General features: G+C 34.9%; 407 protein-coding genes, 10 tRNA genes and 1 riboswitch (1 of these 418 cut by a window edge). Of the genes, 232 read left to right on the plus strand and 185 right to left on the minus strand.

Annotated elements, in window-relative coordinates; all coding sequences use genetic code 11:
- On the plus strand, nt 1-415 hold a 415-nt coding region (locus AAGU07_RS06360), incomplete at its 5' end, for an MOSC domain-containing protein (protein WP_342458294.1).
- A 14-nt stretch (nt 416-429) separates the two neighbouring features.
- On the opposite strand, the gene nifU is transcribed toward AAGU07_RS06360, so the two are convergent.
- From nifU to AAGU07_RS06380, 4 genes are all read right to left on the minus strand, one after another.
- On the minus strand, nt 430-849 hold the full coding sequence (gene nifU, locus AAGU07_RS06365; protein ID WP_342458295.1) for a Fe-S cluster assembly scaffold protein NifU: 420 nt from the start codon (nt 847-849) through the stop codon (nt 430-432).
- 27 nt (nt 850-876) lie between these two features.
- Entirely contained in the window at nt 877-2052 is a 1176-nt protein-coding gene (gene nifS, locus AAGU07_RS06370; RefSeq protein WP_342459351.1) for a cysteine desulfurase NifS, read from the minus strand.
- 203 nt (nt 2053-2255) lie between these two features.
- Nucleotides 2256-3725, minus strand: coding sequence for a homoserine O-acetyltransferase (locus AAGU07_RS06375; protein ID WP_342458296.1), 1470 nt, complete (start codon nt 3723-3725; stop codon nt 2256-2258).
- 71 nt (nt 3726-3796) lie between these two features.
- Complete coding sequence (locus AAGU07_RS06380; protein WP_342458297.1) at nt 3797-5104, minus strand: O-acetylhomoserine aminocarboxypropyltransferase/cysteine synthase family protein; 1308 nt, start codon at nt 5102-5104, stop codon at nt 3797-3799.
- 557 nt (nt 5105-5661) lie between these two features.
- On the opposite strand from AAGU07_RS06380, the gene AAGU07_RS06385 reads away from it, so the two are divergent.
- Together AAGU07_RS06385 and cysS are read left to right on the plus strand one after the other, a co-directional pair.
- Nucleotides 5662-5732, plus strand: a tRNA-Cys gene (locus AAGU07_RS06385).
- Between the two features lie 144 nt (nt 5733-5876).
- Nucleotides 5877-7250, plus strand: a complete 1374-nt coding sequence (cysS, locus tag AAGU07_RS06390) for a cysteine--tRNA ligase (protein WP_342458298.1) — start codon at nt 5877-5879, stop codon at nt 7248-7250.
- A gap of 145 nt (nt 7251-7395) precedes the next feature.
- Here the strand turns inward: cysS and AAGU07_RS06395 are convergent, their stop codons facing one another.
- From AAGU07_RS06395 to cysK, 3 genes are all read right to left on the minus strand, one after another.
- The gene (locus tag AAGU07_RS06395; protein WP_342458299.1) at nt 7396-7791 is read right to left on the minus strand and encodes a transcriptional regulator; all 396 of its coding nucleotides are present in this window, start codon (nt 7789-7791) and stop codon (nt 7396-7398) included.
- Nucleotides 7792-8040: 249 nt separating this feature from the next.
- The gene (cysE, locus tag AAGU07_RS06400; RefSeq protein ID WP_342458300.1) at nt 8041-8754 is read right to left on the minus strand and encodes a serine O-acetyltransferase; all 714 of its coding nucleotides are present in this window, start codon (nt 8752-8754) and stop codon (nt 8041-8043) included.
- Between the two features lie 88 nt (nt 8755-8842).
- Nucleotides 8843-9823: a cysteine synthase A gene (gene cysK, locus AAGU07_RS06405; protein WP_342458301.1), complete on the minus strand. Its 981-nt coding sequence runs from the start codon at nt 9821-9823 to the stop codon at nt 8843-8845.
- A 349-nt stretch (nt 9824-10172) separates the two neighbouring features.
- On the opposite strand from cysK, the gene AAGU07_RS06410 reads away from it, so the two are divergent.
- Nucleotides 10173-11114 carry a DMT family transporter gene (locus AAGU07_RS06410; protein ID WP_342458302.1) on the plus strand — a complete coding sequence of 314 codons (942 nt, stop codon included), beginning with the start codon at nt 10173-10175 and terminating at the stop codon, nt 11112-11114.
- Between the two features lie 49 nt (nt 11115-11163).
- Here AAGU07_RS06410 and AAGU07_RS06415 read toward each other — a convergent pair whose 3' ends face one another.
- Together AAGU07_RS06415 and AAGU07_RS06420 are read right to left on the minus strand one after the other, a co-directional pair.
- Nucleotides 11164-11514 carry a NifB/NifX family molybdenum-iron cluster-binding protein gene (locus tag AAGU07_RS06415; protein WP_342458303.1) on the minus strand — a complete coding sequence of 117 codons (351 nt, stop codon included), beginning with the start codon at nt 11512-11514 and terminating at the stop codon, nt 11164-11166.
- Nucleotides 11515-11642: 128 nt separating this feature from the next.
- Nucleotides 11643-12041 carry a pyridoxamine 5'-phosphate oxidase family protein gene (locus tag AAGU07_RS06420; protein ID WP_342458304.1) on the minus strand — a complete coding sequence of 133 codons (399 nt, stop codon included), beginning with the start codon at nt 12039-12041 and terminating at the stop codon, nt 11643-11645.
- A gap of 247 nt (nt 12042-12288) precedes the next feature.
- On the opposite strand from AAGU07_RS06420, the gene AAGU07_RS06425 reads away from it, so the two are divergent.
- Nucleotides 12289-12564 carry a MoaD/ThiS family protein gene (locus AAGU07_RS06425; protein WP_342458305.1) on the plus strand — a complete coding sequence of 92 codons (276 nt, stop codon included), beginning with the start codon at nt 12289-12291 and terminating at the stop codon, nt 12562-12564.
- Nucleotides 12565-12653: 89 nt separating this feature from the next.
- Here AAGU07_RS06425 and AAGU07_RS06430 read toward each other — a convergent pair whose 3' ends face one another.
- Nucleotides 12654-13253, minus strand: a complete 600-nt coding sequence (locus AAGU07_RS06430) for a nitroreductase family protein (RefSeq protein WP_342458306.1) — start codon at nt 13251-13253, stop codon at nt 12654-12656.
- Between the two features lie 271 nt (nt 13254-13524).
- Between AAGU07_RS06430 and AAGU07_RS06435 the strand changes: the two genes are divergently transcribed.
- Nucleotides 13525-14418 (plus strand): ABC transporter substrate-binding protein, encoded by an 894-nt coding sequence (locus tag AAGU07_RS06435; protein ID WP_342459352.1) that lies wholly within the window; start codon nt 13525-13527, stop codon nt 14416-14418.
- Between the two features lie 22 nt (nt 14419-14440).
- Here AAGU07_RS06435 and AAGU07_RS06440 read toward each other — a convergent pair whose 3' ends face one another.
- The gene (locus AAGU07_RS06440; RefSeq protein ID WP_342458307.1) at nt 14441-14728 is read right to left on the minus strand and encodes a hypothetical protein; all 288 of its coding nucleotides are present in this window, start codon (nt 14726-14728) and stop codon (nt 14441-14443) included.
- 185 nt (nt 14729-14913) lie between these two features.
- On the opposite strand from AAGU07_RS06440, the gene AAGU07_RS06445 reads away from it, so the two are divergent.
- Entirely contained in the window at nt 14914-15522 is a 609-nt protein-coding gene (locus tag AAGU07_RS06445; RefSeq protein WP_342458308.1) for a DUF447 domain-containing protein, read from the plus strand.
- Between the two features lie 899 nt (nt 15523-16421).
- Here the strand turns inward: AAGU07_RS06445 and AAGU07_RS06450 are convergent.
- From AAGU07_RS06450 to AAGU07_RS06465, 4 genes are all read right to left on the minus strand, one after another.
- Nucleotides 16422-16742 (minus strand): hypothetical protein, encoded by a 321-nt coding sequence (locus tag AAGU07_RS06450; protein ID WP_342458309.1) that lies wholly within the window; start codon nt 16740-16742, stop codon nt 16422-16424.
- 26 nt (nt 16743-16768) lie between these two features.
- Entirely contained in the window at nt 16769-17164 is a 396-nt protein-coding gene (locus AAGU07_RS06455; RefSeq protein WP_342458310.1) for a hypothetical protein, read from the minus strand.
- A 379-nt stretch (nt 17165-17543) separates the two neighbouring features.
- Complete coding sequence (locus AAGU07_RS06460; RefSeq protein WP_342458311.1) at nt 17544-17876, minus strand: hypothetical protein; 333 nt, start codon at nt 17874-17876, stop codon at nt 17544-17546.
- Between the two features lie 45 nt (nt 17877-17921).
- A complete protein-coding gene (locus tag AAGU07_RS06465) occupies nt 17922-18245 on the minus strand; it encodes a hypothetical protein (RefSeq protein WP_342458312.1) in 324 nt (107 codons plus the stop codon).
- Nucleotides 18246-18808: 563 nt separating this feature from the next.
- Here AAGU07_RS06465 and AAGU07_RS06470 point away from each other — a divergent pair.
- Nucleotides 18809-21745 (plus strand): chemotaxis protein CheB, encoded by a 2937-nt coding sequence (locus AAGU07_RS06470; RefSeq protein WP_342458313.1) that lies wholly within the window; start codon nt 18809-18811, stop codon nt 21743-21745.
- Between the two features lie 144 nt (nt 21746-21889).
- Nucleotides 21890-23122, plus strand: a complete 1233-nt coding sequence (locus AAGU07_RS06475) for an ATP-binding protein (RefSeq protein ID WP_342458314.1) — start codon at nt 21890-21892, stop codon at nt 23120-23122.
- 29 nt (nt 23123-23151) lie between these two features.
- Here the strand turns inward: AAGU07_RS06475 and AAGU07_RS06480 are convergent, their stop codons facing one another.
- From AAGU07_RS06480 to AAGU07_RS06515, 8 genes are all read right to left on the minus strand, one after another.
- Nucleotides 23152-23466 carry a hypothetical protein gene (locus AAGU07_RS06480; protein WP_342458315.1) on the minus strand — a complete coding sequence of 105 codons (315 nt, stop codon included), beginning with the start codon at nt 23464-23466 and terminating at the stop codon, nt 23152-23154.
- A 32-nt stretch (nt 23467-23498) separates the two neighbouring features.
- The gene (locus AAGU07_RS06485) at nt 23499-23828 is read right to left on the minus strand and encodes a hypothetical protein (protein WP_342458316.1); all 330 of its coding nucleotides are present in this window, start codon (nt 23826-23828) and stop codon (nt 23499-23501) included.
- Nucleotides 23829-24110: 282 nt separating this feature from the next.
- Nucleotides 24111-24440: a hypothetical protein gene (locus tag AAGU07_RS06490; protein ID WP_342458317.1), complete on the minus strand. Its 330-nt coding sequence runs from the start codon at nt 24438-24440 to the stop codon at nt 24111-24113.
- 138 nt (nt 24441-24578) lie between these two features.
- A complete protein-coding gene (gene hdrA, locus AAGU07_RS06495) occupies nt 24579-26954 on the minus strand; it encodes a ferredoxin:CoB-CoM heterodisulfide reductase subunit HdrA (protein ID WP_342458318.1) in 2376 nt (791 codons plus the stop codon).
- 10 nt (nt 26955-26964) lie between these two features.
- On the minus strand, nt 26965-27912 hold the full coding sequence (gene hdrB / locus AAGU07_RS06500; protein ID WP_342459353.1) for a ferredoxin:CoB-CoM heterodisulfide reductase subunit HdrB: 948 nt from the start codon (nt 27910-27912) through the stop codon (nt 26965-26967).
- Between the two features lie 101 nt (nt 27913-28013).
- Nucleotides 28014-28619 (minus strand): ferredoxin:CoB-CoM heterodisulfide reductase subunit HdrC, encoded by a 606-nt coding sequence (hdrC, locus tag AAGU07_RS06505; RefSeq protein ID WP_342458319.1) that lies wholly within the window; start codon nt 28617-28619, stop codon nt 28014-28016.
- A 335-nt stretch (nt 28620-28954) separates the two neighbouring features.
- Nucleotides 28955-29971, minus strand: a complete 1017-nt coding sequence (locus tag AAGU07_RS06510) for a ThiF family adenylyltransferase (protein ID WP_342458320.1) — start codon at nt 29969-29971, stop codon at nt 28955-28957.
- Between the two features lie 52 nt (nt 29972-30023).
- A complete protein-coding gene (locus AAGU07_RS06515; protein ID WP_342458321.1) occupies nt 30024-31364 on the minus strand; it encodes a GMC family oxidoreductase N-terminal domain-containing protein in 1341 nt (446 codons plus the stop codon).
- A gap of 179 nt (nt 31365-31543) precedes the next feature.
- Here AAGU07_RS06515 and AAGU07_RS06520 point away from each other — a divergent pair, with 179 nt between their 5' ends.
- Complete coding sequence (locus AAGU07_RS06520; protein ID WP_342458322.1) at nt 31544-32203, plus strand: zinc dependent phospholipase C family protein; 660 nt, start codon at nt 31544-31546, stop codon at nt 32201-32203.
- A gap of 62 nt (nt 32204-32265) precedes the next feature.
- Here AAGU07_RS06520 and hemA read toward each other — a convergent pair whose 3' ends face one another.
- The 14 genes from hemA to AAGU07_RS06590 form a co-directional block, all read right to left on the minus strand.
- Entirely contained in the window at nt 32266-33528 is a 1263-nt protein-coding gene (gene hemA / locus AAGU07_RS06525) for a glutamyl-tRNA reductase (protein ID WP_342458323.1), read from the minus strand.
- A 69-nt stretch (nt 33529-33597) separates the two neighbouring features.
- Nucleotides 33598-34212 carry a bifunctional precorrin-2 dehydrogenase/sirohydrochlorin ferrochelatase gene (locus AAGU07_RS06530; RefSeq protein ID WP_342458324.1) on the minus strand — a complete coding sequence of 205 codons (615 nt, stop codon included), beginning with the start codon at nt 34210-34212 and terminating at the stop codon, nt 33598-33600.
- A 58-nt stretch (nt 34213-34270) separates the two neighbouring features.
- A complete protein-coding gene (locus AAGU07_RS06535; RefSeq protein WP_342458325.1) occupies nt 34271-34750 on the minus strand; it encodes a methanogenesis marker 9 domain-containing protein in 480 nt (159 codons plus the stop codon).
- Nucleotides 34751-34844: 94 nt separating this feature from the next.
- Complete coding sequence (atwA, locus tag AAGU07_RS06540; RefSeq protein WP_342458326.1) at nt 34845-36440, minus strand: methyl coenzyme M reductase system, component A2; 1596 nt, start codon at nt 36438-36440, stop codon at nt 34845-34847.
- Between the two features lie 78 nt (nt 36441-36518).
- The gene (locus tag AAGU07_RS06545; RefSeq protein ID WP_342458327.1) at nt 36519-37229 is read right to left on the minus strand and encodes an MJ0144 family RNA dihydrouridine synthase-like protein; all 711 of its coding nucleotides are present in this window, start codon (nt 37227-37229) and stop codon (nt 36519-36521) included.
- 81 nt (nt 37230-37310) lie between these two features.
- A complete protein-coding gene (locus tag AAGU07_RS06550) occupies nt 37311-38069 on the minus strand; it encodes a GTP cyclohydrolase III (RefSeq protein WP_069582740.1) in 759 nt (252 codons plus the stop codon).
- Nucleotides 38066-38971 (minus strand): 2-phospho-L-lactate transferase, encoded by a 906-nt coding sequence (gene cofD / locus AAGU07_RS06555; RefSeq protein ID WP_342458328.1) that lies wholly within the window; start codon nt 38969-38971, stop codon nt 38066-38068. The genes AAGU07_RS06550 and cofD overlap by 4 nt, the downstream gene beginning before the upstream one ends.
- Nucleotides 38972-39242: 271 nt before the next feature.
- Complete coding sequence (locus AAGU07_RS06560) at nt 39243-40010, minus strand: coenzyme F420-0:L-glutamate ligase (protein WP_342458329.1); 768 nt, start codon at nt 40008-40010, stop codon at nt 39243-39245.
- A gap of 22 nt (nt 40011-40032) precedes the next feature.
- The gene (locus AAGU07_RS06565) at nt 40033-40638 is read right to left on the minus strand and encodes an IMP cyclohydrolase (RefSeq protein ID WP_342458330.1); all 606 of its coding nucleotides are present in this window, start codon (nt 40636-40638) and stop codon (nt 40033-40035) included.
- Between the two features lie 79 nt (nt 40639-40717).
- Nucleotides 40718-41116: a biopolymer transporter ExbD gene (locus tag AAGU07_RS06570; protein WP_342458331.1), complete on the minus strand. Its 399-nt coding sequence runs from the start codon at nt 41114-41116 to the stop codon at nt 40718-40720.
- A 36-nt stretch (nt 41117-41152) separates the two neighbouring features.
- The gene (locus AAGU07_RS06575; protein WP_342458332.1) at nt 41153-41992 is read right to left on the minus strand and encodes a MotA/TolQ/ExbB proton channel family protein; all 840 of its coding nucleotides are present in this window, start codon (nt 41990-41992) and stop codon (nt 41153-41155) included.
- Nucleotides 41993-42388: 396 nt separating this feature from the next.
- The gene (rnhB, locus tag AAGU07_RS06580) at nt 42389-42997 is read right to left on the minus strand and encodes a ribonuclease HII (protein WP_342458333.1); all 609 of its coding nucleotides are present in this window, start codon (nt 42995-42997) and stop codon (nt 42389-42391) included.
- An 83-nt stretch (nt 42998-43080) separates the two neighbouring features.
- Nucleotides 43081-44154 (minus strand): rod shape-determining protein, encoded by a 1074-nt coding sequence (locus tag AAGU07_RS06585; RefSeq protein ID WP_342458334.1) that lies wholly within the window; start codon nt 44152-44154, stop codon nt 43081-43083.
- A 1-nt stretch (nt 44155) separates the two neighbouring features.
- On the minus strand, nt 44156-44785 hold the full coding sequence (locus AAGU07_RS06590; RefSeq protein WP_342458335.1) for a hypothetical protein: 630 nt from the start codon (nt 44783-44785) through the stop codon (nt 44156-44158).
- A 1022-nt stretch (nt 44786-45807) separates the two neighbouring features.
- Between AAGU07_RS06590 and AAGU07_RS06595 the strand changes: the two genes are divergently transcribed.
- The 13 genes from AAGU07_RS06595 to AAGU07_RS06655 all read left to right on the plus strand — a co-directional run bounded on the left by AAGU07_RS06595 (nt 45808) and on the right by AAGU07_RS06655 (nt 56405).
- Nucleotides 45808-46482 carry an archaetidylserine decarboxylase gene (locus tag AAGU07_RS06595; RefSeq protein ID WP_342458336.1) on the plus strand — a complete coding sequence of 225 codons (675 nt, stop codon included), beginning with the start codon at nt 45808-45810 and terminating at the stop codon, nt 46480-46482.
- A 374-nt stretch (nt 46483-46856) separates the two neighbouring features.
- Nucleotides 46857-47567 carry an archaetidylserine synthase gene (locus AAGU07_RS06600; protein WP_342458337.1) on the plus strand — a complete coding sequence of 237 codons (711 nt, stop codon included), beginning with the start codon at nt 46857-46859 and terminating at the stop codon, nt 47565-47567.
- Nucleotides 47557-48864, plus strand: coding sequence for a DUF515 domain-containing protein (locus AAGU07_RS06605; protein ID WP_342458338.1), 1308 nt, complete (start codon nt 47557-47559; stop codon nt 48862-48864). The genes AAGU07_RS06600 and AAGU07_RS06605 overlap by 11 nt, the downstream gene beginning before the upstream one ends.
- Nucleotides 48865-48952: 88 nt before the next feature.
- Nucleotides 48953-49900 (plus strand): hypothetical protein, encoded by a 948-nt coding sequence (locus AAGU07_RS06610; protein ID WP_342458339.1) that lies wholly within the window; start codon nt 48953-48955, stop codon nt 49898-49900.
- A gap of 56 nt (nt 49901-49956) precedes the next feature.
- Nucleotides 49957-50691 carry a class E sortase gene (locus AAGU07_RS06615; RefSeq protein ID WP_342458340.1) on the plus strand — a complete coding sequence of 245 codons (735 nt, stop codon included), beginning with the start codon at nt 49957-49959 and terminating at the stop codon, nt 50689-50691.
- A 367-nt stretch (nt 50692-51058) separates the two neighbouring features.
- Entirely contained in the window at nt 51059-51430 is a 372-nt protein-coding gene (locus tag AAGU07_RS06620) for a dihydroneopterin aldolase family protein (RefSeq protein WP_342458341.1), read from the plus strand.
- Nucleotides 51431-51476: 46 nt separating this feature from the next.
- Nucleotides 51477-51794 carry a hypothetical protein gene (locus AAGU07_RS06625; protein WP_342458342.1) on the plus strand — a complete coding sequence of 106 codons (318 nt, stop codon included), beginning with the start codon at nt 51477-51479 and terminating at the stop codon, nt 51792-51794.
- 115 nt (nt 51795-51909) lie between these two features.
- Nucleotides 51910-52116, plus strand: a complete 207-nt coding sequence (locus AAGU07_RS06630; RefSeq protein WP_342458343.1) for a ferredoxin family protein — start codon at nt 51910-51912, stop codon at nt 52114-52116.
- A 29-nt stretch (nt 52117-52145) separates the two neighbouring features.
- Nucleotides 52146-53279 carry a 2-oxoacid:acceptor oxidoreductase subunit alpha gene (locus AAGU07_RS06635; protein WP_342458344.1) on the plus strand — a complete coding sequence of 378 codons (1134 nt, stop codon included), beginning with the start codon at nt 52146-52148 and terminating at the stop codon, nt 53277-53279.
- Between the two features lie 43 nt (nt 53280-53322).
- Nucleotides 53323-54192, plus strand: a complete 870-nt coding sequence (locus tag AAGU07_RS06640; protein WP_342458345.1) for a 2-oxoacid:ferredoxin oxidoreductase subunit beta — start codon at nt 53323-53325, stop codon at nt 54190-54192.
- 21 nt (nt 54193-54213) lie between these two features.
- A complete protein-coding gene (locus AAGU07_RS06645; RefSeq protein WP_342458346.1) occupies nt 54214-54768 on the plus strand; it encodes a 2-oxoacid:ferredoxin oxidoreductase subunit gamma in 555 nt (184 codons plus the stop codon).
- Nucleotides 54769-54770: 2 nt separating this feature from the next.
- The gene (sucC, locus tag AAGU07_RS06650; RefSeq protein ID WP_342458347.1) at nt 54771-55877 is read left to right on the plus strand and encodes an ADP-forming succinate--CoA ligase subunit beta; all 1107 of its coding nucleotides are present in this window, start codon (nt 54771-54773) and stop codon (nt 55875-55877) included.
- A 183-nt stretch (nt 55878-56060) separates the two neighbouring features.
- On the plus strand, nt 56061-56405 hold the full coding sequence (locus tag AAGU07_RS06655) for a GNAT family N-acetyltransferase (protein WP_342458348.1): 345 nt from the start codon (nt 56061-56063) through the stop codon (nt 56403-56405).
- A gap of 1 nt (nt 56406) precedes the next feature.
- Here the strand turns inward: AAGU07_RS06655 and AAGU07_RS06660 are convergent, their stop codons facing one another.
- The 5 genes from AAGU07_RS06660 to AAGU07_RS06680 all read right to left on the minus strand — a co-directional run bounded on the left by AAGU07_RS06660 (nt 56407) and on the right by AAGU07_RS06680 (nt 60043).
- Complete coding sequence (locus AAGU07_RS06660) at nt 56407-57288, minus strand: ion channel (RefSeq protein ID WP_342458349.1); 882 nt, start codon at nt 57286-57288, stop codon at nt 56407-56409.
- 186 nt (nt 57289-57474) lie between these two features.
- A complete protein-coding gene (locus AAGU07_RS06665) occupies nt 57475-58404 on the minus strand; it encodes a zinc-ribbon domain-containing protein (protein WP_342458350.1) in 930 nt (309 codons plus the stop codon).
- Between the two features lie 87 nt (nt 58405-58491).
- Entirely contained in the window at nt 58492-59085 is a 594-nt protein-coding gene (locus AAGU07_RS06670) for a zinc ribbon domain-containing protein (RefSeq protein WP_342458351.1), read from the minus strand.
- A 23-nt stretch (nt 59086-59108) separates the two neighbouring features.
- Nucleotides 59109-59453, minus strand: coding sequence for a DUF2085 domain-containing protein (locus AAGU07_RS06675; RefSeq protein ID WP_342458352.1), 345 nt, complete (start codon nt 59451-59453; stop codon nt 59109-59111).
- A gap of 185 nt (nt 59454-59638) precedes the next feature.
- A complete protein-coding gene (locus AAGU07_RS06680) occupies nt 59639-60043 on the minus strand; it encodes an Ada metal-binding domain-containing protein (protein ID WP_342458353.1) in 405 nt (134 codons plus the stop codon).
- An 89-nt stretch (nt 60044-60132) separates the two neighbouring features.
- Between AAGU07_RS06680 and AAGU07_RS06685 the strand changes: the two genes are divergently transcribed.
- Nucleotides 60133-60294, plus strand: coding sequence for a hypothetical protein (locus AAGU07_RS06685; RefSeq protein ID WP_342458354.1), 162 nt, complete (start codon nt 60133-60135; stop codon nt 60292-60294).
- 700 nt (nt 60295-60994) lie between these two features.
- On the opposite strand, the gene AAGU07_RS06690 is transcribed toward AAGU07_RS06685, so the two are convergent.
- The 5 genes from AAGU07_RS06690 to AAGU07_RS06710 all read right to left on the minus strand — a co-directional run bounded on the left by AAGU07_RS06690 (nt 60995) and on the right by AAGU07_RS06710 (nt 66361).
- Complete coding sequence (locus AAGU07_RS06690) at nt 60995-61174, minus strand: hypothetical protein (RefSeq protein WP_342458355.1); 180 nt, start codon at nt 61172-61174, stop codon at nt 60995-60997.
- Nucleotides 61175-61359: 185 nt separating this feature from the next.
- On the minus strand, nt 61360-61812 hold the full coding sequence (locus tag AAGU07_RS06695; RefSeq protein WP_342458356.1) for a hypothetical protein: 453 nt from the start codon (nt 61810-61812) through the stop codon (nt 61360-61362).
- A gap of 160 nt (nt 61813-61972) precedes the next feature.
- Nucleotides 61973-62407 (minus strand): hypothetical protein, encoded by a 435-nt coding sequence (locus AAGU07_RS06700; RefSeq protein ID WP_342458357.1) that lies wholly within the window; start codon nt 62405-62407, stop codon nt 61973-61975.
- Between the two features lie 96 nt (nt 62408-62503).
- The gene (locus AAGU07_RS06705) at nt 62504-63130 is read right to left on the minus strand and encodes a YkgJ family cysteine cluster protein (RefSeq protein WP_342458358.1); all 627 of its coding nucleotides are present in this window, start codon (nt 63128-63130) and stop codon (nt 62504-62506) included.
- 267 nt (nt 63131-63397) lie between these two features.
- The gene (locus tag AAGU07_RS06710; protein ID WP_342458359.1) at nt 63398-66361 is read right to left on the minus strand and encodes a PAS domain S-box protein; all 2964 of its coding nucleotides are present in this window, start codon (nt 66359-66361) and stop codon (nt 63398-63400) included.
- Between the two features lie 565 nt (nt 66362-66926).
- On the opposite strand from AAGU07_RS06710, the gene AAGU07_RS06715 reads away from it, so the two are divergent.
- A complete protein-coding gene (locus AAGU07_RS06715; RefSeq protein WP_342458360.1) occupies nt 66927-67736 on the plus strand; it encodes a metallophosphoesterase in 810 nt (269 codons plus the stop codon).
- Nucleotides 67737-67807: 71 nt separating this feature from the next.
- On the opposite strand, the gene AAGU07_RS06720 is transcribed toward AAGU07_RS06715, so the two are convergent.
- Nucleotides 67808-68677 carry a DUF1002 domain-containing protein gene (locus tag AAGU07_RS06720; RefSeq protein WP_342458361.1) on the minus strand — a complete coding sequence of 290 codons (870 nt, stop codon included), beginning with the start codon at nt 68675-68677 and terminating at the stop codon, nt 67808-67810.
- A 476-nt stretch (nt 68678-69153) separates the two neighbouring features.
- Nucleotides 69154-70068, minus strand: a complete 915-nt coding sequence (gene twy1, locus AAGU07_RS06725) for a 4-demethylwyosine synthase TYW1 (RefSeq protein WP_342458362.1) — start codon at nt 70066-70068, stop codon at nt 69154-69156.
- A gap of 657 nt (nt 70069-70725) precedes the next feature.
- Here twy1 and AAGU07_RS06730 point away from each other — a divergent pair.
- From AAGU07_RS06730 to AAGU07_RS06835, 22 genes are all read left to right on the plus strand, one after another.
- Entirely contained in the window at nt 70726-71379 is a 654-nt protein-coding gene (locus AAGU07_RS06730) for a hypothetical protein (RefSeq protein WP_342458363.1), read from the plus strand.
- A gap of 218 nt (nt 71380-71597) precedes the next feature.
- Nucleotides 71598-72278, plus strand: coding sequence for a triose-phosphate isomerase (gene tpiA / locus AAGU07_RS06735; RefSeq protein ID WP_342458364.1), 681 nt, complete (start codon nt 71598-71600; stop codon nt 72276-72278).
- Nucleotides 72279-72403: 125 nt separating this feature from the next.
- A complete protein-coding gene (locus AAGU07_RS06740; RefSeq protein ID WP_342458365.1) occupies nt 72404-73633 on the plus strand; it encodes a phosphoglycerate kinase in 1230 nt (409 codons plus the stop codon).
- Nucleotides 73634-73883: 250 nt separating this feature from the next.
- A tRNA-Thr gene (locus tag AAGU07_RS06745) sits at nt 73884-73957 on the plus strand.
- 38 nt (nt 73958-73995) lie between these two features.
- A tRNA-Pro gene (locus AAGU07_RS06750) sits at nt 73996-74070 on the plus strand.
- A gap of 45 nt (nt 74071-74115) precedes the next feature.
- Nucleotides 74116-74189: transfer RNA gene (locus AAGU07_RS06755), tRNA-Tyr, on the plus strand.
- 113 nt (nt 74190-74302) lie between these two features.
- Nucleotides 74303-74374 (plus strand) — tRNA-Asp (locus AAGU07_RS06760).
- 10 nt (nt 74375-74384) lie between these two features.
- A tRNA-Lys gene (locus tag AAGU07_RS06765) sits at nt 74385-74458 on the plus strand.
- 29 nt (nt 74459-74487) lie between these two features.
- Complete coding sequence (locus AAGU07_RS06770; protein ID WP_069582777.1) at nt 74488-74721, plus strand: DNA-directed RNA polymerase subunit H; 234 nt, start codon at nt 74488-74490, stop codon at nt 74719-74721.
- A gap of 159 nt (nt 74722-74880) precedes the next feature.
- Nucleotides 74881-76380: a DNA-directed RNA polymerase subunit B'' gene (locus tag AAGU07_RS06775; protein WP_069582778.1), complete on the plus strand. Its 1500-nt coding sequence runs from the start codon at nt 74881-74883 to the stop codon at nt 76378-76380.
- Nucleotides 76381-76392: 12 nt separating this feature from the next.
- Nucleotides 76393-78207 carry a DNA-directed RNA polymerase subunit B gene (gene rpoB, locus AAGU07_RS06780; RefSeq protein ID WP_342458366.1) on the plus strand — a complete coding sequence of 605 codons (1815 nt, stop codon included), beginning with the start codon at nt 76393-76395 and terminating at the stop codon, nt 78205-78207.
- Between the two features lie 60 nt (nt 78208-78267).
- Complete coding sequence (locus tag AAGU07_RS06785; RefSeq protein WP_342458367.1) at nt 78268-80880, plus strand: DNA-directed RNA polymerase subunit A'; 2613 nt, start codon at nt 78268-78270, stop codon at nt 80878-80880.
- An 83-nt stretch (nt 80881-80963) separates the two neighbouring features.
- Nucleotides 80964-82088 (plus strand): DNA-directed RNA polymerase subunit A'', encoded by a 1125-nt coding sequence (gene rpoA2, locus AAGU07_RS06790; RefSeq protein WP_342459354.1) that lies wholly within the window; start codon nt 80964-80966, stop codon nt 82086-82088.
- Between the two features lie 61 nt (nt 82089-82149).
- Nucleotides 82150-82446, plus strand: coding sequence for a 50S ribosomal protein L30e (locus AAGU07_RS06795; protein ID WP_048080444.1), 297 nt, complete (start codon nt 82150-82152; stop codon nt 82444-82446).
- A 5-nt stretch (nt 82447-82451) separates the two neighbouring features.
- Nucleotides 82452-82883, plus strand: a complete 432-nt coding sequence (locus tag AAGU07_RS06800; RefSeq protein WP_048080445.1) for a NusA-like transcription termination signal-binding factor — start codon at nt 82452-82454, stop codon at nt 82881-82883.
- Nucleotides 82884-82981: 98 nt separating this feature from the next.
- Nucleotides 82982-83407, plus strand: a complete 426-nt coding sequence (locus AAGU07_RS06805) for a 30S ribosomal protein S12 (protein WP_048080446.1) — start codon at nt 82982-82984, stop codon at nt 83405-83407.
- 92 nt (nt 83408-83499) lie between these two features.
- The gene (locus tag AAGU07_RS06810; protein ID WP_069582783.1) at nt 83500-84060 is read left to right on the plus strand and encodes a 30S ribosomal protein S7; all 561 of its coding nucleotides are present in this window, start codon (nt 83500-83502) and stop codon (nt 84058-84060) included.
- A gap of 221 nt (nt 84061-84281) precedes the next feature.
- Nucleotides 84282-86474: an elongation factor EF-2 gene (locus AAGU07_RS06815; protein WP_342458368.1), complete on the plus strand. Its 2193-nt coding sequence runs from the start codon at nt 84282-84284 to the stop codon at nt 86472-86474.
- 338 nt (nt 86475-86812) lie between these two features.
- A complete protein-coding gene (tuf, locus tag AAGU07_RS06820) occupies nt 86813-88054 on the plus strand; it encodes a translation elongation factor EF-1 subunit alpha (RefSeq protein ID WP_069582785.1) in 1242 nt (413 codons plus the stop codon).
- Nucleotides 88055-88156: 102 nt separating this feature from the next.
- Entirely contained in the window at nt 88157-88465 is a 309-nt protein-coding gene (rpsJ, locus tag AAGU07_RS06825; protein ID WP_048080450.1) for a 30S ribosomal protein S10, read from the plus strand.
- Between the two features lie 242 nt (nt 88466-88707).
- Nucleotides 88708-88792: transfer RNA gene (locus AAGU07_RS06830), tRNA-Ser, on the plus strand.
- A gap of 376 nt (nt 88793-89168) precedes the next feature.
- Nucleotides 89169-89549: a hypothetical protein gene (locus tag AAGU07_RS06835; RefSeq protein WP_342458369.1), complete on the plus strand. Its 381-nt coding sequence runs from the start codon at nt 89169-89171 to the stop codon at nt 89547-89549.
- A gap of 281 nt (nt 89550-89830) precedes the next feature.
- Here the strand turns inward: AAGU07_RS06835 and AAGU07_RS06840 are convergent, their stop codons facing one another.
- From AAGU07_RS06840 to AAGU07_RS06855, 4 genes are all read right to left on the minus strand, one after another.
- On the minus strand, nt 89831-90406 hold the full coding sequence (locus AAGU07_RS06840; RefSeq protein WP_342458370.1) for a DUF1847 domain-containing protein: 576 nt from the start codon (nt 90404-90406) through the stop codon (nt 89831-89833).
- A gap of 148 nt (nt 90407-90554) precedes the next feature.
- On the minus strand, nt 90555-91415 hold the full coding sequence (locus AAGU07_RS06845; protein ID WP_342458371.1) for an alpha/beta hydrolase: 861 nt from the start codon (nt 91413-91415) through the stop codon (nt 90555-90557).
- A gap of 409 nt (nt 91416-91824) precedes the next feature.
- Nucleotides 91825-92394: a hypothetical protein gene (locus AAGU07_RS06850; protein WP_342458372.1), complete on the minus strand. Its 570-nt coding sequence runs from the start codon at nt 92392-92394 to the stop codon at nt 91825-91827.
- Between the two features lie 192 nt (nt 92395-92586).
- Nucleotides 92587-93360, minus strand: coding sequence for a nitroreductase family protein (locus tag AAGU07_RS06855; protein ID WP_342458373.1), 774 nt, complete (start codon nt 93358-93360; stop codon nt 92587-92589).
- Nucleotides 93361-93616: 256 nt separating this feature from the next.
- Between AAGU07_RS06855 and AAGU07_RS06860 the strand changes: the two genes are divergently transcribed.
- Nucleotides 93617-94255: a tetratricopeptide repeat protein gene (locus tag AAGU07_RS06860; RefSeq protein ID WP_342458374.1), complete on the plus strand. Its 639-nt coding sequence runs from the start codon at nt 93617-93619 to the stop codon at nt 94253-94255.
- A gap of 152 nt (nt 94256-94407) precedes the next feature.
- Here AAGU07_RS06860 and AAGU07_RS06865 read toward each other — a convergent pair whose 3' ends face one another.
- From AAGU07_RS06865 to AAGU07_RS06880, 4 genes are read right to left on the minus strand one after another with little or no spacing between them, the layout of a single operon-like run.
- The gene (locus tag AAGU07_RS06865; RefSeq protein WP_342458375.1) at nt 94408-95709 is read right to left on the minus strand and encodes a DUF308 domain-containing protein; all 1302 of its coding nucleotides are present in this window, start codon (nt 95707-95709) and stop codon (nt 94408-94410) included.
- A gap of 58 nt (nt 95710-95767) precedes the next feature.
- On the minus strand, nt 95768-98164 hold the full coding sequence (locus tag AAGU07_RS06870; RefSeq protein ID WP_342458376.1) for a DUF362 domain-containing protein: 2397 nt from the start codon (nt 98162-98164) through the stop codon (nt 95768-95770).
- Nucleotides 98165-98186: 22 nt separating this feature from the next.
- Entirely contained in the window at nt 98187-99023 is an 837-nt protein-coding gene (locus AAGU07_RS06875) for an SDR family oxidoreductase (protein ID WP_342458377.1), read from the minus strand.
- Nucleotides 99024-99063: 40 nt separating this feature from the next.
- Nucleotides 99064-99858, minus strand: a complete 795-nt coding sequence (locus AAGU07_RS06880; protein WP_342458378.1) for an acetoacetate decarboxylase family protein — start codon at nt 99856-99858, stop codon at nt 99064-99066.
- Between the two features lie 486 nt (nt 99859-100344).
- On the opposite strand from AAGU07_RS06880, the gene AAGU07_RS06885 reads away from it, so the two are divergent.
- Nucleotides 100345-100893 (plus strand): dihydrofolate reductase family protein, encoded by a 549-nt coding sequence (locus AAGU07_RS06885; protein WP_342458379.1) that lies wholly within the window; start codon nt 100345-100347, stop codon nt 100891-100893.
- Between the two features lie 128 nt (nt 100894-101021).
- Here the strand turns inward: AAGU07_RS06885 and AAGU07_RS06890 are convergent, their stop codons facing one another.
- Both AAGU07_RS06890 and AAGU07_RS06895 read right to left on the minus strand, forming a co-directional pair.
- On the minus strand, nt 101022-102656 hold the full coding sequence (locus AAGU07_RS06890; RefSeq protein ID WP_342458380.1) for a PAS domain S-box protein: 1635 nt from the start codon (nt 102654-102656) through the stop codon (nt 101022-101024).
- A gap of 487 nt (nt 102657-103143) precedes the next feature.
- Entirely contained in the window at nt 103144-103581 is a 438-nt protein-coding gene (locus AAGU07_RS06895; protein WP_342458381.1) for a DUF3795 domain-containing protein, read from the minus strand.
- Nucleotides 103582-103869: 288 nt separating this feature from the next.
- Between AAGU07_RS06895 and AAGU07_RS06900 the strand changes: the two genes are divergently transcribed.
- Nucleotides 103870-104250: a DUF5518 domain-containing protein gene (locus AAGU07_RS06900; protein ID WP_342458382.1), complete on the plus strand. Its 381-nt coding sequence runs from the start codon at nt 103870-103872 to the stop codon at nt 104248-104250.
- Nucleotides 104251-104363: 113 nt separating this feature from the next.
- On the opposite strand, the gene AAGU07_RS06905 is transcribed toward AAGU07_RS06900, so the two are convergent.
- Together AAGU07_RS06905 and AAGU07_RS06910 are read right to left on the minus strand one after the other, a co-directional pair.
- Complete coding sequence (locus tag AAGU07_RS06905; protein WP_342458383.1) at nt 104364-104777, minus strand: HEPN domain-containing protein; 414 nt, start codon at nt 104775-104777, stop codon at nt 104364-104366.
- 394 nt (nt 104778-105171) lie between these two features.
- Nucleotides 105172-105405, minus strand: a complete 234-nt coding sequence (locus tag AAGU07_RS06910) for a hypothetical protein (RefSeq protein WP_342458384.1) — start codon at nt 105403-105405, stop codon at nt 105172-105174.
- A 569-nt stretch (nt 105406-105974) separates the two neighbouring features.
- On the opposite strand from AAGU07_RS06910, the gene AAGU07_RS06915 reads away from it, so the two are divergent.
- The 3 genes from AAGU07_RS06915 to AAGU07_RS06925 all read left to right on the plus strand — a co-directional run bounded on the left by AAGU07_RS06915 (nt 105975) and on the right by AAGU07_RS06925 (nt 107986).
- Nucleotides 105975-106340: a response regulator gene (locus AAGU07_RS06915; RefSeq protein WP_342458385.1), complete on the plus strand. Its 366-nt coding sequence runs from the start codon at nt 105975-105977 to the stop codon at nt 106338-106340.
- A 73-nt stretch (nt 106341-106413) separates the two neighbouring features.
- The gene (locus tag AAGU07_RS06920) at nt 106414-107031 is read left to right on the plus strand and encodes a carboxymuconolactone decarboxylase family protein (protein ID WP_342458386.1); all 618 of its coding nucleotides are present in this window, start codon (nt 106414-106416) and stop codon (nt 107029-107031) included.
- A gap of 295 nt (nt 107032-107326) precedes the next feature.
- Nucleotides 107327-107986: a DUF998 domain-containing protein gene (locus tag AAGU07_RS06925; protein ID WP_342458387.1), complete on the plus strand. Its 660-nt coding sequence runs from the start codon at nt 107327-107329 to the stop codon at nt 107984-107986.
- 204 nt (nt 107987-108190) lie between these two features.
- On the opposite strand, the gene AAGU07_RS06930 is transcribed toward AAGU07_RS06925, so the two are convergent.
- The 3 genes from AAGU07_RS06930 to AAGU07_RS06940 all read right to left on the minus strand — a co-directional run bounded on the left by AAGU07_RS06930 (nt 108191) and on the right by AAGU07_RS06940 (nt 109740).
- Nucleotides 108191-108406, minus strand: a complete 216-nt coding sequence (locus AAGU07_RS06930) for a hypothetical protein (RefSeq protein ID WP_342458388.1) — start codon at nt 108404-108406, stop codon at nt 108191-108193.
- A gap of 183 nt (nt 108407-108589) precedes the next feature.
- Nucleotides 108590-108982: a hypothetical protein gene (locus tag AAGU07_RS06935; RefSeq protein ID WP_342458389.1), complete on the minus strand. Its 393-nt coding sequence runs from the start codon at nt 108980-108982 to the stop codon at nt 108590-108592.
- A gap of 68 nt (nt 108983-109050) precedes the next feature.
- Entirely contained in the window at nt 109051-109740 is a 690-nt protein-coding gene (locus AAGU07_RS06940) for a hypothetical protein (protein ID WP_342458390.1), read from the minus strand.
- A gap of 322 nt (nt 109741-110062) precedes the next feature.
- Here AAGU07_RS06940 and AAGU07_RS06945 point away from each other — a divergent pair, with 322 nt between their 5' ends.
- Entirely contained in the window at nt 110063-112069 is a 2007-nt protein-coding gene (locus tag AAGU07_RS06945; protein ID WP_342458391.1) for an ATP-binding protein, read from the plus strand.
- Nucleotides 112070-112181: 112 nt separating this feature from the next.
- On the opposite strand, the gene AAGU07_RS06950 is transcribed toward AAGU07_RS06945, so the two are convergent.
- The 6 genes from AAGU07_RS06950 to AAGU07_RS06975 all read right to left on the minus strand — a co-directional run bounded on the left by AAGU07_RS06950 (nt 112182) and on the right by AAGU07_RS06975 (nt 116276).
- Nucleotides 112182-113645 (minus strand): MFS transporter, encoded by a 1464-nt coding sequence (locus AAGU07_RS06950; RefSeq protein WP_342459355.1) that lies wholly within the window; start codon nt 113643-113645, stop codon nt 112182-112184.
- 372 nt (nt 113646-114017) lie between these two features.
- Nucleotides 114018-114416, minus strand: a complete 399-nt coding sequence (locus AAGU07_RS06955) for a roadblock/LC7 domain-containing protein (RefSeq protein ID WP_342458392.1) — start codon at nt 114414-114416, stop codon at nt 114018-114020.
- Between the two features lie 22 nt (nt 114417-114438).
- The gene (locus AAGU07_RS06960; RefSeq protein WP_342458393.1) at nt 114439-114828 is read right to left on the minus strand and encodes a roadblock/LC7 domain-containing protein; all 390 of its coding nucleotides are present in this window, start codon (nt 114826-114828) and stop codon (nt 114439-114441) included.
- Nucleotides 114829-114847: 19 nt separating this feature from the next.
- Complete coding sequence (locus AAGU07_RS06965) at nt 114848-115351, minus strand: GTP-binding protein (RefSeq protein WP_342458394.1); 504 nt, start codon at nt 115349-115351, stop codon at nt 114848-114850.
- 110 nt (nt 115352-115461) lie between these two features.
- Nucleotides 115462-115893: a hypothetical protein gene (locus AAGU07_RS06970; RefSeq protein ID WP_342458395.1), complete on the minus strand. Its 432-nt coding sequence runs from the start codon at nt 115891-115893 to the stop codon at nt 115462-115464.
- An 11-nt stretch (nt 115894-115904) separates the two neighbouring features.
- Nucleotides 115905-116276 (minus strand): roadblock/LC7 domain-containing protein, encoded by a 372-nt coding sequence (locus tag AAGU07_RS06975; protein ID WP_342458396.1) that lies wholly within the window; start codon nt 116274-116276, stop codon nt 115905-115907.
- A 550-nt stretch (nt 116277-116826) separates the two neighbouring features.
- On the opposite strand from AAGU07_RS06975, the gene AAGU07_RS06980 reads away from it, so the two are divergent.
- A complete protein-coding gene (locus AAGU07_RS06980) occupies nt 116827-117675 on the plus strand; it encodes a helix-turn-helix domain-containing protein (RefSeq protein ID WP_342458397.1) in 849 nt (282 codons plus the stop codon).
- A 120-nt stretch (nt 117676-117795) separates the two neighbouring features.
- Here AAGU07_RS06980 and AAGU07_RS06985 read toward each other — a convergent pair whose 3' ends face one another.
- From AAGU07_RS06985 to AAGU07_RS06995, 3 genes are all read right to left on the minus strand, one after another.
- Nucleotides 117796-118455: an alpha/beta fold hydrolase gene (locus AAGU07_RS06985; RefSeq protein WP_342458398.1), complete on the minus strand. Its 660-nt coding sequence runs from the start codon at nt 118453-118455 to the stop codon at nt 117796-117798.
- A gap of 132 nt (nt 118456-118587) precedes the next feature.
- Nucleotides 118588-119649 carry an epoxyqueuosine reductase gene (locus AAGU07_RS06990; protein ID WP_342458399.1) on the minus strand — a complete coding sequence of 354 codons (1062 nt, stop codon included), beginning with the start codon at nt 119647-119649 and terminating at the stop codon, nt 118588-118590.
- A gap of 246 nt (nt 119650-119895) precedes the next feature.
- On the minus strand, nt 119896-120453 hold the full coding sequence (locus AAGU07_RS06995; protein ID WP_342458400.1) for a flavodoxin family protein: 558 nt from the start codon (nt 120451-120453) through the stop codon (nt 119896-119898).
- A 281-nt stretch (nt 120454-120734) separates the two neighbouring features.
- Here AAGU07_RS06995 and AAGU07_RS07000 point away from each other — a divergent pair, with 281 nt between their 5' ends.
- From AAGU07_RS07000 to AAGU07_RS07015, 4 genes are all read left to right on the plus strand, one after another.
- Nucleotides 120735-121133 (plus strand): helix-turn-helix domain-containing protein, encoded by a 399-nt coding sequence (locus AAGU07_RS07000; protein WP_342458401.1) that lies wholly within the window; start codon nt 120735-120737, stop codon nt 121131-121133.
- 217 nt (nt 121134-121350) lie between these two features.
- A complete protein-coding gene (locus AAGU07_RS07005; protein WP_342458402.1) occupies nt 121351-121992 on the plus strand; it encodes a hypothetical protein in 642 nt (213 codons plus the stop codon).
- A 29-nt stretch (nt 121993-122021) separates the two neighbouring features.
- On the plus strand, nt 122022-122717 hold the full coding sequence (locus AAGU07_RS07010) for an MBL fold metallo-hydrolase (RefSeq protein ID WP_342458403.1): 696 nt from the start codon (nt 122022-122024) through the stop codon (nt 122715-122717).
- A gap of 75 nt (nt 122718-122792) precedes the next feature.
- Complete coding sequence (locus AAGU07_RS07015; RefSeq protein WP_342458404.1) at nt 122793-123851, plus strand: AI-2E family transporter; 1059 nt, start codon at nt 122793-122795, stop codon at nt 123849-123851.
- A 37-nt stretch (nt 123852-123888) separates the two neighbouring features.
- Here AAGU07_RS07015 and AAGU07_RS07020 read toward each other — a convergent pair whose 3' ends face one another.
- Nucleotides 123889-124647, minus strand: coding sequence for a nitroreductase family protein (locus AAGU07_RS07020; protein WP_342458405.1), 759 nt, complete (start codon nt 124645-124647; stop codon nt 123889-123891).
- A gap of 222 nt (nt 124648-124869) precedes the next feature.
- Between AAGU07_RS07020 and AAGU07_RS07025 the strand changes: the two genes are divergently transcribed.
- Nucleotides 124870-125031: a hypothetical protein gene (locus AAGU07_RS07025; RefSeq protein WP_342458406.1), complete on the plus strand. Its 162-nt coding sequence runs from the start codon at nt 124870-124872 to the stop codon at nt 125029-125031.
- A gap of 75 nt (nt 125032-125106) precedes the next feature.
- Here AAGU07_RS07025 and AAGU07_RS07030 read toward each other — a convergent pair whose 3' ends face one another.
- Complete coding sequence (locus AAGU07_RS07030; protein WP_342458407.1) at nt 125107-127806, minus strand: PAS domain S-box protein; 2700 nt, start codon at nt 127804-127806, stop codon at nt 125107-125109.
- A 142-nt stretch (nt 127807-127948) separates the two neighbouring features.
- On the opposite strand from AAGU07_RS07030, the gene AAGU07_RS07035 reads away from it, so the two are divergent.
- Entirely contained in the window at nt 127949-128209 is a 261-nt protein-coding gene (locus AAGU07_RS07035; protein ID WP_342458408.1) for a hypothetical protein, read from the plus strand.
- Between the two features lie 23 nt (nt 128210-128232).
- The gene (locus AAGU07_RS07040) at nt 128233-128835 is read left to right on the plus strand and encodes a flavin reductase family protein (RefSeq protein ID WP_342458409.1); all 603 of its coding nucleotides are present in this window, start codon (nt 128233-128235) and stop codon (nt 128833-128835) included.
- 12 nt (nt 128836-128847) lie between these two features.
- Here AAGU07_RS07040 and AAGU07_RS07045 read toward each other — a convergent pair whose 3' ends face one another.
- Both AAGU07_RS07045 and AAGU07_RS07050 read right to left on the minus strand, forming a co-directional pair.
- Nucleotides 128848-130074, minus strand: coding sequence for an aldo/keto reductase (locus AAGU07_RS07045; RefSeq protein WP_342458410.1), 1227 nt, complete (start codon nt 130072-130074; stop codon nt 128848-128850).
- A 130-nt stretch (nt 130075-130204) separates the two neighbouring features.
- Entirely contained in the window at nt 130205-130765 is a 561-nt protein-coding gene (locus tag AAGU07_RS07050) for a TetR/AcrR family transcriptional regulator (RefSeq protein ID WP_342458411.1), read from the minus strand.
- A 438-nt stretch (nt 130766-131203) separates the two neighbouring features.
- On the opposite strand from AAGU07_RS07050, the gene AAGU07_RS07055 reads away from it, so the two are divergent.
- The 3 genes from AAGU07_RS07055 to AAGU07_RS07065 all read left to right on the plus strand — a co-directional run bounded on the left by AAGU07_RS07055 (nt 131204) and on the right by AAGU07_RS07065 (nt 132608).
- Entirely contained in the window at nt 131204-131698 is a 495-nt protein-coding gene (locus AAGU07_RS07055) for a TIGR00288 family NYN domain-containing protein (protein WP_069582818.1), read from the plus strand.
- Nucleotides 131699-131870: 172 nt separating this feature from the next.
- Nucleotides 131871-132383 (plus strand): GNAT family N-acetyltransferase, encoded by a 513-nt coding sequence (locus tag AAGU07_RS07060; RefSeq protein ID WP_342458412.1) that lies wholly within the window; start codon nt 131871-131873, stop codon nt 132381-132383.
- A gap of 141 nt (nt 132384-132524) precedes the next feature.
- Nucleotides 132525-132608 (plus strand) — tRNA-Ser (locus AAGU07_RS07065).
- A 69-nt stretch (nt 132609-132677) separates the two neighbouring features.
- On the opposite strand, the gene AAGU07_RS07070 is transcribed toward AAGU07_RS07065, so the two are convergent.
- Entirely contained in the window at nt 132678-132962 is a 285-nt protein-coding gene (locus tag AAGU07_RS07070; RefSeq protein ID WP_342458413.1) for a DUF5654 family protein, read from the minus strand.
- 405 nt (nt 132963-133367) lie between these two features.
- Here AAGU07_RS07070 and AAGU07_RS07075 point away from each other — a divergent pair, with 405 nt between their 5' ends.
- The 9 genes from AAGU07_RS07075 (at nt 133368) to AAGU07_RS07115 (ending at nt 140774) form a co-directional block, all read left to right on the plus strand.
- On the plus strand, nt 133368-133823 hold the full coding sequence (locus AAGU07_RS07075) for a GyrI-like domain-containing protein (protein WP_342458414.1): 456 nt from the start codon (nt 133368-133370) through the stop codon (nt 133821-133823).
- Nucleotides 133824-134011: 188 nt separating this feature from the next.
- The gene (locus AAGU07_RS07080; RefSeq protein WP_342458415.1) at nt 134012-134470 is read left to right on the plus strand and encodes a GyrI-like domain-containing protein; all 459 of its coding nucleotides are present in this window, start codon (nt 134012-134014) and stop codon (nt 134468-134470) included.
- Between the two features lie 38 nt (nt 134471-134508).
- Nucleotides 134509-134970, plus strand: a complete 462-nt coding sequence (locus AAGU07_RS07085; protein ID WP_342458416.1) for a GyrI-like domain-containing protein — start codon at nt 134509-134511, stop codon at nt 134968-134970.
- A 60-nt stretch (nt 134971-135030) separates the two neighbouring features.
- On the plus strand, nt 135031-136011 hold the full coding sequence (locus AAGU07_RS07090; RefSeq protein WP_342458417.1) for an SDR family oxidoreductase: 981 nt from the start codon (nt 135031-135033) through the stop codon (nt 136009-136011).
- Between the two features lie 257 nt (nt 136012-136268).
- Nucleotides 136269-136853, plus strand: coding sequence for a helix-turn-helix transcriptional regulator (locus AAGU07_RS07095; RefSeq protein WP_342458418.1), 585 nt, complete (start codon nt 136269-136271; stop codon nt 136851-136853).
- A 154-nt stretch (nt 136854-137007) separates the two neighbouring features.
- The gene (locus AAGU07_RS07100; RefSeq protein ID WP_342458419.1) at nt 137008-138024 is read left to right on the plus strand and encodes an ATP-binding cassette domain-containing protein; all 1017 of its coding nucleotides are present in this window, start codon (nt 137008-137010) and stop codon (nt 138022-138024) included.
- Between the two features lie 4 nt (nt 138025-138028).
- Nucleotides 138029-139213 (plus strand): ABC transporter permease, encoded by a 1185-nt coding sequence (locus tag AAGU07_RS07105; RefSeq protein WP_342458420.1) that lies wholly within the window; start codon nt 138029-138031, stop codon nt 139211-139213.
- Nucleotides 139214-139716: 503 nt separating this feature from the next.
- Nucleotides 139717-140184, plus strand: a complete 468-nt coding sequence (locus tag AAGU07_RS07110; RefSeq protein ID WP_342458421.1) for a 4Fe-4S ferredoxin — start codon at nt 139717-139719, stop codon at nt 140182-140184.
- A gap of 68 nt (nt 140185-140252) precedes the next feature.
- The gene (locus AAGU07_RS07115; protein ID WP_342458422.1) at nt 140253-140774 is read left to right on the plus strand and encodes a class I SAM-dependent methyltransferase; all 522 of its coding nucleotides are present in this window, start codon (nt 140253-140255) and stop codon (nt 140772-140774) included.
- 77 nt (nt 140775-140851) lie between these two features.
- On the opposite strand, the gene AAGU07_RS07120 is transcribed toward AAGU07_RS07115, so the two are convergent.
- The 7 genes from AAGU07_RS07120 to AAGU07_RS07150 all read right to left on the minus strand — a co-directional run bounded on the left by AAGU07_RS07120 (nt 140852) and on the right by AAGU07_RS07150 (nt 149169).
- A complete protein-coding gene (locus AAGU07_RS07120; protein ID WP_342458423.1) occupies nt 140852-141349 on the minus strand; it encodes a DUF2226 domain-containing protein in 498 nt (165 codons plus the stop codon).
- 431 nt (nt 141350-141780) lie between these two features.
- On the minus strand, nt 141781-142437 hold the full coding sequence (gene ribB, locus AAGU07_RS07125; protein ID WP_342458424.1) for a 3,4-dihydroxy-2-butanone-4-phosphate synthase: 657 nt from the start codon (nt 142435-142437) through the stop codon (nt 141781-141783).
- Nucleotides 142438-142544: 107 nt separating this feature from the next.
- A riboswitch (FMN riboswitch) is annotated at nt 142545-142694 on the minus strand.
- 149 nt (nt 142695-142843) lie between these two features.
- Complete coding sequence (gene pscS / locus AAGU07_RS07130) at nt 142844-143989, minus strand: O-phospho-L-seryl-tRNA:Cys-tRNA synthase (protein ID WP_342458425.1); 1146 nt, start codon at nt 143987-143989, stop codon at nt 142844-142846.
- A 117-nt stretch (nt 143990-144106) separates the two neighbouring features.
- Nucleotides 144107-145024, minus strand: a complete 918-nt coding sequence (locus AAGU07_RS07135) for an FAD-dependent oxidoreductase (protein ID WP_342458426.1) — start codon at nt 145022-145024, stop codon at nt 144107-144109.
- A 210-nt stretch (nt 145025-145234) separates the two neighbouring features.
- On the minus strand, nt 145235-147097 hold the full coding sequence (gatE, locus tag AAGU07_RS07140) for a Glu-tRNA(Gln) amidotransferase subunit GatE (RefSeq protein ID WP_342459356.1): 1863 nt from the start codon (nt 147095-147097) through the stop codon (nt 145235-145237).
- Between the two features lie 25 nt (nt 147098-147122).
- Nucleotides 147123-148436: a Glu-tRNA(Gln) amidotransferase subunit GatD gene (gene gatD / locus AAGU07_RS07145; RefSeq protein ID WP_342458427.1), complete on the minus strand. Its 1314-nt coding sequence runs from the start codon at nt 148434-148436 to the stop codon at nt 147123-147125.
- 355 nt (nt 148437-148791) lie between these two features.
- A complete protein-coding gene (locus AAGU07_RS07150) occupies nt 148792-149169 on the minus strand; it encodes a CBS domain-containing protein (protein ID WP_069582854.1) in 378 nt (125 codons plus the stop codon).
- A gap of 372 nt (nt 149170-149541) precedes the next feature.
- Between AAGU07_RS07150 and thiC (AAGU07_RS07155) the strand changes: the two genes are divergently transcribed.
- The 10 genes from thiC (AAGU07_RS07155) to AAGU07_RS07200 all read left to right on the plus strand — a co-directional run bounded on the left by thiC (AAGU07_RS07155) (nt 149542) and on the right by AAGU07_RS07200 (nt 157386).
- Nucleotides 149542-150816 (plus strand): phosphomethylpyrimidine synthase, encoded by a 1275-nt coding sequence (gene thiC, locus AAGU07_RS07155; RefSeq protein ID WP_342458428.1) that lies wholly within the window; start codon nt 149542-149544, stop codon nt 150814-150816.
- 142 nt (nt 150817-150958) lie between these two features.
- The gene (locus AAGU07_RS07160) at nt 150959-151138 is read left to right on the plus strand and encodes a hypothetical protein (RefSeq protein ID WP_048080498.1); all 180 of its coding nucleotides are present in this window, start codon (nt 150959-150961) and stop codon (nt 151136-151138) included.
- 289 nt (nt 151139-151427) lie between these two features.
- Entirely contained in the window at nt 151428-151706 is a 279-nt protein-coding gene (locus tag AAGU07_RS07165) for a glutaredoxin family protein (RefSeq protein WP_342458429.1), read from the plus strand.
- Complete coding sequence (locus AAGU07_RS07170) at nt 151703-152206, plus strand: ferredoxin-thioredoxin reductase catalytic domain-containing protein (protein WP_342458430.1); 504 nt, start codon at nt 151703-151705, stop codon at nt 152204-152206. The genes AAGU07_RS07165 and AAGU07_RS07170 overlap by 4 nt, the downstream gene beginning before the upstream one ends.
- A 178-nt stretch (nt 152207-152384) precedes the next feature.
- Nucleotides 152385-153326, plus strand: coding sequence for a hypothetical protein (locus AAGU07_RS07175; protein WP_342458431.1), 942 nt, complete (start codon nt 152385-152387; stop codon nt 153324-153326).
- A complete protein-coding gene (locus AAGU07_RS07180; RefSeq protein ID WP_342458432.1) occupies nt 153295-155118 on the plus strand; it encodes an ATP-dependent DNA ligase in 1824 nt (607 codons plus the stop codon). The genes AAGU07_RS07175 and AAGU07_RS07180 overlap by 32 nt, the downstream gene beginning before the upstream one ends.
- 436 nt (nt 155119-155554) lie before the next feature.
- Nucleotides 155555-155836, plus strand: a complete 282-nt coding sequence (locus tag AAGU07_RS07185; RefSeq protein WP_342458433.1) for an ATP cone domain-containing protein — start codon at nt 155555-155557, stop codon at nt 155834-155836.
- A gap of 47 nt (nt 155837-155883) precedes the next feature.
- Nucleotides 155884-156165 carry an ATP cone domain-containing protein gene (locus tag AAGU07_RS07190; RefSeq protein ID WP_342458434.1) on the plus strand — a complete coding sequence of 94 codons (282 nt, stop codon included), beginning with the start codon at nt 155884-155886 and terminating at the stop codon, nt 156163-156165.
- A 130-nt stretch (nt 156166-156295) separates the two neighbouring features.
- Entirely contained in the window at nt 156296-156595 is a 300-nt protein-coding gene (locus tag AAGU07_RS07195; protein ID WP_342458435.1) for an ATP cone domain-containing protein, read from the plus strand.
- A 56-nt stretch (nt 156596-156651) separates the two neighbouring features.
- On the plus strand, nt 156652-157386 hold the full coding sequence (locus AAGU07_RS07200) for a DUF72 domain-containing protein (protein WP_342458436.1): 735 nt from the start codon (nt 156652-156654) through the stop codon (nt 157384-157386).
- Here AAGU07_RS07200 and AAGU07_RS07205 read toward each other — a convergent pair whose 3' ends face one another.
- From AAGU07_RS07205 to AAGU07_RS07215, 3 genes are all read right to left on the minus strand, one after another.
- Nucleotides 157387-157932 (minus strand): uracil-DNA glycosylase, encoded by a 546-nt coding sequence (locus tag AAGU07_RS07205; protein WP_342458437.1) that lies wholly within the window; start codon nt 157930-157932, stop codon nt 157387-157389.
- A gap of 3 nt (nt 157933-157935) precedes the next feature.
- Nucleotides 157936-158433 carry a hypothetical protein gene (locus AAGU07_RS07210; RefSeq protein ID WP_342458438.1) on the minus strand — a complete coding sequence of 166 codons (498 nt, stop codon included), beginning with the start codon at nt 158431-158433 and terminating at the stop codon, nt 157936-157938.
- 303 nt (nt 158434-158736) lie between these two features.
- On the minus strand, nt 158737-159531 hold the full coding sequence (locus tag AAGU07_RS07215) for a DNA-formamidopyrimidine glycosylase family protein (protein WP_342458439.1): 795 nt from the start codon (nt 159529-159531) through the stop codon (nt 158737-158739).
- A 248-nt stretch (nt 159532-159779) separates the two neighbouring features.
- On the opposite strand from AAGU07_RS07215, the gene AAGU07_RS07220 reads away from it, so the two are divergent.
- Together AAGU07_RS07220 and AAGU07_RS07225 are read left to right on the plus strand one after the other, a co-directional pair.
- Nucleotides 159780-161438, plus strand: a complete 1659-nt coding sequence (locus tag AAGU07_RS07220) for an ATP-dependent DNA ligase (protein ID WP_342459357.1) — start codon at nt 159780-159782, stop codon at nt 161436-161438.
- 210 nt (nt 161439-161648) lie between these two features.
- On the plus strand, nt 161649-162041 hold the full coding sequence (locus AAGU07_RS07225; protein ID WP_342458440.1) for an OB-fold nucleic acid binding domain-containing protein: 393 nt from the start codon (nt 161649-161651) through the stop codon (nt 162039-162041).
- A gap of 15 nt (nt 162042-162056) precedes the next feature.
- Here AAGU07_RS07225 and AAGU07_RS07230 read toward each other — a convergent pair whose 3' ends face one another.
- The gene (locus AAGU07_RS07230; protein ID WP_342458441.1) at nt 162057-163064 is read right to left on the minus strand and encodes a flippase-like domain-containing protein; all 1008 of its coding nucleotides are present in this window, start codon (nt 163062-163064) and stop codon (nt 162057-162059) included.
- Nucleotides 163065-163502: 438 nt separating this feature from the next.
- Nucleotides 163503-164213, minus strand: coding sequence for a glycosyltransferase family 2 protein (locus tag AAGU07_RS07235; protein ID WP_342458442.1), 711 nt, complete (start codon nt 164211-164213; stop codon nt 163503-163505).
- 702 nt (nt 164214-164915) lie between these two features.
- Here AAGU07_RS07235 and glmM point away from each other — a divergent pair.
- Nucleotides 164916-166262 carry a phosphoglucosamine mutase gene (gene glmM / locus AAGU07_RS07240; RefSeq protein ID WP_342458443.1) on the plus strand — a complete coding sequence of 449 codons (1347 nt, stop codon included), beginning with the start codon at nt 164916-164918 and terminating at the stop codon, nt 166260-166262.
- 604 nt (nt 166263-166866) lie between these two features.
- On the opposite strand, the gene AAGU07_RS07245 is transcribed toward glmM, so the two are convergent.
- Entirely contained in the window at nt 166867-167100 is a 234-nt protein-coding gene (locus AAGU07_RS07245) for a hypothetical protein (protein ID WP_342458444.1), read from the minus strand.
- A 174-nt stretch (nt 167101-167274) separates the two neighbouring features.
- Here AAGU07_RS07245 and afpA point away from each other — a divergent pair, with 174 nt between their 5' ends.
- The gene (gene afpA, locus AAGU07_RS07250; protein WP_342458445.1) at nt 167275-167838 is read left to right on the plus strand and encodes an archaeoflavoprotein AfpA; all 564 of its coding nucleotides are present in this window, start codon (nt 167275-167277) and stop codon (nt 167836-167838) included.
- Nucleotides 167839-167941: 103 nt separating this feature from the next.
- Here the strand turns inward: afpA and AAGU07_RS07255 are convergent, their stop codons facing one another.
- Together AAGU07_RS07255 and AAGU07_RS07260 are read right to left on the minus strand one after the other, a co-directional pair.
- Nucleotides 167942-168286, minus strand: a complete 345-nt coding sequence (locus AAGU07_RS07255; protein ID WP_342458446.1) for a hypothetical protein — start codon at nt 168284-168286, stop codon at nt 167942-167944.
- A 225-nt stretch (nt 168287-168511) separates the two neighbouring features.
- Nucleotides 168512-169000: an adenosine-specific kinase gene (locus AAGU07_RS07260; protein WP_342458447.1), complete on the minus strand. Its 489-nt coding sequence runs from the start codon at nt 168998-169000 to the stop codon at nt 168512-168514.
- A gap of 157 nt (nt 169001-169157) precedes the next feature.
- Between AAGU07_RS07260 and AAGU07_RS07265 the strand changes: the two genes are divergently transcribed.
- From AAGU07_RS07265 to AAGU07_RS07285, 5 genes are all read left to right on the plus strand, one after another.
- Complete coding sequence (locus AAGU07_RS07265) at nt 169158-169727, plus strand: flavin reductase family protein (RefSeq protein WP_342458448.1); 570 nt, start codon at nt 169158-169160, stop codon at nt 169725-169727.
- 590 nt (nt 169728-170317) lie between these two features.
- A complete protein-coding gene (locus AAGU07_RS07270; RefSeq protein WP_342458449.1) occupies nt 170318-171457 on the plus strand; it encodes an Ig-like domain-containing protein in 1140 nt (379 codons plus the stop codon).
- 431 nt (nt 171458-171888) lie between these two features.
- Nucleotides 171889-173685 carry an Ig-like domain-containing protein gene (locus AAGU07_RS07275; RefSeq protein WP_342458450.1) on the plus strand — a complete coding sequence of 599 codons (1797 nt, stop codon included), beginning with the start codon at nt 171889-171891 and terminating at the stop codon, nt 173683-173685.
- Between the two features lie 527 nt (nt 173686-174212).
- Entirely contained in the window at nt 174213-176531 is a 2319-nt protein-coding gene (locus AAGU07_RS07280; RefSeq protein ID WP_342458451.1) for a pseudomurein-binding repeat-containing protein, read from the plus strand.
- Between the two features lie 453 nt (nt 176532-176984).
- A complete protein-coding gene (locus AAGU07_RS07285; RefSeq protein WP_342458452.1) occupies nt 176985-180425 on the plus strand; it encodes an Ig-like domain-containing protein in 3441 nt (1146 codons plus the stop codon).
- A 345-nt stretch (nt 180426-180770) separates the two neighbouring features.
- On the opposite strand, the gene AAGU07_RS07290 is transcribed toward AAGU07_RS07285, so the two are convergent.
- Nucleotides 180771-181070, minus strand: coding sequence for a hypothetical protein (locus AAGU07_RS07290; protein WP_342458453.1), 300 nt, complete (start codon nt 181068-181070; stop codon nt 180771-180773).
- Here AAGU07_RS07290 and AAGU07_RS07295 point away from each other — a divergent pair.
- The 10 genes from AAGU07_RS07295 to uvsE all read left to right on the plus strand — a co-directional run bounded on the left by AAGU07_RS07295 (nt 181048) and on the right by uvsE (nt 191782).
- Complete coding sequence (locus AAGU07_RS07295; protein ID WP_342458454.1) at nt 181048-182526, plus strand: Ig-like domain-containing protein; 1479 nt, start codon at nt 181048-181050, stop codon at nt 182524-182526. The genes AAGU07_RS07290 and AAGU07_RS07295 overlap by 23 nt on opposite strands.
- A gap of 302 nt (nt 182527-182828) precedes the next feature.
- A complete protein-coding gene (locus AAGU07_RS07300; RefSeq protein WP_342458455.1) occupies nt 182829-183383 on the plus strand; it encodes a cupin domain-containing protein in 555 nt (184 codons plus the stop codon).
- Nucleotides 183384-183409: 26 nt separating this feature from the next.
- Entirely contained in the window at nt 183410-185080 is a 1671-nt protein-coding gene (locus tag AAGU07_RS07305) for an AMP-binding protein (RefSeq protein ID WP_342458456.1), read from the plus strand.
- 113 nt (nt 185081-185193) lie between these two features.
- Complete coding sequence (locus AAGU07_RS07310; protein WP_342458457.1) at nt 185194-185442, plus strand: 4Fe-4S dicluster domain-containing protein; 249 nt, start codon at nt 185194-185196, stop codon at nt 185440-185442.
- A 2-nt stretch (nt 185443-185444) separates the two neighbouring features.
- Nucleotides 185445-186515: a 3-methyl-2-oxobutanoate dehydrogenase subunit VorB gene (locus AAGU07_RS07315; protein WP_342458458.1), complete on the plus strand. Its 1071-nt coding sequence runs from the start codon at nt 185445-185447 to the stop codon at nt 186513-186515.
- On the plus strand, nt 186502-186651 hold the full coding sequence (locus tag AAGU07_RS07320; protein ID WP_342458459.1) for a hypothetical protein: 150 nt from the start codon (nt 186502-186504) through the stop codon (nt 186649-186651). Before AAGU07_RS07315 ends, AAGU07_RS07320 begins: the two co-directional genes overlap by 14 nt.
- A 1-nt stretch (nt 186652) precedes the next feature.
- On the plus strand, nt 186653-188080 hold the full coding sequence (locus tag AAGU07_RS07325) for a 2-oxoacid:acceptor oxidoreductase family protein (RefSeq protein WP_342458460.1): 1428 nt from the start codon (nt 186653-186655) through the stop codon (nt 188078-188080).
- Nucleotides 188081-188275: 195 nt separating this feature from the next.
- On the plus strand, nt 188276-189994 hold the full coding sequence (locus tag AAGU07_RS07330; protein WP_342458461.1) for a 2-oxoacid:acceptor oxidoreductase subunit alpha: 1719 nt from the start codon (nt 188276-188278) through the stop codon (nt 189992-189994).
- Complete coding sequence (locus AAGU07_RS07335; protein ID WP_342458462.1) at nt 189994-190860, plus strand: thiamine pyrophosphate-dependent enzyme; 867 nt, start codon at nt 189994-189996, stop codon at nt 190858-190860. Before AAGU07_RS07330 ends, AAGU07_RS07335 begins: the two co-directional genes overlap by 1 nt.
- Before the next feature lie 28 nt (nt 190861-190888).
- Nucleotides 190889-191782, plus strand: a complete 894-nt coding sequence (gene uvsE / locus AAGU07_RS07340) for a UV DNA damage repair endonuclease UvsE (protein WP_342458463.1) — start codon at nt 190889-190891, stop codon at nt 191780-191782.
- A gap of 42 nt (nt 191783-191824) precedes the next feature.
- On the opposite strand, the gene AAGU07_RS07345 is transcribed toward uvsE, so the two are convergent.
- Nucleotides 191825-192985: a nicotinate phosphoribosyltransferase gene (locus AAGU07_RS07345; protein WP_342458464.1), complete on the minus strand. Its 1161-nt coding sequence runs from the start codon at nt 192983-192985 to the stop codon at nt 191825-191827.
- A 590-nt stretch (nt 192986-193575) separates the two neighbouring features.
- On the opposite strand from AAGU07_RS07345, the gene AAGU07_RS07350 reads away from it, so the two are divergent.
- Nucleotides 193576-193685 (plus strand) — tRNA-Met (locus tag AAGU07_RS07350).
- A 649-nt stretch (nt 193686-194334) separates the two neighbouring features.
- Here AAGU07_RS07350 and AAGU07_RS07355 read toward each other — a convergent pair.
- From AAGU07_RS07355 to AAGU07_RS07415, 13 genes are all read right to left on the minus strand, one after another.
- Nucleotides 194335-195087, minus strand: coding sequence for a hypothetical protein (locus AAGU07_RS07355; RefSeq protein WP_342458465.1), 753 nt, complete (start codon nt 195085-195087; stop codon nt 194335-194337).
- 141 nt (nt 195088-195228) lie between these two features.
- The gene (locus AAGU07_RS07360; RefSeq protein ID WP_342458466.1) at nt 195229-196380 is read right to left on the minus strand and encodes a DUF4062 domain-containing protein; all 1152 of its coding nucleotides are present in this window, start codon (nt 196378-196380) and stop codon (nt 195229-195231) included.
- A 133-nt stretch (nt 196381-196513) separates the two neighbouring features.
- Nucleotides 196514-198436: a SpoIIE family protein phosphatase gene (locus AAGU07_RS07365; RefSeq protein ID WP_342458467.1), complete on the minus strand. Its 1923-nt coding sequence runs from the start codon at nt 198434-198436 to the stop codon at nt 196514-196516.
- Between the two features lie 77 nt (nt 198437-198513).
- Nucleotides 198514-198930 (minus strand): ATP-binding protein, encoded by a 417-nt coding sequence (locus tag AAGU07_RS07370; protein WP_342458468.1) that lies wholly within the window; start codon nt 198928-198930, stop codon nt 198514-198516.
- A 52-nt stretch (nt 198931-198982) separates the two neighbouring features.
- Complete coding sequence (locus AAGU07_RS07375) at nt 198983-199288, minus strand: STAS domain-containing protein (RefSeq protein ID WP_342458469.1); 306 nt, start codon at nt 199286-199288, stop codon at nt 198983-198985.
- Between the two features lie 33 nt (nt 199289-199321).
- Nucleotides 199322-201064, minus strand: coding sequence for an MATE family efflux transporter (locus tag AAGU07_RS07380; protein WP_342458470.1), 1743 nt, complete (start codon nt 201062-201064; stop codon nt 199322-199324).
- Between the two features lie 26 nt (nt 201065-201090).
- Nucleotides 201091-208986, minus strand: coding sequence for an amino acid adenylation domain-containing protein (locus AAGU07_RS07385; RefSeq protein ID WP_342458471.1), 7896 nt, complete (start codon nt 208984-208986; stop codon nt 201091-201093).
- Nucleotides 208987-209025: 39 nt separating this feature from the next.
- Nucleotides 209026-209661, minus strand: coding sequence for a 4'-phosphopantetheinyl transferase superfamily protein (locus tag AAGU07_RS07390; protein WP_342458472.1), 636 nt, complete (start codon nt 209659-209661; stop codon nt 209026-209028).
- Between the two features lie 288 nt (nt 209662-209949).
- A complete protein-coding gene (locus AAGU07_RS07395) occupies nt 209950-210714 on the minus strand; it encodes an aspartate dehydrogenase (RefSeq protein WP_342459358.1) in 765 nt (254 codons plus the stop codon).
- 129 nt (nt 210715-210843) lie between these two features.
- Complete coding sequence (nadA, locus tag AAGU07_RS07400; RefSeq protein WP_342458473.1) at nt 210844-211761, minus strand: quinolinate synthase NadA; 918 nt, start codon at nt 211759-211761, stop codon at nt 210844-210846.
- A 210-nt stretch (nt 211762-211971) separates the two neighbouring features.
- Complete coding sequence (locus AAGU07_RS07405; RefSeq protein ID WP_342458474.1) at nt 211972-212328, minus strand: SDR family oxidoreductase; 357 nt, start codon at nt 212326-212328, stop codon at nt 211972-211974.
- Nucleotides 212329-212364: 36 nt separating this feature from the next.
- Nucleotides 212365-213033, minus strand: a complete 669-nt coding sequence (npdG, locus tag AAGU07_RS07410) for an NADPH-dependent F420 reductase (protein WP_342458475.1) — start codon at nt 213031-213033, stop codon at nt 212365-212367.
- A 50-nt stretch (nt 213034-213083) separates the two neighbouring features.
- Entirely contained in the window at nt 213084-214163 is a 1080-nt protein-coding gene (locus AAGU07_RS07415; protein ID WP_342458476.1) for an NAD(P)-dependent alcohol dehydrogenase, read from the minus strand.
- A 445-nt stretch (nt 214164-214608) separates the two neighbouring features.
- Here AAGU07_RS07415 and AAGU07_RS07420 point away from each other — a divergent pair, with 445 nt between their 5' ends.
- The 4 genes from AAGU07_RS07420 (at nt 214609) to AAGU07_RS07435 (ending at nt 217174) form a co-directional block, all read left to right on the plus strand.
- Complete coding sequence (locus AAGU07_RS07420; RefSeq protein ID WP_342458477.1) at nt 214609-215220, plus strand: TetR/AcrR family transcriptional regulator; 612 nt, start codon at nt 214609-214611, stop codon at nt 215218-215220.
- Nucleotides 215221-215426: 206 nt separating this feature from the next.
- Nucleotides 215427-215720, plus strand: coding sequence for a putative quinol monooxygenase (locus AAGU07_RS07425; RefSeq protein ID WP_342458478.1), 294 nt, complete (start codon nt 215427-215429; stop codon nt 215718-215720).
- A gap of 264 nt (nt 215721-215984) precedes the next feature.
- On the plus strand, nt 215985-216761 hold the full coding sequence (locus tag AAGU07_RS07430) for a 3-oxoacyl-ACP reductase family protein (protein WP_342458479.1): 777 nt from the start codon (nt 215985-215987) through the stop codon (nt 216759-216761).
- 53 nt (nt 216762-216814) lie between these two features.
- Entirely contained in the window at nt 216815-217174 is a 360-nt protein-coding gene (locus AAGU07_RS07435) for a carboxymuconolactone decarboxylase family protein (RefSeq protein WP_342458480.1), read from the plus strand.
- Nucleotides 217175-217295: 121 nt separating this feature from the next.
- On the opposite strand, the gene AAGU07_RS07440 is transcribed toward AAGU07_RS07435, so the two are convergent.
- Nucleotides 217296-217478 carry a hypothetical protein gene (locus AAGU07_RS07440; protein ID WP_342458481.1) on the minus strand — a complete coding sequence of 61 codons (183 nt, stop codon included), beginning with the start codon at nt 217476-217478 and terminating at the stop codon, nt 217296-217298.
- Nucleotides 217479-217680: 202 nt separating this feature from the next.
- Between AAGU07_RS07440 and AAGU07_RS07445 the strand changes: the two genes are divergently transcribed.
- The 4 genes from AAGU07_RS07445 to AAGU07_RS07460 all read left to right on the plus strand — a co-directional run bounded on the left by AAGU07_RS07445 (nt 217681) and on the right by AAGU07_RS07460 (nt 223199).
- Nucleotides 217681-218607, plus strand: coding sequence for an AIM24 family protein (locus AAGU07_RS07445; protein WP_342458482.1), 927 nt, complete (start codon nt 217681-217683; stop codon nt 218605-218607).
- A 218-nt stretch (nt 218608-218825) separates the two neighbouring features.
- Nucleotides 218826-219872, plus strand: a complete 1047-nt coding sequence (gene cofH, locus AAGU07_RS07450) for a 5-amino-6-(D-ribitylamino)uracil--L-tyrosine 4-hydroxyphenyl transferase CofH (RefSeq protein ID WP_342458483.1) — start codon at nt 218826-218828, stop codon at nt 219870-219872.
- Between the two features lie 676 nt (nt 219873-220548).
- On the plus strand, nt 220549-222243 hold the full coding sequence (locus AAGU07_RS07455; protein ID WP_342458484.1) for a glycosyltransferase family 39 protein: 1695 nt from the start codon (nt 220549-220551) through the stop codon (nt 222241-222243).
- Between the two features lie 203 nt (nt 222244-222446).
- The gene (locus tag AAGU07_RS07460) at nt 222447-223199 is read left to right on the plus strand and encodes a HesA/MoeB/ThiF family protein (RefSeq protein WP_342458485.1); all 753 of its coding nucleotides are present in this window, start codon (nt 222447-222449) and stop codon (nt 223197-223199) included.
- Nucleotides 223200-223210: 11 nt separating this feature from the next.
- Here AAGU07_RS07460 and AAGU07_RS07465 read toward each other — a convergent pair whose 3' ends face one another.
- Nucleotides 223211-223870, minus strand: a complete 660-nt coding sequence (locus AAGU07_RS07465) for an NAD(P)/FAD-dependent oxidoreductase (protein ID WP_342458486.1) — start codon at nt 223868-223870, stop codon at nt 223211-223213.
- A gap of 293 nt (nt 223871-224163) precedes the next feature.
- Here AAGU07_RS07465 and glnA point away from each other — a divergent pair, with 293 nt between their 5' ends.
- From glnA to AAGU07_RS07485, 4 genes are all read left to right on the plus strand, one after another.
- Nucleotides 224164-225492, plus strand: coding sequence for a type I glutamate--ammonia ligase (gene glnA / locus AAGU07_RS07470; RefSeq protein ID WP_342458487.1), 1329 nt, complete (start codon nt 224164-224166; stop codon nt 225490-225492).
- Nucleotides 225493-225629: 137 nt separating this feature from the next.
- The gene (locus tag AAGU07_RS07475; protein WP_342458488.1) at nt 225630-227342 is read left to right on the plus strand and encodes a DUF128 domain-containing protein; all 1713 of its coding nucleotides are present in this window, start codon (nt 225630-225632) and stop codon (nt 227340-227342) included.
- Nucleotides 227343-227398: 56 nt separating this feature from the next.
- Nucleotides 227399-227896 (plus strand): tRNA (N6-threonylcarbamoyladenosine(37)-N6)-methyltransferase TrmO, encoded by a 498-nt coding sequence (tsaA, locus tag AAGU07_RS07480; protein WP_342458489.1) that lies wholly within the window; start codon nt 227399-227401, stop codon nt 227894-227896.
- Between the two features lie 251 nt (nt 227897-228147).
- Entirely contained in the window at nt 228148-228357 is a 210-nt protein-coding gene (locus AAGU07_RS07485; protein ID WP_342458490.1) for a TOBE domain-containing protein, read from the plus strand.
- A 153-nt stretch (nt 228358-228510) separates the two neighbouring features.
- Here AAGU07_RS07485 and AAGU07_RS07490 read toward each other — a convergent pair whose 3' ends face one another.
- From AAGU07_RS07490 to AAGU07_RS07540, 11 genes are all read right to left on the minus strand, one after another.
- Nucleotides 228511-229212, minus strand: a complete 702-nt coding sequence (locus AAGU07_RS07490) for an ABC transporter substrate-binding protein (RefSeq protein ID WP_342458491.1) — start codon at nt 229210-229212, stop codon at nt 228511-228513.
- 34 nt (nt 229213-229246) lie between these two features.
- Entirely contained in the window at nt 229247-230371 is a 1125-nt protein-coding gene (locus AAGU07_RS07495; RefSeq protein ID WP_342458492.1) for an FxLYD domain-containing protein, read from the minus strand.
- Nucleotides 230372-230569: 198 nt separating this feature from the next.
- Nucleotides 230570-230881: a DUF2149 domain-containing protein gene (locus AAGU07_RS07500; protein WP_069585800.1), complete on the minus strand. Its 312-nt coding sequence runs from the start codon at nt 230879-230881 to the stop codon at nt 230570-230572.
- Entirely contained in the window at nt 230881-231519 is a 639-nt protein-coding gene (locus AAGU07_RS07505) for a MotA/TolQ/ExbB proton channel family protein (RefSeq protein WP_342458493.1), read from the minus strand. Before AAGU07_RS07505 ends, AAGU07_RS07500 begins: the two co-directional genes overlap by 1 nt.
- 101 nt (nt 231520-231620) lie before the next feature.
- The gene (locus AAGU07_RS07510; RefSeq protein ID WP_342458494.1) at nt 231621-232514 is read right to left on the minus strand and encodes a hypothetical protein; all 894 of its coding nucleotides are present in this window, start codon (nt 232512-232514) and stop codon (nt 231621-231623) included.
- 302 nt (nt 232515-232816) lie between these two features.
- Nucleotides 232817-236773, minus strand: a complete 3957-nt coding sequence (locus tag AAGU07_RS07515; RefSeq protein WP_342458495.1) for a chitobiase/beta-hexosaminidase C-terminal domain-containing protein — start codon at nt 236771-236773, stop codon at nt 232817-232819.
- Nucleotides 236774-236852: 79 nt separating this feature from the next.
- A complete protein-coding gene (locus AAGU07_RS07520) occupies nt 236853-238958 on the minus strand; it encodes a PKD domain-containing protein (RefSeq protein WP_342458496.1) in 2106 nt (701 codons plus the stop codon).
- A 624-nt stretch (nt 238959-239582) separates the two neighbouring features.
- Entirely contained in the window at nt 239583-240278 is a 696-nt protein-coding gene (locus AAGU07_RS07525; protein ID WP_342458497.1) for an ABC transporter substrate-binding protein, read from the minus strand.
- 11 nt (nt 240279-240289) lie between these two features.
- Nucleotides 240290-242641, minus strand: a complete 2352-nt coding sequence (locus AAGU07_RS07530) for a hydrogenase iron-sulfur subunit (RefSeq protein ID WP_342458498.1) — start codon at nt 242639-242641, stop codon at nt 240290-240292.
- Complete coding sequence (locus tag AAGU07_RS07535; protein WP_342458499.1) at nt 242638-243570, minus strand: CoB--CoM heterodisulfide reductase iron-sulfur subunit B family protein; 933 nt, start codon at nt 243568-243570, stop codon at nt 242638-242640. Before AAGU07_RS07535 ends, AAGU07_RS07530 begins: the two co-directional genes overlap by 4 nt.
- A 1-nt stretch (nt 243571) precedes the next feature.
- A complete protein-coding gene (locus AAGU07_RS07540; protein WP_342458500.1) occupies nt 243572-244183 on the minus strand; it encodes a 4Fe-4S dicluster domain-containing protein in 612 nt (203 codons plus the stop codon).
- Between the two features lie 592 nt (nt 244184-244775).
- Here AAGU07_RS07540 and AAGU07_RS07545 point away from each other — a divergent pair.
- Nucleotides 244776-245849 carry an ABC transporter substrate-binding protein gene (locus AAGU07_RS07545; protein ID WP_342458501.1) on the plus strand — a complete coding sequence of 358 codons (1074 nt, stop codon included), beginning with the start codon at nt 244776-244778 and terminating at the stop codon, nt 245847-245849.
- Between the two features lie 79 nt (nt 245850-245928).
- Here AAGU07_RS07545 and AAGU07_RS07550 read toward each other — a convergent pair whose 3' ends face one another.
- Nucleotides 245929-246630 carry a TOBE domain-containing protein gene (locus AAGU07_RS07550; RefSeq protein WP_342458502.1) on the minus strand — a complete coding sequence of 234 codons (702 nt, stop codon included), beginning with the start codon at nt 246628-246630 and terminating at the stop codon, nt 245929-245931.
- A 261-nt stretch (nt 246631-246891) separates the two neighbouring features.
- Here AAGU07_RS07550 and AAGU07_RS07555 point away from each other — a divergent pair, with 261 nt between their 5' ends.
- The 23 genes from AAGU07_RS07555 (at nt 246892) to AAGU07_RS07665 (ending at nt 268737) form a co-directional block, all read left to right on the plus strand.
- Nucleotides 246892-247086: a 4Fe-4S binding protein gene (locus AAGU07_RS07555; RefSeq protein ID WP_342458503.1), complete on the plus strand. Its 195-nt coding sequence runs from the start codon at nt 246892-246894 to the stop codon at nt 247084-247086.
- A 2-nt stretch (nt 247087-247088) separates the two neighbouring features.
- On the plus strand, nt 247089-248075 hold the full coding sequence (fwdF, locus tag AAGU07_RS07560; protein ID WP_342458504.1) for a tungsten-dependent formylmethanofuran dehydrogenase subunit FwdF: 987 nt from the start codon (nt 247089-247091) through the stop codon (nt 248073-248075).
- 212 nt (nt 248076-248287) lie between these two features.
- The gene (locus tag AAGU07_RS07565) at nt 248288-249145 is read left to right on the plus strand and encodes a class I SAM-dependent methyltransferase (RefSeq protein WP_342458505.1); all 858 of its coding nucleotides are present in this window, start codon (nt 248288-248290) and stop codon (nt 249143-249145) included.
- Nucleotides 249146-249166: 21 nt separating this feature from the next.
- Nucleotides 249167-250252, plus strand: coding sequence for an ABC transporter substrate-binding protein (locus AAGU07_RS07570; protein ID WP_342458506.1), 1086 nt, complete (start codon nt 249167-249169; stop codon nt 250250-250252).
- Nucleotides 250253-250356: 104 nt separating this feature from the next.
- The gene (locus tag AAGU07_RS07575; RefSeq protein WP_342458507.1) at nt 250357-251415 is read left to right on the plus strand and encodes an iron ABC transporter permease; all 1059 of its coding nucleotides are present in this window, start codon (nt 250357-250359) and stop codon (nt 251413-251415) included.
- Entirely contained in the window at nt 251412-252194 is a 783-nt protein-coding gene (locus tag AAGU07_RS07580; protein ID WP_342458508.1) for an ABC transporter ATP-binding protein, read from the plus strand. Before AAGU07_RS07575 ends, AAGU07_RS07580 begins: the two co-directional genes overlap by 4 nt.
- Nucleotides 252195-252333: 139 nt before the next feature.
- Nucleotides 252334-253167, plus strand: coding sequence for a class I SAM-dependent methyltransferase (locus AAGU07_RS07585; RefSeq protein WP_342458509.1), 834 nt, complete (start codon nt 252334-252336; stop codon nt 253165-253167).
- A gap of 83 nt (nt 253168-253250) precedes the next feature.
- Nucleotides 253251-254252, plus strand: a complete 1002-nt coding sequence (locus tag AAGU07_RS07590; RefSeq protein WP_342458510.1) for an XdhC/CoxI family protein — start codon at nt 253251-253253, stop codon at nt 254250-254252.
- Nucleotides 254253-254514: 262 nt separating this feature from the next.
- A complete protein-coding gene (locus AAGU07_RS07595; RefSeq protein WP_342458511.1) occupies nt 254515-255597 on the plus strand; it encodes an iron ABC transporter substrate-binding protein in 1083 nt (360 codons plus the stop codon).
- Nucleotides 255598-255958: 361 nt separating this feature from the next.
- A complete protein-coding gene (locus AAGU07_RS07600) occupies nt 255959-256096 on the plus strand; it encodes a hypothetical protein (RefSeq protein WP_342458512.1) in 138 nt (45 codons plus the stop codon).
- 161 nt (nt 256097-256257) lie between these two features.
- Nucleotides 256258-257052 carry a class I SAM-dependent methyltransferase gene (locus tag AAGU07_RS07605; RefSeq protein WP_342458513.1) on the plus strand — a complete coding sequence of 265 codons (795 nt, stop codon included), beginning with the start codon at nt 256258-256260 and terminating at the stop codon, nt 257050-257052.
- A 50-nt stretch (nt 257053-257102) separates the two neighbouring features.
- Nucleotides 257103-257525 carry a hypothetical protein gene (locus AAGU07_RS07610; protein ID WP_342458514.1) on the plus strand — a complete coding sequence of 141 codons (423 nt, stop codon included), beginning with the start codon at nt 257103-257105 and terminating at the stop codon, nt 257523-257525.
- The gene (locus tag AAGU07_RS07615) at nt 257526-258575 is read left to right on the plus strand and encodes a radical SAM protein (protein WP_342458515.1); all 1050 of its coding nucleotides are present in this window, start codon (nt 257526-257528) and stop codon (nt 258573-258575) included. It abuts the gene before it with no gap.
- Nucleotides 258576-259171: 596 nt separating this feature from the next.
- Nucleotides 259172-260761: an ABC transporter substrate-binding protein gene (locus AAGU07_RS07620; protein ID WP_342458516.1), complete on the plus strand. Its 1590-nt coding sequence runs from the start codon at nt 259172-259174 to the stop codon at nt 260759-260761.
- A 206-nt stretch (nt 260762-260967) separates the two neighbouring features.
- Nucleotides 260968-262554 (plus strand): ABC transporter substrate-binding protein, encoded by a 1587-nt coding sequence (locus AAGU07_RS07625; protein ID WP_342458517.1) that lies wholly within the window; start codon nt 260968-260970, stop codon nt 262552-262554.
- Between the two features lie 120 nt (nt 262555-262674).
- On the plus strand, nt 262675-263691 hold the full coding sequence (locus AAGU07_RS07630) for an ABC transporter permease (RefSeq protein WP_342458518.1): 1017 nt from the start codon (nt 262675-262677) through the stop codon (nt 263689-263691).
- Nucleotides 263688-264539, plus strand: a complete 852-nt coding sequence (locus AAGU07_RS07635; protein WP_342458519.1) for an ABC transporter permease — start codon at nt 263688-263690, stop codon at nt 264537-264539. Before AAGU07_RS07630 ends, AAGU07_RS07635 begins: the two co-directional genes overlap by 4 nt.
- Nucleotides 264540-264613: 74 nt before the next feature.
- Complete coding sequence (locus AAGU07_RS07640) at nt 264614-265759, plus strand: ABC transporter ATP-binding protein (protein ID WP_342458520.1); 1146 nt, start codon at nt 264614-264616, stop codon at nt 265757-265759.
- Nucleotides 265760-265761: 2 nt separating this feature from the next.
- Nucleotides 265762-266373 (plus strand): ATP-binding cassette domain-containing protein, encoded by a 612-nt coding sequence (locus tag AAGU07_RS07645; protein WP_342458521.1) that lies wholly within the window; start codon nt 265762-265764, stop codon nt 266371-266373.
- A gap of 85 nt (nt 266374-266458) precedes the next feature.
- Nucleotides 266459-267211 carry a DUF364 domain-containing protein gene (locus AAGU07_RS07650; RefSeq protein ID WP_342458522.1) on the plus strand — a complete coding sequence of 251 codons (753 nt, stop codon included), beginning with the start codon at nt 266459-266461 and terminating at the stop codon, nt 267209-267211.
- A gap of 2 nt (nt 267212-267213) precedes the next feature.
- Nucleotides 267214-267813 carry a class I SAM-dependent methyltransferase gene (locus AAGU07_RS07655; protein ID WP_342458523.1) on the plus strand — a complete coding sequence of 200 codons (600 nt, stop codon included), beginning with the start codon at nt 267214-267216 and terminating at the stop codon, nt 267811-267813.
- A 160-nt stretch (nt 267814-267973) separates the two neighbouring features.
- Complete coding sequence (locus AAGU07_RS07660; protein ID WP_342458524.1) at nt 267974-268561, plus strand: FmdE family protein; 588 nt, start codon at nt 267974-267976, stop codon at nt 268559-268561.
- A gap of 23 nt (nt 268562-268584) precedes the next feature.
- Nucleotides 268585-268737 (plus strand): ribbon-helix-helix domain-containing protein, encoded by a 153-nt coding sequence (locus AAGU07_RS07665; RefSeq protein WP_083241086.1) that lies wholly within the window; start codon nt 268585-268587, stop codon nt 268735-268737.
- A gap of 12 nt (nt 268738-268749) precedes the next feature.
- On the opposite strand, the gene AAGU07_RS07670 is transcribed toward AAGU07_RS07665, so the two are convergent.
- A complete protein-coding gene (locus tag AAGU07_RS07670) occupies nt 268750-269361 on the minus strand; it encodes a class I SAM-dependent methyltransferase (protein ID WP_342458525.1) in 612 nt (203 codons plus the stop codon).
- A gap of 655 nt (nt 269362-270016) precedes the next feature.
- On the opposite strand from AAGU07_RS07670, the gene AAGU07_RS07675 reads away from it, so the two are divergent.
- From AAGU07_RS07675 to AAGU07_RS07785, 23 genes are all read left to right on the plus strand, one after another.
- Nucleotides 270017-271960, plus strand: a complete 1944-nt coding sequence (locus tag AAGU07_RS07675; protein ID WP_342458526.1) for a right-handed parallel beta-helix repeat-containing protein — start codon at nt 270017-270019, stop codon at nt 271958-271960.
- 1030 nt (nt 271961-272990) lie between these two features.
- Nucleotides 272991-273746 carry an Ig-like domain-containing protein gene (locus AAGU07_RS07680; RefSeq protein WP_342458527.1) on the plus strand — a complete coding sequence of 252 codons (756 nt, stop codon included), beginning with the start codon at nt 272991-272993 and terminating at the stop codon, nt 273744-273746.
- A 570-nt stretch (nt 273747-274316) separates the two neighbouring features.
- Nucleotides 274317-275216, plus strand: coding sequence for a right-handed parallel beta-helix repeat-containing protein (locus AAGU07_RS07685; RefSeq protein ID WP_342458528.1), 900 nt, complete (start codon nt 274317-274319; stop codon nt 275214-275216).
- Nucleotides 275217-275608: 392 nt separating this feature from the next.
- Nucleotides 275609-278071, plus strand: coding sequence for a chitobiase/beta-hexosaminidase C-terminal domain-containing protein (locus tag AAGU07_RS07690; RefSeq protein ID WP_342458529.1), 2463 nt, complete (start codon nt 275609-275611; stop codon nt 278069-278071).
- Between the two features lie 529 nt (nt 278072-278600).
- A complete protein-coding gene (locus AAGU07_RS07695; RefSeq protein WP_342458530.1) occupies nt 278601-282587 on the plus strand; it encodes a PKD domain-containing protein in 3987 nt (1328 codons plus the stop codon).
- Nucleotides 282588-283165: 578 nt separating this feature from the next.
- Nucleotides 283166-285070: a right-handed parallel beta-helix repeat-containing protein gene (locus tag AAGU07_RS07700; protein WP_342458531.1), complete on the plus strand. Its 1905-nt coding sequence runs from the start codon at nt 283166-283168 to the stop codon at nt 285068-285070.
- 368 nt (nt 285071-285438) lie between these two features.
- Nucleotides 285439-287286, plus strand: coding sequence for a right-handed parallel beta-helix repeat-containing protein (locus AAGU07_RS07705; RefSeq protein ID WP_342458532.1), 1848 nt, complete (start codon nt 285439-285441; stop codon nt 287284-287286).
- A gap of 588 nt (nt 287287-287874) precedes the next feature.
- Complete coding sequence (locus AAGU07_RS07710; protein WP_342458533.1) at nt 287875-289596, plus strand: right-handed parallel beta-helix repeat-containing protein; 1722 nt, start codon at nt 287875-287877, stop codon at nt 289594-289596.
- A gap of 150 nt (nt 289597-289746) precedes the next feature.
- Nucleotides 289747-291714: a right-handed parallel beta-helix repeat-containing protein gene (locus tag AAGU07_RS07715; RefSeq protein ID WP_342458534.1), complete on the plus strand. Its 1968-nt coding sequence runs from the start codon at nt 289747-289749 to the stop codon at nt 291712-291714.
- Between the two features lie 376 nt (nt 291715-292090).
- Nucleotides 292091-292657 (plus strand): FmdE family protein, encoded by a 567-nt coding sequence (locus tag AAGU07_RS07720; protein ID WP_342458535.1) that lies wholly within the window; start codon nt 292091-292093, stop codon nt 292655-292657.
- A 673-nt stretch (nt 292658-293330) separates the two neighbouring features.
- Nucleotides 293331-299096, plus strand: a complete 5766-nt coding sequence (locus AAGU07_RS07725) for a PQQ-binding-like beta-propeller repeat protein (RefSeq protein ID WP_342458536.1) — start codon at nt 293331-293333, stop codon at nt 299094-299096.
- A 265-nt stretch (nt 299097-299361) separates the two neighbouring features.
- Complete coding sequence (locus AAGU07_RS07730; protein ID WP_342458537.1) at nt 299362-300129, plus strand: DUF2162 family putative transporter; 768 nt, start codon at nt 299362-299364, stop codon at nt 300127-300129.
- A gap of 43 nt (nt 300130-300172) precedes the next feature.
- The gene (locus AAGU07_RS07735) at nt 300173-300832 is read left to right on the plus strand and encodes a MotA/TolQ/ExbB proton channel family protein (protein ID WP_342458538.1); all 660 of its coding nucleotides are present in this window, start codon (nt 300173-300175) and stop codon (nt 300830-300832) included.
- Nucleotides 300808-301119 (plus strand): DUF2149 domain-containing protein, encoded by a 312-nt coding sequence (locus AAGU07_RS07740; RefSeq protein ID WP_048081405.1) that lies wholly within the window; start codon nt 300808-300810, stop codon nt 301117-301119. Before AAGU07_RS07735 ends, AAGU07_RS07740 begins: the two co-directional genes overlap by 25 nt.
- Before the next feature lie 167 nt (nt 301120-301286).
- A complete protein-coding gene (locus AAGU07_RS07745; RefSeq protein ID WP_342458539.1) occupies nt 301287-302399 on the plus strand; it encodes an iron ABC transporter substrate-binding protein in 1113 nt (370 codons plus the stop codon).
- 178 nt (nt 302400-302577) lie between these two features.
- Complete coding sequence (locus AAGU07_RS07750) at nt 302578-303000, plus strand: thioredoxin fold domain-containing protein (protein WP_342458540.1); 423 nt, start codon at nt 302578-302580, stop codon at nt 302998-303000.
- Nucleotides 303001-303011: 11 nt separating this feature from the next.
- Entirely contained in the window at nt 303012-303620 is a 609-nt protein-coding gene (locus AAGU07_RS07755) for a cytochrome c biogenesis CcdA family protein (protein WP_342458541.1), read from the plus strand.
- Between the two features lie 602 nt (nt 303621-304222).
- A complete protein-coding gene (gene wtpA, locus AAGU07_RS07760; protein ID WP_342458542.1) occupies nt 304223-305290 on the plus strand; it encodes a tungstate ABC transporter substrate-binding protein WtpA in 1068 nt (355 codons plus the stop codon).
- A 122-nt stretch (nt 305291-305412) separates the two neighbouring features.
- Complete coding sequence (wtpB, locus tag AAGU07_RS07765; protein ID WP_342458543.1) at nt 305413-306204, plus strand: tungstate ABC transporter permease WtpB; 792 nt, start codon at nt 305413-305415, stop codon at nt 306202-306204.
- Nucleotides 306191-307237: a tungstate ABC transporter ATP-binding protein WtpC gene (gene wtpC / locus AAGU07_RS07770; protein ID WP_342458544.1), complete on the plus strand. Its 1047-nt coding sequence runs from the start codon at nt 306191-306193 to the stop codon at nt 307235-307237. Before wtpB ends, wtpC begins: the two co-directional genes overlap by 14 nt.
- Before the next feature lie 275 nt (nt 307238-307512).
- Nucleotides 307513-308316 carry a molybdate ABC transporter substrate-binding protein gene (gene modA, locus AAGU07_RS07775; protein WP_342458545.1) on the plus strand — a complete coding sequence of 268 codons (804 nt, stop codon included), beginning with the start codon at nt 307513-307515 and terminating at the stop codon, nt 308314-308316.
- 48 nt (nt 308317-308364) lie between these two features.
- A complete protein-coding gene (locus tag AAGU07_RS07780) occupies nt 308365-309147 on the plus strand; it encodes an ABC transporter permease (RefSeq protein WP_342458546.1) in 783 nt (260 codons plus the stop codon).
- On the plus strand, nt 309125-310237 hold the full coding sequence (locus AAGU07_RS07785; RefSeq protein ID WP_342458547.1) for an ATP-binding cassette domain-containing protein: 1113 nt from the start codon (nt 309125-309127) through the stop codon (nt 310235-310237). Before AAGU07_RS07780 ends, AAGU07_RS07785 begins: the two co-directional genes overlap by 23 nt.
- A 24-nt stretch (nt 310238-310261) precedes the next feature.
- On the opposite strand, the gene AAGU07_RS07790 is transcribed toward AAGU07_RS07785, so the two are convergent.
- The 9 genes from AAGU07_RS07790 to AAGU07_RS07830 all read right to left on the minus strand — a co-directional run bounded on the left by AAGU07_RS07790 (nt 310262) and on the right by AAGU07_RS07830 (nt 317341).
- Nucleotides 310262-310570: a DUF2097 domain-containing protein gene (locus tag AAGU07_RS07790; protein WP_342458548.1), complete on the minus strand. Its 309-nt coding sequence runs from the start codon at nt 310568-310570 to the stop codon at nt 310262-310264.
- A 50-nt stretch (nt 310571-310620) separates the two neighbouring features.
- Nucleotides 310621-310920, minus strand: a complete 300-nt coding sequence (locus AAGU07_RS07795; RefSeq protein ID WP_342458549.1) for a DUF2097 domain-containing protein — start codon at nt 310918-310920, stop codon at nt 310621-310623.
- A gap of 196 nt (nt 310921-311116) precedes the next feature.
- The gene (locus AAGU07_RS07800) at nt 311117-311935 is read right to left on the minus strand and encodes a formylmethanofuran dehydrogenase subunit C (RefSeq protein ID WP_342458550.1); all 819 of its coding nucleotides are present in this window, start codon (nt 311933-311935) and stop codon (nt 311117-311119) included.
- Between the two features lie 3 nt (nt 311936-311938).
- On the minus strand, nt 311939-313651 hold the full coding sequence (locus tag AAGU07_RS07805) for a formylmethanofuran dehydrogenase subunit A (protein WP_342458551.1): 1713 nt from the start codon (nt 313649-313651) through the stop codon (nt 311939-311941).
- Nucleotides 313652-313659: 8 nt separating this feature from the next.
- The gene (locus AAGU07_RS07810) at nt 313660-315036 is read right to left on the minus strand and encodes a formylmethanofuran dehydrogenase subunit B (protein ID WP_342458552.1); all 1377 of its coding nucleotides are present in this window, start codon (nt 315034-315036) and stop codon (nt 313660-313662) included.
- 13 nt (nt 315037-315049) lie between these two features.
- A complete protein-coding gene (locus tag AAGU07_RS07815) occupies nt 315050-315502 on the minus strand; it encodes a molybdopterin dinucleotide binding domain-containing protein (RefSeq protein WP_342459359.1) in 453 nt (150 codons plus the stop codon).
- A 94-nt stretch (nt 315503-315596) separates the two neighbouring features.
- Nucleotides 315597-315827 carry a 4Fe-4S binding protein gene (locus tag AAGU07_RS07820; protein ID WP_048081391.1) on the minus strand — a complete coding sequence of 77 codons (231 nt, stop codon included), beginning with the start codon at nt 315825-315827 and terminating at the stop codon, nt 315597-315599.
- 18 nt (nt 315828-315845) lie between these two features.
- Entirely contained in the window at nt 315846-316886 is a 1041-nt protein-coding gene (gene fwdF / locus AAGU07_RS07825) for a tungsten-dependent formylmethanofuran dehydrogenase subunit FwdF (protein WP_069584504.1), read from the minus strand.
- Complete coding sequence (locus tag AAGU07_RS07830) at nt 316886-317341, minus strand: 4Fe-4S binding protein (protein WP_342458553.1); 456 nt, start codon at nt 317339-317341, stop codon at nt 316886-316888. The genes fwdF (AAGU07_RS07825) and AAGU07_RS07830 overlap by 1 nt, the downstream gene beginning before the upstream one ends.
- A gap of 359 nt (nt 317342-317700) precedes the next feature.
- Here AAGU07_RS07830 and glp point away from each other — a divergent pair, with 359 nt between their 5' ends.
- A complete protein-coding gene (gene glp, locus AAGU07_RS07835; protein ID WP_342458554.1) occupies nt 317701-318918 on the plus strand; it encodes a gephyrin-like molybdotransferase Glp in 1218 nt (405 codons plus the stop codon).
- Nucleotides 318919-318938: 20 nt separating this feature from the next.
- Here the strand turns inward: glp and AAGU07_RS07840 are convergent, their stop codons facing one another.
- Complete coding sequence (locus tag AAGU07_RS07840; RefSeq protein WP_342458555.1) at nt 318939-319424, minus strand: tetratricopeptide repeat protein; 486 nt, start codon at nt 319422-319424, stop codon at nt 318939-318941.
- An 89-nt stretch (nt 319425-319513) separates the two neighbouring features.
- The gene (fdhF, locus tag AAGU07_RS07845; protein ID WP_342458556.1) at nt 319514-322192 is read right to left on the minus strand and encodes a formate dehydrogenase subunit alpha; all 2679 of its coding nucleotides are present in this window, start codon (nt 322190-322192) and stop codon (nt 319514-319516) included.
- Nucleotides 322193-322470: 278 nt separating this feature from the next.
- Here fdhF and mobB point away from each other — a divergent pair, with 278 nt between their 5' ends.
- On the plus strand, nt 322471-323175 hold the full coding sequence (gene mobB / locus AAGU07_RS07850) for a molybdopterin-guanine dinucleotide biosynthesis protein B (protein ID WP_342458557.1): 705 nt from the start codon (nt 322471-322473) through the stop codon (nt 323173-323175).
- Between the two features lie 82 nt (nt 323176-323257).
- Here the strand turns inward: mobB and AAGU07_RS07855 are convergent, their stop codons facing one another.
- Entirely contained in the window at nt 323258-325141 is a 1884-nt protein-coding gene (locus tag AAGU07_RS07855; protein ID WP_342458558.1) for an NADH-quinone oxidoreductase subunit NuoF, read from the minus strand.
- A gap of 12 nt (nt 325142-325153) precedes the next feature.
- A complete protein-coding gene (nuoE, locus tag AAGU07_RS07860) occupies nt 325154-325636 on the minus strand; it encodes an NADH-quinone oxidoreductase subunit NuoE (RefSeq protein WP_342458559.1) in 483 nt (160 codons plus the stop codon).
- Between the two features lie 257 nt (nt 325637-325893).
- Here nuoE and AAGU07_RS07865 point away from each other — a divergent pair, with 257 nt between their 5' ends.
- Together AAGU07_RS07865 and fdhD are read left to right on the plus strand one after the other, a co-directional pair.
- Nucleotides 325894-326214 (plus strand): carboxymuconolactone decarboxylase family protein, encoded by a 321-nt coding sequence (locus tag AAGU07_RS07865; protein ID WP_342458560.1) that lies wholly within the window; start codon nt 325894-325896, stop codon nt 326212-326214.
- A gap of 114 nt (nt 326215-326328) precedes the next feature.
- Nucleotides 326329-327087 (plus strand): formate dehydrogenase accessory sulfurtransferase FdhD, encoded by a 759-nt coding sequence (gene fdhD, locus AAGU07_RS07870; RefSeq protein WP_342458561.1) that lies wholly within the window; start codon nt 326329-326331, stop codon nt 327085-327087.
- Nucleotides 327088-327101: 14 nt separating this feature from the next.
- Here fdhD and AAGU07_RS07875 read toward each other — a convergent pair whose 3' ends face one another.
- Both AAGU07_RS07875 and hxlB read right to left on the minus strand, forming a co-directional pair.
- A complete protein-coding gene (locus AAGU07_RS07875) occupies nt 327102-327839 on the minus strand; it encodes a SagB/ThcOx family dehydrogenase (protein ID WP_342458562.1) in 738 nt (245 codons plus the stop codon).
- Between the two features lie 414 nt (nt 327840-328253).
- Nucleotides 328254-328838 (minus strand): 6-phospho-3-hexuloisomerase, encoded by a 585-nt coding sequence (gene hxlB / locus AAGU07_RS07880; protein ID WP_069584526.1) that lies wholly within the window; start codon nt 328836-328838, stop codon nt 328254-328256.
- A gap of 138 nt (nt 328839-328976) precedes the next feature.
- Between hxlB and AAGU07_RS07885 the strand changes: the two genes are divergently transcribed.
- Nucleotides 328977-329843 carry a LysR family transcriptional regulator gene (locus AAGU07_RS07885; RefSeq protein ID WP_342458563.1) on the plus strand — a complete coding sequence of 289 codons (867 nt, stop codon included), beginning with the start codon at nt 328977-328979 and terminating at the stop codon, nt 329841-329843.
- A gap of 86 nt (nt 329844-329929) precedes the next feature.
- Nucleotides 329930-330922 (plus strand): hypothetical protein, encoded by a 993-nt coding sequence (locus AAGU07_RS07890; protein ID WP_342458564.1) that lies wholly within the window; start codon nt 329930-329932, stop codon nt 330920-330922.
- 14 nt (nt 330923-330936) lie between these two features.
- On the opposite strand, the gene AAGU07_RS07895 is transcribed toward AAGU07_RS07890, so the two are convergent.
- Complete coding sequence (locus tag AAGU07_RS07895; RefSeq protein ID WP_342458565.1) at nt 330937-332253, minus strand: glutamine synthetase; 1317 nt, start codon at nt 332251-332253, stop codon at nt 330937-330939.
- Between the two features lie 219 nt (nt 332254-332472).
- Between AAGU07_RS07895 and AAGU07_RS07900 the strand changes: the two genes are divergently transcribed.
- On the plus strand, nt 332473-333390 hold the full coding sequence (locus AAGU07_RS07900; RefSeq protein WP_342459360.1) for a carbohydrate kinase family protein: 918 nt from the start codon (nt 332473-332475) through the stop codon (nt 333388-333390).
- Between the two features lie 115 nt (nt 333391-333505).
- Here AAGU07_RS07900 and AAGU07_RS07905 read toward each other — a convergent pair whose 3' ends face one another.
- Together AAGU07_RS07905 and AAGU07_RS07910 are read right to left on the minus strand one after the other, a co-directional pair.
- Entirely contained in the window at nt 333506-334861 is a 1356-nt protein-coding gene (locus tag AAGU07_RS07905; RefSeq protein ID WP_342458566.1) for a radical SAM protein, read from the minus strand.
- 413 nt (nt 334862-335274) lie between these two features.
- Nucleotides 335275-335418, minus strand: a complete 144-nt coding sequence (locus AAGU07_RS07910; protein ID WP_342458567.1) for a hypothetical protein — start codon at nt 335416-335418, stop codon at nt 335275-335277.
- A 568-nt stretch (nt 335419-335986) separates the two neighbouring features.
- Between AAGU07_RS07910 and AAGU07_RS07915 the strand changes: the two genes are divergently transcribed.
- From AAGU07_RS07915 to AAGU07_RS08000, 18 genes are all read left to right on the plus strand, one after another.
- A complete protein-coding gene (locus tag AAGU07_RS07915) occupies nt 335987-337222 on the plus strand; it encodes a PIN-like domain-containing protein (RefSeq protein ID WP_342458568.1) in 1236 nt (411 codons plus the stop codon).
- A 387-nt stretch (nt 337223-337609) separates the two neighbouring features.
- Nucleotides 337610-338203 (plus strand): DUF134 domain-containing protein, encoded by a 594-nt coding sequence (locus tag AAGU07_RS07920; RefSeq protein WP_342458569.1) that lies wholly within the window; start codon nt 337610-337612, stop codon nt 338201-338203.
- A 17-nt stretch (nt 338204-338220) separates the two neighbouring features.
- Complete coding sequence (gene atwA / locus AAGU07_RS07925) at nt 338221-339816, plus strand: methyl coenzyme M reductase system, component A2 (RefSeq protein WP_342458570.1); 1596 nt, start codon at nt 338221-338223, stop codon at nt 339814-339816.
- Nucleotides 339817-339962: 146 nt separating this feature from the next.
- Nucleotides 339963-340424, plus strand: coding sequence for a DUF2124 domain-containing protein (locus AAGU07_RS07930; protein WP_342458571.1), 462 nt, complete (start codon nt 339963-339965; stop codon nt 340422-340424).
- 355 nt (nt 340425-340779) lie between these two features.
- A complete protein-coding gene (gene thiC / locus AAGU07_RS07935; protein ID WP_342458572.1) occupies nt 340780-342078 on the plus strand; it encodes a phosphomethylpyrimidine synthase in 1299 nt (432 codons plus the stop codon).
- 153 nt (nt 342079-342231) lie between these two features.
- The gene (gene lysS, locus AAGU07_RS07940; protein ID WP_342458573.1) at nt 342232-343809 is read left to right on the plus strand and encodes a lysine--tRNA ligase; all 1578 of its coding nucleotides are present in this window, start codon (nt 342232-342234) and stop codon (nt 343807-343809) included.
- 485 nt (nt 343810-344294) lie between these two features.
- The gene (locus tag AAGU07_RS07945; protein WP_342458574.1) at nt 344295-344438 is read left to right on the plus strand and encodes a hypothetical protein; all 144 of its coding nucleotides are present in this window, start codon (nt 344295-344297) and stop codon (nt 344436-344438) included.
- Nucleotides 344439-347290: 2852 nt separating this feature from the next.
- Entirely contained in the window at nt 347291-347626 is a 336-nt protein-coding gene (locus tag AAGU07_RS07950) for a hypothetical protein (RefSeq protein WP_342458575.1), read from the plus strand.
- 565 nt (nt 347627-348191) lie between these two features.
- Nucleotides 348192-348494, plus strand: coding sequence for a hypothetical protein (locus AAGU07_RS07955; RefSeq protein WP_342458576.1), 303 nt, complete (start codon nt 348192-348194; stop codon nt 348492-348494).
- Nucleotides 348495-348853: 359 nt separating this feature from the next.
- Nucleotides 348854-350194, plus strand: coding sequence for a PQQ-dependent sugar dehydrogenase (locus tag AAGU07_RS07960; protein ID WP_342458577.1), 1341 nt, complete (start codon nt 348854-348856; stop codon nt 350192-350194).
- A gap of 36 nt (nt 350195-350230) precedes the next feature.
- Nucleotides 350231-350467 (plus strand): DUF2769 domain-containing protein, encoded by a 237-nt coding sequence (locus tag AAGU07_RS07965; protein WP_342458578.1) that lies wholly within the window; start codon nt 350231-350233, stop codon nt 350465-350467.
- Nucleotides 350468-350491: 24 nt separating this feature from the next.
- Complete coding sequence (locus AAGU07_RS07970) at nt 350492-352342, plus strand: FAD-dependent oxidoreductase (protein ID WP_342458579.1); 1851 nt, start codon at nt 350492-350494, stop codon at nt 352340-352342.
- Nucleotides 352342-353115, plus strand: a complete 774-nt coding sequence (locus AAGU07_RS07975) for a succinate dehydrogenase/fumarate reductase iron-sulfur subunit (RefSeq protein WP_342458580.1) — start codon at nt 352342-352344, stop codon at nt 353113-353115. The genes AAGU07_RS07970 and AAGU07_RS07975 overlap by 1 nt, the downstream gene beginning before the upstream one ends.
- A 2-nt stretch (nt 353116-353117) precedes the next feature.
- Nucleotides 353118-354509 (plus strand): aspartate ammonia-lyase, encoded by a 1392-nt coding sequence (locus tag AAGU07_RS07980; protein WP_342458581.1) that lies wholly within the window; start codon nt 353118-353120, stop codon nt 354507-354509.
- 36 nt (nt 354510-354545) lie between these two features.
- The gene (locus tag AAGU07_RS07985; protein WP_342458582.1) at nt 354546-355790 is read left to right on the plus strand and encodes an alpha-hydroxy-acid oxidizing protein; all 1245 of its coding nucleotides are present in this window, start codon (nt 354546-354548) and stop codon (nt 355788-355790) included.
- A 75-nt stretch (nt 355791-355865) separates the two neighbouring features.
- Nucleotides 355866-357221: an amino acid permease gene (locus tag AAGU07_RS07990; RefSeq protein ID WP_342458583.1), complete on the plus strand. Its 1356-nt coding sequence runs from the start codon at nt 355866-355868 to the stop codon at nt 357219-357221.
- A 309-nt stretch (nt 357222-357530) separates the two neighbouring features.
- Nucleotides 357531-358046 carry a UGSC family (seleno)protein gene (locus AAGU07_RS07995; protein ID WP_342458584.1) on the plus strand — a complete coding sequence of 172 codons (516 nt, stop codon included), beginning with the start codon at nt 357531-357533 and terminating at the stop codon, nt 358044-358046.
- Between the two features lie 19 nt (nt 358047-358065).
- Nucleotides 358066-359226, plus strand: coding sequence for a hypothetical protein (locus AAGU07_RS08000; RefSeq protein ID WP_342458585.1), 1161 nt, complete (start codon nt 358066-358068; stop codon nt 359224-359226).
- Nucleotides 359227-359449: 223 nt separating this feature from the next.
- On the opposite strand, the gene AAGU07_RS08005 is transcribed toward AAGU07_RS08000, so the two are convergent.
- The 6 genes from AAGU07_RS08005 to mer all read right to left on the minus strand — a co-directional run bounded on the left by AAGU07_RS08005 (nt 359450) and on the right by mer (nt 369943).
- Complete coding sequence (locus AAGU07_RS08005) at nt 359450-360019, minus strand: DUF3800 domain-containing protein (protein ID WP_342458586.1); 570 nt, start codon at nt 360017-360019, stop codon at nt 359450-359452.
- A 147-nt stretch (nt 360020-360166) separates the two neighbouring features.
- Nucleotides 360167-360970, minus strand: a complete 804-nt coding sequence (locus tag AAGU07_RS08010) for a nitroreductase family protein (protein WP_342458587.1) — start codon at nt 360968-360970, stop codon at nt 360167-360169.
- 181 nt (nt 360971-361151) lie between these two features.
- Entirely contained in the window at nt 361152-363467 is a 2316-nt protein-coding gene (gene nrdD, locus AAGU07_RS08015; RefSeq protein ID WP_342458588.1) for an anaerobic ribonucleoside-triphosphate reductase, read from the minus strand.
- Between the two features lie 578 nt (nt 363468-364045).
- Nucleotides 364046-367339: a DNA polymerase II large subunit gene (polC, locus tag AAGU07_RS08020; protein WP_342458589.1), complete on the minus strand. Its 3294-nt coding sequence runs from the start codon at nt 367337-367339 to the stop codon at nt 364046-364048.
- 708 nt (nt 367340-368047) lie between these two features.
- Entirely contained in the window at nt 368048-368755 is a 708-nt protein-coding gene (locus AAGU07_RS08025; RefSeq protein WP_342458590.1) for a TetR/AcrR family transcriptional regulator, read from the minus strand.
- Nucleotides 368756-368977: 222 nt separating this feature from the next.
- Complete coding sequence (mer, locus tag AAGU07_RS08030; protein WP_342458591.1) at nt 368978-369943, minus strand: 5,10-methylenetetrahydromethanopterin reductase; 966 nt, start codon at nt 369941-369943, stop codon at nt 368978-368980.
- An 851-nt stretch (nt 369944-370794) separates the two neighbouring features.
- On the opposite strand from mer, the gene AAGU07_RS08035 reads away from it, so the two are divergent.
- From AAGU07_RS08035 to AAGU07_RS08055, 5 genes are all read left to right on the plus strand, one after another.
- Complete coding sequence (locus AAGU07_RS08035) at nt 370795-370959, plus strand: preprotein translocase subunit Sec61beta (protein ID WP_342458592.1); 165 nt, start codon at nt 370795-370797, stop codon at nt 370957-370959.
- Nucleotides 370960-370990: 31 nt separating this feature from the next.
- Entirely contained in the window at nt 370991-372340 is a 1350-nt protein-coding gene (purB, locus tag AAGU07_RS08040) for an adenylosuccinate lyase (protein ID WP_342458593.1), read from the plus strand.
- A gap of 266 nt (nt 372341-372606) precedes the next feature.
- Nucleotides 372607-373536: a hypothetical protein gene (locus AAGU07_RS08045; RefSeq protein WP_342458594.1), complete on the plus strand. Its 930-nt coding sequence runs from the start codon at nt 372607-372609 to the stop codon at nt 373534-373536.
- A 207-nt stretch (nt 373537-373743) separates the two neighbouring features.
- Nucleotides 373744-374652 (plus strand): DUF3566 domain-containing protein, encoded by a 909-nt coding sequence (locus tag AAGU07_RS08050; RefSeq protein ID WP_342458595.1) that lies wholly within the window; start codon nt 373744-373746, stop codon nt 374650-374652.
- Nucleotides 374653-374879: 227 nt separating this feature from the next.
- Nucleotides 374880-375287, plus strand: coding sequence for a DUF126 domain-containing protein (locus AAGU07_RS08055; protein WP_342458596.1), 408 nt, complete (start codon nt 374880-374882; stop codon nt 375285-375287).
- 73 nt (nt 375288-375360) lie between these two features.
- Here the strand turns inward: AAGU07_RS08055 and AAGU07_RS08060 are convergent, their stop codons facing one another.
- The 10 genes from AAGU07_RS08060 to AAGU07_RS08105 all read right to left on the minus strand — a co-directional run bounded on the left by AAGU07_RS08060 (nt 375361) and on the right by AAGU07_RS08105 (nt 383767).
- Entirely contained in the window at nt 375361-375771 is a 411-nt protein-coding gene (locus AAGU07_RS08060) for a DUF5518 domain-containing protein (protein ID WP_342458597.1), read from the minus strand.
- Between the two features lie 987 nt (nt 375772-376758).
- On the minus strand, nt 376759-377151 hold the full coding sequence (locus AAGU07_RS08065; protein WP_342458598.1) for a DUF5518 domain-containing protein: 393 nt from the start codon (nt 377149-377151) through the stop codon (nt 376759-376761).
- 216 nt (nt 377152-377367) lie between these two features.
- On the minus strand, nt 377368-377766 hold the full coding sequence (locus tag AAGU07_RS08070) for a DUF5518 domain-containing protein (protein WP_342458599.1): 399 nt from the start codon (nt 377764-377766) through the stop codon (nt 377368-377370).
- 146 nt (nt 377767-377912) lie between these two features.
- Nucleotides 377913-378245 (minus strand): DUF5518 domain-containing protein, encoded by a 333-nt coding sequence (locus tag AAGU07_RS08075; protein ID WP_342458600.1) that lies wholly within the window; start codon nt 378243-378245, stop codon nt 377913-377915.
- A 114-nt stretch (nt 378246-378359) separates the two neighbouring features.
- Nucleotides 378360-378710 (minus strand): DUF5518 domain-containing protein, encoded by a 351-nt coding sequence (locus tag AAGU07_RS08080; RefSeq protein ID WP_342458601.1) that lies wholly within the window; start codon nt 378708-378710, stop codon nt 378360-378362.
- Nucleotides 378711-378878: 168 nt separating this feature from the next.
- Nucleotides 378879-379997 (minus strand): response regulator, encoded by a 1119-nt coding sequence (locus AAGU07_RS08085; protein WP_342458602.1) that lies wholly within the window; start codon nt 379995-379997, stop codon nt 378879-378881.
- A gap of 51 nt (nt 379998-380048) precedes the next feature.
- Nucleotides 380049-380858 (minus strand): transcriptional regulator FilR1 domain-containing protein, encoded by an 810-nt coding sequence (locus tag AAGU07_RS08090; RefSeq protein WP_342458603.1) that lies wholly within the window; start codon nt 380856-380858, stop codon nt 380049-380051.
- A 479-nt stretch (nt 380859-381337) separates the two neighbouring features.
- On the minus strand, nt 381338-382018 hold the full coding sequence (locus AAGU07_RS08095; RefSeq protein WP_342458604.1) for a hypothetical protein: 681 nt from the start codon (nt 382016-382018) through the stop codon (nt 381338-381340).
- A gap of 287 nt (nt 382019-382305) precedes the next feature.
- A complete protein-coding gene (locus AAGU07_RS08100; protein WP_342458605.1) occupies nt 382306-382830 on the minus strand; it encodes a hypothetical protein in 525 nt (174 codons plus the stop codon).
- 67 nt (nt 382831-382897) lie between these two features.
- The gene (locus AAGU07_RS08105) at nt 382898-383767 is read right to left on the minus strand and encodes a hypothetical protein (protein WP_342458606.1); all 870 of its coding nucleotides are present in this window, start codon (nt 383765-383767) and stop codon (nt 382898-382900) included.
- 488 nt (nt 383768-384255) lie between these two features.
- Here AAGU07_RS08105 and AAGU07_RS08110 point away from each other — a divergent pair, with 488 nt between their 5' ends.
- The 6 genes from AAGU07_RS08110 to AAGU07_RS08135 all read left to right on the plus strand — a co-directional run bounded on the left by AAGU07_RS08110 (nt 384256) and on the right by AAGU07_RS08135 (nt 390325).
- On the plus strand, nt 384256-385497 hold the full coding sequence (locus AAGU07_RS08110) for an amidohydrolase family protein (protein WP_342458607.1): 1242 nt from the start codon (nt 384256-384258) through the stop codon (nt 385495-385497).
- Between the two features lie 620 nt (nt 385498-386117).
- Nucleotides 386118-386891, plus strand: a complete 774-nt coding sequence (locus AAGU07_RS08115) for a hypothetical protein (protein ID WP_342458608.1) — start codon at nt 386118-386120, stop codon at nt 386889-386891.
- Between the two features lie 174 nt (nt 386892-387065).
- Nucleotides 387066-389132: a copper-translocating P-type ATPase gene (locus AAGU07_RS08120; RefSeq protein WP_342458609.1), complete on the plus strand. Its 2067-nt coding sequence runs from the start codon at nt 387066-387068 to the stop codon at nt 389130-389132.
- A gap of 186 nt (nt 389133-389318) precedes the next feature.
- Nucleotides 389319-389477 (plus strand): hypothetical protein, encoded by a 159-nt coding sequence (locus AAGU07_RS08125; RefSeq protein ID WP_342458610.1) that lies wholly within the window; start codon nt 389319-389321, stop codon nt 389475-389477.
- 126 nt (nt 389478-389603) lie between these two features.
- Nucleotides 389604-389855, plus strand: a complete 252-nt coding sequence (locus tag AAGU07_RS08130; RefSeq protein ID WP_342458611.1) for a DUF2769 domain-containing protein — start codon at nt 389604-389606, stop codon at nt 389853-389855.
- Between the two features lie 89 nt (nt 389856-389944).
- Nucleotides 389945-390325 carry a DUF120 domain-containing protein gene (locus tag AAGU07_RS08135; RefSeq protein WP_342458612.1) on the plus strand — a complete coding sequence of 127 codons (381 nt, stop codon included), beginning with the start codon at nt 389945-389947 and terminating at the stop codon, nt 390323-390325.
- Here AAGU07_RS08135 and AAGU07_RS08140 read toward each other — a convergent pair.
- From AAGU07_RS08140 to AAGU07_RS08150, 3 genes are all read right to left on the minus strand, one after another.
- The gene (locus AAGU07_RS08140) at nt 390322-390582 is read right to left on the minus strand and encodes a hypothetical protein (RefSeq protein ID WP_342458613.1); all 261 of its coding nucleotides are present in this window, start codon (nt 390580-390582) and stop codon (nt 390322-390324) included. The genes AAGU07_RS08135 and AAGU07_RS08140 overlap by 4 nt on opposite strands.
- Before the next feature lie 176 nt (nt 390583-390758).
- Nucleotides 390759-391595: an Mrp/NBP35 family ATP-binding protein gene (locus tag AAGU07_RS08145; protein WP_342458614.1), complete on the minus strand. Its 837-nt coding sequence runs from the start codon at nt 391593-391595 to the stop codon at nt 390759-390761.
- 366 nt (nt 391596-391961) lie between these two features.
- A complete protein-coding gene (locus AAGU07_RS08150; protein WP_342458615.1) occupies nt 391962-392303 on the minus strand; it encodes a helix-turn-helix domain-containing protein in 342 nt (113 codons plus the stop codon).
- A gap of 275 nt (nt 392304-392578) precedes the next feature.
- Between AAGU07_RS08150 and AAGU07_RS08155 the strand changes: the two genes are divergently transcribed.
- From AAGU07_RS08155 to AAGU07_RS08165, 3 genes are all read left to right on the plus strand, one after another.
- Nucleotides 392579-392797, plus strand: a complete 219-nt coding sequence (locus tag AAGU07_RS08155) for a copper ion binding protein (RefSeq protein ID WP_342458616.1) — start codon at nt 392579-392581, stop codon at nt 392795-392797.
- A 235-nt stretch (nt 392798-393032) separates the two neighbouring features.
- Nucleotides 393033-395477, plus strand: a complete 2445-nt coding sequence (locus AAGU07_RS08160; protein ID WP_342458617.1) for a heavy metal translocating P-type ATPase — start codon at nt 393033-393035, stop codon at nt 395475-395477.
- A 249-nt stretch (nt 395478-395726) separates the two neighbouring features.
- Nucleotides 395727-395873 carry a YHS domain-containing protein gene (locus AAGU07_RS08165; protein WP_084689144.1) on the plus strand — a complete coding sequence of 49 codons (147 nt, stop codon included), beginning with the start codon at nt 395727-395729 and terminating at the stop codon, nt 395871-395873.
- Nucleotides 395874-395881: 8 nt separating this feature from the next.
- Here AAGU07_RS08165 and AAGU07_RS08170 read toward each other — a convergent pair whose 3' ends face one another.
- Nucleotides 395882-396556: a cyclase family protein gene (locus AAGU07_RS08170; RefSeq protein WP_342458618.1), complete on the minus strand. Its 675-nt coding sequence runs from the start codon at nt 396554-396556 to the stop codon at nt 395882-395884.
- Between the two features lie 345 nt (nt 396557-396901).
- Between AAGU07_RS08170 and AAGU07_RS08175 the strand changes: the two genes are divergently transcribed.
- The gene (locus AAGU07_RS08175; protein ID WP_069584011.1) at nt 396902-397207 is read left to right on the plus strand and encodes a hypothetical protein; all 306 of its coding nucleotides are present in this window, start codon (nt 396902-396904) and stop codon (nt 397205-397207) included.
- Between the two features lie 115 nt (nt 397208-397322).
- Here the strand turns inward: AAGU07_RS08175 and truD are convergent, their stop codons facing one another.
- Nucleotides 397323-398588: a tRNA pseudouridine(13) synthase TruD gene (truD, locus tag AAGU07_RS08180; protein ID WP_342458619.1), complete on the minus strand. Its 1266-nt coding sequence runs from the start codon at nt 398586-398588 to the stop codon at nt 397323-397325.
- Nucleotides 398589-398703: 115 nt separating this feature from the next.
- Nucleotides 398704-400044 (minus strand): coenzyme F390 synthetase, encoded by a 1341-nt coding sequence (gene ftsA / locus AAGU07_RS08185; protein ID WP_342458620.1) that lies wholly within the window; start codon nt 400042-400044, stop codon nt 398704-398706.
- 325 nt (nt 400045-400369) lie between these two features.
- Here ftsA and AAGU07_RS08190 point away from each other — a divergent pair, with 325 nt between their 5' ends.
- The 4 genes from AAGU07_RS08190 to AAGU07_RS08205 all read left to right on the plus strand — a co-directional run bounded on the left by AAGU07_RS08190 (nt 400370) and on the right by AAGU07_RS08205 (nt 407426).
- Entirely contained in the window at nt 400370-403132 is a 2763-nt protein-coding gene (locus tag AAGU07_RS08190; protein WP_342458621.1) for a cation-transporting P-type ATPase, read from the plus strand.
- Between the two features lie 132 nt (nt 403133-403264).
- On the plus strand, nt 403265-404698 hold the full coding sequence (locus AAGU07_RS08195; protein WP_342458622.1) for a TrkH family potassium uptake protein: 1434 nt from the start codon (nt 403265-403267) through the stop codon (nt 404696-404698).
- A gap of 581 nt (nt 404699-405279) precedes the next feature.
- On the plus strand, nt 405280-405930 hold the full coding sequence (locus tag AAGU07_RS08200) for a TrkA family potassium uptake protein (protein ID WP_342458623.1): 651 nt from the start codon (nt 405280-405282) through the stop codon (nt 405928-405930).
- 11 nt (nt 405931-405941) lie between these two features.
- Nucleotides 405942-407426, plus strand: coding sequence for a TrkH family potassium uptake protein (locus tag AAGU07_RS08205; protein WP_342458624.1), 1485 nt, complete (start codon nt 405942-405944; stop codon nt 407424-407426).
- A gap of 82 nt (nt 407427-407508) precedes the next feature.
- Here AAGU07_RS08205 and AAGU07_RS08210 read toward each other — a convergent pair whose 3' ends face one another.
- Complete coding sequence (locus AAGU07_RS08210) at nt 407509-408189, minus strand: HAD family hydrolase (protein ID WP_342458625.1); 681 nt, start codon at nt 408187-408189, stop codon at nt 407509-407511.
- A gap of 5 nt (nt 408190-408194) precedes the next feature.
- Complete coding sequence (locus AAGU07_RS08215) at nt 408195-409487, minus strand: amidohydrolase family protein (protein ID WP_342458626.1); 1293 nt, start codon at nt 409485-409487, stop codon at nt 408195-408197.
- Between the two features lie 473 nt (nt 409488-409960).
- Between AAGU07_RS08215 and hisG the strand changes: the two genes are divergently transcribed.
- The 3 genes from hisG (at nt 409961) to AAGU07_RS08230 (ending at nt 411844) form a co-directional block, all read left to right on the plus strand.
- Nucleotides 409961-410821 (plus strand): ATP phosphoribosyltransferase, encoded by an 861-nt coding sequence (gene hisG, locus AAGU07_RS08220; protein WP_342458627.1) that lies wholly within the window; start codon nt 409961-409963, stop codon nt 410819-410821.
- A 199-nt stretch (nt 410822-411020) separates the two neighbouring features.
- Nucleotides 411021-411302: a winged helix-turn-helix domain-containing protein gene (locus tag AAGU07_RS08225; RefSeq protein WP_342458628.1), complete on the plus strand. Its 282-nt coding sequence runs from the start codon at nt 411021-411023 to the stop codon at nt 411300-411302.
- Nucleotides 411303-411343: 41 nt separating this feature from the next.
- A complete protein-coding gene (locus AAGU07_RS08230) occupies nt 411344-411844 on the plus strand; it encodes a hypothetical protein (protein ID WP_342458629.1) in 501 nt (166 codons plus the stop codon).
- A 931-nt stretch (nt 411845-412775) separates the two neighbouring features.
- Here the strand turns inward: AAGU07_RS08230 and AAGU07_RS08235 are convergent.
- On the minus strand, nt 412776-414599 hold the full coding sequence (locus tag AAGU07_RS08235) for a glycosyltransferase family 39 protein (protein WP_342458630.1): 1824 nt from the start codon (nt 414597-414599) through the stop codon (nt 412776-412778).
- A 340-nt stretch (nt 414600-414939) separates the two neighbouring features.
- Between AAGU07_RS08235 and AAGU07_RS08240 the strand changes: the two genes are divergently transcribed.
- The 4 genes from AAGU07_RS08240 to AAGU07_RS08255 all read left to right on the plus strand — a co-directional run bounded on the left by AAGU07_RS08240 (nt 414940) and on the right by AAGU07_RS08255 (nt 419015).
- The gene (locus tag AAGU07_RS08240) at nt 414940-416157 is read left to right on the plus strand and encodes an ABC transporter permease (protein ID WP_342458631.1); all 1218 of its coding nucleotides are present in this window, start codon (nt 414940-414942) and stop codon (nt 416155-416157) included.
- Nucleotides 416150-416833, plus strand: coding sequence for an ABC transporter ATP-binding protein (locus AAGU07_RS08245; protein WP_342458632.1), 684 nt, complete (start codon nt 416150-416152; stop codon nt 416831-416833). The genes AAGU07_RS08240 and AAGU07_RS08245 overlap by 8 nt, the downstream gene beginning before the upstream one ends.
- Nucleotides 416834-418406: 1573 nt before the next feature.
- Nucleotides 418407-418700: a winged helix-turn-helix domain-containing protein gene (locus AAGU07_RS08250; RefSeq protein ID WP_342458633.1), complete on the plus strand. Its 294-nt coding sequence runs from the start codon at nt 418407-418409 to the stop codon at nt 418698-418700.
- Between the two features lie 15 nt (nt 418701-418715).
- The gene (locus tag AAGU07_RS08255; RefSeq protein ID WP_342458634.1) at nt 418716-419015 is read left to right on the plus strand and encodes a hypothetical protein; all 300 of its coding nucleotides are present in this window, start codon (nt 418716-418718) and stop codon (nt 419013-419015) included.
- A 118-nt stretch (nt 419016-419133) separates the two neighbouring features.
- On the opposite strand, the gene AAGU07_RS08260 is transcribed toward AAGU07_RS08255, so the two are convergent.
- Nucleotides 419134-419988: a transglutaminase family protein gene (locus AAGU07_RS08260; protein ID WP_342458635.1), complete on the minus strand. Its 855-nt coding sequence runs from the start codon at nt 419986-419988 to the stop codon at nt 419134-419136.
- Nucleotides 419989-420770: 782 nt separating this feature from the next.
- Here AAGU07_RS08260 and AAGU07_RS08265 point away from each other — a divergent pair.
- The 5 genes from AAGU07_RS08265 (at nt 420771) to AAGU07_RS08285 (ending at nt 425045) form a co-directional block, all read left to right on the plus strand.
- Nucleotides 420771-421904 (plus strand): ABC transporter permease, encoded by a 1134-nt coding sequence (locus AAGU07_RS08265; protein WP_342458636.1) that lies wholly within the window; start codon nt 420771-420773, stop codon nt 421902-421904.
- Complete coding sequence (locus AAGU07_RS08270; protein ID WP_342458637.1) at nt 421897-422586, plus strand: ABC transporter ATP-binding protein; 690 nt, start codon at nt 421897-421899, stop codon at nt 422584-422586. Before AAGU07_RS08265 ends, AAGU07_RS08270 begins: the two co-directional genes overlap by 8 nt.
- A gap of 229 nt (nt 422587-422815) precedes the next feature.
- Nucleotides 422816-423763 carry a metal-dependent hydrolase gene (locus AAGU07_RS08275; RefSeq protein ID WP_342458638.1) on the plus strand — a complete coding sequence of 316 codons (948 nt, stop codon included), beginning with the start codon at nt 422816-422818 and terminating at the stop codon, nt 423761-423763.
- A gap of 15 nt (nt 423764-423778) precedes the next feature.
- Nucleotides 423779-424078: a hypothetical protein gene (locus AAGU07_RS08280; RefSeq protein WP_342458639.1), complete on the plus strand. Its 300-nt coding sequence runs from the start codon at nt 423779-423781 to the stop codon at nt 424076-424078.
- A 187-nt stretch (nt 424079-424265) separates the two neighbouring features.
- Nucleotides 424266-425045, plus strand: coding sequence for a fumarylacetoacetate hydrolase family protein (locus AAGU07_RS08285; protein WP_342458640.1), 780 nt, complete (start codon nt 424266-424268; stop codon nt 425043-425045).
- Nucleotides 425046-425094: 49 nt separating this feature from the next.
- On the opposite strand, the gene AAGU07_RS08290 is transcribed toward AAGU07_RS08285, so the two are convergent.
- The 9 genes from AAGU07_RS08290 to AAGU07_RS08330 all read right to left on the minus strand — a co-directional run bounded on the left by AAGU07_RS08290 (nt 425095) and on the right by AAGU07_RS08330 (nt 435710).
- Nucleotides 425095-425388 (minus strand): ferritin family protein, encoded by a 294-nt coding sequence (locus AAGU07_RS08290; RefSeq protein WP_342458641.1) that lies wholly within the window; start codon nt 425386-425388, stop codon nt 425095-425097.
- A gap of 369 nt (nt 425389-425757) precedes the next feature.
- Entirely contained in the window at nt 425758-426984 is a 1227-nt protein-coding gene (locus AAGU07_RS08295; RefSeq protein WP_342458642.1) for an MFS transporter, read from the minus strand.
- 188 nt (nt 426985-427172) lie between these two features.
- Entirely contained in the window at nt 427173-430028 is a 2856-nt protein-coding gene (gene leuS / locus AAGU07_RS08300) for a leucine--tRNA ligase (RefSeq protein ID WP_342458643.1), read from the minus strand.
- Nucleotides 430029-430060: 32 nt separating this feature from the next.
- Complete coding sequence (gene cutA, locus AAGU07_RS08305; RefSeq protein ID WP_342458644.1) at nt 430061-430372, minus strand: divalent-cation tolerance protein CutA; 312 nt, start codon at nt 430370-430372, stop codon at nt 430061-430063.
- Between the two features lie 37 nt (nt 430373-430409).
- Nucleotides 430410-431204 carry an NAD+ synthase gene (locus AAGU07_RS08310; RefSeq protein WP_342458645.1) on the minus strand — a complete coding sequence of 265 codons (795 nt, stop codon included), beginning with the start codon at nt 431202-431204 and terminating at the stop codon, nt 430410-430412.
- A 212-nt stretch (nt 431205-431416) separates the two neighbouring features.
- Nucleotides 431417-432679, minus strand: a complete 1263-nt coding sequence (locus tag AAGU07_RS08315; RefSeq protein ID WP_342458646.1) for an Nramp family divalent metal transporter — start codon at nt 432677-432679, stop codon at nt 431417-431419.
- A gap of 13 nt (nt 432680-432692) precedes the next feature.
- Nucleotides 432693-433916 (minus strand): CBS domain-containing protein, encoded by a 1224-nt coding sequence (locus tag AAGU07_RS08320; RefSeq protein WP_342458647.1) that lies wholly within the window; start codon nt 433914-433916, stop codon nt 432693-432695.
- A gap of 48 nt (nt 433917-433964) precedes the next feature.
- Entirely contained in the window at nt 433965-434417 is a 453-nt protein-coding gene (locus AAGU07_RS08325) for an Lrp/AsnC family transcriptional regulator (RefSeq protein ID WP_048081644.1), read from the minus strand.
- A 306-nt stretch (nt 434418-434723) separates the two neighbouring features.
- A complete protein-coding gene (locus tag AAGU07_RS08330) occupies nt 434724-435710 on the minus strand; it encodes a TRC40/GET3/ArsA family transport-energizing ATPase (RefSeq protein WP_342458648.1) in 987 nt (328 codons plus the stop codon).
- A 269-nt stretch (nt 435711-435979) separates the two neighbouring features.
- On the opposite strand from AAGU07_RS08330, the gene AAGU07_RS08335 reads away from it, so the two are divergent.
- Both AAGU07_RS08335 and AAGU07_RS08340 read left to right on the plus strand, forming a co-directional pair.
- Nucleotides 435980-436345 carry a hypothetical protein gene (locus tag AAGU07_RS08335; protein WP_342458649.1) on the plus strand — a complete coding sequence of 122 codons (366 nt, stop codon included), beginning with the start codon at nt 435980-435982 and terminating at the stop codon, nt 436343-436345.
- 295 nt (nt 436346-436640) lie between these two features.
- Nucleotides 436641-436723 (plus strand) — tRNA-Leu (locus AAGU07_RS08340).
- Nucleotides 436724-437189: 466 nt separating this feature from the next.
- On the opposite strand, the gene AAGU07_RS08345 is transcribed toward AAGU07_RS08340, so the two are convergent.
- Nucleotides 437190-438167, minus strand: coding sequence for a hypothetical protein (locus AAGU07_RS08345; protein ID WP_342458650.1), 978 nt, complete (start codon nt 438165-438167; stop codon nt 437190-437192).
- Nucleotides 438168-438175: 8 nt separating this feature from the next.
- Nucleotides 438176-439153, minus strand: coding sequence for a hypothetical protein (locus AAGU07_RS08350; protein ID WP_342458651.1), 978 nt, complete (start codon nt 439151-439153; stop codon nt 438176-438178).
- A 401-nt stretch (nt 439154-439554) separates the two neighbouring features.
- Between AAGU07_RS08350 and AAGU07_RS08355 the strand changes: the two genes are divergently transcribed.
- The 4 genes from AAGU07_RS08355 (at nt 439555) to amrS (ending at nt 442624) form a co-directional block, all read left to right on the plus strand.
- The gene (locus tag AAGU07_RS08355) at nt 439555-439956 is read left to right on the plus strand and encodes a Zn-ribbon domain-containing OB-fold protein (protein WP_069583812.1); all 402 of its coding nucleotides are present in this window, start codon (nt 439555-439557) and stop codon (nt 439954-439956) included.
- Nucleotides 439925-440377, plus strand: coding sequence for a sirohydrochlorin nickelochelatase (gene cfbA / locus AAGU07_RS08360; RefSeq protein WP_342458652.1), 453 nt, complete (start codon nt 439925-439927; stop codon nt 440375-440377). The genes AAGU07_RS08355 and cfbA overlap by 32 nt, the downstream gene beginning before the upstream one ends.
- A gap of 46 nt (nt 440378-440423) precedes the next feature.
- Entirely contained in the window at nt 440424-441455 is a 1032-nt protein-coding gene (gene thiL, locus AAGU07_RS08365) for a thiamine-phosphate kinase (protein ID WP_342458653.1), read from the plus strand.
- 161 nt (nt 441456-441616) lie between these two features.
- Nucleotides 441617-442624, plus strand: coding sequence for an AmmeMemoRadiSam system radical SAM enzyme (gene amrS, locus AAGU07_RS08370; protein WP_342458654.1), 1008 nt, complete (start codon nt 441617-441619; stop codon nt 442622-442624).
- A 522-nt stretch (nt 442625-443146) separates the two neighbouring features.
- On the opposite strand, the gene AAGU07_RS08375 is transcribed toward amrS, so the two are convergent.
- A complete protein-coding gene (locus tag AAGU07_RS08375) occupies nt 443147-447109 on the minus strand; it encodes a hypothetical protein (RefSeq protein ID WP_342458655.1) in 3963 nt (1320 codons plus the stop codon).
- Between the two features lie 732 nt (nt 447110-447841).
- On the opposite strand from AAGU07_RS08375, the gene AAGU07_RS08380 reads away from it, so the two are divergent.
- The 6 genes from AAGU07_RS08380 to AAGU07_RS08405 all read left to right on the plus strand — a co-directional run bounded on the left by AAGU07_RS08380 (nt 447842) and on the right by AAGU07_RS08405 (nt 453668).
- Nucleotides 447842-448636, plus strand: a complete 795-nt coding sequence (locus tag AAGU07_RS08380) for a V4R domain-containing protein (RefSeq protein ID WP_342458656.1) — start codon at nt 447842-447844, stop codon at nt 448634-448636.
- Between the two features lie 972 nt (nt 448637-449608).
- Nucleotides 449609-450220 carry a PepSY domain-containing protein gene (locus AAGU07_RS08385; protein WP_342458657.1) on the plus strand — a complete coding sequence of 204 codons (612 nt, stop codon included), beginning with the start codon at nt 449609-449611 and terminating at the stop codon, nt 450218-450220.
- A 37-nt stretch (nt 450221-450257) separates the two neighbouring features.
- Nucleotides 450258-451337 (plus strand): M28 family peptidase, encoded by a 1080-nt coding sequence (locus AAGU07_RS08390; protein ID WP_342458658.1) that lies wholly within the window; start codon nt 450258-450260, stop codon nt 451335-451337.
- 123 nt (nt 451338-451460) lie between these two features.
- A complete protein-coding gene (locus AAGU07_RS08395; RefSeq protein ID WP_342458659.1) occupies nt 451461-452030 on the plus strand; it encodes a hypothetical protein in 570 nt (189 codons plus the stop codon).
- A gap of 134 nt (nt 452031-452164) precedes the next feature.
- Nucleotides 452165-452749, plus strand: a complete 585-nt coding sequence (locus AAGU07_RS08400) for a hypothetical protein (protein WP_342458660.1) — start codon at nt 452165-452167, stop codon at nt 452747-452749.
- Between the two features lie 331 nt (nt 452750-453080).
- The gene (locus AAGU07_RS08405) at nt 453081-453668 is read left to right on the plus strand and encodes a hypothetical protein (protein WP_342458661.1); all 588 of its coding nucleotides are present in this window, start codon (nt 453081-453083) and stop codon (nt 453666-453668) included.
- A 55-nt stretch (nt 453669-453723) separates the two neighbouring features.
- Here AAGU07_RS08405 and AAGU07_RS08410 read toward each other — a convergent pair whose 3' ends face one another.
- From AAGU07_RS08410 to purE, 3 genes are read right to left on the minus strand one after another with little or no spacing between them, the layout of a single operon-like run.
- Nucleotides 453724-455010 carry a UbiD family decarboxylase gene (locus AAGU07_RS08410; RefSeq protein WP_342458662.1) on the minus strand — a complete coding sequence of 429 codons (1287 nt, stop codon included), beginning with the start codon at nt 455008-455010 and terminating at the stop codon, nt 453724-453726.
- Nucleotides 455011-455028: 18 nt separating this feature from the next.
- Nucleotides 455029-455160, minus strand: a complete 132-nt coding sequence (locus AAGU07_RS08415; RefSeq protein WP_342458663.1) for a hypothetical protein — start codon at nt 455158-455160, stop codon at nt 455029-455031.
- Nucleotides 455161-455181: 21 nt separating this feature from the next.
- Complete coding sequence (gene purE, locus AAGU07_RS08420; RefSeq protein ID WP_342458664.1) at nt 455182-456195, minus strand: 5-(carboxyamino)imidazole ribonucleotide mutase; 1014 nt, start codon at nt 456193-456195, stop codon at nt 455182-455184.
- 198 nt (nt 456196-456393) lie between these two features.
- Between purE and AAGU07_RS08425 the strand changes: the two genes are divergently transcribed.
- A complete protein-coding gene (locus tag AAGU07_RS08425) occupies nt 456394-458118 on the plus strand; it encodes a glycosyltransferase (protein WP_342458665.1) in 1725 nt (574 codons plus the stop codon).
- 28 nt (nt 458119-458146) lie between these two features.
- Here the strand turns inward: AAGU07_RS08425 and mmp11 are convergent, their stop codons facing one another.
- The 3 genes from mmp11 to AAGU07_RS08440 form a co-directional block, all read right to left on the minus strand.
- On the minus strand, nt 458147-459079 hold the full coding sequence (gene mmp11, locus AAGU07_RS08430) for a methanogenesis marker protein 11 (protein WP_342458666.1): 933 nt from the start codon (nt 459077-459079) through the stop codon (nt 458147-458149).
- Between the two features lie 373 nt (nt 459080-459452).
- Nucleotides 459453-459863, minus strand: coding sequence for a 6,7-dimethyl-8-ribityllumazine synthase (gene ribH / locus AAGU07_RS08435; RefSeq protein ID WP_342458667.1), 411 nt, complete (start codon nt 459861-459863; stop codon nt 459453-459455).
- Nucleotides 459864-460282: 419 nt separating this feature from the next.
- On the minus strand, nt 460283-461373 hold the 3' portion of the coding sequence (locus AAGU07_RS08440) for a cysteine desulfurase (RefSeq protein WP_342458668.1). Its footprint extends 118 nt past the window's final position; 1091 of the gene's 1209 nt are visible here — the last part of the coding sequence; its start codon lies off the right edge, out of view; its stop codon occupies nt 460283-460285.

Consider the following 461373-nt stretch of genomic DNA (forward strand, 5'->3'; position numbering starts at 1 on the left):
AAGTGAAAAGAAACAGACGAAGAAAATAAATGTTAGAGATGCATGTCTTAAAGAGAACTATGGGATTGCTGGTGATGCTCACAGCAGCCGAGATACACACAGGCAGATCAGCTTACTTGCAGTTGAAAGTATCAATAAAATGAGAGGCATTGGGTTGAATGTGAATCCGGGAGATTTTGCTGAAAATCTAACAACAGAAGGAATCGATCTTGTATCGATACCTGTAGGCACAAATATATCTGTAGGTGAAGAAGTAATTCTTAAGATAACTCAAATTGGTAAGGAATGCCATACCCGTTGTGCTATTTATCAGCAGGCTGGAGACTGTATAATGCCAAAAGAAGGTATTTTTGCAAGGGTATTAATTGGCGGAAGGGTTAAAATAGGGGATAAAATAGAAATAGTTCAAAAGTAGGAGGATAAAATTATTCATCCACAACTTGGACAAATATCTTTACCTTCAGGTTCTTCCTTTTTCTTTTCCCCTTTTTTTTCCTTGTAATTATCAATTGCAGCATGTAATGCATCTGCAGCAAGGTTTGAACAGTGCATCTTAACTGGTGGAAGACCTTCAAGCTCATTTGCAACATCATTTCTTGTAATTTCCAGTGCTTCTTCGATTGTCTTTCCAACTGCCATTTCTGTTATCATACTGCTTGTTGCAATAGCTGCCCCGCATCCAAAGGTTTTAAATTTAACATCTTCAATAACATTGTCTTTAACTTTAATATAAATAGTCATTAAATCTCCGCAAGTAGGGTTTCCCACGGTTCCAACACCATCTGCATCTTCTATTTCACCAACATTTCTTGGATTTTGAAAATGGTCCATTACTTTGTCACTATACATATAATCAACCTCTAAGCTTAAATTAATTTATTCTCTCCTTTCTGCCCCAGGTATTTCACACCAAAGTGGAGAAAGTTTTCTAAGGGTTTCAACGACTTCTTTAGCTGCAGTTATGACATAATCCACTTCTTCTTCAGTGTTCTCTTTTCCAAGAGTTAAACGCAGAGATCCATGTGCCTCAACGTGTTCTAAACCAAGTGCTAATAAAACATGTGATGGTTCTAAACTCTTTGAAGAACATGCAGAACCAGTTGAAGCAGCAACTCCTTTTGAATCAAGGTGTAATACCAAAGATTCACCTTCAATACCTGTAAATCTCAAATTCACGTTGTTTGGGAGCCTTTTTGTTCTGTGTCCATCCAGGTAAGATTGTTCTACAGAATCCAGTATTCCATCTATTAATCTGTCCCTCAAATTTGTTATATATTTCGAATCCTCAAGCAGGTTTTTTTCTGCAAGTTCACAGGCTTTACCAAGTCCAACAATTCCAGATACGTTTTCTGTCCCTGGCCTTAATCCTTTTTCATGTCCCCCTCCATGAATTATAGGTTCTAATCTAACTCCTTTTTTAACATATAATGCCCCAATTCCCTTTGGGCCATAAACTTTATGCGCTGAAAGCGACAGCATATCCACATTCATTTCTTCCACGTTCACTGGAATTTTACCAACGGTCTGTACAGCGTCAGTGTGGAAATAAATTTTATTTTCCCTTGCTATCTTACCAATTTCTGATATTGGTTGGATGGTTCCAATTTCATTGTTGGCGTGCATGATTGTAATAAGAATGGTTTTGTCAGTTATTGCATCTTCCAGATCAGATACTCGAACAGTACCTTCTTCGTAAACAGGGAGATATGTAACTTCAAAGCCATTTTTTTCCAAATATTTGCATGTTTCCCTTACTGCAGGGTGTTCTATAGCACTTGTAATTATGTGATTTCCCTTATTTTTCAGGCGGTATGCAGTACCTTTAATTGCGATGTTATCTGATTCAGTACCACCGCTTGTAAAAATAACTTCTTCAGGTTTTGCTCCTATTAAAGAAGCAACCTGTTCTCTTGCAGCTTCCATAGCTTTTCTTGCGTCCCTACCCAATGAATATAGAGTAGATGCATTTCCAAAATTATCAACAAAATAGGGCTTCATCGCCTCAAATACTTCTGGATCAACTGGTGATGTAGCTGAATGATCCATATAAATCATTATTTCACCTCAATTTTTTTTAAAATACTGCGTATTTCCTAACCTCGTATTTATTACAAATCAATTTAAGTATAATATGGACGCTTTGTGATGATCAACCTTTTTAAAATCACGGCTGTAAACTTGAAGGTTTTGTAAGGTCATATCATCATAAATTGCTTAATTAATATATGAAATTTGATTATGTTAAATTTTTTTAATCAGTCCCTGGCCATCAACGTACTGATATGATCAGTTGTTATAATTCCAATGACCCTCTTACCCCCATCAACTACTGGAAGAGAAGATATATTATATTTTTTCATTTTCTCAGCTGCAAGTTCTATGTAGTCTTCAGGACAAGCCGTTATGACATCTTTTGTCATTATTTCGTCTAATTTACTGAATTTTAAAGCAACTGCCTTAGATATATCCCATGCAGTTACTATACCTATTAATCTATTATCCTCTGCTATAACTGGCAAGTGTGTAACCTTTTCCTCAAGCATCAGTTTAGCTGCTTCATCTATACTTGCTTCTTCGCTTATCTTAGCAGCCACCTGCGTCATAACATCTCCAACAAGAATTTCAGAAAGGAAACCATTTATTATATAATTTAACTGACCTGACTCTAAAAGGAAAGCATCATGTCCATAGGGTGATTTAATCTCGTGATAGCTTACATCAATATCATTTGCAGTTAGAGCCATTACAATTTCTTTAGATTGCTCAGGCGGGTAAAGCCAGTCAGAATCTACCGAAATGACCAGGAATTTAGCTTTTACATCCTTAAATCCTTCAGCTAAAGATCCATTTGCAGTTAAATCAAAGTAATCCATGGCCTTTGTTACGTAAAGGTAGGTGTTTGCATCAAACCTTTTAACAAATGAGTTACCCTGATAATGGAGATAGCTTTCTACCTGAAAATCCATTGAAAAATCGAATCCATATTTTTCTTTATCCTGAAGTCTTCTACCGAACTTCTGATACATTGATTCATAACTGAGATATGTGATGTGCCCTATCATCCTTGCAAGACTTAAGCCTTCTTTTGGTACTTCTCCAGAATAATAAGAGCCATCATTCCATTTTGGGTCAGATATTATTGCCTGCCTACCTACCTCATTAAATGCAATTTGCTGCGGGGCAGAACGGGCTGCTGTAGCTATAGGAATAGCCAGCTTGACCATATCCGGATAAGAAATACACCACTGCAGTACCTGCATCCCGCCCATTGATCCACCTACAACTGCAAAAAGTTGATTAATTCCAAGATGATCTATCAATTTTTTCTGGGCTTTTACCATGTCTGAAATGGTAATAATTGGAAAGTCAAGGCCATAAGGCTTTCCAGTTTCAGGATTAATGGATGACGGGCCGGTTGAACCTTTACATCCTCCCATGACATTAGAACAGATAATAAAGTATTTTCCAGTATCCAAACATTTTCCAGGTCCTATTATGATATCCCACCAGCCAGGCTTCTTATCTCCTTCATGCCACCCTGCAGCATGGGCATCTCCAGAAAGTGCATGACAAATAAGGATAGCATTACTCTTCTCTTTGTTCAATTTACCATAGGTTTCGTATGCTACTGTAACTTCTTTAAGCTTGCTTCCACCTTCTAAAATTAAATCATCTGGAAAAATGAAATACTGTGTTTCAACAAGCCCAACTGATTCTTTTTTCATTTTCTTAAATCCTATAATATTTGTATGTCCAAATGATATTAAATTCATTTGGACAATGGAAATCTCTTAATTTATATTTTAGATAATGCCTGATCTATGTCAGCTATGATATCTTCAACATTTTCAAGGCCAATAGATAACCTTACAAAGTCTTCAGTGACTCCAGTGCATTCCTGTTCTTCTTTTGTAAGCTGCTGGTGAGTAGTGGATGCAGGATGTATAACCAAACTCTTTGCATCGCCAATATTTGCAAGGTGAGAGAATAACTCCACACTTTCTATGAATTTTATGCCTGCTTCTAATCCCCCTTTAACACCGAAGCCAACTAATCCACCATAACCTTTTTTCAAGTATTTACTTGCTATTTTATGGTTTACATTATCTTCAAGTCCCGGATAATTGACCCATGCAACTTTTGGATGTTCTTTAAGGTGTTTTGCAACCGCAAGTGCATTTTCTGCGTGTTTTTTAACCCTCAGTTCAAGTGTTTCAAGCCCCTGAAGGAACTGGAACGCGTTGAACGGACTTAAGGTTGGCCCTAAATCTCTTAAAAGTAAAACCCTTGCCCTGATCGTAAATGCAATGTTACCAAGTTCAGGGAAGTCACCAAATGTTTCCCAGTATTTAAGTCCATGATAACTTGGGTCTGGTTCAGTAAACTGCGGAAACTTACCATTACCCCAGTTAAAGTTACCGGAGTCCACTATAACCCCTCCAATTGAGGTTCCATGTCCTCCCACATATTTAGTGGCAGATAAAACAACTACATCTGCACCATGTTCTATTGGCCTTAAAAGACCTACTGCCGCTGTATTATCCACTATTAACGGAATTCCTGCTTCATGAGCTATTTCAGCCAGAACTTCAAAATCAGGGACATCTAATTTTGGGTTTCCAAGTGATTCTACATATATTGCCTTAGTTTTTTCATCTATGGCTTTTTTGAATTCTTCAGGTTTGGTAGAGTCAACAAATTTTACAGTCCGCCCCAGATCAGGGAAAGTGTAGTTTAATAGTTCATATGTTCCGCCATAAAGGTTGTCTCCAGATACTATATTATCCCCTAACCTAGTAGCGTTTAAAAGGGCAATAAATATTGCAGAAAGTCCTGATGAAACTGAAAGCGCTGTATGGCCTCCTTCTATTGCAGCTATCCTTTTTTCAAATACGTCATTGGTAGGGTTCATTATTCTGGTGTATATATTTCCAAACTCTTTAAGGCCAAATAAATTTGATGCATGTTCAGTATCCCTGAAAACATATGATGATGTTAAGTAGATTGGTACTGCCCTTGATCCTGTTGCTGGATCTGGTTCTTCTTGACCTACATGTAATCCCAATGTACTTAATCCGCGTTCTTTTTTCTTTTCTTCTGTCATTTTTATTCAACTCCCAAATCTGTTAAAATCTTCAATTTTGACGCCGTAGGAAACTCTCAAAAACCGAAGGTTTTTGGAGCACGAAAAACTGTCAAAATCTACGATTTTGACGCATCGAAAATTCTATGAATTTTCGAATGCTTCGTTTTTCGTAAGTTATATTTCCTCGGCCCCAAACATTTCATGTTTGAGGGCCACGAAAATTGAAAATTTTCGTTGGCTTTGATTATATGCATCCTCTTAGCCCATATATCCCCAATATTCAAATAAAGGTTTAAATTGAACATTTACAGATTTAACCCCTAAAAACAATATTTAAAGATTTTAAATGCCATTTTTAGAGTTCTATGATCAAATCACTATAACAATTGTTATATTTAATAACTGCCTTCTTATTATTTAAGGTTTGCCCATTTTTAAGTAAATGGAAATATACCCAACCATCCTACTCCAATCATAGTAAAACTAAATTTATTATGAACTACAGAATAGTTATCAGCTTTGGTAAAGTATTTATATAACAATCGTTAACTTAATAACTAAGCCGAAATATTTTTGCCGAGATGACCGAGCGGCTAGGTGCGTGGCTGCAGACCACGATACTTGGGTTCAAATCCCAATCTCGGCCTTTAATACAAATAGAAAAGTAAATTTCGAAAGCTATTTTATTTAAACAGAAATTAGATTAAAATCACAATTAATAAATACTATCTTAATCTTATTATCTAATAATAAACATTTTTTTAATTTAACTTGAGTTTGAGGCAGAATAATGAAAGTATACAATACCATGACCCGTAAAAAAGAAGAACTAAAGCCTATGAACAAAAATAGAATAAAAATGTTTGTGTGTGGACCAACAGTTTACGATGAGTCCCATATAGGGCATGGAAGAACTTACATTGCTTTCGATGTTATTGCAAGATATCTTAAATATAAAGGATACAGCGTTTTTTATCTTGAAAATATCACAGATATAGATGATAAAATAATCAAAAGAGCATCTGAACTTGGAGTTGAACCATTAGAACTTGCAAAAAAATATGAAAGCCTCTACTTTAAAGATATGGAACTATTAGGCGTAACCAATGTTAATTATTATGCAAGGGCAATGGAGCACCTTACTGAAATAATAAATCAAATTCAAACATTATTAGATAAAGGATTCGCATATGAAACATCTACAGGAGTCTACTTTGATGAATCCAAGTTAGAAGATTTTGGAAAACTCTCAAACAGAAACATTGATGATTTAAATATCCATAGAGTTAATCCCGACACTACAAAAAGAAACCCTGGAGATTTTGCACTCTGGAAAAAAAGAGACGATGAACCAGCATGGGACTCTCCATGGGGTAAAGGGCGGCCAGGGTGGCACATTGAAGATACAGCAATAACTGAAACCTATTTTGGAGGTCAGTTTGATATTCATGGAGGAGGATTAGACCTTATATTCCCCCACCACGAAGCAGAAATTGCACAAATGGAATCTGCAACTGGTAAAAAACCAATGGTCAAATACTGGATGCACACTGGTTTTTTGAATGTTAAAGGAGAGAAAATGTCCAAATCACTTGGAAATTTCATTACAATAGGAGAACTACTCAAGGAATATGACCCCCAGGTCTTTAGATACTTTGTTCTTTCAACCCATTACAGAAGTCCAATTGATTTCAGCAATGAAGCATTAATGCAGTCACAAAACAGCCTTAAAAGGATTCACAAAGTAATGGAAACAGTAGATGAGCTTTTAGAAAGCGATATACTTGATGAAAACAAAAATGATGGAAAATATCTTAAATTACTGGAAGATACTAAAAAAGAGCTCTTAGATGCAATGGACAACGATTTTAATACCCCCATTGCACTTTCAGCGCTTTTCAATCTAGTAAGAGATATAAATAAAGGAATAAATGAAGAAAAAATCTCTAAAAACGTGTTTAAAGAAATAAAAAATTTATTAGATGAATTCGGAGATATTTTAGGGCTCACTTTTTCGGTAGAATCAGTTAAAAGCAATTCTGATGAACTGGTTAATATCCTGATTGATGTAAGGGAAGAGCTCCGTAAAAAGAAAGATTACAAATTATCAGATGAAATCAGAAACAGGTTAAGAGATGCGGGAATTAATTTAGAGGATAAATAAACCTTTCTTAATCTCTAAATGAGTGATATCACTTAATTCAAAAACAGTGCAATTTTTTTATTTACTTCAAATCCAGTTTTAAAAAGAATAAATAGCATATAATATGCCTATTTCAGAAAAATGATTAATTAGAGTATAACTCCAATTAAATACAGTAATCCATATCTGAGTCCCTATTAGAACCCAAGCAAGCATTACAGCCTGTAGGAATTTTATCTTTTTCTTTATGCAGCTGACAGATTATTTCTTCAGCTTTAACATTTTTACATATTTCACATATTCTTTGAATGATACGGTCAGGTCCAAGCTCTTGCTCCGTTAGATCTTTTGCAAGCATTTTAATCATATTCTGGGTCTTTTCATCAAATTTGATTCCGTGTCCTCGTTTATCACTTACATACTGTGAAACTGCAGGTTGAGTTATGTCCAGCAACTCAGAAATCCTTTTTTGTTTTATACCTAATTTAAGAAGCTCTTTAGCTAATTCAGACCTTATACTTGGAATTACGTACCATACAACTATTTCACATGGTGGTCTCATTTTATCACCCTCGTTAAATATATTATTTTAAAATTTAATTATTTAGTTAATTAGTTTTGTAAGTTAAAAAATTAAATAACGCCGTTATAGTATATAATATAACATATGTTATAAGTCTTACACATTTTACGGTATTAACTCGTTATATACAAATCAATTTAAATAGATTTAATTTAGTATTAAGATTATTAAATTAAGTAAACTATAAAATTAAGATACCCTTATGTCTTAAAAAAATAAGCAATATAATTAGATGCCTGCACCTTCTGAAAATATTTCTTCGATTTCTGATTTTTTATTAAATAACTCATCTACATTTACAGTTGTCGTAGATAGTCCCAATGCTTTAAGTTGCAGTTCCATTTCATCTTGACGCTGCAGAATAAGTCTAATTACCTCTGCAATTGGATCAGGCAATTCTCCATGATCAAGATCAATAGCGCATTTCCTTTTCTCTTTAACATTTCTTCCAGGTATTCCAACTATAGTAGATCCTGGTGGGGCTGATTTTAAAACCACCGACCCCGCACCAACCTTAGAACAGTCCCCAATGGAAATATCCCCTATTATTTTAGCTCCAGAGCCTATAACAACCCCACTTCCAATTGTAGGGTGTCTTTTTTTCCTTTCGAGGCTTGTTCCGCCAAGTACAACGCCCTGGTAGATCAATACGTCATCTCCTACAATTGCAGTTTCTCCAACTACAACACCCATCCCGTGATCGATGAAGACTCTTTTTCCAATTTTTGCACCAGGATGTATTTCAATACCGGTTAGTAGGCGGGCCAGTGCAGATATAAATCGCCCGGTAAATAGATGGTTACGAATCCAGAACCAGTGAGCTATTTCATACCCCCATATAGCATGAAGTCCGGGATATGTGAGAAATATTTCTAGTTTACTTCTTGCTGCTGGATCCCTCAGCATCACCATTTCTATATCCTCTTTGATCCTTTCAAACATGATATTGGCCTCCTACTCAGTTATTAAAAACAAAATTATGACATACGTAGTAGGTATCGTATGTCTTTATATTTGAATATTTTTTTACTTAAAGTTGAACACCTTCAGCTGTATGGAAGATTTTTTCAAATACCCATTCCATACTTAAGTACCTTTCTCCAGTATCAGGGAGAATTACAACAATTCTTTTACCCCTATTTTCTTCTCTTTTTGCAAGCTGGACAGCAGCCCATGTGGCAGCTCCAGAAGAAATTCCTGCAAAGATTCCTTCTTCCCTTGCAAGTCTGAGCAGTGTATCTGCCGCATCTTCATCTTTTACTGGAATGACTTCATCTACTAATTCTGGTTTATATACATCAGGAATAAATCCTGCACCTATTCCTTGAATCTTGTGAGGTCCGGATTTCCCCCCAGATAGTACGGGAGAAGTTGCAGGTTCAACGGCAACGGCCTTAAGATCAGGATTATGTTCTTTTAAAACTTCTGCAATACCTGTTATTGTTCCACCAGTACCTACACCTGCCACCACGATATCTACTTTACCGTCAGTGTCCCTTAATATTTCCTGCGCGGTGGTTTCCCTGTGAATTTTAGGATTTGCAGGGTTTTTGAACTGTTGAAGTACTACTGCATTTGGTATTTCTTTAACAAGCTCTTCGGCCTTTGCTATTGCCCCAGGCATTCCACCTGCACCAGGAGTAAGTACTATTTCAGCTCCAAATAATGCCAATAATTTTCTACGTTCTACAGACATCGTATCTGGCATTGTAAGAATTAATCTGTATCCTTTCGCTGCGGCAACAAATGAAAGTGCAATTCCAGTGTTTCCACTGGTAGGTTCAATTATAACTGAGTCTTTGTTTATGACTCCCGCTTCTTCCCCAGCTTCAACCAGTGCCACACCAATTCTATCTTTTACACTGCTTATTGGGTTAAACGATTCAAGTTTTGCAACGACTTCTGCCTCTGCACCTTCTGTAACTCTGTTTAACCTGACCAAAGGAGTATTTCCTATAAGTTCAGTTGCGTCATTTGCTATTCCTCTTGTTAATTCAGGTATATTTACCATTTTTTCACCTTAAGTTCATCCATTTTTTATTGTTTTTTATGTTTTATATAACTATTGTTATATATAACAATTGTTAAGTAATAATTATGAAGATATTGTGGAGGATGCCCACATATAACAATAGTTATAATCATCATTAGTGTGCAATTATTATAAATACTTAACGATCGTTAAGTTACTAAAAGTTGGAAAACATTATTCATGTTACCAAAAGCCAGCGGATTTTAAATTTATAGTGAAAATCATCAGAAAAGTCGCCAATTAATACAAAGTTTAAATACAAGCTCCCGCCATACTATACTTTTCTCGCTTTTAAAGTATTCATTATCCAATTTAATTGAAGATTTTTATGAATAAACAAGTTAAGTCTATAAGGAACAACAACACATCGCTGGTGATTGCTGGCCTCATTCTCACCAATATTTTCTGGGGCGCTTCAGGAGTGGCTGTTAAAATTGCACAGCTGCAGCTGGGAACCTTTGAAATTGTTGCCCTGAGGTTTATCACAGCTATGCCCCTTTTAATCATTGCTACAGTGTTATGGAAAGGTACTGAAGCCTTGAAGATTGATAAAAAAGATTTGCCATACATCACAGTACTGGCTTTTATGGGTATCCCCCTTGAATTTTTACTGCAGGTAACTTCACTAGCATACACCACAGCAACATGTTTCACACTTATATTCAGCCTCTCTCCGTTTTTTATAATTTTTGCGTCGGCTGTTTTAATTAAAGAAAAAATTACCAGACATAAATCCATTGGTGCGCTACTGGGGTTTATAGGAGTAACGTTCATAATTACAAACGGCAGTTTAGCTGTCCCCACCAATCTTTTAGGTGATGCCATAGCTATCATGGCCAATATAGTCTGGGCTTTATACACTGTCATGGGAAAACCAATAAATGAAAAGTATTCCGCGCTTACAGTACTTAACTATACTTTTATATTTGGAGCACTTGAATTAATCCCATTTTATCTCTTATCACCTGGATTATCTCCTGCAGAGTTCACTGGATCCACATGGATAGCAATGGGATTCCTTACGATCTTCTGTTCCCTTATTGCATTTTTACTGTACAACCACGGTACAGAAAAGCTGCCTGCTTCAATTGCAGGATTGTTTATATATGTTCAACCGCTATCTGGAGTGGCTTTAGCTGCAATAATATTAGGAGAACATATAACAATTTACACAATAATTGGAACATTTCTCATCATATATGGAATATATGAGGCAGAGCGCAGAGGCGGCATAATAAGCAGGGCCAAAAATATTGAAAATAATCATTAAATTGACTACAATTTCGTTTTAAAATAGAATTTATTTAAAAAATAGTATTTTATGAGTTTTCTTCTTCAGGCTCTTCCTGAATTAACTCATATATTTTCTTTATGGCATCTTCTATCAACATAGGTATTATTACAGGCTGAATTCCATTTGCAATAAGTTTATCTCCAGCTCCACGGCCTACCTGGCTGACCAGCACACCGTCAACATCTGAAATTATTTTTATGGTGTCTTCAGTGGTACTTCCACCTGAGGGATTGCATGAAGGTGTGTTCTTTCGAAGCTCCAGAACTTCATAGCTACCGTCATCTTTAAGTTCTACTATTAAAAACTGATTTGCTCTACCAAAATGCTGGTTTACAAACTTTCCATCGCTAGTTGCAATTGCCAATTTATGGGACATGTTTAGACCTCAATATTAATATATTAATATACTACTTACTATATTTAGAGTTTTAATTTTAAAAAGTTAGAAAACTTAAAATTTTAGTTAAACAACACAACCTGCTAAAAAATTAAGAACATAAGTTCTCAATCCACTTTTTTACCTGCTTCTGGGCCAGGTTGTACAGAGTAAATTTCTTCTACTTTAAGTAAAATTGCTGCTTTGGGTTCAAGCTTGCTCATAACACTTCTTGCCCAGTCAACTGCTTCATCGAAGTATTTACCTTCTTCAATTATTTGGGCAGTCCCCTTAAACTGATAAGGGCATGCTGAAGCATCTCGCAGTACCAAACTTGCTTTTGGGTTATTTTCAAGGTTTTTGTGGGTTTTGTTCATGTAGTTATCCACGATCATTACTGTTTTATTGTCAACCGGCCTTGCAAATCCAATTGGAACAACATTAGGTATTCCATCTGCAGTTGCAGTTGCAAGAAAAATCACGTTATCTTTTTCTATAGCTTCCATCATTTCTTCAGTCATTACCATCTAAATCACCTATAATATTTATAACAATCGTTAATATATAACAGTTTTGCAGAAATTATCTTAAATAAACAGTTTAATTTGAAATTGACTAAAAACATTGAATAACATAAATCACCATGATAAAATTTATAAGGATTATAACTATAGTTATAAAAGAGGTCCACTTGAAATCAAATAGTACAAAATTTGGGTTGATATCAATTTAAATTTACATATTTTTTAAATCAGTCAAATCAGGAGAAATATTATGGTTAATGTAAAATTTTTAGCACGATTTAGAGACATTACAGGAGAAAGGTCTGTATCCATTGAACACAACGGGAGTATTTCAGGCCTAATGAACACCCTCACCGAAAAATACGGGAATGAATTTAAAGATGCTTTATTTGATAAAGAAGGAAATTTAAGAGATTACATGAAAATAATCGTAAACGGCGAAGATGTAGAGTCAAGTGGCGGCTTAAAATCAAACGTCGGAGATAACGATGAAGTTGTAATCTTCCAGACTATCGCAGGGGGATAGTCCATTTAACTATTTTTCAGTTAATTTTTAAAAATTCATTTTTAAATCCAGAATCTCAATATACTCATTTTAAAAATAAAAAATATAATTTAAAGTAAAATATCCTCTTTTGGGAATCTTACCTTTGGATTTGGGCCGTCTGCACCGTATCCCAGCAAAACAAGTACAGTGGGTACAACATTAGATGGAAGATCCAGAATCTCAGAATAGGCAGCAGGATCAAATCCTTGAACAATACAAGAATCTATGCCCAGTGATTTAGCAGCGTAAATTCCCTGTGTTGCTGCAATAAAAACATTCTTCTGTGCCTCACATAGTCTTGCCTCTGGAGGAATGCGGCCAGTTAAATTATTTGCAGCCATTTGGTAGAATTTAATAGTTTCTTCAGGTGCCCCTGCATCTTTCATACCATTTATTATCGTTTCAGCCAATCCTGGCAGGTCTGTATTAGCACAGAATACCAGTACATGAGAACATTCAGCTATATGCTTTTGATCCATTGAATTCTCGTACATTTCTTCCTTTAATTCATCATCTGCGACGACTTTGATTTTCCACGGCTGCAAGTTAAGTGCAGATGGCGAAAACCTTATCATCTCAAGGATCTCATCTATTTTTTCATCATCAATTTTTCTGTCTTCATATACTCTAGCAGCATACCTTTTCTGTACCAATTCTTTAAATTCCATTAATACTTCACTCACCTTTTTATTTTTTAATCAATATTATTTATGAACTTTAAATTATTTAAAAAATGTTATATCGTAAGTAAATACTTTACAAACCCAAATATGCCCAAATAATTTAAAAATACAAAAAATCAACCAGAAATTATTTAATAGCTCATGGATATTTATCAATCTGTTTTTTTCCAATTTTTCATAGGTAAAATTTATATAATAAAATATAACAATTGTTATATAGATGCAGTGTTAAAATAAGGAGGAATTATTCATCCACATAGGTTACCTATCAACCATATACCACACATCATTTATCCTGAAAAATGAACCTTTAGGGGATTTAAATGATTATAATTTAGGATGGTCCCTGTTTGCCACAGGACCTGCAATGAAAGATGCATTTGCTTCAGGAGATCTGGACGTAGGTTATATTGGCCTCCCTCCAGTCATGATTGGGATTCAAAATGGTTTAAAGGTTAAGTGTGTTGGCGGAGGGCATGTAGAAGGAACAGTAATGGTTGCTCCCCACTATTATAAAACTTTTGATGAATTAAGCAGTGTAAGTGCTGTTTTAAAACAATTTGAAGGCAAGAAAATCGGAACACCATCTGAAGGATGTATACACGATGTGATAATACGTGAACTAACTAAAAATCTTGATATTGAAATTAAAAATTTTGCATGGGCAGATTTTATACCAGATGCAATAGAAGAAGGAGAAATATCAGCTGGTGTTGGAACACCGTCCCTTGCATCAGTCACCTCAAGAAGATTTGATTCAAACATCATTATTCCCCCACATAAGTTGTGGCCTTACAATCCCAGTTACGGAATAGTGGTAAGAGAAGAATTAATTGATGAATCGCCGGAATTTATAACCGACTTTCTGAAAGCCCATGAAGAGGCATGTAACTTAATAAGATTACATCCAGAACAGGCTGCAGAAATAGCTTTAAAAGAAGTTAAAGTTGTTGATGAAGATTTTGTACTTGATACATATAAAATATCTCCAAAGTACTGTGCAAGCATTCCTGATGACTATATAAAGTCCACACTTAAATTTATTCCAGTTCTACAGAGATTAGGCTATATGAAATGGGATCTAAATCAGGAAAATATTTTTAACCTTAATTTTATTAAAAAAGTTCACCCCGAGCCTGCTCATTACTAAGTAACCCTATAGTTCCCCGTATTTACCTCCGGATGTTCAGTTCCCTTTCAATTTCTTGATTTATTCTATTTAATTCATCCTGAACCTGTTTGATATGTTCTTTTTCATTTTCAGCGTTATTTTTAAGTTCATTATATCTATCTTCATCTTCTTGCGGATCAGTTGCATTTATCTGGTTATTCCAGTACCCCATCTGTTTTTTAACTGCATCTAAATATTCCATTTCAACGCGTTTCATATTTTTGAGTCTACTAATACGGGTTCTGCTGGTTTCTTCATTCACTTTTTTATTATAATCTTTTGGAGACATGTGTATATTATGTTTTAATAATTATAAAAAAATTGTTAATAGAGTTTTTACAGAGATCTAACAAATTATAAAAGTTTATAGATCTAAATTACAAAAGTTTGTATATAACTCTTATATATCCTGCAAAATTAATCAAAAAGAACGATTCAAAGGAAATCCTATTAATGATACATGAAGGTGATTTAATGCAAGATTTAAGCAGTATAAAAATGGAAAATGGATTACTCTATGAAACCATTATAACTACTAAAAATAGTGATGGAACTCCTAATGCAGCCCCCGTAGGCATAGTATGCAAAAATGGATCTAAAATTATATTATATCTTTCGGAAGCTATACACACTCTCCAAAATATTAAAAATAATGGACATTTCATTGTTAACATTTTAAAAGATCCAACTATTTTTACCAAAAGTATTGTGGGAGAGCTTTCCCCCGATTGTTTTAAAAATCACTTAAATGATTTCTATATAACTAACACCGATGCATTTTTTAGTGCAACTGTAATTAAATCCAAAGAAATTGAAAAAGGACATAAAATAGGGAATTCTAAATTAACAATAATAACTGCAAAAGTAAATGAAATTATAATTAAAAATAAAAATGTAGAACCGCTCAATAGAGCAAATTTTGCCATAATAGAATCTTTAATATATCTATGCCGAATAAACATTGTTGATAATAAAACCGCACAGCTGTATTTAGAAAGAATTAATGAAATGTCAAGACTTGTAACCCGTGTTGGAAGTAAAGAACATAAGAAAGCCATGAAAAAGATAATCAGCAGACTCTAAACTGTATTTCAACTTTTATCATTAGTTTAGATTATAGATTTATGAGGGTTTTTCTTACATCTACACACCACTACATCCTGAACCTCAATTTAACTACAATCGAAATAATGCGCGGTAAAAATGTAATAAGTTTTATTATGCTCTTCTTTTTTTCACCCACATCATTTAAGCTCACAAGTATTCCCTATGAAAATTAAATAATTATCTTCTTTTTTATATCAAATTCAACACGTATCTATAAAATTTTAAAGATATATACCCTAATTTAGGAATACTAATTAAAAATTACTTCTTATTAAAGATAATGTCTTCAAATATGATACTATTATATTTGAGGAGCAGGTTTATTCTGGAAACTTTTGGATTTTCGTTATAAATTGTTATCTTTAAAAATAACGTTCATAAAAAATTGCGAGAAGTATGAAAAAGTTGAACTAAAAAGTAAATAAATATTTAAATAATTAAAAATATTCTTATTTTGTTGTAGTTTATTCATTAAATGCCAGCTACATTTATAAACATTAAAAACGTTTTAATTTTTAATATAATTAAGATAATCTGACATTTTAAGAGAAATTAAAACCATTTGAACCTGAACACACACTGTCACTATTTAACTTTATTTTTTCTATTTTAATCTGTTTTTGATGTTACTATTAAACAGGAAATAATGGTTTAATGCATTATTCTACTTGAATAATGCCCTGAGATACCATAAATTAAATAAGGAGAATCTCCAGAGGATTTTGATTTAGAATGTGAATACAATGAAAATTTAATTTCTGTTTAGGTCAATAATTGAAATAGATAAAATGTAAGCAAAAGCTTGAAAACTTAAACTGGGCTTAAGTTCTTGTAAACTCATAGTATGTTGAATAAAATTTCATTTAGATGTGATTCTAAGATGATCTTCTTTTATATTTTTCAATCAAACTTTGATTATATGAGCCTATCTCTTCTAGAATATCATCGTAATATTTTTCAAATGCATCCTTCTGTTTACTGATGTATTCCTCATTTTCTAATTCTTTATCCGTAGGATTTAACTCTAAAATGACCAATATATTTTTACTTCCTTCTGTTTTCATATCAATGTATGCATTTTCATAATATTCAGATAATTTATCGTTGATTACTGCTTTCCATTCTTTAGGTGATTCTTCATCTACAAAACACATCTTAGTGGGTTTTTCTCCCATCATTCCAGTATACTCCAACATCATTATCACATTAATATTTAATTAGTTTATTCTCTATAATGTTCAATATGGTCAAATAAGCTGAATATAATTATAATTAACATTCCTATTATGGACCAGTGGTAATCATGGAATTCTTTAGCTTCAGATTTTTCTAATTCTTTTCCAATATCATCAAGAGCTTTTATATAATGGTCTAATCTCATTTTTGTTTCGCCTTCTTCAGATTCATAAGGCAAAAGTTCCATGGTTTTAGCCTTGATCATTAAAAAATCAGATACATCCTGCAGCGATTTTCCAATTTCTTTTAAATCTCCTTTTTTGATAATAGTGGGATCAACCATGCCTTTTATAAATGAAGTACTTGCAGACGTTTCAAAATGGTTTATCATATCTGTAAATGATTCTTCAATCTTACTTAGATCTGGTTTATCTGTGGTCATGAATATATTATAGTAAAAAATACTATTTCAATATTATTAATATTTCATAAATTAACAGATTTAGATGTTAAAACAACAAATGAGTTTATGTCTAATCTGGTTGAAAAATTCTGAAACTAAATCATTTCTTTTATATTCAATAAATAGTGGACTTCTGAACAAATGTACGTAAAACATAAAAGAACAATAAATAGCCTTTTTTATTGTTTTAGTATATATCTTATTAGATGTTTTTGAATTATAGTTTTATTTAGGTTTTATTTCTGATTCCATGAAGTCTTTTAAGTCCTTAACTGTTGACATGAAGTGCAGGGAAATATTATAGTGGAGTTTTGCTCACTGGCTATCTCAAGCAGCACTTGCATTAAGCATGAAAAGATTATTTGTGTTCTTTTTCTTTATGTTCTTTTTCCTTCCCAAGTTCTTTATCTATACTGTTTAATTCATCTTTAATTTGCCCAATAAGTGTTTCTTCGTTTTTTATTTTTTCTTTAAGTTCATCATATCTTTCTTTATCTTTTTGAGGATCAGTAACCCTTAACTGGTCTTCCCAGTATTTTTTTTGTTTTTTTATAATCTCTAAAAATTCTTTTTCTGATTTTTTTCGTTCCCTGTATGTTTTAATTATTTCATCACGAGTTTTTTGCATTCTTTCTGCTAATGTATCATGTTTAAGGACTTGTTTATCTATCCTCTCTTTTTCATCATGCATATTCCCATCTCATAAATCCTCAAAGACTTGATTATATGATAATATTTAGTGACCATTGTATTTTTTATGAAATTCAATTCTTCCTTCGGTATGCTTCAACGCTTTTTCGAGTTTTTTTAGGATTATCTCTTCATTTTCTAATGTTTTTTCAAGTTTTTTACGTCGTGAAGTGTCATAATATTCAGTATTTTCTAATTCACTGCGCCAGTATTTCTGGTGTTCTTTTATCAAATTTATATACCCCTCTTGTGATTTCTTAAGTTCTTTGAGGGTTTTAACGATTTCTTTAGATGTATCCTCATATTCTTTCTGTGCCTTTTTTAGTTCCTTGATTTTTTTTGTTAAGTTTTCTTCATTTCGTTGATGCATAGTATAAGTTTGTTTTTTAATACATTAATAAAATTTTGATCTTTAAAAAGGTTCAAAATTATCTTTTTTTCTTAAAAATACCCCTATTCTAATTATTTGCTTGTTTAATATGATCTAAAAATTTTAAAATTTAAAAAAAATGTAAATCCTAAAAATAAACACATTATTTCGTATATTTATAAATAAAATGACATTTTAAACTCTATTAGAGTTAATTAGCTAATTTCAATTACATTTCAATATTTTTGTGCGTGTTATCACACTATCTAAATTTTTTTATATAAAGATATAATAGTTACTTGATTCATAAAAATTAACATTCAAAGTAAGATTTCAATTATAATTTGTTGCAAATCACAATTAACAATATTATAGGCAATTTAAATGCCAATAGATAATGGAATTGAGGAAATACATAGCATGCGAAAATCAAAAATTTTCGCCCTACAAAATCCTAGGTTTTGTAAACATTTCCGAACCCAAAAATCAAAGATTGTTTGGAAGTTATCAAAATTCATTCTGAATTTTGAGGACACCAAAATTGAAAATTTTGGAAGCATAAAATGACAGATCAAAGCGAAAAAGCGTTTAAAAACAATCCTAAAAAGATAAAAAAAATTCCAATAGTGGGTATTGGCTCATCTGCTGGAGGGCTGGAAGCTTTAGGAAAAATGTTCAATAATATGCCCTCTGATTCTGGAGCAGGATTTGTCCTGATCCAGCATTTAGATCCATCCCATAAAAGTTCTATGACAGAACTACTTAGAAGATATACAGACATGGAAGTTTTTGAAATAGAAGATGGAATGGCAGTTGAACCAAATAAACTGTATGTCATTCCCCCCAATAAAAATGTAGGGATTATAAAGGGAGTATTACATCTTGCTGATCCTAAAGAACCCCATGGCTTAAGAAAACCCATTGATTTTTTCTTTCAATCATTGGCAGAGGATATGGAAGAATGTTCAATTGGTATTGTTCTTTCAGGATTTGGCTCAGACGGCACTATTGGTATAAGGTCCATTAAAAGTATGGGCGGGATGTTAATAGCTCAAGACCCGGATTCGGCAGTATCTGGAAGCATGCCCTCCAGTGCAATAAATACAGATCTTGTAGACTATATTGCGCCGCCGGAAAAGATACCAGAAGATTTAATTTCTTATATAAACCAATTGGGCAAGAATCCCCCTCAAAGAATAATTGGAACAGACAAAGAAGCCACCAATTCACTTCAAAAAATTCTTATTTTAATTAGAAACAGGACAGGACATGATTTTTCTCTTTATAAAGAGAGTACTATAAATAGACGGATTGCAAGGAGAATGAATGTTTATCAGATGGATAATGTATCTGATTATCTTAAATACATCCAGCAGAACCCTAAAGAAATCAATACATTATTTAAAGAGCTTTTAATCAATGTTACAAGCTTCTTTAGGGATCCTAAAGCTTTTGAATCCTTTAAAAATAAATTAATATCAGAAGTACTTGATAAAAAGTTGGACGGAGATGGAGTTCGTGTGTGGATTCCGGGTTGTTCTACAGGAGAAGAAGTTTATTCTATTGCCATGAGTATTCAGGAGTACCTGGATGAATCTGGGAAACACCTGGAAATTCAGCTTTTCGGTACAGATATAGACGACAATGCCATTGATATTGCTCGAAGTGCGACTTATCCTAGTACAATTGTCTCAGAGATTGATCCTGAGCGTTTAAACAAATTTTTTAGCAAAAAAGGCGAGAATTATAAAGTTAAAAAAAATATAAGAGAAATGGCAATATTTGCCCCCCACGATGTTCTTATCAATCCGCCATTCAGTAAACTCGATGTTATATCCTGCAGAAATGTTTTAATTTACATGAATAAAGATGCACAGAAGAAAATGTTATCTGCGTTTAATTATGCTCTGAGACCGGGAGGTATCCTGTTTCTTGGCCCATCAGAAAGTATAAGTAATTTTGTGGAATCATTTACTACTCTAGACAATAAATGGAAGATCTATAAATCTAAAAAGACAGAAAATATTCCCTCCGGAGACTTCGTTAGATTCCCTTATGCTAAATTACCGCAGGATTACACGACCACTGAAGATTTAGAAATAATTGGAAAAACAGACGCAAATATTGGCAAAAACGTTGAAAAGCTGCTGATTGAAAAATATGCTCCCCCCACAGTAATAATCAATAATGAGGGAAGAACTGTTTTCATCCATGGAAGAGTTGGAAAGTACTTAGAACCTGCTGCAGGTGTACCAAATCTCAGTATTGGAGATATGGCAAGAGAAGGACTCAAATTTGAATTGAATTCTGCAATAAATGAAGCAGTTTTAAAAAATAAAGAAGTAAAATATAAAAGCCTGAATGTTAAAACTAATGGAGATTACCAATCAATCGACCTAGTAGTAAGACCCATTGATAAACCAAAAATAATGGAAAACCTGTTAATGGTTACATTTATAGACACACAACTTTCAGAAAATGAAAAAGAAAAACTTCCTGAAACTACCCCTAAAAAGGATATACGTATTAAAGAACTTGAAGAAGAGTTAAGAGTTACAAAAGAAAGGCTCCATACAACCATAGAAGAACTTGAAACTTCAAATGAAGAGCTTAAATCTGCAAATGAAGAATTACAATCCATGAATGAAGAGCTGCAGAGTACCAATGAAGAATTAGAAACATCTAAAGAAGAACTGCAGTCTTTAAATGAAGAACTGCTGACTGTAAACACAGAGCTTCAAAACAAAGTTGACCAGCTTTCTGAAGTTAACGATGATATGAACAACCTCTTAAACAGCATTGAAATTTCTACCATATTTGTGGATAAAGATATTAAAATAAAGCGCTTTACAAAGGAAACAACAAAATTAATCAATCTCATACCTTCAGACGTAGGAAGACCGCTAAAAGACATTGTATCCAATGTTGAATATAAGGACCTGATTAAAGACATTAAAGAAGTGATGGACCGAGTTATTTTCAAGGAAAAAGAAGTTCGTACAGCAGACGATAAATGGTATCTTGCACGCATAATACCCTATAAAACTTTAGGAAATATCATTGACGGGGCTGTAATTACTTTCACAGATATCAGTGAACAAAAAGAAGTGCAGAAACTTGCAAGTGAACTGGAATATGTAAAAAGCATTGTAGATACTGTTCGTGAGCCTCTTATAATCTTAGACGATGAATTTAAGGTTATATCTGCAAATAAATCATTTTACGATAAATTTAGAGTTGAAAAAGAATTAACTGAAGGAGAATTGTTATACAAGCTTGGAAATAATCAATGGGATATTCCACCACTGCGAGAATTATTAGAGGAAATACTCCCTAAAAACCATAAATTTGAAAATTTTGTAGTTGAGCATGATTTTCCAGAAATAGGGCATAAAAAGATGCTTTTAAATGGTAGAAAACTTCAAGAAAAGCGATTAGGTGGTAAAACCATAGAAAAAGGATTAATCCTTCTTGCAATTGAAGATATAACCACTAATTAAAAACATTAAGATAAATAACGGCCATTATTCGCATTAAAACTATAAATTAATATTACTCCATAGTAAATCATTGAATATTAAATTTTCAATGATTTACAAAAATTCCCTAAATTTGGGGGGGGGGAAAAAGGAGAGCTTGTAATAATGGATAATAAAGAAGAAATGCGTTCCATTGCTGAAGAAAGGCTGCGTGAAAAAACAGAAAAATTGGGAAATATCCAAAAAGATGTCGATGCTCTGATTCATGAACTTCAAGTACATCAAGTTGAACTGGAAATGCAAAATGAAGAGCTTAGAGAGTCTCGAAAAGAATTAGAAAAATTACACGAGAAATATTATGACCTTTACAATTCTGCACCCGTTGGATATTTTACACTTGATGCAACCAGTGCAGTCACCGAGTTAAATAGTACTGGAGCAGAATTATTAGGTTTTGATAAAAATTATCTGATTAAAACATTATTTAGATGGTATATAACTCCAGACTACTCAAAAACGTTTCTGGATCATCTTAAACAAGCTATAAAAACCGGTGAGAAACAGGTATTTGATCTCGGGCTAATCCAGAAGAATGGAATTGTTTTTTATGCCCATGTTGAGATGATGCCTCAGTTTAACCCAGAAACTATTTTTAAAATAGCAGTTGTTGATATTACTGGCCGAAAAAAGTTAGAAGATGAATTAAAACGTTCTAATGACGAACTGCAGCAATTTGCATATGTGGCATCTCATGATTTACAGGAGCCTTTAAGAACCATTGCAAGCTTTACACAACTTTTAGCGAGGCGTTATGATGGCAAACTTGACAGTGACGCTGATGAATTTATTGGTTATATTGTAGATGCTTCAATTAGAATGAAACAGCAGATCGAAGATTTGCTGGAATTTTCAAGGGTAATGACTAAAGGAAGTAATTTTGAAAAAATAAACCTTGAAAAAACCATTAAACAGATTATTTCCAGTTTAAGTGTGCTCATTAAGGAAAATGATGCCGAAATTACCTATAATCATTTACCAGAAATATATGCTGATTCCAGGCAAATTGCCCGATTATTTCAAAACATTATAACTAATTCCATTAAATTTAAAAAACCAGATGAACCTCCTAAAATTCATATTTCAGTAGAAAAAAATGAAAAAACCAAGGAATATGTTTTCAGTATTTCAGATAATGGCATTGGAATAGATCCAAAATATCAAGATCGAATTTTTACGATATTCCAGAGACTTCACACAATGGAGGAATATCAAGGAACTGGAATTGGGCTTGCAGTTGCAAGAAAAATTGTAGAACGCCACGGAGGGCACATTTGGGTTGAATCAGAATTAGGAAAAGGATCTACTTTTTATTTTACATTACCAATACATTCTCAATGATATTTAAGAACTAACTAAATTTTTTATAACTAAAATTTAGAATTCTTTATCGATTCAATTAAGTCATTATTTCTCTCCAGATGTTCCTGTATTTTATCCCGTAAAGATTTTTCTTCATTAACTGCATCCCAATATTTAAGCCTTAATTCATCACTATTATTATTTTTAGCTTGATCCTCAGCGTATTCTATAAAGTTATCTATTTGACTTAAAAATTCTTGGTACTCTTTTTTTCGTTCTCTCAATTTTTTGACAAATTTATCTGTATTCAACTGTTCCATGATGGTTAATTCCGGGTTTAACCTTTCTAAATTTTTTGTAGGTTCATTTCCTTTCCCAGACATAAAAAATCACTTTGAACCGCTAATGTTAACGATTAACATTCTTTTCTAAGCGAAGTAACCATTTCACGGATTTTTTCTAGATTTTTTTCGGTTTTATCAATCATTTCATTGATTCTACTTATATCGTTCCAAATTTTATTAATTGTAGATTCTTCTACATCAATCAGCCTTAAAAGTTCAGCATGCCTTTCTTTACTTTGAACGTCAGCTGGCCTTAATTCACTCTTCCAATAGGCCAGTAATGTTTTTATCGTGTCTAAATATTTTATTTCGGTTTCCCTCTGTTCATAAAGATTGTTTATGATACTTTTTTTTGTCTGCAGATATTTTTTTTCTTCTTTACTAGGACATTCATTTTTCATGTACTATGATTTATATTACAATTTATAAAAAATTTATTAAATACAAACTATAAAAACACGCAAAATAAAATAGTATCTATATTATTATGCCCTAAAACCAAGTGGTATTCTTTTTCCTGGTCCCTCAAAAAGCATAAGTACTTTTGCAGAATTATTCTTTACCCTTAGTTCCAAGTGGAAAATATACAAACTTAAGAGCGAAAATATTAATTGGGTAAACTTTTTTAACAGCTTTCTTAATTTTAGACATTGAAATAGTCATTTCAATTATTTATCCTCTTATTAACGTTCCTTTCTAAATGAATTGATCATTTGACGGATTCTCTCTAAACTCTGCTCTGTTCTATCGATCATTATGTTAGTTTTATTGATATCTTCTCCCATTTTTTTAATGTTAGATCTTTCCCTATGAATCACTTTCAATAGTTGGTTATGTCTTTTTTTGTTTTGAGTATCAACTGACCTTAATTCCCTTATCCAATAATCTAATAAACTACCTACTGTCCTTAAATACTCCTTTTCAATTTCTTTTTGGTCATAAATACTATTGATAATACTCTCTTTTGTTTGCAGGTATTTTTCTTCTTCTTTATTAGTATCATCATTTTTCATGTGATATAATTTTGTAGTAGTAAATATAAATAATTTATTAACATCATTAAAACATCTCATTTGCAGTTAATTTTTGAAAAAAAGAGCATTAAATTATTGAGTTCTCCCAAATTATAAATTTGAGAGAACTTTTCATTTCTACAAATCTTTATATGAAGCTTTATATAAGACCGCTTCAAGCTTATCAAGAGCTTTACCCACCTGCTTATCAAACTCAGTGAGTTTATTGGCCAGGCCTCTGAAGTAAGGTGCGTAAACCTTATAGTACATCAACCTGTCGGTATCTATACTGTTTTTTATGAGGGCTGATCTAAATTCATTGACTTTATCCTGGATAGAAGAGTACATTACCTCATCAGGATATTCACCTAAAAATATACCGTCTGCACCATTTTCAAATGCAAATAAGATATGCTTTGGCATCAACCGGTTTATTGATGGAACCCTTATGATCCTGACAGATTCAGGATACGATATCCTATTTATCCCTATATTATCCGCAGCCACGTAACCAATATAGTCAACAAACGCCAGAATTCTCCTTTCACCTTCTTTTTTATCCTTCAGCATACCTTCAATCATTGCAAAGATTTGGGCATCTGTTTGGCCCATTACGTCAATTGCATTGTTTTCACACTTGGAAACACATATACCGCAGCCGTTACAGGCAACAGGATCAACAGAGATACGTTCATTGTGTATGTAAACAGCTTTATATTTACAGGCTGCCACACATTCCCCGCACATCTCACACTGCCTGCCGTCAACTACAGCAATTGTTGGTTCTATTTCCAGCCCACCGTTTATCATTTCTGAAACTTTAGAAGCTGCTGCGTTTGCTTGAGAAACACTTTCAGTAATATCTTTTGGTCCCTGTGCAGTTCCACAAACATATATTCCTTCTATATCGGTAGCTACAGGTTTAATTTTTGAATGCTTCTCTTTTACAAACATGTCCTCTGTAAGTCCTACATTCAGTGTTTCTGCAACCTTTAAAGTTCCTTCTGATGGTTCCATTGCTTCAGATAATACAACCATATCTGTTTCTATTTCTAACGGTTCTCGAAGGAGAGTATCTTCTAAGCGGACAATTATATTTTCACCTTTTTTGGTTATATCTCCAGGTCTTCCCCTTATCAGTTTAATTCCCTTGGACTGCACGTGTCTGAAGTAATTTTCATACATTCCAGGAGTTCTCATGTCCGTATAACAGATGACTATTTCAGTATCTGGATAATAATGTTTTATAAAGCTTGCATGCTTCAATGACACCATACAGCATACCTTTGAGCAGTAACGTTTTCCTTCAGGCTTTTCATCCCTTGAACCTGCACACTGAACCATTACCACCCTTCTTGGGATTTTACCATTTGAAGGCCGGAGGAGTTTACCGTCTGTTGGTCCATTTACTCCCATTATCCTTGCAAGTTCCATCTGACTTATTACATCATCATATCTTTCATATCCATATTCTGGACGTTTTTTAAGGTCAAATCCTTTGTGCCCTGTTGCTATGATTATAGAACCTACATTTAGAGGTATAATTTCCCCTTTCATATTAATGTCAATAGCGTTCATTTTACAGACTTTCTCACATTTACCACATTTAATACAATTGTCATCGTCTATTGTATAAATATCCGGAACTGATTGTGGGAAAGGCTTGTATATAGCTTTCCTTGTCATTAAATTCTCGTTCCATTCATTAGGAACCTCAACAGGACATATATCTGCACAGTTTCCGCATGCAGTACATTTATCTTCATTAACATGACCTGGTTTTCTTTCAATGAGCAGGTTGAAGTTTCCTGCTTTCCTTTCAGATGATTTAATCTCTGAATTAGTCATGATATTGATATTGCTGTGTTGTACAGCTTCATTTATCAGCGGGTTAAAAAGACATAAAGAACATTCTTCTGCAAGCTTTTCTGGGGAGAATACTTTACCGATCTTTATCATGTTTCCCCCAACAGTAGGCTTATCCTCAATTATATGTACTTTAACACCCTGGTTTGCAAGTGAAAGTGCAGCGGTTATTCCAGATATTCCCCCACCAATTACAGCAGCGCTTTTTTTGGTTTTTCGGACTATAGCGTCAAGGGGTCTAGCGTACTGAACCCTTTCAACAGCGGCATTTGTAAGTGATATTGCTTTTTCAGTTGCCTTGTTTTTATCAGAGTGTACCCATGAACAGTGCTCCCTGATATTTGCTATCTCTAAAAGATATGGATTTAATGGGGCTATATGATTTCTAAATGTTTTTTCGTGAGTAATTGGCGAACAGGCTGCAATTACTACCCTGTCCAACCCTTCTTCCAGTATAATATCTCTGATGTTTTTCTGACATTTCATTGAGCAGAGATTTTCAAAATCTTTAACTACTTTAGCATCAACTGAAGAAGCAAGCTTTTCGATGTCTACAGTATCTGAAATGTTGCCCCCGCACCTGCATAAGAAAACACCGATGTCAATGCTGCTTTTGGGAGCATATCTTGAGAAGTTGTAATTGTTCATGTTATCCACCTCATTGACAGAGGTTAGTCTGTTTTATCTTTTCTAAAACTTTATCTACAGGAACTGTATGTGTTTGAACACCCACTACTTTATAAGGGTCAGCCCCAAGTGCAAGTGCTACGAACTGGGAAATATTAAGGCATACAATACCAAATTCAGTTCCCGACGATTTTCCAATGGTCCCCTGGTTTCTATCAAACTGCATCTGGCAGTTAGGGCACATATGGAGCAGAATATCAACGCCATTTTCCTTTAAACTGTCCAGTTTCTCCTCAGTTACAGAAAGGGATAAATCTCGGTTCATATAACGCTGCCTGAAACCGTTGCCGCATGTTGTTGTTTTACGGTCGTACCAGTCAACGGTTTCCACACCGCATGCTTTTGCAAGTGTTTCTATAACCATGGGGTCTCTTTCATTTCCAATAGTATCCTTCTGATGGACTTTGCAGTAATGGCATGCGTGGTGAGATGCCACTTTAAGTCCAGATAGATCTATCTCTACAAGGTCTTTAATTTCATCTGCTTTATTATACAAAATTTCAACTGAATGGAAAATATTGCCTCTTGAGTCCATATCATCCGCATTATAAGTTAAATCATGGCATCCGGAATCATCTAAAATCTTATTTATCTGACCTCTAACTTCATCATTCTCATTTAAGATATTGCATGATTTCTTAAGTATTGCATAGCATGTTGCACAGAGTGTTGCTATATTTTTATGGCCTTCTTCCCTTGCAATTCCAAAGTTTCTTGCTGCAAGTGCAGTGGTGGAAAATTGGTCAAATAAATCCGCGTAATGCCCTAAACCTGTACAACAGGACTGTCTATCACTGATGATGTACTCGATTCCAAGTTTATCAAATAAATATTTTGTAGATGACTCTACGCCAGGATATTCGACATTTACAAGGCAGCTTTTAAAGAGTAAAATCTCTTTATCTGGTATTTTTTTTATGTTAACACCACCTTGATTTTAGTTCATCTATATTTGACAAACTAAATAATTTAAAATTATGAAAGTCAATGTTTTCAAGGCAGGTTTTAAGTAAAATCTCTTTATCTGGTATCTTTTTCATCTCTACACCGCCTTAGTTCATTTAACCTGTTTTTGAATCCTGTTTTTTCTAAAATCTTGTTGATGTCTTTTACATCTTTTTCAGGCAGGAACATAGGGCCCAGGTTTAAATCTTCCCTTATATCTTCAAGATTAATTTTTAGTTCAAGCCACTCTTTTCCAAAGTCCTTTATAAGGTCATCGAAAAAATTGGAAGGAATTGCTCCCAGCCCAAATTCCATGAAACTCTCACCATATGCTGAAAAAGGAGCTACTTTCGGCTTTCCATTTCCATTATCAATTGCTCTTTGCCTTAAAACTTGATTTACCACAGATGGGCTGTTGTTTACCGGGCATACGCTCTGGCATGTGTAACAGTAAAAACAATTCCAGATTATATCATCTGTAATTAAAGTTTCATCTTTATCAAGCACCCTTTTAACTAGTTCCCTTGGATCGTAGTCAGTGTGTCTTGCCGCAGGGCATACAGATGTGCACATCCCACACTGGATACATTTAAGGATTCCAAGATCTTTTGGTGCTTTTAAGTCATTAATAATATCTTCTGCTAATTCAAAGCTGTTTTCGCCTATTTTTAGAGTATTCATATGTATTATACCCCATATATCGAATAAAGTGTCAGTTTTAAAAATAATCTGTTATAGTATTTATACTTGTACTTCAAGTTATATATACTCAAATTTGACATTTTTAAGTTCAATTTATCATTTTTTAATTATACCATGATTATTCAGTATAACCACTACTTAATTTTTGTGTATCATGATTGTTTATGTATAATAATTGTTCAAATAGTATAATATACTTTATCGTTATAAAAATGTACTAACTATATTCTGATAATTATATCCTTAAAACTTGAAAAAAAAGGAAATAAAACAGCATTAAATCAAATACATCCCTAAATATTAATTTAAAGGTACTAAGTACCTATATACCTCGCATAAACAGATCTTGCAATATTAGGATCATTAGTTCCTTTAATTATGGCCCTTCCATCCCTAAATACAGATATTTCATATTTTTCTGTATTAAAGAGCAGGATAAAAGGAGCACATTTAATACGACCCAAATGTTCCAGGTTGGATGCAATCTCATTTAAATCCATATCTTTTGGATCTGCAGGAGTTATTTGAATAGCATTTCGTCCACAAAGAGAAGTAATTATCTCCCTATCTTCGGAATTCAGGTATTCATATTCTTCAAGGGAACAGCAAGGGCATTCATCATTTTTCCGGACCACTATTTCATCCAGAGAATGATCCCATGCATCATAAACCATAAGACGACCATCATGTTCATTTTCAGGCTTTGCTTCCCCAAGAAGTATCTTTATAGCTTCTGTACTTGCCATTGAACCCATAATCACAGTTATTGTGTTTAATACTCCCATTGTGTCACATGTTGGGAGTGATCCTGGTTTTGGGATATGAGGGTAAAGACATCTGATACATGCAGCACCTGGTAAGATGTTCATAGTCATTCCAGATGTTCCAATTGCACCAGTGTATATCCACGGAATTCCTTCCATAACACACACGTCGTTTATGAGCATTCTTGTCAGGATATTATCCGTCCCATCAAGGACCAGATCAACATTTTTTATGATTTCTTCCACATTGGTGTGGTTTAAATCTTTTACAATAGGTTCAACTTCAATTGAAGAATTAATAAGTTTGAGTTTTCTGGTTGCAGCAACCGCCTTTGGCTCTCCAACATCAGTTTCATCAAACAGCATCTGCCTTTGTAAATTGTTTAATTCAACAAAATCCCTATCTAAAATAGATAGTTTACCAATTCCCGCACGTGCAAGGTTATTTGCAGCTGCTGTTCCAAGGGCCCCACATCCAACTATCAGAACACTGCTCTCTTTAAGTTTTTTCTGACCTTCTTCTCCAATGTTCTGTAATATTTCCTGCCGTGAGTATCTATTTTCCATGTTATTTTCACCAAGTCTAGCTATTATCATGTTAAAATTAATAAAACGTAAATTAAACTGTTAATTGATCTATATTTTCAATTTCTATTCTTTCTCCAATGATTTGAGCCAGTCGTTTAGCAAGTGCTGTTACTGTGAGTATTGGAGGCCTGCCTGGGGCCTGTGGAATCACACTCGTATCTGCAATGAAAAGTCCTTTAATTTTAGTTTCAAGGTTTTTATCAACCACTTTACCAACTGCAGCAGTTCCACCAGGATGTGCTCCTCTTATTGGAGTTGAAACTATGGATGAAAGGTCTACACCCGCTTTAACGAGTATTTCAACACTTTTTTCATATCCTTCTTTTAAAAGTCCAATATCTCTTTCAGTGAGCGGTTTTTCAACGGATCTATCAGAATTAATCTTTCCATTGGCTTCATCAGCTATTTTAACCATTATACCCATTATATCCTCCGGATTTGCATTAAATCCTTTATTTTCTAAAAGAGAGACAATTTGGGTAGAAAAGTGTGGAGATAAAAAATATGGGCCAAATTCAGCTTTAGTTCCCATTGGAATTTCTTTGTTGAGTTTTGCATCCTTTAAAAATCCACCAACGGTTATAAAAAGATCGCAGAATAATCCTTCACCCACATTTTCTTTAATACCTGAATTTTTTAAAATAATTGGAGTATTTAAAGCTCCTGCAGCGATTATAACTTTTTTTGCTCCAAATATTTTTGTTTGATCTCCAAATAGACCTTCAACTCCCGTAACCTTTCCATTTTCATGGGTGATTTTTGTAACTGTAAAATCTGAGATGAGTGTTGCTCCATTATCTATAGCTTCGTTTACAAAGTGAGTAGAATCCCATTTTGCACCTTTTTTACATCCACGGATACACAGCCCACATCTGCCACACTTAGAAAAATCAATGAATTTAGGCATAGGCTCCATGAAATAGCCGAGACTTTCTCCAGCATCCACTATTTTACGTGTTGCAGGCCCCATTAAATTAGCTGGAAATGGGCTAACTTTTAAATCTGCACCTGCATCTATAAGCTCCTTGAAGAGATCAAGGTCATGAATTTTAAATTGTTTCGTTGCAGAATTAGAGTAACATGTACTACACGTATAGCACGCGTTTGCAAGGGAAACAGGAGTTGTACCTCCCACATCTTCCAGATACATTAATTCTGCAGGAAATTCTAGAAAATCATATTTATCAACACCCTCATCAGATAAATCCGCTTTTAAGTCCAGAGGGATATTTTTAAGATAATTTATTGATGTACCCGTTTTATGGCGCTTCCCTTTCTCCAAAATTAAGATTTTACAATCTTTTTTCGAGATTTCTCTCGCTACTGTGGCACCTCCAGCGCCAGTTCCTATTACTATCACTTCAAAAGTCATAAAATTCATCCAAAATAATTTTAAAAATATTTATTACAATTGTTATATAACAATTGTTATTTATATTTTTTGTTCAAAAAGTTTAAAATCAAAAAACATTAAATTAAAGTTCTTTAAAATTATAACTTATAACCTCTACAGAATGAACCCACTTAAAACATAGTAAATACCGTGAAATCATGAATAAAGCTATAATACTCACTATTTTTTTAGTTGCAGTATCAATAAACATTTCTGCTGTTTCGGCGTGGGACTGGAACACACATGAAGAAATAGTAGAAAGTAATTACCATTTATTACCTGAAGATATGCAGCAAAATTTAAACTTAAACCTGATGAAAAAAGGATCTACGGCTCCTGATTTTGTATTTTTTGACTTTAAATATCATAGTTATCCAAATAGTTATGGAAAAGCTATTTACTGGCTAAACAAAGGGAAGTTCTACTATAAAAAAGGCGATTTCTATTATGCAAGTTACTGTTACGGTGTAGCATCCCATTACATTACAGACAGCTTTTCAGCGCCTCATGCTGCAGGTGTGGGTGGGCTTCAGCACAGCATTTACGAGGTAAAAGGAAGTTTTCTAAAGCCTAAAATGATTCAAATTAATGGAGATTTAAAATCAACCATGTACAATGGTGATCTAAACGGGACAAAAAGCTGGAACATGTGGATTAAAAGCAAAAATGATTCTTTGATCCAGAATGATTTAGATCATGCTACAGGTGCATCTTACAATGCAGTATACAGTTCCATAAATGATGCATACCCTATTCAAAAAAATAATTTCCAGACAACTAACAATTTAGAATTAATATACATCTACTTAATTGGTTAACTTGAAATCAACATTTATGATTTATCAAATTTTAAATAAAGATATTAACTGAATTAACTAGTTTATGCATCATTTTTCGTTCTAATTGCACATAAACTTTGACTTGGCAAACTATCATGCTTTTTAGGCTTTTCTATGGTCTTAAAAATATTTTTTGCACTCTCAATTAATTCCTTGTCATCATTTTCAGCGGCATTTTTGATATTTCTTATGATATCACAGAAAATTTTATCCACTACCACCTGAGTAAGGTCTTCCACTATTTTTTCCTTGCCGTCAATATCTCCAAGCATTTTAAATGCTTTTTCAGTTTCATGAGACCTTATCTTTTCTGCATTTCTCCTTATATCAGAAATAAGAGATTCAACTTCAAGGCGTTTTAAAGATTTTTTAAGAAGTAAAAGTTCTTCTGAAATTATTTTTTCAGCATCTTTAGCTTCAGATTCCCTTAACTTTCTATTTTTATCAGCTATTCCTCTTAAATCATCTATATTAAACAATTTAACCCCAAGTTTTTTAACATCTTCCTCTACGTCTCTCGGATTTGCAATATCTACTATCACAAGATTCTCCAGCTTCTCTGGTGAAACCGCATTTTTTATTTTTTCACATGTTAAAATAGGGTGAGGTGCTCCAGTAGCGCTTATTATAACATCTGCATCACTCATAGCCTCGTCAAGCCTATCAAAATGGATTGCATACCCTCCAAGCTCTTTTGCAAGGTCTACTGCACGGTCATGGGTCCTATTTGCCACGACTATGGCTTTAAGATGTTTTTGAACCAGTGCTTTTGCAACGAGCGTTCCCATCTTTCCAGCTCCAATTACAAGGACTTTTTTACATTTCAAATCCCCGTGCACTGATTCTGCAAGCTCTACTGCTGCAGAACCTATTGAAATGGATCCTTTGTTGATATTGGTTTTTTTTCGAACTACTTGGCCAACATGGATAGCCTTTGTAAACACCGTATTCAAAAGATCCCCAGCATAGCCCTCTTTAAGATGCTTTTTTCTCGCGTCTTTTATCTGCCCCAATATTTGATCTTCACCTATTATCATAGATTCTAATCCACAAGAGAGTCTTAAAAGGTGATTTAATGCATCATCATCAGTTTCAACTACAAAATCAAGGAAATCAATATTATCAACATAACAATCATTTAAAACTAAATAAAGCTCAGCACGGTTACATGTTTTCATCTGGAGGTACTCATATACCGAGTATTCTTCCTTGATTTTTGCAAAGATTTCCTCCATCTGGAAAGTCGACTTTTCCATTGTACATATATCTGCTGTATTATGGTCGATTCTGATATTTAGAATCATTTTACGCCCCCGAATAATATTTAAATCATTAAAACCACTGAAAATCAAGGGATTTTGTAAATGGCGGTATTAATTCACTAACTGCTGTTTTATATATTTTTTAGCATCCTCTAAATTTCCCTGCCTTAAATATTCCTGTATGTTTTTATCATTTAAAATTTTATATAAATAATCCCTACGTTTTTTTTGATCATTCATATTTTCTTTTAAAATATTTCTTGTGAAATTCTGGAGTTCCAACTGCAAAATATCTTCCTCCAGTATCACTTTTTGTATTCTTTTTCTTAACTCTTTTGCCATAAGAGGGCTCTTTCCACTTGTAAATATCGAAAATTGCACGTCACCTATAAAAAAAGTAGAAGGAACAATTAAATTACCATCATCAGGATAATCAGCCCTATTTAAAAGTTTCCCTTTGGCTAATTCTGCCACGCGCTCATTTAATTTGTGATCTCCAGTGGCTATTACCACGAGATCTGACCATTCTACCCATTTTTCAACTTCATCTAATGGTTTGAAAGCAGCTCCAAGATCAACAAGATCATTTGGAACTTCTTCATTTATTACAGTGACATTAGCCCCTGCTTCAATAAATCTACGGGCTCTCCGAGCCCCAACTTCCCCTGCACCAATAATTAAAACATTTTTGTTTTCCATCTGCAGGAAAAGAGGTGTCCAGCCCATTATATCACTTTTAAATTCCAATGAAAGTAAAAAAATAAAATATATTTAAAGTTTCATATTATTTGCCTGATTCTAGACTTTTCATCTTTAAAATCTTTGCAGCCATCCTTAAATCGTTTCCACATTCTTTAAGAACGGTATTTGCTTCTTCTTCTGGAATATCAAAAGCATCAGCAAGTGCCTTTACTTCTTCCTGTGATGATTCAGATACGCCTACAAGCTCTTCAGATAACTGTTTTTTAAGTTCCATGTATTCATCAGAGCTCATGTTTATCCTTCTCATTACCATATCCCTTAAAGGGCATGGTTTAGATGGTTTACAGCACCAGACAAGAGAACCAAAACATGTGCCTTCTCCTTGACCTAATTTTGTTTTTTTACCAAATTCTTCTTTTTTTGCTATATAATCTTGAGAACTGAGATTTGCATCTTCAAGTGCATATATAATTGGGCAAGGCTTAACTGGCGGACAACAAAATGCCAACGCCCTTTTGTCCCCTCCCCTACATACGTGTGATGGTGAATCTTCCCATACCATTATATTCCTCCATTAATTATAAATCTATTAAATTTAACTGAAAATCTAATTTTCAGTAATAAAACTAATTTAAATCTGAAAAAAAATATTGAATTTATTCTTCAGTAAGCATTTCTTTCTTTTCAGTTGGAGTCAAATCTTCCACTATATCCTTTGGATCTCCTATTTTGAGGATTTTCCCACCCCTCATAAGAGCAGCCCTATCACAGACATCGAGCACAAAGTCCATATCGTGTGATATTATAACAAAAGTCTGACTTAATTCATCTCTCGCCTTTATTATAGAATCTGTAACTTGAACTCTAGTTATTGGGTCCATAGTTCCAGTAGGTTCATCAAGAATAATTATATTAGGTTCTTTTATTAAAACTTGCGCCAAAGCAACCCTGTGGCGTTCCCCGCCGCTTAATTCATCAGGATATTTATTTAATAAGTTTGCAGCATATTCTTCATCAAATCCGACTACTTTAAGCGTGTATACTGCTTTCATTTTTGCAAATTCTGCAGGTAATTCTAAACTTATAGCCTCTGTTAAATTCCCTAAAACAGTTCTATGAGGGTAAAGACTGTATTCTTGGTGAAGAATACCCAAATAAGGTTTTATTCTTCCCCTTCCAAGCGGGCCAGATTGAGTCATGTCGATCCAGTTATCCCCAAGTTTTGCAGATATGTTACCTGAACTCGGCTCTGTTAACCCGTAAAGTATTCTTGAAAGAGTTGTTTTACCTGCCCCACTTAAACCAACAATACCAAAGATTTCTCCTTCTCCAATAGTCAAAGTTATGCCGTCTACAGCCTTAATTACTCCCCTTTCAATGGAGTAATAATGTTTTTTGACATTTTCCATTTCAATAATTGGACCGCCAGTTTCGAATTCCGCTTTCTTTTCAGGAAGTGGGACCTGTTTTAAAAATCTGGCTACAACTTCTTCAGGGTTACCTTCATCTATTATTTCTCCCCGCTCAAGCCATATTACATAATCAGAAAGTTTTCTCATAACCTCGGGCCAGTGCGAAGTTATAATCATTGTAGTACCCTTCTCTTTTACACCTTCCAGTAAAGCCTGGTGTATAAGTTCAGCTGTTTTCGGATCGAGTGTACCTGTAGGTTCGTCTGCAAGAAATATCATAGGTTCCTTTGCTATTTGTCTTGCAAGTACTACCCTCTGTTTTTCTCCACCACTTAGATCCCTTGCAATATGAGTTATCCTGTGGGTCATCTGCGTCACTTCAAGGAGATCTATAGCCATATAAGTGCTTTCTTCCTCATCATGACCACTAATAGATTTTAAAACATTATCAATTACAGTATCATCTTCATAGAGGGCAAATGTCCTCTGTAACATTATGGAAATTCTTTTCCTAACTGCAGCATATATTTTTCTATCAGTATCCCACAGATCAACACGTTCTGCTTCAAATTCCCCTCCGCAGGAACATTTTTGTCCCACTTTTGATGGAGGATCAGCCCGATAACATTTAGGGCAAAATGCAATATTAAAGATAATCTTACCATTATCAGGCTTATATTCCTTCATTCCACGAAGCATGTTAATGAGTACTGATTTTCCAGCGCCGCTTCTACCTAAAATTCCCAATACGCTGCCTTCATTTATAGTTATATTCAAATTTTTTAAAATTTCCACGCCACCAAATGTTTTTGTGACGTTTTCTAATTCTATAAAAGACATGCAATCACCTTTGGATATAAGTTTGCAGTAAATATGTTATATATTTGATCGTAAATATACTAATTAAAATTTAATATTTTATATCTTAGATAAATCAAAAGGAACGCTTCCTTTTAATGTAACTCTTGCTATTGATATCCCGTCTGCACCTGCAGAAAGCATATCTCGTGCAGATTTAAGATCATGGATAGAATTATTGCCTATTAAAAATATTTCAGTGTTTTCTTTAATAGTTTTTATAATATTGTAATCTGCATGGTTGTATCCATGTTTCATGGCATCTACGTGCAGATAGTCAGCGCCAGCTTTTTCAACAGCTTTTGAAACTTCAACATCATTTACATTCGGGACATTTGCTCTAATCTTAACCGATACTTTACTTTCAGCTTTTTTTACCACATTTTTTGTAAAATTGTATAATTTATGAGTATCATAAAGAAGTGCCTGTCCACAGCCAATATCCGTTATTTCAGGCTGCCTGCAGTGTGCATTTATTTCCACGACATCAATTTCAGGTAATTTCGATACTTCAACGATAGGTTCAAATGAAACTGAGCGTAGATTGACAGATACAATTCCGTTCCAGGAATTTTTGATTATATCTGCTTCTTTTTTAATGGAATGTATTACATTTTCTTCATTTAGGTTGAACTCATGCCTTCCTCGTTTAATAATACTGCATCCTGCATTTATAGTCGGCTTATCTAAGTTATAGCCACCAAGTGTTACCATGTCAAAACCATAAGGAGCCATTTTCAGGCAAAAATTCCCATCGGTTATTCCTGCCATTGGCGCTAAAACTTCAATAAAATCACCTGTAAAAAAATTATTAAATTAAAGTAAAAAAATGTAAATGGAATAATTAATCAGCTATTTTTTGTTCATTACATGAACAAGATCATAGGTAACTCCACCCCTTATCTCTTCAAGAGCTAGATCTGCCAGATTAGCAGCTTTTTCAGCAGTAGGAGCTTTTCCAATACCTGCTTTAAGTGCTATGTTGGTTTCGTCTTCGATCTCTTCTACTATTTTTAGGAGTCCTTCAGGACTGAGCCCATTACATGGAGACATAAAATTATCTCCACCTATAAAGAAGACGAGTGAACCTTTCTCGATTAATTTTTTCATTAAAAAGTGTTGAACTCTATTTACAATAAAAGAAGTATCATAAGCTGGAATTATATCAGTTAAAGAATCTGTAATTCCATTTATATCTATATGGGCAATTTGAACGAAGCTGTCCTCTTTATTTACAAGACCATCTATAGCCAGAACTTCCTTTCGTTCTTCAGATTGTGCCCCACCGTAATTTTGAAGAACTGCTGTAGCATCTCTTTGAGCCTCATAGGGCGTTTCAGCTGCTGCAACACCCATACTCACAGTTATTGGGTATCTATTACCTATTGATTTCTGGATTCTTCTATGGTCATCCATATCTACATTGTTAGTAATTGCAAGCATGTTATCAAAACGTGTGAAGAAAACAAGCCCACCTTTAGCTGCAAATTGTCTTTGAAGATCAGCATAAAGCTCTGATTGCAGGATTTGAAGATCTGCTTCAGCCCTTGGAGCAGGAGTGACTGTCCACGGGCCATAATTATCAATTTGAATTAAAGTCATCTGTATCATAAAATTTCACCCAAAATAATTCTGGCTAACCTCACTTTATCATTGATGGTCTTCATGTTTGTGTTTGTTATAACGACCTTTGATATTAGTTTTTCTATTTTTTTCTCAGATTCTGTGTCCTCAACATCTATGATAAACTTGTCCATAAATTCTTTATAAATTGTTGCAACACCTTCACAAGATACCTCATGGCCCATTGCATTCATAAACTTCGCTGCGGGACCGCTTACAGGATTTCCTCCTATTATCGGAGATACTGCAACAACATAAGAGTTTTTAAGAGCTTCTTTAACTCCATTCATTGAGATTATTGGCCCTATGGATGTTATCGGATTAGATGGCCCTATTACGACCATATCTGAATCTTCAATAGTACTTATTACATCATCTGAAGGTTTAACATCTGCATATACTATATCTTCCACTTCAGGTTGTGCCTTTTTTCCAACCAGAAATTCGTGAAAGCTCATTTCACCTTCATCTGTTATAATCCTGATATTTGATTGTTCATCACTCATTGGAATGATCTTTGACTTAACGCCTAATTTTTTTCTTTGAATATCTACAACTTTAGAAAGAGGATATTTCTCCATCAACATGGTTTTTTGAATCTTAATGGCGCGATCTTTATCCCCAATCCTTAAAATCTCATTATATCCTATTTCTTTTAAAGTTTCATGGGTTATAAATGTATCTTTGTCAACACCATACCATGTATTTTCATTTATAATTCCTGCGAGAGTATACATCACAGTATCTATATCTGGTGCTATATAGTTTCCTGATATATATGTATTTTCTACTGTGTTTACAATTATGTTGATATCCTCAGGATCAGCTGTTTTGGTTATTCCCTGGATTAATTTTGGAGTTCCAGTTCCTCCAGAAAGTATTGTTATCATAGGACTCGTCTTTAAGTTTTTTTTTGTAATTAATGATTGAAGTGGAGATCAACCGTGCTGATCCCCCCATATTTAAATACTCAATATCTTTTGGAGTATATGAATGTTTTGAAAATCGCAGCCCGCAGGTTTTTAGGGATTTGATGCTTTAACTCATATATTCAAAATTCTATTTTTGAGATTTAGAGTCCTCATAAATTATTTATTTAAAGGACTCGTCTTAATATTAAAAACTTTATGATGGTTTAAATATTACTATAATTTATATAATTTAAGTTTTCCTAAATACATCATATTTTTTGGGCCTTATCAAATCCTTAGCTGTGGAACTACTGCTTTTTAATGTTTTAACGTAATTAACTCCCCTTATTACAACAACAGGTATTCCTTCATCCGCCTGACCCATTAAAATTGATGCTGCTGACGCTAATTCGTCTGCAACAGCAATACTTGTAGTTTGAAGTTCTCTGCCGTAGAGATCTTTTTCACCTTTCCGGTCCCAGAGAGCTTTCATCCCAGATATACCAATTGCTGTACCAATAGCTCCTTCTCTAAAAGCCCTGCCTTGAGTATCAGATACAATTACAACAACTTCTTTTCCAGTTAGTGCTCCTATTTTTTTCATTATAAGAGATGCGCTTTTATCTGGATCTTCAGGCATAGGTGTGGCCATATTGTCTTCCACATTTGATTCATCTATTCCTGCATTTGCACATACAAATCCATGTTTAGTTTCGCTAATTATAAAATCAGGCCCTACTTCCAGTATCTCATGGGATTCTCGGAGTATAGCCTCTACAACATGAGGGTCTTTGCCTGTTTTTTCTGCAATATCAAATGCTTTTTGAGTTGGTTCAATAGTTTTAAGATTAATTTTATTTCCCTCTGCCTTAGACACTATTGTTTCGGCTATAACAAAGATATCTCCATTTTTAATATCAATACCCTCACTATTCATGGCATCTGCTATTAAAGCAGCGATGTCATTGCCTTCTGTAATTAATGGAATATTTTCAATTCCGATGATCTTGATGTCCATATATTCACCATGCTGATATCTACTATAAAGAGCCAATTTTCCACTCATTATCCTCTGCAAATGCAGCTACTGAATCTACAGGATTGGTGAATTCCTCAAATTTTCCACCACCATATATAAATTTAGCCGCTTCTTCAGCGTTGCTACAAACAAATTCAACATCATTTGGCTTTGTATGTTCATATGTTGAAATATAACTGCATTGATCTTCTTTAACCTTTTCAACTATGATTCCATCACTTGTAACAATCCCAATATAAGAATCTCCATCTAATGTTGTAGCTCCTGCAATACGTGGAGTATTTAATTCATCTTTTTCATAATCCATTGTAAGTAGTGTTAATGCAATTGAATCTCGTATATCCATACCTGAAGCTATTTTTTCTGCAATAATATCAGTATGAGATCCATTTGTAACTACAGCAACGTCATCCACGATCCGGATACAGTTATAAGCAATGTAAGGGTTTACAAAAACGTCTTTTTCATGTCCTTCCTTTGGTACAATTGCGGCCCTGTCTTCAAATACATTTACCATTCGATTTGGAAACGACCTGCTTGAAACTCTATATGCAACAAATTTTCCTGATTCTGTGCTTCCAACTGCTAACATTCTTCCAAGATACATTTTTTCACCTGTTAAACGTATATATCAAATTATTTATTTTTTACTGTTAATTTAATTTATCAATAATTGGCCATATCCATTAACTAGGCGCTTTCACAGCCTTATTTGTCGGGAATCCCTGAGGAGTGGTTATAATGATCTCACCATTTTTAGCTTTTATAACTATTTCTCCCTCATCAATAACTTTTGTATGTACTGCAATTGCACCGTTTCGTATATAACTGGACATATCCTGCCCATTAACTGTAACTTTCTTCAAACCTGCAACTGGAACCAGATAATATTCAGATGTCCCACTGCTTTGCGTTACCTGTGGTTTTCCAGAAGTAGACTGCGTCTGATCAGCAGCAGCACCGAAGCTGCTTGTAACCATTAGAAATATGAGGATTGTAAAAACAACATCGATAAATGGAACCATGTTAAATCTAGGAGTATTTTTCTTCACTTTGTTTTTATATCTGTTCACGTCTAAAACCATTAAATAACTTCCTTTACATTTAAAGAGTTCTAACTATTACTGCATTAATTTACTTTCAATAATCTCGGCTTTAGTATTGCATTTTTCCATAATTATGTTGTGAATACTTTTCTCAAGCATACTGGGTTTTAAAGCTACTAAAACGTTTGCATCATAATCTTCGATTTCTTTAACTTTTACAATTCCCTCAGCTTCTTTTAAAGCTTCAACAGCCATTTCTGGATTAGTTACTACTTTTATTCTCATAACTGCAGAGTTCCAGTTGGTCATCTTCTTAGCTATCTCTATTTTATCCATTTCATCTTCTATTTTGCCTGTGATATAAGAATGAAGAGGGACTAAAATTATTGCAACAGTAAGTCCCGCTATAGTAGTAATTAAAGCTATATAAATTCCTTCCGCCATTCCTGATGAGCTTGCGCCCATTCCAAGAGCTCTAAATGTGTACCACATACCTAAAACTGTTCCTATTAATCCTAAAAGAGGGGAAATTTCAATTATCATTTTAATTGTGCCCAGACCTTTAGTCATTCTTCCCATCTCAACTATAAAAACACGTTCCATTGCATCTTCAACCTCGGTTTTATTTCTGTAACCTATTTTTAAGGCCTCTGAAATGATTTTTGAGACAGGATTTTGATATTTGCCTATTGAACGCAGTGCTTCAAGAGACCCTCCCTTTTCCATTGCATCGTTCACTGTTCCCATAATTAATGGTGGAGAAACTTTTGATATCTTGCGTAAATAACGAATTTTCTCAAGGGAAGCTAAAAATCCATATACTCCGATAATAGTTATTATGTAGGTTATAATTCCTCCGCTTTGGAACATCTCCAGTATAATACCAAAGTTACCGCTTAAAAACTCATATATCATTGTTATCCTGGTCCTACTGATTTTAGTATGTTTCAGTTTAGTTGTTGTGTGTCCTTTTAATAAATCTATCAAAATCAAAGCTGAAAAACTAATGTTTTATGCTCAAACCCGTATGTTTGAGAGTTTTGTAAACATTCAAAATTCTTTAATTTTGATGCATCGAAACCATATTTCAAATACTTTCGAAATCTAGGATTTCGAATGCGCAAACATAAATGTTTGCAAGTTTATGATCTTCGTTTGTGCTAATGATTTAAAATAGTTACTGAAATTTTTATTATTAAATTAATTATCAGTATGATTACTTTTACTTTTTTTATATCACTGTTTTAAAAAAGAATTTATTCTGGATCTAATTAAGAAATTTAAAAAAAAATAGGTTTTTATGAATGTATTTTACATGTTCTTTTTAACTGTAGCCCATGAACGCCTTACAAAATCAGGTAAATTTTCATAGGTAAACCTCTTTAAAAATGCAATTGTTTTAGGATCGCTGGGGTATCCTGACCCAACATCTTTATATTCTTTCCTTATTTTATCAATTGCCGAATCACGTTCAACTTTAGCAACTATAGACGCCGCTGCCACAATTGGAAACTTATCTTCAGCTTTATGTTCCGCTATAACCTTGAGATTCTCCCGGACACTCTCCATTTCATCGCGAAATCTTTGAGGTTTAACATCTAAACAATCTATATAAGCCACATCAGGTTCAAAATGCCCTATAACTTTTTTCATGGCTATTTTTTCAATTTCATTTAAATTGACATCTTTAGCCCTTAAATTATCGATGTCTTTAGCTTCTATGCTAACAGTGTAAGATTCTGCAATTTTGTTTATTCTCCTTGCAAGTACTTTTCTTCTTCCAGGAGTTAATCTTTTAGAATCTTTTAACTCAAGCCTTTCAAGCTTTTCAAGCCTATCATCTTCAATTGCTACTCCGCAAACAACAAGAGGTCCGATTACAGGGCCTCTACCCGCTTCATCTATGCCGATTATTTTCATTGTATCTAAAAAAGTTTGTTAATTTTAAAATAAAAAGTTTAGTATTTAATTTAAGAAAAAAAATTGAGAAATAAGTAATTGACTTATTTCATAGCTTTCAGACGTACTTCTGGTTCAAGTGCCCGTGGTTCTGCAGCTACAATAGCAGCTCCTTTTGCGACTACAGTCATTGGGTCATCTGAAATTTCTACAGGAACGCCGACTTCTTCATATATCCTTTCTTTTAATCCTCTAAGTTGTGATGTTCCACCAACAACTACGGTTTCTTTGTAAACCCCGGATATAAGTTCAGGGGACATTCTCTCAAGTATGACTTTTAATGCTTCAATAAGTTCAACTACAACTGGTTCTGCGGCTTCTGCTACCAGTGCTGAATCTAATTCAACTTCTTTTGGTTTGTTAGTTTCCATATCTTTTCCAATTGCAGTGGTCTTTATAGCTTCAATATCGGAACCAGAATGGACCATTCCAACTTCTATTTTAGCTTTTTCTGCTTCGTGAATTCCTATCTGGACATTGTATAACTCTTTAACTTTTTCCACAATGTTATCATCAATATTATCTCCACCAAGTCTTACTGTTTCGATATCAGTAATTCCACCAAGAGAGATAACCACAATATCACTTGATCCAGCACCAATATCAATTACCATTGTACCAGATGCTTCTGCAATTGGTAATCCTGCACCTATAGCTGCTGCAAGACCTTCACTTATAACTAAAACATAGCTTGCTCCAGCTTTTCTACCGATTTCTTCTACAGCGTTCTTCTCGACTTCAGATGCATCTCCAGGAATACCTATAACTATCCTATCAATATGATCCATGGAGTCTCCTGCTCCTTTATCCATAGCGTAAATAAGGAGAGCTTCTGCCTGAGCTACACTTTCTATAACTCCTTTTCTTAGTGGCCTTACTGCTATAATGTCCTCTGGTGTTCTTCCAAGCATTAATTTTGCATCTTCACCTACTGCAAGCACATAAGATGGATCTTCTTTTTTTACAGCTACTACTGATGGTATTTTATAAAGATCAAATTTATCTCCTGAAGGTTTTGCGACAACGGTGTTAAGTGTACCTAAATCAATTCCTAAGGTATTTGTTATCCCTTCCTTCCTCACTTCTTCTGTTTCTTCCTTCTTTCCAAAAAGATTCATTTTATTCCTCCTTTAAAATATCATTAAACCTTATTACAAATATTTTGTTTGACTTTGCAATTTCTTTGATCTTCTCTATATATTCTTCTTCAGTTGATATTAAAACTGTTGATAAAGCCACATCTGCCATTTTAAATAAAGGGTCAGCAATATCTCGAGCAAATTTCGGTAACCATCGAGTTATGTAAACATCAGATTCTATAAAACCAGTAGTTTTATCTTCTAAAAGAAATGATGCCTTAGCTGTGCTTTTTTCCAGGTCACCTAAGAACTTTTTAATATGATCCTCAGGCCCTACAGCCAGAATTAAGTTGGGTTCCTCCCCAATATAATAAGGGGCTATTTTAAGGGAAGCTCCGCCGTCTTCTTTAGATATTAAACTTAGATTTCTAATTTTATCCGCGTCACCATATAACATAATAAAATCAAATTTTTTGGTTACAAATGACTCTCTTGAGGTAATGTGTTCCCTGCAAAGTATCTTCACTCTTTCTTTATCTAATATAGCTTCATATGCAATATTATTAATCATTTCTTCATTACCGGCTATTACACACCATATTTTATCTGAAGTTTGCATTGTTGAAACTTTTGCAGCTTTCCTTAAAGTCTTAATTTTGTTTTCTATCATCAATACCACGTCTTACTTCTCATGGTAAAACTCCACACATAATAATAAATAATTTTTTAAATAGGTTCTAACCTTTGAAAATCTGTCAAAAATCTTTGATTTTTTCATGCAGTCGGACACGAAGTGTTCATGGCCTACAAATCTTTGATTTGTGGCCGAGAAAACGTAGTTTTCCACGGCATCGAAAACCAACTGTTTTCTAAATTTACAAAATCTTCGATTTTGTAAAGCAAACACTGCCAAAGTGTTTGGCACAACGAAAACTGAGTTTTCGTATGCTTTGTGTTTGCATGCTTCAATTTTCAATGCCTGCAAAAACCAAAGTTTTGCAGATCACAAAAAAACCTATGGTTTTTTTGAGGATTTTAGAAAAAGCAATGCTTTTTCTAACTCTTGAAACATTCGAAAATTTTCAATTTTCGGTGCCGAAAATCATAGATTTCCGATCCCAAACGCAAAGCGTTTGAGGTTGAAAGAAACTCTCAAAATCCTACGGATTTTGGAGCACTCAAACACTATGTGTTTGTTAGCTACGTTTCTTGAACTGTAAAATCGGAGATTTTACAGGTCCCCAAAAAATTCATAGAAATTTTTGAGTATTTTGCATACTTATTTTAATATACTATTACAATTCCTACATATAAAAAACTATAAATAAATATGCCCAAATTTATCCCAATAGTACTCCCAATATAATTATGTTCTATAATATATGACAATTAAGCAGAATAATTATATAAACTTTTATGAATTGATAAGATAGTAAATTAAATGCATATCCCCCATCTAAAAGAAAATTAAATAAATTCTTTTTTAAACAATATGGATGTGTTAAAGTTCTATTTTTAGTATTGACACTCATTTAAGCATGAAAAAGATTCAAAATTTCAAGTGCAAATCAATTCATGAAAGACATAATTTATACCAATAATTTTTATAGATGGAACATAGAAAATCTGTAAATCCATTACATTTGTAAATTCATTACATTCATTAACATTCATTAAAAATTTGTGATTCTCATGTTCGTTAAAGGAACTTTAAAAAAAGCAGGAGTATTTTTAACTTTAGCAGTCTTACCATTTTTATTTGGATATTTCTTAGTAAGCCTAATCTTATTTTCCATTGTAGCGTTTATTATGCAGTTTTTCAGAGATCCAAATAGGAGGGTGCCTCACGAAAAAGGTGTTGTAGTGGCCCCAGCAGATGGTAGAGTACTCAAAGGACAAATTGACAAAATAGAGATAGTTGAATACGATGATCCCCTAATGAAACATATATTAAAAAAAGGGGAGCAAGGGGTTCGGATAAGTACATTCATGTCTCCTTTTGATGTCCACGTGAATAGATCTCCTGTTTCTGGAAAAATTGTAAAAACCAAACACTTCTCTGGAAAATTTAAACTGGCATTTAAGGATGCTGAAACCGAAACTGAAAAAGAAAAGAATTTGATAGTAATTGACTCAGAATATGGAAAAATTGGAGTTATTCAAATTGCAGGTTTTGTAGCAAGGCGTATAGTTCAATATGTCAATGTAGGAGACAGTGTCGAAATAGGAGAAAGATTAGGAATGATCAAATTTGGATCTAGAGTAGATTTAATTGTACCCTACGAAAAATGTAAATTAATGGTTAAAGAAGGTCAAAAACCAAAAGCAGCAGAAACAATAATGGCTAAAATGGTAATAGCTAATTAAATACGTACAATTTTTTCTAAATATACTGTTTCAATCTGCAAATATATTTTCTTTTAAATATAAATATTTATAAAATTTATTTTGATCCAAAATCATTACTAAATTCAAACCATCTTAATATAAGAATATTACAATATCAATAATCATGTTTCATAATTTCTGCACATAATTTGCAGATGTTTTTAGTATAAATATATTTATAACAATTATCAATGATTACACACGGGTTTTAGAAAATACTTTGCATTCAAAATCTATTGATGAGATAGTATTTTCTAACTCCCAAAATTTCGAAGAAATTTTGAGGTTGAAGGAAAAAACCATGTTTTTTCCTGAACATTCGAAAATTTATACATAAATTTTTGAGGACAAATATGAATATTAAATCTTTTACATCTATTGCAGATATAGTTTCAATTGCAAACGCTTCATCTGGATTTTTAGCAATTATAATGGTAACTACCGGTAACTTTGTATTAGCTGCTAAGCTTATGTTGCTGGCAGTCATATTTGATGCATTAGACGGGTGGGTTGCCAGAAAATTAAAGAGAGAAGACGAATTTGGCTTTGGGAAGAATGTCGATTCTTTATCAGACATTATATCCTTTGGAGTTGCTCCTGGAATGTTTTTATATATATTAAGCCAGTCTTCTGGAATATTATACATCAATATAATTGTAGCTCTTTTAATAGTCATATGCGGGATACTACGACTTTCAAGGTTCAATGTAATTACAGATTCACATGATGACAAGTTTGTGGGGTTACCTATTCCATCTACAGCATTGATACTTTCGTCATTTTATCTTTCAGGATTTTTCAATGCAGGTTTAGCATTAGTTATTATGACCGTTGTATCTTTATTCATGATAAGCACAGTCAAATATCCTAAATTTAGAGGCATTACAACATTAGCTGTGGGAAGCATACTAATTATAGCAACGCTATTACCTCAAAACATTTTGTCATATATCACATATTTCCCCGCAAAGCTTTTATTTATTATTATGCTACTATACTTATTGATTGTACCAGTTATAGATTTATACATTAAATTCTTTAGAAGTGGTCCGAATGTTAGATAAGATACGTGGAAAAAAGAAAGACGATAAAGATACTCCTGATCTTAGGGGGAATAACAATAAAAAGGATGACTCCGATATAGGAGGGCGTCTTAAAGGCATGGTAGGCAAAGTAACTGGAAAAGGAGACGAGGATAAAAAAGAAGAAATGAAAACTCCTCCCGAAAGGAAAATGCCAAGACCTATGCCTAAACCTATGGCAAAACCTGGTGCAAAACCTGGTGCAAAGCCGCGATTAAAACCTCCTCAAAAGAGGCCTGATGATAAACGACCTGGAATGGGTGGTTTTGGAAGAAGAATCCCTGATGATGATCAGAAGACTCTCGTCGGGGCTGCAGTTTTTGGAATTATATTGATTGTACTTGTTGGGGCAGGTTACTACTTTTTAGTCTACGCACCTTATCAGGACACGCTATCAAACGCCAAACAAACAAAACTTGCCGCAGTTAATACCTACTTTACAGGACCGCTGGCAACAGATGCACGGGGAATAAATATTAGAGCCCAAATTTCAAGCGCTACTACGCCTGATCAGGTAGATGCTATAGATGTACTGGGTCCGGCAACAGAGGCTTGGAGAGAATATCAAAATCAACAGATTAATACGCAAAAAGATGCCTATGGACGAGTCATGATAACGTATAACGACAGCACCGGCTCGCAAAAGAACTCAATAGTTAAGGTTGCAGATGCTAAAGCAATAGTTAAACAGGCAGATGCTAGTGTTTTATCACAAATGGAGATTACAACCCCAGATACCGTTGCTATTCCAATAATCATTTCCAGACTGCAGGCTGCTGGAGGCCTTATAAATGTCGGAAATTCTGTTGACGTGTATTTAATGAATGGAACCACTTCAAACACTACTGTGTCAACAACAAATGGCACTCCTCAAATAAGCGGAGCAACTGTTCTCGCAATTTTAAGAGCTAAAGACAGCGGAACCATAAATGCAAACAAGTCCCATGCACAGACTGTTGCCATGAGTAACTTAGTTTCAGGTAGTTCACGCAGTGAATCAGCATCAGAAGATGTTGAAGAACTCTTAAAAGCTGCTGCAGCTGATAACTGGGATCAAAGTGAAGTAAGTTCATTATTGAACTCATATGGTTGGAAATTATCAGATTTCGAGAGAACATCAAACCTCGGAGAACTTGACGCGCAATACCTGTTGTTACTAGAGGTTCCAAGAGAAAATGCAATATTCCTTATACAAAACATGAACAATGTTATACTTACAGTTCCAACCCAGCAAGCTCCTAACTGGATGATTAAGGAGCTAAAACAAATATACGGATAATCATCTAAAATAGGTTATATGTGGTAACTCGGACCATTTACAAGGCCACATATACCACATATTATTAAAAGGGGAAAAGGGGATATTAATGAATATAAACAAGATATGTGTTGTATTAATTGTATTAGTAGCATTTATAGGAATAATAGGTTCAAATTCAGATAATAATGCAGTATATGGAGCAGTAACATGGATAAAATATAATCAATCCAACGTTGGTTTAAGTAACCTTGTCGCCACCATAACTGTAACTATAAAAAATAAAGGAAACCATGTCGAATATTTTAAGATAAGCAATGTGTACCAAGGTAGTCTAGCCGACGATAGTACAATAAAATGGGTTGTATATGACACGAATCCATCAGCAGTGAAAATGGTTGATGCAGTTAGTCCAGAATTAGGTGGAGACTGGGGATGGAAAATACAACCAGGACAAACAAAAACAGTATCATTTACAGTCTATGCACTTGGATCAATGGGAGTATACCCTAACGGTGCAAGCGATCAAGCAGTTATAGTTAACGAAAACGCTTCAGACAGCACTTACTGGCCAATAATTCCAGATCCTGGTATAGATGCTTCATGGTTCCAACCAAATGAAATAGAGATACTTAATCCAAACCTGGATCTTAAATCATGGAAAGGTACTTTCACATTCAAACTTACAAATCGAGCAGATAACTGTGTATCAGGAATAATAAGAGCCCCAATTGTACCTACTGATTCAAAACTTATATACAGTAACCCTAAAGTGACATTCAAAGATAAAGACATTGTAATGGACGGATCAATTGCAGCATGGGATGTTACTTTAGGTGCAGATTGTACCAAATGGTTCACATACACTTACTACTGGCCTTGCTCAGGTTCATCATCATCAGGCACAGGGAAATACACATCAGCATCAGTACAAACAGCCAATGCAGCATCAGACAACACATCAGCATCCACTAAAAACACAGGAATTCCATACCTCCCATTCGCAATTGGGGGTATTTTAGCTGCTGGCGGACTAGCCTATGCAAGGCTTAGATGATAATTCATGGTGAATAACATTAACCTTAATAATAATAAGCAATAAAAAAAGGTTACATGAAGTTATCAACATTTTTTATCATTGCGGGGATGGTAATCATCTCCCTTTATTTTATGGTTGAAGTAAGTTTCTATGCAACAACAGAAAATGTTGTTTTAAATAAATCAGATACTCCTTTTCTTGAAATACCAAAAATAGGTGTTGATCAAAATATCAACAACAAATCCGTAAATTACGGTGTATATTATGAGCCCCTATCTTCAAAACCGGGCTACGGGACTACAGTACTCGCAGGACACCGGACATTTTACAGTTCTCCATTTGTAAATCTTGATAAGCTTAAAGCGGGAGATAATATAACTATATCCTGGCCAGAAATAGGAAATGTCCAGTATAAAGTGGTAAGATCATATATCGTTCCAGCATCATACCAGCTGCCCCTAGATCAGGGAAAAACTCTTATTTTGTATACATGCTATCCTCTTGGATCATCCAAAGAAAGACTAATTATACAGGCAAATCAAACTAAAATAGTTCCATTTAGCTATTCAAAAGCAGCGAATGCAGATAATGGAAAAACATCTTTTCCCTATGCACCTTTATTAATAGCTGCCTTTTTAGGAATAGGTTTAATTTTAAGCTACCTATATCCAGTACAAGAAGATAAAATATTTATTTTCATGACTGCCATTGCTCTTACGCTATTTTTAGTATTTGGATATTACTTCCCAGTCCCTGGAGATCAAATATCATCGCAGATATCCAATTTAAGCGATATATTTGGAGGTTGAAGGAAAATCCAGAATGAATTTTCCGAATTTTCGAAAATTTTACAAATTTTCGAAGGCCCAAACACGAAGTGTTTGAGGACCCCAAAATCAAAGCTTGCAAATCTTTGATTTGCGCCCCAAAAATTCAAAGAATTTTTGAGGGATTTTGGAGGTTGAATAAAATCTCTTCGAGATTTTAAAAACCGGGGAAAACTTGTTTCCTCGGCCGCAAAACTGTCAAAATCAAAGATTTTGACGCCATGAAAATTTTCAATTTTCACAGGCTTTGTTTTGCAGGCCCCAAAAACAAAGATTTTGGAGGCTAAATCCAGATATACACAAAATTTTATAATTAGTACCACTTAAATATAAAACCAGGTAGATTTTAATGGACATCGATGATAAATATTTCAAAAATATTTCAAGCAGAGAAAGGACAATTTTTGAAGGTGCAATTACAATGGGCGCACTGTTCCATCAGTTTGTTGGAACACCTGTAAATTCAGAAAGTGCAGAAACACTTGAAAAATCCATAAAAAAGGCAATGGAACTTCAGCCATGCATTGAAGAAGTTGAAGTAAAAATAGATCGTAAGATGCTTGAAGAAGCTAAAAGTAAATTCAATTATGTATCTTTAAACGGAGATATGCTTGACATACGAGTAGTTTCGAAGTATGCTGGTAAAAAAGCGGTTTTGAGGATGGAATACATTGAGGAGTTGAAGTACCCTTTGATGTATGTTGAGGATATTGATGACTAGATAAACTTACAGTCCTCCCCTGTAATTACTTTTTTGTGGTGACTTTATGGACAGTTTAAAAATATATGGCGATTTAAAATTTGCTATAAGATGTGTGGATGTCTGGAAAAAGCTGAAATCATCTGATGCTGAGATGGAAAAGGTTCTCAAGCATGAAGCAGATAAAAAAGGTTTAGATCAAAGCACTTTATTTTGCCAGCCCCTACAAGATTATTTAGAGATGTTAATTGCCATGATCCAAAGTGAAACTGGAGAATGGTTTTTTTATGTAGATATTGCAGGTATTTTATATGATTTTGTTGCAACAGAAGAACTTTCAGTATATAAAACAGAATCGGGTTATTGTGTCTGTTTCAAAAAATAAGAATTATTGGCACAATTTATGATACATTTATTTTTATATAACTACTGACACATATTCATTTAAGATTATTTTATTATTGTATATTCTATTCTTTTATAAACTTCCCAGTGATAACATGATAAAAGTCGATAAAGAACTATGTAAGGGGTGCAACATATGCACAGAATTTTGCCCCTTTAAGGTTTATGAGCAATCAAAAAAACCTAATAAAAAGGGAGTTCGTCTTCCAACTCCGGAGCACGAAGATAGATGCACCAAGTGTGGTTTATGTGCATTAATGTGCCCAGATCAAGCTATACGAGTTGAAGAGAAAGAAGAATAACCTAAATAATTAAAATTGGAGACGTTAAAATGGTGAATACTGAAAATTATTTCATACAGGGTAACGAAGCATGTGCAAGAGGTGCCATTAAAGCAGGGTGCAGATTCTTTGCTGGTTATCCAATAACTCCTTCTACAGAAATTGCTGAAGATATGGCAGTATTTTTGCCTAAAGAAGGAGGATCATTCATACAGATGGAAGATGAAATTTCTGCACTTGGTGCAGTTATCGGTGGCGTTTGGGGAGGTCAAAAAGGAATGACTGCAACATCAGGGCCCGGAATTTCCTTAATGCAGGAACATATAGGTTACGCTGCCATGACAGAAACTCCACTTGTAATTGTTAACATGCAGAGGGGAGGTCCTTCAACTGGACAGCCTACAATGGCCGCCCAGGGAGACATGATGCAGGCAAGATGGGGGTCACATGGGGATTATGAATTAATAGCCCTTTCACCGTCTTCGGTACAGGAATGTTTTGATTTCACGGTAGAAGCGTTTAATTTAGCAGAAAAATACCGAGTACCGGTTCTAGTAATGGGTGACGAGATTGTAGGACACATGAGGGAAAAAATTACCGTGCCAGATAACGTTAAAATCACTCCTCGAAAAATGCCTGAAGAAGGGCCTGAAACATTCTTACCATATAAAGCAGACCCTGAAGGTGTGTCACCAATGCCTCCATTTGGAGCAGGTTATAAAATGCATATCACGGGACTTACACATGATGAAAGAGGTTACCCTGATACTTCCCGTCCAGAAACTCATTCAAAGCTTGTAAAAAGGCTCTGTAATAAAATACTTAAAAACAGAGATAAAATAAGCAGGGTTAAAGAATTATATACTGATGATGCAGACATTGTTGTGATTTCATATGGTGCACCTTCCAGATCTGCAATTACTGCAGTTAAACAGGCGAGAGAAAAGGGTATTAAAGCGGGACATATTAAATTAGAAGTTGTATGGCCTTTCCCTGAGGAAGTAATTAAATCTGCAACAGAAGGGGCTAAAAAAGTATTTGTTGTAGAAATGAACCTTGGACAGATGGTCCATGAAGTAGAACGGGTTATCTGCGGAGCTGCAGATGTAGAGCTGCTCCCAAAAATAGGGGGAGAAATGCATCTTCCAGGCGAAATATTGAATAAAATAGAATCATGCAAATAAAAATTAATTTAAAAATGTTTATTTAAGTTCAGGAGATGAAAAAATGGCTAGTACACTACAAGGAAGTCGTTTTACAGATTATTTAAGGGAAGAGCGGCTGCCACATATTTTTTGTGCTGGATGTGGAAATGGAATTGTGATGAACACATTCTTCAACGGCATGAACATGGCAGAATTTGATCTTGATAATATCGCAATGGTATCTGGAATAGGATGTTCTTCAAGGATCCCCGGATATATAAAATGCGATTCACTTCATACAACACATGGAAGACCAATTACATTTGCTACAGGAGTTAAATTAGCAAATCCTGACCTTGATGTAGTTGTATTTACAGGAGACGGGGATGCTGCGGCTATTGGAGGTAACCACCTAATTCATGGTGCAAGGAGAAATATAGACCTCACTGTAATATGTATAAACAACAGTATTTACGGGATGACAGGAGGTCAAATCAGCCCAACATCACCAAAAGGCAGTTATGGAAGTACCGCCCCATATGGAGCTCTTGAAAGACCTTTCAGTCTGGCGGATCTTGTAACTGCAGCTGGAGCAACCTATGTTGCAAGGTGGACCACAACTCACGCCATGCCGCTTTCACTTTCCATTAAGAAAGGTTTACAAAATAAAGGATTTTCATTCATTGAAGTCATTTCACAGTGTCCAACCTATTTCGGAAGGAAAAACAGGATGAGGACTCCCATTGAGATGATGGACTTCATGAAAAAGAACAGTGTCCTGAAGGAAAAAACTGTAAATATGAGTGAAGAAGAACTTGAAGGAAAAATAATTGTGGGAGAATTTGTTGATAAAAGCCTGCCAGAATATTCAGAAAGGCTTTGTGAACTGGTAAATGAAAAATGTGAAAATGGAACTCCCTCAGAATCAATTAAAGCAGCTTATAAAAGTTAAAAAAAAATACGAGGGATTAAATTGCGGAAAGATATAAGAATTGCGGGATTTGGTGGTCAGGGAATCATACTGGCCGGTATTGTTATTGGAAAGGCAGCTTCTCTTTATGATAATATATTTGCTGTTCAAACACAATCTTACGGTCCTGAAGCAAGAGGAGGAGCTTCAAAGACAGAAGTAGTTATAAGTGACAGTGAAATTGACTATCCTAAAGTTCAAAAGCCAGATATATTCATTGCAATGTCCAATGAAGCATTGATGGCATATTTAGATGATCTTAAAGATGGGGGAACATTGATAGTTGACCCTGACATGATAAAAGAAGAGGATATACTTCCTTTCATCAAAGAACATAATATCAATTATATTAAAGCTCCAGCAACAAGAACTGCAACAGAAAAGATTAAACTCAACATTGTAGCCAACATCGTGATGGTTGGAGCCATAGTAAAAGCAACAAAAGTGGTATCAGAGGAAGCTGCAAGGAATGCTATAGCAGCAAGCGTGCCCAAAGGAACCGAAGAAAAGAACATCACTGCATTTGAAGCAGGTATTGATCTTATTGGAGAGGATTAGATTTGAGATGCTTTGAATACAGTGCTAAAAAAATATTTAAAGATGAAGGTATTCCAGTACCTGAAAGTTACGTTGCAAAAAACCCTGAAGAGGCAAAAGATGCCGCTGCAAAATTAGGTAAGCCAGTTGCTCTAAAATCCCAGGTTCTTGTTGGAGGTAGGGGTAAAGCCGGAGGAATAAAATTTGCAGATAGTCCTGAAGAGGCAGGGAAAGTTGCAAAAGAACTTTTAGGTACTGAAATTAAAGGCGAAAAAGTAAGCAAGCTCCTTATCGAGGAAAAGGTCAATATCCAATCTGAATTTTATATAAGCGTGATAATGGACAGGTCTGCTAAAAAGCCTGTGATAATGGCAAGCACTGAAGGAGGTATGGAAATCGAAGAAGTGGCTAAAAAAAGCCCTGAAAAGATAGTTAAATACCATATTAACCCTTTAGATGAATTCCTACCTTACCAGGCAAGGGAAATTGCAAGAAAAATGGGAATTCCCAATGATTTGATTTCGAAAATGGGTACATTCATTTTGAAGTTGTTCAATGTATTTGATAAGTACGATGCAACCATTGCAGAGATTAACCCGCTTGTATTAACTCCAGAAGGACTTATTGCAGCAGATGCAAAATTCGGAGTTGATGATGATGCTCTCTGGAGACATAACGAGTTTGCAGACCTTGAAGAAGCCAAAAAAGGAGAGTTTGCATATGTAACCCTTGACGGCGATATTGCCGTAATTGGAAATGGTGCAGGACTTACTTTAGTAGGTATGGATATGATCAACCTTTACGGTGGAAAACCCGCTACATTTTTAGATATAGGCGGTGGCGCATCACAGGAAAGTATTGCACGTGCAATAAATCTTGTCTTAAGTGAGCCAAACGTCAAAGTGATCTTTTTAAACGTGCTTGGCGGGATAACCCGTGCTGATGATGTTGCAAACGGAGTTATAACTGTTTTAAAAAGTGCAGATCATAAGGTCCCTATTGTCATTAGACTTACAGGAACAAATGAAAAAGAAGGCCAGCGTATTTTACGTGATGCAGGAATTCCATTTGAGATATCTATGGAAGAAGCTGCTGAAAAAGCGGTTGAGATCTGTAAAAGTTTAAGTTAAAAATTAATTATTTATTTTCTTTACTAATTCTTTGAGTTTTTAAGATGAAAATCAGATCTATAGAACTCCCCGAAGTTAATCTGGCATCAACATTTGTTTGGAAAGTATTCTCTGAATTTGTAGCCCCAGAGTATCCGAATTGATACATTTAAAGAATTTATACAACCAGAAGAACTCCAAAAAATGATAGAAAATGAGAAAATTTTCATGTTGGGCTGTTTTGACATGGAAAAACTGGTGGGAGCCGTGGCACTAATGGACTTTTGCCATGTCAGCCTGCTTTTTGTTGATACGGAATATCAATGTAATGGCATTGCAAAATCACTTTTTGCAAAAGCACTGGAGTTATGCATTCAAAAAAATCCAGAACTAGGCGAAATAACAGTTAATTCGTCCACCTATGCAGTTCCAATATACAAAAAGTTAGGGTTCCATATTGCAGGGGAACCAACAACAAATAATGGAATAACATTTGTTCCCATGAAAATGAACATCATAAAAAATAATTTCGTTACTTTAAAGAAGTAAATTATTTATTCTCTTTTAACAGCTCTTTGAGCTCCTTTATTTCAGATTTCATTTCATCCACAGATTTTTCCATGTTTATTATTTTGTTTTTAATTTCATCTTCTTCCTCTTCATGTTCTTCCATAAATACAGAAGCTAAATATGCTGTTAACAAACTGAAAAATCCAGCCCCGACAAGCATCAGGAAAATTCCTATTATTCTACCTCCAAATGATTCAGGAGTTATATCACCGTACCCTACTGTTGATATGGTAGCTATAACGTACCATAAAGCATCCATAGGCGTGTTAATTTCATCAGCAGGTGAACTTTCCATTACCAGCATAGCAACAGATCCCACACATATTAAAATAAAAAATGTGATGAACAGATAACTGAAATTGGTTTTTTGAAAGAAGTTAAAAATATGCTTTTTACCCTTTTCAAGCAGTATAACAATCTTGAATAATCTAACAAATGCAAGATAATTTGTCCATGCAGGCGGAAGTAAAACAAAAAACAATAAGGGTATCATCGCGAAAATATCAATGGCGTCTTCTCTAACAGATGAAGTATAATCTTCTGACCGTTTATTTCGTATAAAATCATAAAAAAGAATTATACATACTATTAAATCAAATCCAATAATATACATGGAATTTGAATAGGAAGGGTATAAAAGAACAAGCCCAATAAGAATAGTATCTAAAAGTACTAAAATAGATATAATTAAATCGTGTGTAGACCTACTTAACTCGATATTTTTATCTAAATTTAATTCTATATGCCCCATCTCTGAAGGAATTAGTTCCTCCTTTTCTGGACATGCAAATTTTGTTCCGCAGTACTGGCAGAAACTTGCATCTTCACTGTTTTCGTTACTGCATTCTGGACATCGTGTCATTTTAACATTCCTATTTGTAATAACATGGAATTAGTTTCTTTGTTATCTATCTGTTTAAGTATAAAAGTATTGAATTAATTAAGTCTACTACAGATTTTATTATGTACATGCAAGATCTCATGAAGCAAGCGGATAAATCTATAATTTGACACGCGAAATCCTTGATTTTGATAGCTAGAAAAAAAATTATAATTGTTTTATTAACCCTTCAATGATACACTTTAATACAATTCCTGAAACTGGAATGGCGTATTCATGCCCATTACTTGCAATATTAATGTTAACCCTATTGATCCCTATAAAATACTCAGTTTTTTGCTTGTTTTCCCTTCTGGAAGCTATTCCGTCCCTATAAGGTTCTATAAATATAATTTTCCTTAAATCGATATTATTAGTACGCTTACTTCCTGTGAAAACCAGCCTTTTATTTGTTAAAGTGAGCATTCCCTGATCTACAGTTCTTAATTCTTCATGAGATTCACTGTGTGATGAAAAATTTCCTACTTTAAAAGATATCCCTTTTGCAGCCTGAAAAGTTTGTCCACCATAAGTTCCCCTTGTTTGTCTAACTGCTCGAGGTTCCCAAAGTGCTATATCTGACCAGAAAAGAAAAGCTCTCTCATTCTTTTTTAAAATTATGGGAGAATTTGTATCTGCAAATGTAACTTTTCCATGTGATGCATCTACCAACCAGGAATTAATATCCAGCTCTTGCTGTTTAGCGTCTGAAATCCCACCGTCTGCTATTTTTATCCATTCTCTTTCTGTGAGAACTTGTTTTCCATACTCCTGCCAAACAGGGTTTGATTTATCGTTTACTCTGGTCAATTGATAATTTTTACCTTTTTTCTTGAAGGTAGATCCACATCGTTCACATTCACAGATATGGATTGTTGTAATTCCGAGCATTCCCTTATGATCATGGTAAACTAATGGACCATCCCCACAAACAGGACATTTCTCAATCCATATTTTTTCTGCTTGCAGCCTTTTTTGAGTAAGTTTTTTATTTTCCAAGCTCGTAAGTTTCGCCCCACAGTACTGACAGAATTTTGCTTCTTCGTTATTTTCTTTGCCACATTCTGGACAGAAAATCATTTCATCATTTGAAACCATTTAATCATCTTCTAATCGCATATTTATCTATTTAACAGCCTACTTCCAAAAAAAATAAATAAAATGACAATACCTCTTTTTTTAGTTTTAGGATACTATCTTAGCATCTATTATACTTGGTACTGTTCTTTCTCCACCCATTACAGTAGTATAAGATGTTGGTCCATCATATGTTCCAACTATAGTTACACTCTTATCTTCATATGCACTTAAATCAGAACCTTCTACCAGTATATCCTTCCCTGCTGAGTTCTCAATCCGAAGATTATATCCATCTGATTGTAAAACAGTTCCAGTAACTTTCACGTATGTTCCTTTCGCTATACTTGATCCATATAACTGAACAATAGTAACAGTTTTAGGTGTATCCACTGATGTAGTTGTCTGAGTCGATGTAACATTAGACTGAGATGATTGTGGAGTAGCATTTGTGTTTTCTGGAGATAATAATCCCCCAATTCCCACTATAAGAATAAGCCCTAAGCAGCAAATTCCCACAATGCCAATTAAAGCTTTACCCTTCGTACTCTGTTTACTCCACCAGCCCATTGGCCCCCCAGACGTGCTTTTAGATTCTTTAGGCGCTGATGTGTCTGTGACATTGCTTAAATCAGTCCCACAGCCTTCACAGAATTTTGCAGTGACTTTATTTTGTTTTCCACAATTTGGACATTTTGCCAATTCCTTTGCCTCCATTTTATTTTTTAACTAATTAAAATCCATTTTATGGATTTAACCAAAATCCCCAGTCCAATCCCTGCAATTAAGCCAGTGTAAAATCTCAAAGTATTGTTACTTTCCCTGAATCCAAAAAACTGAGTTAAGCCATCTGAAAATGTTGGTATTATCATTAAAACAGCTGCTAAAATTACTGTAATGTTATACTGGACATAAACAAAATAAACGAAAATATAATAAGAAAATGTCCCTATATAAATCCCCGTACACCGTGAACAAACTGGAAAATAATGATTCCTGATTTTAAAAGTTCTTTCTGGTAATCTATGACATATAAACACTTTAGAAAGATTTGTATCTGAATTATCCATTGATTCCTGCAAGTTTTGGTTATCCATAAATCGACGTACTTAGATTTGTTTCTAATAATAACATAATTTACTATCATTATAAAATAGAAAAATTTATATTTTTAATCAAAAAAATATAAACTTTTAACACGTTAAATATATTAAATATGCTATTTATTTATTAGAAAAAAATAAAAAAAGAAAAATTAAGGATTACAAACCTTACAAGGCACATAACCTGCGTTTATTGCATCCTGTCTTGAATTAAAATATACTTTATGAGATGGACTCATTTTGGTAACCCAATAACAATCTGCATAATGGAATTTTCCAGTATTTGAATTTGCCACATAAGCAGCACTTGCAGATGTTGTACTACTTGAACTACTGCTGTGAGAACTCGATGAAACACTATCTGACTTGGATTTAGAATTTGTAGCAACCGAAGAAGTAGTATTAACTGGTTCTGTTGGTGACGTAGCAGTATATGAAGAATTTGAATCGTTTGAAGATGTTTGTGTATCATTTGAACTTGTACATCCCGATATTCCCACAATTGCCACTATCAAAATTAAAACCAAAATTGGTGCTAATTTTTTCATATTTTTCATATATTTATCCCATTTTAATCTCAGATTTAAAAAAATGAAATTAATTAAGGCCTGCAGATTTTACACGGCCTGTAACCGTGTGCTCTAGCTTGTGCCTTAGTTTTGAAATATATTCTGTTGCAGCGTTTTATTTTCTTCACGTAGCGGCAGGTAATCTTGTGATAGACATGAGAATGAATACTGGCGGCATAACGGTATTTATAAGCCGCCGAAACGGTAGGCGTGCTAACCGGCTGAGCCGTTATCTGTGAATTTGAAGACGCATTCATTGGTTCAAATACAGTCAAAAATGCAATTACGAAAATTAAAGTACTTAAAACTGCAAGTATCCTTTTATCCACTAACTTCACCCCATTTATGCCCATAAAGATCATTTTCTACAGTACATAATAATAATATTTACTATAATCCTAAAAATAGAAAATTTTATATCTTTAATTCTAAAATAAAAAATTTTAATATTATAATATAAAAATTAACATAGTATATTTAACTAAAATAATAAAAAAAAGTTTATTAAGTTATTTATTAATCAGTAAACTGCACTAAAAAACTAATTAACATTCTCTACTGTTTTTCCATTTACTATTTATTTTCGGGGAAATCTATGCACTTTTAAATGGTCCAGCAGCAGATAACTACTTTTTTAAGTTATAACTTATAACAAGTCAGAATAAATTTTATTATTAACCCACCATATAAAAAATCAATTAAAAGTGAGATTAACCACTATAAAGAACTAAAATCTATTTCATTATTTAAACAAAAAATTATTGGAGTTTATTCTTAAAATTGAATATTTTGAACCATTTTAAGAGCATAAATTCCAACCGCAGAAAGTATTACTATAACTAATACATGGTTGACTGGCATAATATTTATTTCCTAAGTTTTCTAATTAATCCATGGAACATTCTACTATTTATTTATTTTTTCCAATTTTTTACCAAATTAGCCCAGTAAAATACGGATAAACCCGACTAAATATACCAGTAGAAATACAATACTTGCTGCAAATAAACCAATGAACATGTATTCCATATTTTTTTTCTCATTTGCATCTAAACTTTCTGGTTTTTCCTCTTCTATATCTTTTTCAGGTTTTTTGACCCTTTTCTTTTTCTTTGCCATGATCATTTACTCCATTTTAAACTTTCTAACCATTTTAATTCAATTATTACACCATCAAAAAAAAGTTTTTTAAAGGTAAAATTTTCATCTCACTTCAAACCATCATAAGTTTAGATTTAAATATGTCAAAAAGTATTAAAATATTTTAAATAATTATTCGAAAATAGAACGAAAAAATATCGTTACTATTTATAATATATCCCACAGACAACAAAGCCCACCAGTACAAGGGCTAGAACTAAAAAATACGGATATAATTCCAATATAGGGGCAGTATCCATTCTTAAAACATCTTGAAATATAGAACGGGAAGTAAATTGAACTCCAGTACTTAAAAAGATCATCATCCCATTTAACTTCAATCTTTTTTTCTCTTTAAGGATAGCCACATACTCTTCATCGAAATTTTCCTTCGGAGTGCTGCCTAATAATCCTGATCCAAGTTTATAGACCTGAGATATTTGTAAAATATTTTTATAGTTCTTCCTATATTTGCTAGCTGCTTTACGCCAGCTTTCTCGTTTAGACTCCTGACTGCAGTTCTTATCATCAGGATGACAGTACTTCTGATTGGGTGATCTAACTTCAAATGGATCACCACACCACTTACAATATCTTATTACAGTGAATTTACCCATAAAATGCACCTAAATTTGAAAAAAATAAAATATCTAAAATTTTTATTATTTAAGATTAAGATATGATTCAAACTGATTTCATATATAACCATCATAAATTTATGTTTAAAATATTAAAAAAATATTACTTAAATTTATGAAATTTAACTGATTTTTTATTTCAAGTTTTTGAGGACTTTTTTTCTGTTAAAAGAACATTGACCCTTTTGGTTACATCATGGAAATCTTTTCTGAATTTTTCAAGTCGTGCTCTTGATTCACTTAATTTTTTCTGTGATTGCCCATTTAATCCTTCTTTTGCTGCATACAGCGATTCAGAGTTGATAACTACAATCTCCTGCATGTTAATCAAGATATTTAAAACCTTTTGTTTTAGTGAACTGCACCGGGATGGAGAATTTAACTTTTCAAATTCATAAAATATAACTTCTATTTCTTTTCTAATAATATCAAGCTTCTTAGAAGCTTCTGAGTTGCTAATCTTCCCTTGAGATTCATTATCTATTATTTCTTTAAGTAAAAGCAATAATCCTCCAGTTTCATCCATACATTTTGCACTCTTCTTTAAAAATTGCCTTTTAGTCAATTCCATCATAGATATACCTCATGAAAAATTTAGGTATTAATACTATGTTTTTTAAGATAGAAAAAAATTTACAATTTTACTAAAATCAGTGAAAATATATACATGTCAAATATGGCTTACTGCCTCATCAAACAGAATCATAGACTTTTCTAAAAGCAAATTAAGAGCATAATCACACTTATGATATAGATCAAGGACATAATAATGCCTATCATCATTTCCCATTAAAATGAGAGGATAACTTCTGCAAACATGAGGCCTGCTGTCATATATTTTACATCTTTTTGCACCATGGAATTTACAGGGGAGATCTTCTTTAAACCGAAAATGCCCAGGATATTCATCATTATCTACTATTTCGTATTTTAAATCAGGATTAAACCGTAATAATATTCCCAATTCATCTTTATGTATAAATATAGGTGATGACTCCTTGCAGCAAGTCCCGCAGTGGCTGCACCACTCAGGATGAGCTGCTGCAATTTCAAAATCAGAAGGGCCGCCGAAAATCTCTAAACTTATCATACCTGCAAATTCAATTATTTCTTTAAGATCCTCTTTTTTAATCCCGCTGTATTTTTTAATTGATCTCTTTTTTCTAAGCCTTTTTAATGCCGATTTTTCAAGCATCTTCTTCTTTAATTCAATATTTTCGCCATAACCCTCTTTTTCTAAAACTTTTTCCTGAATCTTTTCAAACAAGTCCCTATCTATCAATGTATCCCTTAACATATAACTCACCATTAATTCATGATTATGCGAAAACAATGAACAATTCACTGAATTTAATGGTTCCAAGTCTCTTCAAATTTTCCGAATTATTTTACTTCAAGACGCTGCAAGAGTTCCAATATAGTTAGCACCGAATACTGAATTCAAATATCATAATTCAATTTATCTTTAATAATATCATAATTTACTATTTAACCAAAAATAGAAATTATTATTAATATACAAAACGCAATTTTTAATTTTACGCCAACCAATAAATATTGTGTTTTATTTAGAGTAAGGAATGGTAAAATAAAAAACAGAACCTTTACCTAACTCGGATTCAACCCAAATACGTCCCCCATGACGTTCTATGATCCTTTTAACTATGGATAAACCAATTCCTGTTCCGTGATATTCATCCATAGTATGCAACCTCTGGAATATTACAAAAATACGTTCCATATACTGTTTTTCTATCCCAATACCATTATCTAAAACTGAAAAAACATGTTCTCGAGTTTTATCGTCTTTTTTAGCAGAAATATGAATTTCCGGAGGCATCATTTCTTTTTTAAATTTAATAGCATTACTTATGAGGTTTTGAAATATCCTTTGGAGCTGCCCTGCATCACACATTACAAAAGGTAGTGAATTATAAGTAACTTTTGCATTATTTTCTTTAATTGAAAATTGAAGATTATCAATAGCTTGATTCAATATAAATTCACTGTTTACCCGCTTAAATTCATTTTCTTTTGTTGAAATACGTGAATATTCAAGTAAACCTTTAATCTGTTCTTTCATTCTAAGTGCAGCTTCAACTATATAATCCATGAATTCATCCGCGTCAGAGTCAAACTTGCCCTTATAACGACGTTCTAAAAGCTGAGTAAAACTTGCAATAGTCCTGAGAGGTTCCTGTAAATCATGAGACGCTACATAAGCAAATCGCTGTAACTCTTCATTAGATCGTTTTAAATCACCAATTGTCTCTTCAAGCCTGTTTTTGTATTTTTTTAATTTATTTTTTGATCTAAAGCCCGTTAAAGCTTCTATAATTGCAACTGACAAAGATTCGATAATTTCAATGTCTTCTAAACTATAGTTTCCTTTTTTATTAGCTAAAACTATTAATCCAATTACTTTATCGCCCTGTTTAAGTGGAACACATAAAAAAGAATTTACCAGAGGGTGCCCTTCAGGCAATCTATTTTTATCATAATTTAAATCATTTATAATTAGCGGCTCTTCTTCTTTTATGGCCATTTTTAAATAACTGTTGATTTTCATACTTGTAATGGATTTATGAATTTTAGACCGATGAGTTTCATATAATTTTCCTGCAGAAGAGCTCATAATTATATTACCTAACCGCCCATCATCATTAATTTCGGCTATAAAACCCATTTCACTACCAATTAACTGTTCTGCTACCCTGATCCCCACATCTGCAACTTCTTCTTCAGTTTCACTGGTTAAAGACTCTCGAAATATTTTATTAATTCCATTTAATACAGAATACTGCAGTTTAATTTGATTTTCTGCCTTTTTTCTTTCACTGATATCACGTGAACCAAAAACAGCGCCTTTGACTCGATGTTTTTCATCAAAAAATATATTACCTACTATCTCTAGCCAAATATAATGCCCATCAGCATGTCTAAACCGAACTTCCATCCTTTTAGGTCTCATTTCCATAAAACTAATTTCAACAGTACTTTTAACCTCATCTAAATCATCAAAATGAACATAGTCAAATATTGATGTTCCAATGAGTTCTTCTGGCCCATAACCAAGTAACATCTTACCAGAAGGACTGACATACTGAATAATTCCATACATATCAGTTTGACTCACCATATCTACCATATTATCCGTAACCATGCGCAAATGCTTTTCACTGTCATTTAAAGCTTTTTCGGACTCCTTACGTTCAGTGATATCTCGATTAAAGCTGCCAATTATTACCCCTTTTTCGGTTTTTATGGGAAAAGTTATAGTCTGTAGAAATCTGTGTTCACCCTCATCTCTCTGAATTTCATTATCTTCCGGTTGATTTACCTGCGGAATGTTTTTACTGTTCAACAATTGATTTATTTTTGATTTAAGCCCACCATATATTTCAGAAGTTTGTTTTTCTTCTGGAATAATCATATACTGCACATCCCAAATGAAATTGCCCATTATATTTTCCCTTTTAAGTCCGGTTATCTGATTAAAAGCATTATTACATTCGATAATAGTCCCATGCTCGTCTGTTATGATTATTCCATCAGAAAGTTGTTTGATGGTTTCACGAAACTTCTCTTCACTTTCTTTTAAGGCTTTCGCATTTTGCGATGCTACAAATGCTTTATGTTTAATGGCATTATAAGCTTCTTCAAGTTCTGTGGTTCGTTCTTTAACCTGTTTTTCCAGATTGTTACGTGCTTTTTCCAGTTCACTTGCAATCTTTGATTGAGATACCCCAAATTCTTTGATTGCTTTTTCCATTTTTTTACGTTTGGTAATATCTGTATTAATTTCCATGTAGCCCGTTGGTTCATCATTTTCATTTTTTTGTAACTCCCACCGGCTTAAAACAATTATTTTTTCACCATCACGCCTTGTATGAGTCACTTCACCTTCCCAATGTCCATTTTGGAAAAGTTTACGGAATATTTCCTTTAAGGACTCTGAAAAATCAGCTTTAAGCAGATTATGAGATACTTTACCGTAAGCTTCTTTCCTCATCCACCCGTATCTTTCTTCTGCACCATGATTCCAAAATATGATCCTGTCTCCCATGTCACGGACTATAATTGCATCACGAGTAAGATCAAGTAAATCAGCCTGTTTCTGTAATTTTTCTTCCATTTTTTCTTTTTCAGTTATATCCGTGCTGATTGTAACAAGTGTATTACTGTCAGACAAATAGGTAGAAACTGAATAATATTTATTTAACGGTTTAAAATAAGTCTTAAATTTTCCACTTTTACCAGATCTTGCAATTTTACTGGTCATTTTAGAGTGTAAAAATAGGGCATCATTATCACATAATTCAGTTATTGTTTTCCCAACTGCATTTTCATAGGATATAAATTCATTGATTACTGACGCATTGTTTATATATCTAATACGTAAATTCACAACTTCATTAAGTGCATCGCGTATTAATTCATAAACGATAACTCCATCCTGTAAATTATCAAAAATCTGAAAATTCACATTGGATTGAATATCCCCTGGATTATTATTAGTATCTATCATTTATATCCTCATGGGAAAATATATAATAATCAATGCTATTTTTTAACTATTATTATTATGTTTTATTATTAAAATATAACTGACAGTACCTGTAAATTCATATGAATTCTTTATTTCATATTATGTTATCATAATTTACTATTATTTTTATACTTTGTCCCAAATTAGTGTGAATAATTTTATTTTTTTTTATTAGAGTTAGTTCCAATAACCCAGTACTAATAAATCTTGATATTAATCAATAAAATGTTATTATACTTACTAATGTATTTCCGATTTATGTAAATAATCAAAATTATTGGAATGTATAATGTAAAACATTAAATTAAAAATAGACTCTAAAAATATTCAAATAGGTAAAAAGATTTGATATATTTTCGTGGTTTTCAAATATTCCATAAATAAAGATTCTTTATTTTTTAACTGCCATCCAGTACTGAAAATCCATTTATAGTAGAAAATATTATATTTTTTAACCGCACAAGTTAAGATTCTAATTAACTTTATAAAATTAAATCCGCAAGATGTGGATGCTAACTTAATAAAAGCTTGAGTTGAACATGGTATGCTTAAAAAAATTGGTTTAGCTATTATAATTATCATAACTTCGTTCATGGTTTATAGTTTAATTGAACCTTACTGGATTCAAATTGAAGAGGTCACGATAGAATCAAATCAAATTCCTGCCCAGTTTGATGGTAAGAAAATTATTTTTATATCGGATGTCCACATGGGATCATGGCCATTTTTTGACCAAGAAAGAACACAAAATTTGGTCAATGAGGTAAATGGATTGCATCCAGACATGGTTTTACTTGGAGGAGATTATGTAAGCGACGAACCTCCTTATGTCAATTCTTCATTTACAGAACTTTCCAAATTAAAAGCACCTTTAGGTGTTTACTGCGTTTTAGGAAACAATGATCCTCGGAATGAATCTCTTGAAGCTATTAAAAACACCAATATCACATATATTGGTAATACAGGCCTCTGGATTGAATATCATGGAGCAAAGATTAGAATTGGTGGTGTGGGTGACATACAGACTGATACCCAGGATCAAGACTCTGCAGTAGGTAATGCAAATAAAAACGATTTTATGATACTTTTATCTCACAATCCTGACTTTTTCCCGCTGGCTGATAAATCAAAAGTAGATCTCATGCTTTCAGGGCACACTCATGGAGGGCAAATAACCTTTTTCGGGCTTTGGACTCCAGTTACACATTCCCAATATGGAAACAAGTATAGAACTGGAGTAATAAAAGAAAATAACTCTACACTGGTTGTAAGTAATGGTATTGGCACAATTACATTGCCTATGAGGTTCTTTGCACGCCCTCAGATTGTAGTAATAGATTTAAAAAGAACTTAATGTTAAGCATGTATTAATCAAATTTAAACTCAAAAAATAAGAAAATATTGATAGAATCTCCTATCAACTATTTATTGCTGTCCAAATATTAAACTTTTCAAATAGTCAAATGCAGATTGTAGATAACTCATTATTTGACCTAATATTCCACCAGATTGAGACAGCTGCCCTGTAACATTTTGTAGTTGTGATTTAAATCCTGCCAGTTCTCCCTGTACCTGTTGTGAATTCGATATTGTATTTGCAATTTCCTGTGCCTGTGAATCACTGATATTGATATTCAGGTTATTTGCAGTGTTAATTACAATTACTTTAATCTGACTTGCATTTTGTAAATTTTGATTTTGAACTTCATTCTGGACTTGTTCAAAAAGATTAGCTATTGTATCAGGACTTTGACCGGTCTGGTTTGCTATCTGAGTTTCTGTGTATAATGTATCTGTTGCAGCTTGTTTAGCACTGTCAGGGATTTGAGCACCTACTGCAAGTTCGTAAGATTTTAATACACCTGCTAAAGCAGATTCTCCAGAGGATACAACAGGAGAAGTAACTACTACATATCCATTATTAATTCCTAAAGATTTTAGTGCATTTGCATACATCTTAGGGGTAACAACATTTATTTTACTGCTGTCCACTGTGACATTAATTCCATTGCTATAACTCAAATCCACCATAGCACATGAGTATATCTGACTTGAAGAGTAAGTCCTTCCAGTTATATTTTGAGAAATTTCGTTAACTTCAGATGCTGTAATAAGCTTGGTAGTAGCTGTGCTTAAATTTTTATCAGTATGAGACTGGAAATAGTCCATTACAGAATTTTTATATTGAGAATTTGAATTTGTAGCTACGCCTATGGTTACTGCAAATCCTGAAGCACCATATATTGGGCCTATAGTCATTAATACCAGCAGAATCACTGCTATATACTTTTTCATTTAACCACCTCAAATTCAACCTTTAAAAATCTCTGATTTTTAATGCCAGAAAAATCTTCAATTTTTCGACGGCTTTTTTCAGAGAAAAAAGGATTGATCAAAAAATCCTACAGAACTTTCGTTCTGTGGCCCAGAAAATTCTATGAATTTTCGACGGCCTCGCTCAAAAATAAAAACTTTCGAAAATCTATGATTTTCGATGTTTGTGAAGCTTTGCTTCACAACCGTAAAAACCTTCGGTTTTTACATGCCCCAAAATTCTTTGAATTTTGAGGGATTTTTTCGCTGCGGAAATCATGATGTAGTTGTTTACCAAATTTTTCTAATTATAATTCAATGACCTTTAGCACATCCCATGATATAAACTTTTACCAAAAAAAAGAAGTATTGGTTGTTAAATTCAGAAAAAAACCATTCATATCCATAACTCAATTACAATATCATGTTAACTAATTCCGTTAAAATTTCTATAATATTTATTTTAAAAGCACGACTCTGCTTTCATATGCTTTATCTTTAATCTCCAAACCACACTTCTCTGCTACAGAACCTGCAAAATCGTAAATTTCCTGGTTTGAAGGCATATTTTCAAAAGTCAGCCTTTTTCTGGAGTATCCTACAAACATATATGCTTTAATTTCAACGAAATCAGGATTAGTCCTTTTAATTATGTCTGCATATTCGTCCACATTTTGCATATTGTATCCTTTTACACATGTCATTCTCAGAACTTTCCTGCAGTCAAAGCTTGAAAGCAAATCAAGACTTTTATTTAGGTTATCCCATCCATTTTCTACCTGAGGATCGCATAATTTGTTATATATCTCTTTATTAGGAGCATCAAGGGACACGTAAAGCTGGGTTGGTTCTTCTTTGAGATTTTCCAATTTTTCAGGTGTCATCCCATTTGTAACCAGGAATGTGGTGAAATTTCTCCTGTGGAATTCTTCTATCAGGTCATCTATTTTGGGGTACAGCATTGGTTCACCAGCAAGTGAAATCGCTGCATTATTTGGATCCTGAGATTCCTGAAGTTTTTTGGGGTTTGCTTTTTCATTTCCAAAAAATCCGCAGAGAAGATTCCTCTGGGCATCAATGCAGCCGTCAATAATTTCTCCAGGTTCATCAAAATCTCCTTTCCATTGTGTTTGCGTAACTGAAAGATCTCTCCAGCAGAATAAACACTTTTGATGGCAGAAAGGAACACTTGGAGATATTTGCAAGCATCTGTGGCTTTCTATACCATAAAATTTCTGTTTATAACATACTCCCTCATCAAGTATGCTCTTTTTAGTCCAGTGGCATACTTTAGCTGCAGAATGTTTATTATTTCCTACAAACCGGTATCCCATTTTTTCAAGTTTTTTGAGGTTTTCAGCGTTTAATGACATTTTAATCCTGCTTTAATTAAGTGTTTATTGATAATATCTGATTTGATTATTTTACTCATAAATAAACATATTCTAAATCAATTACTGTTCTAGAAGTATATGAAATATTATTCGCGTCTATTTTATATTTGAGTTATTTTACTCACATATCATTTTGCAATGTATAAATTTTTTCAATATCCAAAATAATTTTCATATTACAACACCGTAAAGTTTTATGATTTTATTCAAATTAAAACTGCTTTTTTTGTTAAAATTAAACATAAAAGTAATATAAATTTAGGTTAAATTTCAAATATTTATTATTTTTTGTATTCAAGATATAAGACAGCTTTATACTGTATAAATCCATTAAGATCGCTTTTTGTTAGAATTAGAGCTAGAATAATATTTATTTACTTAAATAGAGCTTAGAATTAACGTACATCTAATTTAATAAATCACCCACCCCAAGGTAACATATTAAACGTTTATGTTTTAAGGGAATGAGGTTTTATGGAAGCCATTCTACCAAAACGAGGAAGTAAGTTTCCTTCTTTAAGATACCTATTTTAAATTAACTTTAAGCTCGCTTTAAATCTAAAAAACAACGGTATAAAGGCTTTTTTCCGACAAAAAAATCAAAAGATTTATATATGCTGTAGGTTGATTTTTGTATTGTCCAAAACGTTCCAAGTAAGTACATCTAGTACTATGGGACACGGAGGCGGTACAATTAAGCGACAAAAATTGTGCGCATTGCTACTAGTAGTAGGTATGGCAGTGGGCATTTGCCCTTCAATAGCAGGGGCATCAGACCAAAATGCATCGGACAATAATGCACAAATTGGTCTACAAGAACATACAAACGTTTTAGAAGTAAATGCTGCTTCTACCATAAAAGTTAAAGTTTGGTATAAGCACTGGTATAAATCCCATGGAAAATGGAGATATGTATGGAAATATTACTACAAATACAAAACCAGTACAGCTAAAGCAGCATCAAGTTACAGTAGCTCGTCTTATACATCAAGTGGTAAAGCAGATACTTTCAGCGACCCTAAATTAAACTCCATAATGAAATCAGCCGCAGGATACGGCTACAGAAGTGGAGTAAGCACTGCCACCGGCTTAGTTAAATATAAAGCTGGTGATTGTTGGGCATATAGTGCATATTTAGACTCTAAATTCAAAGCTGCAGGATACAAATCAAGGGTAATTCAATACGCGACAAGTTATTCCAGCAGGCACAGATCAGTACAGTTATATCAAGGAGGGACATGGAAAACTGTTCCTTACAGGGCATACGGATACAATTATTTAATTGTATAATCCAGTTCAAACTGTAATTTCGAATTTACTTCACTTTAAAATCGTATTTTAGTCCTTGAAACAGGGAAAATAAAGTTTTAAGGGCTTTTTTTAATTTTAGTTTTAACATATCCTAATCAAATTATTTTTTTTGTATAACTTTATAATTACCAAAATATTTTTATATTCTGGACATAGAAATAACATCAATACTATATTTGCTTTTTTGGAGGCTAATCATGAACGAAATTAAAGAAACTCCAATTGTAATTTTGAATTTTAAAACATATTTAGAATCTACAGGAGAAAATGCTCTAAAACTTGCTAAAAGTTCAGAGATGGTTGCAGAAGAAACTGGTGTAAACATAATGGTTGCACCTCAATATGCAGATATTTACAGGATTGCTCACGAAGTGGATATTCCTGTTTTAGCCCAGCATATTGATACAATTGATGCAGGAGGACACACAGGCAGTATTCTACCAGAATGTGTAAAAGAAGCTGGAGCAGTTGGTACTCTTATAAACCATTCAGAAAGAAGGGTAGAACTTTTTGAAATCGACGCTGCAATTAAAAAAGCGGATTCACTTGGATTAAGTACCGTTGTTTGTACAAATAATATAGAAACAAGTTCTGCGGCTGCTACGTTAAATCCTGATTTTGTAGCTATAGAACCTCCAGAACTTATAGGATCGGGAATCCCTGTATCCAAGGCTGAACCTGAAATTGTTGAAAAAACTGTAGAAAGTATCCACAACATCAATCCAGAAGTAAGAGTACTCTGCGGTGCTGGGATATCAACAGGAGATGACCTGAAAGCAGCGATAGATTTAGGAAGTGAAGGGGTACTTCTTGCATCCGGAATAATTCTTGCAGATGATCCTAAAAAAGCGCTTCTGGATCTTGTAAGTAAAATATAACGGAAAAATAAAATTTGATAAGTCAGTTTACAGCTAGCTATCAAAATAAAAAAAATTACAGCAGTACTTATTCATGTAAAGTGAATATAAATTAATATATAAAAAAATTAAACTGGAGAGAAAAAATGTCCCTTCCATTTTATACCATAGATGACTTTAATTTAGAAGATAAAACTGTTCTTGTGAGAGTTGATATAAATTCGCCTGTAGATCCAAGTACAGGTTCTATTTTAGATAACACAAGAATAAAATTACACGCCGAAACCATAGATGAAATTTCCAAGAAGGGTGCAAAAACAGTTGTGCTGGCTCATCAAAGTAGGCCTGGAAAAAAGGACTTTACTACACTCCAACAGCATGCAAAAGCACTTTCAAACATTTTAAATCGTCCTGTGGATTATATTGATGATATTTTCGGCACGGCTGCAAGGGAAGAAATAAAAAGAATGAAAAAAGGAGATATTCTCCTGCTTGAAAATGTCAGGTTTTATTCTGAAGAAATCTTAAAAAGAGATCCTAACCAGCAGGCCGAAACACACATGGTTCGTAAACTATATCCCATTATTGACATCTTTATAAACGATGCATTTGCAGCTGCCCATAGATCACAACCTTCACTGGTTGGTTTTGCGGTGAAACTGCCGTCAGGTGCAGGTAGAATAATGGAAAAAGAACTTAAGTCACTTTATGGCGCTGTTGATAATGCTGAAAAGCCTTGTGTTTATGTACTGGGAGGAGTGAAAGTAGACGACTCCATAATGGTCCTGGAAAACGTTTTAAGAAATGGCAGTGCAGATTATGTACTTACAACAGGTCTTGTTGCCAACATTTTCCTGTGGGCTGCAGGAATAAATCTAGGAAAATATAACGAAGATTTTATTATAAATAAAGGATACATTGACTTTGTGGAAAAAAGCAAACAGCTGCTTGAAGAATTTGATGGGCAGATCAGGATGCCTGATGACGTTGCTGTTTGTGTAGATAATGTAAGAGTAGAATACTGTACTAAAAATATTCCAAACAAACCAATATATGATATTGGAACCAATACCATCACGGAGTATGCTAAATTTATAAGAGATGCCAAAACTATATTTGCAAATGGACCTGCAGGTGTTTTTGAGCAGGAAGGTTTTAGCATTGGTACAGAAGATATTCTAAATGCAATAGCATCCTCTAATGGATACTCAATAATTGGAGGGGGTCATTTAGCTGCTGCAGCTAATCAGATGGGTTTATCTTCAGGAATAACCCACATAAGCAGTGGCGGCGGAGCCTCTATAAATTTACTTGCTGGTGAAAAACTTCCTGTTGTTGAAATACTAACTGAAGTAAAAATGAAAGGTAGAAAATAGTAAACCTTTTATTTTATATAGATTAAATCTTAAATATATATCTCAATTTGAGAGAAATTTTAAACTCCATAGTAACTGTTTAATCATGGATTAAAACTTAGATGAACTGACTTTCTCTTTAATTATTCAAAAAATAAAAAATTTAGATTTAATCGCACATAGTATTATATACTATGAAGATCTAACGATTTGTATTCGCCGGGTGGTACTACCACAAACTATTTAAAGGAATAGACTTATACCTAAAAATGCCTCGGTAGCTCAGTCTGGTGGAGCGCGAGACTTGTAATCTCGTGGTCGCGGGTTCAATTCCCGTCCGGGGCTTTAGGTTACAGGAAATACAACCTAAACGAATTCGATGTGGGACCATAGGGTAGCTTGGTCGATCCTTTGGGCTTTGGGAGCCTGAGACTCCGGTTCAAATCCGGGTGGTCCCACTCAAATATCAATATGCAGCTGGGAGTCGATGATTATATCTTTATCCCGCCTTAGCTCAATTTGGCAGAGCATCGGACTGTAGATCCGAATGTTGCTGGTTCAAGTCCGGCAGGCGGGATTTTGATTATTAATAAGCTCCAAAAAATAGATAACGGAAGACAAAAATTGGATAGAAATAGAAAAGTATATAAGTAAGTATACGTATACCCAATTATACTCTCATTCTTAGCTGCCCTGGTGGTGTAGGGGCTATCATGTGGGCCTGTCGAGCCCACGACTCGGGTTCAAATCCCGGCCAGGGCGTTATCATTGAGGGCCCGTAGCTCAGTCTGGCAGAGCGCTTGGCTTTTAACCAAGTGGCCGCGGGTTCAATTCCCGTCGGGCCCGTTCTTAATTTTTTTACTGGAGGATAAAGTGTGAAAAAAGATATCTTAAAACACAAATTAGTTCCAGAACATACTATTTTGTCAAAATCTGAAATAACTAAAGTAATGAAAGAGTTAGATATCCACCCTGAACAGCTTCCAAAGATCAAACAGGACGACCCTGTTTGTAAAGCAATTGAAGCCAAAACAGGAGATATTTTGAAAATAACACGTAAAAGCCATACTGCCGGCAAGTTTGTTACTTATCGACTGGTATTAGATTAATTTTATTAGTTTTTGGGGTTGAATAAAATCTTTCAAAATTTGCTTTTAAAAATTTGAGGTTTTGAAAGATTTATGAACTTTCGAAAATTTTTTAAATTTTCGAATGTTTACGAAACTTGTGTTCGACAACCCCAAATATGAAATATTTGGAGGAATTTAATGGGGAAAAATGCATGGGGACTGGTTGATGCATTTTTTGATCAGTACAATTTGGTAGACCATCATATAAAATCCTATAACGACTTTGTAGACCACCGAATACAAGATATAATCGATATAACTGAACCTATTGTGCTCGAACAAGGCGAATACAAAGTAGAAACAGGCAAATTAGAGATTAGAAAACCATTTATTAAAGAAGCTGACGGATCAAAAAGTGTAATATATCCAACAGAAGCAAGACTTAGAAATTTAACTTATTCTGCACATATGTATCTGGAAATGGCCCTCATAAAAGAAGGAGAACCAAAACCAGATTTAGAGAAAGTATATATTGGCGAACTACCTGTAATGCTTAAATCCAACATATGCCACTTAAATGGATTAAACGAAAGAGAATTACAGGAAAAGAAAGTCGGAGAAGATCCACAAGATCCCGGCGGATATTTCATTGTAAATGGTTCTGAAAGAGCTATTGTAACAATGGAAGAAATAGCACCTAACAAAATCATTCTTGAACGTATAGGCGAAAGAGAAGATAGACGTGCTAGAGCTATTGTAACATCAATTAAAAGCGGATTTAGAGCTCGAATAACTTTAGAATACAGAAAACCTAGGAAAAAAGGAGTATTCCTGAGAATATCATTCCCATATGTTCCAGGAGAAATACCTCTTGTTGTTTTACTACGTGCGCTTGGGCTTGAAACTGATGAAGAATTAGTAACAAGTGTTTCAGATGAAAATGATATACAGTTCCTTTTAATAGACGATATCCAGACTTCAGAAGTAATGACCAGATATGACGCTGTTAAATACATCGGTAACAGGGTCGCAAAAGGTATGACTGAAGAGTACAGGATCAAAAGGGCTGAAGATGTAATAGACAGATATTTATTACCTCACATGGGCGTTGACCCTGAAAACAGGGCGGATAAAGCCACATATTTAGCTGAAATGACAGAAATGTTGCTTCAGGTTATTTTTGAAACTCGTGAACCACACGATAAGGACCATTACGCTAACAAAAGGCTCAGAGTATCTGGTGACCTTATGGAAGACCTATTTAGAGTCGCATTTACAAGTTTAACCAGAGATATGACATATCAGCTTGAGCGAAGCCTTGCAAGAGGAAAAGAACCTTCTGTAAAGCAGGCTGTAAGGTCTGATGTACTTACAGAAAACATAAAACATGCTATCGCTACAGGAAACTGGGTTGGTGGAAGAGCTGGTGTAAGCCAGTTACTCGACAGAACAAGTTATATGGGAACATTATCTCACCTTAAAAGGGTTGTTTCACCTTTAAGCAGGAGCCAGCCTCACTTTGAAGCTCGTGATTTGCACCCAACACAGTTCGGGAAAATATGTCCAAACGAAACCCCAGAGGGACCAAATTGTGGGCTCGTTAAAAACCTTGCACTTCTTGCAAAGATATCTGAAGGGTCAGATCCAACTGAAATTGAAAATGTAATTAAGAAAATGGGAGTTTTAAGTTCCAAGTAAAGGGGTTAAAGCGTGAAAAAGTGTAAAATTTACATTAATGGTAAGCTCATAGGAGCTTGTGACGATCCAGAGGACTTCGTAGAGCAAATGAGGGAAAAAAGGAGAAGCGGCGAAGTCTCTCATGAAATGAACATTACTCATTATCCAGAAACTGATGAAATCTATATATTCAACGATCCCGGAAGGACAAGAAGACCTCTTATAGTAGTTAAAAACGGTGAATCAATGCTCAAAGATGAGCATATTGATGCTATAGAAGCTGGCGAACTTGGATGGGACGATCTCATAACCCAAGGTATAATTGAATATTTAGATGCTGAAGAAGAAGAAAACACATATATTGCCATGTTTGGGGATCATATAACAGAAGACCACACTCATCTTGAAATTGATCCTTCTACAATGCTGGGAATATGTGCAGGTATTATTCCTTATTCTAACCACAACTCATCCCCAAGGAATACAATGGAAGCAGGGATGACAAAACAGGCTTTAGGGCTTTACGTTTCTAATTTTGCTTTAAGAACAGATACAAGAGCTCACCTTTTACATCAACCTCAAGTTCCTTTAGTTAAAACAAGGTCAATAGATGCAACTAACTACGATGCAAGACCTTCAGGTCAAAACTTTGTAGTTGCAGTTATATCCTACGAAGGGTACAACATGGAAGATGCATTGATACTTAACAAAGCATCCATCGAAAGAGGGCTTGCAAGATCATCATTCTTTAGATCATATGAAGCTTCAGAAAGAAGGTATCCTGGTGGACAGGAAGATAAATTCGAACTACCAGAAAAAACCGTTAGAGGACACAGAGGAGAAGAAGTTTACAGGTACCTCGACGAAGACGGTATAATAAATCCAGAAGTTGAAGTTAAATCGGGTGATGTTTTAATAGGTAAAACTTCTCCTCCAAGGTTCCTTGAAGAAATAGATGAATTTGGAACAGTTGCAGAGAGAAGACGTGAAACATCCATCACTGTAAGACATGGTGAAAAAGGTGTTGTTGATGCTGTAATGGTTACAGAAACTGTTGAAGGAAGTAAACTCGCTAAGATAAGAGTTCGTGATCAGAGGCAACCTGAATTTGGTGATAAATTTGCATCAAGGCACGGACAGAAAGGAGTTGTTGGACTTATAGTTTCACAGGAAAACATGCCGTTCACAGCAGACGGTATCGTTCCAGATTTAATGGTAAACCCACACGCTATCCCATCAAGGATGTCTGTTGGTCAAGTTATTGAGATGCTTGCTGGAAAAGCCGGTGCTATGGAAGGAAGAAGAATGGATGGAACTCCATTTACTGGAGCAGACGAAGAAGGTTTAATTAAAGATCTTCTTAAAGAAAACGGGTTCGAAACAGCCGGACGTGAATCACTATACAATGGAATAACCGGTGAAAGAATAGAAGCTGAAATATTTATAGGGGTCGCTTTCTACCAGAAATTACACCACATGACTTCTGACAAAGTATATGCAAGGTCAAGAGGACCGGTACAGGTTTTAACAAGACAACCTACAGAAGGAAGGGCAAGAGAAGGTGGTTTAAGGTTTGGGGAAATGGAAAGAGACTGTCTCATTGCTCACGGTGCAGCACTTGCACTTAAAGAAAGGCTTCTTGATGAATCAGATAAGTACGAAGCAATTGTATGTTCCGAGTGCGGAATGATTGGAGTTTATGACAGAATAAGGGGAAGAAAATACTGTCCAATATGTGGAGATTCAGAATCATTCCCTGTAGAAATCTCTTATGCGTTTAAATTACTTTTAGATGAGCTTAAGAGTTTATGCATATTCCCAAAACTCGTGCTTAAGGATAAAGCATAATCAAAAATCAACATCATTAATTTATGGGTTTAAAATTTAAAAAAAATAGGAGTGAATATTTTGCAAGGAATTTTAAAGAAAATTTCCCAGATTAACTTTGGTCTGATGTCTCCGGATGACATAAGAAAAATGTCAGTTACCAAGATAGTAACTCCAGATACATACGACGAGGATGGATATCCAATAGAAGCGGGGCTCATGGATCCAAGGCTCGGAGTTATTGATCCTGGACTTAAATGTAGATCATGCGGGTCAAAGGGAGGAGACTGTCAAGGACACTTTGGTCACATAAATATTGCAAGACCAGTAATTCACGTGGGTTTTGCAGACACCATCCACAAAATTTTAAGGTCAACCTGTAAAGAATGCTCAAGAGTATTGCTTACAGACACAGAAATTGTGGACTACAAAGATAAAATTGACACTTTAGTTAAAAATGAAGAAAGTTTAACCGATATCATAAAAGAAATTTACACTGTCGCAAGACGTGATAAATGCCCTCACTGTGATGCAGAACAGGAAGATGTCAAAATAGACAAACCAGTGTCTATTGTAGAAGGTAATTACAAATTAACTCCAAGTGAAGTAAGAGAAAGGCTTGAAAAGATCCCAGATGAAGATCACATGCTTTTAGGAGTAAATCCAAAGGTTGCAAAACCTGAATGGATGGTTTTAACTGTTTTACCAGTTCCTCCAGTTACTGTAAGGCCATCCATAACTCTAGAAACAGGAGAAAGGTCTGAGGATGATTTAACTCACAAACTTGTCGATATTTTAAGAATCAACCAGAGACTAAAAGAAAACATGGAAGCTGGTGCTCCTCAACTTATCGTTGAAGATTTATGGGAACTTCTCCAGTACCACGTTACAACTTATTTTGATAATGAAGCATCAGGTGTACCCCCTGCAAGACACAGGTCCGGAAGGCCGCTCAAGACACTTGCACAACGTCTTAAAGGTAAAGAAGGACGTTTCAGAAGTAACTTATCTGGTAAGAGGGTTAACTTTTCAGCGAGGACTGTTATATCTCCTGATCCAAATATAAGTATAAACGAAGTCGGTGTTCCAGAAATGATTGCAAAAGAAGTTACAGTACCAATATATGTAACTCCTTGGAACATGGAAGAAATGAAAGAATACATCAGAAACGGTCCAAATGTGCACCCTGGAGCAAACTACGTGGAAAGACCTGATGGAAGGAAAGTGAGAGTATACGAAGAAACTAAAGAAGCAGTAATTGAAAGATTAGAACCTGGTTTCAGAGTAGAAAGACACTTAATAAATGGGGATATTGTACTGTTTAACAGGCAGCCTTCACTTCACAGGATGTCAATGATGGCACACGAAGTTAGAGTTTTACCATACAAAACATTCAGACTTAACTTATGTGTATGCCCTCCATACAACGCTGATTTTGACGGAGACGAAATGAACATGCACGTTTTCCAGACCGAAGAATCACGTGCAGAAGCTAAATCATTAATGAGAGTTCAAGAACACATCTTATCTCCAAGGTTTGGTGGACCAATTATTGGAGGAATTCACGATCATATATCTGGAGCATATCTACTAACTAGATTAGGCTCAGAGTATGAAGAAGATGAAGTATTCCAGATAGTAAAACGTGCTAGAATGCCATTACCAGATCCAAAAGGGGAAAAATGGACTGGAAAGGAAATATTCTCACTACTACTCCCTGAAAATATGAACATGGTCTTCAAAGCAGAGATCTGCAGGAAATGTGACGAATGTCTGAAACAGGAATGTAAAAACGACGCTTATGTAGTCATAGAAGACGGACAACTGAAAATGGGTGTAATTGATGATAAATCATTCGGATCATTTGCAGGAAATATTCTTGATGCAGTAGTTAAAGAGTACGGTACCGACAGTGCTAGGGAATTCTTAGATTCTGCAACCAAACTTGCGATTTCTGGAATTATGACAAGAGGATTTACAACAAGTACAGCAGACGAAGAAATTCCTCAAGAAGCACAGGACAGGATTGAAGAACTTTTATCCAGATCCGAACGTAAAGTTGAAAATCTCATTGAAGCTTACAACAACGAAGAACTTGAAGCACTCCCTGGAAGAAGTCTCGAAGAAACACTCGAGATGAAAATAATGCAGGAACTGGGTGAAGCAAGGGACAAATCAGGGGTAATTGCAGAAAGTTACTTTGACATCAACAAGAACCATGCAGTAGTCATGGCACTTACAGGTGCAAGGGGTTCCATGCTTAACCTGACTCAGATAGCGGCTTGTGTAGGGCAGCAGTCTGTCCGTGGTGGTAGGATCGACAGGGGTTACAGTGAAAGAACACTTCCTCACTTTAAGAAAAGAGAATTAGGTGCAAAATCACGTGGTTTTGTACACTCAAGTTACAAATCAGGGCTTGACCCACTGGAATTTTTCTTCCACGCTATGGGTGGTAGAGAAGGTCTTGTAGATACAGCTATACGTACCGCACAGAGTGGTTACATGCAGCGTAGGCTTGTAAATGCTTTGCAAGATTTAAGCGTCAGACCAGATGGAACTGTAAGGGACAACAGAGGAGTTATTATTCAAACTGTGTACGGTGAAGATTTAGTTGACCCTGCAAAAAGTGATTACGGAAAAATAGTTGATTTAGATAAGGTAATCGATGAGATAAGGATTAAAACCAGTAAATAACATTTACTGTAATCCTGTTTAATATTTTTGAGTTTTATAAAAATTTAAAGTAGTTGGGTGGTTTCGTGCCAGAAGAACGTGTTATGAAAATCATAAAGAAGAAAAAAGCTAATTTTCCTGAAAGTTTAATTGATGAAATAGCTGCTGCCGCCGAAAGACGCGAGTTAAGTGATAAAGAACTTGGAGAACTAATAGACAGAATCATAAAAGCATATGAACGTGCTAAAGTGGAAGATGGTGAAGCAGTAGGTACAGTAGCAGCACAATCTGTGGGAGAACCAGGTACCCAGATGACAATGAGAACATTTCACTATGCAGGGGTAGCTGAATTAAACGTTACACTCGGTCTTCCAAGGTTAATTGAGATCGTTGATGCAAGGAAAAAAATATCAACTCCAACCATGGCCATATATTTTGAAGAAGAATACATGGATGATGAGGAGTTTGTAAGAAGAATAGCCAACCAGATTGGTAAAAGCAGCATGAATGACATTTTAAAGAATTTTAATCTTAATTACGCCGACATGAATGTTATTGTAGAACTTGATTTAGAGAAGATTGAAGATAAAAGATTAGATCTTGATGACATTATGAAGCGAATAGAAAAAGCTTTTAAAAGAGTAGAAATAGATAACAATATACTAAGTTTTGAACCTCCATCACCAAGTATAAGAGAACTGAGACTGCTTGCTGATAAAGTTCGCGACCTTCAAATCAGTGGTGTAAAAAATATCGGAAAAGTAGTTATAAGTAGAGAAGGTCAAGAATGGGCTATACACACAGAAGGTTCAAACCTTGGATCCGTTTTAAAAATGGAAGGTATTGACAAAATCAGAACCACTACAAATGACATACACGAAATAGAAAAAGTTCTGGGAATAGAAGCAGCCAGAAATTCAATAATTAAAGAAGCACAGACTACAATGGAAGAACAAGGTCTTACAGTAGATGTAAGGCACATTATGCTTGTTGCAGATATGATGACTGCAGATGGTTCTGTAAAATCCATAGGTAGACACGGTATAAGCGGTGAGAAAGCAAGTGTCCTGGCAAGAGCTTCTTTTGAAGAAACTGGAAAACACCTCTTACGAGCCAGCATAAGAGGAGAAATTGACCACCTCACCGGAATAATAGAAAATATTATAATTGGACAGCCAATACCACTTGGAACAGGTTCTGTTGGCGTCGTTATGAAACCAAGATCATAAAAAAAGATGAGTTCATACTTATCCAATAATTCATGATAAACGAGAGAATAGGAGGCAACACATGGACGTAGATAGAGGAATTAGGGTTGCTGTAGATACAGGAACCGTTACATTAGGGTCTGACAAATCAGTTCAGGCTTTAAAATTAGGCAAAGGAAAACTGGTGATCATTGCAAGTAATTGCCCTGAAGAAACTAGGGAAGATGTAATGCATTATTCAAAATTATCAGATATTCCTGTTTATACATATGAAGGTTCAAGCGTAGACCTTGGATCTGTATGTGGTAAGCCATTTACAGTAGCTACGCTTATTATAAGGGATCCTGGAGATTCCACAATATTAGAAGTTATGGGGTAATTTCTGTGACTATAAAATTTACAACAAATGAAATAAGATACATAGCTCTCTTTGAGAGCATGACTGGTGCGATGGTCAAAGATTGTATTGTTGACGATGAAAGTGCAAAAATAACTTTCCTTGTAAAAAAGGGAGATATGGGACTTGCAATCGGAAAAAGAGGCAGTACAGTGACTAAAGTCCAGAAGACAGTTGATAAAGGTGTCGAAGTCATAGAACATTCAGAAGATCCTGTAGAATTTATTACAAATCTTATGGCCCCAGCCAAAGTTAGAAGTATCCGAATACTTCAAAAAGAAAATGGTCAAAAAATCGCCACTGTAGAAACAGATCCTAGAAATAAAAGGACTGCTATAGGAAAAGGCGGTAAAAATATAGAAAGAGCAAGACTACTGGCAAAAAGACAACATAATATAAACAACATTGTAATAAAATAATCTAAATAATCCATTTATAGTATTAATAGATTAATGTTAAGTAGTTTAAACTGTATTTTGCAAGTAGTATAACAAATGATAATGAGGAGGAATCACGTTTGCCGGGACTTTTTGCAGCAAAAAAACTTAAAAAAAATAGACAGAACTTCAAATGGAAGGATGTTGAATACAAAAGGAAAGCTTTAAGATTAGACGTTAAAGCAGACCCATTAGAAGGCGCACCTCAAGCAAGAGGAATCGTAATTGAAAAAGTAGGTATAGAAGCAAAACAGCCTAACTCTGCTATACGAAAATGTGTAAGGGTTCAACTCATCAAAAACGGGAAGCAGTTAACTGCATTTGCTCCTGGAGATGGTGCTATCGGATTTATAGATGAGCACGATGAAGTTGTAATCGAAGGAATTGGTGGCCCTTCTGGAAGATCCATGGGTGATATTCCTGGAGTAAGATGGAAGGTTACAAAAGTAAATAATGTAGCCTTAGAAGAAATGGTAAAAGGTAAGATAGAAAAACCTGTAAGATAATCATTTTGATATTTAGTATATAAATCGTTAGATTAACGACTTATTTACTATTTGCACCAAATAAATAAAACGAAAACCAGTGAGGTAATTTCATGAGTAAAGTTTTTGATAAATGGGATTTAGAAGAGGTGAAAGTTGAGGACCTAGGTCTTGTAAATTATATTTGCTTAGACGAAATATTAGTTCCACATACCTTGGGAAGACACGTCAAAAGACAGTTCGCCAAATCAAAAGTTTCAATCGTTGAAAGATTAATGAATAAAATCATGAGGACACATATAAACTCAGGTAAGAAAAACAAAGCTTACAGTATCGTAAGAGATGCATTTGAAGTTATAAATAAACGTTCAAAAGAGAATCCTCTACAAATATTAGTTAAAGCCGTTGAAAACACTGCCCCACGAGAAGAAATTACAAGGGTAAAATACGGTGGTATCGGATACCAGGTAGCGGTAGATATAGCACCTCAAAGAAGAGTAGACTTAGCAATTGGGTTTATAACAAGAGGAGCTATGCAGTCTGCATTCAAAAGGAAACGATCAGCAGCAGAATGTTTAGCTGATGAATTATTACTTGCAGCTGAGTATGATACCAGAAGTTTTGCAATTGGAAAGAAAGATGAGAAAGAGCGAATTGCAAGATCTGCACACTAAACTTTAAATTTTTTAAATTAAGTAGATATTACGGCATATATATTAAAAAGATGAATCTATTCAAGTCTAAACTGTATTCTAAACTTAGGCCAAAATATATAAGTTACTAATATATACTATAAAGATAGGGCATATCAATCTATTATTATATTAAACTAGTAATCTAAAATGCCTTAAAAATATCTGCTTTTTAACTATTTTATAATTACCAGGTGATTATAGTGAGTAGACGGACTAAAATGATTAATAAGATTAAAGAATTGATGTACCAGCCCAAAAATATAAGAAATATTGGGATAGTTGCCCACATCGATCACGGGAAAACAACCCTTTCGGACAACTTACTTGCTGGTGCAGGAATGATATCCACCGAACTTGCGGGAGATCAGAGATTTCTTGATTTCGACGAGCAAGAACAGGCAAGGGGTATCACCATCGATGCAGCAAACGTGTCAATGGTACACAAATACAAAGATTCAGAATACCTGATTAACCTTATAGATACACCAGGTCACGTTGACTTTGGTGGAGACGTAACACGTGCAATGAGAGCTGTAGACGGTGCAGTAGTAGTAATATGTGCTGTTGAAGGAATCATGCCTCAAACAGAAACTGTACTAAGGCAAGCTCTAAAAGAAAACGTAAAACCTGTTTTATTCATTAACAAGGTTGACCGTCTCATAAACGAGTTAAAATTAGACTCCACTGAACTTCAACAGAGGTTCATAAAAATCATCGCTTCTGCAAACAAGATCATAAGATCAATGGCTCCAGAAGAACTTAAAGACGACTGGCTTGCCAAAGTAGATGATGGAAGTGTAGCATTTGGTTCTGCATACCATAACTGGGCTATAAATGTCCCAATTATGCAGCAAACAGGTATAACTTTTAAAGATATTTACCAGTACTGTAAAGACGAAAACCAGAAAGAATTAGCTCAAAAAGCACCAATTACTGAAGTTTTACTGGATATGGTTATAGAACATTTACCAAGCCCTGAAGTATCCCAGAGATACAGGGTACCAGCAATCTGGGCCGGAGACATCGAAAGTGAAGAAGGACAAGGTATGTTAAACACAAGTCCAGATTCACCACTAGCTGTAATGGTTACAAACATCAGTATAGATAAGCATGCAGGTGAAATAGCAACTGGCCGTGTTTACGGTGGAACAATAGAAAAAGGTACTGAAATCTACATGGTAGGTTCACATGGTAAAGCAAGAACCCAGCAGGTAGGAGTATACTTCGGTCCAGAAAGGATCAACACCGACAAAGTTCCAGCAGGAAACATAGTTGCAATAACCGGTGCAAGAAATGCTGTAGCTGGGGAAACAATCTCCGAACCTGGAAGGAAAATTAAAGCGTTCGAAGGATTAGAACACATTTCAGAACCAGTAGTTACAGTTGCTGTTGAAGCTAAAAACACCAAAGATCTTCCAAAACTCATAGAAGTTTTAAGACAGGTCGGAAAAGAAGACCCAACAGTACGAATTGAAATTAACGAAGAAACTGGTGAACACCTCATAGCAGGTATGGGTGAACTTCACCTTGAAATTATCACTTACAGAATCGACCAAAAAGGTGTAGAAATAGAAACTTCACCACCAATCGTTGTATACAGAGAAACAATCGCCGGCAAAGCCGGACCAGTTGAAGGAAAATCTCCTAACAAACACAACAGATTCTACATTGAAATCGAACCACTAGAAGACACACTATTCCAAGCCTTACAACAGAAAAAAATTAAAGAAGGCAAAATAAAAGGAAAAGAAGAAGTTGCAAAATTCCAGGAATACGGCCTTGAAAAAGAAGAAGCGAGAAAAGTCTGGGATGTACACGAAAGAAGTTTATTCATAAACATGACCCGTGGTATACAGCACCTTGACGAAATCAAAGAGCTTTTACTTGAAGGTTTCGAAAGCGCACTCGACGACGGCCCAATCGCAAGAGAAAGAGTCATGGGTATAAAAATAAAACTCATGGATGCAAAGATTCACGAAGACGCAGTACACAGAGGTCCAGCACAGGTTTTACCTGCTATAAGGAAAGCTGTATACGGAGCTATCATGATGGCCAACCCAACATTACTCGAACCGCTACAGAAAGTATTTATCAACACTCCTCAAGACTACATGGGCTCAGCAACCAGAGAAGTACAGAACAGAAGAGGTCAAATTGTCGACATGCAGCAAGAAGGTGACATGATGACCCTCGAATCCAAAGTACCTGTTGCAGAAATGTTTGGATTTGCGGGAGACATAAGATCTGCCACAGAAGGTAGATGTTTATGGTCAACAGAAAGTGCAGGTTTCGAAAGATTACCTGCAGAGCTTCAAAAACAAATTATAAGACAGATAAGAGATAGAAAAGGATTAAGTCCTGAACCATACGGACCAGATCACTACTTAGGATAAATAAGTTTCACAGCTAATTATCCATTATCTCATCTTTTTTATTTTGAAAATATGAAGCCAAACCATAAAACTTAATAGAGATTATCCCAAAATATTGGTATTCTCAAACTAATCAGTATATGATTTTGAATGGAGTGACGGAAATTTTCGTAAATTTCCTGAACCCAAAATTTTTGGAGGTTGAAGAAAATCTCATTTGAGATTTTCGAAACCGGGGAAACTTGTTTCCTCGGCCGCAAAACTGTCAAAATCAAAGATTTTGACGCCATGAAAATTTTCAATTTTCACAGGCTTTGTTTTGCGGGCCCCAAAAATGAAAATTTTTGGAGGTTAATTAAATGGCAAAAGGAAAAGAACACATAAACTTAGCGTTTATTGGACACGTAGACCACGGTAAATCTACACTTGTTGGACACGTATTACTTCAGTCTGGAGCTATCGCAGAGCAGCAGCTCTCAGATGGTGAAAACAAGTTCAGATTTGTCATGGATAAATTGACAGAAGAAAGAGAAAGAGGGGTTACAATCGACCTTGCTCACGCAAAATTCGAAACTCCTAAATATGAGTTCACAATTGTGGACTGTCCTGGTCACAGAGATTTTGTTAAAAACATGATTACAGGAGCATCACAGGCTGACGCTGCTGTATTAGTTGTCGCTATTGACGACGGTATCATGCCACAGACCAAGGAACACATTTTCCTTGCAAGAACACTCGGTATCAACCAGTTAATCATTGGTATAAACAAAATGGACCTCGTAAAATACGACGAAGCAAAATTCAACGCACTTAAAGATGAATTAGGCGCACTCATTAAGACCGTAGCATACGACCCAGCTAAAGTACACTTTATACCACTCTCTGCATTCGAAGGAGACAACATCAAAGAAAACAGTGCAAACACCCCATGGTACAAAGGCCCTGCGCTCGTACCTGCACTTGACGAATTCTCCGCACCAGAAAAACCAACTAACTTACCATTAAGGGTACCTATTCAGGATGTTTACTCCATTACAGGGGTCGGAACCGTACCTGTTGGAAGAATAGAAACTGGTATAATGAAAAAAGCGGACAATGTTATATTTGAACCAGCTGGAAAAGCTGGAGAGGTTAAATCTATCGAGATGCACCACGAAATGATGGACTCCGCAGAACCTGGGGACAACGTCGGTTTCAACGTAAGAGGTGTCGGTAAAAACGATATCAGAAGAGGAGACGTAGCAGGACACACTGACAACGCTCCAACCGTTGCAAAAGAATTCACAGCACAGATTGTTGTTATGCAGCACCCTGGTGTTATCACCGTCGGTTACACACCTGTATTCCACTGTCACACAGCTCAGGTCGCATGTACTTTCTTAGAATTAGTACAGAAAATGAACCCTGCAACTGGTGCAGTTGAAGAAAAGAACCCTGACTTCCTCAAAACAGGTAACGCAGCAATCGTTAAAGTTAAACCAACCAAACCAATGGTTATTGAAAACGTCAAAGAAATTCCACACATGGGAAGATTCGCTATCAGAGATATGGGTCAGACCGTAGCTGCTGGAATGTGTATTGACATAGTTAAAGCAAAATAAGAATTAGGAATTAATTCCTAACCTTCTTTTTTATATTTTGGAGTCGAAGGAAACTTTGGTTTCCTGAGTCACAAAAATTTTCAATTTTTGGAGAAGATTTAAATGCACAAAGCAAGAATTAAACTTACAGGAACAGACCCAGAAAAATTACAATTTGTCTGCGACCAGTTAAGAAGAATCGCAGAAAGAACAGGCGTTGACATGTCCGGCCCAATCCCACTCCCAACCAAAAAGTTAGTGGTACCAACCAGAAAATCTCCAGATGGAGAAGGAAAAGCTACCTGGGAAAAATGGGAACTAAGAATCCACAAAAGACTTGTTGGAATCGAAGCCGATGAAAGGGCAATGAGACAAGTCATGAAAGTAAACGTTCCTGATAATGTAAGTATAGAAATAGAACTTAAAAGCTAATTTATTTTAATAGCTTTAGAATTATTTTGATTAGCTTAAACTACGTTTTAAGCTTTTAAACACTTTAATTACTGGATGGTCAACGAAGATTTAATCAGTTGATCAAAAAGTATTTAATTAACTATTGATAAATAGAGAAATCTACTCAAAAATCCAATGCCGGGATAGCCAGCCCAACCTTTTTTCAGAAAAAAGGTTGATCAAAAAATGATAAATCGGAAAATAAATAAAAAAAATCCAATGCCGGGATAGCCTAGCCAGGAAAGGCGCGGGACTTGAGATCCCGTGGAGCTTTGCTCCTCCAGGGTTCAAATCCCTGTCCCGGCGTGTAACTTACAGCTACTTTTCTACTTATTTTAAAATATTATCAATTAATCAAAAACTCAAACTTTTTACTTAACCAAATCTAAATCATCTCCCCAATATTCAACATAATATTTTTTTAAAACAAATCAAAAATTTGGACTTATTTATAAAAAAATATTTTACAAAACTACCAAAAGAGGCACTGCATATATATACTGAAACTCCAACAAAGGAATATTTTGATTACGACTAATTAAATGAATACATTGATCTAAATTATAACAAATAACCGACAAGATAAAACATAAAGCACTCCTAAAATGATAAAACCACTAAGAATTAGTATAGATCAAAATTTTAATGAATTTTAACCCCCAATAATATAACTATGGAAATTATGAATTTAACAACAAGTTTAATCTTGTTTCTAAATGTCACGCTACTATCTATTTTAGTCCCTGGAGGACCAGTAGAAAACAGAGACTTTGATTACTTAAAGAAGACTCCGATTATATATTATGGATTCAGTATTTTCCTCATATCACTCATATTGATATCACTAGCCCTATGCTATTTTATACTTTTAGATAACCTATGGGCATTTAAAGTTTCCCTGGCTGTAGGTGCGCTGTACTTCATGGTTTACATACTTGACCTTTTAAAAATATTTCCCAGATCACCAACTCCCATGTCAAAAACGTTGATGTTAATTGAAATAATTAACATGATGCTCGCACTGCTTCTGGTTATTTTTTCTCTGGCCAGGCTGTCTATTTAAAACAGCGCCTCTCTTTTATAATAAAAACAAGCCCAAAAAACAGTACCACATATATACCAAATGTTTGAAAGTTGGGGATCTTCCAATTAAAAGTAATGAAATAAAAACATTGGCTCAAACTGTAAAATAGTAAAAACAAATTAAATCGATTTCTTGAAACTTAGGAAAGATCAAGAAAATTTTCAATTTAATCTCAAAAATCCAGTCACATTCGCCGTCCATCATAAAGTAACAACTAAAACTTAATTTCAATCTATTTATCCTAAAAATTAAATATTAACTCATTTTGATTTATTGAGTTTGTTCCTGTAATAATTAGAATATATCGCTCCTAAAGGGTTATGAGCAAGTACTCTATCCTTCACAGCCAGAGTAGTTACTGGTGCTTCTGAATGTTCAGTAAATAATATATCATGACCAATACAAAGGCCAATTATAATATTAAGATCCGTTTTTTTCTTGTTTAGAAATGATGCTTGACCAATAGGGTTGCACATGGTCTCATCACGGGTTTTATCAATTTTATCTAAATCAAACTCTGTTTTATCAATTCCACAGACCTTACAACATGTAGAATATACCTTAAAATGCTCTTTAAATATAGAATATATTTCTCTGGATTCTTTTTCTAATCCAATACAGAATGCAAGTCCTATTTTCTTATAACCCATCTTTTCTCCAAAAAGAATTATTTCTTCTATACGGGTTTTTTTCATGTAATATTCTGCCTCCACAGAAGCGGCAGTTTTAATTAGAGAAATTTCACGTTCCCCATAAAGTTCTTTCATTTCTTCTGCAAGTTTAAGGCAATCTTTTCCATTTCGGCATTCTTTTTCCGGACATACCGCACAATTCAATATACAACCTCCCTATAATACACTTATTTATAGCCAGGTTTATTATTGTATTGCTCTACCTGAAATTTTGGAAAATAAATACAAAAACCTAACTGTAAAATTAAATTTATTATAAAAAAATAAAATTAGTATAAACATGCAAATAGTGCTACAAAAAGAAACGTTTTAATTCCTGTGCAATTGGCTCAGGCTTGCCATAATCTTGAGCTGAGTCATGGTTAAGGCCTTTAAGTTCAATGAGATTAGAATGGGGCAGTACCTCATTTAATGCATCTAAACTCTCTTTTAATAAAGATTGAGTCTTGTTACCTTCAAGCAGTAAAACTCTTGCAGGCACATTTTTGTAGTCATCAAGTGTCCCTTCAGTTTTCTCCACAAGATGTAATTCATCGCGCAGTGTAGGTATAAGTTCCTGATAAGATACATCATCACCTTTAACAGTCCTGACATTTATCCACAGTATAAATTTAACAAGGGGCACCATCATAAAGTCAGGTATGGGCTTAGTAAATTCAACTGAATCCTTTGTTAAGTCTACTGTTGCTTTGGCCACTTTACCTTCCGTTATATTTTTATTTAGATGTTGAATAGTGGTTTTAAACTGCTCCAGTTCAGGCTGTCCAGCGAAAACAAGAGGTTCATAAGCGGCGACTTTACGGATGGCAGGATTAGAAATAGCAGCATGCAGTGCAAAAAGTGCACCGTCAGCCGTTCCAAAGACATAATGTGCACCTGTCTTTTTAAGCAGAGCATTAAGATCTTCGTCTTCCTTTTCTATACTGTAATCTGCACCTACCGGCCCACTCATGCCACGGCCTCTGCGATCTGGGATGTATACAGTAAATTCATCTGAAAGCATAGTTCCAAGCTTCATAAGATGTTGTGACGCATTTACACCACCATGAAGGAGAATAATGCCTGGACCACTGCCCATTTGCCTGTATCCAATTTTAGTACCGTCTTTAGATATCACAGAACCTGTTTCATATATTTGTTTTGCATTGCCCATAAAATCACCCCTATTTTCCAAAAAAGAAAAATTAAAGTAATTTAACTTATTCCAGCTAATTTACTGATTTTTTAACTTGTCACGTTTTGCAGACACATTACTTATAAATTCTGCAACCTGTGCAATCATTATAAACCGATTTTATGTCAGTTTACTTAGATGGTTCTTTATATCCCATAACACATTGCTGTCATAGAAATCACCAGTACAATATATAAACTTAATAATTTAAGGTTTTCATATTTTTTTAAATAGTCCTGTTCAGGAAATAAAACAAAATAAACTTTAACTTTTTGGTTTAAACTATCCAAAAAATGTTATAAAATTGATAATTAAAAAAAATAGAAATTAATAACCATAATGCTACAAAAATTGAGTTTACATGATAATGACAGAGTAACTATAAAATTTACTCATTAAATAAAAGTTTTTTAAGCTCTTTTACATTTAATTCAATTAAAGGCCTTGCTTCAGGCTTAGCAAGTACTTGAAATTGTTCCAATTTAGTTTCAAGATATAAGTTATGCAATATATTCTGAAGTTCAGGAACAGGCATTTCTATGATTCTTTTTATGGTTAGAATCTCTTCCTCACTTAATTTATCAGTATAATCTTTTATTCTGACTTCAAACTCATCTACAGCATTTATATTTAAATTGATGTATTTCTTTATAGCATATGGAGGCATATGCTCAACTGCACGCAGTGCATTCCAAATATCCTTCTCATTAAGTTTTAACCCTAATGTTTCATTCAAATATTTTGTTGCCTTTGCTGCCCTTTCAGAACTGCCTCTTCCATAAACTCGAGATGCAAGGAATGCACTTACCAATATTGCAAGGAATACAAATGGTTGGTTTTGAGGAATGGATGAAAGAGGATATCCCAATGTATAAAATATAATAACTGTAAGTAAAACGCTTCCTGCTATGAATGTTAAAACAGCGAGGATAGCCGCAATTGTTTTATTTTTGATCAAATGACTTCACCATGTACTTATCATTTCGCCATGTATTTATAGTTTAAAGCAGATTTTTTTTTCATTATTTAATAGATGACCCAGATAAAGAATTGACTGTTAATGCATATTAGATACATAAAATCCTGAAATTTCAAAAATCAGATATGTTAATAGTGTACCTCAAATTCAACTCCCATTTTCACGCAATATTCATTCCGCCTTCAAACTGACCACATACTCATAGTTTTCGGGGGCTCTAGTTTTTGCGTTTTCATCAGATACAATTGCAACTTTTTTGCCGAAGTGTTCCAGCGCGGCCTGTAAATGGTAAACTGCAATACCTATACTTATAGTGTTGTACTTTTGAACCCTTGGTGCCTTATGTTCTTTTACAGCATAGGGTTTAGAGCTATAGACATGGATTATATTTTCATTACCTGTAAAAAACCACGGCTGGCTGTTACCTGCAGAAGGAGCTAGACGTGCCGCTTCTACTATTTCATCTGCACCTTTAACTGTACTTATCTCATTTAGGGATTTTCTCTTAAAATCCAAAGCACCCTTTCGATGTAATTCCTCTGGTTTTGATTTTTTAGGGTTTCCAAATGACATTACAATTACAAATTCCAGATCTGAATTTTTCAGCACGTCTTCATTGGGCCTTGGAGAACCCTGCCAACAGCTGCCTATATCATTTCCAGATAAGAAAAGGTCCATCTGCTGCAGCATATAACCTGCATTAACCAGGTAATCACCTTTAGGCTCTGAAAATATAACCATATAATGTGGTGCTTGTTTCTTCTTCGTTTCAACTTGTTCTAACGGTATAATTTTCACTTCAGTTTTGATGTCATTGTACATAGGTTTTAAACTTTTTATATGATTTGAAATTTCTTCTAGAGTTTTTTTATCAACTGGAGTTTGATCATACTTTTTAACCGACCTTCTTTTAAATATCGTACTATAATAATCAGTTTTTTCCATGATTTAACTCCTAAAAAGTTTATTTTGGATTAATTTATATTACTAAATTCAATATTATTAATATGTATAACTTGGGATATAATTGTAGAGACTATTTTGCCAGTGCCAAAAATAGACTTAAAAATTTTTTAATTAATTGCAATTAAATAGCTTAAAAATCATATACTTTTTATAAGAGTATAACAATACGCATTACAATAAAATGCAAGTTTTACCATGAAATTCAACTTATCAAAGGGAAAACAGAGATGATTCAATGAGAAGGATAGAAGGCAAGTTTCAACTGATAATAGGAATATTTTTCTTAGCATATTCTGCTTACCCCTTTTTAACTAAAGCATCCCTTGTACCATACATATTTTTCGCCCCGCTTGGTATCTGGAACATTATAGATGGGATATTTCAAAGAAAAAGTCATCAAAACAGGGTTTATCATCCAGGAATGTGGATTGCCATGGTACTCTGGAGCATGGTTATAGTTTACATCTACCTGTTCCAGCCAGCTTATGTAAAAGATCCGGTCTTTTATATTTACATTATACCATTTGTAATCATATTAGCCCTGGCTGTTTACGAACAGAAAAGGATAAGAAAATACCAGAAAGCAATAAAACCTTACGAAAATGCCATAAAAGCAAACCCTAAAGACACCACTGCATGGAACAATAAAGGGGCAACCATAGCTAAATTTAAGGCATACCCTGCAGCAATCCAGTGCTTTAATAAAGCAATAGAATTAAACCCAAAAGAGGCCGCGGCACTGTACAATATAGGCGTTGTCCTTATGGAACTGGGAAATCTTCAAGAGGCATTGAAATACTATAATATAGCCCAAGATTTAGATCCGGGATTTAAAAATGCCAAAAAAGCGGGCGAAATGATTTTAGAACTTTAATTACATTTAAAAATGTAATTTGCTTTTTTATATTGAATAATTAGATTTAATTCTTTTTTAAATTCTTTAACAATTCTGATTTTGTGTTTGGATTCATTAGGATTTCAAAAAATAAGAAATTAAAGAAATTTGGAATATCTCAAAAATTCATATCATACTGGATTTTCTGCTGGCTGTCCACCACTAATTCCAATCATAGTTATCTTCTGGAGAATAGCTGCCAATAAGAAAAGGAGCATTCCATTAATAACAAGGATTCCTGCCATAATCAAGCCCGGAATGAGATAAGGTAAAAGCATTGTCAAACCAAAAACGATTGCCACAAAGTTCAGCAAAGTCTGGGTAAATGAAAGCTTTTTTGCAATAGGGGGCACTTCACCCAGTTGAGATGAAGGTTTCCTGATTTCATACAGTTTTGGCAGGAACTGTTTAATAAGCAGGATAACTCCCCCCAAGATGTTCAAAACTCCCAGAAATATCCTAAGCACATCAGTTAGAATCCCTGGAACGATGCATGAGAAAATTCCCAATGCCGCAAATACAATTCCTATTAGTATAAGCAGCCATGAACGGTTATACTGACCAACTGGAGTAGAACCCAATGCCATCATCTGAATGGCAATGATGACCAGAAGCAAGCCGAGCTGACCATCTGGAGAAAATGGTATTAATCCAAGGTTTACTGGAAAAAGAAGAACACCAAGAAGTACCAGGAGAACTCCTAATAAAAGCAGTATTGCAGGTGTGAGATGAAGGGAAGTCTCCTGAAAAAAGGCGAAAAGTTTTGATTTACTGCTATCTGAATTCAATTTATTAAGTAAAAGGTCATCCTGTTCTTCAGGATATACCTTCGAAACTTTATGAATACACCATGAAAGATAGAAAAAACTAATTCCATAGATAATGAGAATCAATGCGGTCTGCGGGTCTGTTGTGATACCTGGAAACAGTGTTACCAAACCCGAAATAAGGGTTATTACATAGACAATACCGCAGGCAATTGTCAGCTGCTGCAGTATTCCCGGAACTTTCATCCATGTTTTCGCCTTTTCTTTAGATGCAAAAAGCTGCACAAGAAGAGCAATCCCTCCAGCAAAAAGGATTATTCCAACCAGCATTCTGACGAGTCCTGAAAGGTAACCTGGAACAAAACAGGCCACCATTCCAATGATTGCCGCACATATCCCTATTATAATAAGTGCCCATGAACGGCGGAAGTCGCCGAATGGAGTTTTACCCATAGTAATAATTTGAAAAGATACTATGACCAGGAAAAGGCCGTAAGTGCTGTCTGGAGCATATGGCAAATCGCCAGTATGAATTTTAAACAGGAGAAACCCAAATACAAGCATGAATACTGCAAAAACCATTAAAATAACGACTTCTATGGAAAAATCATATTCCTTTCTCATTTTTAAAAATGTTTTTTGTGTTTTTAAATTATCAGATGCCATTTTATATCTTCCTTAAATAACTAAATGCAGACAAATCATGTATCATTCAATCTTTAACTTACCATATCTCCTGACCACGATTGAAATGAGCAGTGAATATCTTTTCAAGATTATCAGTCTCTTCTACATTAGGTATTTTAACACCACCAATGCTTCCCAAGCCTACTGGTACATAGAGAATGAAATCTAAAAGATCTGCCCCATTAGAAACCTCCTCAAAATATGTGTTGATAGCACTGTGATTTGATTCAGTTTGATCAATACTTCCAGTGTATAAACCATCATTTCCAGTTTTATCTGCATAGCTGAATGCCATCCCATAAAGAGAGCCAAGACTGACTTGATCTAATAACTGAGCACCATAAATATTATTTGATAACAAAGTCCACCTTGCAAGCTGCCAGCTAGGCCACATTCCATTTCCCCAGTTCATTCCAGGAACAAAGGGATCCTCACTAATTGTTTCAGACTTTGACAGTTCATACGCAATAGTGGCGATCCATACCAACAGGTACTCCTCAGAAAAATTATGCCCATGCGGATTCCAGTTTTCATTGGTATATTTGAGTGCAAAATTTGCATTCTGATAAAAAGGCCCTTTGAGTGTTCCATAGTCATCTGTTATCTGAATATCCAAAGCATAGGACATTATGCTGAAACCAGGAGTCCATATTCCCTTTCTTCCATTCTCATCGTAATCAATGATACCATCACCGTTTTCATCAAAACCATCCATGAATTCCTTGAAAATCGATGACCCATTTAAGGTATCATGCGCTTCTGCATAGCTCAAAATGGTTTTTTGCATATCCCACAGCATGCAGCTTGGATTATAATACATGTTCTCCGTCATCAGTTCAATGAACATTGTATTTTCAATTCTACCAAGATGACCTGCCAGAGAAGCCAATGGAGTGTGCGTTACACTGTCCCAACCAGTAACATAGTACTGCTGCTGCCCTACACCTCTATTTTCAACATAACGATACAGGTTATACCTGAAGAGAGGTGAATCAAGTCCTCTGATAGTTATTATATTTTTTCCTTCCACTTTTGCCACTGGAACGTGGTGTACAAACTCTGTGATCCAGTTGTTCTCCTTTTTTAGCTCAATTCCTTCAGACATCAAAACAGTCTTGAAGCAGTATCTAGCGCATAAAAGGTCCATTGCAACGCAGTCAAGGGACGACCAAATATATCCTTCAGGAATTCTGACAGCGATACCCTCAGGGTTATGGTTAAGATTGATCATGTTAATTGAATCAGAAATATGCACCATAAAAACGCCCTGGTCCTGAACCGCCTTTATAACATCTGCCTGAGTTCCAGGCATTCCTGCAGTCTTTGTAACAACATAGTTCCCATTTTCATCCTTCACTGGAAGGTTAGTATCATCATCCACCTCCACAACCCACGGCATATGCGGCAGCTTCCCTTTAAAACTCGGAGTTTCCGAAGAGGGCATTGCATATTCCCATGTATTCTTATGTCCAGTACTTGAGTGGCACTGTGTTGGATAAAGACCTATACCAAGATTTTTAATGGCATTGGTAATAAGATCCTGGGCGTGGATTTTCAGTTTAGGGACGTTGATCAGGACGCACCCCGGATAATCCCTAATATCGTCAGCATTTTGAGGATCACCCCCTATAATTATCTTGTGTATGGTAATCTCCGAGTAATTCTCTCCCTCAGGAACAGATACTGTCCTTCCCATGGATGTATTGTCTAGCTTATTTAAATCATAGACCATTAATCGGTCCTCTGCTTTACCCGGAGGTAAATATCTACCAGCCATACTATCTTCATAGCCTTTCATAGGGTCGTCAGTATGGGACTCTGAATGATGTTCTTTAAGATACCGGCGAACGAAGTAGAAACCCCATCCACCATAGAAATCTCCACAACGCCCTTCAAAAACCGCTTCAGATGTGACTGTTTTTCCTGCTTTTTGGCTAAAAATTGTTGAGCAAAGAAGGGAAGATGTAGAAGCTTCACCTAACGCCATCTGATGGTAATCAATGGAGAGTTTGTCGTGGAACCATCTCATTAAAGCAGCTATTACTGACCAGTCTGTACAGATGGGGGCACCCAGATCTTCACCATGCGTATCTGGTTCAATAACCTGCGGTCCAACGAGGTTAGGCTTAAATAACAATTTTTTTCCATACTTTACCTGTGACTGTACCTCCTCGATAAAATTCGTTTCCCTGTCAAGATAAACAAGTGAATGATCAACATGGGCATAAATATAATCAATTTTTTTCACGATGGCTGCCCACGCATCCCCATTATCCTCATTGATTACCTTCTGAAGCAGTTCAGGAATCTCAGCATATGCTTTTGAAGGATCCATCCTGGCACCACAAACTGGTGATCCCTGTGAATCCGTTTCTTTTTTCCCGATCTCTGAATTTACGAGAGTTCCTTTTCCATAGTATCCTGTTGCATCCATGATATCAACAATCCTTAGAATATTAGAAGTATGATCCTTTCTTTTCGTAAGATTCTCTACGATCATGGGCCATTTGTAATAAAAGCTCCTCTACTTCAGATTTTCCCATGACATAGCTTTTCCAGTATTCTGTATATGGTTCTTCCGGCACTATGATAATCCCTTTTTGCTCGCAAACCCTGTCCAAAATATAGACCGCTGCTTTATCCACGGGATATGCATCTTCAGGAATCTTTGCTTCATCATGAGTTTTACCGTCGATTGATTTTTTAAATATAGGTGTTGCAATATTAGCCGGACAAATGGTTGAAAAATAGAGGCCTTTCTCTGCATACTCATATTTAAGGCACTCCGTAAGGGCAGAGACACCAAATTTTGTAAGAGAATATAACGCCTGGAAGGGGAACGGAATAATTCCTGCAATGGAACTGGTATTGATAATATGTCCAAATCCCTGTTTTGCCATGATAGGCACAGCAGTATGGGCGCCATAAATTACACTCCAGAGATTGGTATCAATAATAGTTTTCCAATCATCAAGTGTAGCATCTTCAAACGGCAGTGTACCTCCAACTCCTGCGTTGTTAAATAAGAAGTCCAAACGACCTGCCTCAGCAACAATGCCTTTAATGGCATTTTCCACCTGTTCTTGAACTGTCACATCCACAATAACTGTGTGAATTCTATCTTCATATTTTGAAAGTTGTCCCGCAGCACCTGCAACCTTTTCAGGATTACGTCCGGCCATATAGACGATAGCTCCTCTTTCTAAAAGCTCTTCACACAATGCATATCCAATACCTGAATTTCCACCAGTTACAATACAAATTTTATCCGCATAATACTCCAAATTACTCATCATACCACCTCTTAAATTATCATTTATCACAATATCTAATTCATTCCAAGATTCTAGCACCAAATGCCCTGAGAGTCGCGTTCCCCTCTGAAAATATAGCATTAGTTATCTTTTTTATAGGTAGAGCAGCGAGGCTGTTGATTATATGGAACTGAGCGGGATTTTGCATTGGAGTCATTTCAGTCCATTTAAGACTGGCATTTCCAATTTGTGCTGTTTCCATTTCCATGCCTTGAGGATAAAGGATAAACTGACTTAATTCTGCCCCCGGAACTCCAACTTTAGGGATATATCTCCACCCAATGGTGTTTAAAGACAAAGACTGTGCTTTTGCCTGTTCAAATTCATCACCAGTCAGCTCCCAGGTAGCTTCAAAATTCATGTTTAAAAAAGTGTTTCCAGCGTAACTGGCAGTGGTGGCATAGTGGGGTTTTAGAATATGCAGGTCTTCAATATCGGCGAAAATTTTAGGAATTCCTGTTTGTTCACGTCCTCCAAGGATAGGTGTAGTGTTGTTTTCCCAGACCACCAGAGAATAGTTCCCATCCAGTTGTTCCTTTTTCCCATTAAATCTGACCGGCGCTGAAACATCGATCAGATTATAGTGTCCGCCCTGCATCCAGTTAATCTCAGTGAATTTGTTGAAAGCAACCTGAATCTCAGGAGACCTTAATTCAAATCCTTCAGGAATATAATTTTCAAGAAGTTTTTGGTCAGTTTCGTATCTTATCAACAGAGCTGTTGATTTCTGGGTAAGTTTGGCCTCAGGGTCAAACTTACCTCCGCCGAAATGAGCCGGCATCAAATATGTAAAATTTTTTTGCGTTTTAAACATAATATACACTCCGATACCAATTAATTAATTAATTTAATAATATGTTATAGTATACTTAAAAGTTTATGTCAGTACTGACAGTAAAAGTTACTCAAATTAATTATTAATAAATTTTAGTAAATATTATATCCAAATTTGAGTTAATTTCCATTATAAAATCCATATCTGATTTAAAAATACACAATACCTCATTTTATAATTAAAAATATTTCATAGGCATGAAATTTTAAACGAATTTTTAATCTAAGTATTTATGGATTTATTGAGATTCAATGGCCCAAATTCAATAAAAACCCATATTCCCATTTTAATTCATTATAAACTCTTTGAAGAGTCTTTGGGTTTATTTGTATTCCAAAATTCAGCCAGTGCCATAGTAAAAAATTTTGACCAAAATTATTTCTGATTTAAATAATATACTTATCATGAAAAGTATAAAAGAATGAGCCTTAAGCAGGCTATTTTAACAAATTTAGTAGAGATAAAATGAGAACTGTTGTTTATATTGCAACAAGTCTTGACGGGTTTATTGCCCGGCCGGATGGAGATATAGAATGGCTAGTTAATATTCCCAACCCAGATAACAGCGACTTTGGGTACGGTGAGTTTATAGCAGGGATTGATGCGATTTTAATGGGCCGAAACACCTATGAAACAGCGCTAAGTTTTGAGCCATGGCCATATAATCGACCAGTATTTGTTTTAAGCAATATTTTAGAGAATGTTCCTCCAGAATTAGAGGGCAAAGCAGAGATTGTTAATGGAAACTTAAAAGATATATTGAAATGCCTTGAAGCTAGGGGAATCAAAAATTTATATGTCGACGGCGGCAGAACCATCCAGTCATTTTTAAAAGAAGATTTAATTGATGAAATGATAATTACCACGGTGCCGATTTTACTGGGTGAAGGTATTCCTTTGTTTGGGCATTTAGATGCAGATTTGAGGTTTAAGTGTGAGAAGGTCGAGTTTATAAGTGAGTATCTGGTTAAGCATTATTATAAGAGAGATAAGATAGAATGGAAGAATAAATAACTTTTATTTAAATATAAAAATATTCAATTTTCGTTAATGCTTTCTGATTTTCTAATAGGATCATAAAATAAAAAAACTGAACCTTTACTTCAATATTCTGAAGCTAATGGACTTTTGATCAACTTTTATTAAAGGTTGATTGGAATAGTAAAGTAAAACGTTGACCCCTCACCAAACTCAGACTCGACCCAAATCATGCCCCCATGCCTTTCAACAATCCTCTTCGCAACGGAAAGCCCAATTCCAGTTCCCTGATACTCCTCTCTTGTATGTAAACGCTGGAATATAGTAAAAATACGGCCAAAATACTGTTCTTCTATACCAATTCCATTATCAGCAATTGAAAACACATATTCATTCTTTTCAGGGTCCTTGACAGCTGAAATATGAATTCTTGGAGGTTCATTTTCTTTTCTAAATTTTATGGCATTTGTAATTAAATTTTGCAACAACAATAAAAGCTGGCTCTCATCACCAAATACCACTGGAAGAGAATCATGCGTAATTTCAGCACGGCTTCTTTCAATTAAATCGTTTAAGTTAACAAGCACATCGTTTAGTTTGGATTCTATGTCTATGGTCCGGTACATTTCCTGTTTTGTTCCGACCCTCGAGTACTCCAGCAAATCCATGATCATCTGTTTCATCCGCACACTCGCATCCACGATGTAGTCCATGAACTCATCAGCATCCTCATCAAGCTTTCCTTTGTAACGCCTCTCCATCAACTGAGTGAAACTGGCAATTGTCCTGAGCGGTTCCTGCAGGTCGTGGGACGTGACATATGCAAACTGCTGTAATTCCTCATTTGAACGCTTGAGTTCATCCAAAAGTGCCTTAATTTCCTGTTCTGCTTTTTTGTATCCTGTGATCTCCGATGCAACACCTACAATCCGAGATATTTCCCCTGATTCGTCCCGGATAAGAAAGGACTGCATCCATACCCATATAATTTTGCCGTCAGGCTTTATTACGCGGTATTCAAAACCATCCTTGGCTTCATCAGCGTTATCGAATCCGTTCCAGATCATTTCAACCGTTCGATCCCGGTCTCCAGGGTGTATAGCTTCGATCCAGGATTCATGGTTTTCATATAAGCTCTGACAGGTACGGCCCCATACCCACTGGTACACCGGGCTTACATATATCACTTCACCTGTTTTAGGGTCGATGACCCAGAACACTTCCCCCATATTCTCTGCTATTTGTCTGAATTTCTCTTCACTTTCTTTCAATGCATTTTCTGTCTTTTTACGCTCAGTGATATCATTACAACTCACCAAAATGCCATGAGGTTCATTTCCTTTTTTAAGTAAAGTTGAATGGACTTCAATCCAGTGAATTTTACCATTCGGTTCTACTATCCTTGATTCAAATGGTTCAACCAGTTCGCCCTTTGCTAGTTTAGAAATCCTTTCAACATGTGCATTCATTTCCACTTCAGGCACGAAATCTAACTCGGTAAAAGGTATGCCAATTAGCTTTTCCCGCGGCATCCCTGCAAATAATTCTGTTTTCTTATTAAAATTTTTAATTGTGCCATCTAATCCTAAGAGAACTGTGTAAGTAGGAGATAATTCAAAAAGAGTTTTATAATTTTTTTGGCTTTCTTTTAAAGATTTGAAAGTCTGTTTGGGAATAATTACATGGCTCCCCATATCTATAACAGATTCTGATTTAGAAAATGATTCAATAAACTCTTTTAAAATATTTTTACTTTCTTTGAGTTCACTTAAAGTTTTTTCAGGTGAATTTTCCCCCATAATTCCATCCTGCGTATTTTTTTATGCATCATTTAAACTCAATTAATCAACATGTTATACGATCTTACATAAGTTTTTTATGACTTGACTTTAAATTAGAAAAAATAAGGAAACAAACCGATTTAGACCAGTTATTTAACTAAAAACAAATAAATAGTTGATTAAAGTAAAAATAGAATTATATAATTATTTTGATTTTTTAAAATCATCTATGCTTTAGTATTTCCAAAAATAATCAATATGCAACCGATATATTAAGATAACCCACTACAATCTATTAAAATGTAGCAAATGATCAAATATTTTGACGCTATTTAATAAGATAATTTGTTTATGTGCTTTAATCCTCTAAAAAATATTTTCAATATTTTTTGTGGCACTCAAACATTTCATGTTTGGTGCATCAAAAACCAGCGGTTTTTGAAGGCTTTGATTTTTTGAGGGAATTTTCACATGTCATTTACTATAAAAATCAGGATTAGACTGTTTACCAGCATCTATCCCCATTTACAAACTTTTCCACACCTTTCTCTTTAAGGACATCTAAATTTTTAATATGTGCATTACCGTGGGTTGCATTCAAGAAATTAAGCTTTTTACAGCTTTTAAACTCGCCGCATTCCCAGCAGCCCCTAATTTCTTTTTCACCACAGCATTTTCTAATTTCACAAAAAGCTGGGCCTCCCCCGTCCCCACAACCTTCACAGGTTAGTCTTTTTAAGGTTTTTAATACATCTACAAAGCTGTCGTAGTTTTTAAACTCGTTAAAAAAAGGAATTGCAGCAAAATGGTCCGCATTCTTTTTAAAATTTGTATTATCGAGTTCTTCATTAAGTTTTCCTGCTAAAGACGCTATTTTTCCATTATAGCCGTAACAGTCCCCACAGTACAGGCCGCAGCATGTAATCAGTTTTTCGTTTCCCATTTTAATCACTGAAATCAGTTTTTTAGAACATAGATATAAAACTATGGTATGCGAAATTCATTAAACTAAAATTACATGCAGCAGTTGCTTAAATATGTTAAAAAATGTTTTATATTTTTGCAACCTGAAATATTTTCAATTATACAAGTATTTAGGGAAAAAACCGTTCTAATTAAAATTTTTAATTCAAATATTCAATTAAATAAAATAGATTCAAGCACATGCAACCATAAACTTAAAAACATCAAAGGGAAAATTCAAGTAAATATAAACTTTAAGGTTGATGAAATGGACTGGAAAATTATAGGAATAAGTGCTTTAATTAATGCAGTTATAACTAGTGTTTTATCGTTGATATTCTTCCCTCTAGCTTTTTTAGGGCCTATTATCGGAGGATTTCTAGCATCTTACCCCAGTGAAGGGTTTGAAGACTATGAAAGAATGGATGAAAAAGACGGCGCTGTTGTAGGGGCAATTTCAGGATTAATTGGTGGTTTAATAATTGCTTTAATACTTGTCCTGGGCTTTGGAAATATAAGTGCCATTGGATTAAAAATAGGGTTAGACAATGTCCTAACTACAGGATATGTTGTCCTTCAATTATCCATAGTTATAAGCCTGGTTTTAAGTTTGATAGGGGGCGTTATTGGGGTTGTAGTCAAAAGGTGACTTTAAACTTACCCAATTATGCCTAAAAAACATTTTTTTCCAAATTTAATTGGTTACTAATTTTATCCAAATATATGCTGCTTACTTATTATCTAATAGTAATGATTTTAACATTAAAAAGAACTTTCTACCTCGTTAATTAACTTTTTGCTAGATTCAATTATATCCAATGCAATTTTTTCATCATAAATATAGCTGTAATCTGCCATTTCTCTTGCTTTCATAGCAGCATCAAAATCTAAGAAAATATCATCACTTATAATTCCATAATTTACAAACAGATTTTTAATTGCAAATTTAAGTCCAGAATGACTCTTTTCCTTGTAACCTCTGCTAAAAAGGAGCCCCCTGAAAGCATGAAACATGGAATAATAACTTTGAACTATGGCCCACTTGTAATTTCCTGATTTAATAGAATTTTCTGCAGATTCTAAATCGTAGCGGGCTTCTTTAAGCTCTTTTTCAATTAGTCCATAATCGATACAAATCTGCACTATATTCCCTTTTTTGTATCGATTATAGTTCATTTGAATTCTCCTTTTTTAGTCAAGATTATTTGTTAAACTAGTTAAATCATTGAAATCATGTCCGTTCACTAGTTTATTCTTTTTGAGTCCCATTGTCCATTACAATTACTGTTAACAATATGAATTACAAAATCTGTTCTATTATTTTATCAGTTACAGAATAATTTTATTATTTCCTATTAAATACAAATGGAAAGACTTAATTATTAGTTTTTCAGAGATTTCATTGAAAATATAAGTTTATATACTGATAGAAATTTCTTCGCTATACAGTAATATGACGAAGCATTCGAAAATCGTAGATTTTCAAGGATTTTAACAGTAGCCTGCATAATTTTCTATTTAAAATCTGTACCATTTACCAAAAAAATAGACTTTCAAATTAAAAAATAGATCATTCACCTGTTTTTTCTTTTAAATTTTTTTCATCCAGCTTCTTTTTTATCCGTTCCAATGCTTTTGCTAATTCAAGGCTCGAATTAATATGATCCGCTATAAAATCAGTGATAAGGTCTTCATCATTAATTTCTTCATTCTTAGCATACCCTATAATGGCCAATAATGATTCCTGCCACGCTTGATATTCCTTTGTAGTTGCAAATTCATTTATCAAGTCATCGTTACTCACATACATCACCCCATTTGCTTAATTTCCCAATCAAGATTATAATAGAATATATTTAAGTTAAATTTTAGGTGAAAACCCGCTAAAAAATTTTAAAACCATTTTATATTACTCTGATTTTTGATAGTAATAATTATTACTAATTTAGTAACAAACTGAGATAGTACAAGATTTAGAATATCCCTCTAGGCTATTAAAAACAACCTTCCTGTTAACCATTTTCAAATAATAAATATTTTAATGGCTTTTATAAAGCCGTATCTCATAACTGATTACTTTTTAACGGTTTAAATCCTTGAAATTATTACAAATTTTTATTTTTTCACCTAAAATTATGATGGTTAACTGTGAATATCGACAGCATTTCCTGAGCCCCCAGCTATCTCATACATTACAGGTAACTTCTAACTCCATTCTTCTGGGGGCTTCAGTTTTAATTTTAGAAGAAATTGATTGATTTCTTTAATCTATTGTCCCATTAGATCCAGCTTAAGCCTTAAAAATGATAATTATTAATTATACTACCCCTCCTAATCCAAAACTATAACATCAATGTATTATGAAAATATGTTATGGATGTTTTGATAATTGAGAATGATCCTAGAACTATTTCAGACTTAAAAACCATTTTAAGAAATTTAGGGCACACAGTAACTGACATAGCTTCAAATGGAGAAGAAGCAGTTCAAAAAGCAGAAATTTTAAACCCAGATCTAGTTCTAATAGATATAAAATTAAAGGGTGAAATGAGCGGCGTGGAAGCTGCAAACAAAATAAATGATCTCTATAAAATTCCAGTTATATTCCTGACTATTTTTATTAAAAACTGCCTGATTAAATCATTCGGGCTACCGGAAGATGCTGTTGTTTTAAGTAAACCTATAAATCAAGGTCATTTAGAATATAGTATTTCAAGAGCTGTTTCAGAGAGGAAATAAGCATTTTAACCCTTAAAAATAATATTTTTATTTTATAGACAACATATTATAATTAATAAAAGTTCAGATTTACATGACAGATAGTTACCCTAAATACAAAAAATTTGGTAAAAAACTTTATTCCATTAAAGAATCTTACTGGATCTCTTATAAAGGAATAAGAACCATGAAATATATGTTCAAGGCTAAAAAAAATAATGAATTAAACTCAAAATTCATAGAAAGGATCATGCTCGCAGTAACTGAAGTGAACGACTGTGAAGTATGTTCTTACGCCCACACAAAAAGAGCTCTTGAAAGTGGGATGAGCAGTGAAGAAATCCAGAAGCTGCTTTCAGGAATTATGGAGGATATTCCTGATGATGAAATTGCAGCAGTCATGTTTGCACAGCATTATGCAGATACCCGGGGAAACCCTACCCTAAAATCATGGCAGCGCATTGTAAAAATTTATGGGATATCCGGAGCACAAGGCATCCTTGGTTCGATTCGTACTATTATGATAGGAAATACTTATGGTATTGCAGGGAGTTCTTTTTTTAACCGGTTAAAAGGTAAGTCTGATCCAAGGAGCAGCTTACCCTATGAGATAAGCCTGATTTTAAGTGCTGTCGTACTTATACCCATTTCATTTATTCACGCTTTAATATCTGACTTATTTAAAAAACCTGTTATTAACTTTAAAATTTAATAAAATACTATCTCTAAACCAAAAAATGGCTGCAAATCTTGAAAATAGAGATAACAAAGCATAATTAAAATATACTGTTCTAATGGAATATTAGGAGGTACCCTGTTCTTTACAGGCATTTGAAAAAAAGGATTATTTTTTCTACATATAATGAGAATAAACTTCCAGATTAAATGTTATTTTTACAAGATATGTAATCATAGCATTAAATTATTCAAAAAAAACATGTAATAATCGTAAAAAGTAATAATTAAGAATTACATAAAGAAAAGTATCATATCTTAAAGGTTGAGTCATGAAATTTCAAAGGGGAAGTATATTCAGACCAGAAAAAGATTACTATAAAGAAGCGGGAATTTTATTGTTAATAGGTTGTTTACAATTTTTTTTGGCAGTTAACCTGGCCGAAACACAGTTTCCAGGCTACAGCGTTGCTAAAAACACGTTAAGTGATTTAGGAGGTACATTACCCCCTGTAGAACCGTCAGCTATAATTTTTAACCTCAGCGTTATCATCATGGGAATTCTTGTACTTGCAGCAGTTTATTTAATCCTCAAAAGTGGAGGCTGCCGCCTATTTTCATCCTGCCTGGCCATTGCCGCCGCAGGTGCTTTAGGGGTAGGACTGTTCCCTTCATATACTGGAAGCGCACATGCATTCTTTTCAGTAATTGTATTCCTATTTGGAAGTTTAGCTGTCATTTTTTCCTATAGATTGGGGTTAAACATACCCATGGTTGTAGTTTCATTAGTAACTGGTCTGTTTTCTCTCATACTAATCATATCATTCGCTGTAAGTTATGGAAATAATCCTTTTGCAGCATATTTAGGTTTGGGAGGTGCTGAAAGGTTTATTGCATACCCCACTCTTTTATATATCATAGGCCTTGGGGGCTACCTTACGAGCAGGGGAAAGGACTGGGTTCGAATAAGGTTCACTGAAGGTTACTGGTAATAGTTTAGTAATTAAAATCCATCACTGTCTACTTATCTATTTAAAATCAATAAATATCTTTTTTTAAAATTAAAGTATAATTAAAGAATTTGAAACCATCTAATTTAGTTTAGATACTAAAAACATTAAAAAAAAGTTACAAACTAACACAGCTTTAAAAATTAAAAAATAGAATATTCAGCACGTCAAAAGCAGTAATAGATCCTATTTGGAAATTTTCTCCTTATCATGCGTTCTAGAACTCATTCTAGCCGTAAGTATTTTTTTAGCCCTTAAAAGGTTTTCATCAGGGTTTTCGGATTTTTCAATCGCATCTTCAACTTCCTTAAGCACTTTCTTAAAGTCTTTACCTCTGCTTTCACGCGCCTTTTTTAAAAGGTCTTTAGATCCATAACCTTCTTCCATATTTCGAGGTGTCATTTTTTTATAATCCTGTAAATTTGATCATCATACTAAATTATATATTTTTAATAATAAGTACTATTTCATATATCTATCCTTCTTTTAAGGATTCCGTTAGACAGTACTCAAAAAAAATTTACAGTAAATTTTAAAAAGGAATATATAACGCTTTATTTAATCTAAATAACAAATAGATAACGTTTATTTCTTTCGAGATTCCAGCAAACTAATAAAACTATCTAAACCATCCTTGCTGGATTCTATTATATCTATAGCAGAGTCCAGTTCATCATCTTTAACTTTCTGATCTACCCTTAACCTGTGAATAATAAACCCAATAATGGAAAGTATTGCCATAAAAATCAAGATATAAAAAATTAAAGCCAGTGTATAGGGTAAAGTGTCCATGTTATCCATTGTAATAAACGATAAAATAAAAAGTACTAAAAATGCACTGCTAAAACAAGTTGCAATGATCAAAAGCAATTTTTTATCGTCATTATTATCTCTAAATGCAGAATACGCAGCTATAGATAAAGAAGCCCCTGCTAAACTAAATACCAAAAATTCAGGGATTAAAGCTGTAATGTCCATTTTTACTCCTTTTAATCGTTTGTTTTTCTATTTATTAACTACAATACTGAAATGTTAAAACTTATCTCTTATTCATCGTAACACTGTTGGTTTAACACTTTATCTTTAGTTAATAGTTGAGCGTGTCCTAACATTTCATTAAAAGCGTTGCCATAAATTTTTATTAATTCAGGATTGCTATGTTTAACACCAACTGATCCTCGGCTTTCATTGTGCCTATGAGGCTTTTCTATATATAAATGACCATTATTAAACTTACGAAAGACTGAGTTTTTCGAGGGCTCCAATAAATTCTGCGAATTTATTGAGAGAATCATAAAGTGCTTAATAGGCCTTATTGGTAAAATAAAATATTTAACACTTTCATATTTATCAAGAAGTGTGTAAATTTCATTTTTATCTTCACAAAAGACTTTAGGACCAGCTATAATTGTTATTAATCTAAATTTATGATTAATTGCGTGTTTAACTATCTCTTGAGTATCTTCGCTGAATTCTCCCACCACCAATTTGAGTTCCAATTCGCCTGTAATTTTTCCTTTATTTTTTAGGTTCTTCAGCTCTTCAATTAGATTAAATCTCCAAATTCTTTTTTTAAATCGTTCATCACTGTGAAAAAGGATAATTTCATTTCCATATTGCATATTAACATGAGGATTATGCCTGTAAATTAATTTAATTAAGACAATAACCATACAAAGTGCAAATAAACTGATTAATGTTAAAACTATAGGATAATTAAACTGAATTTTCTGCACCCTCCTCCAGATATCACAAAATGTGATATATTTTACACTTGAAGTGTATGTCTCATCTTACTAATAAATTCTCCGAAATGCACCATACCCTAAGAACAAAAATCAATTTCATGTTTCCACTTTATTATTCAATGGACCAAATCCATAAAAAATAAGATAATAGAATTAAAAATGTTTGATTCTTAAAATACTTGTTTTATAGCCTAAGATGACACATACTAAAAATAACATAATCCACAAGTATTAACTTATTTAAACCAAATAAGTAGTTAACATTTGTAATATCAAAAATTAAGATAAGCTGAATTATGGAGACCACAAAATGACAGACAAATCAATCCATATATTTGGAAAATCTCCAACTTCAATAATACATTATTTGGCAGGGCTGCCCATTCTTATATTCATAATTATCATTGCAATACTGGCATTGTTTCGCAGTGATGCCATTTGGAACCCCCATTTTCTAATTCCTGCATTAAATATCACATTTTTGTCATTTATCATGTTTTTTGTATCAGTTCTGGCAGCGAGAAGCTACCTTATTGAAAGATCTGTTACACTGCTACTTCTTGGATGCGGAACATTAACTTTAAGTCTTGGAGCATTTCTAGGAGGATTTTCACTTTTAGGCAATGATATAAACTCCACAATTTCTATCTATAATACTGCAGCATGTCTTTCAGGGAGTTTTCATCTTGCAAGCGTTATCTTCAGCTTGAGAAGGCACTCAGTAAAGCCACAATCTGGCTGGCCTTATTTATTATTTTCTTATTTTGCAGTTTTTCTCGCAATTGGCATCTTAGCTCTCTTAATTAAGGATCAACTCTGGCCAGTTTACTTTATACAGGGATCAGGGGGCACTTTATTTGGATCAATCGTTATATACATTACAATTACAATATTTGCTATTTCTTCAATATTACTTATGGCAAATAAAGCTAAAAAGGAGGCTAATTTTAAATACTGGTATGGTCTTGGCCTTGGATTAATTGCGGTGGGTCTTTTTGGAGTATCAATTCAAATGAGTTTAGGCGATTCATTGAACTGGGTGGGTCGTATTTCTCAGTATTTAGGTACAGTATACATACTGATTGCAGTGCTGTCCTCTATCTGGCAGACAGGAGTTTGGATGCTGCCATGGGAAAAGGCACTGCAAGAGAGTGAAGAGCGATACAAACTGCTTTTTGATACCATGTTACAGGGAGTTATTTTTCAGGATTCTGATGGTTATATTGCCTCGATGAACCCTGCTGCAGAAAAAATAATTGGTTATAAATTTAACCAAATTCAATGCAGGACTTTAAAGGATCTAATTGGGAAAACGATACATGAAAATGGACAGCCATTTAGTGTTGAAGAATATCCATCAATAGTTGCTTTAAAAACAGGACAAGAAGTTAGAAATATAGTTATGGGCGTTTACCCTGTCACCAAAAATGATCATATCTGGCTTAATATCCATGCTGTTCCTGAATTTAGGCGAGGCGAAAAAAGCCCATATCAGGTTTATATGACATTTGAAGACATCACCGAGCGCAAGCAGATAGACGAAAAATTAAGGCATGCACGAGATAATTTAGAAAAACAGGTGAAAGAACGTACTTTAGAACTTGAAAAAGTGGTATATGAATTAAAACGATCAAATGAAGAACTTCAAAGCTTTGCTTATATCACCAGCCATGATCTCCAGGAACCGCTTAGAACCATTGCCAGTTACGCCCAGCTTATAAAAAGACGTTATGAAGGTCAGTTAGATCAGGATGCTGATGAATTTATCGACTTTATGGTGAATGGAGCATCAAGAATGAAAAATATGATCCAAGGCCTACTTAATTATTCCCGTGTTGGAACACAGGGACATGAATTTAAAGAATTCAAATCTGAAGATGCATTGAATTATGCCATAAACAATTTAAAGTCTGCAATTGGTGAAAACAATGCAGAAATAACCTATGATAAACTTCCTAAGATATTTGCAGATAAAAATCAGATTACAAGTGTATTCCAAAATTTAATTGGAAACGCACTTAAATTCCAGAAAGATGGATTAAAACCTAAAATTCACATCTCATCCAAAAAAGAAGATAATGAATATGTTTTTTCAGTCAGAGATAACGGAATAGGTATAGAAAAACAGTATACTCACCATATTTTTGAAGTTTTTAAACGACTTCATGCCATTGATGAATATGAAGGTGCAGGAATAGGTTTAGCAATAGTTAAAAGAATTATAGACCGCCATGGTGGGCGTGTTTGGGTTGAATCTGAATTCGGGAAAGGTTCTACTTTTTGTTTTACCATTCTTATCGCTAAACCCATTATATAAACTAATTTTCATATTTATCCACTAAAAATTAGGGACTACATTTTATAAGTTTTATAAAGCAGATCACATCTTTTATGAAGTCAGATTTGCTCCAGTTATCCCTATTTTAAGCCTATTTTGAAGTGCTGTTTAAAATATTTTCCAGATACTTCTTGGTCCTTTCCTCAAAGATACTCTTTCTATGCTTAACAGCATCCCCATAATTTGATATAACCTTCCTCTTATTTTTAACACCTGTAAATGATAGTAAAGCCATCAAAGTGCTTAAAACAGCCCCCAACAAAACAACCCTATGTATCCCTGTTGTTAAATCAATTGCTGCACCTGAAAATAACTGATTTTGAAGCATGAACTGTGGAGATATAGCAGAATTTATCAAAAGTCCCGCATAACAAACAGCAAAGACCATCCCCATATCCCTTACAGTTGCAATAATACCCGATGCCATTCCTGCATTTTTGTGGGACAGGGTTGACATCAATGTTTTATTTGCAGGGGCCTGAAACAATGCCGTACCAAGTCCAAGAAGCGCAAGACGCCAGAAAACATCTATGACACTGGAGGAAACTGTAAATTGAGTCATTGAAAGCATTGCAACTATGCAAATAACTGATCCAAAGAAAACTGGAATCCGCGACCCTACTTTATCTGACAAAGAACCACTTACAGTGGCCATAAGCATCATAACTATAGGTGAAGCAGTTAAAACCATACCCGAGATACTTGAGCTAAGATGCATGACTTTCTGCAGGTAAAATGGCATTGCAAAAAGCATCATGTACATGCAGATATAATTTAAGTGCAAACATGTATTAAATGCTGAAAATATTTTATTTTTAAATAATTTCAGTTCTATCATCGGGTTTTTTGATTTTAACTCAGTATGTACAAATATAACAAATGCCATCACCGCGAAAAGCCCCATAATAGCCGCAGTTGTGTAATTTGAGCTTTCTATAAGGTTCAATGCATAAATTATCAGGAATAAATAACTAAATTGAAGTATCGTTCCAGGAATATCCCACTGGACTTCATTAGATTCTCCACGTTTAAGTGTGAAATAGCAGATTCCAAAGGCCAGAATTCCAACCGGGACATTTATCAAAAATATAGATCTCCAGCCAAAAAGACCACTCATGATTCCACCTATTACAGGTCCAAATGCTAAACCTGCTGCAATAGCTACAGAGTATATACCCATTGCTTTTCCAAGGTAACGCAGTGGAAATGATTTTTCAATGATAACCATTGAAACTGAGAGGATCATAGATGCTGTAACCCCTTGCAATCCCCTAAATATAATTAAAGCTGTAATTGAAGGAGATAAACTGCAAAGTAACGAAGATATTACAAAACCAATAAGTCCCCAAAGAAACAGGCGTTCATGGCCATAAAAATCTCCAAATCTAGCAAAAAACAGCACCAGACCTATAAACATGATCAGATAAGAAGTCAAAACCCATTCTGCTGTGGCCACATTAACCATGAAAAATTCAGCTATCTGAGGAAGGGAAACATTAGTTATACTGGCATTTATTGGAACCATTAAAGCACCTATTGAAACAGCCAGAAGAATTCTCCATTTTTTACCATATTCATCCGTCGTACCAAGACCTTACAACGGATGAAGTTAAAAAACAGCCCATTTCATACGGCATACGGCATGAAATTTGATTTTTAAGATTAAAAGAGCAGTTATGTATTTTTAATATATTTTTTTGCGTTTTAGAGATATTAGAAAGAAAATTTCCATTGAAATCCAATTTTAAGTACACCTTCTATTTTATAATTATTCAATTTTCAGTATCTACGTTCCTGTTAATAGATTTAACCATATGGCCTTAGTGTTTATAAAAGTTTTCAAGGGCAGCAAAATTATAATTTCGATAAAATTAACTTAAAATAGTTATTTATAACCTAACTGAAAATGATAAGTTTTAGGTTATATTTACTGCGTCCATACTACTGAAACATTTTCGTAGCTTTCTTCCAGTATTGACTGTATTTTTGGCACTGCTTTTTTAATCAGTAGAAAGATCATTCCAATATTCACTTCAGACCCAACTGCACACACCAGTGCAATACTGTTTGATCCAGATATAACGATGTTCATCTTGTTTCCACTGACCATTATAAGTTTCATGTCATCGTTTCCAATATTTTTTAAGGTCCTTTTCCCAAGTTCCATTAAAGCTGCAGACATGGCCGATATCCGCTGGCTGTTTGAACCAGGAATGTAAGAACATATAATAAGACCATCCTTTCTAATTACATATGACTCCATTATACGAGCTTTACTGTGCATCTCGTCCAAGACATTTTTTATTTGTTTAGAAATAGGTTCCATTTATATCAATCTTTAAATTGTATTATCCTGAGGGTGTTTGAATTAAATTTTGAATATTTGAAGCTGCTTTTTTAAGAGTTAACCGAATCATTCCAATATTTGCATTATCATCTGTAAGCACTACCACAACATATTCCGATCCAATTTCTTCCATGATAATCTTACCATAATCTGTTTCAACTATTAATTTCTCAGGTATCCCAAAATTTATGTTTTTAACCATCTCAGTAACTGCACCTAAAACAGCCGCACTTGTAGCACTTACAATAGAATCATTCTGATCTATCCTCCCAACTGGCATACCGCCCATAGTTGCAAGTATACAATTCTGTACACCATTAATCTTCATCAATGGCTTTAAAACGTTTTCAATAGTTAAATCTAACTTTTCAGTACCATTAAAATTCAACATAGCCTTTTCACCTCCCTATTTATTGTTTTGTATTTGTAATATTCATCATGAGCGTTTCCATTACAAGATCCAGATTTTGTTTTGTAACAGAAGAAGTATTTATCACTGAAACTTCATCAGAAATTTCCAATTCTTCCCTTACATTCTCTTGAGATAAATGAACAAGATCATCCTTATTTATAGCCACAACATAAGGCACATTATGATTTTTTATAAATGCCATGAGCTCTTTATCAACAGGCGAAATACCAACAGTTGAATCTATCAAAAATATAGCCCCATCCATACCTATAGCCAGAGTATTCCACATAAACGAGAATCTCCGATGTCCCGGCGTGGCAAACATCTGAATAAAATAATTATCATAATCTAACTGAACAAAATCAAAGCTATTTGTAATTCTTTCAAATTCCCCTTTCATAAGCAGCTTTTTACCACTTATAGTTTCAACAAAAGTCGTTTTACCAGCATCCAACGCCCCAAAAACAACTATCTTAATTATACCTTTATTCTCTCCTTCCATTACTGCCAGTCCATTATTAATTTTATTTAAATAAAAAAATTCATGTTTTATGAGTGTTTCGGAGGAGGTATATACTTGTTGCGGATTTACTCATAAAACTCTACAGCATATTAAATTTTTTTTATGTGTGCACTGCAAGTACCATACTCTTGTTTTTCTCTTTTCCAATCGTACATGTTCCCTGAAATATTTTCAATAGCAACCAAAGATGTATTAAAGAAGGGACATGAATGTTCTTCATCTATGTTTTTTTCATCCATTTCATCAACAATAGGCATAAAACCGCAGCCTGTCACTTTTATAGTTGCTTCACCATCTTTTATCTCATAAGTCATCTCACTTAAAGTACCGTGACTCTTATAATAATCTTTGATGGAATCTAAACTTGATTCATAAGTACTCATGTCACCTCCATTAGCCTCTATTGTCTCATAAAATCTATTAGCAACCTGCCTCCAAATCGGGAAAGAACCTTCACCAAGAGTGCTCCAGAGTGCTTCTATAAGTCCTGCTATAATTATATCAGTTGGATTATCTTCCATTTAATCACCGCTTATTCCATTGCTTTTGCTACTTGTTCTGATGTCCTTTCAATTTCCATCAGTACTAACCCTAAATTTACTTCTTTAGGTGAAAGAACTGCTAAAATACCCTTACTACCTGCAAAAGAGAATGTAGCTTTTCCAGTACTTCCTTCAATTATAATCTCACTTAAATCTCCCCTGCTTAACTCATCACAAGTTCTTTGAGAAGTACCTACAATAGCTGCACCCATTGCAGCTAAACGCTTCTCATCAGTGTCTTGAGATAAAACAGAAGCTATCATTAAACCGTCAGGCCTTAAAAGAGCAGCACCAGTAACATCGCCCGGAGCCCTCTCCAAAAGCTCATTCAAAATACCGCCAACATCTTCACGAATACCCATAAATATCACCCATATTTATCGTTGAAATCATGCCGTAAAACACGAGCCCAACTTGTTAAATTATATTGCTGTTTAATAAAGATAGTTAGATTAAGTCCAATTTGATTTAAAACTTAATTCTCAACTTACCCCAGTTTAATACTAATTTAAATATTACTTCATTCCCATTAATCACCCCCATAAGAAAAATATGATTTTTCATATCTCTAATTGCTAATTCAAGTTTTATATACTCATTATTAAGTTTTTTGTAACTTTTGAAGTAGTTTAAAGTTACAAAAGTCTCTATTTTGTATTAAAAAGGTATACAAGATAAATACTAATTTAATAAATCAGTGATAATAATTTCGGACCAGTTATAAACAGATAGATAATGAGTAAATTATATTCAATTATGAAATTAACCGCATTGATCTTTTAAAAATACATTATAGAACACAATTTGCTATAATATTAGCAAATTGTCGTAAATATCAAACAAAAATAGTTATTTAAGGCATTAACACGCAGATTATACTTAATTTTTCCATAAATCTATTAAGATTTCATAATGATTAATATAGAATTATATACATCCTTTAGATCAAGTTTATTAGATACTAAAGCCAACATTAATCATATGAAAGATCAAGAGTTATTATCAATTCTACAATGGATGGGAATGACTTACTATGGCGCTAAAGCATACCATACACTTATAAAAACTGGAACCTCAAATCCTACAACAATTGCTGAAAAATCAGGAGTCCCCCGAACCAAGATATATGAAGTACTAAACAAATTAGAAAAAGATAACTGGATACTAATCGAAAAAACTAGACCTGCAACTGTAAAACCTCGTTATCCTCGTGAAGTTATAGAAGAACACAAATCATACATGAATTCACAATTAGATAAAATTTCCAGCGAATTAAGTATGATATATGATAATGTACTTGAAAATGAAACTCCCATGATTAAAGTTGTACATTCCTCAGAAAAAATTATTCAAATAACAGAACATTTAATTGAAAATGCTAAGAACAAAATAATATTAATGGGAAGCCTTTATTTACCCTATGGAGTTGATGTATTTAAAGAACAACTTTCAAAAGCTAAACAAAGGGGAGTAAATGTCAGAATTATTGCAGAACATCTGAACACTGAATTTGTTAACTTTTTAGGACATTTAAATGAATACGCAGATATTAAAAAAGGACATCCCTATTACATGAAAAATATGGTGGTAGATAATAAAGAATGTGTTTTTATGATGGCACAAATTGAAAATGGAGTCCCCAATGTAGATAGTACAACTATAATATGGATATCCAGCCCATTTTTAGCAGCTTATGTATCCAGTGTTTTTGAAATGGAATGGAAAAATTTAGATTACTACAATAAAGATAATCCCGATTAATCTGAAAATATAATAATAAATAAACATATGTATATATAATTTTCCGCATTATCCATATTAATAGCCATTTTTAACCATATAAAAAAACAATAATCAATTTAAACAATTTTAGAACTTTTTTTATACGTACCATTCCTGCATTTTTTCAGTTACAGTTTCAAAAGTTGGCCCAAACAAGAAAATATCATTATGCAGTGCGTTATCTATTTGAACAACTTGTGTACCTTCAGACTTCAATTTAACACAATTAGACATAATTTCAGGCATATCACGTGATCCATAAATAATCAATGACTTATTTTCATCAGACTGAAATAAGGGCAGATCATTTACAATTTTAGATATATTACAATTAGACTTATGTACCCTGTAACCTCTGCGTTCTTCAAGAAATCCCATAGTTTGCGGGCTAAAGGTCTTGTCCAATGCAGGAGATATCCCAATAGCATAATCTGCACTACTTATAAGTGAAAGCCGCCCACCTAATGAATGGCCTACTGCAGTTACCTTTCCAAAGGGCCTGAAATGTGAAATTGCAGTTTCAAGATCCAAAAGAATATCTCTATCCAGATCAAGAGGGTGTTCACCATGACCTCTAAGATCTATAGCCCCTACTACAAATCCTTTTTCTGCCATATGCCATGCAAAACCCATCATCTCCTCTTTTAAACCGCCGTAGCCATGGACAGCTACAACTGCTCCTATTGGGTTTAGAGGTTTAAAAGTTACACATGGAACTTTTAAACCGTTTCCGTTGATTATTTCTCTTTCAATTTCCATCTTAATTATCATCTATTTTTTAAAACGTAATTTAAAACATAATTCTTTTTCCGAGCAAGCAAAAAGTAATTTAAAACATAATCTATGTATAATTTTCTTTTCCAAGCAAAATAAAAAGTAATTTAAAATATATTAATCGGTATACAACCTTTTTTTGGAAGCGGGCATTTCTTCAAATATTTTTTGAGCTTCTTCTGCAGTTACGGGTATTCTTTCGCCATTTTTTTCCACAATTACGCCACTGTTGGCCAACTTTTTGTATCGAGCTATCCTGATTTCCTTTTGTGGATGACAAACAAGTTGACATAAGCTGCAGGTATACTCAATCCGATATCCTGGATAAAATGGATGGTAAAACCCTCCTTCAATTCCATTTATAGAATTTCTTTCAAATTGAACAGGTTTGGCCTTTTCCTGAAATATTTTAATTAATTCAGAATCGTCTTCAGGGATAGGAAATCTTGCAGGCGACCATGTAGACCATTTACCCTCTTTGTAACCTGTGCTTCCAGTACATACGTATGAACACCTTAAAGGATGTGCTTTTTTAGCAGCGACATATGTATCATCACCAATTTTTTCAACATCCTCTTCATCTATCATATAATCCCCAAGGCACGCTGCAAAACATAATTTACATTTATCACAGTAGTTTTCCTCTTCTGGAAGTGATCTTGTGGGTTTTAGTTTGGCACCTGTAACCACACTTGCAAGGGCAACAGATGAACCATATTCCTTTGTGATGATCATTCCAGAATAGCCCATGTGGCCAATATCTCCCCTTACAGCTAAAAATTTATGAGATAAAGGAGGCACCCTGTATTCTGAAGGCGAATCTTTTCTGTAAACAAAATTTGCATGTACAGGTTCTGCTTCATAACCTATCTGGTTTAACAGACCCGATATTTCAAGGGCAATTCCATTTGCAAGGGTTGTAGCCCTTACTTTCTTTTTTTCAAGTTCTTTATGGTCTTCCTTTGCAAGGAATTTATCGATACTCCCCTCCATATCGCCTTCATCAAATGGGACTGCAAATGTAACTGCAGAATTTGCCCCATCCAAAATATAATCCAGTTCTGTTGTAAAATGCCAGTCTTCTAATGTTTTACGGGTTGTAATTCCAACATGACTTGCTCCAAGGGTTAAAGCCATGCCTTTTATAATTTCAGTTAAATCAGTATCTTGATTTGGCATAATAGTTACTCCAAAATTCATTATAGTTAATATAATTGAATAGTAGTATATACTTTAAGGTTAGTAAAATGTACAAGGTATATTTTACTGCATTTACCTATTTTATTAAAAAGTAATCATTAACTAACGTTAAAACTGATTTAACTTTATACAAACCGTTACTTCCAAATATAAATTTTAAAAATACACATAATTAAAAATAGAGAGATATTAATGTACACTATAAAAAAAGTTAAGATAATGTACTTAACTTTCAGCCAGTTTCTTACCTATTTCCCTGGCTTTTTCAAGGACATCTTTCTTGTCATTAACTGCCCCAGGAGCATTATTGTCCTGCGAACTCAACATATCAACGACATTATATCCAAGGAACCCAAACATGTCTTTGGTAGAGTTGTAATATCCTGAAAATGTGTTTTCATCAGGATTGCCCTGAGTAAATACCAGTGCCATGTCTTTTTTGCCGTATTTTTCTTCAAAACCAGTCATGAATAAAGCGTAAAGTCTGTCTGTGAAGAGTTTTGCCTGGGCAGTCATCTGCCACATGTAAATTGGAGATCCAAGTACGAAAGCATCTGCTTCTTTTAGTTCTTTATAAATCTCCTGCATATCATCATCTGTAGCACATTCGCCATCGTTGCTTTTACAATACATACATGCCTTACACGGAACTATAGCCATTTTATCCAGGTTGAAACTTTTGGTTTCTGCCCCCATATCACCTGCTCCTTTAAGCACTTCTTCAACAAGAATTTCTGTGTTACCGCCCTCTCTTGGACTTCCTACTAATCCTATTACCCTCATTTTTGGCCTCCAGACTTTTTCTATTTATTAAAATCAAAATTTTAATAAATTTTGATGATTTCCACAAATATTCAATTAAACATTTAAGCCGTCTTTTTAAGCCAGCGAACTGCCCTTAAAAAAGCTTTTATATTATGCAGTAAGAGAGTCTAACTAATAAATCAAGATGGATATCTTAAAGTTATCTCTCAAATTCCATTCGATGTCTGTTTGGAGTTAGTTAAGTAGATTTTGTAACTATTAAGTGACTAAGTAACCAGTTAGTAACCGGGTGAAAATATATGGCTAATGAAATGACCTGCGATAGCTTCTGTCCTGTAAGTAAAGCGTTAGTATTTATCAGCAAAAAATGGAGTATTGAAATAATTCGGGACATGTTCTTTGGTAAGAAACGTTTTAAAGAATTTAAAGAAGGCAAACCTAATTTAAGCAACAAAGTTTTATCTGATTGTCTTAAAAATCTGGAAAATAACGGGATTATCCAAAAGAAAATAATTAATTCGGCACCCATCTCTACAGAGTACTATTTAACCGAACGAGGGAAATCATTAAATAAAGTCATATATGAACTAGCTGTTTTTGCTTTGGAAGACTGTGATGCCGACGAATATAAAGAAGAATCCACCCGCATAAGAATAAAACAGGATTTTAGGGAAACTTTACAGATAAATGATCAATGATTATAACCGTGATTCAATGATTTCACAGCTCAAACACGAGCATTCCCCAACCAAAGATTTTTGAAATGTTTTTACATGTCCCAAAAACAATGTTTTCCTGGCTTTTTCAAGGAAAATATGGGGCAGATCAACACACATGAGGATAAAAGAAGAATTTCCGGGAAACTTTACAGATAGATGATTAACTACTGATTACCTAACTAAAAAGAGGGATATCTTGGTTAAAAACGACTTAATTTCAGAAATATCTGATAAAAATGTAGATGTAGACAAATTCGCCGAAATTGTAATTAATGAAGAGTCCATACGCCATGAAATAATAAATCAGATGTTAAACAATACACATATAATGGTATACTATCATTCATATAACATTCTAGCTAAAGCAACTGAATTAAAGCCAGAATTATTTTATAGATACTGGGACGATTTCACTTCACTGTTAAATCACAAGAATTCATATCATCGAGATTTTGGTCTAACCCTAATTGCTAATTTAACAAAGGTAGATAATGAAGGTAAATTTTCATATGTATTTGATGATTATTTTAAACATATAAACGACACCAAATTCATGACTGCACGTCACTGCATCCAGAATACAGCGAAAATTCTGGCAAATAAAAGAGGAATAACAGAAGATATTTTAAATATTTTATTAAATATAGAGGAATTATGTAATTTTTCCGAAAAACAAAAAGCTTTACTAAAATCCGATGTTATAGCTGTATTTGACAAATTTTACGAACAAATAGACAGGAAAGAGAAGATAAATAAATTTGTCAAAGCTGAATTGGGCAGTATTAGCCCAAAAACTAAAAAAAGAGCTAGAGAATTCATTTCGAAGTATGAAATTTAAAAATTTTTAATTGAGTTTAAGGAGATTCTATGAAAACATGGAATACAAAAAGTTGCACAATTTATCAACTTTTAGAAGGAAGAAGTAACTCTTTTTTAATCAATTCACAAAATAATTACATTCTGATTGATACTGGCCGTGCAAATTCATGGGAAAAATTAAGCAGCAAACTTGACGAAATTTTAGGTAAAAATAAATTATCCTGTTTAATATTAACCCACACTCATTTTGACCACGTAGAAAATGCAGCTAAGATAAAGGAGAAATATAACTCCAGAATAATTGTTCATCAAAGCGAATTAGAATATATTATGCGAGGTAACAGCCCATTACCCCAGGGAAGTAACTTAGCCACAGGATTTATGGTTAATGTACTTGGAAAAAAGTTGCAATCTAAATATCAATATGAAAAAGTTAATCCAGATATTATTGTAGGTGAAAAATATGATTTAATTGATTTTGGGTTCAATGCATATATTATACATACTCCCGGTCACTCAAAAGGATCTATGGGCATTATTATTGATAATAAAATTGCCATTGTGGGAGATGCCATGTTTGGAATTTTTGGAAATTCGATATATCCTCCCTTTGCTGATGATCCTGATACTATGGTCAAAAGCTGGAATAAATTAACCAATACTAGTTGTAATTTGTTTTTACCGGGTCATGGGAAAGAAATCAGCCGAAAATTATTGGAAAGTCAATATGAAAAGTATAAATGAAAATTAAAAACGCAAAAAATATTAATGTATTAAGTTAAGATAGAATATCAGAATTTAAGGTTTGTAGGTGTCCTAATGATTTCTAATCTTAAAAAAATGTCATTTTCAACGGTAATTCCTCTTATAATAATATTAGCACTTCTTTCTCTTGGAATTTTAATTCCAATAATTTCTATGGTAATTTTTGGAGCTATTTTAGCCTATTACGTCAGGTATATATCCAAAAAAATCAGGCCTTACGTTAAATACAATACTCTATCCGTTTTTTTGGGAATGATTATACTTGCCATCCCTGTTATTTTGCTGTTATATTTCACATTCAGTCAATTTTTAAGTATTGCCGGATCCTTTTTCGGATCACTTCAACAGGCAGCTACAGGCAATTCTACAATGAATCTGCCTCAAATAACTGATGCTGTACAGAATCTCGGCCTTCCAGGCAACATTTCACAGGGCATTGATGAAACTGTAAAATCAGCCATTACTCAATTTATATCTTACATTGCTAAATTAGCAGTCGATTTAGTGAGTTCCCTTCCAGGCATTGCTGCACAGCTCCTCATACTAATCTTTTCAGTATTTTACTTTGCCCGTGATGGAGATAAAGTAATGGCATATATAACCGATATCATCCCTGATAAGGACAAAAGATTTTACCAGCAGATATTTAATAGCGCCGACGACGTTTTAAAAAGTATCATAGTAGGTAACATTATTCCTGCTGCTATCCTTGGTGTGCTGTCTGGAATCCTGTATTTCTTCCTCGGATATCCATATGCTGTATTACTGGCCATTATAAGCGGAATAGCAATGTTTATACCCATTATTGGCCCATGGATAGTCTATGGAGTCCTTGGAGTTTTCAGTGTCCTTGTAGGGAACACTTTTCAAGGAATTATGGTCATTTTCTTCGGCTGGATAATCGAAACTTCAACCGACTTTTATATCCGGCCCAGAATTTCAGTTCAATACTCAGAAGTTCATCCGCTGGTCTTTTTACTTGGATTTATTTATGGAGCAGTGACAATGGGCATTCCCGGCTTATTTATAGGGCCTTTAATACTGGGAATTACTTATGCAGCTTTTAAAATTTATCGAAAAGAAAAAGTGAAGTCAAAAAATACCCAAAATTAAAACTATTTTTTAGTTTTGAAAATGGTTAATTGTCATTTTATTCCATCTTTAAACTGGCAAAATATTCATGTCCCTTAGGCGTGTTCATTTTCGCTGTTTTATCAAATATAATTTCAGCTTTCTTACCAAAATGCTCTGCTGCGATCTGCAAGTGACAGATAGCAATACCTACATCTATAGGAATGTATTTTTTTGTGAACCGTTTAATGAAACCATGCTCAACACTGTAAGCATGAATTAAGTTTTTATTACCAGTGAAAAACCATGGCTGACTGTTAGTTGCAGATGGAGCAATGCGTGCCACTTCCAGTAGTTCGTCTGCGCCAGCTATGTCAGTTATTTCACCAATAGATTTTCTTTTAAATTCTGAAACACTACTTCTGTGCAATGATCTGGGATCTTTAGGTTTTCCAAAGGCTATAAAAATTACAAAGTCGATGCTGGAACTCCCTAATAATTCTTTAGTAGGGGAGGGGATTCCCTGCCAGCAGCTGCCTAAACCATTAGCTGAAAAAAACAAATCAGCCTGTTGCAGCATATAACCTATATTGGTTAAATAACCTTCTTTAACCTCTGAAAACACTGCTATATAATGTGGTGCTTCTTTCATCATCCTTCTTTTAACATAATCCGGTGATATGATCTTCAATTCAGTTTTAATATCATCATAGATAGGTTTTAATGAATTGAGATACTCTGAAATTTCTTTAAGTCTAGCATCGTCAAGAGGAGTTAAATCATAATTTCTAATTGATTTCCTCTTGAATATGTAGGAGTAAAATTCAGTTTTTTCCATTTTTACACCTTAATAATATTTTCGCCATAATATCATTTATAAACATCGTTTATCCAATATTAGTTTATAAAATCTAATTTTAGGCTTTAAATTTCCATTATTATTAATTATTTTATTATATTTTTTAAAAGTTAACAAATTATCTAAATAGATAACTAAAAAAGGATAAATATAACTATTTAAATAGTAATATATATTGTTAAAATAGTATGAGTAGATTATATGGCAGATGAAGAAATCGTGCAAATTGCAATGAGGGCAGAAGTAGATCTTAAAAATGAAATTAAAATAATGGCCATTAAAAAAGGAATAACGATGAATGATCTTCTTATTAGGTATGTTAAGGATGGAATAGAAAGGGATAAGCGAGAAGAAAGTGAATGATTTTAAATTTTATTAATAAATTTTGATTATAGAAGAAATTGAATAAAATTTAAAATTTACTTAATTTATACCAGATTAAATCCTATCTTTATATTCTAATTCACCAAATGTAATCCTAAATTCAGTTCCGGCAGTCTTATCCATTTCTAAAGTTCCTTTTAATTGATTTACAAGGATTGTTACCATTTTTAAGCCAAGAGTTTCAACATTCTCTATATCAAGATCTTCAGGTAATCCAACCCCATTATCAGATACAACAAGTTTAAAGTTATCCTTCTGCAGTTTTTGGAGTCCAACTTTTACTATATTTTCATCGTTAGGGCATGGAAATGCATATTTAAGACTGTTAGTTACAAGCTCATTAACAATTAAACCACAAGGTATAGCTGTATCAATATCTATCTCTAAATTATCCATATCTATTTTTAGATCGATAGTTCCTTTTTTAACTCCATAAGAATAGAATAGATCAGAAACAAGACTTTCTATGTATTCTTTAAAGTTTATATCCTTAAGATCTTCAGATTGGTATAGCTTTTCATGGACCATCGCCATAGTTTTAACCCGATTCTGGCTTTCCTTCAGGACACTTATAGATTCTTCTCCTTCTACACATCGAGTTTGCAGGTTGAGCAAACTGGATATGATCTGAAGGTTATTTTTCACCCTATGGTGAATTTCTCTTAAAAGTACCTCTTTTTCCATTAATGACTCTTTAATTTTATTTTCAGCTATTTTGTTATCGGTAATATCTAAAAGGGATATCAAACTTTTCTTAGTTCCAGGAATTATAGCAACAGTAGTGAATATATCTTTAATATTACCATATTTGTCAATGAATTTTAATTCATAGTTTCTTGGAGCTAAATTAGGGTCAATACGCCTGAGATTATGATATTTTTCTATTTTATCTTTGTAATCAGGGGCAACAAATTCCTTCCAGCTTTTTTTACCCTCTATTTCTTCTTTTGAATATTCATAAAGTTTTTCAAATTCTGCATTTACAAGGGATATTGTGGTATCTTCCTCAATTATAATTGTTGCAGTTCCAGTATTTTCAAATATAGTCCTGTAATATGCTTCTGATCTTTTAATTCGCTTTTCTGCTTTTTTACGATCGCTAATATCTTTGGAAACCCCTATAACTCCAATCATTTTACCATTTGCATCATACATTATTGTTTCCCTTACATCCACATGCACTTTAGAACCATTTTTTCTTTTACCTTCCCATTCCCCATTATATTCGCCAAGTTTCAAGATTCTTTCTAAATCGGGTTTAAAATGACATTTATCCCTATTTAAATACAGTATTTTAATATTTTTACCGATTATTTCTTCTTCACAGTAACCATAAATGGTTTCTGCTCCATTATTCCAGTAAATAATCCTTCCTTGAAGATCATAGACAATTACACAATCCCTGACATTAGTTAAAATATTTGCCTGAAACTGCAGCATATTTTCTGTCCTTTTACGTTCTATAACCGGGTGCGTAGTAACAACAACACCATCTATTCCTGGAACACCTATTAAATTCTGAAATACAGATTCTACAGGAATATATTCACCATCTGCTCTCCTAATCCTAAATTCTGTTGGAATTTCAGGATTTCGTTTTTCATAAACTTCGCATAAATTCATTTTTACTCTTTCTAGATCGTCAGGATGAACAAAGTTCAGAGGGTTTTTTCCTATAAAATATCCCTCAAAATAACCAAGAATACGTTTTGATGATGGAGAATCAAATATAATACGCCCATCCTTATCAAGTATGCGGATTAAATCACTGGAATTATTAATTAAAGAGCGGAACCTTTCTTCACTTTCTTTAAGAGCAATCTCTGCTTTTTTATGCTTTGTGATATCGCGATTTACAAGAAGTAATGTTTCGATCTCGCCTTTAGCATTATATTCGGGAATTATATTGCCATGATAAAATAATAATCCATGAACCGATTGAAATTCAAATTCTATTTCCCGTTTTTTCCCGGTGGCAATGGTTTTATTAATATTATCAATCCATAAACTTATCGTTTCTTCAGGTAAAGGTAATTCTTTAAAATTTTTACCAATTAGTTCCTCAACAGGTAAATTAAGCGTATCCGAACCATAATTACCATATAAAAATCTTAATTCTTTGTCTATCCTGAAAATAGCATTGGGAGAATTTTCAACAAGTGCCCGATATCTTTCTTCACTTTCCTGTAAAACCAGTTTGCTGTCCAGTAATCTTTTCTTCTCCAGGCCCATTTCACCAATAACACTTGCCAGGTTTGTAAGAAAACTCATGGCTTTTTCAATAAACTCTTCAGAGAACACATCGACTTTAGATAGTGCATCCAAATATTCATCTTCATCAAACCCATATTTATGCGCCTGTTGCCTGAAAAATTCCATATTTGGAGGTTTAAAGAAAAATTGGCCTGTAAAAAGGTTAGCTAAATGCTCACCTTCAATATAAATTGGCACGGCTATGTCCACAAGGCCATTAAGACATATATGGCTGGATTGTCTTTCACCGGCCTTTAATTTGTCACAAATTCTAGTGCCGCTTTCTATACACTTTTTAAGGGTTTCAGGATGCTTACGGTGAAAATTTAAACAAATATCCTGCCATCCTATAGCAACAGAACCGTCCCTAGCCTCAAAAACATTTCCATCCAAATCTTCTAAAGCAGATATAACTCCTGTTAATTCATAAAAACTGGTTAATAGCTCCTTAATCTTATCTATATCCACAAGATCTGTGAAAGAATAATTTTTAGACGTCATTAATTCAACCAGATATATTCTGTCACTGCACTGATTTAAATTTAATTCAATAATTTAATCATTAAATTTAGAGATAATATACAAAAAAGAAACTTCAACCATTATACCCAAAATAATATAACGGAATAAGTAGGGAACTATTATGGAATCAGATATCAAGCTTGAAAAACTTAAAAATGCTCTCAAACATAGAAATTGTACTGTAAAAAAGCATTCTAATGTTATGGAAATTACATTTGAAAATGAAGGAGATGCAAACTGGTTTGAAAGTATTTTTGAGTACTACCAAAGAGAATCTGCAGTATGCTGCCTAATGCCAATACGGCCAAAAAATGCTCCTTCTAAATTCATATTCAATGTTAAAGACCTGGATAAATTCATTGAACTAGTAAAAGAAGATTAAATTAAGTAATTTGGAGAAAAAATATGAAAGAAAGCCTTGGACCAAGAACTCTAGGTTTCCCTACACCTGTCTTTATAGTGGGCTCATATGACGGCGAAGGAAAACCAAATATAATGAATGCTGCCGCTGCAGGTATGTGCTGCCTTGTACCTCCCTGCATATACGTGTCTTTGCGTGAAGCAACTTACACTTACCATAATATCATGAAAAGGAAAGCATTTACTGTAAGTATTCCCCCTGAAAAGTATGTTGTGGAAGCAGATTATTTTGGACTTGCTTCTGGAAAAAAAGCAGATAAATTTGAAGTATCTGGTTTAACTCCAGTTGAAAGCGAACTGGTTTATGCACCTTATGTTAATGAATTTCCAGTGATACTGGAGTGTAAACTAAAAGAAACTGTCAATTTAGGATCCCACACCATGTTTATCGGAGAGGTTCTGGATTTAAAAGTAGATAAAGAAGTTTTAATTGACATAACATCCAAATCAGGGAAAAAATTGATTAGAATAAATCCTGAAAAGTTTTTACCAATTATTTTCGATATGTCTACCCGAAATTACTATAAAATAGGTGAAAAAATAGGTGATGGGTTTTCAGATGGTTCTAAACTACTAAAAAATAAATGAAAATTTAATTTTTTATAGTCTTGAGCTTAAAGACATGAAAGCTCTGAAAACAGGCACAAATACTGCTTTTCCAATTTTCAGTTTATATTTAAACCCTCTTCCACCCATTTCCTTTGAAACATCTTCTAAAAGTTCAGGAATATCCAGTTTTTGAGGGCATGCGTTTATACATTTCCCACAGCCAGTACAAAGGCCCGCATGAGTCTCATCACCGCCCATAACTCCCCCTAACTGACCCAAATAAAGAAAAGAAGCCCTAGCTCCTTCATTAAACATGTATTTGTGATTGTAAAGTTCAAAGCATGTGGGAATATTGACTCCCCTTGGACATGGCATGCAGTAGCCGCATCCTGTACAGTCAACCACCATAAGTTCTTCATAAACATCTTTAGCTTCATTGTAAAGTTTTAATTCATCTTCAGTGAGGCTATTTGGCAGAGCTTCATTTGCAACTTTGATGTTTTCTTTAACCTGGTTTTCTTCTCCCATTCCTGAAACAACACATGTGACTTCTGGGTGGTTCAAGACCCACCTTAAAGCCCAGTCTGCAGGGCTTCTTTTGACATCAGATTTGTCCCATATTTTATTTACTTTGTCTGGCACTTCTCCAGCGAGGAGTCCGCCTTTTAAAGGTTCCATGATGAAAACTGCAATTCCTTTGGAGTGGGCGTATTTTAAACCTTCAGTGCCTGCCTGATTTGTCTCATCTAAATAATTATACTGAATTAAACACGCGTCCCAATCATAAGCGTCCACAATTTCTTTAAAGGAGTTAACATTGTCATGGAATGAAAAACCGATATTCTTTATTTTCCCCTTTGCTTTGGCATCCTCTAAAAATTCAAAAACTCCAAGTTCTTTTAGTTTTTCAAAACTGCCTTTACCTAGTGAATGAATCAAATAATAATCAATATAATCTGTCTGGAGTTTTTCGAGCTGTATTTCCAGATATTTTTCCATATCCTCATATTTTTTAATGAACCATGACGGCATTTTCGTGCAGAGCTTTACCTTCTCTCGGTATTCACCCTGCAGTATCTCTCCTAAAAATGATTCGCTTGCTCCCCCATGATAAGGATATGCTGTGTCAATAAAATTTACTCCATTATCTATTGAATCATAAATCAGCTTTTTAGCGCTTTCTTTATCAATCCTACCTGTTTTTGTAGGAAGTCTCATTGCACCAAATCCAAGTGCTGATATTTTATCGCCATTTTTCTTAATTTCTCTCATCTGCATTTAACTACCTCACCCATCTGTCGATTAACTATCAGTCTAATAATTACTAAATGATTGAAAATTTACGTATTTTCAACCTCTCAAAAACCTTAAATATCGTAGATTTTTAAGTTTTTGAAGATTTTTTTTACTATTTTGAGATTCCATCCCATAAAAGTTCAAAAGCCATGTCTAAATTTTTTTCATTTAATTTCTCAGGATATTTTTCAAAATGAGTTACCACCGTAACTACATTACCCCAAAAATAATCCATTACCATTTCAAAAGATATTTCCTTTATTTTTTGTTTTCCAATGCCGTTTTTGTAAATTCCGAGCATGCTTTCAGCATGCGATTCAACCTGTTCTTTAGTAAGTGAAGTTATATAAGGAGAACAGTGGAAAGTAAGTATAAATTGAAATTTATAAGGATCATTAACACCAAAACGCACGAATTTAAGCCATAATTCTTTAATATTTTCTTTAAATGTTTTTTTATCGTCGTAATGTTCGCGGACTTCACACAACATGCTTTCCTTGGTGTATAAATATAGGCGATTTATAAGTTCTTCTTTAGTTTTAAAATAGTGGAATAGAGTCCCTGTAGCAACACCTGCTGTTTTTGCAATCTCTGCAGTGGAAGTTCCATGAAATCCCCTTTCAACAAAAAGTTTTAGGGATGCATCCAGTATTTTTTGTTCTTTTTCTTTCAAAGTAACACCATGCAAATTAATCTATTTATAGACTGATTAGTCAATTTAATATTTAAAAGTTGTGATCTGCAAGTTTTGTATAAACTCATAAATAAATTCATAAAAAATAAAATGTCTAATCACGCTTAAATTTGTTGAATACGTTTGATTGTGGGTGCTAACTTATAACAAGTTTGAATTAAGTCCCCAATTCATTAATTTTTCATCCAAAATGAGAGTTTTTATTGGTTAGATTTGGTAATGATTTGGGCATATCTATTTAATAGATTATAAATAATAAAAGATATATATTAACTATGAAAAATTTTCATTTTAGCGACCAAAAATCATGATATAAAATGAGAAATTTTCAAGTTATAATCAATAACTAAATATATTTCAATATAATATATTAAAATATTCATTCAAATTATTTAAACAAATAATTAGGAGGAAAAAATGCGCAATCTAGAAAAATTAAGTTCATTTAAACAGTATATTCCATTAACTAGAAAATCCAATGAACGAAATATTGGACTGCTGGTAGATGGACCAAATATGCTCAGAAATGAATTCCATCTGGATCTAGAGATGATAAAAGAGATAGTATCAGAAAACGGTACAATAAAGGTTGCAAAGGTTCTTATGAACCAGTATGCTTCAGATAAGCTTATAGAAGCTGTAGTAAATCAAGGTTTTACTCCCATAATAGTGGCAGGAGATGTAGATGTTCAACTTGCGGTAGAAGCTTTCGAACTTGTTTATAATCCTAATATTGATGTTATTGCTCTTATGACTCGTAATGCAGACTTTTTACCATTAATAAACATCGCTAAAGAAAATGGGAAAGAAACCATGGTAATTGGAGCCGAACCTGGTTTCAGTGTAGCCTTAAAAAACTCAGCAGATAGTGCAATAGTCCTGAATACCCAACCAACTCCTGAAACTGCCTAAAATTCACTTTTTATCATTTTACCTATTCACTGCAAAGTGAAATATTTTTATCTTTTTTAATAGGTAGATCCATGGAATTTATTCATAAAATCTTTTTTTTAATTTTTAAATAAAATACATAATCAGCTTTTCAATTATGAAAAACCATTCCCCTTAAATTCAGAGGACTAATATGATTTATCTAAAAGAAGCAGTACTTCAAGACAGAAAAAAAATTTACAACTGGCTTTATTTTTCAGACTTTTCCTCTTTTTTAAATGAATTACAATCTTCTAGCCAAATTCCTTCACCCCCCAAATTTAAAGAATATTATGAAGACTTCTTTTTTGAAAGTTCTAGTCCAGAAAAAGGACAGGGATACATTATACTTATTAATGAAGATGAAGAAGATGAAATAGGGTTTATATCTTATACCTCCTTTCATTTAATGAACGGAATTGCCGAACTGGATATATGGCTTAAATCACTTAATTATACAGGCAAAGGGTATGGAACATCTGCTTTAAAGAATTTAAGTGAGAAATTATTCAATGAAGGATTTCATACTTTGATTATACGGCCTTGTGCAAAAAATATTCGAGCGGTAAATTCATATAAAAAAGCAGGATTTGTTGAATCTGTTTTTGAACCTGAAAAATATTATAAAAAAGAATATATTGACGAATATGCACCGGGAGATTGCTGATGGTGAAGATATATTTATGGTGTTAAAAAATATTTAAAATAATTTTGCCAATATTTTTAACAATAAAACTTTTAATTCAGTTTAATCTAATACTTATTGACAGCGGTTTTGCGGAGCAATCCACCTGCTCAAAAATCAAGTGCCGGGATAGTCTAGTCAGGTAAGGCGTAGGATTCGAAATCCTATGAGCGTCGCTCACCCTGGGTTCAAATCCCAGTCCCGGCGTAATTTCCTTTTAAAATGAAACTAAATATGTAATTATTCCCGAATTATATGGCTAATTTAAATGAGTGCCTATTTTTTTGGCATTTCCACTCCATATTTGGCTAAAGATCTTGCAATTGCATAAGTTGCTATGAGAGCTATGATAGTTACAATTATGGCATAGATAAAGAGTCCCATGAGCGCATTACCTGTGCCTATATATAACAGGATTAAAGCTTGGATTGCCGGGTTCCATGCAAGAGCTGCAATTAAACCAAATGCTGCAGTTATTAATGCCGGGGAAACTTCGTTTTTCGGCCTCAAAATCTTTGATTTTGAAGGCTGCAAATGTTTCAATGAATAGTTTCTTTGCATCTACTTCTCCCATGTACGTCCTCCTAAAATAGATTAAATGATAATAATTCCCTCAACATATAATATTCTATGAAAAATAAAAATCAAATATTGCTTTTGACATCCAAATACTGCCATTTTAACTTATATCCTTGAAAGTAACGTGCGGATCATTTATTTTAAATTAGTTATCGCCCTCTAGAACAAATTTCAACTGAACTATCCCCAAGTTTTAAAATACTATTTTTTTATTGTAAAAGTAATGTATTGTCTTTATTTACATCTAAAAAATAGACACATGCCCCCATTTCAAATTAGATTAGTTTTCATGTGCTCTTACATAAATGAGTATCCTTATGAGATTCATATTTACTGTACATGTTTTAAAAGCTACTTTAAAAATATAAGCCTACTTAGAGGCGTTTTATGGAAATAAAATTTAAAAATATCAAAGAAAGACAGGTAGCATATATAATAGCAACCGGACGTGGACATATACCTCCTATTTTTAGTGAATTAATAGATTACATTACAAAAAACAATATATCAACTATTGAACATTATTACTGTACCTTCTTTAACAACACCCTCAATGTAGACCCTGAAGAGTTACATTATGAAATAGGGATCCCCATCACTGGAGATGTATCTGAAGAAGGGAGGATACAAATTAAAAAAATACCTGGAAATCAGGTTGTATCAACCATACATAAAGGCAGTTATAACAAGATAAATCATGTCTACCACGCTTTAATGGAGCACGCCGTTGAAAATGGATATCTAATATCCGGACCTGCTACTGAGATTTATATTAAAGGCACACATGAAGTTTCAAGAAATGAAGTCTCAGTGGAAGTGCGTTTTCCTGTAATTAAAAAGTAAATATGTATTTAACAACTGTTTTTCATTTAATACAAAATAATAAATCCATTTATCTAATTAAACATGATATTATTCTTATTTTAATATTTAGTAGTTCTCATGTGCTCTTACTAAACTTATATTTCTATTATCCCTATAATAAGATAATAAATACCTTTATTTTAAAGAAATTGTCAGGAAGTGCAGTTATGAAAATAGAAATTAAGAATATAGAAAAAAGTAAAGCAGCTTATGTATCTGTAACCGGTCCTTACGATCAGATACCTGAAATTTTAGAAGAAGTAGTTGGTTATGTTATAAAAGAGAATTTACAGATTACAGAGCCTCCTTACGGAGTATACATAAATAGTCCAATGGATGTACCTCCAGAAGAACTACAATATGAAATGGGGATTACATTTATAGGAGATGCAAATGGTGAGGGTAGAGTTAAAATTAAAGAAATTCTTGCCCATCAGGCCGTTTCAACAGTATACAAAGGACCATACGGACAAGCTGCACAAATATATCAAGCTTTAATAGAATATGCCGATGAAAACAGTTATAATATAGTAGGGCCAGTTAAAGAAATATACATGAACAATCCTATGGAAGTATCAGAGGACGAGTTACTTACTGAGGTTCAGTTTCCAGTGATGAAAAAATAGTTACATGAGCAGGTCAATAGTTTACTGGAGGACTAATTATGGAAGTAGAAGAGAAAAGAATTAAAGATACACAAGTAGCTTTTATGCGGTACAAAGGTGGTTACGAGAAGATTCCAGAACTTATTGCAGAAACAGTGCAATGGGTAACAGACAAAGGATTGAATATGACTGGAATGATTTATGGAGCTTATTTTAACAGCCCTGAAGATGTACCCTCAGAACAACTGCGTTATGAAATAGGTGCCTCCTTCGAGGGTAATGCAGAAGATGAAGGAAAAGTAATGGTTAAAATAATTCCAGAACATACTGTAATTGCAACACTTCATAAAGGACCTTATACAGAAGTTGGACCGGTAATCCGCGGATTAGCAGAACATGCAGATAAAAATGGATATGATATAATAGGGCCTGTTACAGAAGTTTATCTTAACAACCCCAATGAAACTGAACCAGGTGAATTGCTCACTGAAGTGCAGTTTCCAGTAATTAAAATAGGATAATAACCATCAATTTTTAAAGATTTTGTCTCACAAACTAAACCCTATTTGTGATGGAAAAAAATGATAGCTGTTACCGGCGCGACAGGACACATTGGAAATGTACTCGTCCGAAAATTACTTGCAAGAGGCGAAACTGTAAGGGCAATTGTGCCCCCATTTGAAGATATAAAGCCTCTTGAGGGATTAGAAGTCGAAATAGTTGAAGGTGATGTGCGTGATGCGGATTCACTTACCAAAGCATTTCGCAGCGCCGAAATTGTCTATCATTTAGCAGGCATTGTAACAATATCATCTGGAAATGATGATTTTCTTTACCAGGTGAACGTTGAAGGAACAAAAAACGTTGTTAACTCCTGTTTAAAAAACAATGTGAAACGCATGGTCTATGTTAGCTCTGTTCATGCCCTTAAAGAACCTCCTCACGGTACAGTAATTGATGAAACATGCGATTACGATCCAGAATGTACAAGGGGAAGCTACGACAGGTCCAAGGCTTTAGCATCCCTTGAAGTGATTAAAGGTATTGACAAAAACCTTGATTCAGTGCTGGTCTGTCCCAGTGGAGTGATAGGGCCTTATGATTACAGAATATCTCAAATGGGACATTTGTTTATTAACTTTATGAAAGGCGATTTAAAAGCCAGAGTTGATGGGGCTTATGACTTTGTTGATGTTCGAGATGTGGCAGAGGGAATAATATTGGCCTGCAAAAAGGGAAAATGCGGCGAAAGCTACGTTTTAGCCGGCGAACAAATTTCAGTACAGGACTTATTTTTAGAGCTTGAAAAACTTACTGGAATAAAAGCTCCCTCATTAAAAGTACCGTTATGGCTTGTCAATGTAGTAAGTAAAGTTTCTCCATTATATTATAAAGTTACCGGCAAAGAACCTCTTTTTACGACATATTCCATTGATGTAATTAACAGTAACTCCAAAATAAGTTCTAATAAAGCATTTAATGAACTGGGTTATTTTCCTAGGCCTATAAAAGAGTCAATTAAAGATTCTGTGGAATGGATCAGGAAAAATATTGAATTTTAACTATCTGAACCTTCAGCCTTAAAATAGTTTTAACTTGTTTTCTGTTTTATTTAGATCAAAATACCGCAATTTATTTATATAAGTTTCACAATAATATCGATCAGTCGATATCGGGTGCTTGATATTGATAGGAAGTATATCAATAATAATTGATATAAATTGAATTATAACAAGAATAAAATATCAAGTTAGCGATATTATATCGACATTTCGATAGGAGGTAAAGATTTATTATGTGGGGCAACTGGAGAAACAAGTTGAGCGATTTCAAAGAAATTCATGACAAACTTGAAGAACTGGGAAAACTCGGTGGTTTAAGAATATGGATAATTCATGTTCTAGATCGCGGGCCAAAAAACGGTGTGGAAATAATGGACGCCATACAAGAACACCATGAACAATTCCATCAAATGGCAGACATGAGACGCAATATAAGAGATGATCCAGAGTATTACAAGCGTATGGACAAAAATGATAAACACTACTATAAACATCTGAACAGGACAATGAAACACGCATCACGAAGGCCTTCACCAGGTTCAGTATATCCTATGCTCAAAAAAATGGTTTCTGAAGGATTTATTGTCAAGCAGGAAGACGGTCGGTATGAACTAACAGATTTAGGACGTGAAACATACACCAACATATTTGGGCCTTCACCTAGATCACATGAAGAAATAGATCGAAGCGCACAGGCAGTAGAAAATGCATTAACCGAAATTGAAAGCTACGTATCTTATTTAAACGATATTAAAAAAGAAAAATTGGTTCCACATAAAGAATGGATAGGAACATTAAGCGAAAAACTCAAAAAAATGAAGGATTCGCTCAAAGAGGAATAATTTAAAGTTAATAATTAATTAATACAATAAATAGTCCGATTACACCATAAAAACTGCTATAAGCAGTTTTTAACTATACATTTTTGCGTATTTAGATTTAAGTTAGCTACGGCTCTCTTCGATCAGTAAATAAAATGAGAAATAGGAGAAAAATATGACAGAATATGCCATAGAATTAAATAATCTCACTAAAAAGTTTGGTGATTTTACAGCAGTAGATGATTTATCACTTACTGTAAACGAAGGAGAAATATTTGGCTTTTTAGGTCCAAATGGCGCGGGGAAAAGTACCACCATAAGAATGCTCTGTACGCTCGCCCAACCTACATCTGGATCGGCTAAAGTTGCAGGTTACGACCTGATTAAAGATTCTGCCAGAGTTCGGGAAAATATTGGGCTGGTTGCAGAGAAAATGATTATGTATGACAGGCTTACCGCTGCTGAAAACCTCAGGTTCTTTGGAAAACTCTATGAAATACCAAAGCAGAAACTTGAAGAGAGAATTGACGAACTGCTTGAACTGGTTGACATGCAGGAATGGAAGAACACGCAGATATCCAAATTTTCCACAGGTATGAAACAGAGAATTAATGTTATCCGGGCATTATTGCCAGAGCCCAAGATTGTATTCATGGATGAACCAACACTCGGGCTTGACCCACAGACAACATTTTCCATAAGAGACATTACAAGGGAAATCAACGACAGTGGAGTAACAGTGATACTTACAACTCACGCTATGGTAGAAGCAGAAGCCTTGAGCGACAGAGTTGCTATTATCGACCATGGTAAAGTCGCTGCCCTTGATACGCCACAGAAACTGAAGAATATGATAAAAAACAGCGATACAACAGTTTTCGGCACCAAAATTACAAATCTAACATCTGATTTAATTGGAAAGATCAATTCACTTGATGTTGTAACTGCAGTATCCCAACAGGACGATTATAATCTGAAAATTAGTGCTAAAGGTGATGATGCACTTAATCAGATCATCGATGCTGTCCGTCATGAAGGCGGTAATATCGCATCAATAACAAACAGCAATGAATCAACTCTAGAAGATGTTTTCTTAGCTGTAACCGGTAAAGAAATGCGTGACCAGGCCAGTGAAAAAGCAGCCCCCGTACATCATGGGCATGGACATGCACCTAAAGCGAGGGTGAGGTGAAACCATGGATGCAATGAAGATGTTAAAAGACAGTTACCATGTAATGGCTAAGGACATGCTTGAACTTAGGCGCAACAAAATGTCTCTGGCAGCCCTTTTTATCATGCCATTGATTTTCCTGGTCATGTTCGGTTTCATTTTCCCAACTGGTAACACTCAATTGAACATGCCAGTAGGGCTGGTTAACCTCGATCATGGACAGGGAAGTAACGAATTCATAGCACAGCTTGAAACAGTTAATAATAACACCCATTATATGGCATTAACGAACTTCACGGGTGTTGATGATGCCATGACACAGGTAAAAGAAGGAAAGCTATCAGGTGTAATTATTATACCGCAGGGATTCTCCGATAACATAACAAATGGAAAATCCGGTACTTTCACGGCTTATATTGATAACAGTATACCCCAAAGCTCAGCGCAGATACAGCAAGCATTATCCGGCACTGTAATTAGTATGAACAACATTAAAGCCGAAGCTAATGTCATGAACTTAAGCAAAGCCACAAATCAGATCGTTAACCCCCAGGCAATGATTTTCCCTTACACACCGAATGTCGAGACATCTATACCTGGCCAAACAAATTACTTCAACTTCCTGGCACCTGGACTGATGATCATGATTGTGATGATGTCCGTTATGACAGGTATTCCTGAAGCCATTTCCAAAGAAAAAGAAATAGGCACATTTGACGGGATGTTATCAGCCCCAATCAGTCAGATCTCAGTTATAATCGGTAAAACTGCAGCACTGTGTACAAGAGGTTTTATCCAGTGTATCATAATACTTGCAATCGCGATACTCCTCTTTGGAGTCACTATTCAAGGAAATATCCTGCTGGCATTCTTCATGCTTCTTTTGGGGATATTCAGCTTCATAGGAATCGGAATAATGGCCATTTCCATGTCTGGAGACCAGGCATCAAGTACAATGATCGTGAACCTGCTGATGTTCCCAATGATGTTCCTTGGAGGAGTATTCTACCCAATTCAGCAGATGCCATGGTTCATGCAGATTATTTCGCAGTTTATTCCCCTGACATATGCTGCAGATGCAATGCGTAAAATAATGCTCTTGAATGCAGGTATCAGTGACGTAATGACACAGATAGTCATACTTGTAGTGTTTGGTATCGTTACAATGGCTATTGCTGTACCATTATTCAGAAAATCAATGACAAGATGAATAATAGCCAACAGGATTTAATTAAAAAAGATATTTAATGTTTGAAATTGTGGGTTAAACCACCATTCAAACATTTATTTAAAAATTAGAGGATCATATACCATAAAATATAATTTATAGTGTTTGGTATTGTTACAATGGCCATTGCTGTACTATTATTCAAAAAATCAATGACAAGATGAATAATAGCCAACAGGATTTAATTAAAAAAGATATTTAATGTTTGAAATTGTGGGTTAAACCACCATTCAAACATTTATTTAAAAATTAGAGGATCATATACCATAAAATATAATTTATAGTGTTTGGTATTGTTACAATGGCCATTGCTGTACTATTATTCAAAAAATCAATGACAAGATGAATAATAGCTAACAGGATTTAATTAAAAAAGATATTTAATGTTTGAAATTGTGGGTTAAACCACCATTTAAACATTTATTTAAAAATTAGGAGGATTATATACCGTAAAATATAATTTCAAAGTTCAGGAGGGAACAATTATGGAATTTGAAAATACAATAAGAAAAATTATTGAAAAAGAGTGTGAAGATTACTTTTTAGGCATTGCAGACTTGTCCCTTGCAGAAAATGACATACTTAAACAGTATGAATCATTTTTTGATGAATATCCTCGAGCAATATCCATTGGAATTACATTACCTTATACAGCCACACGTAAAACAGTAGATAAAAATACCAAAGTTTATAATGAAACCAACCAGCAATTAAACGCAATTACTGTGAGTTTAAGCAAATTACTGCAACGAAATGGATATAAAACTCTATCCATCCCTAAAACAGAAAAAGTAGATGATAATAACTTTATTTCATTACATAAACTGGCTGCAAATGTGGCAAATCTTGGAAAAATTGAGAAAAATGGTTTATTGATAACGCCAGAAGCAGGTTCTGGAGTTAATTGGGGTACGATACTTACGGATGCTCCCCTTGAAGCGGCAAATCAATGAATTTTAAAGTGGGATGAAAATGTTTACAAACTTAAGATTGAACATGCTAAATAAAAAAGCTGCTTCACTTGAAAGCAGTCCCCGCAGAAGTTTTAAAGAATCTAGATATACATAATGGGGACATTATTGGAGATGTTGGTACTGGAGGAGGATATTTTACCTTTGAATTTTCCAAAAAAGTAGGGAAAAAGGGCAGAGTATATGCAATTGATATCAACCAGAAATCACTGGCTTTTATAGATGATAAGTCAAAAAAAGAGATGATTAACAATATAAAAGCAGTATTAACTAGTGAAAAAGGGTTCTTATTGCCTGAAACAGTAGATATGCTCTTTTTAAGGAATGTGTTTCATCATCTCCCAGAACCTGTTGAATACTTTAAAAATATAAAACAGTTTTTAAAAAAAGATGGAAAAGTAGTTATAATGGATTATAAACAGGGACAATCCAGCTTTGTAGGTATATTTGGACATTATACTCCCGAAAAAACGGTGATAGATACCATGAAGAAAGCAGGATTTGATGTATCAAAAAAATTTGATTTCTTACCAAAGCAATCGTTTATTATATTCAAAAATAAGTTTCATTAAATAGAAAGCTAATCTATCCATATATAACTTTTTAAAGGTAGTATTATTCAAAACAAGAAAAAATGAGTTTGTAAACTTTAAAATGATTCTATATTTATTTCAAAATTTTCAACAAGATCATAAGAATTAAAAAGTTCACTTATTTCTATTTGAGTTACTTCTATTGTTTCAGCATCCATACTATTTGAATGTCCCATTATCTTGTCTAAAAAGCCTTTAGATTCATATTCTATAATGATTGTCACTATCCCATATAGTTCATCAGAATAATCTATGAATACTTCGACTGCAGCTTTTTTTATGGCCTTTAAAGACATTACAGCACTATGTATCTTCTTAGATAGAATTCGCTCCATGCTTTCAAGTTCTTTATTATTTAAAGTATCTCGACTATATGATCCTAAAAGTTCATCGATTTCCTTTTCTTCCATATCTTTGAGCCCATATTTCTCTAAAAGATTATCCCTTTCAGTAAGCTCTTCATTCAGATCATTATTTTCATTATCTGGATCATTATCAAACTTTTTCCTTGCTAATGGATCTTCTATTGCTGCTTTAAGTTCATGTATATCCACATTACTTCCCCGTGCTGTACTAATGGCATTACATAAATCAGAGCCGTATCCAACATCTCCTGCATGTTAGTTACAGCATAATTTTTTATACTTAATATAAGTTTAATTTCATCTAATAAATCATTTTAGTAAATACACAAATATGCAATAGTTAATTAAGCATAGTGAATAAATATAGACTAAAAAATGAGAATTACTTATTATTGTACTAATTAGTACCATCTAACTTATTTAAGCCAATAGTTACCAATTTACAACTCTTTAAACTGTTTTGGAAAAATAAAATTTATAATTACTTTTTGGCTGCTAATATTAAATAAAACGATTACCATGACATACAAGTTAATTATCATGTTAAATAATTAAAAAACCTGAGATATCTCAGGTTCCCACAAATATCTTATTAATTTTAGCCAGTTGAGATTTTAGGCTTAGTTTAAGCTGTTCAGTTCAACCTGCTTACGGTAGTTGACCATATCTTCAACTGTAACTACAGGCATGCCGTGCTTTACAGCAAAATCCACTATTTCAGGCATGCGTGCCATTGTCCCATCAGGATTTGTAAGTTCACACAGAACACCATATGGTTTTAATCCAGCAAGACCCATCATATCAACAACTGCTTCAGTATGCCCTCTACGTTCCAATACTCCGCCAGGACGGGCTCTTAAAGGAAACATATGCCCCGGGTGGTGAAGATCTTCAGGTTGAGCATCATCTGCAATAGCAGTTTTAACTGTTTTAACTCTATCAGCCGCCGATACACCAGTAGTGACCCCCTCTGCAGCCTCAATAGATATCGTGTAGGCTGTTTTAAAACGGCTTGAATTATTTTCCACCATCATAGGTAATTCTAATTCATTTACTTTTTCCTCATTGAGACATAAACATACAATACCACTGCACTCTCGAATAAGCATTGCCATTTGGACCTCAGTAATAGATTCTGCAGCAAAAATTATGTCCCCCTCATTTTCTCGTTGCTCATCATCGGTAACTATTATACCTTGACCACAGCGAAGGGAATTTAAAGCATTTTCCACCCTTTCTACTGAGTTACCGAATTGTGCCAATAAATTTTGATTCATGGTAATAAACCTCCATTTTTAGTTGACTTACCAGAATCAGGGCAAAAAAAACATAGACATGTCTAAGCATACCTGAATATTACAAACATTCAAAACATTACAGACATTCCTATTCTCTTCCATCCGGACTTTCACCGTCGGCTCTGGATTCTAACCAGATCTGCTGACCTCTTTTAATATAAAAGAGCGCTCGCGGGCTTACTAATTTAAACTAGTATACCGCCGGTAGGGAATTCCACCCTGCCCTGAGAATAAGTCATTGATACATCACTTTTAATTTAATAAATAATTTTCGCTTAATACCTAAAACTAAATTTAAAATAATTCATCAAAACAGCCGCTTATAAATAAAAATACCATAATCCCCTCTTTGATGAATTTATACCAAAATAAAATTTTAATTTCCTTAAATTAAGTCTTTATACTTATCTACAATTTCCTTAAATGAATCTGCAATATATGCTATCTGCTCTTTGCTGAATCCATAAACACTGCACTTGAACCATTTGGTTTGTCCACGTTTTATTCCAACGATATTTCTCTTTTTAAGTTCTTCGTACAGGAAAAATCCTCTTCTCGGATGGTTTTCAGCTATTTTATCAAAGATAGGTGTTTCAAATCTGGTGAGGTCATGCTCTTTTGGTTTTACCCCTATTTGATGAACACCTTCAATTTCTTCCAGTTGCCTTACAAAATTCCTTGTCTTTTCAACTTCCTCATCCCAATGCTTGACCCTCTCTGCAACATATGGGAGTGATGCCATTAAAGTTACTACTGGAGCTCCCCTACTGGTACATCCAAGCATTTCAATTTCTTTAACTTTATGCCTCTTTGAATGTTTAAGTAAAGCATCTGAATATTCTTCCTTCATTCCAAGCACACCAATTGGTCCTGATGCCGCCATACTTTTATGGCCACTTCCAACTACAAAATCCATATTTAATGCTTTTGCATCTATCGGAAGTCTTCCCATAGAATATGCACAGTTTAAAATTATAGGAATCCCTGCTTTATGAGCTACAGCACCAACTGCTTTTGCATCAGCCAGGTTACCGTAGTCACCATCCACATGAGTAAGCAAAGAAAGTTTAATATCTATTCCACTGTCAATTGCGTTTTCCAAAGTTTCCCTGTATTTTTCAGGAGTTATTTCATATGTAGGGTGCCCATTATTTGGAACTTCAATCACATTAAGCTTATTTCGCTCTGCAGCAAGGTGGGTTGTGTAGTGTGCATTTCCATCTACAATTACAGTATCGCCAGGTTCACATAACGCATGCATTATTGCAAATTTACTTTCCCTTGCACCATGTGTAGTTCTTACCTCATCAACATTGATAAATTTCGCTAAATCCTGTAAAAATCCGCTTATTGAAGGATTAGGCACTTCATCAAGCCTTCCAGCACAGTAATCACATACACTGTAACCGTCAGCATACTCAATTAAAGCTTTTCTTGCCTCAACAGGCAGCATTCCCCCACGCTGGAGAGGATTTAAGTTCAAATTGTCTCTTTCTGTATTTCGTGTAAGCCCATACTCCTGACATTCCATATTATTCACCTGTATCTCTATTAAATAATTAAAAAAAGATAAAAATATATTAAAAACATCTATTAATGCTTGATTTAAAGTTAATGATATTTTACTGATTATTTTATAAATTTGATATTAACTGATTCTCATTAAGTCATCATAAGCTGACAAAGCAGCTACTGCACCTTCTCCACATGCAACCACCCACTGATTAACCCCACCAGTGATATCACCTGCAGAGTATATCCCCTGAATATTGGTTTTTTGACTTTTATCAGTTATAATGTAACCATTTTTGTCAGTCTCTAACCCTATATCTTTAGCTATACCATTTGAAGGTATGTCTCCAACTGCTATAAATATTCCATCAATTGGGTATTCATTTTTTTCATTAGTTTTCTTGTTAAGCAGTACTACACTTTTTACAAACATGTCACCCTTTATTTCATCTATAACAGAGTCCCAGAACATTGCAATATCTTTTTCTTTTAATTTCTCCTGTAGATATTTTTCAGCCCTAAGTTCATCTCTTCTATGTGCAACAGCCGTATATGAACCAATAGTATCTAAATATAAAGCTCCTTGAATGGCAGTATTACCTCCGCCCACTACTAAAATCCTTTTGCCCATAAACAAAGGCCCATCACAGACTGCACAGTAAAAAACACCTCTTCCAAGGAATTGTTTTTCTCCAGGTGCGTTAAGTTTTCTATGAGTAGTTCCTGTACACAATATCACTGATTTAGCCTTATATTCTGCTTTCTGGGATGAAACTTTTATTTCGTGGTCTCTGATGATTTCTAATTTTTTGACTTCTTCCATTTCATTTATTTTAGCGTACTTCAATGCCTGCTTTTTAGTGTAGTCTATTAATACTTTACCTGAAACTAATTCAAATCCAGGATAATTTTCCATATTAGGAACCATCAGTCCTGCTCCACCTGCAAGCTGTTTTTCAAGTATTAATGTCTTTAATCCCTGCCTTCCAGCATAGATTCCTGCTGTCAGCCCAGCCGGTCCTGATCCTATAATAATAACATCATATTCATCCATCAGATCACCTTAAGTCACTAATTATAGTGAATAATCTAAATTATTCCATAATTTTAAAGAATTTAAACAGATCATCATACAATTAAAGCGTGTAAATACGGTTTAAATGGATGATTTCGAGTATCTAGTTATCCACTAAAAAAATAGTGGTTTTAAGTACTCTAAATCAAATTTAACGCTTTTAATTCATTATTCATTTTTTGAGTTAACTCATTCTATATTCTGTAACTTATCCCTCAAAAGTTTATTCACAAGCTTTCCATCAGCTTTCCCCTTTAACTTTTTCATGGACATACCCATAAGAGGACCCATAGCACCCATTCCACGTTCTTCTACCATTTTCTTATTTGAGGAAACTATTTCAGCTATTATCTCTCCAACATCATCTTCAGACAGCATCATTAAATTCAAACTTTCTGCTGCTTCTTGTGGTGAATTGCCCTCATTGCACACATTTGCTAAAATTTGAGGAAATGCATCTTTTGATATTTTATCATTTTCTAAAAGTTCAAATGCTTCAAGCAAAATGCTGTTATTCAATTCATCTATGCTGCATCCATCCCTTTTTAGTTCCTTTAAAGTATAAGCTAAAGTTGATGCTATCGTTGTAGAATCTACGCCAGATTTTGCTTTGATTTCTTCAAAGCTGTCAGCCTTATTTCTCCTTACGAGTTGTTTTGCAAGGTCTTCACTTAAATTATACTGTTTAATTATTCTAACTTTCTTTTCATCTGGAAGTTCTGGTAAATCGGACTTTATATCATCAAGTAGCTCTTTTGATACGCTGATTGCAGGAATATCTGTTTCCACGTACATCCTGCTTGCTGTTGGAAGTGGCCTCAAATAATCTGAATTTCCATCAGGTAATGCTTTTCTTGTTTCTTCCGGTACTGCTTGAAGCGAGATTTTTGCCCTTCTCTGAACTTCCTGTAAAGCATTGAGGACTTTTTCTTTTTTATCTGCAATTAAAATAAAAGCATCTTCATCTCCAAGGCCTAAAAACTCATTTATTGCATTAACTTCATCTTCAGTTATGCCATAAGCCGGAAGTTCATCAGTGTGGAACAGTCCAGACACTCCCATTTTCTTGGCATACCCTGCAAGTTCTGTACCAAATCTTCTACCTAGCTGAATTTCCAGTCCTATTAATCCTTTAAATCCATTCAATTTAATTGCAAATACACTTTCAGCCTTTGCAATTATTTTAGATTTAGTTTCTTTTAATAAAGGAGCTATATCATACAATTCATCGTCAACAGATGCATTTCTATTATTTAATTCGTCCTTTATTTTTAAAAGGTTTACCTGCCTTGTAACTTCATTTTTAACCATTGTAGACATGAGATCTAAATCTTGAACTCCTTTTAGCTCGACCCTTGCACCTTCCCTGATTGATATATTCAAATCTTGACGTATAGTTCCCAATCCTCTTTTAACTTTGGTACTTCTAAGCACCTGCCCTATATGGTACGCAACTTCTTTTACCTGTTCAGGGTGAGTTATAGAAGGTGCAGTTGTTATCTCAACGAGAGGAATTCCAAGCCTGTCCAGCCTGAAGTTAACTTTACCCTTCTCTTGTCCAATTCTTCTTGCAGCATCTTCTTCAAGACATAAAACATCAATCTGGACATCTCCATATTTTGTTTCCAGAACACCTTCTGTTGCAACAAGACCTGTTCTCTGGAAACCACCAGTATTACTTCCGTCTATTACCTGCTTCCTCATGGTATGGAATTCATCCACAACATGCATGTTGAGGAGTGTTGCTATTATTAAGGATACTTCAAGTGCTTCCCTATTTAATGGATGTGGAGGTTCTTCATCTGCTTCAACAAGGCAAGTTTCATGTGCATAAGCATCATAGATGAAATTTAGTTTTCTTCGTGCCTCTTCAAATGCGGCCCGGTCTATTTTCCCAAGTTCACTTTGGGTAGGCCTTAAATTCCTTAAAATTTTAAATTCTGGTTCTTTATCAGTAAGATTACAATCGCATGGGCAGAATAATTTTTCTTTCGTATTCAACTGCTGATGTACTTCAAGACCCATTTTAAGTCCAAGTTTTTCATAATCAATCATTAAATCACCGCTAACCATCAAATTATATTAAAAAATACTTTATGGAGCTTTTATCTTCAATTTCTCCAGCTATGTTAGTTTGCATTGTTTTTTCGACTTCTTCGATTTCATCAGTTTGCCCTAAAGCCCAGCAGAGTTTAACATAAGCTGTTTCAGGTAACATATCTCCTGCAGAGATTACGCCTGCAGTTATAAGTTTTCTTCCAGTACTGTAAACGTTCATGTTGACTTTTCCATAAAGACACTGTGAAGCCATTACCACAGGAATTCCACTGTCCCTTGCTCTTTTTATGGATGGAATAATTTCCTCTGGACAGTGACCTAAACCAGTGCCTTCCAGAACAATCCCTTTATATCCCTTATCAATATGATAATCCATTATTTCACCGGAAATTCCAGGGTAGCTCTTAATAAATGCAACATTAGATTCTACAGCATCATGAAGCTCAACTTCACCATCAGTCCTTGTTTTATACCTTAACTGTTCATCTAAAATTTCAATTCCGCCGTTTTGAACCCGTGCAAGTGGGGATGTATTTATACTTCTAAAAGTGTCTCTTCTTGAGGTGTGCATCTTTCTTACCTTTGTACCACGGTGTAAATCACAGTAGGTGTCATCTTCAGTCGCATGCATGCAGACCATGACTTCAGCCATATCTGATTTAGCAGCAGTCACTGAATTTAAAAGGTTTAAAAATGCATCAGAGGAAGGCCTATCTGAACTTCGCTGCGCACCAGTGAGCACTACCGGTACAGGAGTATCCAACATAAAGCTCAGTGCAGCTGATGTGTAGTGCATGGTATCCGTCCCATGGGCAACAACAACACCATACGCTCCGTCATTTATTTCATCAGCTATGGATCTTGCTGATTTAACCCAGTATTCAGGTTTCATGTTTTCGCTTAAGATGTTTAAAACTGCTTTTCCTTTGATATTTGCGTATTCCAGAAGCTCAGGGTTAGCCCTGATAAGGTCATCAGCTGTAAATGCAGGATGAACTGCACCAGTTTTGTAATCAATTATTGATGCAACTGTTCCCCCAGTTGATATTATAGATATATCATGTTTCTGGTTATCTTTTTCAATATCAAGCTTTGACAACTCAATTTTAGGTTTTTCACCCTTTTTGACGAGTTCAATTGTTGCATTTTCTATGTTTATTCCAACATTGTAACCATTTTTAAGCTTTAAAACAAGATGCGTCTCATCAGCATCTTCAGCTCTGTCTAAAAGCATGCCTTCGTAGGAAATATCTTGCTTGGTTATTTTAACACTGTCACCAATTGATATACCTGCTGATTCTAAAAATATTTCTGAAGCTCCTCTGTAACTCATAAAATTCCTCTTTTATCGGTTGTAATTATGAAATTAAATTCAAAATAGTTTATACTTACTCTATATTTTAATTAGTTATTAAATAATTTAAATGAGTTTGAATAATTAACCATGCTGATCATAGTTTAATATGCCACTTGAAACTTTTTGTAATTCAACTTAATTTTGATTAATTTTATTTAAATTGATTCATTAATGTCAAGCACTACAAAAAGTAATTATAGAAAACAGAAAGGTAACAGAAAATAAAAAAACCCCAAAATTACCTAATTTTGATATTACCTAATTGATAAATACATGCAATAGACTAATTCCAAAGTCTTTAAAAAAATGTTGAAGTTCAGGCATTATCAACCTAATCTAATCCTGCAAGTGCACGAATAAGGGAGCTTTGAGTTATAAGGCCAACTAGATTTCCATTTTCAACTACAGGAATCCTTTGATAACCTTTGTCTGCCATGACCCTTGTAATCTCAAGTATAGGAGTATCCCTATTAGCCACGTATAATTCTTTAGTCATTAGATCATTTACTTTAAGACCCAACGCTTCTCCCCCAGCTAAAAGAACATCTCTATGGGTTATTATCCCTACGATTCGCTTATCATCAACTACAGGAAGTCCTCCCACATTACATCTCATCATTTTCAATTTAGCAGCTGCAACCAGGTCTTTTGGAGAAGTTACATGAACTTCTTCGATCATGATGTCCTCTGCCTTTAGCTTTTTAATCATGGACTTATTTTTAATACCAATTACTATATTAAGATACGGAATTGTACTTATCATCAAACATATAAACTATACAAATAATGCTGAATATGAATGAAAATATGGTTACTACATTTAAGAAATTCAGCAGCACTGCAAAACGTAATTACTTAAAAACTAAATATATTTACTATACAAAACTATTGAAATAGTACAATGAATTTTAATTTAAAGCCGGATAAATCCATTATTTGCCTTTACATTTATCCTTTCAGGATAACACAACATGTAACCCTTTAATAATGGATTTCTCGTATTACCAGTTGTATATTAATATAAAGTAAAAAGTTATAGTTAGAGATTTTTATCTAAATTTTTTAAGACGAGGGATTAAACGTGACTCAATTAGAATACGCCAGAAAAGGCCAGATCACCAAAGAAATGGAAATTGTCGCTAAAGAAGAAAATATTGACATTCAAAAACTTATCAAACAAATAGCGAAAGGTTATATAACAATTCCAAAGAATATAAACGGCAAAAGTGTTCCTAAGGGTATTGGAAAAGGACTCACCACAAAAATCAACGCCAACATTGGATCATCTTCAGAAATAGAGGATATAGATGTAGAAATTCAAAAAGCTAAAATAGCAGTCGAATACGGCGCTGACGCTATAATGGACCTGAGCACAGGGCCTAATCTGAAATCAATCAGAGAAAAAATAATACCGGCAGTTGATGTCCCAATTGGAACCGTTCCGATTTATGAAGCCGCTGTAAGTGCATCCCAGGAAAAAGGTGCTGTAATTAACATGGATGAAGACGACATGTTCAACGCCATAATAAACCAGGCAAAAGAAGGTGTTGATTTCATGACCATCCACTCCGGAATAACCATGGACACTGTAGAAAAAGTAAAAAATTCTGACAGAATTATGGGGGTTGTAAGCCGTGGGGGATCTTTTTTAGCTGCATGGATACTTCAAAATGAAGAAGAAAATCCTCTTTATAAAAATTATGACTATTTACTTGAAATAGCCCATGAATATGACGTCACACTAAGTTTAGGTGACGGATTAAGGCCGGGTTGCCTTGCAGATGCCACAGACGTTTCCCAAATTCAAGAACTCATTACACTTGGCCAGCTTGTAGAAAGGGCAAGAGATGCAGGAGTTCAGGTTATGGTAGAAGGTCCAGGACATGTTCCACTGGATCAAATCCAGGCAAATATGAAAATTCAAAAAACTATCTGTAAAGGGGCACCTTTCTATGTTTTAGGTCCAATTGTAACCGATCTTGCTCCAGGTTACGATCACATAACATCTGCCATAGGAGGAGCTATTGCTGCTTCTTCAGGGGCAGATTTCCTGTGTTATGTTACCCCTAAAGAACATCTTGCAATACCAGACATTGAAGCTGTAAAACAGGGAGTTATAGCATCCAAAATAGCTGCGCAAGCTGCAGATGTCGCAAATGGAGTTAAAAGTGCATGGCAAAACGAACTCCAGATGGCAAATGCACGGAGAAACTTCAACTGGAAGAAACAATTTGAACTTGCATTTGACCATGAAACACCTCGAAAATACAGGGAAAGTAAACCCACAAGCGGAGATATGTGTACCATGTGCGGTGAATTCTGTGCTTTGAGGATTGTAAGGGATAATTTAAGCTAAATTACACACATTCACTTTTTTTCAAATTTCTTTTTCAATTCAAACTGTACCCAACATCCTGTCAGATTTTCATTTTATGGATTTTAGACCACTTCGAAAAATAAAAATACTAAAAGGCATAATAGTATTACAAGGTGATTGTATGAGATCCATATCTAAAAGATCAAATTTAATAAAAAGAATAAGATCTTACAGCACATGTCCAAGTTGCGGGTCTAACAATCTGGTAAAGGTGGACGAATATTATTACGAACCATCAGGATGGTTAGAAATATATGAATGCCAGAATTGTGGATCTCTAATTGAAAGACCTTTATCATAATATTTTTAAGACCTTGTGGAACAGAGATCATATAAATTAAAAAATATTTTTCTGATTAGTACTGTTTCGGGAGATTATATACTCAAAATAAGTTAAAATAATCTAATTCTAAAAATATCAAATTTTATTCGCCTATTTTTAAAAAATTATGTTAAATACATCTATTTAAATAAATAAAAGCTATTTAATTTCTTAATTTTGAAATTAAGGTTTTATCCATTTAAAAAATTATAAATAGATTCGTTTACATAATAATAAAAGATTTTTCATAAATTTCAGGAGGAAAAGTATGGCTATGGAACATGTAGAAGGTAAAAACAAAGGAAATGTAGTTCTTTATGCTTTAAGTACTTGTGGATGGTGTAAGAAAACCAGAATGCTTCTTGAAGAGCTTGGTATCGAATTTAATTATATTTATGTTGACCTTACAGAAGGTGAGGAGCGATCAAATGTTATAAAAGACGTTCAAAAATGGAATCCTCAGCTTTCATTCCCAACGGTTGTAATAAACAGTAAAGATGTTATTGTAGGGTTCAAGGAAGATGAAATCAAGGAGAAACTTGTATGAGTGATATAAGTGATACCGAACTGGATCATTTTTACGAAAAAGTGAAAAAAGACGTTGAAGCCAGCGGATATCACCTGAATTCAAATGTTGAATTTACAAAAGAACTTTTAAAAGGCATACTTACCAATGAAAAACGTTATGGGTATGGATCTTGTCCTTGTAGACTTGCATCAGGTGATAAAGAAATAGATATTGACATAATCTGCCCATGTAATTACAGAGACCCTGATTTAAATGAGTATGATGCATGTTACTGTGGTCTTTATGTCTCAGGAGGTATTCTAGAAGGTACAAAAGAAGTTTCTGCAATACCAGAAAGAAGGCCTACGCTTGAAGAACGGGAACAATCCCAAAAAGGAACCTTAAGTGGTGCACCATCCTCTCTTCAATTTCCCGTTTGGAGATGCAGCGTCTGCGGCTACCTATGTGCACGTGAGGAACCGCCTGAAGTATGTCCAATTTGTAAAGTTGAAAAAGAACGCTTTAGAAAGTTCTTATAATCAGCTTAACTAATTTTTTTATTCAAAGCTAAAATACATTCAATTTAGCTTATTTTATACTATTCAAATTAAATCCAATCTGTTTAATCTATTTTATACTTAAATCTCAATTTAATCAAGCAAAAGAATAAATAATCATTTTAACAAATATGATATTAAATTTTACTGGTTGATTTTTATGAATTCACTTCTAAGTTTTGCTGAAAAAAATCTGGAAGAGTTAGTCACACCATTTGGGCAGGCAGATGTTTTATTAATTTATGCCATTGCTGCAGGTAAACTCAAGAAATATTTAGGAGATCGGGAACTTGCAGGTAAGATATGGATGCCTTCTGGAAGAATGCGTTATTTGCTTAAGAGAGGATCTAAGTTAGAACCATTATTTGCTCATGAGCTTGAGGAAGCTGTTACTTTAGAATTTTTAGAACTTAGATCAAAAACAGAACACCTTTCATCTGCAAAAGAAGATATAACAGACTTACAGGCTAAAATATGGCAGTATTTTCTTCCAAGAAAGCTTTCTGATTTTTTCTATGCCACAAATCATGAAGGCCCGGGAAAAAAGATTGACAGGATATTTTTTGACATAGACCGTTCTAAGGGTATTTCTGCAGAACAGGCACAAGAAACCACACAAATATTTGTAGAAGCCATAAAAGAAGATCAGGAACTTGAAGAGTTATTAGGAAACTATGACCTATCTATTAACTGGACTGGCAATTCTTTTCATGTTTTATTCTTTTTAGATGAATTAATGCCCAGTTCATTCTATGAGGAACATTTTCAGTATTCAAAAAATGATCCTGAACGTAATTTTACAGGTAGATGGGCTAAAAAAATTAATGAACGGGTTGAATTTAAAGTGGCAGGAGGCCATGAAAGACAGGGCAATTCTATTAATATAGACCCTTCACAGAGCCCTTCAGGTAAATTATGCCGTGTTCCTTTAGGATCGTTGCATATGGAAGATCCCGAAACAATAAATGGTATTTCTGTACCTATAACTGAAAAAATGCTTTATAATGAAGATCTGATTTCTAAATTAACCCTTTATACTCCAAAAGATATTATAAAAAATTTAAGTGAAATTGAAAAAAACTTACCTGAAAGATTCAGGTAAAAAATTAAGTTTGAAAGTATCAAGATGCCCGGTGATAAAAATTAAGTTTGAAACATTTACAAAAACCCTTGAGAAGCTGGAAAATACCAGTTCTCAAAATGAAATGGTAGACATTCTCGCAGAAACATTCAAAAATTTAGGCGACGATGAGATAGGCGAGGTCTGCTATTTAGTACTGGGAGAAATAGGCCCGGGTTATGAAGATGTTAATCTTGGTTTAAGCGAAAAGACCGTACAGTCTGCAATTTCGCTTGCAAGTGGTTACGATAAAGCACACGTGGGCGAAGAAATAAGGAATATAGGAGATATAGGCGAAGTTGCAAGTAAAATGCTAAAAGACTCTGAAAAGAAATTTAAAAAGCTTTTAGAAGAGCATAAAGAGCCATCTGTAAATGATATTTATAACGGCTTTAGAAAAATCGCTTTTGCAAGTGGTAAAGGTTCTCAAAAGGTTAAAACTGAAACATTAGCTTCAATGCTTCTGGATGCAAATGATATGGGGCGTAGATACATTGCAAGATATGCTAATGGTAAAATGAGACTTGGTATTGGAGATATGACTGTTTTAAACAGTCTTTCTGTTTCATTTTTTGGCTCAAAGAAAGAGAAAAAAGAACTTGAGCATGCCTACAACATAAGTTCAGATATAGGACTCATAGCCAGAACTTTACGTAGTAATGGGTTACATGGAGTTAAAGAGATAAAAATTTCATTAAATAGACCTATAAAGGCTATGTTAGCCCAAAGAGTATCAGAATTTCAAGATATTAGAGAAAAAATTAAGTCCCGAGATATTGCAGCTGAAGAAAAATTCGACGGTGAGCGGATTCAGGCCCATAAAGATGGAGAGAATATAAAATTATTTTCCCGGCGTTTAACTGATATAACTGACCAATTTCCAGATTTAATTGAACATATTCAAAAATATGTTAAAGTGGAAAAAGCTATTTTAGACGGGGAAGTGATGGCCTATGATTTTCAAGAAGAACTTTTTGGCTCGTTCCAGATATTAATGCAGCGTCGAAGGAAATATGGAATTAAAGAATACCGAAAAAAGATTCCTGTCAGGTACATGCTGTTTGATGTTCTTTATGTAGACGATGAATCATTTATGCGTAAAAGCTACCCTGAAAGAAGGGAGAAACTTGAAACAATTGTAGAAGGTTCAAAATACATTTCACTAGCTAATCGGAGAGTTAGTTCTGACCTGGATGAGATAGATGATTTCTTCCAGGAGTGTATAACTAAAAATCTGGAAGGTATCGTTTGTAAATCATGTGCAGAAGATTCATATTATAAAGCTGGGGGAAGAGAGTGGACATGGATTAAATGGAAAAAAGAATACCTCAGCGAACTATCAGATACCCTTGACTTAGTTATCGTAGGTGCATTTGCAGGTAGAGGAAGACGAAGTGGTACTTATGGAGCCCTTTTATGTGCTGCTTATAACTCTGATAAAGATGTATTCCAAACTGTCTGTAAACTGGGAACTGGATTTTCTGATGAACAATTAGCTAACTTACCTAAAACGCTTGAGGACGCAAAAGTAGATAAAAGTCCAGCACGAGTTACAGTGACCAAAGAAATGAGCCCTGATTTCTGGTTTACCCCAAAATATGTGGTGGAAGTACTTGGATCAGAGATAACTAAAAGCCCTGTTCATACATGCAACTGGAATAAATCTGAAAAACAGGGTTTGGCTTTAAGATTTCCTAGATTCATTAGATGGCGTGAAGAAAAATCTCCAGAGCAAGCTACAAGCTCAAATGAAATTTTACAGATGTATAAATGATAATAAATGGATTGAATCTAATTTTTTCTAAATATAAAATAGTAATGAATAAATATATGGCATTTAAATACCACATAACATGATTTAACAGCTTATTTTCTAATAATTTCCCCAATAAAAATAGTTCGATCTAAACTTTTTTAATTAGAGATATTCATAAATAAGCCTTATCCTACATATGTAACAATAATACCAGTTAAACACACTTCTTTTTAAATATAACTTTTAAAAAAGACATATAAACACTGGAAAACATATAAACCTCATTTAACAGCTTATTTTCTAATAATTTCCCCAATGAAAATATTTTGATCTAAACTTTTTTATAGATAGATGTTCATAAATCATCCAATAAGTAATACTAAATTATGAAATAATATGATGAAATCATGAATAAAATATCTACATGATTTTCATTTATAGTGGAGGTGAATTTATGACAGATGTTATAAAAAGTAATGGAAAAAGAGAGCAATTTAGCCCAGAAAAAGTAAAAAATTCCCTTGAAAACGCTGTTAAAGATGCTGGTTTTAGCCCACAGGAAAAAATGAATGTTATAGAACATGCTTCTCAAGATGTTATGCAAATGGCACAAAATAAGAATCAAATTCAAACAAAACAAATAAGAGACACTGTATTAAATGATTTAGAACAAGATGATCAGCAAGTTGCCAATGCATGGAAACAATATGAACGCCAGCATGGAATTAACTATTAAATCCTTTTTAAATTCTTTTATAATAAATTTATTATGTAGGTGAATTTATGACAGATGTTATAAAAAGAAATGGTAAAAAAGAACCATTTAAACCACAAAAATTAAGGAAATCAATTGAAAATGCTGTTTCAGATTCAGGATCTACTATAACCAAACAGATGAAAGCAATTGAACATGCAACACAGGACGCTGAAAATCTTGCAAGGGAAAGGAATGAAATAAGTGCCGAGGAACTTAGAAACGAAATAGTAAATGATTTAGAGAGTGATGCACCCGAAGTAGCTCAGGCCTGGAGAAGCTACGAACGAAAACATGGAATTAACTACTAATTCTTTTTAATTTTTTTATACTTTCAACTATTTTTATGGATTAAAAAGTTCAAAGATTGTTCATTTTAATCTAATTTGTAAAATTTATTTGAATTAACAAAATAATCCTAAAAATAGTGGAGGGAAATCCATGACTGATGTAATTAAAAGAAATGGTGAAAAAGAGCCGTTTAGTGAAGAGAAAATAAAAAATTCAATTGAAAGTGCAGTTAAAGATGCAGGATTTAAAACCCAATCAAAAAAAAGACTCATAGATAAAACTCTTACTGATATAAATCGAGCTGTACAAGGTAAAGAAGAAATATCCACAGCAAAAATACGCAATATAGTAATAAATGATATCGAACAGGATTTTGATGAAGATCAAGCTCCTGTTGTAAGAGCATGGCGAAATTATGAGTTAAAACATGACATAATCCACAGAGAATAACTCTAACTGAGTATTGACAAAATTAAGACGATATATACCTAAATTATTTAAAAAAAATGAAATCAACTCAAGAATACTTTTTAGGCTGCTCTGGATGGTACTATAACGACTGGGCAGGAGAATTTTATCCAGAAAATCTGAGTAAGTCAAGATGGTTAGAATACTACTCCAAACATTTTAAAACAGTAGAGATTAACAACACTTTTTATCGGTTCCCCAGCGAAAAAACAGTTAAAGGATGGGATAATAAAACTCCCGATAATTTTAAGCTTACTTTAAAAGCCAATCAGGTTATTACCCATAGAAGAAGATTTAAAAACACACAAAGCACACTTAATCATTTCTATAGTCTTGCAGAAATTCTTAATGAAAAATTAGGATGCATATTATTCCAGATCCCTCCTCAAAAATCAAAAGATATTGACTTTTTAAAAAATGCCCTCAAGCAGTTTGACCTTTCAAAAAATAATATTATAGAATTTAGACATCCAAGCTGGTATAATGACGAAGTTTATGACTTATTAAACGAATTTGAAGTAGGATTCTGTTCAGTTTCATCTGCTGATCTTCCAGATGATCTTGTAATAACAGCAAATATCACTTACATTAGATTTCACGGAGTTGGAAGTGAAAAAAATCACTATCTTTATTCTGATAAAGAATTGAAAGAATGGGCAGATAAGCTAAAAGAATCAAATTCAAGTCAAGTATTTTGTTATTTTAATAACGATTATAATGCAAATGCCCCTAAAAATGCTCAAATGCTGCAAAAAATAATTGGTAACTCATAACTACTTTTCAATTGCTTTTTTAAGAATTACCATATCCTCTTTTAATTGAGGCAAAAGTACACGTGAGTACAACGCTGCAGCTGGGTGGAAAAGAGCCATATATTTTCTACCGTTTAATTTGTATGTATTTCCATGGATCTGTTTAATATTTTTTTTACCAATTAAGGCATAAGCTGCGCTGTTTCCAAGCAATCCCACAATATCGGGGTCAATTAATTCTATCTGCTTGTTTAAATATAAATCAATACAGGTAGTATATTCTAACTTTTTTGGTTTTCGGTTGTTTTCAGGCCTGCACTTTACAATTGAAGTGATGTAAATATCAGGCCGATCCATGCCTGCTTCTTCTATTATCTCGCTTAAAATCCTACCGGCCATTCCAATAAATGGTCTTCCAGTTTCATCTTCTTTTTTTCCAGGCGCTTCCCCTACAAGCATTATCTTAGCATTTTTCGAGCCTTCCCCAAAAACAACTTTGGTTCTGCTCTCATATAATGGGCATTTAACACAGGTACTTGCAACTTCACAAAGCTCTTCTAAATTCATATACTATTTTTTAAACAATTGTATATATGCATATTTTGCAAAATTCTTTTCACGTTTAGATTCTATGAAGTTCTTTAAAGAATCAGCACGTGAGGTAATTTTCTCAATATTAAATAGCTCCTGCATGTATCCTGCATAATCTACATTTTCAAGTTTAGATTCTATAAAATGATCTAAAGACTTAATGTAGGAAAGAATAAGTTCAACTCTAAGCATTTCATAAACATATTTTGCATAATGATTTCTTTCTACGCTTTTTTGTACAAAATGAGTAATATAAGAAACAATGATTTCCATTTCATCCGATTCATCCTTAGTTCTATGACCTGGCTGATTAACAACACCTTTGATGTTTTCTATCCCCCTAGTTGATCCTACAGTATTTATTGCCAGTTTAAATGAAGTAATTCCAAACTTAAAGATTAGAACTCCCACTATTGCTATAAATGCCAGTAAAGCAGCATATGATGCAACCATCCATACAAGGTCCAAAACTGCCATGCCTACCATTTTGTTATTCATAATATTTAAATTTTTATTACTTTATTACCGGTCTGTTCATAATTTTTTTTAAATAAGCAAAATGACCAATATTAGGAACAATTAAAAATACATATCAAAATAGTTTTGTATAACACTGGCTAAAAACAGATATTAATGCAATTAATTTGGCGTATGACAATACAAACAGGTAAAAAAATAAAAATATCATTTATTAATTAAGACATTAGTATTACTTTTCCTAAAAAGTGAAAAATATGTAAAATCTTGATTTTTACAATTGTGAAAATGAGATAGAAATATCTATTCAAATATTTCTTTTTGGCACTGCGGGCAATAATAAGCAGTTCTACTTGAAACTTTAATTGTTTTTAATTTTATATCAGAATTTGGGCATTTTCCATTCTTTTTTCTGTGGGGAATTATAAACGAATCTGGAAGTTCTTCGCCTGCTATCCTTTTATCCACCGATGTTTTAAGCACATCTTTCATTACTTTAAAAATTTGTTCTATTTGATGATTATTTAACTTATCAGCAGGCACTTTAGGATGAATACACGCCTGAAAAAGTATTTCATCAGAATATATGTTACCAATGCCTGCTATTATATGCTGATCCATCAATACTGATTTAATGGCACCTTTTTTCCTTTCAAATATCTGTTTAAATGTTTTTAGATCAATTTCAGTCGCATCAGACCCTAACTTCTTTTCTTTAACAAAGTTTCCAATTGAAGAAGTCAGATTGATCCTTCCAAACTTCCGAGGATCATCAAATGCAAGGTGGCTCTCATCCTCAAAAGTTATGAGGAGTCTATCATAAGAAGGTGCTTCATCCTGATTTTTAAAATATTTAAGCCTCCCAGTCATTCCATAATGTAAAATTAACCACAAATCATTGTCCAGAGCTGTAAAAGTATATTTACCATATCTTTTAGTATATTTAAACTTGTGTCCTTCTAATTTTTCTTTTAATGCATCTGCATCCACATTTTGAAGAAGTTCAGGATTCTTAACCTCTACACTTTCAATAATTTTATCAAGTGAAGTCTTATCTAAATATTTTCCAAATGCTTCCACTTCAGGTAGTTCCGGCATAAAATCCCCCATTTAAGTTACTTGTTTAATATATTTGACTTTGAAATTTAAAAACTTTAAATAAGTTATAAAATTTAGAAAATTTTAGTTTAATTCTATATCAAAGATTTTTAACTGGTACCTACGAGGGAGATAAGTTTATTTTAATGAGCGCTCTATTGTATAACAGAACAGTTGACGTTTTTATAAGATCTCATTTATTAAATCTAATTCTATATGTGATAATTATGGCCAAGCTAGAGAGTAAAATGAAATACAAAGAGCTCGTGGATGTCTATGAATCATTGAATTCCACCACCAAAAGACTTGAAAAAACAACGATTCTTGCGGAGTTTCTAAAAAATACCGACGCAGAAATTCTTCCAATTGTCACTTTATTATCATTGGGCAAAGTATTTCCAACATGGAGCGAAAAAGAGATGGGAGTGGGCCTAAAACTCCTTATGAAATCCATATCATTAGTTGTAGGAGTAAGTCCTGAAGCTGTGGAGGACAGTGTAAGGGACAGGGGAGACATCGGCTTAGCTTCGGAATATCTTTTCAGCAATAGATTTCAATCAACTCTATTTACAATGCCCCTAACTATAGTCAAAGTTTACAACAATATGGAAAAAATGGCAGATAAATCAGGAAAAAAAGCACAGGGAAAAAAGATAGAAATTTTACGTGAACTTCTTTCATCTGCATCACCAAAAGAAGCCAAATACATCACAAGAACCGTTCTAGAAGAGCTCAGAGTTGGACTCGGAGAAGGTACACTCAAAGATGCCATTTCAGAAGCCTTTAACATAAACAAGGAAGTTGTAGAAAGAGCCATGATGCTTACAAATGATCCGGGCCTTGTTGCAGAAGTAGCCAAAGAAGAAGGAGAAGAAGGGCTTAAAAATCTGACACTTATACCTGGAAAACCTGTAAAACCAATGCTTGCCCAACTTTCAAAGAGCGTTAAAGATGATATTAAAGAAATGGGCTACGCCCTCTGTGAAGTTAAATATGATGGTTTTAGAGTTCAGATTCATAGAATTGGAGATGAAATCAAAGTTTTCACAAGAAGACTGGACAACATAAAAGATGCGGTTCCAGAAATCGTCGAATACATCGAAAAATGCCTACCTCATAAAGATTTTATTGTTGAAGGAGAAATAATCGCTATGAGAGAAGGAAAGCCAATTTCGTTCCAGTATGTCCTTCAAAGAGTGCGAAGAAAGTATGAAGTTGAGAGATTACGGCTTGAAGTCCCATTAACATTGTATCTTTTCGACGCCCTTTACTTCGAAAAACCACTTATCGATACTCCGTTTGAGGAAAGGCGTAAAATACTTGAATCAATCTCTAAAATAGATGATGGAAAATTTGGTCTCAGTACCCAGGTCAAAGTAACACCAGAACATACCTCCTATGCAGAAGACCTTTTCAAGCTTGCAATTGAAAAAGGGCACGAAGGGATAATGATAAAAGACCCTCATGCCCCCTATATGCCAGGCATAAGAGGTAAAAAGATGCTTAAATTTAAAGCTACGCCTGAAACTCTGGATTTAGTAATTGTAGGTGGAATATACGGCAGAGGGAGAAGGGCAAACCTCATAGGTTCTTATCTTGTTGCTGCGCAGGATGGAACTGGAGCTTTAAAAACAATAGCACATACCGCAACTGGACTCGATGATAACACCTTACTCGAGCTTTCCAACAAAGTTGAAAGCTCGATTATAGAAAAAAAAGGCAGGAAAGTAAAATCAGAACCTGAGATTATCCTTGAAGTCGCATTCAGTGAGATTGTTAAAAGTCCAGAATACGAAGGTGGTTACTCCTTAAGATTCCCTGTTGTTAAAAGAATAAGGGAAGATTTAAGTATTGAAGATATTGACACTGTTGAACGCGTGGAATCAATTTTTAAGAGTAAAAGTTAATTTCATAGCACATTTCATGTTTATTTTTTTTACTTGGAATTAATGGGTTTTGCAAATAAATGAAAAATATCAAGATAATATTAGATACTGCCATTCTAGCCCTAGTCTAGTTGTATTGCGCCTTATTTCAATTTATTTCATAAAATAAAAGGTAAATGCTTAAATATACCAATGTTGAAATACTTCAATTGGCCAATGGAGTAGATCAATATGAAAGATAGTCAAATTTTTACAGTAGCCTTGATAATTGCAATTTTGGGTTTATCCGGAATGGTACTGCTTTCAGACAAAATAACACCTCAAGAAATTAAGATAAAAGACCTAAACAAAGGAATGCTTGATGAAGATGTATCAGTTGTGGGCTTGGTCGAGAAAATAGATAAATCCCCAAGAAGCAATACTTATTTTTTACAGTTAAGAGATGGAACTGGGAAAACAACGGCTGTAGTATTTGATAGTGTAGTATTAGACCTTGAAAAGAATAATTTAACTCCACTGTCCTTTGTAAATCATAGGGTGAAAATAACAGGGAAAGTGCAGCAATATAATGGAAATATGGAGCTGATTTTAAATGATGGAAAATCCCTAAAAATACTTGTTTAAATATGCAGTTTATGATTATTCATCCTTTAAAACCCCTATATCTAAAGTATAATTTTTAATTTCACCCAGTATATCCTTTGCATAATAAGATGAAAATATTATGCCCAGTACGCTAACCATCCAGAAAGAAACTAACCTGTCTGCAAGAGCTATACTTCCACCTAGCACTGCTGGAACTCCAAAAAGTGCAAAAAGTCCAGTAAGGGATAATTCGATTGATCCTATCCCTCCGGGAAGTGCAGAAGCTATTCCAATAATATTTGCCAGGATCAGTATTATAATAACTGAAGTAAAACTTATTTGAACGTTAAATGCATAAAATACCACATAGAGCCTGAGACATTCTAAAATCCACGACATAAATGCTAAAATAGATACAAAAACTAAATTTTTACTTGTTGTAAATGAATTTGTATGACTAGTCATTCCTTTTAACCCCTCTGTAAACTTGAGATATATATTGTCCAGGGTTTCATTATTAATGGGCAATTTACATAAAACCGGGTGAATTTTATTATATATCCATATACTGGTGTCTTCTCTCCAGTTTACAAGATATACCAACAGTACCATTATTAAAGACCCAATAGCCCCTATAATAGACACGAAACGCATGTTTTCTATCCATATAGAAGAGATAATAAGAAGAAATGCCACAATTAAAAAGTCAAAGAGTCTTTCAGTTAATCCTGCGGACAATCCTTCAGATAGGGATATTTTATTGATCTTTTTACCTGCAAGTGCGTTTAGAACTTCACCTGCTGTCCTCATTGGGGAAAAGTTCCCTGCAAAAAGCCCTATTGTTTTAACAATATAATTATTTTTAATTTCAAAAGGCTTATTTATTATAAATCCCCATCTAAGAGCCCTTACTTCAATAACCAGAAGGTGAATTAAAAGAGCCACCAAAAGCCATTCCCACTTAGCAGTTTTAAAAGCATTTATGATATTAACAGGCCCTATCCACAATACAAGCAAAATAATTAAAGCTATACTGACAGCGAATACGTAAAATCGTTTCAATTAGATTCCCCACTTGCTTTCTCTTTGATATTTTATAGATAAGCTCATTGAAGTATGTCTATAACCACTAGTTATAAAACTATGTCGCTCATGCCAAGAATGTTGTGTAAATAATATCGCTTCATTTTCGGTGTTACTGGTTAAGTAAATTGCATTTTTTAAGATAAATCCCCTATAATCAATTAAAACTACAATTTAACATGGAGTATAACTCATGCACAGGATCATGGACATGTAAAAGTCTGCGATTTTTACGGTCACAAAAACCGAAGTTTTTGTGAACATGAGCGAACTATGTAAATCATGTTCCTAAAACAAATTGTTTAATAATTATAAAATAATTGAAGATGCTTTAAAACAGAAAAATATTGAGTAACCAATTCCACAGGAAATGCGGGTTTTACATATTAAATCTTTAAGATATTCAATATGCTATCTCTAATTACCTAACTTTGTAGCAATAGGGTTACTTATAATCCTAACCTTGAATTTCCTGCCTAAAAGGCCAATAATAAACAGTATATATTTTAGAGCATGTATTTTAGTCACATAAGACTTCTCATCACCATATGTACATGGTATTGCCGCTTCATTAACTTCTATTTCATGTTCAGATGCCTTATAAAGCATTTCAGATTCATATACATAATCATTATATTTTATATCTAAAAAAAGTTCCGCAGCATCCCTTGACATAGCCCTAAAACCACTCTGACTATCTGTAAGTTTAAAACCAGTTACAAATTTAATAAGATTGGTTGTAATTTTATTTGAAAGTTTTCTCCAGATCGGCATATTTTCCGGATTTCCATTTTTAAATCTTGAGCCTATTATCAGCTCATTATCCCCTATATTTGATATAAAGGAAGGTATGCAATCAGGATTATGTTGACCATCACCATCAAGCATTATTAAAACATCATAATCCTGATTTAAAGCTTCTTTAAGTCCAGATTTTATAGCAGCCCCTTTACCCATATTTTTTTCATGTTTTACTATTCTAGCGCCTGCACTTTTTGCGCGGCCATAAGTACTGTCACCCGAACCGTCGTCAACTACTAAAACATCACTGTATTTAAGTGCACATTTTACTACGCTCTCAATAGCTTTTTCTTCATTATAGGCTGGAATTATAGTGATAAATTTCATTTTAACTTCCTGTTTAAATAAAGTTCATTAGGTTACTTTTGTAAACATTGTCTATAAAATATACAATTTTGTAAACATTTTATAAAAGTAAATGATATTCACTATTTAATTAATTTATCGTATTAAATTTTTACCGTATTTCACATTTTTAAAATGAACTTTAAATAGTCTAAAAATGTTATAAAAAAAGAATCTAAGTAATTTACAGTCGTAATTTAACTATATGATCATCTCTTAAAGATTATCTATCAAATAGAGAATGTGCAATAATTATAGTTTAAAGTTGAGGAAATACTACGTATTTCCGAACCTTAAAATTTTATTTCCATAAAATTTTAAAGTTGAGGAAAATGCATAGCATGCAAAAATCTACGATTTTTGCAGCGTCAAAACCTTCGATTTTGTAACCGCGAAAATCCCTTAAAAATTCGTAGAATTTTGACAGTGTTTGAGGGCATTAAAGTTTTTAACAAAATTGATTAATACTTTAAAATATAAATGATAGAATCATATCAATAACGTTAATGTGGTGTAAAATTAGTGTTTATATTGAATTTAAATAAATTTAGCTCAATTAAGACTTTTGAATGATTATTTAAATAAAGAACATATCTTATGCCAAATATAACCTTTATACTCATATCTAATTAAAGAAATAGAATTAAAAGCTTTTAATATAATTTTAAAGATAAGGTGAAATTTATGAAAAGACTATTTGGAACATTTGGGGTCAGAAGACTTGCAAATACAGAATTAACTCCAGAATTTGCATCAAAAATTGCCGCATCCTATGGAACACTTGTAAAAGGGAAAGTTGCAGTTGGAGGAGACACAAGAACATCTACAGAAATGATAAAACATGCAGTAATAAGCGGTTTATTATCATCAGGATGTGATGTGATCGATCTTGGAGCTTTACCAACACCTGCTCTCCAATTCGCTGTTAGAAATTACTATGATGGAGGAATCATGATAACTGCTTCCCACAATCCTCCAAAGTATAATGGAATAAAGTTAATGGACTCCTACGGTATAGGAACTCCTGATGATATGGAACTAAAGATTGAAGATATGTTTTTTGACAGCGCCCCTGATAGAGTACCATGGAATGAGATTGGGAAAGTAGAAAAGGATGAAGGAATACTGGATGAGTATATCCAGAATGTTGTAGATCGGGTAGATGCAGAAGCAATTAAACAAGCAAAATTAAAAGTAATTGTAGACTGTGGAAGCGGAGCTGCATGCTTTACAACACCTTATCTTTTAAGAAAGTTAGGTTGTGAAGTACTTACCATGAACTGCCAGCCTGATGGATTTTTCCCAGGGAGGGACCCCGAACCTACAGAGCCAAATCTTAAAGAATTAATTGAAGTTGTAAAAGCAACCGGAGCAGATATTGGTGTTGCACATGACGGGGATGCAGACCGTACCATATGTATAGATGAGAAGGGAGATTTTGTTTTTGGTGACAAATCATTTGCACTGGTTGAAAAATACATGTTAAAGGAAAACAACGGAGGATTAATTGTTACAACCGTAGCTACATCTTCTGCAATTTACGACATTGCAAATGAATACAACGGAGAAGTTACTGCAACAAAAGTTGGAGATTTAATTGTTGCAAGAGAACTAAAAGATAAAGACGGCCTATTTGGTGGAGAAGAAAATGGAGGGTTAATATTCCCTGATTTCGTTTACGGTAGAGATGCTGCGCTTTCAACCGCCAAAGTCATTGAAATAATTGCAAAAACTGGAAAATCCCTCTCAAAACTCATTGAAGAACTTCCGGTTTATTATTCAGAGAAAATGAAAATAGAATGTCCTGATGAGTTAAAACAGGAAGTTATGCAGAAAATTGCAGAAGAAACCCGTGAATTTGAAGTAGATACAACTGATGGAGTTAAGATCTTTAAAGAGGAAGGATGGGTTATAATAAGACCTTCTGGAACCGAGCCAATATTTAGATGTTTTGCAGAAGCCAAAACAAAAGAAGAAGCTACTAAAATGGCTGAATGGGGAATATCCCTTATCTCTAAATATTTAAAATAGAAAGTAAATTTCCATATTTACTTTTCAAATCTATTTTTCAATGGATTAATATACTATAAATAGATTATTTTAAAATTCAAGATGAATTAATCATTATTTTTAGCAGTTCTGATAATTCAAAATTTAGAGAATATTTATTTCATTTTTCCAACGGCTTTACTTATATCTATAGGAGAATTATATTCTTTATCCCGCAGACTGTCCAGAATAGTTAAAACTGGTTTATCTGCACCATTATCCTCAGCTTGTTGAATTATATCTTTTTTTACTTGCAGAAACTTATACCTTTAATGTAATATTCTACCTGTGCAGGACTTACTTTCACATTTACCACCGTTTACCAGTTACAATGAACTGTTTAATTTCATGTGAACCGCCTTAAGCAAAAATAGTTATAAATAAATCCAAAATAAGTATATAAACATTAAGTGGAAGAATATCCTACATTTATCTTCCAATTTCCCCTTATTTAATATTTTCAGGTTTCATCCTGAAATATCATTCAGTTCAATCTTCCGACTATTTGCAAGACATTCTTCCAACATTACCTATGATCATTAAACTATAAAAAATTTATGATCACATCAAAATTAAGTAATATCAACTACCTGTAAAATCCATAAAATTCAGCACAATGGGCGCAAAATGGATATTTTCCCTTCCAGTAATAGCTTTCATCATCTGCATTAATATTGAATTTTTTATGGCAGATATAACATTCTTCTATCTTTTCAGGCTTTTCTTCTACTTCCTTGCAAATTTCTTCATCTTTTGCCACTGTTTTTTTGTCTTTTCCAGTTTCTTCGATATTACCACGACCTATAAACCTGATATACATTTCAATTTAACTTAAATTTTATTAATTAGGGTTTAAAATTAAATTAATAAGCAGTTTAAAAATTTAATTTTTGAGATTGTATTATACAGTATTGAACTTAAAGTTTATGATATAAAGTACTTTTTTTTAAAGCAATAGAAAAAAACAATAAAAAGTTAACACAAAGAATAGGTCATGAAAAAACGAAAAGTAGCCTGGGGAATAACTGGAAGCGGCGATAAACTGGTAAAAATAACAGAAATCGTTCGAAAAATAAAAGAAGAATACGATGATGAATTTGAAATAAGGGCATACGTATCTAAAGCTGGAGATCAGGTTTTAAAATATTATGGCCTTTTTAAACCGTTGGAGATTGATTTTGACAGGCTTTGGGTAGAAATTAATGCCAATGCACCTTTTTTAGCAGGTGAAATACAGCTTGGATCCTATGAATTCATGTTAATTGCTCCTGCAACATCCAACACCGTTGCAAAGATAGCGTTAAGGATAGGTGATTCATTAATTCCTAATGCCGCCATTATGGGTCAAAAAGCAAATATTCCAATTTATGTACTGCCATCAGATGTAGAAGAAGGAGTTACAGTAACACAACTTCCCGATGGGAGCGACCTTGAATTGATTATAAGAAAAGAAGATGTAGAACACGTTGATAAACTGGCCAGCATGGGCATACATATATTAAAACGTCCTGAAGAAATTTATGATGTTTTTAAGAAGCATTCGAAAACATCCAACTAATTTATAAAATTTTGGGTATTTTCGATGCGTTAAAAATCACAGATTTTTAACAGCATTCGAGCAGGAAAAATGAAAAATAATTAGATCACGCTAAGTTTAAATATTAACGCACATGTGACTGTGGAGCAGCGTCCCGTATCTGTAATGTAACCTGAAATTTATAGCCCGATCCGCTTTCATCCTCTGTAAGATCAGTTACCCCTCTAAAATAATGATTCCACCTATCCCCTGAATTTGCAATGTCCATCCCAAGAGATTCCATATCGTTTATCTTAGAGAAAAATTCATAGGTATCTATAAGTTCTTCCCGTGGGGCTTTAATATTAATCTGTACTACTCCACCAGTTTTATTTAAAAATCTAACATAATTTTCTTTTATTTTAACTTTATCCTCACCGAATCTTTTTTCTCCACCAAGTTTTTTAAATACAACATCGGATTCACTCATAAAATGACCTCTTTTTATTATAGTATTAAATTATGAACATGAAAATATAAATTTTTTTCTACCTTCAATTTAATTCAATGATTTATAGAAAAAAATAATGATTATAAAAGGATTTTAGATAAAATTACGGCATAAAATGTATATAATTATGCAGTATCATATCAAACATGGCATATAACCCCATATATTGATTTATTTTCCAAAATAAGTAAAAATAGGTTATTATTAAAATTTATAACCAAATTCTCTTAAAAAGTTTTTCCGGTATTCTTCATCGTCCTTACTTTCAATTCCTTTAGGCTTAAAACCGTCTATTATACTTAATATGCCTCTCCCCTGCTTAGTTTCAGCAACTATTACCTGGACAGGATTTGCAGTTGCACAGTAAATGTTTACAACTTCGGGTACGTTCATTATACGCTGTATAACGTTGATTGGGTATGCATTTTTAAGAAATATTAAAAATGAATGGCCACATCCAAGTTCAAACATCTTATCTGCTGCAAGCTTAGTAAGTGATTCATCATTACCTGATTTTCTTACCAAACAATCTCCTGAAGCCTCACTAAATGCAAGTCCGAATTCAACGCCGGGCACCGTATTTACAATGGCTTCATGAAGGTCTTCAACTGTTTTTATGAAGTGGCTCTGGCCTAAAATTAAGTTGCAATCCTCTGGAGCTTCTAATTTTACTATTTTAGTTTCAAATTTCATTTTAATCCCCTTAATATTTATATCCAATTTACAGTATTAATTTACGCTTTTTCGCTACTTTAATAGATAATTAACACATTCAAACAGATATCACTTCAACTCCCCAACAGCAGGTAATAAATAATGAAACACTTCATATTATTTAACGGTGATAAATATGAAAAAATCAATTGGTGCAAAAACGATTGTATATCCCACTCCTGTTTTTATAGTTGGAACTTATGATGAAAATAGGAAACCAAATGCTATGAACGTTGCATGGGGAGGAATATCATGTTCCAGCCCACCTTGTGTTTCCATTTCAGTAAGAGAAGCTACTTATACCCATGGAAATATTCTAGATAAAAAAGCTTTTACAGTAAATATTCCCTCTGAAAGTCACATTAAAGAAGCAGATTATTTTGGGATTGTGTCTGGAAAAAATGAAGATAAATTTGTCTCGACAGGGTTAACACCTGTTAAAAGCGAACTTGTAGATGCCCCTTACATCAAAGAGTTTCCTCTTATTTTAGAATGTAAACTTGTTAACACAACTGAACTAGGATTACACACCCACTTTACAGGCGAAATAATGGATGTAAAAGTGGATGAAAATTTAATTGATAATGGAAATCCTGACATAGAACAAATTAAGCCATTTTTATACGATCCTTCATCCAGATCATATTATAGTATTGGTAACCATCTTGAAAAAGCATTTTCGGTAGGAAAAGATATAAAAAGTTGATATGGGCAATTCACATAAGACTTACTAGAAATAAGTATTGTAAAACTAGGCGATAAATTCATAATGATCCATAATAATTGTTCTATCAATTTAAATAGCTCTAAAAATTCTTTCGCTCAAAAATCTTCCAAATGAAAGATTTTTGGAGCCTTAAAAGCCTCTAGTGTTTAGGGGTTTTAAATTTAAAGTAAATATAACCACAAATAGTATTCGAAGATTGTATACTCCAACTTTAAATTATCTATTAAAACTTATTTTCTCAAAATAGATTTAATTAGAGCTTTTTTCCTTAAAATAGCAATAAATATATATAAATCTAAATATGTCGCTTTAATAAGTTTTAAGAACGTTTTAAATAAAAAAATAAGATTTAATAGAGTTTATTTGCGAATTTTAAACCAAAACATTTATATAATCTATAAAATTGAACATTATATAATCCAAAAACTTAAAATGATTTCTTAAATTTATGAAATTTTATATTTAAATTATTAAATATTGTAGGTGTAGTTTTTGGATTCGGAGGCGGTAAAATTAAGATAAAATTATGTTTAGCGGTAGCTATCGTTTTTAGCATAGCATCGCTTAGTTTGTGCAGCGTATCTACTATTAGTGCAGGTTCTGATTTAACTGCACCAACTATAAAAAGCACAGACCCCACAAATAAAGCAACAAACGTAGCAGTCAACAAAGCAATCAAAGTAACATTCAGCGAATCCATAAAAAAAGGAACAGGATGGATAGAACTAAAAACCAGCAGTGGAAAATCAGTAGCAGTTACAACAAGCATCAGCGGTAACGTATTGACCATAACACCCAAAAGCAGCCTAACTAAAGGAACAACATACGTATTATACGTACATTCAGGAAGCGTCACAGACTTATCAGGAAACAAATACGTATACTCCGGAAGCAAAACCTTCAAAACAGACAACACAGCACCCACCATAAAAAGTACAGACCCCACAAACAAAGCAACAAACATAGCAGTCAACAAAGCAATCAAAGTAACATTCAGCGAATCCATAAAAAAAGGAACAGGATGGATAGACCTAATAAGCAGTTCGGGAAAGAACATATCAACAACTACTTCCATAAGCGGTAACACATTAACAGTAACACCCAAAAGCAACCTAACTAAAGGAACAACATACGTATTATACGTACATTCAGGAAGCGTCACAGACTTATCAGGAAACAAATACGTATACTCCGGAAGCAAAACCTTCAAAACTGTTTCTGCAACAGTATCAGCGTCCAGCACAACAAGTTCTGCACTGCAGCAATACCTGGTGGCCACATCAAACTGTCAGGTAACTAACTCAGCAATTAAAGCAAAAGCTGCAGCGATAACAAAGGGTAAAACTACAACATATGCTAAAGCTGTGGCAATTTATAACTGGGTAAGGGATAACTTAGGTTATTCATTCTACTACAACACCAAATATGGGGCTGCAGGTACTCTTTCTAAAATGACAGGGAATTGTTGCGATACAGCTCACCTGTTAGTTGCTCTTGAGAGAGCTGCAGGAATTCCTGCACGATATGAGCATGTTTATGCTAAATTCTCAAGCGGTAACTGGTACGGACACGTTATTGCTCAAGTATACGTGAACGGTAAATGGTACAATGCAGATGGAACCAGTTACAGTAACTCTTTTGGTGTTATAAAAAATTGGAACACTGCAACTGCAAAAGTATACGGCACATATGCTTCACTGCCTTTTTAGGCAAAGTATATGTTTTTTTATTTATTTTTCGAATTTAAATTTATTTTAATATTTAAAAGTGTTTAAGAGTTAAATGAATAATTATTAACTAATTTATAATCATTTATTTTTTTAAAAATCTATTTAGATATGATTAAGGCATTTAATAAATTATTATATGAATATTAAGCTTAATATTACGCATATATTCCATATAAATTACCTTTTATAGTTAAATAATCATTTAGTAGCGTTTATTAATGATTTTTAAACCAAAATACTTATATAATCTCTAAAATTTAATATTATAGTGCCCAAAAACTTGAAAAATTTTCTTAAATTTAAGAATCAGTATATCCAAATTATTAAATTTTTTATGCATAGTTTTTGGGTTCGGAGGCGGTAAAATTAAGATAAAATTACTTTTAGCAATTATAATAGTTTCTTGTATAGTGCTGATTAGTATAAGTGATATATCTGCCACCAGCGCAACAGTAAACTCAACAAGTTATAGTTCAACTACGGATTTAACTGCACCAACTATAAAAAGCACAGACCCCACAAATAAAGCAACAAACGTAGCAATTAACAAAGCACTCAAAGTAACATTCAGCGAATCCATAAAAAAAGGAACAGGATGGATAGAACTAAAAACCAGCAGTGGAAAATCAGTAGCAGTTACAACAAGCATCAGCGGTAACGTATTGACCATAACACCCAAAAGCAGCCTAACCAAAGGAACAACATACGTATTATACGTACATTCAGGAAGCGTCACAGACTTATCAGGAAACAAATACATATATTCAGGAAGCAAAACCTTCAAAACAGACAACACAGCACCCACCATAAAAAGTACCAGCCCTACAAATAAAGCAACAAATGTAATAATTAACAAAGCAATCAAAGTAACATTCAGCGAATCCATAAAAACAGGGACTTTATGGATAGAACTAAAAAACAGCGCCGGAAAAAGCGTGTCAATTACCAAATCAATCAGCGGTAACACATTAACAATAACACCCAAAAGCAGCCTAACCAAAGGAACAACATACGTATTATACGTACATTCAGGAAGCGTCACAGACTTATCAGGAAACAAATACATATATTCAGGAAGCAAAACCTTCAAAACAGACGGCACATCACCCACCATAAAAAGCACAGACCCCACAAACAACGCAGTAAACATAGCAGTTAACAAAGCAATCAAAGTAACATTCAGCGAATCCATAAAAGCTGGAACCATATGGATAGAACTAAAAAACAGTGCAGGGAATGCAATCTCATTTACAACAAGCATCATTAGTAACGTACTAACAATAACGCCCAAAAGCAATCTAACCCCCGGAACTAAGTACACATTACTCATACATTCTGGAACTGTAACAGATTTATCAGGGAATAAATACGTGTATGCCGGAAGCAAAACCTTCAGGACTAAATCTGAAAATATGCAGGCGGTTTGGTTACCATCGTCATATGTGACTTATAATACTCTAAACGTGACCCAATTAACAAAAATGGGCATCACCGATGTATTCGTAAAAGTCAGCCAAACCAATTATAAAAGCGTGCTTACATCTATTTTCAGCAAAGTCTCAGGAACAGGAATAAAGATACATGCATGGATCACATGTTTTTATTATAATGGATCATGGATCAACCCTCAAAAAAATACGACATACGTTACTAGTTTAATCAGCTTCATTTCAAGTGTTACAAAATACAGTGTAAACGGGAAAAATTTAGATGGAATACATCTAGATTATGTAAGATATCCGGGTACTGCTTACAAATATACGGGTGCAACAGCCACAATAACCTCATTTGTTCAAAAAGTCTATAACACAGTGAAAGCAATCAATTCATCAGTCACAGTTTCAGCAGCACTAATGCCCGAAGGCTCAGTAAATGCTTATTATTATGGTCAAAATTACACTCAACTCTCAAATTACCTCGATTTCTTAGTACCGATGATCTACAAAGGAAATTACGGATACAACAGTTCAACAGGAACTAACAGTAAAGGGTCAAGTGGTACAAATTGGATAGCTTCAACAGTAGCATATATAGTTAGCCAAAGTAATGGAAAGCCAGTTATAGCTGGTTTACAAACATATCGTTCGGATAATAACGTGACAGCAATATCTGCAAGTGAATTACAAAACGACATAAATGCGGCGATGAGCAACGGTGCATCAGGATATGTATTATTCCGATACGGATTAATAGACGGTGACTTATAGATATTTAAAGTTATAATTAGATTTAAATTGTACAATGCATATACTGCCAGTTCTGAAAACGTATTTGAATTGTAACGGATTTAAGTGCTACAAAAGTGAAAATATACGATACATATGCTCATTTATTATCATAAGTGTATGTATATCTTTATTTTTTTATAATTTAAGTACAAAAATTGTATTAACTTATATTTAAAGACGCTATAATAAAACATTAACGTATATTTAGTTGCTTATTTTCCAAAAATAGCTTTAATTATAGATTATTTAGTTAAAATAAAAACACAAACATATAAATCCACACACAATTATTTAATACGCTATAAGCTAGTTTTAAATGAAAAAATACGATTTAATAATGCCCATTTCACATTTTCAAACCAAAAGATTTATATAATCTGTGAAATTGAACATTATACTGTCCAAAAACTTTAAAAGGTTTCTAAATTTTAAGAAAATATATTCTTATATTATGAGGCCCCATAGGTGTATTTTTTGGATATGGAGGCGGTAAAATTACGAAAAGATTGTTTTTAGCAATACTAGTCATACTTAGTATAGCTTTATTCAGTTCATGCGGTATATACGCCACCAATGAAACCCAAGAAGCAGGAAACACAACTAATTTAACTATAGAACAAGCGACATCCACAATAACAAACTCATCAACAAATGAAACTTCAACAGACGCATTAAAATCAACATCAAACGAAAATACTACCAATATCTCCAATTCATCAACAAGCAACAGTACAACAAGTACTAATAAATCCACAGTAAACTCCACTGCTGCAGCTGGAGGAAACAGCTACAGCAACGTACATGGTATTTGGGTCAATACAGCTGATGCATTGAAGCTCAATGTAACTGCTCTAAAAAATGAAGGGATTACTGACATATTTGTTAAATGTAACATTTATTCCAGCCCTACATACAAGACTATCCTTACCAAAATCGTTAACATGTTTAAAGGCAGTGGAATACGGGTAAATGCATGGGTAACATGCTTTTTAGATGCAAACGGTAACTGGATTAATCCAGCAGGTACCACCTACACTTATACTGTGAAGGTAACTAAAAAAGTTGCAGTAAAAACGTCATACAAATCATGGTACAAACACTGGTACAAATCATGGTACAAACACTGGTACAAATCATGGTATAAATTCAAAAAACACTGGTACTATAAATGGAAGTATACCTGGAAATATACCTGGAAATATGCTTGGAAATACGTCTGGAAGACTAAAACAACATATAAAACTGTAACTACTACTCAAACAAAAACAGGTATAAATACAACCCATAATGACCAGGTCGTAAATGCAATTGTAGATATGGTCAAAAATTATGGAGTAGACGGCGTTAACCTTGATTACATACGTTATCCCGGAACAGCTTATAAATATTCAAACGGCACAGCAACCATTACCTCTTTCGTTAAAAGAGTTTACAATTCAGTGAAGGCAGTCAATAAACAAGCGGCAGTTTCAGCAGACCTGATGCCTGAAGGCTCAGCGAATGCATATTATTATGGTCAAGATTATGCTCAACTTGCAAAATACCTTGATTTTATAGTTCCAATGGTTTACAAAGGAAATTATGGGTATAATAGCTCTGTAGGTACTAGCAGCAGTGGAAAAAATGGTACTGATTGGATAGGCTCAGCTATATCATACATAGTTAGTAAATCAGGTGATACGCCAGTTGTAGCAGGTTTACAGACTTACCGTTCAGACAAAAATGTAACAGCAATACCAGCAAGTGAATTACAAAACGACATAGATGCAGCAATAAACAATGGATCATCAGGATACGTACTATTTAGATATGGATTAATAGATAAGAACTTCCTATATAACCCAACTACCAGCGAACAAGACAGCAATACAACAGATAACACAAACAGCAGTTCTACGGTAATTACAAAATTTACCATAAAACAAATCCAAAATGCTTCAGCAAGTGTCAAATCATTTATTGAATCCAATAACAGGCTACCAAATTATGTAACAATTGGTACAAGCCAGGTTACAATGGCTCAATTCTTACAACTGTTAGCTACAAGTTTACTGCAAATCAACAGCGGAACAAGTACATCAATATCACTAGGAAACATAAATAGCCCTGCAAATTCAACTGGAGACTACATATACGGAAACATAAATAAAACAGAATATCTAAGCATTGCCAAGAACATAAAAACATTCATAGATTCAAACAAAGTAGCTCCTACTTATGCATCAAGCTCTTTAGGAAAAGTTCAGTATGAAACTCTAATCTACATGTTTTCAAAAATACTCAATTATTACAATACAAACGGCAGACTACCAAATTATGTTTCAGTAGATTCCACAGTTGCAAACCCTGAATCTTATTCCATACCTTCATCATTACAGCAGTACCTTCAAGCAACAACAAACTGCCAGGTGACAAGTTCAAGTATCAAATCACTGGCAGCATCGATAACAAGCAGCAAAACATCAGTGTACGATAAAGCAGTGGCAATATTCAACTGGGTACGAGACAACATTGGTTATTCATTTTACTACAACACCAAATATGGTGCTGTCGGCACTTTGAATGCTAAAACTGGGAACTGTGTTGATACAGCTCATTTACTAATCGCTCTTGAAAGGGCTGCAGGAATACCAGCACGATACGAGCATGTTTATGCCCAGTTCTCAAGTGGTAACTGGTACGGACACGTTATTGCTCAAGTATACGTGAACGGTAAATGGTACAATGCAGATGCAACCAGCTCCAGCAACACTTTCGGCGTTATAAAAAATTGGAATACCGCAACAGCTACATACTACGGCACATATGCTACACTGCCTTTCTAGGCAAAGCATATGCATTTTTTTTCTTTTTTTATATTTATCTGGAAAAATTTTAAATTTAATTTTAAATCCAATAATGAAACCTCTATAAACTTAAAATAAAAATTTAATTAATATTTAATCTTTTTATGTCTTTAAAACATTTTTAATCATCACTTAACTTTTTTAAAATTTCATTTTTAAATATTAGCAGTTATTTACAATTTATATACATTTTAATTATGTTCAAAATTAAAAAATACGGTTTTAAAAGTTTATTCTCACAGTTTCAAACCAAAAGGTTTATATAATCTGTGAAAACGAAAATTACAGTGTCCATAAAATCTAAAAGGTTTCTAAACTTTAATAATATAAATTTTTAAATTATGAACTAGTTTAGACGTATTTTTTGGATATGGAGGCGGTAAAATTACGAAAAAATCATTATTAACAATTTTACTTATTTTAAGTTTAGCAATGCTCAGCATAAACAGCATATCTGCCGCTACAGAAACTGGAAATACAACTAATAACAGTGAACAGAATATAACTTCAAATGTAACAAACTCCAGCAACACAACAATTCAAAATTATATGGATACTGTCAATACAACAAATTCCAGCAACACAACAATTCAAAAATCTACAGAAGCTGCTGGTGGAACCTCATACTCTAAAGTGAAAGCAGTATGGATACCCAGTGACTATGTAAGCAGTTTAAACGTTACAGCACTGCAAAACTTAGGAATTACGGATGTATTCGTTAAATCTAACTTAATTTCTACTCCATCCTATTCAAGTGTCTTAACCGCTATTTTACAGAAATTAAAAGGTACTAATATAAGAGTTCACGCATGGATCACGTGTTTCAAGGATACAAACGGTGACTGGATTGATCCCGCAAATAAAACTCAACAAGATTTTTTAATTAACAGTATCACAAGCATTGTAAAAAATTACAACATAAGCGGAATTAACCTGGATTATGTAAGATATTCTGGATCAGGGAGTAATACAGCTGGTGAAAGTGGAACAGCAACAATAACTGCATTCGTGCAACTAGTTTATAATACAGTTAAATCCATCAATTCATCAGTCGCAGTTTCAGCAGACCTGATGCCTGAAGGCTCAGCGAATGCATATTACTATGGTCAAAATTACACTCAACTTGCACAGTATCTCGATTTTCTAGTTCCAATGATCTACAAAGGTAACTACGGATATAATAGTTCTGTAGGTACTAGCAGCAGTGGGAAAAATGGCACATCCTGGATAGCCTCAACAGTGGCATATATAGTTAGCCAGAGTAATGGAACTCCAGTTATAGGTGGTTTACAGACTTACCGTTCAGACAAGAATGTAACAGCAATACCTGCAAGTGAATTACAAAACGACATAGATGCAGCAATAAACAATGGATCATCAGGATACGCATTATTCAGATATGGGCTGATTAACAGTAGTTTTGGCATGGACAGTACCATACCTACAGTCAAAAGCATAGACCCAACAAACAACTCCGTAAACGTACCAATCAACAAAGTAATTAAAGTCACTTTCAGCGAACCAATAAAAGCAGGGACACTCTCAATATACGTTAAAACTTCATCTACTGGAAAATACGTACCTATAACTACTTCAATCAGCAGTAATGTTTTAACCATAACCCTAAACAGCAATTTAACTAAAGGAACGACATACAACATAATCTTAAATGCATGTAGTATAACTGACCTGGCAGGAAATGCGCTAAAAACATACACAACCAAATTCACAACCGACAAGACAGCACCGGCTGTCAAAAGCATAGACCCAACAAACAACTCAGTAAACATACCAATCAACAAAGTAATTAAGGTCACTTTCAGCGAACCAATAAAAGCAGGAACATTGTCAATATACCTTAAAAACTTAAAAACAGGAAAATATGTGACAATAACTAAAAAAATCAGCAGTAATATCTTAACAATAACACCCGCCATCAGTTTAACCAAAGCGACATTATACTATGTAGCACTGAATGCAGGAAGCATAACCGACCTGGCAGGAAATGCAATAAAATCATACACAACCAAATTCACAACCGACAAGACAGCACCGATTATTAAAAGCATTGATCCCTCAAATAACTCTGCAAACATAGCAATTAACAAAGTAATTAAAGTCACTTTCAGCGAACCAATAAAAGCAGGAACACTATCAATAAGGGTTAAAAATCTAAAAACAGGAAAATATATTTCAATAGCTAAAAAAATCAGCGGGAACACCCTAACAATAAAACCAACTAGCACCCTAACTAAAGCAACACAATATTCAGTGATATTGAACGCAGGAAGCATAACCGACCTGGCAGGAAATGCAATAAAATCATATACAACCAAATTCACAACCGACAAGACAGCACCGATTATTAAAAGCATTGATCCCTCAAATAACTCTGCAAACATAGCAATTAACAAAGTAATTAAAGTTACATTCAACGAGCCGGTAAAAGCAGGAACACTATCAATAAAACTCAAAAATCTAAAAACAGGAACCTACGTGTCAATAACCAAAACGATCAGCGGGAACACCCTAACAATAAAACCAACTAGCACCCTAACTAAAGCAACACAATATTCAGTAATATTGAACGCAGGAAGCATAACCGACCTGGCAGGAAATGCAATAAAATCATATACAACCAAATTTACTACTGATTCTACAGCGCCAACCGTTAAAAGCATAGACCCATCAAATAACAGCGCAAACGTGCCCCTTGGCAAAGTGATTAAAGTTACATTCAGTGAATCAATAAAAGCAGGGACACTTGGAGTAGGGGTTAAAGACCTGACAGGGAAATATATACCCATAACTACCTCAATTAGTGGCAATGTTCTAACAATAACTCCAAAAAGTAATTTAACCAATGGAACACTGTATTATATAATATTGAACGCAAGTAGTGTAACTGACCTGGCAGGAAACGCATTAAAACCATATAATACCCAATTCACCACCAATGGAACAATATTTACTATAACACAGATCAATGCAGCAGCAGCAAGTGTCAAATCATACATCGAAACCAACAACAGGCTACCCAATTATGTAACAATTGGTACAAGCCAGGTTAAAATGCCCCAGTTCTTACAACTGTTAGCTACAAGTTTACTGCAAATCAACAAAAAAACAAATACATTCATGATACCTGGAAATATAAATGCTCCTGCAAGCCCAACTGGAAGTTATATGTATGGAAATATAGTTTTAACCGAATATTTAAGCATTGCACAGAATATCCAGAATTATATAAATTCAAATAACTGTGCACCTAACTACATGACAAGTTCACTAGGAAATATTCAGTATGAATCATTGGTTTACATATACTCCAAGATACTCAACTATTACAAAACAAATGGCGCACTACCAAATTATGTTTTAGTAGATTCATCAGTTACAAATACAGCAATACCCTCTGAATTACAGCAGTACCTTCAAGCAACAACAAACTGCCAGGTAACCAATTCACAAATTCAAGCACTGGCAAAATCAATAACAAGCGGTAAAACTTCTACCTATGACAAAGCAGTGGCAATATTTAACTGGGTAAGGGACAAATTAGGCTATTCCTTCTATTACAACACCAAATATGGTGCTGTCGGCACTTTGAATGCTAAAACTGGGAACTGTGTTGATACAGCTCATTTACTAATAGCTCTTGAAAGGGATGCAGGAATACCAGCACGGTACGAACACGTTTATGCCCAGTTCTCAAGTGGTAACTGGTACGGACACGTTATTGCACAAGTTTGGGTTAATGGTAAATGGTACAATGTAGATGCAACCAGCTACAGCAATTCTTTCGGCATTATTAAAAACTGGAATACTTCGACAGCTACATACAAAGGCACATATGCCACACTGCCTTTTTAAGTGAAATATAACTTTTATTTCTTTTTTTATTTCTTTGAATTCAAATACAAATGTTACACTCTATTTCAAAGTTGAATAAGTAACTATAAAACCCATTATTAAGGATTATTTTGTTAAAACAGTTTTGATTGAGGTTTATTTATTTAAAAACGCAATCTACGGATTTAAATCCTGATGTCTTATTTTAATACGTTTCCAGCAAGTTTTAAATGAAAAAATAAGATTTAAGAATGTTCTTTTTCCAGTTTCAAACCAAAACATTTATATAATCTGTAAAATTGAACATTAAAATGTCCTAAAACTTCAAAAGGTTTCTTAAATTTAATATATTATACATTTAACTTATTAAATTGTGAAATCATGAGACATAGTTTTTGGATCCGGAGGCGGTAAAATTACGAGAAAAATGTTTTTGGCAGTACTTATCTTTTTAAGTATAGCATCACTTAGTTTAAATGGTGCATCTGCCACATCTGAGACTTCAAACACAACAAGTTCAAATATTACTACTAATAGTACGGTTAATTTAACTGCCACTGCAAGTTCAGTTAGTGCACTCAGTACAGCCGATAATACTGTACCGACTGTAAAAAGTATAGATCCATCTTCTAAAGCTGTTAATGTGGCAGCTAACAAAACAATCAAAGTCACATTCAGCGAATCCATAAAAACAGGTACTGGATGGATAGAACTAAAAGACAGTAATGGAAAAGCAGTATCATTCACCAAATCTGTCAGCGGCAGCGTACTAACAATAAAACCAACCAGTAATCTAACCAAAGGAACAACATACACACTGACCATACACACAGGAAGCCTAAAAGATCTATCAGGTAATCCTGTAGCGCTTTGCGGGAGCACCTTCACAACTACCGATGGTGTTGCACCAACTGTAAAAAGTGTAGACCCTTCTTCTAAAGCTGTTAATGTGGCAATCAACAAAACAATCAAAGTCACATTCAGCGAATCCATAAAAACAGGTACTGGATGGATAGAACTAAAAGACAGTAATGGAAAAGCAGTATCATTCACCAAATCTGTCAGCGGCAGCGTACTAACAATAAAACCAGCCAGCGACCTAACACCTGGAATGACATACACACTGACCATACACACAGGAAGCCTAATCGACTTATCAGGCACACCTGTAGCGCTCTACGGAAGCAGCTTCACAACGGGTTCGTCATTTACTATGACACAAATCCAGAATGCTTCAGCAAGTGTCAAATCATACATCGAAACCAACAACAAGTTACCGAATTATGTAACAATTGGTACAAGTCAGGTTACAATGGCTCAATTCTTACAACTGTTAGCTACAAGTTTACTGCAAATCAGCAATGGAACAAATACGGCCATATCCATAGGAAACGTGAGCAGCCCTACAAATTCGACCGGAGATTCCATATACGGAAATATAAACCAGACAGAATTCCTTAAGATTGCTCAATCAATTAAATCATTTATAGATTCAAATGGCATAGCTCCTAATTATGCATCAAGCTCTTTAGGGAAAGTTCCGTATGAAACTTTAATTTACATGTTTTCCAAAGTAGTCAACTACTACGGTACAAACAAAGTTTTACCAAATTATGTTTCAGTGGATTCCACAGTTGCAAATCCTGGATCTTATTCCATACCTTCAGATTTACAGCAGTACCTTCAAGCAACTACAAACTGCCAGGTAACCAATTCACAAATTCAAGCACTGGCAAAATCAATAACAAGCGGTAAAACTTCTACCTATGACAAAGCAGTGGCAATATTCAACTGGGTAAGAGATAATATTGGTTATTCTTTCTATTACAACACCAAATATGGTGCAGTTGGAGTATTATCTTCAAAAACAGCAAACTGTGTTGATACAGCTCACCTGTTAATCGCTCTTGAAAGAGCTGCAGGAATACCAGCACGATACGAACACGTTTACGCTAAGTTCTCAAGTGGTAACTGGTACGGGCACGTTATTGCACAGGTTTGGATTAACGGTAAATGGTACAATGCAGATGCAACCAGCTCCAGCAACACATTTGGAGTTATAAAAAATTGGAACACTGCAACAGCTACATACTACGGTACATATGCTACACTGCCTTTCTAGGCAAGCATATGTATTTTTTTCTTTTTGATTATTTTTGAATAATTCACTGCTTTTGGAACATATTTTTTAACAAATGATTTAGCTTGTTGAACTTTAGACTTAGCATAATTTACAAGTTAAATAAAAAAAAAAGTAAATCATCTGTGAGACGATCATTTATAAATATCAGTAAACATAAATTGTCATTAATAATCATTATATAATATAATAGTTACACTTAAATTTTTATCATTCTCAATTTTAAGTTACTTTGAAAATATTACACACTTAAAATATTCAGATTTCGAAGAGATGGTGTCAGCATGAACGAAAAAACAAAAGAAATAGGATCACGCATATTTGAACTTAGGGATTTATCAGAAATAAGTGCCGAAGAAATGGCGGAATACCTGAAAATTGATGTTGAAAAATACAGAGAATACGAAAGTGGGGCTTTAGATATTCCTGCAAGTATTCTGTATGAAATAGCACATAAATTAGGTGTTGATATGGGTCTGCTGCTTACTGGTGAAGAAACCAGAATGCACATTTTCACTGTTACAAGGAAAGGTAAAGGAGCGGCAGTAGAGAGGCGTAAACAGTACAAATATGAGAACCTTGCTGAAAAATTTATCCATAAAAAAGCCGAACCATTTATTGTTACTGTCGATCCAAAGGATATGGATAAAGAGCCTTCCAAAAATTCACACCCAGGACAGGAATTTGATTATGTTCTTGAAGGGACTCTTAAGATCTACATTCACAATAATGAGCTCATTCTTGAGGAAGGAGATTCAATATTCTTTGATTCCTCATATGAACATGCTATGGAAGCATTGAACAATAAAACAGCTAAATTTCTTGCTATAGTAATGTAAAAAACCAGTGGAAAGAGGTAAAAATTATGTCTTCCTTATTAAACAAATTTGTTCCAAAGAGGGAATTTGAATCTTACCAAGATTTTAAAGAGAATTTTAAGATAGATGTTCCAGATAATTTTAATTTCGCTTACGATATTGTCGATGAATATGCAGAAAACATTCCAGATAAAATTGCAATGGTATGGTGCAACGATGAAGGTGATGAACAGGTTTTCACCTTTGCAGATATGAAATATTACAGTGATAAAGCCGCTAACTTCTTTAAAAAATGTGGAATTAAAAAAGGCGATACTGTAATGCTTACACTTAAAGCGCGCTATGAATTCTGGTTCTGCATTATTGGCCTTCACAAAATAGGCGCAATAGCAATTCCTGCAACACACATGCTAAGAGCTGAAGATATAGTGTACAGAATAGAAAGTGCAGGACTTAAGATGGTAGTCTGTATTGCTGAAGATGGCGTTCCAGAATATTTCGATGAAGCAGATGATGAATTAGAGGATACCAAGGTTATAAAAGTTATAGTCGGGGATGAAGATAGAGAAGGATGGTTAAACTTCAGGAAAGAACTTGAAGAAAGCCCTCTTGAATTTAACCGCCCTACAGGCGATGAGAATACAACAAATGATGATATATCTCTAATTTATTTCTCATCAGGAACTGTAGGTCTTCCAAAAATGGTTAAACATGACTTTACTTACCCTTTGGCCCATATAGTCACTGCAAAATACTGGCAAAATGTAGTGGAAGATGGACTTCATTACACAGTTGCTGATACAGGCTGGGGGAAGGCAGTTTGGGGCCAGTTATATGGACAATGGATATCAGGCAGTGCCGTATTTGTATATGACTATGAACGGTTCGATGCTGCACATATGCTGGAAAAAGCCTCAAAGTATGGAGTTACAACCTACTGCGCTCCACCGACCATTTACAGGTTCATGATAAAGGAAGATATGTCAAAATATGATTTTTCAACCCTGGAATATGCAGTAACAGCAGGAGAACCTTTAAACCCTGAAGTTTACAATAAATTCTATGAATTTACGGGTTTAACCTTAAGAGAAGGTTTTGGTCAAACAGAAACCGTTGTGTCTATCGCTAACTTCCCCTGGATTAAACCAAAACCAGGTTCAATGGGAAAACCATCACCAATTTATGATATCATGATTGTGGATAGAGAAAATAAACCCGCAGATATTGGTGAAGAGGGAGAAATTGTCATTCGAACGGGAGATAAAAAGCCAATAGGGCTGTTTGGAGGCTACTACCGCAACCCTCAAAAAACAGAGGAAACTTGGTATAATGGATGTTACCACACAGGCGATACTGCATGGATGGATGAAGACGGCTATCTGTGGTTTGTTGGAAGAACAGATGATATAATTAAAAGTTCAGGTTACCGAATTGGCCCATTTGAAGTGGAAAGTGCAGTTATATCACACCCTTCTGTGTTAGAATGTGCCATAACTGGATTCCCTGACCCAGTAAGAGGACAGGTAGTAAAAGCAACCATCGTTCTTACAAAAGATTATGAACCTTCAGAAGAATTAAAAAAAGAGATTCAAAATCATGTTAAGAAAGTAACAGCACCGTATAAATATCCCCGTGTTATTGAATTTGTGGATGAACTCCCTAAAACAATAAGCGGGAAGATAAGAAGGGTTGAAATACGAAACAAAGATCATGAATAATTAGAATATATAAAATTACTAATTATTTTTTTTAATTTTAAATTTTAAATCTCTCAAAAAGAATTTGAGAGTTAGTTTATTTAAATAATCTAATTAATTTAGAAGGATATATTATGTCTAAATCAAGAAAAGAACCTTACCCTGTAATCAACACTTTAGAATGTAAAGCATGCGAGAGATGTATTTTAGCATGCAAAACAAGTGCTCTAAAGATGAGTGATGAGGTAAATAAAAGAGGATACAGATACGCAGTTTATGAAGGCGAAGGATGTACAGGATGTGGAGATTGTTATTATACATGCCCCGAGCCATTAGCTATTGAAATTCATATTCCAAAGAAAACTGAAAAGAAGGAGGATTAAACATGGCAACTCAACTTATAAAAGGAAACACTGCAATTATAATAGGAGCCATGTATGCAGGCTGTGACTGCTATTTTGGGTACCCAATCACGCCTGCAAGTGAAATTCTTCATGAAGCTTCTAAATATTTCCCAATGGTAGGAAGAAAGTTTGTACAGGCAGAATCAGAAGAAGCCGCCATAAACATGGTTTACGGTGGGGCTGCAGCAGGCCATAGAGTTCTAGGAGCATCTTCAGGCCCAGGTATGAGCTTAAAACAGGAAGGAATATCATTTTTAGCAGGTGCAGAACTGCCCTGCGTTATTGTAGATGTTATGAGAGCAGGTCCGGGACTTGGAAATATTGGACCCGAACAGGGAGATTACAACCAGCTTGTAAAAGGTGGAGGCCACGGTAACTACAAAAACATAGTATTAGCACCAAATTCTGTCCAGGAAATGTGCGATTTTACCATGAAAGCCTTTGAAATTGCAGAAAAATGGAGAAATCCAGTTATTATTATCGCCGATGCAGTTCTCGGCCAGATGGTAGAACCGCTTCAATTCCCAGAAGAAGCAGTTGAACCCAAAATTGACACATCATGGGCAGTATGTGGAAATGCTGAAACAAAAAGTAATCTGGTTACCTCAATATTCCTTGATTTTGACCAGTTAGAAGAATTTAACTACAAAATTCAGGAAAAATACCAAAAAATACAGGAAACAGAGGTTAAATACGAGGAATACATGATGGACGATGCTGAAATAGTCCTCGTATCCTATGGAATAAGCAGCAGAATATCAAGATCTGCCGTGGAAGCTGCAAGGAAGGAAGGTATAAAAGCAGGTCTTTTCAGGCCAAAGACCCTGTTCCCATTCCCTGAAAAAGAACTTAAAAAAATCGCCGATTCCAAGAATCCTAAGTTCATATCTGTCGAAATGAGCAACGGGCAGATGCGTGAAGATATTAAAATGGCAATCGAATGCAAAGATGTGGAACTTGTAAACAGGATGGGTGGGAATATAATAGAACCTCGTGATGTTTTAAATAAAATAAGAGAAGTTGCTGGAGTTGAAGGAAATGAAATTTCCTGAACATTCGAAAATTGCAAATTTTCGATGTACCAAACACGAAGCCCTCGAAACTTTGTTTCAGGGCGTCAAAATTCAGAGAATTTTGACAGTGTTTGAGTACGACAAAAATATTGAAAATATTTTTGGAGGGGAATAAAATGGAAGAAAAAATCATTAAAAAACCGGAGTCCATCCTCGACACATTTGAGAGGAAAGGGGGCAGTGCACCCACAGCAACACATTACTGTCCAGGCTGCGGCCATGGAATTTTACACAAGCTCATTGGAGAAGCCATAGACGAGCTTGAAATAGAAGATAGAGCTGTACTTATAAGTCCAGTTGGCTGCGCTGTATTTGCTTATTATTATTTTGACTGCGGAAATGTCCAGGTAGCTCACGGAAGAGCTCCTGCTGTTGCAACAGGAATTACAAGGGCAGAAGATAATGCAATTGCAATGCTTTATCAAGGAGATGGAGATTTAGCTTCAATTGGGCTTAACGAAACAATTCAAGCTGCAAACCGTGGGGAAAAAATTGCAGTCTTTTTCGTTAACAACACAGTTTATGGAATGACTGGAGGGCAGATGGCACCTACCACGCTTATTGGAGAAGTTACTGTAACCTGCCCTACTGGAAGAGATCCAAGATTTGCAGGTTACCCACTCCATATGTGCGAATTACTGGATAACCTCCAGGCACCAGTATTTATTGAAAGGGTTTCACTTTCAGATGTTAAACACATAAGAAAGGCAAAAATCGCCGTGAAAAAAGCGCTTAGAATACAGAAAGAGAACAAAGGGTATGCATTTGTTGAATTCCTCTCACCATGTCCAACAAACCTCAGGCAAGATGCTCTCGGCGCAGAAAAATTCATCAATGAAGAGATGGAAAAAGAGTTCCCGCTTAAAAGATTTAGAGATAAAACAAAAGAAGTAGAACCTCTTTGCAGGGGTAAAAGTGACTTTTCAAAAGGATCACTCGACAAACTCTTTAATATTGGAAGTGAAAGCACAGGAGCTGCCATAAATAACCCTGATTTTGGAGAAAAACGGGTTAAAATCGCAGGATTTGGTGGCCAAGGTGTCTTAAGTATGGGTTTAACCCTTGCAGAAGCCGGGATGAAAGCACAGCACTACGTATCATATTACCCTGCCTACGGACCAGAACAAAGGGGAGGATCATCCAACTGTGCGGTAATTATCTCAGGTGAAGTAATAGGTTCTCCTGTAGTTAATGAAGTTGATGTTCTTGTAGCTCTAAATAAACCTTCACTGGAAGAATTCGTAGATGAAGTAAAAGATGGCGGTTTAATTATCTATGATTCATCAATAGGGTACTTTAAAGCTCCTGAAGGTATTGAATCAATTTCTGTTCCTGCATTTAAGATTGCAAAAGAACATGGCGTTAAAAGAGCAGGCAATACTGTCTTACTCGGGGTTTTAATGGCTCTTGGACATACTGAACTTCCGGAAGAAGTGTTTAAAGACGCCATAAAACATACCTTCTCTAAAAAGCCGAAATTGATTCCAGTTAACCTTGAAATACTTGAAGCTGGGGCAAAATGGGCCAGAGATAATTTAAGCTGAAATTTAATTCCTTTTTTTCTTTTTATATTTATTTTATTGAAATAAAAATTAAGTTAACCTTTTTGAAACTGCTATTTTTAGATTCCTCAGGTTTAAACCTTACAAATAAGGTAAATGCCAAAACTTAAGTAAAATTCAACCAATATATATTTACGATAAACTGTATGAATCTTATTATTTAAGTGGTGATAAACCATGTCTGAATCGTTAAAAGAAGGTGTTTCCCTAGTCCTGTGTGGTGAGGCAGGGCAGGGAATACAAACAGTCGAAGAGATACTGGTGCAGGCAGTCAAACTTGGAGGATACAATGTTTTCTCCTCAAAAGAATACATGTCGCGAATAAGAGGTGGAGAAAACTCCACTGAAATAAGGGTATCCTCAAACAGGGTAGTGGCTTATGTTAACAGGATAGACATCCTAATTGCAATCAGCAGAGGAGCTATAGATCACCTTAAAGATAGAATATCTGATGATACCATCATAATGGGAGATGAAGATACTTTAAAAGATATAGAAATGGCGTCCCTTATAAAAGTCCCATTTTTAAAAACTGCTAAGGCCATTGGAGGACCCATATTCGCAAATGTTATTGCTGCAGGTGCGCTCTCAAGAATCTTAAATATTGACAAGGAAATATTTGATGAATGTATAACTGCCATGTTTGGAAGAAAAGGCGAAAAAATACTTCAAGGCGACCTTAAAGCTGGAGAAGAAGGTTATAAAGTTGGAGAAGACATTATACAGTCTGGGAAATTTAACATTAACATCAAAAAAGACCCTCAGATACGAGATGAGCTTTTATTAAACGGTACAGAAGTAGTAGGTTTTGGCTGCATTGCAGGGGGATGTAAATTCATGTCCTCGTATCCTATGACTCCTTCTACTCCACTTCAAACTTTCATTGCAGGAAATTCCGCAGAATTTGGCATGATTTTTGAACAGGCTGAAGATGAAATAGCTGCAATAAACATGGGATTAGGAGCATCTTATGCCGGTGCAAGATCAGTTGTAGCGACTTCTGGAAGTGGTTTTGCACTCATGAGCGAAGCTGTGGGGTTATCCGGGATGATTGAAACTCCCATAGTTATATACCTTGCCCAGCGCCCAGGCCCTGCAGTTGGGCTGCCTACACGAACTGCACAGGAAGATCTTAAACTTGCCCTTTATTCTGCCCCCGGTGAAACTCCAAAGGCCATATTTGCACCTGGAAAATTTGAAGATGCATTTTATTTAACACACCATGCATTTAACCTCGCAGAAAAGCACCAAATCCCTGTTTTTATACTCTCCGACCAGTATTTTGCAGACATATACTACAATTTACCTGACCTTAACCTGGATGAAGTAAAATTCCAGAAATATATTGTCAAAACAGATGAAAATTACAAAAGATATGAACTAACTGAGGATGGAATATCTCCACGAGGAGTTCCCGGATACGGGGAAGGACTTGTAGTTGTCGATTCAGATGAACACGATGAAGAAGGCCACATAACAGAAGACCTCGATTTAAGGAACATGATGGTAGAAAAGCGCCTGTATAAAAAACTTAAAGGAATCGAAGCAGATGTGATTCCACCAGAACTTATAGGACCTTCAGACTATGATGTTCTAGCCATAGGTTGGGGCTCTACATACGGCGCCATAAAAGAGGCATTAGATAACCTGAAAAATGATAAAATTGCATTTTTATATTTTAAACAGGTTTATCCACTACACAGGGAAACTAAAAGTTACCTTGAAAAAGCTAAAAAAACAGTTATTTTTGAAAATAATGCCAATGGGCAGTTTGCAAATCTCATAAAAATGGAAACTGGTTTTGAAATTGATGAAAAATCATTGAAATATAATGGAATGCCTTTTTCAGTTGAAGAAATTACAGAAACCTTAAAAGACATAAGGGAGCTGTTATAATGGATCCAAAAGTCTTTGATGTTCAAAATGCAGATGTTGCGTGGTGTCCTGGTTGTGGGGACTTTTCAATTCTCAGGACATTAAAAATGGCCCTTGCTGAGCTTGAAATCGATCCCAGTGAGCTTGTACTTGTATCTGGAATTGGTCAAGCGGGAAAACTTCCCCACTACCTTAAATCCAACACATATAACAGCCTTCACGGCAGGGCAGCTTCTCCTGCAACTGCAATAAAGGCTGTAAATAAGGGCCTTAAAGTGATAGTTACAACCGGTGATGGGGATATGTATGGGGAAGGTGGAAACCATTTCATGCACACAATCCGCCGAAATCCAGATATAACTACTATAGTACACAACAACATGGTTTACGGGTTGACCAAAGGTCAAGCCTCCCCAACAACCCAGAAAGATTTTAAAACGCCACTGCAGGTTGAAGGAGTATCTTTAGAACCTTTTAATCCACTATCTATTGCAATTGGCCTTGATGCATCTTTTGTAGCCAGGACATTTGCAGGAGATATGAACCATATGAAGGAAATCTTTAAAAAAGCAATCGAACACAAAGGATACTCACTAGTTGATGTATTCCAGCCTTGTGTTACATATAACAAAATAAATACATTCAAATGGTTTAAAGAAAATGTTTACTATCTTGATGACTCATATGATCCCCACGACAGGAGTGAAGCCTTCAAAAAAGCCATAGAATATCTTAAATTCCCACTGGGAGTTTTATACATTAATCCTAATAAAACACCTTACGAAGATATTTTAACTGTTTATAATGAAGAAGAAACTCCTTTATATAAAAGAGATGTGGATATGGATAAATTAAAGGATCTCATTGAATCAAAACGAAAAATCTAACCATTAACTTCATTTTTGGAGCAATTCAATGAAGATAGGTTACACTGCATTAAACTGGACAATAGGATGCAATGGAGCCAAAACACTTCGCTTAAAATCATATTCACACCAAAAATTTATTGAAACCGCGAGAAACAATTTAAACTGTCTTTTAACAATGTTAAAATTTAATGTTGAAAATAATTTACTCTTTTTCAGGATTACTTCCAGATTAATTCCCTTTGCATCCCATCCAATAATGGATTTTGATTGGAAAGAGTATTTTAAAGATAATTTTAATGAAATAAGCGAATTTATCCATGAAAATGGCATAAGGATTTCAATGCACCCTGGGCAATTTGTTGTAATTAATTCTAAGGACCCTAAAGTTTTTGAAAGAGGCTTAAATGAACTTAAATATCACAGCGAAGTTCTTGACATTTTAAACCTTAACAGCACCGCCAAAATGCAGGTACATGTTGGGGGAGTTTACAACGATAAAGAAAAAAGCATGGAAAGGTTTATAGAACGATACAAAAGCTTGGATAAAAATATAAAAAGAAGACTTGTCATTGAAAATGACGAGAAAAGTTATAAACTTTCAGAATGTCTGGAAATAAGTAATCAAACTAAAATTCCTGTTTTATTTGATTATTTTCATCATGAACTCAATAACACTGACGAAGACCTCGAAGGATGTTTTGAGAACTTTACAAAAACATGGAAAACTAAAGATGGATTGCCTTTAGTTGATTACAGCTCCCAAAATCTGGAGAAAGCTAAAGGGACTCATATAGAATCAATAGATATAGACCATTTTAAAAATTTTTTAAAAGAAACACAAAATTTTGATTTTGATATAATGCTTGAGATAAAAGATAAAGAAGCGATCGCTTTAAAGGCTGCAGATATTTTGAAATATGATAAACGGTTTAATAAATAGAATAAAAATGGAAAATATGCAAATATATTCACTCCAAAAAATCTACAAATCTTCAGCGTTTTCTAATTGCTCCAGAACATATTCCCTGATTTTTCCAGGACCTGGCAGTTCTTGAATAACTTTACTGCTTTCTATCATGGGATAAATAATGTCTTCATATCTTCCACCACATTCACATATTTCAGATTCTTTTTTGAAAGGCAAAATTAAGTCTTTACCACATTTTAAACATCTGAGGACCCTTTTTGCCCCAGAAAATTTACCCCTTTTAGCCACGGGTTCCCCGTTCAGCTCCACTATGTCCATGGAAAAGTCAACAACCGGTGCATTACTGATGGATGTCCCAATTCCGTAGCCGTCTACCAGTTTATTAAGACTTTGCAGGTCATTTTCCTGAATTCCGCCACTAACAAAAAATTTAATGTTTGTGAAACCTCTTAAGTCCAGTTCCCATCTCGCTTCTTCGAGAATACGGTAAAAATCCCCCCGTCTTGAAGAAGGGGTGTCAAAACGTACTGCATAAAGTTTTTCCCCCATTGCTTCTGCAACGTTCAAACATTCGAACTTTTCATCGTTGAATGTATCAATAAGTGCCACTCGATTGACACCGGGATCTATAACCTCATCAAAAGCTTTTATGGATTCTACAGTAGAACCAATGCAGAGTATCATGGCGTGAGGAATGGTTCCTAAAGGGTCTTCCCCTATGATTTCTCCACTTTTGATGACTGAAACCCCGTCGCATCCCCCAATATAAGCACTTCTTTCTATCATAGGTGCAATTACAGGATGCATCCTCCGAGCGCCGAAACTCATTACCAAGCGTTCCCCTGCCAGTTTTTTATACCTCGCAGCTTTAGTTGCAATGCCTGTGGCCTGACATAAAAGTCCCAGTATGGCAGTTTCATAAACACAGAAATCCTGATAGCTGCCTTCTATTTCCAGCACCGGCTGGTCAGGATAGAAAATTGTTCCTTCCTTCATGGCCCTTACATTTACAGGCAGGTCTTTCAAAAGGTTAATAACTTCTTCTAAACCTGCTAAAACTGCCCATTCATACCCTTCAGGTAAACTTTTGGCAGCAAATTCTGCTTTAACCCTGCAGTTAACGTCTTTCTGTTTAAAAATTTCCAGAGTCCTGTTAAAATATATATCAGTGACCTTACCATCTATAATTTCCTTTTCTTCAGCAATATGAAACATAAATTCCACCAAACCAGTGCAATAATTATAACGTTTTTTAATTTATTTGAGTTTAAACATCTTAAAGATAAATATTTAAATTTATGCCACTTAAAGGTTAATCCTCGACTCTTCAAAATATCAGTTATTGTAGGTCCCCAATTACGAATAATCAAACCCAAACACATGAACAGTATGTAAAAAACAAATTTAATGGATATATAATTTTAACATCCATTTTTTAGACCCATAACTATATCCGGATTATTTTTCCACCTGCTACTGCTTTTATCAGGCCAAATCGATTCACTATATGAATATACATGTTAAAACAACTATTTAATCAATAGTAGCCTGTACATTTATTATTCAACTCATTTAATGCCCTAAATTGCTTATTTAATTATAAATTAGATTTAAGAAAGTACTGGCATAAAAGGTCAATATATATGGATTTTAAGAATAAATTCTGAAGATAAATTCAAACTAAAATATTTTCAATAAACAGTTAAATTAATCTAAAATTAAATTCAATAGTTAAATAAATCTTAATCCTTTTTTATTATATAGAAAACTTTAAATTAGATGAAAAATAATGTAGGATAAGCCACGCCGGGGTGGCTCAGTTGGTTAGAGCGCACGGCTCATAGGGTATTTAAGCAGTGCTCTGACTTTTTCCTGGGATACCGTGAGGCCGCGGGTTCGAATCCCGCCCCCGGCATCTATCTCACAATCCAGGAGAAATTTTATTTTCTTATATAATTTTTAAATTCTAAAGATTAATTTAAAGATTCTATTTTAATATAATAAATTAAATTTTAATCTCTAAAATCAAATCGTATGATCTATCTATTCGAAATATTAACGTATTTTTAAAAAAAATAAACTTATTTCAAAGCAAATTAAAAATAACATAAATATGGTTTTAAAGCTTAAAAAAATAGTCTTCAGGAAGTTACGGCTAATTTTGTAATTATTCAATGAGATAAATGATTTGCACTTCTTACTCTAATGAAAAGACTCCATTAATGTATAAATATGATATAAAATCAAATATATAAACTTAAGACGTAATGTTGGACATTCTAGTAATTCAGCAGTACATCTTCATTTTAAACTTATGGACGTAATTCTTCCAGGGATACTCATTGGAATATCCAATTTTAATAAGTACTTAATTAAAATCTAAATTAATGAACCGTATAAGTGTATGCTCATGTTGGGCTTATAAAGGCACGATCCACTACTCGTTATAAAAGAAGATTTATTTAAAATTAAGCTATTTAAATTATATACTTTTAAGATTTATATCTGTTCTTAATATATATTTGTCAAAAAGTTTATATTCATTGTTTAATTCATTATCTAAATCAATAAACCGGTTTGATATCGATTTTATATTGTGAGCAGCGTTTTTTTTTGCATTTATTAAGTGCGTAAATACATTTTTCTGGTTCATTATTTTCTTTATATACCACATAATATTCCATTTGCACATTATAGGTCTCAATTAATAAATTAAGAACTTCTTGAAGCATAAGAAGGTGTGGAGTGACCTTATGATTTAATCTATTGCTATAATTTATGGTTATATTTCCCATTTCATTATTTAAATCAATTAAACTACTAATAAAGTTATCCCATCTTTCTTTTGGAATATCTACTGCTTTATCTTCAAGTTCATTTAATAAAGCATTTTTATTTAATTTTACTTTCCTGAGAGCTTTATTTTCTAAAACTTGAGTATAATCGTTTTTGGCTCCTTTTTTTAAATAGTCTGGCCTTATTAATGATTCTATCATAAGAATATCGGGATTTAAAAATTTATATAAGTTTATAACAAACTTATCATTAATTTCATTTATTTTTGAAAATATAATCTTTGACACGGGAGCCCATAAATCATCATTACGCCTACTTAATAGCGTATCAACTATTGTCAATGTCAAAAAAGCACCAGTAAAAACAGTTCCTAAACCTAAATAAAAATTACTTAAACTATCTTTCGTTAAGCCAAGTAAACTAAATTCAATCGAAAGAACAACTAAAATAACAATAAATAAAGTAACAAATTTTGATTTAATGAAATTATCTAAATTTAAAAAAGTTTTCTTGAATTGCACTTAAACATTCCTTCTTTTAGCTTTATAAAGTGATTTATGGATATTGTCAATATAAACATTATTTTTATATCAAAATGGCAGTTGGATCAAGATAGAAAACAGAACACTAAAAATAAGAATATAACTCTGTTTATAGAGTAATTATTGGTATTTTTTAGCTTCTTCCAAAGTTTCTATATATTTATCATAATTTGAAATTTCAAAAGTAAGTGTCAATTCAATAGTTTGAGGATTTTCTTTTGATGCCTTTAAAATAACCTTTTTAAATTTTTCTAATGATTCATATGGAAATGATTTAAGAGATTGGACAACATCATCAGTAAATTTCGACATTTCGTTAAGAATATTAATATATGGTTCTTCTGACATTGCTACTCTAATTTTCCTATTCCAATCAATTATCATGCTTAACAATCTGACCATATTTTTGGCAATTGTTATTAACATTGTTGAATCACCAGGAGTCCCCGGTGGTCCAAGTGCCACCTTCAATTGTTTATTAAACAATCTATCTGCGGTATCCATATAATTTAGAATTTCATGTGAACGTAGTTGAATCCACTCCATAATTCTATCATTTGGAACAAATTCAGATGGATAGAATTTTATATCATTCTCATAATCATATATTTTTTCATATATGAGTTCCAATTCATCACACCAAACTTGAAGAAATAAAAGATATTCCCATGATTCTGGTTGATCTAATACATAATGCAGTGATTTTGAACCTAAATTATTATAAATAGGAATATTTCGTAATTTATTAAACTTCGACCAATCATAAAGGCTTATTTTAAAAAGATAAGCAAACTGATCTGTTAATGTGTCTTTAATATCTTTAATATCATTAAATGGGAAAGTCCATGAATCATTATTTCTAATACGTTCTATAAACTCAAATACTTCCGTATTATCTACAACTGAGGAATAATCATTTGATTTGTTTCTTTTCCATAATTCAAAATGGTTCAACACACTCTTTTCAATAAATACATAAACTGGAATGCCTTTATTTATAGCTTCAATATATTCAAGATTAGTTATTGATTTTCCGCTCTCTAAATCTATAGATCCATAACGTCCCCCAATTATCAATATAAGTATATCTGCATGTAATTCAACTTTTTTCCTACAGTTATCAACAGTTTTTATCTTTGGATCTATAGGAAAAGCACTTGATTCAGAAATTAAAGAGGTATACCCCATTCCTTCTATAAATTCATGCAATTCACTTCGAACTAGTTTTAAATCGTAAACTGTTGAACTTATCATGATTATTGGTTTTTCCATTATAGTCCCCCTACATAAACAGTAAATTTAAGTGTAACTCCAATTTACAGTAATAAACTTAGCTTAGTAACCACTTCTAAATAAAAGTTTGTAATCTCACTCCTAAATGATATAATCTTTGAATCAGGAACATTTATTTTTTATATTCCATAACAAGCATTGTTATATCATCAAACTGCTCCCTTTCCCCTGCAAAAGTATCAACTTTTTCTTTAACATATGAAACTAACTCTTTAAGGCTTATATCCTTTTTATCGTTCATAATTTGCAGTAAACGGGAATCCCCAAATAATTCATCATTAATGTTGCTGGCTTCTGTTACGCCGTCAGTATATAAATAGACCCTATCCCCAGGTTCCAATGCGATTGAATTTTGATGGTACTGGATATCTTCTATACCTGCCAGAACAAATCCTGGCTTTGATTTGAGCCAATTATAATCATTACATGAATGTTTAATCAATGGGGGGTTATGACCTGCATTAACATAGGTAAATTTACCAGTTTCAATTTCTAAAATACCCATCCATGCGGTTACAAACATGTTTTCATCGTTTCCTTCACACAGCTGATTATTAACTGCTGTAAATATCTCTGCAGGGCTTTTTCCAAGCTGTGCATGGTTTTTAATCAACGTCTTTGCAACCACCATAAAGAGTGCCGCAGGTACTCCCTTTCCAGAGACATCTGCAATTACAATTGCCATATGGGTTTCATCTATTAAAAAGAAATCATAAAAGTCCCCGCCAACTTCTTTTGCAGGTATATTCGCTGCATAAACATCAAATTCATCTCTTTCAGGAAAAGCTGGGAATTTACGAGGCAGCATATCTTCCTGTATCTTTTTTGCAACGTTAAGCTCCGTGTTGATCCTTTCTTTTTCAGCGGTGACATTTTTAAGGTTTTTCACATAAATTTCAAGGTCCATGGCCATTTTTTGAAAAGAAGCCGCTAAAATTCCCACTTCGCTATTTTGAGCTGCATACTGTTCACATTTTGAGATGATAGCATCGTTGTTTCTTATTCCGCTAGAATCACTGACATAATTTTTTACGATATCAGATATAGATTCTATTGGCGTGGAAATATTCCTTTCAATATACCATAAAAATGCAATTGATGCAATATAAAAAACAGAAAGGATTAATGTAATGTTTAAGTATACAGAATCCCAAAACTGCAGAGTATTTAACGCTGAAACTATGAAAAGGGATCTGATTCCAGTTAATATCGCAATAATTGCCCCCATAATGATAAAAATTACAATTAAGTTTTCTGTTAAAGACATCTTTATTTCAGTTGTCCTTTCCCTTATTTCGCTGGTAATTGGCCTGAAAACATAGATCAGAACCAATGAATAAGTTATAGCTCCTGCAATCCATCCCCAGATATTCGGATCGGTGAATGTAGAATAAATACCGTTCCCAATACTAATTACAACAACCATTATTGCTATTAAATCAAATATTTTAGGCGGGACTCTTGTTTTCTTTACTTTTTTTGGTTTATACATGGAAATACCATAAAAATTAGCCCCAATAAGGATCAGGGTCCCAAACATTATGGAAAAATCAAAGTTGTTGACAGCAAATATCAACGTGGTTAAAGAAACCAGATCATACAGGCCCAATCCATCCATTAAAAATCCAAGTAATCCCGCCATAACGGCAGCATTTATAAACATAATCACCACAAACTTCACCAGATGTTTAACCGTGTCTAATCTGGGCATAGTGGTTGTTTCATCCCAGTTCAGCGTATACCACAACTTGTAAGGGATATATGCGTATAAAAATTGTATAAAAAAGCTAATAATATATATCTCAGGGGAGGAACCTGCCAGCAATTCAGATGCTGAATATCCAATAGCTGCACCTGCTGCACCCCATACCCCAAACATCAGCCCCAATACAGGAGGTAGTGCACTGGCAGGGCCTAATTCAGATATAGGTATTCCTGGAAAGAAATAATGAAAAATAAACTTCATAATAAATATAACAGCACTGCAGAGGGCAAGTAATATGACTTTTGATTTAATATTCTCTAAATTCTTCATTTTAATCTCTCTAATGTGCCTGCTGATTTATAGAGACGTCATACTGAAAAAATTAAATTGCACTTTTTAATCCTTATTTAAAAATCATTTAATTTCTTTTGGATGGTTAAAATATTCTTTCCATCACAGTATTTGTACGAAATATCATCTACATTCTTTTTTATAAGGAAAATTCCAAGCCCGCCAATTTCCTTTTCCTCGGCATTTAATGAAATATCTGGATCTTCATTTTCTAACGGGTTATACTGCTTACCATAGTCTATAAACTGCATTGTAACTTTTAGGGGGCTTTCACCCACATTACAGCAAATTACGACTTCTCCTTCTTCTGATCCATAAGCATAATTTACAATATTTACATATGCCTCTTCAATTGAAAGTTCCAGCTGCAGCCTTGCTTTCATAACATAATCTACAGAGTCCAGCTGGTTACCTAAGAAATCCATCACTTTCTGCAGGTTTTCTATTTTTGCAGGTACTGTTAGTTTATTCATAGATACCCATCTTTTGTGTTAGGTCGAATTACAATATTATAAAAATTTCAGCTTATTTGCCTTCATTAATGGTTAGGATACTTGAAAATCCAGTAGCTTCAAAGATTTCCATAATTAAATCATTTACATTTTCAATTGCCATAGTTCCCTGTTTATTCATTATTTTCTGCGTTGAAAGGACTACACGAAGTCCTGCACTTGAGATATATTTTAAGTCTTCAAAATCTAAGACCAGATCTGTCACATCTGGAAGATCTTTTTTTAATTCTTCCTCTAATTCTGGTGCTGTGTTGGTGTCTAACCTACCGTTTAATTTAATTGTCAACTTATCTTCTTCTAATATTTTATCTATGTCCATGATTTATTCCACCTACAATTTAATTAATCAATCTTATCTCTTTAGTGTAATAACTGTACTGTTTAAACCTATAAGTCTTGCATAACTTATATCATCTGCGATCTTCTGCAGCACTTCAATATTTTCAAATGAGTCCTTTTCTTCGCACGTATAAGTTGAAGGGTTAAATTCTTTTCCAGGGTCTTTAAATGCAATTGTTATCTCATCCTCTTCTATTTTCGATAAGATATCAATGCATTCTATTTCATTGCTGTTGAATTTTATTGTATTTACTGCCATTTCCTCAACTGCCATGCCTATACGCAGCGCTACTTTCGCATCTACTCCATTTTCTTTTGTAAAATCAATTAATTTTTGAGATAGCCCAACTACATCTTCAACTGAACTGTGTATAGTTACATCAAGTACTGGGGTATCCTTGTAATTCCCTAATAAAAAGAATCCTGAAAATTTCCCCTCTGAACGTTCGGATGTTATTTTAGTTACAAAGTATATCATCAGGATTGTACCTATTTCTGCTATCACTAATGATATCCATATTCCATTAACTCCCATAAATCTTGAGAGGACATATGCGCATACTACCGGAATTAAAAGTCCTTCTGTTATTGAAATAGCAAATGACAGTTTTTTGCGCTGTATTGCCTGCGTGTAAAACATCATTAAAAATGTTATACCAGTACCTATAATACTGAATGAAAGTATCCGAAGAGCATTGATTCCCACAGCCATATCCGCCGGATCATTTACACCAAAAAGGTTTAAGAGTAGAGATGGGAACGCCAGGAATAATACTGTAAATGCGGCCCCCGATGCCAGCACTATCTTTAAAGACCTTTCAATGGTGAATTTTACTCCAGAATAATCCTTTTCCTGGTAATATATAGAAGCTATAGGGGACATCGATTGGGCGGTCCCTATTAAAAAGATGTATACCATGAACATACTGTTGTAATAAACAGAAAAAGCGGTTAATCCCTGTTTACCTGCAACTAATGCTATAAATGTATTGATTAAGAACAGTTTTATAGTCAAAAACAGCTGCCCAGATGCTGGCGGGAACCCTGATGTTACGATGTCATAAACTAAGGAGAGTTTGCATTTTACCAGGGATATGAAGTGCATTGTCCTATCTTTAGCAAAGAAATACTGCATTATGAATACAGTTCCAACTGCGTATCCTGATATTGTAGCAAGAGCTGCTCCACCTATATCCATACCAAAACCTAATATAAAAACCAGATCCAGTATAAGGTTTACCGCATTTGAAATCAGAAGAGCATAAAAGGACAGCCTTGGCTTACCATCTGCCCGTATAAAATAGGCAATTCCCATTAAAACAAACAGGAAAGGCGACCCCAGGAAATATACTCCTAAAAATTTCTTAACCAGTACTGCAAGTGCGGGATTAGTGGTGAGTGTGGCAACGATATTATCCAGAAAGATTATCCCAAATGCAGAGAATAACACCCCAATAACTGCCAAAAGGACCATTGAAAGTGTGAAATACATATCTGCCTTTTCTTCATCCCGTTCTGCCTTTGAAACTGATACAAGTAGAGAGCCCCCCAATCCAATCATCCAGTATATCAGGTTGATAAACGTGATTATAGGCGCAATAAGTGCCATAGCTGAAATATTAATAGGTCCCAGAGTGTTACCTACAATTAAAGTGTCTATGAACGTGCTTGTGTTAATGGCCATAGACATCAACAGAGTAGGTAAGAAAAATTCTTTAAACTTATCCGATATTAAATTGTAATTTCTTTCATACATTGCAGGTCCTCAGTGAAATTAGGTTATTAAGCTTTAAGTTTAACCTCTTTTGGTTCATAATCGAAGAAATCCATCTCTTTAAGGTATTCTATAAACATTGCGATGTATTCATCACTTATTAAAGGCCATTTGTACCCTAAACGGTACATTATCTGTATTGTGTAATCATTTATAACCGGTACAAGTGCACGGCCTTTGCCTTTACCCATACCCATAGCAGTGACAAGCCCTGAAATTGCTTCTTCTCTTGATTCATCTTCCATAGCCTGTGCAAAAGCAGCTTTAAATTCATCTTCTTCAGCACCGAAAATGTTTAACCCAAGCGAATTCATGATTTCTATAATATCTGCAATGTAGATTTTGTGATTATTATAAGCATGGAACACAACACACTCTTTAGGAGCTCTTGACAGGACTAAAATTGCCCTTGCAACACTATCTATCGGTGTGAGCTCAGTTTCTCCACCTAAAGCAGAGTAAGGTATTTTCTCAATTGCGCCATACGCTTTTAAGCGGTTTATGAACCCGTTGGTCTCGAAATTAATCTGGAATTCACTGTCAGAGTGCCTTGCCATCAAGTTACCAACACGCATGATCTTACCTTTAAGCCCTTTTGTAACTGCTTCCAGTACAACACGCTCAGCTATGAATTTACTGCTGAGATACTTATTATCCAGAGATTGACCAATATACAACGTTTGTTCGTCAAATATAGTATCTAAAGGAGGGATATTATTTACACTTTCTCCTGCGACACTGGTTGTTGAAACCTGTACATATTTACAGCCTTTTTTCAGGCAGAATTCAACTCCATTAACAACTCCACCTATGTTGATGTCTTCAATTTGAGTTCCGGAAGCAAAATGCTTCACGTTTGCTGCACAATTAACCACTGTATCCACTGGAAGTTCTGAAGATTTTTCAAAGTCAGATTTATTTGTAATATCTCCCTCAATTATATGAATCCTTGAACCAAATAGATCCTCATAACTTTCACTGAAATAATAGAATAAAAGAGCTTTTAAACGTTCCTCAGCACTTGTACGTCTCCCTTTCCTGAGTAAGCAGTAAATAGATCCTTCTTCATTTTCTAAGAAATCACGCAGGACGTGTATTCCTAAAAATCCAGTGGCACCTGTAAGTAAAACATTTCCTAACTCTTCTTTTTCCCCATTTACAAAATTATCAATTGTATTTTCACTTAAAACCCTATTAATAGCATCATATGAATATTCAGTTATCTCTTTTACAGATTCACTTACAGATCCTTCTGCCCCCGTTATAAAATCAGCCAGTTCACGAGGAGTTGGGTGTGCAAATACATCACCATATTTTATTTCATATCCCTGGTTCATGGCTTCAATGGTGATTTTAGTCACCAGAAGAGATGTGCCTCCCAATTCAAAGAAATCATCAGTTGCACCTACTTGAGGCATGCCCAGTATATCTGCAAATGTTTCTGCAAAGAATTTTTCAACATCATTTTCAGGTGCAGCATATTCTCTTTCCGCCAGGACTGGTTCTGGAAGTGCTTTTAGGTCAGTTTTACCGTTGAGAGTTTGGGGCAGTTCATCAAGCTGCATAAACACTGTTGGAACCATATACTTGGTTAATTTCTTCTTTAATTCCATTTTTAAATCATCACTGTCAATTTCACAGTCAGCTGAGAAGTAGGCGCATAAATGGTCGTTAGAATGCACTTTTTTAACCACTACCGCTGCAGATTTGATCCCTTCATATTCCGAAATTGAATTTTCAATTTCACCAATTTCAATCCTGAGGCCTCTAAGTTTAATCTGGTTATCTAAACGACCTAAGATGGATACTTCACCATTTTTCTCCAGTTTAGCAAAATCTCCAGATTTATAATAAGGCACGCCATTAATTTCAATGAACCTTTCACTGTTCAGCTCATCTCTATTCCAATAACCCCTGCCGACTCCGGCACCTCCAATGTATAATTCACCCACAACACCTTGAGGTAAAGGGTTGCCGTCCATATCCATGATCTTTTCAACCACGTTGAAGAGGGGTTTACCTACATTGATATCCCCATCTGAAATGATTTTTGCGTTGCATCCAACTGTAGTTTCAGTTGGGCCGTACTGGTTAAGTATAGTTAAATTATCATATTCTGAAAGGGCATTCCAGAGCTGTAAAGGAAATGCTTCTCCCCCTATAATTATTGCCCTACAATAGCCCATTGCTTTTTGTATATCTTCAAGCTCTAAATACTGTAGCAGTCTAGAAGGAGTTGTACCAAATAATTGTGCTTTAGTTTTTTCAAACAACTTGGCGAGCTCTAATGGGTTCTTTGTCTGCTCATCGTTGGCCAGTACAAAAGTCATTCCATGCGTAAGTGGAATAAATGTTTCCTGTACAAATGGGTCGAAAGCTACTGTTATTATTGATAATGAAATATTTACCCTGCTGATTATATCCTGAATAAAATGGTTATCTGGATGACCTGAAATGAGGTTGGTTATATTTTCGTGTTTTAACATTACACCTTTAGGTTTTCCTGTAGAACCAGAAGTATAAATTAGATAACACAGATTTTCAGGGGTCAATTCAGGATCTGGATTTTCTTCGTTCTCTTCTAAAAGTAGTTCATCCACATCGAGTGCATTAGGCAGGTTTTCTTTAGTTATAATATATTTTGCACTGCTGTCTTCCAGAACGTGATTTATTCTTTCTTCAGGATATTCGGGGTCAACAGGGATAAAAGCACAACCTGCTTTCACAATACCAATCATCGAAGCAGTTAAACGGCTGTCACGTTTTAGCATGAACATTATTCTGTCTTCAACCTGAACTCCCCTCTTAATCAATGCGTTTGCTATACGATTGGCTTTTCTGTTTAATTCATCATAAGTAAATTCCCCGTCTTCAGCAATTAAAGCAATTTCATCCCTGCTTTGCTCTACCTGTTTTTCAAAGAGCTTATTGAGTAATTTTTCTTCCACATGTTTTATCTTGAAGTCTTCATGGTCTTCTCCAGCTACAATTGAAATATTCTTGAGTAAAGCCTGTGGATTTTCTATTAATTTATCTAAAACGATGCTAATACTGCGCATAAATGTTTCAATAAGATCTTCACTGTAAAGCGCGTCATTGTACTGTGAAAGCATGTTAAAGTTATCACCAGTGTCTATAACATTGACACTTAACTTAAATTTCAGTGCTTCGTATTCCAGGCTTTCACGTTCTATGGTGCGGTTGTTTATAGTTATATCTTCGATAATTTTTCCGTGATATGCGTAAAAGAACTCCGGAAACATATCATATTTATCAGAAATCTTCGTAAATGGATAGCAGTCGTATTTCAGTACATCCAGCCATACATTTTCCACGTAATCAAAATAATCTGCCACGGATAAGTCACTGTTTATATTTAATGCAATAGGTAATGTTTTTACCATCATTGCAATACAATTTTGGAACTGGGGGTTACCCCTACCGTTTGAAATGGTAGAAATTAAAATATCTTTGTTATAAACAAATTTACTGAGCGTAAATACAGTTGCCGCTAAAAATAGGTTATTAGGAGTAATTGCATTGTCTTTACAGAATTTTTCAATTCCCAATTTATTCACAGAAACGTTGATTTCTCCCATCTGGCCTTCTTCCTCTTTTCCACTGCAGTCTGGAGAAATAACTGTTGCACTGTCAAAATCAACTATCTTATTTTCAAAATAAGATTCTGCATCCATGTATAACTGGCTTTTTTCTACTTCAAGTTCCTCCAAACACAGGTCAAACCCATCATATTTCTCCGCGTCCACGACACCGCCGTCGTATATTGTTCCGAGCTCATTAAATAGAATATTTAAAGCAGTACCATCCACAATGATATGGTGGAAATCAGCCAGCAGGCAAATTTCATGGGGATTCTTATAAATTTCAAACCTGAATAAAGGCCCATCATATAAAGAGAACGGTTTTATAAATTCATTTTTAATTTTATCATCAACTTTTCCTTCATGAATTTTTATATCCACATCGATGTCATCACGCCGCTCCTGATAAATTTCACCGTCCCTCATAACAAACCTTGTTTTGAGGTAGGGGTGTTTCTCAATAATGTCTAATAAAGCAACTTTAAGTTTTTCAGGGTCGATATCATTCCCAAAATGTATGCATTTAGGCAGGTTGTAGGTTAATTTCTCAGGATTTTTAGCGCAGTCAAAATATACACCTAACTGATTGTGGGTTAGCGGATAAAATTCCTGTTTCTGGTAGTGTTTCTCTTCCACAGCGGATGAAGATGAAACTTCCTTTGCTATCTCGCGTATGGTTTTAGCCCTCATTATATTGGTTACGTTAACTGTAACTCCAAATTTCTGTGAAATTTTAGCTACCAGCTTAAGAACAGATAATGAAGTAAGACCTAACCTGAATAAATCAGTTATCACACCAAAATCCGTTGTATCCAGAATTTCTGAACACATATCAAAAACGTCCTTTTCTAAATCAGTTTCAGGAGCTATGATCTCATCAAGCCCAGAATGATCCTCTTCAGGATCTGGGAAGTTCTTTAAATCTGTTTTCCCATTAGGAGTCATAGGGAAGCTGTCCATTCGAACAAAATAAGATGGAACCATGTAAGCCGGCAATTTGTTCACGAGCGTATTTCTTAAATCACTGACATCAACTTCATGATCCTCGGTAAAGTAGGCACATAAATGTTCATTGTCATGCACTGTCTTGACCAGCGCAAATGCAGTTTTAATTCCATTACATTCCCTGATTGCATTTTCAATCTCACCAAGCTCAATCCTTAAACCTCTAAGCTTAATCTGGTTATCCATTCTGCCTAAAACGTATAATTCCCCAGTACTGTCCCTTTTTGCCAGGTCCCCAGTGTTGTAATAGCGGAGGCCGTTGTGCATGACAAATCTCTCTTTAGTGAGTTCCTCATTATTCCAGTAACCTCGGGCAACTCCTGCACCAGCCACATATAGTTCACCCACAACATTATAAGGCAAAGGATTCGCATCCATGTCCATAATCTTATCAGTGACATTCAAAAGAGTTTCACCAGCGGATATATCATTGTTGGTTATAAGTTTTCCGTGTGATGCAATTGTAATCTCAGTAGGGCCGTAGGAATTATAAATTTCAGCGCCGGTGTATTTTGAAAGTACGTTGTAAAGCTGTGGAGGGAAGGTTTCACCCCCTACGATTATTACATTACATTTAGGTACTGTTTTCTGAATTTCTTCAATTTCTAAGTACTGTAAGAGTCTGGTAGGTGTCCCGCCGAACGCGTCCGCCCCTGTTTCTTCAAATAATTTTGAAAGCTCTATAGGGTTTATTGCCTGCTCTTCATTTGCAAGTATAACAGGCATACCATTCATAATGGTTGCGAAAGTCTCACGCAGGAATACAATAAATGATACAGTTGATATAGATATCATTTTACTTGCTTTGGTCACAAGAGCATGGATAGGAATATTCTGAGGGTCTGGAGAAACGTAATTGGTGATACCTCCATGAGTTAACATTACCCCTTTAGGTTTTCCTGTCGAACCAGAAGTATAAATTAAATAACATAAATTTTCAGAGGTTAATTCAGGATCTGGATTTTTTTCATTTTCTTCTAAAAGTAATTCATCCACATCTAATGCATCAGGTAAATCTGCTTTAGTTATAATGTATTTTGCATCACTATCCTCCAGAACCTGATTTATTCTTTCTTCGGGATATTCGGGGTCAACAGGGATAAAAGCACAGCCCGATTTCACAATACCAAGCATAGTAGCAATGAGGCGACTGTCACGTTTTAGCATGAACATTATTCTGTCTTCAACTTCAACTCCCCTCTTAATCAGTGCGTTTGCTATGCTGTTAGCTTTCTTATTTAATTCATCATAAGTAAATTCCCCATCTTCAGCAATTAAAGCAATTTTATCCCTGCTTTTTTCTACCTGTTTTTCAAAGAGTTTATTTAGCAATGGTTCTTCCACCATGTTTATCCTGAAGTCTGCTTCTTTTTCATCTTCAGGCAAAATAGAAATATATCTAAGCAGCGCGTGTGGATTTTGTGTTAGCTTAGTTATAAGGACTTTAACACTTTCTATGAACGTTTTTATTACATTTTCACTGTAGAGAGCATCATTGTAGTGAGAAATTATTTTAAATTCATCAGAACTGTCTTCAATAGAAACTGTCAACTTAGGAAGTTCTAAATTTCCCTCGTTTATACTGCCTGCCAGCCCAAATACATATAAAAATTCAGGGAGAACATAATTATTGCTGGAAATCCTTGTAAATGGATAATAATCATAATTTACAACTTCAAGAAGGGAATTTTGTACATCTTTTAAATAATCATTTACAGTTTTGTCTGTATCAATATTTACAGAAAACGGCAGTTCCTGACCTATATTGATGTAATTAGAAACAATAGAAATTAGAATATCTTTACTGAATACAAATTTACCCAAAGCAAATAGGGTAGCTGCTAAAAACAGGCTGTTAGAACTAATTCCATTAACTATACAAAATTCTTCAATATCTGACTTATTTAGTAAAATGAAGCTTTCTTTTAAAGATCCATCTTCTTCTTTACCATTAATATCAGGCGATATAGCAGTTGCACCCTCACTGGTTTGCACCATATCTTTGAAATATCTTTCAGCTTCATAAAATTCACTTGTTTCTATTTCAAATTCATCACAAGTCTTATCTGGATTATCTGAGATATCATAAAGCAGAGCTTTTATATTTTCTACCATATGCTCAATTTGTGCATCCAAAAAGCAGTCTTTATTATATTCAATTTCCAAAAGCTGTAAACCATCTTTATCCTTTAATGAGGGGTTCACACGAATATGGAACGGAAATTCACTTTTAGAATTATTAAATAAATATTCTACATTTGAATCAGTTGAATTTGACACCATAGAATACATAGATAACATTGCAGGGTCTATACCCTTTTGCTGCAGTTTTGGACCGTACATATTGAAAGATAACTTTCCATGGGCCAATCCGTTTTTAAGGACAGATTTTGTGTACAGTAAAACCTCTTTAAACGTCCTGTTTTTGTTATAATCCAGTTTGAGGGGCATCATATTTACAAACATACCCATCATATCATGTATTTCTTCTCCAAAATCCCTGCCGTGGTATACGCTGTTCCATACCATTTCCCCGCTGCATGTGCTTTTTGCAAAGTATAATGATACAGCAGATAATGCAAGTACAAATGGAGATATCCTTACACCGTCAACTACAGATAACTCTTTTAATTTTTCTGTCAATTGTGGATCTAAGTAAAAATAATTCCTGTTGATGCCGAGATCATCTGAGGAATACCAATCTTTTGAATATCCCTCCAGGTTAGAGAGCCAGAATTCTTCATCTTCTTTCGCCTGTTTGCTTGAGAGATACTCATTTTCCTTTTTGACGTACTCTTGGTATGAAACATTAGATGGTTGATATTCTTCTCCTTTTTTCAAAGCCATGACACAATTTTCCAGGTTTTTGGTAAAAATACCTACAGAACTTCCATCCATGATGATATGGTGGGTACGGCCCAGTACAATAAATTCTTTTTTCGTTTTCAGGAGTGTAAACTGATAGAGTGGTGTGTCAAAGATTTCTTTAAATGGTTCTTGCGCAAATTCATCGATGAAGGCGTTAATTTCATCTTCACTTTTATCTGACATATCCTCATATGAAAATAAACCATCTTCTTCAGGAGCATAGTACTGCCTGAAATTCATATTTTCATCCTTTTTCATACGTAAATGAAGATTTCCGCTTATTAAAATTCTTAAAGCTTTTTTAACATGGCCTTCATCTTCCAGTGAAAATTTAGATTTAAATGAAAGAATATACGCTTCATTACCCGGTTTACTAATTTCAGTTATAATAGTCCTTTTTTGTGCATTTGATAAATCAAAGCAGTCCATAAAATATCCACCCCATCATTCTTTTAATCTCCCATTACTTTAATTTTCAATATCCTGTAGATTTATTAGAGCAGGTTCAGTGATTCTGCTTTGTGAGCATGCACCAAGCATATAATCACCTCCACAAACGTTCCAAAGCCCAAAATTGCCAGTATTTTCCCTGTGTATCAGTTCTATTTTATCACTAATTTCTATGCAAAATTCGTCAAGGGCAAGTCTAAATCCTAAGCCTGTCATTTTCATATAACTCTCTTTTAATACCCATAATTCAAAAAAAGCTTTCTTATGGTTGTTATTATTTAAAATATACTCATATTCAGTGCCGTAAAAAAAATACTTCGCCAGACTCAAATCAATATCCTGAACGTATTCAATGTCAACGCCAATTGGAGAATCAGAAACTGCGCATGCCACATATTTTTCGGAATGTGAAAGATTAAAATGTATATCTGAATAATTTTTCAAATAGGGCTTACCATATTCGTCTGTATCAAATATGGGGTTACTGATGCCAATTTTATCTAAAGCATGGTTTAACAGGACTTCCACCCCAACAGACAAATTTCTATCTTTTTTGTGGAAATATCTGCTGGATTTTTTTATTCTTGTCTTTGATACAGAACTCTTTATTCTGTTAAAGTCAAGTTCTGATACATCCATGTAATATAACAACATTTTTTCACATCAAATTACTTATAATGTAATAATATTGTCAATTGATGCTCCAAATCAACTATTTTTTTTTAATTTATTATAATATTACATGAAAATCATCCAATCAATTATTTAAACTTATGGAATCCCATGAGATTCTTATTAAATGATGCCTGAAATAGGATTCAATCTAATAAAAATAAAAAAATTAAAAAAAGTCTTATATCCAATATATGCCGGCTTAAAAATCCAATATTCAAATAATATGAGTTAATATATCAAAATAAGTATTTAAAACTATGAATTAATTTATATCCCAACATTCAAGTTGTTATTTAGACTTTTAATTAGTTTAACCACAGAATATGCGGCTAAAACACTTGTTTTTGGGTTTGTAGTACAGGTCTCATTTTCAGTAATGGTCCTGAACTCGCCAAAATCACCTGCCACACAGACTTCATGGCAGTTCCGGCTCACATTAGGGTCAGCTATGATTTTCACATCCACTTCCCTACCATACGCAATGCTCAATGCAGCGGCCACATTAATGTTTGCAGGAAATTTACGTACTGCATCCCCAGCTTTACCTTCATATAACACTGTTTCAGTATCTACTGAGATCCCAAGTGATTCCGGAGATTTACGGGTAACTAAACTCACTTCATTTATCTCCCCAATAGAAGCTGCTTTAATACCATCTAACCCAACAACAGCCCCTGAAGGTGCATATATTCTGGAATTGTTTTCCTCGGCTATCCTCCCCAAATAATTTCTAAAATTTAGATCTATTAAAGCTCCCATACTCATTATAATGACATCTTTTCCCATTTTAAGGATTTGGGGGACAACTTTTACAACTGCATCCTGAGATGCAGCTTCAATTACAAGATCCACATTGTCTACCATATCGTTTACATCTTCAACTGCGATTCCATCCACTTGAGATGCTAAGTTTTCGGCACTTTCCATATCCACGTCATGAAAAAATCTTAGATCAGCATTCAACTCCCCTTTTGCAGCAGAATTAGTTATTATACTTGCTATGGCACCACATCCCAGGATCCCTGCAACCATAACACTGTGCGGGTATTCCTTAGTTAAATTTTCAGAATTAGACTCCAAATACAAATCTTCACTTTCTTCCATTTCTAAGAATTCATGGAACGCGGTTTCATTCATTTTATACACCTTCTGATTTAATCATTAATTTTTAGAAACTTCAATCATCCTCTTAATTGCCACTTTTGCCTTTTCTGCTATGCTTTTATCAACTTCAACCACATATTCCCCATTTAAAAGACAATTTTTAACATTCCCAATTGTATACAACTTCATATTATCACAAATTGCATCATTTAGAGCAGGAATGAATGTTTTATCAGGATTTTCCCGTTTTAAGCGCGTGACCATATCCACTTCCGTGCCTATGATAAATGTTTTTTTAGGTGATCTAGCTACGTGGCGGATCATACCCCCTGTGCTTAAAACATTATCTGCAAAATTTTGCACCTCAGGATCGCATTCTGGATGGACCAGTATCTCTGCATCATGATATTTACTTCTTAAAAAATGTAAATCTCCTAAATCGAACAATTTATGGACGTAACAGTATCCCTTTGAAGGCATAGGTATAATCTCTTTATTCACCTTTTTAGAGACGTACCATGCCAGGTTTCTATCTGGGCCAAAGAGTATTTTTTCTTGAGGAATGCTTTCCACTACTTTAACTGCATTTGAAGAAGTACATAAAATTTCAGCCTCCGCCTTAGCTTCAGCCAGCGTGTTAACATAAAGAACTGCAGCTGTATCTGGATACATTTTTTTAAACTTTTTAACCTCTTCTGCATTAAGCATGCATGCCATTGGACATTTTGCTTGAGTATCTGGAATCAATATTTTTTTGTCGGGGTTTAGTATTGCAGCAGTTTCTGCCATGAAATCGACCCCGCAGAAAACTACAATATCCGATTTATCTATTTCTGATGCTTTTATACAGAGTTCAAGTGAATCTCCCACAAAATCTGCAATTTCCTGCATATCTCCAGTTTGATAATTGTGAGCTAATATTATTGCATTTTTTTCCTTTTTAAGCCGCTTGATTTCCTGCAGATCACTTAACATAAAATCACTTTAAATTATATCAATAAAATTAGTTTTCCAGGTAATTATACCAATTAAAGCATCATATGGCCCCATATTTATTTAATATCCCCCAATTCTAGATCTTAATTTTTCAGTTGATTAAAAAAATAGGGCATCGGAGGTGGTATTGAACGAAATTAATTTAGATGCCCTGTTTGCTGTTTTAACGTTGATTGTGGTCAAATTCGTTTAAATAGCTCCTGTTAAATCTACACTGAGATCTATTTCCCAAATTCCCTCCCCCATATCCAAAACTGGAGTTATTATATCTGCTATCCATGCACAATTAAGTACTATATCCAATTTCCCAAATTCTTTTACAGCAGCATTGATTGCATTCTGGATATCGTCTTCACTGTTAGCGCTTGCAGGAACAGATATGATCTTGTGGTTGCATTCCATCTGGTCAATGTTATCTTCCAGTTTTTCGTTTTCTCCTGCAACCACAACAACTGAAGCGCCTTCTTTTGCAAAAAGTCTGGCAATTTCCTTCCTTATCCCTGAACTCCCACCGTTTACAAGTACTACTTTATTCTCCAATTTCATTTTTATCCCCCTTTTGGTGAAGTAGTAATTTTAATCCTATTTTGCAGGTAAACCAGTGATCCTTATTCCTCCAAACTGGGTTTTATTTCGTATGTTTAAACCAATCAGGAGAGGAGTAATTTTTTCTATGATTTTAGCTCTTTCCAGCGGTCCACAATCAATGACATTTACACCAGGGATTTTTTCAATTAGTTCAGCAGCAACTACCTTAGAATTTGCATCATCACCCGAAATAAGGCAGTCACAGTCAATTGGCTCCTTAAAATTCATTAAAGCTGCAGAACTAATATTGTTAAAAGCACATATCACATTGCTATCTTTTAAGATTTTAGCAGATCTTTCTGCCGCTGCCCCATCCCATAAAGCAACATATTCAATGGGAGACCCACCTATAGCTGATTCTAAAGGTCCTGTAGCATCCAATAATATTTTACCTTTTGCCCCTTCTTTAATAGAGAGCAAAGTTGATTTTTGAGCAGCCAAAGGTACAGTTAAAACTAATAATTCCGCTTCTGCGGCAGCGTCAGCGTTCTCAGCTGCTTTAACATTGCCAACATCGCCCAGAAGACCTTTTAATTTGTCTACAGCTGCTTGAGCTTTTTCAATTGTCCTTGAACCTATTATAACATCTTCTCCAGCTTGCACAAAACGTACGGCAATTCCTAATCCCTGTCCACCGGTTCCACCAATTATTGCTATTTTCATCTTATCACCTGTTTAATTTTAAAATTAAAAAGAAAAAATTGAACTGGCATCTATTCTAGAAGGACGACTGGTTTAATTAAGTCCCTAGGTTTCTCTTTCATCAGAAGGAGAGCCTCTTCTATTTTATCGAAACCCCTAAATTTATGGGTTACCAGTAACTCAGGGTCCATACGTCCGTATGTTACAATATCTGCTAGTCTTTCCATTCTAACTCTTCCACCAGGGCAAAGACCCGTGATTATGTCTTTGTCTGCCATACCAAATCCCCAGCCTATACGGCATAATGGCAGAGTATCTTTTTCTCCTTCCCCTTTACCAAAGTAGTTGTTGTTGGAAATTTTTGATCCTGCTTTGGCCATTTTACATGCATCTATTAGAATATCTGGACCACCACCAGATATGATTACTGCATCAACACCTTCCCCATCGGTTGCATCAAGAATCTGTTCTGCAGTATCCCCATCTCTGTAACTGATTATATCTGTAGCGCCGTATTTTTTAGCTACTTCAACAGATACAGGCCTAGTACCGACTGCAAATATTCTTCCAGCACCCCTTAGTTTTGCACCGGCTATACCGCAAAGCCCAACTGCACCAATACCAAGAACGGCTACCGTACTTCCAAGTTCAATTCCAGCATTTTCAGCCCCCATAAAACCAGTACTCATCATATCTGTGATCATAACAGCAGCTTCTTGAGACATTCCTTCTGGTAAATGTGCCAGATTGTTGTCTGCAAGGTTAACGTGGAAAAATTCACCGAATACACCATCTTTGAAGTTAGAATATTTCCAACCTCCACATGCTCCCCCTGTTTGTGAAGGGAAACCACGCTGCACGGCTTCTGAATCCCAGTCAGGAGTTATAGCTGGTACAATTACTCTATCACCCGGTTTGAAGTCTTTGACTTCAGTTCCCACTTCATCCACTATCCCTACAGCTTCGTGTCCTAAAATCATATTGTGTCTATCACCTATTGCTCCTTCCCAGACAGTGTGAACATCAGAAGTACATGGTGCTAGACATGTTGGCCTAACAATAGCATCCCTTGGACCACATTTTGGTCTATCTTTTTCTATCCATCCAGTCTCTCCTATTTTTAACATAGCAAATCCTTTCATTTTGTTCACCTCGTTTAACTCTTGAGTAAGGATTGTGAGTTATGATATATAAACATACCGAATACTTGGTCTGTAACGATTAATCATTTATATTTGTAGAGAGTGTTCTCTCTTTAAATAGCCCAAACAGAGCTTTTATAGGATATTTATGGAAAATAATTAAGATATATACCCATAAAACTGAAATATATGCCTTTTTAATGAAAAATAATTCCATTATGCATGTTAAACTTTATAAAAAGATTATAATGTATTAAAAAATAGCATAAATGACACATATGCGTTTATACTGCATGTAACTACTAAAAAAACCGTATAATGTAAACATTGAAAAAGGAAAATATATTAATATGGTCAATGTTACCCTATAATGTTATTAAGTTTAAAACAGCACATTATGTAGATCTATTGCAGTGCCAAATATTTTAACAATAAATTGAAAAGAAGGACATACATGGATACAAAAGTTAGAATCATGGAAACAGCTTTTAAGCTATTTCTAGAAAAAGGATTTGCTGATGTTTCTTTAAATGAAATTATAAGAGAATCAGACATAACCACCGGCGGGTTCTACTATCACTTCAACAGCAAAGATACTCTACTTGTGGAAGTAATTAATAAATACATATTCAATTATTTCAGCTCAATTATAGACCAGATGAGGAAATTCAAGGGCACACCTAAAGAAAAATTAAAAGCTGTGATACTTTTAATCGTTGGAGATGATTCAACCATCAACGAAACCACACAGCTATGTGAAAGTGCTGAGAAAATAGATTACAGGACTTTACACCTGCTGCTTTTTGAAGGCGTTCAGAAGTATGATATCATAAGTAAACACTACACAGAATTTTATTATGATCTCCATGAGTTTATCAAGGAAGTAATAAATGATGGAATAGCCCAGGGCTTAATAAGAGAAAATATTGACTCTACGGAACTTTCATTAAATATTCAAACGATTATGGTTGGAACAGTCCTGATGTGGATAGGAATGCCTGAGATGCCCCTTGAAAAAAGAATGGAATCAAATATAGATCAGATGTGGAATTTCATAAAAAAATAAATAGACCTTGAAAATACGTAAATCTCTTTTTAATTCTTTCCATTCGCTTAACAATATTTTATTTATATCCTAAAGATTAAAATACGTGTTTTAGATATTAATTACAAAGAGAGCATTCGCTATGTTTATATATTAGGTACTATTACAATTAACAAGGGATGTTCAAAACATCGAATAGATAAAAATTCTTTAAAGGAGATGAGAACATGATCATGGTAACTGCTAAAATAACAGCCAAATCCGGGGAAAAAGAGAATATTATTGCAAAAGCGCAAGATCTTATCATATCAAGTCGTTTAGACCCGGGATGTATCAGTTACAATTTATATACAAGCACTGAAGATGAGAATGTTTTATTAATGCTTGAACAATGGGAAAATTTTGAACTTTTACAGTCACATATGCAAACAGAACATTTCAAAGTATTTGGTACAGCCACAGAAGATATTTTAGCAGATGAAATGGATATCAGCGTTTATTCAGCAGCAATAAAAAATTAATCGTATAATTACAGACATTTACATTTATTTATTATTTTAAAAAATTATTTTACTATTTTAATCTTTTATAATGTAAATAATGAAAATAATTCATTAAATATATTATTTTAATGTTAATTATGATATATTAAGCTTTAAAATGTAATTATAAAAGATTAATAAAACTAGAATTTCTTTTTTAATTTATTTAGTTAATTATAATTATAACAAATAAATAATTACTTTTGTGTAGGAGTTTAACACAATAAATTCGGAGGAAATTAAATGAAAAACTATTTTGACTTAAAAGGAAAAGTAGCAGTTGTGACAGGTGCCTCAGGTGGTCTAGGGGCAGATGCAGCAAGAGCGTATGCACAAGAAGGTGCTGATGTAGCCCTTTTAGCAAGGCGAAAAGAAAAATTAGATTCTTTGGCAAAAGAACTTGAATCAACTGGAGTAAAAACCCTCGCTGTTCAATGTGACGTGGCCGATGAAGAAAGCGTCAAAAATGCAGTTAACGAGGTAATCACATATTTCGGAAAGATAGACATCCTCTTAAACAACGCAGGCATTGCAATCCGCGGTGGCGTCCATAGTTTAAGTGTTGAAGACTGGGATAAAGGAATGGATGTAAATGTAAAGGGTATCTTCCTGGTTTCAAAATATGTCCTTCCCCACATGATGGAAAATAACTATGGAAAAATCGTGAACACAAGTTCCATCAACTCTATTGCCGGTGATAAAAGCGAAATGTTCATACGCCACGTTTACAATGCATCAAAAGCAGCTGTCCGTGGTTTAACCATGGGTATGGCGTGTTCATATGGAAAATATGGAATTACTGTAAATGCTGTCGCTCCCGCTCTTTTTGAATCCGAAATGACATCAAACACACTTTTCAAATCCGAAGAATTCCTGGAAAGATACAGCAATGTCGTGCCTCTCAATCGTCCAGCTAAAAAAGGAGAATTAAACGGACCAATCATATTCCTGTCATCAGAAGCATCTTCGTATATAACAGGACAGACAATTTTTGTAGACGGCGGTTTTTCAGTGGTCTGATTTAAAAGATAAAACTTTCCACTTCTTTTTTACTATTTATAAGAGGAAAAACTATGAAATTTGATGAAGATAAAATTATTCAAAGTACAATCAACAGAAAACAGTTAAAAACTAGATTTTCAAAAAATTCAAATGTTTATGACTCATTTACTGAATTAGAAAAAAAAGCTTTTGAAGACGGCAATATCTCAAAAAAACATAAGGAACTCATGGCACTATCCATTTCCATTGTTATTAGATGCGAACCCTGTATTGAATGGCATGTACAGCAAGCCTATTTGGCTGGAGCATCCGATGAAGAGATATTTGAAACTATAGATGTAGCTATAGAAATGGGCGGTGGTCCTGCTGCTGCTTATTCACGATTTGCTTTAAATGCATTAGATTTCCACAAAAAAGAAACTACCAATTAAATACTAAAGTTACTGTAAATTAACTATTAAATTCATTTACTATTTTAATTAGAAAAAATTATTCAACTTGAATTCTTCTAAATAATTTGATATGTTGCATACTATTTTTAAAATATTAAAATTAAGGCAAATATCTCATTCTAAGTACATTGAACCCTATGGCTACCGCAAATAAAGCTACGCGATCATAGAAACCTATAACATTAAACAACATGCCTATCATCGCTGAAATTCCAACTGTGGCATGGACTATTCTGTTTCTCTTGTCAGAGAAATAATTTTTTAAACCTTTTGCTATTTTCATAGTCTCCTCCTCTATCATTTTTAGATATATTATTTTTTGATATATCATTTTTGGATATATCGAGATCTTATATATTCATGTATATAAAGTTTGCCATCAGAGACTTCAAAACAATATTCAAATTTAGAAAAAGCACTGATTTATATAGGACTTTAATCAATTAATCACCAGTTAGCACTAACTGAAAAGGAAATGTGGTCATATGAATTGTTCAAATTGTGGAGAAGATGTTGGGGAAGCTAAATTTTGCCCACAGTGCGGTAGCAAGGTAGAAGAAATCCTGGTTGCTGAAGAAGCACCAGTAGAAGTTTCATCCGAAAAATACTGTCCTGAATGCAATGTAATAGTTGAAGAAGCTAATTTTTGCCCAGATTGCGGTGGAAAAACAGAACCCGTTCCAAAAGAAGAATTAGAAACAAAAGTTGAAAAAAACACCGCTTACCCAAGTAAATATTCAGTTCAAGCGTTTTTAGACAGAACTGCTGAAAAATTCGAAGGTAATGAAGTATTCGAACTTGAAAACGATTACCTGCTTGATGTTAATCTTAATGGTAAGGTTTGGGCAAAACTGGGATCTATGGTAGCCTACACTGGTGAAGTGAAATTTAAAAAGCAGAGTTCCCTTGAAGGGGGAATTGATAAATTTATAATGAAAAAAGTCAGCGGTGAAAGCAGTAAACTTATGTCCGCATCAGGATATGGAAACGTATTTCTTGCCGATGATGGAAAAAGAGTAACCATTCTAAACCTTGAAGGCAGCAGGTTATATGTAAATGGAAACGATATCCTTGCATTTGAAGAAAACATCGACTGGGATATTAAAATGATGTCTGGTGCTGGTTCAATGTCCGGAGGAATGTTCAATATAAAACTCCAGGGATATGGAATGATAGCCATAACAACTCATTATACCCCCATAACACTTGCAGTAACCCCCGACAGGCCAGTTTATACTGATCCAAACGCAACAGTAGCATGGTCTGACGGATTATCCATTGACTACAAAACAGATGTGAATTTAGGTACATTACTAGGCAGAAGCAGCGGCGAAACATTCCAGATGGCCTTTAGAGGCAATGGTTTTGTAATTATTCAGCCTTACGAAGAAACTGCTGTAGGTCTTGGTTAAGTTTAAAACTGATAAAATCATGGTTAAATCCTAAAATTTTAACCATGCACCCTAATTTTTTTACTTATTTAAAATAAATATATTTTATAAAGATAAGCACGCGCATAATTTTTTTGACAAAACAATATTTATAAACAATAATCACATGATATAAACCCGTTTAAAAAAGATTAATTTCAGGAATAAGATATGGAAAAATGCGAAAATAGGTGGATTTAATGATGGAAGACATATATGAACGCTCACTTGCTGGAGAAATTACAAAAGAAGACGCTTTAAAGCTTGTAGATTCAAATCCATTCCAGTTATTTGATACTGCTGACAGGTTGCGCCAGGAACTTGTAGGTGATGAGGTCACCTTCGTTGCCAACAAAGCCATAGATATTACAGATCACTGCATGATTGGATGTGCTTTTTGCTCTTTTAGAGACCATGTTGGATATGAAATGACAACCGAAGAAGTACTGGAAAGTATTAAAGAAGCAAAAGACATAAAAGCCACTGAAATCTGCTTATTCGGCGGTATTATGCCCCACATGACAGTGGACTATTATTGTGATCTTATCAGTGCGATCAAGTCAGAATATGATATCTGTCTTCACGCATTGTCCCCTGTAGAAATTTATCAGACCGCAAAATCATCAGAAATGAGCACATATGATGCTTTAAAGGCTCTTAAAAAAGCAGGGATGGACACCATGACAGGTGCATCTGCAGAAATCCTTGTAGATTCTGTAAGAGAACAAATATGTCCTAAAAAGGTCACAACAGACGAATGGGTGAATATAATTAAAGAAGCCCATAGTTTAGGCATTCCAACCACATCCACCATCATGTACGGCAGCGTAGAAACATGGGAAGACCGTATTGACCACATGATGATACTCAGAGATATACAGCGTGAAACAGGGGGCTTTACAGAACTCGTCCCAATGACATTCTTAAATCAAAACAATGAACTGGGCCAGATATCAGAAGGTGCCAGCGGAATGGAGGATCTGAAAGTGCATGCAATTGCAAGGATTCTCTTTGGTAGAGACATGCCCAATATCCAAGTTTCATGGATAAAAATGGGTATTAGGGCATCACAAATAGCCTTACACTGCGGGGCAAATGATTTAGGAGGCACCATGATGGAAGATAAAATATCTATAGCTGCAGGTGCATCAGACGGAGATTATTTACCTCGAGAACGGATGATTGAAATTATAGAAGATATAGGGCGGATACCAGTAGAACGTACCACTACCTATGAACGTGTTTAAAAATCATCATATATAGGGCATTAGATGTATAAAGATATAATTGCCCAAATTATTTTTTTATTTGTTCTAAAATCTCTCAAAATTGAGGTATTATTATGTACCAAAAAATAGAATGTGTTTAAATTAGTTCTATTAAGTAAAATCTAAACTTGTTTTCCTAAGTCAACAATTTTATAAAAATTAAAAATAATGTAGATCGGCCAGCACATATCTAAAATAAAACTCTTCTTAAACAGCTTCTAAAAGATTTATACGTGCTTAATTTGGCTATATCTTTTATTCGACTATATTGAATTATTATCATGCGAAAAGACTATTTTAATAAGTTTAATATTATATCGTAGCATTTAACCGTTTTCCCATTTAACATCAGTAAAATCATTTTAAAAATTCAGTTTTCATTTATTTAACCATTACTTGTCATTTTATGTTAGAAAAATTTGAATCTCTACTAAAAATTACAAAAAGGCTCTTTTAGTGAAATATGGTTAAAATAAGGTAAAAATTGGTAACAATTTGGGAAAATGCTTATTACAAATCTCAAAAATAACATATACTGTCTTTAAATGGAATTAATTATGACTGTGTTCTTATAACTTGTTTGTTCACTTTCTTTAGCCATTTAAATTTGTTTTATCTGGATACTTGCAGCAGGAAATAATTTAGGAGTTTTTAAATGCCAAATTTATTTACGCGCTTACAAAAATTCAGATTAGATTTTTTAATTCCGTTGATTCTAGGTCTTTTAGTAGTCATTACCAGACTTCCATTTACAAGCAAATTTCTCTATGAATGGGATTCAGTTAATTATTCCCTGGCATTTGAAAACTACAACATTCTGCAGCAGCAGCCTCATCCACCAGGTTACTTGCTGTATGTAGCTCTAGGAAAAGCTGTTAACTATCTATTCAATGATCCAAATATTAGTATGATATTTTTATCAATACTTTTCAGTATTTTAAGTGTTATCTTAGTCTATTTTATGGCTAAAGATATATTTTCCAGAAAAGCAGGCATCATAAGCGCTTTATTACTAATATTCAATCCATTTATATGGTTTTACGGAGAAATTGCAAGTATATATATTTTCGAGGCATTTTTCAGTATTTTAATAGCTTATTCATCATATAAGCTTTTTAAAGGTAATGAAAAATTTATATATATTTCTGCATTTGTACTCGGATTATCTGGAGGTTTTAGAACAGACATAATTGAATTTATGCTTCCTTTATGGATATTCTGTATATGGAGTGCCAGAATTCATTATACCAAAATTGTTAAAGGTCTGCTGACATTTGTTATTGCTCTATTATTATGGCTATTACCCTCAGTTATTTTAACTGGAGGCCTGGAAAGTTATATCCATATTTTAAGATACACTTCTGAAGCTGCAAGCTATACTTCCCTAATATTCGGTGCCAGTATCAGCCAGCAAATCCTAAATACAGGAGTCTGCATCATATGGTCATTAGTTGGACTTACACTTATAGGAATTTTAATTAGCGCACTCTTTTTAATTTATCGCAGAAGAAATTTAAAATCTAAAGTCATCTATTACCTTAAAAAGCCTTTAAATACCTTTTTTCTACTATGGATCCTTCCTTCTTTCCTATTTTACTTATTTATTTACATAGTAAAACCGGGATACTTACTTACAGTCCTGCCTGCAGTCATGATCTTATTAAGCTACATCATTATTCGTATTTCATCAGATATACACTTTAATTTCCCTAAAATATCTGCAAAGCATGTTTTAGGTTTTATATTATTAATTTATGTTATATCAAATACCATCTACTTTGTATATCCATATAATCTTCACAATGACCAAATCTGGGAAACACCTACCGATAAAATGGAAACAAATCAGGAAATCTGGTTTGGTATAGACGTAGGTTTACTTTATAACAACGCTAAAATTAATGCAAACGATGAAAATACCCAGTTACACATTGAAAACATATTAAAAATCTCAAATTCAGATCCAGAGAGCACCGTAATTGCCATTAGAGATATCACCCGGGAAGACGAAGGTTTCAACTGGAGAAAAGCAATGTATTATCTTCCAGGCTACGAAGTTTATTATCTATTTGACCATGAAAACTCAGGAATCGATGGTAATGTTTCTGTATGGCGTGGTAAAGATCACAGCTACAATATCTCCAAATCTAGTGTCGAAGATATAAAATTAAACTCATCTACTACCAAAATTATCTGGGTAATGAGCAATGAAACCTCCTTTTATCAGGAAGTAAAAGATAACTTTGGAGTAGGTGAAATTAATCTCCCAAATGGCATGAAAATTTATTATTCCTATGTTGGAAACCAGACTTCAGATATAAAAATCAGCGGTTTTATTTTCCAGCATTGAATACTGACACTCATTTTATAACGCCAAATATTCTATCAGAACTTCGTAAATCAATGCCCCAGATAACACAGTAAAAAATTATATTACCCTGATGAGATAATTAAAAAATAACATGCGTTATAAAAGTTTAACAGTTAGTTTAAAACTAAAAAAGAGCAAATAAGTTAAATTTTATATATAAATAAGTATCACGGAGATTTACTATGCCAAAAAGATATGAAGGAATGGCTTACTGGGAAATTGTAAGCAGACAAATGGGAGTTGTAACTAAATCAGAACAGGAAAGATTTAAAGGCGCTAAAATTACAGTTATAGGCTGCGGTGGGATCGGAGGTGCCACAACAGAGATGCTTGTAAGGATGGGAATTGGAAATCTCAGAATAATCGATAAAGACGCTTTCGACGTTTCAAATATTAACCGCCAGCTTATGAGCAGTTTCTACAGTGTGGGAAAATCCAAGGTAGGAACGACCTACAAGACTTTAAAGTCGATAAATCCATTTACAAATATCGAAGCCATTGAAGAAGAAGTAAATGAGGACAATGTGGAAAGGATCGTTAAAGACAGTGATATTATTATAGACGCCCTTGATAACTTAGTTACACGAATTATAGTTAGCAGGCACGTTCGAGATTTAGGAATACCATTTATTCACGGCGCAATTCACGGGACAATGGGGCAGGTTACTGTTTTCACAAATAACACCCCTACCTACGAAGAGATGTTTAAATTACCTTCTTGTGGTGAAGAATTAACTGAAGAAATAATTAAGAAAATAAAAGACATCGGCGCAGAAGTCCCCCCAGTCATTGGACCAGTTCCAAATATAGTTGGATGTTTGCAGGCTTTTGAAGCTTTTAAACTTATTACATTAGAAGGAGAACCAATCATGGCTCCTGATGTTTTAATGTTCGATTTACTTAATAAGGAGCCATTTTCAGTGATTAAATTCTAAAATTGGAAACTTTAACCCAAAACATCTTGAGAAAACTTTTCAAATCCAATTTTTTCTATAACCGCACCTACCCTCTTTTCAAGACCCTGTTCACTGTAATAATCTATTATTTTGCCTATTAACGCAATTACTTCATCATCCGAGAGGTTTTTAGCCAGCAACTTGCCAATTCGAGGTTTAATTCCACAATTTCCCCCAACCAGCAGTTTCCAACCTTTACCAGTTCCAATTAAACCAATATCACGGACAGCAGATTCACCACATGAATTTGGACATCCCGAAACAGCTATTTTAAGTTTACGTGGAGTTGGAACCCCACAATAAAATTCATTGATCTTTTGACTCATCCCTACACTGTTTTGATATCCTTTTTTACAGCAGATATCACCTATACAAGATTTAGCAGGTCTTACACATTTACCCAGGTGTCCCCCCGGTTTCATTCTCAAATCTTCCCATACGCTGTCTAAATCTTCTTCCCTAATTCCATGAAGAGATATCCTGCCTTCAGAGGTCAATTTCATTATTTTAATATTATACTTATCCGCCGTATCTGCTATTTTCCTTAACATTGCAGAATCAACTATGCCTCCCGAAATATAAGGAATAATAGCATATGTCTCCATATCTTTTTGAACAGAAGCTCCTTTTTCTGGTATATTTTCTTTCAAATTTTTTACCCCCTTTTAAAGGTATAAAAAGCCGGATACATGATCCTCCCACATAAATCCAAATATTTTGCATTTTATTAAACAATTGAAAAACCTTTGAATACAAAAATATTCATTAGAAATATTCCATCTTGACAAAAGAATAATCTAATAGTAGTTATACTCCAATAAAATTAAATATGTTGTTATTTAATGGTTTAATAATTGAAATATTTTTTTCAAAACATTTATATACCAGTAAAAGGAAATCTTCTTCCGGTGTATAATTACTCTAATTATCATGGAGGTAAACAATGTCAGACAAAATAGGACAAGTTATTGAAAATATTGAAAAATGCGGCACAAAATTCGTAAGGCTGCAGTTTGTAGATATACATGGAACCCCCAAAAACATGGCAATTCCACTGGTTAAGCCAGATCAAATGGAAGATATATTAAAAGACGGTCTTTTATTCGATGGTTCCTCTGTTGAAGGATTTGTAGATATTAATGAAAGTGATTTAATTCTTAAACCAGACCCTGATACTTTTTCAACTCTCCCATGGAGACCAGAAGAAAAAGGTGTTTGCAGATTTATCTGTGACGTCTACTGGCCAGAAGGAAAACCTTTCGAAGGAGACCCAAGATACATACTCAAAAGGGCTTTAGAAAAAGCTGAAAAAGCAGGATATGAATATAACGTTGGTCCAGAACCAGAATTCTTTATATTAGACCAGGACGAAGAAGGAAACCTGATCCCTAACGATGACGGTGCATACTTCGATGTAGAACCTGTAGACCAGGGAACTGACATTAGAAGACAGCTAGTCATGGATCTGGAAGCTTTAAACTTTGATGTAGAAGTAAGCCACCACGAAGTGGCCCCAGGTCAGCACGAAATAGATTTCAAGTTTGATAACGCATTAAAAACTGCTGATGCAGTAATCACATTCAAACAGGCTATAAAAGCTATTGTAGACACAATGGGCTACATGGTAACATTCATGCCAAAACCATTCTTTGGAGAAAACGGAAGCGGAATGCACTGTCACCAGTCATTATTCAAAGGCGGTGAAAACGTTTTCTACGACCCGGATACTGAAACCCAGTTATCACAGGAAGCAATGTACTTCATGGGAGGTCTATTACAGCACTCCCCAGCTTTAACAGCAATTTGTGCTCCTACCATAAACTCTTACAAACGTTTAGTACCAGGATACGAAGCTCCTGTATACGTAGCTTACGGTCTCAAAAACAGGTCTACACTAGTAAGAATTCCTGCATCCCGTGGAAAAGGTACCCGTGTTGAACTGAGAATGCCTGACCCATCCTGTAACCCATACCTTGCATTTGCTGCAATGTTAGAAGCAGGTTTAGACGGTATGAAAAACAAAGTCGACCCTGGAGAACCAACTGAAATTGACGTGTTCGGAAAAAGCATAGAAGAACTCAAAACTCTCGGCATAGATGTTTTACCTTCCAGCCTATGGGAAGCATACCATGCGCTTGAAAAAGACGATGTTGTGAGATCCACATTAGGCGACCACATATACACTCAATTCAGAGATATTAAAAAGGCAGAATGGGACGATTACAGAATACAAGTATTCAACTACGAATTAGACAAGTATTTAACTATCTAATTCCCCCTTTCTCATTTTTAATTTTTTTTGAAAAGTTTAAATTAGTCAAAAATCAATAGAATTTCAGCACCTAGATAAAAAGCGTTTAGGTTTAATTTTACAGTTACAATTTTATATAACTCAAATTTGGTGAAGAAATGCCTGATGAAACTGATCGTAAAATGATAGAAATCCTGAGGATCCTTGCAGATCAAAACAAAGTTCTTGGTGCAAAAACAATTGCAGAAGAACTGAAACGAAAAGGTTATAACCTGGGAGAGCGAGCGGTACGATATCATATGCGTATTTTAGATGAAAAAGGTTTTACAGAACGTATAGGATATGCCGGTAGAGAAATAACTGAAAAAGGATTAAAAGAACTTGAAAAAGGTCTTATTTATGATCAAGTAGATTTTGCTTTCTCTAAATTTGAAGGAATGATATACAAAACTTCTTTAGACCCACAAGAAGGTAAAGGGTCAGTAATTGTAAATACATCCAGTTTTATATACGACCAGAAAGTGGTCGACATAATTAAAGAAGTATTCAGTAAGGGAATTGCAGTAAGCCCCTATGTTAAATTTAACGATAACGGATCCAGTGAAGAAAAAACTTCAGATAATAACGAAATTATGTTAAATACCATTTGTGGTACCACCATAGATGGAATGCTCTTAAATGCAGGAATTCCCGTAATTCCACAATATGGAGGCCTTGTAAAAGTAGAAAATTATGTTCCTAAACGTTTTACTGAATTGATATCTTATAAAGAAACATCCATGACTCCTATTGAAGCATTTACTGCAAAAGAAATAACATCCGTATTGGATATAGCCAGAGAAGGAACTGGATTACTTCCTGCAAATTTCAGGATAATCCCTGCAGTTGCAAGAGATAATGCCGTTAACCTTTTTAAACAATTCCAGAAAATAGGAATATCTGGACTTTTAAAAATAGGTAAAAGCGGAGAACCTGTTCTCGGAGTTCCTGTAGAAGATGACATGGTCGGTATTGCAATAACTGGAGGAATAGCTCCACTTTGTGCTGCAAAAGAAGCAGGTTGTTCTGTTAACATCAAATTAGCCGAAAATATAATGGAATTTGGAGATATGGAAAAATTGGTTCCTTCAAAACCTGCATTAAAAACCAGCAACTCTGAAGCTGGAGAAAAAGTTAAATTTTTACTTTCAAAGGCATGGAACCTCATATACAACGTGGACTTTGACATCGAAACACAAAAAGGCGACGTAATCGTAAATGTATCCTATGTAAATAACGATGACCTTGATGATGCACTTGAAATAATAAACCGCGTATTCCAGACTAAACCGGAGTACTGTACAAGTAAATTTTATAAAATAATTCCCCATGCAGACGGCGACAGAACTGGAATTGCCACAGTATGCAGCTTTACCATTGACGGCATACTGGTTAAAAACGATATACTTGTAACTCCAAAATACAGCGGAATTCTTGAGATAGAAGAAAAAGGTCCACGGTTTACAGAACTCACATCATACAGTGGATCATCCCTTGATCCCCACGAAGTTTATATTTCAAAGGGAATGACATCAGTTTTAGATTCATTAGATGGGACTGGAAGGATACTTGCAAGTTTAAGAGAAATCCCATACATGGCAAGGTCCAGTGCAATAGATATTTTAGATAAGGTACAGGAAACCGGATTTTCAATCCTTAAAATAGGAAACCCAAGTGAACTTCTTTATAACGCCAAGGTAGAAAGATATCACGTGGGTATAGCCGCTCCAGGTGGTTTGAACCCAATTGCAGCATTAAGCGAAGAGGACATACCGGTTAATGTAAAAGCTGTAGAGACCATGATGAACCTGTCTGATATGGAAGAATTCTAGATCTTCCAAAAACTTTATTTATTTTGATGCTGACTTTTATGTAAAGGTGTAATCAAATGCTTATCGATGAAATCATATACAAACCAATCGGAACTATACACTCTCCATTCAAAGATCTTGAAGGCATGCCTATACAGCCAATAGGTGCAAAAGGCGTTAAAGGAGAGATACACTTAGACGAAAAATATGAAGAAGGACTTAAGGATCTTGAAGGATTCTCACACATAATTTTAATTTATCATCTCCACCTTTGCAAAGGGTATAAGTTGCATGTAAAACCATTTTTGGATAACACAGAAAGAGGTATCTTCGCTACAAGAGCTCCAAAACGTCCCAATGCAATAGGAATGTCAGTAGTGTGCCTTGACAAAATAGAAGGATCCACAGTATACATATCCAACGTGGATGTTGTTGATGGTACTCCCCTTTTAGATATTAAACCATATATACCTAATTTTGATAAATGTAAAGGTGAAGAGCTACGTATCGGATGGTTTGAAGATAAACATGAAAATGCAAACCATAAAAAATCTGATGACCGGTTTGTAGATTAAATTATCTTTTTATTTTTATTTTAATATAATTTTAACTTCTAATTTTATAAATTTTTCATATAAAAAGTGTTTAACTTAGTTTTTTAATATAAAAATCACTTAAAAAGTTTTTATACAAATTTAAAAACTCGAATTATTCTGCAGTACACATCAAAGCTGTAATTTAACTTTTATCATCTCTAAAAGCATGAAAAAACTATTTAATATATAAAATACAAAATATAATATAGCAATTATGGGAGGAAGATATAATGAAATTAAGTGCAAGAAACATGATTAAAGGTACAGTAGAAGAGGTTAATGAAGGAATGATAATGGCCAATGTAAAAATAAAAATCGAAGCTCCTGATACCATAACTGCCATAATAACAAAAGAAGCTGCTGATGATCTAGGTATAAAAAAAGGCGAAAAAGTTACAGCCATTATAAAATCCACAGAAGTCATGGTTGGAAAAGAATAATCCTATTTATTCTTTTTTAAACTGGAGATTAATCATTACTTTTTAGCATGCTAAAATTCTAACTTTAACTTATTGAACTTTCAAATGCCTAAACAAGTGTGTTTAACGGCTCTTCATTTAAAGTCAGGTAAAGCATTAAATTATTTATAACACTCAGTCCCTTGTTACCGCATTAAGTACTCCATTTTCTTCATTAACAAACAGGATAACTTTTCCATTTATAGGGCATGGTTTTACAGGCTTATCCCCTTCATTAAATATTATTCCCTTTGTAATAGAGCGGCCATCTGGAGTAAATATTCCATCAATACCTGCCCCAATAAGATTTTCAACTGGCTGCGGTCCCTTAAGTTTCCTAATTCTTCCTATTTGTAAAAACCTACCATCATTTCCAGCATATGCTAGCCCTAGTCCTGCCACAGCTCCAATTACACCACTTCCATTTCCGCCAATGCTTTCCAGTCGAATGTTAGAATTTACTGCAAGATTCTTAGCTCTTTTAGATGTAAGAACCTCTTCTTTAGCGTCTTTACCATACGCAACAATAGCTGGAGAAATACGGTTTTCATGTGCTACAGCAAGCCCCGGATTGCTGCCATCATTAAAATTATCCTGCATCACTTCTTTAACCAATTCAAAAATATCACAGGCATGCTCTTCTTCAGTATCTACATGAATAACAGCGCCAAAGTTATGCAGAGAAAAATTGATGTCATGATGCACATAAAACTGATGCCTTGTAACGCCGTAAACAGGGTAATCCTTCGAAAGTTCACCTGCAATAATACGTGCAAATTTGCCTGTGCCCACAGATTCAGAGTTTCCAGTGTCGTCGATGCCTACATAAATTGTCATTTAAATCACTATCCCTCATTTATTTTGAAAAATATCATGCGACTGTTGAATTAAAAACAGTAACATAAGCCGAATCAACGGCCTTACCATTTACAGGAGTTAATATAACGTCGTAACGTGAATTAGAATTAGCTTTGATTTCAGCAATTACTCCTTTGTTTTCAGCAATTTCAGTCCCGTTTATATCATATCCAACCACAAAAATCTTAACATTGCTATAACTTTTATTTGCATTGTTACTTAGTAAACCACTTACTTCATAAGACCCATTCCTTAAATCCATTATAGTAGGAGCATTATCTGGCCCTATTCCAGTTGAAAAGTCGCTCATAACTCCACCAGACCCATATCCCATAACAACCCCTTCCGAAGATTCAGATGCTAAAACTCCCGCAGATGTGAATCCATATACTAATGCCATTACTAAAACTATGCTGATTACTCCTGTTATGGGGATCATTTTCAGGTTTTTATTTTCTATTTCCTCTGCTTTCTTAGCAGCGAAGCTCCCAAGAACTGCAGCTAAAAGATAGCCTGCAATTGTACCAATTAAAATTAAGTAATTCTCAGGCATGTTCACTGTACGTGTCATTTCTGTATACAATTTGGCCAACAATGAAATTATTACAACAATTAGCCCCCCATAAATTCCATACTGTATCTTTTTCTCCTTAGAGAGGAAAGTAGTTGTAAATCCTCCAACTGCAAGGGTAATTGCTCCAATTACAAATCCAATTAATCCAGAAGAAGATAAATCATATGCCCCGGTAACTGACCCCAAAAAAACATTGTAAATATACATAACAATAATTCCCACTATAATCGCGATAACTGGATGATATCCATTAAATGTTTGTCTACTGTCTTTATCTGCCATTTTCCCAAGAAAGCCACCTATTCCTGCAAAAATAGGGGCGAAAATTAATACACGGTAATCTCCCAAAACTAAAGTAATTACTGCCAATATTAAACCATAATATATACTGTACCTAATTTTTTTACCTGCTGCAAACCATGTAGCTATTCCCCCACCTAAAATAAAAAGCAATACTGTTAAACTACCTAAATAAATATTTAAGGCTACACTTAAACTTATTTCACATATAAAAAGCAAAATTGTAGTTATTAATGCAAGAATTATTGATAAAAAGGGTTTCATTATTATCACCTGTAATTTTCATAACTTCATCAACATTAATAAACAGATACTATTTTAAAGTTCACTTTTAATAAGCGCAAATTACTGTACTTTCTGAATTCCCAGTTTAACAGTACTTTCAAAGCATTTAAATGTCAGATATCGATTTAGTAAATTAGTGTGTCCTGTTTTAACAGACAATTTAACTCATCCAGCATATCACGTGTTATTTATCATTATCGTTTTTCCAGTTTTAGGGTCCTTATAAACTGTACCTAACTGAGTTAAACCATTTGAAGAGCTGGAAGATGAATTTTCAGAAGTTACATTCACCTCTTTACCCAATTTAAGGTCAACAGTTTTACTTACTTCCTGCGGTGATGAATTCATGAATATTATGGTAAATATAAGGAACCCAACTGCTAGTACCAGCATACAGTCTATCATGTTTACAGCGTAGATCATAGGGTCTATCTCTTCATCTGAAGAGAGTATTTTTTTCCGCCGTTTCATCATCTTCTTTTTCAACATCAGGAAATCTCCAGAATTGTGTCCACCATGGTTTCAAGGTTTGAAATATCTTCTTCATACCACCTGCGCCTTATTTTTGATGTAATGAACGCAACCGCTGCAGCAGCCATACCTAGTACTGCTGCATCAAACGCAATTAACAGGTGCTGTGCCAGACTTTGAATGTCCCCAGAACCTAAAGCTGTAAGTCCTGGACCTAATGGAATTAAAGTCCCCATAAGACCAATTGCCGGAGAAATCTTTGCGATTATATCCGTCCTCTCCAGTTTCTTAGATGCCCATAAACCTTCATCCTCCACCATTTTAATGGCCAGAGATTCCCTAAAGTCCTTACTCACGTTTGAACTCCCTGCTAAAGTTTTGAGTACTTCTTTATGCCTCTTTGGAATCTTACCTTCTTCAATCACTTTAATTAATTCATCATGATTTCTGCCCTTTACAGCTAAAATCTGATTTATAAATTGTTTAATGTCAAATTCATGTTTTCTCCGCTTGTAATATTCCGCCAGCAGGATGCCCATGTTAATCAGAGCATATATAAAGAAAAGTGAGAGTACAATCAGTACCGGTGTCAGGAGACACTGGGTAACTGCATGCATTGTGCTGTCAAACATATCGTTGATGGAAGCTGTTACCATTTAACCACCTTTTCATTTAATGTATTGTTTAAATTGATTGTTTTTTTATTTAAGAGATCTAATTATCGGAAATTATGTAAATGAACCAAATGGGACCCACGTCACTCTTCCCTCTTGATTCCATAGAAGTAACCTGCAGCCAGCAGGCCGATTATCAACAGTACTGCCAGGATATACATTGCCAGAGTATTGTCTTGAGCTTGAGGAGTAGTTACATTAACCTCATTTGCTTTTTTATTCCCACTGCCCCCGCCGCCGCCAGTCTGTAGATTTTGCAGGAGATTATTTTTCTCTGATGAAGTCAAATTACCTATAGCACTGGCAAGTTCAGCGTTGCCCAGAGTATCGATAAGATCAGTGCCACTGCCTGTTCCATTACCATTTCCATTGCCCGTGCCGTTACCTGTACCGTTACCCCTGCCGTTTCCATTACCATTATCAGTATCATTCTTGCTGAGAATGGTTAGAGTATCAGCCCTTGCAGCAGCTACTCTATTTTCCATATGGATACCGTAGCCCTCCAGTACAAGTGTGTCAAACCGTGCCGTGGCTTTTATATTTTTACCTGCCGCTGCAGGAAGCACTTTGGCTGTTAAAATTGCAGTTTTTTGCTGGCCCCTTTCAATACACCTCATCCTGTATACATCCCATATTCCCGTGCTTGGATTATAATTCTGCAGATTTTTATCCGGTACAACAAAAGACATGTACTGCAGTCCATCAGGTACAGGCATGTATATCTTCAGAGGGCACCAATCTACCAACCCATTGTTAGTTGCAGTTACAGTTATGGTAACTGTATCACCCACATTTGCTACCTGCGGATTAACTGAAACAGTTAAATATCCATTAAATAGAGTAGTTGGATCTATCGGCAGCACAATGGGAGTATCATTACCCTCGCCATCTGCAGATATAGCCCCCATTGTTGAAAATATGAAAAATAATGCCATTATTATTGGAATTATTGGAATAACTGATTTTATAAGTTTCATTTTCACTCCATGCAGATTCAATACTATTTTTTAATTTATGCAATTATTGATTTATTGTTGAAATAATAACGTATAAATTCTTTTATTTCCATTTTAAGACTTTAATTACTGTATTTATCCATATCAAATCATGTTAATATATTAAATATTAATAAAGCTGGACCTATGAGTATTATATCCAAATATACGTAATTCTTACCTATTTTTTATTCAGCTATAGGTGCATATATACGTATCGAACGTATCCACTTGTTAAATAAAAATCAGAAAATACGGTGATCTAAAAAAATAAAAAAAACAGGTCAGTATTTTCCTGTTTTGAATTTCCATGTGTAACCAATACCATTATTTCCTGCCACATCTTTTATGGCTGATGCGGGAATATAAATCTGGTACCATGTGTAAGCAGACCTTTTACCTGTTTTAAGGTACAATACATTGTTTTTGATCAGTTTGCTTACTGCTATTTTTTTGCCTGTTTTCAGGTTTTTGATGTATACTTTGGACCAGTTTATGCTGGTTTTGATGTTTTCGCTGAATTTAATATAGAGTGTTTTTGACCTGGAAATGCCTGTACTGCTTTTTTTAGGGTACATTGATTTTACGTATGGTCGTGTTTTGTCTATGACATATTTTACAGTGTAAACTGGGGATTTATTTCCCGCTTTGTCCACAGCTAAAAACTTCAAAGTAGTTGAAGAGGTAATGCTAATCTGGCCAGTGTATTTAGTACTTGATGTAGTCGGTGTAGATCCATTTTTAGTGTAATATATAGTTCCAGATTCACTCATTTTTAAAGTAACTGCCTTATTAGCATTATAATATCCGCTTGGGACACTAACACTAGCTTTAGGTGCTGTTTTATCAATGGTGTAATTAACCGTGTAAACTGGAGACAGGTTACCCGCCCCGTCCACTGCTAAAAACTTCAAAGTAGTGGTAGAACCTATTGAAATTGGACCTGTATATTTGATACTGCTCTTAGTTGGAGTAATGCCGTTTGTAGTGTAGTAAATAGTTCCAATTTCGCTCATTGAAAGACTAACACTTTTGGCAGTATTATATAAACCGCTTGGGACGTTAGCACCCACAGTAGGGGATATATTATCTGTTATAGTGTATGTTTCTATGTAAACTGAACTCCAATTAGTTGCAGAATCCACTGCAGCGAATTTAAGAGTCATTGTACTATTCACCATAACAGGAGATGTATATTTGATTTTTGCGCTGCTTTTTCGTGGATCTGAACCATCTTTAGTGTAATATATAGTCGTTTCTGCAGTTGATGTAAGGTTCACCATCTGTGTTGTATTGTAATTACCCCCACATATACTGGCATGAAGGATAAATGGCACGAGATATGCATACTTTAAACGGGAATTTGCAGTTGTATAACTCACATTTGGAATCCCTGATGGGCTCAAAGTAAGGGATATCCACTGCCCCACACCATCAACAGTGTCGATATAGTTATCAGTTATCCATCCAGAACCTTCTTTATAAGCATATTTTAAATTCTGTGTTGTAGAATCCTGATAAACTATTAATGGACTATTTGATTGAGTTAATACCAGTTTACTGCATAATGACTTTAAATTGCTGACAACTTCAGTAATCCACTTCGTACCGTTCCAATAGGCGTATTTCAAGCTCCCATTAGTCCCATTATTAACATTATAACTTATACATGGATTACCTGAAGAATCAAGTGCAAGAGAATTCCAGGCTCCAACATTTAACAGGTCTAACATATTTCCATCAACAATTGTTGTTTTCCATACCCCATCTGATGTCCTTTCAGCATATCTCAGACTGCCCTGTACAGGACCGCTGACTATATCATAATAACTGATTCTAGGGTTCCCATTTGAATCTACTGCAAGAGAATTCCACCTGCCCCCAGATGATTTTGGAGTTACATTTTCTATAACCCACTTTGTACCGTTTTTGTACATGTACTGGAGTTCTCCAGCGCCGTTATTAGCTGAATTATTGTAATAGCTGATTCTCGGCTGATCGTTATACAAAACCAGGTTAATATATGAAATATAACTGTTTTGATCTAAAATGATTATATGCCATCCAGTACTATCTTTGTAAGCATATTTCAATTTATCAACAGTATCCTGACCAAAAACCTCACCATAAACCATATGAGGGTTGCCTGAGGAGTCCAGTACAAGGGATACATAAAAACCCGCGCCCGCTTTGGTTGAGTCTACAATTTCTATATGCCATCCTTTACTATCCTTGTAAGCATATTTAAGTTCAGGGTAGTCTTTATCTGATTGTGCAACCTGATAATATGCTATATGGGGGTTTCCTGATTTATCTACAGCAATAGAATTGTATTCACCACTGCTGTCTATAATTGTACTGTTCCATGTACCCCCTGCACCAGGTTTATCAAGCATATATGTTATAGTAGTTACATTTGATATATGGCCTGCAGCGTCAGCTGCAATGAATTTCAAAACGGTAGTACCTATGGTGTTAATGTCTATAGGCCATGTGTAAAGTGTACTGTTTGTTGTAGGATTTGAACTGTCCCGAGTATAATATATTTTAGGATTCAAGTCCATTTCATCGACTGCACTCAATTCAACATCCTGATCAGAAGTATATAACCCTCCCAGCAAACTTGCTGAAGCTATTGGTGCAGTAATATCTGCCATAATATATGTTTCAGTGTAAACGGGGCTCCAGTTACCTGCATCATCCACAGTGGCGAATTTAAGAGTTGTATTAGTGTTAATTAAAAGAGAACTGGTATACTGAACTCTTGTACTGCTTGTACGTGGATCAGTACCGTCTGTAGTGTAATAGATTACTGGATTAGAATCAATATTATCAATTGCAGTTAAAGTTACAGATTTCCTCGTGTTATAAGTACCTCCAGCAATGTCAGCAGAAGCCGTTGGACTGGTTTTATCTATTGTGTAAGTTCTTGTAACTATGTCTGAAACATTTCCAGCATCATCAACTGCTATGAACTTTAAAGTGATAGTCCCTTCATCACTGAATGTTATTGGATCCTTATAAAGTATACTACTTGTAGTTGGGTCTGAACCATTAAGTGTATAATATATTTTTGGGTTAGGGTACAGATTGTCACCTGCAGTTAAGGTAACAGTTTTTAAAGTGTTATATGCACCGCTTGCAATGTCAGAAGAGACATCAATAATTTTAACGACGATGTATTGAGTTATTTCACTGTTACCATGGTCATTAGTTACTGTTAATTTAACTGTGTAATTACCAGCTGCATTATATGTATATGTTGGGTTCTGTTCAGTACTGTCAATCACTCCGTCATTATCAAAATCCCAAGCATATGTTAATGGTTTGACTCCTGTTGACTTGCTGGTAAAATGAACTGTCAGTGGAACTAATCCACTAGACACGTCTGTAGTAAATGCAGCATTTGCTTTTGGAGAACCCATGACAGCGTAGCCGCTTGGACCTCCTGTCTGTCCAGGCAAAATGCTGTTTGTCCATCCCATTCCCTGCCCATGAGTGGTATTTGCATTCCATGAGTAAACATTGAAAGCTGCGAGGGAGTAAAGATTATCAAAGCTGTAATTTACCTTTACATTTCCATAATTAATGAAAGTATTTCCACCAGGGTAATTAGACCCCAGGAGACCCGCATGTAGGTCTACAAACAATATATAAAACATATTAGATGAATCATTCATATCTTCCCCATAAAATATAGGATATGCTGTATCTCCACCTGCAAGCTTCCAGTTTTGAGGTCCGTAAATGAAATCACTCTTATAAAATGTTTTATCAATAGTCACTGCTTGATAAGTAACAGAACTGATATCGGGTGCGGTATCCCTGGCATCCGTTGGTGTCCATGTATACCCACTTGCCTTAATGTGCACTGCGAAGTCATCAGGTATTGTCCCATTGACAGCAATCATTAAAATGACATCGTCCTGATATCCCCTGCCACCAGTATCTGTGACATAAAATACTCCCGACTGGTTTGAAGTGATTGTATACTGTCCATAATTAGCCCCAGATGTAGAATTAGCAGATACATGAACTGCATTCAGCCCACCACCAGATCCTAAATCCTGCATGTAATAGGAAGTGTTATCTGTTGTATTAATATAAACATCATTATAATCAGAAATAGGTGTCGTAGAATTTGTAGAATTCACATTATCTGCCGACACACTTCCACTAAAAATAAGCATTAAAGCACATATCAGTGCTATAAATATTACACATCTCCCCCAGTTTTTCAATTTTTTGTCCGCCTCCCCTATTTTCGTTAAAACATGAATGTAATCAATATCAAAATAAAAAAAATAAAAAAAAAATAAATTATTTTTTCCTGCTTAAAGCTAATCCACTTCCTACAAGTAACAGAGCTGAAACAAGGCCACCAAGCGGTAAACCAGTATCCTGCATAGGTACTGTTTTATTAGTAGTCGTGGTTACTGCATGCACAGTAGTGCCATTATCTGAACCTGAGCCTGAATCATTACCTGTTGGAGCTGAAACAGCATTTACAAGTAAAAAACCAATGCTACTGTTTAATTCAGGGTCATAACCTTCAGTAGTGACTGTAGGCTGTAAGTTGTAACTTCCAGCACTTAAAACGCTTACATTAAGCCATAAGTACGGGTCACCGACAGTTACATTACCTAAATTCCAGGTTAAAATTCTGGTAGCGTTATCATAAGAAACGGTACCTTGATCTACAGTTGCGCCGTTATATTCCAGACCTTCAGGAATCACATAAGTGAATACCACATCATTAGCAGTGCCAGGTCCATTATTACCCACTTTGAAAGTGTAAATTACCTTATCACCAACTTGAGGGTTGGCCTTAGATGGAGTAACCTGTACATACACATCAGATTTGATGGTATACGTTTCGCTGTAAACTGGGCTCCAGTTACCAGTAGGGTCAACTGCAGCATATTTAAGCGTGGTTGTGCTGCTTATTGTGATTGGGGCAGAATAGACGCTTCTTGTACTGCTTGTTTGCGGATCGCTGCCATCTGTGGTGTAATAAATTGTTGCACTGTCACTGTCATCTGTAGCGTTCAATGTCACGGTTTGTGTGGTGTTGAAAACTCCTCCAACCTGACTGATATTTACTATTGGTGCTGTAACATCATTAACAGTTATGATTTGAGTTTCGGTGTTGCTACCACCTGCGTTTGTAGCAGTTAAACTGACAGTGTATACCCCTGGTTTAGTGTAAGTATGAGCAGGGTTCTGTTCAGTTGATGTAGTTCCGTCACCAAAGTCCCAGCTCCAGGAGGTAGGGCTGTTGGTAGATTGATCATTGAACTGTACATCCATAGGTGCTGATCCATTGGTTGCATTAGCTGTGAAATTAGCTGATGGAACTCCTATAACGTTATAACCGCCCTGAGCAATGTTACTTGCCATAGGAATACCTGTACCCCAGTTACATGCTGAGAACCATCCGTATGCACCAAATGCAGCGAAGGACTCCAGATTGTTGAAACTGTAAGTTACCTCGATGGACCCATTGGTAACACCAGAATATGCATTGGTACAAAATGCACCCACATTCAGGTCAATGAACATCAAAGAGAAATTGTTTGAAGAATCTTGACCTTGATATATGGGATAATTAACGGAATTGGTAGGTTTCCAGCTTTGAGGACCGTAAATGAAATCACTCTTATAAAATGTTTCATTTAAAGCATTATCTACCCACATAACATCAGTAAGTGATGATGTTGAAGGATTAGTAAGCGCAGGAGCAGGTATAGTATATGTGTAACCGCTGGATGTAATAGTAACACTAAAATCATCAGGAATCGTTCCATTAACAGCAAGCAATAAAATTGCATCGTCCATATGTCCTATACCTCCGCTAAAAACAATCCAAAAAGTTCCAGACTGGCTGGTTGAATTTGTTTTTGTACCATATTTGTTGGTAGGATCTGTGGATATCTGAACAGGGTTCATTCCACCGCCCCCGCGGGCAATATAATAACTGTTAGGGACATAAATTGTTGAATAATCCCCTTCTTTATTTACACCATTAGGCATGTCATACTTCACACCGGCATCATTAGCAACATAGAATACAATCCCATTATTGCTAGTTAACACGCTGGTAGCGTTCCAAGCAGTTATATAATTTTTCTTGGTCACATTACTGCTTCCATCGCTGTTTAATACATTAAGCTTAACTGTATAAGCCCCTACAGCGCTGTAAGTGTGTGTTGGGTTTTTCAGTGTGGAAGTATTTCCGTCACCAAAATCCCAGTTCCAAGAAGTAGGATTTCCAGAAGAAGTGTCGTTAAACTGAACCGTCAACGGAGCAAAACCATTAGTAGTGTTACTCGTGAAATTAGCAGACGGTGAAGCTGCAGATACACTTCCACATAGAATAAACATCATAGCAAAAGCAAGAGCTATTACTAGTATACTCTTTCGCATTTTAACCTCCATTTAATTCGAATGATTGGATCAAAATAAAGATCCATAACTAAGAATATACGAAGTAAATATATAAGCATATCGATTTTACGTATGTTTAAAGCTTATTTATTACTTATTCTTAAAACTAAGTCTTATTAGTAGATTTTCATCTTATTGTATTAATTTATGCTAAAATTAGGATATAACAAATATGGTGATAATCTAATATTGAAAATTAGATAAGTATATTGAATTTTAATTAGTAAAGGGCAATTTAAACACTTAAATTAGGCTTCTAATTGATATGAAATTAAATGCATGTCATATTAAAGGGCCAAAATTATAAAAATTATATATTAGAATTTTTTGGTTAAATTAATATAAAAATAAGGAACAATAACTAATTTAGTATGATATTTATGCTTTTTTACACGTTTATAGTTCTTAAATAGTTATTAACCATTTAAAAAAAATAAAGATAAATAATACATTTATATCAAGTTAACTTGAAATTACCAATTTAAAATAAATAGAAAGTAAAAATAATGCCTAAATTTTGTGTAAAATTCAAATTTAAGCTTTAAATCAATTAATGATACGAATATATCTTAAAATCACTCATGCGGTGTATACTCTTAAAATTTATCCCCTGTTTACAGCCTTCAGCACACTGCCGTCTTTCTCAACAAAAAGGATCACCTTACCGTTCACTGGACATGGTTTAATGAGTTTACTGGAGTTGAAAATCAAACCACTTGTAATTGACTGCCCATCAAGGGTGTATATGCCATCAATACCACCATCCAGAAGCTCTTCAGCAGTTTTCTGGCCGGTGATCTTTTTGGGTCCCACCACTAAAAACCTCCCATCATTTTTAGTTGATGCAAGGCCTAAACCCGCCATAGCACCAATAACTCCATCTTCCGTACCGCCTAAACCTTCAAGTCGGATCCCAAGGTTATGCGCTAAATTCCTTGCTTTTTCCTGATTCAATATGGTGTATTTAGCGTCGTTTCCAAAAGCAGCGAGTGCAGGTGTGATCTGACTTTCATGGGCAACTGCAAGTCCTGGATCACTTCCTTCTATAAAATCGTCCATCATTTCACCCTTTACCACTTCAAACAACCCATCAATAGCATCTATTTCCCTGTTTTCAATATGGATCACTGAACACGTGTTGTGGGATGTATAAGGGATATCTGGATGTTTATACAACTGGTGGCGTGTAACACCGTAAACTGGATAATCTTTTGAAAGTTCTTTAGCAATTGTACGTGATAATTTACCTGTTCCCCTAGATTCAAGGTTGTCTGTATCGTCCATGCATATGTAAATCATTTTAAATCTCCTTAATTGTCTTTGTGTTTTTTATTTTTATTATAAGTTCTATTAACTAAGCTTGAAAATTCCTTAAGTTTTGATGCGAGGCCTTTATAATGAGGCAAATAAGCCTCGTAGAAATATATTCTTTCTGGACCAATTCCTGCTTTTTCTAATTCATCTTTCAATTCTTCTACTTTAAGCATTAACTTCTCACTTACATGACTTCCTGCAACATTTCCAGTCCCATCACCCAAAAATATACCTGCTGCACCCATTTTAAATGCATGAAGTATATGTTTAGGTTCTAACCTTAAAATAGAAGGAACTTTAATAATTCGAACCTCTGAAGGGTAGTTTAACCTGTTTTTACCCATACTATCAGCCGCAGTGTAGGCAATTTCTTTATCAAGAAATGCAATAACTGCAGGAGTCCCTGTACTCAAACATCCATCGATCCTTGCAAAAATATCTTCATCACTGCTTAAAGGTAAAGAGATTGCATTATTTTGACATTTTGATATACACCCTCCACACCCAGAACATGCAACTGGATCAACCTGAATAGTTTCACCGAGATATACTGCGCCTGAATGACACAAATCTATGCATTCTTCGCACATTAAACATCTATAATGATCAACAACGGCAAAATCAGGTTCTATTTCAATATTACCCTGAGAAATTAATTCTGCAACCTGTGATGCTGCTGAACGGGACATATTTATAGATGCTGTGACATCCATAGCTTCTTTTGCAGTGCCGCAGACAAACATTCCAGACACAGTTGTCTGGGTAGGTTCCATTTTGGAATTTTTTTCCTTTACAAACATTTCAGGTGTAAGACTTACTCCAAGGGCATTTTCTATATCCAGTATATCTTCTGGAGGCTCAACAGCGCACGAAAGTACCACCATATCATTTTCTATGTCCAAAATGCCCCCACCAAGGGTATCTTCTACTCTAGCTACAAATTTGTCTTTATCTTTTTTAACTTCGGCCACCTTTCCCCTGATGAACTTAATTGTTTTCTCACCTTTTTTCTGGGTTTCAAAGTAGTAATTTTCATAAGTCCCCGGGGTTCTCATGTCAGTATAACAGATATAAATTTCCACGCCTTTGTAATGATCTATAATATAATTAGCATGTTTTAATGCCACCATACAGCATATTGTGGAGCAGTGGGGTATTGAACCTTCTTTCCTATCCCTTGAACCCACACACTGGATCATTACAATTCTACGGGGTTTTTTTCCTGTTGAAGGAACAACCAGTTTACCAGATGTGGGCCCGTTTACTGCAAGTATCCTTGCAAGTTCCATCTGGGTAATTACATCCTGATACTTTTTGTAGCCAAATTCCTCTTTATTCTCCGGATTAAGTTCTTGATGTCCAGTAGCGATTATGACCGCGCCAACATTTAAAGTTGTTTCAGTTGCCTGACGGTCCAGATCAATTGCCCCAGCAGGGCACGATTCTACACATGTTCCGCATTTAACACATACATCTCCCTCTATTGTATAAGATAATGGAACCGCCTGTGAAAATGGTTTATATGCAGCTTTTCGAGTTGATAAACTTGCGTTCCAATCATCACCAGTTACAACATTACATGCACTGGAACATTTCCCGCATGCATTACATTTTTCTTCATCCACAAATTTAGGGCCTGTTAAAATATCAACCGTGAAATTTCCAGCATGCCCAGCGACGCCTGTGACCTGAGACTGGGAAAGAATTTCTATATTTGGATTTTCTGCCACTTCACCCATTAAAGGGCCTAAAGAACACATGGCACATTCTTCGCTAAGTGTATCTGCAGAAAATACTTTCCCTACCTTTACCATATTGCCCCCAATTGAAGGGGTTTTCTCTACAAGGTAAACTTTTATATTCTGCCTTGCAAGTGAAAGAGATGCTGTGATCCCTGAGATTCCGCCCCCAACTACCAGGGCACTTTTTACAACTGACAAACTGGTTTTTTCATGATGAACTGCCTGTTTAGCACCATTTATGGCCGAATTAACTATATCGATAGCCCTACTGGTAGGATCAGGGTCTTTATCAACCCATGCGCACTGCTCACGTATATTGGCCACTTCCAGCAGATAAGGGTTAATTCCCACACTTTCGGCACATCTGCGGAATTCTTTCTCATGCATATTTGGAGAACATGCTGCAATAACAATTCTATCAACATTTGACGACTCAATACTTCCTTTAATCTTATTTTGACCTTCAACTGAGCAAATATAAGGATTTTCCTCCATAAGAATTACATCATCATCTGAGATGGCATTTTTCAAGTGCCCAATATCAATTTCACCGGAAATATTTCCCCCGCACTGGCAGATGAAAACACCTATTTTAGCATCACTCATTTTTTACCATCTCCAATGCCAAATTTCTCAAGAAATGGTTCCACAGGTACTGCATGCATATCAATACCTATATCTTCAGGTTCTGCACCAAGCAGCAGGGCAAACAGCTCTGAAATATAAAGTACTGGTATTCTTAGAGACATACCTAATTCTTCCATCAAAGATTCCTGGTAGTATTCAAGGTTGAATGTACAGCCTGGACATTGGGTAACAATTACATCTGGCATGGCCTCAGCGATGCTTGCAAGTTTTCTCCTTAAAATTCCCCGAGGGTAATCACGGTCAATTACCGAACGGTGCAATCCCCCTCCACAGCATAGGAACTTTTCAGAATAATCCAGAACTTCACATTTAAATTCTTTTAATATAGTATCAATTACAGTTGGATTTTCGAAATTACCAGATTTAACATCTTTAAAAAAGAATTTAGAATAATGACAGCCGTGGTGAGTAACAGCTTTGACTCCTGAAAGGGAATAAACAGCTTTTTCGACTATCTTGCTCCTTCGTGCCAGAAATACATCTGAAATATGGCTGACTTCAGAATTGATATCATATTTTTTGCCCATATTTTTTAACATGCCTTTAAACTGTTTTTCAAGCTTTTTTTCCTTGGAAAGCAACTTCTGGCAGTGTTTTAAGTTGTTATAAGACATTGGACAGATGCAAGTAATATTATGGTTTTCAGTTTCTGCTGCAAGTGAAAAATTACGGGCATTTAAAGCCATAGCTGTTTCAATTGGAACTGTACCCGTATAAACTCCTAATCCTGCACATGAAGATTGGCGTGGGTCATCTGCATAATCAGCTTCAATAATATCGAGAATATATTTTACTGAAAGCTCTATTCCAGGATATACAGATCCTGCTGTACAGCTTTTAAATAAATAATAGTTATCAAGAGGTGGTGAAATAGTGTCCGGGTTCATTTTACAGCCCCCCAAAACCTGTACGTTTTAAAATTTCCCGTATTTCCCTCAAAGATTCTTCAGGAACTGGAACATTCCTTGCATCATCACTTCTAAATCCTAAACGTTCACGTTTCAGGTTATTATCACGGCAACGATGATAGGTTTGCTCCCCAAACTCAGTGAGCAAGTCTATATCCTGCGTAGATGGCAAAAATGTTTCTCCTTTTAAGTAAAGGTTCCTCTTTATTTTCTCTGAAATATCACTGATTTCTGGAGGGACATTACCTTCTAAAACAGCCAGGGTTTGCAGTGCCAGCACCCCTAAACCCGCTTTACAGTTTCTAGGACACCGTGCCCTGCATGAATAGCACTGGCCGCATTTCCAAATGAGTTCATTCAATTCTTCTGTGTAAATATCGCCCAGCATAAACCGCCTCATCAGATCCCTTGGCCTGTAATCTGCATACAGGTAGGCTGCAGGACAGCTTGCAGTACAGCGCCCACACTGTATACACTTTTTAAATCCACTTTTCTTGAATATAATACTTTTAAAAGGTTTTTTACCTATTTTAAGAGTTATTCGTCTGATACTTTCATTTGCAGTTGATTCTATCATTCTGTTATCTGCCATTTTGTCTTCCCTTTTAATGTAATTTAAATCCATGTAGAATGCGTTCACTCTATTATGGAATATGCGAAAAGGGAGTATATACGTATCGGTTGTGTGAGATTGTAGAGATGGATTATTACATGATTACTGTTAAATTCACCTTAAAAACGAATCCAACATATTTAAGGTCCAAAATATAATTAAATCCCCTCAAAGAATATTTAAAAAAATAAATTTTAAAAGAACCGGAGCCAGCAAAAATTAAAAAATTTTTGCGGGTCAAAATTAATATTTTGACATGACTTGGAGGGTATGTAACTTTCTCCGGTTCATAAAGATGTAACATTTAGAAATAATAATGGAAGGGCCGATTAAGGTGGATGGGACCAAAGTATTTCTACTTTGGTTCAAGTTCTATCGGCATGTCATACCTTACATGTCGTTACATAAATAGTTTTCTATGTACGATTAAACTCAAATGCTTCAAATATAAAAAAAATAAGAAATTTTAGTAAGTTATGAACGGATTACAAGTACCATAGCCCACATTCCCAATACGTTTATTAAACCATATCGCATACATTGAAATATTAAAATTATTAGGGAAATGAACATGAACAAGAATCAAAAAATCATAATAATCGCAGCAGTTGCAATAATAGCCATTATCAGCATAATTGTGTACGCAAATTATCAAAGCTCAAGCTTCAACAGCGGACAAATTACAGATATGGCAGGTAGAAGCGTTAACGTGCCTGCCGATATTAACAAAACATATTCAACAGCAGGATCGGTTACTGTACTGCTTTACATGCTTGCTCCTGACACGATGATAGGCTGGAATAGCCTGAACGGGACACAAAATTACATGCCAGCTAAATATAGAGAACTTCCAGTTTTAGGAGGCGGACAAGGTCAGGGACAGCAAACTGCCGGTTATGAAACCATAATAGAAAAAGATCCAGACTTAATTTTTACAGGACACAGTGGAAGTAATGACACCATCAGTAGTATCCAGCAAAAATACGGCAGTATTCCTGTTGTGGATGTGGAAGGAGATAACAATCTAAGCAACATTGCATCTGCGATCAAATTTATGGGCTATGCTCTTGGTAAACAGAACCAGTCAACCGAGCTGATTAACTTTTACAATGATGTGTTAAATCAGGTTAACAGTACGGTATCAACAATACCAGACTCCCAGAAGAAAAAAGTTTACTATGCCCGAAGTGCCGACGGGTTAACCACTTTTGCCCCTGATTCGCCGCAGACACAGCTTATAAATATCTGCGGGGGTAAAAGTGTTGTCCAGTCCCCAGTTGCAAGCGGGGGTATGAGTGTTTCACTGGAATTAATTCTGGAGTGGAACCCTGATGTTATCATTACAAGTAGTTCAGAATTCTACAAAAATGTGTACTCAGACAAATCATGGCAGAGTGTAAACGCGGTTAAAAATAAACAGGTTTATTTAACTCCACAGGATCCATTCAACTGGTTTGAAAGCCCGCCCGGAGCAAATACAATTATAGGAATACCATGGACAGCCAAAGTGTTATATCCAGATAAATTCACAAATTTAGACATGAATAACCTTACAAAAGAGTTCTACTCAAAGTTCTATCACTATAATCTAACCAGCAGCGAAATTTCCAGTATACTGAGCTCTTCAGGGCTAAATGAATCATGAACATGGAATTAGAATTTAAGGAAGTATAAATCAGAGAAAACCAGTTTTTTTAACAGAGTTCTTTCTGATTTTTCTATTTTCAATCTATTTTGATTATATCCGCAGAAACTGCTTTAAATCCAATAAATACTCTTTTTCCAATATTTAAATCCAGTTTTTCACGTGAAAGTTCAGTAATATCTGCGATGACATTATCTCCACCAACATCCACATCAAGACGCACAGCATCGTCTTTAAACTGCATTTTGGTTATTGTTCCTTCAAATGTGTTTCTAACACTGGACTCATGAGGCTCAAGGGTTACAAATATACTACCCGGACTTAACGAGATAAGGACATCATCTCCAACGTCAAAATTTTCTGCAGTTGGGAGAGTTATTTCATTTTTACCTAAAGCAACCTTCATAACCCTTTTTTCGTTATCTACAGCAGAAATAGTGCCTATCATTTCGTTTAAATCAACATGTTTTTTTAAAGCCCTGTTGACTTTGATAAATTCAAATAAAACCTGTTTACCTTCATCTGTAAGCTCGCTGCTGCCTCCACCTCCTTTTCCACCCCTTTTTGTGACCACCATAGGTGAACCCAATTCTGTTTCCATAATTTCTATATTTTTAAGGGCAGTTCTATAGGGAATACCTGTCTCTTCTGACGCTTTAGCGATGGAACCATATTTATCTATACATTGAAGAAGCTTAGACTTCTTATTGTTCATAGATATAGTTTTATCGCCCATTTCAATTTCTACGTCCAATTTATATCTCATTTTTTTATCTGGCATAGTAACCATCTTTTTACCTTAAGGCGTCTTATGATTAATTTTTACAGCTGAAATTTTACTTATTTAAGGATTAAAAGTTTTATTCATCCTTATTTTTTTCCAGATTTTGAATTATTGGACAACCTCATCTTATATTATAATCTATTTTTCAAACTTTTCTATAAATTTAACTGATTTAAATTTGACGGTCCAAAAGTTAAATAGATATGTTTATATATGCATGTCGCATATTCAATTATAACAAATACGTGGGTGATGATCATGCCAGTGATAATTGATACAGAAAAGTGTGGTAAAATTCAAAACTGTCCTGGAGAAGGACTATGCATAAAAATCTGCGAACAAAATGCAATAGAAGAAAGAGATGGAGATGTATTCCTGATACCTGAAAAATGCGACGATTGTGACTTATGTATTCAAAGCTGTCCAAATAAAGCTATATCTAAGGATGGGTAAAGATGAGAATAGAAAGAAACGGCGACCAGGTACGTTGTCTGGATTATAATAGTGAAAACTGTATAGGCTGTGGGATATGCGTAGATATCTGCCCAACTAATTCTTTAAAGTTAGGCCCAGTTCTACCTATAGCCAGAGGACTGCTAAAAATGGATTATGTTTCAGTAAATGAAGACACATGTGCTTTATGCGGGTTATGTGCATCTGCATGTGCATTTAAGGCCATGAAATGCAGCATAAATGGCGAAGATATGGCTAAAATGGAAGTGTACCCAAAATGGTCCCATGAAGCAGCAGTTAATGATGATGCCTGCGTATACTGCCGTAAATGCGAAACTGCCTGTCCAAGAGATGCAATAACAGTTACAAGAACACTCCCTAAAAGAGCAGACCTTGTAATTGGAGAAATTGAAATCAAAGAAGATGAATGCATAAACTGCGGCGTATGTGAAGAAATGTGCCCTGCAGAAGCCATTAAAATCAAAGAAACAGGTAAAAATTCATACAGCATCTCAGTTGACGAAGATAAATGTGTATACTGCCTCGTATGTAAACGAGCATGTCCTGAAAATGCAATAAAGGCAGCATGCAGATTATGTTCCTATGGAGAGTACGAGCTCGACCCTGAAAAGTATTCAGTTACCGGTAAATTAATCTTAGATGAAGAAGACTGTATTAAATGCGGATGGTGCGAGGATATCTGTCCAAAAGAGGCAGTTACCGTTATTAAACCATTTGAAGGAGAAATATCTACCGGAAACACTGAATGTAAAGGTGACTCCTGCCATGCATGTCAGGATGTTTGCCCATGTAACGCTATAACAGTTGTGGACGGGAAAGCCCAGGTGAACCCTGATCACTGTATACTCTGCGGTGTATGCACTAACGTGTGCCCTCAACAGAATATAGTTATAAAACGGAACAACATGAACCTCGGAAACGTGCGTTCAAAGTCATGGGATAAAATATTATCAAACCTGACAGAATAGACAAAAAATTAATTTTACAGGATATATTGCGGCCATAATATATCCTCCTCCCTTTTTTTAATAGTTCATATTTTTAACAAAAGTTTGATTCATTTCGATACGTTTATATAGACTCCTCGATTAAAAAAAACATTGTCACATAGAACTGGTAGTTGATTTAATTAAATTACCATGTAAGTCTAAATTAGAAAAATAATCTAATTTAAGTGTAATTGGAGGCGGTAAATATAAATACAGAAAATAAAGCGATTTTAGATATAGATAATATTGATTGGAACGGAATGTGGAACGAAGCACTCCAGAAAATGCCCCGGGAAAATGAAAAAACCAGGTGGGATAAAATCGCACCAAAATTCAATGAATGGATGAAAACAGATGACTACCCCCAGATTTTAGCATCAAAAATCCATAAAGAACCAGATTACAGTGTTCTGGATTTAGGCTGCGGCAATGGAAGCATTACGCTTGAAGTTGCAAAACATGTCAAACAGGTGACTGCGGTGGACATGTCAGGTGAAATGCTGAAGTTTGTTGAAGAAAATGCCCAAAAAAAGGGTATTTCAAACATTGAATATATGCAAAGCTCAATTGAGGACCTTGATCCTGACAAAATAGGTCAGTATGATGTAGTAATAGCATCACGATCACTTGGAAACGTTCTTAACCTCAAAAAAGAGCTTAAAAAGATAGACAACATTGCCAGAAAGTATGTATACATGACACACTGGAGTGCAACAAGTCATCAGTTCGAAAAAGATCTTTCCGAAATTATAGGTGTACCCCACTACACTTCCCCCGATTATATGTATGTATACAACATGCTCTATCAGATGGGCATATATGCCAGTTTAGAACCGATTGAATGTGTATCCCGACATATATATCAGGATTTAGACGATGCAGTAGAACGCCGCATATGGAAACTGGGGTGGACTACAAATAATATCGGAGAAGAAAAAAAAGTGAAAATTGAAGATTTTTTGAAAAATAAACTCATTGAAAGGGACGATGGGACCCTTGAATACACCACCAATGATCCTAACTGGATGTTGCTGTGGTGGAAAAAGTAAATTTATTATTAGGCGGTAAAAATGGATAAAAAAATTATAATAGGGGCAATAGCAGTAATTGCAGTTGTAGCTGTTGTGGCAGGATACATGAGCCTTGGCAGCTCCATTCCCGGCACAGGCAACACTACCCTCACAGATATGACAGGGAGGACTGTTCACGTGCCTGGTGAAGTAATCTCAGTACTTGCAACATCTCCCCCTGTAACCAATATAGTTTATATGTTAGCCCCAGATAAACTTGGAGGCTGGAATTCAAACTTAACAGCTGATTCAAAGAAATACATGCCTGAGAAATATCAAAACCTGACGGTAGTCGGAGGATGGTTTGGTACATACACAGGTAACCCTGAAACATTCATAGCAGCAAACCCCTCTCTAATATTAGACGATGTGAGTGTGAGTGGAAACAGTTCTTCTGCAGCGCAAATAAGTGACATGCAGAGTAAAATGGGCAGCATATCAGTAGTGGCAGTTTTAAGTTCAACAAACGTCACAAATTACACTCCATCCATTCAGTTCCTTGGAAAGATACTTGGAGAAGAGGAACAGGCAAATAAACTGATATCATTCTACAACAACGTGTCAAAAATCGTTAACAGCACAGTTTCAACCATTCCAGAAGATGAAAAAGTGACTGTTTACTATGCTGAAGGGTCATCAGGTCTTCAGACAGATCCAAGTGGTTCATCACATTCCCAGCTCATAAACCTCTGCGGAGGTATAAATGTTGCGCAAGTAGCAGTTAAACAGGGTATGGGAATGTCACAGGTTGGAATGGAACAGGTGCTTAGCTGGAACCCTGAAATCATCATAACCAATAACAAACAGTTCTACAGCAGCGTCTACTCTAACTCATCATGGAAAGATGTCAAAGCAGTTCAGGATAAAAAGGTTTATCTTGCGCCAACTTCCCCTATAGGCTGGTTTGATAGACCTCCGGGTGTAAACACCATTATTGGGATACCATGGACAGCTAAAGTACTCTACCCTGACAAATTCAAGGACCTGAACATGACAAAACTGACAAAAGAATTTTACATGGAGTTCTACCATTACAACTTGACAGACAGCGATGTGCAAGACTTACTGAACAATCAAATGTCCTAAAATTAAATAGATATACAAGCAGGATACTTTATCCTGCCCCTTTTTATTTATGGACATGCAATATACAATACATCTTTACTTAATTTCACACATGGAGGGAAAAAATGGGCAATGATACTACTACCCAAAAAATAGGTCCCCAGACCCTTAAAAAATCAATTCAAAAAACCATTAAGGAAACATCCGTAATAAGCGTGTTGATACTACTGCCAGTTATCTTATTTTTTGCATCTTTTTTAATAGGGAGATATCCCGTTTCACCATTAGACGTTCTAATGGCTCTTTTACCAATTAAAACAAATTTATCCCCTGCAGTTTACACTGTAGTCTGGGACATAAGGTTACCCAGAATAATAGCTGCAATGATAGTCGGCGCTGCATTATCAGTTTCAGGGGCCTCATTCCAGGGAACATTCCAGAACCCGCTGGTATCTCCAGATATTCTTGGTGTTTCAGCAGGTGCAGGATTTGGAGCCGCTCTAGCTATCTTATTAGGCTCATCTCCAGTAATGATACAGGTTATGGCATTTATATTCGGTCTTAGTGCAGTTAGCCTTACTTATTTCCTGAGCAGGAACTTCAGGGGCAACACCATTTTAATGATGGTGCTTGGAGGAATAGCCATCGGGGCACTGTTTTCAGCATTTACCTCCTGTATTAAGTACCTTGCAGACCCTAACAGCAAGTTACCCGAAATTGTATACTGGCTTATGGGCAGCCTAGCTTCAGTTAACAGCAGCAGCATAATGATGATTAGCGTGCCTATCTTAATTGGTTTTACAGCCCTTTTACTAGTAAGGTGGAGACTTAACGTTCTTTCTATGGGTGATGATGAAGCCCGAGCACTTGGTATAAATATAGACCGGTTGAGAATACTTGTAATTACGTGCTGTACACTTTTAACTGCCGCAGCTGTAAGCATAAGCGGAATTATAGGCTGGGTCGGCCTGGTAATACCACACGTAGCCAGGATGATTGTAGGGCCAGACCACAGGAAACTTTTACCTGCAAGCATTGCACTAGGCGCATTTTTCCTGTTGTTAGTGGATGATGTGTGCAGAACTGCAGTCTCAATAGAAATCCCATTAGGAATATTAACAGCCATAATTGGAGCTCCTTTCTTTGTTTATCTCCTCAATAAAGGTTATGAGGGATGGTCATGAGCAAAATTCTTGAAATAAATCATGCAGGGTTTTCTTACAATCAAAAAGAGAATATTTTTAATGATGTAAACCTTTCACTTGAAAATGGAGACGTCCTATGCATACTAGGTCCCAATGGAACCGGAAAATCAACTTTAATCAAATGTATGAACGGTTTGCTTAAATTAAACAGTGGAAATATCCTCATAAACAACCAAAACATTCATTCGCTGAATAAAAATGATTTAGCAAAGATAATAGGTTACATACCCCAATCTCACAATTCAACATTTGCATTTTCAGTCTTCGATGTGGTTTTAATGGGCAGAGCACCTCATTTAAGTTTAACATCAGTTCCAGGAGATAAAGACTACAAAATAGCTGAAGAGGCATTAAAAAGCCTTGGAATTTCCCACCTGACCGATAAAACTTACACCGAAATAAGCGGAGGAGAACGGCAGATGGTGCTCATAGCAAGAGTTTTAGCCCAGCAGCCCCAAATACTGCTTCTTGATGAACCAACATCACATCTGGACTTTGGAAACCAGATACGTACCCTCGATGTCATAAATAAACTGGCAGAAAATGGATTATCTGTCATTATGACTTCACACTTTCCAGACCATGCTTTTTTATCATCCAATAAAGTTGCCATTATGAACGGCGGGACAATTATGGAAATGGGAACGCCGGAAAGCGTTATTACAGAAGAAAACATGAGACGTGCATATAATATCGACGTTAAAATAATGGAAGTAGACGAACACAGAAAAGCATGTATACCCATGCCCATAAAATAACTCCATTATTATTACTTTTTTTTAAATTTATATGTTTAAGTGATATGTTTATATACACATATCGAACAGATTCATAATTGACAAAAAAATCAATCCTGCTCAATTCGCTATTTATTTTCTTAAATATTTGCAGGATCAGGTGATCAAAATAGACCCCACCAATGAAAAAATTGTAAAATGTGATTGGAACGAATTGTGGAACGATGCCCTTGGAAAATTACCTAAAAAAAACTCCAGATCATGGGATAATGTAGCACCCAAATTTAAAAAAAATAAGGGAAAAAATGACTATTCCAGAAGGCTTTTGGAGAAAATAAAATTAGAACCTGAGGACACCTTACTGGATATAGGGTGCGGCAGCGGTAATATAACCCTACCACTTGCCAGGAAAGCAAAAAAAGTCACAGCCCTAGACATTTCAAAAAAAATGCTTCATTTACTGGAAGAAGATGCTTCTGAAAACGGGCTAAATAATATTACCCCCCTTAACAGGCGTCTGGAAGACGTGCTGTTAAACAAAGATATAGAACCCCACGACGTGGTTGTGGCGTCGCGGTCTCTAAACGGGGTTTACAACATCAAACAGATACTTGAAGAAATCAATGTAATTGCTAAAAAATACGTTTATATAACATTATGGGGTGCCAATAATGTAAAATTTCAAAATGAAATATCAAAAATCATAGGAAGAGAATTTCACCAACATCCAACTTATATTTATGCATATAACATGCTCTATGAGCTGGGAATTTATGCAAATATTGAAATTTTAAAGTACGACAACAGCAGTTATTATTCCAGCATTGATGAAGCGATAGAAACCTTCAGGTGGAAAATGGTAAACCTGAATCAAATGGAGGAAGATATTTTAAGGGAATATCTAGCTGAAAAAATGGTTAAAATACACGACTCAAAGTTTAAATTTCCCCATAATAAGCCCGATTGGGCCTTAATATGGTGGAAAAAGGAATAAATTAGTCAATAATTAAATTATATGGACATAAAAGCTAAATATTATAAATTACGTTTATTAATCAAAAATCCAAAGGGATAACAATGAATATGAACATGTACGAAATTGTAGAGGATTATCTTAAAAACGAGAAGATAGGGGCCATTGCAACCGTTATATCGCGAGATGGGTCTGCACCACGAGACGTAGGTGCTAAAATGTTTATTGGAGAAGAGGGTAAAATTTATGGAACTATCGGAGGCGGTAACCTTGAACACAGTGTTTATAAACAGGCCCTATCCACAATGGGTACAGAAAAACCGGAAATGATCCACATACGGATGGACAGTAAAGAAGTGGCATCTGACGGCATGATCTGCGGGGGAAACATTGATGTTCTTTTGGAGCCTGTACATTTAAAAAATATTGAACTTTACAGACGCCTTGGAGAGTTAAAAAGAATGGGGTTAAATGGAGTTCTTGTAACACAGTTCGATGGAGAAAACTACCTTAAAACAGTTATAGAAGAAAATGCAGAAATAAGCGGGGACCCCATATCTGAAGAGGATAAAAATGCATTCTTAAAACACATGCGCAGTACAGATCTCCAATTTGAAGACGGAGTTATTGTTGAATCACTCCATATCGCGCCGTCACTTTATGTTTTTGGTGCAGGCCACGTTTCACAGTTCATCTCAAAAATAGCCAAGATGGTAGGGTTCTACGTTGTTATCATAGATGACCGCGCCGAATTTGCAAGCAGGGAAAGATTCCCAGATGCTGATGAAGTCCTTGTTGAGTCATTTTACGATGTGTTCAACCGTTTAAACTTCACGGGAAGTGAATACGTGGTAATCGTTACAAGAGGACATCAATTCGACAGAGATGTGCTTATAGAATCCCTGAAAAAAAACGCCAAATATATAGGCATGATAGGGAGCAGACGGAAAGTGAAAATGGTTCTCGAACATATGAAAGAGATTGGACTTGACCCTGAAGCTGTTGATAATGTTTACTCCCCTATTGGGCTTTCCATTAATGCAGAAACACCTCAAGAAATTGCAGTTAGTATTGTAGGCGAACTCGTAAAGGTAAGAAGATCCTGATATTGCTCTACTAACTTATAAATGGATTTAGCATCCTTTTACTTTTAATTTAAATTTATAGCACGTTGTCACGGCTTATTTAAAGCGATATGTAAAGCTAAACGTGTCTATTAAAAATTACGGAGGCACATAGACATTAAAGGGGACATAATACAACACATATTACTTAAAACAAGAATTTAAAAGCAGAATATACAAAAAAACAAATTTTATGCAATAATATTTCAAATAAAGATTTTACAATTAAAATTAGGTGAATTAAATGGATAAAAAGATTATAGTGGCTGTAGTGGCCGTTATTGCAGTTATAGCAGTGGTAGCAGGGTACATGAATTATGCAAATGCAATTCCCGGCACAGGAAATACCACCATCACAGATATGCTGGGAAGAACCGTTCATGTACCTGGTGAAATCAATATGGTTTTATCTACATCCCCAACAACAACCACAACAGTCTATATGCTGGCTCCAGATAAACTAGGGGGCTGGAACTTTAACCTCACAGACTCAGCAAAGAAATACATACCTTCAAAATACCAGAATCTACCTACAATAGGTGGCTGGTTCGGTCAAAATACAGGTAACTACGAAACATTCATATCAATGAATCCAGACGTTGTGCTTGAGGGCTATAATATTCAAGGAGATCCAAACTCCACTATAACTGAACGGCAGAAAAATATGGGCAGCATTCCTGTTGTAGGTGTGCAGGACACCACAAACGTAACACAGTATGCCCCTTCTATTAAGTTCCTGGGACAGCTGCTTGGAGAAGAAGGACAGGCTGATAAACTTATATCATTCTACAACAACATGACACAAACTGTCAACAGCACAGTTTCAACCATACCTCAAGACCAGAAAGCGAGGGTTTACTACGCTGAAGGAACAGCAGGACTGCAGACAGACCCATCAGGCTCGATGCACGGTCAGTTAATAGACCTCTGCGGAGGAATTAACGTTGCCACTGTCCCTGCAAACCTGAAAAGTGGAGGTATGACTCAGGTATCCATGGAACAGGTTTTAAACTGGAATCCAGATGTCATAATAACTGAAAACTCTCAGTTCTACAACAGCGTCTATTCCAATTCCTCATGGCAGGAAGTTCCAGCAGTGAAAAATCACAGAGTTTACCTGGCACCAAATGCACCTTTCAGCTGGTTTGACCATCCTCCAGCAGTTAACACTATTATTGGAATACCATGGACCGCCAAAGTAATTTACCCAGACAAATTCCAGAACTTGAACATGACCAAACTCACTAAAGAGTTTTACTCCGATTTCTACCACGTAAACCTGACAGACAGCGATGTGAAAAACATATTGAACAACCAGACAATTTAAAGCATACTTACCCAAATCCTTTGAAATTCAGAAACAGGAATTTATCCTGTTCAATTTTTTTATGCAAAAGAAAATAGAAAAAATTGACATGGAAGTACCTTAAAATGATATCCCTGGCTTTCCAAAACATACCACATCCTGTGAAATATGTGGAGAAAAAATTATGGACAGTAGAGAAATCATTTCTAATGATAAAACACTCTGCAGAGTATGTGAAAACGGCACTTACTACAAAAGGAGTTAATTAATTTAAAATTAATTAAATTCAGTGCAAAATATTATCCTATACAGGTTATAAAACCTAAAAAAAACCCGTTATAAATTAAAACATGTTAACTCATTGAATAGGAAGTAAACTTAAATGGATAAAAAAAATCACTGCAGCTGTAGTTACTGTCACTGCACACATGATTTGAACTGTACCTGTGACTGCTGCACTGCACCCAATCCACACACAAACCATTCAAAAGAGAGTAAAAATCAGCACCATAAATCTTAAAAGGAAAAAAGAGCATTTAAACAAAAAGTTGAATTAAACACTCTAAAAGCTTCAATATGTCGCTCTATCAAATTTAAAAATTCACTTATAACTTATAACATATAACTTTCAATCCAAAGGAGGAGATAAGGATTAAACTGGAAGATATCGACTGGAACCAGATGTGGAAAGACATACAGGATCATGAAACCAATCATTCCCCCAATGAAGGCGCAATAGAAGCCAGATGGGACAAAACTGCTGCACAATTTAGAAGGTGGATGGACGTAGATGACTACCCCCTGAAACTGATGCAGCGGGTGAAGTTAAAGGCAGAATGGTCCCTGCTTGATATCGGCTGCGGTGCTGGTGCAGTTTCAATACCTGCAGCAAAAAAAGCAGATAGAGTTACTGCACTGGATATTTCAAGTGAAATGCTGAAAATATTAAAGGAAGATGCTCAAAAAGAACACCTTTCCAATATAACATGCATGCACCGCTCCTGGACAGACATTGCAGTGGGAAAAGATATCGAACCCCATGATGTCGTGGTTGCATCCCGGTCCGTGGGGCGGGAGCCTGATATTCAAAGCGCCCTTGAGAAGATTGACAGCGCAGCGTCCGGATATGTATATATTACCGTCTGGGGCGGTGGAGAACATGGGCACTGCAGAGGTGTCCCTGCAGCCCTTGGAAGACCTTACAGGGACACACAGGACCATGTATATTTTTACAATATCCTATCCCAGATGGGCATACATGCCAATGTTGAACACCTGGAGTGCCACAGCCGCCTGATCTATAATGACCTCGATGAGGCCATGGAAAGCTGCAAAATTAGTCTTGGCCCTTTAAGTGAAAAAGAAGAAAAAACAGCAAGGGCTTATCTGGACAAAACATTGATAAGGCTTGAAAATGGGATGCTTGAAATGCCGGACAGTAGGCCTGTGTGGTCTCTGATCTGGTGGAAAAAATAAATTAAAAGATATAATAATTAAAAACAATATGATAACTGGAGGCGTTATTTTTGAAAATAAGATGTGATTTCGTAACAAACAGCAGTTCAACAAGCTTTGTTTTAACTGCAAAAGAAGACATCATAGATGCCAACTTAAACCACTTTAAAAAAACAGACAAAATTGGACTTGTACAGCTATTAACATTTGTAAAGGATGAATTGAAAAAAACAGGCCACACAACCAAAATAAACGATGAAGACTACTACTTCACCGTGAAAAAATTCAACATTGGAAAATCTGTCTTTTTAGACGACAGCATAAACCCTGATGAAATCTCAAGAACCGATTTCAGCGAGCTTTCCAATGAAGAGCTGTGGGACATCATAAACTGGATAGTTGTCAAAGGCCAAAGCCAGGACCTCTACGGTGTGGGAGCTACCCAGACAACCGATCCAAAATGCGACTGCGAAGAGGATGCGAGAGATCTTTAGATGATACGAAAACACTTTGAAGGATACAACTTCGTGGGAATTCCTGAAACTGGAATTACCTTCAGGTGGGGTGCAGACTTTTCTGAAGACCCTCAAATGGCACCCTGGCCAGAACTTGCGGACATATCAATATCCAACTACTGTACAAACGGGTGCAGTTACTGTTACAGGAAAAGCAGTGAAGAAGGCAAATTCATGTCCCTTGAAGATTACCGTTTTGCCCTTCAGGAGCTTACAAGCGAAAAATACGGTAGTATCTTTCAAGTTGCACTTGGTGGTGGAGAACCCCTCCTCCATCCAGATTTTACAGAAATAATCAGGATAACAAGGGAAGAATTTGGAGTAATACCAAATTACACCACAAGCGGCAAGTTCTTCAATCCAGAAAATATTGAAGCGACCAGGGACTACTGCGGGGCTGTGGCCATATCATGGGACCCCTACAGGGACCTGTCCACTGAAGAGCTTTCAGAAATTGGGTCTTGCTTAAAAGATAATGGTATCCTTGCAAATATCCACTACGTGATCTCAGAGGCCACCATAAATGATGCTGTAGACCTTTTAAATGGGAATTATGATGAATACATTAAGGACTTCAATTCAGTTATATTTCTGACCTATAAGCCCACAGGAAGGGCTGAAAACAGCGGAAGTATAAAATCTGCAGGCGCTCTAAGAACGTTCCTTGATCTTGTAGATGGCCCTGTTACCAGCGTAAAAATAGGCTTTGATGCCTGTTTTGTCCCAGTCCTGATGAAAGCTACAGGCATAAATGTAGACCTGATAGACAGCTGCGAATGCGGGTTCTTTTCAGTTTATATCGATGAAAATCTGGACGTAACACCCTGTTCATTCTGCAACAGCAGCAGTTACCACTACAATTTAAAACAGTTCAGTTTTGAAGAGATATGGGAAAGCAAATTTTCAGACTACAGGGATTACATAGATACCAGCTGCAAATCAGACTGTGTCGAATGCGATAAAATCTCAGGGTGCAGGGGCAAATGCCCCTTCTTTGATGATCTCTTTTTATGCGGTTTGATTAAGTAGATAAATGCTTTATTTAAATATACTTTCAAAGTAACATGTGAACAAAATTTATTTTAAAAATAACACATGTTACTACTATTTTTGTTTTTTAAACCTAATTAAAAAGGTTTTTTTATATTTTTCCTCGCTTTAAATGGTTAAACACCCACATATACATTAATAACGTCTAATACTGGATTTTAACTTTGAATGTGTTTTTTCAGTATTATGCCAGAATAAACTGGCCTCCCCCAATCATATAAAGGTAGTAACCAACTAAAATCTGTAATACTATTCTCATTAATAAACTTAATTAAGTAATAACGATTTATTCAACGATTTTTAGTAATACTAACATATAAAATTCCTGTGAATTTAGTAATATCCTTTTATAAAAAAGTATTTATATTAAAATTACATTATTCAACTTATCTTAAGTTTAATATGTATAGTATTACAATAATAATGTTTTTAATATTAAAAGTATTATTTTAGCAGTATTTGTACATATCAACAGCAGTAATTAGAAAATATTGCTCAAATAACTTGAGTTTATCCTAAAAAAGGATAAGGAGGCGTTTTAAATTAAAAAAAATCGATCGTATCTAATTATAGGAATGATAGTTGCAATTTTAATAATTTTTGCGGCCGCCATGACATTCAGCTCCACGTCCAGAGCTGCTGACGAACTAGTAGCCGCGGTAGGAACACATTCTGGAGAACCTGAAGGCGGTTTTGACCCCATTAATGGATGGGCAGTTGGAAAAGAACCACTCATTCAAAGTACTCTTTTTAAAAGAGATAATACATCCATGGTCAACGATTTAGCCACCAATTATTCTGTTAGTAGCGACGGGCTGACGTGGACAGTTAAAATAAGAGATGATGTTAAATTCACTGATGGTGTACCCTTAACAGCAAAAGATATTGCATTTACATATAATACAGCAGCTAATGGCAGTGGAGGAATGGATTTATCCATGTTAGAAAGTGCTAAGGCATTGGATAATGCTACAATTCAGTTTAAACTAAATGATCCTCAATCAACCTTTATTTATAAACTTGCAGGGCTGGGGATTGTTCCAGAACATGCTTATAACAATGAAACATATGGTCAAAATCCAATAGGCTCTGGTCCATACAAATTTGTGCAGTGGAATAAAGGCCAGCAAGTGATACTTGAAAGGAATGATGAATATTATGGCCAAAAACCATACTTTAAACAGGTAACTATCCTGTTCACTACTGCAGATACAGCTTTTGCTGCAGCTAAGGCAGGACAAGTAGATATCGCAGAAATCCCTACTTCCTATGCAAACCAAACAGTAAATGGTATGAAAATATTGAAAATCGATTCTTTTGATGCCAGAGGAATCAGTTTCCCAGTACAGGAAGATACAGGCAAAAAAACTGAAGATAACTATACCATTGGAAACAATGTGACCACGGATGCTGCCATTAGGAAAGCCTTAAATGTTGGAATTGACAGGCAGGCATTAATCAGCGGGGCATTAAATGGACAAGGCGAAGAAGAATTCACAGGCGTAGATAAGCTACCCTTTGGAAATAAAGAAGCTATTTTTGAAGATGGAAATATAACTGAAGCCAAAAATATTTTGTCTTCAGGGGGCTGGAAAGACACTGATGGCGATGGTATCCTGGAAAAAAATGGAACCAAAGCAGAATTTACCCTTATATACCCATCTGACAGGCAGGAAAGGCAGGCATTAGCTGTTGCAGTAAGTGAACAGGCAGAAAAACTGGGCATAAAAATAAATGTGGAAGGTAAAAGCTGGGATGCAATTGACACATTAGCATACTCAACCCCCGTAGTTTGGGGTTATGGGTCTATAGATCCAACTGATGTGTATTTAAGATATTACAGTACCCGTTCAGGTAGTGGATCATCTAGTAAATACAATAATGTGATATTCTATAACAATTCTGCTGTAGATAAAAATTTAAGAAGTGCCATGACATCTCTTAATCAAAATACCAGTAATAAATACTGTAAATTAGCTGCATGGGATGGAACAACAGGATATTCCCAAAAAGGTGATGCCACATGGTTATGGATGGCAACTCTTAAATATCTGTACGTCGTCGATGATGATTTAGATATTGGAACTCCTGGAATCCAGCCCCATGGTGCAGATATCTTCAACAACATATACGAATGGAAACGTACAGGAAATCAAACCAGCTGAAAGTGTGATAAAACAGTGAAATAATCTGTATTTATTTATAAAATTGAAATGGACACTGGATATATGAAAATATATTCAGTGATTTCTATTTTTAATTAAATTCACTAAAAAGCAGATAAAAACCTTATTTAGTCATCCGAACGTTGAACAAATAAACAAAGGAGGCGTTTTAAATTAAAAAAAATCGATCGTATCTAATTATAGGAATGATAGTTGCAATTTTAATAATTTTTGCGGCCACCATGACATTCAGCTCCACGTCCAGAGCTGCTGACGAACTAGTAGTAAGTTATGTTTATAATTCTGAACCAAGTCAAGGTTTTGACTCCCTTCATGACTGGGGATGTGGAGATGTAAACCGGGAACCATTAATACAAAGTACATTATTTAAAACAGGAGCAGATGGTAATTTAACAAATGACTTAGCCACAAATTATTCAGTTAGCTCTGATGGGTTGACATGGACTGTAAATATAAGGAAAAGCGTTAAATTTTCTGATAATACAAGTTTAACAGCAAAAGATGTGGCATTCACCTTTAATGAAGCAAAAGTAAGTAATTCTAAACTTGATATGACCAACCTGAAAAATGCTACTGCCGTAGATAACAATACTGTAGTTTTTAAACTTAATAAAACGGATTCCACATTTATTTGGAAATTAAGATATCTTGGAATTGTCCCAGAAGCCAGTTATAACAATGAAACATACGGAGAACATCCAATAGGTTCAGGACCATACAAATTAGTGCAATGGGACAAAGGACAACAGGCAATATTTGAATATAACGAGAATTATTATGGTAAAGAACCTTACTTTAAGAAAATAACCATATTATTTTCAAAACCAGATTCTAGTTTGGCCGCAGTCAAAACTGGACAATCAGATATTGGAGAAGTTGATGTAATTAATGCAGATCAAAATGTAGACGGATACAGACTTGTAAATCTCTCAGCAGGAATGGCACATGGAATATCTTTCCCCATGATAAATGACACCGGTGAAAAAACAGAAGCGGGAAAAATCATAGGTAACAATGTAACTTCAGATTTAGCAATAAGAAAAGCACTGAATATTGCACTAAATAGATCCAAAATAGTTAAAGAAGTATTTAAAGGTTATGGGGCAGTTGAATATACTGGGGTAGACCAGCAGGATTATGGAAATCCAGATGCCAAAATAAATGATTCAAATATTGAAGCTGCTAAAAAAATACTGGAAAACGGCGGATGGAAAGATACAGACGGTGATGGAATACTGGAAAAAAATGGGCAAAATGCATCATTTAAACTGTATTATTATTCAAATGATCAAACAAGACAATCGCTGGCAACCGTTGTGGCCGAACAAGCCCAAAAGATAGGAATAAACATAGAACTTGTCGGTGCGGACTGGGATACCATATATGCAAACCAGTACAATTCAGCTTGTTTATACCGACAAGGTGCTCCAAATCCATATTACTCAGTATACTCACAATACCACAGTAAAACACTTGATGACAATTATTTAAATCCAGGAGCATACAACAGCTCGATTGTTGATAATTACTTAGACAATGCTTTAAGCAGTCAAAATTTAAGCCACGCCAATAAATTATGGCAAAAAGCTGCTTATGACGGAAATACTGGTTTTGGACCTGCAGGAGACGCCCCCTGGTTATGGATAGCTACAGTAGACTCCCTATACCAGGTCAAAGACAATATAGACATAGGAACTCCTCCAAAAGGGCGTGGTACTGACCTGTTTATAAATGTTCTAGATTGGAAACGCACAGGTGGGACAAGTAGCTAAGACGGATAAAACTAACTGAATTTGTTTATCAAGAAATTTACTGCATAAACATGGAAATATAAAAATTTTCATTTTTACTCATTTATTTCCAAGCAAATTCACCAATGGAGGAAAGATAAGGTGAAAACTGAAAAATTATTGAGATTTAGTGGGTATGAAAAATTACTGGATTTTATTGGGAAAAAAACCATCAAGTTAATTTTCCTTTTAATTGTGGTATGTCTTGCTAGTTTTTGGCTTGTTGAACAGTCACCCATAGATCCCGTAAGGGCATACATCGGAGAAATGTCGATAACTCAAGAGAAAAAAGTCCAACTTGAAGAATACTGGGGCGTTAACACACCTCCCCAAGAAAAATTATTAAATTGGGCAGGAAATATCATGAAAGGGAATTTTGGAACTTCACTGATCTATAGAATACCTGTTTTTGACGTGATTAAAGAGAGATTTACGGCGTCTTTAATCTTAATGGCAACTTCATGGATAATTTCAGGAATTTTAGGATTTATTTTAGGAATAATTGCGGGAATGAAACGTGGAACGTGGATAGATAAAATAATAAAAATCTATTGCTACATTTTAGCTGCTACCCCCACATTCTGGCTAGCGTTAATTCTATTAATGGTATTTTCAGTATATTTAGGGTGGTTCCCCATAGGATTAAGTGTACCCATAGGAGTTACAGCAAACAATGTGACATTTCTGGACTGGCTGCATCATTTAATCCTTCCTGCACTAGCTTTAAGTTTACTTGGAGTTGCCCAGATTGCAATGTTTACCAGAGAAAAATTAACAGAAGTTTTATCAAGCGACTATGTATTATTTGCAAAAGCAAGGGGTGAAAAAGGATTAAATCTTGTACTGAGGCATGGAGTTAGAAATGTTGCGCTTCCAGCCATTACATTACAGTTTTTAGGGTTCAGCGAATTGTTTGGAGGGGCAATTCTTGTTGAACAGGTATTTTCATACCCTGGAATTGGGCAAGCTGCAGTAGCAGCAGGATTACGGTCTGATGTGCCCCTCCTTTTAGGAATAGTTCTTGTCAGTGCATTGTTTGTCTTCTTTGGAAATACAATGGCAGACCTCATATATGAATTCGTCGATCCTAGGATTAAACAACAGGAGGCAGCGTCATGAATACCCGTGTAACACATAAAGGAGTATTCTTTGGGTTGAATTTAAGACAAAAGACTATTTTAATAATAGGCTTTACATCACTTTTATTAATTGCAATTGTGATTTCTAGCGTGGTTTTAGGTAGTGAATCTTTACCAACCAATTTCGGCTCTAAAAACCTTGCTCCCTCCATCGAACATCCATTTGGGACAGATTGGATGGGTAGAGACATGTTTACAAGGACACTCGAAGGGCTGGGTTTAAGTATAATAATCGGAGCTGTTGCTTCCACTCTCAGTACCATACTGGCTATAATTTTAGGACTGCTTTCAAGTGTAGGAAAAAAAACAGATTCCCTTGTATCATGGTTAGTGGATTTATGCCTTTCCATCCCACATATCCTTTTAATAATCCTCATTTCCATCGGATTAGGAGGAGGGGCAATGGGAGTTATTGTTGGAGTTGCATTAACCCACTGGACAAGCTTAACAAGAGTTATAAGGGCAGAAATTAAGCAACTTAAAACTCAAGAATATATTCACATCTCCGGAAACTTTGGTAAATCAAAGTGGTGGATAGCTACAAAACATATAATGCCTCACATAATCCCCCAAATAATATTGGGAACTATTTTAATGTTTCCACACGCGATTCTACACGAAGCCTCAGTCACTTTTTTAGGTTTTGGGCTTTCACCGCACCAGCCAGCAATTGGTATCATTTTATCAGAGTCCATGAAGTACCTGTCAGCAGGGTACTGGTGGCTTGCATTCTTCCCAGGATTAGCACTGCTAATTGTAGTCCTTGTATTTGACATGATAGGGGATAATTTAGGAAAACTAATAGATCCTAAGAGTGCTCACGAATGAACCGTGTGTTAAACCGCTATAAAATCTGTACAATTATAATAATTTAACTGTAAATGTTAAAAAGGTGTGAAATTATGGAAAATAAAGCTGAAATAAATTTTAAAGAGGAATTTGGCACTGAAATTGAAAAAAACGAAAAATTATATGGTGCCGAAGTTGATGTCATGACATACAGTATTGATGGTACTGAAAAAAAGAGAGAAACAGATGCTTTACTAAAAGTACAGGATATTTCACTTTCATTCACCCAGTACACTTCAGGGCTTAGAAGAACTGAATTAAATGTAATCTCTAATTTAAGCATAGAAGTGCGCAGCGGCGAAATTTTAGCTGTTGTCGGGTCAAGTGGATCTGGCAAAAGTCTTCTGGCCCATGCAATTTTGGGAATTTTACCTTCAAATGCTACACTTAAAGGTAAAATAAAATATAATGGTCATGAACTTACTCAAAGTAAAAAAGAGAAGCTTAGAGGTAAAGAAATTGCCCTGATTCCCCAGTCCGTAAATTATTTGGATCCTTTAATGAGGATTTCAGACCAGGTAATAGGAGATATAGAGGAAGAAGATAAAAAATTAATGAAAAATCTCCAGAGAAAAATTTTTCAGAGATATGACCTGAAACCAGAAGTTGACAGAATGCTTCCGCATGAGCTATCCGGGGGCATGGCAAGGCGAGTACTAGTTTCTACGGCCATAATGAGTTCTGCAAATCTCATAATCGCGGATGAACCCACACCAGGGTTAGATGAAAAAACTTTAAACGAAACATTGAACTATTTCAAAGATATGGCAGATAACGGATGTGCTGTTATACTTATAACTCATGATATAGAAGCAGCATTGAAAATATCTGATAAAATTGCAGTATTTTATGCAGGAACTGTTTTAGAAGTAGCTAATGTGGAAGATTTCAGCAGTGATGGTGAAAATTTAAGACATCCCTACACCAGGGCCCTGTGGAATGCACTTCCCCAGAATGGATTTCATACAATTCATGGACACCAGCCGATGCAGGATGAAATCATAGAAGGATGTGTTTTTTACGAAAGGTGCTCTAAAAAGAATGATCTTTGTTCCAAAGTTACTCCCCCATTAAGAGATGTCAACAGGGGCATAGTCAGGTGTAACAACATACTATCTAAAGAAGAAATTTCTAGTGATGCCCATATGTTTTACGGGTCCAAACTGAAGATGCCCATAAAAGAAGTTAAAGAGGTGTAACAGTGCGCCTTAAAGGTGAAAATATAAGTTTTGGATATAAAAAAAATAACTGGATTTTAAATAATATTAATATATCATTAAAAAGTGGCGAAGTACTTGGCCTCATTGGGGACAGCGGGAGTGGGAAATCAACCCTGTGTAAAATATTATCAGGTTATGAAAATAATTATCATGGAAACGTGACCATAAATAGAAAAGAAATTCCAGTAAATGGATATCATCCAGTGCAGCTTGTCTTTCAACATCCTGAAAAAGCTGTGAACCCTAAATGGAAAATGAAAAACATTTTAAACGAAGGGTATACTGTTCCACAAGATATCCTGGATTCATTTGGAATAAAAAAGAAATGGCTAAATAGGTGGCCCAGTGAGCTTTCTGGTGGGGAACTTCAGAGATTTGCACTTGCAAGGGCATTAGGACCTAAAACTAAATTTTTAATAGCCGATGAAATAACAACAATGGTAGATGCAATTACTCAGGCTCAGATATGGAATACAATTCTGGACATAGCAGAAGAGCAAAATATTGGAGTACTGGTTGTGAGCCATGAAAAAAATTTAATTAAACAGTTGTGCCATGATATCCTTTATCTGGATAACATCAACAATGTTTAAATTTTTTATTTTCCTTTTAAATCGATACGTTTATATTTACGTTTCGCGAGAATTAAAACACCAACGACTTTAGAAAGGTGCAACGATGAAGGAAATGAAACTTTTAGACGATCTTATATCAGCGGTACAGGGCGAAAACGCGGTTGCAGAAGACGTGAGAGTCGGCGCCTCATGGACTGGCGTTAAAGGCCGGTACGGCGGAGTATGCAAAACTTACGGGATTCCAGTACCCCACGGCAACTACACCAAGGACCTTGGAAAGCTCAATGAAAAAAGCACTTTAGAACTTGCAGAATATGCCCGTTCATGGAATTTCGTGGAAGCAAGTATTGGAGTAGCTGCATTAAATTCCATGGTAAAAGTTAAGGGTAAAACAGGAGTAAACGCCATTGATATAGTACTTGAGACATGTGAAAATAAAAAAGTCACCATGGTGGGTAAATTTCCACGTATCCCTGAAATTAAAGCACTTGCCAAAGAACTGTGGGTTTTGGAAATGAATCCATGTCTTTTAAACGTTAAAAAGGGAATAATAAACGCAACAGCGGCAGAATATGTAATCCCAGACAGCGATATCGTGATTGTAACCGGTTCTACACTTATAAATAAAACCATGGAACGTGTACTGGAGCTGTGCAGGATGGCAGATGCTTACACCATAGTTATGGGGCCGAGTACTACCATGAGCGATGTTTTATTTGATTACGGTGCAGATATGCTTGCAGGTGTGGAAATAACCAGGCCTGATGCCCTGCTTAACACCATAAGCCAGAGTGGAGGCATGATAAACTCCAGAGTCTGTGGAGATGAGCTTGTTTTCAGAGTCATGGAAGTTTAAAAATGAAAACTGACCCCCATAAGATGGATAAAAGATCCAAGACCATTTTTAAAGATGTTTATCCCCAGATAGCAGACCAGATCATCAGGAGGTGCGGGATTAAGAAGGGAACCTGCATCGACGTTGGATCTGGCCCAGGCGCACTTGCAGTTGCTCTTTCTAAAGTAACCGACTTAAACATATATTCCCTTGATATCTCAGCCCAAATGAACGGGATTGCAAAGAAAAATATCGTAGAAGAGGGGCTGCAGTACAGGATATTCCCTGTTAACGGTGATGTTTGCAAACTTCCCTTCCCCAATGGTTTTGCAGATTTAGTTATAAGCAGGGGCTCAATTTTCTTCTGGGAAAATAAAGAAACAGCTTTCAGGGAGATATGCCGTGTTTTAAAGCCGGGAGGCTGGGCCTACATTGGGGGCGGATTTGGAAGTAAAACACTTAAAAATAAAATAAGACAATCAGTAAATACAGGCAGAACAGATCATATTAATATACCCAAAATTAGCATCACAGGGCTAAAATTGATATTAAACCGGGTCCCTATTAAAGACTACCACATATTAAATGACAATTCAGGCCTGTGGATTCTGTTTAAAAAATAATTTTTAACGCTCATGTTGTGCAAATTACATATAATTGTAAACTGTTGAATAAATAAATGGAATTTTTTTAAATAAGTTCAACTTAAATTAACCGATATGTAAAAATCTACAGTAAAATTTTACGCATTAACATGAACGATTAAAACTCACTGGTGATTTTATGGAAAGTATGGAAGATATTATAAATAATGTAAAAGACCCTGAAACCAAAAAGGATTTAGAGAAGATCATCAAATTTCACGGCTATTTAAGCTCAGGGGCATATATAGGGTACCAGATGTTGAATATAGCAAAAAGAGAGCTTGATATAAAGGACGATGAGAGAATTTTTGTTACCTGCGAAACATTGAACTGTGTTCCAGACGCATTTCAGATTTTAAGAACTCCTACCGTTGGTAACAAAGGCGTGAAAATTCTTGATTACGATAAAATGGCCGTGACCATAAATAGATCCGCAGATAAAGGCGAAACGCATATGAAAGGCATAAGGATATTTTTAGACCCTAAAAAGACTGAAAAATATCCGCTGCTGCACGACTGGTTTATGAACTATAAAAAGGTGCGCCACGAAGAAGTTTTACCCATTTTAATGGAAGCAGGCGAAGACCTATATTCATGGGAAATGGTTGAAATTGAAGTCCCGCAAAAGAAGAAAAAGAACGTTTTAATATGCAAGATGTGCGGTGAATCATTTATTTCATGGGATAACAGCCCAGTATGTATACCCTGTTCACAAAAAAAGGCTTGAAATTCAAACATTAAGGTGATCACGTGGAAAGACAGATTACAATGAAACTTCCAGAAGACATGTATAACGACTTGAAAGAACTGTCCTCAAAAAAAGATAATATTCCCCTTGGAAATCTTATTAGAAGAGCTATTGATGATTATTTAAGAAAAAATAGAATGAAAGGAAATTTGTGAATTTCCTTAATCTTATTTTCCAAATGTTATGATGTAATGGGATTTACCGTGTTCAAGGTCTTCCCCTGCTTCAGTATCAAGCTGCACCATTTTTAAGCCGTGTTTTGCAAACATTTCTTCCATTTCTTCCGGGCTGCTTTTGACCCTTACAGGAGGTCCGTATCCAGTATCCTCTTTTTTATAGTCCATAACTGCTATTTTTCCTTCGGGCTTTATAATTCTTTTAAGTTCCTCAATGGCCTCATCAGTTTTTTCTACTCCTACAAAATGGTGGAAAACATTGACCAGAAGGCATATATCTACAGTGTTATCCTCGATAGCTATGTGGTCCGCTACATCAGACTGGATTGGAATAATATTTTTTATTCCCTTCTCCTCAACTTCTTTTTCCATATCTTCAATGGAAGGTCCAAATACATCTACAGAATATATGGTTGCCTCATCGTCCAGCATATCATACGCTTCCATAGATACATGACCGTCACCGCAGCCAATATCTGCAAAAACTTCATTTCCTTTAAAATTCAATCTTGAAAGCACATCGTGGGCATCTATAAAAGATTCTGTTGATCTTCCCTGAATACGGTGCCCGTTAGATGGAAATAATCCTGTATCGCTTGACATTTTTCTATCTCCTTTTTTTTAGTGAATAACCCATCTGTTAAAGTATGCTTAACTTATTATATCGTTTTAGCACGTTAAATGCAATTTAAGTAATTATATAAATTTTATAAGTTTAATAAGTTATGTTTACGGAACGAAGTTGGAGAAAAATGCCATGCATTTTTCTACGCCGGAGGAAATTTATTTCCTCGGCCGCAAAAACAAAGGTTTTTGCAGGCGTCAAAAATCTTCGATTTTTGACAGTTCCGTAACAGTGAAAATTCATAGAATTTTCACATGTTATTCACAGTAAAATAAAATATACGATACGGGAATATATACATTTCGATATAAACCCCTCTTTTAAATAAAACCTGCAAAATTTAATTAAATTTCAGATATTACAAAACCCATACGTATTTATATACTTATCGATCCATAATATTATAAATTATGCTCATGTTAAGGGGATTGTAAAATGATGCAGTTTAATTTTGTATGATCACATGTTAAGCCATTGAAAATTATTAAATCCATTAAAATTATCTAATATATAATTTGGATTTGTACCTGCCCATTAAATGAGCTTTATGTTAAAAGGGGATAAAATGGAGGTAAGAAAACGAATATTAAAAATAATTTAATACTTTTATGTTTGTTAACCATTGGAATGGCCATGTATGCTACTTCATTAGAACCTGTATCAGCTGCAAGCACCAGTATAACTTCAACCATGACCAGTTCAGAGATCCAGTCTGCAATAGACAGCGCTTCTGCTGGAGACACCATAAACTTCCTTGGAAAGGTTTACGAGAACATACAGCTGAACATCAACAAGACATTAAACATTGTAACCAGTGCAGGAACTGTTTTAACTGGATCTGACCCTAATTCGGCCGTATTTTTAATTAACGGCCCCCAGGCTTCCGGAACCCAAATAAGCGGTTTCAACATTACATGCCCTGGTTCAGGGATACTCATAAACAACACCAGCGGCGTGACCCTTTCAGGGGATAACATAAATTCAACTGGTACCTCAGTTACAGTTAACCAGAGCTCAAACACTGTAATTAAAAATGTTTCTGCAGCCGGCTCTTCCACTGGAATTAATGTTTCAAACAGTGCAAATACCAAAATTACAGGAAGTAACATCACAAATAACAGGGAAAGAGGAGTTGGAATCTATAACTCCAATAACACCAGCATCAATAATTCCATTATAAACGGCAACGGGAACAGCAGCACTTCTGGTTACTCATCTGATGGAGGCGCGGTGTATGTGAAAGGTTCAAATGGTGTTAAAATCACAGGCAATCAAATTAAAGGAAACAGCCAGGGAATAACCACAACAGATTCATCCAACGTTGACATAACCAACAACACAATAACTGACAACTACAGGAATGGTATACTGCTCAACGGGACTGTAAAAAATATTACAATAAAAAGTAACGACATAGAACGAAACGGCAACGGAATTGTACTTAACTATACTACATGCCAAAATATCAGTATCCGCGGGAATTTGATAAAAAGCTCAGTAATAAGGTCCGGAGAAGATTCAGGTAATGGAATTTCATTTGGTTCTGGCTACACCAGCAATTCTGGAACCATAGAGCATAATGTTATTTATGAAAATAGCGCCATGGATGTGAATGCAAAATATGCACAGGTCATGCCCCATATAGGTTCAAACTGGTACGGGAACAAATCACACCTCTGCTCATGTGTTACCTACGACCCCAATATACAAATGAGGATAGTAAGGACAGGGGCAAATAATTATACTGTGCAGTTTTATAACGGCATTACAGGTGAGTTGGTAACAGATTTACCCTCCATTCCAGTAATATTTACTGCAGGTAACTTTTCAAAAACCGTTATGACCCAAAATGGGATAGCCACTGTAGTTTTTAATAATCTAACTAACGGCAGTGTAATCAGTAACATTTATGGAGCTAACGCATCTATTGCATATGACTCAATTATAATAAATCATCCCAACGGAATAGAGGACCCTAACTCTGGAGGAAACGGTGGTGGTTCTGGAAGTATTTCTGCAGTCAAGCCTACATCAAGTGCTAATTACAAAAGCGGATGGTACAACAAAAACCTGATCATCAAACTCTCAATGAACAAAACTGGAACCATATACTACACCACCAATGGGGCTACACCAACTACAAGCAGCAAAAAATACACCGGAGCATTCACCATAAGCTCTACCGCAACCCTGAAATTCATAGCAGTAGACAAAGCAGGAAACAAATCACCAATCTACACCGCAAAATATATCATAGACAAAACAAGACCATACGTAAAATCAATGTACCCTAAAAAAAGCAGCACAGGCATTTCCAGGTCAAAAATACTCTACCTTAAATTCAGCGAAAACCTCAAAACCAGCATAAACTGGTCTAAAGTGTACATCAAAAACTTAAAAACAGGTAAAAAAGTAGCATTAAGCAAAGTGATCAAAAACAATGTTTTATACCTTAAAACAGGTAAACGGTCTGCTTACACATGGTACCAGATCTACATTCCAGCAGCAGCAATTAAAGACGCTGCAGGAAATAACGGTATTGGCTACACATGGAAGTTTAAAACAGGGAAATATTAAATCATTTCTCTTTTTCTCCTTTTTAGGTGTCGTTATCTGCTTTTCTATTTTTAATACATCAAACCATATACCTTAAAAAGGCCATCACGAAATGCAAATTATACCTCAAAATTTAAATAGTTAAATGTTTACACTATATGTCTGTACATGGTTAATCTGATATGTTCGGCCCATGTGCATGGAAATGGTAATATTGCACTGTTAATATTATTATTTCCTCCACATTTTGTTTAAAAAAAGTAGCGGCAGTTACTTAAAATGAATAGGTCTTTAAAGATCCACACAACTTTTTTATCCGGCATATCATTTAAAAAAAATCATTATGATATTTAGATACTGTAAATCCATTCAAAATATGTTAAAAATAGGTTATCACCTGGACACTTGGGGAGTGTCCAGGAATAGCATGTGATATACTGAAACTTTGCTTTATTTCAAGGAATACGTAACCTATTGTATCATATACCGGGAGGATCGAGTAGTATTTCCCATAAAAGTTTCTGGACACTTAGGAGCAAGCGCCCAGAAGGACTTTTTATGATACATTTAGATGCTTGGTCCTCATGACTTATATACCTTTGCGTGTCGGAAGGGAGGACGTGATGATACCATTCGTTTATTTTTTTAAAAGAGGTTCCCTGGCACTTGCAGGTGCAAATGCTCATGGAGATCGAATTGTTCGACTTTGATATAGAAGATCCTGGACACGTAGGGACATGTGTCCAGGGACTTTTTATGAACAATCTTAAATAGTTCCTTTTGACTTATATAGTTATGCATCTCGATTAGGAAGATATACTAAAACTCGATTAAAGTACGCAAAAGTCTCAATCAAAAAGTTTATAAAAGGAGATGTACTGTAACTATAAAACAATTCCTAAAAATGTATGTTTATAACAGTACCAGATTTATATTTTAGCTTCAACGGCAAAATACCGTTAATTAATCAAATTATCCAAACTATAAACCTGCAAATCCAAAACATACATGTATCAAATTATTTAATCAAATTAAAAGGGGAATCCATTAAATGAGGCGAAATACAACAATATTTATTATCCTGCTGGTTGCAGGGCTGTTCCTGTTAGGCACAGTATCTGCAGCAAGTGCAGCAGCCCAGACTACAGACAAGACCGCGCCCAAAATAAGTTCATTTTACCCTAAAAGCAGTGCCACAGGGGTTTCCAGGACAAATACGCTCTACGTTAAGTTCAGCGAGAACGTCAAAGCAGGGTCAAACTGGTCTAAAATATACGTTAAAAACCTTAAAACAGGTAAAAAGGTTGCAGTGAGCAAATCCATAAGCGGTAATGTTTTATACCTTAAAACAGGTACAAGGACTTCCTACACATGGTACCAGATTTACATACCATCTGCCGCTGTAAAAGACGGTGCAAATAATAGTTTAACCAAATACAAGACCTGGAAGTTTAAAACAGGAACAGCAGCAACTACCATAATTGATAAAGGCATTAAAAATGTTACTGTCCAGAAAGATGTATTTTACCACGTGTACAACTGGACAACGTACAGGTACAGCAGCTACAATGTGAAAACATTTTTAACCAACACCACCTACCTCCTAGGTACACCTTACATGGTAGTTAAAGATGTCATTAACATTAAAAAGGTGGGCACCAACAAATTAATGGTTGCAGAAGCAGTGACTTCCGCAAGTGAGAAAACCACCACGTATACTAACTACTACAGATACAGCGGTGCAAACGCGGTTAACTTTTACAACTATATCTTTAAAAAGTACTTTTTAAAGCCGTACATGACCTAAATGCAGACATTGCTTTTAAACCGGTACATGCACAATTTTTTTCTTTTTTGATGGTTAAGTAACTGTTTAAATACTGTATAACCTCAATAACGCGCTTAAAGTATTAAAAACACTATTATCCTGATAATATCATCTAATTTATTGAAGCACACATGCACAATTTTTTTAACTGTTTTTCAGTCATCCAATATGTTTAGAGTGTTTATATTTGTTCGATGTGAATATATATACATTTCCATAAAACGGCACTTTATTTTCTTATAAAATAAACAGCACAATCAATTAAACATATTATTACTGAAATTTAATGTCTAAATTAGTATTTAAGTGTTTATTATGGACATTATTCGTTTAAAAATATATATTAAATATTATAATCAAATTTAATGGATTTAAAATAAAAATTAACGAATTAAACCTGCAAAAATTTTTTCTTAAGAGATATCTAGATCTAGTGAGATTTTGAGAAACGTATATATACGTGTATTAACCTAATATCGATCCGTAGCCAAGTACATTTCGAGGAGTGTAGAAATGTGCCCCTGGCGACAAAATGTGGAGGAAATAATAATGAAAATGAAAAAATTAGGAATAGTGGTCTTTTTAGTGGCCATTGCAGTTACAATGGGCTCAGCATCAGCAACCACTATAAATGTAAACTCGGGTATGAGCAATACTGACATTCAGAACTACATTACAGGCGCTACAGCCGGAGATACTATAAACTTCGCACCAGGAACTTATACTGGCACTTATTTGACTACTACCAAATCCCTGAATTTTGTAGGTAATGGAGCAGTCCTTGTAGGTGATGGAAGTCATAATGTCCTGACTATTTCAAGTACAACTGGAACAAACATAACTGGTTTCGTAGTCAATGTCAATGGGCTGAAAAATGGTATAACTGGACAGTATGTGTATAACTGCCGGATTGAAAACAATACTATACGAAATGGTGGAGATGCTATCAATATCTACAAACAGTACGGAAGTCTCACAATCAACAATAACACCATAAACAACATGAGTACCAGCTATGGTGATGGTATTTCACTTGTAAACTGTTTAAATGCTGAAACAAGCACTTCCACAACAGTTACAAACAACGTTATAGACGATACTGATTACGGTATATTCCTGGGCGGATATTTCAAAGGAACTGTTACAGGTAACACCTTAACTAACATTGGCGCTACTGGAATGAACATAACTGGAAAAAATGCCGCAACTACCGGTAACTTATATGCAAATATAACCAACAACGATATAACTTCAAATGGTATAGGCATATCCATGGAAAACCCAGATGTAGTATATCTCAACTTAACAGGTAACACAGTATCCAGTGGTTCAGACAGCCTGCATAAAGGTTACTACTACTACAGAGACCCAAGCATACAGTTAATAAACGATCCAGATGACAACGACTACAATAATGTATGGGATCCTTTAACATCTAATGGCCATTAATGGTAACCATATAAACAATTAAAAAAACTTTATTTAAGCCCGTTGGGCTTAAATATCTTTTATTTTTAAATCATACATTTTAAAGCGCGTGATGCTATATAAAATCAAATTTAAACATTACTAAGCTATTATTTTAAGTAAAATATCAATTTACTATCTGAAATTAGATTATATCATATATTAAATTTTTAAATTATACATTAGTGCTCAATTCGATTTATTATTAGTTTATTATTAATTATTATTTTTTATGGCCTATTTAAACCCACTAAACCCGTTTCGATCGATATGTTTATATCGATCATTCGATTACCTAGTCTTATGAATCTTTATTATTACTTTAATTTTTAACTGAGATTCATAAACAAACAAAATAAGGAGGTAAAACAAAATTGAAATACAATAAACTACCCATATTCCTGGTTTTTGCTTTGCTCGCCTGTATTTTAACAGTGGGAAGCGTCAGCGCGGCTGACACTAATAACCCCACAGGCCTTGCAAACTCATCATACCCCGAATATGGGATAAACAACAACCACACCAGCCAGTCTAACTACACAGGCCCGCAGACAAACACCACCAAATGGAATAATACAGTAAGCACTCTTAATGGTACTGTTAATGGTACTATTAGTGGTGGATCTGCAGTTACTGGGTCAGACGGTACTATATATTTTGGAAGTAGCACTGGTTTTTACGCATTGAATCCAAACGGGACAGTTAAATGGACTTATGATATCAGACCAGTATATAGCGCTCCAGCTATTGGTGCTGACGGGACCATCTATGTTTGTAACATCACAGCTTTGTATGCATTAACTGATAGCGGAACCTACGCAACACCAAAATGGAATTACACCCTTGCAGGGCAATCCATGGGCATTTCAATTGCTCCAAATGGAAATATTTACCTTGGGACCAGTAATGGTTATCTGTACTCCATAACAGACAACGGGACATCTGCAATAATAAACTGGATCTATCATACCAGCGCTATCGATACTTATGCTTCTGCTCCATCTATTGGGTCTGACGGAACCCTCTATGTTCTTAATGGAAAGGTCTTGACGGCCATAACAGACAACGGAGACGGTACATACACCGTTAAATGGACATACTCCTATAAATCTTCAACGTACGGTGGTATTTCTATTGGTTCAGATGGGACCATTTATGTTGGAACCAGTAAGGTTTTGTATGCCGTAACAGACAATGGCGATACTTATACCGTTAAATGGAGTTATACTCCAGGCTCAACTATTTACTGCACACCTGCAATCAGTTCAGATGGAACTATTTATATTCTAACCGGTGATGGCACTAAATCCACTTTATATGCCATAACAGACAACGGAGACGGTACATACACCGTTAAATGGAGTTACGATGTTGGACTATGCAATGGTCGATGTGGAATTACTATCGGGGCAGACGGGACCATATACTTCGGGACCATGACAGGCATGTACGCTATAACCGATAACGGGGACTATGGAACATTAAAATGGAACTATACCACAAATGGTACTATTCAGAGTGCCCCTGTAATCGGCTCTGACGGCACACTATACGTTGGAACTACCACAGGTGTTTTCTACGCATTCCAGGATTTAACAGCTGACTTCACAAACACCAGCGCCACAAACGGCACTGTAACTTTCACCGATAACTCTACTAATATTCCAACCAGTTGGAGTTGGGACTTTGGTGATGGTGCAACCAGCACAGAACAAAACCCAACACACACATACAGCAAATCAGGCAAATACACGGTCACTTTAACTGTAACCAACGCTGACGGTGTTCAGGACACAACAAGCAAAACCATTTACATTGTTTTAGCATCTGCTAACCCTGTTGGTGGAAATTACAGTAATGGTAAGACTGTAAATTTAGCCACAGACGACACCAATGCCACAATCTACTACACATTAAACGGGACAGACCCAACACTCTACGGAACCAAATACACCGGTCCGCTTACAATAAGTAAAACAACCACTGTAAAATACGCAGCAGTGGACAACGGCAACTGGAGCTCAGTCTACACCCAAACCTACACCATCGCGCCTAGCGTAACCGCTAGTCCTGTTGGAGGAAGCTACAACACATCAAAAACTGTAACACTGAAAACAGACGATACCAATGCTGTTATTTACTACACAACCAACGGAACCGACCCTAAACTTTACGGAACCAAATACACCAGCCCAATCACCATAAGCAAAACCACAACCCTAAAATACGTGGCTGTAAAAGATGGTAACTGGGGCATTGTCACAACACAAACCTACGCCATAGACAAAACCGCACCAACCGCAAGTGCTAATTATAAAAGCGGATGGTACAACAAAAACCTGAAAATCACCCTAAAAATGAGCGAAGCAGGAACCATCTACTACATCACCACTGGAGCAACAAGCAGCAAAAAATACACCGGAGCATTCACCATAAGCAAAAGCACAACCCTAAAATTCCGGGCAGTAGACAAAGCAGGAAACAAATCACCAGTTTACACAGTAAAATACATAATCGACAAAACAAAACCATACGTAAAATCAATGTACCCCAAAAAAAGCAAAACCGGCATTTCCAGGTCAAAAACACTCTACCTTAAATTCAGCGAAAACCTCAAAACCAGCATAAACTGGTCCAAAGTCTACATCAAAAACTTAAAAACAGGCAAAAAAGTATCAGTAAAGAAAATAATCAAAAACAACATACTGTACCTCAAAACAGGCAAAAGATCAACCAACACATGGTACAGAATTTACATCCCAGCAGCAGCAATAAAAGACAAAGCAGGAAACAACGCTAAAGGCTACACATGGACATTCAAAACAGGAAGATACTAACCTGTTTTCTTTTTACTTTTTTAATGCTCAAAATTCCTTGTAACCACGTTATATCCTAATTTTCTACGATATGTTTACAAACACATATCAATTAAACAGTGACAAAATATTTCATAAAATATTAAACCAATTACAAAAGCAGATACAAAAATAAGCCATTAACAATTTTAATCCTTATTTTAATGATTAAAAACAACTTTGTAACATATTAATCTATTTTAAATAATTTTAAACCATATAATGATATTATTAGATAATTATAATTTTTAAAATAAATTATAAAGTTAAAAATATAATTTTAAGTCTGTACTTTGATCTAATGTGATATATTAACGTGGAAAATATGTTTTTTATGGCCCATTTTAATTAATATGTAATTAAAATTTGTTATTAACTCTCCAAATTGTTCTAACTTAATTAAAACATTAATTTGATCGATATGTTTATATCGATCATTCGTTTACTCCTATTATTATGGATCTATTATTTTTTATTTTGATCTGATAAGCAACTAAAAAAGGAGGTTAAAATGTTAAAGAATAAGAAAACGTTTATATTAGCCATGGTTTTCCTATTCATTTGTATTACCGCTGCAGGAGGTGTAAGTGCTGCAGATGCCCCTTCCGCCAGTTTTACAAGCAATGTGACGGGCGGCAGTGCAGATTTAAGTGTTCAGTTTAACGACACGTCCGCAGGCAGCCCCACATCCTGGTACTGGAATTTTGGGGATGGAAAAAATTCAACTGAACAGAACCCTGTGCATAACTACACCGAAGCCGGTAAATACACTGTCAGTCTAAAGGCAGGCAATGAATACGGCAGCGATACCAATTCAAATTATATCCATGTATATGATTCAGCCGACGCTGCAAACAGGTTCAACAATTCCGGGTTTGAAACAGGCAATTTAAGCGGGTGGAAATATGGAAATACCACAGAGGTAAACAGTTCAAAATCTCACAGTGGAAATTACAGCGTTAATTTCCGCAATACTGGTAATGCAAGCACGAATTACATTCAACAGAATGTTGATCTGACCATTGTAGATAATATTTCCTTCTGGTGCTGCGGGGACCTTTCCAGGCAGCTTAACGTGTATGTTGATGGAGTCCTTGTAAAATCAGTTAGTACCTCAAATAAATGGACTGAATACACAATTTCAACTTCAAGTTACACCGGCATTCACAATATAACACTGAACTGCACTGGAGGTACTACTACTTATCTGGATGATTTTTCAGTGAGTTTTTCAAAAAACCTGGCCAATTTCACAAGCACAACCACATATAACAGCAAAAAACCGTTAACTATCCAGTTTAAAGATACATCCACTGGCCTGGTAACAAGCTGGCTGTGGGACTTTGGCGATGGTACAACAAGCACCCAAAAGAACCCGCTCCACAGCTACACCAGGGCAGGCATTTATACTGTGAAGCTAACAGTTACAGGGCCTTACTGTAGTTCAACCCAGACCATTGATGATATGGTTAACGTGGTCCAGCCCACCAATGCCAGAACTGGCAAAACTTACGACAGCATCCAGGCAGCGATAGACGATGCAGAAAACGGAGATACCATCAACATAGGCAGTACATCGTACCTAGAAACCTATACTGAAAACGTGAAGGTCACCAAAAGGTTGAACATAGTTTCAAATGGGAACGTGATAATCACCGCTTTAGATGTAAATAATCCCGTTTTCAGCATGCTTTCTGGTGGAAACAATTCCCTGATAAAAGGTTTCACCATAACTGGAGCAGCTGGTTCAAGCGGAATTTATATAGCCCCTTCAGTCAACGCCACCATCACAGGCAACATTATTACCGGAAATAAAATTGGAATTGATGTTGAGGACAGTACTGCAACTGTAACTTTCAACAGCATATACAACAACACCCTTTACGGTTTAAAGTTTACAGGAAACGGTTTAAACGCTAAAAATAACTGGTGGGGAACCAACAACCCTACATATGTAAACGGCGCCACTGCACCTGGAAAAACAGATATATATGAAGCACAAAGCGGAAGCCATGCTGTTTATAACCCGTGGATTGTGTTAAAAGCCAGTGCAAGTGACGATCTGCTGAAAAAAGGAGATAAGTCCACTATCACAGTAGATATGACCCATAACTCCAATGGCCAGGACACATCAGGCCAGGGGACCATACCAGATTTACCAGTAGACTTTAATTACACTCTCGGGACACTTTCTACAACAAGCACAACAGTTTCCAAAGGAAAAGCAAGTACAGTAATAACTGGCGGAAGCACAAGTGGGACATATGACGCAAGTGTAACCGTTACAGGCTGTACAGTTGGTGTTCCAATTACAGTTGATACTGTGGCACCCACCGCAAATGCAACTTCTGGAGGGACATTTACCACCAGCAAAACAGTGACCCTGACCACCAGCGATCCCACTGCAACAATTTATTACACTGCAGACGGTACTGACCCCCGAACAAGCAGCACAAAAATAAAATACACAAAAGCTCTTACCATCAGCAAAACCACAACCCTCAGGTATGCTGCAGTTGACCCTGCAGGAAACTGGAGCCCACTGTACCTTCAAAATTATGTTATTGGAACAGGGGGGCTTGCAAATTCATCATACCCCACATATGGAATAAACAACAGCCACACTGGGCAGTCCAGTTACACAGGACCGCAGACAAACGCAACCAAATGGACTTACAAAGGCATAACCGTATACGGGTCTGCAGCTGTCGGTACAGACGGGACCATATATATTGGAGGGTATAACGGTAAGGTATACGCATTCAACTCCAATGGGGCGTTGAAATGGACTTACACCACTGCAAGTTATATACTTGGTTCCCCTACCCTCGGGACCGACGGGACTATATACATCAGCTGCTGGATGAACAGTACACTTTACGCAATAAACCCTGACGGAACACTGAAATGGAAGTACAAGACTGGAAAATATAATTTCGGCTCATCACCTGCTATTGGTGCAGATGGAACCATTTATACAGTAGATACCAGCAGTACTGTTGGTACCGTATACGCATTATCTTCTAAAGGAACGCTGAAATGGACATACCATACTGCAGGGTCGATCTATGGGTCATCAGCAGCTATTGGTTCAGATGGAACAATTTATATTGCAGATTACAATGGTGCTCTGTACGCGATAAACCCAGATGGAACGCAAAAATGGATATATAAGCTTTTATTCAGTTCTTATAAAAATGCAACAATAAAAAATTCATCTGGAACTACATATTATGTTACTCCATCTATTGGTGCAGATGGAACCATTTATGTTGAAAGCCAGAACAATTTAAGTTACAATTTAGATGGTTACTGTGGCAGTTTACCACGGTTTACATTATTTGCCATAAATCCAGATGGAACACTGAAATGGACATACAATGCTACAGAAGAATTCTACGGCGCTCCTGCCATTTCCTCAGATGGAACAATATACATTATAGGTGCCAGTAAACTCTACGCCATGAGTTCCAGTGGAGAATTATTGTGGACTTACAGCATTGGGGAGGTTGCTACAAATGAAGTCGTATCTGCTACTATCGGGCACGACGGGACTATTTATGTTGGAAGCAGCACAGGCATTTATGCGTTGAACCCAAACGGGTCGCTGAAATGGAATTATGCCGCTGGAAGTATCTGTGCTTCCCCAGTAATCAGTTCAGACGGCACATTATACGTTGGAACCCTTAATGGAACATTATACGCGTTTAAAAATATTGGAGCCAATTTCGTAACAAAAACTAGCAGTAAAACAATCAAATTCACCGATAAATCCACAGGCAGTCCAAAATCATGGTTGTGGAGCTTTGGAGATGGAAAAACTTCCACAGAACAGAACCCAACACATACATATGCCAAAGACGGTGATTATACAGTTACTTTAACTGTAACCAGCAGCAAAGGTACTGATAAATGCACTCAAACATGCACAATAGACACTAAAGCACCGACCGCAAGCGCCAATTACAAAAGCGGATGGTACAACAAAAACCTGAATGTTACTTTAAAAATGAACGAAGCAGGAAACATATACTACACCACCAATGGAGCCACACCAACTACAAGCAGCAAAAAATACACAGGTGCATTCACCATAAGCAAAAGTACAACCCTGAAATTCGTAGCAGTAGACAAATCAGGAAACAAATCCTCAATCTACACCACAAAATACATCATAGACAAAACACGACCATACGTAAAGTCAATGTACCCTAAAAAAAGCAGTACAGGCATCTCCAGGTCAAAAATACTCTACCTTAAATTCAGCGAAAACCTCAAAACCAGCATAAACTGGTCCAAAGTGTACATCAAAAACCTGAAAACAGGCAAAAAAGTAGCACTAAGCAAAGCAATCAAAAACAATGTACTCTACCTAAAAACAGGAAAAAGATCAGCCAACACATGGTACCAGATCTACATTCCAGCAGCAGCAATTAAAGACGCAGCAGGAAACAACTGTATTGGATACACATGGAAATTTAAAACAGGAAGATACTAAACCATCTTCCAATTTTTTTACTTTTTTTAATGCTCAAAATTCATTGTAACCACATGAATTTAATTTGCACTGATTTATATCCTAATTTTCTACGATATGTTTACAAACACACATCAATTAAACAGAAAAAAAATATTTCACAAAATATTAAACCAATTATAAAAAACAGATACAAAAAAAGATTAATAACAACTCCATTCTATATTATAATATATCAAAAGATTTTTATAGCATATTAGAAATTTTTAAACAATTATAAAGCATATAATGGACTTATTAGATTATAATAAATCTTAAAATAATTTTTAGTGTCCAAAATATAATTTAAAATCCATATTTTGATCTAATAGTACGTATTAACATACTGAATATGTTTTTTATAACTCCTTTTAATTACCATATGATTAAAGTTTATTATTAACTCATAAAAGTGTTCTAGCTTAATTAAAACATTAGTTCAATCGATATGTTTATATTGATCATTCGAATACTCCTATTATTATAGATCTATTATTTTTTATTTTGATCTGATAAACAAAACGCAAGGAGGTGAAAAAACGAACGCTAAAAACAGGATAATGATATTTTCTGTATTCATCATAGGCATGTCCCTGTTTGCCACGGCCATAGAACCGGCATCGGCTGCTACAATTAATGTAACGTCTACTATGAATAATTCAGAGATCCAATCAGCATTAGATAACGCTGCATCTGGAGATACCATCAATTTCCTCGGACAGCTTTATACAAATATACAGCTGACCATCAACAAGACTCTGAACATAATAACCAGCGCAGGGACAATATTATCCGGATCTAACCCCAAATCTGCAGTATTTTCAATTAATGGACCCCAATCTTCAGGAACTAAAATAAGCGGATTTACAATTAACGCAAATGGTACAGGAATACTTATAAACAACACCAGCAATGTAATCATCTCCAGGTGTAACATAAGCGCTGCCAACGGGCCTGCAGTCAATGTAAACAGCAGTTCTAATACCCGAATTGAAAATAGCACCCTGACAAACTCAACCACAGGAATTACCGTTTCAAACAGTAAAAACACCAAAATCACAGGAAGTACAGTCAAAAATAACAAAGAAAATGGTATAGATGTGGAAACTTCCATAAACACTACTATAAACAATGACAAAATCACAAATAATGCAGAAAGAGGAATTAAAATCTATAATTCCATTAACACCACTGTTAACGGCTCCACCATAAAAAGTAATGGAAATAACAGCACTATAAATCTGCACTCCACAGGAGGAGGTATTTATGTTCAAAACTCAAAGAACGTTAAAATCACACACAACAACATTACCCACAACAGCCACGGAATAATTGGGGTAGACTCCACTAATCTCACAATAAATAACAATACAATAGACGATAACCATGGGGACGGAATAATACTCCGCGGATATGCAATCAACATAACCATAGATACTAATGAGATAAAAAGAAATTCTAATGGGCTTGAACTGGATTACTCCAAGGGTACAAACATAACCATCAGACATAACACTATAACTGAAAGCATACTTTATTCAGACAGTCCTACTGAAGAGACCGGGAGTGGAATTAATTATGGAGCTGACTATAAAAATGGTGTAGGCGAGACCATAGAACACAACGTAATCATGAATAACCAAAAGAGAAATATAAATGGGCATGATACGAGTGCTACCCTCCTTCCAGTGGGTATAAACTGGTACGGAGTAACATGGTCTGGAAATGAACCAGGTTATTCTGTAGGTCAGGATATGTTCTGTTGTAAAGTCCTTGGTACTCCAATCAACCTGGTATTGTATAATTCTGGAGGAAACACATATACTGCATATCTCATGGATGTTTACGGCAATTATATAACCGATTTGCCAGGTATAAGTGTAACCTTTAGTACCACTGGAGGATTTTCAAAAACAGTGACACTGCACAATGGACAGGCTAGTGTTCAGATCGGCATCACCCAGCTGGGAAATGGTATGGTACTAGTTACCAGCGGCGATGAAACTGCTTATGTATCATTTGATGCTAAAGTAACTAATCCAAACTCCGGAAATGGAAACGGTAATGGAAATGGAAATGGAAACAACAACGGTAATGGGAACAACAATGGAAACGGTAACGGCGGCTCCGGAAATGGAAACGGAGCAGGTACAAACGGTGCCGGTGGAAACTCAGGCGGTTCCAATGGAGGAGCATCATCAGGCTCTGGTGCAAACGTAGGGCTTGCAGTAGCTGCAGCAGCAGATGCAGGAAGCTCTGGAGGTTCCAGCCAAGGCGGATCCAACGGGCAACAGTCCTCCCAGTCCAAAGATAATTCTAAAACTGCCCAGGAGTTATTCATCGACAAAACAGTTAAAAGTCCAGAGTTCTGGGGTATAATCGGGATTATATTACTGCTTGTTCTGATATTCGGAGTTTACTACAGAAAAGACTTAATGGCCATGATCCAAAAATCAAAAAAATAAAACCCCTCTTTTTTTTCTTTTTACTCCAAAATTTTCAATTTTCAGTGCTCACAAAACTGAAAGTTTTGGGGCCTTAAAAAATCTGTGATCTTCAATTTTCACATGCTGCAAAAATATTTGGTTTTTGCAGGTTTTAAACTAAAATCAAATGTACATAACTCTGTAAAGCCCTGTTTAAATGGTTATCACATAATATAAATCCAATTTTACAACTTGATGGTCAAATTATCTACTTATATTAATAATTTCATATCCTACTACTTTAATTCAACTTTTTGTGCGTATAGAGCCAAAATCTATACGTATTTATATACGTATCGATCTACTGTTATTGTGTTAATTATATCCTTCTTAAAAATTAGAAGGGGGTGAAAAAGACGAACACTAAAAACGTGATAATTGTATTATTCTTACTATTTATAGGTATATCTATACATACCTCATTTGTAGAGCCTGTATCTGCGGCCAACATTAATGTGACTTCTACTATGGACAATTCAGAGATTCAAGATGTATTAGACAGTGCTGCTTCAGGAGATACCATTAATTTCCTTGGAACGCTTTATACAAATATACAGCTGACCATAAACAAGACGTTGAACATAGTAACCCGTGTTGGAACAGTGCTGTCTGGGTCCAGCTCATCAGGGGCTGCAGTGTTTTTAATTAATGGATCTAAAGCTTCAGGGACTCAAATAAGCGGTTTTAATATTACAGGTTCAGGTTCAGGAATACTTGTAAACAGCACGAATAACGTGAACATATCTAACTGTAATATAAGTGCTTCTGATGGTTCTGCAGTCACTATAAACAAAAGCAGCGGCACAAACATTAAAAACAGCAATATAACAAACTCCATAACAGGAATTAACATTTCAAACAGTAAAAACACCAAAATCACTGGAAGCACAATCAAGAACAATGCTAAAAATGGGATAGATGTGGGAAATTCTGTAAATACCACTATAAACAATGATAAAATCACAAATAACGCAGAAAGAGGAGTTAAAATTTATAACTCCAACAGTACGGTTATCAACGGGTCTGCTCTAAAATACAACGGCGATAACAGCAGTGCAGGAGTATCCTATGATGAAGGGGCTGTATCTGTAAAGAACTCGAAAGGCGTTAAAATCATATATAACACCATCAATTCCAACAGCCAGGGCGTAACTGTAGTAGATTCATCCAATGTTAATATAAACAACAACACAATAACTTACAACTATGGAGAAGGAATACTGCTTAACGGAACATTACTGGAAAATATCTTCATAAAAAGTAACGATATAGAAAAAAACGCCAATGGGATTGTATCTAATTACCACAAAGGCATAAATATCATTATCAGCGGGAATATCATAACAAAGAGTGTAGAAAGGTCACTGCCCAACGATGAAGACTCTGGAATTGGACTTAAATTTGGTTCAGGATATGCCAGCGACACTGGAAAAGAAGTTATAGAACATAATGCTATTTTAGACAATGATTACATGGATATGAGAGCAAGAGATTCACAGGTCTGGCCCCACGTAGGTTCCAACTGGTACGGGTACCGGCCCATCATCTGTTCATGTGTTCAACATGCCGCGGGCATAAACATGTTAATAGTGCAACTAGGACCAAATACCTATTCTGTACAGTTTATAGACGGTGTTACCAAGAAAACTGCAACAGATTTACCTTCCATTCATGTAAAATTTACTGCAGGAGGAGTTTCACAAATGAGCTGGACATCAAATGGACAGGCTGTTTTCAATGTGGATTCGGGTTTAGGTGCAGGCTTATTAACCGCTGCAGCAGACATGGTAAGTGTTTTTACAAATCGTGAGGATAATGATAAACCTTCACCTGATCCTACACCTAATAATGGAACAGGAACTAACAGCACAGGCGGTGGTGGAGGAAATGGCCCAGGTTCAGGTACAAATGGTGCTAACGGAGGTACTGGTGGTGATTCCAACAGCGGGGCAACATCTGGTACTTCTTCAAGTGTAGGGCAAGCGACTGCAGCTTCAGCATCTGCAGGAAGTGCTGGAAGTAATGGCCAATCTGGAACTGACAGTAAAAAAACTGTCCAGGAACTATTAATTGATAATACAGTTAAAAATCCAACTGTTTGGAGTATAATTGGAATTATAATACTTCTAATAGTAATATTGGGGGCTTACTACAGGAATGAATTGATGAAGATGATTAAAAAATCAAAAAAATAATTCATTTTCCATTCTATTTTTTTTATAGTGAATACTTAAATATTTTTGATGTTAAAGGAAAACCGTAAGTTTTCCTGAACCGCGAAACAAAGTTTCGCAGGCACAAAAACTTCATTTTTATCGGTTTTAATTTCGAATACCTAAAAAGTTTAAAAATTACATCATTTATTATAAGTGCCAGTTACTGATTACTGCATATTGATTCTGGTTCATCTTTCTAAACATAATTCTATGATCTAATTTAGAAAAGAGATACATGGCATTTTATTTTAATTCATTTTTTATAAAACGCGTTTAATAGCTACAAACATAATTATTAATATTTTAAATTTAATATAAATAAATTTAATCAATATAATTTTAAAAATAAGATATAAAAACATTTTAATTTTTTAAATTATGTCATATAAAACTCATATTTATTGTTACGCCCCATATAGGAACTTCCGAAAGATATATATCTCATCTTGTCCTAGATCGAATCATAATTATGTGCGTTTCGTTTGAAATAAAAATATCGCATGATTATAACTATTTGTAGGAGGCATTTAAATTAAAAAATTTAAAATGGGCGTATTAACACTAATAATGGTTCTAGCTATCGTTTCAACAGGGAGCGTAATGGCAGACCCAGTATCCGCAGCTACCCTTCCCGTAACTGCAGGTTCAACAAGTGCCCAGATACAAGCCATAATTGATGACGCACACAGCGGCGACACAATAAGCTTTGCACCTGGGACATACAACGATATAAAACTAAATATTAACAAAACACTAAACTTAATTGGTAACGGTGCTATTATTAAGGGCATAAATGAATCAGACACAGTTATTTTCAAAATAACTGCTGAAGGAGATGCAGATGGTTCAGGTTCAACAGTTCAAGGATTTGAATTTTGCCTTTTAAACAACAACGTTACTTCTGGATCAAAACTAGTATCAACAGGATATGCAATCCAGTTAGATAAAGTATCAAATGTTGTAGTTAAAAATGTTACCTCTCATGACGGGAAAGCAGCGGTTTACAATACAAATGCAGTTAATACACTTATAGAAAACTGTACTTTTGATGATAAATACTTAAAAACTTATGCTGTACACATAATGGGTGGAGACAACATTACAGTGAGAAACAGCAAAATTATTGGTGCTATGGACGGTATGTCTATCGCTTCTGGAGCTACCAATGTATATGTTGACAACAACACATTCTTAAACAACGACTACTGTGCCTTCTTCGGTGGCGGAGTATCCAACATAACTTTCATAAACAATATATTTAACGGTTTCAATGAAGGTTTAGGAATTGAAAAAGCTTCTAATCTAACTTATGTAATAAATAACACATTTACTAACGGATTAGGAGACGCAATATACATCCAGAACTCATATGCCCACGGACCAATGAGTATCATAAGCAACATCGAAATTATTGGAAACACCTTTAAAGATATCATTGGAGCAGCCGTTGGAGTTGATAAATCTGGAATGTTCACTGGTGACGGTACTGGAAACTCCATAGTCGGTATCAACAACACAGTTACCAACGTTTCAAAAGGGTATGTAAACCTTTATTCCACAGGCCAGAACCTGAATTTCACCATGGACTCATCATATCCAGCAACCGTACCTGGAGAAGCAAACATCTCAGTCTCAAGCAATGTTTCTTCTTCAGCCATCAAAACTGGCGATAAAACTACCTACACCATAACCGTTAAAAACAACGGAAACAGCAGCGCAACCAACGTTAAAGTAAGCGACATCTTAAAAACTGATTTCTACTCAAGTTACGCTACTTATGCATCCGTAGGAACTTACGCTAACGGAGTATGGAACATAGGTAATTTAGGTGCAGGAGATACTGCTTCATTAGTAGTTACTGCAACTGCTTTAAAATCTGGAACAGCTACATCCCAGGCAAAAGTAACTGGAAATAATATAAGCGTATTATCCAACACAATACAAAAAACTATAAATAAGTACATTAAAATGTCTTATTCCAATTCAATCCTCACCAATTCCAAGGTTAAAACCGGTAAATACGTTTACCTAGGAACCACAGTGAAAAACTCTGGAAAAGACAAATCTGGAACTGTTAAAGTTAAAATAACATTACCTAAAGGAATGAAATTGATCTCAGTTAATTATCCATCAGTGTACAATAAAGCCACTAAAACATGGACTTTCACTGTACCTGCAGGAAAATACTACACTTTCAAAGTCAAAGCTCAGGTCACATCCAAAGGAACCAAAAAAGTGACATTCAACGACAACGGTGCAGTCCAGTATAAATACATTACAGGGTACTAACTTTAAAATTAGTCTTCTATTAAAAGAAGACTAATTCTATTTTATTTTTTTAAATTAGCTATTTTAAATATTTTATTTATTAAAGGAGGAGTTTATATTAAATTTAATAAATGGCTGCTGCTACCTCTTATTGTAATCAGCATGATGACCATGAATGTTGCATTCAGTGAACCAGTGTCTGCAGCGACATGGACCATAAATGAAGCAGATATGGGGATGCAGACAAACGAAAACATCCAGAATATTATTAATAATGCAAATCCTGGGGATACAATACTATTTACAGGATCGCAGTATACCCACATCCACCTCTCGATAAACAAACCATTAAATATAGTAAGCAGTACTGGAACACAGCTATATGCGTGTCCCATGGAAGCACCACAGGGATCAGATAATCTTACTGCATTTTCCATTAACAGCGCCGCAGCAGGGACTAACATTTCAGGATTCAAAATAAACAACAATAATCAGGGATACGGTATAAACATCAACGGCACCAGTAACGTGAATATATTAAACAATACAATAGTTTGCAGAGACGGAACAGGAGTCAATGTCTTTGGAAGCAGCAATATAACTGTAAAAAACAATACATTGACGCAATCTCTCTCAGGAATCAAAATATCAAACTCAAGCTTAACCAGTATTTTAAATAATTTGATAACAGCTAACGCTGAAAATGGAATTTTATTTGGAGAAAATGTTTCTAATACAGTTATAAATTATAATAATATTACTCTCAACTTAAATTCAGGAATAAACCTTTTAGAATCATGTAACAATGTTACTATAAAAAACAATGCCATCTCACTAAATAATAAAACTGCAGATACAGGATATGGAATTTATATTAATTCAACAATTTCCGGCCTTAACATCACTGGTAACTTCATCTATGAAAATGGGTATTTAGGTATCTGTGATGATATAGGAGTAAACGAATTAACTGAAACCACCCAGAATATTGAAAATAATTATATAACTGGACATACCTTTAGAGATGTGGTAAGGTACGTAGAAGTAGATGGAAACATTGTAAGAAAAGAAGTATGGCTAAAAGAAAACTGTTTCGGAGGTTTAAAACGATTATGCCCATCGGCACATATTTTAGGTGATGTAATAATGGGCAATATTAGTCAATCATCCCCCGGTATATTCAGCGTTTCCTTTGTTGACAAGGACACAGGATTAACAGCCAATGGTTTAGGTTCATTTTACGTCACATTCTTCTTGAATAAAAATAATGTATCCAAAGGTGCAGCTGATACAGGAGACATCTGGAAAGAAATTCTAGTTGTAAATGGAACAGCAACTGCCAATTTCACTAACTGCACATATAAAGCTACTAACAATAGTATCTTTGTTATATCTCCATATTCCAGCTTTAATACAGCACTGAAAAATTCATTTACAGTTAATGATTCAGACATCCCGACTTTAAAGGCCAATATTTCAGCTACCTCCAGTGTCAGCAAGTCCATTATAAAAAATGGAGATACAATAACTTACAAAATTACAGTTAAAAACAGCGGCAAAAAAAATGCTACAAATGTTAAAGTAAGCAATATTCTTTCCCCTACTTACTATTCCAGTAACGCAAAACCTACACGGGGAACTTACTCCAATGGAGTATGGAACATAGGCAACTTAAATGCAGGTGAAACACTTACATTATCCATAACTGCCCAGGCTAAGCTATCAGGAATAACAAAATCCCAGGCAAAAATAACTGGAAACAACACAAACTCAGTATATTCAAACGCAGTACAGACAACCATAAATAAGTACATTAAAATGTCTTATTCCAATTCAATCCTCACCAATTCCAAGGTTAAAACCGGTAAATACGTTTACCTAGGAACCACAGTGAAAAACTCTGGAAAAGACAAATCTGGAACTGTTAAAGTTAAAATAACATTACCTAAAGGAATGAAACTGATTGCAGTTAATTATCCATCAGTGTACAATAAAGCCACTAAAACATGGACTTTCACTGTACCTGCAGGAAAATACTACACTTTCAAAGTCAAAGCTCAGGTCACATCCAAAGGAACCAAAAAAATAACATTCAACGACAACGGTAAAATCCAGTACAAATACGTTGTAGGATACTAAAACAGCAGTTTCAATTACTCACTCAAAAATTCCCTAATAAGGGATTTTTGAGGATTTATTTTTTTTAGATACAATCTACTTTGTTTTAAGATTAAAGCGTTTTAAAAACAAATATATTGCATTTACTAATTTTTACAGTCAAAACTATAAGATATCATTATCTTTCAAATGATACCCCCTACCTGCGATATGTTTATATATCCCTATCGAGCTATATTAAATCTAAACTATAAGATTAGCTTAAAAAACTAAAAGAGCTATTAATCAATATATTAAAAGATGTTAACGATTGTAGGATTAATATAAGAATTTTTTATACTAGTTCTAGCTGGATCAAGAATAATTGCTCTTAAATAAACAAAAAAACAGTGATAATATGAGTGACTATATGGAATTATTAAAGAAAGCAGGAGAATTTCACGGCGATATATGCGGTGGAATTGTCATGGGAACAAAATTAGCCATGTATGGTATGGAAACAATGGGAATGACACCTGGACAGAAAGATAAAAGATTGATAGTCTTTACTGAAATTGACAGGTGTATCTCTGATGCAGTCTTATCTGTAACAAGAACATCCTTAGGTAAAAAGTCCTTAAAACCAATGCACTACGGTAAATTCGCGGCTACATTCGTCAATATAGATACTGGTGAATCAATCCGTGTCGTAGATTTAGGTGCTAATAAAAAAGATAGAGACGAAAATGAAACAACAGAAGAGCTTATAGAAAGAATAAACAAAACTCCTGCAGAGGAACTATTTGAAATCCAAAAAGTATCGGTTAAAATCGATCCAAATGATTTACCTGGAAAACCACTGGAAATAGTAACCTGTGCTGACTGCGGTGAAGTTGTAATGGATGGAAAACATCACCTGAAAGGAGGAAAAGCTTACTGTACTTCCTGTTTTACTGGATCATATTATCAGGTTATAGACGAATAAGTATATAAAAACTGCATACTTCCGTGAATAACTGCTTTCCAGAGCTGAAGTTATTCACTACAATTCTATTTTTTAAAAAAATTAATACACACCACTTATTTTTAATTTTGACTGGTCTTGTTTAACGGTTCCAACAATGATTTTTGGATTTAACTGAAAAATAGATGATTATCCAGTTATAAACCATAAACACTTTAAAACACGACAATTATGTGAGTATCACCTCTTTTTGAGATTCAATTGAAATTACATCGCACCAGCATACATTAATTAAATAATAAAGATCTCTACCCCCATATATCCCACCAGTTAAACAGCATTTTTAATAGGAATAAATATACGTCTCGATATTTTATAATGTGCAAATATGTAATTTAGGTAGATATAAATTCATTTTAGTAATAGTTAAAACATTTATAGTAGTTTATATATCCTTTTTATTAGACTAAAGTTATTAAAAAAGTATAAATAAATATAAAATTGATTATTAATTTCTTAAATTATTATTGAATGATCCTTGATTATGTTTTATTAGTTAGGGTGGCCTAAGTAGCCTTATATGATCAAATAATGGATATAAATCTTTTGACGATCGATATGCTTATATATCCATATCATGTCTACTAAGTATATGGATCTTTTTAAGATTCATAATAATTAAAAAGGAGGCATTATGAACTATAAATCATTTGTTTTGCTCATGATTTTTGCTGTGTTTATTTGTATTTCAGCAATGGGAAGCGCGAGTGCAGCTGACTCTCCCTCTGCTAACTTTACAAGTAACACTACCAATGGAAGCACACCTTTAAGTGTTCAGTTCAACGACACATCTACAGGCAGCCCTACATCATGGTACTGGAATTTCGGCGATGGAAAAACGTCAACCGAGCAGAGTCCTGCGCATAACTACACAAAAAATGGGAACTACAGTGTCAGCCTTACAGTAACCAATGTTGCTGGCAGTGACAGTTTAACAAAAAGTAACTACATCACAGTTTCACCAACCGTTAACACCAGTAAAACCAGTGGAACTTACAAAACCGCCCAAACGGTGCAGTTAACCTGCAGCGACACCACTGCAACAATTTACTACGCAGCAGACACCACAGATCCCCGAACAAGCAGCACACGAACAAAATACAGTGGACCGATCACCATAAGTAAAACCACCACATTACGCTACGCGGCACTGGATACCAACGGTAACTGGAGCCCCCTCTACATACAAAACTATGTAATCGGAAGTAGCGGGACTGGAGGAACTGGAGGGCTTGATGATACAATTTGGGCTAAATCCGGAGGTGACCTCAACAACACAGGCCTATCAAATTACAACGGCCCCGAAACCAACACCACGCTATGGAACTACACCACAGGAAAATCCATATCTGGTCGTTGCAGTCCAGTAATTGGATCAGACGGGACCATCTACATAGGAAGTGACGATGGTAATTTTTACGCATTTAACGTTGACGGAACCGTCAAATGGACCTACACCACAGGGAGCACCTCAGGAAGCAACCCATGCGGTTCAGCAATTGGTGCGGATGGTACCATCTATACATTAGCAGGATACTACCTATTCGCTTTAAACCCTAATGGGACGCTCAAATGGAAATATAAAACTCCAGGATCCATCGTAGGTACACCGTCAATTAGTTCTGATGGAACCATTTACTTTGGAAGTACTGACGGTAAATTATACGCTTTATATCATAATGGAACTACCAAATGGACATACGACACTGGAACTTATGTATACGGCCAATGTGGAGGCCCTGTCATAGGGTCAGATGGAACCATCTACTTCGAAAGTGGAGAATCCTACAGTAATTACGGTAAACTTTACGCTTTAAACCCTAACGGAACACTCAAATGGAAATATACCATTGGAGGAAACTTGCAAGGTTCGGCAACAATTGGCCCTGACGGTACCATTTACGCAGGAGGCGTTGACGGCAATATCTACGCAATAAATCCAAATGGAACACTCAAATGGACATACTCCGTTGGAGGAACCATATACGGTGCATCAATCGGTGCTGATGGTACCATTTACGTGGGAGGTACTGACAGTAACTTCTATGCTTTGAAACCTGACGGAACACTCAAATGGAGCTGTACCACTGGACCTATTTACGGTACAGCAACGATTGGTGCTAACGGGATCATTTACATTGGAAGTTCTGACGGTAAACTCTACGCATTTAACGTCGACGGAACACTGCTGTGGACTTACACCACAGGAAGTGGTATCTATGGTTCTGTAGCCATTGGTACAAATGAAACACTGTACTTTGGAAGTTATGATAAAAACGTGTACGCCATTGCAAATACAGTTTTAAGGGCCAATCAGACTGAAGGATCTGCTCCTTTAACTGTGCAGTTTACAGGTTCAGGCGTTTCCCCTGTTTCATGGAACTGGGATTTCGGAGACGGAACTACCAGCACAGAACAGAACCCTGTCCATAAATACGCTAATGCAGGGTACTACACCGTGACCCTAACTGTAACCAGCAGCAATGGACAGACACGTACTGTAAGATTCACACAGTATATCAAAGCTTACAACCCACCCGTATCCAATTTTACAGTGAGTACTATCTGGGGAACAGCTCCTACTGTAGCTCCACCTGCTTGCAACCAGATACAGTTCAAAGACACCAGTTCAAACGTCCCTACATCATGGTACTGGGATTTCGGTGATGGGACAAACAGCACAGAACAGAACCCAACACACGTTTATGCAACTATGGGAACTTACCTGGTCCAATTAACAGTGACCAACGCTGCAGGGACCAGCAATTATTCCACTATCCTCCTGGTCAGAGGCACAATACTCGTAAACAGCAGCCTTGCAAGTGGTACCTACAACAACACACAAATAGTAAAACTAACCAGCGAAGACTCAAAAGCAACTATATACTATACAAACGACACCACAGACCCTAGAACAAGCAGCACAAGAATAAAATACACCGGACCAGTCACTATAAACAAAACCACAACACTGAGATATGCAGCAGTGACAACCACAGGAAAATGGAGCGCACTATACGTACAAAACTTCGTAATTGGAACTGGAGGACTGATAAACTCCTCAAACCCAACATACCAGGGCGACAACAACAACACAGGACTATCAGACTACACAGGCCCACAAACAAACAACACAAAATGGAACAACAGCGAAATAAGCCCTTCATCAGACACCAGCGTAGTTACAGGATCAGATGGAACCATATACGCAGGAAGTAATGGGTATTTATATGCACTAGACCCCACCGGAATAATAAAATGGCGTTATTATACTGGAAGTTCATCACAGATAACTACTCCAACCATAGGAACGGATGGAACCATTTATGTCGCTGGAAGCAGTTATTTACATGCATTAAATACAGATGGTACCCTAAAATGGAAACTTTATATCTATTCATCCAATATGGTTTCACCATCAATTGGAGCTGACGGGACCATCTATATACCATGTTACGATAACAGTGGCTTCCTTGACCCTGCTTTATACGCAGTAAACCCTAACGGGACATTGAAATGGAACACAAGCCTTGTTGATGCAAGTTTCATATACGGTAACTTAGCCATAGCATCAGATGGAACAATCTACGTTCCAGGCCATAGCTTCTTGTATGCAGTAAATCCAGATGGAACCATAAAGTGGTCATACGCTTTTGGAAACCACCAGTATTCCTCTCCATCCCTTGGAACAGACGGAACCATTTACATACTGGCTTATGGCGGTACTCTTTCTGGTGACCCTGCGTTATATGCAATAAATCCAGACGGAACACTCAAATGGAGATATACTACAAAAAGGGCATCATATGGTGCTGTAGCCCTAGGATCCGATGGAACCATATATCTTTTAGATTCAGGTACCCTTATTGCGCTAACTCCCGATGGAACACAAAAATGGAATTACACCGCGGGAACAAGTTCTTCTTCATCCCCTGTGATTGATGCAAATGGAACCATATATTTCACAGCAGGTAGCAGTATTTTTGCATTAAACTCAAATGGAACGCTTAAATGGAATTATACTGATCGTTCAGCAATCAGTAATCCTGTAATTGATTCTGATGGCACATTATACGTTGGAATCAATAATGTATTGTACGCATTCCGTGATGCTGCTGCTACGTTCAACTACACAATCGGATCTAATCCTTTGTATGTGGAGTTTAACGACACTTCAAATAACGCCACAAGCTGGAAATGGAATTTCGGTGACGGGACAACTTCCACCAAGCAGAACCCAACACACACCTACAGCAAATCAAGCCAGTACAAGGTTACTTTGGTTGCGGCATTAGCTAACGGTGAAACTCTTACAGCAGCGCAGGTACTTACAATCAGCGATATTACACCACCAACCGTGACTATAAGTCCAAATGGAGGAAATTTCAACACAACACAGACAGTAACATTAAATGCAACTGACGACAGCGAAAACATGACTGTTTACTACACTACAGACGGCAGTGACCCACAAACCAGCAGCAAAAGGCATGTTTACACCGGTTCAATCATTCTAAACAGTACAACAACACTTAAATATGCTGCAGTAGACTCTTCAGAAAACTGGAGCCCAGTCTACGAGGAAACATACACCATATCTGGGGCAGCAGTCAACACCAACATCAATGTAACTTCAGGCATGACCAACACGGAAATTCAATCCATCATTGACAACGCAGCATCTGGAAGCACCATAGAATTCCTCGGATCACTCTATGAAAACCTGCAGCTCACCATCAACAAACAGCTGAACATAATAAGCAACGTGGGAACAAAAATAACCACATCCAACACATTACCAGTATTCACAATCAACGGAACACAAGCAGCAGGAACCACAATAAAAGGATTTACCATTATTAACACAGGCACAGGCCCCGGAATACTCATAAACAACACCAGCAACGTGACTATTTCCAACAGCCAGATAAGTTCAACCAGCGGAACAGCAGTCCAGATAAACGGAAGTTCCAACACCACCATAAGAAGCAGCACTGTAAGCGACTCCACCACAGGAATCGAAATTTCAAACAGTAGCGGCACTCAAATAAACCAGAGCAACATCAACAACAACGGAAACGGAATAATCATAGAAAACAGTACAAACACCAGCTTCAATAACAACCAGATTACAGGGAACACCAAAAACGGAATATACGTTAAAAACTCAAACAAAACCACCATAAGCGGCAATACCATCAAGAAAAACGGGACCACGACAACCAGTGGAAGTGGAGTATACATTGAAAACTCAACAAACACCACCATCACCAGCAACCAGATCAACGAAAACTTCTATGGAATAAGTGCCCTCAACCTAACCAACGCCACCATCAAAAACAACACATTCATCAACAACGACAGAGACGGAATACTGCTGAACGGAACCACAAAAGACGTTACCATAGCAAGTAACACCATGCAAGAAAACGATAACGGGATCCATGTCAACTGCGAAAGCGAAAACCTGAACATAACTGGAAACTTAATCACAGGAAATATTAAAAAAGTAACCAAGCAGCAGATGTACCATGGAAACGGGATCTTACTTGGAAACAATTATATCCCATCATCAACATTCCGCATAGAACACAATGTAATGCTTAACAATGCCAACATGGACTTTAGATCATGTATGGCTGCAGGGGACTACATACCCGGGTCAAACTTGTTTGGATCAGGATGTAAACAGGTGACTTATGATCCTCAAATAACAATGGAAATGGTCAGGACTGGAAAAAATCAATTTTCAGTGGTGTTCCGTGATGGTAACACTGGTGGAATAGTAACAGATTTACCTTCCTTTGCTGTAACATTCAAGAACGGCCCTTATTCAGTGACTGTTATGACAGTTAATGGAGTAGCAACTGCAGTCTTTACAAATCTAGCTAATGGTGACGTAGTTGGTACTGCTTATGGATTAACTGTATCCACTGCATATAGTTCCATTATAAATTATCTGTTCGGAAATCCAGATGATCCTAACTCTGGAGGAAATGATGATCCTAATAGCGGAGGCAATTCGACTAACAACAATAACGGCAATGGTAACGGTTCGGGCAATACAGGTAATGGTCCAGGCAGTGGTTCTGGAAATAACCAGGGAGCTGCAAGTAATTCAGGAACTTCAGGCAGCAGTTCGAGTAGCGGCGCTTCTTCTGCAAGCGTAGGACTTGCAACAGCTGCAGCAGATGCAGGAAGCTCCGGAGATTCAGGTCAAGCTGGATCTAACGGTCAGCAATCCGGGCAGACAAAAACAGCGCAGGAATTATTTGTTGATGACACCACCAAAAATACCCAGTTCTGGGGCATACTTGGAGTCATAGTCCTCATTGTGCTGATATTTGGAGGCTACTACAGAAAAGATCTCATGAGCATGATTAGAAGATCGAAAAAATAAAACCTTTTCTTTTCTTTTTTTCTTTTTTTGAATTTAATAGGCTTAATCTGGTATAAAATTCAATTTAAAAACTTATTACAAACACACCAGTTTCTCACGTGTATGATGTTAATATTTTTCCATAATTAATGATTCTGTTCCCATCGATATGTTTATATATCCCTATCGAGCTAAGATTGATCAATAAATTCTAATCAAGTATAAAACGATGAAAATCTTTCAAAATAAAAAAATCAATTAATTATTATATTACGAGATGTTAACAATGGCAGAACTAGTATGGGAATGTTTAATCATATCATTAATCCTATTATTTGGTGTTAATATTGGCCTTGCAATGGGCCTTACAGAGATCCGCAAAAAGGAGGCCCTTGCATTTTCAATATCATATGGTTTAGTCACGCTGATCATAAGCATACTGGCCAATTTTTTAAACAGCGCATTATACAGCACTATTAATTACTGCATCTTTGCAGTACTTGGAATTATAGGAGTTATAACCCTTTTAAGTGGGATTTACACCATTAAAAAATGGAAAGAAACAAAAAAAGAACTTTACTCTCTTAAATCAGCGGCCATGTTGTCCTCATCTGCATGTTACTTTGCAGGATTTATGTCCGCTGCAGTACTTTTAAGTAAAGAAATAACAACTTCTTTCCTGGAGTTCAACTTATTTATGAGTATTGCATTAATTTTAGCAATAATGGGATTCCATTTATTTTCCAAAATTTTAAGGCATGCAGAAATGCCCTATCCTGTTTTACTTGGAAATTTCATGATTTTAAATGGATTTTATTTTTTAATAAGCGCGGCACTTATTCCAAATATTGCGGAATTATCTTCGGTTCAAACAAGCGCATTATCTATAAATTCAGATATTTCATCACTGATTTTCCTTATAATGGGATTGGTAGGGATTTTCTTAATAGGAGCTTACCTAAAAGGAGAGGGAATTACAAGCACGGAAGATATCCTGCAAAGAATAAAGTTAACAGCGTTTGACAAAACCAAAAAAACTAAACAATCAAAATAATGTCTTAAATACACAAAAACAGTTGAATAGATCAGGTGATTTTATGCAAATTATTGGAAGCGAAATTTTAAGTAATTTATTATATTTAATAGCTCAAAGCTTGCTTATACCCGTTATATTAGTTCTTCTAGCCTTTATAGTATATGCAGTTTTAAGTTTAGGGAGTTTTTTAACCGAAAAATTTTCAAAATCAAAATTCGATGTGGACAAAACAGAAGCGTTGATAAGAGCCATCTCAAAATCAGCCAATCCTGAAGAAATGGCGAAGCACGTTCAGGACAGCGAGCTCCCTGTTGACCAGAAAAAAGTGCTGGTAAAAATTATCTCCAACCACGACATTGGTTCAAAATCAAGAAGGGCACTTGCTACAAAACTAATTGAGGAAGAAGAGCTCAAATTTTCAAATATAACTCAAAGAACAGATATATTAATAAGATTAGGTCCAACTATGGGCCTTATGGGAACTTTAATCCCTTTAGGCCCAGGATTATCTGCACTTGGAACTGGGGATATAAATTCATTAGCACAATCTTTAATATTAGCATTTAATACCACAATAGCAGGTTTAGCAGCTGGTTCAGTAGGTTTTATCATATCAAGATACAGGAAAAAATGGTATGCTGATGATTTATCCATTTTAGACGCAATAGTTGATTCAACGCTGGAGGTTCTGGACAAATGCCAAGAAAAAGGAAGTTTTTAGAATACGAAGATGATGATGATCCCTCCTCAGGAATGGGCAGCCTGACAGACTGCATGTTGGTTCTGGCACTTGGATTTATGATATTTGCCATTATGGCGTTACAGAGCAATCCTACATTATTTTCAGAGTCATCATCAGGGTCTAGCCCGAATTCAGTTTCAGTTAGCACGGGCCAAACCATCAATGATACTCCAGGTAATCAATCAGGGTCAGGCAATAATTACCAGCAGATGGGAACGGTTTATAAAGACCCTAAAACGGGTAAGCTTATCATGGTCAGCCAGTAGTTTATTGGATGCATAAAAATCAGACTAATCAATGCATCCTTCATTTAAGGAATATAAACGATATAATGCATTAAATCTAGAAAATTAATGAGGAATACTGGAAAATCATTATAACTGCCAAATTTAATGAAAAATGATACTTTACAATAAATTATGAGAGTGATGAAATGAAGAATTATTTTATTTTAATTGCAGCACTATTCTTAATAACCGCATCAGTGGGAGGGCACTATCTAACAGAGAATGGATATCTCTCAATGGGAGGTAACACCACCATAACAGATATGGCTAACAGAACATTGACTGTTCCGTCTCCTGTAAACCATGTACTGGCAACTTCTCCAACCACGACAATCATGATATATATGCTAGCTCCTGAGAAGCTACTAGCTTTTAATTACCAGACAACAGCTGAAGAACAAGCTTACATGCCGGATCAATATAAAAACTTACCATCAGCGGGAGGATGGTACGGATCACAAACTGCTGATTACGAACAATACATATCAATGAACCCTGATGTGATATTTGACAGCGTTTCAACATCTGATTCTGGATCGGAAGATGCGGCTACGGTGGCCACCCTCAACGCAAGACAGAAACAACTGGGTTCAATACCCGATGTTGGTGTGGCTGATACCAGTAATGTTACCACATTTAGCTCTTCCATCGAGTTCCTCGGAAAAGTACTGGGAAAAGAAGGTGAAGCCCAAAAATTAAATGATTTCAATGCCAAAGTCCAAAAAGAAGTTAAAAATGGAGTATCTAGCATATCTGACAGTGAAAAAGTAACTGTTTATTATGCTAAGGGTTCTACAGGACTTCAAACTGCCCCTGCAGGCTCTGCACACACACAGTTAATTGAGCTTTGCGGTGGAAAAAATGTGGTTAGTGCTCAGTCAGGTGGAGAAGGAATTGTCAGTGTATCCATAGAACAGGTTTTAAAATGGAATCCGGATGTTATTATAACTTCAGACTCAACATTCTATTCAAATGTTTACAAGAATTCCAGCTGGAATGAAATAACTGCCGTCAAAAATAAAAGAGTGTATCTTGCGCCACAGGGACCTTTCAAATGGTTTGGCCAGCCAGACGGTGCAAATATGATTATTGGAATTCCATGGACAGCTAAAATACTTTATCCTGACAAATTCAAGAATTTAGATTTAACAGGTGAAGTTAAAGAATTCTATTCTGAATTCTACCATTATGATCTAAGCGATGATGATGTTACTAAACTCCTGAAAGGGTCTGGAATGAATTCCAGCATGATAAGTTAAGACTAGCACTTATCTTAAGTGAAAATACAATAAGAAATACAAATTACTGGATTTCAGGGAGTAATCTCTAGTGAAATCAAGGAGTATACTGCAATAATCAGGACTTAAATAATGATTACAGTGACTCCCACTATTTCATTAAAAGAAAGTAATATAAGTTAAATATCATGGTGAAAATATGAATAAATTCTTTATTGGTCTTGGAGTTATTCTGGTGGCCACTGCAGTAGTTTTAGCTGTATTCGGACAGTCCATTGTAACTAGTGATCAATCCAACGTTAGTGTAAAATGGCATGATGATTTGAATTCAGCGCTTCAAGAAGCTAAAAATACCAATAAATCAATCTTCATAGATTTTTACGGTGAGGGATGTTCTTACTGTAAGCAGCTTAGTGAAAACACACTTTCTGATTCAAGTGTCGAGAAAAAACTCAGCCAGGATTATGTAGCAGTTAAGATTGATACAAATCAGAACCCCAATTTATCATCACAATACAAAATCTACGGACTTCCTACACTGGTCATTCTAAATTCAAATGGCCAGGAAATAAAAAGGCAGGAAGGATACGTATCAGCCGATCAATTGTTAAATTGGCTTTAATGGAGCATAAAATGAATATAAGCTTTTTAATTTCTTTTTTTACAGGTGCAGCATCAGTAATTTCGCCCTGTGTATTACCCCTTATACCAATAATTGTGGGGCATTCCATTCTAAAGAAGAAATTTTCACAAACAACAGCATTCATCCTCGGATTTTTTTTAGTTTTTACAATTATAACCATACTAACTGTCTTATTTACAGCCGCAATAAATTATTATCTTCTATATTTTAGAATAACTGCAGCATTACTTCTAATTGGAGTTGGAATATTTTTTATAATTGACAAAAACATTTTTAAACATTCTTACACTCCTAAAAGTAATAATAAAAACACAGGATCATTTATGTTAGGCTTTCTGACCTGTCTTGCTTGGTCCCCCTGTTACGGCCCATACATAGTAGCTATAGCAACTTACAGCGCATCTACTGGAAATTTAATTTATACTACAGTTAATATGGCATTATTTGCCGCGGGATATTCTTTAACCTTACTACTTATAGGAATTTTTGCTTCAAAATTGAATTTTGAAAGATTAATCACATACTCCAAATGGATAAGAATAGGATCTGGAGCCATAATCTTTATTGCAGGACTTTACCTTCTGTTAAATTTATTATAGCAGGGAGTTTCATAGTCGACACCATAGATTGATTTTCAAGTTTCAATTCTTCTTTTTTCTAAATTTCATAATACGCCCAGTACAATCCATAGTTAGTTTAATAGGAGGATATTATGAAAGTGAGTGAAAGAAATCTTGTAAAAAAATAGGATAATATCTGCAGGATCAGGAAAAGTAATATCAAACGTAAATTACAGATTACATTCAATTCCAATAATTACAACAGCGCCCTAACTGGTGGTGCTGAAGACGATCTGCAAATTAATTAAGAAGTTATAATTGCCCATATAATAAAATATACATAGATTAAAGTTTAAAATAACAATTAAATGGATTTCAGCCGCATAATTCATATTTTTATTCATTTTTTATCCACTTAGACCTAACTAAATTTTTTATAGGTTCTCCTAACAAATATAACGCGTGTTAATTTGTTAAATTGGTAAACAAAGAAAAATAGACCAGATTGCTTATTTTTTAAAATAAAGGGCTCATTCGATATGTTTATATATTCTGTTCGCAAATATGAAAAAAGAGGTCTATCTTTTTGAAAAGATCCGTTTCTTTTAAACCAATATTACCTGTAATAAGGAGGTAAAAATATGAACAACAGGAATATAGCGATAATAGCTATTGTAATAATTGCTGTCGCCGCAATTGGAGTTTATGGATACAGTACATACTCAACTTCATCAGAAAGCGGTACTATAGTAATATATGCAGCAGACAGCCTGGGAAGTCAATTGAATGCTACTGCAAAGGAATTTAAAAACCAGCATCCAAATGTCAACGTAGAAATACACTATTCTGGAAGTCAAGCTGCAATCAGACAGATAACTGATCTAAATAAGAGTGCAGATATCATGGCATCAGCTGATTACGGTCTCATAGATCAGAGACTGATACCTAACTACACCAGCTGGAATGCTAAATATGCGCGTAACAACCTGGTAATTGCATACACCAACAAAAGTAAAAACAGCAGCCAGATTAACAGCACTAACTGGTACCAGATATTCAACCAGTCAGACGTAAAATTTGGTTTCAGCGATCCAAACTCTGACCCAGCAGGATACCGTGCAGTCATGATGATAAAACTTGCAGATTCCTACTACAACAACAGCGATATATTCAACAGCCTTGTTGCCTCAAATTCTGCAATTACATCTGCAGCAAACGGTACAGGATACGCAATAAGCGCTCCAGCAAACCTGAATCCCGGCTCCCACATCATGATAAGAGACGATGCAGCACAGTTAATGCCGTCCCTGGAATCCGGTGCTCTTGATTATGCTATTGTATATAAAAACATCGCAGAGCAGCAGAAAGGCTCAGGTGTAGAATACATGGAACTTCCAGGCTCATTAAGCCTTAACGACACCCAATATGAATCAGATTACAAAAAAATAAGTTTAGTAGAGTACAGCGACAGCAACGACGCCAATAAAACAAAAATAGTAAAATTGTCACCTATCGTCTACGGAATTACTGTATTGAACAACGCACCACAAAAACAGCTTGCAACAGAATTTGTCCAGCTGCTTTTAAGCCCAACTGGTACACAAATAATCCAAAACAGCTTCCAGGAACCTATAACTCCAGCAATAGCAACAAATGATTCAACCAACATTCCACAAGCTCTCCAGCAGTACATAACCGGCGGCAAATAATGGACATATTAGGAGAATTTATCTCCTACCTATTTTTTTTATTATATTAAGACGTTTTGCAGGATATAAATAGTAGTAAAAACTAAAAATTATAAAACGATACTTATTTTAAAGTTGATAGTATGAGAAAACTAGATTATACAACCATTTTCTTCGCATTCATGGGATCTTTCCTGGTCCTGTTCATTTTCATTCCCATACTCAATTTAATGGTGTCTTCTGATCCCAGTTCTATCATAAAGAACCTTCAAGACACAGAAGTAATCAAATCTATATTCGTAAGTGTGTACTCTGCACTTGCAGCTACGGTTATAGCATTACTGTTCGGAGTACCGCTTGCATATGTCCTGGCAAGACATGATTTCTTTGGAAAAGGGCTTGTAGAATCAATTATTGATATTCCAGTTGTAATACCCCATACTGTAAGTGGTATTGCTCTTTTACTTGTGTTTACATCAGGAGGCATACTTGGAGCGCCGTTTAGTAAATTTGGCATCATCTTTACGGATGCACTCCCCGGTGTTGTTATTGCAATGCTTTTTGTAAGTTCTTCTTTTGTTGTAAACTCTGCAAGGGAAGGGTTTGAAAGTATTGACCCACGTATGGAAAAGGTAGCCCGTACACTTGGTTCAGGGCCTCTAAGGACATTTTTTGTTATAACTCTTCCACTCGCTTTGCGAAGTATTGCCGTTGGGTCAATAATGTGCTGGGCCCGGGCAATAAGTGAATTTGGGGCCATTATAATTATAGCTTACTACCCTCTGGCAGCTTCAACCCTTATTTACCAGAGGTTCGTGAATTTTGGATTATCAGAGTCAACTCCAGTGGCTGTTATCCTTATATCACTGTGTTTAATACTGTTTATATTAGTTAGAATTCTTATAAAAGGATGGAGAACCTATGATAAGAATTGAAAACCTTTCAAATGATTGGAAAGAATTTAAAATAAATAACATTAACCTGCAGGTCAAAGACAACGAGTACTTCATCATTTTAGGCCCAAGCGGATCTGGTAAGACCATGCTTCTAGAATTAATTGCAGGAATGTGGCCCCTTGATTCAGGTAAAATTTACATGGACAACAGGGATATTACAACGCTTCCCCCAGAAAAAAGAGGAATCGGCTTTGTTTACCAAAATTACATGCTCTTTCCACACAAAACCGTGTTCGAAAATATTGCATTTGGGTTGAAGGTGAGAAAAGTCCGGGACGAAGAAATAAAAACCAGGGTCAAGGAGATGATGGACCTCCTTAAGATTTCCCACCTTGCAGACCGCCTGCCACGAACTTTAAGCGGAGGGGAACAGCAGAGGACAGCTTTAGCCCGTGCCCTCATCATTTATCCTAAAATTTTACTTATGGATGAGCCTTTAAGTGCACTGGACAGGAAAACTAGAGATGAATTAATGCAGGAATTAAAGGAGATACATAGAAAATTCGATGTGACCCTTGTTCATGTCACCCATAACTTTGATGAAGCACTTATGCTTGCTGATCGAATAGCAATCATGCGGAACGGTGAAATTTCCCAGGTTGGTACCTCAACTGAAATTTTCAGGCACCCTGCAGACAAATTTGTGGCCGACTTTGTAGGGGCAGAAAATATAATCGAAGGTACTGCTAAAAAAGATGGAGAACGGCTAACTATAATAAATACTGGAAATATATCGATATATTCTACTGAACAGAAACACGGGCATGTTCACATAACTGTAAGACCTGAAGATATTATATTATCTACACAAAAAGTTGAAACCAGTGCCAGAAATGTTTTTAAAGGGTCGATTAAAGAGATAGTAGATACTGGAGCGTTGATAAAGCTAACTATTGATGTAGGCGAACCGCTGGTTGTATTTTTAACCCGGCAGTCATTTTTAGATATGGAGTTAAATATAGGAAAATCAGTCTGGACCTATTTCAAAGCCACAGCAGTACACGTTTTTTAATTAATTATTCTTTTTTTATACTTATTTAGACTAATAATAGACAGAAGACCTGTTTTAAAACAAATATGTTTATCCAGTTCATTTTAGTTGTTATAATTTGAATAGCATTTTTCATCACCTGGACATAACAACCTCATATTCCTTTAAATTTGTTAGGGAAGCCTATATTTATATTTTTAGAGAAAATAGTCATAACGATACGTTTATATATACATTTCTATAAAGTTCACATTAAGTCTTATTAGTTTTTAGGACGTATTAATAGGAGGCGAATTATGGATACAAAAAACATCGCAATTATTGCAGTCATAGCAGTTGTAATTATAGTTGCAGGCATATATGCAAGCGGCGTCTTAACAGGCGGAAACAGTGCAAGCGGAAATATCACTGTTTTAGCTGGCGCAGGCACTATGAAAGCTATGAACGAATTAAAAACAAATTTTGAAAAAGAACATCCAGGTACAACAGTTAATATACAATACGGTAACAGCGGAGAGCTTTTTGCAACATTAAGCTCACAAAAAAGTGCAGACATGGTAGTTCCAGGAGACCTGACATTTATGGACAACGCTAAAAGTAAAGGTTACATCGATAACAGTACCGTTAAACCGATAGTATACCACATACCAGTCATAGCAGTCCAGAAAGGAAACCCTAAAAATATAACTTCTGTAAAAGACCTGGGTAAATCTGGAATTAAAGTTGCTTTAGGAGATACCAACGGTACCGCTGTCGGTAAACAGAGTATAAAAATACTCAATAAAACAGGCGACTTAGTTGCAGTTAAAAGTAACGTCGTTGTCTATGCACCTACTGTAAACCAGCTCTTAACTTACCTCACATCAGGTCAGGTTGATGCAGCTATAGTAACAGAAGATATAGCAAATACAAGTGCTTCTGAAGGTAAAATCGAAATAATACAGATTCCAGAGGACCAGAATGCCATTGCTACCATTGGTGTTGGCTTAACCACTTTCACTAAAAATAAGGACCTTGCTATGCAGTTTGAAGACTACATAACCTCCTCTAATGGCCTGGCAGTATGGGAGAAAAACGGATTTAAACCTGTAAATCAATAAATAGAGGACATCAAGCTTTATAAACCAGTGAAACGATACAGTGATTACATGAAAAGCAAGCTTGAAATAACCTTTATTTCCATTTCTTTTATTTTTACTGCACTTTTATTCATAATTATAGGCAGCCTTTTTTTTATGCCATCCTTACAAGGATTCATCCAGTCGCTTTTTTCAGAAGAAATGGCAACTGCATTTAAACTAACTTTATCTACATCAGTAATAGCAGCATTAAGCGTGATACTAATAGCTGTGCCCACTGCTTATTCACTGTCCAGATATAAGTTTCCACTTAAAAATATAGTGAAAAGTATTTTAGACCTTCCCATGGCATTTCCAGAAATTATTTTAGGTATAGCACTGCTGATGCTCTTTGGAAACAATTTATTTGGAAATTTCCTGCAGAACCTGGGCATAAATATCGTTTTCACCACAACAGGAATAATCATAGCCCAATTCTTTGTTGCATTTCCCTATGCGGTAAGAATAATTTACTCTACATTTAACTACATCAACCCCCGATATGAACTGGTTTCCAGAAGTTTAGGGTATGGAGAATTCGAAACCTTTAAAAATATAACCCTTCCCCTTGCTAAAAGTGGAATATTCGCCGCATTAGTTGTTACGATTGCCCGCTGCATAGGAACATTTGCCGCGGTCCTCCTGGTAGGCGGTGGAACATACCTAAAAACTGAAACATTACCAATTGCTATTTACTACAATTTATCACTTGGAAATATAGATATGGCCATAACAGCAAGCATAATACTTATATTGATATCATTTGCAGCCATATTCGTGCTGGAAAAATATGCAAACGAAAATACAGGATGATCCAATGTTTTTAGAAGTTCAAAATTTGAGTGTTGATCTCGGAGAATTTTACCTTGACAATGTGAATTTAAGTCTGGATAAGAACAGTTACATGGTGATCATCGGCCCAACTGGTTCAGGCAAATCTGTCCTCTTAGAAACAATTGCTGGATTTTACAGGGCAGAAAAAGGAAAAATATTCCTCGAAGAAAAAGAAATAACAGAGTTAAATCCTGAAAACCGTGGGATAAGTATAGTCTATCAGGATTATGTACTTTTTCCCCATATGAACATCTTTGAAAATATATCCTATGGATTAAAGAAAAAAACAAATGATAAAGAAATAATAAAATCTAAAGTTTTAAAGATGGCTAAACTCCTTAAAATTGATCATCTTTTACATAGGAATCCTGATACCTTAAGTGGTGGCGAAAAACAGAGAACTGCCATTGCAAGATCCCTTATTGTCGAACCAAGAGTACTGCTTATGGATGAGCCATTCAGTGCCGTTGATGTAAGTACCCATGCCTACCTTACGAAGCTAATTAAAAATGTAATAGCAGACTATGAAACTACATGTATCCATGTAACTCATAACTTTAATGATGTCTGGAACTTAGCTGATAAAGTGGCAGTTATGAAAGAAGGTAAAATTCTTCAACAGGATATACCCACAGAAGTATTTTCAAAACCTTCCCACAATTTTGTTGCAGACTTCGTAGGCATACACAATATTTTTGAAGGCAAAATCATCAAAAAAGAAGGTTCTCTAACTAAAATAAAGTTAGATTCGGATTTAATCATATACAGTTCAGATTCATCTGAAGATTCAGGTAAAATTCTAGTAGGTATAAGACCAGAAAATGTTATTTTTTCAAATGAAACCTTTGTTTCTTCTGTTCAAAATCAGATTAAGGGAGTTGTAAACGAAATTGTAAAAGTTGGCCCTATAGTCTGGATAGAAGTTAAAATAGGAGAAATTAACTTTAAAGGGATTTTAACCCCAAATTCATGTGAAAAATTAAAGATTAAAAAAGGGAAAAACATCTATTTAAGTTTTAAATCGGTTAATGTCAAAATAATTGATAAAAAGGAGTTCTATACTCCATAATTAATTTAATTATTAAAGTGCTAATTAATCGCCACATCTGTCAATAACAATTACAGTTATGTCTTCCTGGCCTTTAGGAGTATGTCTAATTTCAATTAAGTCGTCTTTTACTTCTTCCAGGTCTATTTCAATGGTTGAATTTAATGTGTCACCCTGTACTTGAACCATTACACTGCAGGTTTCCCTGTCTTTTAAACACTCAGTTTCAACGTTTATAACTTCTCCCGGAGTATAAACTCTGTTATAAGACAATTCTATGTTGTCATAGGTTTTTACATTATTTTTTATGTATTCAATAGCAGCGTCACAATCCATTGTTATCTCTTTTTCCATAAAAATCACCTCTTACTAAGGCCAATATTCATTGAAGTATGTGTGTACTATTATTTTAAAGTTTCTTCAATAACAATTATAACAAGTTCATCGTCGGTGTTGGTATGTCGAATTTCCAAAATATCATCTTTAATCTGTGTTAAATCAAGATGGACTGTATCATTTAATAATTCGCCCATTAATTGAAGTGTGAGGTTTAAGCTTTCATCTTCTTCATCTTCTTCTATATCCAGAACTTCTCCAGGTACATACACCATATTATACGAAATTTCCAGAATATCATACTGTTTAACTTCATTTTTGACGTAATCTACAACGTCATTGGCACTCAATATTATTTCAGTTTCCATGATTATCACTTGATCTTTCTGTAAAATAAAAGTTTCTAAAAGTTTTAATTTTAAAAAGTAGTCCTATATTTTCAAAAAAAAGAAAAACAACGACCAGCAAAAATTAAAAATTTTCACCGGTCCCTCGAAAATGAGTTTTCAGGGCCCTTGAAAACTCTTGAAATTATAAATTTCAAATTATTTTCGAGTAGTTGAACTAGAGTTTATCCCTGTTCTTTTCAGCATTTAGCCATAATCGGCCTTTTCCGTTTAAAGCAATGTCACCGATGTATTTTATGTATTTTCCAGGTAAAACTTCTCCTTCAATTTCAGGATTGTCGTATATACCTTCCTGGGTAAATCCTTCCAGTAAACGACCAAGTTCCCCGTTAACAACGATGTCACCGTTTTTCATCTGTCCACCAGGCCATCTGGTTACGTCACCATCAATCTGGATGTAACCTTTAGTCATGTGGATACCTGCAAGAATATCACAGTTTCCTTTAACGATTATTTTACCACCGGATAAACATTCACCGAGCTGTTTACCAGCGTTTCCGTTGAGGGTTATAGTTCCTCCACTCATTCCTCTCCAGTCACCGATGTATGATGCTCCACAGAATTCTCTGGTATTTCCGGTGATTGTGAGGGATCCTCCCCTCATTTCCCTACCGGCATAACTCTCTGCATTTCCGTTAACTGTGATGGAACCTCCTTCCATTTCAGCTCCGCAGTGTAAATCCGCGTCTCCGTTAACTATGATTTCACCTGCACTCATTTTGCTACCGATGTATTTTACTCTGCCGCAATCTCCGTTTATGACCATTTTTACATCGCCAGCACTTTCAGCATCTCCTTCCACTTCTATAGTGAAGTAGTCTGTGAGTGGGAATCTTGAGTTTCCAATTGGTACCATATACTTTTCAAAATCTGCTTTTTCCCAAGTGTATACTTCATCTGGAATTAATTCGTCGAATTCCAGTGCTATTGGGGAAGTCTTTATTTGATCTAAAGTTATTGTTTTCAAGCTTAACACCCCTTATTTACCTGCTTGATTAATTGTTGTTTCAATTGGGTTAGGTAAATATTTGTCATATACCTGATAGTTTTCAAATTTAATTGAATAATATCTGGTAAAGTCAGGCATTACCCTTTCCATTACTGATTTTTCTTCTGCTTCTAATCCTTTTACGTTGGTCCATAAAGTCTGGCTTGGTTTGATACTTACAACTTCACCGTCTTTGACTACTATTTGACCATCTTTAATTGTGTACATTGCAGCACCGAAAGCTTTTTCTATTGCTGCAGGGTCTTTAGATGGGTCTATGTCAAATGGGTTAATGTCATATACAGCTATGTCTGCGTTGTAACCAGGTGTGAATTCACCTCTGTCCTGATATCCGTAGATTTTAGCTGGTCCTGCTCTAGTAATGATTGCTATTTCATTGAAGTCGTATTCCCTGTCAATGGTTGCAAGTGCGGTTCTTCTGTGAGACCATGGGTGAACTTCTTTGTTGTCCATCATTTCATTTCTTCTTTCGCTGCTCATTAACCAGGAGATGATTCTTGGGTATCTTATGAATGGACCTGCGTTAGGGTGGTCAGTTGTTAAACAAACTTGCCATGGATCTTTGACTCCCATGAATAACTCTAATCCAACAGCCCACTGGAAAGCTGAAACTGGAGCTTTTGGTGAGTAAATACATGGTACAATACCAGATGCTGTTTCCAGTTCAATATCCTTGTTAGCCCATTTGAGACCATTCAGCTGGTGTAAATCAAATTCAAATGGAGCATCAGCTGTCATGGTTGTGGTTTCGTCAAGGGTTATCTGTCCAACGTCCATTGTTACATGTTTGTTTTTGTTTATGTAATCTGTAACATAATCTGCACCAGATTCAACATCTCTCCAGCTTGTACCAGCGTATGAATGGAACTGAGCGTGAGTTATGTGGACAGTCTGGTTTCTGACAGGTGAGTTTTTCTCAACATCTTTGACTATGTCTAAAGATCCTATAGTTGTTGGGTAGTTTCCTGGGTGTCCTAAGTTGTTAGGGTGTATGTGTATTGAATGTGGCAGTCCTAACTTTTCGTTAGCTTTTGCAAGCGCAGTTATTACTTCTCTGGAAGTTACGTCCCAGTATGGAGCCGGGTCGTCAATTCCATGTACATTCATACCCCATCCCCATGCTTCACTTCCACATGGGTTAACTATTTTTACACCGTAACATTTGGTGAGTTTTAACCATGAAGAGATGAATGCTGCAAGTTCATCTATTTTACCTTCTTTAGCAAACTGGAGTACAAACCAGTTGTTACCAAAGAGAGCAAGTGGAGTAATGTCGAGGTTAGGTATAGCCATTATTTCTTCGTGAGTGTGTTTAGCTTCTAGTGGAGGCACAGCTGCTTCTGTTACTGTTCCGTATCCCATTCTAGAGTATCTGTATCCGGTTGCAGGACAGCTTGGTATGGAAAATCCACTTTCTGATCTTGCTACACCTTTTCTACCGGTTACACCTTTTCTTGAATCTTCAGGTCTGTACAACCTACCTACAACAAGTTTTGGTCCTGCTACGTGAGCGTGAGGATCAATTCCTGCAGGCATTACAATTTTATCAGTTACATCAATTACTTTAGCATCAGAAGAGACGTTTTCAACGATTTTTCCATCCTTGAACATTATGTCTTTCTTTTCTCCTGCTATCTTGTTGGCAGGGTCGTAAACAATACCGTTTTTAAGTATGTATTCCATGAAATCACCTATTTAGCTAAAGCTCCTTCTTCGGATTGTGAAGTTCCTTGCTCAGCTTTGATTTTTTTAACTCTTTCTAATAATTCTTTTACGATCCATTCATCGTCTCTGCAAGTTTCAGGTTTGTCTATAGCTTTTTTCATGTAGATTGGAACACCGTCCATCCTATAACTGGTACCAGCAGCTTCCACACCTATGAATGATCCTGGAAGTACTACATCTGCTATTTCAGTTGATGGTCCCCAGTGGATATCTATCTGTATAACTGGAATTTCTGCAAGGTGTTTTACAGCTCCTCCAGGGTAGTGTGCTCCTGGATCTGCAGCTATTACCATGAATACATCACATTCTTTCCTTGTTAAGAGATCTATTGTGTTGGTTTCCCCGTTCATGTATCTCTGGTATCCTCTTGAGAAGTCGACACCGTATGGGAATCCAGTTTCATAAGCCATGAAAATATTGAACCCGTTAACGTTGAAGTGACCCCTCATAGGCATTAGTACCCATTTGGAGTATTTGTTTAAGTCAGCTATCATTTGAATAGCTATGTCAATGTTTCTCTGTTTGGATAATGTGTGGGTTAAACCTAAACCGAAGTAAAGTGTACCGAATTGAGCATTTTTCATTTTTTCGGTTAATTCATATATGTCTTCTTTAGGTATACCTGAAATTACATCTTTTTTGAGTTTTTTACCTTTTAAAACTGCCCTTATAGCATTATAGAACTCGTAATCACCGTTTTGTTCAAACCCAATCCATACATCAGACATTTTAGCTGTGTCACTGTATTTAGGGTCCATTGTAACAACAGTTCTGTCGTATCTTCCCCTTGGCCTGAAGTATCCTCGTGGGAAAGTACTGTATCTAGCCATGTGTCTTGGGTGAGAGTTCATAGCGTTACTTCCAGTGTAAACAACCATGTCTGCACGGTTTTTACCTTCTCCGAGGGTGAAAATAGGGTATCCTACATTCTGAACTGCCTGAATAGAAGGACCGTGGCAGATAGTTGCCTGGTTGTCTAAGACAGCTCCTACTAATTCACCAAGTTCGAGACCGTAGTGCATGGTTTCAATTGAAGTTTCACTCCAACCGTAGAATACAGGCCTTACAGCTCCAGCTATGAGTTCTGCAGCTTTATCTAAAGCAGCATCCCAGTCAACTTCTTCAAGTTCACCTTCTTCATTCCTTATCATTGGTACTAATAATCTCTGATCCATATCTTCCATAATCTTACTAGCACCTAGTCTGCAAGCATGTCTTACTGCAACAACATGCCCATCTTTAACTAAATAATCTAAATCGTCACAGTTACATCCGCAAAAAGCGCAAGTACAGTTTTCTACGATTTCATCGTAGTCTGTTATTGGTTCTTCGTAATTTGCCATTTATGTAACCTCCTTATAATTTCTTGTAGACCGGCATCTCTCCAAGTGAAGTAAGTTTGGCGATGCTTTCTTCATCCTTATTACCGACGTATTTTTTGTAGGTTGCCCTCATAAGGTCAGCCATTAATAAAACGTCTTCATCAGATTTTTCAACTGTACACATGATCCCCTTGTATGTAGGGTCACAGCAGCAGTAGGTCTCAGGGCTTGTTACTACATTTGCCCATGGTCCTTTTGGTATAAATATTGTGCCTTCATGAGGAGCATCCCTTGAGTGAGCAGCGAATACAATTACTTCTCCCCAGTCAGAAACTACTTTCACATGTTCCCAATTAGCGACACCTAATTTAGCCATGTCTTTAGGGTCCATGTATGCTACTCCTGCAACTTTTCTGTATTCATCTTTAAGGGTAGATCCTCTTTTTTTGCAAGCTCCTTGGTAAATGTCGGAACCTGTGTTAAGCATTACTTCTAATTTAGTTCGTTCTTTAGCAGTTGGTTCTTCAAATTTTACTACTTTTGGAACGGCTGGTTTTTCTACATAAGTCAAATTTAACACCTCATTCTAGCCAGATTGCATCTGTAGGACAGAATACTTGGCAGGTACCACATTTTGTACAGCTATCTTTACTGAATAATTTGATTACTCCATTTTCAACCATCATAATTACGTCTTCGGTCTTAGGACCGTGTCCACCTGAAACTTCAGGACTGATTGATGCATTTATTGGGCATGCGACTACACAAACACCGCATCCGAGACATTTGTCTTGGTTTACTTTAAGTTCCATTTGATCACCTGTATGATTTTAAGTTTTTAAAGATTCTAATCTTTGTTGCCATGATTTGGATTTAGTAGGTGTGTAATTAACTGCAGTTCTTTTTACGTTTATAGCTTTTGTAGGACATACATTTGCACATGCTCCACAGTATATACAGAACTGTTCTTTTTTATCGATTTTATCGCCGATTTCAGCTGGTTTGGATGGTTTGTGGAACTCTAATACATCACATGGGCATATATCTACACATGCTCCACATGCTTCACATTTTTCTTCGTCAAATTCCAGTTCACCTTCGAATGGCTTTTCAACAGCTACTGCTTCTTTTGGACAGACGTCTTCACACCATCCGCATCTTACACATGATTCTTCATCAATGATTGCTTTACCAGTGATTTCAGCTGCTTCTGGGCTGATTTCGTATTCACCGTATGAACATGCTCTACATGCTTCCATTATAGCGTTTTCAGGACATGCACGTTTACATACACCACAGTAAACACATTTTTCTTCATCTACTGATATTTCGAAGTCTTCAGGCCCTTTCTGTTCAATGGTTATAGCGTCTGCAGGGCACATTTCTTCACATACACCACAGTCTATACATTTTTCTTTGTTGATTTCAATTTCACCAGATACAAGTTTTGACCTGTCTGGGAGTACCCTTGCAACAGTTACTGCTTCCTGTGGGCATGCTCTTTCACATGCTTTACAGTAAACACATGCGTCATCACTTATTTCTGCAGAAGATATGAGACGTGGGTAAGTTTCTATTTCTTTTATTGGTTTACCGTCTATTGTGAGATCTAATGCATCTACAGGGCATGCAACATCACACATACCACAAAGTACACATTTATGTTCATCTATTGTTATTTTAGGCTCTTCAGCACCGGTCCTTACTATTGCACCAATGTCGCCGAGCTCTATTGCCTCTACTGGGCATATTTGTTCACAAATGCCGCAGCCAACACATGTTTCATTCTTGAATGACAGCTTTCTTTCTTCTTCAGCTGATCTTTCAATGTCGAAATTTTTGGCTTTGACTTCTTTTACATTTGCAGCCATTATTTTTCCTCCAAAACTATTTTAATTGAATTAGTAGGACATTTTTCTTCACACATAAGACATCCACAACATGACTCAGAGTCTATCTGTGCTTTGAGATTATCCAACGATATGGCATTCATCAAACATGTATCTACACAAAGCCCACAACCAATACATGAGTCCTTCACTTTTGCTCTGTATTTCTGGTTTAAACATGTCTTAACAATTGTTCTTGTTGTATCCATGTTTTCTAAAAGAGCACTTGTTAACTTCAGGAAGTCCTTTGGACAGAAACCTTTAATGAGTTCTGCTATCTCTATAGATCCCATAGATATATTTCTACCATTTAAATAATGAGAAAGTGTTGATCTGTCCATATCCAACATTTCTGATATCTCTCTCTGGCTGCGTCCCTCTCTAATGAGTTCTACTGCCGCTAAATATTTTAATCCTGAAGCAATGTGTTTTGGCATGATGGACACCTTGTGTATTAATTACACATCTTGTTTCTATAAATATATATATTTCGACTAGGTAAATATAGCAAGTTATATATACTGATGTGTACTTGACACACATCTTTACACTATAAAAATCATCCCCTATACGCATACTTTTTCAAAAAAACTGCATACAATTAAAGCCATTAAAATTCTTCAATTTTAAATTTCAAGCCAGATAAAGCTTTTTTCCATACCTGCATTTTGAACCCGTTTTATGGCCATCATGATTTTAAAATTTAACAAAAATAACAACCTATTTGCACCAGCTTTTTCAAGACATATTAAAGGTTAAAAAAATAATCAATAATGATATTTAGCTGGTGTCTATTATGTACTCATCAAACTTAATTCCTGTAGAAAATGCACTGAAACTAATTGAAAGTGTAAAAATAACACTTAAAAAAGAAGATATACCTCTTGAAGAAGCAAATACAAGAGTTTTAGCTGAAAACATTGAAGTATTAATTGATGTTCCCCCATTTGACAGATCTGCAATGGACGGGTATGCTGTAATAGCAGAAGATACAGTGATGGCATCCAAATCTAATCCAATATATCTTGAAGTTATAGATGAAATTGGTGCTGGAAGCGTATCTAATCACACCCTAAGTCAAGGACAAGCAATTAAAATAGCAACAGGGGCACCTATGCCTCCAGGTTCAAACGCAGTTGTAATGGAAGAAGATATTGAACACGTAGATAATAAGATTAAAATAACTAAAAACGTTGCTTTTAATAGAGATGTAGCGCTTAAAGGCGAAGATTTAAAAAAAGGAGAAATTATTTTAAAGGAAGGCCAAATTCTAGATCCTAATCACCTTTCTGTGATAGCCTCATCAGGTTACAGCAGGGTTAAAGTATTCAAAAAACCTGAAGTAGGAGTTATTATAACTGGAAATGAGCTTGTAGATCCAACCACAAATCTTGAACCTGGGAAAATAGTGAATTCAAATAGATTTGCTTTGAAAGGACTGGTTGAAGATTCTTTTGCAGTTCCCCACATTAAACACTGCATAGATGATTTGGATACCCTGGTAAATGAACTCCATGAATATGCCCAAAAATATGATGTAGTAATCACAACTGGAGGGACCGCAATCAGCAAGGGAGATGTTGTGGTAAGCGCAACTTCTAAACTTGGAGAAGTTCTGGTTCACGGCGTTGCCATCAAACCAGGGAAACCTGCTGGATTTGGTGTTGTAAATAATAAACCTGTTTTCATGCTTTCAGGTTATCCAGTAGCTGCCGCAGTCCAATTTGACATTTTTGCAAGAAATTATATCCTAAAAATGCAGAATATCTACAAAAAGTTCGATTTAATAGAATGCACTGCAGGTGATGATATAAGATCATCTAAAGGTAAGTGCAATATAATAAGAGCAAAGCTTGAAAAAGACTTGGTTTACCCAATAAAAACAAAAGCAGGCATAAATAAATCAGCAGTGCTTTCAAACTGTTATATATTCATTGATGAAGATACTAAAGATATAAAAAAAGGTGAAAAGTGCAATATACTTAAATACAGCTCTTTAAAAGTTTTTGAGTGAATTTAAGTTATATTTTTATTTTATTCCTGATTTTTTGTAATCTGATCAAGAAGTTCATGAGCTTCCCCAAAATTCTCATCCTTTACAAGCAGGCCCCTAAGTATTTCAACCGCTTCATCATATTTTTTGAGATAATAAAAGCCGTTAGCCTGCAGGTATGAAGCATATTTATAGAAATCGTCGTCGTCTTTAGAGTAGGTGTAAAGGAAATTTTCAAGTGCAGTTACAGATTCATCATATTTTTTTAACATAAACAGAGTGTATCCTTTGTTATACCAAACCATCCTATCAAGTGGATTTATACGAATAACCTGTTCAAAACAGGCCAGTGCTTGTTCATATTTCTTAAGTTCTAGAAGGGATATTCCTTTATTGTTCCATGCAGGAAAGAAATCTTCATCCAGATTAATTGCTTTATCAAAAAATTCGACTGCTCGTTGAACTTCACCCTGCCCTAAAAAGGACATCGCTTGTTTATGAAACACTTCAGCTTCTTTTTTACCCATTAAAATCAACCTCAAAAACTCTATTATTTTCCATTATGATTACTTATTTCAACATCATATAAAACTGAAAAATTAAAATTATGATAAACTTACTCTTTTTCAACCTTCACCGCACAAACCTTAAATTCTGGCGTATTGGATATAGGATCCATTGCAGGGCTTGTGAGAACATTTGTAGGCGTCTCACCGAAGTGGAACGTCATGAAGACTACTCCTTTTGGAGACATATCAGTTACTTCTACCCTTGTTTTAACTTCACCCCTCCTTGAGGTTACCTTAACTATATCCCCATTCTCAAGTCCAAGTTCTGCCGCGTCTTCAGGGTTTATTTCTACTGGATCATCACCGTACAATTCAACAAGACCATCAGCGGCTCCAGTCATCGTAGTAGTATGATAATGGTAGATACTACGCCCTGTTGTAAGGAGTAATGGATATTCTTCATCAGGCAGCTCAGCGGGAGGTCTGTAGTGTAAAGGTATGAACTTCCCTTTGCCGCTTTCAGTTGCAAATTTTTCTACATGCAGAATTGGAGTTCCCTGGTCTTTTTCATCAATACAAGGCCATTGTATGCCCCCTTCTTCAATGCGGCTGTATGTAATTCCACCAAATATTGGAGCAACTGAAGCAAGTTCATCTACAATGGATGAAGCATCTTTAAATTCAAATCCTTCTGTACCCATCTTTTTAGCAATTTCACAGGTTATTTCCCAATCAGCTCTAGATTCGCCTACTGGTTCTATTGCTTTTCGTACCCTCTGTATTCTTCGCTCTGCATTGGTAAATGTACCATCTTTTTCAGCATAAGATGCTGCAGGCAGTACCACATCAGCCATGCGTGCCGTTTCAGTCATGAAAATATCCTGAACTATTAAAAAGTCAAGATTCTCAAGGGATTTAATGATGCTTGAAGAGTCAGGCTCGCTTAAAACCGGATTTTCACCCATGATATAAAGTGCTTTAACTGTTCCAAGACTTGATGCACCTATAACAAAAGGCATTTTTAATCCTACAGATTTATCTAATTCACAGCCCCACATTTCTTCAAATTTCTTATAAACTTGGGGGTCATCCACTTTCTGGTATCCCGGATATGAATCAGGCAAACATCCCATATCACAGGATCCCTGAACATTATTTTGTCCCCTAATCGGGTTTACTCCAGTGGAAGGTTTTCCGATGTTTCCTGTAAGAAGCGCCAGGTTACTGAGCGCAAATACATTATCAGTTCCATGAGAATGCTCCGTTATACCTAACGAGTACAGAATAGATGCAGGTTTTGTTGACGCGTATAACCTTGCCGCTTCCCTTATCTCTTCTTTGTTAACTCCTGTAATTTCTTCAACTGAGTCAAGATCAAATTCTTCAAGTGATTTTTTAAATTCATCGAAGTTTTCTGTGCGTTCATCGACAAAGGAAGAATCATACAAGCCTTCATCAATTATCACCCTCATCATACCCATAAGGAGAGCAACGTCAGTTCCGGGATTATGTTTTAAGAACACATCCGCATATTTTGAAAGCTGTATTTCCCTTGGATCTGCAACAATGAGCTTTTTACCCTTTTTAGCTGCCTCAATCATTCTCATACCTATAACTGGATATGACGCCGTTGCATTGGTACCTATAATAAATAGACAATCAGCATCAGGTATTTCATCTATAGAATTACTCATTGCCCCGCTCCCCATACTTCGGGCAAGACCTGCAACTGATGGTGCATGGCATGAACGTGCGCAGTTATCCACATTATTTGTGCCCATTACAACACGTGTAAATTTCTGGAGAGCATAATTATCTTCATTTGTGCATCTTGCAGATGAAATCGCTGCAAAATTGTCTCCCTTATATTTTTCAAGGTTTTGAGCTATAAAATCAAGTGCTTCGTCCCAGCTTACTTCTTCAAATTTTCCATTCCTTTTTATTAGAGGCGAAGTTAATCTGTCAGGGTGATTAATGAATTTGTATCCAAATCGGCCCTTAACACAGAGGTTACCTTTATTTACTTTATTATCTGGATCAGCCCTTACACCTGTAATCTCATTTCCCCGGACTCCAAGATATATGCTACAACCAACACCACAGTATGGACATGTGCTTTTAACTTCCCTTGAAGGTTTTGGACTGTTTTTAGAAACCAGTGCACCCACAGGGCATCTTACAACGCATTCACCACAAGATACACAGGCCGATTCCATTATAGGCCTATCTGCAAATGTTGTAATTTTTGTATTGCACCCCCTAAATCCAAAATCAACTGCATTTACACCCAGCATCTCGCTGCATGTTCTAACACATATCCCGCACAGTATACATTTCTTAAGATCCCTGTCAAAAAATGGATTGGATTCGTCCCTCTCAAGATCTATAGTCGAACACCTTAAACTTCCCAGATCATCCCTTTGAATGCCAAGATAAGAAGCTATCTCCTGCAGTTTGCATTCATTATTTTTAGCGCATGTAAGGCAGTCCATCTCATGGTTTGCAATTAAAAGTTCTGCAACAAGCCTCCTTACTTTATTTACTGCTTCACTTTCACTCTTTATATTCATTCCTTCCTGTGCAATTGTTTCACATGATGTAACCAATCTTCCATCATCATTTTCAACTAAGCACAATCTACAGGCCCCATATGGTTTTAATTGAGGGCTGTAACATAAATTTGGAATATAAATACCGTTTTCAAGTGCCGCCTCAAGTATGGTGGTTCCTTCTTCCGTTTCTATATTAAATCCATCTATTGTAAATGTGATTTTATTTTTCTTCATGTTAATCATTGAAATCTGTAAATTATCAAAATTAGATTCTAAAATGAGTATCTATCCATTGTATACATACTCTTTTATCTCCAAAATATGGAAAATATCCGATATATGTAAGTTATTTAGAAATTATATATCATCATATTTATTTATATTGAAATTCCCAAAAATAAGGTACAGCATACATTAAACAAAATTAGTTTATGATAAATTATTATAATTAAATACGCTTTATTAATGATATATTACTCAATAAGACATTGAATTATTCTATAGGTGTAATTATGAAAGTTATAGCTGTTTCTGGAACAAAAAATACTGGAAAAACAACACTCGTTACAAGAATCGTTGCTGAACTTACAAGCAGGGGCTTCAGCGTTGGAACCATTAAACACACCCACCACACTTTTGATCTTGAAGGTAAAGATACATGGAAACACAGGGAAGCTGGGGCAGAAATTGTAGTGGGTTCAGGTGATGAAACCTTTTTAACTGTAAATGAAAACATGGACCTAGACCAGATTTTAAGTATGGTGAAATTCATTAAAGACCTTGATTTTGTAGTTTTAGAAAGTTTTAAACATTGTAACTATGCTAAAGTAGCTACATCCAATATTGAAGATGAATTCACAATAACCCAAGTCAATGCTCTTGAAATGAATGAAGAGGATGTCAAACCGATTGTAGATCTAATTGAAGAAAGAAGCTACGGCATTTTACAGAATTTAGATTGTAAAAAATGCGGTTTTGAAAACTGTACAGAGTTTGCAAAAGCTGCCGTAAAAGGAGAAGTAGAAAAAGGCACAGAATGTAAAACAGAATCTGATGAAATTCTACTCAGAGTAGATGACCATATTATCCCAATGAACTTCTTTGTACAGGATTTCGTTAAAAATGCAGTTATAGGCATGATAAAATCCCTTAAAACCGAAGAATTTGGAGTAGGAGAAGGCAAGAAAATTGAATTGATAATACGAGATAAAAATTAATTACTGATTTTTACTAATCTAAACGTAAAAAATTTTAAATTTAAACTTAAAAAATAGCGTAAAAAGGATTTAAATTATATCCTTATTTACCTTCATCCATCTCTATTTTTGGTATGCATTCCATAGCATCATACTTTCCAGAACACAGCTCGATGCATGTACCGCATTTTATACATTTTTCCTGGTCGATTACATGAGGCTGCTTCTTTTCACCACTAATTGCATCTACAGGACATGATTTAAAGCATAACCTGCAGCCGTTGCATTCTTCAGTTATTATACTGTAAGCTATGAATTCTTTACATGCAAGGGCAGGGCAAAGATGGTCATTGATATGTGCATTGTATTCATTTTCAAAGTATTTCAGTGTTGTAAGCACTGGATTCGGTGTGTTTTGACCTAAACCACACAGTGAACCCATTTTAATTCCTTCTGAAAGGTCTTTAAGCAGCTGTACATCTTCAAGTTTACCTTTTCCTTCAGTTATATCGGTCAATATATCCAGCATCTGTTTTGCACCTAATCTACATGGTACGCACTTACCGCAGGACTCTCTCTGGGAAAATTCAAGGAAATAACGGGAAACTTCAACCATGCACGTACTTTCGTCCATTATAACAAGCCCGCCAGAGCCCATTATAGCACCAGCCATAGTAAGAGAATCATAGTCTATTGGAGTGTCTATGAAGTTTTCAGGAAGGCAACCTCCAGAAGGGCCTCCAATTTGCACTGCTTTAAATTTTTTGCCGCCGGGAATACCTCCACCGATGTCGAAAATTACTTCTCTTAAGGTTGTTCCAAGAGGTACCTCAATTAAGCCAGGCCTTTCAATTTCACCCACTAGAGAAAATGTTTTGGTCCCTTTACTTGAGTCTGTTCCAAATTCTGCGAATTTATCAGGGTTTTTCTGCATTATAAGCGCTACACTTGCAAGGGTTTCCACGTTGTTTATAACGGTTGGTTTACCAAATAGGCCAGAAGTTGTTGGAAATGGGGGGCGTGTACGTGGAGTTCCTCTTTTTCCTTCAACTGAGGCTATTAAAGCAGTCTCTTCACCACATACAAATGCACCGGCACCTTCTTTTATTTCTATATCAAAATTAAATCCAGAGCCGCAGATATTCTCCCCTAAAAATCCATATTCTCGCATCTGTTTTATTGCATGCTTTAAATGATCGAGTGCAAGAGGATATTCAGCCCTGCAGTATATGTATGCCTTTTTCGCGCCGATGACGTATCCTGCTATGAGTATTCCTTCCAAAACTGAATGAGGATCACTTTCAAGAAGAGACCTGTTCATGAACGCCCCTGGATCTCCTTCATCAGCGTTGCATATTAAATACCTGGTTTCCCCGCCGGAATCACGGCAGAACTGCCATTTCATCCATGTAGGGAATCCTGCTCCACCTCTTCCTCTAAGTCCAGATTCTTTTATTTTTTCTATAACTTCCTCTGGTGCCATTTCAATGGCATCCATAAATCCACTGTACCCATCATTTGCAATGTAGTGGTTGATATTCTTTGGATCTATAATACCACAGTTACGTAAAATCCGCCTTACTTGCGGTTTTAACACTTCAGTATCAAAAAATAAAGGTATGCCCTCAATTTTTCCTTCTCCAATAGTTCCAAGGGCATATTCAGGCAAAGGATCGTCTTCTACAATGTAAGATCTGATGATTTCTTGTGCTGTCTTCTTTGTTACATTTCCATAGAAAATTCCCGGCTTTCCCTGCTTAAAAATCGTTATTATTGGTTCTGCGTAGCATAACCCAATACAGCCCACTTCAATGATCTCTGCATTTGCATTATTTTTCTCCAATTCATCTTGAATTACAGATTTTACAAGAGCTGCACCTGCAGATTTTCCGCATGTGGCAGAACCTATGAGTATTAATGGGTCTTCGCTTTTATAAAGCGATTTGTATTCCTTTTTTGCAGTTTTAACTATTTTATCGAAATTCATTGATTTCCCTTTTTAAAGTTTTGATCTAATTACTTCTTTTTCTTTACTTTTTTTCCTTTTAAAAAGTCTTTTAATATTTTTTAAAGATATATGAGACTCAACTTCATCATTGACCATGGCACATGGCGCTAAAGCGCAGCAGCCCAGACACCCCACAGATTCAAGAGAATAATCTAAATCAGTGGTCACTTCTCCTTCTTTGATACCCAGATGTCTTTCAATTCCAGCTAATATTTGAGGCGCGCCCTGTACGTGGCATGCAGTCCCGGTACAAACCATTATATGTTTTTTACCCACAGGAGTAAATCTAAACTGAGAATAAAATGTTGCAACTCCATATATTTCGCTTTCAGGCATCTTCAAAAAGTTTGAAAGCTCTATTATTATATCTTCAGGTAGGTATCCATAATTAGACTGGATATCCTGTAAAATAGGAATTAATTCTGATTTTTCGCCTTTGTAATTTGATAAAATTTCGCTTAATTTGTCTTCCATTCTTTTCCACCGGTTTACTAATTATATCTTAAATGTACTGGTTAAATTTGACTTATCAGTTGACTGATTGAATTTTTTAAAAAGAGTAATGATATAAAAATATACATTTTTTCTATTTATATTTATTTCACCACAATCATTTGAATTTTTTTGGACGATTTTTTAGGCGCTATAATGAAATTGCTAATCAGTAATAAATATATCCAATTAAAATCATATTATAAACAGGTAAATAAAAAGAAATGGGGATAATAACCATGGCAGATGAACTTCCAGATCATTATGTAAGTATAAGAGAAAGATATAAAGAATTTGGGAATGCATTAAGCAATTTAGGTAAAATAACAGATCAATCCGGCCCTATAGATCATAAACATTCACATTTAATTCAGCTTGCAGCATCAGCTGCCATAAGATCAGAAGGTGCCGTACACAGCCACGCAAGAAGAGCTCTTGAACTTGGAGCCTCTCCTGAGGAACTATATCATGCGTTAATTATTATCACAAGTACTATAGGATTCCCAAATGTAGCTGCAGCCATCTCATGGGTAGATGACGTTGTAATGGATAAAAAATAAATAAGTAACTCTTTTTTAAAGCATTAATTTATTAATTTTTTTATTTTTGCGTCAGTTTTAATAATCAGTGAACTAATTAAATATAGACAGACTTTTTGACTACGAGGTAATTCCATGGCAGAAATGTTTAAAAAAGTAAATGCTACACGTGTTGATAAAGGAATCTCTCAGGTAGAGGAAAAAATTGTTAATGACGAGCAAATCAAAATTATCATAAATGAGACAGTCACTAGAAGTTTTTCCATAAGCCCTAACTCTTTAAAAGAGTTTGCAGTAGGATACTTACTTGGAGAAGGATTAGCTGTATCTGTAGACAATATAACCAAAATAAAAGTTGAAGATTATACCATCAACGTAACTGTTGACCTCGCTGATTTTGATATCAGGAAAGAACTGATCGTGGGCTCTGACTGCTTTGGAGGGTGGAGAACAAAAATTGATTATATAAATGAAGTAGATTCAGATTATACCATCTCTAAAGAGGACATATTTGAAGGATTTAAAAAATTAAAAGAAGAAGCCCATGTATGGCAGGAAACCGGCGGTACCCACATAGCAGGTCTTGTAAATAAAGATACTGATGAATTTATAGGTATAGAAGATGTAAGCCGCCACGTTGCAGTGGATAAAGTTATAGGTGCAAGTGCACTTAAAAAAATAGATTTTTCAAGGAGTTTCCTCGTATACAGTGGGCGAATGCCTGCAGACATGTTAATAAAGGTTGCAAGGACTGGAATCCCAATTTTAACTTCTAATGCAGCCCCTACTTCTTCAGGTTATTCCGTTGCCCAAAAAGCAGGAATAACATTAGCAGGATTTGTCAGGGGAGAACGGTTTAACATATATACACATCCCTACAGGATTTTAATATAAAAATAGTATAACACCTATGTGTTATACGCAGAATATCCTACTGGATAAATATATATCGTATTTTCATTTTCTGGAAGGCCGAGAACTGTATGGACCTGGTCATCTTTAAATGAACCCAAGGCTACTGTTACCAGACCTCTGGCTTCAGCTTCCAGATAAATATTTTCTCCAGCATGCCCCGCTTCTAAATTCACAAATCGAGTACAAAGTGTTTCATCTTTATATTTAGCCACCATTTTACTGTAATCTCCAGTAATTACGATATCTACTGGGGCTTCTTTTACCCATGCCTGTCCGTTTGCAGCCTGAGACAAATCTGAACGAGCATCACTTTCTGATGTTTTCTCCAGAGTGTTGTTATAGGGATTATAATGATATATTCCTTCACTTAACCCTGTTACCCCATCTTTACCTACAATAATATACACTTCCAGTGGATAGACCTGTCCGCCGGAGGGTACCGATCTTAAGTTGTTAGCTTTATCAGTGATTCCCTGCGCAGCCCACATAAGCTGTGAAACATCTTGTAAAGTTATAGATTGGTTAGTATAGTGCCTCACAGAACGCCTATTTTGTATAGCTTGCTCCACAGACACGTTGCCATCAAGTATAGGGCTTGGAAGGTTTATTGTACTGATAACTGTCCTCTGGCTGTTACTGGTTGTTGCAGATTGAGGCCAGACTAAATAAGCAATTGTTACACCAAGTAAGATAATTAGGATAATTAGAATAATTTTTCCTTTTCTGGACATAACTAGTACTCTCCGTCCATTTTACATATATAGTTTAATATTACCTGAAATTAATCCGATTATAAAAAACAAAAAAAATCATTTAAAAAAGAAAATCATCAAAAACATATCGCAAACCAAAGATTTTTGGAGTTATCTGTTCAATTCCAAAAAAATCACTCAAACAGTATGCCTCGCCTTCAAATCTTCCCTGTCAACCGCTCAAAAATCAGTATGATTTTTGGCGCCCCGAAAAATCCCTCAAAATTCAAAGAATTTTGGGGCCGTGAAAATTGAAAATTTTCACAGGCTTTGATTTTTCGAGGGCTTTTTAGAAAAAAGCCGCCAAACACGTAGTGTTTGAGGCCACAAAAATCTACGATTTTTGTTGGGATTGATCAAAAACACACTGTAACTATCAACTCCTCTTAAAAATCACTCAAGAACAGTATGCCTCGCCTTCAAATCTTCTTCTGTTTTTCCCATTTTATGCATAAGCTCAGCTATGACACCTTCAAGGAATATAAAAGTTGATACTTCAAATAAAGTTCCAAGTGGAGACAGTGGTTGATGCCTTCCGTTTATCTGGCGTTTAATATAATCTTTTTCTGTGTCAATTTTAGTTCTGCCTTTAATTGGCATTATCAGATCAGAAAGACCCCCAAGAGTTGAATCTTCATAAGAAGTTACAGCAATTATTTTTGCCCCTCTTTTTTTACTTATTGTAGCAGTGCTTATAATAAAACTGGTCTCTCCTGACCCTGAAATTGCAAGTAAACAGTCATCAGCATATATAGCTGGAGTTATAGTTTCCCCGACCACATACACACTTATTCCAAGATGCATTAACCTCATAGCAAAGGCCCTTGCAACCAGTCCAGATCTTCCAAGACCTATTATAAAAACATTGTTTGCATTAATTAGCATGTCAAGCATTTCTTCAATGCGTTCACTGTCAATTTCTGATGATACACCCTTAATATTGTCCACTATTTCATCTATAGCCTCATTTAAAATCATTTTCTCACCGGTTGCAGAATCTATATTTCTATATTCTTTCTTAGTATATTTACCTATAAATATTGATTTGGTTATATCCTTTTAATAATAGAAAGACTGAAATTACATCCATACTTTGACAACTAAACAGTGGTTAAAATGAAATACCATCCAAAGGTAAGCCTTATAATAGAAAGACATACATTTAGTTATAAGCTTTTTGAAGCGCTTGAACATGTATCCAGAACATATTCCCAACGAAAAGCTGCTCAAGAATTAAACATATCCCATGCAGTTCTCAATCGCCGTATTAAAGAAGCTGAAGAAAAACTTGGTTTTAAACTTCTCGCTGCAACTGGTGCAGGTTCTGAGCTGACCAGGAACGCGAAAAAAATCCTTCAAAAGTATAAAAAATATACAAATAGGCTTAAAAATCATGAAAAAATCATTATTTGCGGAGGATATGCTTCTTCCAGACTTATGGAAACGTTATCATCAAAATATGGTTTAAATGCTGCAGTATACAGAACAAGTGATAAAAATGCAATTCATCTAGCTAGCCTCGATATGGTGGATATTCTAACACTTGACGACCCCGTGCACGCATTTATACAAAATTTAGACTTTGTACCAATTGCATATGACCACTTGGTTCTCGTATCCGGCGCAAGAACACACCATGACATCAGGGAGTTAAATGGGAGAAATTTTGTTGAAGTTCTTGATTCACCCCAAAGGCTGGCATGGAATACACTGGACGATAATAAAATTCAGTATAAATTAGCAGGGGAATTTAAATTACCCTATGATGCCCTGAGATTTGTCCAAAAAAATCCTGAATTTTACACATTTATAAACAGCAGCTTATGGGAAGGCTCAGATATTATAAAAAATGATACACGGCACATCATAAGTTGCGTTATATGTAATAAAGAAGATAAAAGAATAGATGACTTTTTAAATTTCATTTTAACTTTTAAGGGGCAGAGATTAGTTGAAAAGTGCGGATTTGAAAGTGTAAGATAATTAGTTTACAGGGTAATAAGAGTGGCTTTATATATACCCCTGAATGAATAAAGGAAAGTTAACTAGATGTTGGTAGAGTGGTTAGTATGGGTGTCTTAAAGAAAAAAATCAGTAAGTACAACAAATATGTCATTGAGATTGAGAGCGAAGAACTTGAAGCTAATAATCTTAAAAACATTGAAGATGTTATCATCGTCGGCAAAAAAGACTTTGAAAATGAGTTGAATAAATCTAAGGAATTATCGGCGAAATTAGAATCTAAAGGCTTAGAGATTAAATTAAAAGGCCTTAAACTCCAGGAAAAGGACATAGAAATTCAGAAAGCAAAATCAGAAATTGAAGAACTTAAAGAAACCTACAACTCTAAAATTACTACACTTGAAGACAATTATGCAACTAGATCAAATGAATTATCTCTTTTACTCGATAATAAAGAAATTGAACTTGAAGATCTTAAAAATAAATACAGTAAACTCAAAGAAGAATTAGAATATAAATCTAATTCTCTAAAAGATAAGCTAGAAGAAAAGGAAACTATACACAATCAGATGGAAGTTTATCGAATTGGAAATATAGGGCTTAAAAATGAAATTGAGAACAAAGCAAAAGAGATTAGTGAATTAAAAAATGATTATAGCCTGTTAAAAACTAATTATGATGAATTAAAAGGTAATTACAGTAATATTCTGGATATTAAATCTCAGCATGAGAAGGAAATAGAAAAACTTCGATCAAGTGCAGATAAACTCGGGATGATCCATGTAGAGCACAATAAATTAATCAATAATTACAGGCATCTTCAAGAAGTAGTAAACAAGAAAGATAAAACTATAAATGAATTAGAATCTAAAAAACGGAAGTTAGAACAGTATCTTTCAATGTCAATGGAAGCTATAACTACTTTAAAAAACCTTGGATTATTTAATAGATTGTTTAATAGAATTCCAGAAGGTATTGAAGAACTGCAGGAAGATATTAAAAAGTTACAACCTCCAAAAGAAATAGAAATAGAACCTGTAAGAGCTAAAAAAACTACAGATATCTTAGGAATAAAAGAAGATGATTTCGAAGACCTGTAAAAACTTTTTTACAACTAATATTTCTCAAGGAGTAATTCAACTTCTTTTTCTAAATTAAAATTTTTTAAATATTCTATTTCTGCTTTTTTAACTGCAATATAAGCTTTTGAAAGTTTCTTTCCCATTGCATTCAAGATTATTTCATCTTTTTCCAGCTCTTCAATTGCATTTTCCAGTCTGGAAGGTAGAATTTTTATTTTATAATCTTTTCCCTGTAATATATTTCCAGGATCTTCCTGAACTGGCTCTTCCAGTTCCATTTTCTGTGTTACTCCATGAATCCCTGCTGCAATAACTGCACCCAATGCCAGATAAGGATTAGAAGATGCATCTACTGTTTTTAACTCAAAATTTTTGATCTCTCCATTAAATTCCGGAATAACCCTAATAGCAGCCTCTCTATTACCAATTCCCCAACACTGGAAAGCTCCACTCCAGTAATGCGGTTTAATTCTATGATAAGAGTTGGTAATTGGAGTGGTTACGGCCATAAGCGCAGGCAAGTGATGTAAAACGCCTGCTATAAACTGACTTCCTACCTTAGAAATCCCATATTTATCTTCAAAATCAGATAAAATATTTTTGCCTTCCCTCCACAGGCTTAAATGCAAATGACATCCGCTTCCAGCTTTATCTACAAATATTTTAGGAAGGAATGATGCTGTTAAACCATATTTACCTGCAACTGCCCTTACAGTTTCTCTAAATATTATTTGATTATCGCATGCCTTAAGAGCCTCGTCGTACTTAACTGTAATTTCCTGTTGTCCAGGTCCAGATTCAGCATGGTACTGCTGGACTTCCATACCCTGTAAAATAAGTGATTTAACCATTTCATCAATGATTTCGCTATTTATATCCATGGAATAAGTCGATGCAAAGGAAGTGTCATCAGCAGGAAAAATTCCATCTTCAGTTTTCTTTAAAAGGTAAAATTCATTTTCAAATGCCCCTTTAACTGAAAATCCCATTCCTGCAGCTTTATCCCGCATCCTTTTTAAAAACCCTCGGGGACAGTAATCCCACGTCTCTCCATTTTTTTTCATATCCCCCATAAAACGCCCGTGACCTGGAGAATATGGAACAGGCGTAAAACTTGAAAGATCTGCTTTAAGCTGGACTTCACCTACTGGACTAAGCCCGCTTTCTTCAACAACAGCATCATATACTGCAGGCACTCCCTGTTGACCTTCAGAAATACCTACATAATACTTAGAATCCTCCGAAGAATTCTTATAAATCGATTTTGCCCTTATTATATTTGCATTATCACACCACAGTATCCGGATAAACTCAATATCGGAAGGTACAACAGATTTTTTATTAACCATACCACTTACCCCACAACAGCTTAATAATTAAATTAATCATTCCAGACATTATTTAAAAAGCTTAACTTAAATTTGTTTTAATCATTTAGAACTATATACTCTCCCCAAACCTAAATAACTTTCCAAACATTTTAATAGTTTTAAAACGAAACTTGTAAAAACCATGGGAAATTTTTCCAGAGTTATTTATAATAATTATTATATTATGAGGTGATTTTTCTGATTAAAAAAACAGATCTTCTAGCCATTGGGCACACAGCTTTAGATTCTATAGTTCTTGTTAAGGAATTTCCATCTCCAAATTCGTCAACACTGATAAAACAGATAAAAAACTTCGATGGAGGAGCAGCTGCAAATGTAGCAGTGGTGGCATCTACATTAGGACTTAAATCAGCGCTGGTATCTGCTGTTGGAGACGAATTTAAAGCTTCAAATTACCACAATAAGCTTAAAACTATGGGAGTAGACACTGAGGATATGATAGTGATTGAAAACGAAAAAACGCCCATGGCATGGGTTTTTACAGATTCTAACAATGATCAGATAAGTTATTTCTACTGGGGGGCTGCAGCTTACTTTAAAGAATCTGAACCTCCTGAAAGAGCTATTAAAAAGGCAACTGCAGTTCACCTGGCAACAGGCGACCCCTGCTTCAATCGAAGGTCAGGTGAAGTGGCCAACGAATTTCAAAAATTGATATCTTTTGATCCAGGACAAGATCTCCACATGTACTCTTCAGAAAAGCTTAAAAGTGTTATAAAAGTCTGTAACATTCTTTTTGGAAACCATTACGAAATTGACAGAATTTTAAAAACATTGAATATTGATATCAATGAACTGAGATCTATTGGGCCGGAAATTATAGTTAAAACATACGGTAAAGACGGAAGCATGATATACGCTGATAAAAAAATTAAAATAGATTCAATACTCAGAACCCCAGTAGACCCAACGGGAGCTGGAGATTCATATCGTGCTGCGTTCTTAAATGCTTATTTAAATGACAAAGATCTAGAATACTGTGGAAAATTCGCTTCTGCTGTTTCATCGTTCATTGTAGAGGCTGAAGGATGCCAGACCAATGTTCCAGATTATAATATGACCATTGAAAGAATGAAAGAAAAATGGGATGAATAATCAATTTACATCCCCCATTTATTTTATAAAATAACCAATACATTCCCAGTTAACACCTATCCTAATAAAACAGGATGAATAACCACTTATTTTACAAATAACGTATTAAACAGTGCTATGCCACTTTCCGGATAACAGCAACTAATGTTTTTAAGAGTATAGGACCGTCCATCCATACTTGACTAAGGATATACCTTGGACGCAGGTAGAACTTACGAAAAGCGTTGCTTTGAATTTTTCTAAGCTCTTCTAAAGAACATTCCATAGTATCTATAATAGGTGAAATAAGGGTATATTTAGACCAGTCCTTAACTTTAATCAGATTTTTCTCCTTCATCTGCTGGTAAAACCTGGTTCCAGGATATGGCGTTGCCAGGCTAAAAATAGCATAAGATGGCTTTAATTCCTGCACAAACTTTATAGTCCTTCCCATACTCTCTTTAGTATCGCCAGGCATTCCCAATACTACTGAAGCAATAGTACGGATTTTTTCTTTTCGGGATACTTCAAATGCGTGCTTGATCTTATCAACAGTAGTTTTTTTGTTTACTTGATCCAGGACTTGCTGATCTGCTGACTCCACACCCATAAATATAGTTATACATCCTGCTTCCCTCATTTCTTTTAATACTTCCTCGGATAAGGTATCGACTCTAGCTGTACAGCCCCATAAAACATCCATGTTCCGTTTTTTGATCTCGGCGCATATCTGTTTCACTCTTTTACTGTAAAGGGTGAATGTATCATCCATAAAAGCTATTGTTTCCACACCATACTCTTTTATTAGATATTCCATCTCATCTACTATTTTTTCAGGTGATCTTAAGCGCATTTTAGGGCCGTGAAGAGCAGCTGAAGCGCAAAATGAACACTGCATTGGACAGCCCCTGCTGGTGATCATTGTAGCCACATTGGTTTTCATATTCAAAAGCCTGTAATGATCCATTGGAAGGAGATGCAGTGCAGGGAATGGAAGGCTATCTAAATCCTTTATAAGTGGGCGAGGCGGCGTAACTACATTACCAAATGCTATTCCCTTAACTTCAGCTAGATCACCATCATTTTCAAGCGTTTTAGCCAGTTCAAGCATGGTGTACTCGCCTTCTCCTATTGTTACAATATCCACAAAATCCTTCTCTAAAAGTTCCTGATAATTAAATGTAGGATGATAACCTCCCATTACAACCACAGTATCTGGACAAACTTTTTTCACCAGCTGCGCTGTTTTCAAAGCCTGTTCTATAGTAGGAGTTAATGCTGTAATAGCCACTAACTCAGGAGAATTTTCCCCTATTTCCTCCTCCAGAGTTTCCCATGTCATATCCATAGCAGAAGCATCAATAACGCTTACATCAAAGTTATTTTCCTCCAAAACGGCAGCCATATAAGCTATTCCAAGAGGAGGAGCTACTACGCCTATAAATTTATACTTTGAGTTGGTCTGCGGGGGGTTTATGAATGTTATTTTCATTTATATGTCACCTCATTGCTTAATCCAAATAATCAAAACAATAGGAATGAATGATAAATGTCTTATATAAATTAACAATCTATCATCATGCTTTATAGATAAAATAGAGGCTTACAAACTAAAAACGATGAAATATGAATAAATAATGATATGATCAATTATAATTAAAAACAGATTTTTGTTAGTTCGTAACGTATATAAACGTTTTGTTAAGCTTAATTTTTAGAAAAAAATTATTAAAATTAGACTAAAATTTTATTGAAAATTATAGAATGTCCCATAATCTAATTAAAAAGTAGAATATTTAGCTATTCAATGTATAACTGAGTTTTCTAGTTCTTTAAAGAAAAATTATTTAAACTATGTTAAATTGATACCAGTGCCTGCATTTGTAAATATTAAAAAAAATAAAGCTACTCATTTTTCATTATTTCTTCATCACATTCAGGGCACAGGTATTCTTCTACCTTCCCTGATTTTTTAATCCGTTTATTTTCCAGTATTTCTCTTTTGAACCATTCTCCACATCTTCCACATTTTACGTTTTCAGTAACCATCAAATCACCAATTATATGTTAGTTTTTATCAGATTTCTACTTTTTTATCTTCTTGAATAATTCATTAATCATGCTTTAAAATTAAAATTTCCAATATACATCAGTTTTTATCACCATTAGATGCATATAAATGTCCAAATAACCATTATAACCATTTAAAATATCTAAAAATCAACCATTTGAACTATCAATTCAATATAATGTATTTAAAAAATGAAGCGCATAATAACTGCTTTTATCATATCTCTAATTAAAAAGTAATAATAATTACTTATTTACCCGGAATATCCCCAAATTATAATAATGGGTTTATTTTTATTAAAATTAAATATTTATTAGCACTTTATAATATATTTAGTTTAAATTTTTCGATTTAATTTGTTTCATAAATGATAAAATTATGAGTAACACAGAGAATACTATAAACTAAAAATAAATTATAAAATTAGCCCATTATTTAGTAATTTTTAGTAATTTAGCTTAAGTTTATTATTTAAAATACCAAATAATGGGTCCGAATTTTATTAAATAAGAGCTACGCTGGCTAGAGAATGATTAGGAGTTAATTATGAAAGATGAATTTTATGATGAACCCAATTTAGAAAAATTATGGGAAAAATGCACATTTGTTTTTGATACGAGCGTTTTAATGAATTTGTATACTTGCCCTGAAGAGATTTACAGTGAATTCATTAACATCCTCAAAAATGAAATCTCTAACCGCATATGGATACCCTACCAAATTAGTTCAGAGTTTCAAAGGAATAGTATTCATGGCGTGAAAAAAGCAGCCCAAAATTATGAAGACTTAAGAAATAGCATTACCATTTTAAAGAAGGATTCTAAAAATTTAGCTCAAAAAATTGCGGACTTAAACCATACTTTTTTGAGCAGTTCAAATATTGATATCCAGGTTAAAAAAAACTTCAATGGAATTGACGCTATTTTAGAAAATATATCTGAAAGCTTAAGAAAACCTGATCACGATGAAATTAGAAATAAATTAAATGATCTTTTTGAGGGAAAAACAGGAAATAATTATTCTGATCCAAAGTTGAAGGAAATTAATAACGAAGCTAAAATAAGGAAAATTAAAGGAATTCGTCCAGGGTTTGAAGAAAATGAGTACAGTAATTTAATATCCTGGTATCAAATGTTAGATTATGCAAAAGGAGAAAAAAAAGATATTATCTTTGTAACTGAAAATCCTGGTTGGTGGATAAACCCTGAAAAAGAACAAATGGAACCACATCCCTCCTTAATTAAAGAATTTTCATCAATAGAGCAGAAATTTTATATTTATAGATTCATGAGCTTTTTAAGTGATTCTAAGAAATATTTGAATTTAACAGATGTAATAGAAGAGCTTACTGATTTTTCCAATAAATTAAAAAGACGTAAAAGTACAAAACTGGAAAATCCTCCATCAGACATTGCCCTGCAGGAAATAATTGACAATACATTATTAGGTGAAAACGCGTTACAAAAACTAATCAACCAGAGCACCGCTTATAAAACTTTACAAAAGTTAATTGACCAGAAGGTCATAGATGAAAATGACTTACACCAGATGATTACAAGAACATTGCTGAGTGAAAGCACTTTACAAAAGATAATCAATCAAAATACAGCATATGGAACTTTACAAAAGTTAATTGACCAGAAGGTCATAGATGAAAGCGACCTTCAAAAGATGATCACAAAAACTATAATGAGTGAAAACGTCTTACAGAAGCTAATTGATCAAAACACTACTACTAAAAATGCCCTGGAAGAAGCACTGCGAAAAAGAACTAATAATTAATCATTTACTGAGATAGTACCGGTTTTTCATTTTTAAAATCAATCTTTACCACCATATCTCTTATTTTTTTATTTTTAAGTTCAGGAAGTGAAAGTTTCTATCCATAACAATTTTTAAAAGAGGAATTGTAAACATTAAACTGTAATTTTATATAATTAAAACAGCCAAAAACTTTGATATGCTCATTTTGAATATATATTCACGACTTGAAAAGTAATTTCTTTAATTTAGAATCGTCCAAACAGGAAATAAGTAATTGAATTACATAATATATTAAAATTATCATGAAAAATTAAAAGATAACCTATTTATCTTATGAATTTCCGATGTGAATATTCAACTTTAAATAAAAAAACTTATATTTCAGTTTTGAATATATATTCAGCCATGCCAAGACCTCGAGTATTTAGAAAAATATCAAAAGAACCCGAGATACGGTGCTTTAAGCCGGAAAAAGAAAATTTAGAGCTTCTTGAGCCTATTGAAATAACAATAGATGAATTTGAAGCTATAAGGCTTAGAGACTATCATGATATTCAGCAGAAAAAATCTGCAGAAATAATGGGAATTTCACAGCCTACTTTCCATAGAATCTTAACTTCTGCAAGGAAAAAGATATCTAAAGCCCTGATTGAAGGAAATACTATTATTATCATAGGGGGAGATTACATAACTGACAAAAAAGCATACAAATGTAATGTTTGTGGATTTGAGTGGAGTAACCCTAAAAAAGAATATGAAAAATGTCCTGAATGCGAATCAGAGGATATAGGTTTAGTTATAGGAGATGAAGAACTTCCACCAGAAACAGAATCTTCTTTACTTGAAAGAAGGTCTTATGGTGGTACAGGCATGGGTTTTGGACCTCCCAAACTTTGCAAATGCCCAAACTGCGGGTATACATCCCCAAAAAAACGTGCCATTCCCTGTAAAAATACATTATGTCCTGAATGTGGGACACCCCTTTGTGGAGAAAATTAATGATAACCGGTGATTTTATGCCATTTATAGAAATAAAAAATGTTTCAAAAAGATTCAATGACGTAAACGTCTTAAAAAACATTAACATGACTGTAAACGAAGGAACAGTTCTAGGTATTCTTGGAAGAAGCGGATCAGGAAAATCAGTTTTAATAAACATGCTTCGTGGAATGAAAGAATACAAGCCAGATGAGGGCCAGATAATTTACAATGTTGCGATTTGTCCAGACTGCTTGAGAGTTGAACCCCCATCAATGGAAAACAACACATGCAAATGCGGAGGAAAATTTGAAGCACAACGCGTGGACTTCTGGAACTGTGATAGAAAAATTTTTGCAAGCTTAAGGCGCAGAATATCCATAATGCTACAACGGTCATTTGCCCTCTATGAAGATGATACAGTAATAGACAATGTTATAAAATCCATTGAAGGCCGTGATGAAGAAGATAAGATGTATATGGCTATAGACCTTATTGAAATGACCCATATGACACACCGGATAACACATATTGCAAGGGATTTAAGTGGTGGGGAAAAACAGAGAGTAGTACTTGCAAGGCAGATGGGTAAAGAACCCATGGTCTTTCTTGCAGATGAACCCACAGGTACATTAGATCCGCAAACAGCAGAGCTGTTACATCAAACTTTACGTGAAGGTGTTAAAAATAAGGGTACCACCATGGTTATAACTTCTCACTGGCCAGAAGTTATGAGAACACTTTCTGATTATGTAATATGGCTTGAAAATGGTGAAATAATCCATGAAGGAGATCCTGAAACAGTTGTACAAACATTTTTAGACAGCGTTCCACTGCCTGAGAAAATAGAAACACCAGATACAGGAGAACCTATACTTGAACTGGAAAATATTAAAAAACATTATTATTCCATTGAAAGAGGAGTTGTAAAAGCTGTAGATGGAGTAAGTCTCAATGTTAACGAAGGTGAAATCTTTGGAATAGTTGGTTTAAGTGGTGCAGGTAAAACCACGCTCTCCAGAATAATTTACGGCCTAACAGAGCCCAGCTCCGGCAAAATAGAGATGAAACTCGGAGATGATTGGATCGACATGACCAAACCAGGTCCCTTATTCAGAGGTAGGGTAAAACCTTACATGGGAATACTTCATCAAGAATACAGTCTTTATCCACATAGAACTGTTTTAGGCAATCTCACAGAAGCAATAAGTTTAGACTTACCTGCAGAATTTGCAAAAATGAAAGCAATATACGTTCTCAAAGCTGTAGGATTTGATGAAAAATATGCTTCACAATTATTAGATAAAGCCCCTGATGAATTAAGTGGTGGTGAACGTCACAGAGTTGCCCTGGCTCAAGTTTTAATAAAAGAACCTCGCGTTATAATCCTTGACGAGCCAACAGGTACCATGGATCCAATAACCAGAGTACAGGTTACAGATTCTATAAGAAAAGCACGTGAAGAGCTTAATCAAACTTTCATTATAATATCGCATGATATGGACTTTGTACTGGACGTATGTGACAAAGCATCCCTTATGAGAGGAGGCAAAATCCTTAAAACAGGGCTCCCTGAAGAAATCGTGGAGGATTTGACAGCTAAAGAAAAGAATAAGATGTTAAAAAAAGAATAATTCTTATTTAATGGAATTGTAACTTCCAAAACAATTCCCCAGTTAGATGGAAATAATTGATAATATACAAAATTCTTAGCCGTTATATTCATTGGTTTATTTATATGCATTAGCTAACGATCCATTAAAAAAAAATGAGGGATATTATGGAAAAAATTAATGAATTTAAGGGAATAAATGGAAACCTTCTAGCATTTAAAGATGCAGTAGGTGACGCAGAGAAAATAACATTTGCAGGAACTCCCGGAGTATGTACTCCATTTGCAGAACTTTTTGCATATGTTGTGCGGGATAAAGAATCAGTTTTTGTTACATTAACTGACATAGAAAGTGCCAAAAAGATGGAAATTACTCCTCAGGGAATGCAATTATCTGAACCGGCTGATCCTCAAGCGGATGTTGTAGCACTTCTTGGAGGGCTGAGTATGCCCAAATCCAATGTTACAGTTGATGAAGTAAATGAGATGATTGACAACATATTGAAAAAAGATGGTAAAGTCATTGGACTTTGTTACATGGATATGTTTAAAGAAGCAGGGTGGCTGGATAAGATAAACTTTGACTGCATAATAAATGGCATATTGACTGGATACGTTCTAAAAAAATAATTAATTTAAATTTTAAGAGCCATTTCATATTTTTTTATCTTAATTTTTTAATAATCTATCCTAAAAAGGATTTAATCTAAAATTGGATAATCTTAAGCTCTGAGTCCAAACTTTAAAAAGTAAAAAGGCATATATCCTGTTTAATTAAATCCAGCAGCCTCATATTAATTCTAGTTCAAAATTGGGTAATACTAAATTGTAAAGCACAAACTTAATTAATATCGAAATTATAAACCACAATAATGTTCGATGTAGATAATTATTTTTACGCAGAACACAAAATATAACAATAGCTATAATTTTTATAGTAATGATTCTAATTTAGTTTAGATAATGATAAAATCATGGTGATTCTATGACACAAATGGATGAAGCAAAAAAAGGCATAATTACAGAGGAAATGAAGGCAGTAGCAGCTGCTGAGGGTGTTTCAGAGGAATTTATCAGGAAATCTGTTGCTCAGGGAACCATAGCCATTCCAAGTAACGTTAACAGAGAAGTTAAAGCTGTAGGTATTGGAGCAGGACTAAGAACTAAAGTAAATGCAACAATTGGAACTTCAACAGATATCTGTGACTTTGATATGGAAGAAGAAAAAGCCAGAGTAGCTATGGCTTATCAAGCTGACACTTTAATGGAACTTTCTGTAGGCGGAGATCTTGATGAAATCAGAAGAAGGATCCTCAAAATCTCAGATATTCCAGTAGGAAGCGTACCTGTTTATCAGGCAGCTATCGAAACAATAAGGGAAAAAGGTTCTGCAATTTACATGGATGAAGACATAATGTTTAAATCCATCGAAAAACAGGCAAAAGACGGTATTGACTTTATGGCTATTCACTGTAGTGTAAACCGTGAAACTCTTAAAAGATTAAAAAGACAGGGCCGTGAAGGTGGGCTTGTAAGTAGAGGAGGGGCATTTGTATCTGCATGGATGGTAGAAAACGACCTGGAAAACCCATTATACAAAAACTTTGACTATATTCTCGAAATAGCTAAAGAATATGATTTCTGTATGTCCATGGCAAACGCTATGAGAGCTGGAGCACTAGCAGACTCTACAGACCGTGCTGCAGTTCAGGAACTCATTGTACTTGGAGAATTAATTGACAGGGCAAGGGAAGCAGGAGTCCAAACTATCGTGGAAGGACCCGGACACATCCCAATAAACGAAATTCCAGCAAATGTCATACTCCAGAAAAAATTGTGCAGGCAAGCACCGTTCTATATGTTAGGACCAATTGTAACTGATATTGCTGCAGGATACGACCATATAGTATCTTCAATTGGTGCAGCAACATCTGCAGGTGCAGGAGCAGATTTCATCTGTTATGTAACACCAGCAGAACACCTTGCATTACCAGATGCAAAAGATGTTAAAGAAGGAGTAATTGCAACAAGAATTGGTGCATACGTTGGAGATATGCAAAAAGGTATACACAACGGTGAAAAAGACCTTGTAATGGCCAACGCACGTAAAAAACTTAACTGGGAGGCACAGTTCGACTCTGCAATGTGTCCTGCAGAAGCAAGGAGAATAAGGGACGAAAGGCCGCCAGCGGAAGAAGATACATGTACAATGTGCGGAAGCTACTGTGCAGTTAAGATTGTAAATGAATGGTTAGACGAAGCAGACACAGACGTGTTTGATTAAAATCTTAATCATTATTTTATTATTTTATTGCAAGATAAATTACAATAATTATAATTTTTTACAATCAGTTCTATATTTTAAACTTACTAACTCCTTCAAGCGAAGGTTTTATTCTTTTTATATGACTTATGATTATTTATAAAGGTGATTTGATTGAAACATTGGATTGAAAATGTTGCAGATAGTTTAAGCGAAAGAGATGTACCAGAGCATGTGATTGCAAGTGGAACATCCATATCCGGTTCAATACATATTGGAAATTCCTGCGACGTGTTTATCGCGAATGCGGTTACAAAAGCTCTAAAGAACCAGGGAGCTCCTGCAGAAGTTATATGGATTGCAGACGACTACGATCCACTCAGAAAAGTTCCATATCCCCTTCCACCAGAATATGAAAAATATTTAGGTATACCATATGCACATATTCCCTGCCCTGAAGGGTGCTGTGAAAATTTCGTAGAACACTTTAAAAAACCATTCATCGATACACTTGACGACTTTGGAATATCTTTAAAGGAATATTCCGGAGAAAAGATGTACAAAGAAGGAATATACAACGATTATATACGAATAGCATTAGAAAATGCCCCTAAAATAAGGGAAATATTCAATAAGTACAGGGAACATGCCCTTGCAGATGATTGGCTTCCATACAATCCAATTTGTGAAGAATGTGGACGGATAAATACTACCTTCGCCTACGGTTATGAAGATGATATCGTTCATTACAGATGTAACTGTGGCCACGAAGGATCTATGGATATTAAATCAGGAAAAGGGAAACTTACGTGGCGTGTTGAATGGGCTGCAAGATGGAAAATACTCGGCATTACATGCGAACCATTTGGAAAAGACCATGCAGCAAGTGGGGGATCATACGACGTAAGCAGCGTAATATCACAGGAAATATTCAATTATCCTGCACCTTACCCCGTACCTTACGAATGGATAACTCTTAAGGGAGATGCAATGTCCAAATCTAAAGGTGTTTTCTTTACACCAGGACAGTGGCTCGAAATAGGCAAACCAGAAACTCTTAATTATTTCTTATTCCGTAGTAAACCATTAAAACATAAAGATTTTAACCCAGAAATGCCATTTCTAGACTTTATTGACCAGTATGATCGTGTTGAAAGAATATATTATGGATTTGAAGAACCTGCATCCCAAAAAGAAGGGGAAAAATCTAAAAAGATTTATGAAATGTCACAAATTGAACTTAAGGACGAAATGCCATTCCAGCCATCCTACAGGTTCATGACAGTAGCATATCAAATTGCAGATGGAGACATAAAAAAGGTCTTTGAGATACTTAAAAAGAATTCACAGCTTCCAGAAAATATTGATAATGTGGACTTTGAGAACTTAGATGAAGAGGATCTTAAAAATCTCGAAATGAGGATGAATCATGTTACAAACTGGCTTAATACATATGCCCCTGAGTTTGTAAAGTTCAGTGTTATGAAGAAGATTCCTAAATTACCACTCGGTGAAGACCAAACAGAATTCCTGCTCAAACTCGCAGATCTTCTTGAGGAGAATGAATATACAGCAGAAGAATTGCATGATGAAATGTACAATCTTCTCACTGAATTAGATATGAAACCTCAAAAGGCATTCCAGGCCATTTATAAGATCATAATTGGTAAAAAACAAGGCCCAAGGGCAGCTTCATTTGTTCTATCCCTTGATACAGACTTTGTTGTCAAAAGATTTAGAATGGAAGCCTGATCCTAAGATTAGTTTCCTGTAAAACTAACCTCTTTTTCTCTTTTATTTTTAGAAGTAAAAATACTTCTTAAATCAAAATTTATTTTAAAGTTAGGACTATACTTCGAAAAAATACTTTAATATTAGTAATTACCCCTAAAGATAAATTTTTTTCCTTAAATTGATTACTTACTTTCCTGAAAATTTGTTTTAATTTGTTATCATACATTTATTAACTTATTTTCAAATATTTATTATCCCATTATTAGGAGATTATCCTATAGTTTCCTAATAAAAATTCTTTAATCTGCGATTAAATTAGTTTTAAATCTTTTTTAAATTTGTTTGTTTTGTAAAATAATGATAATTAGTAATTATTTTTCATTTTAAATCCATATTAACAGAAAAATTTTTATTACATCAGCAACATACCACCTTCTTGTAATACAAAAATACAATATTTGTATTACAAAATGTATGCGTACAACATTACGGAGGTGAAAAGTATGTTTCTTGGTGGCGCAGGATTAGGCTTAGGATTAGGATTATGGCACCCTTGGCTCTTTAACTCATTCCTCTTCCCAGGATTCTGGGGTTCAGGATTAGGATGGGGCCTTGGATGTGGCGGAGGATTAGGATGTGGATGGTAAAAAACATCCTACCCCTCTAAAAATATTAATCCTCGTAAAAATATATTAATTGGTAAACACTGAAATCACTGATCAATTATCTGTTTTGACTTAAACATGCTAACTATACAAATTCAATTTACCTATTTTTTTATTTTATTAAAATAGAAATTATTACGCGCTAATTTTATGAATAATTAATATATTTTAAAAATTTTTTAATATCATAACTTTTCTTTCATAATATGTCCTATTTTTCTAAAACTAACATGCATATGCCCTCTATTTTCAACATAGTTGTTAATTCTATTAAAAACACTCCAATTATCAAATAATATGCTTTCTTTCATTTTACTTTCTATTTTCTTCTTAAAATCAACACATCCTTACCAAATAACTTTCAGTTAATTGCCAATTTGCTAAATATAATATTTTCCCCACATCTCTGCCCCTTATTTTTTCAAAAATAGCCCATCATTGCTAAACAATTTTTAATTAAATTGCGATTTTAATACTAATAAAAAGATTTTTATTACATCAACAACATATCACCTTCTTGTAGTACCAAAATAAAAATTTGGTATTGAAAAATGTATGCGAATAACACTGTGGAGGTGAAATAGTATGTTTTTTAGCGGATGTCTTCTCTGGAACAACCCATGCTTCTGGAATTTACCACTCTTCTTCCATCAACCACTCTTCTTTGGTTTCCATCACTGGGGTATCAACGCTTTCGGTCTTCATGGTTTCGGCCACTTAGGAATCAACAGATTTGGGATGTGGTAATAATAACTGGTTCTAACTGACATAATATACACACTATTTAGAACACACTGAAACCCATGATTAAATATTTAATTTTAACCTAAAAAGTTAAATTAAATATGGGATTCAAAATTTATTCTTTTTTTATTTTTCAAACAAATATTAATGCTCTTTTTAAATTAATGCTCATGTTTATGACACGCACATGAATTATACTTCTTGTTAAATTGTAAGGTTTGAAAAAACAACGTTTTTTCAACCGTAAAAATAGAAAATTTTTACATGTTTTGCAGCCGTAAATCGAAGATTTACATGCAGCGAAACGAATGTTCGCATGTTCAATTTCCTAAGCCACAAAAAACCAGAAATTACAAACACTCTGTGTTTGTGCATTCAAAAACTAAAGGTTTTTGAAAGGTTTTTGTAGGCGTCAAAAATCGTAGATTTTTGACAGTTCCACAAAGCTGACAAATCTTCAATTTGCGGCATAAAAAATCAAAGATTTTTTTAAGATTTTACAACCTTTATGACATGAACGTGAATTAAATTACTGATTTTAGAAAGCTTGATCTTAATTAAAATTATAATCTTCAGCCTATATTTTCCCCTATTTATTCAATAGATAATTACTTGCTATTTTTCAGTTAATTATTAATTTTATCCTATATTAGCTTTTTTTTCACTTTTTCCCTTGTTTTTTTCTCAAAAATAACCCATCATTGCTAAACAATTTTCAGTTAATTACCACTTTTATCAGATATTATGCTTTTTTTTACATTTTCCCCTGTTTTTTTCTCAAAAACCATGGATAATTACTAAATAATTTTTAGCTAAATTGCACTATTCATACTAATAGAAAAATTTTTATTACATAATTAACATATGAGATGTTGTAGTACGAAAATAGTATTTACGTATTACAGTAGGTACGCAAAACAACAAGGAGGTGAAAAGTATGCTACTCATCTACATTAAAATCATAATAATCAAAATATTAGTACTCAAAGCTTGCTTATTACATGGTTTACTCGGCGGATTATGGTAATCACAGCCACATAAATACATTTTATACATTTAAGCCAAAATAGCTAAACCTAAAAGCTTTAACTAGAATTTAAAGATTAAAGTTTTTAGTAATACAAATATTGTATTACATTATATGTATAAAATAATAAGGAGGTGAAAAATATGTTACTCGTCTACATTAAAATCATAATAATCAAAATCTTAATCCTCAAAGCTTTCTTATTCCCACACTTCCTCTGCGGATGGTTCTAATCACAGATATATAAGCACAATTTACGCATCAAAACCAAAAACTGCTTTAATACCATTTAAATCTCAAAGTTTTAAGTGGTATCTATAGATTGAAATTTTTAGTAATACGCTATTGTATTACATGTATACTCAATAACACGGAGGTGAAAAGTATGTTACTCGTCTACATTAAAATCATAATAATCAAAATCTTAATCCTCAAAGCTTTCTTATTCCCACACTTCCTCTGCGGATGGTTCTAAGCTGCCCAATCTCTCTATTTACCAAATAACACGGAGGTGAACCGTATGTTATTAGTTGTAATTAAGATCATAATAATCAAAATCTTAATCCTCAAAGCCGCATTATTCCCACACTTCCTCTGCGGATGGTTCTAAGCTGCCCAATCTCTCAATATTACTAACTTAGCCCCTTAATTGTTCTAAACTCTCAAAACTCTTTTCTACGCATATTAGCCTTAAATGGTCTTAATCACTGGTATAAGCACAATTTATACACTAAAATCAAAAATTGCTTAAAATACTAATTAAACCTTAATGGTTTTAACTAATATCATGGGATTTAAATTTTCCCCATTTACTTTTTATTTTCAAATAGAAGTTCCATTACTGTTTTAAATTAATTGTTAATTTTACAAATAAAATTAAGTTTTAGAAAATATTATAAAATTTCTAGCCTTTTATACAACCTTAAAAAGGATTAATACTCAACGTTTTTAAGTTAATTTATAATTTAATACTAATAGAAACTTTTTTATTATATTATTAACATAACACCCCGTAACACAGGGCCAAAATCTGTGTTTAAATACACACGTGGAGGTGTAATATATGAAAAAAGAACTAGGCATTCTCCTGCTGATCTTTATAGCAACAGTAGGACTCTCAAGTGCAGCATCAGCACAACCTATTGCTCAAACTGCACAGGGACCAAGTACATACGGACATGGAGGCCATGGAACTTATTACTGGCATTGGACTATAATTAGAAGATTCGTTATATATTCCCCACTCAGCCTTACAAGGATTAGACATATATTTCCGCCACCTATTTACAGAGTTACAGCTACGTACATAGGCAATCACAGATGGGTTGCAACTGTATGGAGAAGAACTTACGGTCCATACTACAGAGGAACAATGCGCAGCCCAATAATGCGCAGATAGACTAAAATATCCAGTTGAAGGATTAAAGGGGTACCAATTTCGTACCCCTCATAATATATGGCCTATTTTTCAATTAAAATACTAATTTTAAAAAATAATTTTATTAAAAATACCATCTGCACTTTTTTTAAATGTATAAACAATGAAATGTGCTACTAGTTCAACTGAGTTTTTTATATTTCAGATAAACATATCTTAAAAATTATTGCCTAAAAGCAGAATTACTCTTTAATCAACAGATTTTCATATTTAAAAGTCAAAATCTATTAAATTACTATTTTTTCCCCTTAACTCAATCTCTATTTTTCAAAAAGTAACCAATTACTTATTATTTTTAAGCCAGTTGTTTATTTCACAAAATAGGTATTCATTATTTAAATAATATGATTTTTCTAATATTTTTTTCCTTTATTTTTTCAAAATCGGCAAATCATTGCTAAACATTTTTCATTCAAATTACATTATTAATACTAATAGAAACTTTTTTATTACATAGTTGATATAGTATCATCACAACACGACTTAAAAAATCCGTGTTAATTATATGCGTATGGAGGTGTAATATATGAAAAAAGAACTAGTCGTTCTTCTACTGATTTTTATAGCAACAGTAGGACTTTCAAGTGCCGCATCAGCACAACCAGTTACACAAACTGCACGAAGCCCATCCACATACGGCCATGGAGGCCATGGAACTTATTATTATGGCCATTGGGTTGTATTTAGAAGATTTGTTGTAGCTTCACCATTTGCAGTTAACAGTATTCGACACAGATACCATTCACCTATGTTTAGGGTTACAGCCAGATATATAGGACATCACAGATGGATTGCAACTGTTTGGAGAAGAGGTTATTTCCGCAGATAGCCTAAAATTAATATAACAAGGGGTATTAATTTTTCTATACCCCACTCTCCCTTTTTACAAATATTATTTTTAATTTGAATTAATTTACAATTAACTGGTTCTTATTTAAAAATTAAAATTTACAATAACATTTCATCACATTGACAATTTCCATTTTAGTATTATATATTCCATTAAACACACCAATTAATGTTTACAAAGCCCTACTAATTTTTTAAAATTATCTCTAAATTAAAATCCCCTAAAACTAGTTTATCTCATTTTTAAACTGATTTTTGAAAAAATATTTTTATCAAATGTAATACTTATAAATTTATATTTATTATTAAAGATAAATTAGATATTAACTGGTGAGTTTTATGGATAACGATATAGAAAAAAGATGGTGGGTATTTCCGAGGTTTAAAATAGAATTAATGGTTTCAGGATTAGATTTACCTGTTAATCTAGCATTTGTCCCCAATCCAACAGATGACACCAATGAACCTCTTTTGTATGTTACAGAACTTTATGGACAAATTAAAGCCATAACAAATGATTGGAAAGTTCATACATATGCAGAAAATCTGTTAAATTATGAAGCAAATCATGAATTTCCAGGAACAGGAGAATCAGGAGTTACTGGGATTTGTGTTGAACCCCAAACCGGCGATTTATTCATAACAATGCTCTATGAAGAGAATGGAGAACCCAAAAATAAATTAATAAGAACCAAAAGTAAAAATGGGCTGAAAATAGATTCTACAGAAACACTTCTGGATAATATACCTTCTATTAAAGCTGCACATCAAATTCAAGCTGTTACTGTTGGATTTGACGGTAAATTATATGTAAACCTTGGAGAAGGAATGGTTCACCCAGAAGTTGCTCAGGATGACAACGAGCTAAGGGGTAAAGTTCTCAGGATGAATTTAGATGGCAGTATTCCAGAAGATAACCCTGATCCGGATAGTTTAGTGTATGCTAAAGGTTTTCGAAATCCTTTCGGTGCTACATGGCGTAAAAGTGATAAATCTCTTTATATTTCCGACAATGGACCTGCCTATGATGACAGAATTGCAAAGGTAGAAGCAGGAAAAAATTACGGCTGGCCACAGAGCATGCGTAAAAACAGCTTATTCTGGTGGCATTTTACTCATGGACCTACGGCACTTGCATTTATGCAGAATGATGAATTTCCTTTTGACTTTGAAGATGAACTATTTGTAGCTCTTTTTGGTGGATCATATGTAAAAGGTGAATCCATAAAAGGTAAGAAAATTGTAAAAATGAAACTTAATGAGGATGCTACCGCAGTTAAATCCTACGATGAATTTGTAAGATACATAGGTGAAGGCGCGGCAAGCCCATGTGGATTAGCCTTCGGACCTGGAGGATTATACTTCACAGACTTACATGGTGAAGAAAACGGATTTGCAAGGGCTTCCAGCGGGAACATATACAGAGTCACTTCCATAATAAAAGGAGAAGGGGAAATAATAGTTCCATATACTAAAGAAAATGCAGCTAAATGCCTTTGCCCTGGATGTCCAACTCTTAATGAATGTATGAGGAATAGAAATCAACGTCTTTTCTGTGCTGGGGGGAAAACTGAATGTGAACTTGAGAGAAAAGGTTGTCTTTGCGGTGAATGTCCCATTGAAAGCCAGTATGGATTAACTGACTTTTACTACTGCGATGAAGGGGCTGCTAAAAAGTAGATTTCCAATTTATTTTATAAATTAATAGGTGATTAAATGGCAGAAGAAAAAATTGTTGATGATACCAAAGAAAATACTGAATTATGCCTTTGTCCAGGATGTCCAACTCATAATGAGTGTATGAAAGACAATACTGAACGAATATTCTGTTCAAGAGGGAAAACCAATTGTGATCTTGAAAAAAGAGGATGTCTTTGTGGTACATGTCCCGTTGAAAGAAACTATGGATTAAATGACTTTTACTACTGCACAGAAGGAGCTGCTAAAAAGTAAATATTGGATTATCCTGGTGATTGCTTGGACACTATAACTTCTGTAAAAGGAATATCCTCTTTTTCTAAACTGGAAAAATCCCAAGGCCATTCATTAAAAGAAAAGTATAATACGCCCCTATCTCAAATGAAGGAGATTATAAAAGAATCTAGCAAAGCTGACAATTTGCAAAATGTTCATTGTCATGATGTCCTTATTATAGGCGGGGGGTTAACAGGGCTTCGAGCATCTTTACAGGTCTCAAATGCAGGAATTAATGTGGCTGTGGTTACAAAGGTCCATCCACTTCGATCCCATTCTGTTGCAGCCCAAGGTGGAATGAACGCTTCTCTTGGTAATGTTCCTGGTGAAGGAGGTAGCATTGACAGCTGGGAAGCACATGCTTATGATACTGTGAAAGGATCAGACTATTTAGCAGATCAGGATGCAGTTGCACGCATGTGCCGTGAAGCTCCTGCAACAGTAATCGAACTGGAACATATGGGAACCGTGTGGTCTAGGCTGAAAAATGGAAAAATTGCCCAGCGTCCTTTTGGGGGTGCAGGGTTTCCAAGGACGTGCTATGCAGCAGATCGTACAGGACACAACGTACTTCATACACTATATGAACAGGTTACATGGCGAAACATACCAATCTATGAAGAATTTTTTGTTACTTCGCTGGTACATGACAGCGGGCGGTGCATTGGATGCACTGCAATTGAAATCATGACTGGAAAGGTTCATGGATTTGTTGCAAAGGCAGTTCTCATAGCAACTGGAGGATTTGGTAGGATATTCAATAAATCAACAAATGCCCTCATCAACACCGGTGATGGACAGGCACTTGCACTCATGGCAGGCGTACAACTTAAAGATATGGAATTTGTTCAATTTCACCCCACAACCCTCTATGGAACTAACATTTTGATAAGTGAAGCGGCCCGTGGCGAAGGTGGAATTATTGTTAATAAAGATGGAGAGCGGTTCATGGAACGTTATGCCCCTAATTCACTAGATCTAGCTCCACGTGACGTCGTGGCCCGTGCTATGATTCAAGAAATTTCAGAAGGAAACGCTTATGATGGAGATTACTTCCATCTTGATCTCAGGCACATTGGTGCCAACCTCCTTATGGAAAGATTACCCGGAATACGGCAGATTGCTATGGATTTTGCAGGTGTAGACCCTATTAAAGATCTAATACCGGTTCAGCCAGGGCAGCACTATTCCATGGGAGGAATAGATGTAGATATTAACGGAGCAACGTCTCTTCTAGGGCTTTACGCTGGAGGAGAATGCGCATGTATTAGTGTTCATGGTGCAAACCGGCTCGGTGGAAATTCTCTCCTGGAAACCGTAGTGTTTGGACGTCTGACTGCAGATAAAATTATTGAAGATATTTCCAATATCCCCGAGCCAGATTCCAGACCAGTTCAATCTGCTATGCAGAAAATTGATGCAAGAATTAATCATATACTTAAAAAAGATAATGGAAAACATCTCTTTAGCTTGATGGATGATATGGCCCAGACAATGTTCGATAAATTTGGCATATTTCGCGACAGTAAAACCATGAAAGACGGGCTTTTAGAAATTAAAAACATGCAGAATGAAATTTCTCATGTCTCAATTGATAATAAAGATCGTGCCGTAAATCAAGCGCTTATACGGTTTTTTGAGCTTGAATTTATGCTTCATCTTGCCGAAGCAGTTGGAGTTGGTGCCCTTAAAAGAGAGGAGAGCCGCGGTTCTCATACCCGGACTGATTACCCATTACGCGATGATAATAACTTTTTGAAACATACTATTGTATCCTTTCACAATGGCAAAATGGAAATTTCTTATAAACCCGTTAAATTAGGCATGTTTAAACCAAAGGAGCGTGTTTATTAATGAAATTAAAAGTATACAGGCATAATAAAAAACTGGATTCTCACCACTATGCTACCTTCGAATTCAGACCAAAACCTGGGATGACCATATTGGAAGCTTTATTCCAAATCCAGAAGCAGTTTGATGATTCTCTTGCATTCCATTACTCGTGCAGGGGTGCAGTTTGCGGTACCTGTGCAATGCTCATTAACAAAGTTCCCCGGCTTGCATGCAGGACACAGTTAATGCCTCTCCTTAAAGGAGAACTTAAAATAAATCTCATTTCGTACCATGCAATTGAAGAGACAAACGTGCCATGGGATCCAGAAGAAGAGATTTTAATAGAACCACTTCCTCATTTACCAGTTATAAAAGATCTCATTGTTGACATGAGTACATTTTTCAAATACTACAAGTTTATTGAGCCTGTATTTAAACCAGCAAATCCTGCTCCTGAAAAAGAAAGGTTTATGGAACCTAATGCCCTAACGGAACTAGAACTGTACACAAACTGCATCCTCTGTGCAGCATGTTTCGGGGCATGTCCAGTGGATGGAAAAAATCCAGAATATTTGGGTCCTGCAGCCCTTGCCAAGCTCTATCGGTTTTATATTGATTCACGTGAATCAAATGGAAAAGAGAGACTTGAACTGGCGAATATTCCAAACGGGTGGTGGGCATGTGAATTTTACGGAAATTGTACTCGAGTGTGCCCTAAAGGAGTGCCCCCAACTATCGGAATTGCAAAAGCCCGAAAAGAAATTGAAAATAAAGGAAAATCTCAGGAGGACTGAGAATGCGCCTGGAAAAAGATTCAATAGGCGAAAAAGAGATCCATGATGCTGTATATTACGGTATTCAAACGTTTAGAGCCATAGAAAATTTTCCAGTTAGCGGCAGACATGAGCGTCCGGAACTAATTAAAGCATACATACTGGTAAAAAAAGCGGCTGCCATCACCAATATGGAACTTGGAACCCTCGATAACGTGCGGGGAGAATCCATTGTAAAAGCTGCAGATGAAATTATCAGTGGAAAACTTGCTGATCAGTTCCCACTTGATATTTTCCAGGCAGGGGCCGGTACATCATTCAATATGAACATTAATGAAGTGCTCGCAAACCGTGCACTTGAAATTTTAGGGAAAAATCGAGGAGAATATGATTATTTAAGCCCTAATGACCACGTTAATCAATCTCAGTCCAGTAATGACACTTTTCCCACAGCATCCCACATTGCCATTCTTTTTGATGCTGATATCCTCAACATAGCCCTGCTCAACCTTGCAAGTGCATTTAAACATAAAGGCAAAGAAATTTCATCTATTCCAAAATCGGGGCGGACACATCTTATGGATGCAGTATCTGTAACAGTTGGAGACGAATTTATTGCATACGGCAGTGCAATTAAACGGGCTGCAGAAAGGATCCGTGAACGCAGAAATGATCTCCTTGAAGTTGCAATAGGAGGCACTGCAACTGGAACTGGAGTGAATTCTCCACCATCTTACAGGGAGAAAGTAGTGGAAAAACTGGCTGAATTAGCCTCTCTTGATCTTATTCCTGCAAATGACAGTTTTGAAGCATTACAAAGCCGTTCCCAGATGGCGGCATTTTCAGGGGCGCTGCGAGAACTTGCCCTTGAACTGATTCGAATAGCAAATGACCTCCGCCTTATGGGATCAGGCCCTACATCAGGCTTAAATGAGATTATTTTACCACCTGTTCAGCCAGGATCATCTATTATGCCCGGAAAAGTTAATCCCGTTATGGCGGAATGTCTAAATATGATCTCATTCCAGATTATGGGGAATGATACAACAGTTTCACTTGCAGTTCAGGCAGGACAACTTGATCTGAATGTTATGACTCCTGTTATGACTTCTAATATACTTGAATCTATATCCATGCTTAATAATTACCTTCCAGTCTTCCAGTCCAGCTGCATTGAAGGTATCCAGGTCAATGAAGAACAGTTACAAATGGTTGCTGGAATGAACCCCATCCTTGCAACGCTCCTTTCACCCAAAATTGGATATTTACATGCTGCAGAACTTGCTGAAGAATCCATGAAAACAAATCAACCCATTAAGGATCTTGTAATTGCAAAGGGAATTCTCTCTGAAGAAGAAGCAAACAGGTTGTTTGATCTTGAAACCATATCAAAAAACCGTTATCAAAATATATAGTCATAAAACTTTCTATTACTAAGAAGGTGAGCTAAAATGAAATATCTCTGCACGTATTGTAGTGTTTATGTATATGATGAAGACAGTGGCGATTCGGTTACAAATTTAGAACCAGGTACCCGTTGGGATGAGATTCCAGATACCTGGCGCTGCCCAGTTTGTGGAATGCCTAAAGAGTACCTGCAGCAGATACGTGATGATGTGTTCGCAATTAAAATGGAAGCTTATAAAGGGCAAGGAGGGACTAACGACCTTAACTATTACCGCTCTGTAGGGCGAAGGATGCTCACAGGCGTCTGTGGTGTTTTCCCTGTTTGCGATGGTAAACCCGGTAGGACATGTGTTGGACAGAAATATGGGGCACCTATAGGTATGGGAGGTGCAGGACAGGGAAAAACATTTGAAGCAAATTACGATGCCCTTCAGAGATACAAGCTTAAAATGCGCGTGATCAAAGCCCATCATGAACCAGAAATGTCTCTTTCTATTTTTGGAAAAGAGGTTGCAGCTCCAGTTATGGGTGCCAGTCTTTCGGGAGTCAAATCCAGCATGAATGATGCAATTTCTGAGGACGCATTTTATCGGGGTCTCTTAAGAGGTGCAAAGGCTTTTGGATCCATTGGAATGGTAGGAAATACTCCAACAAGTCCTGATGATCTGGGAATCAAAGTTATAGGAGAAAGTGGAGGATTGGGAATCCCAATGCTTAAACCTCAATCACAGGAACGGCTTATCCAGCTCATAAGGTTAGCCGAAGACATGAATGTAGTTGCAGTAGGAATTGACCTGGAGGGGGCAGGTTCAACGTTCTGGGCAGCTTCTGATAAAATGGTCTATCGGAAAAGTGAAAGTGAACTTCAGGAACTGGTGGACTGTACAGAAAAACCAGTGATTTTTAAGGGCATTATGACCACTGAAGATGCAAACAAAGTTGTAGATTCTGGCGCTAAGGTATGCTATGTATCTAATCATGGAGGCAGAGTCCTGGACGGAGGGCAAGGAGTGGCAGAAGTGCTTCCAGATATTGCAAAGGAAATTTCAGGAAAAGTCCAAATTATGGCAGATGGGGCAGTAAGAACCGGTTTTGATGTGCTCAAGATCATAGCCCTCGGGGCAGATATAGCCCTACTTGGCAGGACTCTCGCTCAAGTAGCTATAGGCGGTGGAGAAGTAGCTGTGAATATGTATTTTAAGTATGTAAAAGAGGATCTACGGCGCGCTATGATACTTACGGGATGTGATACGCTTGAAGACGCCGACGAAAGTATCTTAACCAGATAAACACGAAACCACATGATGACTATCTAATTTTAAAAACGTCAAAAAAAGGGTAATTAATGATGAGATTAGAATTAAATGTGCCATGCTTATAAAACTGCCACTGTTTTAAAATATATAATATGGGTAACTGATATTAAAACCTGTTATTTTAACTGGGGTGAACTGATTAAGTCTTTAAAGCGTGAATTAGGGCTTTTAGAAGTCACATTATCCGGAGTAGGTATAATCTTAGGTGCCGGAATATATGCACTTATTGGGGAAGCCGCACCTTTATCAGGGAATACGTTATGGCTTTCTTTTCTGATATCATCTGTAGTAGCTGCATTTACTGCACTTAGTTATGCTGAACTTTCATCCATGTTTCCCCATTCCAGCGCAGAGTATGAATATGTTAAAAATGCAATGGGAGATCGAATAGCATTTATTATAGGATGGCTGATTATATTGAGTGCAGTTATCAGTTCTACAACAGTTGCAGTTGGATTCTCGAATTATTTAAGTGTTATACTTGATTTACCCAAATTTTTATCTTCAATTTCATTAATAGCCCTATTATCATTTATTCTTTTTGTGGGAATTAAAGAATCCGCACGGGTTGCCATTGTATTTACATCTATAGAAGCAGCGGGACTTTTAATCATCACTTTCATTGGAATTCCTTATTATGGAACTGTAAACTATTTAGAAGCACCCTTGGGACTTAATGGAATTTTTGCATCCGCAGCTCTAATTTTTTTCGCTTTTCTTGGATTTGAAGAAATCGTAAAACTTTCAGATGAAGCAAAAGAGCCCCATAAAACTATTCCAAAAGGGATTATACTTGCCATGATCATAAGTACAACTTTATACATGCTGGTGGCTTTTAGTTCAGTAAGCATACTCGGTTGGGAAGGCCTTTCACAATCAAATGCTCCTTTTTCCCAGATCGCATACAGTGTATTTGGAACAAACGGTTCATTTTTACTTTCAATTATAGCCCTCTTTGCAACAAGCAATACTGTTCTCTTAATGATTCTAGCTGGATCTAGAATAGTATACGGCATGTCTAAATCAGGTTCAATTCCACATGTATTCTCAAAAGTGCATTATAAAACCAGAACTCCATGGATTGCAATAATTTTAATCAGTTTAGCTTCAATCGGGTTTTTATTTATTGGAGAAATAGACTTTCTTGCCAGTGTAACTAATTATACACTTTTTGCAAGTTTTATTTTTATAAATGCTTCAGCAATTATTTTAAGATATACCTCCCCAAATACTGAAAGATCTTTTAAAATACCTTTAAATATCAAATGGGTTCCAATTTTACCAATTTTGGGCATAATTACCTGTGTAATATTGCTTTTAAATCTAGAATATTCTGCTATTATTTTAGGAATTATATTAACAGTGATTGGCCTTTTAATTTCCTTTTTAAAAAGAAAAGATTAGCTTTAAAATAAATTTAACAATATATGTTGTTGGGAGGGTACTTCTGTGGGGGTGTGATGAGAATGACTGAAGTTACCAATCCCTCCCTATTAACAACATTTTTTGAGGATACTGCTCATTTGACGATCTAATGGAACATAACTTTAGAGCACATCCTTGTTAATTAATTGATTTTATACTATAAATACGTTACACATTAAGCACAGTTTAGTACACATTTTGTATATTAAATACATTAAAGAGTTTTAAATTAAATAAGTAATGAACTTCAAAAATAGGTGAAATAAATAGTATTATAAGGAGAACTGTATGAGAGTTAAAGTCATTGAAAAAGAAGTAATGGACCCATTAGGTGAAACAGCAGCAGATAAAATTGAAGTAATACCAGTACCTTCCAAGATCAATAAAATATCCTATTTCGACAATACAAAACCAAATGCGGATGTTATTTTAGCTGCAATTAATGAAAGTTTAGATATAAATGGGAAAAAAGTCGAAAAGCCGGCAGGTGCGGGTGCAACAGAGGAACAGCTGAAGGATGCTGCGGGTGCAGACTTATCAATTATAGCAGTCGGAGACTGCGGTTCGTGTTCTACATGGGTTATACTTGATGCAATAAGGCTTGAAAAAGAGGGCACTCCCACCATTTCAATCTGTTCAGATAACTTCATGGACTATGCAAGATCACTTGCAAAATCCCACGGTGCAGATGACTTAAGGATAGTTGAGATTAAACATCCTATTTCTGGGCAAAAAGAAGAGAATGTCAGGGAAAAAGCCGCAGAAACTGTCAAAGAAATTAAAAAATTATTGAATATTGATTAATTCATTGAGGAATCTTACTATGACCAATAAAAAAGTGGATAATAGCTGCGGGTGTTCCATTGAAGACCTCTTAAGGGAAAATGTAGAAGATGACGAACAACGTTTATGTAAAGCTGCTGAAAATGATATGGAAGTTTATGTTGACCCCGATCCTGAGAAATTAAGCTATGAATTTTATATGAAAAAACAGACCGACGGCCTGCCAATCATTCCACCTACCGGCGAGCGGGTACGTAAATTTATAGAATTTTCAGGTAAAAATAGGGATGATTTAATAGCAGTTCTTCCCCCAAGGTCTGGAAAAGCTACGGTTGAAAAAATTGCAGTGAATTCTGTGATGGCAGGATGCATTCCCCAGTTTATGCCGGTGATACAGCATTCAATAAAAGCAGTTTCACATCCAAAATTCAATTTACCTGGAGTAACTGCCACAACTCACCCTGTAGCAGTTTGCACAATTTTAAACGGCCCCATAACCGGTGAAATTAGTATAAACAGTGGGGTTGGATGTTTAGGCCCTGGAAATATTGCAAATGCCACCATTGGGAGGGCAATGCGCCTTTGTCTTATAAATATCGGCGGTGCCGTACCTGGAATTGGAGACCACGCCACCATGGGCTCGCCTTCAAAATACAGCTACTGCTTCGGCGAGGCGGGAAATGAAAACCCATGGGAACCGTTACATGTAGAACGCGGGTTTAAGGCAGATGAAAGTACAGTCACAGTAATGGGCCTGGATTCACCGCATAACGTGAACGACCATCGCAGTCAAAACGCTGCAGACCTTTTAGACACAATTATTGATACTGCATCTGTTGCAGGATGTAATAACAGCCACGTGCCCGGCGAAATGCTTGTTGTAATGAGTCCAGAACATGCTAAAACCATTGCAGATGATGGATGGAATAAAAAAGATATCCAAAAGTACATCCATAAAAATGCTCTCGTACCTGTTGGACTCGGAGATAGAGGCGGAAGAAAACTTGATTCTAAATGGGTTAGGGGCGGTAAAGTGCAGATAACAAGAAACCCAGAGGATGTAGTTGTTGTTGTCGCTGGAGGGCCTGGAAGGCATACTATGATTGCACACGGGTTTGGAACTTCATCTGAGTCTGTAACTGAAGTTATAAGGCTTGCAGATGGAACTCCTGCTTCATCAGTGTTTGATTTTAAGAGATAATTTAAAGATTTTAAAATTATAATTAACCATTTCAACCCTAGTTTAAAATTAAAAGATAAAGTTATATATTACAAAAAGAGATATTATTACTATAAGGTGAGTAAGTCCTTCTGAAAGGATGATGCCCGCGGATGCGGGGTGGGATCGAGTAAGAATGGTTTCACCTTAACACTAAATTTTCTTTTTAAATATTTTCAACCGTGAATTTAAACATATGTCCATCTTATTTTTCAATTAATTCATAAAAATAAGGAGTATTATCTCTATATTTTCTGTGAATTGCCCCCGCCACAAAGTCAGCAGCTTGAATTCCATTATTTCCATAAGAAGCTACATGAGTGATTTCTATTTTAACAGGTGATTTAAAGTACATATACCTATTAAATCCTCCAATTTTTCGATCATTTAAAAATTTATCAATTATAACGTAAGATTTGTTAACTTCAGCATTGTATAAAATATTGCTTAATAACTGGCCAATCAAATAACTATGTATTACAGAAGGTTTATCACGTAAATGATTATGTATCCACTCTTTCTTTAATGCCAAATATGATATTGAAATATATTTACGTGAAATACATTCTAAAACACGCCTTCTAGTTATATCTGATGAATTTGAAAATTTAAGCTCATTCTTTTTATATTTTTTAGATAGTCCCCTTCTCACATTTTTTATACATCTATTTAAAATCTTTTCTTCATGAACACATAATCCTGCAACGATGAAATACTGCCCTGATTTTTCTTTAAATCCCAAATTGCCTGATTCATCCAAATAGATGTACTTCACTAAAATCACTTTAATTTAATTCCTAAAATTAATACTAATTTTATTTAACATATGCTTTTGGGGCCAAAAATTAAAAATATAAAATTCATCTCAAAATTAGGTTAAAACCTATTTCTAAAAAGAGAAATCATAAAAAAAGTAAAGAAATTAAATATACATTACAGACAGTTTTTTCCGTTTAGGGACCCTGAAAAACTTACACTCAGGATAACCTGCCATTAAAGCTCCCAAAAATACTTCACCATCCTTTAATCCCAGAAATTCCCTTATAAGTTCAAAATCAGCCGCCATTTGAAGGAAACCAGCCCAACATGAGCCAAGACCAAAAGACGGCAGCAGTAAGTCCAGATAGCTCAATGCAATGATCCCATCCATTGGTGTACTTCCCTCGCCGGATTTAGCGGTGGCAACGAATAAATTAGGCGCCCCTCTTAAAATAGGGTCTAAACCGCTTTTCCAGACACTGATTAAAGATTCTACTGGGAGTATCTGAACAAATGGTGAATTTTCCTCCACTAATTTTTCCATCCATTTTATAACCAGTCCCGCCAGTTCTTTAACCTTCTGAGGGTCTTCGATGATGATCCATTCAACAGGCTGCTGGTTACCACCAGAGGGTGCAAACCTTACAACATCCATGATTTCTTCAATGGTTTCGCGGGGAATTGGCCTCTTTTTGTAGTTCCTGATTGACCTGCGGTTTCTCATGTAGTTTCCCATATCTTCAGGTGAAATTTTGGAGCTTATATCAACCATTGGGGCCTCAAGTTCAGGGCCGGAAATATTAATAGCCCCTTCTGGGCACATTGCTTCGCAGTGCCCGCATTCTATACATCTCATATCTGCAATAACTTCAGGATTTGTATTCATTTTTAAACGGCCTGAAGTACATGCAGATACGCATGTCCCGCAGCTGCTGCATGCACTTCGGTTTAGATTAAATTCAGACATGTTTTTTATCTCCTTTTGTGTTTTAAGATGCTGTTTAATTGACTAAAATTTGTAAATTATATTAGTTTTTGGTAGTTGTAGTATAGATATTTTGATGAAATTATCAAGTCCAATAAAAAAAATAGTTTGAAAAATTAAATGTCAAAAATAAAATAGAAGCTAAATAAAGAAAAATAAAAAGTTAGAACCGTTTTCTGTCCAACAGTTCCTGCATCTTACCAGGGTTCCATCCGCCAGAAGCAGATCTAGACCTTCCCACCTGCTGAACGTATCCTGTTATACGGTCGTACCATTCAACTTCTTTTACTTCACCGCAGGTTGCACAGTTGTCCTGTAAACCTTTCATCAAGGTCTTACATTTCAGACAGAAGCTCAATGCTGAGCTGTAAGCCCAGAAACCAATATCTGATTTTCTAGCTATCTTATCTGTGAGGCTCATGAGTGCATCTGGGTCTGAATAGGATTCTCCCATGAATGCATGGAAGATATGCCCTCCAAGGGTCTTGGAGTGGTATTGAGACTCGATTTTAACTTTTTCTGGGAGTAAAATATCTGCATTAACCGGTACGTGGGATGAATTGGTGTAGTATGCAGTTTTTTCGTCCCCTTGAGCAATAATTTTGTCCCTGTATTTTTCCATATCGAGGGTTGCAAACCTGTAAGCTGTGGATTCTGCAGGTGTCTGGAGAACACTCCACCTAAGTCCTGTTTCATCCTTCAACTTGGCCGCTCTCTCATTTATATAGTCAATTACCCTAAGTCCGAACTCATTGGCACCCTTATCTTCAATTCCTGCACCTAAATAAGATCTGAGCATCTCATTAAGCCCAACAAAACCAAATGACATTGTAGAGTTTTCTATTCTGTAATAAGTACCCTTTTCTTCATCATTTAACTTTTGTGATAGGAATGGAAGTAGATTATAATCATTAAGACAATTTAAAGCCTGTTCTCTCCTAAGCATCAGTGTCCGCTCTGCAAGATTCATATAGGAGTCAAGGTATTCAAATATATCACTGTCATCTTTGGAATTGTAAGCAATCCTCGGAAGGTTCAGTGTAACATATGCAAGGTTTCCTGTCCTGAAACAGTCTTGAGACCAGTCACCAGTCCAATCATCGTTTAAAGATGTTCTACATCCCATGTAATTAGCGAGATTTCCCCTGTAATCAGGCAGCATGTTTATGAAGTAAGATGTTCCAAATTTAGCTGAAAGCTCGTGTACACGCCTTATATCTTCATCAAACTCTTCTTTTAAGCATTCTTTTCTTAAAACATATATTGTATTTGGGAAAAGATGTGGTTTACCTTCTGAATCCCCATCAAGGAGAGTTTCAGTGAATGCACGCTGAAGTAATCTTGTTTCTTCCTCAAAGTCGCCGTATGTTCCTACACGTTTTCCTTTAGGCCCATAAGCTGGTTCGTCCTTTAAGAAGTCAGGGACTGTAAATTCAAGGTTGAGACTTGTAAATGGAACCTGCGAACCTCTTGCAGCGTAAGCCATGTTCAGGTTGTATATCAACATTTGAACTGCCTGTTTTACCTTCTCATAAGGTAAGCCTGCCGCAAATGGAGCTACAAACACGTTCCATAGGCTCATGGATTGACCACCGCTCATGTTCTGCTGAGCTGCAAGCATTATCTCCCCAGTATGGTTCATCAGTGTTTCAATATGATTTGGAGGGCCTGCAACTGAAGTATGGTCCCCAGTACCATCTACTTTAAGTCCATTTTTTATAAATACTCTCAAATCATGCTGCAGGCAGTTTATTGGGCGCCCTGCGAAGAATTCAAGATCGTGTATATGTATGTCCCCACCCATGTGAGCATCTGCAAGTTCGTTTGGAAGTATGTGTAACAATGCGTACTGCTTGAGTGCTTCATCTGCAACATATTTATGAACAGTCTCAGGATTATGGATCATATTTGCATTATCCCTGGAGCCGTTCTTTATGAGATTAGTTATATTGTAGACAGGTATACCAACCCTTGTATACTTCCGCCTTAATGTCTCAAGACCGTGTTCCACAAGTTTGGTGTTTACAATTTCCCTGATCATCGGTGCTGTCAGGTATTCAACATCAAGTTTTTTAAGTTCTTTACATGCATCTGTTGCAATTTCTCCAGCAAGATCTTCTGAAGCATGCGTTTCCACAATAAGTGTTTTTTCGATCTTACTTTTATCAAATGGTTCTATTGTATCCCTAGTAGTCCTGACCTTTAATTGGTTAGCTGCTAAATATTTACCTGCAGCCTTCCCATCAATTTTTTTAAGGGAATCATGAACCAGTATCTTAATTTCTGCAGTAGAGATACCGTTATAGACCGCAGTTGCTACGTCTGTTGCAATCTTTTCTGCAGCCCAAAGTGAAGCTCCTACCATAAGACACGATTTGACTATTTTTTCATAGCTGAATTTTTCGTATATTCCGTTGTTTTTCAGGACGCACGTTTTAGCCTGTGTAGGCAGTGCCGCCATAGCACGCATGTCCTTCATTCATAGTCCTCCAAACCACATAAACTGAATCCTCCAGAAAATAATTTTAATTATTTTATGATTTTTATTTCCTTAATTCTACTTTAAGGTTTAATACGTATTCATAATACCATAATATGATAATTACAATTGGTTTTACTTATAATAATCGTTCAATCATATTAATAACCATTATCCTACTGAAATTCATTCCATTTAAATAGAACAGAATTGTAGAATTCTAGTTATATATTATTAACCTCTAAGATTAAAACTTTACTATAGTGGTATAAAACCACTGGTTCGTACCAATACCTGATTTTATATTAAAGAAACATATATAATACGATGAAAATAATTTTAATTTTTTATCGCACGTAATTTTGATGTTTCATCAAATATTTAAGTCATTATGCCATTATATCCCCTTACATTCCAAATATAAAGTTTCAAAATCTTTAAAAACAAAATATTTGGACATTGAACAGGTTAAATTAATGTTAATCAAATTTTACACCATCAATCTACATATATCCAATTTTCAGGAATAATCTTATTAATTTTACAACCACAGTACCATCATGTACTGTATTTTTCCATTATAAAAATACATCCAGCGAACTTTGCTTTGATTTATCGCTTTCAAACAACGAATTTATCCCTGATTCAAGAATTTCTATCCTTTGAACAAGGTAAGTGTCAATCGGATATCTTTTAGCCAGTTCCTTTGAAATTTCAAGGTACTTAACAACTGAACCCTTGGATATGCTGAGTATCAAATTTGAGCCGCAGGTACATTCTCCAGAAAGTGGTATTCGTCTATACTTTTTGTTGCACTTAGTACATCTAACTTTCTGTCTGGAAAATGCCCTTGAATTTCCAGCCATGTCAGGTAAAAAGTGAGACTGAAGAACACCCTCTACAACTCCTTTCTGGTCAACAGCCCTTATCTTTTCGGCAATTTTAACCTGTTCTTCCACCTTTTCCTTCATGGTGGGAAGCATCTTGTAAAGACATAGTTTTGGGCCGCTGTGGATGCTTGAAGTATTATGTGAAAACATAAGGCCATGATACTGGTCCTCTGTACCAAGCCTTTTCTTAACATTATCTATAACTGAAATGACATCTGAAGGTTTAGCAAATCCAAGACTTTTTTCATAGAGTTCCAGAGGAAGTGTGTCCATTGCATCGATATTATGAGATTCATCGTCAATTTCTTCTGGATCTATCCTTGATGAAAGAACCAGTGGCGCGTCCATCTTTCCTCCCCTTGAACTTGGAAGGAATATCTTTGAGAAATTGATTAATGCGTCTAAAAGCAGCATTACTGCATCTTCATCACTGTCACAGTTTCTTCTTTTGGCAGAATGGAAATATGGATGTGCGTAGCAGCATGCTGCCTTTGTAAATCCAACAACCCTTCCTAAAACACCAGCAGAAGTGTGAGGTGCAAGACCTACCACTAAATGCCCAACCAGATCCCCTACTTCCTTGATATTATAAAATCTATCCAGCTCGTAATAGTTTTCAAGCAGATCATCTATAAATTTTGAAACCCTTACAAAGTATTCTGCACAATTATCTGAGATTATTATATCCTGAATCTTTATTTCAATGATTTGATCATCACGTTCAATTGGATCCCCATAACAATCATGAGTATATCCAAGTTCAATCAGCTTTTCTGGAGTTACCCCCACTTCTTTAGGTATGAAATGGGTGATAGGCAGATCAGTAGAATCATGCCTTATTGTGGCATCTTTAAAGGCGAATACATCATTTTTAGCCCGGAGTATGGCCTTCTCAAGGGGTTCAGGGTATTTTTCCTCAGATATCATCCCTACTACCCCTTTTATTTCATCCAATCTTCTAACTCCGGCATTTTCATATGCTTTTTTAAGTAAACTCGCCAAATTAATCTTTTTCTTTGTAGCACCTGTTGGTTCTGTTCTTGCTCCACATACAGGGCATTTAGCATGGAATGAACTTACTCCACATTCAGTACACTTACATCTTGAAATATCAACAAATATACTTCCTTTTTTAGCCGCTTCAATAATGTTACGCCTGCTTCCACCATTGGTACCTATAGGGAACAGCCCATGAGGTGCAGGTTTCATTTTCCTTTCCTTCGTCTTTTCTGGCCGTCCAACCCTTGTACCTATATAAGTAGGTGCTTTCGCCATTATTTTAACAGGAGATACTTCATTAAGCGCTTCTAAGGTTGTAATGTCTTTTTTCGCATCTAAAGGCTCAGCAAGAGTGCTGATCAGCGCATTTGTATGGTCGTGATCTATTATCACTTTATTGTCTTGAACACTATGGGGAACACCTATAACTTCTAAAATCCTCTTAGAAGGTTCCATATCTAATATTAAGCCATTTTCTATGGAAGACTCATCATAATTTTTATACAACCAGCTTCGGAGCGCATTTAAATCAAAACAGGAAACATCGTGGTAAAAATAAGTGTATTCTGGATGCAGTGGAACATTGTATTTTCTTGACAGTTCAAATGCCTCTTCCGAACTAATATCGTTAATCGTTTCCAGGCTTAAATCAGGCCCAGTATCTTCCGAATACTCCCCCGATTCTTGGACCGTTTTAACCCACCACTCTTCACACCATGCAGATGGTAACAGCACATGGTTATTCCTTAAAAATTCACCAAATGCTACAAGTATATCCCCTAAAAACAGGATTTCTGTTACATCCTTTCTAATTTCCTTCGCCTGCGCTACGGATTCAACTTTAATGACATCCCCATTTCTTAATTTGACAATTGGACCGTCTATGGTATCACATGGGACAACGCACATTCCTTTACCTGGCCTTTCAATCTTCATCTGGGTCCCAACCGCCAGGAATTCTACAATTTCCATGGTTAATGGGCTGATACCCATTGCAGCCAGTCCTGAATTTCTTGAACGCCCATATCTTAATCTAAAACCACCTTTTGCCATAGGATATGATAAAACAGGTCTTCCACCAATAATATCCCTCATATATTTATCATTTACCTTAGGAGCACCTTCATCTTCATCATCCGACTTGGTATTTCCTTTTGAAAACTTATCCAGCCAGTCCCAACCGTCTATTTTCAATTTACTGGCATATTTCATGACTTTTGGAGCTTTTTGTATAACTCCTTCAGCTATCGCAAGGAGAGCTCCTCCCCTAATACTGTTGGTTTCAACACGCTCTAAATCACGGTGCGAAACTTCTATCTGGTCTGTAGCTTCTCCAGTTACTTCTACAGGGATACTTTTAACTGCAAGCCTTACTTCATCAGGGGTCGGTGAATACTGGAGATTAGTAACTTCCGATTCATAAAGCTCAACTTCTTCCACGTACCTTTCAATTTCCATGTCTGTAGGTTTGTAAACGTCGAGCCCTGCGGAAAGTCTTATATACTCTCCAATTAGAACTGCCATTGCTGCTGCAGTTCCCCCAGCGCTTCTTATAGGTCCTGCAAAATAAACTGCAAAATACCATGTACTATCGAAGTTCTGTTTAATTTTAACCTTTGCGATTCCCTCCAGAGGTGCAGCAACTACCCCTTCAGTTAAGATAGCAAGGGCAGTACGCAGTGCCTGGTCAGCTTTCAGTTCTTTAACTTCAATTGGGTCTTCCTTACCTTCCTCATCAGGCGTTATTACAATTTCTCTTGCTACTTGAAATGCCACTTCTTCCCTTGATGACCATTCCTTTTCTAATTCTTTAATCCTTTTTGCAACGCCTTTCGGGCCAACTAACCCTTCTACTCGCTCTGCTAAATCCTTTGCAAGAGGTATCTCCGGCTCCATTTCCATGTCATGACCTTTAAGCCGTGCCTTTCTAGCTATAGCATACAATTTTTCCGTTTCCTCTTCTAAAGTCTCGAAATACCCCATATTGCTCCCTTACCATACTAAAAGTATATTTTATATGAAAATTATTCACCACATTTAAATGCAGTATGTAATTATTTAAGATCAACTTCGTTTAATCATAAAAAATAAAAATGCGATCTTGCTTATTCTTATGGGTTTGAATAGATAATAAAGCTTACTGTAGGGCCCTTATAAATTCCCAAATTGTGTATATCTCCTTTTAAATAGAGATCACATTATGAAAAATTAATAGTCATTGGCACAACAAATCAAAGTATATAATGCTGACAAGATAAGGTTCTGTTAGATTAAAAAAGTGTAAAAAGCAGTTATATTCACATCAACATATATTCTACAGATAACACATTATTATATGTTGTTGGCAATGAAATAGTACTCAAAATGCAGCTAAAACAAATATTAAATTTAAATAGATAGTTATTTAACAATTTATTATATTATTAATTGCTATAAATTATAGAATTTTCCTGAAATTTAAAGAGCACATCAACCGAGATACTTCAAAAAATAGAATATTAAATTGCCATACTAATAAAACATTATTATAAAGTTTAGTACTGTTTACAACAATAATAGATACAATATTAATGCATAAGCCGTTATAATGCTCGGTTAATTTCACATTACTTGACTTTAAGATATTACAAAAATAATAAACCAGTGAAAATATTCAATTCAATCCATAAATTTGTTATAATTAGTTTTAAGTTATGATTTAAATAAACTATTTAATAAGTTATTAATGTCTAAAAAATACTTTTTACTATTTATACCCCTTATTTCTAGAGTTTTTACTAAATCTGGAGGCATATTCAAACTACTTTCAGTCATTGATTTTATTAAAATCGCCATTTCTATAATCTGTATCTTTTTATCAACTGAACCGTCTTCAATACCTGTTTTAATTGAATTAATTAAAAGTATAAGAATATCCTTTCGAATTTCCATGATTTGCCTCTCATTTTCATCAGAGGAAGCCATTGTTGCAGGAAACATAGCAAATTTTCTGCCACGCTCAATTACATCTTTCATGACCAGATTATCTACAATTCGAGTTAAATTAAACCTTCCAGAGATAAAATAATTGTAAATATGAAGATAATCAGGATATCTTAGTGCAAAATTAAAATAAGCATTTCTATAAGCAAAAATTTTATCAATACCCTTTTCTACAGTTCCAATCTCTTTTTCTATTAGAGATTTCATAATTTCAGCGCCTCGAAGGACAACTGCAAAAAAAAGGCTGTCTTTATTATCAAAATACAAATAAAGGGTCGCTTTACTCATTCCAACATCCTTAGCGATGTCATTCATTGAAACATCATCATAGCCTTTAGAAAAGAATAATCTTTCAGCAGTACTGATTATCTCTTCCCGCTTCTGTTTTCTTTTCATTTCCTTTCTTTCTAAAGACATCATAATCACTCTGATCATAAATAAAAAGATGTTACTTACTTTATAATTTTAATATAATATATGTTTAGCCGGTAAAAATAATTTAATAAAACTTAATTGAGTTTTTAACATATGAATTGATACATCAAATGCTTTTTAAAAAGAGGAGAATTAAAAAATTCTCCAAACTGGACTTTTTTAATCCAATTGGTGATTTACTATAAAGTTTGGATTAAAAAAAATCTAGAATGAGCTAATTACGTCTCCAAGTAATTTTATGGATTTTTCTTTGTCAGGCCCAATTGGGGAACCTGCAACATACTGGGTTACGCCCATTTCTCCGAGAGCTTCGATTTTTGGTATGAAGTCATCAGGAGTTCCACAAACAGAGAACGCGTTCATTAAGTCATCAGTTACAGCTCCAATTGCTCCACCGAAGTCTCCTTTACCTAAGAATTCTCCGAATTTAGCACCGGTATCTGCAGGTAGACCGTGTCTTTCGAATACTGGTGGTGGTGAACCAGCAGCAATGAAAGCAACAACAATTTTTGCTGCGCCTGTAGCTTTACCAGCGTCGTCATCAATAGAACAACAGGTGTATGCTGCTACATCTACGTCGCTTATACTTTTACCAGCAGCTTCTGCTCCTTCTTTTATGAGAGGAACTGCAGCTTCAAAGTCTTTTGGGTTTGATGCGTTAATTAATGCACCGTCAGATACTTCACCAGCGGTTTTAAGCATCATAGGACCTTGTGCACCCATGTAAATAGGGATTTTTTCCTGAACAGCTTTGGTACCGCCTAATTGTGCACCGCTGTCTGTTTTTTTACCAGCCATTAATGTTTCCATCATGGCGATTGCACTTTTAATTGTGCTTACTGGTTTTGTCCATTCAATTCCTAATGCATCGAAGGTTGCTTTGTCACCAGGACCAATACCTAAGGTTGCTCTTCCGTTGGAGAGTTCATCAAGAGTTGTAATTGCGGAAGCTGTTATTGCTGGGCTTCTTACATATGGGTTGGTTACACCAGGACCCATTTTGATGGTTTCAGTTCCTTCGGCGAGTAATGCCAGGGTTTCGTATACGTTCTTGTTGTTGTAGTGGTCTGTAATCCATGCGTATTCAAAACCTACGTCTTCAGCTAATTTGACTAATTTAACTATTTTGCTTATAGGTTCATTTGGAACAAATTCTATACCAAATTTCATACTATGTACCTCCAAAAAATCCTCAAAAATTCTGTGAATTTTTGGGACATGTGAAAACCTTCGTTTTTTACGGTTGCAAAGCAGAGCTTCGCAAACATCGAAAATCGAAGATTTTCGCTAATTTTTTATTTTTTTTGGGTCCTAAAATTTAATCTGAATTTTGAGGGCCTCCAAAATTTTTTATTTTGGGGTTCGAAAAACCACAGCTGTCGAAAATCCATAATTTTCGACGTTGAAGGAAATCTATGATTTCCTGAACTGCAAAAATATAGTTTTTGGATGCGTCAAAATTCAAAGAATTTTGACAGGTTTTTCTCAACCTCCAAAAATTTCGGCAATTTATAACCAATGGTAAATATTTTGTAAAACCACTGGTCATAATTTAGGGTAACTGTCGGTTATTATTTATAAATGTTTTTGTTTTTTCTTAAACAATATTTAAAAATCATAATAAATCAAAGAACATTGCCATAGTTATTATTCATTACTATCAGGCATACTTCTGCTGAAGAACTCGGTGATCTCCACTTAAATGAAATTTATCACAAATCACCCTATAAAAATGTGGAATTACAAATAAATTATTAAAAGCAGCATACGATTAAAAATAAACATATGGTACTGCTTATTATACAAAAGAAAACATTAATAACTCAAATAACTTTTATTGATGTTTATAAAAGAGTATATCCATGTTTTATATGAAAATTTTAAGAAAATTTAAAAGGTTTCTTAACTATTTATATCCATAAATTTATAGGATGTATAACATTTAAATTAATTTAAGTATATAAGTTAATATCAAATTAGAATTAATTTTCATAATATAAATAAAGCTAATCGGTGATTTTATGGCAAAAAGAGATAAAAAGAGCCTTCCACCAAGTGGAGCCGGCCTTGTAAGATATTTCGAAGAAGAAACAAGAGGACCAAAATTAACACCCGAACAGGTTATAATTGGAAGTGCACTACTCGGAGTAATCTGTATAGCACTACGTTTTACAGTACCAACTTAATTAAAAAAAATTTTAGACTAGAGAGATACACATGGCAATTCACCCTATTGAATACAGGTACGGAACAGAAGAAATGCGAAATGTCTGGGAAGAAGAAAATAAACTTCAAAAAATGCTCGATGTTGAAGCTGCTCTTGCAGAAGCAGAATCCGAATTTGGCTTAGTTCCAAAGGAAGCTTCGGCCCAGATACGAGAAAAAGCAAATACAAAAGATGTTACACTGGAAAGAGTAAAAGAGATTGAAAGACAAACCAATCACGATATTGCATCCATTGTAAAAGCTCTTGCAGAAGCATGTGAAGGAGAGGCAGGAGAATATGTTCATTTTGGAGCAACCTCCAATGATATAATCGATACATCACAGTCACTTCTTTTTAAAGAATCAATAGAAATTTTAAGGGAAAAACTGGTTAAAGTTACTAAAACCCTTCTTAATCTAGCTGAAGAACATAAAAATACTGTTTGTATTGGAAGAACCCATGGACAGCATGCGCTTCCGCTAACTTACGGTATGAAATTTGCATTATGGGCAGATGAGTTCCACAGGCAGATTGAAAGGATGGACGAATGTAAAAACCGTTTGTGCGTGGGCATGCTAACTGGTGCAGTTGGTACTATAGCAGCGCTCGGTAAAGAGGGTTTAGACGTTCACAAAAGAGTATCTGAAATCTTAGACCTTAAACCAGTTTTAATCTCAAACCAGATCGTGCAGAGGGACAACCACGCAGAATTCATTATGGACCTTGCAAATATAGCAAGTACCCTTGACAAAATTGCTGTAGAAATTAGAAGTCTTCAAAGGACTGAAATTAAGGAAGTTGGGGAAAAATTCGACCCTAAAAAACAGGTCGGCAGCAGCACAATGCCCCATAAAAGAAATCCAATTACAGCAGAAAGAATCAATGGAGTATCCCGAGTAATACGTTCTTATGTTACTCCTGCACTTGAAAACAACCCATTATGGCATGAAAGAGACCTTACAAACTCTTCCTGTGAGAGAATAATTCTTCCAGAGTCATGTATCCTTACAGATTACATACTCAATCTAACAAACAAATTACTCAACAATCTTGTCTTTTATCCAGAAAACATTGAAAGAAACCTTAACTGTACCCACGGACTGATAATGGCAGAAAGATTCATGGCAGAACTTACAAGAAGAGGAATGGGAAGGCAAACCGCCTATGCCCTGGCAAGAGACTGTTCAATGGAAGCTTACGAAAAAAATACAGGACTGCTGGATACAGTTTTAACAAATGATGAAATTAAACAGTATTTATCAGAGGCTGAAATTAGAGAAATAATGGATCCTCACACTTACATCGGATCATCTGTTAAAATAGTAGATAATGTTCTGGAAGCATCAAAAGAATGGTTCTAACCTTATTATTTCTTTTTTTATTGTTTATTACAGGCATTACTTATTTAATACTTCCAATTTATTTAGAAACTCATTTTCATATTAACTCACCATTTTAGTTTTTTTAAATTGTTTATTTTAATTAAGCACCTAAGACCTGATTTTATCCTCAACTCCACTAATTTTTCAACAAAGAGAGTTATTTCAGGATTCAAATAGAAAAAAATATATGTTAATGTCACAAAATATAAACTAAGTATAATTAGAACTTAAAAGGAGGTAAAAAAATGGTAGATGTAAAAGAAATTAAATCTGTGGAATTAGCACCTTTCACATTGATGTCATCATCGATACATGCAATTCTGGCATTTATTGCAGCCATAATAACTTTAATCGCATTCGGAATCATAGCAGCCTTAGTCCCTCAAGCTAGTGTCTTTGGATCAGTTATTACATCCGCAGGAGCCGCTTTAATTATAATATATCCTATAGCAGCATTCTTTATATACTTAGCTATAAGTTTCTTCACCATACTGCTTTACAATGGTTTAGCACCTAGATTAGGTGGTATAAAACTAGGATTAGAAGGAAATGAAGTAACAAATATCCCTGTAGTTTCATTTTCACTAATATTAGCAGTTATAGAAACAATATGGGCCTTTATTATAGGAGTATTTTTAGCAGCTGCAATTACACCAGTATTTACAGCTTTAAGCAGTTCCATCCCAGTTGTATCACAGGCTATTGCCAACGCCACCAATGCTACAAACATGACCATCCCTACAGGACAGGCTGTAGCAGCAGGAGGAGTATTCTTAGCCATAATCCTAATTATTGGACTGCCAATAATGGCGTTTATATTTGGATTTATTGGTAATGCATTAGCAGCGATATTCTACAACTATATAGCCACAAAAGTTTCTAAAATACAGTTAAACTTTGATGCAGTTACTGGAACATTGAAAAACCTGACTTCTATACCTGTTGTACCAACATCACTGGCTGTAGCAATCGTTTTCACTATATTTGGGCTTCTCAGAGGACTTGCAGATCTGGCATCGCTCAGTGCAAATGGAAACGTAGCTGGAGGAGTTGGAGCACTAGTAGCATCCATAGTTGGTTATTTCATAATGTATTTCATAGGAACCGCGCTGATAACAATATTCTACAATGCATTAGCTCCAAGAATTGGTGCAGTTAAACTGGAACTTGAATAAATTAATTCATATTTTCTTTCTATTTTTTTACTTTTGATAATTTATTTTTCATGAATATTAAGTCCTTTTTTTAAACATATATCTCTTTTAATATGCCTTTTTAATTAAATAATGAGTATATAGTTTAATTAAAAGATTTTATAATATAAGAAAAGGTTATATAAGTTACTGCCTAAGTACAAATTAATAATCAAGGAGGTTAAAAATATGGTCGACATTAAAGAAATCAAATCAATTGAAATTGTTCCTTACACATTAATGACATCATCTATTAATGCAGTATGGGCTTTCCTGTATGCAATATTTACATTAATTTTAGGACTAATACCCTTTGCAATTTCGCCAACTGCTGCTAACTCAACTGCACTATGGTTTTACATTGCTTCTATTGTTTCTTCACCGGTAGGCAGCTTTGTTCTGGGAGTCCTTCAGTCATTTTTATTTGCATTAATTTACAATCTATTAGTCCCCAAACTTGGTGGAATTAAACTTGGACTTGAAGATCTAAGTGAAATAAAATCGATTCCAGTGATGCCGTTTGCACTAATAACTTCTACCATTTCAGCAATTTTTGTACTTATAATTGCCTTAATTGTTATGCCATTAGTTGCAGCGTACATCCCTGTAGTATCACAAATAGCAAGTTCACTACCATTAAACGGGACAAATGTAACTGCAGAAAGCATATCCTCGTTAGGAACATTTGGAGTTATAGGATCTATATTATCCATTATAATACTGCCAATAACAGCATTTGTAATTGTATTTGTAATAAATGTAGTATTAGCTGTACTATACAACTTAGTAGCGCCAAGGGTTGGTGGAATTAAGCTTGAATTTGCAGCAGATGCAGAAAATATGTACGAAATACTGTCAGTTGCACCAGTACAGCTGGCGTTAATAACTGCAATTATTGCAGCCATATGCGGAATTATTATTGGAATAATCGCAGTTATAATCAGTGCACTATATGGAGCTGCCATTATAGGAGTTATGTTCCTGGCAGGATTTACAATCGGATTCCTGGTAGGTGTATTTATAGCATATGCAATTCTAGCATTGATATATAACTTCTTAAGGCCAAAAATCGGCGGGATCAAGTTAGAACTCCAGTAAAATCACTATTTAATTTTTTTCTATTTTCTTTTTAACTTTGAATATAACGCTTAATTGAATCTTCATATTAGACATCCTTAAAACCGCTGATTTATGTGTTGCCAGTTAAAAGTTACCTATAAAACAGATAAAATACTAGATAATTTTGTTTGATTAAATATTAGATACATTTAACTAAATCGTTAAATTGATTCATATAATTATTTTATTGATTAAAACGTGATTTTATGCAAAAACAGGTTATAAATTGTAGAAAAATTTCTAAAGGACATGCCCAGGGAGAAGTTATAGTTACAAATGATCCTATAAGTTTTTTAGGTGGAGTAGACCCAAAAACAGGAGTTATAATTGATTCACAGCATGAATTGTACGGTAAAAAAATAAGTGGAAAAATTCTTGTAATTCCCTCTGGAAAAGGATCCACGGTAGGATCTTATGTTATATTCCAGATGGCAAAAAATAAAACCGCTCCCAGTGCGATAATATCATTAAAAGCTGAACCTATTATTGCAACAGGTGCAATAATGGCAGAAATACCCATGGTAGACCAGCCCGATGCAGATATTTTAAATATTTTAAAAGAGGGAGATATTGTTGAAGTTGATGCTGATTCAGGTATTATAAAAATAAACTGAACTACGAATTGACTTATTAAATCAATATATACTTATTTTAAAAGAAGTAAGAATGAATTTAAGGACTCATTCTTTAATAATTTTCATATCCTCTTCTACCTGCAGATTGGACATATTCTCCTATAGCTCCACCAATAGCCGAAAGAATTCCACATATGAACACTGCAAGTATTGTAAAGAAAATTACAATTAAAATTCCCAGTGCTCCTACTGCAAGTCCTATTTGTGCCGCTAAAACAGTTATTACAGCAGCTATTATTCCAATACCAAATAGCGAAAGAATTCCAATTATTAAACCACCTATAACTCCCGCTAAAGCGCCATTTATTATACCGCTTTCAAATTCATCTTTCATCAAATATACTGCTAAAAAACCGCCCACTATTGGCCCTAAAAAGAATAATGGGAAAAACACAAGGGCAAGAACAATAGTTAAACCAGCAGTTACTACTCCACCTATTCCAACAGCTGTCCATTCAGTCATTTTATCACCTCAATCTTGAGTCAGTATGCATTATGTCCTTAATCCCTAAAATACTTATTTTGTTACAGGGCAATCCCCTTAGTTTAATAATGAATTTTAAAAAATAAATGAAAAATATAAGATAATAAATTAATATAACTAATTTAAATTTCCATTTTTAAGATCTGCCCCTTAGCCAATGTTCCTAAGATCCCCCCGATTAATCCAAGTACTGCACCAATTACAAATGCCCTAATTGCACGGATAACCAAATAACAATTAACAGTTCTAAATAACTTCTAAAAACAGGAACTAGCTCCATTATGCCCCAAATTATAAATAAGGCTGCAAACCCCACCAAACCGCTTGAAATATTTCTATTTATAATATTATCCTCATAACATATCATTTATATGCACAACAAGGAAATCAGCAATTATTGGTGCTAATACCTATATCAAAGCTCTTAAAATGCAGATATACCCAAGCGCCTGCAGCATACAACATCAATGTAGTTATAAATCCAATAAAGACATTTTTCCAGTTTAAAATCATTTTATTTCCTTTAAATTAATTAAAACAAAAAATAGGATACTTTCAGTTAATTAAAGAGAATTTCTAAAAACATGCAGAACCTTCAAAAATCATAGATTTTTTAGGCACAGAAAAATGCATAGCATGCAAACACTTCGTGTTTGCTGTTTGCAAAATGGAGTTTTGCAACCGTGAAAATTAAAAATTTTCACATGTTACAAAATCTACGATTTTGTAAACATTTTTCTCCAGCTATGTTCTGCGGCCCGAAAAATCAGAGATTTTTCGACGGCCCTTAAAATAGAGATGCGATATAAATTATTATAATAATAATATTAAAACAGGTTTAAAGGATGTATTTTTCAATATAAACGTCTGAAATCATTAATTAGAATTATCCGAAAATGAAAAATAAGTATCCCCATATCGAAACGGTGTTAATAGAAATTCTCTAAAGAGTTATATTTAATATTATTAAGTTACAGGTTTTTCTTTTGATGTTCCTAATTCTTTTATAATGACTCCTATTGTTCCACCAATAGCTCCAACAACTGCCCAGATAATGATTAATAAAATCATTGAATCCAACCCACCTGCTGCTTCCATTATTCCTAATAACGCTTTAAAACCCATAATAGAAAAGATACCGGCGATTATTGCCCCCATAGTACCCACTAGTGCACCATGAACTGTGCCATTTGTATAGTTTCCACTAACAGAAAAACCTACATATATCGTCGCTAAAAGTACACCTGCATATTCGCCCCATGATCCCGATATCATTTTAAAGAGCGTTGCCAGTATTATTGCTAAGAGCATACCAGTTATTATGGGTGTCGATTTTATTTCAACCATCATTTCACCCATTTTCATTTATCTACGTTTAAATATTAATACATTTCTTATTTATTTTTAAATCCATATCTAAACTTAACAAAATACATGCCATACAGTTAAACTAGTCCCAAGATATATTTGAAAATATTTAACCCTGTTTACCTGTCTAAATTAACCTTTTAAACCTTTAAAAAAATTAATCTATAAAAAAATAAAAAAAACAGTTTTTATAACTATTTTAAGATTTTAAACTGCATGCTCTTCTTTTCTTGAGAAGTACACGCTGATGATGAACCCAATAATACCACCAATAGCCCCAATAATACCATAAAGTATTGATTCTAGCGCTAAAACTGTTAATGAACCAGTGGTTGCTACAAAAGTTCCAAAAATGGCTCCTGTAACAATTAAAGACACCATTCCTCCAATGAAACCTATAATTGCACCATAAATTGCGCCGTTTATATAATTTCCATCAATACTGTAACCAACATATATGGTTGCTAAAAGATATCCAATAATTTGTCCAGTATTGCCTCCATTTGATCCAAAAGCTGCCCCAATGGTTAACCCAATGAATCCCAGAAATTCAGATAATACTACCGCTAAAATGAAACCAATAATTACAGTTCTCCAGTTGACCATGTTTTGACTTCCTTAGTTTTTAATCTAGTTACACTTTGTATTTTCTTCTTAAATACTTAAAATATTCTTTAATTAATTAAAAAACAACCTGAATTTCAATTTTTTATTAATTGATCACTTAAAATGATAATTCAAAATCAACTTATTTACGCTATCATAGCTCCAAAAGCTCCCCCAACTGCCCCTAAAATTACGTCAACAATTATCTCAACCAGTAAAAGAACACCGAATGATTCCATTATATAGGGTCCTCCCCCCACAATTAATACGAGGATTACAGCAACTATACCCCCAAGAATTCCAATTAATCCGCCGTGAATAGCCCCATTCATCCAATTATAATTAACCATGTACCCCACAATTATACCTGCGGCTACAACACCAATATATGAACCAAAATTTCCAATAGCCTGGTTTAAAATTGAAGTAAATATAACTGTGAGAATGAAACCAATAATTACTGCCTTCCAGTTTACCATGTTAATTCCTCAATTAAAATATAACTGTAGTTAGACTATCATCATATAAAAAAGATGGTTAATTCCCATAAAACAAGATTATTTCATTAATACCTAAAAAAAGAATAAAAAAAATTACATCCTGCTTCCAGTTACTGCAGAACCTATAATACCACCAATTGCACCTATGATAATGTCAATTATCCATGCAATTATTAAAGCGACACCTATTATTGATCCGGCTAAACCAAATGAGGAACCAATTATTAATCCCAGTATTAAGGCTATTATTCCTCCGATAAGGCCTGCTATTCCACCATGCACTGCTCCTGTTGCTATATCTGTATCAACCATGTATCCTACTACTATACCTGCTATTAACACTGCTATCATTGGACCATAAATGAGAGAGACCATTCCAAAAATTATTGCAAGTACTATGGCTATAATAGCCCCTATGATTACTGCTCTCCAGCTAACTATCATAGTTCTCACCCCCTTTATTATTAACTTATACTATATTTTTATTAACAATCCCTAATATATTTTTCTTTAAGCTGTGACTTTTTGGGAAATATAAGTTTAAAAGGGTTAATATTTAAAAATAAGAGTAATTAAAATGTTTTACATGAATTTTTAAAAGGTTAAAAAAAATTAAAAAACAATTTTAAATCCAGTTCCACCCTTGACATTAAGCTCAATTTTTCCATTAAGCTGTTTTACCAATTTATTTACAAGTCTTAAACCAGAAGTTTCTGCATGCTCAAGTTCAAAACTTTCAGGGAGACCAATACCATTGTCAGACACATTTAACCATGTTTTATCGTTGGAGTGGAATTTAATTTGTACTTTCCCTTTAATTTCAGATTTAAATGCATGTTTAAGGGAATTTGTAACAAGCTCATTAATAATAAGGCCACATGGAATTGCAACATCAATATCAAGAGGTATACCTTCAATATCCATCTCAAGATTGATTAAATTAGAATTGACCCCATAGAAATCAAATAAATAATCAGTAAGATCTCTAATATACTCTGCAAAATCAATCATTGCAAAATCTTCAGACTGGCAAAGCTTTTCATTAATTAATTCAACAGCTTTTGCACGATTTTCAATTTCCTGATTAAATTCATTGGAATTTTTACATCCATTTTGCAAATATTCACTGTCTATTATACTTATAATTGTCTGCAGACTATTTTGAATTCTACTTTGAATTTCGTCGAGAAGTATCTTTTTCTCCTCTAGAGATGCCATAATTTCCTCTTCTGCCCGTTTACGCTCATTTATTTCTATTCTAAGTTGTTTATTTGCTTCTTTCAGGCCAAGAGTACGCTTTTCAACCAGTTCCTCCAGATGATCCCTGTGTTTTACCAGTTCTTCTTCTATCTGTTTCCTTTCAATGGCATAAAATATAGAACGTGCCAGTAATTTACCATCAACTTCTCCTTTCATCAGATAGTCTTGAGCTCCTTCATGTACTGCATCCAATGCAGCTTCCTCATCAGCAGCACCGCTCAATATTACAATAGGCATATGAGGGGCATTTTTATATGCTTCAATGAATGTTTCAATCCCAAAGGAGTCAGGTAAATTAAGATCAAGTAATAATACATCAAATTCATCATTTTTAATAGATTTAAGTCCTTCATCCAGACGTTCCACATGTTTAAAATCAAAACTAAATGAAGGGATTTCTTTAAGCATTTCCTGTATCAACCGGACATCTTTAAAATTATCCTCTATTATCAAAATCCGAGTAAGTTTCATCTTATTAATACACTCCGATGATTTTTAATTTTAATCCTTAACCCAGTTAAACTACAGTTTAACCTCTTCAGCTTTCTTTAAATAATGTTCAAACAGTCGGTTTCCCCATTCAATCGCTTCAGCATCTTCATCTATTAAATATTTATGAAGATCGTATATTCCATCAGTTGAAAACAAGCCCAGTGCAATAAATTTATCTGTTACTGTAAAAGACATTCTTGCATCATCTATCTTCCATATTTTAAAATCTTTTTCTTCAGTCGCTTTTTTCAAGTTTTCTCTGCCCTTTATTTCGATCCATTTATCCAGTATTTCCGGTGTTACCATAAGCTGCAGGGAACTGCTTTCCAGTAAATCCTCGAACATCTCTATTTTTTGAGGAAGAAGAACTGAAGATATATAATTAATCTCTTTGGCCTTTGATAAAAGTTCAGCATAAACAGTATGGGGTTTCATAACATCTGTAGGCGTAGACTCAACTACTACCGAATTTTTTAAACTACCAATAGTTTCAAGCAAATATTCAGGGATAGCCTCTATTTCATGCCTTAAAAATATTTTTTCAAGTTCTCCCAGAGATGTAGAAGCTTTTATGAGACTTATTAAATGAATTGCGACAATTTTACCGGTCTGAGAAAGGGAATAACCTCCAGATTGCTTAAGTATGAAATTTTTTTCATCGAGCTGGTTCATTCCATGTAAAATAGTTGCTGAACTCAAATTTGTTTCGTCTTTAAGGTCGCGTAAACTTCTTAACCCGCCATTTAAAGTTATAATAATTCTAGTTCTAACATCAGAAGCTGTGAGAAACTTTAAATCATCTCTTACTTTTCCATAAAGCTTTAAAATCTCTTCAGACATATTTTTCCCCTTCAAATCAAATAATAATTATTATCAATGCCATTTTATGCCAATAGTATGATTTTATCATTTAATTTATATTTTAATTGTTTAAAATAATGAATTACTCATTATCTAAAGATAAGAAATCAATCAAATACATCAAGTTGATAAAGAACAATTTGTTTTTTTTAGTTATTATTTTTTATCATATGCGATTCGTAACACCACACATCAAAGAAACAGTATTCTAAATTAATATTAACGGTCTTAAAGCTCCAAAATAAGATTAGTTTATTATAAAACCTTTTAATTTGTAATTGAAATTTACCATACAGTATTTAGACTTTAATACTAATAAAATTAATTTATTACTGAATTAAATATCTTTAAATAACGTAAAATTATATGAAAAATAAAACATGACAAAATTTTTAGTTTTTAGGAAAATAAAAGCATTAATAAACTTAAAACTGCAAATAAAAGTGAAATATTGGGTTTTATCCCCCTTTATTCATTTTATCAAGCTCTTTTAATCCATGATTATATTCTCTTTCTCCCATTTCCTTATTGTCAAATAAAGATTTCAATTCAGCAGCAATGCTTTCGGAGGTAACTTTCTCTTTTCTATCTATAATATTAGTAACTGCCATTCTAAGCTGAGGATATTCATCAGTGATATCCATGAGACTGGATGCCCTTTGTGTTTCAGGATTATCCTTAAGCTGAACACTAACAACTTCTAAATTAACTGCTTTAGCACTCGGACCTGATGGTGGAACAGCTTTAACTGTAATTCTAGAGATATTATCGTTAATAGATTTTCTAAATGTCTCAAAATCAACTGAATAACTGTCCTGAGACTTTGTCATGGTTTTATTAACAACATGATTTAAGCTGTCAATAAAACTGTAGACCCTTCCCCCCCTTTCACCATAAATAGTACCGTTTTCAGGATAATAAGAAGTTATAAACCCGCAAATCCATTTCACCTGGGTTTCATGGTCTGTTATTATTATATAAAACTCATCTATTTCTTTCTTTTTAACTTCCCTTTTCTTTATATCCCCCACATAAATTTCACCAGATATCATCTCTTGAGGTATTAATTCACTTAAATATTTAACAGCATAATTTTCAGTCCTTTCTTTACCACTTTTTTTTATCCCCAAATCCAGCATATAATCACCAACCAATCTGTACTGTATTATTATTTGTTAATGATTCTATATTACTATTTTTGATAATCAGCATTATTATGAATTATTATATAGATTTCAATTTATGGGGAGGATTTCTCGATTAACTGGATTGAGATTGTAATTTAAAAGATAACTAAATATAAACACATGTTAATACCGGAAACCCCCATATATCTGCAAATTTAAGCACCAATAAATAAAAAAATAGGTAAATTATCTGATTTTTGATTTGAAAAATATCAAATTTAAAAAAAAGAAAAATTGAATTAATTCAACAGTTTTATTGAAATCTGATTAGAACGTACCCCTTGAGAATTGCCTTTATCATCTATAAAAGTAAGTATAATGCTTCCTATTTCCAAGGTATTAGTTAATTTAACATCACTGCTATACCACGATGCTAACTCTACATTAGTTGGTATATATACAGAGTATGTGTATTTTCTAGTTTGACCTGGATTTAATGTACCAACATCCTTTTCAAAATCTTGAGCCCCTACTTTAGCGTTGTAAATTGTGTTTTTCCCTTTATTTGTTACTGTGTAAGATATAGATACACTTGTACCTCTTTTTTGAGGAGTACTAGGCCCTTTTTGAGTTATTATTGCATCATAATCTTTTAAAGTGCCATTTACATCTTTTTGTTCACTATTTTGAGTTGTACTATTTTGAGTTGCATTTTGAATCACACTGCTTTGTATTTTATTCTGATCTTGTTGAGTGTAGCCATAAGTAAGGGCAGCTAGACCAATAATCACAAATATAAAGACTACTATCAGCCTTCTATCCATTTTAATTCCTCCCAATATACATTAAAACATTTATGCTCTTTTAAACTTCTTGTATTAAGTTTATCACTTACATTTTGCCATCGTCTAAATTTAACCAATTTATATTTATGTCATAAGGAGGTTTACCCCAATATTTCCCTAGAGGCTTACCACTATCTAGGCACGCTGCAAGATCCACAATTGTCCACGAACTAAACTCTTTACCTTTTATTTTCATAAGAATATGTCCAACATATCCAGAAGATGTTTTACAAACAGTTCTTTGGTATTTTACTTCGTACCCCATTTCATTTGCCAAATCATGTCCCAATTGTGTTACATCAACACAATTTAACCCAGATCTATCTTTTAATCTAGTTATTTCCTGATTTCGTGTATATTTATCGTTGAAATAATATGCATATCTTCTGTTTTTACATAATTTATAAAAACCGGTGAAACTCGTGAAAGGTCCGATAACATTTATTAGGGTTTTTTGAATTGAACCAGCTGTAACTGGAATATTGCTACCCACAGGTCCTTCTATCCCCACTTTATTAGGCTCTTGACCATTATGGGCTTTCTTCCATGCATCCCACCTTTTCTTCATGTCCAAAAATTGATTCTTAGTAACCCTATCAACACCGACTTTCATGTCACTTATAGTCACATAATTTGGTATTTTACCAGGATTTTTTGCCTGCCATTTTGTTATTCTCTTCCACATTTCCTTGTACTGCGCATTAGTTAAAATATGAACTGTTCCCGCATATCCCTCAATATCATCGCCTTCAACATCAGTGCCGCTGCAATTATTTCCCTGAGAAGGACAACCATACTCAATATTGTCCCAATCGATGTTATCATATTCAGAAGCAGTAGTTACTAATTTAATACTGCTTCCAGAGCTTCCAGTAGAGTTAACAGCAGATACTGCTCCTGTAAACACAGTTACCATTGCAACAAGGACTATGAAAGCTAAAATTTTCTTTGATTTATTCATAATTTACCCCTTTCCATTAATACCACCATATATCCATGGAAAAGAAGTATTAATTAATACTTTCTGTAGTAAAATTATTTTAGCATTATTTTGTACTATTAAAACTGTAAAAATCAAAAATTAGCCAATATATTGGAGATTTATTTTATTTTAGGCACTCTACTTAAAACAAACACAATTATAACACTCAAAATATCTATAAAATGTTTAAATTAAATTATAAAAATTTTTAAATAAATAACAAAAATTAATTATCAAATTGATTGATAGCTACTTTATAATCTCAGAAATACCATAAAAACCCCATAAATAGCTTTATTTCTACACATTCTTCAAAAATATAACTATTTTATATCAAAAATTTTAATTTCAATGAGCACCATAATTATGATTTGTTTTACTCTGATTTGGAAGGCAAATATATGTAAAAAATGGGGCAAAAAATGACAACATATTCTCTTATCCATAACGGGACTTTAATTAACGGCACTGGAGATGAACCTCTCCTCAATGCGGCCATTTTAATTAAAGATAATAAAATCGTTGCAGTTGGTGAGGAAAACTCAATTTTCCTGCCTGATGAGGAAATTAAAAGGGTTGATGCCGGCGGAATGTTCATTTTGCCGGGATTCATAGACACCCATATGCACATAATGGCAAACGGGTTTAAAGATAAAGATACACTCTATGATCCCCTTTCACTCTATTTTTATAAAGGCGCGGAAAACTGCAGGAAAACAATTGAAGCAGGTGTAACTACCGTAAGAGATGCGGGTCTTGCCGATTTAGGCGTTAAGATGGCAATTGAACAGGGATTGATACCAGGCCCCAGAATACTGATCAGTGTAATGCCCCTTTCTATAACTGGCGGACATTTTGATTTCTGGCGTGCTTCAGGTTTTGACATCAAGATTTCTTACCCCAGTCTCCCCGAACATATTTGTGATGGTGTGGAGGAAGTACGTAAAAGAGTTAGAGAAATAATCCGCTGCAAAGCAGATTTTATTAAAGTAATGGTCACAGGCGGAGTTATGAGCGCCAATGACGGCCCAGAACATACACAGTTTACAGTGGAAGAATTGAAAGTTATGGTGGAAGAAGGGAAAAATCATGGCGGCATAAAAGTAATGGCACACGGACATGGGGCTGAAGGCATTAAAAATGCCCTTAAAGCAGGTGCTCATTCAATAGAACACGGCAGTTACCTGGATGATGAAGCAATTCAAATGATGATAGATCATAGCACATACCTGGTGCCGACATTTGTAGTTATGCACCACAACAAAAAACTTGCCGAAGCAGGCGAGTTACCTGAATGGGGAATAGAACAAGCCCTTGAAATAGTTGACATACATAAAGAAAATATAAAGAAAGCTTATGAAGCTGGTGTTCACATTGCAATGGGTACTGACTGTGGTGTTGTGTCCCATGGGATTAATCTGGAGGAATTAGGCTTTTTATGTGATATAGGGATGAGTGCAGAAGAAGCCATAGTAGCAGGGACTAAAACTGCTGCTGAATGCATTGGATATGATGACAAAATTGGTACAGTTGAAGCCTCCAAATTAGCAGACATTATAATCTGTAAAAAGGATCCTATTGCACATATAAAGTCTCTTGGAAATCCAGATAATATAATACTGGTAATGAAAGATGGAAAAATTGTAAAAGACCTCAGAAATTAATTATTCCCCCTTAAATTACATTTCGAAGCATATTAATTATTTATATAATTTTTTTTATCTAATTCTAATTTTAAATACCTTATTAACTGATTTAGGGAAGATAAATATTCCAAACACAGTCTATCGGCTTATATATCTTACAATTTCATAATTTAAAAATGTAAATGTAAAATATCCAAAAATACATTCTTTCACTTAATTATACTATTTGGACACGATCACTTTATAAAAAATAGTTAAATTAAGAGCTTATTTCTGCATTTAGCAGTTAAGAAATTAAATTATTTTATTATTAAAATTAGAAAGATTTATAAATATAAAATCTAAATTTAATTACTTCATATTTAATACGCTTATGTCCATGATCATGTGCACACTTCATGCTTTATGTTAAATTAGAATATCAATTAATTATATGAAATTATATTTGGAAGAGTGTAATTTACTTAACCATATAACTCATAAAAATTCAAAGTAACATAGGCGCAACCATTTTAGACATGAGCGTTAATTTAAAATTTATAATATGTAAATCACATTGAAAAATATTAATATAAATGGAAAATTTCAATTGCAAAGTCCCTTTAAATCGACTTTGTTAACTTTACTGGAGAAAAAAAATGAAATGGTGGTTAATTGCACTGGCTATTTTAGCCCTCATTATAGGTTATTCTTATGTTACAGTTTCAAATGGCCCTATTGAGCCTTTAGGAAGACTTTCATTCGTTAAATTATCTAACCCTGATTTTTATCCAGGACATCCTCACTCTGAGCTTTTTGCACAGCAGGTTAATAAAACCGGTTCTAAAGTAGGTTTAATTGTACACATGTATGGAGGTTCCAATTATCGTAGTTACCAGGAAGGGGATATTTACATAATTGAAGTAGCCTATATTGACACTAAAGGTGCAGGTTCAGTAAGTTTAAATCATATTGACTTTTTAGACTCGCTTAAAGTAGCTTTATTTGGTGTTCCAGATGGCAGATATAAATACATGTCTGACGGTCATGTTTACGACACCTATGACGAGATGATGGCCCATGTCAATGAACTTGCCGAAGAACACGGCCAGGAAGGTTCAATTCCAATGGCTTATCATGGAAACGCTAGAATTGGTAACCCGGTTCTAGAACCTGGAGATGGATTCCCATTATACTTCCAGATACTGACAAAAACATACGGAATAATTCCTGCTTATGTCTACATGATTTCAGGAATGCTCGCCCCATACTTCAACAACCCATATAGAAACTTTGAACTAGGACATGCTTCTCAGTTACAGTACTATTACAACCACGGTTTACTCAACGAAAACTATACTGAAGTCAATTCAAGCACTAAATCGTATTACCACAACCTGTATCAAAGTAACCTTGCAAAAGAATACGAATAAAGCAAACAAAATTTAAATTGATATTTTAATTCATGTTTTAGGAATACACTCCTAAATCATCTATTTTTTATTTTTTAACCCAAGTAAACTGCTTTTTTTGAAATAAATCCCCAAAATTATTATAATACTAAATTCATATATTATATTAAATAATTTCCGGTACTCAAGGGGGGAATGAAAATCAACCATGAAGATCCTGAACATGAAATGAAACACATGCACCCTGAGGAAATGGACAAATGTGTTGTGTGTGGAGAAAAATTAAGCAAAAAACATAAAATGGAAAGTGGACACGTTCATTCGGGGATGATTAACGATTTAAAAAAGCGATTTATAATATCTATAATTGTAACTATCCCTATTCTTTTTTTATCGCCTTTAGTTCAGGAAATATTTGGCATTAGTGGATATACCAAGTTTCCAGGTGATTCCTATATACTGTTCCTACTGTCATCATTTGTTTACTTCTATGGAGGGTATCCTTTTTTTAAGGGCATTTATAATGAATTTAAATCAAGAACTCCCGGAATGGATACATTAATTACAGTAGCAATCACAAGCGCATATATTTACAGCAGTGCAGTCGTTTTTGGCCTCAGCGGAAGTATATTTTTCTGGGAATTAGCCACCCTTATAGATATCATGCTTATAGGGCACTGGCTTGAAATGAAATCCGTGCTAGGAGCTTCCAGTGCACTTGAAGAACTTGCAAAGCTCATGCCCTCAAGCGCACATAAATTAACATCTGATGGAAAAATAATGGAAGTTTCACTGGAAGAATTGAATGTAGGAGACCAGGTCATTGTTAAACCTGGAGAAAAAGTTCCTGTGGATGGAGAAATTGTAAATGGAAGTACTTCTATCGATGAATCAATGCTTACAGGTGAATCGGAGCCTGTTTTCAAAAAAGAAAGCGATGAAGTTATAGGGGGCTCTATAAATGGGGATGGATCAATTACAGTAGAAATTAAAAAAACCGGTGCAAATTCTTTTCTTTCCCAGGTTATAAGTCTTGTTGATGAAGCACAGGCAAGTAAATCAAAAACTCAGGATTTAGCAAACCGTTTTGCACTTTGGCTTACACTCATATCCCTTACAGGCGCTTTTATAACATTTTCAGTATGGCTGGTACTGACCCATCAAAGTCTTAATTTTGCACTTGAAAGATCCGTAACAGTGATGGTCATTACATGCCCCCATGCCCTTGGACTTGCTGTTCCACTGGTTGTTGCAGTGTCTACAGCATTGTCTGCAAGTAATGGTCTATTAATACGAAACCGCGCGGCATTTGAAAAAGCCAGGAATGTTAGTGCAATAATATTTGATAAAACTGGTACATTAACAGAAGGAAAATTTGGGGTAACTGATATCATTGCTTTAAACAATGAGTATAGTGAAGATAAAGTTCTAAAATATGCTTCATCTCTTGAAACTTATTCTGAACACCCTATTGCTAAAGGTATTGTCTCAGCTTCTGAAGAAACTTTTCCTGTAGAAGACTTCAAGGCAATTCCAGGGAAAGGTGTAGAAGGTAAGGTTAATGGTAAATATGTTGAAGTTGTAAGCCCCGGATATTTAAAGGAACTTAACATTTCATTTAACGATGAAAAAATGAAAAAACTTTCTTTGCAGGGAAAAACCATTGTTTTTGTGGTTGTTGATGGAGACTTAAAAGGTGCCGTTGCCCTTGCAGATATCATAAGATCCGAATCAAAGAAAGCTATTTCTAAACTTAAAGATATGGGAATTAAATGCATAATGATTACAGGAGATAAGAAAGAGGTTGCAAAGTGGGTATCAAATGAAATAGGGCTTGATGAATATTTTGCAGAAGTTTTACCACAAGAAAAGGCAGAAAAAGTAAAAAAAATCCAGTCTGAAGGATTAATTGTGGCCATGACTGGTGATGGTATCAATGACGCCCCTGCACTCGCCCAGGCAGATGTAGGCATTGCAATTGGCGCAGGTACAGATGTTGCTATTGAAACTGGAGACGTGATCCTTGTAAAAAGTAATCCTCTGGATGCACTGTACATAATTAAGCTTGCAAAGTCAACTTACAGAAAAATGATCCAAAATTTGATCTGGGGTACTGGATACAACATTTTCGCAATTCCAATTGCAGCAGGAGTTCTTTACGCATATGGAATTATATTAACTCCTGCAGCAGGAGCCATACTAATGTCGGTGAGTACTATCATCGTGGCTTTTAATTCAAGGTTTTTGAAAATCGAAAAATGAATTTATAGTCATGTGCAAAAGTTTTCAGAACATCTATTCAAAATAAAATGAATGAATATCGAATTTAATCAATTTAAAATCATTACAGGGGACTATTTACATATTGTAAGTTTAACTAATTATACTCCCGACTATAAAATCACGTGGTTTGAATCTGATATGTTTAAACAGTTATGGAGGGATTTAATGGATAGAAACACTGCAATTGTGTTAATAGTGCTAATTATTGCGATAGTGGCCATAGTGGCTATTTTTGCATGGATATGGATGTATACTCCATATATGGGAGGATATCACGGCTACTACGACAATAATACAGGGCATGGTATGATGCACGGATATTAATTTTTCACATGAGGCGCAACTAATAAAATTTATGTAATAAATTTTATAAATTTAATATTACATACTAAAGATAGATGTTGAAGGAAATAATGCATATTTCCAGAACTACATAAATGAGGTGATAATATGGCAAAAGTCCCAAAAAATGAAGAAACCATGATAAAGTGCATCTGTAATGCATGCCCTACCTACAATGAATGCATGCAGAGCGGAAAATTAGGAGTATTTTGCTCCGCAGGTGATGAAATAAGATGTTTTGAAAATGAACAAGGTTGTAACTGTCAGGACTGCACAGTTTCATCAGATTTTGATTTCTCCACTGTTTACCACTGCAAAGATGGATCGGCCGACAGGCAAATTGAATCCAGATCAAGATAACTTACCTAATTTATTTTTTTATTTGAAAATAAGCTTGCGGATCTATAGAAATTATTGATATTATAATTAAATGTAAAAACGTGATTTAAATGAAAATTAAAGGTATTGTAGTTTCAGGAACAAAAAAAGGCGCATATTTTATGTCTCAATCAATTTACAGGGATCAATTTGAAGATAAACTTCATTTCAGGCCATTCATTGGTACTTTAAATGTCCATGTTGAAGATAATGACTCACAAAAGGTTGAAAAACTTTTAGAAAGCGATATTCCCGAAATAAAAGGTGAAAAAACTTTTGGTGATGTTAAATTTAAAAAAGCAACTCTAAATGATGAAGTTGAAGGAGCAGTGATTTTTCCGGAAAAAACTCATCATTCAAAAGATGTTGTTGAGTTTATAGCTCCTCAAAATCTTAAAGAAAGGTTCCATATTAGTGATGGAAGTTCCGTAACTATAAATATTCCAGATTAAATTCTAAAAAATTGGTTATATCCTGCTAATTTCAGCGTACTCTCCTTAGCTAACATAATATTTGCCATATTTACAGCATTCAAATTTTGAATTCCTTTTTCAATAAGGGGAAGTTCAATATTGCCCGTTGCATCTGAAACATTTTGATACTGCCCTCTCCCCACAAGATTATCTTCATATATGGCAAAAAAAGCTAAAAACAATACAAATAACGCCATAATAATTCCAACAATGGCTAATTTTACAATTTTCCCCATGAGTTTCACCCGGAACATGACATAATGAGTTTTATTATTCTATTATGGGCCATTATTACTTATAACTGCATGCCAGAATTATACGGATCCATGTTTGTTATTAATTAAACATCTCTGGTTTTTAAAATCAGTTTAAATAAAGTCATATTTCTTCAAAAAAAGAATTGAAGTTAAAATTAAGATTTGCTGATAATTTGTGACTCAATTTTATCCACAATTTTTGATATCCTAACTGAAATCTCTGATTGCGGCTCTTTAATTATAACAGGAGTCCCAATATCAGAAGAAGCTGCTGTTTCTACATCTAACGGCAACCTTCCAAGGAAAGGAATGCCCATTTCTTCCGCCAGTTTAGTACCCGTACCTTTACCGAATATCAAAATTTCATTTTCACAGTGGGGGCAGATGAAACCAGACATATTCTCTATAACTCCAATAATTGGAATATTTAAATTTTTAACTAAATTTACACCCTTGGTTACATCTTCCTGAACTACAGATTGAGGCGTGGTAACTAAAACAACACCATCTAATGGAATAGTCTGTAAAACAGTTAAAGGCTCATCTCCAGTTCCTGGAGGGTTATCAATGATTAAAACATCTAAATCTCCCCAGTTAACTTCTGCAAAAAATTGTTTTATTGCCCCTGTTTTTGCAGGGCCTCTCCAGATAACCGGAGTATCCTGTGAAGATAAGAAAAATCCTACAGACATGACTTTTATTCCTTCTTCAGTTTCAACAGGTGTTATACCATCTTCACTGTAACCTAAATTTTTTCCTTCTACTCCCAACATCTTTGGAACATTTGGCCCATGTACATCTGCGTCCATAATACCCGTTTTATATCCTCTCTTTGCAAATGCAGCGGCTAAATTTACTGATACTGTGGATTTACCCACTCCTCCTTTTCCACTCATTACTGCAATTTTATGCTTGATCTTACTCATTCTTTTTATAATTTCAACTTCCTGTTCCATTACCGCTTTTTTACGCTCTTCTTCTTCAGAAACCATCAATAATCCTCCAAATAGAATATATTTGAATATTAAAGCTAATACATATAAAATCAATAGAAATTAAATTCTAAAAAATGGTTTTTACTATTTTAGAAAGTAACCTAAAATATTGTGTAAACAGATGGTAATAGTATATCTACAAAATTATTTATAATTTTCAAATTTAACTGTAACCGTAAAATACATCTTTTCAATGCATTAATGACCTAAATACCATTTTTTTAAAATTCAACGGCAGGTTTAATTAAACCAATCAATTCAGAGGTTATCTTGTTAAATTAGTTTATAAATCTTAAAAATTTAGAATTCAATCTATTAAAAAATCAAGTATAACCCATTTAAAGCTAAAAAAATAAGTCTAATTTATTCCAGTACATTTAAACAGATTTTAGATTTACAGTACTCTTCTCCCCAGTCACAGAGTGATTTTAAAATAGGTATAACTGATTTACCCTTTGCAGTAAGCGAGTATTCCACTTTTGGAGGCACTTCTGCATAGACCTTTCTGTTAACTAAATCATCCCTTTCCAATTCCCGGAGCTGTTTTGTAAGCATGCGCTGTGTTATAGCAGACAATTCCCTATTAATTTCGCTGAACCTTAACGTTTGATCTTTTAATGCCCATAAAATTAGTGGTTTCCATTTTCCACCTATTTCATCTATTGCTGCAGCTACTGGACAGCAGTACTTTTTATTTTCAGTCATCAGATCACACCAGTTACTGTATTAAGTCCCTATACAAAAATAATCCATGTATTTCGTTTATATTCCAATGGTACTTTTATTGATAGTTAGTATACAAAAGTGTACTATATAACCGTTTTGTCTATACCTAATTTAAATACAACTAGTGGAATTCATATATTATAAATAAATTAATTGAAAATTTTAGTTAAAAATAATTAAAAAGAGTTATATAATCATTGTTTAACTGAACATATTTAAAAATCAAATAATAAGAACTGAGGAGGAATTAAATAGTGTTTGATTCAACAAAAGCAGAAATTAAAATTTCAGGAATGAGCTGTGCCCACTGCGTAGCACGCGTTGAAAAATCTTTAAAAAATGTAGATGGAGTCAAAGAAGTTAAAGTAGATCTAGAATCAGGAAAAGCCACCGTTAAATACAATCCTAAAAAAGTGGAACCCTCAAAACTAGAAGAAGCTGTAAAAGAAGCAGGCTACGACGTGATTAATTAATCACAAGCTTAGAAAATATAATAATATTCTAATGAGTTAAGAATTAAAAAAAGCTTTGATAAAGCCTTAATTAGCAAATTTAAGATTTGTATCACCAAAGCATTACTCATAACCCCCTTATTATTTTATTTTGGACTTTTTTCTTTATTTAAATTATAATTGAAACTATTAGAAAAAATTATTAATCAATAAAAACAAAATTAAAATAGTATAATCATAATTAAGAGGTAAACAAATGGCAGAACCATCCAAAAAGAAAGCAGAGATTAAAGTTTCAGGAATGCACTGTGCTTCATGCGCTTTAAACGTTGAAAAGTCTCTAAAAAACCTTGAAGGAGTTGAAGAAGCCCAAGTAAACATTGGAACTGAAAAAGCCACGGTTGAATATGATCCTGAAAAGTTGAAGCTCGCTGAACTGGAGAATGCCATAGAAGATGCTGGTTATGGAGTGGCAAATGAACACGTTATTCTAAAAATTGGAGGAATGAGCTGCGTAATGTGTGTAAAAGCCATAGAAGAAGCTCTTGGAAAACTTGATGGGATCAGTGATGTTAATGTTAATTTAACCTCTGAAAAAGCTTATGTTACTTATAATTCTGAAATTACAACAGTTACAGATATGAAAAATACAATTGAAGATCTTGGATACCAATATCTTGGCATTGAAGGAGAAAAAACAGAAGAACTTGAAGAAGAAGTAAGATCTAAAGACCTTAAAGATAAAAGAAATCGGATAATTGTTGGTTTTGGATTTTCAATCCCTTTAATGGCTTTAATGTATCTAAATATTCCACTTCCAATCCCAATGCCTTACTTCATGCTTATAGTTTCCATTCTTCCATTTATCTATGTGAGTTACCCCATATTCACAGCAGGCCTCCGTTCCCTCAAAAACAGGAATCTTGACATGGATGTTATGTATTCCATGGGAATTGGAGTAGCTTATGGATCCAGCCTTTTAGGCACTTTTAATATTATACTAACTCAACAATTCCTATTTTATGAAACAGCACTTATGCTTGCTGCATTTCTAGCTTTAGGAAGATATTTAGAGGCCCGGGCAAAGGGACAGACGTCAACTGCTATAAAAAAATTAATTGGACTGCAGGCAAAAACTGCCACTGTAATTCGCAGCGGCAGTGAAATGGAAATTCCCATTGAAGATGTTCAAATGGGAGATACAGTAGTTGTTAAGCCTGGTGAAAAGATCCCTGCAGATGGAGAAGTTGTAAGCGGCGAAAGTTATGTAGATGAATCTGCAATTACTGGAGAACCAATTCCTGCATTTAAAAATAATGGAAAAACAGTTGTTGGTGGGACCATTAATCAGAACGGAGTATTAAGGTTCAAAGCTCTAAAAATTGGGAAAGATACAGTATTATCTCAGATTATAAAACTTGTAGAAAATGCCCAGGGCTCAAGGCCGCCTGTCCAACGAATTGCAGATAAAGCGGTAAGTTATTTCATCCCAACTGTTTTAACTATAGCAATTGCGGCATTTCTATTCTGGTACTTCTTATCAGGAGCTACCCTTCTTTTCGCACTTACTGTGCTGATCTCCATTCTTGTTGTGGCATGTCCATGTGCACTTGGGCTTGCATCACCTACAGCCATAACTGTAGGCATTGGACGGGGAGCAGAGCTTGGAATATTGATTAAAAATGGTGAAGCCCTCGAGATATCTGAAAAGCTTACCACTATAGTGTTTGATAAAACAGGTACACTTACCAAAGGCAAGCCTGAGGTTACAGATATAGCCCCAATTGGAACTGATAACAGAGAATTATTAAAACTCGCTGCCAGTGTTGAAAAAAATTCACAGCACCCCCTTGCAGAAGCCGTGGTAAAAAAAGCACTGGAAAAAAATATAGAAATAGAAACAAGCCAGAATTTCGATACCTTTGGAGGAAAAGGGGTAAAAGCAGTGGTAGAAGGTAAAGAAATTATAATAGGAAATAGAACCTTGTTTAAAGATAGAAATATTACAATACCCAACGAAGCTGAAGAAAAACTGTCTAAATTTGAAAATGAAGGCAAAACAGCAGTTTTAGTTGCTGCAGATAACTCATTATCCGGAGCAATTGCTATAGCGGATACATTAAAAGAAACCACCAAAGATGCAATTGGAAAGCTCAAAGAAATGGGCCTTAAAGTGGTCATGATAACTGGAGACAACAAACAAACAGCCGGTGCAATTGCAAAGCAGGTTGGAATTGAAAATGTAATTGCAGAAGTGCTGCCCCAAGATAAATCCGAAGAGGTTAAGAGGCTTCAAGAGGAGGGTGAAGTTGTAGCCTTCGTTGGTGATGGTATTAACGATGCTCCCGCACTAGCACAATCTGATGTCGGAATAGCCATAGGAAGTGGTACAGATGTAGCTATAGAAAGCGGTGAAATTGTCCTTATAAAAAACGACATCATGGATGCACTTGCTGGTATTCAGCTAAGTAAAAAAGTGATGGGAAGGATAAAGGAGAACTTATTCTGGGCCTTTGCATACAACTCCGTGCTTATTCCTGTTGCAGCAGGGGTGCTCTACCCGTTCTTTGGAATTACATTCAGGCCAGAATTTGCAGGGCTTGCAATGGCACTTAGTTCAGTATCTGTTTTAACTCTTTCACTGTTATTAAAAGGATACGTACCTCCTGCAAAGAAAGAGAAAGCAGAAATAATCAAATAAGTTTATTATTAAACTTTGTTTTTGATCAACCTTTTTAGAAAAAAGGTTGAAGGGTATGTACCTCCTGCAAAGAAAGAGAAAACAGCTCAGTGAAATCCAGAAAAGTGTGTAGAATAATTGAACACTCTATTTTTCTTCTATTTTTATCAGTTAAAAAATAATATTAATTTCTTTGATCATATTAAAAAATTAATTTTAAAGTTAGTTTTTGAGTAGTCTGATTTAAAACTGTCAAATTGAGGTGAAAAAATGGCTTTAGATCCGGTATGCATGATGGAAGTGGATGAAAAATCTGCAAAAAATGTAAGCGAATATAAAGGGAAGAAATACTATTTCTGCGCTCCACTTTGTAAAAAAAAGTTTGAAGAAGAGCCCGAAAAGTACGCAAAGGAATAATTAAAAATTTACTTTACTTTAGCAAGCACCGTACACGGGGCACTATCAATTCCTTTAATCTGCCAAGGGACAACCATTATACTTTCTAAATTTTCATTTTGGACATTGCCGAGCTTCATATCCTCAATTAAAAGCAAAGGTTCCCCAAAATCCTTGCTCTTTTTAAAAGCATTTACGTGGACTTCTTCTCCAGATTTTGGATTTTGATAACTGGACATCGATACACAGTCTATACCAATACATCTGACATTTTTAAGGTTTTTTCTTATAAAGTAAATAACTTCTGGGGACATTCCTGGATTTTGAGTTAGATATTCCTCCGGATCATCACTGTGGAATTTTTCAAATCCAGTACGGAATAAAATGCAGTCTGCATCATTAAAATCCAGTTTAGATATATCCCATATTTTTACAAGCTCATTTGGACCTTTTGGAATATCCACAATTAAAGGGTTATTAAAAACCAGTTCATCAGGCGGGTACTCCAAGATTATCTTACCATCTTCCACAAAATGACCTGGAGCATCTACATGTGTTCCAGAATGATTTTCAACATTTATTAAGTACGTATTATAACCTTTCCCATCTACAATCTGGTTATTGTGAACCATTTCTGGCTCCTTTAAACCTATATGAACAGGAGAAGTTTCTTCCAGCGCGTAAGAAAGTGTTATATATCCCATAATTTTCATCTCCTTAACTCAAAAGTTGAATTTTAAATTTTTAAGTTGATTCATAAATTAAATACCAACTTAACCTTTAATTTACAGGTATTAAAAGCATAAATTTGTTTTTAACTCCATTTTATACTTTAAAATATCACCAATATAATTTTTATCATTATCATTACAGGGCAATATTCCAGTTTTTAAAGAATAGATGTCACTAATTAACCTTTATTAACATCATTATGAATTTCAAACATTCCATTTTTAGATAAAGACACCAAAAGCAATTTTTTAAATTAGTAAATAATAAATTTTAATAAAAATATATAGATAATTAATAAAGTTAAGGAGAGTGAATTTATGGCAATGTTTATGGCACACCTGACCCATCCTGTTGAAGCATGTTACCTTGTTAGTGAAGAGACTAAAAAGAAACTTAAGGAGCATTCCAGCAAAAGAGAAGAACTCGCTAAAAAACATGAAATTAAAATAATATCTGCAGTGTATCCCCCACTGGAACACGAAATATTTTATATAATAGAAGCACCATCTTTCAGGAATGTGGAACTGTATTTAAGAGAAATGGGCTTTGCATTATACAACAAAATCAAGATAAGACATGTACAATCAATGGAAAAAGCTTTAGATAGGCTGCAAGAGTTATAATTAGATTTTTAAATAAATACTCCCTTATTTTTTTAAATCAGTAGAATTTATCCAAAAAATAAGATCAAAAAACAGTTTTTAAAAGATAAGAAGTGGTGTTCAATCTTCTTACTCTTTAAACAACTTCATTTTTCATTATTTCCCTTAAAACAGCCGTTGCATAGCATCCCTTTGGAATTGAAAACTCTACAAGAACTCCTTCATCAGTGGCCTTAGCAGAGGCATCCCATATCTTAAATCTAATCGCACGTCTCAGCCCATGACTTCCAAGTTTAGGCATTTTAGGGACTTTAAATTCTTCTAAAGTAACCCCTTCCCCATCTATAACTTTCTGCTCCATTTCGCCAAGTTCTCCACCGGCAAGTGGGACTTTACTTCCAAAAAGGGGAGCTGTAGGGTGAACTTCAAAGTTTTTTATTCTTTCATCTATGTCATCACCAAATTCATGGACCAGATGTTCCTCATTATCGATGATTATGTCACCTTCAACATACTTATCGATTCCAAGCTTAACCCTCGCACTTACCGCTTTATTGAATAAAAATGACTGGTAAGCGTGGACAAACATTCTCCTTAACGGTTTTGGGAGGCTTGATATAGCACGCCTGTAAGCATGTTCATCTAAAGAATCAATATCTTCGACATTTTTCTTTTTCATTTCCTTTAAAAGGGTTTTAAGCATCATCTTTTCATATCTCATGCTCCCCGGCATTTCTTCCAATGATTCTTCCCATTTTCCCTCATCATACATCTGTCTTGGTTTTTTAATATGCTCCCTCTCCTCGTCATAAGGATTTCCAATATAACAATCAACTGCTTTTTTTAAATCATTTTCGAGTAATGCCTTTCCAACGAGATGGGTATTCGACCTTTTTTTGCCAAACCTCTGCCAGCCGTAGTAATTAGGAACCCCTGTCTTTGAGAGTTCTGCCAGTATTTCAGTTGCTAGTTGACTATCTTTTTCTGGATCTTCTGTATCTCTTATAAGAAGCCTGAATTTATTCCCTACAAGCTGTCCAATCCTTAATTTTTTCTCGTTTTTCATTATCTTGAGTATGTCAACTTTGTACAGCTTGTCTCTTAATTTTTCAATGTCTTCAACTTCGGAGTTTGAAACACACAGCCACTGTCTTGTGACTGCTCGTTTATCTTTCATCCCTGCAAAGCCCATTCTTTTCCTGTCTACGTGCAGTTCACGTGCGACATCCAGCACAACCTCAAGTGTATCTCTTCCAACTTTTTCAATGAAAAACCAGGTGTTATCTCCGGTTCCACTTGGTTCTGATTCTGGTATTTCTTCAACGTAAAAATCTTCGTATATTGTTCTAATTTTTCCACCAATTCCTTTTTGGCAGGTAATATAAGTTTCAGCGTTAAGCATTAGTTTTTCTCCAGATTATTTTTAAATGTAAAAAATTTAAAAATGAGTTTTCTATTACTGTATACTTTTATATAAATAAAAACAATTGGTTAAAATTAATTCAGTTATTTAAATTTCACCGCCGATCCACCAAACGCTTTGGTCTACCCCTGATCTTATAAAATTCAAGACCTTCCGGACCAGTAAAATTAAAGTCCATATTAAATGTGCCATCTGAATATGCCTGCTCCATACCCGGTTTAAATTTAAGGAAACTTTTAATGAAATTTTCACGGATCATGTCTCTATCACAATTTTCAGGGTCAATGCACTCCATGCTAACTCTCAGCGTAGTCTCCATTTCATCCCCATACAGAAATGCTTCATATTCACCAGTTAAATACTCCATATTATCCTTTTGAAACACTCCTTGTTCTATATCGACTTTATTAAATGGATTTCCAGCTACCCAAACAGTTTCTGCCTCACGCTGCGGATTTAAAATCCTCATATGTGTCCTGCCGCATTTACATTTCTCCCTGCTTACAACCACAGTAGTATCTTCGGTATCATAGTTTAAAAGAAGAGTTCCTGTCTTTTGACCAACAGGTAAAAGAGTTGTTAAGACTATTCTACCGCATTCTCCTTCATCTAAAAAGTTTTCAAACCGTGGATCATAGACATCGAGATGTACCAGATCTTCAGGAACATGCAAACCTGCTTTTATATAACATTCTCCACACATAGTCCCCTCAGTACTCCCATAAGTATTGTAAACTGGTACGCCCCATATTTCTTCCAGATATGCTCGTGATTCTTCTGCAAAGCTTTCTCCACCAGCAATTAAATGTTTGATGCTTGACTCTTGGGGCAGGATGCCTTCTGCTTCCATTCGCTTTGCAAGGCGCAGAAGTTTGAATATACTGCCCACTATACCCGTAGGCTGATAATTTTTCATTATACGAACTGGAAATGTGCATTTACCCTCCGGAATAATTGCCATTCCTATCTTTTGAGCCGCCAGCGTCATAGTATTAGCCCCTACATTCATCCCGTATGATGCACAGACGACCACTCGATCTCCCTTACCAAAACCCTGTGATACAAATGAACGAGCGTATTTTTCAGCGTATCTGTTCCAGTCATCCCATGTAAGAAAGAAAGATTTAGGCACCCCACTGGTTCCACTTGTTTCGTGGATTGTATATATACTGTCCCAATCTATGCATTTAAATTCAAAATCTTCAGTCTCTGGAGGCTGTTTTTCCCTCAAGGTTTTACTGGTTATTATAGGCAGTTCTCTCAAATCTTCGTGAGATTTGATATCGGACGTGTTTATCCTGTTCTCTTTAAACCATTTTCTGTAAAAAGGAGAATTGTCATAGGCATATTCAACCGTATACTTAATACGTTCCTCAACAAGGGCGTCAAGGTCATTTCGATCCATTGTTTCTATTTCCTCGTTGAAATAATTCATAAAAATCCCCACATTACTAATATTATATTAATAATATTATGTCCGGATTAACTTATTAATATAAGGATTAATGAAATTTAGATAAGCTTAAAATAGAAAGATTTATCCTATTTTAAGATATCAATGAACCAGAATAAATGATATATTAGCCACCGTAACTTATTTTACCCTCAATACATTTAAAAATATTCCGCTACTATTTTATGTTTTAAAAACCATAGATTATAATACATTTTACTTACCTATTAACAAATAATTTTAAGTATTTAAATGAAATTTACAGCTTGAGACATGAAATCATGGAAAATTCTGCCTGCGTGTAACCATGAATGAAAATAAACCATCCCAAGAAGAGATGGATATATATAAACCATCTCCTAAAGAGGTATATTCTAAACTGGATACAACATCCAATGGTTTAAGTGAGAATGAAGCTCAAATACGGCTTAAAAAATATGGGCTAAATCAAATTGAAGAAGTTAAGAAAAAGCCGTTGATATTCAAATTTTTAGAGAATTTTTACAATATCCTTGCCCTTCTTTTATGGGCTGCAAGCATATTAGCTTTTATTTCTGGAACTCCCCAATTAGGATTTGCAATTATTGGAGTAATTATAATAAACGCTATTTTCAGCTTCTGGCAGGAATATCAAGCAGAAAAAGCAACAGAAGCCCTCAAAAAAATCCTTCCTTCAACTGCAAAGGTAATAAGAGAAGGTAAAGAAAGGGAAATAGTTGCAGCAGGACTGGTACCTGGCGATATAATTGTACTTGATGAAGGAGACAATATTTCAGCAGATTCAAGGATTGTAGAGGCATCCCAATTTAAGGTGGATAATTCTACACTCACAGGAGAATCACGACCTATACGTAAAACGCCTGATGGTATGAGCGGTGAAGACCATGCCTTTATTGAGATGCATAACCTTATTTTTGCAGGTACCAACGTGACATCTGGCTCTGGAAAGGCAGTGGTTTTTTCAACAGGTAGAAACACTGAGTTCAGCAAAATAGCATCTCTTACCCAAACTGTGAAAGAAGTAAAAAGCCCACTGCAAATAGAAATAAACAAAGTAGCACGTTTAATAGCAATTATAGCAATTTTAATGGGCCTCACCCTGTTTGGAGTTAATATACTTGTTTTAAATCTCCCTTTAACCATTGCATTTCTTTTTGCCATAGGTTTAACTGTTGCAAATGTTCCAGAAGGCCTTCTCCCTACTGTAACCCTTGCACTTGCTGCAGCCGCTAGAAAAATGGTCAGTAAAAATGCACTCATAAAGCGTCTTTCCAGCGTCGAAACCCTGGGTTCTACAACCATAATATGTACAGATAAAACAGGGACACTTACTAAAAACGAGATGACTGTCCGTAAAATATGGATACCTGATGAATTGATTGACGTAACAGGTGCAGGATATACACCTAAAGGTAAATTCCTGCATAAAGGTAATGAAATATCTTATGATGAAATGAAAGAGCTTAAACTGCTTATGAGGACAGCAGCGTTTTGTAATGATGCCAAATTAATTAAACCCCAACTTGAGGGTAAAAAATGGAAAATATTGGGGGACCCTACAGAAGCATCACTACTTGTTGCAGCATGCAAAAGCGGGTTTAACGTTGAAGAAGAGATAAAAAGAATTCCACGGATAATTGAACTCCCATTTGATTCTGTACGGAAATCAATGAGTTCTATACATCAAAAAGAGGATAAAAAGGTTGCATATATTAAGGGGGCCCCTAAAAAGATAATTTCTTTAAGTAATCAAATTTCTGAGGATGGAAAAATTAGGCCTCTGTCCCCAGAAGAAAAAGAAAGTATAATCAAAATACACGACGAACTGGCAGAAGAAGGCCTTAGAATACTTGCAATAGCATATAAAAATTTACCTAATGATTTTAATGATTATAGGCCTGAAACTGTTGAAAAGGACATGATATTTCTTGGTATGATGGCAATGCAGGATCCTCCACGTCCAGAAGTCTATAAAGCAGTTAAACAATGCCATGGTGCCGGAATACGAATTATAATGATAACTGGAGACTATGGACTTACAGCACGAGCTATAGGCGAAGAAATTGGCATCATAAGCGGCGATTGCCAGGTGGTAAAAGGAAAAGAGATCAGTGAAATGTCAGACGAGCAAATTGTACAGCTTCTCAGTTCTGGGTGTGACGTGATATTTGCCAGAGCTGTTCCAGAGCATAAAATGAGGATTGCATCCATACTTGAGGATGAAGATGAGATTGTAGCAATGACTGGTGACGGTGTAAATGATGCACCCGCACTTAGAAAAGCAGATATAGGAGTTGCAATGGGAATAACAGGTACTGATGTAGCTAAAGAAGCTTCAGATATGATTTTAACTGATGATAATTTTGCGACAATTGTATCTGCCATAAAAGAAGGCAGGACCATCTATGAAAATATAAGGAAATTTATAACCTATATCTTTTCCCACGAAACCGCCGAGATCATACCTTTTGTACTTACCGCCATGTTTGCTATCCCTCTCCCAATTACAGTCATGCAGATACTTGCAATAGATCTAGGAACAGATACCCTTCCTGCAATCGCGCTGGGAAGAGGGCCTCCAGAGTCGGATGTAATGAAAAGGCCGCCACGGCCAAGAAAAGAGAGACTTTTGAATTTACCTGTAGTGCTTAGAGGGTATATCTTCCTCGGATTAATTGAAGCCGTGCTTGTGATGTCGGGATATTTCTGGGTGCTTTACAGCGGAGGGTGGTATTTTGGACAATCTCTCCCATTTTCAGACCCACTATATATTAAAGCCACCACAATTGTCTTCGTTGGTATTGTAATGGGCCAGATAGGAAACCTGTTAACAATTCAAACTACACGAACATCAGTATTTAAAATTGGAGTTTTTAAGAATAACTGGATAATAAGAGGAATTATATTTGAAGTCGCTATAGTGCTCGCAATCCTTTATATACCTCAACTGCAGGGCATATTTGGAACTGCTCCTCTTGGAATAATAGAATGGTTATATGTAATTACATTTATTCCAATTATGTTTTTTGCAGATGAATTAAGGAAATATTTAATTAGGCGGTTAAAATAACTTTTATTTTCTTTTAAAACACATACTCACTTAACGTACTCCTCTTGATCATATATAAATTTTCAAATAAACCAAAATATTATAGAAGGATTAAATTTATATGCTCTGCCGAAAATTATATATACGGTATCAATGATTGGTCAACTGAGAAAAAAAGATTTATTTGTAATATTAGAGCAATTAGGCTTAATAATGATTGGTATTGGTGTAGTAACTTTAACACCAATATTTGTTGCCTTAATTTATAATGAAGGTAATTATATCTCTTTTTTAATTCCATCAGGATTTTCAATTTTAGTAGGTTACATCCTCAGAAGATCTCTCAGGGGCAAAAATCGAAGAATGGGGCTTAAGCATGGTATGATGATAGCTGCTCTTGCATGGCTTTGGGCAGCTCTAATTGGAAGCCTTATTTTAATGAATATTACCCACATTAATTTTTTAAATGCTTATTTTGAAAGTATGTCCGCATGGACGACTACTGGACTCACTATATTAAATGTTGAAACTGTTCCTAAATCGGTTTTATTTTTAAGAAGCATTGCACAATGGATCGGTGGACTTGGAGTTGTTATTGTTGTTATAGGAATTTTAATACGTCCTGGAACATCTGCTTCAAAGTTATATAAATCCGAAGCAAGAGAAGAAAAAATTAAACCGAGTATCACAGGCACTGTGAAAACTATATGGTGGATTTATCTGTTTTATACAATTTTAGGTATTGTTTTATATGTTCTTGCAGGAATGTCCATATTCGATGCTATAAACACCACCATGACCAATTTATCAACCGGCGGTATGTCAGTAAATAACGACAACATTGGAGGATTTCACAGCAATTTAATCAATATAATAACTATGGTCATCATGATTATTGGAGCTACAAGCTTTCTTGTTCATTACAGAGTTTTGAAGGGTAAAGTAAAAGATATGATTCGTGATATCCAGTTTCAGGCAATGATTATTATAATATTTATATTTTCCACCCTCATATTCATAAATGCACATCTTACCACCATGGATTCTGTTTTTCATGTAATATCTGCCATTACGTGTACTGGATCCAGTATTCCACCCACAAGTGCCCAGGTAGCATGGCCGCAATACGTGAAAATAATACTCATAGCTGCAATGATAATTGGAGGTTCAGCAGGATCAACTTCAGGTGCAGTGAAACTCATAAGGATAGTTACAATTTTAAAAGGATATTATTGGGAACTTTTAAGGGTACTTTCTCCTGCAGGTTCTGTTATACCCAAAAAAATATCTGGAAAACCTGTAACAGATGTAGAAGTTAGAGAAGCAAGTTCTTATGTATTTATTTATCTTCTTTTCATATTCATAAGCTGGCTTGTATTTGTACAGTATGGATACGATGCTTTAAACTCATTATATGAAATTATTTCAGCGCAGGGAAACGTTGGGCTTTCAATGGGAATTACATCCCCCACAATGCCTCAAATTCCCCAAATTTTCCTGATATTTAACATGTGGATTGGAAGAATTGAAATAATTCCAGTACTTGTTTTAATAAGAGCATCATTAGGTGCATTAAAGAGGTTTTAATTTTTTTATGTTGAAACTATTCTAAAAATTGATACAAAAGGAACAGCATTCATTGCAAATAATACATAACATAGAACAATTAATATGAATGATAAGGGGAAATCCAAAGATCAAAAAAATGGAAAGAATAACAGCAGTTCAATTATCTTCATAATCGTCGTTATAATAGGTTATCTACTGCGTGCAGGGGCCTCATACAAATAATTAAAAGTACATGTTATAGTTTAGTATTACTCCTAATAAATTGGTAAGACATATTACAAATTCATATGTCTTTAATTCATTTATTCGACAGGTTTTACTTATATAACCCTATTTAAGGTCTACTTTAATGGAAAAAATAGTTTAAGACCTTGAATTTAACCTGTCGGAAGATATCGGAAGATAAAGTTTATATATAACATTGGTCAAATTACATGAATCGGTATAAAAAAAATTAGTAAACCGTTGCATAGCCAGTATGAACTTAAAGTAAAGTTTATTGACTATATTTATGTAGAATAACATTTTATTTCAAACTTATAACCGTTTTAAGTATTTATTTAAACGATTTAAACTATAATTATTGATAAGGTGTATTTATGTATGTAGTAATAATGGGCGGAGGAAGAGTAGGTCTTAATTTGGCCTCAAAACTAATTGAAAATGGTAACGATGTTACTATAATCGAAAAAAGTGAAGAATTATGTAATAATGCTGCGACGGAACTAGATGCACTGGTTATCTGTGGTAATGGTACCAATAAAAAGATTCTCGAAGAAGCTAATGTTAGTGATGCAGATGTTTTTGTTGCAGCTACAGGGAATGACGACGCTAATTTGTTATCAAGTATTCTTGTAAGGGATTATAATATAGAAAAAATTATAGCAAGGGTAAGCGATATATCACATGAGGAAGCATTTCAAAAAGTGGGTATCAACTTTGTTGTAAGCCCGGAACTTACTGCAGCGAGTTACCTTGAGAAAGTGATAACAAGACCCAATATAGCCGATCTAATCGTGCTTGGAAAGGGAAATGCAGAAATGATAAATATTACCGTGAAAAACAAAAAGGTAATTGGTAAAGAAATCAGAGAAGTGAGTCCCACAGATGATTATATAATTGCCGCAGTTCATAATAATGGCAACATCATTATTCCAAAGGAAAATATGGTTTTAGGTGAAAATAACCTTATTTCAGTACTTGTTAAGGCAAATGCCGTGAAAAAAGTTACGCAGATGTTCACAACCTAGAATGTGATTAAATGCAAAGGGTTCATAGGCTGAGTAGAAGAGAAGTTAAAACTATCCTGCACTATACAGGAGATGTTTGTATGCTTCTTGGAGTTGCAATGCTAATTCCGATTTTAGTTTCTCTTATTTATAATGAACCCCTATATATAGTTCCTTTTTTATCTTCAGCTGCTATAAGTGCAGTTATTGGCTTTACTTTTGTTAAATTATTTAAAGCAGAAATAAAAATGACCATTAAAAGTGCAATGGTTTTTTCAACTGCCATATGGTTGATTGCATGTGCACTTGGTGCGTTACCCTACTTTTTTTCAGGAGATTTATCTTATTTAAATGCTTATTTTGAAGCCATGTCTGGATTTACAACAACTGGTTTCAGCATGTTTTCAAATATAGATGCTATTTCTTACACAATTAATTTTTGGAGAGCTTTTACTCAATGGATTGGAGGTCTTGGAATCATATTCCTACTTTTGGCCATTTTTAGATCCACTGGTGCTGATGTAATGCGCCTTTACTTTGCAGAAGGTAGAGAAGAACGTTTAAGACCCAGCATTAAGCAATCAACCCGTGTCGTAGTTTACATGTATGTTTCATTTACTGCAATTGCCATAGCTCTCTATTTAGCGGCAGGTATGCCTGTTTTTGATTCTATTTTCCATGCATTTACCACCCTATCCACAGGTGGATTTGGAATGCATAATACGAGCCTTTTATTCTATAACAGCATCTGGATAGAAATAGCAGCCATGATTATAATGATACTTGGAGCCACAAACTACGCCCTACTCTACACAATTTTAAAAGGAAATTGGAGGGAATACTTCAGGGATATAGAAACAAAAGTGGCATTTTCACTTATTGTGGTCTCAACAATTCTTGTGACATTTGTACTGTACAACAACCACGTTTATGGAAATAACTTGCTGCTCAACTTCAGATTTGCCCTGTTCCAGATGGTTTCTGCCATATCTACAACAGGCCTGCAAACAGCTTTTTATCCAGATATACTGAGCCAATGGATTGGTCTCGGTACTTTTCTCCTCACCATAATCATGATAATTGGTGCTGGTTCACTATCTACTGGTGGGGGTATTAAATGGCTCAGGTTGGGCGTACTTTTAAAAGGGATATCATGGCAGGTCAAATCATTTATACTACCAGGTAAAGCTGTAATGGCTAAAAAAGTTCACCATGTCACTGAATTACAAATTACAGACGATGTTTTAAGAATAACAAGTGCATTTGTGTTTACATACCTTGTAATATACATAATAAGCGTGATTATAACCCTCATATATTACTCAGACATATCACGAGTCATTTTTGAAGTAGCATCTGCTTTAAGTAATGTTGGGCTTTCAAGCGGGATTATGACTCCTGATTCTCCAGTACTTGTAAAAATAGTTTTCATCATAGATTTCTGGATGGGAAGACTTGAAATATGGCCAGTGCTGCTCCTTATAGCCATTACAATCAATAATGTAATTAGGAGATAAGATATAATTTGAATTCCAATTATTTTTATTTTGCCAGATCATCTGGTTAAAACAATAGGTTTAATTCTATTTAAAGCTAAAATTAAGAATTTTCAAGTATAATATCAACTATTTTTTCTTTATCCTTTAAATTATTAAAAGCAAAATCAGCCCCTGAATCTTTAAGCTCTTCTTTTGAGTATCTCCCTGTTGCAACCCCTACAGTCTTAGCACCTGCTTCAAACCCTGCTTTTATATCACGGGGAGTATCTCCGATAACAAAAACTTCACTTCCATCGAAATCATGGGCATCCTTAGCCCTCCCAATGGCAGTTTTAACTAGCTCTGTCCTATTTATATTGTCGCTTCCAAACCCCCCTACCTGGAAGTAACGACTTAGACCTGCTTTTTTCATTTTTTCTAAAGCAATTGGTTTTAAATTACCCGTAATTAAACCAATAATCACTTTATTTTCCAGTGTATCTAAAAGTTCTTTTACCCCATCTAAAGCAGAAATGTCTTCTTTTTCTGCATTTTCTTTAAAATAATCAACAACTGCTCCCATACATTCATCTAGCTTAGTCTTAATTAAATTCTCATCAAGCCCAACACACTTAAGAACTTCAACTGCGATCTGTGGATCGGTCATTCCAGCATAATTAATGATGCAGATATCTACAGTAACGCCATAAACCTTTTTAAAAGCATAGGAGAATGCCACGTGGTGGCATATAGACCTATCTATTAACGTTTTGTCGATATCAAATAAGACCAGCTTATTCATGAAAATCAGCTTTTTGATAAAAGTTCCTCTGCAGCGTCTTCAGCAAGCTGGATCACTTCAGCCTCATCAAGCACTTCTAACACTTTATTTCTCATCAAGATTTCCCCATTACAAATTACAGTATCGACATCACCGCCATTTGCAGCATACACAACATGAGATACTGGATGTCTAAATGGAGTTAAACTAGGAGTTTTCATATCAACAAGTACGAGATCAGCCTTTTTCCCAACTTCAATGCTGCCAATTTCATTTTCAAGACCTAAAGCAGCAGCACCATCAATTGTAGCCATTTCAAGCACTTTTTCAGCTGGAAGTACAGTAGAATCCCCCGTGTTAACTTTTTGAAGCAGTGCTGCCAGTTTCATCTCTTCAAACAAGTCTAAATTGTTATTTGATGCTGCACCGTCAGTTCCAAGTGATACATTTATGCCGCTTTCAACTAATTTAGAAACTGGAGATATTCCTGACGCCAGTTTCATGTTACTTGCAGGGTTGTGGGATAATTTCACATCGTTCTCTTTAATTATTTCTATTTCTTTATCTGAAAGCCATACAGCATGTGCTGCTATTACATCATCTGCCAGGAAACCTATTTCATCAAGGTATTCAAAAGGTCTTGCACCGTAGGACTCCTTTATCTGCCCAACTTCAAATTCAGTTTCAGCCACATGAATATGGATTTTAAGCCCTAATTTACTTGCTTTTTCTCTTACTTCTTTTAAAAGTTCGGTTGAACATGTGTAAGGTGCGTGTGGCCCAAATGCGACTTTTATTCTCCCTTCTGCAGTATCATGGCATTTTTCTATTATCCTCATGGTTTCCCTAAATTCTGCTTTTCTCTTCTCTTCATCTCCAAGGTCTATCATCCCGTGTGATAACATACCTCTTAAACCAGATTTATCAACTGCTTTCGCCACATCATCCATAAAAAAGTACATATCATTAAATGCAGTGGTCCCCGATTTTATCATTTCAATACATGCCAGTAAAGCTCCAGCATAACAGTATTCACCTGTTAAATTAGCCTCCACAGGCCAAATATGATCATTTAACCATGTATCAAGAGGTAAATCATCTGCAAGCCCCCTCATAAGTGTCATTGAAAGATGAGTATGTGTATTTACAAGTCCAGGCATAAGAACTTTTTTTTCACCATTTATTACCTCATCAGCACTGCATGAGCCTGGTATTTCAGTTATTTCTACAATTTTATTATTCTCTACAATTACTGAACCTTTTTTAATCTCATCGCCCAGTATAGTAACGTTATCTATTAAAATACTTGTTGTTTCCATTGGACCACCTGTTAATATTTAAATTTTAGATTAATTTAAATAAATATCTACTATCTTATTTATTAAAGTCTAAAAATACATTTTGCATAAAATAGATTTGTATGAAATATAATAAAGTTTGTATGATATAAATCATTTAACAACATACTATTACCAAAGTTTTAAAAGTATACATTGTACAATATAAGACAATATTATGGTATTTAATTTCAAATTGGGCATAAAGCCTTTAATAACCTTTATCCAAAATATATAAAGTACATGTTAAACTACGTATAGTGAATAACGAACTAGATTTATAAAATATATATCCCCTTAAATTCATTTAATCATGGTTAAATAATCAAGGGATTATTTAACCACAAAAACATATGGTTTTTGCACGTTTAAAACAAAACATGATTTAAATTAGCAGTAATTTAGTTATTCACCATAAAGATAATTATTTAATCAATTTTACAGGGAGGACGCATATGCAGTTGAAAATAGCGCTTCCATCAAAAGGAAGGATAAGTGATCCTGCAGTTAAACTTTTAGAAAAAGCAGGAATTGGTATTAAAGATACGGCAAATAGAAAGCTCTTCTCAGAAACATATGACAAAGATACAAACGTTATGTTTACAAGGGCTGCAGATATTCCCGAATTTGTTGCAGACGGTGCAGCAGACCTTGGAATAACCGGCCTTGATTTAATAGAAGAAAAAGAAGCAGATGTTGAAATTTTAGAGGATCTTAATTTTGGAAGTGCCAAACTTGTTTTAGCGGTGCCTGAAGATTCCAGAATTAACAACATATTAGATATAGACGACGGTGCCATTGTAGCCACAGAATTTCCAAATCTAACAAAAAAATACCTTGAAAATAAGGGCATAAACGTTAAAATAGTTGAATTAAGTGGATCAACCGAAATTGCGCCATTTATAGGTGTTGCAGATATTGTCGCGGACCTCACAAGTACAGGTACAACACTCAAAATGAACCATCTCAAGATTATAGATACCATACTTGAAAGTTCCATAAAACTAATTGCAAATAAAGAAAGTTTTAAAGACAAAAACGAAAAAATAGAAGCCATACGGACAGGTATAAAAGGAGTTCTAGATGCAGAGGGCAAAAAGCTCGTTATGATGAATGTCAATAAAGAATTCCTTGAAGATGTTAAAAACGCAATGCCTGGGCTTACAGGACCAACTGTTTCTCAAGTTGTTTCAAATAAAGATATTGTGGCAGTTCAGGCAGTTGTAGATGAACGTGAAGTCTTTAATACCGTAAACAGGCTTAAAAAAATAGGTGCAAAAGATATTCTGGTTGTACCAATTGAGCGAATAATATAAATCGATCTATGAAATTTATGTAAATAATGTAATTATATCTTTCATGTGGATTATCAACTACATGTTAAGATAATTACCATATCAAAATTACAATTTAATTGAAGTATAACTCATATACATGGCAAAAATAATTTTATTAACCAGGTTTTTAAGTCATAAAAATAAATAGAACAATGTCCTAATTCTCACAAGTGATTACATGAAAAAGCTGTTGTGGTGGTTAATCGCCGGAATGAAAGGTGGATTAAACCGTGCCAAAATAATTAAGTCATTAAATGAAAGACCATATAATGCAAACCAGCTTTCTGAAGAACTACAGCTTGATTACAAAACTATAAGGCACCATATTAAAGTTTTAGAAGACAACGGCATCATTAAGTCCACAGGAGGAAAATACGGTAAAATGTATTTTCTAACAGAAAATATGGAAAAAAACTATGATGTTTTCAACGAGATTTGGGAACAAATTGGGAAAAAGTAGATATTTAAAATGCAAAGAATTGAGATAGTAGAGGATATAAAATGATACAAAATTCCACAAACACAACGCCAAACGGTACAGATATTGGTCCCCATTTTACAAATATGCCCAACGGTACGAACATGAACCCCGATATTGGTATAGGGCAGGGTGCACCACATATAGATAGCGGCATACATGATGGCGGTATCACTTTAGGACCTTTTCATATAGGCCCAAATGGAATTGATATCGGAGGCATAGGAACCTCATATCTATCTATCGTGGTTGGAATTGCAAATATCTGCTTATTAATAGCACTAATTTATATCTATATGAAAAATTACAGGCAGCTCAAATCCAAATTTACCATGGGCCTTTTAGTATTTGCTTCGTTATTACTGCTTCAAAACGTTGTATCTACCGGATTTTTGATCTTAAATCTGGTTATGGGTATGGGTCAGCATGGTTTTGATATAGACAGACCTCAATTCCCGTTATCTTCCATTAATGTGATCCAGCTTATAGCTCTATCAGTCCTTTTAAAGATCACATTGGACTAAACTTATTTTACCCCCTTTTTAGATATAATTAAATATTCATTCCTTTTTTTAAATATTAGCTAAAAAATCAGTATTTTAATATAATTACTCCAAATATCATTTCTTTTTTTAAATCACTTAGAAAAATCAGTAATATTTTGATAAGCTTCTTTTCACAGCAACATTTGGTATAGATTTGGGTATAAATCTGGAATAAATACTTAAATTTAGCACTCCAACATTAAAACGTGAAGTACATGAACCGAATTATTAAAAATCGGGAACAAATAAGTTAAAAGTATAATTACATATATTGAGAGGTTAAATCATCTCACCATCTTTCCGTATACTGAAACCTCTCAATATAAAATAATGAACTAATTACAGGTGATATCAAAAAATTAAAAACAGAATATTAATTGCAGGTTGGCGGGCACCTGCAAGTATCCAAATATGTCGCTTAATATCTTCTATGTGAGGCTTAGCCTCTTTGAATCCCCTTTCGCTCATAGAAGATTATATTGCACAGTGGGTGGGTCACCTCCAAAAAAAATTTTCAATTTTTTTGGGTTACAAAATTCATTCTGAATTTTAATAACCTCCAAAAATATTGAAAATATTTTTTATTGTGGGTTCAGAAAATACGAAGTATTTTTCTTCAACATCCAATATTAAATACACATGGAGGTAAGACAATTTTTTATTTTAATTTAGAATTAATTATATTTTAGCATGTTAATCTTAAAAATATTAACTTCTAATTTAAAAAGAATTAGAAAACGAGATTAAATAGAAATTTATCAGTTAATTTTAGATATGGAAATATTAATTAGCTTTATTTCCACTAAAAAGAAGTATTAGTGTTTTTCCAAGCTTTATTTTACAGATTACATCTGCAATGTTAAAAAATTTAGTTTCGTTTATCTGTATGAAATCGTTGAAATAGAAGATTTTAAGATAGTTTATATATCTTAAAACCATTTCCACTGAAAATTAAGGTCCCATAATTAGATATTATCTGGTTTAAGTTTTGATTTGACATACCTCCAGAGGAACCTCCATTACTTGGACCAGTTCCACCATCTGCAACATTATCTGGACCAGTTCCAGTAACGTTAAATGGAGAATTTTCATTATTTTGTCCCCTAATTCCTAAACCGTTTGGAGGAGTACCAGATCGATTCTGTCCAGTTGCATTTCCTAAATCTCCAGGAGGAGAACCAGACATATTCTGCGAAAACTGCTTTTGGCTACCAATTGAATTAAATGAATTGCCGAAATTCCATCCCCCAAATGGGAATGAATAAGGAAGCAGTGGATTCCAGGAATATTCTGAACTTCCTTTTAATTGAGACTGACTATTCTGCGTCAAAGTGACCGCATATATAGTTCGGTTTGGATATTCTTTCTGTATTTCACTCAGGTTTCCTGTTTCTACCTGCATTCCAAGCACGTATTCTACCCAGTAACCAGTATGATAGTCATCGACCAGTATTATGCCATTTGTGTCAATATTATTAGCTGTAAGATTTTCTTTGAGAGAAACCAGGTTATTATACTGGTCCGAAGTGATACTTGGCCCCATACCTGAGAATTCTTCAGTAGCAGTATAAAAACTTGATATGGCAAATATAACTGCTATTAAACTTATTAACCCTACTACTTTTAACCTTCTTTTAGAAGGGTATCTTTTTGACAGCCAGTTTTCAATGAATTTTAAGCCTAATGGCACCATAAGGGCAATTGGAACAAATGCCAGCTCTATGAACCTGCTTTTATATTGAGAGTCCACAGAAGGCGCCACAGTCAAACTAATTAAAATTACTGTTAGTACCAAATAAGCCCATGATAAAAGTGTTTTTCTACTTATTGCCTTTCTTTCTACATTTATCTTTTCTTTAAGCCCATTATAGAAAATATGTATAGTAACAAGCACTCCTAAAATGAAAGGAACAGTTAAAAATATTACTGGATTGACAAAACTTCCTCCAGTTAAATTGGAACTGCTTGTAGATGAATTATTCAGGAATGAAAGTACAGTAGTGAATTTAGAGAACATATAGGGATATACAGCAAATAAAACTGCTAATCCTCCCATAACTAAAATACTAACTATTCCCAGTATTTTTAAACCTTTCATTTCAACTTTACCTGTTTTATAAGATATTAAAATCCAGTTAAACAGTAAAAGAGAAATAAACAAAATAACTGCAAGTATTCCAGTATAAATATGTGTAAATATGTTACATAGGAGAATCGCAATCGCCAGAGTTCCATATTTTTTCCATTCTTCGGGATTTTCAAGCCACTTAACTGCAAAATATATTAAGAGAAGCAGGAAGAATACACCCACCAAATTTTGCATGAAATCTCCAATCATCTGGAAGTAAAATATGTTTACAGTTATCAGAAATGCACTTAAAAGAGCCGGGATCTTAGATACTATGTCAAGCTTTTCACTAAACATCTCTGTAAGTAAAAATGCAGGAAATGCCATAAGTGACCCAACTAAAGCCATCCCAATTTTTATTCCAAAGAACGAATTTCCGCTCAGTGCTACAAATGGAGTAAGTATATAGTAAACAAGCGGAGGATCATTACTGGCAGGAAGACCTGTTTTAAGTATATTTAAAACTTGAAGATCATAAAAAGGGCCGTCCATTCCGTAAGATAAGTTATAACGTGTTAATACATACATATCCAGTATAAATGAGAATATAAATATACCCAATAAGGCTATAATCCACCATTTTTCTTTAATTTTGTTTGTAAACATGAAGATTTCGCTCTTTGAAGTTTTTTTATAATAATATCTGTGCTCAAATTAAGAGCTAGAATGAATATAAAGCTTTTCCCAAATTTAGCCCAAAATATGCCGGAATTCCGCTGTTTTTAGATAATAATCCATATACTAATCCAAATTTACAATTAAATTCTAAAATAGTTATGAAATATTTCTAAGGCTGAAAATAGGATTTTATTTTTTTAGTGATCTGTATCTGTTTTCAATTTTATGAATACGACCTAAAATTTGGTAGAGATTTGGGTATAATTAGTATAGATTTGGACTTAAATCTGGAATAATTACTTAAATAGAGCTATTTAAACAAAAAAGCATGAAATTCAGGAATTTGATTATAAAAAACATATTTAGGAATAAATCAAGGAGTTTACTGGCAGTATTTGGAATTGCAATAGGCGTGGCTGCAGTGGTAGGACTTGGTCTTGTAACTGACAACCTCTCCGCATCTACCCAAAAAGCACTAACTGCCGGTGCTGCTGATTTTTCAGTAATATATGGGACCAATAGTGGAAGTGGAGGATCTGAAGGGGGCGGAGGACCCTCAGGTGGTATGGGTGGACAGCAGCTGATTAATGAAAGTAAAGTTAGTGAAATCCAGCAAATATCAGGTGTCGGTAATGCAACAGGTGTTCTAAGAACCAATATAGACTTAAGCGATAATAGTACCAACAGCAGTAGCAGCAATAGTACAAGTGAATCTGCAGGCCCACAAGGAAACTTCAGAATGAACATGTACAGTGTAATAGGAATTGACAGCAGTGATCTGAGCATGGACGACATTGTTATAACCAATGGTACTACCTACAGTAACGGAAATGAAGTGATAATAGGTAAAACCGCTGCTCAAAGGTTGAATAAAAGCATAGGTGATACTCTAAACATATCCAATCAAACTTTCAAAATTGTAGGGACTTATGAAACAGGCAACTTCCAAGATGATCAAGGGGTAGTCATGTCCCTATCAAAACTTCAAAATCTGACGGGAGACACTGGAGAAGTTTCATTAATTCTGGTTAAAGCAGCCGACGGCGCCAGTGCTACAGATCTGGCAGATACCATCGAACAGAAATATCCAAATGAATTATCGACATCGACCTCATTATCCGGAATGGACAGGATGAACAGCGGGCTTGATGTTATCAACTCAGGTTCATGGGCAGTTTCATTACTTGCAGTTATAGTTGGAGGAATAGTCGTTGTTGTTACTATGATGAAGGCAGTATCCGAAAGAACACGAGAAATTGGGGTTTTAAGAGCCATTGGGTGGACTAGACAGAGAATTATGACGATGATACTGGGAGAATCTCTGGTCCTGTCAGTAATAGCTATCCTGGTTGGATTGGTTGTCGGAATAGGTGTTGTAGAGATCATATCTGCCACCAATCTTATGAGGGGAATTGAACCTGCATTTTCAGCATACCTGCTGCTCAAAGGAATTGGAGTTGCATTATTCTTAGGGCTTGTAGGTGGAATATATCCCGCTTACAGAGCAAGCAGACTAGCACCAACGGAGGCACTGCGCTATGAATGATATAAATGTCATTGAAATCAAAGATCTCAAAAAAAGCTATGAAGATGGACAAATAATGGCACTAAACGGCATAAATCTTGAAATTAAAGAAGGAGAATTTGTTTCCATCATAGGACCGTCCGGTTCTGGGAAATCAACCCTCCTTAACATGATTGGAGCGCTTGATAACGCAGATGAAGGTAGCATAAGTGTAGCAGGCACGGATTTAACTCGAGATGAGGATTTAAGTAAGTTTCGATCAGATGAAATTGGATTCGTGTTCCAGCTGCATAACCTGATTCCAAACCTTACCGTGTTTGAGAACGTTCAGATTCCCCTGATTGAAACACCCCTTTCAGATGAACAGATGGAAAAGCGAGCTTTAGAACTTTTAAAATCAGTGAATCTCGAAAATAAAATCAACCAGAAACCTACAAAGCTTTCAGGTGGTGAAAGACAGAGAGTTGCAATAGCAAGAGCTCTTGTCAATCATCCATCCATCATTTTAGCAGACGAACCAACTGGATCCTTGGATTCAAAAACACAGAATGTTATTCTGGATCTACTTAAAGATATCCACAAAAAAGAGAATGTAACCTTGATTGTAGTAACACACTCCCCAGATGTGGCAAATATGGCCGACAGAGTTATAACAGTACTGGATGGTGAAATCAAAGACGAAAAAACGCATGTTTAATATAGAAAGCGGCGGGCGGTCCATCTCCGTATATTGGGCGGGAGACTTTCTAAACATGTCTAAGAAGGTGATATCAAAAAGCGAAAGTACAGAATGTATTTTTGTGTGATAATTTAAGTTTTTGTGATACATTCCAACACATAAAATAGCTATAACAGGCGGTGATATCTAAAAAAACTAAAAATTAAATCTTAATTGCATGGCGGGTGGGAGCCCTGCAAGCTCTCGAAATCTACGATTTCGGAGCGCAAAACAAAGCTGTAGAAAAATGCATGGCATGCGAAAAATCTTTGATTTTCGCGGTGTCAAAATTGAAAATATAGGAAATGCGTAGCATTTCCTATCTCCCAAAAATCGAAAATTCGATTTTTGATGATTTTGACAACATTTTTCTATGTTTGCGAATTTTCAATTCGCAACCGTAAAAATCGCAGATTTTTACATGCCGGAGGAAATTTATTTCCTCGGCCGCAAAAACCATAGGTTTTTGCAGGCGTCAAAAATCACAGATTTTTGACAGTTTTGCAAGTATCCATAAACCATTTAATGTTTCTCCTATGTGAGGTCATGCCTCTTTTAGTCATCTTTTAATCATAAGAGGCCATTAAGTGAATGAAAATTTGTCCTCTACTTTGTTGGTTCATCCAAGGACAATAGGGCGGGAAAAATTTCAGGTTCAATAAAATTTTTTGTTAAAGATGTAAGTATAAAACTCCATATTACAGCACTTACAATCAAAAAAGAATTAAAAAGTATTTAAATGTAAATTACGGGTAATTATAGACAAAAATGGTGTCGCTTAACTTTTTTATTTTATAATTACTGGGCGGGTGGGTGCCTCCAAAAACCGAAGGTTTTTGGGTTCAGGAAATGTTTACAAAATCTTCGATTTTGTAACAGCAAACACTTCATGTTTGCATGCTATGCATTTCTTTCAACCTCCAAAAATCCCATGGATTTTTGGTGTCCTCAAACGCTTTGCGTTTGGTACATTGGAAATCTTCGATTTCCAAAGGTTCGGAAAATTCTATGAATTTTCCTCAACTTCCTTATACTTTAATTTTTTAAAAATATAATTTTAAATTTTTTTTTAAATAACTGCATTAACTGAAACAATCTATTTTAGGGCTTTAAGAAATTGTATAAGAATAGAATTGTTTGGCAGCTTATTTAATATAATTTAAAGTAAATTACGCTTTTCTCTTAAAAGTACAAAATATTATTAAATGAATTTTAAGGATTTTAAGGCCATTTAATCTAGTTTTAAGACATTTTCAATGATTGGAGTTTTGATTAATTTTTTAGTATTTATTGGATATTGTTTTTATTTGAGTAAAGATCACATATTTAGAATTTTAAAGTTCAGAACATTTAATTAAACTAGGAATATACTAAAAAAATTGTTTATACATTTTCCGTTTCTTCATAAAAATCTAACACCTAACCTACTTTTAAAATTTAACCATACTGCACAATCCAGTTATTATTTATTAATTAAAAGTAAAATAATTTAAAGGAATTAAACCAGAATATCTTAAAAAATCATTTCAAATAATGCAAAAAGGGATAAATTATGAAAAAAGTGCTTTGGTGGTTAATCCTTGGTACGAGGGGAGGAATAAACCGTGCCAAAATTATTAAAAAGTTAAAGGAAAGGCCTTACAACGCACATCAACTTGCTGAAGAGTTAAATGTCAATTATAGAACCATTAGGCATCATATAAAAATTTTAGAGGACAGTGAAGTTGTTAAATCTGCTGGAGAAAAATACGGTAAGATGTACTTCCTTTCAGAGAATATGGAAAAAAATTACAGGGATTTTGAAACCATCTGGAAACAAGTACAAGATGGGAAAAAAGATAATTGATTTATAGGGATTAAAATGGCATTAGAACTATTTGGATTAGCATTAATTAAAACAGCAGCTATTGGTATAGAGATCGCAAATATTGGCCTCTTATCAGGATTACTCTATCTTTATATTAAAAGCTACAGGCAGATAAAGATCGGATTTACCGTAGGGCTTATACTATTTGCATCAGTTCTTTTAATTAGAAGTATTTTAACCATTGCACTTTTAATTATAGATAGCGACATGTTAACAGGTAGACAGATACTGATCGGTGGTTTTATCGAATTTATAGCGCTCGCCATATTATTGAAGATTACTTGGGACTATTAAAGCCAGTTATAACGTTTTAATGTAACTATTTTTGCCATACATTTCTAAAATAGTCCATTTTATCAGATAGTTATTTCAAAGTTAAAAATTCAAAAAAAATAGAGTAGTAAATAGCTACCTAAAACGGTAATGATGCATATTTACCATATATTGTTGCGGTCGATGTTTTCCAGTTATTTACAACTCCAAATGAGTTTTTAGAACTGGTTGCATCTGCTTTATACCATTTACCATTTACATATATTTCTGCCCAGACATGACCATACCAGCTGCCGCTTGAAAATTTACAGTAACCATGTACATATCGAGCAGGCAATCCCGAAGCTCTTGAAAGAGCAACTAATAAATGAGCAGTATCACAACAATTTCCCGTCTTTTTAGAAAGAGTACCTACAGCCCCATACTTAGTATTATAATAGAAAGAATAACCTAATTTATCCCTTACATAGTTATATACAGCTACAGCCTTGGCATAACTAGATGTTTTACCGCTTGTAATTGATTTAGCCTTTGATTTTATAGTAGTACTGGTTGACTGACAGTTCGTTGTGGCTTTTAGATATTTTGTTAATGAACTAGATGTACTAGAATTAGAATTTGAGCTATTGGTCGTGTTAGATTTACTGGATGTACTAGATGAACTAACGCTACTCGAGCTAGAAGTAGTCGAACTGGATGTTGTAACTTTTTTGTATGTTACTACCCATTTATACTTCCACGTGTATTTCCAGGTATATTTCCACTTGTATTTCCACTTACCTTGGTACTTGTACCATGATTTATACCATGACTTATACCAGTATTTGTACTTTACTTTTGTATATACCTTTTTATATACAGTACTAGCCGCATTTACCTGTACTCCGATCGATTTTTGAGTTTCTGCAACTGAAACTCCATTTACATTGTTTGAATCACCGATAATAGTCGTCTGTGATTCGTCTAAATAACTTAACCCATTTGAAATGGGCAAAATGCATAGTGCTAACGCTAACAGGCCAGCAAATGCAAAACGCGAAACTCGCTTAATTGTACCGCCTCCAAATGCCTGAAAATTTACTATAAATATAATAAATTTTTCCGCAAACTTAATATATAGTTAGATTTACGTCCTTAAATCAATTTTCAGACATAATTATGTTCTAAAAAGAAGCATATATAAATATTTTGATTCAAAATAACCATAAAAGATTTATTATAATCCTTTTATTGTTTTAAAAACGTATTAAAGATATTCATCATGAACATAAATCAATATAATCATTCAGTTACTTATTTAAGAAAATAAGGGCATATAAAATGATATTTACATAAAAGGGAATATTTAAATATGTATTTACATTACATTACTTCCTTCAATTAAATAAAGCTGCATAATACAATATTTTTTCCAAAAAAAGGCATAATAATGCTATTTTACATAATTAAAGCGTGTTTAAACTAAATTGTATCCCCATCACAGACATTTGCATTATAAGTCCCGAGTTTAAACTATTAAAAACAGCCCCAACTTAATTTAAAAAGAGATATATAAATAAAAGCCGCTTTTACCAATATTTTAAATCTAAAAACAACCATACATGCCATAAATACGTATTACTTAAAATCAGCACTTTTTATGTTAATTTATAAAGAGATTTGTAAAAGATTTGTATATAATTTACACCTAATTTTGAAAAACTTATTTAAATACTGGTTATTAAAAAAATGGCTGTCAGTTAAGTATTATAAAATTTCAGACAGGAGTATTGAATCATGAATTATTTAGGATTAATTATAAAAAATCCATTCAGAAATAAAACAAGAACCTCCCTTGCAATTGTGGGTATTGCAATTGGGATTGCAACTATTGTAGCACTGGGCCTTGTCACCAGTGGTCTTCAAGCATCCACACAAAGCACCCTTAAAGCAGGGGCTGCTGAAATTACAGTAACACATACTGGTTCTAACGAATTTGGATCAACATCAGGCAGTATCAATGAAAGCCGTGTAGCCAATATTTCCAATACAAGCGGCGTGAAAGAAGCTGCAGGGATTTTAAGAGCTACAACAAACATAGAAGGTAGTTCAGGTAACGGTCTTTCCATAAGCGGTATAGACAGCAGCAAATTAAGTCTCATGGGAGTAGACAGCATAAATGGAACGATCTACTCAAATGGAAGTACAAACGAGATCATACTTGGTAAAACAGCTGCTGAAGATCTTAACAAATCAGTTGGAGACAATATTACAATATTTGGTAAAAATTTCAAAATTACAGGAATATTTGAAACAGGGAGTTTCATACAGGACGCAGGAGCATTCATGCCTTTAAATACCCTCCAGAATTTAACCAGTAACGACGGTAAAATCAGTACCATTGCAGTTAAAGTAACTGAAAATGCCAATGTAACAGAGGTAAGTCAGCACATTGAAGATGAATATCCTAACGAATTATCAACAGTAACCGCAGCAGATCAGGCAGGCAGAATAAATGACGCACTAGGAGCCATTAATACAGCCACATGGGCAATTTCACTCCTTGCAATAGTTATAGGTGGAGTTGGAGTTATCAATACCATGATAATGTCAGTATACGAGAGAACACGTGAAATTGGAGTTCTAAAAGCTGTAGGATGGAGAGGTAGAAGAATACTTGGTATGATACTGGGTGAATCAATTGTACTTACCATCATGGCGGCCATAGTCGGTACTATTATAGGTGTAGTAGGTGTTGAAGTTCTCCTATCATATTCTGCAACATTTGGAACTATGATTAAGCCAGTATTCTCGCTTGATCTGTTTTTAAGAGCATTTGGAATTGCCTTCCTTGTAGGAATCATTGGAGGAATCTATCCAGCTTACAGAGCAAGCAGACTAGCACCAACGGAGGCACTGCGCTATGAATAATGAAAACATTATTGAGATTAAAGGCCTCAAAAAAAGCTATGATAAAGGCAAAATAAAAGCCTTAAATGGAATAGACCTTGAAATTAAAAAAGGAGAATTTGTTTCCATTATAGGGCCGTCAGGTTCCGGAAAATCAACCCTCCTTAACATGATCGGGGCACTTGACACTGCTGGTGAAGGCAGTGTCGAAGTAGCAGGTATTGACCTGACCAAAACCAAGGATCTAAGTAAATTTAGATCACAGGAAATTGGCTTTGTGTTCCAGCTCCATAACCTGATCCCAAACCTTACAGTGCTTGAAAATGTCCAGATCCCCATGATTGGGACCTCCATTTCAGGTAAAGACATGGAAAAAAGAGCTTTAGAACTTTTAAAATCAGTAGATCTTGAGGACAGGATCAATCAAAGGCCGACCAAACTTTCAGGTGGAGAAAGACAACGTGTGGCCATCGCAAGAGCATTAGTTAATAATCCATCCATTATTCTAGCAGATGAACCAACAGGAGCTTTAGATTCTAAAACAGGAGATATCATTTTAGATTTACTTAAAGATCTTCACAAAAAGGAAAATGTAACTCTTGTTATGGTAACACACGAGCCCTACGTTGCAAATATGGCCGACAGGATTATTACAGTGCGTGACGGTAAAATTTTAGAGGAGAAAACGAACAATATATCCTAACTTAAACTTTAAAGAGCGGGCGGGTAACTCCAATGTATCAAAATCTATCAAAAATCTGTGATTTTTGACAAAAGAATCTTTCAAACACTTCGTGTTTGCATGCTTCGATTTTGACAAAACCTCCTTTCTTTATGGCGGGATTCTCTTTAAAGATTAAAAATTACTGACACATAGTGGCTTTAAATCAAATGAAATACAAAGCAGTATAAACACATTTATAGGAGATAAAATGGACTTAATAACACATTTTTTAGTACCTTACATCATTTTAGCGGCAATTGGTAGCAAGAATAAACTTGCAGGAGCCTTTGGTGGTATTTCACTTGATTTTGACACTATTTTTGTCACATGGATTGGATTGTTATCTCCCCAGCTTTTCATTTTGGCACACAGAGGAATTACTCACTCTTTTATATTTGCACTTGTGACATCTACCCTCTTTTTGTATGTGTTATCAAGAAAGCAGATAAATGGATTTATCAGCAGCATTATAAGGCGCGATATATCCGTGGAATTTACAAAAACTACCATTGCACTTGCATATTTTGGAGCAGTTATTCATTTATTCCTCGATTTCCTAACAACAAAAGGTATTCCCCTATTTTATCCCCTTTCAATTACCAGGTATGCTGCAGAAATATATCCTGCAGTTGACATTATAATAACCGTTCTTGCAGTAATTACACTGCTTGTAATTTACCTGAAAGTAAATCAAAAATACAAGAGAACTGCTATGGCAGTTTTTATGATTGTTTTAGTATCATTTGGATGCGTAATGGCTTATGAGAAATCAAATGCAATTAATGCCGAGACTCTAACTTTAAACTCAAGTTACAATCATTTATCCACTTATCCAACCCAGGACATGTTCATGTGGGACGTTGTAAAAAGCAATTCACAAAACAGCAGTTACATAGTATCAGAGTACAACACCCTGCAAAATCAAGAATCAAACATCAGGACATATAATACCCCTTCAATTGAAAATGGATCTTACACTTCAGCACAAAATGCCATTAATACCGCAAATGACCTTCCAGTTGTTGAAAGGTTTAAATGGAATTCATATTATGCATTAATCAATGCAACATACAGTTCAGGAGAATGGAAAATAACTTACTATGATATCCTGAATTCATGGACTGGAAACTATATAACAGTTACAATATCTAACTAAAAAAATGGAGCCAAAATGACATTAGAATTATTAGGATATAGAGCAGCGGAAATTGGGGCCATATGCGTGGAATTTTTAAATATGGGCCTTTTATCCGGGTTAATTTATCTCTATATCAAAAGTTACAGGCAGATAAAAATAGGGTTTACAATCGGCCTTATGTTATTTGCATCATTCCTGCTACTTAGAAGTATTTTTGCCGTTGCCCTTTTAATTTTAGATAATGATATGATTTCAGGCAATCATGAATTTTTAAGCAGCATTATAGAATTTATAGCACTTGCCATACTTCTAAAGGTTACATGGGATTATTAATCCATTTTTTCATTATTTGATTTAAAATAAATCAGTTCTAATGTTAAAAACAGCTATTTTCTACCAATCAATTTAGTAACTCCTGAAAAATTGTGACTTTATTTGGCATAAACAAAGACGCTAATTTATTAGTTTTGTTTTTTATAAATAGATACATCATTAACTTCTGAATGATTAAGGTGAATTTATGAAAATTATACGATTTTTAAAGGATGATCATAAAAAAACAGGGTTATTAAACGGCAATAATATAACAGAACTTTCACGCTCAACCATAGAATCAATTAACTCCAAAAACATCGAGGAGTTCCAAAAAGATACTAACTATAAAGTTGAAGAAGTGAAGGTATTGCCCCCAGTCTCACCATCTAAAATTGTGTGCGTTGGCTTAAATTACAGGGATCATGCCTCAGAACTCAATATGGACCTTCCAGAAGAACCTATAATATTTATGAAACCCCCAACCTCCGCAGCAGGACATTTAGCTAACATAATTTATCCTGCCTCAAGCCGTCAGGTTGATTATGAGGGCGAACTAGGCATTATTTTGTCTAAAGAAGCAAGAAATGTGAAATCAGAAGACGCTGTAAATTATATAGGAGGATATACTGCATTAAACGATGTAACAGCGAGAGATTTACAGAGAAAAGATGGGCAGTGGACAAGGGCAAAAAGTTTTGACACATTCTGCCCCATCGGACCATGTATTGAAACCGATTTAGATCCAATGAATCAAAATATTTCACTTAAACTCAATGGAGAATTTAAACAAAAATCAAACACTAAAAACATGATATTTAACGTTTATGAGCTCGTTGAATTCATATCAAATGTAATGACCCTTAAACCTGGCGATGTAATTGCAACTGGAACTCCTCCCGGTGTTGGTCCCATGAATATTGGAGATACTGTTGAAGTCGCAATTGAAGGAATTGGAATGCTTAAAAATTTTATAAAAAAGGGTTAAAAAAAATAGTAAATTTATGCTTAAAATTCGTTTAAGCTGCTTTAATTAATTATTTTTTCCCAGTTAATTCTTCAACTTCGTTTTTACCTTTTGCAAGCTCTTTGACCTGTTCTTCATCCATTCTTAAAAGCATGGTCTGAAATTCACCAACATGGGTCTTTTCTTCTTGAGCTACGTCTTGAAGAACTTTTTTAAGGTCTTCATCGTCAGTGATATCTGCCATCTGCTCATAAAGGTTAATAGCATCAAACTCTGCCATTATAGCTATTCTTAGAAGCTCTTGGTCTAAATTTTTATTTTCTCTTTTTATTTTATTAATATCTATAGGTACTTTAGAAAACATTCTTTTACTCCCTTAAGATACAATTTAATTTTTATTTGCTCATGGCCGGAATATTACATGTTATCCACGTAAATTGTTGATTAAATTTTATAGAAGATATGGACATGAGCTTCCAAAATTCCATTATTTAATATGGATTTGATATTTTTTATATTTTATCATTTTCCAAATTTAAAGTGTTAAATCTGTTTAAAAGCAAATTAATGACATATTAAATTCAAAATGCTCCCCAAAATTAATAATATTTCACAAAATAGATTTAAACGAATGAATCATGTCAATGTGGCAAAAAATAAGAACTAGATTTGAAAGCCACTATAATAAACCACCATAAAATTTTTCAGCGCTTCAAATCCAAGAATTATTTCTCTATTTCGTATTTAGTACTTCTTTTTCACTATCTGAAGGGATTAAAAAAGTTAAACCCATTGTTATCAAAGATAACACTGCCAGGATAACAAAAACAATCTGGAAACTTCCAGTAATGTCCAGGATTTGTCCAGTCATACTGGGCCCAATTACCGCACCGATATAACCAATTGCTACAACAACACCGCCAGCAACCCCTGCATGCTTTTTTGGCATGATTTCTACAGGTAAACTGAGTAATGTGTTAAAACGTAAGATGTTTATAACTCCTGCAATTGCCATTATAAACCAGATGGCAAGTTCGGAGGCATATAATATCCATATTGCAAGGAAAGCAAATATCAAACTGGGCACCCATATAAGCAGTCTTTTCGATATGCTACCCCTTGAAAACAGCATTGGCACCAATATTACAGTCGGGACGCCTACCCACAGCATAACTGATGTTAACAGCCCACTAAGGCCCAAACTAACTCCTTTTTGCAGCAGGTAAGTTGGAAGCCATCCCGACCATGTATAAAAGAATATATTATGGAGTAAAAGTATAAAAGCCAGAAGCCATAGCGTTTTATCTTTTAATACATCCTTTAGCCCTACAGACCCTGTTTGTTCAGATTCAATTTCGGCACTCGGACAAGGTGGTTCACGTACCGTAACCCACCACAAAATTGTTGCAACGAGCAGCGGTACACTCCACACGTAAAAAACACCCTGATAGCTGTTAGTTAGCGGATAGATCAGTGGAACTGTAATGGCCAGAGCTGTCCCAATACCTGCAAGTAGTCCGAAGCCCGTGATAAATCCCATGACAGAACTTGTCTGCTGGCTGGAACTGCATGATCGAGCGAGTTTTGGCAGGTTTGCAAATGTACATCCCATTCCAAAGCCAAAAATGATCGAAAATATGAGGGACCCCGAATAAGTTGATGCTGTTCCTCTAAGCACCGCGCCGATACATGCAATAATGGCGCCAATTCCAATTGCCCTTTTTAAGCCTATCCTATCAGCGATAATACCTGCAGGAATTGCTACTATAGCTATCATAAGTATAGGGGCGCTGAAAAGTAAACTTGTCTGGAAATGAGAAATATGTAGATTTGCAGACAGTATAGTTCCCATCGGTGGGGTGATAAACAAAAAAGCCCATGTACAGAAATTCAAGATTATTGCAATTATAATGATATTCCAGGGTATTTTATAATTACTATTAAAGTTGCTGTTATCCATTTTATACATCTCTTAAACAGTTTTTATCTGTATTGCGTTTATCCAATTGTAATTTTGACATATTACTATAACAAAATTAAGCCAGATAATTCCAGCTGCACTAAATCTGACGATTATTTCATAATAAGATAAAAAACTGCTGTTTTTATCAATCAATTAAAATTAAAAAAAGAGTATATCCTTCGATATTACTCTATATAGATAGCAGGCTTGTAAGGCATTGCATTTTTGAACTTACCCTTTGGATCATAGGTAGGTTTTTCATATACAATCACTTCCGCACCTGCCTCGCTTGATAAAAAGTCCAGTGATTCCTCAATAATGGAACACTCATCAATTTGGCCTACATATTTAATTTTAGTTACTTCCCTTGCCACTTTCTTTGCAAAGTCTGCAATTTCTTTTTTATTATCATGCAGGTTTTGTTTTATGGATTCGCCCATTATTCTACCTATATCTGGCCTTCCAATATCTTTTGCAATTTCGAAAACCTTCCATTTCCATTCAGGAGCTACATAAATGTGGATTTTGTTTGGTTCTGCACCTGTGATTTTCTTTATTTCGTTTATATCACCTGCAAGTCCCTGTACAATTTCCTCGGCCTTCTGAACTTTTTCATCTATTAAGTTCTTATTATATTCAGGCCACTGTGCATTTGATACAAATCCTTCCCCATCAAGTTTGCTCCACAGTTCTTCAGATGTATGTGGTACAAATGGAGACATTAAACGTATCCAACCACATAATATATACGTTAAAACGTTTGAAATTTCTTCTTTTGCCTCTCCATCCTCCAATTCATGTTCTATACGGTGGAAGTAATGATCAATATCCTTTTTAAAGATGAATAATAATTCCTGCAGTGCTTTTCGTGTCTGGAATCCTTCAAGTGCCTCTGTTGCATCTTTAATTCTCATGTTAAACTGGCTTAAAATCCAGTTATTTATGGGCTTTTTAACTTCCCCTAACTTAAAGTCTTTTAAAGATACAGGAGACCCTTTAATTTCAGCAACACGATCTGCAAATTCTGAAAACCATTCTAACCGTCTTTTGGTCCCTTTTACTTCATTTTCTCTCCAGTCAAAGTCCTGCCATGGTTCTGCAGATGCCATTAAAAAGAGCCTTACCACATCTGCTCCGTAGGCTTCTATAGCATCATTCAAAAGGATTACATTTCCTTTTGAAGAGGACATCTTGTTTCCTTCAAGAAGACCCATTCCAAAGACCACTATACCATTCGGCCACTTGTATTCAGGGAATATTGCAGAATGGTGGAACATGTGGAATGAAAGGTGGTTTCCAACCAGGTCCTTAGCTGAAAGTCTCCAGTCCAAAGGATACCAGTAGTTAAATTCATGCTTGATATCTTCAAAAAGTGGATCCTTTACGTTTCCAGAGTACTTTCCGAGGTCTAAAAATACATCATCAAAGAATGAATCGTCAAGATCATCAGGATTAATATCCTTCATGTACTTTGCAATTGTATAATAAGCCATATAAATTGTAGAATCACTTAAAGGTTCTATTAACCATTGATTATCCCAAGGCATTTTTGTCCCAAGCCCAAATCGCCGGCTGCAGGCCCAATCTTCTAACCACCCGATATAATATTCAAAATTAGCCCTTATTTCTGCAGGGACTATATTTTCTTGAGCAAGGCAGTTATATGTGCTCTGTTTCCACTGTTCATCTGAATATTTAAGGAACCACTGGTCTTCAAGTATCTTAACCACACACTCTGTACCGCACCTGCACACAACAGGTTTTTCTGCAAAGTCATACATTACATCCCCTTTTTTAGCTTCAAGAAGATTTTTTATAACCTCGTCCCTTGCAAACGGTACTTTTAAGCCGTCATAATCAGGAATATTTGCCATAACTCCCTTTGCATGTTCCAGTTTATACAGTTCATTTGTGGCGTCAGAAAGTCTTGGATCTTTCTGGTTTTTAACACCAAACTTTTCAATTATTTCTTGAGCAGGGAATTTTCCAAAGCCTTCAAGCTTTACAATGCTGATCGGCTCTATTTTTTCCACTTTTTCTTTTATATCGTACTTTTCAAGCAGTTCTTCGTTCTCTTTGAGATCTTTAAGTGCGATGTAGTCTGCAGGAGCGTGTGCTGGTACAGAATAAACAACACCAGAACCATATCCCGGATCTACAAATGAAGCAGGGAGTATAATGTGTTCTTCGTCAGTTAGAGGGTTTTTTACATATTGACCTATTAACCCATTTGCATCAATAGAAGAATCAATGACAGCATCCTTTTTTTGATGGATGATGTTATCAAATGCTTTTCTAGTTATTATCCAGCTTTCATCGTTTAGTTTTACACGGATGTATTCTTCATCTGGATTTAACCATAAATTAGTAGCTCCAAAAAGTGTTTCAGGACGGAACGTTGCAGCTACAAGGTAGTCGTCGCCTAACTTGAATTTAACAAGGGTGAGCTCGTTTATTGCAACACCTTCCCCTTCCAGAAGGTCGTGGTCCCCTACAGGGTTCATTTCTTCTGGACAGTATTTTACTGGATGTTTTCCTTTACCTATGTATCCTTTGCTTTTAAGTTTTCTAAACTGCCATTCCACGAATTTTTTATAATGAGGGTCTGTAGTTCTAAATTCCCTTCTCCAGTCTATTGAATAACCCATACTCTGCATTACACCGTGGTATTCAGTACTGAAATATTTTACGATATATTCAGGGTCTGTAAATTTAGCGAGCTCTTCTTTTGAGACTTTGTGGACATTTTCATAGATATTTAGTGTCCAAGGGTCTTTTCTTTCAATTCTTTTTGCAATACCTATAACTGGAGCACCTGTTACGTGCCATGCCATTGGGAAAAGAACATTGTATCCCTGCATTCTTTTAAACCTTGCATATACATCCGGTACTGTGTAAGTCCTTCCATGTCCTATGTGCATTGCCCCGCTTGGATAGGGATATGCTACTGTTAGAAAAATTTTCTCTTTATTATCAGGATTAGATTCAAATAAGTGTGATTCTGCCCATTTTTTCTGCCATTTCTTTTCTATTTCGTTCAAGTAATCACCCAAATAATGTTTATTCTGCAATTTTATTTAATTTCACCATCTAAATAGTCTAAATACTCGTTAGAACCTTCAATTATTGGAATTGCTAAAATAGCAGGATTTTTATAACTGTGAATTTCTTTTACTCTTTTTATAATATTTTCTATGTTGCTTACCTTAGTTTTTACAATGAGAATAGATTCCTTATCTTCCTCTATTTCTCCTTTCCACCAGTACAAAGACTCAATTGTAGATATTATATTTATACAACCTGCTAATCTTTCTTCAACAATAATTCTTCCTATTTTCTTAGATTCTTCCTCTCCAGATGTGGTTATATAAACTAAAGCATACATCATTTACCTCTTTTAACTAAAAAAATTTAAAATGAATTTAATCAATCTCAATAAGGAAAGGTGAAGATAACTTATGTTTTGATGATTCCACTCTATTTTTAATCCTTAAAACTTCATCTTCCTCAATTTTAAGACACTCCGCAATGTTAGGAATGTTTAAATTTTCATCTGTCATGAGATACAGTATCTTATCTAAAAGATCATATGTAATCCCAAGCTCTTCTTCATCAGTCTGCCCTGTCCACAAACCTGCAGTAGGCGCTTTTTCAATTATATTTTTGGGAACACCAATATATTCAGCTATTTCTTTTACGTGGGTCTTGTAAAGATCACCTATTGGCAAAATATCCACTCCACCATCTCCGTATTTTGTAAAATATCCCACAAATAGCTCTGTTTTATTTCCAGTTCCCATAACTAACCTGTTCATCGAATTTGAATGGTAGTAAAGAAGCATCATTCTTATTCGTGCTTTTAAATTTCCATTTGCAAGTGCACTGCCGCTGCACTCAGGGCACAATTCTGGGAAAGGTTCAATTAAAGGATCTATATGTAAATTTTTGTATTTTATTCCTAAATTTTCTGCAACTGTCTTTGCGTCTTCTATATCCTCTTTAGATGTAGTTTCACTCGGAAGTATTAGTCCAAGTATATTATCACGTTCTACTACCCTCGCACAAAGGTAAGCTACTGTTGAAGAATCGATTCCCCCACTAAGCCCTATAACTAAACCATTGGCTTTTGATTCTTCTAATTTACTTTTTATGAAGCAGCATATTTTTTCTACAGCATTTTGCGCATCTAATTTGGGAAATTTAAATTCTCCTTCCATCTTAATCACAGTTTATATTTTAAAGATTCACTTATCAGTATGTTTATAATTCTTTAAATAAGACTGTTTTTATAGGATATAATTTTAAAAGTATCCTTTTTTACAGTATACAAGTTGATATGCCGATATAGTAAAATTATAATCCAGAAATTAGATAAGTTTAAACTCACTTAATAAAAAAAATATTTTAAGAGCCCTTTAAAAAAATTAACTTATGTAGGGAAAAATGAAGTTACTACAAGGCTTATGCTTAGCCCCATTACAATTACAACTGTAGCCCATGCTATATAATTAAATAACCTTGAATTTACATGTTCTCCCATTATATGTTTATCATTAATGATTAACAGCATTAATATAAGTAAAAAGGGCAGTAAAATACCGTTTGCAACCTGTGAAAGGTACAATATAGAGAGCAGCGGCACATTTGGAAGCATGATAACTATGACTGCCAGTATTATAAGCCCAAGATATAACCCATGGAATACTGGGGCTTCTCTAAAACTTTTAGAAACGCCTGCTTCAAATCCTAAGCTTTCACATACGTAATATGCTGTAGATAACGGCAGGATACTTGCTGCAAATAGAGATGCGTTTAAAAATCCAAACGCGAACAGTAAACTTGCATATTGTCCTGCAAGAGGAACAAGTGCAGTTGAAACATCTACAACATCGTTAACCTGAATTCCATTGGCATTTATGGTAGCTGCACATGCTATCACTATGAAAAATGCCACGATATTTACGACTATTGCCCCCAATACTGCATCTAACTTGGAATATTTTAGATTCTTTAATGTTATTCCCTTCTCTACAACAGAAGATTGAATATAAAACATCATCCATGGAGCTATAGTTGTTCCAACCAGTCCTATGACCATGGTAATATAAGCAGTGTTTAAAGATATCTGAGGCACTATCAAATTATGCGCAGCTAGAGCCCAATCTGGTTGTGAAAGGTATCCTGCCACGATATAAGATAAATAAACCAGTGATGCAAGTAAAAAGACTTTTTCAACGCTTTTATAAGTACCTTTGACCACCAGAAGCCAGACGAATATTGCAGCTACAGGCAATGCTATAAATTTAGGGACTCCGAATATTCCACTGCTTACAGCTATACCTGAAAATTCAGCCAATATATTACCCATATTAGCAGCAAGTAGGGCTATCATCATTACAAATGTAAGTTTTAACCCTACCTTTTCACGTATCAAGTCTGCAAGCCCTTTTCCAGATACAACCCCCATTCGCACGCCCATTTCCTGAATAATTGCCAAAGCTATGATCATTGGGATAAAAAGCCACACTAAATCGTACCCAAACTGAGAACCTGCTAGAGAATAAGTTGTAATACCTCCAGCATCGTTGTCAACATTGGCAGTTATTATTCCTGGACCCATTACTGAAAGAAACACAATTAAGCTCAAAATAATGGGGTGTTTGAATACTCTTGTAAAAATTCGAACATCCATTAATAATCCTCCATTATCTTCCAAACATTCTTGGAACGTGTTTTTTCCATGCAGTAGGTAGCACAATATCTATGGCATCATCTACGGTAACAACACCTTGAATTTTATTTTCATCTTTAACTACAGGAAGGGCAAGTAAATTATATTTTGCAATTTTCTTTGCCACGTCATGCTCTTCTTCCATTACATCAACTGATATTATGTCCCTATGCATGACTTCTACAATTTTTTGCTCAGGATCAGCCAGCAGTAACTCTCTTAAGGATATAACACCCACTAACGAATTAAAATTAGATAAAATATAGATATAATAAATACTTTCTACTTCTTTAGCCATTTTCCTGAGTGCGTTAAGAGTTTCACGTGCTGTAAGCCCTTCTTTAACTGATGCAAATTCAGTGGTCATTATTCCACCAGCAGTATCTTCAGGATACTTCAAAAGTGATTCCACATCTTTTGCTTCTTCAGGATCCATTAATTCAAGTAATTCCTGTGCCCGGTCATCTGAAAGTTCACCTATTAAATCAGCAGCATCGTCAGGTGACATCTCTTCCAGTAAATCAGCAGCCCGCTTGGTTTCCATTTCCTCAAAAAGACTAACCTGCCTTTCAGGAGAGATTTCTTCTAAAGCATCAGCCGCAACCTCTTCATCAAGAGAATTTAAAACATTAATTGAATCATTAATGCTCAATTGATCCACAATTTCTGCTATATCTGCAGGGTGTAGTTTTTTTAAACTATATTCCGGTACTTTTAATTTTAAACGTGATATGTCGCTTTCCAGTACATCCACATCCATCCAGGATATGTAATCCTCATGAAGGTTTATTTTAAGGCTACTTGCAATCTTCTCAAGTCCAAGACGCCTTAATATACCTTTAAAGCTTATATCTACTCCTATAAGTCGGTAATAGCCGCGAGTAGTTGATAATTGGAGATCATTTATCCTTCTTATTTTTTTACCTTCCAAATCAACAACCTGTTTGTCAAGGACTTCCTCTACAAGTTTAATATCCTTTTTTTTAAGCTTATACTCTTCAATATCATCAAATTTAACTTTAAGCTTAATTTCTTTGTTTATATGATCTACATCTTCCCATGAAACAAGTATATCTTTTTTAGAGGACGTACGTATGCTTAATGCCTCAACCAATGGGTAAAGTATATTTACTGATACTATAAAGTCTTTAAACTTTCCAATTTTGTTGCCGTCGAGGTCAACTACTGTTTTTTTCATGATTTCACTTAGAAAACGCATCGTACCATCCTCCAATTAATACTGCCATCACTCCGTCCCTGGGATTATGGGAACCATATCTTCCTTAACACGCTCCATTACAATCATTTCAGTTAAATCTTCAACACCATCAACTGAACGGATCTTGCTGTTTATTAATTTATTGAGCTCTCCAATACCTGGAACCCAAACTTTAATGAGAATATCATACTCTCCAGATACACTGTATACTTCTGATACCTCCTCAAGCTTTGATAGCTCTTCTTTAACAAATTCATGCTTTTCAGATTCTGTTTGAATTATGATTATAGCAGTTATGCTAAGGCCAATTTTTTGCCAGTCGGGTATCATTGTATAACGCTTTATTACATCTGCTTCCAGCTTTTTAAGCCGGTTGGAGATGGTTGCATCAGGAACATCAATTTCCTTTGACATTTGAGATATTGTAATTCTCGAATTCTTAATTAAGGAACGGAGTATAGCCGTGTCTATATCATCCATTGTTTATCCAACACCTGTTTGGTTATTGCAGATTACTGTATACCAATGATCACTTATAAAGGTTTGGGAAAATTACCAACATTTTTGTAAAAGTTGAGGATTTTTCCAAAAGCATGCGAAATCTTTGGAAATATCAAAAAATATAATAAATTACACTAAATTTTTATTAATCATAAATGAAAAATGTTCATTTTTTCAAGTAATTATTAAAAAAAATAGCTTTAAACTCAGAAGAATTTACAAAATTAAATAAAAAGAAAGTAAAAAGAATTCAAAAACCCATAATTTCAGGTTTTCAAATGAAATTTAGTTAGAAGCAGGGTTAGCTTCTGGTTCGCCGTAGAGAATTTCTGCGATGTGGGTAAGCTTATCCATACCTTTAACTTCTTCTGTCTGAAGAGGTATTTGAGCTATAACCTGATTTCCAAACTTCTGTTGGATAGTTTTAAGACGTTGTTCTTGTATTTTACGTCTTGCAGCACAGAACTCACAGTCAGCTTCTTCTGGCTGGATCTGGTTTACAATAACACCATCAGCAGTTATGTTGTACTTGGAAAGTGCTTCCATAGCCCTTTCCGATTCATAAATTGACATTTCTTCAGGTATAACAACAGTCTTGAAAGAAGTCCTTTCAGGATCTGCCATAACGCCTCTTGCTTCGCGTATTCTCTTTTTGGTTTCTTCCATGTCCTCTAAAGCACGGTCTTCTTCTTCTTCATCACCCATAAACGGCATGATGTTTTTAAATGCTTTGGCCATACTTCCGACCTGACGCCTGATTTTAATCATCTTTCCAACCCATGAATCCATCATTTCAGGGAAAGAGAGTAATCTTAAAGTGTGTCCTGTTGGTGCGGTATCAAAGACAACGATATCATATTCATCAGTAGTCATGTACTGCATAAATTTATCAAATGCAGCTGTTTCATCAATACCCGGAGCCATTGAAGCCATATCCATCTGATCTTGAAGCATTCCCATATCCATACCAGGATTCATTGCTTTCTGTTGTTCCATCTGTGCTTGATATTCTTGCATAGCAATTTCAGGATCGATTTCCACTGCTTCTAGATTTTCAGCTATTGGTGTTGGGTTGTGTCCTATATTTTTCTCATAAGAGTCAGAAAGGGAGTGTGCAGGGTCTGTAGAAATTACAAGAGTTTTTTTACCCTGTCTTGCAAACCATAATGCTGTTGCAGCAGATACAGTTGTTTTACCGACTCCTCCTTTTCCACCTATAAATACAAATGTTGTTTTTCCTTTGTTGAATTTAAAAAGGTCTTTAAATGCCATTTTAATCCTCCATAACTATATTGATAAATCAGTAAAAAAACTAGATTTTATTATAGTTACATTATGTTCTTTTTATATTTAACCTCTCCCAAAATAATTTTTTTATAACCTCAAAACTTGCGATTTTGAAAAGCTAATTAAGTGAGCAGCACTTTAGAGAGGGCCATATTTCTTTTAATTTATAAGGCAAATAATAAATATTTTGCTTATCATACATAAGAAAATACCAAAATTGATATATTACTTAATTAATTTAAAAGGGAGATAATATGGCAGGGCAGGAAAAACCATTAACAATTCAATTTCTCATACCTGATTTTGAAGTTGGAGTAATTAATGAACCACTAAGTGGTGAAGCAGAAGAGTATGAAGGTGCAATGGAAGATATGAACAGATATCTCATTGGACAACCCCAAAAACTGGATTTTGATAAAGTCCAGAAAGAGTTCAACAACAGATTATTTGAAGTTTTAAGCCTTTTATCAGAATCAAAACCAGCACCAAACGATTTTCAAGTAGATAAAATAACTTTTTCAGTTGGTGTTAATTTAGACGGGAAAGTATCCATTTTAGGGTCAAGCGGAATATCTGTGGGATCTGAATCTGGAATTCAAGTTACTTTAGCACGTAAATGAATTATTTAAGGTGGTAACATGCCTGTTTTAAAAAGAGATAGGAAGAAACTCCATAAACCTAAAAGGGTCCCGGAAGAACCTGTTCGCTACAGACGAATGAGTATTAAAAAGACCAAAAAGTAAACAACACATAAAAATAATTGGGAAATTTTAATTTCACCTTAAGATTACATAGGAATCACGAAATGTTTTTATAGAAAAAATATTAGATAGAACATCAAACTGTTTACAATATTTATTTTTGAGAGTTTAGCTAAATTAGATAAATTCAAATATAAAATTTATATTTTACGCTGCAGGGGTTCCCGAGCGGTCAAAGGGGATAGGTTCAGGGCCTATTGGTGTAGGCCTTCGTGGGTTCGAATCCCACCCCCTGCACTCCAACCTTTAAAAATCTATGATTCTTTAATGCCTACAAAACCTAAGGTTTTGTGGCTGTAAAAAACAAAGTTTTTTACATGCCCCAAAAATTGAAGATTTTTCGACGACTTCGCTCAAAATATAAAACATGCAAAAATCGTCAATTTTTGACGTATAGAAAAATGCGTAACATTTTTCTCTAACTTCGATTTTTGGGATATTCAAACACAAAGCGTTTGATGCCTGCAAAATTTTTAATTTTACGGCCGAGGAAACAGAGTTTCCTCCGGCATCGGAAATCTATGATTTCCGAAAGGTTAGAAAATGTTTACAAAATCATAGATTTTGTAACAGCGGAAATCGAAGATTTTCGCATGTTTCACATTTTCTAAAATCTAATTTTAATTGCACATTCAAATTCAACAAATCCTAATCTGAAATCTTTTTTATTAAATTTTAACTAAGATTTCAAAACTGTTGAAGCTTAATACCAAACTTTTAAAACAAAAAAACAAGGCTGCGGGCCTAAATAATTAAGTTTCACATCATCTAAAGGCGTTCCCCTTGGGACACCAATGACGTAACTATCAAAACTATCCCTTGAATCTCCATTTAAAACATGGAACCATAAGACGGCATTTGTATCGTTGCCCATAACTGCTGCTATTTTATCATTTACAAGTACTGGCACATTATTGAACTTTTCGTTACAATTCCCTTCAGTATCTGCCCTATCAATGCCCCATCTTGCAGAATCAGCCACATATGCAGGATCGGTGACTACATAAAAATCTGTTGAGTTTAAATCTCCTTCAGTAACATTAAAATGATGACATGTCCATCCCGGATTTCCTGTTTTAGAATTATGGCCTGTTTGTGGGCAAACTTCCCCTTCAATTTCTTGCTCAGCTAGCCCCCGTTGATCTTTAGGTCTCCCAATTTTAATTACAGCAGATACATACATAAAATCACATAAAACTGTCCTATTTGCAACTGCAACCTCTGAGGCGCTCTCTGGAACTGTGTCATTCATCACTATTATTGGACTTAATGAATGATCTATAGGGTAAATCACCATGCTGGAATTAACACCATATGGAAGGATACTACCGTACATAAGCGGGAAATAATTGTCTTTTAGTTTTAAAATTTTTATAAATGAAAGAGTATTAGGAACCGTGTGGCCTGCCTCTCTTTTTGCAAGTCCAGGTACAGTATCACTTTTGATTCCATAATCTTCCCATTTATCAGGAGATCCAGAAGATTTTATGAGCATGTCCGCTGCATCTGTGGTTATCCCATCAAGTGAAAGTCTTGATGAATAATCCTGCGCTTTATAACTTACCATGTCCATAGCGTCTGCAGAAATACCCAATATAACGGTGATTACAATTAGAGCAAGTAACACATCAAGTGAAAATATCTGTGCTTTATTATCCTTTTTAAAGTCTCTTTTTTTCATTTAATCACCTAATACATTGGCAAACCATATTTCTGTCTATGCCCATTATCTAAAAATAATTTAAAGTAATTAGAATCATCCGAATAATATATAATCCCCTTTCCAGAATAAACATAATCATCGAATATTACATGTTCACTTGAGCATGGAGCAAACATCAATCGTGAATTAGAAAAATTAGAAGGCACGATAAATGTTTCAAATCCATAATGAGAGCATGTAGTTTTGCCTTCTAATCTACATAAAAAACAGGACCCATCACTGCTTTCATGAAAATATCCATTATCTATACAGTTTTTAAGTACAACAAAATAAGGAGAATTTCCATGACCTATATATGGGTCATACGGGCACTTCTTAATAAAAAGAGGAGATGTAGCATTTTCATAAACATTGGCATTTTTTAAATGTTTAGCTTTCAAAAGGCTTGCAAGACTTGAGCCATAACTAATTTTTGTACTTGTATTGGTTATTTTTCCATAGTTTTTACACTTTATAAATGGCAGTGGGTCTTGAACAGGATAATTTAAGTCTATAATTGAAATATTTTGACTTATATGCTCATCATGAGCTATATTGCCTTTTTGAACATAAATAGTTGAATTAACTTCAATTTTAAAAGGATCTGATGTGGGGTTTACAGACCATACTTTACATGTGGCGTTTATATTTTCGCTGCTCCCGTATCTTTCAGATAACTGATTCATTTCTTCCTGTAAACTATTTTTAATAGTGTTCCTGCTGTCTGTTAATGGAATTCCCGTCTTAACGACATTATCTGTAGTTTTTTGTAAAATTTTCTCTGTTAGAATCGGCATGTTACCTTCAATGTCTTTTGCTGTGTAAAATGTTACATCAGACTGTACCCCTAAACTTTGAGTTTCACTGCCAGTGTGAACCATATCTACAAAAACAGCTATTAAAAGGAAAACAGGAATTATAAGAAGAATGGTCAGCCCGCTCATTACATATCCTTTTTGATCCATTTACGTCACTTTAATCAATTATCCATTGTAAATGATGGCATAAATTATTGAAAAATAATAAGCCAATACCAATAATATCAATTAATACTTGTTTTTATTACGATATATAAAGTTATATAAAGTACTTAATTTTGATATTACCATCTTTTAATCTCAAATGAACCCATATCACAAAATTTAGCCAGTTATGATATTATTAAATTTAAAATTAATATTATTTTAGAAAATAAAAACCAAAGAATTTTATTGTAGTTAGCCCTTATAATTGCTAACAAATATATATAAATAGATCAAAGAGACATCTAAACTTACAGTTTTAATTATAATAATTAATTATTATAATTAATTTAATCAGAGTTTAATATCAACTCACTTTGAAAACGTTCAACCGGAGGAATCAAATGAAAGATATAGTAAGAGGATGGCGCCACATACCACAGAGGTACAGCCTAATTGGATCAAAATGTTCACAATGCGGAACAGTTTTTTTCCCAAAAAGAGTCATATGCCCAGAATGCAGAAGAAAAGGTGAACTAGAAGACCTAAAACTCAAAGGAGAAGGAAAAATCCATACTTATTCTGTCATACATACTCCTACAGATGAATTTAAGACCATTGCTCCATACGTAGTGGCCATAATTGAGCTTGAAGAAGGGGCCAAATTAACAAGCCAAATTGTTGACTGCAACCCCGAAGATGTAGAAATAGGCGATGAAGTTGAAATGGTCTTTAGAAAGATTAAAGAAGAAGGCGATGATGGAGTGATATCATATGGATACAAATTCAAACTCAAAAACTGCTAAAATAGGTATTTTACTTGTAGGACATGGAAGCAGGCTGCCCTATGGAAAAGATGTAGTTAGCCAGATTGCTGAAATGTACAAAGAGAATTCCGATTATCTTGTTGAAGTAGGATTTATGAACATATCCAAACCTTCAATACCTTCTGCAATAAACAAGCTTTCAAAAGAAGGTGTAAAAAAGATAATAGTAACACCAGTCTTTTTAGCACATGGGGTTCATACTAAACAGGACATTCCACATATCCTAGGTTTAGATGATGGACATGAACATTCACATGGCCATGACCACGGCCACAGCCACGAAGAAGAGGAAGAACAAGAAGAAATTGAATTTGAAGGTGAAATTATATACACCGAACCTCTTGGCGCTGATGCAAGACTTGTTGACATTATCAAAGAAAGGGTAGCAAGTGCCCTCTAATTCTTTTCTTTTTTAAATATTAATTATAATTAAACAAGGTTAAAAAATGCCCCGTAAAATTTCAGATATTGGGGAAAAAGGACTTATAAAACGGATTTTAAGTAAAGCCGAAAAATCTGACTTTAATTCTACTTTTCTAGATAACTTTTCCTTTAAAAGCTTAAGTGATGATGCAGCACTTATCAATTTAGGAGATCAGTATTTAGTTGCAACATCCGACATGCTTTTTAAATCTACTCATTTTCCAGATGATATGAGCTACAATCAGATTGGTAAAAAATCAGTGACTGTAAATGTGAGCGATTTAGCCGCGATGGGTGCTAAACCCATAGGAATCATTGTTTCTATGGGGCTGCCGCGAGACATGTTAATTGATGAATTTGAAGAGCTAATTGAAGGCATTCTGGATATGTGTTCAAAATATGATATGAAGCTCATTGGAGGAGATACAAATGAATCTCAGGAGCTTACTCTTTGCGGAACATGTTTAGGACTTGTTCAAAAAGAAAACGTTTTAATGAAAGATGGAGCAAACCCCGGAGATATAATTGCTATCACCGGCCCTGTTGGACTTGCAGCTGCAGGATTTGAGGTTCTGTTTAATAAAAACAAATTTCAAGATTTGAATCCAAATTACAAAGATCACCTGTTGAAACATGCATTAAATCCAAAAGCAAGGGTAAATGAAGGAATTTTACTTGCAAAAAGTGGCATTATAACTTCTGCAACAGATATAACCGACGGCCTGGTAAGTGAAATTGATGAGCTCATAAATGCAAATAACTGCAGAATCGGCATGACATTAAATGAAGAAATGCTCCCAATCCCTGAAGAAATCCGGGAAGTAGCAGACAAAACAGGCAAAGATCCCCTAGAATTTGCTCTTTACTATGGTGAGGATTTTGAACTTCTTTTAACTGTTAAAAAAGAGGGGTTTAAACAAATTGAAGAAAGAATCCACCTCTATGAAATAGGAAATGTAACATCTTCTGGAAAAATAGAAATTCTGCATAAAGATGGGACAAAAAACATAATTAAACCGCGTGGCTACGAACATTTATCCCCTAAAAAAAGTTAATTGAACCACTTGATGCTATTTAAGATTCTAATTAACCCAACATATTATCGTTTAATACTCATCTAATTATTTTTATATCAAATCAAATATAATTATATCACAATATGGATATCCAACTTCTTGATTAAATTATAAATAAAAAGGTTTAGTGGGGAGTAATCATGAAAAAAGAAGTCCTTATTTATGATAAATTAGATGGTGCCATGAACTGCAAAATATGCGCCCGAAAATGCGTTATTGCTGAAGGAGATACGGGTTTCTGCAGTATGAGAGCAAACATGGACGGAAAACTCTATGCCTTAAATTACGCTGCAGCATCATCTGTAGCCGTAGACCCCATCGAAAAAAAGCCTCTTTTCCATTTTTACCCCGGTTCAACTGTTTTTTCCATTGGATCAGTGGGCTGCAACTTTAGATGTAAACACTGCCAGAACTGGAATATTTCACAGGTTGATATAGAAGAAATTCCAACACGGGAGCTACCTCCTGAAGAAGCAATAAGACTTACCAAACAGTACGGATGTAAATCCATTGCATGGACTTATAATGAACCAACCATGTGGTTTGAATATACTTATGATTCAGCTAAACTTGCAAAAAAAGAAGGAATATCTACAATTTATGTAACAAATGGATATATGAGTGAAGAATCCTTTGAAATGATAGGCCCTTACCTTGATGCTACAAATATTGATTTAAAAGGAATGTCTGACAAGTTTTACAGAGATTTATGCCAGGCCAGGCTTCAACCTGTTTTAGATAATATAAAGAGATTTTATGAAAATAAAATCCATATCGAGATAACAAACTTAATTATACCTGGATACAACGATTCTGAAGAAGATATTAAAGCTTTAGTGAACTTCATGGTAGATGAAACAGGATTAGAAGTTCCCCTACATTTTACAAGATTTTTCCCATACTATGAATTAGGCCAATTACCACCAACACCAGTAGAATCACTCCAAAGAGCTTATAAAATTGCAAAAGAAGCTGGAATGGAATATGTATACATTGGAAATGTTTCTACAGGTGGTGAAGAAAGTACATTTTGTCCAGAATGCGGAAAAATGGTTATACAGCGAAATGGGTTTGAAGTTGTAGGTAAAGAAGTGGAAGAAAAAGGAATATGTCCTGCCTGTAAAGCAAAACTAAATATTATAACTTAATCTAGCTGTAAACTTAAAATAATTACATTTACACATTCAATAACTAAATTATTATAATTTTAGAATAAGTTAAAAGTACATTTGAGTTAATTAAATCATTTAAAAAAAAAACCTCGAAAATTCGTAGCCGGCAAACACAAGTGTTTGTCGCGTCAAAAACTTTCAGTTTTTGACAGCTTACGAAAACATTGTTTTTGCAGCACTCAAACACTGTCAAAATCTCTCAAAAATTCTACGAATTTTTGGAGCCCTCAAACGCTAAGCGTTTGGGGCAGAGAAACGTAGTTTCTCATGTGCAAAAAACTCCGTTTTTTGCTAACTTTGATTTTGACGCCCCGAAATCAGAGATTTCGAGGGCTTCTTGTTTGGTGCATCGAAATTATAAATTTCGAATGCCCAAAAAATCATAGATTTTTCGGCGGCTTTCAAAAATCAAAGATTTTTGATGTTTGCGGAATTGAATTCCGCAACCGTAAAAATTCGAAGAATTTTGAGGGAATTTTCGAGCAAAAAATTCTATTTTTATTTCATCCTAGGCCTTATTCCAACAAAAACCATTAATGCAGCCAGTAACATTCCAGCAACTGGAATTCCTGTTTTTTGCATCGGAATAGTTTTTGATGGCGTATTTGTACCAGTATCTGTGCTGGTATCTGATGAACCATTTGCACCTACATCTAATGTGGTATCTGCATTGTCATTGTCACTGTTTGGATCAAAGAATTCACTGAGATCTTCTGGAGGGTCAGTTATGTACGCTTTAGCTGTCAATACTATATTTGAGACCATAGCTTGTGCTACTATATGTAATGTCTGAGTAGTGTTAACAGCCATAGGACCTACAGACCACAATCCAGTTGTTGAGTTGTATGTAGCGTTATATGTACCATCAGCTGAGATAAATTTGAGCCCATTAGGTAATGTAACGTATACTTTAACGTTTGGTGCAGCATTAGGTCCATAGTTGCTTGCTGTCAAAGTGAAAGTCACATACTCTAAATATTTTGGATGTGGTTTGTTAACTGCCATGGTTATACCAAGGTCAGAAGCTGGACCTGTGGTTACAGTTGTATTACCCTGGTTGTTGGTTGAATTCTGATCATAGTTTGTTCCGGTTACAATTGCGACATTGGTTAATGCAGTGTTTGCAACAATACCCTGTGCTACTATTTTTAAAGCAGCAGTTGCACCGTTAGCTAAATTACCAACAGTCCATACGCCACTTGTAGCGTTATATGTGCCGTTGCCACTAGCAGACAAGAATTTAAGTCCAGTTGGTAACTTATCAGTTACAGTAACACCTGCAGCAGCATCCGGTCCGTTGTTTCGTGCTGTTAATGTGAAAGTTACTTGTCCTAAATAGTTAATTTTGCTGGCACTTGCTGTTTTAGTGATGCTAAGATCAGAAGCCGGACCTACAACTACAGTTGTATTACCCTGGTTGTTGGTATTGTTCTGATCATAGTTGGTTTCATTTATAACAGCTATGTTGGTAACCTTGCCGTTAGAAATAGTAACCTGTGCTATGATACTTAATGTAGCATTTGCTCCATTTGTTAAATTCCCAATAGTCCATACACCAGTTGCAGCATCATAATTACCACTACCACTAGCTGAAACAAATTTAAGTCCAGTTGGTAACTTATCAGTTACAGTAACACCAGTAGCGTTATCCGGTCCGCTGTTATGTGCAGTTAATGTGAAAGTCACATTTTGTAGATATTTTGGGTTTGCATTGCTTACTGTTTTAGCTATACTTAAATCAGAAGCAGGATTCACAGTTACGGTTACATTAGCCTGGTTGTTAGTGGTGTTTAAATCATTTTCGTTTGCAGCAGTGTTCGGATTTATAACAGCTGTGTTTGTTAATTTAGTGTTTGATGTAATAGCCTGTGCCATTATGTTTATAGCAGCAGTTGCGCCGTTTGCTAAATTACCAACAGTCCATACACCAGTTGCAGCGTTATATGTACCGTTGCCACTAGCAGACAAGAATTTAAGTCCTTTAGGTAACTTATCAGTTACAGTAACACCGGTTGCATCATTAGGTCCGCTGTTATGTGCTGTTAATGTAAAGGTCACATTCTGCAGGTAGTTAACTGTAGTTTTGTCAGGTGTTTTGGTTATACTTAGGTCAGTGACTGGATCCAGGATGGTAGTTACATTAGCATTGTTGTTTGTGTCATTTGTATCAAGTTCATATCCAAATATAAATGCGGCAGTAGTTACTGTAGTTCTTGAACCTGTAGCCTGTGCTTCTAATTTTAGAGTAGCAGTTGCACCGCTTGCTAAGTTCCCAATGGTCCATGTTCCTGTTGTTGAGTTATATACACCGTCGGCAGATACGAATTTAAGTCCTGCAGGCAGTGTGGTCATTACAGTTACTCCTGTTGCATTGTTTGGTCCATTGTTACGTGCAGTTATAGTAAATACGACCTTATCCAGACAGTTACAACGTGGAGCTGATGATGTTATAGTTACAGCTGGGTCAGTAGCGGGCCCTACATCAACAGTTACACTCGCATTGTCGTTACTAGAATTTGGATCATAGAATTCTGTAGTGCTAGTAGGGTCTGGATCAGTTATATTAGCAGTGTCAGTTACTGTAGCATTAGAAATCATAGCTTGTGCTACTATATGCAATATAGCTGATGCACCGTTAGCTAAAGGACCAACTGCCCATAATCCAGAGGTAGAGTTAAATTTACCGTTAGAGTCATCTGACACATAATTAAATCCGTTAGGTAATGTATTGTACACTTTAACGTTTGCTGCATCGTTAGGTCCATAATTACTTGCTGTTAAAGTGAAAGTAACATAATCTAAATATTTTGGATTTGCATTGTTCACGGTTATTTTAATACCCAGGTCAGAAGCAGGCCCCACATTTATAGTTACATTAGCCTGATTGTTACTGGAATTTGTATCGGTCTGATTTCCACCTATAACTGCAGTGTTTGTTAGTTGAGTGTTTGCAGCGATAGCCTGTGCCACTATATGTAATATAGCAGTTGTGCCGTTTGCTAAATTCCCAACAGTCCATACACCAGTTGCAGCATCGTAGTTACCATCTGCTGAGACAAATTTGAGTCCAGTAGGCAATTTATCGGTTACTGCAACGTTTGTTGCAGTGGCAGGCCCATTGTTATGTGCTGTTAATGTAAATGTAACATTTTGCTGGTATTGTGGTGTTGCATCATCTACTGTTTTGGTTAGGCTTAAGTCAGCTTTTGCATCAGCTACAAACTGTGCTGCAGCGTCAGCGTGACCAATTGTCAGTTTTACACCGCCTAAAAGCAGTCCAAGAAGCTCCACATTTATAGCATCTCCAGATACGCTAGCAGATGTTCCATCTGCAGCTATATTTATTACAGGATTACCTATAGATATGTTCAGTACTCCAGGAAGTTCAACAGAAAGTTTTGCTGTTAATTCACTTAGAATACTCTTACCATTAAGCAGTATATCCGCTACTGACCATTTGAAATTAGCGCTAGCTCCACCAGGTTGTCCATTTGCAGTTGCTGTTGCAGTTACCTGTAACGCTTTAATCTGCAATACCCCTCCTAAAAGGGTTATATCTGCTACCCCATTTCCGGATGTACTTGTTACTGCAGTAACATTTGCATTTGGTGTTACACTAGTACTTGAATTTATTAAACCTAAATTCAGAACTGGAAGCAAGTTAAGCAGATTCAGATCAACTGATGCTACACCACTTCCTCCATTTGCTGCTGGAGGATGAGTACTTGAATTAGCAGTCGCATTTAAAAGACCTACTTTAAGTCCTAAAACTTGCAGTAGAGTTGGTAAATTTGATGGAAGGATACCTTTAATTACCGTACCTTGATCATCTGTTGAATTCACATCTAAAAGACCAGATAACAAACTGCCGTTAAGAAGTTTGATCTCCAAAGGTGTGTCCACACTACTTGCATAAGGCGAAATTGTACTGTTCACCCAAGAACTTGATTTTCCGGCGTAAAGATCCAATAAAACTTGTGGAAGTACGCCTACATTTAATACATAACTTGAAGCATTACCACTGTATGCGGGTAATTTATATAGCGTAAAATTTGCAGTACTATATAGAGTATTTGGATCATTTGCGTTAGGACTTACATTCACTTTTTGAGTGTAAGAAATATAACCTAACTTACTTGCAGTAACTTTGAATGCTTTATCAGAACTGGTAAAGTTCAAAGAATATGTACCATTTGTTCCTGTTGTTGTTTCAGCTAAAAGAGTACCACCTGTAGTTTCAGCCCTAATTGAAACTCCAGATAATCCAGAATTGGATGGGCTTTCTATAACTTTACCTGAAATTACAGGATCTATGATACTACTTGCGTTTAATGAAGCAGCACTAGAATTAACATCAGTTGTTGCGTTGGTTGTATTTGCTGCAGAAACTGTACTACAAAGTATTAATGCAAGGAATAACACTGTAAACAAAAATACTCCATGTTTTTTACTATATTTCACCTAATTTCACCTCCTCTCATAATTCATTTATTCTATTTCGTATGTTCACCCATTAATTAATAGACTATAATATCACCTCTAAATGGTTTGTAGGTAATTATAGCGCCATTAACCGCCATTATAGGTGAAATTAATTCAGTAATTGTTGATTCTAATAAAATATTCATGGAAATTAACTCCTGGCTTTTAAAACTTGGTATAGTCCAAATATAAGATAGTCCAAATTAATATAATTTCTTATTATGTTCTTACCGGCCATTTTGTTCTTTCCACTATAAAAAGGTTTCTACATGTTTGAATAATTCAATATATACCAAACATTATGGTCTATTCAATTCAATTGAAACTAATAGAACTTTCTAAAAATAAAAAACAATTTTTATTATATAATTTAAAAATATGAAGTTTAATATTACTTTGTAATAAAAACATATAATATGGTAAATATTTTATTAAAATCTAAATTATATAAAGCCCATTAAATAGCATAAATAGATTATTACACTCATTAAAATTATAGATATATAATTTAAAAGTATTATTTATATTAAATTATAGAATAACCCATATTCACAATTTATTATATAATAAATGCTAATAATTCGTTTTAATACAAATAAAAGATATTATAATATATTATTAATCAATAAGTTAACAAAATTGTTCTAATCAATAAAAACAATTAGTATATGTCCCTAAATAATATATACCAGAGTTACACTATTCAATTATATGGCAAAAACATCTGATTATGTACAATTATATATGACTCCAGAGGGGCCCAAAATAATTGAGTCTGCCACTAAAACTAAAATATTATCACTCCTTGAAGAAAAAGATCTTTATTTTGATGAAATCCTTACCAAAACAGGCAAATCCAAACCTACTCTCTCAAATCACCTAAAAGTACTGGAAGATAGGGGCCTAATTGGATCAAAAAGCGATCCTTACGATAAACGAAAAAAATTATTTTATATTAAAGCAAGGCAGTATGTTGAATTATCTACAGATATAAAGCTAAATATTGATTTAAAAAATTATTTTAAGAATTGTTTTACTCAACTTGACAATTCAGTTGATTTTTATGCATTATCCCTGCGAAGTATTAGATTTTTTTTAAGTAATAACGGCATTGACATAGATCCATTACTAGTTAATATAGGAAATTTTATGGGCGAAGCAATGTATGAACAAGTTCAATCCCCTAAGACTGAAAAATTAGTTGATAATATGGCTATTTTTCTCGATAAATTCGAAGCAGGACATATCCAATTAATAAATAAAAATCCCTTAACTATTCGCATTGATGATAATTTCGAATGCAAAGACATGGTTAACACAGGAATCCCAAACTGTGCAATTGCTAAAGGGTCTTTCGAGTCCATTTTCTCCATTCATTTCCAATCTGAAGTTTCAGTTGAGGAAATTAAATGTGTTGCTAAAGGAGATAAATACTGCTCCTTTGTTATAAAAAAGTTAGATAAAAAAATAAACTTACCTGTAAAAGGATCAATAGAATTTATCTAAACAAATTATAGATGCCTAATTTTAATTTATGCGTCAATCATGTTAACACGCTGCATCGTTAGGTCCATAACTATGCGCTGTTAAATCATAGGGTTAAGATTGGATTTAATCCCGTCTTAATTCCTTTAATTTAAATTATTATATTTATACTTCTCAAAATTTAACAGTGCTGAAAAACCCGTATACATCTTACAATTTGGTGAAAAGCTAAACTGTCTTAAAAAAGTCAATACCTACGATAAACTGATAAAAAATCAATATCAACAAAAAATATCTTTAAAATCATTTTAAATACATATTAGACATTTTTGAACACAATATCACACTAATATAGAAATCGTATATATACAATGCACATTTAAAATCTTAAATAATGCCTTTTTAACACATACATATCTTATACCCTATTAAAACTTCATATTAAGTTTAAAATATTTTAATATGTGCTATTTTTATCAATAGAGCCTTTATATCTAAAATAAACATCTTACAAAAGCTTTATTAATAAGTTAATTTAATAATAAATTAAAAAATAATAGGAGGTTGAAGAAGATCTCATTTAAGATTTTCTGAACTTTCGAAAATCGAAGCCTGCAAATCCCTAAAAAATCTACGATTTTTTGGGCCGGCAAAAATTACGTTTTTGTGGCCGAGGAAATTGCATTTCCTCCGGCATGTAAAAATCTGCGATTTTTACGGTTGCGAATTGAAAATTCGCAAACATAGAAAAATGTTGTCAAAATCATCAAAAATCGAATTTTCGATTTTTGGGAGATAGGAAATGCTACGCATTTCCTATATTTTCAATTTTGACACCACGAAAATCAAAGATTTTTCGCATGCTATGCATTTTTCTCCAGCTCTCGATTTGCGGTGTCAAAACTTTCAGTTTTGACAGCTTGAAAAAATCTTCGATTTTTGAGGATTTTAAGGGCCCTTAAATTTTTTTGATAAAAAAATGGAGGTGATTAAATGGCAATTAAAAGCATCTTTAAACTAGCAATAATAACTATTTTAATAATAACAATCTTAAGCTGTGCCTATGCAGATACTGGGCCAAGCATAGGGGAAAATCAGGCCAAAACAATAGCACAAAATTATTTGAATTCCCATAATTTGCCCTACACTGCAGTAACTCCTAACGGGGACATCTGGTATTACTACGTTAAAAATACCAAAACTGGAGAAAAAGAATGGATATCCATTAACACATTCATTCACGATGACCCAGAGTTTGGTGGACCTGGCATATACAAAAAAGTTTTCGATAATATGTATGGAGTATGGCTTGTACAAGTTAACAGCAGGGATGGGAAAAATGCAGGAACGATCTACATTGATGGAGAAACTGGTAAAGTCCTAAAAGTTACAGTACCAAGAAAGTCCCAGACCAAAAATCTATCCAAAACAGCTGAAAACACTGCACCAAAAAACACGACTAATATAACCAATGCAACTAGTCAGACTTTCCCTGAATTAAATAGTCAATCAGAGCCCTCAAGCGTTAATACAGGAATCATATTTGGCATAATCGCTTTAATTATTGCAATAGGTGCTGGCTATCTAATGTATACCCGAATATGAGGTTAAAAAATCTTTTATTTTTTAGGGGCAAATCAAAATGAATTTTAAAAAAATATTTATTCCAATCATAGTCTTTGTATTTATTATATCTTTTTTATTTATAAATCCAGATGTTAATAGTAACTCTTCAGATTTATCATTAGTATCCGATGTAAAATACATTTCACAGGAAATAGGGCCCAGACCTGCAGGATCTGAAAATGAAAATAAAACTGCCCAGTATCTCAAATCAAAGCTCAATAGTTATGGAGTTAAAACCGAAATTCAATCATTTAAATATTATTCCATGTATTCAAAAGGTTTTAAAAGCTCTGAAAATGTTGTAGGCACAATAAATGGGACATCTTCCAAACAAATCATCATATGTGCAGATTTGGATACAGTAAAAGATAAAAATACAGGTAACTATACAGAAGGATCTAATGATGATGTAACATCACTTGCAGTTCTAATAGGACTTGCAAAGGAATATCAACATGAAAAGCCTTATTTTACCATAAAATTAATAGGTTTTGGAGCTGGCGAAGATCCATACACGTTTCCAGTTAATGCAAGTCCAAGGACCAGTTTAAATTCAGAAGAATACAACAAAATTATGTACATACCCTACTTAATAGGTGCAAGACATTATCTTCTTGAAAACCAGGATTCAATTAACAATACTGTTGCTGTTATAAGTTTAGAGGCTGTTGGGGAAGGTAATCCCTGCTTTGTGAGTCAGGATTCATTTGCTGAAAATAACCAGACATTTATAAACTTTTTAGTTTTAAATGCCAGAAATAATGGTTTTAATGCTGAAAAGATCGATTTCATGACCTATGAAGAACCTCAAGGTAGAAAAGATCCCATTAGCCACATTTATTTGCCTTTTTCTTATGCAAATATCCCTTCAACATTTTTAACATGTCTAGAAAACCCAAATATCAATTCTTCAACCCACAATAATAAGGAAATGCCGGGCTATCTTACAGTGAACGATAATTATGAAAATTTGGTGAAAAATAACGGCGGTGAAGAAGGACTAGAAAAACACCTGAATACAATTTTAAGCCTCGTTAAAACAAGTATAGATAATATTGACAAATTTTATGCTGTAAAAAATATTTCAATAGCTTAACAACATATATTTTAAAGTTTTCGTGCTTAAGATCCCTTACTAATTTCCCATGTAATAATTAGATAATAATAATTATTATAAATTAAATTCAATAATAATCTAAAGATATATGGAGGGATGGCATTGAAAAATATCTTTAAAATATTTTTAATGGCCATTATTGTAATGGGCATTTTAAATTTTTCTTATGCAGACTCCGGACCTGCAGTAGGTCCTAATCAAGCTAAAAATACAGCACAAAATTATCTAAACTCACATAACTTGCCATATACTGCAATAACTCCTAACTGGAATGCGTGGAAAGTCAAAGTCAAAAATGTTAAAACAGGCTCAGCAAAATGGATAACCGTCGATGAAGCCAAAAAAGATAGCTCCGATTTCGGAGGACCGGGCAGATATAAAGGTGTTTCAGGCCACAATACAACATGGGCCGTACAGGTTAATAAAAAGAACGGAAAAACCGTTGGAAATATTTACATAGATGCTGAAAACGGTAAAATTCTAAAAGCCAGTATATATCCAGTATTTCAGACCAGTGATCCTCCAACCAATGCCGTTGGTACTGTTAATAAAGCCCATTCAGCCAATCAAAATTCTCAAGGATCATCAGGACATAATGCAGGAATTATATACAGCATACTCCTTCTGATTAGTACAATTAGTGTGGGATACTTTGTATACACTAGAATATGATGATAAACCCTCTTTTTTAACTTCTTTTATTTTCTAATATAGATCTATATTCATTTGATGGAAAATAATGACTTAACGACAATATTTATTACAGACCAAATCCAATAATAACCTAACAAATATATAGGGGGTTCATGGCATTGAAAAATATCTTTAAAATATTTTTAATAACTATTTTTATAATTGGAATTTTAAATTTTGCCTACGCTGATTCAGGGCCTACTATTGGTGCCAATCAAGCTAAAACAATAGCTCAAAACTACCTGAATACGCATAATTTACCTTACACCGCAGTAACTCCGGGCTGGAATGATTGGAAAACTAAAGTAAAAGATACAAAGACTGGCGAAGTAAAATGGATACCTCAAAGTGAAGCCAAAGGAGATAGTCCTGATTTCGGTGGACCTGGTAGATATGAATGGGTTTCTGGTTATAACTCTTCATGGGTTGTACAGGTTAATGAAAAAAATGGAAAAAACGTTGGAAGAATTTATATAGATTCAGAAAATGGTAATGTTCTAAAAGCAATTTTAGATCCTGTATCCACAACTAACAATAACCAGTCAACATCAGCCAATGCAACTAACGCTGTTAATCCTGTCAATACAACCAATCAAGCTTCTCAAGGGCAAACAAACAACACAGGACTTATAATTGGCGTGATCATTCTACTTATTGTGGTAGGTGTCGGCTACTGGATGTATAGTAGAAGAGGTTAAATCCTCATCTCAACTTTTTTAGACAATTATGTTAATTTTGATTATACCTCAAATTAGATTCTAAATCCCACTATTTAACGCTGCCAGTATATAATACTACTTAAAAACTCATTATATTTCTGTATTAAATCACGGTACTTTTAATGCTTAATAAATCTTTTTTTCAGATATATAACTCCAATATTCTTTTAAAACGATCCTAAATAGCCATAAATTCTATTAATTGGTTTTAATTAAGCATTTCCATGTAAATATAAATAATCATTTAATAGGAAACTTTATTAATAGAGTAAGTTAACACTAACTTAACAAATTCAAAGGAATGAATTCAATGACATTTAGAGATATTTTAAAAATATTTTTAGTAATGATTTTAGTGATAGGAACTTTAAATTTCATTTATGCTAATGGAGGACCTGTAGTTGGTGAAAATCAAGCTAGAACATCTGCTCAAAGTTATCTAAACTCCCATAACCTACCTTACTCTGCTATTAATCCCAAATGGGATGATTTGAAAGTTAAAGTGAACGATATGAAAACTGGAGAAGTAAAATGGATGCCCATAAGTGTAGTCGACGAAGATCAGTTTAATTCCACCGGAAAAACTAGATATGAGATAATTGATGATTATCCTGTCTGGATGATACAGATCAATGATAAAAATGGAAAAAACGTTGGACAAATCCATGTAGACTACAATACTGGAGAAGTCCTGAAAGTAAATGTGGATCCAGTGCCCTTAAATAGTCAAAAAGAATCAAAACCAGCTAATTTTACCCATGCAGCCAATACCACTGCAGCAATTCTTCCAGAACCATCAAACGATAATATTGGATTTAATATGGGGTTTATACTTAGCTCGATTATTCTGATCATTGTGGTAGGTACTGGTTACTGGGCATATATTAAAAGAGGTTAAATCCTCATTTTTGACTTTTTCATTAGGAAAGAAGAAAAAATAATGTTTAATTAGCTTATTCCGAAAAACTAACCCTCTTAAATTTCTCCAACTTGTCCAAAGGCTTAGTTGCATCCACTCCAATCTTAGTAGTGGTACCATCAGGCTTTGCACAAGGGTCAAGTGAAGAACCTCTAGCTCCAGGAACTATCATGATATCATCATCACCTTTAACACGTGTTGCAATAGCATATTCAAGATCTTCAGGATTGAAAATATCAACATCCTCATCTACGACAATAGCATGTTTTAAGGAGGGATGAGCTGCAAGCGCTGCCATCAAAACATTTTTACCGTCACCCTGAGTTTGTTTCTTTATAGAAACTGCTGCATGAAGCCAGCAGCAGCCGCCTTCAGTTAAAACAACATTTTGAACTGTTGGAACTGTGTTTAAAACAGCATTATAAATCCTTGGTTCTTGTGGAAGGCCCTGTAAAAGTCTGTGTTCAAATCCAGCAGGCATTATAGCGTGATAGAAAGGATCTTTCTTGTAATGGATTTTATTAAGTTTTATAATTGGTTCATCTCTCACAACATCATAAGTATCTGTTAAATCTACAAATGGACCTTCAGGTTCTCTTTCGTGGGGTAAAATTTTACCTTCCATTATTATTTCCGCATCTGGCACGTCTAAATCAACAGATTCGCACTTTATAAGTTTCATATTTCCATTATGGAAATTATTTGCAACTTCAAGCTCATCTGTTGTAATTGGAACAGAGGTGGTTGTTGCGAGAAGTGTTGCAGGATGCATACCTATTGCAATAGCAATATCAAGCGGTTTATCCATTTCTTCCGCTTTTTTATAGTAAGTATAAAGATTTCTTGGGACTATCCTTATTCCAAGTTTATCTTTTCCAGAAACAAGCATTCTATGAATTGAAGCATTCCTTATTCCAGTTTCCGGATCTTTTGCTATTACAACTCCAGCAGTCATATAAGCCCCGCCGTCTTTTTTGTAGTAAGTTGGTACTGGAATTTTACTTAAATCTGGTTCTTTTTGAGTATTGAAGTTTTCTTTGACATTTTCAACATTTTTAATAGGTATAGGGTTCTCTGTGGCTTTCATTATCCGTTTTGTAATTTCAGGTACTGTAACTGAAATTCCACGTGCAATCTTATCCCTAGTGTTGCAAATACCAGATATGATCTTCATATCATAGCCTTTAACATTTTCAAAGATCAATACATCCTTTGGATGTTCCCTTAAAATCTTCGCGACTTCATATTCAGCAGATACTTCCTTCTCAACCGTTATAACCTTAAAATCTTCTTCAAGAACCAGATTCAAAAATTCTCTCATAACTACCAACCCACGAATTTAATTACCAAAAATCGCTGCTGTAATCATTATAATTACAATAACTGCAATTCCTAACCATATTTGCTTTACAGAACAGCCACCGCCACCTGTTTGACAAGTATTAGCACAGTTCTCATCTTTTTCCTTCATTTTTATCCATATAATTATAATTTACTCAATATTTCCTTTAAACCGTATTATATCAGTTTCAACACTTTTATTTGTGATTCCGAGCATTTCAGCAGCTAAAATAGCAGCGTTTCCTCCATTATCTATTCCTACTGTTGCAACAGGTACTCCTGGAGGCATGTTAACCATTGAAAGTAGCGCGTCCATTCCTTCAAGTCTAATTGAACATGGGACTCCTATAACTGGTTTTTCTGTATATGCTACAATAGCTCCAGTAACATGCGCCGATAGTCCAGTTAGAGCTATAAAAAGCTTAGCATTTTTAACTTTCTTTAACTGGTCTTCAAACTTTTTAGAATGTCTTACAGGAGATATAACACTGAAATCATAGGATACATCCATTTTATCCAGGAAATTAGTGGTTTTCCGAGCAAATTTGATATCTGAATGACTTCCAGCAATTACCGCTACATCCAGATCATCATATGAATCTAAATCTTGTTCTTCAGCAGAATCATCGTTTTTAAATTCCTGAGCATCAAATAACAATGGGGAATAATAGCTACCATTAACCTTTTCAAGAAGTTTGCTTTCGTCTTTATTTACTTTTTCAAAGAAAGAGCTCCTCATTGATGAAACTCTTTTTCTTACCTCTTCATCATGGATTCCAATTATCTGTGCGGCAAGTAGTGCCCCATTGTCTCCACGATCTATTCCAACGGTAGCAACCGGTGCTCCAAATGGCATTTGAACTGATGCATAAAGCGCGTCGAGCCCGCCTACTTTAACATCTACAGGTACCCCCACCACAGGTTTATGAGTATTCGCTGCCATTATTCCAGGTAAGTGGGCTGAAAGTCCAGCAATTCCCATAAATACTTCTATTCCATTTTTAGTAGATTCTGTTACAATTTTTTTAACTTTTTCGTGCGTTCTGTGTGCTGAAGCTACTTTAATATCATAAGGAATACATAACGTTTCCAATATATCTATAGCCTTTTTTGCTATAGAAAAATCAGATGAACTTCCCAGTAATATCATAACTCTTGGTTTCATTTTACACCTTCAAATATCTAATAACATTAATTTTTTATAATGAAAATAAGAAATTTTCATATGTTAAAAAATTGGGAATTTTTTACAATGAAAATAAGAAATTTTCATATGTGAGAAAGTAAATAGGTATTTCAGATATTTCAATATAACTCGCATTATTTATAAAATTTGATGTAAATATCAACATTGGAAATTGAGGTGTACATTTTGTCATGGCTTATCCTACTTTTCGTCTTACTAGTGGCATCCATCAAAAACAGAGGTTCAGAAACAAAAATGACAGTATCTATCGTAATTCCGGCTTATAATGAATCTAAAACTATAGAAAAAGTGATCGGTGTTATAAATAGTTTAGATTGTGTCAATGAAATAATTGTCGTCGATGACGGATCTTCAGATGATACCTCAAGTATTGCGCAAAAAGCAGGAGCAACAGTTATACTCCACTCTAAAAACAAAGGAAAAGGTGCAGCTATAAAAACTGGTTTTGAAAATTCAAATGGGGATGTTGTCGCCTTCATTGATGCAGATTTGAAAAATTTAACCGCAAGACAAGTGGAAAAAATCATCGAACCCATATTAGATGGAAAAGCAGACGTGACCAAAACAAAATTCAAACGAAAAGCAGGAAGAGTGACAGAATTAACCGCCAAACCACTTTTAAATTTCTTTTTCCCAGAATTAAAATATGATCAGCCTTTAAGTGGACAATTTGCAGCGAAAAAAAGTTTCTTAAGTAAGATAAAGTTTGAAGAAGATTATGGGGTAGACATTGGAATCGTGCTGGACGCTGATGTTAGGGGAATGAGGATAAAAGAAGTAGACATAGGTGAAATTGAACACGTACATTCATCCATTGAAGGCCTGAATAAAATGGCCAATGAAGTTGTAAGGACTATTGTAGACCGTGCGATGTCATACGGTAGGTTTTCCATGATGGATGACTTGGGAAAAAACATAAGAATGGCCATTTTAGGACTTTCACTTATAACTTTAGGGCTTTTCTCCATATTTTTCGTTAACAAAATTCCAATGGATATAGGACTAGTAATTCTAGTATCCGGGCTAATAATTGCCATTTATTATGGCGTACTTCTCGTAAAAAGGACAGCAAATATTCTTTCAAAATCCAGTGGAAGACTCCCCACATTAAAGTCATTATTTTATATGCACTTTCCGATTCTTATTTCCGGATTAATACTATTAACTATGATATCCACATTTGTAGGATATGTAAGCATAGATGATGGGACAATATCAATACAGCCAGCTTCAGGAAATCTCGTGCTAATAGGTCCTAATGGTTTACAATTAGAATCAAGAGGACCTTATACAGTAGATAGCGCCCTTGAGAATGAGTATAGCATATTCAGGGTTCCATCCAGCGCTATGAAAACATTAGGCTTGAACTATGGAGATTCCATATATATATTTAACAAAAAATACACTACACGTCCAACTATACAGGGAGAAGACAATATATTAAGAATGCCAAGAGATGCACGAACATATCTCGGAGTGGACACAAGAACTGTCATATTAGATAGTAATCTCCGAAATATCTTCAATAATATATATATTGAAAGATCCCTACCAGTACAGGGAAATATTAGCGACATATCCATTATTGAAGGAGCTATAATTAAATCAGATTATCAAAACGGCAGAATAGTAAATATATACGTTGATAACCAGAAGGTTGCAACAACATCAGGAGTCCTCAAAGATGGGACTTACAGCATCTACATTAACAACATGAAGGATCGTACCATTTACGTCAATAATAACGATGCTAAAGATAATACTACTCTTTACTGGGGCAATCATACCATAAAAATAGAAATTGGAGGACAAGTTAATTCTAATTTCGAATTTGCAACATCAGATCGAGGCAAATTTTTAAATATATTCTTAAGTAAATGAGTTTAGAATCTCATTTACCTTTAAAAAATCAATAATAAACTTTTACGGCTTCTTCTATATCATTGTAAAGTCCTAATGCTGCAAGAGCCCCTATTTTACCATGAGAACCTGTAACTTCAATAAGTTCTATTCCAAGTTCTTTTGCAGTTTTTTCAGCCTCTTCAAGGGACATCATGGACTGTTTAGTTGCCATTGAATATTCTCTCAGCTTTTCAGGAATTTTAATGCCATCTAAAATTGCCATTGAAGTCTTTTGAGATAGGGTACTTTCTTTAAATAGTTCTCGTGCTTCTTCAATTAATTTATCTCGTTCACCGGGTTTAACAGCGAAAACAAGTGCTATAGCAACGCAATTTTGAGTTTTATTTGGATTGTGAGGATATAACTGCACAATAACATGATTTATATATTCAAATCCCCTTTTACTTAGTTCAACTCCGACGTTATTAGCTAAAGTCCATGTGGCCCCTTTTTCCTTAGTATCAGTGTCATCAATTCCAATTACAACTTTTTGAAGTTTAGGAGTTACAACAGCAGCCCTTCCAACCTTTGAACCACCACCAATATCGTAAAGTTCAACTCTTTTAACCCCTTTTGCCATTCCCCGGCACATTGCAGCCCCAACTCCTGCTCCAGCCAGACCTGCATGAGTTACTTTTACTTCATCCCCTTCAACAGATACTTCTTCGATCCCTGCAGCAGAAAAACTTGGTTTAAGATTTAAATCGGTTTTTCCAACGTCTACAAGATATGTATGTTTGTTTCCATCTCTTTCTGCACTTTTTACCAGATCACTTGACCTTTCATATTGATAGACCATCCATTGTGAGCCCCCAATACAGGGATGATATTCAACAATTTCTACCATATCATCGTCAACCATGGTTAAAATCTTTTTATATGGGGCTACCCATGGGTCTTTAAATCTCTCTTTTAAGTCGTCAGGGGTTACTATTTCCATTTAATAATCACCTAATATTGTAATTAATTAGTTCTGATTGGTTCATAGTTAAATTAATTATAAATAACAATTTACAGGAAAATTTGCTGATTCTTGTTGTGTCCTGCAAAATTGTTTAATAATCAATGTGTACTGTTTTGAATTTACTGCTATGTAATATATTAATTTTGGATTTTCAAATTGATCATGTGTCATGCAACTTAAAGTGTTGTTATTTTAAATGATTATGTTGCTTTGAAAGCACGTTAACGCATTATATTGTATAAAATCATCCAAAAAGAGTATTTATGACCATGTTATAAAAAAATGTTGCAAAATAATGATATTTAGACTTAAAAATAATTCATTAAAATTATTAAAATAAAGAGAAAGATTATTTTAATCTTTCACACATTTTAACAGCTGCTTCGACAGCACGTTTTCCATATTCAACACGTTGATGAGCTTCTAAACGCGTCATACCTGGGCCTGAAATTCCTAAACCAACTGGTTTGTTATATTCAAGTGCTAAATCCGCAATTTTACGTGATGCGTGCTGTACAACTATCTCATCGTGGGAAGTTGCACCTTCTATAACTGCTCCAATGGTTACAACCGCGTCAATATCATCGTTTTCTAGAAGTTTCTTAATTGCAAGCGGCATATCAAATACGCCAGGTACGGTAATTATTTCTGTTATTTCAGAATCTAAAAATTTAGCATGTTCTTTAGCTAATTCTAACATCATATGAGTTATATCATAATTGAATTCAGCTACTACTGCTCCTAATCTGACTTTTACCATTATTTTTCCTCCATTTCAAGTATAATTAATCTCAAAATTTTGTGAAATAAATAAAAATTCATTTAAAATGAACTTATTTTATCATACATATAATATTTAACTATTAATTTAATTATATTGCACTTAATACAGCAATTGCAACAACCCATACCACCATTATTACAATTATAAATATTGCTATGGCTCTTGTTCTATCCATATTTTAACCTCCAAAAAATTTTATTTTTTGGGCCCTCGAAATCCTCAAAAATCGATGAATTTCGATTTTTGGGAGTTAGAAAAATGCAAGGCATTTTTCTAAAATTCAGAGAATTTCGGGGCATGTGAAAATCACAGATTTTCACGGTTGCAAAACTGAAAGTTTTGCAAACATCAAAACGAAGTTTTGAATGTTTCGGAAAATTCAAAATGAATTTTCCTCAAACTCCTGCGAATTTAGATATTTCTTCAACAGTTTCTGTTAATATATCAATCTCTTCTTTAGTATTATAATAATGAACCGATGCTCTAACAGTTCCACCAAGTTTATCCGCACCTATATGTTTTATTGCAGGAATTGCGCAGTGATAACCGCTCCTTACACATATATCTTTAAGTTCATCCAGTATTTTAGCAACATCATGAGAATTCATACTTTCCACATTGAAAGCAACTATTCCATGAATATTATCTGGATTACCATAACATATTGTATTATCTATGCTATTAATCGCGTCAAACATATATTTTGTAAGTTTTGCGCTGTGTTTTTCAATATTCTCAATTCCAACATTTTCCACATAATTTATAGCCGCTCCAAGACCAATGACACCAGCTATATTTTGAGTGCCTCCCTCAAATCTACCTGGAGCAGATTCAAGCGTAAAATCATCTTCTGTAACCTTTGATACTGTTCCACCGCCGAGATTAACTGGTTTTAATTTATCCATAACATCGCTTTTGGAATATAAAAATCCAGTCCCAACAGGACCAAAAAGACCTTTATGTCCTGGAAATGAAACAAAATCTGCCTTTGTTTCTTTTACATCAAATTTTACATGTCCTGCAGATTGTGCGGCGTCAACAAGATATAAAATATCGTTTTCTTCTGCTATATCCCCAATATCATAGATAGGCTGGCATGAACCAATTGAATTTGAGATATGAGTAGTCGTGATGAGCTTTGTAGTATCATCTACAGCTTTTTCAATATCCCCAATGTCTATTACGCCATATTTATCTGTTTTTATGACTTTAAGATTAACTCCTGCTTTTTTCAAATTGAGCCATGGCAGAAAATTAGAATGGTGTTCTATATTGGGAACAATTATTGAATCACCCTTCTTAAATTCCAGGCTGTTTGCTACAAGATTTATAGCTTCAGTGGTGTTTTTTGTAAATATAACCTCATTTCTATTACAGTTTATAAATTTTGCAATTCTTTCCCTTGTATTTTCAAATTTCATTGTTGCTTTAACTGCTGTTTTATAGGCACCCCTTCCTATATTAGCATTGAAATTATGAAAATAAT

Origin of the sequence: Methanobacterium sp. (assembly GCF_038562635.1) — an archaeon.
Classification (GTDB): domain Archaea; phylum Methanobacteriota; class Methanobacteria; order Methanobacteriales; family Methanobacteriaceae; genus Methanobacterium_D.

What these genes read in the sequence shown, in the direction of transcription:
- glmM (WP_342458443.1), top strand. Translation starts at nt 164,916, where the DNA reads ATGAAAAGACTATTTGGAACATTTGGGGTCAGAAGACTTGCAAATACA.
- AAGU07_RS06740 (WP_342458365.1), top strand. Translation starts at nt 72,404, where the DNA reads ATGTCCCTTCCATTTTATACCATAGATGACTTTAATTTAGAAGATAAA.
- AAGU07_RS07570 (WP_342458506.1), top strand. Translation starts at nt 249,167, where the DNA reads ATGGATAAAAAAATTATAATAGGGGCAATAGCAGTAATTGCAGTTGTA.
- AAGU07_RS06990 (WP_342458399.1), bottom strand. Translation starts at nt 119,649, where the DNA reads ATGCCAAATCAAGATACTGATTTAACTGAAATTATAAAAGGCATGGCT.
- AAGU07_RS08010 (WP_342458587.1), bottom strand. Translation starts at nt 360,970, where the DNA reads ATGTCTGAATTTAATCTAAACCGAAGTGCATGCAGCAGCTGCGGGACA.
- AAGU07_RS06705 (WP_342458358.1), bottom strand. Translation starts at nt 63,130, where the DNA reads ATGTTAAGGGATACATTGATAGATAGGGACTTGTTTGAAAAGATTCAG.
- AAGU07_RS07035 (WP_342458408.1), top strand. Translation starts at nt 127,949, where the DNA reads ATGGAATCAGATATCAAGCTTGAAAAACTTAAAAATGCTCTCAAACAT.
- AAGU07_RS07255 (WP_342458446.1), bottom strand. Translation starts at nt 168,286, where the DNA reads ATGAGTGAATCCGATGTTGTATTTAAAAAACTTGGTGGAGAAAAAAGA.
- modA (WP_342458545.1), top strand. Translation starts at nt 307,513, where the DNA reads ATGGATACAAAAAACATCGCAATTATTGCAGTCATAGCAGTTGTAATT.
- AAGU07_RS06715 (WP_342458360.1), top strand. Translation starts at nt 66,927, where the DNA reads ATGCTTAAAAAAATTGGTTTAGCTATTATAATTATCATAACTTCGTTC.
- nrdD (WP_342458588.1), bottom strand. Translation starts at nt 363,467, where the DNA reads ATGAAGGACATGCGTGCTATGGCGGCACTGCCTACACAGGCTAAAACG.
- cutA (WP_342458644.1), bottom strand. Translation starts at nt 430,372, where the DNA reads ATGTATGCTTTAGTTTATATAACCACATCTGGAGAGGAAGAATCTAAG.
- AAGU07_RS08310 (WP_342458645.1), bottom strand. Translation starts at nt 431,204, where the DNA reads ATGGAAGGAGAATTTAAATTTCCCAAATTAGATGCGCAAAATGCTGTA.
- rpoA2 (WP_342459354.1), top strand. Translation starts at nt 80,964, where the DNA reads ATGAAAATCATAAAGAAGAAAAAAGCTAATTTTCCTGAAAGTTTAATT.
- AAGU07_RS06775 (WP_069582778.1), top strand. Translation starts at nt 74,881, where the DNA reads ATGGGGAAAAATGCATGGGGACTGGTTGATGCATTTTTTGATCAGTAC.
- AAGU07_RS08245 (WP_342458632.1), top strand. Translation starts at nt 416,150, where the DNA reads ATGAATGATATAAATGTCATTGAAATCAAAGATCTCAAAAAAAGCTAT.
- AAGU07_RS08400 (WP_342458660.1), top strand. Translation starts at nt 452,165, where the DNA reads ATGGCATTGAAAAATATCTTTAAAATATTTTTAATAACTATTTTTATA.
- cysE (WP_342458300.1), bottom strand. Translation starts at nt 8,754, where the DNA reads ATGTTTGAAAGGATCAAAGAGGATATAGAAATGGTGATGCTGAGGGAT.
- AAGU07_RS06855 (WP_342458373.1), bottom strand. Translation starts at nt 93,360, where the DNA reads ATGGAAAAAACTGATTATTATAGTACGATATTTAAAAGAAGGTCGGTT.
- mobB (WP_342458557.1), top strand. Translation starts at nt 322,471, where the DNA reads ATGAAAGTTATAGCTGTTTCTGGAACAAAAAATACTGGAAAAACAACA.
- AAGU07_RS06915 (WP_342458385.1), top strand. Translation starts at nt 105,975, where the DNA reads ATGGATGTTTTGATAATTGAGAATGATCCTAGAACTATTTCAGACTTA.
- AAGU07_RS07160 (WP_048080498.1), top strand. Translation starts at nt 150,959, where the DNA reads ATGAGATCCATATCTAAAAGATCAAATTTAATAAAAAGAATAAGATCT.
- AAGU07_RS06865 (WP_342458375.1), bottom strand. Translation starts at nt 95,709, where the DNA reads ATGGCATCTGATAATTTAAAAACACAAAAAACATTTTTAAAAATGAGA.
- AAGU07_RS07105 (WP_342458420.1), top strand. Translation starts at nt 138,029, where the DNA reads ATGGATGCAATGAAGATGTTAAAAGACAGTTACCATGTAATGGCTAAG.
- AAGU07_RS08350 (WP_342458651.1), bottom strand. Translation starts at nt 439,153, where the DNA reads ATGGATCAAAAAGGATATGTAATGAGCGGGCTGACCATTCTTCTTATA.
- AAGU07_RS07885 (WP_342458563.1), top strand. Translation starts at nt 328,977, where the DNA reads ATGAAATACCATCCAAAGGTAAGCCTTATAATAGAAAGACATACATTT.
- AAGU07_RS06410 (WP_342458302.1), top strand. Translation starts at nt 10,173, where the DNA reads ATGAATAAACAAGTTAAGTCTATAAGGAACAACAACACATCGCTGGTG.
- AAGU07_RS08070 (WP_342458599.1), bottom strand. Translation starts at nt 377,766, where the DNA reads ATGGTCAACTGGAGAACTGTAATTATTGGTTTCATTTTAGCGGTAGTA.
- AAGU07_RS07310 (WP_342458457.1), top strand. Translation starts at nt 185,194, where the DNA reads ATGTCTAAATCAAGAAAAGAACCTTACCCTGTAATCAACACTTTAGAA.
- AAGU07_RS07360 (WP_342458466.1), bottom strand. Translation starts at nt 196,380, where the DNA reads ATGGAAAAACCAATAATCATGATAAGTTCAACAGTTTACGATTTAAAA.
- AAGU07_RS08355 (WP_069583812.1), top strand. Translation starts at nt 439,555, where the DNA reads ATGAAAGATATAGTAAGAGGATGGCGCCACATACCACAGAGGTACAGC.
- AAGU07_RS06955 (WP_342458392.1), bottom strand. Translation starts at nt 114,416, where the DNA reads ATGGAACCTATTTCTAAACAAATAAAAAATGTCTTGGACGAGATGCAC.
- AAGU07_RS08000 (WP_342458585.1), top strand. Translation starts at nt 358,066, where the DNA reads ATGACCAATAAAAAAGTGGATAATAGCTGCGGGTGTTCCATTGAAGAC.
- AAGU07_RS07520 (WP_342458496.1), bottom strand. Translation starts at nt 238,958, where the DNA reads ATGCGAAAGAGTATACTAGTAATAGCTCTTGCTTTTGCTATGATGTTT.
- AAGU07_RS07830 (WP_342458553.1), bottom strand. Translation starts at nt 317,341, where the DNA reads ATGCCAAAACACATTGCTTCAGGATTAAAATATTTAGCGGCAGTAGAA.
- AAGU07_RS07875 (WP_342458562.1), bottom strand. Translation starts at nt 327,839, where the DNA reads ATGTCCAGAAAAGGAAAAATTATTCTAATTATCCTAATTATCTTACTT.
- AAGU07_RS07045 (WP_342458410.1), bottom strand. Translation starts at nt 130,074, where the DNA reads ATGCAGATGAGAGAAATTAAGAAAAATGGCGATAAAATATCAGCACTT.
- AAGU07_RS07620 (WP_342458516.1), top strand. Translation starts at nt 259,172, where the DNA reads ATGATAGTTGCAATTTTAATAATTTTTGCGGCCGCCATGACATTCAGC.
- AAGU07_RS06920 (WP_342458386.1), top strand. Translation starts at nt 106,414, where the DNA reads ATGACAGATAGTTACCCTAAATACAAAAAATTTGGTAAAAAACTTTAT.
- hisG (WP_342458627.1), top strand. Translation starts at nt 409,961, where the DNA reads ATGCAGTTGAAAATAGCGCTTCCATCAAAAGGAAGGATAAGTGATCCT.
- AAGU07_RS07260 (WP_342458447.1), bottom strand. Translation starts at nt 169,000, where the DNA reads ATGAAATTTGAAACTAAAATAGTAAAATTAGAAGCTCCAGAGGATTGC.
- AAGU07_RS08165 (WP_084689144.1), top strand. Translation starts at nt 395,727, where the DNA reads ATGGCTTTAGATCCGGTATGCATGATGGAAGTGGATGAAAAATCTGCA.
- AAGU07_RS08035 (WP_342458592.1), top strand. Translation starts at nt 370,795, where the DNA reads ATGGCAAAAAGAGATAAAAAGAGCCTTCCACCAAGTGGAGCCGGCCTT.
- AAGU07_RS08335 (WP_342458649.1), top strand. Translation starts at nt 435,980, where the DNA reads ATGGCAGGGCAGGAAAAACCATTAACAATTCAATTTCTCATACCTGAT.
- AAGU07_RS08200 (WP_342458623.1), top strand. Translation starts at nt 405,280, where the DNA reads ATGTATGTAGTAATAATGGGCGGAGGAAGAGTAGGTCTTAATTTGGCC.
- polC (WP_342458589.1), bottom strand. Translation starts at nt 367,339, where the DNA reads ATGGGGTATTTCGAGACTTTAGAAGAGGAAACGGAAAAATTGTATGCT.
- AAGU07_RS07075 (WP_342458414.1), top strand. Translation starts at nt 133,368, where the DNA reads ATGGAAATAAAATTTAAAAATATCAAAGAAAGACAGGTAGCATATATA.
- AAGU07_RS07300 (WP_342458455.1), top strand. Translation starts at nt 182,829, where the DNA reads ATGAACGAAAAAACAAAAGAAATAGGATCACGCATATTTGAACTTAGG.
- AAGU07_RS06535 (WP_342458325.1), bottom strand. Translation starts at nt 34,750, where the DNA reads ATGGTATGGGAAGATTCACCATCACACGTATGTAGGGGAGGGGACAAA.
- AAGU07_RS07980 (WP_342458581.1), top strand. Translation starts at nt 353,118, where the DNA reads ATGCGCCTGGAAAAAGATTCAATAGGCGAAAAAGAGATCCATGATGCT.
- tsaA (WP_342458489.1), top strand. Translation starts at nt 227,399, where the DNA reads ATGCTTATCGATGAAATCATATACAAACCAATCGGAACTATACACTCT.
- AAGU07_RS07960 (WP_342458577.1), top strand. Translation starts at nt 348,854, where the DNA reads ATGGATAACGATATAGAAAAAAGATGGTGGGTATTTCCGAGGTTTAAA.
- AAGU07_RS08085 (WP_342458602.1), bottom strand. Translation starts at nt 379,997, where the DNA reads ATGAAACTTACTCGGATTTTGATAATAGAGGATAATTTTAAAGATGTC.
- AAGU07_RS06605 (WP_342458338.1), top strand. Translation starts at nt 47,557, where the DNA reads ATGTTAGATAAGATACGTGGAAAAAAGAAAGACGATAAAGATACTCCT.
- AAGU07_RS07545 (WP_342458501.1), top strand. Translation starts at nt 244,776, where the DNA reads ATGAACAAGAATCAAAAAATCATAATAATCGCAGCAGTTGCAATAATA.
- AAGU07_RS07195 (WP_342458435.1), top strand. Translation starts at nt 156,296, where the DNA reads ATGACTGATGTAATTAAAAGAAATGGTGAAAAAGAGCCGTTTAGTGAA.
- AAGU07_RS07440 (WP_342458481.1), bottom strand. Translation starts at nt 217,478, where the DNA reads ATGAAAATAGCAAAAGGTTTAAAAAATTATTTCTCTGACAAGAGAAAC.
- AAGU07_RS08405 (WP_342458661.1), top strand. Translation starts at nt 453,081, where the DNA reads ATGACATTTAGAGATATTTTAAAAATATTTTTAGTAATGATTTTAGTG.
- AAGU07_RS07745 (WP_342458539.1), top strand. Translation starts at nt 301,287, where the DNA reads ATGAAGAATTATTTTATTTTAATTGCAGCACTATTCTTAATAACCGCA.
- AAGU07_RS06975 (WP_342458396.1), bottom strand. Translation starts at nt 116,276, where the DNA reads ATGGGTATTCGTGAAGATGTTGGCGGTATTTTGAATGAGCTTTTGGAG.
- AAGU07_RS07555 (WP_342458503.1), top strand. Translation starts at nt 246,892, where the DNA reads ATGCCAGTGATAATTGATACAGAAAAGTGTGGTAAAATTCAAAACTGT.
- AAGU07_RS07040 (WP_342458409.1), top strand. Translation starts at nt 128,233, where the DNA reads ATGAAAGAAAGCCTTGGACCAAGAACTCTAGGTTTCCCTACACCTGTC.
- thiL (WP_342458653.1), top strand. Translation starts at nt 440,424, where the DNA reads ATGCCCCGTAAAATTTCAGATATTGGGGAAAAAGGACTTATAAAACGG.
- AAGU07_RS06695 (WP_342458356.1), bottom strand. Translation starts at nt 61,812, where the DNA reads ATGGGTAAATTCACTGTAATAAGATATTGTAAGTGGTGTGGTGATCCA.
- AAGU07_RS07675 (WP_342458526.1), top strand. Translation starts at nt 270,017, where the DNA reads ATGTATGCTACTTCATTAGAACCTGTATCAGCTGCAAGCACCAGTATA.
- AAGU07_RS07600 (WP_342458512.1), top strand. Translation starts at nt 255,959, where the DNA reads ATGGATAAAAAAAATCACTGCAGCTGTAGTTACTGTCACTGCACACAT.
- AAGU07_RS07365 (WP_342458467.1), bottom strand. Translation starts at nt 198,436, where the DNA reads ATGAAGAATTTAGAGAATATTAAATCAAAAGTCATATTACTTGCCCTC.
- AAGU07_RS08045 (WP_342458594.1), top strand. Translation starts at nt 372,607, where the DNA reads ATGGTAGATGTAAAAGAAATTAAATCTGTGGAATTAGCACCTTTCACA.
- AAGU07_RS06930 (WP_342458388.1), bottom strand. Translation starts at nt 108,406, where the DNA reads ATGACACCTCGAAATATGGAAGAAGGTTATGGATCTAAAGACCTTTTA.
- AAGU07_RS06420 (WP_342458304.1), bottom strand. Translation starts at nt 12,041, where the DNA reads ATGGTAATGACTGAAGAAATGATGGAAGCTATAGAAAAAGATAACGTG.
- AAGU07_RS08240 (WP_342458631.1), top strand. Translation starts at nt 414,940, where the DNA reads ATGAAATTCAGGAATTTGATTATAAAAAACATATTTAGGAATAAATCA.
- AAGU07_RS07010 (WP_342458403.1), top strand. Translation starts at nt 122,022, where the DNA reads ATGAAAACATGGAATACAAAAAGTTGCACAATTTATCAACTTTTAGAA.
- AAGU07_RS07945 (WP_342458574.1), top strand. Translation starts at nt 344,295, where the DNA reads ATGTTTCTTGGTGGCGCAGGATTAGGCTTAGGATTAGGATTATGGCAC.
- AAGU07_RS07550 (WP_342458502.1), bottom strand. Translation starts at nt 246,630, where the DNA reads ATGCCAGATAAAAAAATGAGATATAAATTGGACGTAGAAATTGAAATG.
- AAGU07_RS08205 (WP_342458624.1), top strand. Translation starts at nt 405,942, where the DNA reads ATGCAAAGGGTTCATAGGCTGAGTAGAAGAGAAGTTAAAACTATCCTG.
- AAGU07_RS06565 (WP_342458330.1), bottom strand. Translation starts at nt 40,638, where the DNA reads ATGTATCTTGGAAGAATGTTAGCAGTTGGAAGCACAGAATCAGGAAAA.
- AAGU07_RS07780 (WP_342458546.1), top strand. Translation starts at nt 308,365, where the DNA reads ATGAAAAGCAAGCTTGAAATAACCTTTATTTCCATTTCTTTTATTTTT.
- AAGU07_RS07735 (WP_342458538.1), top strand. Translation starts at nt 300,173, where the DNA reads ATGCAAATTATTGGAAGCGAAATTTTAAGTAATTTATTATATTTAATA.
- AAGU07_RS06590 (WP_342458335.1), bottom strand. Translation starts at nt 44,785, where the DNA reads ATGATAGAAAACAAAATTAAGACTTTAAGGAAAGCTGCAAAAGTTTCA.
- AAGU07_RS07950 (WP_342458575.1), top strand. Translation starts at nt 347,291, where the DNA reads ATGAAAAAAGAACTAGGCATTCTCCTGCTGATCTTTATAGCAACAGTA.
- AAGU07_RS06980 (WP_342458397.1), top strand. Translation starts at nt 116,827, where the DNA reads ATGATTAATATAGAATTATATACATCCTTTAGATCAAGTTTATTAGAT.
- AAGU07_RS08025 (WP_342458590.1), bottom strand. Translation starts at nt 368,755, where the DNA reads ATGTCTTTAGAAAGAAAGGAAATGAAAAGAAAACAGAAGCGGGAAGAG.
- AAGU07_RS07625 (WP_342458517.1), top strand. Translation starts at nt 260,968, where the DNA reads ATGATAGTTGCAATTTTAATAATTTTTGCGGCCACCATGACATTCAGC.
- AAGU07_RS07615 (WP_342458515.1), top strand. Translation starts at nt 257,526, where the DNA reads ATGATACGAAAACACTTTGAAGGATACAACTTCGTGGGAATTCCTGAA.
- AAGU07_RS07055 (WP_069582818.1), top strand. Translation starts at nt 131,204, where the DNA reads ATGCGCAATCTAGAAAAATTAAGTTCATTTAAACAGTATATTCCATTA.
- AAGU07_RS07170 (WP_342458430.1), top strand. Translation starts at nt 151,703, where the DNA reads ATGAGTGATATAAGTGATACCGAACTGGATCATTTTTACGAAAAAGTG.
- AAGU07_RS06620 (WP_342458341.1), top strand. Translation starts at nt 51,059, where the DNA reads ATGGACATCGATGATAAATATTTCAAAAATATTTCAAGCAGAGAAAGG.
- AAGU07_RS08175 (WP_069584011.1), top strand. Translation starts at nt 396,902, where the DNA reads ATGGCAATGTTTATGGCACACCTGACCCATCCTGTTGAAGCATGTTAC.
- AAGU07_RS07165 (WP_342458429.1), top strand. Translation starts at nt 151,428, where the DNA reads ATGGCTATGGAACATGTAGAAGGTAAAAACAAAGGAAATGTAGTTCTT.
- AAGU07_RS07390 (WP_342458472.1), bottom strand. Translation starts at nt 209,661, where the DNA reads ATGTTGTTATATTACATGGATGTATCAGAACTTGACTTTAACAGAATA.
- cfbA (WP_342458652.1), top strand. Translation starts at nt 439,925, where the DNA reads ATGGATACAAATTCAAACTCAAAAACTGCTAAAATAGGTATTTTACTT.
- rnhB (WP_342458333.1), bottom strand. Translation starts at nt 42,997, where the DNA reads ATGAAAATAATCGGCATAGATGAAGCGGGTAGAGGCCCTGTAATCGGA.
- AAGU07_RS06455 (WP_342458310.1), bottom strand. Translation starts at nt 17,164, where the DNA reads ATGACCACAGATAAACCAGATCTAAGTAAGATTGAAGAATCATTTACA.
- AAGU07_RS06475 (WP_342458314.1), top strand. Translation starts at nt 21,890, where the DNA reads ATGGATAATAAAGAAGAAATGCGTTCCATTGCTGAAGAAAGGCTGCGT.
- AAGU07_RS07595 (WP_342458511.1), top strand. Translation starts at nt 254,515, where the DNA reads ATGGATAAAAAGATTATAGTGGCTGTAGTGGCCGTTATTGCAGTTATA.
- AAGU07_RS06885 (WP_342458379.1), top strand. Translation starts at nt 100,345, where the DNA reads ATGAGAACTGTTGTTTATATTGCAACAAGTCTTGACGGGTTTATTGCC.
- AAGU07_RS06545 (WP_342458327.1), bottom strand. Translation starts at nt 37,229, where the DNA reads ATGGCAGGAATAACCGATGGGAATTTTTGCCTGAAAATGGCTCCTTAT.
- truD (WP_342458619.1), bottom strand. Translation starts at nt 398,588, where the DNA reads ATGCTTAACGCTGAAACTTATATTACCTGCCAAAAAGGAATTGGTGGA.
- AAGU07_RS07345 (WP_342458464.1), bottom strand. Translation starts at nt 192,985, where the DNA reads ATGTTTCATATTGCTGAAGAAAAGGAAATTATAGATGGTAAGGTCACT.
- cofD (WP_342458328.1), bottom strand. Translation starts at nt 38,971, where the DNA reads ATGATAACAATACTTTCTGGAGGAACTGGAACTCCAAAATTAATCCAG.
- AAGU07_RS06460 (WP_342458311.1), bottom strand. Translation starts at nt 17,876, where the DNA reads ATGCATGATGAAAAAGAGAGGATAGATAAACAAGTCCTTAAACATGAT.
- AAGU07_RS06835 (WP_342458369.1), top strand. Translation starts at nt 89,169, where the DNA reads ATGAATTTAACAACAAGTTTAATCTTGTTTCTAAATGTCACGCTACTA.
- AAGU07_RS07790 (WP_342458548.1), bottom strand. Translation starts at nt 310,570, where the DNA reads ATGGAAAAAGAGATAACAATGGATTGTGACGCTGCTATTGAATACATA.
- wtpA (WP_342458542.1), top strand. Translation starts at nt 304,223, where the DNA reads ATGAACAACAGGAATATAGCGATAATAGCTATTGTAATAATTGCTGTC.
- AAGU07_RS08330 (WP_342458648.1), bottom strand. Translation starts at nt 435,710, where the DNA reads ATGGCATTTAAAGACCTTTTTAAATTCAACAAAGGAAAAACAACATTT.
- AAGU07_RS08390 (WP_342458658.1), top strand. Translation starts at nt 450,258, where the DNA reads ATGAATTTTAAAAAAATATTTATTCCAATCATAGTCTTTGTATTTATT.
- AAGU07_RS06875 (WP_342458377.1), bottom strand. Translation starts at nt 99,023, where the DNA reads ATGAGTAATTTGGAGTATTATGCGGATAAAATTTGTATTGTAACTGGT.
- AAGU07_RS08250 (WP_342458633.1), top strand. Translation starts at nt 418,407, where the DNA reads ATGAAAAAAGTGCTTTGGTGGTTAATCCTTGGTACGAGGGGAGGAATA.
- AAGU07_RS06935 (WP_342458389.1), bottom strand. Translation starts at nt 108,982, where the DNA reads ATGGACATTACAGCTTTAATCCCTGAATTTTTGGTATTTAGTTTAGCA.
- AAGU07_RS08415 (WP_342458663.1), bottom strand. Translation starts at nt 455,160, where the DNA reads ATGAAGGAAAAAGATGAGAACTGTGCTAATACTTGTCAAACAGGTGGC.
- AAGU07_RS06680 (WP_342458353.1), bottom strand. Translation starts at nt 60,043, where the DNA reads ATGAAAAATATGAAAAAATTAGCACCAATTTTGGTTTTAATTTTGATA.
- AAGU07_RS07190 (WP_342458434.1), top strand. Translation starts at nt 155,884, where the DNA reads ATGACAGATGTTATAAAAAGAAATGGTAAAAAAGAACCATTTAAACCA.
- AAGU07_RS07335 (WP_342458462.1), top strand. Translation starts at nt 189,994, where the DNA reads ATGGATCCAAAAGTCTTTGATGTTCAAAATGCAGATGTTGCGTGGTGT.
- AAGU07_RS08275 (WP_342458638.1), top strand. Translation starts at nt 422,816, where the DNA reads ATGGACTTAATAACACATTTTTTAGTACCTTACATCATTTTAGCGGCA.
- AAGU07_RS08120 (WP_342458609.1), top strand. Translation starts at nt 387,066, where the DNA reads ATGAAAATCAACCATGAAGATCCTGAACATGAAATGAAACACATGCAC.
- AAGU07_RS07985 (WP_342458582.1), top strand. Translation starts at nt 354,546, where the DNA reads ATGAAATATCTCTGCACGTATTGTAGTGTTTATGTATATGATGAAGAC.
- AAGU07_RS07445 (WP_342458482.1), top strand. Translation starts at nt 217,681, where the DNA reads ATGAATTGTTCAAATTGTGGAGAAGATGTTGGGGAAGCTAAATTTTGC.
- AAGU07_RS06635 (WP_342458344.1), top strand. Translation starts at nt 52,146, where the DNA reads ATGGTGAATACTGAAAATTATTTCATACAGGGTAACGAAGCATGTGCA.
- AAGU07_RS07785 (WP_342458547.1), top strand. Translation starts at nt 309,125, where the DNA reads ATGCAAACGAAAATACAGGATGATCCAATGTTTTTAGAAGTTCAAAAT.
- AAGU07_RS07920 (WP_342458569.1), top strand. Translation starts at nt 337,610, where the DNA reads ATGCCAAGACCTCGAGTATTTAGAAAAATATCAAAAGAACCCGAGATA.
- AAGU07_RS06880 (WP_342458378.1), bottom strand. Translation starts at nt 99,858, where the DNA reads ATGTTTAAAACGCAAAAAAATTTTACATATTTGATGCCGGCTCATTTC.
- AAGU07_RS07695 (WP_342458530.1), top strand. Translation starts at nt 278,601, where the DNA reads ATGTTAAAGAATAAGAAAACGTTTATATTAGCCATGGTTTTCCTATTC.
- AAGU07_RS06465 (WP_342458312.1), bottom strand. Translation starts at nt 18,245, where the DNA reads ATGCATCAACGAAATGAAGAAAACTTAACAAAAAAAATCAAGGAACTA.
- AAGU07_RS07535 (WP_342458499.1), bottom strand. Translation starts at nt 243,570, where the DNA reads ATGAACCCGGACACTATTTCACCACCTCTTGATAACTATTATTTATTT.
- AAGU07_RS08410 (WP_342458662.1), bottom strand. Translation starts at nt 455,010, where the DNA reads ATGAGAGAATTTTTGAATCTGGTTCTTGAAGAAGATTTTAAGGTTATA.
- AAGU07_RS07975 (WP_342458580.1), top strand. Translation starts at nt 352,342, where the DNA reads ATGAAATTAAAAGTATACAGGCATAATAAAAAACTGGATTCTCACCAC.
- AAGU07_RS07890 (WP_342458564.1), top strand. Translation starts at nt 329,930, where the DNA reads ATGGGTGTCTTAAAGAAAAAAATCAGTAAGTACAACAAATATGTCATT.
- hemA (WP_342458323.1), bottom strand. Translation starts at nt 33,528, where the DNA reads ATGATTCTAAATATCAGAATCGACCATAATACAGCAGATATATGTACA.
- AAGU07_RS06550 (WP_069582740.1), bottom strand. Translation starts at nt 38,069, where the DNA reads ATGATACAGATGACTTTAATTCAAATTGATAATTATGGCCCGTGGACA.
- AAGU07_RS08230 (WP_342458629.1), top strand. Translation starts at nt 411,344, where the DNA reads ATGATACAAAATTCCACAAACACAACGCCAAACGGTACAGATATTGGT.
- AAGU07_RS07420 (WP_342458477.1), top strand. Translation starts at nt 214,609, where the DNA reads ATGGATACAAAAGTTAGAATCATGGAAACAGCTTTTAAGCTATTTCTA.
- AAGU07_RS07060 (WP_342458412.1), top strand. Translation starts at nt 131,871, where the DNA reads ATGATTTATCTAAAAGAAGCAGTACTTCAAGACAGAAAAAAAATTTAC.
- AAGU07_RS08055 (WP_342458596.1), top strand. Translation starts at nt 374,880, where the DNA reads ATGCAAAAACAGGTTATAAATTGTAGAAAAATTTCTAAAGGACATGCC.
- AAGU07_RS07430 (WP_342458479.1), top strand. Translation starts at nt 215,985, where the DNA reads ATGAAAAACTATTTTGACTTAAAAGGAAAAGTAGCAGTTGTGACAGGT.
- uvsE (WP_342458463.1), top strand. Translation starts at nt 190,889, where the DNA reads ATGAAGATAGGTTACACTGCATTAAACTGGACAATAGGATGCAATGGA.
- afpA (WP_342458445.1), top strand. Translation starts at nt 167,275, where the DNA reads ATGAAAAAACGAAAAGTAGCCTGGGGAATAACTGGAAGCGGCGATAAA.
- wtpB (WP_342458543.1), top strand. Translation starts at nt 305,413, where the DNA reads ATGAGAAAACTAGATTATACAACCATTTTCTTCGCATTCATGGGATCT.
- AAGU07_RS08105 (WP_342458606.1), bottom strand. Translation starts at nt 383,767, where the DNA reads ATGGTAACTGTGTTTACAGGAGCAGTATCTGCTGTTAACTCTACTGGA.
- AAGU07_RS06985 (WP_342458398.1), bottom strand. Translation starts at nt 118,455, where the DNA reads ATGGAAATTGAAAGAGAAATAATCAACGGAAACGGTTTAAAAGTTCCA.
- AAGU07_RS07840 (WP_342458555.1), bottom strand. Translation starts at nt 319,424, where the DNA reads ATGGGTAAAAAAGAAGCTGAAGTGTTTCATAAACAAGCGATGTCCTTT.
- AAGU07_RS07245 (WP_342458444.1), bottom strand. Translation starts at nt 167,100, where the DNA reads ATGTATATCAGGTTTATAGGTCGTGGTAATATCGAAGAAACTGGAAAA.
- AAGU07_RS07175 (WP_342458431.1), top strand. Translation starts at nt 152,385, where the DNA reads ATGAATTCACTTCTAAGTTTTGCTGAAAAAAATCTGGAAGAGTTAGTC.
- AAGU07_RS07455 (WP_342458484.1), top strand. Translation starts at nt 220,549, where the DNA reads ATGCCAAATTTATTTACGCGCTTACAAAAATTCAGATTAGATTTTTTA.
- AAGU07_RS07810 (WP_342458552.1), bottom strand. Translation starts at nt 315,036, where the DNA reads ATGGCAAATTACGAAGAACCAATAACAGACTACGATGAAATCGTAGAA.
- AAGU07_RS08190 (WP_342458621.1), top strand. Translation starts at nt 400,370, where the DNA reads ATGAATGAAAATAAACCATCCCAAGAAGAGATGGATATATATAAACCA.
- AAGU07_RS07435 (WP_342458480.1), top strand. Translation starts at nt 216,815, where the DNA reads ATGAAATTTGATGAAGATAAAATTATTCAAAGTACAATCAACAGAAAA.
- AAGU07_RS07700 (WP_342458531.1), top strand. Translation starts at nt 283,166, where the DNA reads ATGATATTTTCTGTATTCATCATAGGCATGTCCCTGTTTGCCACGGCC.
- AAGU07_RS07210 (WP_342458438.1), bottom strand. Translation starts at nt 158,433, where the DNA reads ATGGCAGTTTTGGACCTTGTATGGATGGTTGCATCATATGCTGCTTTA.
- fdhF (WP_342458556.1), bottom strand. Translation starts at nt 322,192, where the DNA reads ATGAAGAAAAATAAAATCACATTTACAATAGATGGATTTAATATAGAA.
- atwA (WP_342458570.1), top strand. Translation starts at nt 338,221, where the DNA reads ATGCCATTTATAGAAATAAAAAATGTTTCAAAAAGATTCAATGACGTA.
- AAGU07_RS07670 (WP_342458525.1), bottom strand. Translation starts at nt 269,361, where the DNA reads ATGTCAAGCGATACAGGATTATTTCCATCTAACGGGCACCGTATTCAG.
- AAGU07_RS06395 (WP_342458299.1), bottom strand. Translation starts at nt 7,791, where the DNA reads ATGAGACCACCATGTGAAATAGTTGTATGGTACGTAATTCCAAGTATA.
- AAGU07_RS07265 (WP_342458448.1), top strand. Translation starts at nt 169,158, where the DNA reads ATGAAAAAATCAATTGGTGCAAAAACGATTGTATATCCCACTCCTGTT.
- AAGU07_RS08265 (WP_342458636.1), top strand. Translation starts at nt 420,771, where the DNA reads ATGAATTATTTAGGATTAATTATAAAAAATCCATTCAGAAATAAAACA.
- AAGU07_RS06900 (WP_342458382.1), top strand. Translation starts at nt 103,870, where the DNA reads ATGGACTGGAAAATTATAGGAATAAGTGCTTTAATTAATGCAGTTATA.
- AAGU07_RS07100 (WP_342458419.1), top strand. Translation starts at nt 137,008, where the DNA reads ATGACAGAATATGCCATAGAATTAAATAATCTCACTAAAAAGTTTGGT.
- AAGU07_RS06845 (WP_342458371.1), bottom strand. Translation starts at nt 91,415, where the DNA reads ATGGGCAATGCAAAACAAATATATGAAACAGGTTCTGTGATATCTAAA.
- AAGU07_RS08050 (WP_342458595.1), top strand. Translation starts at nt 373,744, where the DNA reads ATGGTCGACATTAAAGAAATCAAATCAATTGAAATTGTTCCTTACACA.
- AAGU07_RS07530 (WP_342458498.1), bottom strand. Translation starts at nt 242,641, where the DNA reads ATGAGTGATGCTAAAATAGGTGTTTTCATCTGCCAGTGCGGGGGAAAT.
- pscS (WP_342458425.1), bottom strand. Translation starts at nt 143,989, where the DNA reads ATGGAATGTCAGGAGTATGGGCTTACACGAAATACAGAAAGAGACAAT.
- AAGU07_RS06640 (WP_342458345.1), top strand. Translation starts at nt 53,323, where the DNA reads ATGGCTAGTACACTACAAGGAAGTCGTTTTACAGATTATTTAAGGGAA.
- AAGU07_RS07680 (WP_342458527.1), top strand. Translation starts at nt 272,991, where the DNA reads ATGAGGCGAAATACAACAATATTTATTATCCTGCTGGTTGCAGGGCTG.
- AAGU07_RS07405 (WP_342458474.1), bottom strand. Translation starts at nt 212,328, where the DNA reads ATGAAATTGGAGAATAAAGTAGTACTTGTAAACGGTGGGAGTTCAGGG.
- AAGU07_RS07505 (WP_342458493.1), bottom strand. Translation starts at nt 231,519, where the DNA reads ATGGTAACAGCTTCCATCAACGATATGTTTGACAGCACAATGCATGCA.
- AAGU07_RS08210 (WP_342458625.1), bottom strand. Translation starts at nt 408,189, where the DNA reads ATGAATAAGCTGGTCTTATTTGATATCGACAAAACGTTAATAGATAGG.
- atwA (WP_342458326.1), bottom strand. Translation starts at nt 36,440, where the DNA reads ATGTCTTTTATAGAATTAGAAAACGTCACAAAAACATTTGGTGGCGTG.
- AAGU07_RS08325 (WP_048081644.1), bottom strand. Translation starts at nt 434,417, where the DNA reads ATGGATGATATAGACACGGCTATACTCCGTTCCTTAATTAAGAATTCG.
- AAGU07_RS08125 (WP_342458610.1), top strand. Translation starts at nt 389,319, where the DNA reads ATGGATAGAAACACTGCAATTGTGTTAATAGTGCTAATTATTGCGATA.
- AAGU07_RS07475 (WP_342458488.1), top strand. Translation starts at nt 225,630, where the DNA reads ATGCCTGATGAAACTGATCGTAAAATGATAGAAATCCTGAGGATCCTT.
- AAGU07_RS07200 (WP_342458436.1), top strand. Translation starts at nt 156,652, where the DNA reads ATGAAATCAACTCAAGAATACTTTTTAGGCTGCTCTGGATGGTACTAT.
- AAGU07_RS07820 (WP_048081391.1), bottom strand. Translation starts at nt 315,827, where the DNA reads ATGGAACTTAAAGTAAACCAAGACAAATGTCTCGGATGCGGTGTTTGT.
- AAGU07_RS06585 (WP_342458334.1), bottom strand. Translation starts at nt 44,154, where the DNA reads ATGAATCTTTTTGGAAAGAAGGAAGAAACAGAAGAAGTGAGGAAGGAA.
- AAGU07_RS07020 (WP_342458405.1), bottom strand. Translation starts at nt 124,647, where the DNA reads ATGGAAAAAACTGAATTTTACTCCTACATATTCAAGAGGAAATCAATT.
- AAGU07_RS07915 (WP_342458568.1), top strand. Translation starts at nt 335,987, where the DNA reads ATGAAAGATGAATTTTATGATGAACCCAATTTAGAAAAATTATGGGAA.
- AAGU07_RS07815 (WP_342459359.1), bottom strand. Translation starts at nt 315,502, where the DNA reads ATGCTTAACACAGGTTCCGACATTTACCAAGGAGCTTGCAAAAAAAGA.
- AAGU07_RS07030 (WP_342458407.1), bottom strand. Translation starts at nt 127,806, where the DNA reads ATGACGTCTAAAAATTATTCTTTCACAGATCTTGTGGATATAGATAAG.
- AAGU07_RS07495 (WP_342458492.1), bottom strand. Translation starts at nt 230,371, where the DNA reads ATGAAACCCTTTTTATCAATAATTCTTGCATTAATAACTACAATTTTG.
- AAGU07_RS08115 (WP_342458608.1), top strand. Translation starts at nt 386,118, where the DNA reads ATGAAATGGTGGTTAATTGCACTGGCTATTTTAGCCCTCATTATAGGT.
- AAGU07_RS07490 (WP_342458491.1), bottom strand. Translation starts at nt 229,212, where the DNA reads ATGACAATTTATGTAGGCATCGACGACACTGGAAACTCTGAATCTGTG.
- AAGU07_RS06445 (WP_342458308.1), top strand. Translation starts at nt 14,914, where the DNA reads ATGCAAGATTTAAGCAGTATAAAAATGGAAAATGGATTACTCTATGAA.
- AAGU07_RS06615 (WP_342458340.1), top strand. Translation starts at nt 49,957, where the DNA reads ATGAAGTTATCAACATTTTTTATCATTGCGGGGATGGTAATCATCTCC.
- AAGU07_RS07580 (WP_342458508.1), top strand. Translation starts at nt 251,412, where the DNA reads ATGAGCAAAATTCTTGAAATAAATCATGCAGGGTTTTCTTACAATCAA.
- ftsA (WP_342458620.1), bottom strand. Translation starts at nt 400,044, where the DNA reads ATGAATTATTTCAACGAGGAAATAGAAACAATGGATCGAAATGACCTT.
- AAGU07_RS07325 (WP_342458460.1), top strand. Translation starts at nt 186,653, where the DNA reads ATGGAAGAAAAAATCATTAAAAAACCGGAGTCCATCCTCGACACATTT.
- AAGU07_RS07750 (WP_342458540.1), top strand. Translation starts at nt 302,578, where the DNA reads ATGAATAAATTCTTTATTGGTCTTGGAGTTATTCTGGTGGCCACTGCA.
- AAGU07_RS07070 (WP_342458413.1), bottom strand. Translation starts at nt 132,962, where the DNA reads ATGCAAAGAAACTATTCATTGAAACATTTGCAGCCTTCAAAATCAAAG.
- AAGU07_RS07395 (WP_342459358.1), bottom strand. Translation starts at nt 210,714, where the DNA reads ATGGTTGCAGGGATCCTGGGATGTGGTGCCATAGCAAGTATAATAACT.
- AAGU07_RS07385 (WP_342458471.1), bottom strand. Translation starts at nt 208,986, where the DNA reads ATGGACTGCTTTGATTTATCAAATGCACAAAAAAGGACTATTATAACT.
- AAGU07_RS06630 (WP_342458343.1), top strand. Translation starts at nt 51,910, where the DNA reads ATGATAAAAGTCGATAAAGAACTATGTAAGGGGTGCAACATATGCACA.
- AAGU07_RS08145 (WP_342458614.1), bottom strand. Translation starts at nt 391,595, where the DNA reads ATGGTTTCTGAAGAAGAAGAGCGTAAAAAAGCGGTAATGGAACAGGAA.
- AAGU07_RS06810 (WP_069582783.1), top strand. Translation starts at nt 83,500, where the DNA reads ATGAGTAAAGTTTTTGATAAATGGGATTTAGAAGAGGTGAAAGTTGAG.
- AAGU07_RS07185 (WP_342458433.1), top strand. Translation starts at nt 155,555, where the DNA reads ATGACAGATGTTATAAAAAGTAATGGAAAAAGAGAGCAATTTAGCCCA.
- hdrC (WP_342458319.1), bottom strand. Translation starts at nt 28,619, where the DNA reads ATGAATACTCTAAAAATAGGCGAAAACAGCTTTGAATTAGCAGAAGAT.
- AAGU07_RS07650 (WP_342458522.1), top strand. Translation starts at nt 266,459, where the DNA reads ATGAAGGAAATGAAACTTTTAGACGATCTTATATCAGCGGTACAGGGC.
- AAGU07_RS07540 (WP_342458500.1), bottom strand. Translation starts at nt 244,183, where the DNA reads ATGGCAGATAACAGAATGATAGAATCAACTGCAAATGAAAGTATCAGA.
- hxlB (WP_069584526.1), bottom strand. Translation starts at nt 328,838, where the DNA reads ATGATTTTAAATGAGGCTATAGATGAAATAGTGGACAATATTAAGGGT.
- AAGU07_RS08380 (WP_342458656.1), top strand. Translation starts at nt 447,842, where the DNA reads ATGGCAAAAACATCTGATTATGTACAATTATATATGACTCCAGAGGGG.
- AAGU07_RS06570 (WP_342458331.1), bottom strand. Translation starts at nt 41,116, where the DNA reads ATGGTTTTAGACGTGAACAGATATAAAAACAAAGTGAAGAAAAATACT.
- AAGU07_RS06515 (WP_342458321.1), bottom strand. Translation starts at nt 31,364, where the DNA reads ATGACTTTTGAAGTGATAGTAATAGGAACTGGCGCTGGAGGTGCCACA.
- AAGU07_RS07865 (WP_342458560.1), top strand. Translation starts at nt 325,894, where the DNA reads ATGGCAGATGAACTTCCAGATCATTATGTAAGTATAAGAGAAAGATAT.
- AAGU07_RS06665 (WP_342458350.1), bottom strand. Translation starts at nt 58,404, where the DNA reads ATGGTTTCAAATGATGAAATGATTTTCTGTCCAGAATGTGGCAAAGAA.
- fwdF (WP_342458504.1), top strand. Translation starts at nt 247,089, where the DNA reads ATGAGAATAGAAAGAAACGGCGACCAGGTACGTTGTCTGGATTATAAT.
- AAGU07_RS06960 (WP_342458393.1), bottom strand. Translation starts at nt 114,828, where the DNA reads ATGTTGAATTTTAATGGTACTGAAAAGTTAGATTTAACTATTGAAAAC.
- AAGU07_RS07425 (WP_342458478.1), top strand. Translation starts at nt 215,427, where the DNA reads ATGATCATGGTAACTGCTAAAATAACAGCCAAATCCGGGGAAAAAGAG.
- AAGU07_RS06415 (WP_342458303.1), bottom strand. Translation starts at nt 11,514, where the DNA reads ATGTCCCATAAATTGGCAATTGCAACTAGCGATGGAAAGTTTGTAAAC.
- AAGU07_RS07660 (WP_342458524.1), top strand. Translation starts at nt 267,974, where the DNA reads ATGGAAAGTATGGAAGATATTATAAATAATGTAAAAGACCCTGAAACC.
- AAGU07_RS07720 (WP_342458535.1), top strand. Translation starts at nt 292,091, where the DNA reads ATGAGTGACTATATGGAATTATTAAAGAAAGCAGGAGAATTTCACGGC.
- AAGU07_RS06575 (WP_342458332.1), bottom strand. Translation starts at nt 41,992, where the DNA reads ATGATATATGAGTTTTTAAGCGGTAACTTTGGTATTATACTGGAGATG.
- AAGU07_RS07755 (WP_342458541.1), top strand. Translation starts at nt 303,012, where the DNA reads ATGAATATAAGCTTTTTAATTTCTTTTTTTACAGGTGCAGCATCAGTA.
- AAGU07_RS06440 (WP_342458307.1), bottom strand. Translation starts at nt 14,728, where the DNA reads ATGTCTCCAAAAGATTATAATAAAAAAGTGAATGAAGAAACCAGCAGA.
- AAGU07_RS07895 (WP_342458565.1), bottom strand. Translation starts at nt 332,253, where the DNA reads ATGGTTAATAAAAAATCTGTTGTACCTTCCGATATTGAGTTTATCCGG.
- AAGU07_RS06720 (WP_342458361.1), bottom strand. Translation starts at nt 68,677, where the DNA reads ATGAAAAAGTATATAGCAGTGATTCTGCTGGTATTAATGACTATAGGC.
- mmp11 (WP_342458666.1), bottom strand. Translation starts at nt 459,079, where the DNA reads ATGGAAATAGTAACCCCTGACGACTTAAAAGAGAGATTTAAAGACCCA.
- AAGU07_RS06625 (WP_342458342.1), top strand. Translation starts at nt 51,477, where the DNA reads ATGGACAGTTTAAAAATATATGGCGATTTAAAATTTGCTATAAGATGT.
- AAGU07_RS07510 (WP_342458494.1), bottom strand. Translation starts at nt 232,514, where the DNA reads ATGAAACTTATAAAATCAGTTATTCCAATAATTCCAATAATAATGGCA.
- glp (WP_342458554.1), top strand. Translation starts at nt 317,701, where the DNA reads ATGTACTCATCAAACTTAATTCCTGTAGAAAATGCACTGAAACTAATT.
- ribH (WP_342458667.1), bottom strand. Translation starts at nt 459,863, where the DNA reads ATGGTAAAAGTCAGATTAGGAGCAGTAGTAGCTGAATTCAATTATGAT.
- AAGU07_RS06690 (WP_342458355.1), bottom strand. Translation starts at nt 61,174, where the DNA reads ATGGCAAAGAAAAAGAAAAGGGTCAAAAAACCTGAAAAAGATATAGAA.
- AAGU07_RS07710 (WP_342458533.1), top strand. Translation starts at nt 287,875, where the DNA reads ATGGTTCTAGCTATCGTTTCAACAGGGAGCGTAATGGCAGACCCAGTA.
- glnA (WP_342458487.1), top strand. Translation starts at nt 224,164, where the DNA reads ATGTCAGACAAAATAGGACAAGTTATTGAAAATATTGAAAAATGCGGC.
- AAGU07_RS07640 (WP_342458520.1), top strand. Translation starts at nt 264,614, where the DNA reads ATGGAAAATAAAGCTGAAATAAATTTTAAAGAGGAATTTGGCACTGAA.
- nadA (WP_342458473.1), bottom strand. Translation starts at nt 211,761, where the DNA reads ATGTTAAGTGATCTGCAGGAAATCAAGCGGCTTAAAAAGGAAAAAAAT.
- AAGU07_RS07795 (WP_342458549.1), bottom strand. Translation starts at nt 310,920, where the DNA reads ATGGAAACTGAAATAATATTGAGTGCCAATGACGTTGTAGATTACGTC.
- AAGU07_RS07655 (WP_342458523.1), top strand. Translation starts at nt 267,214, where the DNA reads ATGAAAACTGACCCCCATAAGATGGATAAAAGATCCAAGACCATTTTT.
- AAGU07_RS06375 (WP_342458296.1), bottom strand. Translation starts at nt 3,725, where the DNA reads ATGAAAAAAGAATCAGTTGGGCTTGTTGAAACACAGTATTTCATTTTT.
- purE (WP_342458664.1), bottom strand. Translation starts at nt 456,195, where the DNA reads ATGAAACCAAGAGTTATGATATTACTGGGAAGTTCATCTGATTTTTCT.
- fwdF (WP_069584504.1), bottom strand. Translation starts at nt 316,886, where the DNA reads ATGGCTGCAAATGTAAAAGAAGTCAAAGCCAAAAATTTCGACATTGAA.
- mer (WP_342458591.1), bottom strand. Translation starts at nt 369,943, where the DNA reads ATGAAATTTGGTATAGAATTTGTTCCAAATGAACCTATAAGCAAAATA.
- AAGU07_RS07910 (WP_342458567.1), bottom strand. Translation starts at nt 335,418, where the DNA reads ATGGTTACTGAAAACGTAAAATGTGGAAGATGTGGAGAATGGTTCAAA.
- AAGU07_RS07635 (WP_342458519.1), top strand. Translation starts at nt 263,688, where the DNA reads ATGAATACCCGTGTAACACATAAAGGAGTATTCTTTGGGTTGAATTTA.
- AAGU07_RS06860 (WP_342458374.1), top strand. Translation starts at nt 93,617, where the DNA reads ATGAGAAGGATAGAAGGCAAGTTTCAACTGATAATAGGAATATTTTTC.
- AAGU07_RS06600 (WP_342458337.1), top strand. Translation starts at nt 46,857, where the DNA reads ATGAATATTAAATCTTTTACATCTATTGCAGATATAGTTTCAATTGCA.
- AAGU07_RS08135 (WP_342458612.1), top strand. Translation starts at nt 389,945, where the DNA reads ATGAAAATTAAAGGTATTGTAGTTTCAGGAACAAAAAAAGGCGCATAT.
- thiC (WP_342458572.1), top strand. Translation starts at nt 340,780, where the DNA reads ATGACACAAATGGATGAAGCAAAAAAAGGCATAATTACAGAGGAAATG.
- AAGU07_RS06380 (WP_342458297.1), bottom strand. Translation starts at nt 5,104, where the DNA reads ATGACAGAAGAAAAGAAAAAAGAACGCGGATTAAGTACATTGGGATTA.
- npdG (WP_342458475.1), bottom strand. Translation starts at nt 213,033, where the DNA reads ATGAAAATAGCAATAATTGGTGGAACCGGTGGACAGGGATTAGGAATT.
- AAGU07_RS08130 (WP_342458611.1), top strand. Translation starts at nt 389,604, where the DNA reads ATGGCAAAAGTCCCAAAAAATGAAGAAACCATGATAAAGTGCATCTGT.
- AAGU07_RS07485 (WP_342458490.1), top strand. Translation starts at nt 228,148, where the DNA reads ATGAAATTAAGTGCAAGAAACATGATTAAAGGTACAGTAGAAGAGGTT.
- rpsJ (WP_048080450.1), top strand. Translation starts at nt 88,157, where the DNA reads ATGCACAAAGCAAGAATTAAACTTACAGGAACAGACCCAGAAAAATTA.
- AAGU07_RS08215 (WP_342458626.1), bottom strand. Translation starts at nt 409,487, where the DNA reads ATGGAAACAACAAGTATTTTAATAGATAACGTTACTATACTGGGCGAT.
- AAGU07_RS06530 (WP_342458324.1), bottom strand. Translation starts at nt 34,212, where the DNA reads ATGGGCTGGACACCTCTTTTCCTGCAGATGGAAAACAAAAATGTTTTA.
- AAGU07_RS07085 (WP_342458416.1), top strand. Translation starts at nt 134,509, where the DNA reads ATGGAAGTAGAAGAGAAAAGAATTAAAGATACACAAGTAGCTTTTATG.
- AAGU07_RS07955 (WP_342458576.1), top strand. Translation starts at nt 348,192, where the DNA reads ATGAAAAAAGAACTAGTCGTTCTTCTACTGATTTTTATAGCAACAGTA.
- AAGU07_RS06870 (WP_342458376.1), bottom strand. Translation starts at nt 98,164, where the DNA reads ATGGATGCAACAGGATACTATGGAAAAGGAACTCTCGTAAATTCAGAG.
- AAGU07_RS08315 (WP_342458646.1), bottom strand. Translation starts at nt 432,679, where the DNA reads ATGGATGTTCGAATTTTTACAAGAGTATTCAAACACCCCATTATTTTG.
- AAGU07_RS06925 (WP_342458387.1), top strand. Translation starts at nt 107,327, where the DNA reads ATGAAATTTCAAAGGGGAAGTATATTCAGACCAGAAAAAGATTACTAT.
- AAGU07_RS07110 (WP_342458421.1), top strand. Translation starts at nt 139,717, where the DNA reads ATGGAATTTGAAAATACAATAAGAAAAATTATTGAAAAAGAGTGTGAA.
- AAGU07_RS07730 (WP_342458537.1), top strand. Translation starts at nt 299,362, where the DNA reads ATGGCAGAACTAGTATGGGAATGTTTAATCATATCATTAATCCTATTA.
- AAGU07_RS08110 (WP_342458607.1), top strand. Translation starts at nt 384,256, where the DNA reads ATGACAACATATTCTCTTATCCATAACGGGACTTTAATTAACGGCACT.
- AAGU07_RS07000 (WP_342458401.1), top strand. Translation starts at nt 120,735, where the DNA reads ATGGCTAATGAAATGACCTGCGATAGCTTCTGTCCTGTAAGTAAAGCG.
- nuoE (WP_342458559.1), bottom strand. Translation starts at nt 325,636, where the DNA reads ATGGAAGACAAATTAAGCGAAATTTTATCAAATTACAAAGGCGAAAAA.
- cysK (WP_342458301.1), bottom strand. Translation starts at nt 9,823, where the DNA reads ATGGTAAATATACCTGAATTAACAAGAGGAATAGCAAATGACGCAACT.
- wtpC (WP_342458544.1), top strand. Translation starts at nt 306,191, where the DNA reads ATGATAAGAATTGAAAACCTTTCAAATGATTGGAAAGAATTTAAAATA.
- AAGU07_RS08235 (WP_342458630.1), bottom strand. Translation starts at nt 414,599, where the DNA reads ATGTTTACAAACAAAATTAAAGAAAAATGGTGGATTATAGCCTTATTG.
- AAGU07_RS07220 (WP_342459357.1), top strand. Translation starts at nt 159,780, where the DNA reads ATGAAATACAAAGAGCTCGTGGATGTCTATGAATCATTGAATTCCACC.
- AAGU07_RS08320 (WP_342458647.1), bottom strand. Translation starts at nt 433,916, where the DNA reads ATGAAAAAAACAGTAGTTGACCTCGACGGCAACAAAATTGGAAAGTTT.
- AAGU07_RS06965 (WP_342458394.1), bottom strand. Translation starts at nt 115,351, where the DNA reads ATGGAAGGAGAGAATAAAGGTATAATTAAGATAGTTGTTTTTGGGGCG.
- AAGU07_RS06675 (WP_342458352.1), bottom strand. Translation starts at nt 59,453, where the DNA reads ATGGATAATTCAGATACAAATCTTTCTAAAGTGTTTATATGTCATAGA.
- AAGU07_RS06430 (WP_342458306.1), bottom strand. Translation starts at nt 13,253, where the DNA reads ATGGAATTTAAAGAATTGGTACAGAAAAGGTATGCTGCTAGAGTATAT.
- AAGU07_RS07080 (WP_342458415.1), top strand. Translation starts at nt 134,012, where the DNA reads ATGAAAATAGAAATTAAGAATATAGAAAAAAGTAAAGCAGCTTATGTA.
- AAGU07_RS06485 (WP_342458316.1), bottom strand. Translation starts at nt 23,828, where the DNA reads ATGAAAAATGAATGTCCTAGTAAAGAAGAAAAAAAATATCTGCAGACA.
- AAGU07_RS07375 (WP_342458469.1), bottom strand. Translation starts at nt 199,288, where the DNA reads ATGGACATAGATAAAATATTAGAAGAAGATAAGTTGACAATTAAATTA.
- AAGU07_RS06520 (WP_342458322.1), top strand. Translation starts at nt 31,544, where the DNA reads ATGAATAAAGCTATAATACTCACTATTTTTTTAGTTGCAGTATCAATA.
- AAGU07_RS07380 (WP_342458470.1), bottom strand. Translation starts at nt 201,064, where the DNA reads ATGTATGAAAGAAATTACAATTTAATATCGGATAAGTTTAAAGAATTT.
- AAGU07_RS07330 (WP_342458461.1), top strand. Translation starts at nt 188,276, where the DNA reads ATGTCTGAATCGTTAAAAGAAGGTGTTTCCCTAGTCCTGTGTGGTGAG.
- AAGU07_RS06470 (WP_342458313.1), top strand. Translation starts at nt 18,809, where the DNA reads ATGACAGATCAAAGCGAAAAAGCGTTTAAAAACAATCCTAAAAAGATA.
- AAGU07_RS07575 (WP_342458507.1), top strand. Translation starts at nt 250,357, where the DNA reads ATGGGCAATGATACTACTACCCAAAAAATAGGTCCCCAGACCCTTAAA.
- AAGU07_RS08225 (WP_342458628.1), top strand. Translation starts at nt 411,021, where the DNA reads ATGAAAAAGCTGTTGTGGTGGTTAATCGCCGGAATGAAAGGTGGATTA.
- AAGU07_RS07715 (WP_342458534.1), top strand. Translation starts at nt 289,747, where the DNA reads ATGAATGTTGCATTCAGTGAACCAGTGTCTGCAGCGACATGGACCATA.
- AAGU07_RS08160 (WP_342458617.1), top strand. Translation starts at nt 393,033, where the DNA reads ATGGCAGAACCATCCAAAAAGAAAGCAGAGATTAAAGTTTCAGGAATG.
- AAGU07_RS07725 (WP_342458536.1), top strand. Translation starts at nt 293,331, where the DNA reads ATGAACTATAAATCATTTGTTTTGCTCATGATTTTTGCTGTGTTTATT.
- tuf (WP_069582785.1), top strand. Translation starts at nt 86,813, where the DNA reads ATGGCAAAAGGAAAAGAACACATAAACTTAGCGTTTATTGGACACGTA.
- AAGU07_RS06660 (WP_342458349.1), bottom strand. Translation starts at nt 57,288, where the DNA reads ATGACACGATGTCCAGAATGCAGTAACGAAAACAGTGAAGATGCAAGT.
- AAGU07_RS08150 (WP_342458615.1), bottom strand. Translation starts at nt 392,303, where the DNA reads ATGACTGAAAATAAAAAGTACTGCTGTCCAGTAGCTGCAGCAATAGAT.
- AAGU07_RS08140 (WP_342458613.1), bottom strand. Translation starts at nt 390,582, where the DNA reads ATGGGGAAAATTGTAAAATTAGCCATTGTTGGAATTATTATGGCGTTA.
- AAGU07_RS06710 (WP_342458359.1), bottom strand. Translation starts at nt 66,361, where the DNA reads ATGATAGATACTAATAATAATCCAGGGGATATTCAATCCAATGTGAAT.
- AAGU07_RS07460 (WP_342458485.1), top strand. Translation starts at nt 222,447, where the DNA reads ATGCCAAAAAGATATGAAGGAATGGCTTACTGGGAAATTGTAAGCAGA.
- AAGU07_RS08060 (WP_342458597.1), bottom strand. Translation starts at nt 375,771, where the DNA reads ATGACTGAATGGACAGCTGTTGGAATAGGTGGAGTAGTAACTGCTGGT.
- AAGU07_RS08080 (WP_342458601.1), bottom strand. Translation starts at nt 378,710, where the DNA reads ATGATAGTTAGCTGGAGAGCAGTAATCATAGGGGCTATTATAGCCATA.
- AAGU07_RS07320 (WP_342458459.1), top strand. Translation starts at nt 186,502, where the DNA reads ATGAAATTTCCTGAACATTCGAAAATTGCAAATTTTCGATGTACCAAA.
- tpiA (WP_342458364.1), top strand. Translation starts at nt 71,598, where the DNA reads ATGAACGAAATTAAAGAAACTCCAATTGTAATTTTGAATTTTAAAACA.
- AAGU07_RS07990 (WP_342458583.1), top strand. Translation starts at nt 355,866, where the DNA reads ATGTGCCATGCTTATAAAACTGCCACTGTTTTAAAATATATAATATGG.
- AAGU07_RS08270 (WP_342458637.1), top strand. Translation starts at nt 421,897, where the DNA reads ATGAATAATGAAAACATTATTGAGATTAAAGGCCTCAAAAAAAGCTAT.
- AAGU07_RS08195 (WP_342458622.1), top strand. Translation starts at nt 403,265, where the DNA reads ATGATTGGTCAACTGAGAAAAAAAGATTTATTTGTAATATTAGAGCAA.
- AAGU07_RS06560 (WP_342458329.1), bottom strand. Translation starts at nt 40,010, where the DNA reads ATGGACATCAAGATCATCGGAATTGAAAATATTCCATTAATTACAGAA.
- AAGU07_RS07605 (WP_342458513.1), top strand. Translation starts at nt 256,258, where the DNA reads ATGTGGAAAGACATACAGGATCATGAAACCAATCATTCCCCCAATGAA.
- purB (WP_342458593.1), top strand. Translation starts at nt 370,991, where the DNA reads ATGGCAATTCACCCTATTGAATACAGGTACGGAACAGAAGAAATGCGA.
- ribB (WP_342458424.1), bottom strand. Translation starts at nt 142,437, where the DNA reads ATGAATCAAAATTTATTGGCACAATTCGGTAACTCAGTAGAAAGGGTG.
- AAGU07_RS08345 (WP_342458650.1), bottom strand. Translation starts at nt 438,167, where the DNA reads ATGAAAAAAAGAGACTTTAAAAAGGATAATAAAGCACAGATATTTTCA.
- AAGU07_RS08290 (WP_342458641.1), bottom strand. Translation starts at nt 425,388, where the DNA reads ATGTTTTCTAAAGTACCTATAGATATTAATAAAATAAAAAGAGAAAAT.
- AAGU07_RS07965 (WP_342458578.1), top strand. Translation starts at nt 350,231, where the DNA reads ATGGCAGAAGAAAAAATTGTTGATGATACCAAAGAAAATACTGAATTA.
- AAGU07_RS08095 (WP_342458604.1), bottom strand. Translation starts at nt 382,018, where the DNA reads ATGCTGGATTTGGGGATAAAAAAAAGTGGTAAAGAAAGGACTGAAAAT.
- AAGU07_RS06945 (WP_342458391.1), top strand. Translation starts at nt 110,063, where the DNA reads ATGACAGACAAATCAATCCATATATTTGGAAAATCTCCAACTTCAATA.
- AAGU07_RS07315 (WP_342458458.1), top strand. Translation starts at nt 185,445, where the DNA reads ATGGCAACTCAACTTATAAAAGGAAACACTGCAATTATAATAGGAGCC.
- AAGU07_RS08100 (WP_342458605.1), bottom strand. Translation starts at nt 382,830, where the DNA reads ATGGATAGAAGGCTGATAGTAGTCTTTATATTTGTGATTATTGGTCTA.
- AAGU07_RS07590 (WP_342458510.1), top strand. Translation starts at nt 253,251, where the DNA reads ATGAATATGAACATGTACGAAATTGTAGAGGATTATCTTAAAAACGAG.
- AAGU07_RS07805 (WP_342458551.1), bottom strand. Translation starts at nt 313,651, where the DNA reads ATGGAATACATACTTAAAAACGGTATTGTTTACGACCCTGCCAACAAG.
- AAGU07_RS07500 (WP_069585800.1), bottom strand. Translation starts at nt 230,881, where the DNA reads ATGTTGAAAAAGAAGATGATGAAACGGCGGAAAAAAATACTCTCTTCA.
- AAGU07_RS08170 (WP_342458618.1), bottom strand. Translation starts at nt 396,556, where the DNA reads ATGGGATATATAACACTTTCTTACGCGCTGGAAGAAACTTCTCCTGTT.
- AAGU07_RS07740 (WP_048081405.1), top strand. Translation starts at nt 300,808, where the DNA reads ATGCCAAGAAAAAGGAAGTTTTTAGAATACGAAGATGATGATGATCCC.
- AAGU07_RS08255 (WP_342458634.1), top strand. Translation starts at nt 418,716, where the DNA reads ATGGCATTAGAACTATTTGGATTAGCATTAATTAAAACAGCAGCTATT.
- nifU (WP_342458295.1), bottom strand. Translation starts at nt 849, where the DNA reads ATGTATAGTGACAAAGTAATGGACCATTTTCAAAATCCAAGAAATGTT.
- AAGU07_RS07135 (WP_342458426.1), bottom strand. Translation starts at nt 145,024, where the DNA reads ATGGATGAATATGATGTTATTATTATAGGATCAGGACCGGCTGGGCTG.
- AAGU07_RS06905 (WP_342458383.1), bottom strand. Translation starts at nt 104,777, where the DNA reads ATGAACTATAATCGATACAAAAAAGGGAATATAGTGCAGATTTGTATC.
- AAGU07_RS06895 (WP_342458381.1), bottom strand. Translation starts at nt 103,581, where the DNA reads ATGGGAAACGAAAAACTGATTACATGCTGCGGCCTGTACTGTGGGGAC.
- AAGU07_RS06655 (WP_342458348.1), top strand. Translation starts at nt 56,061, where the DNA reads ATGATAGAAAATGAGAAAATTTTCATGTTGGGCTGTTTTGACATGGAA.
- AAGU07_RS07090 (WP_342458417.1), top strand. Translation starts at nt 135,031, where the DNA reads ATGATAGCTGTTACCGGCGCGACAGGACACATTGGAAATGTACTCGTC.
- AAGU07_RS08280 (WP_342458639.1), top strand. Translation starts at nt 423,779, where the DNA reads ATGACATTAGAATTATTAGGATATAGAGCAGCGGAAATTGGGGCCATA.
- AAGU07_RS06970 (WP_342458395.1), bottom strand. Translation starts at nt 115,893, where the DNA reads ATGGAAGATAATCCAACTGATATAATTATAGCAGGACTTATAGAAGCA.
- AAGU07_RS07685 (WP_342458528.1), top strand. Translation starts at nt 274,317, where the DNA reads ATGAAAATGAAAAAATTAGGAATAGTGGTCTTTTTAGTGGCCATTGCA.
- AAGU07_RS06510 (WP_342458320.1), bottom strand. Translation starts at nt 29,971, where the DNA reads ATGGAAAATAGATACTCACGGCAGGAAATATTACAGAACATTGGAGAA.
- AAGU07_RS07525 (WP_342458497.1), bottom strand. Translation starts at nt 240,278, where the DNA reads ATGATTTACATATGCATGGACGATACAGACAACCTTGAATCTAGGGGA.
- AAGU07_RS08065 (WP_342458598.1), bottom strand. Translation starts at nt 377,151, where the DNA reads ATGGGTGAAATGATGGTTGAAATAAAATCGACACCCATAATAACTGGT.
- AAGU07_RS08295 (WP_342458642.1), bottom strand. Translation starts at nt 426,984, where the DNA reads ATGGATAACAGCAACTTTAATAGTAATTATAAAATACCCTGGAATATC.
- twy1 (WP_342458362.1), bottom strand. Translation starts at nt 70,068, where the DNA reads ATGTCATTAAACGCTGAAAACCTCAAAAAACTTGAAAAAATGGGATAC.
- AAGU07_RS07215 (WP_342458439.1), bottom strand. Translation starts at nt 159,531, where the DNA reads ATGCCGGAACTACCTGAAGTGGAAGCATTTGGAAAATATTTAGATAAG.
- AAGU07_RS07905 (WP_342458566.1), bottom strand. Translation starts at nt 334,861, where the DNA reads ATGAAAATAACATTCATAAACCCCCCGCAGACCAACTCAAAGTATAAA.
- AAGU07_RS06490 (WP_342458317.1), bottom strand. Translation starts at nt 24,440, where the DNA reads ATGAAAAATGATGATACTAATAAAGAAGAAGAAAAATACCTGCAAACA.
- cysS (WP_342458298.1), top strand. Translation starts at nt 5,877, where the DNA reads ATGAAAGTATACAATACCATGACCCGTAAAAAAGAAGAACTAAAGCCT.
- AAGU07_RS08285 (WP_342458640.1), top strand. Translation starts at nt 424,266, where the DNA reads ATGAAAATTATACGATTTTTAAAGGATGATCATAAAAAAACAGGGTTA.
- cofH (WP_342458483.1), top strand. Translation starts at nt 218,826, where the DNA reads ATGATGGAAGACATATATGAACGCTCACTTGCTGGAGAAATTACAAAA.
- AAGU07_RS06595 (WP_342458336.1), top strand. Translation starts at nt 45,808, where the DNA reads ATGTTCGTTAAAGGAACTTTAAAAAAAGCAGGAGTATTTTTAACTTTA.
- AAGU07_RS07225 (WP_342458440.1), top strand. Translation starts at nt 161,649, where the DNA reads ATGAAAGATAGTCAAATTTTTACAGTAGCCTTGATAATTGCAATTTTG.
- AAGU07_RS06480 (WP_342458315.1), bottom strand. Translation starts at nt 23,466, where the DNA reads ATGTCTGGGAAAGGAAATGAACCTACAAAAAATTTAGAAAGGTTAAAC.
- AAGU07_RS06450 (WP_342458309.1), bottom strand. Translation starts at nt 16,742, where the DNA reads ATGTTGGAGTATACTGGAATGATGGGAGAAAAACCCACTAAGATGTGT.
- AAGU07_RS06610 (WP_342458339.1), top strand. Translation starts at nt 48,953, where the DNA reads ATGAATATAAACAAGATATGTGTTGTATTAATTGTATTAGTAGCATTT.
- AAGU07_RS07235 (WP_342458442.1), bottom strand. Translation starts at nt 164,213, where the DNA reads ATGAAATTTATCACTATAATTCCAGCCTATAATGAAGAAAAAGCTATT.
- AAGU07_RS07285 (WP_342458452.1), top strand. Translation starts at nt 176,985, where the DNA reads ATGCTCAGCATAAACAGCATATCTGCCGCTACAGAAACTGGAAATACA.
- gatD (WP_342458427.1), bottom strand. Translation starts at nt 148,436, where the DNA reads ATGAGTTACAGAGGAGCTTCAGAAATATTTTTAGAATCAGCAGGTATA.
- AAGU07_RS07855 (WP_342458558.1), bottom strand. Translation starts at nt 325,141, where the DNA reads ATGAATTTCGATAAAATAGTTAAAACTGCAAAAAAGGAATACAAATCG.
- AAGU07_RS08075 (WP_342458600.1), bottom strand. Translation starts at nt 378,245, where the DNA reads ATGGTAAACTGGAAGGCAGTAATTATTGGTTTCATTCTCACAGTTATA.
- AAGU07_RS07370 (WP_342458468.1), bottom strand. Translation starts at nt 198,930, where the DNA reads ATGAATAAACTAACAGTACCTGCAAAAATAGAAAACCTGCAGAAAGTG.
- AAGU07_RS06890 (WP_342458380.1), bottom strand. Translation starts at nt 102,656, where the DNA reads ATGGGGGAAAATTCACCTGAAAAAACTTTAAGTGAACTCAAAGAAAGT.
- AAGU07_RS06995 (WP_342458400.1), bottom strand. Translation starts at nt 120,453, where the DNA reads ATGAGGGTAATAGGATTAGTAGGAAGTCCAAGAGAGGGCGGTAACACA.
- AAGU07_RS06700 (WP_342458357.1), bottom strand. Translation starts at nt 62,407, where the DNA reads ATGATGGAATTGACTAAAAGGCAATTTTTAAAGAAGAGTGCAAAATGT.
- fdhD (WP_342458561.1), top strand. Translation starts at nt 326,329, where the DNA reads ATGGCAGAAATGTTTAAAAAAGTAAATGCTACACGTGTTGATAAAGGA.
- AAGU07_RS08090 (WP_342458603.1), bottom strand. Translation starts at nt 380,858, where the DNA reads ATGTCTGAAGAGATTTTAAAGCTTTATGGAAAAGTAAGAGATGATTTA.
- AAGU07_RS07205 (WP_342458437.1), bottom strand. Translation starts at nt 157,932, where the DNA reads ATGAATTTAGAAGAGCTTTGTGAAGTTGCAAGTACCTGTGTTAAATGC.
- AAGU07_RS07305 (WP_342458456.1), top strand. Translation starts at nt 183,410, where the DNA reads ATGTCTTCCTTATTAAACAAATTTGTTCCAAAGAGGGAATTTGAATCT.
- AAGU07_RS06795 (WP_048080444.1), top strand. Translation starts at nt 82,150, where the DNA reads ATGGACGTAGATAGAGGAATTAGGGTTGCTGTAGATACAGGAACCGTT.
- amrS (WP_342458654.1), top strand. Translation starts at nt 441,617, where the DNA reads ATGAAAAAAGAAGTCCTTATTTATGATAAATTAGATGGTGCCATGAAC.
- AAGU07_RS08385 (WP_342458657.1), top strand. Translation starts at nt 449,609, where the DNA reads ATGGCAATTAAAAGCATCTTTAAACTAGCAATAATAACTATTTTAATA.
- AAGU07_RS07995 (WP_342458584.1), top strand. Translation starts at nt 357,531, where the DNA reads ATGAGAGTTAAAGTCATTGAAAAAGAAGTAATGGACCCATTAGGTGAA.
- AAGU07_RS07930 (WP_342458571.1), top strand. Translation starts at nt 339,963, where the DNA reads ATGGAAAAAATTAATGAATTTAAGGGAATAAATGGAAACCTTCTAGCA.
- AAGU07_RS06425 (WP_342458305.1), top strand. Translation starts at nt 12,289, where the DNA reads ATGGTTAATGTAAAATTTTTAGCACGATTTAGAGACATTACAGGAGAA.
- AAGU07_RS07150 (WP_069582854.1), bottom strand. Translation starts at nt 149,169, where the DNA reads ATGATTAAAAAGCTAAAGGCAGAGGACATCATGATCGAAGAAGTTCAT.
- AAGU07_RS07025 (WP_342458406.1), top strand. Translation starts at nt 124,870, where the DNA reads ATGGCAGATGAAGAAATCGTGCAAATTGCAATGAGGGCAGAAGTAGAT.
- hdrA (WP_342458318.1), bottom strand. Translation starts at nt 26,954, where the DNA reads ATGAACAATTACAACTTCTCAAGATATGCTCCCAAAAGCAGCATTGAC.
- AAGU07_RS07015 (WP_342458404.1), top strand. Translation starts at nt 122,793, where the DNA reads ATGATTTCTAATCTTAAAAAAATGTCATTTTCAACGGTAATTCCTCTT.